The sequence below is a fragment of the Bdellovibrio bacteriovorus HD100 genome, from assembly GCF_000196175.1.
GTDB lineage: Bacteria > Bdellovibrionota > Bdellovibrionia > Bdellovibrionales > Bdellovibrionaceae > Bdellovibrio > Bdellovibrio bacteriovorus.
The window spans coordinates 1,316,331-1,777,703 of the sequence record NC_005363.1; the positions used below are offsets into that span (position 1 = coordinate 1,316,331).

General features: G+C 50.4%; 412 protein-coding genes, 7 tRNA genes, 3 rRNA genes, 2 pseudogenes and 1 riboswitch (2 of these 425 running past the window's edge). Of the genes and pseudogenes, 242 read left to right on the plus strand and 182 right to left on the minus strand.

Going from position 1 to position 461,373, the window contains the following annotated elements:
• Positions 1 to 180, minus strand: partial view of a tryptophan halogenase family protein gene (locus tag BD_RS06315; RefSeq protein ID WP_011163883.1) — the beginning only. Its footprint begins 1,422 nt before the window's first position; only the first 180 of its 1,602 coding nucleotides appear in the window; the start codon lies at positions 178 to 180; its stop codon lies off the left edge, out of view.
• 183 nt (positions 181 to 363) lie between these two features.
• Here BD_RS06315 and BD_RS06320 point away from each other — a divergent pair, with 183 nt between their 5' ends.
• On the plus strand, positions 364 to 1,215 hold the full coding sequence (locus BD_RS06320; RefSeq protein WP_011163884.1) for a S1 family peptidase: 852 nt from the start codon (positions 364 to 366) through the stop codon (positions 1,213 to 1,215).
• 6 nt (positions 1,216 to 1,221) lie between these two features.
• Here the strand turns inward: BD_RS06320 and BD_RS06325 are convergent, their stop codons facing one another.
• Positions 1,222 to 3,318, minus strand: a complete 2,097-nt coding sequence (locus BD_RS06325; RefSeq protein ID WP_011163885.1) for a TonB-dependent siderophore receptor — start codon at positions 3,316 to 3,318, stop codon at positions 1,222 to 1,224.
• Positions 3,319 to 3,371: 53 nt separating this feature from the next.
• Positions 3,372 to 3,468: riboswitch (TPP riboswitch) on the minus strand.
• 114 nt (positions 3,469 to 3,582) lie between these two features.
• Here BD_RS06325 and BD_RS06330 point away from each other — a divergent pair.
• A complete protein-coding gene (locus tag BD_RS06330) occupies positions 3,583 to 4,683 on the plus strand; it encodes a class I SAM-dependent methyltransferase (protein WP_011163886.1) in 1,101 nt (366 codons plus the stop codon).
• Here BD_RS06330 and dbpA read toward each other — a convergent pair whose 3' ends face one another.
• Entirely contained in the window at positions 4,684 to 6,072 is a 1,389-nt protein-coding gene (gene dbpA / locus BD_RS06335) for an ATP-dependent RNA helicase DbpA (protein WP_038451320.1), read from the minus strand.
• A 138-nt stretch (positions 6,073 to 6,210) separates the two neighbouring features.
• Between dbpA and BD_RS06340 the strand changes: the two genes are divergently transcribed.
• The 4 genes from BD_RS06340 (at position 6,211) to BD_RS06355 (ending at position 9,151) form a co-directional block, all read left to right on the plus strand.
• Positions 6,211 to 7,047, plus strand: coding sequence for a CvfB family protein (locus BD_RS06340; RefSeq protein ID WP_011163888.1), 837 nt, complete (start codon positions 6,211 to 6,213; stop codon positions 7,045 to 7,047).
• Between the two features lie 324 nt (positions 7,048 to 7,371).
• Entirely contained in the window at positions 7,372 to 7,722 is a 351-nt protein-coding gene (locus tag BD_RS06345) for an RNA recognition motif domain-containing protein (protein ID WP_011163890.1), read from the plus strand.
• A gap of 212 nt (positions 7,723 to 7,934) precedes the next feature.
• Positions 7,935 to 8,486, plus strand: coding sequence for a CAP domain-containing protein (locus BD_RS06350; RefSeq protein WP_011163891.1), 552 nt, complete (start codon positions 7,935 to 7,937; stop codon positions 8,484 to 8,486).
• Positions 8,487 to 8,593: 107 nt separating this feature from the next.
• Positions 8,594 to 9,151 carry a hypothetical protein gene (locus tag BD_RS06355; protein WP_011163892.1) on the plus strand — a complete coding sequence of 186 codons (558 nt, stop codon included), beginning with the start codon at positions 8,594 to 8,596 and terminating at the stop codon, positions 9,149 to 9,151.
• Here the strand turns inward: BD_RS06355 and BD_RS06360 are convergent.
• Positions 9,148 to 9,687 carry a hypothetical protein gene (locus tag BD_RS06360; protein WP_011163893.1) on the minus strand — a complete coding sequence of 180 codons (540 nt, stop codon included), beginning with the start codon at positions 9,685 to 9,687 and terminating at the stop codon, positions 9,148 to 9,150. The two genes, BD_RS06355 and BD_RS06360, sit on opposite strands and share 4 nt — an antisense overlap.
• 125 nt (positions 9,688 to 9,812) lie before the next feature.
• Here BD_RS06360 and BD_RS06365 point away from each other — a divergent pair, with 125 nt between their 5' ends.
• Positions 9,813 to 10,355 (plus strand): superoxide dismutase family protein, encoded by a 543-nt coding sequence (locus tag BD_RS06365; protein WP_011163894.1) that lies wholly within the window; start codon positions 9,813 to 9,815, stop codon positions 10,353 to 10,355.
• Here BD_RS06365 and BD_RS06370 read toward each other — a convergent pair whose 3' ends face one another.
• Positions 10,356 to 11,102: a murein L,D-transpeptidase catalytic domain family protein gene (locus BD_RS06370; RefSeq protein ID WP_041583501.1), complete on the minus strand. Its 747-nt coding sequence runs from the start codon at positions 11,100 to 11,102 to the stop codon at positions 10,356 to 10,358.
• A gap of 538 nt (positions 11,103 to 11,640) precedes the next feature.
• On the opposite strand from BD_RS06370, the gene BD_RS06375 reads away from it, so the two are divergent.
• The 4 genes from BD_RS06375 to BD_RS06390 all read left to right on the plus strand — a co-directional run bounded on the left by BD_RS06375 (position 11,641) and on the right by BD_RS06390 (position 13,311).
• Positions 11,641 to 12,006 carry a VOC family protein gene (locus BD_RS06375; protein WP_011163896.1) on the plus strand — a complete coding sequence of 122 codons (366 nt, stop codon included), beginning with the start codon at positions 11,641 to 11,643 and terminating at the stop codon, positions 12,004 to 12,006.
• Positions 12,007 to 12,106: 100 nt separating this feature from the next.
• On the plus strand, positions 12,107 to 12,553 hold the full coding sequence (locus BD_RS06380; protein WP_011163897.1) for a hypothetical protein: 447 nt from the start codon (positions 12,107 to 12,109) through the stop codon (positions 12,551 to 12,553).
• A gap of 86 nt (positions 12,554 to 12,639) precedes the next feature.
• A complete protein-coding gene (locus tag BD_RS06385) occupies positions 12,640 to 12,945 on the plus strand; it encodes a hypothetical protein (RefSeq protein ID WP_011163898.1) in 306 nt (101 codons plus the stop codon).
• An 84-nt stretch (positions 12,946 to 13,029) separates the two neighbouring features.
• Complete coding sequence (locus BD_RS06390) at positions 13,030 to 13,311, plus strand: hypothetical protein (RefSeq protein ID WP_011163899.1); 282 nt, start codon at positions 13,030 to 13,032, stop codon at positions 13,309 to 13,311.
• Here BD_RS06390 and BD_RS06395 read toward each other — a convergent pair.
• A complete protein-coding gene (locus BD_RS06395; protein ID WP_050792903.1) occupies positions 13,308 to 14,657 on the minus strand; it encodes a TolC family protein in 1,350 nt (449 codons plus the stop codon). The genes BD_RS06390 and BD_RS06395 overlap by 4 nt on opposite strands.
• 224 nt (positions 14,658 to 14,881) lie before the next feature.
• Between BD_RS06395 and BD_RS06400 the strand changes: the two genes are divergently transcribed.
• Entirely contained in the window at positions 14,882 to 15,286 is a 405-nt protein-coding gene (locus BD_RS06400) for an STAS domain-containing protein (RefSeq protein WP_011163901.1), read from the plus strand.
• 17 nt (positions 15,287 to 15,303) lie between these two features.
• Positions 15,304 to 15,948, plus strand: coding sequence for a cytochrome b/b6 domain-containing protein (locus tag BD_RS06405; protein ID WP_011163902.1), 645 nt, complete (start codon positions 15,304 to 15,306; stop codon positions 15,946 to 15,948).
• A gap of 31 nt (positions 15,949 to 15,979) precedes the next feature.
• Here the strand turns inward: BD_RS06405 and BD_RS06410 are convergent, their stop codons facing one another.
• The 3 genes from BD_RS06410 to BD_RS06420 all read right to left on the minus strand — a co-directional run bounded on the left by BD_RS06410 (position 15,980) and on the right by BD_RS06420 (position 19,725).
• Complete coding sequence (locus BD_RS06410; RefSeq protein ID WP_226987969.1) at positions 15,980 to 16,741, minus strand: hypothetical protein; 762 nt, start codon at positions 16,739 to 16,741, stop codon at positions 15,980 to 15,982.
• 138 nt (positions 16,742 to 16,879) lie between these two features.
• Complete coding sequence (locus tag BD_RS06415) at positions 16,880 to 18,742, minus strand: DEAD/DEAH box helicase (RefSeq protein ID WP_231839300.1); 1,863 nt, start codon at positions 18,740 to 18,742, stop codon at positions 16,880 to 16,882.
• A gap of 167 nt (positions 18,743 to 18,909) precedes the next feature.
• Positions 18,910 to 19,725, minus strand: a complete 816-nt coding sequence (locus BD_RS06420) for a hypothetical protein (protein ID WP_011163905.1) — start codon at positions 19,723 to 19,725, stop codon at positions 18,910 to 18,912.
• A 213-nt stretch (positions 19,726 to 19,938) separates the two neighbouring features.
• On the opposite strand from BD_RS06420, the gene BD_RS06425 reads away from it, so the two are divergent.
• From BD_RS06425 to BD_RS06435, 3 genes are all read left to right on the plus strand, one after another.
• A complete protein-coding gene (locus BD_RS06425) occupies positions 19,939 to 21,570 on the plus strand; it encodes an ABC-F family ATP-binding cassette domain-containing protein (protein WP_011163906.1) in 1,632 nt (543 codons plus the stop codon).
• Positions 21,570 to 22,370 (plus strand): alpha/beta hydrolase, encoded by an 801-nt coding sequence (locus BD_RS06430; protein ID WP_011163907.1) that lies wholly within the window; start codon positions 21,570 to 21,572, stop codon positions 22,368 to 22,370. Before BD_RS06425 ends, BD_RS06430 begins: the two co-directional genes overlap by 1 nt.
• Positions 22,371 to 22,491: 121 nt before the next feature.
• Entirely contained in the window at positions 22,492 to 22,761 is a 270-nt protein-coding gene (locus BD_RS06435) for a hypothetical protein (RefSeq protein WP_038448761.1), read from the plus strand.
• Positions 22,762 to 23,202: 441 nt separating this feature from the next.
• Here the strand turns inward: BD_RS06435 and BD_RS06440 are convergent, their stop codons facing one another.
• On the minus strand, positions 23,203 to 24,249 hold the full coding sequence (locus tag BD_RS06440; protein WP_226988083.1) for a polyamine ABC transporter substrate-binding protein: 1,047 nt from the start codon (positions 24,247 to 24,249) through the stop codon (positions 23,203 to 23,205).
• Positions 24,250 to 24,278: 29 nt separating this feature from the next.
• Here BD_RS06440 and BD_RS06445 point away from each other — a divergent pair, with 29 nt between their 5' ends.
• The 7 genes from BD_RS06445 to BD_RS06475 all read left to right on the plus strand — a co-directional run bounded on the left by BD_RS06445 (position 24,279) and on the right by BD_RS06475 (position 29,948).
• Positions 24,279 to 25,157: an ABC transporter ATP-binding protein gene (locus BD_RS06445; protein WP_011163910.1), complete on the plus strand. Its 879-nt coding sequence runs from the start codon at positions 24,279 to 24,281 to the stop codon at positions 25,155 to 25,157.
• Positions 25,154 to 25,987 carry an ABC transporter permease gene (locus BD_RS06450; protein WP_011163911.1) on the plus strand — a complete coding sequence of 278 codons (834 nt, stop codon included), beginning with the start codon at positions 25,154 to 25,156 and terminating at the stop codon, positions 25,985 to 25,987. Before BD_RS06445 ends, BD_RS06450 begins: the two co-directional genes overlap by 4 nt.
• Positions 25,980 to 26,813, plus strand: a complete 834-nt coding sequence (locus BD_RS06455) for an ABC transporter permease (protein WP_011163912.1) — start codon at positions 25,980 to 25,982, stop codon at positions 26,811 to 26,813. The genes BD_RS06450 and BD_RS06455 overlap by 8 nt, the downstream gene beginning before the upstream one ends.
• On the plus strand, positions 26,782 to 28,038 hold the full coding sequence (locus BD_RS06460) for an MFS transporter (RefSeq protein WP_080558988.1): 1,257 nt from the start codon (positions 26,782 to 26,784) through the stop codon (positions 28,036 to 28,038). Before BD_RS06455 ends, BD_RS06460 begins: the two co-directional genes overlap by 32 nt.
• A 65-nt stretch (positions 28,039 to 28,103) precedes the next feature.
• The gene (locus tag BD_RS06465; protein WP_011163914.1) at positions 28,104 to 28,694 is read left to right on the plus strand and encodes an RlmE family RNA methyltransferase; all 591 of its coding nucleotides are present in this window, start codon (positions 28,104 to 28,106) and stop codon (positions 28,692 to 28,694) included.
• Positions 28,691 to 29,368, plus strand: coding sequence for an RluA family pseudouridine synthase (locus tag BD_RS06470; protein ID WP_011163915.1), 678 nt, complete (start codon positions 28,691 to 28,693; stop codon positions 29,366 to 29,368). The genes BD_RS06465 and BD_RS06470 overlap by 4 nt, the downstream gene beginning before the upstream one ends.
• 88 nt (positions 29,369 to 29,456) lie before the next feature.
• Positions 29,457 to 29,948 carry a MarR family winged helix-turn-helix transcriptional regulator gene (locus tag BD_RS06475; protein WP_231839301.1) on the plus strand — a complete coding sequence of 164 codons (492 nt, stop codon included), beginning with the start codon at positions 29,457 to 29,459 and terminating at the stop codon, positions 29,946 to 29,948.
• Here BD_RS06475 and BD_RS06480 read toward each other — a convergent pair.
• Positions 29,945 to 30,586 carry an HD domain-containing protein gene (locus tag BD_RS06480; protein WP_011163917.1) on the minus strand — a complete coding sequence of 214 codons (642 nt, stop codon included), beginning with the start codon at positions 30,584 to 30,586 and terminating at the stop codon, positions 29,945 to 29,947. The two genes, BD_RS06475 and BD_RS06480, sit on opposite strands and share 4 nt — an antisense overlap.
• Before the next feature lie 14 nt (positions 30,587 to 30,600).
• Positions 30,601 to 31,431: a C1 family peptidase gene (locus BD_RS06485; protein WP_231839302.1), complete on the minus strand. Its 831-nt coding sequence runs from the start codon at positions 31,429 to 31,431 to the stop codon at positions 30,601 to 30,603.
• 273 nt (positions 31,432 to 31,704) lie between these two features.
• Here BD_RS06485 and BD_RS06490 point away from each other — a divergent pair, with 273 nt between their 5' ends.
• Positions 31,705 to 32,448, plus strand: a complete 744-nt coding sequence (locus BD_RS06490) for a substrate-binding periplasmic protein (protein WP_041583502.1) — start codon at positions 31,705 to 31,707, stop codon at positions 32,446 to 32,448.
• Between the two features lies 1 nt (position 32,449).
• On the opposite strand, the gene BD_RS06495 is transcribed toward BD_RS06490, so the two are convergent.
• The 4 genes from BD_RS06495 to BD_RS06510 all read right to left on the minus strand — a co-directional run bounded on the left by BD_RS06495 (position 32,450) and on the right by BD_RS06510 (position 35,574).
• The gene (locus BD_RS06495) at positions 32,450 to 32,770 is read right to left on the minus strand and encodes a VOC family protein (RefSeq protein ID WP_011163921.1); all 321 of its coding nucleotides are present in this window, start codon (positions 32,768 to 32,770) and stop codon (positions 32,450 to 32,452) included.
• Positions 32,771 to 32,839: 69 nt separating this feature from the next.
• A complete protein-coding gene (locus BD_RS06500; protein ID WP_011163922.1) occupies positions 32,840 to 33,340 on the minus strand; it encodes a thermonuclease family protein in 501 nt (166 codons plus the stop codon).
• 36 nt (positions 33,341 to 33,376) lie between these two features.
• The gene (locus BD_RS06505; protein WP_011163923.1) at positions 33,377 to 34,288 is read right to left on the minus strand and encodes a S8 family peptidase; all 912 of its coding nucleotides are present in this window, start codon (positions 34,286 to 34,288) and stop codon (positions 33,377 to 33,379) included.
• 176 nt (positions 34,289 to 34,464) lie between these two features.
• Positions 34,465 to 35,574, minus strand: coding sequence for a GGDEF domain-containing protein (locus tag BD_RS06510; RefSeq protein WP_038448782.1), 1,110 nt, complete (start codon positions 35,572 to 35,574; stop codon positions 34,465 to 34,467).
• A gap of 226 nt (positions 35,575 to 35,800) precedes the next feature.
• Here BD_RS06510 and BD_RS06515 point away from each other — a divergent pair, with 226 nt between their 5' ends.
• A complete protein-coding gene (locus BD_RS06515) occupies positions 35,801 to 37,366 on the plus strand; it encodes an FAD-dependent oxidoreductase (protein WP_011163926.1) in 1,566 nt (521 codons plus the stop codon).
• 39 nt (positions 37,367 to 37,405) lie between these two features.
• Here the strand turns inward: BD_RS06515 and BD_RS06520 are convergent, their stop codons facing one another.
• Entirely contained in the window at positions 37,406 to 37,858 is a 453-nt protein-coding gene (locus tag BD_RS06520; RefSeq protein ID WP_011163927.1) for an OsmC family protein, read from the minus strand.
• 122 nt (positions 37,859 to 37,980) lie between these two features.
• On the opposite strand from BD_RS06520, the gene BD_RS06525 reads away from it, so the two are divergent.
• Complete coding sequence (locus tag BD_RS06525) at positions 37,981 to 38,934, plus strand: YeiH family protein (RefSeq protein WP_041583503.1); 954 nt, start codon at positions 37,981 to 37,983, stop codon at positions 38,932 to 38,934.
• A gap of 41 nt (positions 38,935 to 38,975) precedes the next feature.
• Here BD_RS06525 and BD_RS18050 read toward each other — a convergent pair whose 3' ends face one another.
• The 6 genes from BD_RS18050 to BD_RS06555 all read right to left on the minus strand — a co-directional run bounded on the left by BD_RS18050 (position 38,976) and on the right by BD_RS06555 (position 44,784).
• Positions 38,976 to 39,146, minus strand: a complete 171-nt coding sequence (locus BD_RS18050; RefSeq protein ID WP_011163929.1) for a DUF1328 domain-containing protein — start codon at positions 39,144 to 39,146, stop codon at positions 38,976 to 38,978.
• The gene (locus BD_RS06535; protein ID WP_038448790.1) at positions 39,139 to 39,348 is read right to left on the minus strand and encodes a hypothetical protein; all 210 of its coding nucleotides are present in this window, start codon (positions 39,346 to 39,348) and stop codon (positions 39,139 to 39,141) included. Before BD_RS06535 ends, BD_RS18050 begins: the two co-directional genes overlap by 8 nt.
• Before the next feature lie 146 nt (positions 39,349 to 39,494).
• The gene (locus BD_RS06540; protein ID WP_011163931.1) at positions 39,495 to 40,295 is read right to left on the minus strand and encodes a hypothetical protein; all 801 of its coding nucleotides are present in this window, start codon (positions 40,293 to 40,295) and stop codon (positions 39,495 to 39,497) included.
• A gap of 299 nt (positions 40,296 to 40,594) precedes the next feature.
• Entirely contained in the window at positions 40,595 to 40,903 is a 309-nt protein-coding gene (locus BD_RS06545) for a hypothetical protein (protein ID WP_011163933.1), read from the minus strand.
• A gap of 129 nt (positions 40,904 to 41,032) precedes the next feature.
• A complete protein-coding gene (locus BD_RS06550; protein ID WP_226988086.1) occupies positions 41,033 to 41,545 on the minus strand; it encodes a YajG family lipoprotein in 513 nt (170 codons plus the stop codon).
• Positions 41,546 to 41,628: 83 nt separating this feature from the next.
• On the minus strand, positions 41,629 to 44,784 hold the full coding sequence (locus BD_RS06555) for a S8 family serine peptidase (protein ID WP_011163935.1): 3,156 nt from the start codon (positions 44,782 to 44,784) through the stop codon (positions 41,629 to 41,631).
• 305 nt (positions 44,785 to 45,089) lie between these two features.
• Here BD_RS06555 and BD_RS06560 point away from each other — a divergent pair, with 305 nt between their 5' ends.
• The gene (locus BD_RS06560) at positions 45,090 to 45,764 is read left to right on the plus strand and encodes a hypothetical protein (RefSeq protein WP_011163936.1); all 675 of its coding nucleotides are present in this window, start codon (positions 45,090 to 45,092) and stop codon (positions 45,762 to 45,764) included.
• 42 nt (positions 45,765 to 45,806) lie between these two features.
• On the opposite strand, the gene BD_RS06565 is transcribed toward BD_RS06560, so the two are convergent.
• Together BD_RS06565 and BD_RS06570 are read right to left on the minus strand one after the other, a co-directional pair.
• Positions 45,807 to 48,638, minus strand: coding sequence for a hypothetical protein (locus tag BD_RS06565; protein ID WP_011163937.1), 2,832 nt, complete (start codon positions 48,636 to 48,638; stop codon positions 45,807 to 45,809).
• Between the two features lie 71 nt (positions 48,639 to 48,709).
• Positions 48,710 to 56,371, minus strand: coding sequence for a Calx-beta domain-containing protein (locus BD_RS06570; protein ID WP_041583710.1), 7,662 nt, complete (start codon positions 56,369 to 56,371; stop codon positions 48,710 to 48,712).
• Positions 56,372 to 56,756: 385 nt separating this feature from the next.
• Here BD_RS06570 and BD_RS06575 point away from each other — a divergent pair, with 385 nt between their 5' ends.
• Positions 56,757 to 57,704: a bifunctional helix-turn-helix transcriptional regulator/GNAT family N-acetyltransferase gene (locus BD_RS06575; RefSeq protein ID WP_041583504.1), complete on the plus strand. Its 948-nt coding sequence runs from the start codon at positions 56,757 to 56,759 to the stop codon at positions 57,702 to 57,704.
• Positions 57,701 to 58,141: a PaaI family thioesterase gene (locus BD_RS06580; protein WP_011163940.1), complete on the plus strand. Its 441-nt coding sequence runs from the start codon at positions 57,701 to 57,703 to the stop codon at positions 58,139 to 58,141. Before BD_RS06575 ends, BD_RS06580 begins: the two co-directional genes overlap by 4 nt.
• A gap of 2 nt (positions 58,142 to 58,143) precedes the next feature.
• On the opposite strand, the gene BD_RS06585 is transcribed toward BD_RS06580, so the two are convergent.
• Complete coding sequence (locus BD_RS06585) at positions 58,144 to 58,974, minus strand: LysR family transcriptional regulator (protein WP_011163941.1); 831 nt, start codon at positions 58,972 to 58,974, stop codon at positions 58,144 to 58,146.
• An 88-nt stretch (positions 58,975 to 59,062) separates the two neighbouring features.
• Between BD_RS06585 and BD_RS06590 the strand changes: the two genes are divergently transcribed.
• From BD_RS06590 to BD_RS06600, 3 genes are read left to right on the plus strand one after another with little or no spacing between them, the layout of a single operon-like run.
• On the plus strand, positions 59,063 to 60,100 hold the full coding sequence (locus tag BD_RS06590; RefSeq protein WP_011163942.1) for an L-tyrosine/L-tryptophan isonitrile synthase family protein: 1,038 nt from the start codon (positions 59,063 to 59,065) through the stop codon (positions 60,098 to 60,100).
• Positions 60,097 to 60,933: a TauD/TfdA dioxygenase family protein gene (locus BD_RS06595; RefSeq protein ID WP_011163943.1), complete on the plus strand. Its 837-nt coding sequence runs from the start codon at positions 60,097 to 60,099 to the stop codon at positions 60,931 to 60,933. Before BD_RS06590 ends, BD_RS06595 begins: the two co-directional genes overlap by 4 nt.
• Positions 60,930 to 62,342, plus strand: coding sequence for an FAD-binding protein (locus BD_RS06600; protein WP_011163944.1), 1,413 nt, complete (start codon positions 60,930 to 60,932; stop codon positions 62,340 to 62,342). The genes BD_RS06595 and BD_RS06600 overlap by 4 nt, the downstream gene beginning before the upstream one ends.
• Here BD_RS06600 and BD_RS06605 read toward each other — a convergent pair.
• On the minus strand, positions 62,339 to 62,692 hold the full coding sequence (locus BD_RS06605) for an ASCH domain-containing protein (protein ID WP_011163945.1): 354 nt from the start codon (positions 62,690 to 62,692) through the stop codon (positions 62,339 to 62,341). The two genes, BD_RS06600 and BD_RS06605, sit on opposite strands and share 4 nt — an antisense overlap.
• A gap of 357 nt (positions 62,693 to 63,049) precedes the next feature.
• Between BD_RS06605 and BD_RS06610 the strand changes: the two genes are divergently transcribed.
• Positions 63,050 to 63,598 carry a hypothetical protein gene (locus BD_RS06610; protein WP_041583505.1) on the plus strand — a complete coding sequence of 183 codons (549 nt, stop codon included), beginning with the start codon at positions 63,050 to 63,052 and terminating at the stop codon, positions 63,596 to 63,598.
• A complete protein-coding gene (locus BD_RS06615; protein ID WP_011163947.1) occupies positions 63,598 to 64,185 on the plus strand; it encodes a TIR domain-containing protein in 588 nt (195 codons plus the stop codon). Before BD_RS06610 ends, BD_RS06615 begins: the two co-directional genes overlap by 1 nt.
• 253 nt (positions 64,186 to 64,438) lie before the next feature.
• On the opposite strand, the gene BD_RS06620 is transcribed toward BD_RS06615, so the two are convergent.
• The 5 genes from BD_RS06620 to BD_RS06640 all read right to left on the minus strand — a co-directional run bounded on the left by BD_RS06620 (position 64,439) and on the right by BD_RS06640 (position 68,278).
• A tRNA-Glu gene (locus BD_RS06620) sits at positions 64,439 to 64,514 on the minus strand.
• 27 nt (positions 64,515 to 64,541) lie between these two features.
• Positions 64,542 to 64,617: transfer RNA gene (locus tag BD_RS06625), tRNA-Lys, on the minus strand.
• 154 nt (positions 64,618 to 64,771) lie between these two features.
• On the minus strand, positions 64,772 to 66,070 hold the full coding sequence (locus BD_RS06630; protein ID WP_011163948.1) for an adenylosuccinate synthase: 1,299 nt from the start codon (positions 66,068 to 66,070) through the stop codon (positions 64,772 to 64,774).
• 61 nt (positions 66,071 to 66,131) lie between these two features.
• Positions 66,132 to 67,118 (minus strand): D-2-hydroxyacid dehydrogenase, encoded by a 987-nt coding sequence (locus BD_RS06635; RefSeq protein ID WP_011163949.1) that lies wholly within the window; start codon positions 67,116 to 67,118, stop codon positions 66,132 to 66,134.
• A complete protein-coding gene (locus BD_RS06640; protein ID WP_011163950.1) occupies positions 67,115 to 68,278 on the minus strand; it encodes a pyridoxal-phosphate-dependent aminotransferase family protein in 1,164 nt (387 codons plus the stop codon). The genes BD_RS06635 and BD_RS06640 overlap by 4 nt, the downstream gene beginning before the upstream one ends.
• 75 nt (positions 68,279 to 68,353) lie before the next feature.
• On the opposite strand from BD_RS06640, the gene BD_RS06645 reads away from it, so the two are divergent.
• The 3 genes from BD_RS06645 (at position 68,354) to BD_RS06655 (ending at position 70,398) form a co-directional block, all read left to right on the plus strand.
• Positions 68,354 to 68,935: an LptE family protein gene (locus BD_RS06645; protein ID WP_015090613.1), complete on the plus strand. Its 582-nt coding sequence runs from the start codon at positions 68,354 to 68,356 to the stop codon at positions 68,933 to 68,935.
• A gap of 15 nt (positions 68,936 to 68,950) precedes the next feature.
• Entirely contained in the window at positions 68,951 to 69,961 is a 1,011-nt protein-coding gene (gene holA, locus BD_RS06650) for a DNA polymerase III subunit delta (RefSeq protein WP_011163952.1), read from the plus strand.
• A gap of 68 nt (positions 69,962 to 70,029) precedes the next feature.
• Positions 70,030 to 70,398: a PilZ domain-containing protein gene (locus tag BD_RS06655; protein ID WP_041583506.1), complete on the plus strand. Its 369-nt coding sequence runs from the start codon at positions 70,030 to 70,032 to the stop codon at positions 70,396 to 70,398.
• A gap of 23 nt (positions 70,399 to 70,421) precedes the next feature.
• On the opposite strand, the gene rpsT is transcribed toward BD_RS06655, so the two are convergent.
• Complete coding sequence (gene rpsT, locus BD_RS06660; RefSeq protein WP_011163955.1) at positions 70,422 to 70,685, minus strand: 30S ribosomal protein S20; 264 nt, start codon at positions 70,683 to 70,685, stop codon at positions 70,422 to 70,424.
• A gap of 115 nt (positions 70,686 to 70,800) precedes the next feature.
• Here rpsT and murJ point away from each other — a divergent pair, with 115 nt between their 5' ends.
• Positions 70,801 to 72,309, plus strand: a complete 1,509-nt coding sequence (gene murJ / locus BD_RS06665) for a murein biosynthesis integral membrane protein MurJ (protein ID WP_231839304.1) — start codon at positions 70,801 to 70,803, stop codon at positions 72,307 to 72,309.
• Here murJ and BD_RS06670 read toward each other — a convergent pair.
• From BD_RS06670 to mazG, 14 genes are all read right to left on the minus strand, one after another.
• Positions 72,281 to 73,933, minus strand: a complete 1,653-nt coding sequence (locus tag BD_RS06670) for a HAMP domain-containing methyl-accepting chemotaxis protein (RefSeq protein WP_041583507.1) — start codon at positions 73,931 to 73,933, stop codon at positions 72,281 to 72,283. The genes murJ and BD_RS06670 overlap by 29 nt on opposite strands.
• Before the next feature lie 168 nt (positions 73,934 to 74,101).
• Positions 74,102 to 75,751, minus strand: coding sequence for a methyl-accepting chemotaxis protein (locus tag BD_RS06675; RefSeq protein WP_041583508.1), 1,650 nt, complete (start codon positions 75,749 to 75,751; stop codon positions 74,102 to 74,104).
• A gap of 188 nt (positions 75,752 to 75,939) precedes the next feature.
• The gene (locus tag BD_RS06680) at positions 75,940 to 76,593 is read right to left on the minus strand and encodes a hypothetical protein (RefSeq protein WP_011163959.1); all 654 of its coding nucleotides are present in this window, start codon (positions 76,591 to 76,593) and stop codon (positions 75,940 to 75,942) included.
• 16 nt (positions 76,594 to 76,609) lie between these two features.
• Positions 76,610 to 78,739, minus strand: a complete 2,130-nt coding sequence (locus tag BD_RS06685) for a tetratricopeptide repeat protein (RefSeq protein WP_038448830.1) — start codon at positions 78,737 to 78,739, stop codon at positions 76,610 to 76,612.
• 23 nt (positions 78,740 to 78,762) lie between these two features.
• A complete protein-coding gene (locus BD_RS06690) occupies positions 78,763 to 79,527 on the minus strand; it encodes an outer membrane beta-barrel domain-containing protein (protein WP_011163961.1) in 765 nt (254 codons plus the stop codon).
• Positions 79,528 to 79,542: 15 nt separating this feature from the next.
• Positions 79,543 to 81,009 (minus strand): AgmX/PglI C-terminal domain-containing protein, encoded by a 1,467-nt coding sequence (locus BD_RS06695; protein WP_011163962.1) that lies wholly within the window; start codon positions 81,007 to 81,009, stop codon positions 79,543 to 79,545.
• A 15-nt stretch (positions 81,010 to 81,024) separates the two neighbouring features.
• Positions 81,025 to 81,273, minus strand: a complete 249-nt coding sequence (locus tag BD_RS06700) for a hypothetical protein (RefSeq protein ID WP_011163963.1) — start codon at positions 81,271 to 81,273, stop codon at positions 81,025 to 81,027.
• Between the two features lie 14 nt (positions 81,274 to 81,287).
• Entirely contained in the window at positions 81,288 to 85,001 is a 3,714-nt protein-coding gene (locus tag BD_RS06705) for a tetratricopeptide repeat protein (protein ID WP_011163964.1), read from the minus strand.
• A gap of 4 nt (positions 85,002 to 85,005) precedes the next feature.
• Positions 85,006 to 85,509, minus strand: a complete 504-nt coding sequence (locus BD_RS06710) for an ExbD/TolR family protein (RefSeq protein WP_011163965.1) — start codon at positions 85,507 to 85,509, stop codon at positions 85,006 to 85,008.
• Between the two features lie 3 nt (positions 85,510 to 85,512).
• Entirely contained in the window at positions 85,513 to 86,058 is a 546-nt protein-coding gene (locus BD_RS06715) for an ExbD/TolR family protein (RefSeq protein WP_157865662.1), read from the minus strand.
• Positions 86,059 to 86,113: 55 nt separating this feature from the next.
• Positions 86,114 to 86,824: a MotA/TolQ/ExbB proton channel family protein gene (locus BD_RS06720; RefSeq protein ID WP_011163967.1), complete on the minus strand. Its 711-nt coding sequence runs from the start codon at positions 86,822 to 86,824 to the stop codon at positions 86,114 to 86,116.
• Positions 86,796 to 87,416: a PilZ domain-containing protein gene (locus tag BD_RS06725; protein ID WP_011163968.1), complete on the minus strand. Its 621-nt coding sequence runs from the start codon at positions 87,414 to 87,416 to the stop codon at positions 86,796 to 86,798. Before BD_RS06725 ends, BD_RS06720 begins: the two co-directional genes overlap by 29 nt.
• Positions 87,417 to 87,427: 11 nt before the next feature.
• The gene (locus BD_RS06730; protein WP_011163969.1) at positions 87,428 to 88,489 is read right to left on the minus strand and encodes a hypothetical protein; all 1,062 of its coding nucleotides are present in this window, start codon (positions 88,487 to 88,489) and stop codon (positions 87,428 to 87,430) included.
• A 358-nt stretch (positions 88,490 to 88,847) separates the two neighbouring features.
• Positions 88,848 to 89,666, minus strand: a complete 819-nt coding sequence (gene mazG, locus BD_RS06735; RefSeq protein WP_041583509.1) for a nucleoside triphosphate pyrophosphohydrolase — start codon at positions 89,664 to 89,666, stop codon at positions 88,848 to 88,850.
• A 101-nt stretch (positions 89,667 to 89,767) separates the two neighbouring features.
• Here mazG and BD_RS06740 point away from each other — a divergent pair, with 101 nt between their 5' ends.
• The 13 genes from BD_RS06740 (at position 89,768) to BD_RS06800 (ending at position 105,092) form a co-directional block, all read left to right on the plus strand.
• On the plus strand, positions 89,768 to 92,182 hold the full coding sequence (locus BD_RS06740; RefSeq protein WP_011163971.1) for an HD family phosphohydrolase: 2,415 nt from the start codon (positions 89,768 to 89,770) through the stop codon (positions 92,180 to 92,182).
• Between the two features lie 2 nt (positions 92,183 to 92,184).
• Positions 92,185 to 92,637 carry an rRNA maturation RNase YbeY gene (ybeY, locus tag BD_RS06745; protein WP_011163972.1) on the plus strand — a complete coding sequence of 151 codons (453 nt, stop codon included), beginning with the start codon at positions 92,185 to 92,187 and terminating at the stop codon, positions 92,635 to 92,637.
• Between the two features lie 294 nt (positions 92,638 to 92,931).
• A protein-coding gene (prfB, locus tag BD_RS06750; protein WP_157865663.1) for a peptide chain release factor 2 occupies positions 92,932 to 94,063 on the plus strand; the annotation gives its coding sequence in 2 pieces (ribosomal slippage) (positions 92,932 to 93,012 and positions 93,014 to 94,063; 1,131 coding nt in all).
• Entirely contained in the window at positions 94,060 to 95,289 is a 1,230-nt protein-coding gene (locus BD_RS06755; protein ID WP_038448839.1) for an ABC transporter permease, read from the plus strand. Before prfB ends, BD_RS06755 begins: the two co-directional genes overlap by 4 nt.
• Entirely contained in the window at positions 95,282 to 95,965 is a 684-nt protein-coding gene (locus BD_RS06760; protein ID WP_226988089.1) for an ABC transporter ATP-binding protein, read from the plus strand. The genes BD_RS06755 and BD_RS06760 overlap by 8 nt, the downstream gene beginning before the upstream one ends.
• Before the next feature lie 176 nt (positions 95,966 to 96,141).
• Positions 96,142 to 98,532, plus strand: a complete 2,391-nt coding sequence (gene bamA / locus BD_RS06765; RefSeq protein ID WP_231839306.1) for an outer membrane protein assembly factor BamA — start codon at positions 96,142 to 96,144, stop codon at positions 98,530 to 98,532.
• A gap of 89 nt (positions 98,533 to 98,621) precedes the next feature.
• A complete protein-coding gene (locus BD_RS06770) occupies positions 98,622 to 99,122 on the plus strand; it encodes an OmpH family outer membrane protein (RefSeq protein ID WP_011163977.1) in 501 nt (166 codons plus the stop codon).
• Between the two features lie 58 nt (positions 99,123 to 99,180).
• Entirely contained in the window at positions 99,181 to 100,005 is an 825-nt protein-coding gene (lpxA, locus tag BD_RS06775) for an acyl-ACP--UDP-N-acetylglucosamine O-acyltransferase (RefSeq protein WP_011163978.1), read from the plus strand.
• Positions 99,998 to 100,924, plus strand: a complete 927-nt coding sequence (locus BD_RS06780; protein ID WP_011163979.1) for a Gfo/Idh/MocA family protein — start codon at positions 99,998 to 100,000, stop codon at positions 100,922 to 100,924. The genes lpxA and BD_RS06780 overlap by 8 nt, the downstream gene beginning before the upstream one ends.
• The gene (lpxB, locus tag BD_RS06785) at positions 100,924 to 102,072 is read left to right on the plus strand and encodes a lipid-A-disaccharide synthase (RefSeq protein WP_011163980.1); all 1,149 of its coding nucleotides are present in this window, start codon (positions 100,924 to 100,926) and stop codon (positions 102,070 to 102,072) included. Before BD_RS06780 ends, lpxB begins: the two co-directional genes overlap by 1 nt.
• Positions 102,072 to 103,091 (plus strand): tetraacyldisaccharide 4'-kinase, encoded by a 1,020-nt coding sequence (lpxK, locus tag BD_RS06790; RefSeq protein WP_011163981.1) that lies wholly within the window; start codon positions 102,072 to 102,074, stop codon positions 103,089 to 103,091. Before lpxB ends, lpxK begins: the two co-directional genes overlap by 1 nt.
• Positions 103,063 to 103,947, plus strand: coding sequence for a lysophospholipid acyltransferase family protein (locus BD_RS06795; RefSeq protein WP_011163982.1), 885 nt, complete (start codon positions 103,063 to 103,065; stop codon positions 103,945 to 103,947). The genes lpxK and BD_RS06795 overlap by 29 nt, the downstream gene beginning before the upstream one ends.
• Complete coding sequence (locus tag BD_RS06800; RefSeq protein WP_041583510.1) at positions 103,908 to 105,092, plus strand: DUF3108 domain-containing protein; 1,185 nt, start codon at positions 103,908 to 103,910, stop codon at positions 105,090 to 105,092. The genes BD_RS06795 and BD_RS06800 overlap by 40 nt, the downstream gene beginning before the upstream one ends.
• On the opposite strand, the gene BD_RS18165 is transcribed toward BD_RS06800, so the two are convergent.
• Positions 105,093 to 106,214 carry a cyclic nucleotide-binding domain-containing protein gene (locus BD_RS18165; protein ID WP_050792904.1) on the minus strand — a complete coding sequence of 374 codons (1,122 nt, stop codon included), beginning with the start codon at positions 106,212 to 106,214 and terminating at the stop codon, positions 105,093 to 105,095.
• Between the two features lie 111 nt (positions 106,215 to 106,325).
• Between BD_RS18165 and BD_RS06810 the strand changes: the two genes are divergently transcribed.
• Together BD_RS06810 and BD_RS06815 are read left to right on the plus strand one after the other, a co-directional pair.
• Positions 106,326 to 107,471, plus strand: coding sequence for a glycosyltransferase family 9 protein (locus BD_RS06810; RefSeq protein WP_011163985.1), 1,146 nt, complete (start codon positions 106,326 to 106,328; stop codon positions 107,469 to 107,471).
• Between the two features lie 13 nt (positions 107,472 to 107,484).
• Complete coding sequence (locus BD_RS06815; protein WP_231839307.1) at positions 107,485 to 108,495, plus strand: glycosyltransferase family 9 protein; 1,011 nt, start codon at positions 107,485 to 107,487, stop codon at positions 108,493 to 108,495.
• Here BD_RS06815 and BD_RS06820 read toward each other — a convergent pair.
• Positions 108,482 to 109,894: a sigma-54-dependent transcriptional regulator gene (locus tag BD_RS06820; protein WP_011163987.1), complete on the minus strand. Its 1,413-nt coding sequence runs from the start codon at positions 109,892 to 109,894 to the stop codon at positions 108,482 to 108,484. The genes BD_RS06815 and BD_RS06820 overlap by 14 nt on opposite strands.
• Complete coding sequence (locus tag BD_RS06825) at positions 109,891 to 111,654, minus strand: sensor histidine kinase (protein ID WP_038448848.1); 1,764 nt, start codon at positions 111,652 to 111,654, stop codon at positions 109,891 to 109,893. Before BD_RS06825 ends, BD_RS06820 begins: the two co-directional genes overlap by 4 nt.
• A 177-nt stretch (positions 111,655 to 111,831) precedes the next feature.
• Here BD_RS06825 and BD_RS06830 point away from each other — a divergent pair, with 177 nt between their 5' ends.
• The 8 genes from BD_RS06830 to BD_RS06865 all read left to right on the plus strand — a co-directional run bounded on the left by BD_RS06830 (position 111,832) and on the right by BD_RS06865 (position 121,254).
• Positions 111,832 to 112,776, plus strand: a complete 945-nt coding sequence (locus BD_RS06830; protein ID WP_011163989.1) for a bifunctional riboflavin kinase/FAD synthetase — start codon at positions 111,832 to 111,834, stop codon at positions 112,774 to 112,776.
• Positions 112,757 to 113,590 (plus strand): hypothetical protein, encoded by an 834-nt coding sequence (locus BD_RS06835; RefSeq protein ID WP_011163990.1) that lies wholly within the window; start codon positions 112,757 to 112,759, stop codon positions 113,588 to 113,590. Before BD_RS06830 ends, BD_RS06835 begins: the two co-directional genes overlap by 20 nt.
• Before the next feature lie 47 nt (positions 113,591 to 113,637).
• Positions 113,638 to 115,338, plus strand: coding sequence for a type IV-A pilus assembly ATPase PilB (pilB, locus tag BD_RS06840; RefSeq protein WP_011163991.1), 1,701 nt, complete (start codon positions 113,638 to 113,640; stop codon positions 115,336 to 115,338).
• The gene (locus tag BD_RS06845; protein WP_011163992.1) at positions 115,338 to 116,381 is read left to right on the plus strand and encodes a twitching motility protein PilT; all 1,044 of its coding nucleotides are present in this window, start codon (positions 115,338 to 115,340) and stop codon (positions 116,379 to 116,381) included. The genes pilB and BD_RS06845 overlap by 1 nt, the downstream gene beginning before the upstream one ends.
• 1 nt (position 116,382) lies before the next feature.
• Positions 116,383 to 117,600: a type II secretion system F family protein gene (locus BD_RS06850; protein ID WP_011163993.1), complete on the plus strand. Its 1,218-nt coding sequence runs from the start codon at positions 116,383 to 116,385 to the stop codon at positions 117,598 to 117,600.
• Entirely contained in the window at positions 117,601 to 119,178 is a 1,578-nt protein-coding gene (locus BD_RS06855) for a two-component system sensor histidine kinase NtrB (RefSeq protein WP_011163994.1), read from the plus strand.
• 38 nt (positions 119,179 to 119,216) lie between these two features.
• Complete coding sequence (locus tag BD_RS06860; protein WP_011163995.1) at positions 119,217 to 120,623, plus strand: sigma-54-dependent transcriptional regulator; 1,407 nt, start codon at positions 119,217 to 119,219, stop codon at positions 120,621 to 120,623.
• A 202-nt stretch (positions 120,624 to 120,825) separates the two neighbouring features.
• Entirely contained in the window at positions 120,826 to 121,254 is a 429-nt protein-coding gene (locus tag BD_RS06865; RefSeq protein ID WP_011163996.1) for a ferritin-like domain-containing protein, read from the plus strand.
• Between the two features lie 62 nt (positions 121,255 to 121,316).
• On the opposite strand, the gene BD_RS06870 is transcribed toward BD_RS06865, so the two are convergent.
• A complete protein-coding gene (locus BD_RS06870) occupies positions 121,317 to 121,712 on the minus strand; it encodes a hypothetical protein (RefSeq protein ID WP_011163997.1) in 396 nt (131 codons plus the stop codon).
• Between the two features lie 99 nt (positions 121,713 to 121,811).
• The gene (locus BD_RS06875; protein ID WP_226988092.1) at positions 121,812 to 124,007 is read right to left on the minus strand and encodes a phospholipase D-like domain-containing protein; all 2,196 of its coding nucleotides are present in this window, start codon (positions 124,005 to 124,007) and stop codon (positions 121,812 to 121,814) included.
• 288 nt (positions 124,008 to 124,295) lie between these two features.
• Here BD_RS06875 and BD_RS06880 point away from each other — a divergent pair, with 288 nt between their 5' ends.
• On the plus strand, positions 124,296 to 124,640 hold the full coding sequence (locus BD_RS06880) for a hypothetical protein (RefSeq protein ID WP_011163999.1): 345 nt from the start codon (positions 124,296 to 124,298) through the stop codon (positions 124,638 to 124,640).
• Here the strand turns inward: BD_RS06880 and BD_RS06885 are convergent.
• Positions 124,637 to 126,697: a M1 family metallopeptidase gene (locus BD_RS06885; RefSeq protein ID WP_011164000.1), complete on the minus strand. Its 2,061-nt coding sequence runs from the start codon at positions 126,695 to 126,697 to the stop codon at positions 124,637 to 124,639. The two genes, BD_RS06880 and BD_RS06885, sit on opposite strands and share 4 nt — an antisense overlap.
• A gap of 50 nt (positions 126,698 to 126,747) precedes the next feature.
• Positions 126,748 to 127,470, minus strand: a complete 723-nt coding sequence (locus BD_RS06890) for a pseudouridine synthase (RefSeq protein WP_038448852.1) — start codon at positions 127,468 to 127,470, stop codon at positions 126,748 to 126,750.
• A gap of 139 nt (positions 127,471 to 127,609) precedes the next feature.
• On the opposite strand from BD_RS06890, the gene BD_RS06895 reads away from it, so the two are divergent.
• The 3 genes from BD_RS06895 to BD_RS06905 all read left to right on the plus strand — a co-directional run bounded on the left by BD_RS06895 (position 127,610) and on the right by BD_RS06905 (position 129,970).
• On the plus strand, positions 127,610 to 128,176 hold the full coding sequence (locus BD_RS06895) for a DsbA family oxidoreductase (RefSeq protein WP_011164002.1): 567 nt from the start codon (positions 127,610 to 127,612) through the stop codon (positions 128,174 to 128,176).
• Between the two features lie 85 nt (positions 128,177 to 128,261).
• Positions 128,262 to 129,017: a type 1 glutamine amidotransferase domain-containing protein gene (locus BD_RS06900; RefSeq protein WP_011164003.1), complete on the plus strand. Its 756-nt coding sequence runs from the start codon at positions 128,262 to 128,264 to the stop codon at positions 129,015 to 129,017.
• Positions 129,014 to 129,970 carry a sigma-54 interaction domain-containing protein gene (locus BD_RS06905; protein ID WP_011164004.1) on the plus strand — a complete coding sequence of 319 codons (957 nt, stop codon included), beginning with the start codon at positions 129,014 to 129,016 and terminating at the stop codon, positions 129,968 to 129,970. The genes BD_RS06900 and BD_RS06905 overlap by 4 nt, the downstream gene beginning before the upstream one ends.
• On the opposite strand, the gene BD_RS06910 is transcribed toward BD_RS06905, so the two are convergent.
• A complete protein-coding gene (locus tag BD_RS06910) occupies positions 129,964 to 130,524 on the minus strand; it encodes a hypothetical protein (protein WP_011164005.1) in 561 nt (186 codons plus the stop codon). The genes BD_RS06905 and BD_RS06910 overlap by 7 nt on opposite strands.
• A gap of 51 nt (positions 130,525 to 130,575) precedes the next feature.
• Positions 130,576 to 130,806: a glycine zipper domain-containing protein gene (locus BD_RS06915; RefSeq protein ID WP_011164006.1), complete on the minus strand. Its 231-nt coding sequence runs from the start codon at positions 130,804 to 130,806 to the stop codon at positions 130,576 to 130,578.
• 180 nt (positions 130,807 to 130,986) lie between these two features.
• Between BD_RS06915 and BD_RS06920 the strand changes: the two genes are divergently transcribed.
• Entirely contained in the window at positions 130,987 to 131,976 is a 990-nt protein-coding gene (locus BD_RS06920; RefSeq protein WP_011164007.1) for a Ppx/GppA phosphatase family protein, read from the plus strand.
• Here BD_RS06920 and BD_RS06925 read toward each other — a convergent pair.
• Positions 131,960 to 133,090 carry a baeRF3 domain-containing protein gene (locus BD_RS06925; RefSeq protein WP_011164008.1) on the minus strand — a complete coding sequence of 377 codons (1,131 nt, stop codon included), beginning with the start codon at positions 133,088 to 133,090 and terminating at the stop codon, positions 131,960 to 131,962. The two genes, BD_RS06920 and BD_RS06925, sit on opposite strands and share 17 nt — an antisense overlap.
• 166 nt (positions 133,091 to 133,256) lie before the next feature.
• Here BD_RS06925 and BD_RS06930 point away from each other — a divergent pair, with 166 nt between their 5' ends.
• Positions 133,257 to 133,715, plus strand: a complete 459-nt coding sequence (locus tag BD_RS06930; RefSeq protein ID WP_011164009.1) for a host attachment protein — start codon at positions 133,257 to 133,259, stop codon at positions 133,713 to 133,715.
• Between the two features lie 111 nt (positions 133,716 to 133,826).
• On the opposite strand, the gene BD_RS06935 is transcribed toward BD_RS06930, so the two are convergent.
• The 8 genes from BD_RS06935 to BD_RS06970 all read right to left on the minus strand — a co-directional run bounded on the left by BD_RS06935 (position 133,827) and on the right by BD_RS06970 (position 144,104).
• Positions 133,827 to 135,593 (minus strand): ABC transporter ATP-binding protein, encoded by a 1,767-nt coding sequence (locus BD_RS06935; RefSeq protein ID WP_011164011.1) that lies wholly within the window; start codon positions 135,591 to 135,593, stop codon positions 133,827 to 133,829.
• Positions 135,594 to 135,684: 91 nt separating this feature from the next.
• On the minus strand, positions 135,685 to 136,308 hold the full coding sequence (gene udk, locus BD_RS06940) for a uridine kinase (protein ID WP_011164012.1): 624 nt from the start codon (positions 136,306 to 136,308) through the stop codon (positions 135,685 to 135,687).
• 5 nt (positions 136,309 to 136,313) lie between these two features.
• The gene (gene upp / locus BD_RS06945; protein ID WP_011164013.1) at positions 136,314 to 136,946 is read right to left on the minus strand and encodes a uracil phosphoribosyltransferase; all 633 of its coding nucleotides are present in this window, start codon (positions 136,944 to 136,946) and stop codon (positions 136,314 to 136,316) included.
• A 23-nt stretch (positions 136,947 to 136,969) separates the two neighbouring features.
• A complete protein-coding gene (locus tag BD_RS06950) occupies positions 136,970 to 138,187 on the minus strand; it encodes a URC4/urg3 family protein (protein WP_011164014.1) in 1,218 nt (405 codons plus the stop codon).
• Positions 138,180 to 139,427, minus strand: coding sequence for a GTP cyclohydrolase II (locus BD_RS06955; RefSeq protein ID WP_011164015.1), 1,248 nt, complete (start codon positions 139,425 to 139,427; stop codon positions 138,180 to 138,182). The genes BD_RS06950 and BD_RS06955 overlap by 8 nt, the downstream gene beginning before the upstream one ends.
• A 15-nt stretch (positions 139,428 to 139,442) precedes the next feature.
• Positions 139,443 to 140,918 (minus strand): CoA-acylating methylmalonate-semialdehyde dehydrogenase, encoded by a 1,476-nt coding sequence (locus BD_RS06960; protein ID WP_011164016.1) that lies wholly within the window; start codon positions 140,916 to 140,918, stop codon positions 139,443 to 139,445.
• A gap of 118 nt (positions 140,919 to 141,036) precedes the next feature.
• A complete protein-coding gene (locus BD_RS06965) occupies positions 141,037 to 142,803 on the minus strand; it encodes a hybrid sensor histidine kinase/response regulator (protein WP_011164017.1) in 1,767 nt (588 codons plus the stop codon).
• 143 nt (positions 142,804 to 142,946) lie between these two features.
• Positions 142,947 to 144,104 (minus strand): hypothetical protein, encoded by a 1,158-nt coding sequence (locus BD_RS06970; RefSeq protein ID WP_231839308.1) that lies wholly within the window; start codon positions 144,102 to 144,104, stop codon positions 142,947 to 142,949.
• Between the two features lie 146 nt (positions 144,105 to 144,250).
• Between BD_RS06970 and BD_RS06975 the strand changes: the two genes are divergently transcribed.
• The 4 genes from BD_RS06975 to BD_RS06990 all read left to right on the plus strand — a co-directional run bounded on the left by BD_RS06975 (position 144,251) and on the right by BD_RS06990 (position 149,270).
• On the plus strand, positions 144,251 to 145,057 hold the full coding sequence (locus BD_RS06975; RefSeq protein WP_011164019.1) for a TIGR02147 family protein: 807 nt from the start codon (positions 144,251 to 144,253) through the stop codon (positions 145,055 to 145,057).
• A gap of 112 nt (positions 145,058 to 145,169) precedes the next feature.
• Positions 145,170 to 146,447, plus strand: a complete 1,278-nt coding sequence (locus BD_RS06980; protein WP_011164020.1) for a collagen-like protein — start codon at positions 145,170 to 145,172, stop codon at positions 146,445 to 146,447.
• A 14-nt stretch (positions 146,448 to 146,461) separates the two neighbouring features.
• A complete protein-coding gene (locus BD_RS18400) occupies positions 146,462 to 147,679 on the plus strand; it encodes a hypothetical protein (protein ID WP_011164021.1) in 1,218 nt (405 codons plus the stop codon).
• A 16-nt stretch (positions 147,680 to 147,695) separates the two neighbouring features.
• The gene (locus BD_RS06990) at positions 147,696 to 149,270 is read left to right on the plus strand and encodes a hypothetical protein (protein WP_011164022.1); all 1,575 of its coding nucleotides are present in this window, start codon (positions 147,696 to 147,698) and stop codon (positions 149,268 to 149,270) included.
• Between the two features lie 179 nt (positions 149,271 to 149,449).
• Here the strand turns inward: BD_RS06990 and BD_RS06995 are convergent.
• A tRNA-Leu gene (locus tag BD_RS06995) sits at positions 149,450 to 149,531 on the minus strand.
• A gap of 118 nt (positions 149,532 to 149,649) precedes the next feature.
• Positions 149,650 to 150,549 carry a S1 family peptidase gene (locus BD_RS07000; RefSeq protein WP_011164023.1) on the minus strand — a complete coding sequence of 300 codons (900 nt, stop codon included), beginning with the start codon at positions 150,547 to 150,549 and terminating at the stop codon, positions 149,650 to 149,652.
• 308 nt (positions 150,550 to 150,857) lie between these two features.
• Here BD_RS07000 and BD_RS07005 point away from each other — a divergent pair, with 308 nt between their 5' ends.
• From BD_RS07005 to dut, 12 genes are all read left to right on the plus strand, one after another.
• On the plus strand, positions 150,858 to 152,054 hold the full coding sequence (locus tag BD_RS07005) for a hypothetical protein (RefSeq protein ID WP_011164024.1): 1,197 nt from the start codon (positions 150,858 to 150,860) through the stop codon (positions 152,052 to 152,054).
• Between the two features lie 156 nt (positions 152,055 to 152,210).
• Entirely contained in the window at positions 152,211 to 152,840 is a 630-nt protein-coding gene (locus BD_RS07010) for a peptidylprolyl isomerase (RefSeq protein ID WP_144313809.1), read from the plus strand.
• 41 nt (positions 152,841 to 152,881) lie between these two features.
• On the plus strand, positions 152,882 to 153,280 hold the full coding sequence (locus BD_RS07015) for a GNAT family N-acetyltransferase (protein ID WP_226988094.1): 399 nt from the start codon (positions 152,882 to 152,884) through the stop codon (positions 153,278 to 153,280).
• 238 nt (positions 153,281 to 153,518) lie between these two features.
• On the plus strand, positions 153,519 to 154,022 hold the full coding sequence (locus tag BD_RS07020) for a ribosome maturation factor RimP (protein ID WP_226988095.1): 504 nt from the start codon (positions 153,519 to 153,521) through the stop codon (positions 154,020 to 154,022).
• A gap of 15 nt (positions 154,023 to 154,037) precedes the next feature.
• Positions 154,038 to 155,426, plus strand: a complete 1,389-nt coding sequence (nusA, locus tag BD_RS07025; protein WP_011164028.1) for a transcription termination factor NusA — start codon at positions 154,038 to 154,040, stop codon at positions 155,424 to 155,426.
• Positions 155,427 to 155,527: 101 nt separating this feature from the next.
• Positions 155,528 to 158,455, plus strand: coding sequence for a translation initiation factor IF-2 (gene infB, locus BD_RS07030; RefSeq protein ID WP_011164029.1), 2,928 nt, complete (start codon positions 155,528 to 155,530; stop codon positions 158,453 to 158,455).
• On the plus strand, positions 158,455 to 158,859 hold the full coding sequence (gene rbfA, locus BD_RS07035; RefSeq protein WP_011164030.1) for a 30S ribosome-binding factor RbfA: 405 nt from the start codon (positions 158,455 to 158,457) through the stop codon (positions 158,857 to 158,859). Before infB ends, rbfA begins: the two co-directional genes overlap by 1 nt.
• Positions 158,849 to 159,775, plus strand: coding sequence for a tRNA pseudouridine(55) synthase TruB (truB, locus tag BD_RS07040; protein WP_011164031.1), 927 nt, complete (start codon positions 158,849 to 158,851; stop codon positions 159,773 to 159,775). Before rbfA ends, truB begins: the two co-directional genes overlap by 11 nt.
• Before the next feature lie 130 nt (positions 159,776 to 159,905).
• The gene (gene rpsO / locus BD_RS07045; RefSeq protein WP_011164032.1) at positions 159,906 to 160,175 is read left to right on the plus strand and encodes a 30S ribosomal protein S15; all 270 of its coding nucleotides are present in this window, start codon (positions 159,906 to 159,908) and stop codon (positions 160,173 to 160,175) included.
• Positions 160,176 to 160,275: 100 nt separating this feature from the next.
• Positions 160,276 to 162,369, plus strand: coding sequence for a polyribonucleotide nucleotidyltransferase (pnp, locus tag BD_RS07050; protein WP_011164033.1), 2,094 nt, complete (start codon positions 160,276 to 160,278; stop codon positions 162,367 to 162,369).
• Between the two features lie 3 nt (positions 162,370 to 162,372).
• The gene (locus BD_RS07055) at positions 162,373 to 163,641 is read left to right on the plus strand and encodes a M16 family metallopeptidase (RefSeq protein WP_011164034.1); all 1,269 of its coding nucleotides are present in this window, start codon (positions 162,373 to 162,375) and stop codon (positions 163,639 to 163,641) included.
• Between the two features lie 19 nt (positions 163,642 to 163,660).
• Complete coding sequence (dut, locus tag BD_RS07060) at positions 163,661 to 164,110, plus strand: dUTP diphosphatase (protein ID WP_011164035.1); 450 nt, start codon at positions 163,661 to 163,663, stop codon at positions 164,108 to 164,110.
• Between the two features lie 466 nt (positions 164,111 to 164,576).
• Here dut and BD_RS07065 read toward each other — a convergent pair whose 3' ends face one another.
• From BD_RS07065 to BD_RS07085, 5 genes are read right to left on the minus strand one after another with little or no spacing between them, the layout of a single operon-like run.
• Entirely contained in the window at positions 164,577 to 165,155 is a 579-nt protein-coding gene (locus BD_RS07065) for a Yip1 family protein (protein ID WP_011164036.1), read from the minus strand.
• Positions 165,156 to 165,197: 42 nt separating this feature from the next.
• Positions 165,198 to 165,860 carry a hypothetical protein gene (locus BD_RS07070; protein WP_011164037.1) on the minus strand — a complete coding sequence of 221 codons (663 nt, stop codon included), beginning with the start codon at positions 165,858 to 165,860 and terminating at the stop codon, positions 165,198 to 165,200.
• Between the two features lie 40 nt (positions 165,861 to 165,900).
• Complete coding sequence (locus BD_RS07075; protein ID WP_011164038.1) at positions 165,901 to 168,237, minus strand: translocation/assembly module TamB domain-containing protein; 2,337 nt, start codon at positions 168,235 to 168,237, stop codon at positions 165,901 to 165,903.
• Positions 168,237 to 169,958 (minus strand): BamA/TamA family outer membrane protein, encoded by a 1,722-nt coding sequence (locus BD_RS07080; RefSeq protein ID WP_011164039.1) that lies wholly within the window; start codon positions 169,956 to 169,958, stop codon positions 168,237 to 168,239. Before BD_RS07080 ends, BD_RS07075 begins: the two co-directional genes overlap by 1 nt.
• Positions 169,959 to 170,006: 48 nt before the next feature.
• Entirely contained in the window at positions 170,007 to 170,666 is a 660-nt protein-coding gene (locus BD_RS07085; protein WP_041583714.1) for a hypothetical protein, read from the minus strand.
• 78 nt (positions 170,667 to 170,744) lie between these two features.
• On the opposite strand from BD_RS07085, the gene BD_RS07090 reads away from it, so the two are divergent.
• The 11 genes from BD_RS07090 to BD_RS07140 all read left to right on the plus strand — a co-directional run bounded on the left by BD_RS07090 (position 170,745) and on the right by BD_RS07140 (position 182,913).
• Positions 170,745 to 171,185 carry a hypothetical protein gene (locus BD_RS07090; RefSeq protein ID WP_011164041.1) on the plus strand — a complete coding sequence of 147 codons (441 nt, stop codon included), beginning with the start codon at positions 170,745 to 170,747 and terminating at the stop codon, positions 171,183 to 171,185.
• Between the two features lie 43 nt (positions 171,186 to 171,228).
• Positions 171,229 to 171,924, plus strand: a complete 696-nt coding sequence (locus BD_RS07095) for a polyprenol monophosphomannose synthase (protein ID WP_011164042.1) — start codon at positions 171,229 to 171,231, stop codon at positions 171,922 to 171,924.
• A gap of 19 nt (positions 171,925 to 171,943) precedes the next feature.
• The gene (locus tag BD_RS07100; RefSeq protein ID WP_050792905.1) at positions 171,944 to 172,747 is read left to right on the plus strand and encodes an SH3 domain-containing protein; all 804 of its coding nucleotides are present in this window, start codon (positions 171,944 to 171,946) and stop codon (positions 172,745 to 172,747) included.
• Positions 172,748 to 172,827: 80 nt separating this feature from the next.
• The gene (locus BD_RS07105; RefSeq protein WP_011164044.1) at positions 172,828 to 173,403 is read left to right on the plus strand and encodes a hypothetical protein; all 576 of its coding nucleotides are present in this window, start codon (positions 172,828 to 172,830) and stop codon (positions 173,401 to 173,403) included.
• Positions 173,404 to 173,427: 24 nt separating this feature from the next.
• Positions 173,428 to 175,308 carry a DNA mismatch repair endonuclease MutL gene (mutL, locus tag BD_RS07110; protein WP_011164045.1) on the plus strand — a complete coding sequence of 627 codons (1,881 nt, stop codon included), beginning with the start codon at positions 173,428 to 173,430 and terminating at the stop codon, positions 175,306 to 175,308.
• The gene (gene miaA, locus BD_RS07115) at positions 175,308 to 176,234 is read left to right on the plus strand and encodes a tRNA (adenosine(37)-N6)-dimethylallyltransferase MiaA (RefSeq protein WP_011164046.1); all 927 of its coding nucleotides are present in this window, start codon (positions 175,308 to 175,310) and stop codon (positions 176,232 to 176,234) included. The genes mutL and miaA overlap by 1 nt, the downstream gene beginning before the upstream one ends.
• Positions 176,235 to 176,270: 36 nt before the next feature.
• Positions 176,271 to 177,149 (plus strand): YicC/YloC family endoribonuclease, encoded by an 879-nt coding sequence (locus tag BD_RS07120; protein ID WP_011164047.1) that lies wholly within the window; start codon positions 176,271 to 176,273, stop codon positions 177,147 to 177,149.
• A gap of 2 nt (positions 177,150 to 177,151) precedes the next feature.
• Positions 177,152 to 177,709 carry a guanylate kinase gene (gene gmk / locus BD_RS07125; protein ID WP_038448884.1) on the plus strand — a complete coding sequence of 186 codons (558 nt, stop codon included), beginning with the start codon at positions 177,152 to 177,154 and terminating at the stop codon, positions 177,707 to 177,709.
• A gap of 35 nt (positions 177,710 to 177,744) precedes the next feature.
• The gene (gene rpoZ, locus BD_RS07130) at positions 177,745 to 177,984 is read left to right on the plus strand and encodes a DNA-directed RNA polymerase subunit omega (RefSeq protein WP_011164049.1); all 240 of its coding nucleotides are present in this window, start codon (positions 177,745 to 177,747) and stop codon (positions 177,982 to 177,984) included.
• Positions 177,985 to 178,115: 131 nt separating this feature from the next.
• On the plus strand, positions 178,116 to 180,332 hold the full coding sequence (locus BD_RS07135) for a RelA/SpoT family protein (protein WP_011164050.1): 2,217 nt from the start codon (positions 178,116 to 178,118) through the stop codon (positions 180,330 to 180,332).
• The gene (locus BD_RS07140) at positions 180,319 to 182,913 is read left to right on the plus strand and encodes an ATP-binding protein (RefSeq protein WP_231839309.1); all 2,595 of its coding nucleotides are present in this window, start codon (positions 180,319 to 180,321) and stop codon (positions 182,911 to 182,913) included. The genes BD_RS07135 and BD_RS07140 overlap by 14 nt, the downstream gene beginning before the upstream one ends.
• Here the strand turns inward: BD_RS07140 and BD_RS07145 are convergent, their stop codons facing one another.
• From BD_RS07145 to pilM, 14 genes are all read right to left on the minus strand, one after another.
• Positions 182,914 to 185,043 carry a TonB-dependent receptor gene (locus BD_RS07145; protein ID WP_011164052.1) on the minus strand — a complete coding sequence of 710 codons (2,130 nt, stop codon included), beginning with the start codon at positions 185,041 to 185,043 and terminating at the stop codon, positions 182,914 to 182,916.
• Positions 185,044 to 185,052: 9 nt separating this feature from the next.
• On the minus strand, positions 185,053 to 186,330 hold the full coding sequence (locus BD_RS07150; protein ID WP_011164053.1) for a lysine N(6)-hydroxylase/L-ornithine N(5)-oxygenase family protein: 1,278 nt from the start codon (positions 186,328 to 186,330) through the stop codon (positions 185,053 to 185,055).
• Positions 186,327 to 188,075, minus strand: a complete 1,749-nt coding sequence (locus BD_RS07155; protein WP_011164054.1) for an IucA/IucC family protein — start codon at positions 188,073 to 188,075, stop codon at positions 186,327 to 186,329. The genes BD_RS07150 and BD_RS07155 overlap by 4 nt, the downstream gene beginning before the upstream one ends.
• Positions 188,072 to 189,052 (minus strand): GNAT family N-acetyltransferase, encoded by a 981-nt coding sequence (locus BD_RS07160; protein ID WP_011164055.1) that lies wholly within the window; start codon positions 189,050 to 189,052, stop codon positions 188,072 to 188,074. Before BD_RS07160 ends, BD_RS07155 begins: the two co-directional genes overlap by 4 nt.
• Complete coding sequence (locus BD_RS07165; RefSeq protein ID WP_011164056.1) at positions 189,049 to 190,800, minus strand: IucA/IucC family protein; 1,752 nt, start codon at positions 190,798 to 190,800, stop codon at positions 189,049 to 189,051. Before BD_RS07165 ends, BD_RS07160 begins: the two co-directional genes overlap by 4 nt.
• Positions 190,793 to 191,980 carry an MFS transporter gene (locus BD_RS07170; protein WP_011164057.1) on the minus strand — a complete coding sequence of 396 codons (1,188 nt, stop codon included), beginning with the start codon at positions 191,978 to 191,980 and terminating at the stop codon, positions 190,793 to 190,795. The genes BD_RS07165 and BD_RS07170 overlap by 8 nt, the downstream gene beginning before the upstream one ends.
• A complete protein-coding gene (locus BD_RS07175) occupies positions 191,977 to 193,281 on the minus strand; it encodes a PepSY-associated TM helix domain-containing protein (protein ID WP_011164058.1) in 1,305 nt (434 codons plus the stop codon). The genes BD_RS07170 and BD_RS07175 overlap by 4 nt, the downstream gene beginning before the upstream one ends.
• A gap of 199 nt (positions 193,282 to 193,480) precedes the next feature.
• The gene (locus tag BD_RS07180; RefSeq protein ID WP_011164059.1) at positions 193,481 to 193,981 is read right to left on the minus strand and encodes a hypothetical protein; all 501 of its coding nucleotides are present in this window, start codon (positions 193,979 to 193,981) and stop codon (positions 193,481 to 193,483) included.
• Positions 193,982 to 194,126: 145 nt separating this feature from the next.
• Entirely contained in the window at positions 194,127 to 195,038 is a 912-nt protein-coding gene (locus BD_RS07185; RefSeq protein ID WP_011164060.1) for an outer membrane beta-barrel protein, read from the minus strand.
• A gap of 10 nt (positions 195,039 to 195,048) precedes the next feature.
• Positions 195,049 to 195,438 carry a hypothetical protein gene (locus BD_RS07190; protein ID WP_011164061.1) on the minus strand — a complete coding sequence of 130 codons (390 nt, stop codon included), beginning with the start codon at positions 195,436 to 195,438 and terminating at the stop codon, positions 195,049 to 195,051.
• A gap of 126 nt (positions 195,439 to 195,564) precedes the next feature.
• Positions 195,565 to 195,996: a single-stranded DNA-binding protein gene (locus tag BD_RS07195; protein WP_011164062.1), complete on the minus strand. Its 432-nt coding sequence runs from the start codon at positions 195,994 to 195,996 to the stop codon at positions 195,565 to 195,567.
• Between the two features lie 165 nt (positions 195,997 to 196,161).
• Positions 196,162 to 197,127 (minus strand): type II secretion system protein GspN, encoded by a 966-nt coding sequence (gspN, locus tag BD_RS07200; protein ID WP_011164063.1) that lies wholly within the window; start codon positions 197,125 to 197,127, stop codon positions 196,162 to 196,164.
• On the minus strand, positions 197,127 to 197,822 hold the full coding sequence (locus tag BD_RS07205) for a hypothetical protein (RefSeq protein WP_011164064.1): 696 nt from the start codon (positions 197,820 to 197,822) through the stop codon (positions 197,127 to 197,129). The genes gspN and BD_RS07205 overlap by 1 nt, the downstream gene beginning before the upstream one ends.
• Positions 197,819 to 199,486: a pilus assembly protein PilM gene (pilM, locus tag BD_RS07210; RefSeq protein WP_157865667.1), complete on the minus strand. Its 1,668-nt coding sequence runs from the start codon at positions 199,484 to 199,486 to the stop codon at positions 197,819 to 197,821. Before pilM ends, BD_RS07205 begins: the two co-directional genes overlap by 4 nt.
• Positions 199,487 to 200,568: 1,082 nt before the next feature.
• Between pilM and BD_RS18320 the strand changes: the two genes are divergently transcribed.
• Positions 200,569 to 201,189 (plus strand): hypothetical protein, encoded by a 621-nt coding sequence (locus BD_RS18320; protein ID WP_231839310.1) that lies wholly within the window; start codon positions 200,569 to 200,571, stop codon positions 201,187 to 201,189.
• 60 nt (positions 201,190 to 201,249) lie between these two features.
• Here BD_RS18320 and BD_RS07220 read toward each other — a convergent pair whose 3' ends face one another.
• From BD_RS07220 to gspG, 5 genes are read right to left on the minus strand one after another with little or no spacing between them, the layout of a single operon-like run.
• Entirely contained in the window at positions 201,250 to 202,557 is a 1,308-nt protein-coding gene (locus BD_RS07220) for a type II secretion system minor pseudopilin (RefSeq protein WP_231839311.1), read from the minus strand.
• Positions 202,505 to 203,386, minus strand: a complete 882-nt coding sequence (locus tag BD_RS07225; protein ID WP_041583511.1) for a type II secretion system protein GspJ — start codon at positions 203,384 to 203,386, stop codon at positions 202,505 to 202,507. Before BD_RS07225 ends, BD_RS07220 begins: the two co-directional genes overlap by 53 nt.
• Positions 203,386 to 203,886, minus strand: a complete 501-nt coding sequence (locus BD_RS07230) for a type II secretion system protein (RefSeq protein WP_011164069.1) — start codon at positions 203,884 to 203,886, stop codon at positions 203,386 to 203,388. Before BD_RS07230 ends, BD_RS07225 begins: the two co-directional genes overlap by 1 nt.
• Positions 203,883 to 204,467, minus strand: a complete 585-nt coding sequence (locus tag BD_RS07235; protein WP_011164070.1) for a pilus assembly FimT family protein — start codon at positions 204,465 to 204,467, stop codon at positions 203,883 to 203,885. The genes BD_RS07230 and BD_RS07235 overlap by 4 nt, the downstream gene beginning before the upstream one ends.
• A gap of 5 nt (positions 204,468 to 204,472) precedes the next feature.
• Positions 204,473 to 204,883 (minus strand): type II secretion system major pseudopilin GspG, encoded by a 411-nt coding sequence (gspG, locus tag BD_RS07240; RefSeq protein WP_011164071.1) that lies wholly within the window; start codon positions 204,881 to 204,883, stop codon positions 204,473 to 204,475.
• A gap of 422 nt (positions 204,884 to 205,305) precedes the next feature.
• Here gspG and BD_RS07245 point away from each other — a divergent pair, with 422 nt between their 5' ends.
• Both BD_RS07245 and BD_RS07250 read left to right on the plus strand, forming a co-directional pair.
• Positions 205,306 to 206,370 carry a hypothetical protein gene (locus BD_RS07245; protein ID WP_231839312.1) on the plus strand — a complete coding sequence of 355 codons (1,065 nt, stop codon included), beginning with the start codon at positions 205,306 to 205,308 and terminating at the stop codon, positions 206,368 to 206,370.
• Entirely contained in the window at positions 206,367 to 206,792 is a 426-nt protein-coding gene (locus BD_RS07250) for a hypothetical protein (RefSeq protein ID WP_011164074.1), read from the plus strand. The genes BD_RS07245 and BD_RS07250 overlap by 4 nt, the downstream gene beginning before the upstream one ends.
• Positions 206,793 to 206,842: 50 nt before the next feature.
• On the opposite strand, the gene gspF is transcribed toward BD_RS07250, so the two are convergent.
• From gspF to gspC, 4 genes are all read right to left on the minus strand, one after another.
• Positions 206,843 to 208,060, minus strand: a complete 1,218-nt coding sequence (gspF, locus tag BD_RS07255) for a type II secretion system inner membrane protein GspF (protein WP_011164075.1) — start codon at positions 208,058 to 208,060, stop codon at positions 206,843 to 206,845.
• 80 nt (positions 208,061 to 208,140) lie between these two features.
• Positions 208,141 to 209,745: a type II secretion system ATPase GspE gene (gene gspE, locus BD_RS07260; RefSeq protein WP_231839313.1), complete on the minus strand. Its 1,605-nt coding sequence runs from the start codon at positions 209,743 to 209,745 to the stop codon at positions 208,141 to 208,143.
• Positions 209,746 to 209,840: 95 nt separating this feature from the next.
• Positions 209,841 to 212,138, minus strand: a complete 2,298-nt coding sequence (gene gspD, locus BD_RS07265) for a type II secretion system secretin GspD (protein WP_011164077.1) — start codon at positions 212,136 to 212,138, stop codon at positions 209,841 to 209,843.
• A gap of 103 nt (positions 212,139 to 212,241) precedes the next feature.
• Positions 212,242 to 213,156 carry a type II secretion system protein GspC gene (gene gspC, locus BD_RS07270; RefSeq protein ID WP_011164078.1) on the minus strand — a complete coding sequence of 305 codons (915 nt, stop codon included), beginning with the start codon at positions 213,154 to 213,156 and terminating at the stop codon, positions 212,242 to 212,244.
• A 175-nt stretch (positions 213,157 to 213,331) separates the two neighbouring features.
• Between gspC and BD_RS07275 the strand changes: the two genes are divergently transcribed.
• Entirely contained in the window at positions 213,332 to 213,901 is a 570-nt protein-coding gene (locus BD_RS07275) for a hypothetical protein (RefSeq protein ID WP_144313811.1), read from the plus strand.
• A 28-nt stretch (positions 213,902 to 213,929) separates the two neighbouring features.
• On the opposite strand, the gene BD_RS07280 is transcribed toward BD_RS07275, so the two are convergent.
• From BD_RS07280 to BD_RS07290, 3 genes are all read right to left on the minus strand, one after another.
• Entirely contained in the window at positions 213,930 to 215,387 is a 1,458-nt protein-coding gene (locus BD_RS07280) for a hypothetical protein (protein ID WP_231839314.1), read from the minus strand.
• A 126-nt stretch (positions 215,388 to 215,513) separates the two neighbouring features.
• Positions 215,514 to 216,644, minus strand: coding sequence for a hypothetical protein (locus BD_RS07285; protein ID WP_011164081.1), 1,131 nt, complete (start codon positions 216,642 to 216,644; stop codon positions 215,514 to 215,516).
• 11 nt (positions 216,645 to 216,655) lie between these two features.
• Positions 216,656 to 217,231: a cob(I)yrinic acid a,c-diamide adenosyltransferase gene (locus tag BD_RS07290; RefSeq protein WP_038448910.1), complete on the minus strand. Its 576-nt coding sequence runs from the start codon at positions 217,229 to 217,231 to the stop codon at positions 216,656 to 216,658.
• Positions 217,232 to 217,296: 65 nt separating this feature from the next.
• On the opposite strand from BD_RS07290, the gene BD_RS07295 reads away from it, so the two are divergent.
• From BD_RS07295 to BD_RS07345, 10 genes are all read left to right on the plus strand, one after another.
• Complete coding sequence (locus BD_RS07295; RefSeq protein WP_050792906.1) at positions 217,297 to 218,112, plus strand: N-formylglutamate amidohydrolase; 816 nt, start codon at positions 217,297 to 217,299, stop codon at positions 218,110 to 218,112.
• A gap of 92 nt (positions 218,113 to 218,204) precedes the next feature.
• Positions 218,205 to 219,620 (plus strand): cytochrome c biogenesis protein ResB, encoded by a 1,416-nt coding sequence (locus BD_RS07300; protein ID WP_011164084.1) that lies wholly within the window; start codon positions 218,205 to 218,207, stop codon positions 219,618 to 219,620.
• Complete coding sequence (locus BD_RS07305; RefSeq protein WP_011164085.1) at positions 219,617 to 221,257, plus strand: cytochrome c biogenesis protein; 1,641 nt, start codon at positions 219,617 to 219,619, stop codon at positions 221,255 to 221,257. The genes BD_RS07300 and BD_RS07305 overlap by 4 nt, the downstream gene beginning before the upstream one ends.
• Positions 221,258 to 221,431: 174 nt before the next feature.
• Positions 221,432 to 221,971, plus strand: a complete 540-nt coding sequence (locus tag BD_RS07310) for a cytochrome c3 family protein (RefSeq protein ID WP_231839315.1) — start codon at positions 221,432 to 221,434, stop codon at positions 221,969 to 221,971.
• A gap of 12 nt (positions 221,972 to 221,983) precedes the next feature.
• Positions 221,984 to 225,121, plus strand: coding sequence for a TAT-variant-translocated molybdopterin oxidoreductase (locus BD_RS07315; RefSeq protein ID WP_050792907.1), 3,138 nt, complete (start codon positions 221,984 to 221,986; stop codon positions 225,119 to 225,121).
• Complete coding sequence (gene nrfD, locus BD_RS07320; protein ID WP_011164088.1) at positions 225,118 to 226,479, plus strand: NrfD/PsrC family molybdoenzyme membrane anchor subunit; 1,362 nt, start codon at positions 225,118 to 225,120, stop codon at positions 226,477 to 226,479. The genes BD_RS07315 and nrfD overlap by 4 nt, the downstream gene beginning before the upstream one ends.
• On the plus strand, positions 226,479 to 227,003 hold the full coding sequence (locus BD_RS07325) for a DUF3341 domain-containing protein (RefSeq protein ID WP_011164089.1): 525 nt from the start codon (positions 226,479 to 226,481) through the stop codon (positions 227,001 to 227,003). Before nrfD ends, BD_RS07325 begins: the two co-directional genes overlap by 1 nt.
• A gap of 4 nt (positions 227,004 to 227,007) precedes the next feature.
• The gene (locus BD_RS07330; RefSeq protein ID WP_011164090.1) at positions 227,008 to 227,589 is read left to right on the plus strand and encodes a c-type cytochrome; all 582 of its coding nucleotides are present in this window, start codon (positions 227,008 to 227,010) and stop codon (positions 227,587 to 227,589) included.
• 7 nt (positions 227,590 to 227,596) lie between these two features.
• On the plus strand, positions 227,597 to 228,799 hold the full coding sequence (locus BD_RS07335) for a hypothetical protein (protein ID WP_011164091.1): 1,203 nt from the start codon (positions 227,597 to 227,599) through the stop codon (positions 228,797 to 228,799).
• A gap of 460 nt (positions 228,800 to 229,259) precedes the next feature.
• The gene (locus BD_RS07345; protein WP_011164093.1) at positions 229,260 to 229,826 is read left to right on the plus strand and encodes a hypothetical protein; all 567 of its coding nucleotides are present in this window, start codon (positions 229,260 to 229,262) and stop codon (positions 229,824 to 229,826) included.
• Between the two features lie 81 nt (positions 229,827 to 229,907).
• On the opposite strand, the gene BD_RS07350 is transcribed toward BD_RS07345, so the two are convergent.
• Positions 229,908 to 230,237 (minus strand): hypothetical protein, encoded by a 330-nt coding sequence (locus BD_RS07350; protein WP_011164094.1) that lies wholly within the window; start codon positions 230,235 to 230,237, stop codon positions 229,908 to 229,910.
• A 181-nt stretch (positions 230,238 to 230,418) separates the two neighbouring features.
• On the opposite strand from BD_RS07350, the gene BD_RS07355 reads away from it, so the two are divergent.
• The 4 genes from BD_RS07355 (at position 230,419) to dtd (ending at position 234,544) form a co-directional block, all read left to right on the plus strand.
• Entirely contained in the window at positions 230,419 to 231,111 is a 693-nt protein-coding gene (locus BD_RS07355) for a PilZ domain-containing protein (RefSeq protein ID WP_011164095.1), read from the plus strand.
• Between the two features lie 124 nt (positions 231,112 to 231,235).
• Positions 231,236 to 233,206, plus strand: a complete 1,971-nt coding sequence (gene thrS, locus BD_RS07360) for a threonine--tRNA ligase (RefSeq protein WP_011164096.1) — start codon at positions 231,236 to 231,238, stop codon at positions 233,204 to 233,206.
• A 150-nt stretch (positions 233,207 to 233,356) separates the two neighbouring features.
• Positions 233,357 to 233,953, plus strand: coding sequence for a translation initiation factor IF-3 (infC, locus tag BD_RS07365; protein WP_038448920.1), 597 nt, complete (start codon positions 233,357 to 233,359; stop codon positions 233,951 to 233,953).
• A 153-nt stretch (positions 233,954 to 234,106) separates the two neighbouring features.
• A complete protein-coding gene (dtd, locus tag BD_RS07370; RefSeq protein WP_011164098.1) occupies positions 234,107 to 234,544 on the plus strand; it encodes a D-aminoacyl-tRNA deacylase in 438 nt (145 codons plus the stop codon).
• Position 234,545: 1 nt separating this feature from the next.
• Here dtd and BD_RS07375 read toward each other — a convergent pair whose 3' ends face one another.
• The 3 genes from BD_RS07375 to BD_RS07385 form a co-directional block, all read right to left on the minus strand.
• Positions 234,546 to 236,033, minus strand: a complete 1,488-nt coding sequence (locus BD_RS07375) for an acetyl-CoA hydrolase/transferase family protein (protein WP_011164099.1) — start codon at positions 236,031 to 236,033, stop codon at positions 234,546 to 234,548.
• A 98-nt stretch (positions 236,034 to 236,131) separates the two neighbouring features.
• Positions 236,132 to 237,154 (minus strand): alpha/beta hydrolase, encoded by a 1,023-nt coding sequence (locus tag BD_RS07380; protein ID WP_011164100.1) that lies wholly within the window; start codon positions 237,152 to 237,154, stop codon positions 236,132 to 236,134.
• A gap of 31 nt (positions 237,155 to 237,185) precedes the next feature.
• Positions 237,186 to 245,672, minus strand: a complete 8,487-nt coding sequence (locus BD_RS07385) for a CUB domain-containing protein (RefSeq protein ID WP_011164101.1) — start codon at positions 245,670 to 245,672, stop codon at positions 237,186 to 237,188.
• 330 nt (positions 245,673 to 246,002) lie between these two features.
• Between BD_RS07385 and rpmI the strand changes: the two genes are divergently transcribed.
• The 8 genes from rpmI (at position 246,003) to BD_RS07425 (ending at position 252,542) form a co-directional block, all read left to right on the plus strand.
• Positions 246,003 to 246,194, plus strand: coding sequence for a 50S ribosomal protein L35 (rpmI, locus tag BD_RS07390; protein WP_011164102.1), 192 nt, complete (start codon positions 246,003 to 246,005; stop codon positions 246,192 to 246,194).
• 67 nt (positions 246,195 to 246,261) lie between these two features.
• The gene (gene rplT / locus BD_RS07395) at positions 246,262 to 246,609 is read left to right on the plus strand and encodes a 50S ribosomal protein L20 (RefSeq protein WP_011164103.1); all 348 of its coding nucleotides are present in this window, start codon (positions 246,262 to 246,264) and stop codon (positions 246,607 to 246,609) included.
• A 49-nt stretch (positions 246,610 to 246,658) separates the two neighbouring features.
• Positions 246,659 to 247,702 (plus strand): type 2 isopentenyl-diphosphate Delta-isomerase, encoded by a 1,044-nt coding sequence (gene fni, locus BD_RS07400; protein WP_011164104.1) that lies wholly within the window; start codon positions 246,659 to 246,661, stop codon positions 247,700 to 247,702.
• The gene (locus BD_RS07405) at positions 247,699 to 249,015 is read left to right on the plus strand and encodes a hydroxymethylglutaryl-CoA reductase, degradative (protein ID WP_011164105.1); all 1,317 of its coding nucleotides are present in this window, start codon (positions 247,699 to 247,701) and stop codon (positions 249,013 to 249,015) included. Before fni ends, BD_RS07405 begins: the two co-directional genes overlap by 4 nt.
• 9 nt (positions 249,016 to 249,024) lie before the next feature.
• Entirely contained in the window at positions 249,025 to 249,924 is a 900-nt protein-coding gene (locus tag BD_RS07410) for a hypothetical protein (RefSeq protein WP_011164106.1), read from the plus strand.
• Positions 249,921 to 250,901 (plus strand): diphosphomevalonate decarboxylase, encoded by a 981-nt coding sequence (gene mvaD / locus BD_RS07415; protein WP_011164107.1) that lies wholly within the window; start codon positions 249,921 to 249,923, stop codon positions 250,899 to 250,901. Before BD_RS07410 ends, mvaD begins: the two co-directional genes overlap by 4 nt.
• The gene (locus BD_RS07420) at positions 250,891 to 251,778 is read left to right on the plus strand and encodes a mevalonate kinase family protein (protein ID WP_011164108.1); all 888 of its coding nucleotides are present in this window, start codon (positions 250,891 to 250,893) and stop codon (positions 251,776 to 251,778) included. Before mvaD ends, BD_RS07420 begins: the two co-directional genes overlap by 11 nt.
• Positions 251,779 to 251,804: 26 nt before the next feature.
• Positions 251,805 to 252,542: a DNA alkylation repair protein gene (locus tag BD_RS07425; protein WP_011164109.1), complete on the plus strand. Its 738-nt coding sequence runs from the start codon at positions 251,805 to 251,807 to the stop codon at positions 252,540 to 252,542.
• 37 nt (positions 252,543 to 252,579) lie between these two features.
• On the opposite strand, the gene BD_RS07430 is transcribed toward BD_RS07425, so the two are convergent.
• From BD_RS07430 to BD_RS07445, 4 genes are read right to left on the minus strand one after another with little or no spacing between them, the layout of a single operon-like run.
• Positions 252,580 to 253,335: a TrmH family RNA methyltransferase gene (locus BD_RS07430; protein ID WP_011164110.1), complete on the minus strand. Its 756-nt coding sequence runs from the start codon at positions 253,333 to 253,335 to the stop codon at positions 252,580 to 252,582.
• An 8-nt stretch (positions 253,336 to 253,343) separates the two neighbouring features.
• Positions 253,344 to 253,757, minus strand: a complete 414-nt coding sequence (locus BD_RS07435) for a hypothetical protein (RefSeq protein ID WP_011164111.1) — start codon at positions 253,755 to 253,757, stop codon at positions 253,344 to 253,346.
• Complete coding sequence (locus BD_RS07440; protein ID WP_011164112.1) at positions 253,754 to 254,881, minus strand: winged helix-turn-helix domain-containing protein; 1,128 nt, start codon at positions 254,879 to 254,881, stop codon at positions 253,754 to 253,756. The genes BD_RS07435 and BD_RS07440 overlap by 4 nt, the downstream gene beginning before the upstream one ends.
• Positions 254,881 to 255,747 (minus strand): 16S rRNA (guanine(527)-N(7))-methyltransferase RsmG, encoded by an 867-nt coding sequence (locus BD_RS07445; protein ID WP_011164113.1) that lies wholly within the window; start codon positions 255,745 to 255,747, stop codon positions 254,881 to 254,883. Before BD_RS07445 ends, BD_RS07440 begins: the two co-directional genes overlap by 1 nt.
• 111 nt (positions 255,748 to 255,858) lie before the next feature.
• On the opposite strand from BD_RS07445, the gene pheS reads away from it, so the two are divergent.
• The 5 genes from pheS to BD_RS07470 all read left to right on the plus strand — a co-directional run bounded on the left by pheS (position 255,859) and on the right by BD_RS07470 (position 260,476).
• Positions 255,859 to 256,884, plus strand: coding sequence for a phenylalanine--tRNA ligase subunit alpha (gene pheS / locus BD_RS07450; protein WP_011164114.1), 1,026 nt, complete (start codon positions 255,859 to 255,861; stop codon positions 256,882 to 256,884).
• Complete coding sequence (gene pheT, locus BD_RS07455; RefSeq protein WP_011164115.1) at positions 256,881 to 259,322, plus strand: phenylalanine--tRNA ligase subunit beta; 2,442 nt, start codon at positions 256,881 to 256,883, stop codon at positions 259,320 to 259,322. The genes pheS and pheT overlap by 4 nt, the downstream gene beginning before the upstream one ends.
• Positions 259,323 to 259,427: 105 nt before the next feature.
• A complete protein-coding gene (locus tag BD_RS07460; protein WP_038451770.1) occupies positions 259,428 to 259,760 on the plus strand; it encodes an integration host factor subunit alpha in 333 nt (110 codons plus the stop codon).
• Positions 259,732 to 260,274 carry a MerR family transcriptional regulator gene (locus BD_RS07465; RefSeq protein ID WP_226988101.1) on the plus strand — a complete coding sequence of 181 codons (543 nt, stop codon included), beginning with the start codon at positions 259,732 to 259,734 and terminating at the stop codon, positions 260,272 to 260,274. The genes BD_RS07460 and BD_RS07465 overlap by 29 nt, the downstream gene beginning before the upstream one ends.
• Positions 260,275 to 260,399: 125 nt before the next feature.
• Positions 260,400 to 260,476, plus strand: a tRNA-Pro gene (locus BD_RS07470).
• A 7-nt stretch (positions 260,477 to 260,483) separates the two neighbouring features.
• On the opposite strand, the gene BD_RS07475 is transcribed toward BD_RS07470, so the two are convergent.
• The 3 genes from BD_RS07475 to BD_RS07485 all read right to left on the minus strand — a co-directional run bounded on the left by BD_RS07475 (position 260,484) and on the right by BD_RS07485 (position 264,406).
• Complete coding sequence (locus BD_RS07475) at positions 260,484 to 262,766, minus strand: tail fiber domain-containing protein (RefSeq protein ID WP_080558991.1); 2,283 nt, start codon at positions 262,764 to 262,766, stop codon at positions 260,484 to 260,486.
• Between the two features lie 300 nt (positions 262,767 to 263,066).
• Positions 263,067 to 263,834, minus strand: coding sequence for a hypothetical protein (locus BD_RS07480; RefSeq protein ID WP_011164121.1), 768 nt, complete (start codon positions 263,832 to 263,834; stop codon positions 263,067 to 263,069).
• Between the two features lie 107 nt (positions 263,835 to 263,941).
• A complete protein-coding gene (locus BD_RS07485; protein ID WP_050792908.1) occupies positions 263,942 to 264,406 on the minus strand; it encodes a hypothetical protein in 465 nt (154 codons plus the stop codon).
• A 298-nt stretch (positions 264,407 to 264,704) separates the two neighbouring features.
• Here BD_RS07485 and BD_RS07490 point away from each other — a divergent pair, with 298 nt between their 5' ends.
• Together BD_RS07490 and BD_RS07495 are read left to right on the plus strand one after the other, a co-directional pair.
• Entirely contained in the window at positions 264,705 to 264,893 is a 189-nt protein-coding gene (locus BD_RS07490) for a hypothetical protein (RefSeq protein ID WP_011164123.1), read from the plus strand.
• A gap of 9 nt (positions 264,894 to 264,902) precedes the next feature.
• On the plus strand, positions 264,903 to 265,295 hold the full coding sequence (locus BD_RS07495; RefSeq protein WP_011164124.1) for a four-helix bundle copper-binding protein: 393 nt from the start codon (positions 264,903 to 264,905) through the stop codon (positions 265,293 to 265,295).
• Positions 265,296 to 265,323: 28 nt separating this feature from the next.
• On the opposite strand, the gene ydiK is transcribed toward BD_RS07495, so the two are convergent.
• The 3 genes from ydiK to BD_RS07510 form a co-directional block, all read right to left on the minus strand.
• The gene (gene ydiK / locus BD_RS07500; RefSeq protein WP_011164125.1) at positions 265,324 to 266,439 is read right to left on the minus strand and encodes an AI-2E family transporter YdiK; all 1,116 of its coding nucleotides are present in this window, start codon (positions 266,437 to 266,439) and stop codon (positions 265,324 to 265,326) included.
• Between the two features lie 75 nt (positions 266,440 to 266,514).
• Positions 266,515 to 267,681 (minus strand): C1 family peptidase, encoded by a 1,167-nt coding sequence (locus tag BD_RS07505; RefSeq protein ID WP_011164126.1) that lies wholly within the window; start codon positions 267,679 to 267,681, stop codon positions 266,515 to 266,517.
• Between the two features lie 83 nt (positions 267,682 to 267,764).
• The gene (locus BD_RS07510; RefSeq protein ID WP_011164127.1) at positions 267,765 to 268,283 is read right to left on the minus strand and encodes a hypothetical protein; all 519 of its coding nucleotides are present in this window, start codon (positions 268,281 to 268,283) and stop codon (positions 267,765 to 267,767) included.
• A gap of 76 nt (positions 268,284 to 268,359) precedes the next feature.
• Between BD_RS07510 and BD_RS07515 the strand changes: the two genes are divergently transcribed.
• Positions 268,360 to 270,759 carry a fatty acid cis/trans isomerase gene (locus BD_RS07515; RefSeq protein ID WP_011164128.1) on the plus strand — a complete coding sequence of 800 codons (2,400 nt, stop codon included), beginning with the start codon at positions 268,360 to 268,362 and terminating at the stop codon, positions 270,757 to 270,759.
• Here BD_RS07515 and BD_RS18325 read toward each other — a convergent pair.
• Positions 270,744 to 271,337, minus strand: coding sequence for a histidine phosphatase family protein (locus BD_RS18325; RefSeq protein ID WP_231839316.1), 594 nt, complete (start codon positions 271,335 to 271,337; stop codon positions 270,744 to 270,746). The genes BD_RS07515 and BD_RS18325 overlap by 16 nt on opposite strands.
• 54 nt (positions 271,338 to 271,391) lie before the next feature.
• Between BD_RS18325 and BD_RS07525 the strand changes: the two genes are divergently transcribed.
• Together BD_RS07525 and BD_RS07530 are read left to right on the plus strand one after the other, a co-directional pair.
• Complete coding sequence (locus BD_RS07525) at positions 271,392 to 272,108, plus strand: EI24 domain-containing protein (RefSeq protein WP_231839317.1); 717 nt, start codon at positions 271,392 to 271,394, stop codon at positions 272,106 to 272,108.
• Between the two features lie 54 nt (positions 272,109 to 272,162).
• Positions 272,163 to 272,612 (plus strand): Fur family transcriptional regulator, encoded by a 450-nt coding sequence (locus BD_RS07530; protein ID WP_011164131.1) that lies wholly within the window; start codon positions 272,163 to 272,165, stop codon positions 272,610 to 272,612.
• Here BD_RS07530 and BD_RS07535 read toward each other — a convergent pair.
• Positions 272,606 to 274,135 (minus strand): PAS domain-containing sensor histidine kinase, encoded by a 1,530-nt coding sequence (locus BD_RS07535; RefSeq protein ID WP_011164132.1) that lies wholly within the window; start codon positions 274,133 to 274,135, stop codon positions 272,606 to 272,608. The two genes, BD_RS07530 and BD_RS07535, sit on opposite strands and share 7 nt — an antisense overlap.
• Positions 274,136 to 274,258: 123 nt before the next feature.
• Here BD_RS07535 and BD_RS07540 point away from each other — a divergent pair, with 123 nt between their 5' ends.
• From BD_RS07540 to pstB, 4 genes are all read left to right on the plus strand, one after another.
• Positions 274,259 to 275,260, plus strand: coding sequence for a PstS family phosphate ABC transporter substrate-binding protein (locus BD_RS07540; RefSeq protein WP_011164133.1), 1,002 nt, complete (start codon positions 274,259 to 274,261; stop codon positions 275,258 to 275,260).
• Between the two features lie 72 nt (positions 275,261 to 275,332).
• A complete protein-coding gene (gene pstC / locus BD_RS07545) occupies positions 275,333 to 276,208 on the plus strand; it encodes a phosphate ABC transporter permease subunit PstC (protein ID WP_088565489.1) in 876 nt (291 codons plus the stop codon).
• Positions 276,209 to 277,126 (plus strand): phosphate ABC transporter permease PstA, encoded by a 918-nt coding sequence (pstA, locus tag BD_RS07550; protein ID WP_011164135.1) that lies wholly within the window; start codon positions 276,209 to 276,211, stop codon positions 277,124 to 277,126. It abuts the gene before it with no gap.
• Positions 277,127 to 277,129: 3 nt separating this feature from the next.
• Positions 277,130 to 277,897, plus strand: a complete 768-nt coding sequence (gene pstB, locus BD_RS07555; protein WP_011164136.1) for a phosphate ABC transporter ATP-binding protein PstB — start codon at positions 277,130 to 277,132, stop codon at positions 277,895 to 277,897.
• Between the two features lie 182 nt (positions 277,898 to 278,079).
• Here pstB and BD_RS07560 read toward each other — a convergent pair whose 3' ends face one another.
• On the minus strand, positions 278,080 to 279,030 hold the full coding sequence (locus tag BD_RS07560) for a hypothetical protein (RefSeq protein WP_231839318.1): 951 nt from the start codon (positions 279,028 to 279,030) through the stop codon (positions 278,080 to 278,082).
• A 151-nt stretch (positions 279,031 to 279,181) separates the two neighbouring features.
• Here BD_RS07560 and BD_RS07565 point away from each other — a divergent pair, with 151 nt between their 5' ends.
• The 7 genes from BD_RS07565 to BD_RS07595 all read left to right on the plus strand — a co-directional run bounded on the left by BD_RS07565 (position 279,182) and on the right by BD_RS07595 (position 289,470).
• On the plus strand, positions 279,182 to 279,922 hold the full coding sequence (locus tag BD_RS07565) for a hypothetical protein (protein WP_011164138.1): 741 nt from the start codon (positions 279,182 to 279,184) through the stop codon (positions 279,920 to 279,922).
• Positions 279,923 to 279,978: 56 nt separating this feature from the next.
• Entirely contained in the window at positions 279,979 to 280,293 is a 315-nt protein-coding gene (locus BD_RS07570) for a hypothetical protein (RefSeq protein WP_011164139.1), read from the plus strand.
• Positions 280,294 to 280,296: 3 nt separating this feature from the next.
• The gene (locus BD_RS07575; protein ID WP_011164140.1) at positions 280,297 to 281,322 is read left to right on the plus strand and encodes a CDP-glucose 4,6-dehydratase; all 1,026 of its coding nucleotides are present in this window, start codon (positions 280,297 to 280,299) and stop codon (positions 281,320 to 281,322) included.
• Positions 281,323 to 281,399: 77 nt separating this feature from the next.
• Complete coding sequence (locus BD_RS07580; protein ID WP_231839319.1) at positions 281,400 to 285,317, plus strand: DEAD/DEAH box helicase; 3,918 nt, start codon at positions 281,400 to 281,402, stop codon at positions 285,315 to 285,317.
• A gap of 105 nt (positions 285,318 to 285,422) precedes the next feature.
• Entirely contained in the window at positions 285,423 to 286,835 is a 1,413-nt protein-coding gene (locus BD_RS07585) for an MBOAT family O-acyltransferase (RefSeq protein ID WP_011164142.1), read from the plus strand.
• Positions 286,836 to 286,844: 9 nt separating this feature from the next.
• Entirely contained in the window at positions 286,845 to 287,885 is a 1,041-nt protein-coding gene (locus BD_RS07590) for a hypothetical protein (RefSeq protein WP_041583515.1), read from the plus strand.
• Positions 287,886 to 288,006: 121 nt separating this feature from the next.
• Complete coding sequence (locus BD_RS07595) at positions 288,007 to 289,470, plus strand: ArnT family glycosyltransferase (RefSeq protein ID WP_011164144.1); 1,464 nt, start codon at positions 288,007 to 288,009, stop codon at positions 289,468 to 289,470.
• Positions 289,471 to 289,484: 14 nt separating this feature from the next.
• On the opposite strand, the gene BD_RS07600 is transcribed toward BD_RS07595, so the two are convergent.
• Positions 289,485 to 291,314 (minus strand): LTA synthase family protein, encoded by a 1,830-nt coding sequence (locus tag BD_RS07600; RefSeq protein WP_011164145.1) that lies wholly within the window; start codon positions 291,312 to 291,314, stop codon positions 289,485 to 289,487.
• Between the two features lie 154 nt (positions 291,315 to 291,468).
• Here BD_RS07600 and BD_RS07605 point away from each other — a divergent pair, with 154 nt between their 5' ends.
• Both BD_RS07605 and BD_RS07610 read left to right on the plus strand, forming a co-directional pair.
• A complete protein-coding gene (locus BD_RS07605) occupies positions 291,469 to 292,296 on the plus strand; it encodes a glycosyltransferase family 17 protein (RefSeq protein WP_011164146.1) in 828 nt (275 codons plus the stop codon).
• A 51-nt stretch (positions 292,297 to 292,347) separates the two neighbouring features.
• Positions 292,348 to 293,979, plus strand: a complete 1,632-nt coding sequence (locus BD_RS07610; RefSeq protein WP_157865855.1) for an LTA synthase family protein — start codon at positions 292,348 to 292,350, stop codon at positions 293,977 to 293,979.
• On the opposite strand, the gene BD_RS07615 is transcribed toward BD_RS07610, so the two are convergent.
• Complete coding sequence (locus BD_RS07615; RefSeq protein ID WP_011164148.1) at positions 293,942 to 295,201, minus strand: O-antigen ligase family protein; 1,260 nt, start codon at positions 295,199 to 295,201, stop codon at positions 293,942 to 293,944. The genes BD_RS07610 and BD_RS07615 overlap by 38 nt on opposite strands.
• A gap of 322 nt (positions 295,202 to 295,523) precedes the next feature.
• Between BD_RS07615 and BD_RS07620 the strand changes: the two genes are divergently transcribed.
• The 22 genes from BD_RS07620 to BD_RS07725 all read left to right on the plus strand — a co-directional run bounded on the left by BD_RS07620 (position 295,524) and on the right by BD_RS07725 (position 317,556).
• Positions 295,524 to 296,975 (plus strand): LTA synthase family protein, encoded by a 1,452-nt coding sequence (locus BD_RS07620; RefSeq protein WP_231839320.1) that lies wholly within the window; start codon positions 295,524 to 295,526, stop codon positions 296,973 to 296,975.
• Between the two features lie 321 nt (positions 296,976 to 297,296).
• Positions 297,297 to 297,785: a CatB-related O-acetyltransferase gene (locus BD_RS18495; RefSeq protein WP_367143848.1), complete on the plus strand. Its 489-nt coding sequence runs from the start codon at positions 297,297 to 297,299 to the stop codon at positions 297,783 to 297,785.
• A 61-nt stretch (positions 297,786 to 297,846) separates the two neighbouring features.
• Positions 297,847 to 298,563, plus strand: coding sequence for a 6-hydroxymethylpterin diphosphokinase MptE-like protein (locus tag BD_RS07630; RefSeq protein WP_231839321.1), 717 nt, complete (start codon positions 297,847 to 297,849; stop codon positions 298,561 to 298,563).
• Between the two features lie 159 nt (positions 298,564 to 298,722).
• Positions 298,723 to 299,706, plus strand: a complete 984-nt coding sequence (locus BD_RS07635; protein WP_011164151.1) for an NAD-dependent 4,6-dehydratase LegB — start codon at positions 298,723 to 298,725, stop codon at positions 299,704 to 299,706.
• Entirely contained in the window at positions 299,699 to 300,847 is a 1,149-nt protein-coding gene (locus BD_RS07640; RefSeq protein ID WP_011164152.1) for a LegC family aminotransferase, read from the plus strand. Before BD_RS07635 ends, BD_RS07640 begins: the two co-directional genes overlap by 8 nt.
• 34 nt (positions 300,848 to 300,881) lie before the next feature.
• Entirely contained in the window at positions 300,882 to 302,057 is a 1,176-nt protein-coding gene (gene neuC / locus BD_RS07645; RefSeq protein WP_041583516.1) for a UDP-N-acetylglucosamine 2-epimerase, read from the plus strand.
• Complete coding sequence (locus BD_RS07650) at positions 302,054 to 302,941, plus strand: formyltransferase family protein (protein WP_011164154.1); 888 nt, start codon at positions 302,054 to 302,056, stop codon at positions 302,939 to 302,941. The genes neuC and BD_RS07650 overlap by 4 nt, the downstream gene beginning before the upstream one ends.
• Positions 302,941 to 303,609: a PIG-L deacetylase family protein gene (locus BD_RS07655; protein ID WP_041583517.1), complete on the plus strand. Its 669-nt coding sequence runs from the start codon at positions 302,941 to 302,943 to the stop codon at positions 303,607 to 303,609. The genes BD_RS07650 and BD_RS07655 overlap by 1 nt, the downstream gene beginning before the upstream one ends.
• The gene (gene neuB, locus BD_RS07660) at positions 303,606 to 304,676 is read left to right on the plus strand and encodes an N-acetylneuraminate synthase (protein WP_011164155.1); all 1,071 of its coding nucleotides are present in this window, start codon (positions 303,606 to 303,608) and stop codon (positions 304,674 to 304,676) included. The genes BD_RS07655 and neuB overlap by 4 nt, the downstream gene beginning before the upstream one ends.
• A 5-nt stretch (positions 304,677 to 304,681) precedes the next feature.
• Positions 304,682 to 305,341, plus strand: coding sequence for an acetyltransferase (locus tag BD_RS07665; protein ID WP_011164156.1), 660 nt, complete (start codon positions 304,682 to 304,684; stop codon positions 305,339 to 305,341).
• Positions 305,342 to 305,349: 8 nt separating this feature from the next.
• Entirely contained in the window at positions 305,350 to 306,402 is a 1,053-nt protein-coding gene (locus BD_RS07670; RefSeq protein ID WP_011164157.1) for a nucleotidyltransferase family protein, read from the plus strand.
• A complete protein-coding gene (locus tag BD_RS07675) occupies positions 306,395 to 307,072 on the plus strand; it encodes an acylneuraminate cytidylyltransferase family protein (protein WP_041583518.1) in 678 nt (225 codons plus the stop codon). Before BD_RS07670 ends, BD_RS07675 begins: the two co-directional genes overlap by 8 nt.
• A gap of 77 nt (positions 307,073 to 307,149) precedes the next feature.
• A complete protein-coding gene (locus BD_RS07680; RefSeq protein ID WP_011164159.1) occupies positions 307,150 to 307,968 on the plus strand; it encodes a hypothetical protein in 819 nt (272 codons plus the stop codon).
• Between the two features lie 4 nt (positions 307,969 to 307,972).
• Positions 307,973 to 309,241 (plus strand): oligosaccharide flippase family protein, encoded by a 1,269-nt coding sequence (locus BD_RS07685; protein ID WP_011164160.1) that lies wholly within the window; start codon positions 307,973 to 307,975, stop codon positions 309,239 to 309,241.
• Positions 309,238 to 310,440 (plus strand): hypothetical protein, encoded by a 1,203-nt coding sequence (locus BD_RS07690; RefSeq protein WP_041583520.1) that lies wholly within the window; start codon positions 309,238 to 309,240, stop codon positions 310,438 to 310,440. The genes BD_RS07685 and BD_RS07690 overlap by 4 nt, the downstream gene beginning before the upstream one ends.
• Positions 310,441 to 310,516: 76 nt before the next feature.
• Positions 310,517 to 311,659: an N-acetyl sugar amidotransferase gene (locus tag BD_RS07695; protein ID WP_041583521.1), complete on the plus strand. Its 1,143-nt coding sequence runs from the start codon at positions 310,517 to 310,519 to the stop codon at positions 311,657 to 311,659.
• On the plus strand, positions 311,656 to 312,270 hold the full coding sequence (gene hisH / locus BD_RS07700) for an imidazole glycerol phosphate synthase subunit HisH (protein WP_011164163.1): 615 nt from the start codon (positions 311,656 to 311,658) through the stop codon (positions 312,268 to 312,270). Before BD_RS07695 ends, hisH begins: the two co-directional genes overlap by 4 nt.
• Position 312,271: 1 nt before the next feature.
• Positions 312,272 to 313,051, plus strand: a complete 780-nt coding sequence (locus BD_RS07705) for an AglZ/HisF2 family acetamidino modification protein (protein WP_011164164.1) — start codon at positions 312,272 to 312,274, stop codon at positions 313,049 to 313,051.
• A gap of 12 nt (positions 313,052 to 313,063) precedes the next feature.
• A complete protein-coding gene (locus BD_RS07710) occupies positions 313,064 to 314,107 on the plus strand; it encodes a polysaccharide biosynthesis protein (RefSeq protein ID WP_011164165.1) in 1,044 nt (347 codons plus the stop codon).
• A gap of 2 nt (positions 314,108 to 314,109) precedes the next feature.
• Positions 314,110 to 315,210: a UDP-2-acetamido-2,6-beta-L-arabino-hexul-4-ose reductase gene (wbjC, locus tag BD_RS07715; protein ID WP_011164166.1), complete on the plus strand. Its 1,101-nt coding sequence runs from the start codon at positions 314,110 to 314,112 to the stop codon at positions 315,208 to 315,210.
• A gap of 1 nt (position 315,211) precedes the next feature.
• Positions 315,212 to 316,339 (plus strand): non-hydrolyzing UDP-N-acetylglucosamine 2-epimerase, encoded by a 1,128-nt coding sequence (gene wecB / locus BD_RS07720; protein ID WP_011164167.1) that lies wholly within the window; start codon positions 315,212 to 315,214, stop codon positions 316,337 to 316,339.
• Entirely contained in the window at positions 316,339 to 317,556 is a 1,218-nt protein-coding gene (locus tag BD_RS07725; protein ID WP_011164168.1) for a glycosyltransferase family 4 protein, read from the plus strand. The genes wecB and BD_RS07725 overlap by 1 nt, the downstream gene beginning before the upstream one ends.
• A gap of 6 nt (positions 317,557 to 317,562) precedes the next feature.
• Here the strand turns inward: BD_RS07725 and BD_RS07730 are convergent, their stop codons facing one another.
• The 3 genes from BD_RS07730 to BD_RS07740 are packed head-to-tail and all read right to left on the minus strand — an operon-like array spanning position 317,563 to position 319,627.
• Positions 317,563 to 318,432 (minus strand): NAD-dependent epimerase/dehydratase family protein, encoded by an 870-nt coding sequence (locus tag BD_RS07730; RefSeq protein ID WP_011164169.1) that lies wholly within the window; start codon positions 318,430 to 318,432, stop codon positions 317,563 to 317,565.
• Complete coding sequence (locus tag BD_RS07735; protein WP_011164170.1) at positions 318,432 to 318,995, minus strand: sugar transferase; 564 nt, start codon at positions 318,993 to 318,995, stop codon at positions 318,432 to 318,434. Before BD_RS07735 ends, BD_RS07730 begins: the two co-directional genes overlap by 1 nt.
• Positions 318,996 to 319,045: 50 nt before the next feature.
• Positions 319,046 to 319,627, minus strand: coding sequence for a PglD-related sugar-binding protein (locus tag BD_RS07740; RefSeq protein WP_011164171.1), 582 nt, complete (start codon positions 319,625 to 319,627; stop codon positions 319,046 to 319,048).
• 131 nt (positions 319,628 to 319,758) lie between these two features.
• On the opposite strand from BD_RS07740, the gene BD_RS07745 reads away from it, so the two are divergent.
• The 3 genes from BD_RS07745 (at position 319,759) to BD_RS07755 (ending at position 323,276) form a co-directional block, all read left to right on the plus strand.
• Positions 319,759 to 321,639 carry a polysaccharide biosynthesis protein gene (locus tag BD_RS07745; protein WP_011164172.1) on the plus strand — a complete coding sequence of 627 codons (1,881 nt, stop codon included), beginning with the start codon at positions 319,759 to 319,761 and terminating at the stop codon, positions 321,637 to 321,639.
• Between the two features lie 122 nt (positions 321,640 to 321,761).
• Positions 321,762 to 322,589, plus strand: a complete 828-nt coding sequence (locus BD_RS07750; protein WP_011164173.1) for a class I SAM-dependent methyltransferase — start codon at positions 321,762 to 321,764, stop codon at positions 322,587 to 322,589.
• 78 nt (positions 322,590 to 322,667) lie between these two features.
• Entirely contained in the window at positions 322,668 to 323,276 is a 609-nt protein-coding gene (locus BD_RS07755) for a glycerophosphodiester phosphodiesterase (protein ID WP_011164174.1), read from the plus strand.
• A gap of 24 nt (positions 323,277 to 323,300) precedes the next feature.
• On the opposite strand, the gene BD_RS07760 is transcribed toward BD_RS07755, so the two are convergent.
• Both BD_RS07760 and BD_RS07765 read right to left on the minus strand, forming a co-directional pair.
• Positions 323,301 to 323,771: a hypothetical protein gene (locus tag BD_RS07760; RefSeq protein ID WP_226988110.1), complete on the minus strand. Its 471-nt coding sequence runs from the start codon at positions 323,769 to 323,771 to the stop codon at positions 323,301 to 323,303.
• A gap of 112 nt (positions 323,772 to 323,883) precedes the next feature.
• Positions 323,884 to 325,362 (minus strand): nitronate monooxygenase, encoded by a 1,479-nt coding sequence (locus BD_RS07765; protein WP_011164176.1) that lies wholly within the window; start codon positions 325,360 to 325,362, stop codon positions 323,884 to 323,886.
• A 293-nt stretch (positions 325,363 to 325,655) separates the two neighbouring features.
• Between BD_RS07765 and BD_RS07770 the strand changes: the two genes are divergently transcribed.
• The 3 genes from BD_RS07770 (at position 325,656) to BD_RS07780 (ending at position 327,283) form a co-directional block, all read left to right on the plus strand.
• A complete protein-coding gene (locus BD_RS07770) occupies positions 325,656 to 326,126 on the plus strand; it encodes a mobile mystery protein A (protein WP_011164177.1) in 471 nt (156 codons plus the stop codon).
• Positions 326,123 to 326,710 carry a mobile mystery protein B gene (locus BD_RS07775; RefSeq protein WP_011164178.1) on the plus strand — a complete coding sequence of 196 codons (588 nt, stop codon included), beginning with the start codon at positions 326,123 to 326,125 and terminating at the stop codon, positions 326,708 to 326,710. The genes BD_RS07770 and BD_RS07775 overlap by 4 nt, the downstream gene beginning before the upstream one ends.
• 252 nt (positions 326,711 to 326,962) lie before the next feature.
• Positions 326,963 to 327,283, plus strand: a complete 321-nt coding sequence (locus BD_RS07780) for a hypothetical protein (RefSeq protein ID WP_011164179.1) — start codon at positions 326,963 to 326,965, stop codon at positions 327,281 to 327,283.
• 1 nt (position 327,284) lies between these two features.
• Here the strand turns inward: BD_RS07780 and BD_RS07785 are convergent, their stop codons facing one another.
• Positions 327,285 to 327,707, minus strand: coding sequence for a PPC domain-containing DNA-binding protein (locus BD_RS07785; protein WP_011164180.1), 423 nt, complete (start codon positions 327,705 to 327,707; stop codon positions 327,285 to 327,287).
• A gap of 103 nt (positions 327,708 to 327,810) precedes the next feature.
• Here BD_RS07785 and cysK point away from each other — a divergent pair, with 103 nt between their 5' ends.
• Together cysK and BD_RS07795 are read left to right on the plus strand one after the other, a co-directional pair.
• Positions 327,811 to 328,800: a cysteine synthase A gene (gene cysK, locus BD_RS07790; protein WP_011164181.1), complete on the plus strand. Its 990-nt coding sequence runs from the start codon at positions 327,811 to 327,813 to the stop codon at positions 328,798 to 328,800.
• A gap of 2 nt (positions 328,801 to 328,802) precedes the next feature.
• Positions 328,803 to 329,549, plus strand: coding sequence for an endonuclease/exonuclease/phosphatase family protein (locus BD_RS07795; protein ID WP_011164182.1), 747 nt, complete (start codon positions 328,803 to 328,805; stop codon positions 329,547 to 329,549).
• A gap of 40 nt (positions 329,550 to 329,589) precedes the next feature.
• Here the strand turns inward: BD_RS07795 and BD_RS07800 are convergent, their stop codons facing one another.
• The 3 genes from BD_RS07800 to BD_RS07810 form a co-directional block, all read right to left on the minus strand.
• Positions 329,590 to 333,687, minus strand: a complete 4,098-nt coding sequence (locus tag BD_RS07800; RefSeq protein WP_011164183.1) for a tail fiber domain-containing protein — start codon at positions 333,685 to 333,687, stop codon at positions 329,590 to 329,592.
• A gap of 128 nt (positions 333,688 to 333,815) precedes the next feature.
• Positions 333,816 to 334,337 carry a hypothetical protein gene (locus BD_RS07805; RefSeq protein ID WP_011164184.1) on the minus strand — a complete coding sequence of 174 codons (522 nt, stop codon included), beginning with the start codon at positions 334,335 to 334,337 and terminating at the stop codon, positions 333,816 to 333,818.
• The gene (locus BD_RS07810; protein ID WP_144313813.1) at positions 334,334 to 334,864 is read right to left on the minus strand and encodes an RNA polymerase sigma factor; all 531 of its coding nucleotides are present in this window, start codon (positions 334,862 to 334,864) and stop codon (positions 334,334 to 334,336) included. The genes BD_RS07805 and BD_RS07810 overlap by 4 nt, the downstream gene beginning before the upstream one ends.
• A gap of 200 nt (positions 334,865 to 335,064) precedes the next feature.
• Between BD_RS07810 and BD_RS07815 the strand changes: the two genes are divergently transcribed.
• Both BD_RS07815 and BD_RS07820 read left to right on the plus strand, forming a co-directional pair.
• A complete protein-coding gene (locus BD_RS07815) occupies positions 335,065 to 337,131 on the plus strand; it encodes a sodium-translocating pyrophosphatase (RefSeq protein ID WP_011164186.1) in 2,067 nt (688 codons plus the stop codon).
• Between the two features lie 265 nt (positions 337,132 to 337,396).
• Positions 337,397 to 337,936 carry a hypothetical protein gene (locus BD_RS07820; RefSeq protein ID WP_011164187.1) on the plus strand — a complete coding sequence of 180 codons (540 nt, stop codon included), beginning with the start codon at positions 337,397 to 337,399 and terminating at the stop codon, positions 337,934 to 337,936.
• Here BD_RS07820 and BD_RS07825 read toward each other — a convergent pair.
• Entirely contained in the window at positions 337,933 to 338,208 is a 276-nt protein-coding gene (locus BD_RS07825; protein ID WP_144313814.1) for a TMEM165/GDT1 family protein, read from the minus strand. The genes BD_RS07820 and BD_RS07825 overlap by 4 nt on opposite strands.
• A 60-nt stretch (positions 338,209 to 338,268) precedes the next feature.
• Between BD_RS07825 and BD_RS07830 the strand changes: the two genes are divergently transcribed.
• The 9 genes from BD_RS07830 (at position 338,269) to BD_RS07870 (ending at position 346,312) form a co-directional block, all read left to right on the plus strand.
• A complete protein-coding gene (locus tag BD_RS07830; protein WP_011164189.1) occupies positions 338,269 to 338,856 on the plus strand; it encodes an exopolysaccharide biosynthesis protein in 588 nt (195 codons plus the stop codon).
• A 102-nt stretch (positions 338,857 to 338,958) separates the two neighbouring features.
• Positions 338,959 to 339,345, plus strand: coding sequence for a cysteine rich repeat-containing protein (locus tag BD_RS07835; protein WP_011164190.1), 387 nt, complete (start codon positions 338,959 to 338,961; stop codon positions 339,343 to 339,345).
• An 8-nt stretch (positions 339,346 to 339,353) separates the two neighbouring features.
• The gene (locus BD_RS07840) at positions 339,354 to 340,610 is read left to right on the plus strand and encodes an MFS transporter (RefSeq protein WP_011164191.1); all 1,257 of its coding nucleotides are present in this window, start codon (positions 339,354 to 339,356) and stop codon (positions 340,608 to 340,610) included.
• 134 nt (positions 340,611 to 340,744) lie between these two features.
• The gene (locus BD_RS07845) at positions 340,745 to 341,311 is read left to right on the plus strand and encodes a lipocalin family protein (RefSeq protein WP_011164192.1); all 567 of its coding nucleotides are present in this window, start codon (positions 340,745 to 340,747) and stop codon (positions 341,309 to 341,311) included.
• Between the two features lie 4 nt (positions 341,312 to 341,315).
• Positions 341,316 to 342,224: a LysR substrate-binding domain-containing protein gene (locus BD_RS07850; protein ID WP_041583523.1), complete on the plus strand. Its 909-nt coding sequence runs from the start codon at positions 341,316 to 341,318 to the stop codon at positions 342,222 to 342,224.
• A 132-nt stretch (positions 342,225 to 342,356) separates the two neighbouring features.
• A complete protein-coding gene (locus BD_RS17955; protein WP_011164194.1) occupies positions 342,357 to 343,346 on the plus strand; it encodes a polyprenyl synthetase family protein in 990 nt (329 codons plus the stop codon).
• Positions 343,333 to 344,820, plus strand: a complete 1,488-nt coding sequence (locus BD_RS07860) for a phytoene desaturase (protein WP_011164195.1) — start codon at positions 343,333 to 343,335, stop codon at positions 344,818 to 344,820. Before BD_RS17955 ends, BD_RS07860 begins: the two co-directional genes overlap by 14 nt.
• Positions 344,820 to 345,734 (plus strand): phytoene/squalene synthase family protein, encoded by a 915-nt coding sequence (locus tag BD_RS07865; RefSeq protein ID WP_011164196.1) that lies wholly within the window; start codon positions 344,820 to 344,822, stop codon positions 345,732 to 345,734. Before BD_RS07860 ends, BD_RS07865 begins: the two co-directional genes overlap by 1 nt.
• Positions 345,731 to 346,312, plus strand: coding sequence for a hypothetical protein (locus BD_RS07870; protein WP_011164197.1), 582 nt, complete (start codon positions 345,731 to 345,733; stop codon positions 346,310 to 346,312). The genes BD_RS07865 and BD_RS07870 overlap by 4 nt, the downstream gene beginning before the upstream one ends.
• On the opposite strand, the gene BD_RS07875 is transcribed toward BD_RS07870, so the two are convergent.
• Genes BD_RS07875 through BD_RS07885 form a run of 3 tightly spaced genes read right to left on the minus strand, consistent with a single transcriptional unit; the run spans position 346,281 to position 348,692 of the window.
• Positions 346,281 to 347,027 carry an ABC transporter permease gene (locus tag BD_RS07875; protein WP_011164198.1) on the minus strand — a complete coding sequence of 249 codons (747 nt, stop codon included), beginning with the start codon at positions 347,025 to 347,027 and terminating at the stop codon, positions 346,281 to 346,283. The two genes, BD_RS07870 and BD_RS07875, sit on opposite strands and share 32 nt — an antisense overlap.
• On the minus strand, positions 347,011 to 347,874 hold the full coding sequence (locus tag BD_RS07880) for an ABC transporter ATP-binding protein (RefSeq protein WP_011164199.1): 864 nt from the start codon (positions 347,872 to 347,874) through the stop codon (positions 347,011 to 347,013). Before BD_RS07880 ends, BD_RS07875 begins: the two co-directional genes overlap by 17 nt.
• Positions 347,871 to 348,692, minus strand: a complete 822-nt coding sequence (locus tag BD_RS07885; RefSeq protein ID WP_011164200.1) for a sterol desaturase family protein — start codon at positions 348,690 to 348,692, stop codon at positions 347,871 to 347,873. Before BD_RS07885 ends, BD_RS07880 begins: the two co-directional genes overlap by 4 nt.
• A 37-nt stretch (positions 348,693 to 348,729) precedes the next feature.
• On the opposite strand from BD_RS07885, the gene crtY reads away from it, so the two are divergent.
• A complete protein-coding gene (crtY, locus tag BD_RS07890; RefSeq protein ID WP_011164201.1) occupies positions 348,730 to 349,869 on the plus strand; it encodes a lycopene beta-cyclase CrtY in 1,140 nt (379 codons plus the stop codon).
• A 6-nt stretch (positions 349,870 to 349,875) separates the two neighbouring features.
• On the opposite strand, the gene tsaA is transcribed toward crtY, so the two are convergent.
• Genes tsaA through BD_RS07910 form a run of 4 tightly spaced genes read right to left on the minus strand, consistent with a single transcriptional unit; the run spans position 349,876 to position 354,226 of the window.
• On the minus strand, positions 349,876 to 350,652 hold the full coding sequence (tsaA, locus tag BD_RS07895; protein ID WP_011164202.1) for a tRNA (N6-threonylcarbamoyladenosine(37)-N6)-methyltransferase TrmO: 777 nt from the start codon (positions 350,650 to 350,652) through the stop codon (positions 349,876 to 349,878).
• The gene (locus BD_RS07900) at positions 350,637 to 351,413 is read right to left on the minus strand and encodes an RNA methyltransferase (protein ID WP_011164203.1); all 777 of its coding nucleotides are present in this window, start codon (positions 351,411 to 351,413) and stop codon (positions 350,637 to 350,639) included. Before BD_RS07900 ends, tsaA begins: the two co-directional genes overlap by 16 nt.
• Entirely contained in the window at positions 351,413 to 353,476 is a 2,064-nt protein-coding gene (metG, locus tag BD_RS07905) for a methionine--tRNA ligase (RefSeq protein ID WP_011164204.1), read from the minus strand. Before metG ends, BD_RS07900 begins: the two co-directional genes overlap by 1 nt.
• Positions 353,477 to 354,226, minus strand: coding sequence for a carbonic anhydrase (locus tag BD_RS07910; RefSeq protein WP_041583525.1), 750 nt, complete (start codon positions 354,224 to 354,226; stop codon positions 353,477 to 353,479).
• Positions 354,227 to 354,353: 127 nt separating this feature from the next.
• On the opposite strand from BD_RS07910, the gene BD_RS07915 reads away from it, so the two are divergent.
• Positions 354,354 to 355,328 carry an aminotransferase class IV gene (locus BD_RS07915; protein ID WP_011164206.1) on the plus strand — a complete coding sequence of 325 codons (975 nt, stop codon included), beginning with the start codon at positions 354,354 to 354,356 and terminating at the stop codon, positions 355,326 to 355,328.
• On the opposite strand, the gene mreB is transcribed toward BD_RS07915, so the two are convergent.
• The gene (gene mreB, locus BD_RS07920) at positions 355,325 to 356,368 is read right to left on the minus strand and encodes a rod shape-determining protein (protein WP_011164207.1); all 1,044 of its coding nucleotides are present in this window, start codon (positions 356,366 to 356,368) and stop codon (positions 355,325 to 355,327) included. The genes BD_RS07915 and mreB overlap by 4 nt on opposite strands.
• A 1-nt stretch (position 356,369) precedes the next feature.
• Positions 356,370 to 356,984, minus strand: coding sequence for a hypothetical protein (locus BD_RS07925; protein WP_011164208.1), 615 nt, complete (start codon positions 356,982 to 356,984; stop codon positions 356,370 to 356,372).
• Between BD_RS07925 and BD_RS07930 the strand changes: the two genes are divergently transcribed.
• From BD_RS07930 to BD_RS07960, 7 genes are all read left to right on the plus strand, one after another.
• The gene (locus BD_RS07930) at positions 356,983 to 357,831 is read left to right on the plus strand and encodes a glycosyltransferase family 2 protein (RefSeq protein WP_011164209.1); all 849 of its coding nucleotides are present in this window, start codon (positions 356,983 to 356,985) and stop codon (positions 357,829 to 357,831) included. The genes BD_RS07925 and BD_RS07930 overlap by 2 nt on opposite strands.
• A complete protein-coding gene (locus BD_RS07935; RefSeq protein WP_144313816.1) occupies positions 357,809 to 358,792 on the plus strand; it encodes a hypothetical protein in 984 nt (327 codons plus the stop codon). Before BD_RS07930 ends, BD_RS07935 begins: the two co-directional genes overlap by 23 nt.
• 82 nt (positions 358,793 to 358,874) lie before the next feature.
• A tRNA-His gene (locus tag BD_RS07940) sits at positions 358,875 to 358,950 on the plus strand.
• A 108-nt stretch (positions 358,951 to 359,058) separates the two neighbouring features.
• On the plus strand, positions 359,059 to 359,580 hold the full coding sequence (locus BD_RS07945; protein WP_011164211.1) for a rhodanese-like domain-containing protein: 522 nt from the start codon (positions 359,059 to 359,061) through the stop codon (positions 359,578 to 359,580).
• Between the two features lie 97 nt (positions 359,581 to 359,677).
• Positions 359,678 to 362,515, plus strand: a complete 2,838-nt coding sequence (locus tag BD_RS07950) for a hypothetical protein (protein ID WP_041583526.1) — start codon at positions 359,678 to 359,680, stop codon at positions 362,513 to 362,515.
• A gap of 96 nt (positions 362,516 to 362,611) precedes the next feature.
• Entirely contained in the window at positions 362,612 to 363,601 is a 990-nt protein-coding gene (locus tag BD_RS07955; protein WP_011164213.1) for a cysteine synthase A, read from the plus strand.
• A gap of 38 nt (positions 363,602 to 363,639) precedes the next feature.
• Positions 363,640 to 364,476 carry a LysR family transcriptional regulator gene (locus BD_RS07960; RefSeq protein WP_038449023.1) on the plus strand — a complete coding sequence of 279 codons (837 nt, stop codon included), beginning with the start codon at positions 363,640 to 363,642 and terminating at the stop codon, positions 364,474 to 364,476.
• Here the strand turns inward: BD_RS07960 and BD_RS07965 are convergent.
• The 3 genes from BD_RS07965 to BD_RS07975 all read right to left on the minus strand — a co-directional run bounded on the left by BD_RS07965 (position 364,471) and on the right by BD_RS07975 (position 366,880).
• Positions 364,471 to 365,757 carry an erythromycin esterase family protein gene (locus BD_RS07965; protein WP_011164215.1) on the minus strand — a complete coding sequence of 429 codons (1,287 nt, stop codon included), beginning with the start codon at positions 365,755 to 365,757 and terminating at the stop codon, positions 364,471 to 364,473. The genes BD_RS07960 and BD_RS07965 overlap by 6 nt on opposite strands.
• A gap of 11 nt (positions 365,758 to 365,768) precedes the next feature.
• Positions 365,769 to 365,951, minus strand: coding sequence for a hypothetical protein (locus BD_RS07970; protein ID WP_011164216.1), 183 nt, complete (start codon positions 365,949 to 365,951; stop codon positions 365,769 to 365,771).
• Between the two features lie 119 nt (positions 365,952 to 366,070).
• Positions 366,071 to 366,880, minus strand: a complete 810-nt coding sequence (locus BD_RS07975) for a helix-turn-helix domain-containing protein (protein WP_011164217.1) — start codon at positions 366,878 to 366,880, stop codon at positions 366,071 to 366,073.
• Between the two features lie 346 nt (positions 366,881 to 367,226).
• Between BD_RS07975 and BD_RS07980 the strand changes: the two genes are divergently transcribed.
• The 7 genes from BD_RS07980 (at position 367,227) to BD_RS08005 (ending at position 377,490) form a co-directional block, all read left to right on the plus strand.
• Positions 367,227 to 370,346 (plus strand): efflux RND transporter permease subunit, encoded by a 3,120-nt coding sequence (locus BD_RS07980; protein ID WP_011164219.1) that lies wholly within the window; start codon positions 367,227 to 367,229, stop codon positions 370,344 to 370,346.
• 161 nt (positions 370,347 to 370,507) lie between these two features.
• Positions 370,508 to 370,678: a hypothetical protein gene (locus tag BD_RS18260; protein ID WP_011164220.1), complete on the plus strand. Its 171-nt coding sequence runs from the start codon at positions 370,508 to 370,510 to the stop codon at positions 370,676 to 370,678.
• Between the two features lie 631 nt (positions 370,679 to 371,309).
• Positions 371,310 to 372,823 (plus strand): 16S ribosomal RNA (locus BD_RS07985).
• 142 nt (positions 372,824 to 372,965) lie between these two features.
• Positions 372,966 to 373,042, plus strand: a tRNA-Ile gene (locus tag BD_RS07990).
• A gap of 113 nt (positions 373,043 to 373,155) precedes the next feature.
• Positions 373,156 to 376,096, plus strand: a 23S ribosomal RNA gene (locus tag BD_RS07995).
• Positions 376,097 to 376,350: 254 nt separating this feature from the next.
• Positions 376,351 to 376,467, plus strand: a 5S ribosomal RNA gene (rrf, locus tag BD_RS08000).
• The 16S, 23S and 5S rRNA genes sit together here with 1 tRNA gene alongside, the layout of an rRNA operon.
• A 585-nt stretch (positions 376,468 to 377,052) precedes the next feature.
• Positions 377,053 to 377,490, plus strand: coding sequence for a DMT family transporter (locus tag BD_RS08005; protein ID WP_011164221.1), 438 nt, complete (start codon positions 377,053 to 377,055; stop codon positions 377,488 to 377,490).
• 242 nt (positions 377,491 to 377,732) lie between these two features.
• On the opposite strand, the gene BD_RS08010 is transcribed toward BD_RS08005, so the two are convergent.
• Positions 377,733 to 378,344, minus strand: coding sequence for an NADPH-dependent FMN reductase (locus tag BD_RS08010; protein ID WP_011164222.1), 612 nt, complete (start codon positions 378,342 to 378,344; stop codon positions 377,733 to 377,735).
• Positions 378,345 to 378,601: 257 nt separating this feature from the next.
• On the opposite strand from BD_RS08010, the pseudogene BD_RS18335 reads away from it, so the two are divergent.
• From BD_RS18335 to BD_RS08025, 3 genes and pseudogenes are all read left to right on the plus strand, one after another.
• Positions 378,602 to 379,456: pseudogene (locus BD_RS18335) on the plus strand (potassium-transporting ATPase subunit KdpA).
• Entirely contained in the window at positions 379,375 to 380,103 is a 729-nt protein-coding gene (locus BD_RS08020) for a sensor histidine kinase (RefSeq protein WP_162145207.1), read from the plus strand. Before BD_RS18335 ends, BD_RS08020 begins: the two are co-directional and overlap by 82 nt.
• Positions 380,100 to 380,792 (plus strand): response regulator, encoded by a 693-nt coding sequence (locus tag BD_RS08025; RefSeq protein WP_011164226.1) that lies wholly within the window; start codon positions 380,100 to 380,102, stop codon positions 380,790 to 380,792. The genes BD_RS08020 and BD_RS08025 overlap by 4 nt, the downstream gene beginning before the upstream one ends.
• Before the next feature lies 1 nt (position 380,793).
• On the opposite strand, the gene BD_RS08030 is transcribed toward BD_RS08025, so the two are convergent.
• On the minus strand, positions 380,794 to 381,435 hold the full coding sequence (locus BD_RS08030; protein WP_048349738.1) for a chalcone isomerase family protein: 642 nt from the start codon (positions 381,433 to 381,435) through the stop codon (positions 380,794 to 380,796).
• 150 nt (positions 381,436 to 381,585) lie between these two features.
• On the opposite strand from BD_RS08030, the gene BD_RS08035 reads away from it, so the two are divergent.
• On the plus strand, positions 381,586 to 382,920 hold the full coding sequence (locus tag BD_RS08035; RefSeq protein ID WP_231839326.1) for an HD domain-containing phosphohydrolase: 1,335 nt from the start codon (positions 381,586 to 381,588) through the stop codon (positions 382,918 to 382,920).
• Here the strand turns inward: BD_RS08035 and BD_RS08040 are convergent.
• Positions 382,917 to 383,546: a L,D-transpeptidase family protein gene (locus tag BD_RS08040; RefSeq protein WP_011164229.1), complete on the minus strand. Its 630-nt coding sequence runs from the start codon at positions 383,544 to 383,546 to the stop codon at positions 382,917 to 382,919. The genes BD_RS08035 and BD_RS08040 overlap by 4 nt on opposite strands.
• A 146-nt stretch (positions 383,547 to 383,692) precedes the next feature.
• Between BD_RS08040 and BD_RS08045 the strand changes: the two genes are divergently transcribed.
• The 9 genes from BD_RS08045 (at position 383,693) to BD_RS08085 (ending at position 390,714) form a co-directional block, all read left to right on the plus strand.
• On the plus strand, positions 383,693 to 384,181 hold the full coding sequence (locus tag BD_RS08045; RefSeq protein WP_011164230.1) for a hypothetical protein: 489 nt from the start codon (positions 383,693 to 383,695) through the stop codon (positions 384,179 to 384,181).
• 37 nt (positions 384,182 to 384,218) lie between these two features.
• The gene (locus tag BD_RS08050; protein ID WP_011164231.1) at positions 384,219 to 384,596 is read left to right on the plus strand and encodes a RidA family protein; all 378 of its coding nucleotides are present in this window, start codon (positions 384,219 to 384,221) and stop codon (positions 384,594 to 384,596) included.
• Positions 384,583 to 385,158: a YdcF family protein gene (locus BD_RS08055; RefSeq protein WP_038449045.1), complete on the plus strand. Its 576-nt coding sequence runs from the start codon at positions 384,583 to 384,585 to the stop codon at positions 385,156 to 385,158. The genes BD_RS08050 and BD_RS08055 overlap by 14 nt, the downstream gene beginning before the upstream one ends.
• Before the next feature lie 152 nt (positions 385,159 to 385,310).
• Positions 385,311 to 386,054, plus strand: coding sequence for an ABC transporter permease (locus tag BD_RS08060; protein ID WP_038449048.1), 744 nt, complete (start codon positions 385,311 to 385,313; stop codon positions 386,052 to 386,054).
• A complete protein-coding gene (locus BD_RS08065) occupies positions 386,054 to 386,764 on the plus strand; it encodes a cell division ATP-binding protein FtsE (RefSeq protein WP_011164234.1) in 711 nt (236 codons plus the stop codon). Before BD_RS08060 ends, BD_RS08065 begins: the two co-directional genes overlap by 1 nt.
• Positions 386,761 to 387,714, plus strand: a complete 954-nt coding sequence (locus BD_RS08070) for an MlaD family protein (protein ID WP_011164235.1) — start codon at positions 386,761 to 386,763, stop codon at positions 387,712 to 387,714. The genes BD_RS08065 and BD_RS08070 overlap by 4 nt, the downstream gene beginning before the upstream one ends.
• A gap of 132 nt (positions 387,715 to 387,846) precedes the next feature.
• Entirely contained in the window at positions 387,847 to 388,632 is a 786-nt protein-coding gene (locus tag BD_RS08075; protein WP_011164236.1) for a substrate-binding periplasmic protein, read from the plus strand.
• Complete coding sequence (locus tag BD_RS08080) at positions 388,629 to 389,426, plus strand: substrate-binding periplasmic protein (protein WP_011164237.1); 798 nt, start codon at positions 388,629 to 388,631, stop codon at positions 389,424 to 389,426. Before BD_RS08075 ends, BD_RS08080 begins: the two co-directional genes overlap by 4 nt.
• A 37-nt stretch (positions 389,427 to 389,463) precedes the next feature.
• Positions 389,464 to 390,714, plus strand: a complete 1,251-nt coding sequence (locus tag BD_RS08085; RefSeq protein WP_011164238.1) for an FtsX-like permease family protein — start codon at positions 389,464 to 389,466, stop codon at positions 390,712 to 390,714.
• 10 nt (positions 390,715 to 390,724) lie between these two features.
• Here the strand turns inward: BD_RS08085 and BD_RS08090 are convergent, their stop codons facing one another.
• Both BD_RS08090 and BD_RS08095 read right to left on the minus strand, forming a co-directional pair.
• Positions 390,725 to 391,546, minus strand: a complete 822-nt coding sequence (locus BD_RS08090) for a 2,3,4,5-tetrahydropyridine-2,6-dicarboxylate N-succinyltransferase (protein WP_011164239.1) — start codon at positions 391,544 to 391,546, stop codon at positions 390,725 to 390,727.
• 12 nt (positions 391,547 to 391,558) lie between these two features.
• Positions 391,559 to 392,206, minus strand: coding sequence for a M14 family zinc carboxypeptidase (locus tag BD_RS08095; protein ID WP_011164240.1), 648 nt, complete (start codon positions 392,204 to 392,206; stop codon positions 391,559 to 391,561).
• 44 nt (positions 392,207 to 392,250) lie between these two features.
• Here BD_RS08095 and lysA point away from each other — a divergent pair, with 44 nt between their 5' ends.
• The gene (gene lysA, locus BD_RS08100; protein ID WP_011164241.1) at positions 392,251 to 393,426 is read left to right on the plus strand and encodes a diaminopimelate decarboxylase; all 1,176 of its coding nucleotides are present in this window, start codon (positions 392,251 to 392,253) and stop codon (positions 393,424 to 393,426) included.
• Here the strand turns inward: lysA and murI are convergent.
• Genes murI through BD_RS08115 form a run of 3 tightly spaced genes read right to left on the minus strand, consistent with a single transcriptional unit; the run spans position 393,423 to position 395,840 of the window.
• Positions 393,423 to 394,229, minus strand: coding sequence for a glutamate racemase (murI, locus tag BD_RS08105; RefSeq protein WP_011164242.1), 807 nt, complete (start codon positions 394,227 to 394,229; stop codon positions 393,423 to 393,425). The genes lysA and murI overlap by 4 nt on opposite strands.
• Before the next feature lie 2 nt (positions 394,230 to 394,231).
• Complete coding sequence (locus tag BD_RS08110; protein WP_011164243.1) at positions 394,232 to 395,272, minus strand: guanosine monophosphate reductase; 1,041 nt, start codon at positions 395,270 to 395,272, stop codon at positions 394,232 to 394,234.
• Positions 395,265 to 395,840, minus strand: coding sequence for a DUF975 family protein (locus BD_RS08115; RefSeq protein ID WP_231839327.1), 576 nt, complete (start codon positions 395,838 to 395,840; stop codon positions 395,265 to 395,267). Before BD_RS08115 ends, BD_RS08110 begins: the two co-directional genes overlap by 8 nt.
• A 213-nt stretch (positions 395,841 to 396,053) precedes the next feature.
• On the opposite strand from BD_RS08115, the gene BD_RS08120 reads away from it, so the two are divergent.
• Entirely contained in the window at positions 396,054 to 396,932 is an 879-nt protein-coding gene (locus tag BD_RS08120; RefSeq protein ID WP_011164245.1) for an SDR family oxidoreductase, read from the plus strand.
• Here the strand turns inward: BD_RS08120 and BD_RS08125 are convergent.
• The 8 genes from BD_RS08125 to BD_RS08160 all read right to left on the minus strand — a co-directional run bounded on the left by BD_RS08125 (position 396,924) and on the right by BD_RS08160 (position 402,689).
• Entirely contained in the window at positions 396,924 to 397,184 is a 261-nt protein-coding gene (locus tag BD_RS08125) for a hypothetical protein (RefSeq protein WP_011164246.1), read from the minus strand. The two genes, BD_RS08120 and BD_RS08125, sit on opposite strands and share 9 nt — an antisense overlap.
• Before the next feature lie 101 nt (positions 397,185 to 397,285).
• The gene (locus tag BD_RS08130; RefSeq protein WP_011164247.1) at positions 397,286 to 397,714 is read right to left on the minus strand and encodes an SRPBCC family protein; all 429 of its coding nucleotides are present in this window, start codon (positions 397,712 to 397,714) and stop codon (positions 397,286 to 397,288) included.
• A gap of 8 nt (positions 397,715 to 397,722) precedes the next feature.
• Positions 397,723 to 398,679: a hypothetical protein gene (locus tag BD_RS08135; protein WP_011164248.1), complete on the minus strand. Its 957-nt coding sequence runs from the start codon at positions 398,677 to 398,679 to the stop codon at positions 397,723 to 397,725.
• Between the two features lie 56 nt (positions 398,680 to 398,735).
• Positions 398,736 to 399,479, minus strand: a complete 744-nt coding sequence (locus BD_RS08140) for a substrate-binding periplasmic protein (protein ID WP_011164249.1) — start codon at positions 399,477 to 399,479, stop codon at positions 398,736 to 398,738.
• Between the two features lie 87 nt (positions 399,480 to 399,566).
• Entirely contained in the window at positions 399,567 to 399,905 is a 339-nt protein-coding gene (locus BD_RS08145; RefSeq protein WP_011164250.1) for an ankyrin repeat domain-containing protein, read from the minus strand.
• Positions 399,906 to 400,850: a hypothetical protein gene (locus tag BD_RS08150; protein ID WP_231839328.1), complete on the minus strand. Its 945-nt coding sequence runs from the start codon at positions 400,848 to 400,850 to the stop codon at positions 399,906 to 399,908. It abuts the gene before it with no gap.
• A 33-nt stretch (positions 400,851 to 400,883) separates the two neighbouring features.
• The gene (locus BD_RS08155) at positions 400,884 to 401,684 is read right to left on the minus strand and encodes a hypothetical protein (protein ID WP_011164252.1); all 801 of its coding nucleotides are present in this window, start codon (positions 401,682 to 401,684) and stop codon (positions 400,884 to 400,886) included.
• A 249-nt stretch (positions 401,685 to 401,933) separates the two neighbouring features.
• Positions 401,934 to 402,689 (minus strand): hypothetical protein, encoded by a 756-nt coding sequence (locus BD_RS08160; protein ID WP_038449072.1) that lies wholly within the window; start codon positions 402,687 to 402,689, stop codon positions 401,934 to 401,936.
• Positions 402,690 to 402,896: 207 nt separating this feature from the next.
• Between BD_RS08160 and BD_RS08165 the strand changes: the two genes are divergently transcribed.
• On the plus strand, positions 402,897 to 403,367 hold the full coding sequence (locus BD_RS08165) for a hypothetical protein (protein WP_144313817.1): 471 nt from the start codon (positions 402,897 to 402,899) through the stop codon (positions 403,365 to 403,367).
• Position 403,368: 1 nt separating this feature from the next.
• Here BD_RS08165 and BD_RS08170 read toward each other — a convergent pair whose 3' ends face one another.
• From BD_RS08170 to BD_RS08185, 4 genes are all read right to left on the minus strand, one after another.
• The gene (locus BD_RS08170) at positions 403,369 to 403,725 is read right to left on the minus strand and encodes a hypothetical protein (RefSeq protein WP_231839329.1); all 357 of its coding nucleotides are present in this window, start codon (positions 403,723 to 403,725) and stop codon (positions 403,369 to 403,371) included.
• Between the two features lie 315 nt (positions 403,726 to 404,040).
• Positions 404,041 to 404,132 (minus strand) — tRNA-Leu (locus BD_RS08175).
• Between the two features lie 12 nt (positions 404,133 to 404,144).
• On the minus strand, positions 404,145 to 404,840 hold the full coding sequence (locus BD_RS08180) for an RluA family pseudouridine synthase (protein ID WP_011164256.1): 696 nt from the start codon (positions 404,838 to 404,840) through the stop codon (positions 404,145 to 404,147).
• A complete protein-coding gene (locus tag BD_RS08185) occupies positions 404,837 to 405,718 on the minus strand; it encodes an HNH endonuclease family protein (RefSeq protein ID WP_011164257.1) in 882 nt (293 codons plus the stop codon). The genes BD_RS08180 and BD_RS08185 overlap by 4 nt, the downstream gene beginning before the upstream one ends.
• Before the next feature lie 306 nt (positions 405,719 to 406,024).
• Between BD_RS08185 and BD_RS08190 the strand changes: the two genes are divergently transcribed.
• From BD_RS08190 to BD_RS08200, 3 genes are all read left to right on the plus strand, one after another.
• The gene (locus tag BD_RS08190) at positions 406,025 to 406,219 is read left to right on the plus strand and encodes a hypothetical protein (RefSeq protein ID WP_011164259.1); all 195 of its coding nucleotides are present in this window, start codon (positions 406,025 to 406,027) and stop codon (positions 406,217 to 406,219) included.
• 182 nt (positions 406,220 to 406,401) lie between these two features.
• Entirely contained in the window at positions 406,402 to 407,859 is a 1,458-nt protein-coding gene (locus BD_RS08195) for a TolC family protein (RefSeq protein WP_011164260.1), read from the plus strand.
• 1 nt (position 407,860) lies between these two features.
• On the plus strand, positions 407,861 to 410,962 hold the full coding sequence (locus BD_RS08200; RefSeq protein ID WP_011164261.1) for an efflux RND transporter permease subunit: 3,102 nt from the start codon (positions 407,861 to 407,863) through the stop codon (positions 410,960 to 410,962).
• Here the strand turns inward: BD_RS08200 and BD_RS08205 are convergent.
• Positions 410,953 to 412,365: a protein adenylyltransferase SelO gene (locus BD_RS08205; protein WP_041583527.1), complete on the minus strand. Its 1,413-nt coding sequence runs from the start codon at positions 412,363 to 412,365 to the stop codon at positions 410,953 to 410,955. The two genes, BD_RS08200 and BD_RS08205, sit on opposite strands and share 10 nt — an antisense overlap.
• 98 nt (positions 412,366 to 412,463) lie before the next feature.
• Between BD_RS08205 and BD_RS08210 the strand changes: the two genes are divergently transcribed.
• Both BD_RS08210 and BD_RS08215 read left to right on the plus strand, forming a co-directional pair.
• Positions 412,464 to 412,940, plus strand: coding sequence for a MerC domain-containing protein (locus tag BD_RS08210; RefSeq protein ID WP_011164263.1), 477 nt, complete (start codon positions 412,464 to 412,466; stop codon positions 412,938 to 412,940).
• A gap of 192 nt (positions 412,941 to 413,132) precedes the next feature.
• Complete coding sequence (locus tag BD_RS08215) at positions 413,133 to 413,519, plus strand: high-potential iron-sulfur protein (RefSeq protein ID WP_231839330.1); 387 nt, start codon at positions 413,133 to 413,135, stop codon at positions 413,517 to 413,519.
• Between the two features lie 119 nt (positions 413,520 to 413,638).
• Here the strand turns inward: BD_RS08215 and BD_RS08220 are convergent, their stop codons facing one another.
• Positions 413,639 to 415,303, minus strand: a complete 1,665-nt coding sequence (locus tag BD_RS08220) for an AMP-binding protein (RefSeq protein WP_011164265.1) — start codon at positions 415,301 to 415,303, stop codon at positions 413,639 to 413,641.
• A gap of 113 nt (positions 415,304 to 415,416) precedes the next feature.
• Between BD_RS08220 and BD_RS08225 the strand changes: the two genes are divergently transcribed.
• Positions 415,417 to 416,556 (plus strand): hypothetical protein, encoded by a 1,140-nt coding sequence (locus BD_RS08225; RefSeq protein WP_011164266.1) that lies wholly within the window; start codon positions 415,417 to 415,419, stop codon positions 416,554 to 416,556.
• Positions 416,546 to 417,016 carry a peroxiredoxin gene (locus BD_RS08230; RefSeq protein ID WP_011164267.1) on the plus strand — a complete coding sequence of 157 codons (471 nt, stop codon included), beginning with the start codon at positions 416,546 to 416,548 and terminating at the stop codon, positions 417,014 to 417,016. The genes BD_RS08225 and BD_RS08230 overlap by 11 nt, the downstream gene beginning before the upstream one ends.
• A gap of 70 nt (positions 417,017 to 417,086) precedes the next feature.
• Here the strand turns inward: BD_RS08230 and htpG are convergent, their stop codons facing one another.
• On the minus strand, positions 417,087 to 418,964 hold the full coding sequence (gene htpG, locus BD_RS08235; RefSeq protein WP_011164268.1) for a molecular chaperone HtpG: 1,878 nt from the start codon (positions 418,962 to 418,964) through the stop codon (positions 417,087 to 417,089).
• Between the two features lie 293 nt (positions 418,965 to 419,257).
• Between htpG and thrS (BD_RS08240) the strand changes: the two genes are divergently transcribed.
• Positions 419,258 to 420,508: a threonine--tRNA ligase gene (gene thrS, locus BD_RS08240; RefSeq protein WP_011164269.1), complete on the plus strand. Its 1,251-nt coding sequence runs from the start codon at positions 419,258 to 419,260 to the stop codon at positions 420,506 to 420,508.
• A gap of 95 nt (positions 420,509 to 420,603) precedes the next feature.
• A complete protein-coding gene (locus BD_RS08245) occupies positions 420,604 to 421,692 on the plus strand; it encodes a DUF748 domain-containing protein (RefSeq protein WP_011164270.1) in 1,089 nt (362 codons plus the stop codon).
• Here the strand turns inward: BD_RS08245 and BD_RS08250 are convergent.
• From BD_RS08250 to BD_RS08265, 4 genes are read right to left on the minus strand one after another with little or no spacing between them, the layout of a single operon-like run.
• The gene (locus tag BD_RS08250; protein ID WP_011164271.1) at positions 421,689 to 422,768 is read right to left on the minus strand and encodes a tryptophan 2,3-dioxygenase family protein; all 1,080 of its coding nucleotides are present in this window, start codon (positions 422,766 to 422,768) and stop codon (positions 421,689 to 421,691) included. The two genes, BD_RS08245 and BD_RS08250, sit on opposite strands and share 4 nt — an antisense overlap.
• The gene (locus tag BD_RS08255; protein ID WP_011164272.1) at positions 422,765 to 423,790 is read right to left on the minus strand and encodes a threonine aldolase family protein; all 1,026 of its coding nucleotides are present in this window, start codon (positions 423,788 to 423,790) and stop codon (positions 422,765 to 422,767) included. Before BD_RS08255 ends, BD_RS08250 begins: the two co-directional genes overlap by 4 nt.
• Before the next feature lie 3 nt (positions 423,791 to 423,793).
• Entirely contained in the window at positions 423,794 to 424,753 is a 960-nt protein-coding gene (locus BD_RS08260) for a formimidoylglutamase (protein ID WP_011164273.1), read from the minus strand.
• A complete protein-coding gene (locus BD_RS08265; protein ID WP_226988117.1) occupies positions 424,753 to 425,337 on the minus strand; it encodes a hypothetical protein in 585 nt (194 codons plus the stop codon). The genes BD_RS08260 and BD_RS08265 overlap by 1 nt, the downstream gene beginning before the upstream one ends.
• 176 nt (positions 425,338 to 425,513) lie before the next feature.
• Here BD_RS08265 and BD_RS08270 point away from each other — a divergent pair, with 176 nt between their 5' ends.
• Both BD_RS08270 and BD_RS08275 read left to right on the plus strand, forming a co-directional pair.
• Entirely contained in the window at positions 425,514 to 426,365 is an 852-nt protein-coding gene (locus tag BD_RS08270; protein WP_011164275.1) for a hypothetical protein, read from the plus strand.
• Positions 426,366 to 426,385: 20 nt separating this feature from the next.
• Entirely contained in the window at positions 426,386 to 426,925 is a 540-nt protein-coding gene (locus BD_RS08275) for a hypothetical protein (protein WP_011164276.1), read from the plus strand.
• A gap of 68 nt (positions 426,926 to 426,993) precedes the next feature.
• On the opposite strand, the gene BD_RS08280 is transcribed toward BD_RS08275, so the two are convergent.
• Positions 426,994 to 428,322 carry a chloride channel protein gene (locus BD_RS08280; RefSeq protein ID WP_011164277.1) on the minus strand — a complete coding sequence of 443 codons (1,329 nt, stop codon included), beginning with the start codon at positions 428,320 to 428,322 and terminating at the stop codon, positions 426,994 to 426,996.
• A gap of 54 nt (positions 428,323 to 428,376) precedes the next feature.
• Positions 428,377 to 429,303, minus strand: coding sequence for an HD-GYP domain-containing protein (locus BD_RS08285; protein WP_011164278.1), 927 nt, complete (start codon positions 429,301 to 429,303; stop codon positions 428,377 to 428,379).
• 68 nt (positions 429,304 to 429,371) lie between these two features.
• Between BD_RS08285 and BD_RS08290 the strand changes: the two genes are divergently transcribed.
• Positions 429,372 to 429,854 carry a hypothetical protein gene (locus tag BD_RS08290; RefSeq protein ID WP_226988118.1) on the plus strand — a complete coding sequence of 161 codons (483 nt, stop codon included), beginning with the start codon at positions 429,372 to 429,374 and terminating at the stop codon, positions 429,852 to 429,854.
• On the opposite strand, the gene queG is transcribed toward BD_RS08290, so the two are convergent.
• Positions 429,851 to 430,885, minus strand: a complete 1,035-nt coding sequence (queG, locus tag BD_RS08295; protein WP_226988119.1) for a tRNA epoxyqueuosine(34) reductase QueG — start codon at positions 430,883 to 430,885, stop codon at positions 429,851 to 429,853. The two genes, BD_RS08290 and queG, sit on opposite strands and share 4 nt — an antisense overlap.
• Before the next feature lie 63 nt (positions 430,886 to 430,948).
• Here queG and BD_RS08300 point away from each other — a divergent pair, with 63 nt between their 5' ends.
• Together BD_RS08300 and BD_RS08305 are read left to right on the plus strand one after the other, a co-directional pair.
• Positions 430,949 to 432,151 (plus strand): CCA tRNA nucleotidyltransferase, encoded by a 1,203-nt coding sequence (locus BD_RS08300; RefSeq protein ID WP_157865673.1) that lies wholly within the window; start codon positions 430,949 to 430,951, stop codon positions 432,149 to 432,151.
• A complete protein-coding gene (locus BD_RS08305) occupies positions 432,152 to 432,757 on the plus strand; it encodes an RDD family protein (RefSeq protein WP_011164282.1) in 606 nt (201 codons plus the stop codon).
• On the opposite strand, the gene BD_RS08310 is transcribed toward BD_RS08305, so the two are convergent.
• Genes BD_RS08310 through BD_RS08320 form a run of 3 tightly spaced genes read right to left on the minus strand, consistent with a single transcriptional unit; the run spans position 432,754 to position 435,089 of the window.
• Positions 432,754 to 434,145 (minus strand): HD-GYP domain-containing protein, encoded by a 1,392-nt coding sequence (locus BD_RS08310; RefSeq protein WP_011164283.1) that lies wholly within the window; start codon positions 434,143 to 434,145, stop codon positions 432,754 to 432,756. The two genes, BD_RS08305 and BD_RS08310, sit on opposite strands and share 4 nt — an antisense overlap.
• On the minus strand, positions 434,142 to 434,642 hold the full coding sequence (locus BD_RS08315; protein ID WP_011164284.1) for a chemotaxis protein CheX: 501 nt from the start codon (positions 434,640 to 434,642) through the stop codon (positions 434,142 to 434,144). The genes BD_RS08310 and BD_RS08315 overlap by 4 nt, the downstream gene beginning before the upstream one ends.
• A gap of 21 nt (positions 434,643 to 434,663) precedes the next feature.
• A complete protein-coding gene (locus BD_RS08320) occupies positions 434,664 to 435,089 on the minus strand; it encodes a response regulator (RefSeq protein ID WP_038449096.1) in 426 nt (141 codons plus the stop codon).
• 209 nt (positions 435,090 to 435,298) lie between these two features.
• Between BD_RS08320 and BD_RS08325 the strand changes: the two genes are divergently transcribed.
• The 3 genes from BD_RS08325 (at position 435,299) to BD_RS08335 (ending at position 438,461) form a co-directional block, all read left to right on the plus strand.
• Positions 435,299 to 435,688: a helix-turn-helix domain-containing protein gene (locus BD_RS08325; RefSeq protein WP_011164286.1), complete on the plus strand. Its 390-nt coding sequence runs from the start codon at positions 435,299 to 435,301 to the stop codon at positions 435,686 to 435,688.
• A 120-nt stretch (positions 435,689 to 435,808) separates the two neighbouring features.
• Positions 435,809 to 436,240: an acyl-CoA thioesterase gene (locus BD_RS08330; protein ID WP_144313818.1), complete on the plus strand. Its 432-nt coding sequence runs from the start codon at positions 435,809 to 435,811 to the stop codon at positions 436,238 to 436,240.
• 388 nt (positions 436,241 to 436,628) lie between these two features.
• Positions 436,629 to 438,461 (plus strand): PAS domain-containing hybrid sensor histidine kinase/response regulator, encoded by a 1,833-nt coding sequence (locus BD_RS08335; RefSeq protein WP_231839331.1) that lies wholly within the window; start codon positions 436,629 to 436,631, stop codon positions 438,459 to 438,461.
• A gap of 6 nt (positions 438,462 to 438,467) precedes the next feature.
• Here BD_RS08335 and BD_RS08340 read toward each other — a convergent pair whose 3' ends face one another.
• The 5 genes and pseudogenes from BD_RS08340 to BD_RS18410 all read right to left on the minus strand — a co-directional run bounded on the left by BD_RS08340 (position 438,468) and on the right by BD_RS18410 (position 444,908).
• The gene (locus BD_RS08340) at positions 438,468 to 438,878 is read right to left on the minus strand and encodes a hypothetical protein (protein WP_011164289.1); all 411 of its coding nucleotides are present in this window, start codon (positions 438,876 to 438,878) and stop codon (positions 438,468 to 438,470) included.
• Positions 438,866 to 440,014, minus strand: a complete 1,149-nt coding sequence (locus BD_RS08345; protein ID WP_226988122.1) for a hypothetical protein — start codon at positions 440,012 to 440,014, stop codon at positions 438,866 to 438,868. The genes BD_RS08340 and BD_RS08345 overlap by 13 nt, the downstream gene beginning before the upstream one ends.
• 106 nt (positions 440,015 to 440,120) lie before the next feature.
• Positions 440,121 to 441,386 carry a GTPase HflX gene (hflX, locus tag BD_RS08350; RefSeq protein ID WP_011164291.1) on the minus strand — a complete coding sequence of 422 codons (1,266 nt, stop codon included), beginning with the start codon at positions 441,384 to 441,386 and terminating at the stop codon, positions 440,121 to 440,123.
• Between the two features lie 55 nt (positions 441,387 to 441,441).
• Positions 441,442 to 442,578: a chromate efflux transporter gene (gene chrA, locus BD_RS08355; RefSeq protein ID WP_011164292.1), complete on the minus strand. Its 1,137-nt coding sequence runs from the start codon at positions 442,576 to 442,578 to the stop codon at positions 441,442 to 441,444.
• Positions 442,565 to 444,908, minus strand: a pseudogene (locus tag BD_RS18410) (NADP-dependent malic enzyme). The gene chrA and the pseudogene BD_RS18410 overlap by 14 nt, the downstream one beginning before the upstream one ends.
• A gap of 376 nt (positions 444,909 to 445,284) precedes the next feature.
• Between BD_RS18410 and BD_RS08365 the strand changes: the two are divergent.
• Positions 445,285 to 446,628: a thiolase family protein gene (locus BD_RS08365; RefSeq protein ID WP_011164295.1), complete on the plus strand. Its 1,344-nt coding sequence runs from the start codon at positions 445,285 to 445,287 to the stop codon at positions 446,626 to 446,628.
• A gap of 241 nt (positions 446,629 to 446,869) precedes the next feature.
• On the plus strand, positions 446,870 to 449,023 hold the full coding sequence (locus BD_RS08370; RefSeq protein ID WP_011164296.1) for a 3-hydroxyacyl-CoA dehydrogenase NAD-binding domain-containing protein: 2,154 nt from the start codon (positions 446,870 to 446,872) through the stop codon (positions 449,021 to 449,023).
• 141 nt (positions 449,024 to 449,164) lie between these two features.
• Here BD_RS08370 and BD_RS08375 read toward each other — a convergent pair whose 3' ends face one another.
• The 4 genes from BD_RS08375 to BD_RS08390 form a co-directional block, all read right to left on the minus strand.
• The gene (locus BD_RS08375; RefSeq protein ID WP_011164297.1) at positions 449,165 to 450,349 is read right to left on the minus strand and encodes an NAD(P)/FAD-dependent oxidoreductase; all 1,185 of its coding nucleotides are present in this window, start codon (positions 450,347 to 450,349) and stop codon (positions 449,165 to 449,167) included.
• An 8-nt stretch (positions 450,350 to 450,357) separates the two neighbouring features.
• Positions 450,358 to 450,909: a GNAT family N-acetyltransferase gene (locus tag BD_RS08380; RefSeq protein WP_011164298.1), complete on the minus strand. Its 552-nt coding sequence runs from the start codon at positions 450,907 to 450,909 to the stop codon at positions 450,358 to 450,360.
• Positions 450,910 to 450,945: 36 nt separating this feature from the next.
• Positions 450,946 to 451,149, minus strand: coding sequence for a CPXCG motif-containing cysteine-rich protein (locus tag BD_RS08385; RefSeq protein WP_011164299.1), 204 nt, complete (start codon positions 451,147 to 451,149; stop codon positions 450,946 to 450,948).
• A 72-nt stretch (positions 451,150 to 451,221) separates the two neighbouring features.
• Complete coding sequence (locus tag BD_RS08390) at positions 451,222 to 452,577, minus strand: peptide MFS transporter (protein ID WP_011164300.1); 1,356 nt, start codon at positions 452,575 to 452,577, stop codon at positions 451,222 to 451,224.
• A gap of 123 nt (positions 452,578 to 452,700) precedes the next feature.
• Here BD_RS08390 and BD_RS08395 point away from each other — a divergent pair, with 123 nt between their 5' ends.
• The 5 genes from BD_RS08395 to BD_RS08415 all read left to right on the plus strand — a co-directional run bounded on the left by BD_RS08395 (position 452,701) and on the right by BD_RS08415 (position 458,700).
• Positions 452,701 to 455,391 carry a zinc-dependent metalloprotease gene (locus BD_RS08395; protein ID WP_011164301.1) on the plus strand — a complete coding sequence of 897 codons (2,691 nt, stop codon included), beginning with the start codon at positions 452,701 to 452,703 and terminating at the stop codon, positions 455,389 to 455,391.
• Positions 455,392 to 455,622: 231 nt separating this feature from the next.
• Positions 455,623 to 456,297 carry a hypothetical protein gene (locus BD_RS08400; RefSeq protein ID WP_011164302.1) on the plus strand — a complete coding sequence of 225 codons (675 nt, stop codon included), beginning with the start codon at positions 455,623 to 455,625 and terminating at the stop codon, positions 456,295 to 456,297.
• A gap of 45 nt (positions 456,298 to 456,342) precedes the next feature.
• Positions 456,343 to 457,440, plus strand: coding sequence for a TIGR04552 family protein (locus tag BD_RS08405; RefSeq protein ID WP_011164303.1), 1,098 nt, complete (start codon positions 456,343 to 456,345; stop codon positions 457,438 to 457,440).
• 2 nt (positions 457,441 to 457,442) lie between these two features.
• Entirely contained in the window at positions 457,443 to 458,180 is a 738-nt protein-coding gene (locus tag BD_RS08410) for a lysophospholipid acyltransferase family protein (RefSeq protein WP_011164304.1), read from the plus strand.
• Between the two features lie 136 nt (positions 458,181 to 458,316).
• Positions 458,317 to 458,700, plus strand: a complete 384-nt coding sequence (locus tag BD_RS08415; RefSeq protein WP_011164306.1) for a hypothetical protein — start codon at positions 458,317 to 458,319, stop codon at positions 458,698 to 458,700.
• A gap of 9 nt (positions 458,701 to 458,709) precedes the next feature.
• On the opposite strand, the gene BD_RS08420 is transcribed toward BD_RS08415, so the two are convergent.
• Positions 458,710 to 459,954, minus strand: a complete 1,245-nt coding sequence (locus BD_RS08420) for an SH3 domain-containing protein (protein ID WP_231839332.1) — start codon at positions 459,952 to 459,954, stop codon at positions 458,710 to 458,712.
• A gap of 248 nt (positions 459,955 to 460,202) precedes the next feature.
• Between BD_RS08420 and BD_RS08425 the strand changes: the two genes are divergently transcribed.
• On the plus strand, positions 460,203 to 461,063 hold the full coding sequence (locus BD_RS08425; protein WP_011164308.1) for a 3-hydroxybutyryl-CoA dehydrogenase: 861 nt from the start codon (positions 460,203 to 460,205) through the stop codon (positions 461,061 to 461,063).
• Between the two features lie 13 nt (positions 461,064 to 461,076).
• Positions 461,077 to 461,373: the 5' end (the start) of an enoyl-CoA hydratase/isomerase family protein gene (locus BD_RS08430; RefSeq protein WP_011164309.1), read on the plus strand. It continues 501 nt past the right edge of the window; only the first 297 of its 798 coding nucleotides appear in the window; it begins with the start codon at positions 461,077 to 461,079; its stop codon lies beyond the right edge, outside the window.

Consider the following 461,373-nt stretch of genomic DNA (forward strand, 5'->3'; position numbering starts at 1 on the left):
GGATTCAATGACGGTGACTTCAACTTCAGGGTGATATTTTTTTAGTGCCAGGGCGGCAAGATATCCGGCGGTGCCGCCGCCCAGAATGCCGATGGTTTTGATGTCCGTCGGCGGGCATTTGGGGAAGTTCAGATAGCTAAGGTCAAAGGCATTGTCGATATGTTCTGAAAGTGTGCTCATGGTGGGCTAATCTGCCCGCGAATTCGGTGATTTGCAACTTGAGAGATCCACGGGCCCGTCCTTGTATCTTTCAGCTGAAATAAATACTGTCCAAGAATTTGACACAGATCAATTCCTAGGAGTTTTCGCAACTGTTTGATAGATTCCCCAGCGGCGATTCACGCCGTTGTAAGGGGAGTCCCTGTGTTGAATTCAAAGCTGTTGCTGTCGTCCTTGCTGCTTTTGACCCTTGTTGCCTGTACGAAAAATGAAAAAACAAACAATGTCGAACTGACCGGTTCAGAGACCTCGATTATTGGCGGCGAAAAGGCTGATGCCAATAGTCCGGTGACGGCCTCCACGGTTTCTTTGATTTACAACTATCAGGGCAAGCCTTACTCCATCTGCACAGGCACTTTGATTTCAAAGAATCTGGTTTTGACGGCCGCTCATTGCCTGGCGGAGCTTCAGGGCGCAGAAATCTTCGTTCATCTGGGGGAGGTTTTGCCGACGGAAGTCGATGAAACCAAACTCTTGCGAATAGCGGAATTTGAAACTCACAAAGAATATCATCTGGTTTACAATGAACAGGGCTTCCCGGTGACGGGCCGCAATGACGTGGCCCTGATCAAGTTATTACTGGATGCTCCGGAAGGTGCAGTGCCGGTGCCGGTTCTGGATGAGTCCGTAGAGCTGAAAGCAGGAGAGACCTTGCTGCTTGCGGGCTATGGACTGTTGAATGAAATTGATAATCCGATTCCGGCAACGGGCCTGAACTTGGTGCGAGTGCCGCTGGCAAAATTGTGGGAATCCATTTTGGTGACGGATCAAACGAATGCAAAAGGCGCTTGTTCGGGTGATTCCGGCGGCCCGGCTTACCTGGAAACTTCCAAAGGCCTTGTTGTTGTGGGCATCACTCGTGGGCCCCACGATCTGGCGCCGGACTGTCGTCATTTCGGTGAATACACCAATGCTTCCATGTTCAAAACATTCATCTTGGAAGAGGCGGCTGCCATGGGTGCTGACGCCCCTGTCTTTACGACCGAGCGTCAGTAAATTGTCCTAAAGATTCGTCTGCAGTGTCAAAAACACACTGCGGACTTCCCCCGGGTACAGATAGATGTGCCCGTATTGAGTCGGGGATTCCTTCCAGTATCTTTCATCCGTCAGATTTTCGACGGACAGACGCACGACGGTTTTATCATCTTTTTTTCCAAATTCATAAGAAGCTCCGGCATCCCAGCGAGTCCATGCTGACAGCATCAGGGAATTATCGGCTGTCACCGCACGTTCGCCCTCATAGGACACGCGGGAGTTTACGGACAATCCTTGAACCGCAGGGATCAGATAGTTCACATGAGCCCGCAAAGTGTGCTCTGGCAGATTTGTTGGACGCTGGTCATTGACGGCAGGGTTCAAATTGCTGTCCAGACGGCGGGCTTTCAGCCACATCGCGGATGCCGCCCATTGCAGTCGTCCGGTCTCTCCAGTCAGCTCCGCTTCAATGCCCTGGTGGCGGCTCAGACCATCAATCTTATAGTCCGGTCGTTGATCTTCCACCTGAGGACGCTCGATCTGAAAAGCGGCAAGATTCCAAGTTACGGTTTCGCCACCGCGAACACCGACTTCAACCTGTTTGCTGATCACATCAGGTACGAATTGACCTGGGTTGGTATAACCACTGCGGTTTGGGGTGACATAGGTTTCTACACCTTCACCATAGCTGACATAGGTCATCCACGCCGGGAACTGATAAGACAGCGCCAGCCACGGCAGTACAAAGTTTTCGCGATAATCAGTGGCGCGGGAGGCATCCGTACGAACGCTGCTGCGATGAACATCACTGAAACGAAGTCCCAGCCACGCGCCCCAGGCACCCAATTTGACTGAATCAAAGGCAAACAGCTCGTTCACTTCAGAGTCTCTGTTGGTATTTTCATCTGTCAGGGCAGGGTCCGCTGGAAGTTTCGCCGTGCCTTGCACATTTCCCACACCCACCGGGTTGTAAGCCTGTTTGTCATAGCGTTCGCGGGACACGTGCCCCAGATAGCCGACGTTGATGTCGTGGGAAATGGACCCTGTTTCCGCTTTGATCTGCAGTGAGGTCTTTACAGCTTGGGTGCTGCGGCGTTCGTTTTCACTTCTGAAGTCATACATGTCAAATGTGCCGTCAGAACAATAGCGGTCATAATTGTTTTCAGCAGAACACCCAAACGGATAAGCCAGACGGTCATCGGTGTGCAGTTCTTGCGCACCGGCGGCGGTGTGCCAGATCAGGTTCTGGTTCAAACGGTGAGTGTACTTCAGGCTTCCGGTCAGCCCTGTGAAAACCACCGGTTGGGACCAGCTTTGATTGTTCAAGTTCAAACGCGGATCAGACACTGAAGGCAGAGCATTTCCCAAAAGACTGAAGGCGGCCTGAGTCGGCTGGGACTTTCTGGACCATTCGATGTCAGACTCAAGCAATTGAGATTCGGAAATGCGCCAGCTGTTGGCCAAAGCCAAGACACTTCGTTCGCCCTTGCTGTCTTGCACTGCAGGGCTTAAGTTTTCATGGGCTACGTTCAGGCGATAGCCGAACTGTTCAGAACCTTTCACCGGCCCTGCGGCATCGGCCGCGATCAGCCAGTCGCCATAACTTCCAACTTCCGTTTCAAGCAGCAGTTGGCGACGCGCGGTCGGGCGTTTGACGACATAGTTGATCATGCCTCCAGGGGAGCTTGCACCGGTTTGCAGGCCACTCAGGCCTTTCAGCACCTCAAGACGTTCTTTGTTTTCCAAAGGAATGGACGTCTGGGCGTTGATTGGCAGTCCCTCTCGCAGGAAGTTGGCGCGATTATCAAGGGTAAATCCTCGAATGGACATATAGTCCCAGTATCCTGAAGCGTTGTAGCTGTCGGTGACCGAGGCTTCTATCAACGTAATATCCGACAGACGGTGAATGCGGTTTTCACGCAGGGTTTTATCGCTGATTTGTGAGGTCGACAGCGGCAGGTTCTGGGCTGGAACTTCCGGGAAACCAAAGGCCTCTAAAGGTTCTTGAGCCTGATCGTCCTGAATGGTGATGGTGTTGATCTCTGAGGATGCGTTTTGTGCGTGCAGACCCTGGCTGGTCAGCAGAACTGTCATGGCAGTGAGGATTGATACGTGCTTTTTCATAGCCTTCCTTTGGCAGGTCGGCAGGACAGAAAGGGGCCTTTGGGATGAGCCGGATCTTTCTATTCTTGCTTCCCTGCGCGAGCATTATCTCTATCAGGTTCAAAGGGTTATTCTCAGTCGGTGAATTCACCAACACCCCTAGCGTCAGGTCAGCGTTATGATTGAGGAGGCCGCCCAGGTCAAATTCTTTTTGGAAACAGCGGAGGTCGGGCGTTATTTTCATAAATTCCGCTTATTTCCACGAAGCCATGCTAAGCTTTATATATGAATATAAATCAAAGCCTGCTTTGCGAGTTCGTCATCAAGGGTTTGGTCTCTTATAAAAAAGAATTACGCGGGCCTTTCTTGCAGGATTTTCGGCAGCAGTTTGCCAGCCTGAGTCCAGAAGAAGTGGCAGAGGCCTTTATTGATGTCACCTTTCTGGGGTCGGCTCTGACCTTTCTGCAGGGGGAGCAGTGGAACCTGAAAAAGGATCCTGATACCAGCTCCGAAAATTATCTTCGTTTCACCGAACAGACCTTTGCCTCCAATCTTTTGTCTTTGAATTATCTGCAGGAAACCCTGCAAACCTTGAATGCAAAAGAACTGCGCCAGACGGCCGAGCTCTGTGAAGAGCTGGAGCGTCTGCTGTTGTCCCACGTTCAGTCAGCGAGTCAGGAACAGAAAAACCGCTTTGTGGCCAGAGCCCTGCAGTTGATGGAAAATGTCTTTGCTCATGAAAACACGCTGTCGTTGCAGGGAAACATCCAGGCTCGTTCCCTGGCGCTTTCTTTGTATCGCACTTTCGACGGTCTGGATCAGATCTTTGGTTTGAACTATGACGCCGACGTGGGAATGAAAACTGACGTGAACGGCACTGAAAGATTGTATGAAGGGGCGGGCCTTGGTGTGCAGTCTTCGTATTCAACGTTGCTGACGGCTTTGCGCGAAGTGCAGGCGTCACAAGGAACACGCTTCATTGATCTGGGTTCCGGTTATGGACGGGTGGGCCTGGTGGTGGGTGTGCTCAGGCCGGACATTGACTTTATCGGGTACGAGTACGTCAAACACCGCGTGGATATTTCCAACGAATCCACGGCCAAGTTCGGTTTGCAGGATCACGTGCATTTTTTCACGCAGGATCTTTCTGAAAAAGACTTCCGCATCCCCGATGCCGAGGTCTATTACATGTTTGATCCGTTCAGCAAAGACACCTATCAGCATGTCTTGAATCAATTGGTGGAAGTTTCGCGCCGTCAAAGAATTGTCGTGGTCACCAAGGGCAATGCACGATTGTGGCTGAAGGAAATCGCCGAACGCGAAGGTTGGTTGCCAGGTCAGGAGTTTGACGGCGGCAATCTGTCGCTGTTCCGTTCGCGCGAATAGTTACTTTACAAATTTGACCTGGAACTTTTGACCTTTGATGCGGCCGTCACGCAACTTTTGCATGGCGCCGTCCGCGACTTTCGCAGACACCGCCACAAAAGAGATCTTGTCCTGAATTTCAATTTTGCCCACATCTGCCGAAGTCAAACCACCCGCAGCGCCGGTCAAGGCCCCCAGAATATCGCCGGGACGAAGTTTATCCTTGCGGCCTCCCGAGATGGAGATGGTTTTCATCGGAGCTTCTTTCAGGGTTTTATTCAAACCATACTGATTTTTAAAGCCCAATGACGGACGGGCGAACTTGCCGCCAGTCAGCTCTTCGAACTGGCCCAGTTTCAGAGTGTCTTTAGGGTGCGCAATCGTGACCGCAACGCCGGTTTTGCCAGCTCGGCCGGTGCGACCGATGCGGTGAACATAGATTTCCGGGGAAAGTGGCAGATCAAAGTTAATAACCAGTTCCAGGTTGTCGATGTCCAGGCCCCGGGCCGCCACGTCGGTGGCCACCAGAATGCGGTGGGATCCGTTGCGGAACATCGCCATCACGCGATCACGTTCACGCTGTTCCATGTCTCCATGCAGGCAGCCGCTGGCGGCACCCAGGTCATTCAGGCGTTCTGCAATTTCCGCCACTGCATTTTTGGTGTTGCAGAAGATGATAGTGGAATCCGAAGGATGCTGCTGCAAAATACGCATCAGCACGTTGGTTTTGTCGTTGTCTTCGCTGTCATAAACAAGTTGTTCAATCAGGTTTTGCTCTTCATCCTCGATGATCACCTGCTGGGCATGGCGCTGGTATTTGCGGGAAAGATGTTCGATGGATTCCGGGAAAGTGGCGGAAAACAGAACTGTCTGGCGGGACCCTGGCAGATCACGCATCACAGTTTTGATTTCATCGGCAAAACCCATATCCAGCATTTTGTCGGCTTCATCGAGTACTACGGTTTTTACCGCAGAAAGATCAATGCGGTTACGGCCGACAAAGTCCGCCAGACGGCCTGGTGTGCCGACAACGATCTGCACTCCGTTTTCCAAAGCGTCAGCCTGTTCACGTCCGGATTGGCCTCCGGTCATGGCCAGAACTTTCAATCCTGGAAGGCGGCGCCCCAGTTTGCGGATCTCTGTGACCACCTGGCTTGCCAGCTCGCGGGTCGGGCACAGAATGAGGGCTTGCAACAGCGGCTGATCCAGATTGATTTTGTTCAGGATGGGCAAAGAAAAAGCGGCGGTCTTTCCACTGCCGGTTTTGGCCTGGCCGATGATGTCTTTTCCTGCCAGCAGCAGCGGGATGCTTTCCTGTTGGATGGGGGTCAGTGTCTCAAAGCCCAGCTCCTGAACCACAGTCAGAAGTTCCGGGGACAGGGGAAGAGTAGAAAATTCATTCTGGGACACGGGCACACCTCGGAAAAAATGGAAAACACTTAGGTAACAGGGGGGGCTTTTAAAGTCGAGCCCTGAATGAAAATACGAAAAAATGACCGATCCCAGATTTAGGTATCCCGACAGGCTCTTTTGTGGCATCAATTCGCCATGGTTCAAATCGGTCAGATCAATAAACTTAAAGTCGTCAAAACAATGGAATACGGAGTCTTTCTGGATGGCGGAAGTGACGGGGAAATCCTGTTGCCTGCGCGCTATCAGCCGGAAAAATGTGAAGTCGGTGACGAACTGGAAGTTTTTGTCTGCTTTGACTCTGAAGACCGTCTGGTGGCCATGACGGAAATGCCGTTTGCGATGGTGGGAACTTTCGGTTTGCTGAAAGTGAAATCCATTGAGCGTGTGGGGGCCTTCCTGGATTGGGGTTTGCCGAAGGATTTGTTCCTGCCATTCAGTGAACAAACCCGTGATTTGAAGATCGGTCAGAACGTGCTGGTGTATCTGTATCTGGATAACACGGATCGAATTTCATCTTCCATGCGTCTGGAGCGTTTCATCGACAAAGAATCCGGGAATTACGAAGCCGGGCAGAGTGTGGATCTGTTGATCGCAGCCAAAACCGATCTGGGATACAAGGCCATTATCAATGGGCGTCACTGGGGCATGCTGTATGCGAACGAAGTGTTTCAGCAGCTTGAGTACGGTCAGCGCCTGAAAGGTTTCATCAAGCAAGTTCGTGACGATGGGAAAATCGATTTGCGCCTGAACGAAGCCGGTCACAAAGCCACGGCTGACATCGGTGAGCGCATCATGGAGTTGTTGAAATCCAAAGGCGGCTTCCTGCCAATCACCGACAAAACAGATCCGGAAGCCATCTATGATCTGTTCGGAGTCAGCAAAAAGAAGTACAAAATGGCGCTGGGTGGGCTGTATAAAAAGCGCCTGATCACGGTCCATGACGACGGCATCCGCCTGGCAGTTGGCCGCTAAATGGCCGCCACGGGGCTTCCCAAGCCCCCCGATAGGTCTAGACGTCTTACATGGTGGGATTTTGCCCGCAAAACCCACTTTGGGCCTTTAAGTCTTTGATTTTACAATATTTTGTTTGTTTTTGCGCGCCGCCGCCCCAAGCCCGGGTGTTCGCAGCTTTCAGCGAAATAATGCTCATTTAGCCTATTCTCATTTTAATTGCTTCCCCTTTTCCGAGAAATTCGCTAGAAATTCTCTAGCAAGAATTTAGTCTCTGGAGAGTTTTCGGGCATAGGGCCCAAGACCTCTTAAGAGCTTCCCAAAAGCAAATCTTAGGAGGTTTATATGGGTAAAAAAATCTACGTTGGAAATCTTTCTTATTCTTTGGATGATCAGTCTTTGGCTGACACTTTCGCTGAATTCGGAAATGTTGAATCTGCACGCATCGTGATCGATCGTGAAACTGGTCGTTCTAAAGGTTTCGCTTTCGTTGAAATGTCTACTGACGACGAAGCAGCAACTGCAATCGCTAAATTGAACGGCGTTGAGTTGATGGGTCGCGCGATGAACGTATCTGAAGCTAAACCAATGGCTCCTCGTGAGAACCGTGGTGGCTTCGGTGGCGGTCGCGGCGGTGGCGGCGGCGGTAACCGTGGTGGCGGCTTCGGCGGCGGCAACCGTGGTGGTCGTTTCTAATTTAAGATTTTAATCTTAGTGAAAAGGGCGGAAAGAAATTTCCGCCCTTTTTTTATTTCTGAATTCTGTCTTTTCTGTCGACGCTTCAGTCAGCTTACACTTTCCCTGTAATTCACCAATTCCACATCCACGCTAAGTTCCCGATTTCAGTCACCTCAGCAGTTTTGATTTATTGGCTCTGTCCTTGCTTTAAAAACCTGCAGGAGGACGGCATGACCACACTGGGTATTCGTGTCTCATTTTTGTTCTTGTTTGCTTTGGCGCTGGCGGCCTGTGGGGGCGGCGGTGGTTCGGGCAGAGTATCGCCTGCCGGGGGTGATTCCAGCGACCAGGAATCCTCTGGAGAAAGCAATGGCTCCGAGTGTGGAACCATGGTGGACATGGCCTGCGAAGTCCTTGTGGCGGTCAACCAAGAGCGCACCAGTCGCGGGCTGAATGCGCAGACGGCCCTGCCAGCCTGTGTGGCCGAAGCCCAGGCCCATGCTGATGACATGGTGGCGCGAAATTTCTTCGCCCATGACAGTCCGACGGAAAGCACCTCGCAGCGTTTTGCACGGTTCGGTCTGTCGGGAAGTTATTGGGGGGAAAACATCGCCGCCGGGTATTCAACCGCCGCCCAAGTGATGGCGGGATGGATGAGTTCCACCGGGCATCGCAGTAACATCTTAAGTTCCAACTTTCGCACCATGGGTGTGGGGATCGCTGCCAATTCACAAGGCATGCTCCACTGGGTTCAATGTTTTTCGGGTAAGTCCGCGCTCTAAATCTGGAGCCAAAATTTCTGGCACTCTTCTTGAATTGATTCTCTCATGACTTCCGTTATGAAGTCCTCTGGTGGCAAACGGGCCCCAGTGATATTCCGGGGGGAATTATGATCACACACACTTTGTTGGCAGCTTCATTCACCTTTGTGTCTTTGGCCGCTTCGGCTGCGGCAGCGGGATTTGTCGAAACTGCGGGCAACGCCTGTGAATGGACTCCGGGTCGCTATGAACTCAGCGAAACTGAAGGCCGGGTGCGCATCCCCAATGGACTTTACGTAAAAAAAGAAGAAACCAGCAAGATCGCCCGTGGCAGTTGCACCTTTGCGTTGACTCTGAAGGCCCCGGCCGGGAAAAAGATTGTCGTGCGTGACAGTCAGCAGTTGATCAGTCTGCGTGCTTATCCCCAGCAAACCCGTGTGAAAGCGGAAGTCGAAATCTTCAAAGCCGGCAGTCAGGGCGCGAAACAGACCCTGGAAATCGTGGCGGCGGAAAAAGCGGAAAAAACAACCCAGTATGTGGGGCAGAAAGACGTCTTGCTTGAAACCGCCTGTGGCGGCTCTGATATCCTGCGCGGAAACTTGTCAGCGACTATCATTGGTGAAGGCAAGGGTCGTGCATTTGCTAAAAATGTGACCCTCGACATTCAGGAGGTGGATTGCAATTAAGGATTGCACCACGGGCGTGGTGTGATGATTTTTGTGATCTCGTTGGCTCGCATGTAAAGGAACTCCGGACCCACCGCCAGGCGGGCACGCTCGCGGCGCTGGGATCTTGGGGACACCGTGCGAATCTGTCCATAACCCAGACCATCGGTCGTGGTCGTTCCAGTCATACCTTTTAAACTCCATTTCACAGTCTTGCCAGCGATCGGTGTTACGTCCGATTCCGTCAGGATTGTCGAGATGGTGCCTTCAGAATCCCGGCACAGCAGACGAAAATGCAACACCACGAAGACTTCCTGGCGGCAGTTCTGCGAACGGGAATAGCCATAGCCGGCATCACAGGTGTTGAATGCTCGTTCTGTAAAGCCCAGCTCTTCCGGGGCACGATCCAGTCCCAAAAAAGTTTGCAAAGCGACGTAGTCGATTCGGGATGGCGTCGCAACGTCAGCTGACACGGACACCGGAGGCGGAGATTCTTTCTTTGGTGTGGTGGTGCATCCGGTAAGAGCAGCAACAAGAACTGCAAAAATCCATTTCATGAAAATCCCCTCGCGGTGGTGTATAACTAAGCCTAGGTTAAATCTGGTAAATTACAAGGTATTCTATTTTGGTGATTCCTCAAAACCGCCTTAACGTATTTTGATATTTTCGCGGGAGGAATTCTATGTACAAAGCCCTTAGTAAAGCTCTGGTGCTGACTCTTCTTGGTGCAAGCTCTGTATCTGCGCAGCAGGACCCTGTAGCCATTATCATTCGCAATGCCAAGGGTGAACAGGTGGGAAATGCGACGCTCACAGATGTGACCAACGGGATGCGTATTCAGATGGAACTGCAAAATCTTCCGCCGGGAGAAAAAGCCTTCCACATTCATGAAAAGGGGCTTTGTACGGCTCCTGATTTCAAGTCAGCCGGAGGCCACTTTAATCCGGACAAAAAGAAGCATGGCCACAAGGTCAAAGGCGGACCCCACGCAGGAGATTTCAGCAATATTGTCGTGAAAGAAGATGGGACGGCATCAGTGGATGTGGTTAATCCTATGTTGACCGTCCATGCGGGGAAAAATTCGGTGATCTCCAATGAGGGGACCTCGATTGTGATTCATGCCAAAGCGGATGATTATAAATCCCAGCCTGCAGGCGATGCCGGAGATCGGATCGCCTGTGGAGAAATTAAAACTCCGCCGGAGTCAAAGCCTGTGATCAAGTAATTACTTGGCAAAGGCGTAAATCAAACTTCCGCCCTTAAGCATGCCGATGACTTTGTCACGCAGGTGATTTGCCACTGCCGGGCAACCCCAGCTGCGCCCTTGAATGACACTGGATTCTTTTACATAGCTGGCTCCATGAATCACTACAGCGCGGGCACGGGCTTTGGAGTTTGTGCTGGAAAGACCATCCAGTTTCAAAGACAAACCGTGTTTTCCATAATAGGTCTCTGCTGCCAGATAGTAACCCAAGGAGCTGGCGTTGGAACCGGAGTTGTTGCTGAACTTTTCAGCGTAGCCGTCGTGGTTGGCATCAGAGCCTTTGCCGTGGGCTGTGTGAATCGCAGTCACTTCCCCAGTGGACATGTTGATGATAAAGAAGCGGGCCTGTGTGGAACGTTTGCCGAAATCGATCAAGGACATGTATTTTTTGTTCTTGATGCGAGACTGATTTTTGTCGAAGTAAAGAACGGCTTCTGCCAACGCTTTGGAGTTGATCATCCTTTTTGGATCCAGGTGATCATAGTTTTTCAGTACGGCGGCACTTTCCATCAGGGTGGTGGTGTCTTCCAAAGCGGCGGGTTCGGTTTCTTCGGCTGTGGTTTTGTCTGCGGTGTTCGTTTCAGGAATTGTCTGCTCCATCTCAGTGTCGTCCGGAAGGACTTCGGCGGAGCTGTAGTCTTGGCCTGCACAGGCGGTCATGGAAAGAAAAGCGGCCAATACCAGGGATTTTTTAGAGATAAGATTCATCGATCCTCCGTGAAAGATGCTGTGTGTTCTTCGACAGATGCTAGCTGACACGAGGTGTTCGTCGGAAAAATTGTTACTGCGACATAATTTTTAGGACCTTGTGCGTGGGGGAATCTGCAATGGATTCGGTTTTTTCAATTCCTTTGTTCAGTGAACAAACCAAAGTAAGATTGAAAAGTCCTGCTGGGGCTTAAGATGCAGTAAGGGAGCGGGTTTGCGGTTTTCATCTGCTGCTGAAAGAGTAGTATAGGGGTATGAACTCTGGATGAATGAAAGTTAGAAATAACTGAAACATCAAAGAGTCCAAAGAGGACCGTGAACGGGTCAACTGGTTTGATCCCTCACCAAAAGGAGCTTGAACAATATAGTTGTTTCTTAGATGAAAAAAATAGAGTGTGCTTTTGAGTGACTCTGATTCTATTCAAACAAGAACAATTTGTTTTTCTCCAGATCCTCTGTGCCCATGTGTTTTACACGTGGGCATTATTTTTTTAAGAGCCTGCCTTTACAATGGACTTCATCACACAAAGGAGTCCTTATGCATATCTGCGGTTGGTTTGAAATTCCCGTTAAAGACATGGGCCGTGCCATGAAGTTCTATGAACAGTCCTTTGATGTCTCTTTCACTTTAAGCGAGATGGGGCCGGTAAAAATGGCCATGTTTCCCATGAAGGAAAAGGAGCCGGGCGCCACGGGGGCGCTGGTGCAGGGGGCTGAATACAAGCCGTCGCATGATGGCTGTCTTTTGTATTTCACTGTGAACAGCATTGAAGACAGCTTGAAAAAAATAAAAGACAAAGGCGGCAAAACCCTGAGCGAAAAGAAAAGCATCGGACAATACGGCTTTATCGCAACCTTCGAAGACAGCGAAGGCAACAAAGTGGCTTTACACGCCAAACACTGATTGGTGGCGTCGCACGCCAAATTCCACCTTATTGAAAGCCAAGTAAGACTGACGACGGTGACACTTGCAAATCATGAGGGGCTTCAGGTAGAAGTCCTTCATGAAAAAACTGATGATTTCTGCCTTTGTCCTTTTCTTGTCCCTGAATGCAGGGGCTTCTGTTTCCAAGCTTGTCTGTGTGCCAGGGTATGAGCCGATGCGTGCTGATGCTGTGATTGAAATTGTCTTCAATCGCACGATCGATCCTCTTAAGCCTGTGATTGGCAGTTACAACCTTGGTGCGGTTTTAAAACTTCATGATAAAATCACAGGGCAGACTTACACGCGTTCTGATGTTGTGTTTGTTCCAGCGACTTCCATGGATGACGTGAATCTGCGCGGGGGCGCGGCGGGCATGGTGCACATCCGGGTCAGCCCGGTGATGAAGAACGGTGCATTCATGGGCCGTTATACCGGAGACCTTTTCGTAAACGATCTGGATTCCCGGAACTACTACAATCTGACCGGCTCGGTACAAGAGCCGGGAATTGTTTGCGAAACCCGCTAAAAGCTTTTTAGGCAGTCTTGTTCCGGGACTGTTCCATTCTGCCTCCATAGTCCTTTTCTATTCTTGAAGAGGACGAGGAGGTCCTTATGATTCAAACTCTTAAAAAACAAATGATGGCGACTCTGATTCTTGCGGGGCTGACAACGGCTCATACAAGCTTTGCTCAGGAAAAATCCCATGAAGCTTTGCGGGAGGCATTCCGTGCCTGTCACGATGAACTTGGTATTGAACAGCCAGAGCCTGGCCAAAGACCGCAGGCCCCCGATGAAGAAACCCGAAAAAAAATTGATACCTGTCTGAAAGAAAAGGGCTTTGAAGTCTCTAAGTTCGGGCGTGGTGGCGGGCCTGGCAAAGGTCGACCTGAGCGTTCCTCGGACGGCGGTGTGCAATAGTCAGATTGAGATCGGAAGGGACTCTTGGATTTTGGTGGACTACACTGAATTTCAAGAGTCCAGAGGAACTTTTTAGGAGGGCTTGTGAAAACACTGGATAGATGCTCACTGCGCGTGGGCCAGGAATTAGTGATCAGGGAATCAGAGCGCGGAGATGATCTGCATCGCGGGGATCGTTTGCGGGTTGTCGGATTTCAGATGCTTTCAGAGACCGTCAGTCAGAACTTCCGGATTGGAAGTTCCTTTTACTGGGAGGGGGAGGCCGTTTTTACACGCCTGTATGTGGCGGAACTTAACGGCGGCATGTATCTGGTGTGGCCGGAGGAAACCACCAACGGCCACTTTGATGTCCAATATCTGCGTTAGTTGCCGCAGACTTCATCCAGGGTGACCTGGTATTTTTCCGGATTGAAGACGCGACCCAGTTTGCCTTTAATACCGCCAGAACCGCGTCGCTCGATTTCACAGTCTTCCACTTTCGCGAACTGTTCTGAAATCATGATGCGGTGAAGGCTGATACGCAAAGTATTCAGAGCTGTTTGCGCCTTGATTTTGTTCGTCACGGAATTTGTCAGGCCATTGGAAGCCTCAAGCACATGCAACAGGTCCGTCATGCCCAGCTTATAGCGCAGAACTTCAGCATCATAGACTTTGACAAGATTCGCGTGGGCCAGGGCTGCGGCGTTGTACTGCTTTTGAGCTTCCATCAATGAACCCAGGGTCACTTCAATCAGGTTGGCCTGTTCAAATTGCAGCTCTTTTTTGCGCAACTTCAGCTGTTCGATGTTCAGGTTGCTGATCTTCAAGTTAGGGAAATAAGCAAACCCAAAGTTCACGGAACCGGAGTGTTCAAGACTTCCCATTGCGCCGTTCATGCGGGATGCGCCCAATGAATGTCCGCCCAGGAAGCTGAAGGCCTTGCTCCATTTGTTGTACTGAGCCGAAGTGATCATGGCAGCCATTTGACGGCTTTCCGGGGACTTTTCGTGGACCTGGGTCAGCAGGGACTGCGGGGACCAGTTTTCAACCGGCGAAACCGCGACCGCAGCGTCCTCGAAAACAATTTCAGTTGTCAGGGGCAATCCCAGCAATTCGCGGATCGCAGCTTTTTCCTGAAGAACCAGTTCGTCAACCTGGGACAGCTGAACCAAGGCCATCTGGGTCTGAGCCTGGGCTTGCAGGTATTCTTCTTCACGGATCATACCCAGCTGAGCCGGCAGGCGCAGTTGTTCTTCGATGGCTTTCAGATTTTCGTACTGCAGACTCAAGATGCCGCGCAGTTCGATATCCCCCAGAATCGTCATGTAGATGGAGTAAGCGGAGGAATAGCCGTTCAGTTGAGCGATATAGTGGGACATGCCCTGCGCTTTAAGCAGGTAGGTGTTTTCTTTCAGGTCCATCCAATTGGAAGGCATCAGGAAAGGCAGCAGGAAAGAAACGGAATTCAAAGCGAAAGAAGGACCACTGGAAATGGCGCCGCCCAGATTCACGGAAGGCAGCAGGTTTCCACGCGCCACATTGACGCGTTCTTTGGCCTGGTGAACGTTGTTCAGGGAAATCGCGATTCCAACGTTGCGGTCCAGGAACAGGCGGCGAAGAGTGTCGGGATTGATTTTAACGGTGGCATTGTTTTGAGCCGTGGTTTTTGGCGCGGCAAAGGCGGCTGATGACGTGACAAGAGCGGCCAGCAGAAGAGCAGCAAATACTTTCATGAATCCCTCCGAAATAAACCCTGAAAGATGTATTGCCACCCCGTTTCCTTGTCAAACGGAGTGTTATTCGGACTCCAAAATAGGGGGGCTCAGGCGCTTTCCAGGGCCTTTTGCCACGCTGCCCCTCGGGGAAAAGTCGTGAGCGTCCCAAAGCAACCCAAGGGCTTGAATCAAGTTGATATGGATATCTGGGAAAACTTTAATGCTGCAGTGCTTGTGGTACCATGGAAAAAATAAAGAAGCCGATTTCTAGGAGTAGTACGTTGGAAGATCAGAAGTCGTTTCAGTATAGTTTTAACCAGAAAAATAAAATGCTGGTGGTGAGTTTCTCTGGTGAGATCAACACGCCTGTGTTGCCGGCCCTGGAGGCCTGCCGTCAGGAACTGCTGGCCAAGCGCGAGGTCAGCTGTGTGGTCCTGTATTTTCAGGATGTTGAGACCATCAGTGCGGATGCAATTCCGTGGCTTGCGCAGGTGCAAAGAGAAATTCGTCTGAAGCCTGCAGAAATCCGCCTTTGTTCTTTGCGCGAAAACCTGCGAGAGCGTCTGGTGCGTATGGGTGTCATCCGGGGGTTGGAGGTTGCTGATGATCTGAAGTCAGCACTTTTGTCCTTCAGTCGCGCCAGCTGACGTGCTAGTGTGGGCGCATGAACAACTACAGCTTTAAAAAATATCAGCCATTAAGTCTGCGTCTTTGGCACTGGTTCAATGCTTTGGTGATCCTGGGATTGCTGGGAACGGCATTCCTGCGAAAAACTTTTTTAAGCTGGCGCACCAATGCCGCCCTGATTGAAAGCAAAATGCTCGAGGCTGGAACCTCCATCACGCCTGAGCTGGCCAAAGACATCGCCGTCGGAATTCGCACGCCGATGTGGGACTGGCACTATGTGCTGGGTTTCACTCTGGGGGGGCTGTTGATTGTGCGGCTGTTGGTCGGCATTTTTGCCGTAAAGAAATGCCCGGCCGCCCATGCCGCGCAAAGTGCTTGGAACCTTAGTAAGGTTCCGGCCGGTCAGAAAACTCACGCTCTACATTATACCTTGGTCAAAACGGGTTATGCGCTGTTTTATCTGGTCACTGTGTTCATGGTGGTTTCGGGTCTTGTCATGTATTTCAAAAATGATCTGGGACTTGCAAAAGAAACCATTGAGCCGGTTAAAGAAATTCACGAACTGATGATGTGGTTCTTTGTGGCTTTTGTATCCGGGCATATTCTTGGGGTGGTCATTGCTGAGAATCGCCAGGACAAGGGGCTTGTGTCTGATATGATTCACGGTGGAACCAAAGATTGATTTTTGGTTCCCCGGCTTTCCGCGCCTGATCTTACTTGCAGACTGACAGGCCACTGACGATTTTTTTGGTCCATTTGAATTTCTGCTTGCGCCCCTGAGGGCGCAGAACTTCCCAGTGGGAAGACCGACTGAACAATTCACCTTTGCCGGCAAACTGCATATCCAGCAGATGCAAACCGCATTTCAACGAGCTTTCCGGTTTCTCGCCATCGCCGTTTTTACAGCCGATCTCGGGCCCGTGCCCATGGCGGTGGTCGCTTTCGTAAGAGCCTTCCTTGCCGCGATGAAGCTGCAACAGGCCTACGGCGGTGCCGTTGGGACCTCGGGCCGTATGTGGACCCGCGCCGCAGGTGCTTTCTCCCAGGGCCATGACATTCATGATGGCGACAAAGACCACTTTCTTTTCTTCGGGGCCCAGTTGCGGGAATGCCGGGCAAAGACTGACCAGATCCGGGGTCCCGTCAAATAAGTTCGGATATTCGCGTTCGTTGAGGATGTTCATCACATGACGACCCAACGGACCATAGCCGGAATCTGTTGCAAAGTTGCTGCAGACTTCGGCGACCTTGCGGTCCTTCTGTTTGTTGTAATTGTATCGATAGATGTCTTTATAAGACTGGTCTCCGCCCACCGTGGTGCGCAGGGCGCGGATTTGATCCACGGAGCGGTCTCCGCGATCCTCACACCCCAGGCAGACGCCGCGAACGCCGTCAGAGCGCAAAGTCTTGCGTGTCTCTGCAATGGCCGGCAGTCCCAGCGCAAATATGATTAGTGCCGTTAAGAATTGTCTCATAATGTCTCCGCAACATTGCAAAGCAAGCATGATGCCGGAGTCTTAAAACGAAAAGAGCAGACTCTAAGAGTCTGCTCTTGATCAGAAATATCACACCGTCGTGACAAAACTGCGCTGTCTCAGATTGAGACAGGAATATTACTGCTCGCGGAACTGGCGCTTCGGACCACGGAAGCGTTTGATGCCCGGGTGGTCACCACGACGCTCTGGACGGTCGGTCTCTGCGCGCTGAGGGCGCTCAGAGCGCTCGCTGCGCTCCGCGCGGGCCGGACGGTCGCTGCTGGCGGAAGCGCGGTAAGAACGTTCGGAACGCTCGGCACGTTCAGCACGTTCGCTGCGCTCAGGACGCTCGGCTCTTTCAGGGCGCTCAGTTCTTTCTGGGCGGTCACGGAAAGCCGGTCTTTCGGTTCTTTCTGCGCGCTGTTCGCCACCGCTGAATTCAGCACGGGCGCCTTCAGAGCGGAAGCCACGGGCAGGGGCGCTGGCGCCACGGCCACCACCGAATGGACGGCGGGCACGGTAATCATCACGGTCATCGCGACGGTCGTTGCCACGGCCACCACGGGTGAAGCGGTTGTCGTTTGGATCGCGTGGCAGAAGCTCACGCGGAACACGGTCACCCATGTAGTCAAGCATCAGATCTTTCTTCACGAACACGTTCGGGAAGTAAGCGGCGATAAAGCGCGCCAGCAGTTCTTCTTTGGAAAGTTCTTTGAAGTTGATGTCTTCAGCCTGGATCAGATCCTGAATCAGGTCGGAAGCCAGCTGCAGTTGAACTGCTTCTGGATCCATGGAAGTGACTTTGTCCATTACGTCTTTGATTTTCAGGCCAGCCACTTCGTCAGCAGAAGGGATCACACCTTTGGTCAAAACAGCTTTCGTGTTTTGCATCACACGGCGAAGAAGAGTCAGTTGCTCCGGGTTCACCAGAGTGATCGCAGTCCCTTTTTGACCATTACGGCCGGTACGACCGATACGGTGAACATAGGACTCAGAGTCCCAAGGCAATGAGTGATTCACAACGTGGGTCAGGTCTTTGATATCCAGACCACGGGCCGCAACGTCTGTTGCCACGATCACCTTTACCTGACGCTGTTTGAATTTCTTCAAAGTCGCTTCACGTTCCTGCTGGGATTTGTCGCCGTGCAGGGAATCTGCCGGGAATCCACGTTGAGTCAGAACGTCCGCAAGTTCTGCCACTTCCATTTTCGTCTGGCAGAAGATGATGCCATAGAATTCCGGAAGAGTTTGCAGCAGGCGGCCGATCACTTCAGTTTTATAGGAATTTTTAACTGTGTAGTAAACCTGCTCGATAGTGTCAGCAGTGCCGCCCACTTTGTTCACAGAGACAGTTTCAGGATTTTCAAGATAAGTGGAAGTCAAACGACGAACTTCAGAAGACATGGTTGCAGAGAACAACCAAGTACGGCAAGCCGCACGAACAGAGTCGGAATCATCCGGCTGAGTCGCGGAAAGGATTGTTTCCAGAGCTTCTTTGAAGCCCATGGAAAGCATTTCGTCCGCTTCATCCAGAACCACAGTTTTCACGCTCTGAAGTTTGATCATTTTCTGTTCAAGGAAGTCCACCAGACGGCCCGGAGTCGCCACGACGATGTGAGCGCCACGTTTGATGCCGTCGATCTGGGTGCGGTAAGAAGCGCCACCGTAGATTGTTACTACGCGAACGCCTTTTTTCTTACCCAGCAAAGTCAGCTGTTCTGCCACTTGCAGAGCCAGCTCACGTGTCGGGCTCAAAACAAGAGCTTGAGTGTCTTTCACAGTGCTGTCGATGTTTTCAATCAGCGGGATACCGAAGGCCGCGGTTTTACCGGTGCCTGTGGATGCCAGACCGATAAAGTCATTGGCACCGGCCAGCAGAATCGGCAAAGCCTGACGCTGGATGGGGGTTGGAGTGGTGAAACCCATGTCTGCCATCGCAGCCATCACGGGTGCACTCAGTCCAAAGCTTTCAAAATTATCTACGGTTGTCAGTGGAGTCATTAGAGACCTTTCAGGTATTGGAAGTGGTCTCAAATAAAAAACACCATATGTGCATTGATACCGCACTGCTTGCGGCAGATCCAAGCCCACTTCAAAAAGATGCGCCAAGATAGTCGATCTTGGCGCGAAAAGCTTTATATATTTTTAATATTTCCCAGAATAATGAACTATTTGCACAAGGGAAGAGTCTTGACGATAGCAGCGATGTTATTGATTTGTTGGTACTTTCCGCCGGATTTGATCACCGCCCAATACACCCCTGAACTTACGACAATGCGACCTTTACTTTTGATTTGGCCGGCCATGATGCCGACTCCGCAGTGCAGATTGATGTAGGGATCCAAAATGGTTTTCTTTGGATCGGTGGGCGCCAGATTCTTGTCCTTTTGCCAGTCGAATTTGCAATAGCGGGCCCATTGCACGTCCTGATAGGAAAGCTGCAAAAGCCCTTCAGAGTAAACCTTGCCTCCGGTCACGGGGTCTGTGCCCATCGTGGTTTCGTGCATTCGCGAAACGGGACTGTAGGCGCTCTCATATTTGGCGATGGCGACAAAGAGCTGGGCCCAGGCGTTGGCCCGCTGGTTGTTGTCCAGGGTGTTGTATTTCGGGCAGAAGGTGGTGATGTCATCTGCGCCGGGCAGCAGGCTGCTCCATTCGTTCAGAATCAGCTCCTGCAGGTATTTGGACCACTCGGTTCGCTCTGGATACTTGGTGCTTTCCCAGGCCAGGGCCTGCATCTTATAGCCGGGCTCTGGTTCAGGCTCTGGAGCCGGCGTTGGAGTGGGTGTCACGCCGGTGTCGGTATCATCCCCGGGATCGGTGCTGCCAGGGTCGGTGACCCCTGCACTTTGGTTGGAATCTTCCAGACTGGTGACTGGAAATTGACTGGAATTTGCACAACCTGTGAACAGAACAACGAGTGAAATCAAGGCGGCGGCGATTGTATAGTTTTTAACTGCAGTGTGGTTCTTTGTTGCGATCATGTGTAACCCCCGCAGAGCTACCAGAGCAACGTCGGGACCATGTGAGGCGGGTCTGTATTTGGCGAAGTCCTTGATATCTCTTGGGGATTTGGACCAGAAAAATCGCGAATTTGGGATTTTTTGTGTAGACTCTGAGAGGTGCTAAAAAAGAAGGCAGATTTTCCCGAAATTTTTTGAAGCCTTCACAGTTAAAAAAAGTTATACGAAGGACCTATGATTCATTTATCGAACATCACCAAGCAGCAGGGTAACAAAGTCCTCTATCGCAACGGATCTTTCCAGATCAATGCCGGAGAGAAAATCGGTCTGGTCGGCCCCAACGGCGCCGGTAAAACCACCATCTTCCGCATCATCATGGGCGAAGAGGGCATCGACGGCGGCACTATTTCCAAATCAGATCGCACTGTGATCGGCTATTTCTCCCAGAACATCGAAGAGATGAAAGGCAAGTCCGCTCTTGAGGAAGTGAAGTCCGCTGTGGGTAACATCGGCGATATGCAAGTGCGCATGCAGGAATGTGAAGCCAAGCTGGCGGATCCGGATCTGGATCCGGATGAGATGATGAAGATCCTGGAGGTCTACGGTGAACTGCAGGGTGAATTTGAGCGCCTGGGTGGTTATGACCTGGAATCCCGCGCCGCGGAAATCCTGACCGGTCTTGGTATCGGCCCGGATGATTATCACCGTCCCAGCGAAAGCTTCTCGGGCGGTTGGAAAATGCGTATTGCTCTGGCAAAAATCCTGGCTTTGAATCCAGAAGTTCTGCTGATGGATGAGCCGACGAATCACTTGGACGTGGAATCCATCGTCTGGCTTGAAGAGTGGCTGGTGAATTTCAAAGGCGCCATCCTGATGACAAGTCACGATCGTGACTTCATGAACCGCCTGGTTGGCAAGATCGTCGAGATCGCCAATAAAACCATCACGGTCTATGGTGGCAACTATGACTTCTACGAAAAAGAGCGCGACATCCGCAAAGAACAGCTGATCGCCGCAGCCAAACGCCAGGAAGACATGCTGGCCAAGGAAGAGGAGTTTATTGCCCGCTTTGCGGCCCGTGCCTCCCACGCAGCGCAAGTTCAGTCCCGTGTGAAGAAACTTGAAAAAATCGACCGTATTGAAATTCCGGATGAGGAAGCTGAAATCAAGTTTGAATGGCCGGTGCCTCCGCGTGGCGGGGACGAGGTTGTGAAACTAGAAGGCCTTTCCAAAATCTGGAAACGTGATGACGGCAAAGAAAAACTGGTTTTCTCTGGAGCAAATGCATTGGTGAAACGCCTGGACCGTATTGCGGTTGTGGGTGTGAACGGCGCGGGTAAATCCACGCTGTTGAAAATCATCGCGGGTCACGCCGATGCCACCGAAGGCAAAATGACTTTGGGTGCTTCCATTAATCTGGGTTATTTCTCTCAGAACTCTTTGGACGTTCTGGATCCGAAAATGACGATCGTGGACGAAGTTCACTCTCGTATTCCGAATGCTGGCATGGGCACGGTGCGAAGCCTGTTGGGTGCTTTCAAATTCTCGGGCGAAGAGGCCGAGAAAAAGATCTCGATCCTGTCGGGTGGTGAAAAGTCCCGCGTGGTTCTGGCCTGCATTCTGGCGCAGCCGGTGAATTTGCTGATTCTGGATGAACCGACGAATCACTTGGACATCAAGTCCCGCGAATTGCTGCTGGATGCGATCAAGAACTTCCCGGGCACTGTGATGATCGTATCGCACGATCGTCACTTCCTGCGCGAAGTGACCACAAGAGTATTTGAAGTCGATAAGAACCAGATTCGCATCTACGACGGCGACTACGAATACTATCAGCTTAAAAAACAACAAGAGCAGATGGCTTAATGCCTGGACAAACCCTGGATCTGAAAAGTTTCAAAATCCCGCTGGGAAAACTTTCCCCGCTTGAAACTTTTCGCACGCGCCAGGGGGATGTCCTGTCTTATCGCCTGTACCCCGCATGGTCAGACAACCTGATTGTCCTGTATCACGGGGTGGGCAGTGACAGCCGGTACATGTGTGTGCTGGCCACCGCCATGGCCCAGGCCGGACTGGGCACCGTGGTGACCCCGGATCTGCGCGGTCACGGTGCCAGCCTGAATGCGGCCGATCCGCAGTCACAGCATCAATTCGAAATCGATCTTGAAGAGCTTATCATCCACATCAAAATGACCCGCGCGGTTTCCCGCGTGATGCTGGCCGGGCACTCGTTGGGTGGCGGTTTTGTGTTGCGTGTGGCAGTGTCTGATATTCGCAGGCAATTTGCCAGATTCCTGGCGATCTCGCCGTACCTGCCTCCCAGCCTGAATGTTTTCCGTGAGGACTTTGGCGGGTGGATTTCACCTGATGGCAACGGTGGTTTTAAAGTTAACATGCCTGTTGAATTTGTCTCTGGCCAGGAAAAGCTGACTTACAGTGCGGCTTATCTGGCCGCCGTGACTCCGTCGAAAAACATCCTGGCGGACCTTCAGAAGTTGCAGCCGCCGGTGCAGGTTGTGGTGGCCGAGCTGGATGAACTTATTATTCCGCAGCGCCAGGTGCAGCTGTTCACTGACGCTGGAGCGAACATCCGCGTGGTGAAGGACTTGAATCACCTCACGATTGTCTCGAAACCGGATGTCTGGCTGCCAGAAATTTCACTTTGAGTCGTGAAAATTACGATTGATCCCCCAGGTGGGGAATTTACTCTAAACCGCTTTAGCTCTATCAATGTCCTGCCGAAAAGTTATACGAAATAACCAAAATAATTGAACGTAGGTGGTGGTTATGAATACGGAGCTTGGCGCATTTGCGCTCAGGCAGGTGCTTGCCTCAACAGCAGTTCTTGGGCCGATCTTAATCCTGATCGGACTCTGCTACTTCCTCTTTAACCAAAGCAGAAGAAGCGTGACCTTATACATAGGCACGGGGTTGATTCTGACCGTCATAGGAGTCACCTGTTTGTACTCCGAACTTCGAAGCGAAGATTCGCGGGCTCACCATGAAGCAGCCATCGAACAGGTCGAAGTCATCGCGGAGGAAGCTGTTCGGAAGTAGCTTCTGAATTGCTTGGTCCGTTTTGGCGCGGGGATTTGCTGGCGAACTTGGCCAGTCCCAGCGCTACGGGGGACGCCGTCCGGGCTCAGTTGTCGTTCGGCCCGCCGGGCCGAATGCGCGCCATCCAGGCGCCGACAAAGCCCCCTTCGCGCTGGCACTGTCCAAGCTCACCAGCAAACTTGCGTTGTCCCAATCAATTCAGAAACAACTTCCGAAAATCCCATCACAAAGACATCGGTTCCAAAGGGCATCGTCGTGCACCTGCGCAGTTAAGAACACATTGATAGTTATTAGCTATTTCCGACTGGAACAATTTGGATGGGGACTTGAGGGAGCCCGACGCAGCGGTCTTTGCCGGCGCCTGGATGGTGTACCGCGGAGGCGGGATCCCTCAAGACCCCAGCCAAACCCCGCGCCACCCGGCAACGAACAAACCCACAATCAGTGAGTTTTAATTTCTGTCCAAGAGTCTTCGAAGAGTTTGTTTTTTTCGCCTTGGTCTTGGATTCGTTCCAGCTTCTTTAGAGTGGCTTCATCCGGGAACAGGGCGCGGTTGTTTTGCAGTTCTTTTGGCAGGGCGGCTTTGGTGTTTTTCAGGACCGGGCCTCCCAAGATTGTTTTTACGCGGTTGATCTCTGCCTGTTCGCTTAGCAGGAAGTTGATCAGCTTGTGGGCGGCTTCGGGGTGTTTGGCGCCTTTGATGATGACCAGGTTGTCGATGGCGAATGTTCCGCCCTCTTCCGGGATGATGTATTCGATTTTGCCAGGGGACTTGTCTGCTGCTTGAAGGGCGTCAGAGGAATAGGTCTGGGCCGCGGCGACTTCTTTGTTGTTCAGGATGTCGATGGTGTCGGACGCAAACATCTTTACGTTCTTTTTTGCTTTCAGCAACGTGGCCTTGGCCTTGTTGATTTCTTCCGGGTTGGTGCTGTTCACGCTGAAGCCGTTCATTTTCAGTGCGGCACCCAGGGTTTCGCGCACGTCATCCAAAAGGGCGAATTTGCCTTTCAGTTGCGGATTTTCCAGAAGGTCTTTCCAGCTTTTGATCGGGCCTTTGTAAAGGTCGCGATTGACGGCGATGCCTGCGGTTGTCCAAATGTAAGGCAAAGAGAACTTGTTCTCTGGATCGTAGTTCTGTTTCAGGAACTGAGGATCAATCAGAGTTTTGTTTGAAATCTGATCTGGGTTCAGTGCTTCCAGCAGATTCATCTTGGACATGACTTCGACCATATAGTCCGAAGGCACGGCCACGTCGATGCCCGAAGAGCCCATTTGCACCTTGGCCAGCAATTCTTCATTCGAGGAATAGTTGGAAATATTGATCTTGATGCCGGTTTCTTTCTCGAACTGAGCCTGCAGTTCCGGAGAGATATAATTGCCCCAGATGGACAGGTTGACTTCTTTGGCTTCAGAAACTTCAGCAGACTTCTTTGTACATCCCGCCAGCAGCCCACAAAGAGCCAGGCCGACCATCAATATTCTCGACATTTTTTTATTTCCTTCTTATTGTTAGAAGCATGTTGGAACTTCTGAATATCGGCAAGAGTTTTTCCAGTCAAACGGCCCTGAAGGGAATCAACCTTTCCATTGGGGAAGGGGAGTTCTTTTCCCTGTTGGGTCCCAGCGGCTGTGGAAAAACAACACTTCTTCGCATCATTGCCGGTCTTGAAAGTGCCACTTCCGGTCAAATTCTGCTGGATGGTCAGCGCGTGGATCATCTTCCTGCTCAAAAACGTCCCTTTAACATGGTCTTTCAGCGCTATGCTCTTTTTCCGCACATGACGGTGGGGGAAAATATCGCCTATGGTCTGCGCCTGAAGGGGTTGGGGAAAGACCAGATCGAGGCCAAGGTGGCAGAAGTCCTGGCCTTGGTGGATATGGGCGAGTTCCGGGACCGCAAGCCTGAAACTTTGTCCGGCGGTCAGTCGCAGCGTGTGGCTGTGGCCCGCGCCTTGGTGAATGAACCCCGTGTGCTTTTGCTGGATGAGCCTTTGTCGGCGCTGGATTACCGCATGCGTGAGCACATGCAAAAAGAGCTGCGCGCTTTGCAACAAAAGCTGGGTCTGACATTTATCTGTGTGACTCACGATCAGGAAGAAGCTCTGGCGCTGTCAGATCGTATCGGTATCATGAGTCGCGGGGTTTTGGAACAGGTCAGCTCTCCGCGTGAGATTTATGAGAATCCGGAAACGATCTTCGCCTCTCAGTTTGTAGAATCCACCAGTCTGCTGCGTGGTGAGTTGGTGGAGGTCAGTCAGGATCTGGCCACCATCCGTCTGGGAGATGGCAGCCTTATCAAAGGTAAAATCAATGTCCCACCGGATCAGATCCGCCTGGGGATGAGCATTGAAGCCTACGTCCGTCGCGCCATGGTCTTTGGCGAGCGTGAAAAGTGAAATTACGAGATCTGTTCCTTCTGCCGGTGGGATTGTGGTTTGTGGTCTTTGTCCTGCTGCCACTTATTATCGTCGCTGTGGTGAGTTTTGCCACGCGGGGAACCTATGGTGGTGTGGAGTGGTCGTGGACCCTTGCCAACTATGTACGGGCTTTTTCGCCGACCTATCTGGGAATTTTTGCTGAAAGTTTCAAGCTGGCTTTGATCACCACCGGGGTCTGTCTGGTTCTGGGCGTTCTGGTGTCCTGGGCCATGGCGACGGCATCCACGCGTTTGCGTCAGCTTTATCTGATGGCTGTGGTGCTGCCGTTTTTGACCAATCTGGTGATTCGTATCTATGCCATCCGGCTTTTTGTTGGTGCCGACGGTCCGCTGCAGGCGGGGTTGACATTATTGGGAGTTCCCTTTGATTCCTTCGCGCTGACGCAGAACAAGTGGCTGGTGCTTTACGGAATGGTCACGACTTATCTGCCATTCATGGTGCTGCCGTTGTACGGGGCTTTTGAAAAGTTTGATTTTTCCTTGGTGGAAGCGGCTCAGGATCTGGGCGCCGGGATCTGGAAGATTCTTTTCACAGTGATTTTACCCAACCTTAAGAAAGCTCTGTGGGCGGGGGCTTTGCTGGTGTTCATTCCTTCTTTGGGTGAATACGTGATACCGGATCTTCTGGGGGGCGCTAAAAACATGCTTTATGGAAATCTGATCACCGAACAGTTTTTGAAAGCCCGCGACTGGCCCTTTGGGGCGGCATTGTCGGTGCTGATGATGCTGCTTTTGCTGGTGATGGCGCTGGTGTTCAGAATGTGGGAGGCGCGCCGTGCCCGTGGTTGAACGAAGCCGTCCTCAGGCGCCCATGTTTGCGAAAGTCGTTCTGTGGATAACACTGCTTTTGCTGCACACTCCGATTCTGGTGATGATTCTGGGCGCTTTGATTGAAAAGAAACCGGATTCCTGGAGCTGGACACTGCGCTGGTTCTCCGAAGTCGTGAATGATCAGGCCCTGATGGACGCCTTGAAAAACAGTCTGCTGGTGGGTGTAGCGGCAAGTCTGCTTTCAACCGTGATTGGCACCAGTGCAGCTGTGGGGTTGCACCGTTCGGCCGGCGGCTGGCGTTGGGCGGTCGAGGGGTTGTCCGTGGTTTCGCTGGTTTTCCCTGAGATTGTTTTTGCCTTGTCGCTGTTGTCGTTGTTTTTCATTTTACAGTTTGAGCTGGGTCTGATGACTGTGGTGATTTCCCACGTCAGCTTCAGCATCTCCTATGTGATGATCACGGTCGGGGCCCGGCTGGCGACGCTGGATCGCAGTTTTGAGGATGCCGCCCGGGATCTGGGGGCTTCAGAGTGGCAGACCTATCGTTCGGTGGTGCTGCCATTGCTGGGGCCTTCGATCGTCGGTGGTGGGGCGTTAAGTTTTCTGCTTTCCTTTGATGATTTCCTGATCACGTACTTTGTGAATGGCGTGGGGCAGGACACGCTGCCAGTCAAACTTTACACGGCGATGAAGCTGGGGGTCAGCCCCAAACTCAATGCGCTTTCCAGTCTGATGTTTGTTATGACTTTGCTGGCGCTGATTTTCTTCTTCCGTTCTTCCGCGTTCCGTGTTTTCTTTGAAGCGCGGGGGAAGCATGAATCCAAATCAGAAAAAGAAAATCCTTAGCTGGGCTTTTTATGACTGGGCCAACAGTGGTTATGCCACGACGGTCATGGCTGCATTTTTCCCGGTCTTTCTGAAGCAATATTGGAGCGTCGGCACTGACGCTGTCGTGACCACGGCCCGCCTGGGCGTCACTATTTCCGTTTCAAGTCTGGCTATTGCCTTGATGAGCCCCACTTTGGGCGTTATCGCGGACATGAAGGGCTACAAGAAGCTCTTTTGCATGCTCTTCACTTTGATTGGTGTTGTGGGCTGTGCGTGGATGGGGTTCATTCCGCAAGGGGACTGGGTCAGTGCTCTGTGGGCTTATGGTATCACACTGGCGGCGTTTAATGCGGCCAGTGTTTTTTATGATTCGCTTCTTCCTTACGTGGCGGAACACAAGTACATGGACTTTGCTTCGTCGCTGGGATACTCGCTGGGGTATCTGGGCGGCGGGGTGCTGTTGCTGCTGAATGTGCTGATGGCGCTTTATCCTCTTAGTTTTGGGATCCCGGATGCGACTGTGGCCACCAAACTTTCGTTCATGATTGTTTCGGTGTGGTGGCTGGCGTTTTCCCTTCCGCTGATGAAGAACGTGCCTGAACCGGAAGCGGAAAGATCCGTGAAAGGCCTTGGAACCTTGACGCTGGAAAGCCTGCGCACACTGAAAGGCACTCTGAAAGCCCTGATGAAGGAACGCAACCTGTTTATGTTCATGGTGGCTTACTGGCTTTACATCGACGGCGTCTACACCGTGATGACCATGGCGGTGGATTACGGAATTTCGATCGGTTTTGAATCCAAGGATTTGATTGCTGCCCTTTTGATCACGCAGTTTATTGGATTCCCTTGTGCTTATTTCTTCGGGACTTTGACCAAACGCTGGGGGGCGAAGATGCCCATTCTGGTTTGTATCGTGGTGTATGGGGTGACCGTGATTGCCGCCACCCAGATGAAGACGGCGACGCATTTCTATTTGCTGGCGACGGTGATAGGACTGGTGCAGGGTGGGGTGCAATCGCTCAGCCGTTCCATGTTTGGCCGTATGATCCCCAAAGAGGCCAGTGGAGAGTATTTTGGTTTGTTTAACCTTGTGGGCCGTTTTGCCTCGATCCTGGGTCCACTGCTGGTGGCTGCGGGGGCGATGCTTAGCGGAAGTTCACGGTGGGGCATGGTGGGATTGTTGATCCTATTCGTTTCTGGCGGTATTCTGCTGGCGATGGTGAAAGAGCCTCGCGAAGCCTAATCCTTTTTACCGAGGCCCCAAAAAGGGGTGGACTTTGACGGGGGTTCGCTGGATAACCCTCCGATATGACTTACAATCCCCGTGATCACTACTTCAGAAAAGCAAAGCAGGAAAACTTTGCGGCTCGTTCCGTCTTCAAACTTGAAGAGATCGACCAGAAATTTAAAATGTTCAAGCCCGGCCAGGTGGTGCTTGATCTGGGGGCTTCTCCGGGATCCTGGTCGCAGTATGCTTCCAAGATGGCTGGTGAAAAGGGCCGTGTCCTGGGCGTGGATCTGAGCCCGGTCACCGTGAAGTTGAAGAACGCGGTTTTCATTCAGGCCGATCTTCGTGATTTGAATCTGGAAGACATCTTCAAAGAACATGGCTTCGTACCTCCGTTTGACATCGTGATGTCAGACATGGCACCAAAGACCACCGGCATTCGCATGACCGATCAGGCCAGATCCATGGAACTTTGTGAACTGGCTCTGGATGTCGCTCGTCGTTTCCTGAAAAAAGACGGGCATTTCGTGTGCAAGCTCTTCCACAGTGATGACTTCGGAAAGCTTCGTGATGAGATGAAAAAGACCTTCGCCAAAGTGGAGGCGGTGAAGCCGGATTCCACCCGCAAGATTTCCAAAGAAATCTTCCTCGTAGGCCTTAGTAAAAAATGATTCAGATCGTATTTGAGAATACTCACTTTATCATCTGTGACAAACCCGCGGGTGTGCTTTCCACACCCAGCCGCTTTGAAGAGGATGACGCCCGTCTGTGTCTGGGCACAGCCCTGCAGAAGGAAAAAGGTTTTCAAATCTTCCCCGTGAACCGTCTGGATTTCGAGGTGTCAGGGCTGGTTGTCTATGCCAAAACCGCAGAAGCCCATCGTAAAGCCAATGCCTGGTTTGAACACAAGACCGTCAAAAAGACTTATCGCGCTTTGACCACCGGGCAGAGCTATGCGCACATCCCGGCCAACGTGCCCAATGAAAAACTGAAACTCACACCTGAAGTGGGGAACACCTTCGAGTGGCGCTGTCGGCTGTTGCGCGGAAAGCGCCGGGCGTATGAAAGCCCTCAGGGCAAGGAATGCCTGACTGTCGCGGTTTTCCGGGGCATGCAGGGCGATTATCAGGTCTGGGATCTGAATCCTGTCACTGGACGTTCGCACCAATTGCGTTTTGATTTAAGTCGTCATGGTTTTCCGATAGTGGGCGATAAACTTTATGGATCAACTGTGGAGCTTGCAGACAATCGCATCGCTCTTCGCTCATACAGAATTGACTTTGCGAACGCAAATGGAGCCTCAGCTCTAGGCTTGCCGGAGTTTCTCGAGATCTCATCACTGTAGGTTCTGTTTGGCTTTGCAAAATGTCATGTATGGCAATGCATATAAAAATCGTTTGCACGATCTCAGCGAATAGTTCTTAATTGTTTTCATGAGTAATACTTATTCCGAGTACAGGTCCGAGGTGGGTGAAGTCATGGACTATATCCGCCATATCTTCAAAGCCCTTCGTGTTTCTTCCAGTCAGTTTGAGAAAGATCTAGGTTTGAGTGCCGCACAGATTTTTGTGATGAAGAAACTCAAAGAAGAGCCAGGGCTTTCGATCAATGACCTGGCTTTGCGGACCACCACCCACCAAAGCTCCGTTTCTGTGGTGGTCAAAAAGCTCGAAGAGCAAGGTCTTGTATCCCGCATGATCTCGAAAGAAGACTCCCGCAAAGTGGTTGTATCGCTCACTCCCTCCGGTCTGGAAAAACTCAGCGAAATCCCCCGCACAGTTCAAGAACACATGATCGAAACTCTTCAGAATATGCCGCCGGAAAAAACCGCATCGCTGGCTGAATTGATGCGTGAATTTGTCACCGAAGCGGGAATCGTGGAGTCAGTGCCCGCGCCCATGTTTGGCGAGGACAGCGGTCGTTAGATTTCCCTTTTGATCTGATCCAGATAAGTTCTGATGAAGGCGACACGATGTTCGCCTTCTTTTTTTGCTGTCGGTGTGTTCAGGTGTTCCACCAGTTTGAACAGTTTCGAAAAGAAATGATCAATGCCGTAACTTTTGTCATCCAGCTCTCGGGATTCGGCCCAGGGGTCTTCCTCGGCATAGAAGGGGCGGCTCATCTGTGTGGACACGGCAAAGCAGCGGGCGATGCCAATGGCGCCCAGGCTGTCCAGGCGGTCGGCATCCTGGATGATGCGGGCCTCGAGGGTTTCAGGTTTGATACCCGCACTATAGCTGTGCGCCTCTATGGCGTGGCGGATGTCTTCGAAGAATTCTTCCGGATAGTTCACTGACTTCAGGTATTCAATCGTCGCTTCAGCTGACAATTTCGAAGCATAGGGCCGGCGGGGATCATTCTTTGGGACATTGATAAAGTCATGAAAGAAGGCCGCAGGCATGACGACTTCCCAGCGGGCCTTTTCCGCCTGGCACAGCTGCTTGGCGGTGTTCACCACGCGCATGATATGAAGATAGTCATGCGCCGGGTCCGAGCTCGGGTAAAGAACCCGGGCCTTGTTGCTGAACATGTGGTACCAGTGCTTTTCCTGAAATGCGCTCATGGCTTCAATTTAAGCTAGGGTTCGATGACTCTCACCATGGGACCGGTGAGTTTGTCAAAATACGCTGTTAAAGGCTGATCCGAGAAGCCATCGACATGATCGAAGGTCACATAGCCATATCCTTGGTTGCCCCATTTCGGGCCCCACGAGTTCTTAAACATAAACACTTTTTGTTCGTCGTCATAGCCAACGATCAGGACGGCATGGCCACCACAGCTGATTTTGCCACTGTCACAGTCGGCGTTGATCTGCGGGCTGAAAGTGAAGGTGCCTTTTTGATCGTTGATGTGGGACAGGGACACTTTCAAGGTCACAACCACGGGACGCTTGGCATCCAGTTCCTGCATGAAAATTTCGGACCACGGCTTGCGCACCCACATCTGTGTGAGGATTTTCGTGCGCAGGCTGCGATAGTCGACACTGGAAACCTTTTGTTGGCGCAGATCAAAGAAGCTGGTTTGTTCCGGGGTGAAGGGCTTAGTGAAATCCAGGCTGCTTTCCTGATAAGGAAGATCCTTTTCCTGATAGAATCTGCTGCCGTTTGAGAAATTCAAAAGCAACTGATAGGTGTTGCCGAACTCCACTTCGGGGCGCCACGGAGAAAGCACCTTGTGCCGGAAGATTTCGTACTCTTCCGAAATATCATAATCCTGGCCGTTGAAGGATTTGATGGTGGATTCAATCAATGCTGACACAGCAAAATAGGCACAAGTATCGCGGCTCTTTTGATCTTTAACTTCGGTTTGGAGAGGGCGAAGGTCCACCTGTTTGGCCAGGGCCATTTCCAAGAAGAACGAGCACAACAGGCCCACAGCCAGAATAAGACGGGTCAGCAGCAACTTCACAAAACACTCCACTGTTTAAAAAGCATTCAATCTTTAAAGACAAAGCAAGCTCCTTGCCACCTGAAATGCTTCACCATGCAGGTGGGGCGGGGACGGGGGCTTGGATCGAGTAAAAACAACAGGATTCGCTTCTCTTTAGACAGGGGTTTCGGGGCTGAATCAGATGCGGCTTTGTCCCTGCTTTTACTGGTATGGGAGCCAAAATAGGTTGAATATTTTCACGGTCAATATCATGCTGTTCCGAACTCAATTTTGAACGTATGGGCAGTGAGTATGTACCGTCTTTTTCTTTTTTTGTGTGTTTTTACTTTGGCAGTGGGGGCGCGTGGCGAAAAGATCGTCTTCGCCTCTTATGATGACATTCCTCCGAAAATTTACCGGGAAGGGGCCGAGCTGAAAGGCACCTATATTGAAATCATCCGTGAAGTCTGCAAACGCATGAAGGTCGAGCCGGTCTTTGAAACCTATCCATGGCCGCGGGCCGTGATGATGGCTGAAACCGGCAAGGTCGATGCCCTGTTTCCGCCATTTGAAACAGAAGAGCGCAGGAAGGTGTTCCACTTCCCAAATGAACCCGTCAGTCAGACACGCAATCTGGCTTTTGCCCTGAAAAAAAGGAAAGTCAGGGTCAAAGGATTGGAGGACTTCAAAGGTCTGACGGTGGGGGTGAATGATCGTTATTCCTATGGGCCCTCCTTTGATGAGTTCAAAAAACAGCTGCGCCTGGATCACAGCACGACACAGGAAATGCTGGTCAAAAAGCTCAAAGCTGACAATATCAAGCGGGTCGATGTGGTTGTGGCCTCGGAAGAAGCTTTTTGGTTCTTGGCCAAGCGCTTGGGATATAAGGACGAATTTGAGCAGGTGTTTGTGGTTTCAGAAAATCCGTCTTACGTTGTGTTTTCCAAAGCCGCGGGCAAAGATCGCGCGCAACTGGCAGAGCGTTTTAACACCACCCTTTTGCAGTTGAAAAAAGAGGGCGTGACAAAAAAGATCTTCGACCGATATCTGAAGTGATTCAGTCCGGCTCTGGCATGTTGATCAGATTGTTTTTCCAGGGGGCGGGTTCCCACAATTCAATGCGCAGTCCTTGCGGGTCATGAATCCACGCAAACGATCCAAAATCGTTTTCAACCACCTGTTCTTCAATTTGAATCCCTTTGTCAGCCAGCTCATTCAGCAGCACTTTAAGACCGTCCACGCGAAACCGCAGGTCCGATGTTTTAGCGGAAGGCGTAAAGTCCCGCGTGTCGATATCACGGGTGCTGTCAGTGATATGACTTCCTAATGTGGAACGATGCCAGTCCGAAATTCGCTGTTTTTGAAATTCATGTGCCATGGAGTTATTCTGGCCAAAGGGACGCAGACCCGCAATATTGGCGAGCCTGGCTGTGCAATCATGCAGGTACTAGCGGCTGGCGGGCTGGCGCAAAGACTTGCACCAGTCCGGATGGCTTTTGGTGCCGCCATCATAGGCATAGGCCAGGTTGTTCTTTAGCAGGATGTCCGCCAAAGATCTGCCGTCAACCATGACGTCCGCCAGAATGCGGAAGTATTTGTCGCGCTGAACATTGTGCAGTTCGACGTTCTTGGCGCTTTTCAGGGTGCTGGCCACAAGGTTGCGGGCAATGCGCCCGGCTTCCTTTTCACATTTGTTTTTCGTTTTCACTTCAGGAGTGTCGATGCCGGACACACGCACGCTGATTTTTTTACCGATAAGCGCCGGGACGTTGGGAATATTCACAGTCAAGGTGTCACCGTCATAATTCTTCAGCACCTCCACACAGCGGAAGGTCTTTTCATCATGTTCACAAGAGGCTTTGATGGTCGCGACCTCGCGGGCTTGAAGACGTTCAGAGCAGGCGGTGATCATCAGGGGCAGCAGCAGAATCAATGCAGGTTTCAACATACGCCCAGTGTAGCGTCATTTGGTGACTGCGAGCAACTATTCCAGATTCAGTCCCGCCTGAAGGTTTGAAATGCGAGTCTGGGAACGGATTTTCTTTGAAAGCTGGCGGTCCTTGATGCCACTTTTCACCAGGGCATTTTTAATTTCCTGCGGTGCCAGGGTTTCCCAAGGGCGGTTCAGCATCAAAGAGGCGGCCAGGCCACTGACCCAGGCGGTGGCCTGGGAGGTGCCGCTCATGTATCCGTACTTTCCACCGGGAAGGGCGGAAAACACATTCTTTCCCGGAGCAGCGATGTCCACCGAGCCCGTGCCGAAGTTGCTCGAGGCCAACAGGCGCCTTTGTGAATCCATGGCGGCCACGGAAATGATGTTGTTCAGTTTGTATCCCGCGGGGTAATAGCCCACCAGGTCGGTGTTGCGCCCTTCGTTGCCGGCGGCAGCGACAAATAGAATGCCCTGTTCCTGGGCGTCGCGAATGGCTGCCTCTTCCATGGGGCTTCTTTCGTCGCCACCGCCGGAATAGTTGATAATATCCGCTTTCATCTTTGTGGCATAACGAATGGCCTTCACAGTATTCATAAGGTTGTCGTTTGCCGGAATCGACGGATCATAGTACTTCAAAATCATGAACTTCACGCGCGACGAACGGGTGCGCTGCTGGATGATGCCCGCCACGTGGGTCCCGTGACCGTGGTTGTCGGTCAGGTCATTGTTGTTGGAAACAAAGTTCCATCCATGGAGGTCATCGGCATATCCATTGCCATCATCATCTTTCATATTGTCTTTTTCGCGGGGGTTCACCCACAGGTTGTCGCGAAGCAGTGGATGGTTCACATCCACGCCGGTGTCGATGATCGCGACCACAATATCCTTTTCTGAATTCTCTTGAGAGTATGAATTCATCGAGGCCCCCAGAACTGTAGTGATTAAAAACAGAATTGCTTTCATGCTGAAGTGCTAAAGCAAGCATGAAGCCAACACGGGGAGTGGGTTGAATGTATCTGAACCGGAAATTCACTGCGGGTGTTCAGAAATCTCTGAACATAAAAAAAGCCCGAACGATTGTTCAGGCTTTTGTAGTCACCATAGTTCTATAGACAACTGTCTAAAAGTTGGACAGTGCCTCAGGCCACACGTTTGATCTGGGAACCCTTGGACACAGTGTATTTGTTGCGTCCCGTCTGCTTGGATTCGTACAGCGCTTCATCAGCGCGCTTATATAAGGCGTCCGCTTTTTCGCCCGGCATCACTTCGGCGATACCCAGGGACACGGTGAAGCGGATTTCAAACTTTTCGTGAACAAAGACTTCTTTGCGGATGCGGTTCATGGCTTCTTCGGCCATGCGCACAGCTGCCTGGGCATCACAGCCTGGCAAGATCACCGCGAACTCTTCACCGCCCAGGCGGGCAATGAAATCCTCTTCGCGAGAGAAGCTTTCCTGGATCAGGCGCACGCATTCCTGCAGGACAAAGTCGCCAATGTCATGTCCATAAGAGTCATTGATCTTCTTGAAGAAGTCGATGTCCATGATAATCAAGGTCATCGGATCTTTGTCGATTTCATGCAACTGCAGGTAACGGCGGATTTGCTCGTCATAGCTTCTGCGGTTGTGAGCCCCGGTCAGATGGTCTTTTCTCATGGTGGTGTTGGCCTCCATAAGCTGTTTTTTGACCGTGGTCAGATTCTTTTTGATCGCCTCCATACGTTTGGAGCGGCGTTCGTTGTGGGTGCTTTGATGCTTCAGATAGAAGTTGATGAACTCGCGGGATTTGGCCCGCAGGTCTTCGATAGAGTTGGACTCCACGGCCTCACGCAGTTGTTCCAGGCTCTGGTTGATGTCGCCGCTGGCGGAAGCCTCGGCGTCGACCTCTTCGCTGAGATGATCGGCGAATTCCCAGATGATGCGTTTGAAATCATCAAAGGTGTTTTGCACATAGCTGTATTCATCAATGCGATAGCTGGAAATAAACTGACGTATTTCAAACAGCACACGCTCGGTGTCGGCATGATCCTGCTTCACTAATGATTTAGAGAAGTTATCCAGCTTGTTGCGCACTTTGCGCACCGAATGGTTTTGGATTTCAAAAAGGTGTTTGTTCATGACGTCGAGGATAAAGAGCAGTGTCGCACGCTCTTCGCTCATGGCAGGAACATCCTTGGCTTTTTCAGTGCCACTGTTCGAGCCCCAGTCCATGTCAAACTGATCAACTAGTTTTTTCACCCACTGTTTCAAGTCAGCCTCCTGGCCACGGATACAACACTTTATTATCGGACTTATTGGGCTTTGTTTGAAGATGGTTGGGGTGATTTTTGCGGGGGCTGTTTCACCTTGAGACACTGAGAAATACATTTAATTCTATTTACATTGCAACTGTGTTGCTTTTTAGCATTTTCGTCGAGGTCCTGCTCCAGCCTGAAGCGGAAAATTACTATGATATGCCCATTCAAAGGAGTGTCTGATGGGAACCAGTGCTGAATTGAAAGGACCGAATTTATCCAAGGGAGTGGATCTCAGCGAGCTGCGTGAAGATAAAAGTCTGCTGGGCTATGTCGGGGAAGAGCCGGTGATTCTGGTTCGCCATGATGAAGAGTACTTTGCCATCGGTGCGACCTGTTCACACTATGGCGGTCCTCTGGCTGATGGACTGGTGGTCGGAGAAACTGTGCACTGTCCATGGCACCATGCCTGTTTTGATCTGCGCACGGGGGAGGCATTGAAGGCTCCGGCTTTGAATCCTGTTTCGGCCTACAATGTGGAAGTGCGCGGAAGCAAGGTCTTTGTCACCAGCAAAAAAGAAAGCACGGTGCGGCCGCGGGAGTGGAGTGAATCGCAGAGGTACGTCATCGTGGGTTCCGGAGCTGCGGGGACCGCCGCGGCAATCATGCTGCGCAAACAGGGTTTTATCGGTTCCATCACTATTGTCAGCGAAGACAAGTCGTTGCCTTATGACCGTCCGAATCTGTCGAAGGACTATCTGGCGGGGAATATCCCGGAAGACTGGGTGCCTTTGGAGACCGAGGAATTCTATCAGACTCACAAAATTCACTTTGAACTTTCAACGAAGGCGGAAAAGGTCGATGCTCACAGGCGCAGTGTGTTCCTGTCGAATGGAAAAACTTTGCGCTATGACCGACTGTTGCTGGCGACAGGTGGGGAACCGATCCACCCGCCGATTCCGGGCATCAAGCAGGATCACGTGTTTTATCTGCGCACCCTGCAGGACTGCCAGCGCATTATCGGTCGCACATCCTGGGCGCAAAAAGTGGTGATTGTGGGGGCCGGATTTATCGGCCTTGAGGTGGCGGCAGCCCTTCGCCAGCGCAATCTGGAAGTGCATGTGGTGGCACCGGAAGAGATGCCCTTGTTGAAAGTTGTCGGCGTCCATGTTGGAAGTGTGCTGCACAAACTGCATGAAGAACACGGGGTGATCTTCCATCTGGGGCACACGATCAAAGAAATCCGTCAGCGCAGTGTTCTGCTGGATGACGGGCACAGTGTGGACTGTGACTTTGTGATAGTGGGCACGGGAATTCACCCTAACACTCAATTGGCTGAACAGGCGGGTTGCTGGGTCGAAAATGGGGTGCTGGTGAATGAATATCTTGAAACCAGTGTGCCTGGCATTTTTGCGGCGGGGGACATTGCCAGATGGCCAGACCCTCACAGTCAGCGCTCCATCCGGGTGGAACACTGGGAGGTCGCCGAACGCCAAGGGCAAACGGCGGCATTGAACATGATGGGGGACCGGATAAAGTTCCAGGATGTGCCGTTCTTCTGGACACAGCACTATGATTTGAGCTTGGGATACGTCGGACACTCAGATCGCTTTGATAGAATGGATGTGATGGGGGATCTTAACAGCAGAGATTTCGCTGTGGCCTATTATGAAGATCAAAAAGTGGCTGCAGTACTGACGCTGGGCCGTGATCGGGAAAGCCTTTTGGTCGAAGAGGCGATCGGCCAGTACGATGAGAAGAAGATCCACGAGATCTTCCATCAACACGAACGTGATCATCATCCCTAAAGCAGAAACCCCCGGAAAGATCCGGGGGTGTTTGATTGACTAGTGTGCAGTGGCGGACGGGGAACGAAGTTCGTGGAAGTCGATTTCTAAAGAAATCTCAGCCTTGAGCACTTTGGAAACCGGGCAGTTGACCTTGGCATCCTGGGCGATGGTTTCAAAAAGTTTCCGGTCAATGCCCGGAACCAGCGCACGCAGCTTCAGTTTGGAAGACTGAATAACAAAGCCGTCGCCAGATTTTTCCAAGGTCACAGTTGCAGAGACATCCAATGACTCCGCATTGAATCCTTTTTTAGCAAGGGCTCCGGAAAGAGCCATAGCGAAACACCCAGAGTGAGCCGCGCCAATCAGTTCCTCGGGGTTGGTTCCCATGCCATTTTCAAAGCGGTCGGAAAATGAATAGGGAAGATTTTTAAGAGCGCCACTTTCCGTAGACAGTTCGCCGCTGCCATTTTGAAGATTTCCCTGCCAGTGAGCTGAACCTTTGCGTTGCATTGCAACCTCCTTTGTTCGTGGAAAGCATAAGATGTTGAATCGGCTTTCGCCTAGCACTCCGACAAAATGCATTTTTGCGAATGCTAGGTGACAGAAGGATGCCTGCCGCGCATAGTGAGTCTATGAACAAAACAAAAATAGCAAAAATTGCGTTTCCGATAGCGGCACTTTTGTGCTTTTTCCCTTTTGTCTCTTCAGCGGCCGCCCTGGTTCTGGGAATCGTATTAGCCGTGGCCCTGGGGAACCCATATGTCGACAAAACCCGCAGCTACACTCATCATCTGCTAAGTCTTTCTGTGATCGGCCTGGGGGCCGGGATGGATTTGATGGTGGTGGGTCGAGTGGGTTTGCAAGGCATCGGTTACACCGTGGTGGGCATATCGTTCACTCTGCTGCTGGGAATGTTGATCGGGCGTATGCTTAAGATCGAACGGGATACTTCTACATTGATCACAGTGGGCACTGCGATCTGTGGTGGCAGTGCCATTGCGGCGGTGGCTCCTACAATCCGCGCCAAATCTCATGAAGTGTCGGTGGCTTTGGGAACAGTGTTTATGTTGAACGCCTGTGCTCTGGTGATTTTTCCTTGGATTGGACATCTGCTAAATCTGACACAAACCCAGTTCGGCCTTTGGAGTGCGCTGGCAATTCACGACACAAGTTCGGTGGTGGGCTCCACACTGCAATACGGTCCTGAATCTTTGCAGGTGGGAACAACAGTTAAACTTGCGCGCGCATTGTGGATTGTTCCGGTGACCTTCCTGATTGGTTTGTTCTATTTCCGCGGTCAAAAAGTGGAGGGCGGAGCCGGCAAAGCAAAGAAGCCATGGTTCATTCTGGGCTTTTTGATTGCAGCGGCTTTGGTGACTTGGATTCCGGAACTTCGCCCGGTGGGCCATGTGGTTGAAACCGTGGCAAAGCGCGCCTTGGTGGTGACCTTATTCCTGATTGGTGCCAATCTCACGAAAGAAACCCTGAAAAGTGTCGGCATCAAACCCTTTCTGCAAGGAGTGGGTTTGTGGATCGTGGTGGCGTCCTGCACACTGGGTGCGATTCTGATTGGTTGGATTCACTAAAACAAAAAGGCGCTGGTGACAGCGCCTTTTTTATTTTTCCGTCAGGGCTTTCGACCACTGACCAGATTGATGACAAAGCTGATAATGGCCAAGGCCAGGAAGACGAACAGCAGAATTCGCCCGATCTCCACCGACATCCCCGCTACGCCGCTGGCACCGAAGATGTAGGCAACAATCGCAATGATAAAGAAAGCTATCGCGGCTCTAAGCATAAGAGCTCCTTTCAGTTGGGGCGGGAGGAGAGTGCGGGTGCAGATAGTAGTCTTCAAAGTTGTCCCGCGAGCTGTTCATCTGCGACGGATACGGGACGGTTTCGCGCTGATGGCGCTTGGATGCTCTTTGCATCTCGTCCAGCTCCCAGATGGGGCACAGTTCCTGGATATGTTTTTCAGACTGATCCAATGGCTCCTGCATGATTCCTCCCACGTATGTGGTGGTCTATAGGATCGGTGCAGAATATTTGAAAGGCTAAGATTTTAAAGGAAATGTTTTAGAAAACAAAAAGATCGTGCGGAACGGGCGCCCCCCGAGGGAAATCAGAGCGACGCCCGACCGTCTTGTTACTTACAGAAGGATAATTTTTTGACCATGCCAGAGATCTCGGAGATCTTCTGATATTTGCCACCGCTTTTTAGCACAGCCCAGTACGCGCCGGAGCCTACTGTGATCAGACCTTTGTTTTTGATCTGTTTGGCCATGATGCCGACTCCGCAATAAAGATTTTTGTAGGGATCCAGAATTGTTTTGCGTGGATCTTTGGCGGCCAGGTTTTTGTCTTTGCTCCAGTCAAACTCACACCAGCGCGCCCACTGCACATCCTGATAAGACAGTTGCAGCAGACCCTCCGAATAAACCGGATTGCCAGTCACAGGATCGGTGCCCATGGTGGTTTCATGCATGCGTGAAGTCGGGCTGTAAGCGCTTTCGTATTTCGCCATGGCCGAGAACAGGGCCGCCCACACGTTGGCCCGCTGATCGTTGTCCAAAGAATTGTAGCGAGGGCAGAACTTGCTCATGTCATCTGCGCCACCCAAAAGAGTGTTCCAGTCATCCAGGATGATCTTGTGCAAATATTCTGACCACTGTCTGCGCTCAGGATTTGTGGAAGTTTCCCAGGACAGGGCCTCTATTTTGTAGCTGTTGTCGGGGACGGAGGGTGCGGACGGCTCTGTCGGATTGGAGGGTTCCGTCGGAGTTTGTTCACCGGTGTCCGGTGTTCCTGCGCTGCCGTTGCCATCTTCGATGGTGCTGGCCAGATCTTTCAGGGAAGTAGAGGAAGGGGAGCAACCTGCCGCCAACAAAAATGCAATAGCAATGGCAGCGAAAGAAACAGCTTTCGTTAGATGCTTAGGGTTCGTCAAAAGACCTCCAAAGTGTCGGGGGCTCCTGCTTGAAGAACGTGCGAACGGTGCCGGGTAAACTGTTATGGGTTCAAAATCATGTCACCGGTGTAAGACAAAGCTGTACTTTCAAAATACAAGAAGGCCTTTGAAGTATGTTAACTTTCACACTGAAACATAAAATTTCAGGACGATGGAAGTGGAAATGCAGACCGAGGTCTGGTGGCTGATGGCCGGGGATGCGGAAAAAGACGAGCTGAAGAAAATGCTGGAATAAAAAAAGCCAGGTTCATCAACCTGGCTTTTTTTTGTTTTAGAACTTAGTCGTTGCACTGAGCGAAGCTGAAGTCGGTGTCTTCCAGGCGGTCCATCCACCAGTCAACACAACCACCAGAATCATATTGGCTGCATTTAATCTCGGAAGTGGACAGTGCGCCATCGATGCAAGTGCGCGTGCGGGCCGTGCTGTTGCATGTGTAGTTAGGGCCGATTTGTTTTGTCGGTTCGGCGCTGTAATACATACGAACAGTTTTGCCGTTAGGGATGATCAATCCATCCGCAGAAACGCAGTTGTGAGCCTGAGCCGTCGCAGAAACGCCCAAAGCCAGGGCCAAGATAAGTGCTTTCATGTTATCTCCTTATGGTTTTACAGAGCCGGGACTATAACCAATTTGTTCCACGAAAGTTGTCAGGAGATTGTCAGGGAATGGTTGGGGCTGTCTTTTTTTTGTGCAACTCGGACAGAAATGGGGGCCTTTCTAGTGCGAATAAATTTCTGACAAAGCAGAATCCAGATTTTTGAACAGCAGGTTCAAGGCTTCTTCGTAAGCCTTGGTGATATCCGTGCCCATTTTGAAGCCGAACGGGTGTTTGGTTTCAAAGCAACTGGAAGCTTCGGCCTTGGCCTTGGCTTTGTTGGGAATAGTCAGGACACCAGAAACTTTCACGCAGCCTTCTTTGAACTGGCCAGTCTGATAGTCTTCAATTGTTAACAGCAAAGAATTAGCCCCCGGCGTTTTCACGGCCACCCCTTGGCGTTCCAACGCCTCGGCAACCGCACGGCGGACTTCCGAACGCAGTTCATCACTCTGAGCTTTCACTTCATCTTTGCGGGCATCCACCACGCTGATGGTCACTTCTTTTTTCGGAAGGTCGCGCAACGGTGCTTGAATGTTTTGAGAGTTGATAGTGGGAACATCACGAATGCTTTGCCCCTTCATCGCGCAAGAGGAAAGAAGTGACAAAGCCACCAACACCAGAAGTTGTTTCATATCCACCATCCTTGAAAAGAAAAAGGGGGACTTGAGATCCCCCTTTTAAGTTTATGGATGTTGGCGAAAATTTCAAACTAAAATTAATTTTCGTCGCTGAACGTGGCTGGAATCAGCTGGGACTGGTTGTCCTCAAGCAGAACGTCACGAACCGAGCGATTCTGAGGAGCGTACAGGATCAGGTCGCCAGCGCCGTAACCTTTGATCAGGTTCACGGTTGTGCTGCTTTGAGCCTCCAGTTCGATCACTTCCGGAATCTGGGTGTAGGCCTGAGCATTCGTATTCACAGAAACCTTTTCCCATTGAGAGCTGTGCTCGCCCAGATAGTCGTCATATTCGATGGCGCCGTTGTCACCGTGGGTCGTAGAGACCTTCAGGCTGATTTCGCCAGTTTCTGCAAAGGAAAGCATGGAAATATCAGCTTCGATGATTGCTAGCGTGGAGTTGTCAAAGACACCCATGCCACGCATGTCCAAAACCGCCCCGCTGTAGTCTTCTTTGGCCTTGCTTGGATCCGTGACAAAGTCTTTTTCATACTGACGACGCATTTCACGGGCCTGATTGCCATCCAGAAGAAGGCTGACAAACTCATCCCCAGTCATGCCTGGAAGGTCCGAAGCGGGCAGTCCCGCCAGCTCCTGATCCGCCAACCCGTCACCGTTGGAATCAATTTGCACGTTCACTTCACAACGCTGCCAAGTGGTCATGCCTTCATAAAGCTTCAAAGCCACTTGCAGCACGCGGCCTTTGTCAGACTCATTCACACGATAACCCGCAGACTGAAGGTCACAGTTACGGTTGTGAACCAGGTCCTGCTTCGGAGATTTCTTACGGCCGTCAGCACCCAAAAGGTTGAACAGGTAAGCTTCACCCGGATTCACGCTGTCATTTTTCAGAACCACTTCCGCCAGACTGCCAGCGCTGTCTGCTTTGGAAGACGAGTGAACCACAACAGGAGACGCCGAGATTTTGGAAATCTTGCGAGTCACTGCTAAAGCCGGCAGTTGTGCCAAAGTTTTGTCCTGGGCCTTGAAGGTCAGGAAGCCATCCAGCTCGTCTGTTGAGTTTTGCATCAAAGAGCTGTTGATTTTTCCCTTAACCAGAACAGTTTTGGATTCGCCTGCTGCCAAAGTCACAGTTGCTGCCGTGATTTGCAGGGCCTCAGAGCCGGACCATTGAGCTGTCAAAGTCACAGTCTCGTCGCTGATGTTTTTGACAACGATTTCTTTGGCCAGGGTCTTTTGTTTTTCAACGTCAGTAATACCAAAAGAGATCACAGACGGAACCGTCACAATTTTGGCATTCAAAGATTCAGCCACCTGAACACGGCCGGCCCCCTGACGGCTGACGGAGTAAACCTTTTTGTCTGCTGCGTGGATCACCTTGCCGTGCGCCAGCAAGACTGATTTCAGCTCTGCCGGTGAAAGTGTGTTGTACTTTTGCTTCAGCAACGCCATCACACCCGCAATGTGGGGACTGGCCATGCTGGTTCCGGTCATTGTTGCGCCTTTTTCACCAGCACCGCTGGCGGCAGAGATAATGTTCGTTCCCGGAGCCGAGATTTCAGGCTTGATGATGCCGTCTTCAGAACGGGGACCGCGGGAAGAGGACGGGGAGATCGTGTCCGCCATCCACGGTTTTTCAATCTGAGCCGTGGTTTTAAGGTTGGCTTCAACCGGGCCTTGTGCCAAGGCGGCCTTGATGCGTTTTGCAGAGGTCAGATCAATCATGATTCCTGGGATGTCAAATTTCCCGTCGCCTCCCATAACGATCGGAGCCCCTTCGGCATTGTTGGCAACAACAACACCGATAGCGCCGTTGTCCTGGGCCACTTGAATTTTAACCGAGAAGTTCACTTCACCACGGTCGATGAAGGCGATTTTTCCAAGCAGGCGGGCTTTGGTCGCCTCATCCAAAGGTTTGGCAGCGGTGCCGATATAGACCAGCTCCGCTTTCAGATCAGTCACATCAGCCAAAGGTTTGGTGATGGCACCCTCTGTGGCTTCCACGATCAGCGCCTCACCATTAACAGCAAATTCTGCCGCCGGGAAAAGCACGTTCTGGTTCATGTTGTCGATGCTGTTGGCGACAGAAATTGCGTCATCAGAAACAGAAGGGGCACCCACGATGTATGGCAGGTCCCCGCTGTTACCCGCGGCCGCCACAACAACAGTTCCGCCACGCACCAGATTTTTGATCGCGTGGTTGTACATGATATGAGGATTGCCGTAACCGCTGCCCAAAGACAGATTCACAACGTCCAGTTGTTTTTGGAAAGTCAGATCCCCTGTTGGGTCGGCAGCATATTCAAGGGCCGCGATCACGACCTCATCACTGGTGGAGCCTTTGGCACCGAAAACCTTGATGGCATAAAGATCCGCATCCGGAGCCACACCATCATAAGTGTTTACACCATCACCCACGCCCGCCACGGTGCCGGCCACATGCGTTCCGTGCGTGGCTTCATCCAATGGATTGGCATCGGGAACCGGAATGCGCTTCAAAGGGTTTGGGGCGCCTGAATTGTACTCAGAGCCCACGATGTCGATACCGCCCACAACTTTTTTGTTCGGGAAGGAGGGGTGAGTTTCGTTTGGGTTGACCGCTTTATAGGCTTCTTCCGTGCCTTCACCACCCAGCATTTTATGAGTGTAGTCGACACCTGTGTCGATCACGCCCACGCGCATGCCCTGGCCACGGATGTTCTGGGCATAAGCCGCCTCAGAGCCGATGAATTTCACGGAGGTGTTTTTGCCAACCAGGCCCTTCAGGTTGATTTCATCTTCAGAAGGGCGGGCGAAAGAACCGGCTTTTTCAGAAAGAGTGATGTTGGGAACAGCCTTGATTTTGTCATAGACGTTGGCGGGAGCCCAGACCGCGAAACCGTTTAGCACCAGTTTGTAGCGAATAAGAACTTTGATGTCAGAAGAGATCTTTTTAAGTTCTTCGATCGTGGCTTCCTGCTCAGCTTGAATTGCGGCAAGAAGTCTTTTGTCGATGACCAGTTTGCCGTCTTTTCTTTGGGCTGTTTCAAGCAATGCCGGATTGGAAAGTTTGACTATAAAGATGTACGGATCTTCAACAGTGGGGCGGTTGCTGTAAAGTCCTTCCAGAAAGTCTGAATTGAAGATCTGATCCTTCGGAGCTTGAGCCGAGGGGCTGCAGGCAGTGAACAGCAAAGCTGAAATCAACAGGGATGAAAAAAATCTTGGTGGTGTGTTCGTTTTAAACGTTCTCATTTACGCCCTTTGCTCTCAGGTTGCATTTCAGTGCCATACCGACACTGAAAAACGGGTTTGGGTCATTCCAGTGGGGAATATTCCAAGATCCGTGCCGGAAAAAATGCCACCAGTTTCGGCACTTTTTGTAGTGCTTTAGGGGGCTTAGCGCAAGCTTATTGTGGGGATTTGAGGGCTCATTGCTGACGCCTCATAGTCCTGAAAACAACCTTCCGTTTGCGGTCGAGAAATGGATGGGATCCTGAGGCCCGGACTTGAGCCCCCCAAAGATCTTTTTTACGATGAGGACTTCATGAGGAGATTTTATGATGAAGTGCTCTGTTGTCGTCGGTTTGTTTTCATTGATCGTGTCTGCCACGGCGTCCGCCGCGGTGGAAATCCCGGTTCAGGCCCGCTTCTTTGCGGGAATGACGGGTGTGAAGCTTGATGAACTGAATGACAGTCTGGAAGCTCAATCCATGAAAAAAATTGAAGGCGTCACACAGTTGGGTCTGGAAATTACCTATCCTGTGATGAAATATCTGGATGTGGGCGCTCGTTATGCCAAGAAGCTCGCTGACAGTGAAGAAAATCCGGCCGACCCTAATACCGACTATTCTGCCAAAATTGATCAGGATGCGTTCCTGCTGATTGCACGTGTCCCCATTGTTCGTGAGGACTTCTATCGCGTCGATGCCTTTGCTGGTGTTGGCGGCACCAATACGAAAGTCACGATGAAGACTCTGGCACAAAACGGTGACTACACCAAGAGTGTCGGAGAGAGCTGGTATGCATCCCCTTACGCTGCGGCGGGAGTCTCTTTGGCTTTGGGTTACAAGCGATTCTATTTTGTATTTGAAGGCGCTATTGAGCACAACAAGGTGGATGACCTGAAGCGCTCCGGTTCGGTCAGCACCAGTGTGAACTCTCTGGATCTGTCGGGTTCTTACTTTACGGTGGGGATCATGTTTGACGGGATTCCCGGAACTGTCGGTCGCTAAGATCGAAAAACAAAAGGCCTGCATTGCGCAGGCCTTTTTTATTTAGAACACAGCTAAGTTCGTGCCCAGGAAGATTTCACCTTCACCCTCGGCCGGTTCCACTTTCTGAATATAGCGGAAGCCAAAGTCGATTGGCAGGAAGCGGAAGATCACAGATTGTGCGATCAACTCTGCACCATAACTGTTCAGGTTGGCGTTGTTGTTGCCAAGGATGACTTTGGTGTGATCCATGTACAGATTTCCATAAAGACGTTTGAAATAGATCCACGCCCCCAGGTTGTAGTCCGGATAAGACAGCGGGAACATGTACTCGAAGCTGCCCTTTACAAAACGATCTGCCGGCAGGTAATCAAAGCCACGGGAATAGATGTAACCCACCGGATTGAATGCCGGAGTCGGGAAGATGTAATTGCCGGTGCCTTCGCGGTTCTCCTGTCCATTCCCAGTCAGACGAATGCCATTATTAGCAAGGAAGCCTGGCAGGTACAGACGAACCTGTCCGTAAGTTCGGTAAGAACCCGGAGCTTCTTCGTTGGACACTCCATCCACGTCTTCATAGAACGCCTGAACGTCGACCCCCAGCGGAGGCAGAATCGCACGGTGCTGCGCGGATTTGGTGTAAGAGAACAAAAGGCCCACTTTTTGATCCGCGTAAGTGGAAGCTTGAGATCCCGGCACAGACACCTTGTCCAGTCGGAAGCTTTCCGTTTTTAAAAGCTTCGCAGAGTAATCAACCTGCAGGTATCCGTTGTACAGGTGGTGTTTAAAGGCATACGGCAAGGCCACGCCCAAACCGTAAGAGCCCTCGCGCCAGGTCAGTTCCTGCGTGTTCAGATTCACATCGGCAGCACGGTTGCGGATGTCGCCCAGAATGCTGAAGACCGGCCAGTACCGTTTAAAGTCGATCTTGACGGAAGTAAATGGGGTGTTTTCCTCGCCATCAGAACCGACCGTGATGGCGGAACCGAAATCGCGAAGATAGTTGTCCGTGATCACCGTCAAAGCCAAGCCGCGACCGCCAAAGAAGCTCCAGGTGTGCGGAGTGAAACCCCGCGCATCAAACATCCCATAGTCTGATTCGGTGTATTTGGCAGAATCCGCCGTGTAGAAGGTTTCCTGGCCGCTCAGTGGTACCGGCTGGAACTTGTTGTAATTATCACTGGGGTTGTCGCCCAGATAGTTGAAGTCAACCAGTTGGGAAGCCGGCAGGGCCGCGCATGAGCTCAACTCCGCTTTCTTGGTACGGGCTCCGTAGGGGGTTTCTTCGGTGTAAACCAGGCTTGTTCCATCAAAGGTTGGAGCGTAAGCAGAAATTTTGCTCTGGGTGCATTGCCTGAATTCACCCAGGGTGTTTCCGTGGAAGATTTCGTTGGCGCCTTTGTACTGTGCCTCGAACAGAATTTCTTGGTTTGAGTTTGTCTGCAGCCAGAAGATATTGTTGCGGGAAAACGGCAAAAGCACCTTATATTGATCCGAACCGAAGCGCGCCTGAATCAAGGCCTTGTGTCCGGTGTTGTTGGAAGCCACGGCGATAATTTCATCCCCGTTCAGCGAAGCGGCCTCCATCAGATCAAGGTCTTTAAGGGACAGAGTGCGCAGGTTCTTTCCATCAAAACCAATTTCTTGAATGTCCCAGGTCATCTTGTCATTGAACTCCGCTGCCAGAATGGATTTACCGCTGGCGCTGAATTTCGGATTGTAAAGGCGGCGTCCTGAAGTGATGTAGGACTTCGATCCACCGGTCAGATCCACCAGAACAAGATTTGCCGAGCCCTCAAATCCATAGCGCGGGTGAGGCACATAATCCGTGTACACAGCATGGGTGCCGGAATAGTCAATGCGGCTTAAGTCTTCTGAATACGGCACTTCGGCGATTTTTTCTTCACCCTGTGCTGTGGATTTGTAGATGGCCGGGACCGTATTGAGGTCAAACTTCACATAGTACAGACTGTTATTGGAAACCTTGGGATTGAATCTTACCGTGTAGTCGGTTTTGGGAGCGTCGGTGAAGGCGTCTTTCTTCCATGCCTCGCGCAGTTCGTTGAAAGTCTCATAGTAGAAGCTCTGGAACTCAACGCCGGTCAGTTCCCTGAACGCGGATTCCAGACGGAACGGGTGGGGACCGCGGGTGATTTTGTCGGTCAGTTTTTCCCAGAAATCATCACCATATTTTTGATACGCGCGGGAAATCAGCACGTAACCGTAAACATACTGATTCACCAAAGCGTCACGATAGGTCCCATTCACAAATTGATCGTAAGTCGGGGTTTCGCCCCCCAGCAAAATACCTTTAAGACGCGTCAGGAAACGCGGGGACCGGCCCCGGCCACCATCCGTGTATTTTGTTTCGGCATAGACGGCATCACCTTCCGCCATCCATGGTTTTTTAGAGATCACATCGGCCAGATTCAGCCCCAGATCCCCGAAGAGGTAATCGAAATAGCGAACCGTGTTTTTATTGAAGTCATCCATCTGCTGTACGTGACGGTATTCGTGGATGGAAAGAATCTGCAGCCATTCCAGAGATCCCACCATGGGGCTGTAGGCACCGGCATTGAACCACTCTGTGCGGCGGGGAGCGCGAGCTACAAAACCATTGGGAAGAGCCACCTCATTGCGGATAATAAGGGTGATTTTCTTCGGTTTGCTGATTCCATAGCTCAGGCCCACAACGGCGGCGTTGTGTTTGATGAGATTCGCCACATACACCGCTTTGGGACGGAAGGCTTCAGGATAGATGACTTTAACGTATTCGTTTTCAATCGTCTTCCACTGACGGGGCGGGCTTTGTGAGTTGTCGATTACTTCGGATTGAGACATGGCTATGGTCGGCGCCAAAAGGCCGGCCATTAAGGACAAAAGTAGTTTCTTCATGAGGATCCTCTGTTTAGTAAACCCCTAAAATTTAGGAGAAACGCAGAGGGTTAATCAAGCAGTGATTTGGTTTAGTTAGGGAAAGGCCCCATGGAAACCGGCGCCAGACGGAACGGCTTTCTGTTTGTTCCCAGCTCGCTGTTCGTGTCGATACCCGAACAGTACCAGTTTGTGCCAATTTTACCGCAAATACCATAAGCGCCACGAACTTCCAGATCAGTCACAGTGCCGATGGCGTTAAGAGTCGTCAAAGCCGTCGGAGAAAAATGGTATTCATTCGTCTGATAGTCATTCAAGCCGTGTTGGTCATAGCGATTAAAGCCCCAGCAATAGGCGGCGCCGTTGTTGATCGCGCAGTGGTTGGTGTAACCGCTGATCAGTCGGGTCACGTTGGTGAAGCTTCCAATATCAACAGGTGTCTTTTGGTTGGTGTTGGTTCCATTTCCTGTTATTTGCCCCCAACACTTGATGGACGTTGTTCCGATGCGGGCACAAGTTCCATAACTGGAAGCCTGCAATTCATCGACATTCGTCAGACCCGGCACCTGATGCAGACTGATTCGGTCAGTGGTGTCCCCCTGGCCCAACTGACCGTGGGCATTGTAGCCGGTGCACCAGACGGTTTTGTCTGTTTTCAACACGCAAGCATGATGGCGGCCCAAAGTGACGGACACGTTATTGGAACCAGCAGCGGTGATTTCGACGGGCGCATAATAGAAATCAACAGCAAGGTCCAAGTAAGGGATGATATCAACCTGACCCCAACAGTAAAGTTTGCCTGCCTTAATGGCGCACACAGTGCTGCCAAAACTCATTGCCAAGTCCGTAGCTCCTGAAGACAGTCCCGCCGGAATATTCGGATTTCCCGACGTGCTTCCTGAAGCGCGAATAAAGTTGCGACCCCAGCATTGAACACCGCCTGACACAACGGCACATGTGCCGGTGCTGGAACTGACAAGCTTGGTGGCTCCAGAGGTCAAATTTTTCACCTGGGTCGGAGCCTGATAAATACGATCTGTCAGCAGATTTCCGGTTTTGCTATAGTAGCTGTCACCCAGACATTTCACCGCCCCGCTGAAGATGCCGCAAGCATGCTCAGTGAAGATGGAAATGGAGCTGGCACCGCTGAATTTCGGGCTGAGAACGTGGGCATTGGACTGCAGAGGTTGCTGATCGCCGTGCTGGCCGAATCCAGAGAATCCTGTGCAATAAACCTGGCCACTGCGCACGAAACAGGTGTGAGCCCCTGTAGAGCCCGCAACGGCAGTGACACCGCCAGAGCCTCCAACAACGGGAGTCAAAGGAATCACCGAGGTTCCTGTCGGCTGATTGATGCCGGCTTCGCCAAAATAGTTTCTGCCTTTACAATGCAAATCGCCGGATAAAGCTGCGCAGAACTGGATACCAAAGTAAATATCTGTGGCTCCGGCAAGTTCCGCCATCAAAAGCGGCGAGGTGACGTCCGCAGTGGTATTGCTTAAAAGCTGGTTGTCGGAATTGTTACCCCAGCAATAGACCTGATTGGAATTGTTTTTCGCACAGGTGCCATAGTATCCCGTCCAAACATCAGTGACAGTTCCCAGGCCGTTGATCGCCGTCGGCGTGCCCACCAGAGTGGTGCTGCCAACACCCACTTCGCCGTTGGAGTTTTGCCCCCAGCAGTACAATCCTCCGGATTTAATGGCACAAGCATGGAACTGGCCACTTGAGATTTTTGTCACGCCCGAATTCAAGCTTGGAATTGCGACGGGTGCTGTTGTCGGGGAGGCGGTTGCTGGATCCCCGAGAATGCCACCTTCTTTGATACCCCAGCAATAAACGGCCCCGTTTTGAATGGCGCAAGAGTTACCCCAGCCAATGCTGACTTGGGTGACACCCGAATTCATTCCGGTTACAAGTGTTGGTGTCAAACGAGTGCTTATCGAGCTGGTTCCGGTAAAACCACCCCCCGGATAAGTACCATGACTTCCCTGACCCCAACAGTAAAGCGCCCCGGTGTTTAACACAGCACAGACGTTATTATAGAGAGAAGCTATCCCCATGGCCGGGGCGGCCAACGGAACCAGCAGTGGTGAAGAACTAGGATAGTAGTGTCCTTGTCCCAGGGGCGCGGCCCCATTGTGGCCCCAACAATAGACGTTACCGTTACTGGTCAGGGCGCAGGTGTGGTTGTCACCGGCAACAACATCCACGGCATCCTTTCCGGCCGGGCTGTCATTGTCGTTGATAAAGATATCGGCGTTGGAAATATAAGATGTACCGCCGGTGATACCGGTGATTTTGATTGGAATGCGTTTGTAAAGTTCGTCAGCCGCGTTGTTGATTGTTGTCAGACTGCCAAATGTGACCGAAGTTGCCCCCGACGCAACAGAAGCAGTGCCCGAAGTGGTTGGCATCGTATAGTCCGTGCCAACTGTGGCACAGTCAGTGCCGGTGCAGGTGTCGCGCGTCCAGTTGATGGAGACAGATCCTTTGTCTGTTGGATGCGACAGTGTCGCCATCAGGCTGGTGGAAGAACCTTCAACAACGTAAACGTCCTGAATCGTGACCAGCGGTGGAGCTTCGTCATCCGTGATAGTCACGGTGTGAACGGTGTTAGCCCCCAAAGAACCACCCACCGGGCCGCTCAGGGTGATTTTGAATGTTTCGTCATATTCTTCAGTGCTGTTATCAAGAATCGGAATTGAAATATTCACGGAAGTGCTGCCAGCCGCAATTGTTGCCGTGCCGTTGGTGGCGGTATAGTCAGATCCCATCGTTGCAGAAGGTGCGGAACCATTGGAATATGTATAGCTGACACTGACGGCGATATCGACGGCGGACGGGATGCTGACGGCCACGGTAAGCGTCGGATCGTTGTATTCAGAAACACTGGATGTCGTAGCGCTAAACTGAATAGCCGGAGAATTTTTAGTCCAGGTCACAGCGGTTGCAGTCGCATAGGTCTGCCAGTTTCCAGCGGTGTCTTTGCCGACCACGCACACTTTGATGCTTCCATTAGCCAGTGCGGAAATGTTGTCAGTGATATTTGTTGAGCTGGATATTTCAGAGGCCGAGTATCCGGTTGCCACAGTACAGTCCGTGGAACCAGCGACACCCAATTTGTATTTGTAGGCGACAACATCACTGCCGTTGACATCAATATTCAGTGCATACTTTGCACTGGACCCCGTGGGCTGGCCGGACAGGGTTGCGGTCGGTGGAGTGTTATCGAAGGTAATCGATGCTGAACTAGCCATTGCACTGACGTTGCCGGCAGCATCTTTCACCCAGGCATAAAGTGTTTTGGCTTCATTCACAGTCGTTACCGTGAATGTGGCTGGTAGTGAAGCTCCGGCTGTCCACGTGCACGATGCCACGGCCGTGTTGTTTTCCATAATACAATAAGTAGCCGGGCTGCCACTGACGGCCGAAGTGATATTAAATGTTGTGCTGTTCGTCGGGGTCGTGTTTGTCACCGTGAAGGTGGTGATGCTTGGGGCGGTCGTGTCGATCACGATATTTTTGTTCGTGCCCAAAGAGCCCGCGGCCCCCGTTGCCGGCAAGGTCAGAGTCGCATTGTTGGCCGCGGCATCGCGAATGGTGGCAGAAGCCACTGTCAGGGACGTGGTGGCGGCATAATTCAGGTCTGCCGCGGTGTCCGTGGCTTGAACTGTATAGTTAAAGACAAGGGTGTTCGTCCCGGTGCCCGAAGCGTAAGATGCAGAACGGGCAGGGGTCGTGTTCAGGGCAATCAACGGAGTTCCAGTGACAGTCACGTTTTCAGAGAACGTGATGCGCACATCAATAACATCACCGACAGTATATGCTCCATTGGCCTTGTTGGATGTAACAGTGGTGACAGTGGGAACCGTGGTGTCAATAACAATCGCGCTGGAACAAACCGAAGTGATCGAGTTCCCGGCAGCATCCAAAGAAATGACCTGATAAGTGTAAGTCGTGCCGTTCACGCCTGTGAAGTTTGATGTGGTCGCAGAACTGGTCGCAGCGTTTTCTGTTCCGGTGTACGTGTCACAAGAAGCCCCTGTATAGAAACGGACTTTTTGTGAAGCCAGATCCGTGCTGGTGGATTTGCTCCAAGAAGCCACAAGGCTGGTGGTATTCGTCGGGGACGTCTGCTGCCAGGCCAGGGACGTTGCATTCGCCGGAGCCGTAATATCATAGGTCACCGTAGAATCCGTCGTGGTCGAAGCGTTGTTGGTATTGCCGGCCGGATCGCTGACTTTCCCCGCTGTGATGGACGGAATCAAAGTTCCGGCTGTTGTGATGGCGGTGGCCTGCAGGGTCCATGTGATATTGTCAGAAGTCGAAAGATTCCACGTGATACCGGAAGCCGTTCCACCTTGGGTGATGTCAGCCGCGGTAAAGGTGCTGGCATTGACAGCCTCGGTGAAGACCACCGTGAATTCCACTGGCAGGGTGTTGGTTGGATCGGTCTGACCGGCTTTTTGATTGATGGTCAAAGACGGCTTGGTCGTCTCGTAAGTGATTTGATTGTCAGTGCTGGTGCTGGCGGTGTTGTTATTGCCAGCCGCATCCGTCACTTTATTGGCGGTGATGGATGGGATCAGGGTGCCGGCCCCCGTGATGGCCGTGGCCTTCAGGGACCAAGTGATATTATCAGACGTCGTCAGACTCCAGGTGATGCCAGAAGCGGTTCCGGATTGCGTAATGTCTGCGACTGCGAAGTTGGCAATGGCTTCGCTGGCCACGATGGTGAATTCCACCGGGACGGCGTTGGTCGGATCAGCCTGACCGGCTTTTTGATTGATGGTCAAAGTCGGGGCTGCCAAATCCTGTGTCCACGTCGCCGTGGTCGCCGAGGTCAGGGCTTGTTCGACACTGGCCGAGTTTTTACCGATCACGCAGACCTTGATATCGGTGTTACCCAAACCATTGACAGAGTCAGTGATATTGGTGGCAATCGCGATATCGCCGGAATAATCCGTCGCCACCGCACAGTTTGTGGATGCGGCAGGGCCTACTTTATAGCGATAGGTCTGAACGTCAGCCCCGGCCACGTCAATATTCAGTGTTGTCTGGTTGGTTTTTCCCGTAGGTTGACCCGTAATGGTGGCAATAACCGCGGATGTGTTCACATTGAACACAAAGTCGTTGTTGGTGGCGGCTGTGGAATTCCCGACAGCATCGCGGGCAGAAATGCGTGCAGTGTACTGAGTGCCATTGGAAAGGGTGCACCCGGTGAAGGTGTGGGATGTCGTGGCTACGGTCTGTTGGGCACAAACAGAAGCGGAAGCATCACTGCTGCGGATTTCAACCAGATACTGGGTGCTGCCAGCAGCGGCGGCCCAGTGAACGGTTCCCGTAGATCCATTGGTCAGCCATTCATCTTGTGTTGAATCGGTGCCGCCAGTCACACCAGCGATTACAAAGGCATCAGGCGCTTGAGTATCAATGACGATATTTTTATTGGCAGCAAGTGAACCAGCTGCACCCGGAGCTGGCAAAGTCAGAATCATGTCATTGCCAAAGCTGTCTTTGAGTGTAGCGCCAGCCAACGTCAAGGCATTGACAGACTCGTAATCAAGATCAGCAGAGTTGTCACCCGCTTGAACAGTGTATTGGAACACCAAAGTGTTCGTGCCAGTACCGCTGATATACGTCGCCACGCGATCCGTGGAGCCGGTTTCAATCAAAAGCTCTGGCGTGCCGCCAGCTACAGTCACGTTTTCAGTGAACTGCACAGACACTGGCACTACCTGAGCGGCCTTATAGGAACCGTTCGCCAACGAAGATGTCACAGAAACAACAGTGCCTGGAAGATCCAGCGTGTACTGAACTGTGCCCGCTGCAGAAAGGGCGTTGCCGGCCAAATCAGTCAGTGTTGTTTTTGCCGTCAGGGTGCAGACCTCGGCATTGGCAGGCAATGTCGTCACAGTCAAATTCACCACGGCCGAAGTCGCACTTGCTGCTGACACACCGGCGATAGAAACATTCGCCCCTGCAGAGCAGCTGATACCCCAGTTCGTGGCATTCTCAACCGCCGATTGCAGCATGGCTTCGCTGAAAGTTACCGTCACGGAAGCTGGAAGGCTGGAACGAACACTTGTCACGGGATTAAATGACGCCACTGTCGGCGCCGTGCGATCCATGGTCAGAGCGGTCGAGCAGGCAGAAACGGACACGTTCCCGGAAGTGTCGATGACTGTGAGGTTGTACGTGTAAGTTTCGCCATCCGCTCCGGCAAAATTGCGAGTGGTGGCAGAAGTTGAAAGGGAAATAGCTGTGCCTTCCAAAAGCAGGCAGGACGCGTCTTTATAGTACTGGATTTTTTGTTCGGCGATGTCGGTGGAATCAGACAAAGTCCAGATTGCCGCAGCCGGAGTCACTTTTGTAGGCGACGTTTGAATCCAGCTTAAAGACGTTGGCAAGGACGGTGCGCTGGTGTCATAGGTCACTTGATTGTCAGAGCTTGTAGAAACAGTATTCAGATTCCCGGCAAGGTCCGAGAACTTGTCAGCGTTGATAATAGGCTGGATCACGCCGTTGTTATCCACACCTGAAACCGTCAGTTCATAGTGAGTGCTGTCGATTTTAGTCAGTGTGTGTGTGTTAACCAGGGCAGATCCGGTGAAGCTGACATCGGCATCCGTTAAAGAGCTTTCAGCAAGGGCTTCGCTGAACACCAGGCTAAAGCGCATGGGCAGGGTGTTGGTTGGATCTGTTTGTCCGGCTTTTTGGCTGATGACCACAGACGGGCGAATCGTGTCGTAGTTCCAGTTGTAAGTTGTTGCCGCTGTAAACGGCTGCCAGAAGTTGTTGGAATCCTTACCCACCACGCAGATTTTCAGATTCTGATTGGCTAAAGCGGCAAGATCGTCGGTGATTTTCGCACCAACAGCAGCTTCAGTGGAATAGCCCGAAGAAACCGCACAGTCTGTGGAACCTTGCGGGCCCACTTTGTAGCGGTAATGAGTCACATTCGTGCCTGAAACAGTGATGTCCAGGTCTTCCACGTTGCTAGGATTGGCCGGGCGACCACCCAGAACAGCCGCAACTTCCACGCCCAGGCCCGAAATCCCCAAAGAACCGTTATCCGCGATATCGGGATTGGTGTAATTCCAAGTCAGAGTTTGGGAATGAGTGTTCACCTCTGTCGGGCTGTACGTGATGACAACCGAGCATGAAGTATGACCATTCAAAGTGCTGGAACAAGTCCCGCCGTTTCCAGGGAAGGATCCACCCTTAAAGGAAAAAGGAGCAGACAAAGTGCCAAGAGTCAGACCTTGCGCGGGAGCGTCTCCGGTGTTTTGGAAGGTCACGGATCTTTCGATCACCGTGTCTTTCATCTGCGGACCGAAATCCAATGTCGCAGCGGCAGTCACTTTGGCACGGGTTGTTTTGTCTTTCACAACAAAGGAAATAACGTTGTTATCCAAGCCTTCAAAGCGCTCGCCAGTGAAACGAAGTTCGAAAGTTTCATCGCTTTCGATCACGGCGTCGCGGGTGGCTTTGATGATAAAGCTGACAGAAGTGATGCCCGGCTGAACCAGCAGGGTGCCATTGGAGGCTTCAAAGTCGCCGTCTTCATCGTTCAACGTCCAGCCCAGGTCTTCTGGCTTTAGTGTCACGCCCGGCACACTTGGAGTTTCAACTCCCAGTGTGATCTGATGTCCGATGCCTTCTTCCAGAATGACAGTCTTGCCGGATTCCACGGTGATTTTGCGAAGGATCTGATTTTCACTGAGCAGAGGAGACAATGAGGCGTCCATGCAGCTTGTAAGCATGAGCGCAAGAAGGGCAGTTGAGATGTGTTTTAGGTACGTACCGGCTTTGAACATCTTAAGGTACTTTTCGGCTGTTCCGGCAGTGTTGTTGAGCTTTTTTGACAGAAAATAGTCCAGTGTTTTCTGAGGTTTAGTTCTTTTAAGATATGAAACATTTCTTTATTTGGTATTCGAGGTGACCTTGGATTTTCTCACGCAGCTGCCCGGATCCGCTGCCTTCGTGGCGGGATGGACAGCTTAAGAAGTCGATCATCGACTTTGTTTCCGAAGTGACGCTGACCCATCGGGATTCCTATAGTGAATTCAATGCCTTATGCGTATCTAGTTGAGAAGGTTGACTAATTACGTAACTAGTTACATAATTAGTCTTATGGAACTATTCAAACGAGCTGGAAAAATGGCAATGGGTACGCGGGTGCGATTCCTGAGCGAGCAGATCGGTCAGGATGCGGCAGAGATTTACCGTGTGTATGAAAACGATATTCAACCGAAGTGGTTCCCGGTGTTCTATGTTCTTTCAAATGAAGAGCAAAACACGGTCACTTCCATTGCTGAAGCGATCGGGCATTCCCACGCTTCGGTGAGCAAAATTCTGACTGAAATGTCCAAGGCCGGGCTGGTGCTGGAAAAAACAGACTCTCAGGACCGTCGTCGAACCAAAATCACCCTTTCCAAAAAGGGCAAAGACCTCTCTGAAAAAATAGAAAGACAGTACGCGGACGTCAACGAGGCGATCGAGCAGATCTCGGCGCAGGCCACGAATAATTTGTGGGCCGCGATTGAAGAGTGGGAATACCTGCTGGGACAGAAGTCTTTGTTGAGCCGGGTTCTGGAGATCAAAAAACGGAGAGAATCTATGGATGTCAAAATCGTAGCTTATCAACCCAAGTACAAAGAGGCCTTTTACAAACTGAATGAAGAATGGATTTCCAAGTACTTCACGATGGAAAAGCCTGATCGTGATGCTTTGGAAAATCCAGAATCCTATATTCTTAAAAAGGGCGGATCTATTTTTGTCGCTCTATTGAATGGGGAACCTGTCGGTGTCTGTGCTCTGATCAAGCGTGAGGATCTGGGCTGTTACGAGCTTGCGAAGATGGCGGTGTCCCCGAAAGCTCAGGGGAAAAGCATCGGCTTCCTGCTGGGACAGGCGATTGTTGAAAAGGCCCGGGAAATGGGCGAGCAGCGCCTGTTCCTGGAAAGTAACACGATCCTGAAACCAGCCATTCGCCTTTATGAAAAGCTGGGCTTTGTAAAAGTCGTCGGCCCACCAACGCCTTATGACCGCTGCAATATCCAGATGGAGCTGAAGTTGTGATTGTTTCTGATGCGGACTATGAGCTGAAGGTACGAAGCAGTTTTGACAAGCAGAATCTGATGAAGACTCTCGGGGCGCAGCTTGTTGCTGTAGGCCCAGGGACTTGCGAGATCGAGCTGCCGTTTTCGTCTTCACTTGGTCAGCAGCACGGTTTTTTACATGCCGGCGCCACGACTTCAATTGCGGATTCGGCAGCCGGATACGCGGCCTATACGCTGACCCCAAAGGGGTCTTCGGTTCTGACGACAGAGCTTAAAATCAATTTGCTGTCTCCGGCTCAAGGGGAAAGATTCTTTGCCCGTGCTGAGGTGCTGAAGGCCGGTAAAACATTGACTGTGGTGACGTCCAAAGTTTTTGCGGTTCAAAAAGGGCAGGAGAAGCTGTGTGCCTTTCTCACTGCCAGTATCATGACCGTGCCCCATGCGGAAACAATCTAGAGTTAGAATGTGGCTGCTTTGATGGTCTGAATGATCTTTTTGCTGATGGTGTTGTTGTGTTTTTCCGGTCGGTACGCCAGATAGATTTCGTCCTTGAATACCGGTGCATCTTTCATTTTTTCAAGGTTCTTGTACTGGGCGGCAACCCTTGCTGGCAAAAGTCCGTAGCCAAAACCCAAAGAAGTCAGCTTCGCGACCACCTCCAGATTTCCTGAACTCAGCACGCCCGTGAAGTTTGTCTTCTTGCTCAGTTTTTTCAGAATGTACTGCGACTGCGCCAGATTCTGGTCATAAATCAATTTGTCCTGGGCGTTTTTAGCGTGGAAGATCGTCACCTCGTCAGTGCAAAGCTTACTGATAACCAGATCGGGGTGTTCGATGGGGTTCACGACGATACCAAAGTCAGCTTCCCAGCTGATCACTTTTTCCGTCATCTCTCTGGACAGGCCATGAATGAAGTTGAAATCAAGGCCCAGAAACTCTTTTTGCAGCTTCGGCATAAAAGACCCCAGTGTATAAAGAGCCACGGAGGGGTGAATTGCGATGGTGTAGCTGCCTTGGATCAGGCCTGATTCGGGATTGGCCAGGTTTTGGGCCTGTTCCCATTCATACATCAAGCGTCGTGAGCGCTGGCGGAATTCTTCCCCCAGTTTGGTCAGCTGGATGCCGTTTTTTAGCCGGATTAAAAGATTTCCACCCAGTTCGCGTTCCAGTCGTTTGATGGAATAGCTTAAGGCAGGTTGGGAGATGCCAATGATCTCGGACGCCCTGGTGACATTCAGGGTTTCACAGACCGTTATAAAGTATTTTATGTCATCCATCATTAAAGACATAAATAGTTTTTATCACAATGAAATAAACTAGTCATTTTATTTATACGTGAAAACTCGTTAGTTTCCGCAGCAGGAGGAAACGGAGAGTATGAAACCTGCAGCCCTTGAACTAATTTCAATTCAGAGTTCTGAAAGCTTAAAATTACGGTCCCCAATGGTCGACCCGGCAACCGAGGTGGCGACAAGAATGCTGGCTCAGGTGATGGATTATCGCCGGGTTCCTCATGCCGGTGACCTGTGTGGCAATTCCGAATGTCAAACCTGCGCATCCTTTCATCTGCCGAAGATCATCTCGGCTGTTCGCAGAAATGAGCCTGTGACTTTTGTTTTGCCGGCCTTTCCTGGCAAGTCCCCGAACCCGGAAAAGGTTCTGGGGGCGTTACCAGACTATGCCGAGCAGCTGGCATTGCAGTTCCTGGGTAACCTTGGTCAGCAAGTCAGACAGTACTATTCACCGGGGATCAAAATCATTCTGTGCTCGGACGGCCGGGTGTTCAGTGACCTTGTGGGCATGAAAGAAAGCAATGTCACGGCCTACCAGTCTGGATTGTCCGGGCTTATTGGTGAATTGCAGCTGTCAGACATTGAAACTTTCAATATGGATGACTTTTACGGCGAACTTAGTTTCAACCAAATGCGTGATGAACTGATGAAACGCTATGGAAGCTCGCTGGATTTCTTAAAGCACAAAGTCCGTAACGGGATGGCAGAGCTTGCCACCGCAGAAGAGCAGGGCGCTCATCGCATGTACTGCGGAATCACCAGATTCCTGTTTGAAGATTCTCTGCATGCAGGACAGACGAAAAGCCGCTCGGCGATTCAGAAAGAATCCCGCCTGAAAGCCTACGAAGTCATTCGCAGAAGCAATGCCTGGAGTGAGCTGATTGCAGAAAGATTTCCGGACGCTGTCCGCTTGTCCATTCACCCGCAGACCTGCGGTTCTGCAAAGCTTGGCATTCGCCTGGTGGGGAATGAATCCTGGATGACCCCGTGGCATGGCGTCGCTGTTGAAACGGCAAAGGGCTTTGTCCTGCTAAAAAAATCCGAGGCCGAGACCTTGGGAGCAGAATTGATTTACTCATCCGGTGGGCAGCCAAGCCGCTACAAACTAAGAGGTGAACTATGAACTTTCAAGTGACTCATCTAAAGCCTTTCGGAGCGATTGTAGAACCCAAGGCCCAGGGGGCCAGTGTGAAAGACCTGGATCTGAAAGCCTTGCATCAGCTTTTTTTGCAGGAACAGATCGTGGTGCTAAGAGGTTTCACCACTTTCAAAAACTCTGAGGAATTTGCCAGCTACTGCGAGACGTGGGGTGAAATCAGCATCTGGCCTTTCGGAAAAGTGCTGGAGCTGGTCGAACAGGAAAATCCCCAGGATCATATTTTTGATCACAGCTATGTTCCAATGCATTGGGATGGCATGTACCGACCCCAAGTTCCGGAGTATCAGATTTTTCACTGTGTAAAGGCGCCACTTTCCGGGCATGGGGGCCGCACCACGTTTTCCAACACTGTGCTGGCTCTTAAAAATGCCTCGCCGGAACTGAAAGCGTTTTGGGGCAAAGTGACGGGCATCTATCAGCGTGAGATGGAGTTTTACAAAAGTAAAACGGTGTCTCCGATTATCACAAAACATCCCAAAAGGGATTTTTCAGTCATTCGCTATAACGAACCACCAAGTGCAGATAAGGGGCATTTTGTGAATCCTCCGGACCTTGAATTTGCCGGGGTTCCGGTGGGGGAGCTGGAGGCTTTTCATCAAGGACTCAAAAGTGCTCTTTATGCGCCTGAAAATTTCTATGCTCATGAGTGGCAGGATGGAGATGTCGTGATCACAGATAATTTCACGCTTTTGCACGGACGCGAAGCGTTTACCTCGAAATCCCCGCGTCACCTGCAGCGAGTGCAGGTGCAAAGCAGTCCGCCGTTTGATAACCCGGGCCTGGAATCGTACAAATGAGCCCGCAAGTTGTTGATCTTGTCATTGTCGGCGCGGGACCGGTCGGATTGATGTGTGCTTATCTTGCGAAGCTTTGCGGGATGAGCACTGTGATTGTTGATAAATCCGAGGGACCACTGCAAGTGGGGCGCGCGGATGCATTGAACGCCAGGACTTTGCAGCTTTTGGAAGTGGGTAAATTGTTTGACCAGCTTTATCCGTTGGGAAAGCCCTGCAATACAAGTTCTGTATGGGCTGATGGAAAGTTTCTTTCCCGCCAGTCTTCTTGGTGGGACGAGCTTGAGGGGTGTTTTCATAAGCACTTTCTGATGCTGGGGCAGTCTTTTGTTGAAAAGCTGCTGGATGAAAAACTGACCCTTTCAGGCGCCGCTGTTCGCCGTTCCACGGTGATTAAAGATGTCGAGGTTCTTCAGGACAACTGCCTGACGACGTTGTCTTCCGGTGAAAAGATACAATCCCGTTATGTTATTGGTGCCGATGGTTCCCGCTCGTTTGTACGTGAAAAGTTCAAGGTGCCTTTTGAAATCGTCAGACCCCAGATTGTCTGGGCGGTGCTTGACGGTGTCGTTGAAACGGACTTTCCAAAAGTGCCCGAAATCATCGTCTTTCAGGCAGACACTTCGGACGTGGCGTGGATTCCTCGCGAAGGGGACATTGATCGTTTCTATGTCCGAATGGACACCACAGAGTTTACTTTGGAAGAAGCTGTTGCAAAAATCAATCGTGCGATCAAGCCCCATGTTCTGGGCTTTAAAAAGATGGAGTGGTTTTCACAGTTTTCGGTGAAGGAGTCCGTGGCTGAAAAGTTCTTCATTCAGGATCGGGTGTTTCTTGTTGGCGATGCCAGCCATATTCACTCGGTCAACGGCGGGCAGGGGCTGAACACGGGGCTGGCTGATGCTTTCAATCTGATCTGGAAGTTGAACATGACTTTGAATCACGGGGCTTCGTTGGATCTGCTGCAAAGCTACGAATCTGAACGCAAACCCGTTGCTTTAAGTGTCATCGAGGCTTCGGGGGAACTTGTTCGTTCAACCAAGTATTCTGCGAATGGGACTCATGCCGAGGATTATGTGCGCATCGTGCAAAAACGCGCGGGAAATATCACGGGCATGGGGATTCGTTACGCAGGTGAGGGGCTTATCGGGTCCCGGTTGTATGACTCTGAGGTCCGCTTCGGGTCCGAGACGGTTCGGCTGTACTCTTTGTTGAATTATTCCAAGTATACGTTGTTTGTCTTTGGGGATGTGGAGCTTGATTTTGAGTTGCCGGAGTATGTTCAGCTTGTTGTCGTTGGCTCTTCGGATTCTGTCTATGTCGGGCAGGCGGTGTTGGTGAGACCGGATGCTTATATTGAATCAACGGTCTCGTTGGGTCGGGCTCGGGAGCTTCTGTCGTCTTTTATTTAGAGGTCTAAATCCAGTTCGTAGATGCCTCGGGCGGCGAGGACTTCCTGGGTGGAGTTTAGTTTTCTTACTTCGGTGAGTTCCCAGGAGTAGTAGCCGGGTTCCCATCTTGTGGCGCAGGCTGCGGGGATGTCTTTTTCTTCGAAGGGGCGGACGGATTTGATTTTTACGATTGCTACCGGGATGCCGATGTCGGTTTCGCCTTCGTTGAAGAGGAAGTTTTTGTTTTCTACGATGAGCAGGTCGCCGGTGAGGTCGGCAGGGGGAAGCCAGCGGCGGACTTCGATGATTTTTTCGCCGTTGGCGATGCGGGTTCCGTTGGGGTGGACTATGGAGAGGGTTTTGTGTTTCATCGTTCGCTCCGGGGTTTGTCTGGCTTGTTTCGCGCTTTGCTTGAAACTCGCTGGGGTTCTGGGTTTGCGGTGGGGAGTGGGGCTCGTCGCATCACGCTCCTCGGGGCTTTGAAAAGTGGTTATGCCGCATTGTCTTGTAGAATTAGATACTTGTCAGGATATGGTCAACCGGAAAGCCATGCCCCGAGCACCCTTTAGGCAGGGCTTTCGGTTAAGCGATTTAGTTTTTTAAAAGCAGGCACCTTGACATTCCATGTAGAGCTCACATTTTTGCAAGGATGAGGGGGGCTTATCGGAACTCAGAACTATAAGGGACTTTTGTTTCATGCGGTCGACAGAAGTGTTCGTGTCGGCAGAATGCTTAACATCGTAGAACTACTAAAGGACCTTGCCGGATATTGCGTTGCTTCTCAGGGTATTGACGCAGTTATCAGTGCAAAAAGGGACGTTATTGAGCTTTATATGGTCTTTAAGTGGTTAACGTTGATCATGATGTGGGTATTCGGCTTGAACGGTTTTTGGTCTTCGGCTGTAGTTGCTTATCTAATTGCCCAAAATGTATTTACCTATTTTGACCATCATGTCTGGAGTGTCAGGGGTAATCTCGATGAAGACCGGATTAAAATGCGATTTGTGATGGTTCTGCAAGCCGTTGTCTTCAATGTCGTCTGTTTTTCATATCTGTTTGCGAATCAGTTTAATGGAGACTTCAACTGGGGATCTTTCTCTTCGTCAAACCCATTGATCCCATTGTCCTTTAGTTTCATGAACACGCTCAGCGGTGGAAGTTCGGTCGCGACACCGACAACTGCAGCAGGAGTTGTCCTTTTGGGACTTCAAGTGTTCACAACTTTTGTATTCCTCACCGTTATTTTAACCAAGGCTACGACTAAGGAAGGTGTGTAATGTACTACAGAGATCAAGTGTATGTTTGCTTTGATGCTGACGAGGACATGGATTACTATAGAACGATGAAGATGTGGGTCGGCAATAAGAACATCAATTTTGATTTTAATAATGCCCACGACCTTAACACTCTTCGTGACGGCAGCTCTGAAGAGACTATTAAAAGAAAGCTCAGAGAGCGAATGAACAATGCTGGCCTTCTTGTTGTACTTGTTGGCGAAAAAACTCGAAATCTCTATAAGTATGTACGTTGGGAAATCGAAATTGCGCTGAAAGACGGTATCCCAATTGTTGTTGCCAATTTGAATGGAAAAAGAAGCTTTGATGATCATCGCTGTCCAGCAATTTTGGACAATGAGCTCGCACTGCATGTTTCTTTTAACTCCAAGGTTATGCAGAAGGCATTCGACGAATGGCCAAGAGAGCACTACAAGTTTAAAGCTCAAGGAACGTCAGGAGACCGCTTTTTCGTTGACCAAGTTTATGAGCAGCTTGGATTAAACAAAACCCAAGCACAGCTAGAAGCGGAGCGTTTGAATTCGCTCCGGGATTATTTAGCAAGAAAAGGTCAGCCTTTTAGGTTCTAATTCTAGTGGGGCCTCGGTTTCGCGGGGGAGTGGGGCTCGTCGCATCACGCTCCTCGGGGCTTTGCCCTGCGCTTTTGCGCACCCTCGAGGTCGCATCCTGCGACGTCGATGAACCCCTGTGCCGGCGTTCGCCGCGTGCCGCGAGCTTTGTAGAATAGTTTTCGCCGGCGCTCTAAGTTCAAACCACTGGATGTCGATTGTAAAAATAAAAAACCCGAATCTTTCGATTCGGGTTTTTGATTTTTAGAAAAATTGGCGTTCCCAAGGGGATTTGAACCCCTGTATCCTCCGTGAAAGGGAGGTGTCCTAGGCCCCTAGACGATGGGAACGTTTAGAGAAAACAAACGAACTAAAAATGGTGGCTCGCGATGGATTCGAACCATCGACCCCTTCATTAAAAGTGAAGTGCTCTACCAGCTGAGCTAGCGAACCACTGTCCGTTTGAGGAAGTGCTAATTTGTAGTAAGAGGGGTCCAAAGTCAATACACTTTCTTGCAGTTTTTTAAAAATTTTTGCGAATTTTTGATAAAAAAAAGGCCTTTGCTCAAGCTCTGAGCAAAGGCCCCCTAAAAACCGCTAAATATGCTTAATTGTTGAACAAAGGCTTGACCCACAGTGTCTGTTCTCGGCCCGGTCCGACGGAAATTACGTCGATTGGTGTGCCCAATTGTGAGCCCAGGTAGTCAATGTAGTTCGTTGTTGGGCGCGGAAGATCCGAGAGTGTTTTCACTTTCGTCAAATCTTGTGTCCAACCTGGGATCCATTCGATCACTGGTTCCACTTTTTCAAGCTCATAAGGTGAAGTTGGCAGATCAGTGATGATTTCACCGTTCAATTTGTACGCTGTGCACACGCCGATACGATCGTGTCCTGTCAGTACATCCAATTTCATCATCGCTAGATTCGTAATGCCATTCACGCGGATCGCGTATTTCAACGCTACCAGATCCAACCAGCCGCAACGACGGCTTCTGCCGGTGGTGGAGCCAAACTCGTGGCCGTCGGCTTGAATCTTTTTGCCGATTTCATCGTTCAGCTCAGTCGGGAAGGGGCCGCTGCCCACGCGAGTGGTGTAGGCTTTGAACACGCCGATGACTTTCTGAACGCTCGCAGGGCCGATGCCGGCACTGGCGCAGGCGTTGGAAGCCAGAGTGGAAGAGCTCGTTACAAAAGGATATGTGCCGTGCAGGATGTCCAGCATCGTGCCTTGCGCGCCTTCGAACAGAACTCTTTTTCCGGACTTCAAACTTTTACTGATAAACAGCGAAGTGTCTTTCGTGCGGTATGGAGCCAGCTCTTCAGCCACGGCCAGAAGATCCTTGATCAGATCATCGGCTTTGAAAGTGGAGCCCTTGTAGTAGTTCTCCAGCATGAAGTTCTTTTCAGTCAGTGCCAGTTCCAGTTTCTTTTTCAGATTGTCTTTGTCGAAAAGATCACCGAACAAAATCGCGCGGCGGGAAGCGCGGTCTTCATAAGCCGGGCCGATGCCTTTGCCAGTGGTGCCGATCTTGCCGTCGCTCAGTGCGGCTTCACGAGCAGCGTCCAGAGCTTTATGGTATGGCAAAATCAAAGTTGCCGTATCAGAGATCAAAAGTTGTTTTGGGTTTTGCAAAAAGCCTGTGTCTTTCAGCTTTTTGATTTCATCACGGATCGAGAAAACATCGATCACGACACCGGAGGCGATCACACATGTTGTTTCCGGGCGCAGGATGCCGCTGGGAACAAGATGCAGAACGGTTTTTTGTCCGTTCACTACCAGGGTGTGGCCAGCATTGGCTCCGCCCTGATATCTCACAACCATGTCCGCTTTTTCAGCGAACACATCGATCAGTTTACCTTTACCTTCATCGCCCCATTGAGCACCGACAACAACAACGCCTGACATAATACGTACCTCTTAAAACAGACCCTAGAACTGTCTCTCAAAGAGGGGATATCAGGCAAGTTTATTCGCCCTTAAATGGAGCCGCCCCATACCAAGGGGCCCTTGGCGGGAGGGTGTCAGAGGTCGATCCGTCCACAAAAAAGGCCATAAGCTTATTAGCTGCAATCTGGGAGGCTTTAAAGAACGCGTCCTCTGTATTGGCTCCAATGTGCGGAGTCAAAACCAGGTTCGGGTATTTCAGCAAATTAGAGTTTCTGTTCAAGGGCTCTTTTTCGTACACGTCCAAACCCACCGAACGCAGCCAGCCTTTTTCCAGGGCTTCGCACAGATCGTTTTCGTTGATCACCGAACCACGTGACGTATTGATCAGGACGATGCCTCTGTGGATGTATTCAAACTGTGAGCGGTTCAGCATGTGTTCGGTTTCCAGGGTCTTTGGCACGTGGAAGCTGATCACGTCAGCGGTCTTCAGAACCTCTTCATAACTGAGGCGGGGAATGTGCAGGCGTTCAAAGACTTCGTCTTCTTGATAGGGATCATAGGCGACCACATTCATGCCGAAGGCTTGCGCCAGCTCTGCCACGCGGGATCCAATACGTCCCAAGCCCACGATGCCATAGTTTCTGCCAGCCAGTTCAATGCCGGTGATTTGATCGCGGTTCCATTCGCCGGCTTTCACCATCTTGTGCGCCGCTTGAATGTTGTTCACGCACGACAAAACCAAGCCCCAGGTTAACTGAGCGGCGGATTCGATGTTCGCCGTCGGCGTATGCATGACAGTCACGCCCCATTTTTGCGTGGCTTCGAGATCAATGTGATCAAAGCCGCTGGTGCAAGTCACGATCAGCTGCAACTGACGGGCTTTTTTCAAAAGTTCCTCGTCAATTTTGGTGCGACTGCGAATGATCAGGGCGTGGGCGCTGACCAGATGTTCCAGTGGCAGATGCTGGGGGTTGTCGCTGCGAACGACTTCAAATTGGCTGTGCTGTTGCAAATACAGGAAGCTGTCTTGGGCAAAGCGGTCGGTGATCAGGATTTTTTTCTTCACGGATTTTGCTCCAGCCAGTTTTTCGCCTCGGTCGTGATGTTGGAAATATGCTCCAACGACATAAAATCTGAATCAAAGTGGCGCAGGGTGTGCCCCAAGCACTCCACCAGACGAATCAGTTCGTGATCCTGAATGTAACCCATGTGTCCCACACGAATGATGCGGCCTTTGGCCTGATCCTGTCCGCCCATGATGGTGATGTTGTGAACTTCTTCCAGGTGCAGGCGGATTTTTTGTCCGTCCATCTGTGGTGGCACCAGCAACGCAGTCACCGAGTTGCTGGGGGACTGCGCATACAAAGTGAAGCCCAGCTTCAGACCAAAGATGCGGGTGAACTCCGCGCGGCGATGAATGTCGTGGAAAAGTTTTTCCAAGCCCTGCTGGGAAATCAGCGTCAGCACCACATCCAAAGCGCGGATCAAAGCGACGTTGGAAGAATAGAAAGTTTCACCGGCAGCATTGGCTTTTTTCTCTTTGCGGATATCAAAATAATATCTGGGGCATTTGGCGTCGGGGATGAATCTCCAGGCCTTCTTCGAAAAGGATAGCAGCGACAAACCTGTTGGCAGCATAAAGGCTTTTTGCGATCCGGCGACAATGCCGTCAATACCCCAGGCATCCATCGGCAGAGGGTACGCCCCCAATGCGGTGATGGCATCCACCAGGAACAAGGTGTCGGGATATTTTTGAGTGATTTTACCCAAAGCCTCAATCGGGTGGGCCACAGCGGTGCTGGTTTCGCACGCCTGGCAAAGCACGGCGCGGGTGTCAGGATTTTTCTGCAGCAGTTCTTCAACGTCAGAAACTTTGACGGCTTCACCCCAAGGAGCGTTGATGGTCAGAACTGAGGCGCCAAAATGCGCGGCCATATCAGCCCAGCGCTCGCCAAATTTGCCTGAAACAATGGCAATAACTTTGTCGCCGGGTGACAAGGTGTTGACCAGTAAAGCTTCCATCCCGCCAGAGCCGGTGGAGGTCAAAAGATAGACATCTTGTTCGGTTTGAAAAACAGTTTTGATCTGAGTCAGAACTTTCTTAAGGATTTTATCGAATTCCGGAGTGCGATGGTGAATCATCGGCAGTGCCAGCGCTTTGCGCACCTCAGGATGGATATTGACGGGGCCCGGAGCCAGCAAACTGTAATCGTCTTGAGTTGCCATATTTCTTCCTTGATTGCGTCGCGCAGTCACTATTTCTGTGATGACTTCCTGCTAATTTTATACTCAACTGGGGTCGTGGACGCAATATTTAAAGCTTTTCGCATCACTCTGATTCTGTCGCTGTTCCTCTCGGGATGTGCCTATCGCCTGGGCAGCGGGACGCGCAGTATTCCTGGCGGCTATAAGCAGATTTCTGTGCCCATTTTCAAAAATAAAACACAGGAAACCGGGATCGAAGTGGCGTTCACAAACACACTGATTCAGGAGTTCCAGCGCTCCCGAGTTGCCCGAATTGTGGACAATTCTTTGTCGGAAGTGGCAGTGATCGGGCAGATTGATTCTGTTCAGTATCTGCCGGGCGCCAAACGTGTGGCCGGAGACTCTTCCGCGCCTTATTTGCCTAATGGAACTGTCGTTGCGTCAGAGTATCGTATCTTGCTGAATGTGACGGTGAAAGTCGTGCGTCAGGCGGATGGGACTGAACTTTGGAGTGGGTCCTTCAGTGGAGAGAGAACATACGCAGCACCTCAGGTAACGCTGGCCGGTGTTAACTCCATAAATCCGCTTTACAATCTTTCTGCGCGAAGGCAGAACATTGACCTCATGGCTTATGACATTATGTCCGAAGCTCATGATCGTATTACCGAAAATTTCTAAAAGGATATTCAACTCGTGGCACTCATCGATGCGCAGAAATTCTATCGCGATCTTGAAAAAGGTCAGACTGCGCCGATGTATTTCCTTTTCGGGGAAGAGCCTTACCTGCTGAATCAATCCGTCGAGCGCTTCAAGTACGCGGTCCTGACCGAAGGCGCGGTGGATTTCAACTACAGCCTGTTCTATGCTTCCGATGCGGATGTGGTGTCGGTGCGTGATGCCGTTGAAACTTTGCCGATGATGGCTCAGCGCCGTTTGGTGATCCTAAAAGAAGCCCAGGAATTGACCGACAAGGAATGGGCCGAGCTGGAGCCTTTGCTTGAATCCCCGGTGGACAGCACCGTGTTTGTGATTCTGGCGTCCCGCGTGGACAAGCGCAAAAAACAGATCCGTCTTTTGCTCGACAAAGCCGACTGTGTTGAATTCAAAAAACCTTACGAAAATCAGATCCCTTCCTGGATCAACTACATCGCGCAATCCCTGGGTTTGACGATCAGTAACGATGCCATCTTGCTTTTGCATAAGCTGGTGGGTCATCACCTGACCGAAATCGAAGGGGAGCTTAAAAAACTGGGCGAATTCGTGGGCGAGCGTCGTATTGAAGTGGCAGATGTGGCTCAGGCCGTGTCTCGCTCGAAGGAAGAAAACGTTTTTGATTTCACCAAAGCCATCGGCGAAAACGACCGTGTAAAGGCTTTGGAGCTTTTGGTTCACTTGCTGGATCAGGGGCAGAACGAGATCGGGATCGTGTCTTTGGTGGCCCGCCACGTGCGTATCCTGCTGACTTTGAAGCGGGGAATGGAAGAGGGCCTGCACGGCGCGAAGCTCGCGCATTTTGCCCAGGTGCCGCCTTATTTCCTGGAAAGCTATCTGGATCAAGCCCGACTTTGGACTGCTAAAAAGCTGGAACAAACCCTGGTGGTTCTGTCTGAGACAGACAAGGCTTTGAAGTCCTCACCATTGTCCAGTCACATCTGGCTGGAGAATCTTGTTTTAAAGACCTGCGGCACTCAATACGCCATGTGAACTATTCCAGCGAAGCTGGAGTGCAGACAATTTCAAGTTGATAGCTGAATAGACCGATAAGCTTTGTGATGAACAAAGCCAATCCTGCATTTGAAGACAAAGGTTATTTCCGCCGCCAGTATCCGCGACGTGCGATGAAGCGCAAAGTGGGCATTCTGTGCGATGGGGTGTATTTTGTGTGTGAATCCGGAGAGGTGGGTGAAGGTGGGATGTCCATCGTCACCGAGTACGTTCTGACCGAGGGCCACGAGGTGGTCGTCAGCTTCCAGGTGCCAGCCGGGGACTTTGTATTCCTTCGCGGCGTGGTTCGTTCAACGCAAAAAAAAGAGGGTGACCATAAAGTCACCCACGGATTGAGCTTCAATCAGATTGCGTTCTCTACAAAACGACAAATTCGCGCCTTTGTATCAGCGCGAACCGACTCAGAACTCAATTAAAAACCGATTTTTATCTTTTCAGACTACTTCGTTGCAGAAGCGCGAGTAGAAAGACGGCTGATCTTGCGGGATGCAGTTTCTTTCTTGATAACGCCAGTTTTTGCAGCTTTCATTACTTGAGAAGAGAAGTTCTTCAACAATTCAGGAAGAGCTTTCAGATCTTTAGCTTCGATAGCTTTAACAAGTTTTTTCTCAGCTGTTTTAACAGTGCTTTTGCGAGCGTTGTTAACAGCAGTTTTACGGATAGACTGACGAGCTCTTTTTGCTGCAGACTTATGATTTGCCAAGGGATAACCTCCACAGTAACTTTTATAGACGAACCAAAGGGATTAACATAGGGTGTCTCACGAAGCAAGTGGATTAAAAGAAGATCGCAAAAAGGTCCTCAAAAGCGCCTTTTTAATGGCCTCCGGGACATTAACTAGCCGCATCCTTGGGCTTTTCCGCGATATAGCCCTGGGGGCTTTGTTCGACCGGGCGGTCACTGACGCTTGGACGGCCGCTTTCCGCATCCCCAATCTGTTCCGCCGCTTATTCGGGGAAGGCTCCCTGGCTGTGAGTTTTATTCCCGTTTTCATGCAAACACAATCGGAAGATCCCACCGGGGATCGTGCCCGGAATTTAGCCAATGCCTTTTATTCGCTGCTTTTGGTGTTTTTAGGGGTTTTGACCCTGCTGGGGATCGTTTATGTCGAGCCTCTTTTCCGGCTGATTCTTTCTTCGGATTATGCCTTGGATGCCGCCAAGTGGGAACTGACCCTGCGCATGGGGCGGATCATGTTTGGGTTTGTGTTCTTTGTCTGCACCTATGCCTTCTATATGGGGATTCTGAATGCCCTGGGCAGTTTTGGGCTGCCCGCGCTGGCGCCGGCGCTTTTAAATGTCTCTATGCTGGTGTTCACCTTTATGCCGCCGCAGTGGTTTGCGGTGCACGGAGACGGCCTGGCGTGGGGAGTGTTGATCGGAGGGCTGTTGCAGGCGCTGTTATTGGCAGTGGCTTTAAAGCAGCGAAACTATCTGCCACGACTGCAGAAGACGTTGTGGACTCCGGAAGTCAAAGCCGTGGTGCGGGGGATGTTGCCGGGGCTGATCGGCATGGGGCTTTTGCAGTTTTCGACTTTGGTGAATCTGTACTTTGCCAGCTCCCTTCCTGAAGGTTCGATTTCTTATATTTACTGGGCCGACCGTTTGCTGGAGCTTCCATTGTCGTTGATTTCAGTCAGCATCGGGGCCGCGCTGCTGCCAACGTTGAGTGACTTTGCCAATCGGGGACTGAAAGAAAAGTTCCAGGAAACGGCCGAAGAAAGTTTTCTGATGAATCTGTTCCTGGCATGGCCCGCAGCGCTGGGGCTTTATATTTTGGCCGAGCCCATCATTGAGGTGCTATTCTTGCGTGGCAAGTTCACCGTGCAGGATGTGCAAATGACGGCAGCGATTTTGCGCATTTATGCTGTCAGTTTGTTGCTGGTGTCGTGCAGTCGTGTGCTGATGCCGCTGTATTATTCCGTAAAGAACACGAAAGTTCCCATGGTGCTGGCGTTGGTGTCTTTGGCGGTGCATGTGTCGCTGGCTCCGGTGTTGATGCGACAGTGGGGGCTTGAAGGGCTGATGATTTCCGGCGTGGTTGCGGCATTAATAAATGCCGTATTGCTGATGGGGCTTTTGAAGAAGTATTCCCCGGGAATCAGAATGTCCGTGCTGCTTCGTCCGGCGCTGAAGTTTGTGCTGGCGGGGGCGGGGATGGTGATTTCTTTGCAGGCATATGAACTGCTGATGGCTCAAACAGGAAGAGGGCTGCAGATGCTGGCCCTCTTTGTCACAATCCTGTTGGCGGTTGTCGCCTATTTCGGTCTGGCTTACGTTTTGGGTTGCGAGCAGATTTCTAGAATCCGTCGGTCGTCCCAACCTTAGCTCTTTCGTCGTCATCAAATGGAATCACATCCTGAGAAGCGGACTTTTTCGGAGCCGCAGCCTTCATTGGAATCACATTGGATTTTTTCGGTTTCGGCATGAAGGATGTTTTCGCTTTGGCTTTGACCGGAGCTTCTGCCGCAGCAGAGGCTTTGGATACCTCGCTGCTGCCCAGGATCACTTCGTTCAGTTCCACAGTCAGGTTCAGGGAAGTGGTTGCCAGATTGTTGATCTCTCCGCTGGTCGCTGCAATTTCTTCTGCTGAAGCCGCGTTGCTTTGTGCGGCCTGATCCAACTGGTTCATGGCTTTACCGATTTGTTGAATACCGGTGGTCTGCTCAGAGCTGGCCGCCGCGATTTCGTTGTTCAGATCCGCAACTTTTTTGATGGAGTTCACGATGTTGGTCAGAACGGCACCGGACTTGTCCGCAGTAGCACTGCCTTCTTCGATCTGAGATACGGAATCTTTGATCAGGGAAGAGATGTCCTTAGCGGACGCCGCACTTCTTTGAGCCAAAGTTCTGACGGCCTCTGCGACCACAGCAAAACCTTTGCCTTGTTCACCGGCACGGGCAGCTTCCACAGCCGCATTCAGAGCCAGCAGATTTGTCTGGAAGGCAATATCATCGATCACATGAATGATCTCTTCGATCTTTTTGGAAGACTGAGAAATGGAGGTCATGGATGTGATCAGGTTCTGGATTTCTTTTTCACCCTGTTCAGCAGAATCACGCGAGCTTGCAGACAAAGCCGCCGCTTGTTTCGCGTTGTCCGAGTTCATTTGCACCATGGAGGTCATTTCTTCCAGGGCGGCGACAGTTTCTTCAAGAGAGGCAGCCGCCTCAGTCGAAGACTGGGACAATGAATTGCCGGCTTCGTTCAATTGTTCAACTGCAGAAGCCACCTGGCCACCGGCTGTTGTCAGACGGTCAGCGACAGAACCCACGGCGTTTGAAATGCGTGCGGCAATCCACAAGAGCACGGCAAACACAATCACACCTGTGGCAGCTGAAACCAGATAGATCAGATTTTTAACATAAGCTTCAGTCGAATTGGCTTCGATGACGCCGTCTTTGGCCATCTTTGCGTAGATGTCTGTGACGGCGCTATTCCAGGCGCGCACGGATTTGCCGATTTCATTGTAACGGCCATCCAGCAGGACTTCGGCTTCTTTCACTTTGGCGGGGTCTGCAGAACGAATCAAGGCGATAACCTTTTCCATGGAAGCATAGTATTCCGGGAAAAGAGGCTTGGCAGTTTGGTAAGCCTTGTCTTCTTCCGGTGTTCTTGGAATCGGATCATAAGTTTCCTGGGCCTTGCGGAATTCGTCCATGCCTTCGGTGGCGGTCTTTAGATAGGACGTCAATTTTTCAGGCTCATCAATATGTTCCATCGCTGCCCAAGCACCGTATTGGAATTTGTTGCCCGCCTGGCGCATTTCACCAACCATATCGAAGGTGGGGATAACTTGTTCGTTGGCGACATCCAAAAGGTGAACCACACTTGTGATCCCGTTGATGGCGATGGAGCCTAGAATCGCAAAGCCAATCATGGGCATGAAAGCAGCCATCAACAACTTTCCTTTAATACCTTTGAACCATCCTGATAATTTGAAATCTGACATATGTAGGGTCTCCGTAAAATTCTTCATGGTTTTTTAACAGATAATTATTCGGAATTTGCAATAGTACTTCGTAGTCCAGAATTTCTAATACGAGAAATGGGGGAGAAAAATGAAAAACCCCCTCCTAAGTCGAGGGGGCTGTTAACAAATCTTGATGTGTTTGCAGGTCTAGAATCCGTCTGTTGTTCCAACCTTTGCACGGTCGTCTTCATCAAACGGAATCATATCCTGAGATTCTTTGCGTGCAGGTGTCGCCTTCATCGCAATCACATTGCTCTTTTTGGACGTGGGCTTTGCAAAAGTCGGCACCTTTTTAGAAGTCTTGGCCGGGGATGCTGCCGGAGCGTCGACCATCACCGAGCCGCCGCCCAGGATGATCGTGTTCAGATCTACGGTCAGGTTCTGATTGGTTGCTGCCAGGCCGTTGATCTCACCGCTGGTGGCCGCGATCTCTTCCGCGGAGGCCGCATTGCTTTGAGCCGCCTGATCCAGTTGATTCATGGCTTTGCTGATTTGCTGGATGCCTGTGGTCTGTTCAGAGCTGGCCGCTGCAATTTCATTGTTCAGGTCAGAAACCTTCTTGATTGAGTTCACGATGTTGGCCAGAACCGCCCCGGACTTGTCGGCAATCTCGCTGCCTGTGTCGATCTGGGAAACGGAGTCTTTGATCAAAGAGGAGATGTCCTTGGCTGAGGCCGCACTTCTTTGTGCCAGAGCGCGAACCGCTTCGGCCACAACGGCGAAACCTTTGCCCTGTTCACCGGCGCGAGCCGCTTCGACCGCCGCATTCAGAGCCAGCAGGTTCGTCTGGAAGGCGATATCGTCAATCACCGAGATGATCTCTTCGATTTTTTTCGACGACTGAGAGATTTCGGTCATGGAGTGGATCAGGGACTGGATTTCTTTTTCGCCATGTTCCGCCGAATCACGAGAGCTCGCGGACAGCGCCGCTGCCTGTTTGGCGTTGTCCGAGTTCATCTGCACCATGGAGCTCATCTCTTCAAGGGCTGCCACGGTTTCTTCCAACGAGGCCGCCGCTTCGGTGGAGCTTTGTGATAAAGAGTTTCCGGCTTCGTTCAGCTGTTCCACTGCAGAAGCCACCTGGCCACCAGCGGTGGACAGACGGGAGGCGATGGAGCTGACAGAGTTGGAAATGCGCGCCGCAATCCAAAGCAGGATCGCCAGAATGGAGATTGTGGAAGCCAGGGTCACAAACAGCGTCAGGTTGTTGATGCGAGTCACGGCTTCATCCGCCGCTTTGTCATCATCCGCTGCGGCCTGGTTGTAGTACTTCATGGATTCAGAACTCATCTTGTGCATGATGGTGCCGATTTCCCAAAGACGTCCGTCCAACTGGCTTTCTGCCAGAGCAAAGCCTTCAGGAGTGCCAGTGCTGATTTCTTCAATGACCAGCATCAGCAGTTTTTCATATTCGGCACGGACCTGCTTGGCTGGTTCGAAGGCCTTTTCCATTTCTGGAGTGAAGGGGGTTGAGGCGTACAGATCCATTGCCGAGGTGAATTCTTTGACAGCCTCTTTGGCGATTGCCAGGCGCTCTTGGCGCTTGGCTTCGGTTTTCACGCTCATCGCTGCAAAAACCTGATAGCCGTATTTATTGCGGGCCTGGCGCATTTCGGCCAGAGCCTGCAGATTCGGAATGATGTTTTTGTGGGAGTTTTCAAGATAGGCTTCAAACCCTTTCATTCCCTGATAAGAAATGGCATAGACGATTCCAAACCCGATGACGGGCATGGCCGCTGCGATCAAAAGTTTTCCCTTAATTCCTCTGAACCAGGAACCAATTCCGGTGGGGTTCATTCTTTCTCCTTTTATTTAGTTAGCTAAAGAAATATTGACCGAGAATTGTTCGGACTTCTTAATCCTGGGGTGGAGTCTAGATTTTTACCTGGTTTGCAAGAAAAGAGGATGAACGTCGGGACAAAGAAAAAGGGACTCTTCCGCGAGGAAGAAGTCCCTGGGTGGTTCTTGAATTTAAATGTGACGGATTACTTCACTTCAGCCAAAGAGTTGTAGCTGTCGCTGATCTTCTGCTGTCGTTCGACCTCTTTGCTCCAGCGTTTGACTTCGCCTTGATAGCCGCGCTGTTTGGCTTTCCATTCGTTCTCTTCGCTGGCCAGGCCACGAAGCTTCTGGTTCACCTGTTCGTTCTGCTCTTTCAAAGTAGAGGCGCGGGAATTCCAGATCTTCTTTTCTTCCGTCAGCTGGGACATCTGCAACTGATAGTCGTTGATGTTCAGCTCACGCTTTTTCTGGTTTTCCTTGATCTTGGCAATCATGGCCTCCAGTTCCGCGATCTTCTGGCTTTCCTGGGCCATTTTGTTTTTCTCTTCATTGATCAGGCCCTGAATTTCTTTTTCCTGACCGCTGATGCGGCCCATGGCCTGATTGTTTTCTTCAGCCTGCTGGTGAACCTGCTTTTGCTGGTTTTCCACCTGGGATTTGGCTTTGGCCACTTCGGACAGGTTTCCTTCCACGGTTTTCAGGTTCTTTTCGTATTCCTGAAGATTGGTTTTTGAGTTGTTCAGATTGCCTTTGATTTTCTCAAGGCCGTCTTTGGCGGAATTCTGCGCCATTGCGGTTGTGCCAAGACTCATCAAAACACCTAGGGACAAAGTCGTCATTGCTTTAGCGAATTTCATCTTGAAAATCCTTTCCTTATTGTTCAGACAAGCCGGCCACGCTGCCGTCCTGACCTTCTTGGGCACAAACATTTTTCAAAGAAGAACGATAGTGACCCACTTCGTCCTCCCAGATTTCACCTTTAAACTTCCAGTTCAGGGATTTCTCCTTTTGAACTTTCAGTTCTGGACGCTCTTTTTCGTTGATCTCGCCACCAGCCATTTGATAGCGGATGTGTTCACCGGCGCCAGAATACAGTTCGTACTGCAGAACATCGTTCTGATCCAGAACCTTGTCCAGACCTGCCAGCATCTCGTCAAAACGGCCTTTCAAAGCCTGGGACGCCTGGGCGCGCAGGACGGTTTTTTCTTTTTCAATACGGGCCATGCCGGTCGCACGCAGATTCTTGATGGAAGTGCGGGCTTTCTTCGCGATGTGGAACTGGATGCGATAGCTCAGCAGTTTCTGCTCGGCCTTTTGAACTGCCGCCACGGTGGAGGCCGAAGGGCTGTCGCCTTTCAGACCACGTTTCGCGTCAGCCAGTTCTTTGTTGGCTTCGTTTTGTTTGGCAATCAGCTCACGCTCTTTTTTTACCAAAGTCAGAGCGATGCGGTTGAATTTCACGATCTCGTCTTCATAGGCGTTGATCTGCTTTTGCACACTCATGTAAGCCGGGTGCCGCGCCAGTTCCACGATGAAGGAACGTGGCAGACCGTCAACTTCCTTAAGGTCCGAGTTTTTCAACCAGCCTTTCACAGTTTCATAGTACGCAGAAGAATCCTTGTGGGAAGTGCTGTAGGCAGCCAGTTTCTGCTTCCAAGGGGCATACTTCTTTTTCATTTCGTTCAGCACCTGCACACCGTCACCGTATTGGCACAGGTTCAGGTAACCCACCGTGCGAACCACATAGGATTCCGGAGAGAAGGCATTTTTGAAGAAGTCCGTGTGCAGAGAGAACATATTCCCCGCGGCCCCTTCATAGTCCTCACCCAGAATCTGAGTCCACGCACTTTCCACCATGGCCTGCAGCCACAGAGGATTGGATTTGTCGACTTTCAGGTAAGATTGGAAAGCCTCTTTGTACTGGGACTTCTGGAACTGCATGCGCGCCAGGGTCAAAGCACCCACAGAACGCAGCTGGGATGTCTTGTCAGCATCTGTCGCGGTCATCAGTTTTTCCAGATAAATGGTGGCTTCCTCAACCTTACCCTGGCGATAGTTGAACAGGGCATTCAGCAGCAAAGCCTCCGGATAACGCGGGGACTTTTCGCCGATAAAGATCAAAGCATCTTCCATCAGGCCCAGTTGGCCTTTGTCAGAATAATATTTTGCACGGGTGATCTGGTAGTCATCATTTTTGGTGATGTCCATTTCGTGTTTGATCACCAGAGGATCAATCAAAGCGATGTCGGACGTTTCCAGTGTATTGATGTTCTGAACCAGGGCTTCCGTGGCTTTCTGCTGCCATTCTTTGGATTTGGTCTCTTGCGCCACCTGAATCATGTACTGGCGGAATTCTGAGTTCAACCCCAGGCCCTTGGCTGTCATGGCATAGTGGTACAAAGCCTCGATACGGTGTTCCGGGTCCTCGATCAGTTCCGAGAACAAGCCCATCGCCAGCTCATAGTTTTTCTGGATTTCCAGGAAGATCAAAGCCTGCAGCAGTTTGTAGTCATTCGGCTGTATGTCTTCCAGCTTTGCCAGTTGCACCAGAGGATCCTGGGTCACAGGCTCTGCCACCGGATTCAGGATTTTCACATCCGGAATCTTGTTAAAGGCATCGGCAGTCGTCAGGGACTTGGCCGGGTTCACCACGTCGTTGTAAGGCTTCAGCACAAAGTCAATGGCCACTGGAGACTCACGACGGCGGGTTTCCTTCAAAGTGACTTCGCGGGAGGCGGGGAGACGCAGCGGGCTCATTTCAGAGGCCTGCACTTCGCGTTCTTCACCGACATCCAGCAAAGGGATGTTTTTAACCTTGAAGACCTCGACTTTGCCTTTCACGACTTTCTTTTGATAAACATCAAAAGTCGGGACCAGACTGGATTTGACCTTCAGGCTGGCAGCCGCCGGACGGCCGCCTTTTTTGACTTTCAGTGCAGGCTCAGCCAAAGCCGTGCCGCACAGAAATGGAATAGTAATTAGAATGCTTAAAGACTTGTTCATAAATCCCCCCACCCTGGAGAAAATTAATGCCAGTACGTGATACCAATCATCAGTGATGTATCGTTGATTGTTTCACTGCCCAGATCACGCTGACCGCCCACAACCGTACCGCCCACGTTCGTGCCGGGCGCATAGTACTTCATTTTTTCCTGAGTGGACCAGGTGTTGACCAAATCCGCTCTGATGGCAAAGTGCTCAGAGAAGAAGATCTGCTGGAACACGCCCAGTTTATAGGCCATGGTGTCTTTGGAGACATTGCCTTCGAACTGGGTGATTTCATAGTTCAGTGACCCCACACCGAACGAGATCCCCATGTCGAAATAGATAATGGCCTTGTCGACCACGCTCATTTTCGCATAGAACGGCACCCAGATACCGGAAAGGAAGTAGGACGACTTAAATACGTTGTGGTCCGGAATCACACCATAGGTGTCAACGAATTGTTTCACCGCATCGTTGTCTTTCAGGCTGGCTGAATTGTAGGTTCCTTCAAGACCCCAGCGCTCATTGAAGAAATATCCCAGGCTTGCACCAGCGATAGTTCCTGTGCTGTAGGGGTCATTGAATGGAATACCCGCAGCACCAGTCAGATAAAAACGCTCCGCTTTCACGTAACGTCTGTTCTGAACGACACTGAAGTCGTCGTCTTTGGCTGCCCAGTATTTCTGCTCCAGCTTTTTGATGTCCAGCTTGTCGCTGCCGCGTTGATCAGCTTTGCTGTCTGCCGCTTGCTGTGCAAATGCCTGAGATGCCGTCAGGATGAACATTAGAACTGTCTTCTTCAACATGATATAACCCCCGCCTTAGTTTGTACTTTTGAATAAGAATGGATAAGTCACTAGCACGCGTGTTCCCCCCTGTGGAGCAGGAAACTTCCACGCGGCAACCCTATTCAATATACATCCCTCAACGGTTGCGTTCTTAAGTGTTGTGTCACCAATGAGCTGCTGTTCCACCTGACCGGATGGACCGATCGTGAATTTCACAGCAACCTTACCGAACAGATCCGGCTTGGCACTCAGTTGTCTTTCATAGCAATACAAGATCTGACCCAGTTTGGATTTGATGTACTGAGCGATGATTTCGCGGTCCAGACCGCCGGTGATTTCACCTTCCTCTTCGATCAGACCCACGCCGCCGGAACCAGTACCCCCAGCAGCCAATCCACCCATGCTGGAGGCACTGCTGCCTCCGCCGCGACCGACGGTGCCAACGCCACCACCTGTGGCAGAGCCTTCACGGCCCCAGTCACGACCGGAGCGTTCCATGCTGCCAACAGCAGCCAAGGCACGGCCAGAAGCACCGGAACCTGCTTTAACACCCGTGGCGATCACCACGTTGCCACTGCGTGCGGCTTGTGCGGAGACTTTTCCCAAAAGCTGGGAAATGCGTCCACCGGAAATGGATTTCATCATTTTTGAAACTTTGCTGCCACCAGTTGGCATTTCTGCCGTTTTCTGGTTGGCGGCAGGAGCCTGTTCCTTCACAACAACCTGCTGGGCAGGAGCCGCTTCCGCTTTTTTGCGTTTGGGTTTGATTTCGGTTTTAACGATAATTTTTTGCGCCGCTTTTGGCGGAGCCGCAACAACCTCAAGCTCCTGGGACTTCGGCGCAAACAGGCCCACAGTCACCAGGAACAAGGCTGCACCCAGAATAATGAACACACCTTTTTTGGATTCTTCATCCATCAGTTGGTCTGTGGAAAGGCGGGCCATGCGGGCCGCGTCTTCCAAAGACACGGTTCTTTGTTTCACTTCAAGGTCGCCGACCATTTGTTTGTGCCATTCCTGGGAAGGCACGCAAGGCACCACTGTTGGAGTCAGTGCCATGGAAGGTTTGAATTTTTTATTCATTGGCAGGATCTTGGTTTCAAGAACCTGATCGTTCTGCTTCACGATGTAAAGCTGGAACTGCTTGCCGGCTTCACGTTGTTCTTTACCGGCTTTTTCCAGACGCAGATAAAGATCCGCTTCTTTCACCACCGGAGTGAACACCAGAGTGCATTCTCCCAGAGTCAGGGATTTTTCCTGATCCAGGCGCAGAGCCGGGGAGCCTTTGGCGGAAGCACTGGTGTTCATGTCCATATCGACATACCACCAGGCGCCATCGCGGTACTCAAACAGACCCTGGATGCCCTTGGAATCCGGTGCGATGGAGATAACATCGGCCAGACGGGAGGACCCGAAGGTGTGGGTTGTGTTGCTGGATCTCAATTTCCAAGTTTTCGCCGTCCCATCTTTCAGGGATTGACGCACAATCAACGTGAGCATGTGTTACCTCATGAATTAATTATTCAAGTAGAGAGCTGATTCGCGGATGCGGCCGTCCATATCTTTTTGCACATCGTAAAGAGGCATAAACTTGATGCCTCTTTTCTGCACAAGATAGGCGCCGTCAGGGTTCCGAATCGTTCCCTTAAGGTTCATGTCACCGAAATTGACTTCCTGGACTTTACGGACTGTTCTTTGTTTGGCAAAGCCAGCCGATGTTCCCAAGAGAATGAAAGCAACCATCGCTGTGATGATAGTTTTCACTTGTACCCTCCATACTACAAGTCTCCCGAGATAACGTGCTGACCGACTTTGTTTTGATTTTTCAAATACTGTATTTTCTTACCCAACCAGTCGCGCATTTCCAATTGCTGACTGGCTTTAAATGCTCTTTCATAAGAATCCAGCGCAAGCGTTGGACTCTGTTTGTAGGTCTCAAACAAGTGAGCCTGTTGCAGAAGGAAATCTGTGTTGTCTTTCTTGCTGCCAAGCAGGTCTTTCACCACGCTCAGTGCTTTATCGACTTCACCCTTCTGGGCGTAAGCTTCACTCATCAGAGTGCCCACGTTCAAAGTATACAACTGATCTTTAGAGATTGCAGACAAATTTTCAATTGCCTTCGTAAAATCTCCCTCTGAGAAAGCCTTCACTCCTGCGAAAGTTTTCATTTCCGTCGAAGCCATTTGCATGTCTAAAACTTTATCGAAAAACGGCATCGCGGAATTCATGCCGTCTTCTTTGTAAAGCAGACGGGCTTTTTGGTATACGTAAGGCGCGGCTTCAGGCTGGGCTTTCAACGCGGCATCGATCATCCACATCGCCTTGTCGTTATAACCGCGCGCATCCGCGCCCACGCTGGCATAGAACAGACCCAAAGCGCGCGTGTCTTTGTTCTTCGCAAGTTCCAGCCCCAGTTTTTCAACCATTTCGTACTGTCTAGAATAATAACAATTTCCTGCAACTTCGAGGGCGTTCACGTTGGCCAGCTGGCCGGTCAGAATTGCGCTTCTGTTGCAAGCTTTCGGAGTGCGAGTCTCAAAACGAGACACCTTGCCGATGGTCATGTCAGAAGATGCCGGCAGGTAAGCCGTCATTTTTTCCGCAGCAGGGTATTGCGCCATTGGCGGAACTGTCTGATCCACTCGGATAGAGGCAAAACTGCGTTCGTTGGTTGCAGCTTGACCTTTGGCGGCCGCCAGAACTTTCAGTTTGGCTTCGTTTTCATTTTTCTTGTCCTGGATCGGGGCTGTCAGTTTGGCAATTTCGCCACGCAGGACTTCTTGATCCTCCGGGGACAAAGAAGCTGGCAATGGCATGTTCGTCAAGCTGCTGATGAAGTTGTCATAACAGCGGTCAATACCGCGCATGGCTTCCAACTGCTGGAACGGATCTTTGGACATTTTCAGAGTGGTGTAATAAGCAGTGTGGGCCTTGTCCAGTTTCTCGGTTTTCATGGAAAGCACCATCGCGAACTTTTCTTCGCGGGCTTTCACACTTTGCGCCACCAGTTCTTTTTCCAGGATGCGGGCCTGGATCAGACGGGCTTCGGCACGAACTTCCGGAGCCACATCACGGCCGTTGGCTTTCATCGCCAGGTCAAAGGCAGCCGTGGTTTTACCGGTATCCAGCAAAGCTTTCGCGCGATCGATCATGATCTGAGTCGTGTACGGCTCAAGACCCTTTGCCAGAATCTGATTCTGGATTTTTTCCAGCTCCGCAGAGCGGGGCTCGGCCTTATAGGAATCCATCAACTTGCCATAGATACGCTGCAGAGTTTTGTTGTCAGCCCCGTTCAGAATATTCATGTAAGCGGCGCGGGCTTCCTTATTTTTCTTTTCAAGAATATAGATGTCCGCTGCCAGCTCCAGGTGAGTGTTGCGGTTTTTCTTGTCCAGATCCGCAATCTTCAGCAGAGTCTCTGCAGATTTGGAAATCTGACCGACATCCGCATAAGCCTTGGCAGCCTCTTTCAATGCGTCAAGATTGCGTTTGTCTTCCGGATGCTTCTGCACGAACTTCATGGAAGCTTCCGCAGCATCATAGATGCGGCCTTCGCTGTATTGCAGACTCAGCGCCTGCCACAAGGCATCCTGGGACAGTTTGGAACCTTCGTGTTCTTTGGCGAAAGCCATCAGCTTTTCAGAAGCCTGGTTTTTATCACCGGTTTTGGCGAATTCCTGAATTTCAGTGAAATGCGCCTCTTCCATGATTTTATTCATGCTTTTCTTGCGGCCTTCATCAGCGCTGGAAGCCATGACTTTTTTGGAGAAGTCCTTGATACCCGCATAATCTTTGCGAATATTGAGCATATCCAGGATCAGGTCCTCAGATTTCTTTTTGATTTCTGCATTGTCAGCACCTTTCAGAGCTGCCAGCGGCGTCAGCCACTTTTCCGCTTCTGGATAGTTTGCCTCTTCGTAAGCGATGTGACCGATTTTGAATTTGATCAAAGTCGCAAACTTGCCAGTCGGGTGCTTGGCCAGATAGTTGGCAGCAAGCTCTTTGCGTTCAGCTTCCTTAAGTGGATCTTTTTTCTTTTCGATGCTTTTTTCTTTGGCATACAGGGCCGCATAGTTCGCATCGTGTTTCATGACCGGCTCAGCGGACTTGTCGCCAACCATTTTGTACTGAACACTGGCGTCGTCATATTTTTGCAACTGGAACAGCAGTTCCGCGTAAGCAAAACGGGTTTTCAGGTCCGGTTTTGTTGGATCCTCGTTTTCCAGGATCAGTTTGAACAACTGCTGGGTCAGGTCCGAGAACTCCATGTTCTGTTTGTTCTTAAGCCAGATCTCCCACCATTTTTTCGCCATGTCGAGGCTGGTGTGACGGAAGCCTTCCACGCAGGAAGTTTCCAGCACGTCTGTTTTCTGCATGCCTCTCCAAGCCGAGTCCTTTTTACAAAGATCTGAAGCGTATTGCAGGTGGTTGATGACCTTGTCACGTCTTTTCAATGTTTCGTTGGCTTCCACCAGGAACAGGTGAGAGCGCACCACATCCGGACCCATCGAACGTTTGTCGATGTACTCTTCCAGGAAGATGTTCATCTCTTTCTGACGGGAGTGGGATTCATAAAGTTTCGCCAGGTCGATCATGGACTGACCCAGTTCCTCTTCGGTCGCAAGGTCCTCAAAGAACGAGTAAAGTTTGTTTGCTGGGTAAGAGTCCCCAATGAACACCGTCAGGTCACGCATGGCCTCACGACGCAGGTTGTGACGGTTGGTTGGAACTTCGCCATCCTGTAGTGGCGGATTGGATTTCACAACCTGAACCAGTTTCTTGATGCCGTTTTCGCTGTCACGCATGTTGTAATAAGCCCAAGCGGCCTTGTACATACCGTAGGAATAAACACGGCTGTTCGGGAATTTTTCCACGCGCAGGAAGTGCTCCAGTGCCTGGGCGAATTTGCCCTGGTCATAAAGCAATTCACCGATGGCAAGTGTACCATCGGCAATCAGCGGGGATTTTGGGAATTGAGTCAGAAGTTTATTGTAGAGAATCTCAGACACCTTGTACTGTGCAATCTGCTGATTGGCGAAGGCGTTGTTGAAATAAACCGCGTCCATTTGTTTAAAGCGCGGAAACTCCATTTCAATTTTCGTGTAAATTTTAATCGCGCGTTTGATGGCTTCGGCGCCGCGTTCGTTCGGCACCGGGAACGGCGAAAGCTTCATCAGGGGAGTGTCCTGATGAAGGTCAAAGAAGCGGCCGGACTTGGAGCGTCTCATGTACAGCTCCGCCAGGCGGTACCACAGATCAGCTTCGTTCTTGGCACCTTTGTTTTTTTTGATAATGACTTGCAGGGACTCAATAGCTCTGTTTTCAGAGCGAGTGATCATGATCTCGCTGCTGAAGGCCTTTTTCTCGTTATCGCTTTCACTGCCCTGGGTCATGCTGACTTCTGGAAGAAGCCCTTTGGTGTTTTTGTCGGCGGCAAAACAGTAATGAGAGAACAGATGAAATGCTAGAAGCAGAACTATTGTGCGAATCATAAACTTACTCTCCAACCATGGTGACAAGCTTCAGCTGAGGGAACCCCGCCATCGAAGCGGTGTACATCACTTTTCTCAGCGTCGCGTAAGGCAGATCCTTGTCTGCCTGCAGAAGAATACGGCCCTCTTTCACGTGGGCTTTGTCTTTTTCGCTTTCGGACTTGGCAATTTTATCCAGCTCCTGGAACAGGGGCTTGATAAAGTTGGTGTCTTTTTCTTCCAGATCCTTTGCCAGGAATTCCGAGTTCTTCACATCGGCAATCTTCGTCTGGTCTAATTTCAAAGCTTCACCATTCAGCGACAGTTTGATCGCCTCGGTGGCATTGGTCATGGACGCGGAAGAAGGCAAGCGCAAGTTGCTTTCAGGGGTGATCTGAACTTCTGAGGTGTTATAGCTTTGCAGCAGGAACACCAGCATGATCGTGAACATATCGGTCATGGAGGTGATGTTCAGGCCGAAAGTGGAATTCTTTTTTGTTTTTGGTTCATATCTGCGACGGCGTGACATGAGTTAGCCCTCCATGGTGTTCGCAAAGATGATCTCTGGGAACATGTAGTTGGTTTCCACGTTTTTACCCTGTTTGGTGTCGAAAACGGGAAACTTAACGTTGTTGTCGCGGGCCTGGCGGGCAGCATCCATTATTCTTACAAGAGTGTCGTATGAAACTTTGCCATCCGGGTTCAGTTCCATCTTGAAGACCTCAGGATGGGCTTTTTTTACTTCGACCAGCTTTTGATGCAGACTTTGCAGGTCGTAGGCACCGTCTTTCAGGGGAATGGTTTCAATCTTTTCCTGACCCTTGGCTGTTACGATGATGCGGATGCCATCTTTGGCATCGACTTCCATCGCCACGTTGGTTGGAGTTTTTTGTTCATCCTGGCGCTGGATGGCTTCACTGACCACCTGCGGAAGTTCGGTTTCAATCACCATCATTTGCACGAAGGCGGAGGAAACCAGAAGAACCGGCACCAGCTTCACCATCACGGCCAGCAGGGGTGCCAAATCCAGTTCGAATTCACTGTTATGATCTACTTTGATCTTGCGTGCGCGTCTCATAAATCGTCCCATCCTTAGTTATGTAAGGTCCACCGCTCCGGGAAAAAGGCCTCCGTTAGGAGACCTTCTGGCCTGGGGACGGAGGCGTCACACTTGGTGCCGTCACGTGATCAGGGAACACGTTCTGGCGGGTCAGGTTCGGGATATGGGCGCTGGTCAGAAGCTCAGTCAGTTTGGAGCACTTCTCGGACATGTCCTCGATCAGCTCATTCTGGCGGGCTGTCAGGATTGAGAAGAACACCATTGCCGGAATCGCCACTGCCAGACCCAAAGCCGTCGTATACATGGACACGGAGATACCGTGTGCCAGCAAGGCTTGTTTTTGTGCCGGGTCTGCAGACGCAACGGCCTGGAACGAAAGGATCAGACCGTGGATCGTACCCAACAGACCCAACAATGTTGCCACGTTGGCAAGCATGGAAAGGTAGTGCAGGCGTTTGGTGTACAAAGGCACGTTTTCGCTCAAGGCGATATCGTGTGCCTGGAAGATAGTGTCATCATCACGGTCTGCTTTTTCAAGAATGGTCTTGAAGGCAGAGGCCAATGGCTTTTTCTCAAGTTGCGCACAAAGAAGCAGGGCTTCATCGAGCTTTTTCGCCAGAACCAGGTTCTGAACTTTACCCATGAACTCATCCACATTCATGCCGTATTCTTTGTAAAGGGCTTTTGCGCGTTCGGCAACGAGTACCAGTGAACCAATACCCACCAGCAGAATAAACCAGCCGACAACACCGGAATCATTCATGAACTTTAAGAATGCCATCATTTGTTTCCTCCTTGGAAACGCCACCGCGTGTCCATTTTGTTAATTGAGCCATACCGGTTTCTTGCACTGAGAGGAAACGAACAGCGTAATGCAAACCGGATTTAACGTTGAGTCTCTGCTTGGAGTAATTCTTGCGAATAATCTCACAAAGCACGTTGAATGTCTGAGGGTTCACCTCAGAGGTTCTAAAGTTGAGCAAAATCTTTTGGCCGGGCAGAAGCAGGGGATCGTTCAAAAGAACCAGCGCCCCGTTTTCACTCACACTCAATGTGTGGCCGTCAAAAAAGTTGTGATCATTGTGCGCATAGACTGGCGTTTCCAGATCCACGCGTGGACATTTTCTGTCTTTGAATGAGCCTGCGATATGATCCTTGGTTTCAATCAGTCTGCACAGGCGGTCTTTGGAAAATTCCTGAAGATCGCCCAGCAAAGTCCAATTTTCCAGGTGCGCAGCCCATACGAAGTTGTAATCGTAGAGCTCGCCATTTTGGATCATCGTGATCAGTGATCTGTACTCGTAGGGACCATATTTCATTTCCCCACGCAGTATGTACCACTGCTGCTGATTAGTTGCTGTCTGTACCCCACCCATACAACATCCTTTTACAGTTTAATCGACTTAGGATAGAAGTCGATCGTGATATTAGCATCCGCTGCCGGCACCGAACTTCCGTGGAAGGTGATGGTCAGGTTGGATGCATCGTAAGTCCATCCGTTGACTGCGTCGTTAGGCACGGAAACTCCGTTGACCGTGATCACGATCGTGTCCTCTTGTGGTTCGCGATTCAGTTTAAAGACACTGGAAAGCTGGATGATGGAATCAGAGATGAGCTCCAGAGTTGAACCAAAGTTAGAGCACAAAGACCCTTTCACACCCGCAGTCAATGTTGCCAGTTCCGGCAGGCGAGTGGAGATCTTGCGCGCAAAACCGTCTGTAGAAAGAGAGGTTTTGCAGGCGTCGTCTGGTACCGTGATGGTGCTGACGGAATAGTTACGACTGCCAACATATCCATCCAGGAAGTCCACATAGCTTTGAACTGTGTGAAGGTTGGCGTTGTTGTAACTTTCATTGAAAGCGGCAGAGGAAGAAGAGAAGTCCTCTTCATCACTGACGATGATCACCGCCAGGAAGGCTTCGCTGCGGCGGAAACCTGCATTCTGCGGCTCAAGCAAAGCTTCCTTGAAGCTTGAGAACGCACGTTCGTCACCATTACCCAGCGTTCCCTGCTTGGCATTGGTGGAAAACACATCACCCAGGTTTGCGGTGTTCTTGTCCATAATGAACACGCCCGAATGAGTTTCGATTTTTGGATTCGTCTGTAGAACCGCACCATCCTTGATGCGGGCTTTTTCACTTGCGGAATTGAATTGTTTTTCCCAGGCCTCTGTTGTTGTCACCGCCATGTGGAAATCATAGTTGTACTGTTGGAAGCGCGAGATGAAAGACTGGAAGTTCGCCGCCAGATTGTCCTGAGACGTCTTCATGGAGCCGGAGTTGTCGATCACCCAAAGGATGTCGATCTGTTTTGGAATGAAAACTGCTTGTTGCTTGTAGTCTTCTGCATCGTTCAAGAGGGAGTAAGAACCAGTCCCCTTGCTGCAACCAGCTACCAGTGCCACTGCTGAAGCCATCATTAGTGCTTTGCTAGCGACTGTTTTTTTCATACGGTTATGCCCTCCTGAGCCCCACCATGCTTCTTGATGGATTCAGTTTCGTTTAAAACAACCCAAAACTGAAATTTCAGGTAACTGCATGAATTCGTTTTTTAATTTTTAATTGGTCTAGTTATGAGACACGCTAACTATGTGAAATAACAGGGTGTTGTAGAATCAATCATTTTCTAAAATATTTTCTTGTGTCAAACCTATAGCCAGTTTGTCAGGCTTTCCGTCGCGTTTTCGCAGCTAAGTGTGCGTCGAAATTAGAAGATACTCCGAACTGTCGAACTTCTCTCCACAACCAAGATCCTCTTTTATTACGAGGCCTCAAAGAAAGGGGACCTTCGATGGAAGGCCCTGCGATTTATTTCTTCTTCAAAAGCAGTTTGGCTTTTTTCCAGTACTCTTCTTTTTGTTCCAGAGTCATTGCAGAAAAATCCTTTTGGTCTTTTTCAACAAGTTCCACCATCATATTGAAGCGATTTTCAAAGCGCTGATTGGCTTTGCGCAGAACCTGCTCGGGTTCCATCTGCACATGACGTCCCAGTTGGGCGAGCGAAAACAGGGCATCGCCCAGTTCGTGTTCGATCTCGCTGTCATTGCCTTCATCCAAAGCTTCACGCAGCTCCTGATATTCCTCTTCCACATTCGCAAGGACGCCGTCCATGTCTTCCCAGTCGAATTTCAACTTTTCAGTGCGTTTGCCGATTTTGTAGGCTTTCTGCAAAGCCGGCAGGGGAGGCACGTTCAAGGCGTATGGCGACGGTGCAGCAGAAGTAGCCTTCTCTTGTTTCTTGATTTCTTCCCAGTTGCGGATGACTTCGGCGGTGTCGGCAACCTGGGTGTCAGAGAAAACATGCGGGTGTCGGCGCACCAGTTTTTCACTGATTCCGGCAATCACGTCTTCCAGAGTAAAAGCTCCACGTTCGGCGGCAAGCTGAGCGTGCAGAACCACTTGGAAGAGGACATCCCCCAGCTCTTCTTTCATTTTCAGATCCTTGCTGGCATCGGAAGCGGGCAGTTCCAGGGCTTCCACCAGTTCGTGGGTCTCTTCAATTGCGTATTGAGTCAAAGACTCATGAGTTTGCTCTTTATCCCAGGGACATCCTCCGGGACCGCGCAAAGACGCTACGATCTCGACTAAGGACTCAATATGACGTAAGTTGGAGGGAATATGCGGCATGGGGACTCCTCGACTTTCTGATGGAATCTCTTTATTGCTAACACAAATGCATAGTGATTTCGACAATTTTCGCAATATGGGTTACGGTAGAAAAACTAGATATGCAACGAGGTAAAAATCCAAAAAAGGGCGAAAGCCCAGCCAAGCGGGTTAACTATGAGGATCACAGTCTGAAGTTTTTGGACTGGGTGGATTCCATCGGTTTGGAGAAAACATTCCTGGGTCGTGTTGTGCAACTCATGGAAGAAAAATTCTTCATTCGTCGCGCTGCTTTGATCTTCCTGTATTGCGTTCTGCTTTCTTACACAATCTTCTATCAGTTCGACATTCCGTACAATTTCAACGTCGGTGATGTGGCCAAGTACGATGTCACTTCGCCGATGGGTTTTGAGATGACTGACGAAGTCACCACCGAGGAAAAACGCCTGAAGGCGGAATACTCGGTGCCGATTGTTTATGATTATGACACCAGCGTCTTTGAGCGGGTGTCCGTCAACCTGATTCACTCTTTCCGCACCATGCGTGCCTATTACCGTGAAACCCAGTGGCCGAAAGCACATGCTCAGTACCGGGTGGCGGTGAAGGATTTCTTCCAGTATAAAAAGCAGTTTGAAAAAGAGCTGGGCGTGGGTGTTTCTGATTTTATGTTCGAGTGGCTGATTGATCTGAAGTTCAATCCGCGCATTGAAGCCATCGTCATCCGCAACCTAGAAAACTGGTACGACCGTAAAGTGGCGGAGGCACCGGACCGCTTTATCCCGGCCAGCCAGGCCACGGTCTTAGGCCGTGTGGTGCACAAAAACAATCTGGGTAAAGAGTTCCCCATTCCGCGGGAAGAGATCCTGGATCTTCAGTCCCCGGAAAACTTTGAACTGGAACTGAAAAAAGACCTGAATCGTTTCTCGGAAAGTGATCAGGCCAATATCCTGTACTTTGCGCGTTCCTTGGTCGTGCCGAACATGACCCTGAACAAGCAGGAAACTGCCAGCCGCCGCCAGGCCGCGCGTGATGCGGTGATCCCGGTGACGATCACCATCAAAAAGAACCAGAATATTATCGCTCAAGGGTCGGTGGTTCAGCCGTTCCAGATGGCGGTGATCAAACAAATCGAAAACATCCGCGCCGACAAACGTAAAGACATCATGTCGCTGTCCATGGCCCTGATGTTGTCGGTGGCCATTCTGGTGTTCTTCTCGTACCTGAAGCGTTTCACCATCAATAAAGTGAAAATCGAATTCAAAGACGTGTCGGTCATGATGCTGATTGCTTTTGGCATCATCTTCTTTACCAAGATCTACATGTTCATCACCGATGCGGCCTTCGCCTCGAAGTTGGGCCACTTCCTGCCTCCGGCGATCTTCCTGTATGCAGCTCCGGTGGCGGCGGGTCCGATGCTGGTGGGTCTTTTGATCACTTACGGTGAAATTGTGTGGCTGTTCACAGCCTTCCTGTCCGTGTGCCTGGGCATCATGGTGGATTACAACTTTGCCTTTATGTTTGTGTCCCTGGTGGGCGGTATCGCGGCGGCGCGCGGGGTGTACAACTGTAAAACCCGTAACGACGTTTATTTTGCCGGTGTGCGCACGGGTCTGGTGAATGCGGCGATGATTGCGTTTATTCTGACCATGACTAAGTTCGACCAAGAGGGCGGAGTAAAAGAGATTCTGCTGTCGATCCCGGCGGGTTTCCTGGGCGGTATTTTCTCGGCCCTGGTGGCGATGATGTTTGTTCCGCTGCTGGAATCCGTCTTTAGCTACACCACGGACGTAAAACTGCTTGAGCTGAGCAACTTGAATCACCCGCTGCTGAAAGAAATGATCGTGAAAGCCCCGGGAACTTATCACCATTCGATGATGGTGGGTTCGATGGTGGAAGCGGCGGCGGAAGAAATCGGTGCCAATCCGTTGTTGGGTAAAGTTATGTGCTATTACCACGACATCGGCAAGATGGAGCACGCCAATTACTTTATCGAAAACCAGAAGCCGGGCCACAACCCGCATGATCATATTTCTCCGTTCATGAGTAAAACCCTGCTGATCGCCCACGTAAAAGACGGGGTGGAAATGGGGATGGCTTACAAACTGGGTAAACCCATCATTGACGGGGTTTTGCAGCACCACGGAACGACGCTGATTTCTTATTTCTACAACAAAGCTCTGGATCTGAAAAAAGAAGACGGTCCTGAAATTGGGGAAGAGGACTTCCGCTATCCAGGTCCGAAACCGCAGTTCCGCGAAGCTGCTTTGTGTATGCTTGCCGACAGTATCGAAGCTGCGGCTCGTTCTTTGGATGAGCCGACTCCGGCGCGTTTGCAAAATATCGTTAAGAACATCACGCAAAGAAAGTTCTCTGACGGGCAGTTGGATGAATGTAATCTGACCCTGAAAGACATCTCCAAGGTCGAGGCGGCGTTCATCCGCATCCTTCTGGGTATCTATCACCAGCGTATTGATTATCCTCGCAGTGCCGGGGGTGGTTTGGGTGACGTGGGTCAAACCACGCCATCGCAGGGTTAGTCATGGAAGTTTTAATCGTCAATGAATCCAAACACGCAGCCCCACGCAAGTTCATCCAAACCTGGATGCAGCTTGTGGTGACAGAGCTAAAGCGTAAAAAAGTGCTGAAGGCTGAGCAGGCCCGTCGGGAACTGACGCTGGTGTTTTTGGATAAAAAACCCGCGCAGAAAATCAATATGGAGTTTCGGGGTAAGAACTACGCCACGGATGTTTTGAGTTTTGACTCGATGGATCCGGGGTCTTTGGGGGAGCTTGTTTTGTGCCCCGAGGTTTTAAAGCGTCAATCCAAAGAGCATGGACTCACGTATCAGCAGGAGCTGGGTTATATGCTGCTTCATGGGGTGCTGCACTTGTTGGGTTATGACCACGAGACCAGTGAGGCCGAGGCACTGGAAATGTTCGGCATTCAGGATGCGGCTTTCGAAGTCCTTTTGAAAAAAGTTTCCGCCAAATAAGGCGTCTTTTCCCTCTAAAATTGACATGAGAAATGCAAACCTCCCGGAGGGACCAAAAGGGACCCTCTGCGTCCTCGGTTTTGTCTAAAGTTTGAACGATTCCATCGTGTCGCCCCCTGATTTTGGGGCTTCCTGCGCTTATTTCGCAAATAGTCACGAAGAACCCGGTTGGCATCGCCTTTGTATTAAGCAGAGGTGTGTTTCTCCCAAACTGTCGCCTCCGAGAGATTTTCCCCTCCCTTCTCTCGGAGGCGTTTTTCTTGACAGACAGGGCCCTGTGATTACACTGGGCCTATGTCTATCGTTACTGAAGCCTCTGAAATAAAAAGCAAAATCGTGTCTCTCGAAGCCTTCTCGAAGGAGCTTCGGGGGTATCTTTGACTTAGATCGCAAGAAAAAGCGCCTGGAAGAGATCTCCATTCAGGCTGAAAATCCCGCACTCTGGGAAAAACCTGCTGAAATGCAAAAGCTGAACAAAGAAAAAGCCCTGCTTGAAAAAGCCGTGGGGGAATTCGACGCCTTTGCAAGTCGCTTGAGCGACTCCAAGGTTCTGCTGGAAATGGCCGAAGAAGCCCAGGATGAAGGCAGTTTCTCTGAAGCCAAAGCCGAGGTCGTGGCACTGGAAAAGTTGGGGGAAGAGCTTGAGTTGAAACGAGTTCTGAACGGCGAATTGGACAGCAACAGCTCGTATCTGTCCATCAACTCCGGGGCAGGTGGTACGGAGTCCTGTGACTGGGCCTCCATGCTTTTGCGTATGTACACGCGTTATGCTGACAAGCATGGCTTTAAAGTTCAAATCATCGAGATGACCGAGGGCGAGGGTGCCGGGATTAAATCCTGCACGCTTTTGATCGAAGGCCCTTATGCCTATGGATATCTGAAGGCGGAATCCGGAGTGCATCGTCTGGTGCGTATTTCTCCGTTTGATTCCAATGCCCGTCGCCATACATCTTTTGCGTCCGTGTTTGCCTGGGCGGAAGTGGATGATGACATCAATATCGAAGTTCGTCCTGATGATCTGAAAGTGGACACCTTCCGCGCCAGCGGGGCCGGTGGCCAGCACGTCAACAGAACGGATTCTGCGGTTCGTATGACTCACATTCCATCCGGGGTTATTGTGACCTGTCAGGTGGAAAGATCTCAGATTCAGAACCGTGAAAAAGCCCTGAAGATGTTGAAAGCGCGCCTTTATGAAATGGAAATCGAAAAGCGCAACGCGGAAAAAGACGCGATGAATTCCCAGAAAAAAGCCAATGAATGGGGTTCGCAGATTCGCTCTTACGTGATGCATCCTTATCAGATGGTGAAAGATCACCGCACTGATTTTGAAACCAATCAGGTCGATGACGTGATGGACGGGGATCTGGATGGATTTATCATGTCTTACTTGAAATCGACTTTGACGGCAGAAAGTCAGCCTTCGTGAAGTCTTCATTGCCTTGGCTTTCCTGGCGACTGCTTTTCTCGCGCAAAACCATGTTTGGCGGCTCGGCTCCTTTGGCCTTGCTCGGACTGGTTTTGGGGGTGGCAGCGCTGGTGGCCTCGATGGCGGTGATGAGTGGTTTTGAAAACACTCTAAAAACAGCCATGGCCGAAGTGTCTGGCCACGCACAAGTGGTGAAGCGCTCGCGCTTTCCGGATGACTGGAAAGAACTGGAAGAGCGCATTCGCAAAGCCGAACCCACGCTGGTTAACACCAGCCGTTTTGTCTTTATTGAGGCGGTTTTGGCCAACAAAGGTCAGATCTCAGGTGTTCTGATTCAAGGTGTGGACACTCAGCGGGTCAATGAGGTTTTGAACTTCAAACGCCGTGTTCTGAGCGGAACAGATGATCTGAATGTGGCCAGTGATGTGCCTTTGGCGCTGGTGGGTAAAAATCTGGCAAAAAAAATGAATCTGAATGTCGGAGACACCTTCCGTGTGGTGGTTCCGGTCGCGGACTCTGTGGATCCGTCAAAGTTCCAGCGCCGGGTGGGGGCTTTTAAAGTCCAGGGCATTTTGGACCTGGGAAAGCACGACTGGAATGAGCGGTTTATTCTGTCTGATTTGAAGGCCACCCAGGATCTGGCGGATATCGGAGATCGTTATTCGGGCTTGTTGTTGAAGTTCCAGGATGTGGATCATGCCCGTGACGCCGCTTTCAATTTGAGTGCGGTTTTGGGATCCCCTTATTGGGTGCGCGACTGGCGCGATGCCAATGAAAACCTTTTTGAAGCCATCAATGTCGAGCGGCCGGGAATCTTTTTCGTGGTTTTGGTGATCACCATTGTGGCGGCCTTCAATGTGTCGGCGACTTTATTTGTGAACGTGGTTCGTCGTTTCAAGGACATTGCCATTCTAAAGACCGTGGGTCTGTCGCAAAAAGACATTATGAAAATCTTTGTCTGCCAGGGCTTGTTTATGGGCCTGGTGGGGATCGTTCTGGGGTTTGCTCTGGGGGTCGGGATTGCCTATCTGTTTGAATTCATGCAGGGGCGTTTAAGTCTGATTTCCGGCGAGGTGTATCGTTTGGAAAATATTGAATTGCAAATTCGTTTCGTCGATGGCGTGGCCATCTGTGTTGCGACACTTGTGATCTGTTTGATTGCCACGATCGCACCGGCACGTCGCGGAGCGAAGCTGGAGCCGGTGGAGGGACTGAGAAGTGAATAGCGAAAACATTCTTTTGCGTGCGGTGGATATTCACAAATCCTATTCCCAAGGGGTGGGTGAGCTGGAGATTCTTCGTGGAGTCAGTCTGGACATCCGTGAAGGTGAAGCCTTCGCCATTCTGGGGGCCTCGGGGGCTGGGAAGTCCACATTGTTGCAGATCATGGGAACTTTGGATCGCCCCAACAAGGGCGAGCTTTACTGTGAAGGCCGAGATCTGCTGGCGATGAGCGATGACGAACTGTCCCGCTTCCGCAATTCTGAAATGGGTTTTGTATTCCAGTTCCATCATCTTTTAAGTGAGTTCAATGCCCTTGAAAACGTCATGATCCCTTGCCGTGTTGGCGGAGAGTCCATCAAGGTGGCCAAAGAAAAAGCTTTGCATCTTTTGGAGTTCATGGGATTGGCGGATCGTCGTGACCATCACCCGAACCAGCTTTCCGGCGGTGAGTTGCAGCGCGTAGCCATTGCTCGTGCCTTGGTGCGCCATCCAAAGATACTGTTCGCCGATGAGCCTACGGGGAATTTGGATTCTCACACCAGTGGAAAGATTCAGGAGTTGTTCTTCCGTCTGAAGGAAGAAATGAAGCTGGCGCTGGTCATCGTGACCCACGATCTGACCTTTGCGACACGCTTTCCGAAGGTGTACAGAATGAAAGACGGTCAGTGGCAGTCCTAAAGCTCTTCATTTCTTAGGGCTATCTTCATGATTTGCTTGTGCTTTGCGGCTAAAAAAGTGGTGTTGCCTGTCTGGTGGCTTTGACAGGACCTTGGTCTTAAGTTACGATTCCTTGTCTAAATTGTAAGTACTTAAAAGTCTTATAGATTTTTAAAAAATAACGGGGATTGGGAACTTTGAGTAAGCTTCTTTGTGCACTGTTAATCACATTCATGACTTCGACGGTGGTGGCCCAGCCTGCCAAAAAGAAAAACGCCAAGGCCAAAGCTCCTGTTGCGGCGGCGGAGGCATCGGATGCCACATCCGGTTTGATCGTTAAAAACATCGAAGTTGCCGGCAATCGTAAAATTGAAAAAGACGCCATTCTGACCAAGATCGTCACCAAGGTTGGAGAGTCGTATTCAGCTCAGCATATTCGCGAAGATGTGCAGGCGCTGTTCAATATGGGTTTCTTCAATGACATTCAGGTGGATCGTAAAGCCACCGGCAAAGATGTCACGCTGACGTACACCGTGCTGGAAAAACCTTCTGTGGTTGAAATCACTTACGAAGGCAACAGTGAAGTAAAGTCTGAAGATATTGCGGATGCCACGGGTATTAAGCCTTATCAGCTTTTGAACATGGCCAAAGTTAAAGAAGCGGTGGAGAAAATCCAGAAGCTTTATGAAGACAAAGGTTTCTTCCTGGCCAAGATCGATTCTGAAGTTCAAGAGGTCACCAAAGACGAAACTGTCCGTCTGGTCTTTAAGATCCGTGAAAATGATAAAGTAAAAGTTAAAAAGATCACCTTCCTTGGTAACAACCATATGGGTGACAGTTCTCTGAAAAGCAAGATGCTGACTCAAGAGGGCGGCTTCTTCTCGGGCATCAGCGGTTCCGGTCAGTACAAGCAGGAGATGTTCGAGCGTGACGTTCAGATTCTTCGCTTCCTTTATTGGAATCAGGGTTATGTTCAGGCCAAGGTGGATCGTCCTCAGGTGACGGTGACGCCGGATAAAAAGAACATCTATATCACCATCCGAATTGAGGAAGGTGAGCAGTACAATGTCGGCGACGTGGATTTCGCCGGTGATCTTTTGTTCCCGAAATCTGAATTGCGCGAAGTGATCAAGATCGATGACAACGGCGTCTTTGCCTACGATGTGTTGCAAAAAGACATCAGTGAGCTGACCGCAAAGTACGGGGATCTGGGTTATGCCTATGCCAACGTGATCCCACGGACTCGTTTCAACGACAAAGAACGTCGTGTGGATCTGGTGTTTGAATTCGACAAGGGCAACAAGGTTTACTTCGGCAAGATCAATATGGTTGGAAATTCCAAGACCCGTGACAAGGTCATCCGTCGTGAGCTTAAAGTTCATGAAGGGGAGCTGTACAACGAAACCCGCCGTCGTCAGTCTTTGGAAAACATCCAGCGTCTGGGCTTCTTTGAGGAAGTCAACTTCAAGACCTCGATTGATCCGGAACGCACAGAAGTCATGAACGTGGATATTTCCGTGAAAGAGCGTAACACCGGCCAGATCCAGTTGGGTGCGGGTTACGGAACTTCCCAGGGTTTCACATTGCAGGGCTCTATCAGTCAGGCGAATTTCCTGGGTAAAGGTCAGAATCTGGGCGCGTCCCTGAATTTGAGCAACACGGGCAGTTACTACAGTTTGTCCTTCACTGAGCCGTACTTCCGAGACACGTTGTGGTCTTTGGGGGCGGATCTTTATCAAAGCGCGAATACTGGACGTGTGGACTATGACGAAAATCACACAGGTGGTGCGATTCGTTTGGGCCACCCGTTGGCCGAATACACGCGTGGTTTCCTAAAGTACAAATATGACGACACCAAACTGTCTAAAAAATACGACAGTGATGGCAAGCTGATCACGGATCCGGATCTGTTCCCGCTGGAATCGGCGTCTGGTGTGACCAGCTCCATGACTGGAACTGTTGAATATGACACGCGTAATGACCGTCAGATGCCGACCAAGGGGATCTATTCCAGTGGGTCTTATGAGTACGCTGGTCTGGGCGGAGATCTGAAGTATACTCGCGGAAATGCCAATTTCAGATACTACAAGAACCTGTTCTGGGACGTAGTGTGGCGAAATAACATCCAATATTCCCGCATCGACGGTTTGGATGGTCAGGAAGTTCCGTTCTCTGAATTGTACCTTCTGGGTGGACCTTACTCTTTGCGTGGTTATAGATCTTACCGCGTGGGTAAAATGAAGTTCTCTGAGATGATCTACAACGATCTGATCGCTGAGGGTAAGTCCGATGCTGAGGCCCGCGAAAAAGCGATGCGTTTCTACGGGGGCGTTCAACAGGCCATGTACCAGACGGAATTACAGTTCCCTTTGGTCAAAGAAGCTGGCATCATGGGAGCTGGATTCTTCGATATCGGTGCCGCGGATGATGTCCTAACAGACAACAACTTCTTCGCGGACGTCGGCTTCGGTATTCGCTGGTATTCACCAATTGGTGTTTTGCGCTTCGAATGGGGCTTCCCGCTGAACCGCAACCCAGCTTACCAAGACGCCACCGTCTTCGAATTCTCCATCGGGCCTAGTTTCTAAGTCGGCCGTGCCGAGGAGGCTGGAGCGCCGGCAGGCGCGAAAGCTGGACTGACTAAATTATTTTTAAAACCTTTTAAGGAGGATTTGGAATGAAGAGAATGTTGATCGTGTTGAGCATGCTACTGACGGCATCTTTCGCACAAGCGCAGGCAAAAGTTGGATTTGTAGATATGCAAAAAGCTATTCAATCCACTTCTGCGGGTAAGAAAGCAAAAACTGAACTTGAAACAGAGTTCAACAAAAAGAAAAAAGAACTAGAGAAAAAAGAAGCAGACTTGAAAAAGATGGGTGAAGACCTGGAAAAGAAAAAGTCTGTGCTTTCTGAAGAAGCGCTTGGTAAAAAACAAGCTGAATTCCAGGAAGAAATGCTGAAGTATCGTGATGTGGTAGGCAAAAGCCAGATCGAGATTCAGAAAAAAGAGCGTGAGCTGACGGCTCCGATTCTTGATAAAATGAAAAAAGTGATCGCGAAACTTGCGAAAGATAAAGGTTACACTCTGGTGCTGGAGAACTCTCAAATGGTTCTTTACGCAACGGCGGATGCGGACCTGACAACTGAAGTAATCGCGGCCTTCGAAAAAGAAAAGTAGTTGATAAGAAAACGAAAGGGCCTGCAAAGGCCCTTTTCTATTTTAGGAATAGAAGTTCATGGCAAATTATAAAATTCATCCAAGCAGTGTTATTTCTCCAGACATCCATATCGCCGACGACGTTGAAATCGGCCCTTACTGCTTGATTCAAGGCAAAGGTTTTATTGGCAAAGGCACATTCGTCGAAGGTCATGTGACACTGGGTTCCCGTCACGGCATCATCGAAATCGGCGAAAACAATCATTTCTGTCCCGGTGCTGTTATCGGAGGGGCTCCTCAGGACCTTTCCTACAAAGGTGAACCAACCAAATTGATTATCGGTAACAACAATACATTCCGTGAATTCTCCACCGCCAACCTTGCGACCAGCAAAGGGGACGGCAAAACGGAAATCGGCAATAACGGTTACTTCATGGCCTATACGCACATCGGGCATGACTGCAAAGTCGGCAACAATGTGACCATCGCCAACAACTCCCACTTGGGCGGACACTGTGAAATCGAAGACGGTGTGACCATCGGGGGCGTGTGCGCTTTCAATCAGTTCACCAAAGTGGGGCGCGGTGCTTTCGTGGCCGGTTCTTCCATCGTGAACAAGGACATCCTGCCGTTCTGCCGTGCTCAGGGCACTTACGCGACAATCCGCGCGACCAACAAAATCGGTCTGGCGCGTAAAGGTTTCTCGCGTGAAGAAATCGCAAACGTGCACAAAGCCATCCGTATCATCATCATGGGTTCTCACACCGTGGAAGAAGGCATCGAGCGCATCCTGAATGAGTGCACGATGAGCCCGAACATCGAGTACTTCGTGAACTTCATTCGCTCTTCCAAGCGCGGTATTGCCGTGGACAGAAGCCCTAAAGGATGGCAGGACGATGAGTAAGAAACTTCGTGGCGCGGTTGTCGGGGTGGGTTACCTCGGTAAATTCCACGCCCAGAAATACAAAAACAATCCGAACGTGGAACTGGTCGGGGTGTGTGATCACTTCCCGGCTCAGGCCGACAAAATCGCGATGGAGTTGGGGGTAAAAAGCTTCCACAAACCACAGGATTTGATCGGTCATGTGGATCTGGTGACGATCGCGGCGAGCACTCTGAGTCACTTTGAACTGGCAAAGATGTTCGTGGAAAACGGCGTTCATGTGAACGTTGAAAAGCCAATCACCGCCACGGTTCCGCAAGCGGAAGAACTATTGGCGCTGGCGGCGAAAAAGAACGTGAAAGTGGCAGTGGGGCACATCGAAAGATTCAACCCGGCAATCAACGATCTGCAAAAGCATCTGAAGAATCCCAAATTCATCGAATTAAACCGCATGGCTCCTTATAACAAGCGCGGTTCCGATGTCAGCGTTCTGCACGATCTGATGATCCACGATATGGATCTGTTGTTCTGGCTGACGGGTTCTGAAATTGAATCCATGACAGGAACGGGCACCAAGCTTATTTCCAAAGAGCTGGATACCGCCTCTGTGTCATTCAAAATGAAGAATGGCATGCAGGTGATGATCAACGTCAGTCGTGTATCACCGGTGGCTCAGCGATCTATCCGCGTGCTGCAGGATGATTGCACGCTGTGGGCCCAGACAGGGACATTGGAACTTGAAAAAGTGGTTCCGGGTCCTGGTGGTGATGAGTTTTTGACAGTCACCAAATGGAGCGTGGAAAAAGCCGATGCTTTGCAAAGAGAAACCGACGCTTTCATCGACTGTGTATTGAATGACAAACAACCTGTCGTCACAGGTCTTGACGGGTTGAAAGCCCTGAAAGCCATCGAAGACGTGCAGAGAATGATTGAGGGCTGATGGATCAGGTTCTGATTGTGGCGGCGGAAGCCTCCAGTGTGACCTATGCCCAAAGAATTCTGGAAGCCTGGAAGGCCCAGGGCCGCAAAGTCCATGCTTTCGGTGTGGGCAGCCAGGATATGGAAGACATCGGCTTTGAACGCCTTGGCAAATCTGAAGAGATGGCCGTTGTCGGTGCCGCTGAGATCATCAGTGCGTATTCCCACCTGAAAAGTGTTTTTGACAGCCTGGTGGCGGAAGCTGAAAAGCGCCGTCCGAAGGTGGCGATCGTGATGGACTATCCGGAATTCAACCTGATGCTGGCGAAAAAACTGCACGCCTTGGGTATTCCGGTGGTTTACTACATTTCTCCGCAGGTGTGGGCATGGCGCAAAGGCCGTGTGAAGACCATCAAGAAATACTGTAAAAAAGTATTCGTTCTGTTCCCGTTTGAAGTGCCTTTCTATGAAGAGCACGGCGTGCCGGTGGAGTTCGTCGGTCATCCGCTTTTGGATGAATTGGACGAGCGCCTGATTGACGATTTGGAGTATCGCAAGAACCACCGCAATCAGTGTGGTATTCGGGACAGCGAAATTGTGCTGGGTTTGATGCCGGGCAGCCGTCGTCTGGAAGTGAAGCAGCATCTGGACATTCAGTTGGATGCAGCTCGCATTCTTTCCAAAAAGTTCCCGAATCTGAAAGTTTTGATTCTGACCGCGCCGACCTTTACTAAAGAGTACATGCAGGACCGTCTCGAAAACTTCCGACTGCCTTATATGTTGTTGAAGGATGAACCGTTCAGAATGATTCATCTGGTGGACATGATGCTGGTGGCTTCAGGAACTGCGACCCTGCAAGTGGGGCTTCTGAAAAAACCGATGGTCATCATGTACAAGATGAAGTGGTTGACCGGCGTGTTTGCCAAACTCTTCGTTCGTGGGACCAAGTATTTTGGTCTGGTGAATCTGATTCTGAACAAAGAAGCGGTGCCAGAGCTGTTCCAAAGCGAAGTCACTGCTGAAAATTTGGCAGCCGAGCTGGAGCGCTATGTTCTGGATAAAAAGTACCATGACTCTGTGGTTTCTGATCTCGGGCAGGTTCGTCAGTATCTCGGCGACAAAGGGGCCACCCAGCGCGTGGTGAAAGCCCTGGAAGAGTACTTCGTCTGATGAGAGCCTATCTTCGTCCATTGTCATTTTTGTATGATCAAGTCGTAGGGGTGAAAAACAACCTCTACGACCGCGGTGTTTTCGGGGTGTTTAAAGCTCCGGTGCCGGTGGTCAGTATTGGAAATCTGACGGTGGGTGGAACGGGTAAGACTCCGATCACGGATTTTTGTCTGAAGTCCCTGGTGGCTGACGGCAAAAAAGTGGCGGTGATCAGCCGATCTTACCGCGCGGATGCTTCGGCTCCATGTCTGGTGGATGTGGATCATCCTTTTGCCGCAAGATATTTCGGCGATGAACCCGTGTTGCTCGCACAAGCCAACCCGCAGGTGTCTGTCTATGTCGGCCCCAGCAAGTGGCGCACGGCCCGTTATGCCGTGGAAAAACATAAATATGACCTGTTGATTGTGGACGATGGTTTTCAACACCGTCGCCTGCATCGGGATTTGAATATCGTGATTCTGGATGCGACGGAAAGTCTTTCTAACTATGAAGTCCTTCCCGAAGGCCGGGCTCGTGAATCCTGGGCCGGGATTGAACGCGCGGATGTGTTAATTCTTTCCAAGTGCAATCTGGCGCCCGAAGATGAGTTGAAGGCCCTGGAGGCGCGGCTTCCGAAGAATAAGGAAGTCCTTTATTTCGGCTACGAGATTCAGCAGTGCCAGAACGTCAAGACCGGCCAAGTGCTTCATCGGGACGAGCTGAAAGGCAAAAAACTTTTCCTGGTGTCTGCGATTGCACGGCCGGATGTTTTTGAAAAAATGATGAGAGAAATCGGCGAGGTTTCAAACCAAAGCCTGCATTTCCGCGATCATCATCAGTACACCGCCGACGATGTGAAGAATATCGAAAATGCGTTTAAGAAATCCCAGGCGGACTATCTTGTCACCACCGGCAAGGATGCAGTGAAGCTCCGTCAGTTGTTCAATGATACCGCCATCCTGTGGAGCACTTCGTTGGAAGTTGCAGAGTCAGGCAGGAAGGGACGCCTTCATGAGATTATTACTCAAGTTCTTCGTTAATTTGATGGTCTTTATCAGTTCCCTGGTGCCGCGCCGTTGGTTGCGCAAGTCCGGGTCCTGGGTGGGCTTTTTGTGGTTTGATGTCTTTGGTTTTCGCAAAAAAATCGTTCTGGATAATTTGAAACTGGCTTTCCCCGAGTGGACCGACCAGCAACGAAAAGCCGTCGGTCGCGAATCTGTGTATCAGCTGGGTTATAACTTTGCTGAATTCTTTTTCATTCCGTCTGTGACGCCTGAATGGATCGCCAAGAATGTGGTGTTTCACGGCTGGGAGCATGTTGAAAATGCCCGGGCTGCAGGGAAAGGAATGTTTTTCCTGACTTTGCATTTGGGGAACGGGGATCTGGCCTGTAACACGATTGTCCTAAACGGGCAGAGTGTGAACCTGATCACGAAAAGATTTAAAACGAAATGGTTTGATGATCTGTGGTTTTCTATTCGCGGAGCCAAGGGTGTGCAGTATATCGATGCCCACGCACCGAACAATGCTTTTGAGATTTTGAAGGCGTTGAAAAAGAATTCGGCGGTGGTCTTTGTTCTGGATCAGTTTATGGGGCGTCCCTTTGGGATTGAGACCTCCTTCTTCGGGAAAAAGACGGGCACAGCCTATGGTCTAGCTCTGTTTGTGCAAAAAACCAAAGCCCCGGTTCTTCCCATCTATACCTACGAGGGGGAAGATAAAAAACTTCATGTGGTTGTCGAGCCAGCGATGGACACGGCTTCCTGTGTGACTGATGATAAAGACCAGACGACTCTCAATCTGACACAAAGCTATTGCGACAAGTTGGAAGAGATCGTCAGAAAGCACCCGGAACAATGGATGTGGGTGCATCGACGGTGGAAGGATTTCCGGTGAACTTTAAAATGCTTCTTGGCGTATTCGTTTCTTTGCTTTTGGTTTCCTGTTCGACTTCATTTTTGAAGTACGAAAAAGCTGACCAGCTGAAAAAAAACGAGGAGTTCGAAGGAGCGGTGACGATTGTAAAGCCGCAGTCGGAAAGCCCACCAGAGACAGCGCCTGCAGAGCCGGCCCAAGCAGGCAAAGACACCAAAGCTGCTTCCCAACCAGCTACGAAATCCACGGCCAAAACAACAGCCAAAAGTTCCACTCAAACAACTGACAAGACCGCTGCCAAAGCGCCTGTGAAGGCGTCGGAAAAAACAGCCGTTGCTCCCGCAGTAAAAGCTCCCTCCAAGGCATCCAAGTCTGCTGCCAAAACAGAAGCCGCGACGGCACAGGCCCCGGTGCGTCAGCCTGATATCGAAGATTCAGAAGGGTTCAACGGTCGCCGTCCGGTGAATGACCCTTTCCGCGTGGGTGAAGAAGTGGTGCACGACGTGCATTATTTCAAAGTCTCTGCCGGGGAGCTTCGCATGAAAGTGGAGCCCTTTGCCATGGTCAACAACCGCAAGTCCTACACTTTCGCGGTGGAAATCCGCACCAGTCCTCTGTTCAGTTCCTTCTATAGCGTTGAAGACCGTGTAGAGACCTTTGTCGATTACGAAGACCTGGTGCCGCGTGTGTTTCAATTGCACGTGAAGGAATCCGGTCAGTTGCGTGAAGCCAAGATGCTCTTTGATGTCGAGAAAAACACGGCGACCTTCTGGGAAAAGAAGGTGACCAAGGACCACGGCGAAGAAGAGAAAAAGCAGAACTGGGAAATTCTGCCGTACACCCAAAACGTTTACAGCGCGATTTACTATATGCGAAATTTCAAATGGGAAACGGGCAAAGAGTATTCCTTCCGCGTCGGTAACGACAACGAGAATCTTGTGTTTTCCGGAAAAGCCCTGCGCCGTGAAGTCCTGAACACCAAGCTGGGACCCATTAAAGCCATCGTGGTTCAGCCTAAAATCACTCTCAAAGGCAAATTGAACCCGATCGGGGACAATTTCATCTGGTTGTCGGATGATGATCGCAAGTATATCTTGAGAATTGAATCCAAAATCAAAATCGGAACATTGGTTTCTGAAGTCGTAGAAATTAAACCCGGCAAGTAATTAGCGTTTGCGGTCCGCTTCGAGTCTTTGGGCCGCCAGGGTTTCTATTTCTTTTGCTAAGAATAGATTCTGAGACAGAACTTGATAGAAGTTGTTTTGCTGGATTTCCAGCAGGATGGTTTCTTGTTGGGTTGTCGCCGTCGCGGTTCTTTGGCCGCCGCTCATTAATAAGGAAATCTCGCCGAAGCAAGCTCCTTGAGCCATGACGTTGATATTACGTCCTTGTTGGCTGATCACAACGCTTCCTTGGACGACGATGTAGCAGGTGTTGGCGGGTTGGCCTTCGGTGAACAGCCTATGATGGGCCGGGGCCTTTACCAGGCGTCCTGAGAAGATCAAGCTGTCCAGGCAATCACCGGGCAAATTCTTAAATACATTAGATGACTGCAGGGCTTGCAGGATCCAGAAACGCTGTTGCAGGCTTTGCGCCTTATCGCTTTTTATTAACTGATCAAATTCTGGCAGATGACGAACGCGCAGAATTTCACTGGGGGCCAGAGTGATCACGTCAGCGGTGCGCGGCTGATTTAACAGGAATCCGCTTTCACCAAACAGGGCACCGGAATTCAGGCCTGCCACCATTTGGCGCTGTTGATTTCCAAACACACGATAAATTCCGGCCTGACCTTTTAGAAGAATGAAAAGATCGCGGTCGGTCTTTCCGGATTGAATGACTTTGATGTTGGCAGGGACCTGAAAGCGTTCAGAGCTTTGCAACAGGTGTTGCGCCAAAGCCGGATCCAAAGAGCGGAAGAAGGGCAGTTGCGAAGGGTTGAGTGATGCGACTTGCTGGCCTTGGCCGCTTAAGTGGCCTTGTTCGTGCATGGCCTGCTGGGCGCGGTTGAAGTAAGCCTGAATATTTGGGTTTTGCAAAAGGCCTTCCTGAAGCAGGAATTCCAGCAAGGCAGACAATTCGCGAAAGCTGACCAGCCAGCCCTGTCCCAGAAAGAATTGCACCATGCCTTCGATGGAACTACCGTTTTTAAGCACATCCAGATACGAGTACTGCAAGGGATTCAGGCGATAGCTTTTGCGCGTGGAAAGAACCGTAAAGCTTCCGCCGTCAGCGGAGGGCTGCATTTGCAGGGCAGGAAGTTGCAGGGGTTCTTTCTCGATTCTCATTCGAGGGCTTATCGGAATATTTCGGACTGCTTTCAACAATACAAAGGTCCTGAAATCCCTGTCTGGATCTGCGCCATCCGTGGGCAACTGACATAGAATAAGGAAATGGCGATGATCAATTGCAGACACTTTTCCGGTTACAAACCCTGCTCCAAAAATTCGGTGTGCGACGATTCCTGTGCGCAAAAAGATGTGCCGACGTGTTCTTTGTTGATTGTTCATCTGGGCGCTTTGGGAGCCGTGGTTCGCAGTACCAGTTTGCTGAAGGCCATCAAAAGAAAGTACCCGGGATCCATGATTACGTGGGTGACCGATGCGCCAGCTCATCATCTGCTAAAAAATCATCCAGCGATCGATCGTGTTCTGACCACCAGCGAGGCGGACTTGCTGCAACTGGCCACTTTGGAGTTTGAAGTGGGCTTTGTTATTGATAAGTCCCTGAAGGCTTGTGGGGTGGTGAAGCGCACTCAAGTCGATCAGATCTATGGATTCACTGTTCAAAGCTCCAATGGCGCCATTGTGCCGGCGACCGAAGCCGCTCAGGAGCTGTGGGAGCTGGGTTTGGACAATCACAAGAAATTCTTTGTGAATCAAAAGCCGGAAACACAACTGATGATTGAAGCTCTTGAGTTGGGTGAATACCAGCGCGATGACTACTGGCTGCCGTTGACCGAAAGCGAAGACCGGGAAGCCCGCCGCCGGAAAGAGGCGTGGCTGGCTGAAAATAACAAGTCGCTTGTGATCGGGCTTAACACCGGTTGCAGCCCCGTGATTCCTTATAAAAAATTGTCCGTGGATTATCATCGACTGTTGATCGAGCGCATTCAGGCGAAGTTTCCGTATGCGGAAATCGTGCTGCTGGGTGGGCCTGAAGACACTATTCGCAATGGACTGATTCAGCAGGGCTATTCCGTGATTTCTTCGGAAACTGAATCCGGGCTTCGCGATGGTTTGATCAGTGTTGCGGCCTGTGACGTGGTGGTGACCGGGGACAGTCTGGGAATGCACATGGCGATTTCGCAGAAAAAACAAGTGGTGGCCTGGTTTGGTCCGACTTGTGCTCACGAGATCGACATCTATGACAGAGGTTTTAAGCTTTTGACAAAAAGCCCCTGCAGTCCGTGCTGGAAGAGGACTTGTGAAAAGGCCATTATGTGCTACGATCAGGTCTCGTTAGAGGAAGTTATTGATGCCCTTGAATCTTGTTGTGCAAACCGCCTTTCTGGGCGATCTACTGCTCTCAATCCCGCTCCTTAAAAAATGCCGGGCGTTGTGGCCTGACCACAAGCTGGGACTGGTTTGCCGTAAAGGGCTGGGCGACTTCTTTGTCAAAGCCGGTATCGTTGATCACGTCTATGAAATCGAAAAGGGCAAGAAAGACACCTATGCCCGTATCATTGAATCCCTGCGATCTGAAACTGTGGATCATTTGATTTCGCCGCATGAATCCATGCGCACGGTTTTGTTCTGCGCGCAGATCAAGGCCGCTCATAAAATCTCTTATAAAAACGCCTGGAGCTTTCTGGCATTCCAAACCCGGGTAAAACGCGACGTGCGTCTGCCGGATGCGATGAGACAGCTTAGTCTTTTGGCGCCGTTTGATCCTGAATTGAAAAAGAACATCGAAGACTATGTCACCCGGGCAAAACCTTATTTGCCGGCGGCGCATGGACTTTTGCCAGCGCCTCCAGAGTGGGCGTCCATGAGTCAGCGCGAAAAAGTGCTGGCGCATTCGGAATTGTTTCAGCAGTTAAAAACCAAGTTCAATCTTCAGGGGTTTGAAGACGGCAAAGCCGTTTTGATCTTCCCGGGCAGCGTGTGGGCAACCAAGCGCTGGACAGAAGAGGGCTTTATCGGCGTGGGCAAGGCTCTGAAAGAACAAGGCTATGAAGTCTATGTGATGGGTGGTCCTGGGGAAGAAACCCTGTCAGAACGAGTGGCGGCGGGCATTCCGGGGTCGGCGTCATTGGCTGGAAAAACCAAGATCATCGAGTCCGCTCAGTTGATTGCCCGCGCGGCTTTGTTAGTTGGAAACGACAGCGCTTCCACGCATTTGGCAGCGGTGTGTGAAACACCTTTGATTGCGGTGTTTGGTCCGACGATTTTGGAATTTGGCTATCGCCCGTGGTCAGCACAATCTTATGTCGTCCAGAAAGAGGACCTGCGCTGTCGACCTTGCGGCAAGCATGGCCACAAGGTCTGTCCGATCAAAACCCATGTGTGCATGAAGGACATCCCGGCAGAGGAAGTCCTTCGCACCGCCGGGTTTATTCTTCGTTAGTGTATTCCTTCACATTGATGCCGTACTTGCGGATCTTGCGCAGCAGGGTGTTCTTCGGAATATTCGCCTGCGCCACGGTCTGATTGATACGGCCGTTGTTGGCCTTCAGGGCACTGACGATAAATTCCTTTTCCATCTCTTCTTTGAAGGCGTCGAAATCCAGCGGGCCGGAATAACCAACACTTGCCGTTTTATCAGCGCCATCTTTCGGCGTCAGTTTGATAGAGTCCGGTAAGGAATCCACCGTGATCTGGTGGCTGTTTTCCACGATGAAAGAACGTTCAATGATGTTTTCAAGCTCGCGGATATTCCCCGGCCAGCGGTAGGACTTCAGCATATCCAAAGCTTCGGGAGTGATCGCTGTGATCTGGCGGCCGTGTTGCTTTGAGAATTTCTTAATAAAGTTTCCAGCCAGTGCTTCGATGTCGTCAGCGCGCTCACGCAAAGGCGGCAGGAAGATCGGCATCACGTTCAGGCGATAGAACAAGTCTTCGCGGAATTCGCCTTCTTCCATCATCTTTTCCAGGTTGCGGTTGGTGGCGGCAATAATACGCGTCGTGGTTTTGACTTCGCGATTGCTGCCCACCGGGGTGAACTTGCGCTCTTGCAAAACGCGCAGAAGTTTCACCTGCATGTCCGGGCGAAGCTCGCCAATTTCATCCAGGAACAAAGTGCCGTTGTTGGCCAGCTGGAATTTGCCGATCTTGCGTTCCACCGCGCCGGTGAAAGCACCTTTTTCGTGACCAAACAATTCACTTTCCATCAGGTTTTCCGGAATAGCACCACAGTTGATGGCAACAAAGGCGCCGGATTTTCGAGGGGAGTTGAAATGAATCGCGCGGGCCACCAGCTCTTTGCCTGTCCCGTTTTCACCACGCACCAGAACCGTCGTGTCGACTTTGCACAGACGGTAGATCAGGTTGAAGACCTCTTTCATTTTGGAAGAACCACCCACGATCTCGGATTCGATGTCGTCATCAAAAACCGGATTGGACATCGCCAAAGAGGAGATCAGATCACGGGCCTCAAGACTTTTACGCACGATTTCGGCCAGTTGTTGCGGCTGCACTGGCTTTTCGACGTAGTCGTAAGCGCCTTCTTTGATCGCCACAACAGCGTCATGAAGGTTGGAGTGAGCCGTCATCAAAACCACGAAGGTGCGTGGATCGTGTTCTTTGATGGCTGTCAGGGCTTCAAGGCCGTTCATCTCCGGCATCTTGACATCCATCAGTACCAGATCCCACTGCTGTTGTTTCACTTTGTCCAGGGCTTCTTTGCCTGTGGCCGCTTCTTCGATGGTGAATTCAATTTCGGGCATGGTGGATTTCAGGATGGAAATCACCGAGCGGCGCAGTTCGGCCTCGTCATCAACAATCAGTGTGTGGAGCTTATTGGTCATACTAACACCTCGTCTTCTTCAGCATCCAGCGGCAGGGTGAAGGCAACAGTGGTCCCAAGGCCCACTTTACTTTCCATCGTCACTTTGCCGCCATGGAGTTCAATAAAATATTTAACCAGATAAAGTCCAAGGCCGGTTCCCTTGGTGCGCAGATCCTGATCGGAACCGCGCGTGAATTTGCCCCAGACCTTTTCCATGTCTTCGGGTTTGATCCCTTCCCCGGTGTCCTTCACCAGGACATGCACGTACTCTTCAGATTCGTGCGAGATCACTTCGATCTGTCCGCCGCTGGGCGTGTACTTGATCGCATTTTCAATCAGATTGATCACAACCTCTTTCAAAAGGGTGGTGTCAAATTCCACAGAGAACATCGGCTCCAGCGCCGTGTGAATCTGGATACCTCTTTCGCGGGCCAGCGGGCGCAGGTGCTGCAGGGCCTCTTCGATGATCTCGTTGATGTCTGCGACCTCTTTGTTGATTTTGAAGTCGCGGGACTCCACGCGCAGAACCTTCAGAATGGACTGGATATAACGATTCAGTTCATCACTGAACAGGCGCAGGGACTTCAGGTCCTGACCCAGTTCCGCATCCTGGGAATGCTGGGTCAACAGACGGTCCACGATGGCCTGGATTTTTGCAATCGGGGTTTTCAGGTCATGGGAAATCAGACTGACGAAGTTGTTTTTCAACTGTTCCAGCTGTGCCAGATATTCCTGTTCCTGCTGCAAATGGAAGTTCTGGCGTTCAATCTTGGTGGCCTGATAACCGATGAAGATGATCCAGCTTGTGGCCAGCAGGACGAACGGAGAAAACGCCGGGGACCAGAAATAGAACGTGTCAAAGACCCAGGCGGACAGGGCTGCCAGCAGTGTTCCGATCCACAGAATAAAGAACAGCGCCACCGACTGTGGATAAGTCGTGATCACAAAGACCGCCATCAGCATCAGCACAAAGAACCCGGCGGCATACCACACAAAGCTTAAGCGTTTGATCCATTTGTCGCCCAAAACGGTGTCAGTGATATGAGCCAGAATCTCGGTGCGTGACAGCGTCCCCATTGGGGTCATGTACACCGGAGCCGATGAGGTCTCGGCACCGATCAGAATAATTTTATCAGTGAACGCATTGGCCGGAAGTTCGTCATAGATGATTTCGCTTAACGAGTACTGCTTAAACACCCGGGCGGACCCACGATAGTTGATCGCCAGTCCTGCCAGTTGGGTTGGGAACTTTTTGCCCGTGATTTTTTCCACCAGGTGAGGCATTTCGGCTCGTTGCGGGAACACACGACGGACCACGCCGTCTTCGTCTCGGCGAAGTTCATTGCTTCCCAGATTGTTGTGATCGCGGTTGGTAAAGACCGGGGTCAGGATGCGCTCCAGGGAATTCGTGGTCGAGGCCCACACGATGCGCGGATCCAGGAAGATGCGCTGATCTTCCGGGGTCATGCGAACGGTGCCGATGTTGTCGCCAAAGTACAGGGTCACACCCACCGACTGGGGGTTCTGGCGCAGGATGCGCAAAAGCAGTTCGGACCACAGGGGTTTGTTCCAGAAGAAGCTGTCGGTGATGTCGGTGACTTCGCTCATATTGTCGAGGAAGTTTGTCCGGGCATCATAGATCATCGCAAAATCTGATTGTTTGATGGTGATCAGAACGATCTGCGGGGAGGTCTTTTGGTCTCCGCGCAGTTGGAATCGCTGGTCGTAGGACGTGATTTCATCATTGGATAAAGCCAGGCAACCAATAAGCCAGCACAAAAGGCAACGCAGCCAAAAACCCCGGCGACGGGAGAAGAATCGAAGCAGGACTTCGAGTCGGTATAAGAGGTGAGGAATGAGGCCCTTTTGCACGCGTCGCAACATAGCAAATTTATTGAAAAATTCAACGATTAAAAGCTCTTACCGGGAGGCGTAGAAACAGGTATATTGAAAAATATGCAGGTTTATCAAGGTGCCAAACAACTGAGCGCTCCTTTGGCGGCTTCTGTCGTCACTATAGGGAATTTTGACGGGGTCCATCTGGGCCACCAGCAGCTTATTGAAAATGTCGTGCGCGAGGCCCAGTATTTCGGGGTCCCGTCGGTTGTGTATACTTTCCATCCTCACCCCGTGAAGGTTCTTCATCCTGAAAGGGCCACTTATCGCCTTTTTGACCTGAAAGACCAGCAGGAGCAGTTTGAAAAACGCGGCATTGAAAACGTCATTATCGAGGAATTCACCCGGGATTTTGCCAAGGTCACCCCGCAGGAATTTTTGGACAGTTATGTGCTCAAGCAGCTCAATCCCAAGACTCTGGTGGTGGGGCATGATTTCAACTTTGGCGCCGACCGCGCCGGGAACATTCCGTTTCTGGAAAAGTACTGTGCCGAAAAAGGCATTCGTCTGATCATCATTCCGCCGTTCCAGTATGAAGGCGCGGTGGTGTCGTCCACCCGCATCCGTGAACACTTAAAAAACGGCGAAGTGCAAAAGGCCAATGACCTTCTGGCGCGCACATACTATCTGCGCGGCCACGTTGAAAAAGGTTTTCAGCGCGGACGCACGATCGGGGTTCCCACCGCCAATGTGCATCCGGATGTCGAGTTTATCCCGCGCCAGGGAGTGTACTGCACGTTGACCAAAATCGGCGCGCACATGCATCCTTCGATCACCAACATCGGTGTGAATCCGACTTTCCACGAAAGTGGCAAGGGCCCGGTGAAAATTGAAACTCATCTGTTTGACTTCGATGCCCAGCTTTATGGCATCGAGGTGGAAGTGTATCTGTTAAAGTTTCTGCGCGACGAAAAGAAGTTCTCGGGCATCGAAGAACTGAAAAACCAGATTCAAAACGACATGGCCGAAGCCAGAAAGTATTTTGATGAGCATCCTCATTCGTGAGATTCGTGCTGATGGCACGCCCGGACAGTTCATGCGTTTTATGCAGACCCTTGCCGGCGAAAAAGGCTGGGACTGGCAGTTCGAGACCGTGAGTGATTTTTCTGCTGAGGTTTTTCAAGGAGCCGCCGCGGTCAAAGTGGCCTCCTCGTTGTCCGGTGAAATTCTGCCGCAGATGAAAGTGTTGCCCACGCAGGTGCGTGCGGTGCAGGTTCTGGATTCGTTCTTCCCTGAAGAGGGCTCCTGGTATCCGCGCATTTTGCTGCATGAGGCTTTGCGTATGGTGCTGGTTTCAGAGGCTCGCGATCTTGATATTCGCACGCCGGCTTTTGTGATCGGTCACGGTGAAGAAGCCCGTGTTGTGGCCTCGGTTCTGGCGCTGATGGGGATTTCAGATATTTATCTTGTCGGAGAATCCGCGGGACTGGAAGAGCATCAGCAGTCGTTGATGAGGTCTCACCTGGGGATTCGTTTTCATATTCTGCCCATTGACGAACTGACGATGCAGGCGGTGAGTGCTGGCATCGTGGTGAACACTGTGGATTTGTCAGGCCAGCAGGCGTTGCTGACAGACCTGTCTTATTTTAACTATATGAAGGGCACGGGTTACGCCCTGGACCTGAATCTGCTGCCGCTGCAAAATCTTTTGCTGGAAGAAGCTGAAAAAGCAGAGCTGCGTGTGCTGCATCCGGTGTTGGTGGCTGAAGCACTGACCCGGCTGTGGTTGGAACGTCTGCGTCCGGATCATAATTTGAGTCATGAGGATATTCGCGAAAGCTGGACCCGCTTTTTGAAACAAAACTCATCCTCGGTCTAGTTACAAAAAATGGCACCCTGGAGTAAAGTGAGTCCAGGGGAGTCCTAATGTCTTCACTCAAAATCGGGGAAATTCTAGTCAAGCAAGGTTTGCTCAAGCCTGACCAATTGGCGTTGGCCATGGAAGAGCAGAAAAAAACTGGGCAGAAGCTGACGAATTCCATCATTCAACTCGGGTACTTAAAAGACAATCAGATCCTTCGCGCTGTTGAAAAACACTTCGCGGTTCCAGGGGTCGAGGTCAACACGTTTGAAATCGATGCAACTGTCATTGCAATGATTCCCAAAGATGTGTGTGAGAAAAACACATTGATCCCTTTGCAGAAAGCCGGGAACACCCTGGTTGTCGCTTTTGCTGATCCTTCTAATATTATAGTCAAAGAAGATTTGCGTTTCATCACTCGTTGCCGCATCCAAGCGGTGGTGGGGACTGAAAGTGCCATCATGTCCGGTATTGAAAAATACTATGGCGGCAGCATCAGCACCAAGTCTTTGAACACCATGGGGGTGGGTGATGAGGATGACTTTATCCTCAGTGCCGGTCCTGCAACAGAAGTCATCGATCAGGACGGTGGGTCTGAAGACGCGCCGATCATCAAGTTCGTGAACTCGATCCTGGCCGATGCGATCCGCAAAAAAGTATCGGATATTCACTTTGAACCTTACGAAAAAAAGTACCGCGTGCGTTTCCGTATCGACGGGAACTTGGTGGAAGCTACAGCACCTCCGGCAGGTACGGCGGCGGCAATTGCCTCTCGTATTAAGATCATGTCCAAACTTGATATCGCCGAAAAACGTCGTCCGCAGGATGGTCGTTTGAAAGTGCGCACCAAGGCCAAAGAGATGGACTTCCGTGTCAGCGTACTGCCGACTCTTTGGGGTGAAAAAGTTGTTTTGCGTCTTTTGGATAAATCAAACCTGCAGCTGGATATGACCAAGCTGGGTTTTGAAGAAGACGATTTGAAACTGTTCAAAGCCACCATCAATTTGCCCCAAGGCATGGTTCTGATCACGGGTCCGACGGGTTCGGGTAAAACCACCACGATTTATTCCGCCTTGGCGGAGCTGAATCAGCCGGACGTGAACATCTCCACCGCGGAAGATCCGGTGGAGTTCAACTTGGAAGGTATCAACCAGGTTCAGATGAACCCGGATATTGATTTGAATTTCTCCAGCGCCCTGAAGTCCTTCCTGCGTCAGGATCCGGATGTTGTGATGGTGGGGGAGATTCGTGACCTTGAAACCGCCGAGATCGCGTTTAAAGCGGCCTCCACAGGTCACTTGGTCGTAAGCACCCTGCATACCAACGATGCACCTGGAACGGTCATTCGTCTGACCGAGATGGGTGTGGCTCCGTACATTATCACTTCGACTGTGAATCTGATCGTGGCTCAGCGTCTGGTCGGTAAAGTCTGCGAGTCCTGCAAAGCGCCTGTGGAAGTGCCGGCGCAAACGCTGCTGAATCTGGGCGTGCCGCAAGCTGAAATCGGGGACTATAAATTGATGCGAGGAAAAGGTTGCGCCAACTGCAACAACACCGGCATCAAAGGCCGTCTGGCGATTTACGAGTTGCTGGCCATGACCGAGAAAATGAAAGAGGCCATCTTGAAGGGTGCCTCCACCGGTCAGCTTCGTTTCCTGGCCCGTGAACAGGGGATGAGAACTCTGCGCCGAAGTGCGCTGTTAAAGTTAAAACGTGGCGTAACAACTATTGAAGAAGTGCTCAACGCATCAGTGAAGGACACCTAATGAGTCTGACCGAACTCCTTTTGCAGGCTAAAGCCAAGAAAGCGGAAGAATTTTTGTTTGTTGTCGGAAGTGAGCCGCGTGCTCGTCTGGCCTCGGGCTGGACAAGTCTGCGCGCAACGCCAGCGCTGATGACGGAATGGAATCTTTTGCAGCAAAGCCTGCTCAGCACCCAGCAAAAAGCGGTGCTTGAAACCACGGGTGTGGTTCAAGGGGAAGCGGCTCTGGACACTTTGCGCATCGGTTTTTCGTTCTTTCAGCAAGACAGCACCATGAAGGCTGTTTTGGACATGGATCTGGACGGTGGAAAGCAGGAAGTGGCCCTGCCGCCTTCTTTGCTGGAAGCCTGCCTGCGCATGAAGGGACTGGTGTTGTTGTCCGGTCCGGGTGAAGCCGGGCAGGTGTGGGCATTGCACCGAATCCTGCAGAAAATTTCTGATGAAAAATCTTTCCTGGGTGTGGTGTTTTCGCGCAAGGCGTTCCCGCAGGTGCGTGAATCCAAATCCTGTTATCTGTATCACAGTGGTGAATTTGCCCGTCCGGAAGAAAAAGAAAGTCTGATGGCGGGTGTTGATATGGTTGTCTATGACGGCTTTAACGACGAAGAGTCTTTGCTGGAGGCGTTGTCTTTGGCCGAACAGGGTGTCTTCGTGATTTACTCCATGAAGGCTCCGTCTGTGACCAATGCTCTTCGCCGTGCGCTGTCCACTTTGGGCGAGCGCTTTGGCGAACACGGCGCCCCTCGTCTGGCGGAAGTGCTGACGATGGCTTCCGGTCAGTATCCGGTGGCAGGTCTGAGTGGTGAGAAGATCTTTGCTCATGAGGTTCTTTTGATGAAGCCTCAGGTGCGGGGTCTGATTGAAGATCAGGATCTGAAATCTTTGGAGAATCTTTTGACTCAGGCTCCGGAAAACTCCGGCATTCTGACTTTGAATCAATCTTTGCTGCAACATCTGATTCGTCGTCGTGTGGACTTGAAAACCGCGTTTGAAGTGTCCCGCGACCCGGACAACCTCGATCAGCTTCTTAAGAAGGTAGGTATCTAAGATGGCAAAATTCCAGTATCAGGCCAAGAATGCCTCTGGCCAAATGGTTCAGGGCGAGATCGAAGCCGCTTCCCAGCAGGAAGCCATCATCCGTCTGCGCGCCCAGCAGCTTCTGCCAGTGCGAGTGGTGGCCTTCGGGGCTTCCCGCGCTTCGGCGGGAAAAACTCCCAGTTTGTTTGCTCCGACGGTCAAAGGTAAGGATCTGCAGATTTTCACGCGTCAGTTTGCAACTTTGATCAACGCCGGTATCCCGGTGGTGGATTCTTTGAAAATCCTGTCTGAAGGTTTGCGTCCGGGTCTTCTGAAAGAGGCCTCGGCCCAGGTGAAAACGTCGATCGAGGGCGGTCGTCGCCTGGCGGACTCGATGGCGCAGGTGCCAAACGTATTTGATAAGTTGTATGTGAATATGATCCAGGCCGGGGAAGAAGCCGGTATCCTTGACGGGATTCTGCAGCGTCTGGCCAGTTACATGGAAAAATCCGAAAAAATCAAGGCCCAGGTGAAAGGCGCCTTGGTGTATCCGATGGTTATCATCGTCGTGGCGATGATCGTGATCGCCGGTATTTTGGTATTCATCATTCCGAAGTTCATGGAATTCTTCGCTGGTTCCGGTAAAGAGCCACCAATGCTGACCTTGATGGTGGTGAACTTGAGTAACTCGATGATCAACAACTGGTATCTGTACCTGGGTGTGATGGTGATCGGCCCGATGGCATTGATGCAGTGGCTGAAAACCGAGGGTGGTAAAGACGCCTTTGACCGTTTTATCATGAAAGCGCCGGTGTTTGGTGAAGTGGTGCAAAAATCCGCGATCGCGCGTTTGACACGCACATTGTCGACGTTGTTGTCCTCAGGTGTGGGTTTGATCGAGGCGATTGAGATTTCGGCGAAGACCGCGGGTAACGTGGTGATTGAGCAGTCCCTGCTTCGCTGTAAAGAGTCCGTCACTGCGGGTCGTACCTTTGCGTCCCCGCTGGCGAAGGAAAAAGCCTTCCCCGAGATGGTGGTTCAGATGATCTCTATCGGGGAGCAGTCCGGTACAATGGATATCATGCTGGGTAAAATTGCGGACTTCTATGAAGATGAAGTTGAAACTGCCGTGAAAGCGATGACCTCATTGCTGGAGCCATTATTGATGGTTGTTCTGGGTGGTATCATCGCGGTTCTGGTTGTGGCGATGTATCTTCCGATCTTCAACATGGCGGATGTGGTTCAATAGATGCGTTTAAGTTTTGCTTTGCAGAACAGTAAAAATCAGGGGCTGACGGTGGAATTTACCCGCGTCAGCCTTTTTGCGTTGATTTTGCTGATCAGTGCGGTTTCCAGTGTGTTTCAGGAAGGTTTCATTAACTGGCAGATTCTGGGACCGTTTTACGCGATCCTGAGTGTGGCCTTTGGCGCGCATGTGGTGTGGTTCTCGATGTGGGACCGCCTGCTGAAAAGTCCGTGGCTGTTGTTCGCGGGCTTCGTCGTTGACTCCCTGCTGATTTCTTTTTTGATCTATTACTCCGGAATTAATCAGTCGCTGTTTTTGTTCCTGCACCTGGTGAATATCCTGCTGGCGGGGATTGCCTGCCGGGGTGTGGGGGCGGTGACACTGGCCCTGTTCACAAGCATCTTCTTTACGGTGGCGGCGCTGTTCTCGCCAGAGATGAAGGCGTTGAATTTCTTCTTCCTGCTGGCTTTGAACAACATTGCGTTCTTCTCGGTGGCGGGTCTTTCCGGGTACCTGAGTGAGCAGCTGCAAACAGTCGGGAAAGAGCTTTCGGAAACAGGCGCCAGCCTTCGTTCGGCTCAGGAGCTGAACGAGGTTCTGGTTGAAAACATCCCGACCGGGATGGTGTCTTTCACTGAATCCGGCGAAGTGGTGAAAGCCAATTCATCGGCGGCCGAGATCCTGGGGTATTCCGATCTTTCCACTTTGAACTGGTACGAACTGTTCCCGGAAACCCGCAGGTCTGAAGGATTGTTCAAAGGGGATGTGAAGTACACTCCTCAAAATGAAGCCAACGCCAAGATTCTGGGTATGACCTTGTCAAAGATCTATAGTCCCGAGTTGAAAGCGCATCTGTCTATTGGCTTGTTTGATGACCTGACCAAGATTCGCCAGCTTGAATATGCTGCCAGACAAAATGAAAAGCTGGCGGCCGTTGGTGGTTTGGCCGCGGGGATTGCCCATGAAATTCGCAACCCGCTGGCGGGTATCAGTGGCAGTATCGAGCTTTTGACCCAGACGGTGAACAACGACGATGACCGCAAACTGATGAAAATCGTTTTGCGTGAAATTGACCGCTTGAACAATTTGATCACCGAATTCCTGGATTATGCCCGTCCGGAAGTGCCGCCAACAGATGCGGTGGACCTTTCTTCGCTGCTTACGGAAGTGCTGGATTCGATGAAACTCAATGCCCAGGTTCGCGCCGATGTTGAACAGGTGCGCGAGTACGAGGCTGGGTTGAAGATCCTGGGCCGCCGGGACAAATTGAAACAGGCATTCCTGAACATCATCATCAATTCCTATCAGGCTATGAATGATTCTCAGAAACCGCAGATTGCGGTGAAGGCTCTGGTCACTGACAAAGAGGTGCGTGTGCGCATTCGTGATGCCGGGTGTGGCATGAGTGAGGCGACACGCAAGAAGATGTTTGAACCTTTCCATACGACAAAGCCCAAAGGCACAGGCCTTGGTCTAGCTGTGACTCATAAGATTTTAGAGGGACACGGGGCGCAGGTGTTCGTGGAGAGTGAAGTGGGCGTAGGTACTGAGTTTATTTTGACTTTCCCCAGAGCACACTGAGAGAATAGTTTTTAACACAAGGACGTGGGAGCACATAAATGAAGTCGAGAATTCTTGTTGTCGATGACGAAGAATCAATACGCGAGTTTTTAGAGATCATGCTGAAAAAAGAAGGGTATGAAATCACTTTGGCTGAAGACGGCCAAAAGGCGAAAGACCTTCTTGCGAAAAAAACATTTGATATGATCATCTCAGACTTGCAGATGCCCCATGTGACGGGGATCGAGCTTCTGAAGCACGTCAAAGAATCCTATCCGGATACAGTCTTCATGCTGATCACAGCGTTCGGTACAACCGAAACTGCCGTGGAAGCGATGAAGATGGGTGCTTATGATTATCTGACAAAACCATTCAAAATTGATGAAGTCCGTCTGAACATCCAGAACGCACTTCGTTCCCGCAACTTGGAAGTGGAAAACAGATCCTTGAAAAAGGAACTGGTAAAAGAATACTCCTTCCAGAACATGGTGGGGAATTCCCCGGTCATGCATGCGATCTACGATATGGTCAAGCGTGTCTCCCAGACGCCAACCAACGTTTTGATCACAGGGGAATCCGGTACGGGTAAAGAGGTTGTGGCCAAGGCGATTCACTATAACGGTCCGTTGAAAGACCGTCCATTTGTAACAGTGAACTGCGGTGCCATCCCTGAGAACCTGATGGAATCCGAAATGTTCGGTCACAAAAAAGGCTCTTTCACCGGTGCGGTGGCTGATAAAGCGGGTCTTTTTGAAGTGGCTGACGGCGGAACGCTGTTCCTGGATGAGGTCGGTGAATTGCCATTGACGATTCAGGTAAAGCTTCTTCGTGCGATTCAAGAGCGTGTGATCCGCCGCGTGGGTGCGACGGAAGACATGAAGGTGGATGTGCGTATCATCGCCGCGACCAACCGTAATTTGGAAGAGATGGTTCAAAAGGGCGGTTTCCGTCAGGATTTGTTCTATCGTCTGAATGTTATCAATATCAAAACGCCGGGTCTTCGTGAGCGTCGTGATGATATCCCGCTTTTGGCAAATCACTTCCTGAAAAAGTACAACGAACGTCTGAACAAAAACATCGGTGCGATCAGCGCGGATGCGATGGAAATCCTGAAAAAGTACGACTATCCAGGGAACGTGCGTGAGCTTGAAAACATGATCGAGCGCACCGTGGCTTTGGAAGGCGGGGCGACGATTCTTCCGGAATCTTTGCCACCGATGGTGAACACCTCTTCCGGTCGCAAGATGGCTTCCTCCAATGAAATCGAAATCGGTGACGATGGGGTTGATTTGGACAAGGTGATGGGTCAGATCGAAAAAGAACTTCTGATCAAAGCCATCCACTCTGCCGGCGGCGTGAAAAAGAGAGCTGCAAAGCTGCTTCATATCTCCTTCAGATCCATGCGATATCGCATTGAAAAGTATAATCTAGGCGTAGTCGGCGACGACGAGCTCGACGACGAATAAAAGGTGCCTGGTTGTTTTTTCTGGCTATACAGTGTCAAACGAGAGGGAAGCGAAAGCTTCCCTCTTTTCATTCGAGAGGCCGTCGTTAAAGGTCTTGTTTAAGTGAAATCGAAAACGATTATCAAGTTTGATTGTTCTCAATACGTTTTCAATTGTTGCCTTGGCTGTCTGATTCTGCAATCATTCGGGGGGTGGAGGTCTTATGACTAAAGAAAACAAAAAAGTAGTAGATCTTTTGAATGAAATTATCGAGATGGAGATCTCTGGCGTTGTTCGTTACTTGCACTATGCATTGATGGTGAAAGGTCCGAACCGCATTCCTATCGTTAAATGGTTCCATGAACAGGCTAACGAAGGTTACCAGCATGCTTCCATGATGGGTGAAAAAGTGACGGCTCTGGGCGGGCACCCCACTTTGCGTGTGTCTCCGGTTCCTGAAACTAAAACCCACAAGGTTTTGGACATCCTTAAAGAAAGTCTTGAGTTCGAACAAGCAGCTTTGGCGAAGTACAAAGCAGTGCTGAAGCACTGTGGTGATGACGTAGCCCTGGAAGAGTTGATCCGCTCCATGGTTCGTATGGAAACTGAGCACATTGAAGAAGTTGTGAAAATGCTGGACACCACTCACTAGGGTGATCTGACATTCAGAATTGAAAAAGCCCGCGGTAAAGCGGGCTTTTTTGTTTTTAAGATCTAGCGGCAGTTCAGGTCGTGAACAAGGTCGCTGGCATAGGAATAGACCATGTCGTATTCGCCGTCGAATTCAGGACGCTGGAACATCAAGGACGCCACCAACTCTGTGACCTTTTGAGTGTCACGCAGTTCGGGCAGGCTGATATCTGCAACCCGGAATGTGTTCGTCATCTGTCCAGTTAGCTTGTACTTTTTGTTACCCGGGGCTTTGCTGACCAGGTCGTCGTACTTGTGAGGCTTTTTATCACCCAGCGTGACTTCGGCATCATCACCGTCCTGAACGATCTTCAGGGTGTGAGTGCTCGATGCAGAATCGCATTGCGTGATTGTGACAAACGAAGCATTCGCGCTGAGTGCGGAAAAAACGATGGCAACGGAAAGGGTCAGCTTCCACATAGTAAGGCCTCCTGATTTATTTGAGACCTTCGGTTGTAACAGAGGGGATTCGCACCCCTCCAGCTTCTTTTTCTTTATGACAGTAACTTAATCCTGACCTTAGAATTCTGTGTCGAATACACCCAGGATCAGGGCTTTAAAGTAGTTTCTTTTCAGACGGTCGTCGATCAGCCGTGAATCTTTTTTGTACTGGTTGTAGATTTCCGTCATTTCTCGGTTATAGGCAGCGCCATAAATCATCGCGCCGTTTTCCATGTCGTGGATGAAACTGCGCTTGTTCAAATTCACCGATCCCAGGAAAGAATACACGTCGTCAATCAGGACGATTTTTGAATGCAGAATCACCTTGGGTTCGGTGTATTCGTAAATGGAAAGCTGCTGATACAGGCGATTCACGGTCGGTTTGTTCGATTCACTCAGGATCCAGTCGACGGTGTCGCCCTTTAAATCCAGCCGGGTGATCACTGTGACCTGAACTCCACGGGCCGCCGCTCGTTCCAGCGCCTCCACAATCGGTGTCGGTGGGCGGAAGTACGGGGTGGAGATCATGATTTTCTTTTTCGCGCTGTCGAGCATTTCCACATAGAACTGAATCAGACTTTCATCGTCCTTGTAAGGCACCGACATAAAGTGACGCACCAAAGGCTCGCGGCTGTTGAAGTAAGAGGGACTGATCTGGGACGCCATCGGCACGTTGACGTTGATGCTGCGGAATTGCATCGTTTTATAGTCCCGGTCCCACAGGGTCAGAAAGTGCGCTGCCACCTTTTCAGTGAAGTCCTTGTCGTGAACTTTGAATTCAAAGTCGCGCCAGTGCACGAAGCTTTCATCGCCCTTCACATAGTTCACCATTTCCGGGCGGGGATAGTCGTAGGGTTTTTTAAAGATAAAGCCATCGTGGATGTTGCGACCGCCGATAAAGGCCACGTTGTTTTTTGGGTCTTTTTTCGACATGGTCAAAAGCAGCTTCACGTGCATGGAGCGATGCAGGCGATCGAAGCGGTCGCCCAGACTGCCACCGGATGGAACTTTGTATTTCAGCTCCTGCAGCTGGATGTTCGGATTCCGAGCCTCCAGTTTTCTTAGCAGGACTTCGTCTTTTTCCAAAGTAATCACGCCGGCCACCAGAATTTTCACCTTGGTGCCGCGTTGGGCGTGGAAATCCAGAAGGCGTGCCATGAAGGTGCCATAGTAGTCCGCGCGGAAAACCAGATAGGAAACATAGATGCTGTCAAAGAACGGGGCCTTGGAAAAATCCAAGGGTGCATAAGGATCGTGCAGATCCATAAACTGGGATGGAAGCGGCTGACCCAGCAGCACTTCGGCTTTGGACTTCAAAGAGTCCACAGCCTCTGGCAGGTTCACCACCGCGGGAACAGCTTGAGGGCAGGTCATGGAGGCATATTTGTCGGTCAGGAAGAACTTTTCAATTCCGCTTAGGTTGTCCGTGCGAGGCATCAGACAGCCTTCGACCAGATTGTGCAAATCCAGATAGGGATTGGCGGGTTCAACGAAGCGAACTCCAAATTGTGCCGGGGCCCCGGCCGGTCCGGCCTTCAGCTCACAGCTGGTGACGGAGTTTGCGGGGATCAGGCGCAGGTTGTCGCCGTTGTATTTGCTGTCGTACATCCGGAAAGTGGCGCGCTGATGGGCCACAAACTTTTTGTCAGAGAAAGTCTTTTTGATGCGGAAGGGGCCGTCACAGGTGACTGTCGCGTCGAAGTGTTCGTTTTTACGTTCTTCATTCGGATCATCAACACTGATCAGATAGTTTTTGATCTGAATTTGATAGTCTTTGGCGTGCATGCGGTCGAATTTGAAAAGGCGCTGAATCTGACCGTCACGCAGAGCAAACTCAGAGACAGATTTCATCTCCAGCAGTTGTTCCTGAACGCGCCATGATTCGTTGTTGCTGGTCATGACAGATACCGGTGTGTCAGCACGAAGGGCATTGATACGTTGCTGAGCCAAGGCAGAGCTTTGGTTTACGACCTGCAGCTGACGGTCTTGACGGGCGTTCATTTCCTTGTACTCACGCTCTTCGCGGGTTTCCTGAGGGAAAGAGTCTTTTTTGTGTGGATGTGGCGTGGACTGCCTTCTTTTCAGAATCTGCAGTCGTTCTTTGTTGAGTTCTGCTTGCAGTTTGTCGCTATAAAGCTTTTGCACGTAGGGGGCTACATCGGGAGGGACGTCGACGGAGCTGGGATTTCTATGTGCCGGAGTCTGGCAGGAAATCAAAGTGGCAGAAAGAAGCAAAACACCAAGCAGCGTTCCAAAGTTTTCAGTCTTTTTCATTCTGAATTTATCGGAAAAATCGGACAAAGACATAACATTTCAGGGGATTACCAGAGCTTCATCTGTGTCTTCGCAGTCGCTGTATCATATTGAGACAAATACAGGTCATACTAGTCCTGCTTTTTGGATGATTCGTGAGTCAACACCGCGGCCTTGGGAATCCGGGCTCTAATTTGTCACCCTCACGGCCTGTTTAACAGGGATGGGGGCTTCATAAGTAAATTAAACCACTTTGCGCGGGCAAGGGCCTTGCAACAAAGGGTGGGTGCTTAAATATTTGGAGGCTTTATGAAAAAGTGGATCTTGTTTTCTTTGATGTCAGTTGTTGCGTCCTCAGCTTTGGCGGATGGAACGATCACCTGCAAAGGATTTGATGCTGACAAGAACAAGGCCGAGGATGTGCTGATGATCGAGGCGGACATCGCGATTCTTCTGACGGCCTCCAACAACGAAGGCTTCTTGTCTCCACGCTGGCAAAACGGTCAGGTGAAAGATTATGCCAATGATCTGTATGTTGTCACCGTGGATCGTCAGGCGAATACCATCACAACCGACGATCTTCGCAGTGGCACCCGGAAAGTTCACACGGATGCCAAGTGCCGCTATAACGGGGAGCCTGACGAAGGCTACTAAAGAGATCGTTGCAAAGGGCTTTGCAGGACGGGCCAGGTCGATTTCAGGATCACAGGACGTCCTTTGAACACCAACACGCCAAAGGTTCCATAGTGTGTCAGGCGCGAAGCCCATTCTGCCGGAGTGTTGTCAGGACTCCAGCGCACCCACACCACGGTTTGCTGCGGATGGTTTTTAAGGCGTGCGACCAGGACCGTGCTGACTTCCTTCAGATTGTACTTCTGTCCTTCGATGGAAATAGTGTCGTCCGTGATTTGCAGGTTTTGTTCTGCCAATTGGGACTTCATGAAGCTGACAAATTTCTGCTGGTCCCCGACAAAGACCATGGATCCTTTCGCAGGAACATCCAAAGGCTCTCCGCTGTAGTGCAGAACATCACTGCCTTCCGTTTTCTGGGACCACACATCAACAAACTGCTTCGCGGAAGCATCGGCCGGGTCAAAATAATAGTGAACTTCAGAGGCCCCCAGAACACTGGACAACGTCGCCGGGCGTTCTTCCGTATAAAGACGACGGAAAAGGTGGAAGTCCGGATCGACTGAAACCTTCACCGGGCGGGAAGGGGAGGTCAAAGAATAGAACTGGGTCTTGTCTGACAGGCGCGCCAATTGACGAATCTCCGCGCCGGATTCCAGAGTCCAGATCACCGGGATGTTCAGATCATACAGATCCGCCTGCTTTTGGCTGAGCACATAGGTGGTACTGGTGGAGCCATCATGCCATTTCATGATTCGCACATCACCCAGTTCAATTTCCGGGGCCCCTTTGCGATCCAGCCACTGGCTGAAGAACCCGTCCAGATTCTGGTTGTTCACGGATTCGAAACTGTTTTGAATGTCGGTGAAAGAGGCTTTTTTGAATAAATTGCGAGTATAGAAATCCTGCAAAGACTTGTGGAAAGCCTCTTTGCCAAAACGGAACTCGAGCATATGGAACAGCATCATGGACTTGCCATAGCCGACAGCCTGGGAGCTGGAGTTGTGGCGCCCGCGGAACTGACGAAGTGGGAAGTCCTTTTCCGGACTGCCGGCGACAAAATCCATATAGTTCAACAAAGTGTTCATGCGGTAAGTGCGCTCACTGCCGGCTTTTTCCTGCTGCCAGTAATCAGCCATGTAAGTCGTAAGCCCCTCGCACCAGTTGCCTTTGTCATAGTCCACATAAACACTGTTGCCCCACCAGTTGTGCAGCACTTCGTGCGGAAGGGAGGAATTCAAGATAAATGGCAGACGCAAAACAGTGGGCCCCAGCAGGGTGAAGCTTGGCATGCCATAGCCGGTTTCCCAGAAGTTCTCAACCACACTGAAAGAGGAATACGGATAAGGAGCGATGATCTGTGAGAAGTGTTTGATGTACTCCGGCACCAGAGTCAAAAAGTTCTGGGCCAGGGCTGGATCGTCCTTGCGCAGAAGAACCTGTACTTTTTTGCCGGAAGGTGTGTCCACCTGATAGCTCTTGAACGGGCCCGCCACCAGATAAATTTCCTCTTGCGGATAAATTTCGACAAAGCGGGAAGTGCGGATGGAGCCTTCCACCACTGTGCTGGCGATCTGACCCTGCACCAAAGACATCCAGTCACCCGGAGTCTGTACGGTGACTTCAAAGCTTTTCTGAATGCCCAGGAAGAAGGGATACCAGTAAGTGCTGCCAAACAGAGTGGCCCCTTCCGGGGCAATCAGACCATTGCTGTTGTCATTCAGTACCGGATCAAAGATCACGCCGAAATACTGCACACTGACTTTGTTGTCGATGTTTCCCAATGTCAGGCCGTATTCAGCATAAGGTTCTTTTTGAGTTGCTGGGTGAAGCAGGATGAGAGAATCATCACTGCTGGTCACAGAGACCTGCAAATCCTTGTGCAGCAGAAAACTGATTTTGCGGGGAGAATCCTTGGGAAAGGTCAGGGTGTCCTGGGCCTTGATCATCTTCAGGCCTGGATACAGCTCGACATTCAGTTTGTGATGCAGAATCTGGCCGTGGGACTGCATGGAGACGAGCAAAATGAACAGCAGACCGACGACGATCAGCAACTTGTTAAGCGCTTGCGCTTTGGACATGATTTACCTCTGAAAACGGGGTCTGTATTTACGCCCGTCCCAGTGCCAGGTCAAAGGGATTTCAGTTTGCCCTCAAGCGGAAGTGCCGGATCAAACAGAAGTTGAATTTTCTTCCATTTATCGCAAGGCGGGGCCTCGATAGAGACTTTTTCGCCACTCCAGGGGTGCGTGAACTCCAGGCGCAGGGCTTTCAGGCACAAACCCTCGATTTCCAAGTGATTTCTGAAGAAACGGTTGTGGTGGGAATCGCCATGAACGGCGTCCCCCAGTAATGGATGAGAGATGCGGTTGAAGTGACGGCGGATCTGGTGGTAGCGACCGGTGTGCGGGGTGACCTCCACCCAGGAATAGCGGGCGGTGGGGAATTTTTTACCGACGGCCACGGGGAATTCCACGGTCGCCAGGCGTTTAAAGCTGGTATGGGCGTCAACCAGATCGCCGGTGGAATCCAGTTCCAAGGGCAGCTGCACTTCGCCTTCTTCCTTTACGAAACCACGCACGACCGCCTGATAGGTTTTATGGGTGGCGCGCTCGGTGAACAGGCGGCACAGTTTACTGGCAGACTCAGAAGAAAGGGCAAACAGCAGCACCCCACTGGTGCCGGCATCCAGGCGGTGCACCGGATACACGTGCTGCTTCATCATACGACGGGCGTGGTAAAGGCAGATCTTATCGCGGGAGACCCGGTGCTGGACATTCTCGTGAGGATGCACATGAAAGCCAGAAGGCTTGTTCACGGCAATAAAATATTCATCTTTATACAATAACTCCACGAGGGTCCTTTCGCCGGGCGGCCGCGCGACCCTAGAGATAGTTATTATTGGCGGTCTTGTCAAAATAAACGTCGCCATAGCGAAGAGGGCAGACTTGACCTCGCATTGAACTGATCTAGACTCAGGCAGGAGGCCCGGAATGAAGCACAAGGCAGTTCTGTACAGCGATTTCAATTGTCCATTTTGTTACGCTCTTGAAGAGCGCCTGGTGGCGCTTCGGTTGGCGGCTTTTGTCGAGTGGCGGGGTGTTCAGCACGCGCCCGAATTGACGGTGCCGATGCAGCTGGCGAATCTGGGGTTTGCTCAAAGTATCGAACGCGAAGTGGTGATGGTGAAGGAATTGATGCCAGAGGTTGACATCGCTTTTCCCATTGGAAAACCCAACACATTGAAAGCCATTCAGTATTCAATCGCAGCCTCCCGGCAGGATCCTTTACTGGGGTTGGTGTTCAGGCACACTCTGGCCCGGGAATTCTGGGTGAATGGCGAAGACATTTCCGATGAAGCGATTATCAAAAATGTGGCTCATCAGTTCCAGCTGGACTCTTTGAGGGTCGACAGTGCTGCCGAATCGGAGGCGGATCGCTGGCAAAGAGAATGGCAGCACCTGGGGACGGGCGCAGTGCCCACGTTGGTCCGGGACGACGGTGAGACTTTGACGGGCCTGCAATCCGTCGAGGCGTTGAAGGGCTTTTTCGGGGAATGATTGTTGATTTGCACTTGTGCTGGCATAGCTTTGAGTTCGCAAGCCCGCTTTGAGAAGATAGTGGTATTGCGAAGGAGGAACGGCCATGAAAAGCAACAAAGTGCTTTTTGTTCTGACTAGTACCGAGCAGCTTGGCGATACCGGCCATCATACAGGCGCTTATCTTTCTGAAATCACCCATCCTTATGATGAATTTGTGCGTGCGGGATACGAAGTGGACATGATCAGCCCTCTGGGCGGCAAAGTGCCCCTGGATGGTGTGAAAATGGATGATCCCATCAATGCCACGTGGATGAATGACGAAGAGTTTCTGTCCAAGGTGGAAGGCACCGTGAAACCCTGGCAGGTTTCAAGTCGCGATTATTGCGCGATCTATTTTGCCGGCGGGCATGGGACGATGTTTGATTTTCCCGAAAATCTGCAGCTGCAAAAGCTGACAGCGGAAATCTATGAAAACAACGGTGTGGTCGGGGCGGTCTGCCATGGCCCGGCAGCGCTGGTGAATGTCCGGCTTTCTGATGGACAGTATCTGATCAAAGGTCACGAAGTTTCCAGCTTCACCAACGAAGAGGAAGAGTTTGTCGGTATGGAAAAGTCCGTTCCGTTTTTACTGCAAACGCGTCTGCAGGAGCGCGGTGCCCACCATACGTCGTCTCCGAAATTTGCCGGACATGTGGTTAAAAGTGGCCGCCTGGTGACCGGGCAAAATCCCGCCTCGGCGGCCGGTGTCGGCAAAGCCATGGTGGAGGTTCTGGATTTTATCGAAGAAGGCCGCATCGTGCCCGAGCAGAACTGGTGTGAATGGCATGAACCCCCACAGCACCATCGAGGTGGTCTGTGACGGATGACTCACGCATCATCGCCAAGAGCCCGCGCTTTTTGGAGGTGCTGGATCTGGCTCGGCGGGTGGCGGCCAGTTCGGCCAATGTTCTGATCACAGGGGAAAGTGGCACCGGGAAAGAAGTCATCGCCCGCTTGATTCACGACCAGAGCGCCCGACAACGGAAGTCCTTTGTGCCGATCAATTGTTCTGCCATTCCAGAACCTCTTTTGGAGTCGGAACTTTTTGGATACGCACGGGGTGCTTTCACCGGCGCCATGAATGCACGCCAGGGTTTGTTTGAAGAGGCTGATGGCGGGACGCTGTTCCTGGATGAAATTGGTGATCTGGATTTGCATCTACAGGCCAAGCTTTTGCGTGTGTTGCAGGAAAAGAAGGTAAAACGGGTGGGGGAAAACCACTATCGCCCTTTGAACCTGCGTATTGTGGCGGCGACTCACAATGATCTTGAAGGTGACGTACAGGAGAAACGCTTTCGCGAGGATCTGTATTTTCGTTTAAAGGTCGTGTCGATAAAAATCCCCCCGCTGCGCGAGCGCACCGAGGATATTCTGCCGCTGGCACACCACTTTCTGGACAAGTTCACCAGGCGATATCAGATGCCAGGGAAAAAATGGAATCGCGATGTCGAGGATTTCCTGCTGACCCGCCCGTGGACGGGCAATGTGCGAGAGCTGGAAAATACCATAGAACGGGCCGTGGTGCTGAGCCCCGTGGACCATATCCCACTGAAGGTTCTGCAGGATGATCTGCAGGTCCGGGAGTGCAGCCTGGATCAGATTTTTGAAAAGATGCATCAGATGCAAGGTCGCTTTTTGTCTTTGGAGGAATTGACCCGGGCCTACATTGAGTATGTGCTGAAATCCAATCGGGGAGCCCGTGAAAAAAGCTCCCGCGATCTGGGCATTGACAGAAAAACACTGTATCGCAAAACCCACGCGCCTCTTCAGTGAAGATTTGCAGAGGGACGTTCGGCTTCGGCGCGAGCGCGGTGCAGTTCGGACTCGGAACTGGTGGCAGAATTGGACGGGCTGCGGGCTCGAAGTTCGCGGCGCATTTCACGCTCTTTGACGAAGTCCATAACCAGGGCTGACAAAGCGGCTTCCAAAGAGCCTGCCTGGATTTCCTGCTGGCGTTTGAAGTCGGCTTCCGCGGCTTCGCGGCGTTCACCTGCGGCACGGACGCCCGGCCAAGCATAGAAGTAAACATAACTCAGACCTCCCACGGCCAGGGCCACCAGAGTCAGGCTGGTGATCAGGGTGGAGTTCCACATGACAAAGCCGGCACGGTCATATTGACTGGTGGCCTCGGTCAGAAACATAAAGATGCCTCCGCAAACAAAGGCAATGGCCCCCAGGCCTCCCATCGACAAAAAGACCGCCTTGCGGCTGCGGATCGTGATGGCGTCATAAATTTCCAAAGCGCTGTCTTTCAGACTGCGACGGGGGCTGTGGCCTTTGCCACCGAAACCCAAGATGAAAGGAAGTATAAATCCTAACCATTTCATAGTATTCTCCTGGCGTGAAAGCGAGTCAGGCCCCTTGCGGGGCCCGGGATTTTAGTGTTTGCGATTGATCAGGGCTCCTGCCACAAATCCTACAGCGGCGGCTCCAAGGATGGCATAGAAGGGATGTGCCTTCACAAGGTCCTCGGACGCTTCCACACCTTCTTTGACTTTGGATTCCACGGCATGATAGCGGTCGCTCCATGCGCTCTTTTCAAGCTCGTGAGCTACGTTTTCTTTGATATCGCCCATTTTTTTTCTGAATTCGCCTGTTGTCGGTTCCATGGCATTTCTCCTTTTTCTCATGGTTAATGTTACGAGCAATGCAACCCAAAGTAAGACGGTAGCAGCATTGGTGCCATTCTCAGATTCAAGGAGACGGCAGTACGCCGATCTTCAGAGGCATATAGTCCCCGCTGGACTGGAAACTTGCCCCACACCCGGTCCATGCGTTAGCATGACGGCATGATTAAAACCTTCGTACTTGTTTCTGTTTTTCCTGCAATTGCTTTTGCGAATCCCTGTCATGAAAACCGCGCGGCGCTGGATCTGGGGTCCGGCACCACCAAAGCCTATGTGGCCACCGTTGACACGTGTGAAAAGAAGATTGTGAAAGTGTTGTTTGAGGACCGGCTGCCGCTGGCTTTCAATGAAGCTCTGGAGAAATCCCCGACCAAAGAAATACCGGACTCCATTGTCAATGAATCCACTCCGCGCATTGAGCTTTTGCTGCAAAAAGTGAAGTCCTACAACGTAAAGAGAATCAATGCTGTGGCAACCTCTGTGTTTCGTGTGGCAAAAAACGGGCAGGCCGTTGCCAAAGGGATTTCCCAAAAGCTCGAGATCCCGGTGGAAGTCATCAGCCAGGAACAGGAAGCTGAGTTGGGGTATTGGTCAGCACTGGCCCAACGGGGCATCACAGATACCCGTAATTTGATTGTCTGGGATATCGGGGGTGGATCGATGCAGATGTATTCCCGCGAGAAAGGCAAAGTCCATATTTTTGAAGGGGATCTGGCATCAGTGACTTTCAAAAATCAAATTTTGCAGGTGTTGCAGTTTAAAGACCCCAAAAAAGAATCCTCTCCCAATCCCTTTGCTCGTCAGAGAGAAGCCGCTTTGCAACTGGCGAAGAACCATGCCTACCTGAATGTCCCGGCTTACTTCAAAGCCAAGGCGGCTACGGCCCGTTGGGTGGGGGTGGGAGGAGTGATCTCCATGTCCGTGCAAAGGCAGGTGCAGCCGGGTGGATCCGAGTTCACGCAAAGCGCACTGGAAGAAACACTGAAGGTGCGTTCGCAACTGAAAGACGCAGAAATTGAAAGTGAATACCGTATTTCCGACATCTCAAATTTGGCTCTGGTGCTGGGATACATGAAAGCTCTTAAAATCGAAAAGGTGGAAACAGCCCAGGCCTCTTTAGGCCAGGGGCTGATCTTTAAGAATTTAAAATAGCGGCAGCTGGCGAAGGGCTGGGCATGTCCTCTTTGGACAGAACCACGACTTCGCCGCCGTGACGAATCACCTCGCAGGCGATATCATCCAGAATGTCATCATCCTTGGCATTGGTCTGCTTTTCGTGGAAGGTGATCTGTCCGCTTTTGCGGTGCAGTTCACCCCAGATCTCGCTGTTGTTCTGTAAGTAAAGGGTGCGCACGTGGCCGTTGATGGCGGCCCGGCTGATCTTGACAAGATCGTCGATGACCTTTTTTTGATGATTTAGTTTCTCCAGCTCATAAGCTGACAAGTTGCGCTGCTGAGCCAGTTCTTTTTTGACGTGCACCTGGGCCTGATGAATCAGGGATTCCATGCGCGGGGTGGTCTTGGAAGGATCCATCTTAAAGAAAACGGCTCGGGGGTGAGAAGTCACTTCCTTGTAAGTGTGAAACATATTTTCTCCGGCAAATACAAACAAGGGAATCTGTTTGTATCCCGGTTCTCGGCTGATCTTGGCTTCGATCCATCTTAAAAAAAGCTTCACACCGGATTTCTTTTTGCATTGATTGTCCTCCAGGCCACGGCCACGCATGTGGCTTTTGAGGTGTGGGATCTGCGAAGTTTCGGTTTCATCCAGATGCTTCCAGTGAATGCTGTTGCTGTGCTGGCCCTGATGGAAAAGGAAATTTTGAATTTCAGTGCCACTGCCACCGTCACAGTGAAGCAGCACTGCCTCTTGCGGAGTCAAAGTCAGAATGTGATAACTGCTTTCACCTTGAAGGTCCTCTAGCAGAGGTTTCAGATGGAAGCTCTCAGCCACCACCACTTTGGACGGGACGGTATGGGCGGCCATATAGAAACCCTTCCAATGTTTGTTCACAAAGATAGCCATACCAAAATCAGAGCGTTGCAGGTGCTCCGCAGGATTAAAGGAGTACAATGAATCCAACAACGCTTTCTTGTCGCCGTTTTTGGCATCCAACGACAGCAAATGAGCCGCCCGTCGGACCAGAGTTTCATACTCCAAAAGCAGAGTCTTATCGGGCATGCCGGGAATATAGATGGAAATGCACGGACCTTCATTTACAGAGGTCAGCTTCAGTAAGTCATCGTGGGTGAGTTTGTCTAACATGGGGGATCTCCTGAGACGAAGAGGGAATCCTTCTATGATCCGTTCTTTTCAGAGGGAACTCAAAGTGTCTTGTGACAGTCCAGTGTAGGGGGTCATCTTGTGACCCGCGGGTCCCAGCCGTTATAGTAAAAAGAGAATCCTCAACTTCCAAGAAAAGAGGACAGTCATGAAAACATGGATTGTAGTCGTCAATCGAGTTGAAGCAAAAGTTTTTGAAAGTGACGGTAGAGGACACAAGGGGGATGTGAAGTTCATCGAGAAACTTGAAAATCCCCGGGGACGTCTGAAATCCCAGGATATCAATGCGGATAAACCGGGATTCTCTCCGGGAGTGGCGGGGCATGGGGGCACCAAAGAAAAAGCCCAGTCACCCACAGACCGCGTTTCACAGATGTTTGCAAAGAGGGTTTCTGACTATCTTGAAGAGGCCCGTCACGCGAACTCTTTTGACGAAGTTGTGTTGATTGCGGCGCCGCAGTTCCTGGGGCGCATGCGCAGCATGTTCAGCGGACCGTTAAAAGAAGTGGTGTCGATGGAGATTCCAAAAGATCTTGGCCCGGCGGTGACCGGACCGGATTTGCGGGACAGATTATGGCCGGCACCGGAAGTGCGTCATGAACTCTGAATTAAAAAAACCAATACAGAATCAGCGTGGAAAACTGGGATGGATCTTCTTATGGTTGATCGGTATCCCGGTTCCCATTTTGCTGATTCTGTTTCTAGTCCGAGGCTGCACTTAAAGCGGAGCGGTCCAAAGTTGGAAGTACATCTTTCGATTTTGCAGAAGCTCCTGATGTGTGCCGCTTTCCACTACGCCACCTTGGGCGACAACATAGATGTTGTCTGCCTGAGTGACTGTGGACAGGCGGTGCGCAATCACGATGGTGGTGCGGCCCTTGGTCGCTTCCGCCAAAGAGGCCTGAATGACAGCTTCAGTTTCGTTGTCGACGGCCGACGTGGCTTCATCCAAAATCAAAACAGGTGGGTTCTTTAAAATCACCCGGGCAATGGAGATACGCTGACGTTGACCGCCGGACAGTTTTTGCCCGCGCTCACCAATCAGAGTGTCCAGACCTTCCGGAAGTTTTTCGATAAATTCCATTGCGTGGGCTTTGCGGGCGGCTTCCAAAACCGCGTCCCGGCTGGCACCGGGACTTCCGTAAGCGATGTTTTCATAAATACTTCCATGGAACAGAAACACGTCCTGGCTGACCAGACCGATTTGGGAACGGAGATCTTGGGGATCACAGTCGGCGGTGTCTTGACCGCCGAACAGGATCTTTCCGGAAGAAGGTTTATAGAACCCCAACAGCAGTTTTGTGACTGTGGACTTTCCGGAACCTGTCGGGCCGACAATAGCCACGGTTTTTCCCGCGGGCACCCGGATATTGATGTCTTTAAGTACTTGCACGCCATTGCTGTAGGCAAAGTCCAGATGCGAGAATTCGATGCCTTTGGTGTGATCAAAATCCCGCACGGCTTTGGTGGATTCCAAATTCACCGGGGTTTTGATCAAATCCAAAACCCGGTCAGCCGAAGCCATCGCACGTTCAAACAGATCCACGGTGTCAGCAAGGCCTGTCAGCGGCCACAAAAGACGCTGAGTCAGGAATACCAGCACGCCATAGAATCCGACATTCAGTTCCCCGCGCAGGGCCATTTGGCCCCCCATAATGAAGGTGGCGATAAAGCCCATCAACACCGCCATACGAATCAAAGGATTGAAGGCGGAAGAGACTTTGATGGCCTCTTTGTTCGATTGAAGATAAGTCATACTGTCGTTGGCCACTTTTTTGGATTCAATCTGCTCGGAGGTAAAGCTGCGAATCGTCGCCATGCCCGAGATATTGTTCGCCAGACGGGATCCGATCTGGCCGGCCTTTTCACGCACATCCAGATACAAGGGGGCGGCACGCTTCTGGAAATAGAACGCGCCCCACAAAATCACCGGGATCGGCAGGAAGGCAAAGATCGCGATACTTGGCGCCAGGGCAAAGAAAACAGCCCCGATTAAAATCACCGAAGTGAAGACTTGAATCAGACTGTTCATGCCGCCGTTCAGGAAACGCTCCAGTTGATTGATGTCATCGTTCAGGATTGAAACCAGGCCACCGGTGCTGCGATCTTCAAAGAAGGACATGTCCAGTCTTTGCAAGTGATCATAGGCTTCCGTGCGGAATTCATGTTGCAAAGACTGGGCAAGACCGCGCCATTTTAATAGCAACAGATATTCAAAAAGGGATTCACACATCCAGATGAGCAAAGTCAGAACGGACAGCAGAATAAGCTGATGGCCGGGTTCTTCCACGCCCCATCTGGCCAGGAAAGATTTTTCCTGATTGGCGACGACATCAATCGCGATACCGATCAGAATTTCGGGCGCGATATCGAATGCTTTGTTCAGGAAAGAAAACAGACTTCCTAAATAGAAGTCACGACGGTGTTTCTTGGTGTAGGAAAAAAGGCGGGCGAAGGACTGGAAAGAGCTTTTAGAGTGTGCCATGGCGAAATGTCTACACCTGTCCGCATTCCGGGTCCATCTGAAAATGCCATTGGCGCCTTAAGTGAAAGCTGAATGAGCGATCGGCCTGCTATTACCGCACGGGCAGGGTGTTTTGCAGGCGATGGGTGAATTGTGAAAGTACCGCATGATAGTCCCCTGAGTCCGTCACTATGGTTTGGGCATGACGTTTTGAAGGCTCCACAAATTCGTCATGCATGGGACGAACCTGAAGTTCAAACTGCTTTTTTACTCCCTCTGGGGTGCGCCCGCGTTCATGCACATCGCGGTGCAGACGGCGTTGAAAGCGCAGGTCTTCGGGGGTGTCAAAAAAGACGGCTTCATCCAGCTCGGCTCGAACTTCTTTTGAATGCAGGATCAAGATCCCATCCACGATAATGACTTTTTTAGGGTTTTCCAGAAGGGTTTCCGTTTTACGCGAGTGGGTGACAAAGTCGTAAATTGGCACCTGCAGCGGCTGACCCATTTTAAGGGTCTGAAGCCCGCGTGCGAGTAGCGTGAAATCCAAGGCCTGGGGATGATCAAAGTTCACCGAGCCCCCATCTCCATCAAAGCGAGCGGACTGGTCGATATAGTAATTGTCCTGATAAAGGATGCTGCAGTTTTCTGAACCCAGCATCTTTTGCAGTTCTTTGGCGAAGTATGTTTTGCCAGAGCCGCTGCCGCCAGCGACTCCGATAATGTGGGGACGGCTCATAGCACCTACTTGGTTTGGAACAGACGGTCTCCGGCATCACCCAGGCCCGGGACCAGATAACCCATTTCGTTCATTTCGTTTTCAATGTTGACCGTATAGACCTCAACATCCGGGTGATAGTGATGAACTTTGTCCAGACCAGTTTGGCTGGTCAGAATGCTGATGACTTTGATTTGGCCCACACCATAATTTTTCAGGCGGTCAATCGCGGCAATCATCGTGTCAGCGGTGGCGATCAAAGGATCGCACAAAAGCACATCCTTGCCTTTGATGTCCTGAGGCATCTTGAAATAGTATTCCACCGTGTTGTGGATGAATTTGTCGCGATAGATGCCGATAAATCCGGTGCTGGCAAAGGGCAGCATGGAAAGCGCACCATCCAGCATGCCATTTCCGGCCCGCATGATGGAAACCACCACCGGAGCGCGCACTATGCGCTGGGCTTCGGTTTTGGCGATCGGGGTTTCAATGGCGATCTTTTCCAGGTGCTGCCAGTCGCGCATGGCCTCGTAAACCAGCACTTTCGAGATTTCTTTGACGATCTCGCGGAAGTCCTGGGAATAGGTGTTTTTGTCGCGCAGGTAACCCAGCTTGTGACGAAGCAGGGGATGATCGATGACTTTGACTTTTGAATTCACAAAATACTCCTTAAAGATAATCCTTAGAAAACAGTGCCGTCGCTTTCAATTTTCAGCGGAGGCGAACTATCCGCACGCAAGGCTTTCGCCGCCTTGCGACCGGCCCACCAGGTGCCGCCTTCCAGAACCTTTGCCAGCGGGAATTCCGAAGGGGACTTATTCAGTTTGCTCTGAACCTGCTGACCAATACGATCCAGCAAAGACACGGTCAGGCCGCGCCATTCAATGACCAGCTCTGAATCCGGGCGATGACTTTGTTCTGCCATACCTGGGTCTTTCAATGAAATCAGACCGCGATCCAGCAGCAGGCCGCCATTGCGATACTCGGCAAGCCCGGTCAGTCTTTCGACCTCGGTGATTTCAAAGCCGGCCTCCAGCAAAGGCTCAATTAAAGAATAGGTCATCCACTGGGAAAGTTTGTGGAAGGCCGCAAGGCCTCCGGGAACTTTGGAATAGTTCCAGATATCCCCCAGATTGACGCCTGCGACTTTCACACGCCCCGGCCAGATTTCACCCAGTCCGTCCAGCACTGCGCGCAGCAGTTGGGGACCCGTGATGCGATCGCCATAGCGGGCGCGCAGGTAATCCACCAGGCTGCCGGGACGGCCCCCTGGGAACAGACCTTTTTTTTGTTCAATGGTTTTTCCAAGGTTTTGCAATAAGGACAATCGGCCCTCGACACCCACCAAAGGATTCTGGGCACTGACCTGAAACACCTCGGAAAGCTTTTGGGTCGTTAGATTTTGCAGACCCTTTGCCGTCGCTTGCAGTGGTTTGTCGGCGTCGTCAGAGAGAGCTCCTTCCATAAACAGATAAAAACTCGCAACGCCGAGGCCTTCGGAACGGGCAAAGTCTTTTTGGGTGCTTTGTTCATGAAAAGACCAGATGTTTCCGGCACCGGCATCCAGTAACACCGACGTGATCACCAGATCCAGCTTGATGCGGGCCTTTTCCAAAGCGTCAAAACTTTGAATCTGTTCTTGCAGGATTTTCACGCGATCAACGCCACCGGCGCGGAAGTGCCCCCAGCGCGAGTGAAAAGGAATTTCCAGGGCCGGATAATTCTGGCGGATCACTTCAATCACATAATCCACAACCGGTTCAAACTGATCATCGTGATAGTGGAAGTGCGTCTGGCCTGACTTAGTCAGTTCTAAAATCTTTTCTGCACTTTGGCGGATCGCCAGAGGTGACAGCAAAAAATCCAGGTCCTGGGCAGAGTAGGTGTGAGAGTTATTCATCGATGGGTCTCCCCAGAACTGTTTCCAGTTCCTTGACGGTTTTGGTTTCACCCGGGTTGAAATATCCCGCAGCTTTTTTTGCTTCGATTTCAACTTGCGCATCAGCCGGGATCAGTTCCGCTGGAATAGAGATGCGGTTGACGACTTCAATGCCGCTTTTCACGATGGCGTTGTATTTCATGTTGCTCATCGAATGCAGGTTGTGGATTTTGGTGATGCCAAAGAAATGCAAAATGTCCGGCATCAGTTCCTGGAATCTGGCGTCTTCAACCCCGGCCACACATTCGGTGCGGTGGAAGTAAGTGGATGCGGAATCGCCACCAACCTGTCGTTTACGGGCATTGTAAACCAGGAACTTGGTGACTTCACCCAAGGCACGGCCTTCTTTGCGATAGTAGGCGATCAAACCCACGCCCCCGCGCTGGGCGGTTCTGGCGGCATCTTCAATGCCGTATATCAGATAAGGACGGCAGGTGCAGATGTCGGAGCCAAAGACATCTGAGCCATTGCATTCATCATGCACCCGGCAGGTCAGTTCGATTTTTTCGTTGGATAGATCCTGTGGGTTTCCGAAAATGTAAACAGTGGTGCTGCCAATAGGCGGCAGCATCACTTTAAGATCGGGGCGCGTCACCAGTTCCGGGAACATACCGCCGGTTTCCTGGAACAGGATCTTGCGCAGGTCGCCTTCGTCGACATTCAGACGTTTGGCGATGCCGGGCAGATACCACACGGGCTCAAAAGCCACTTTGGTGACCTTGATGTCTTTGTTTTCCAGAACGACCTTGCCATCCACTTTCAGGCGGCCGGCATCAATGGCCTGATGGATCTCTGGAATCTGCAAATGGGCCTGCGTCACCGCAATAGTCGGGCGGATGTCATAGCCCGCTTCGTAAAGATCTTTGAAGTGAATGGGAATATCCAGTCCCCAAGGATCAATGGACACGATTTTGTCCGGGTCAGACCAGGAAGGGAACGGCCCCATGCGCACCGGACTGTCCGTGTTGTGCAGATCAGGTTTGTGAGTGGTTGAATAAGACCCTTGCGCGATGGAAAGCGCACGGTACACAGCATAGGAACCACTGTGTGTTCCGATGGCGTTTCTTTGTTTGATGTCGGTCAATGAACCAATGACAGGTCCCCGGTGCATGGGGTTTTTGACGCCCCAATGAATTGGCAGGCTGTCTTTGAACACCTGGCTTGAGTGAGAGGTCAGAATAACGTGGGCTGCTCTTTTCATCTTATAAATCCTTTTTTAAGACATCCAGTTGCTGTCGTCTTGTTTTTCCCATTTCATTGTTACTTTTTTGCTGTTGGACCAGAAATCCAGGGACTGCGCACCTGTGATATCGCCATGTCCAAATTTGGAGGCATTCGCGCCACCGAAAGAGAACGGCTCACGCGGCACCGGGACACCGACATTCACACCCACCATGCCGGTTGAGGCCTGGCGAATGACCTTTTCAGCCAGACTGCCGCTGGAGGTGAACACCGAACAGGCATTGCCATAGGGATTGCTGTTTTCAATTTGCATGGCGTGAGTGATGTCGCGGCAGCGGATGATGCTCAGAACCGGACCGAAATATTCAAGCGTCGCGGCTTCGCTGTTCGGTGCGACATTGTCCATGATGGTCGGACCAATCCAGTGACCGTGATCCAAACCGGCTGGCGCCGGAGTGTTTCGTCCATCCAGTAGAATCTTGGCGCCTTCTTTTTCGGCGCGAGTAATGGCGTCTTTTAAGAACTGCACCTGAGATTTGGAGATGATCGCACCCATGTCTTTGCCAAGAACCAGGGATTGCGCGCGCTGAATGATTTTTTGGATGTGATGATCGACGTCACCCACAGCCAATACCACGGCGGCGGCCATGCAGCGTTGACCCGCACATCCGGTGAACGAGTCACTGATACCAGCTCCGGTCAGATCGGGATTTGCGTCCGGCAAAAGCACGATGTGATTTTTCGCTCCGCCCAAAGCCAGCACACGTTTTCCCAGGGCTGTGCCACGCTGATAAACATGTTGTGCCACTTTGGTAGAGCCAACAAAACCCACGGCTTTGACCTGTGGGTGATCAATGATCGCCTCGACTGTGTCTTTGCCGCCGTGAAGAACCTGGAACAGTCCATCCGGCAGTCCGGCCTCTTGAAGAGCCGCGGCGATTTTCATCGACGTCAATGGGGTTTTTTCAGAGGGCTTCCAGATATAGGCATTCCCCAAGGTCAAAGCAATAGGGATGGTCCACATCGGGACCATGGCCGGGAAGTTAAACGGCGTGATATTGGCAATCACACCCAGTGGTTCACGACGGAATTCACAGCTGACTCCGCGAGAGACTTCCATTTTTCCACCCAGATCCATGTTCTGCAGGGACAGGGCAAACTCCAGAACCTCAATGCCTTTCATCAGGCCGGCTTTGCCTTCGGCAAAGGTCTTCCCGGATTCAGAACTTTTCAGGTGGGCGATTTCGTCCAGATCCCGCATCAGAATCTGACGGAAGTTGAACATGATTTTGGTGCGTTCTTTCAAGGGCACGTCTGCCCAGGATTTTTGGGTTTCATGAGCATCTTTGATCGCCAGGTCAATGTCTTTGGCAGTGGAAGCGTGAAGGTTGCCGATGATTTGACCATTGTAAGGACTGACGACATCCATCGCAAGGCCGGAGCCTTTTAGGAATTTACCGCTGACAAAGTTTTGGCAGGGGATGGGAGTGGCCGGAATTTTTACGCTCATGAATTTCTACCTCTTTGTAAAAATGAAGCAGAAACTCTAAGTCAAAAGAGGTGAATTGAATAATTACAATGAAGTATTATATCCCTGGGGTGTGAGAAAGTGCGGACGAAAATGAACATTACAATGTGCGATCTTGTGGTGAGGGTTTCTTGTCACCAGAGAAGAGCAAATCAGAAATCGTATTGATCAGTTCTGAAGTTTGCACGGGTTTTGAGATATGCACATGAAAGCCAGCCGCCAAAGCCCGTTCATGCTCTTCAGGGCGGGCGTGAGCTGTCAGTGCGACGGACCACAGATTTTCGCTGCCGGGAAGAGTGCGGATCATTTTGAGCAGGCTGTAGCCGTCTATGTCCGGCATGCTGATGTCACTGAGAAGTATTTGTGGATTGAAGACCTGGTAAAGATCAAAAGCTTTTTGGGCGGAGTCTGCCGTCACCACATTGGCGCCGGCCTTTTTCAAAACCAGACTTAATAAGTTTCTGGTGTCGGCGTCATCATCAACAATCATGATGCGCACCTCGTCCAGTGTTTTGGGATGTTCGGGGTTGGTCTCCACTAGGTTCTCATAGCCAAAATGACTGGTGGTGAATCCTTCATGCAGCTGGGCGGCCAGGACTGGCAAAGACACGGTGAACTTGGCCCCTTGATTGGGGCCTGCGCTCGTGGCTGCGACGGTGCCGCCATGGCCTTCAACGATGTGGCGGACAATGGCCAGCCCCAACCCCAGTCCGCCATAACGGCGGGTGGTGGTCGCATCTTCCTGACGGAAGCGCTCGAACACATAGGGCAGAAATTCCGGGTCAATGCCTTTGCCGTTATCGATGACATCAATCTGCACACGCGATTCGACGTTTGAAAGTTTCACGGTGATATTGCCGCCTTTGGGAGTGAACTTGATGGCGTTGGAAAGAAGATTCCACAGAACCTGCTGCAACCGTTCGGGATCTCCGCCGACGGATTTGAGGCGCTCAGGGCCTTCAACACGCACTTTGATGTTCTTCGATTTGGCGGCAATTTGCACACTTTCATAGGCGGCCTCCACCACCGACTCGATGTCGATGGGCTTCACATGCAGCTGCAGTTTTCCGGATATGATGCGGGAGACATCCAGCAGATCATTAATGATTTGCACCTGAATCTGGGCGTTGCGATGGATGGCGTTGATCGAGACTTTGGCTTCCTCCGGCGAGGTGGCCGGGTCTTTCAGGATATCACTGTGACCCAAAATGACGTTGAGAGGTGTGCGCAATTCATGCGAGACCGTCGCCAGGAATTCATCTTTCAGGCGATTGGCGGTCTGCGCCTGTTCGTAAAGGCGCTGGCGAATGCTGGCGTCTTCTTTTAGCTGCTTGTTGGCCAGTGCCAGCTCCTGGGTGCGTTCCTGCACCCGATGTTCCAGATCCTGATACAGGCTGCGCAGCTTGGATTCTGTGGCTTTGCGCTCGGTGATGTCATGCAGAAAGGAACCAAACAGATGTTTTCCATTGTGTTCAAATGGAAAGATGGTCATCTCGACGGGAATCTCATGGCCATCACGATGAAGCGCGGTGATCTCCATGCGTTTGTTCAGGACGGGGCCTTCGCCCGTGGCAAGGTAGTGAGCCAGGCCCTTTTTGTGGGCCTCGCGATATTTGTGCGGGATCACGATGTCTGCAAGCTCTTTTCCCAGAACCTCTTTGTCCTTCCAGCCAAATGTCTTTTCCGCCTGACGGTTCCAGTCTGTGATGAGCCCGTCACTGTTCATGCCGATAAAGGCATTGTAAGCCGAATCCAGAATCGTGCGGGTGCGCTGTTCGCTGATTTGAAAGCGATCCAGAAAAGTCCTTTCAGACTTCGATAATAAAAAACGAGCGACCTTGTTACGAAACCAATCAGCAAGTTTCATAATAAAAAGAATAGCCTGTTTAAATTATAGCGACCGCAATTTATTTAAATTCATCCAGCTTGGGCGATGCGGGGGATGTAGGATGGCAAGGTGAACCGTTGAGTCGGGGGCATCTGGCAATAGTAAATATTGTAAGATGCCACTCAAAACTCGAAACCAATGCCCGGAGGAAGAGAAAATATTTTTGAGAAGATCCAGATTTTTACCGGCGTAAGGTTGCTGGTGGTTTCAAATCTGACAGAGGCCGGTTGCCCAGTTCCTGAATAGGAGATCAGAAGGTCATGGGAAGAGATGGCCGTCCAACCGTTTTTGTCTTCGGGTTCCCGGACCAAATATGAAAGTCTGACAGTCTTTTCTTTGCTGATCAGGTGAAAGGTTTGATATCCAAGCAGTAATTCCGGGCCTGGAAGCTCAAAGAAAAACGAAGATTCACCATTTTTGATGATAACGGTCTTCTTGTCTGCGCTTAACCCCAGAGAGCATTTTTGCTCCTGCCCAAGATTGCTTTCCAGATCTTTGGCGACACAGCTTTCCTCGATGGATTTGTCTTGGATCCAGAAGATCAGACTTTTGACATCCTTGGCTCCATTTTCTTCTAGAGGAATTGTTCGTAGAGCTGAACCCACGACGCGTTCATCAAATCCAAGACCGATGAGATGCACTAACAGGTCATCGGAGGACTTGCCTGAACTGGCATCCATCAGCAGGTGTGTGGCTTCGCGGATTTTTGGATAGTCGGTCGCAGTCAGAATGGAATACAGCGATTTTGGCTTTACGGCAACTGCGAGGGCTTTGGACTGCACATACAGGTCCATGACCGTTTCGTGGAAAATCAGATAGGCTTGCGTTTCGGGGGACAGGGTGTTGAAGGCGCTGCTGTCGATCCAGATTTCACCCTCTGTTTGAAAGGCATACTGTTCATAATCCTTTGTTCGGAATTCCATCCCCATTTTTTCGGCGTCAATGCGGTTCAGTTTTTGGGGCACAAAAATCCAGGTTTTCTTTTGCAATACTTTGAGCAACGCCGGGTTGAATGACGACGTTCTTTCCAGAACTTTGCTGATTTCTGTTTTCCAAACATCCAGGGACTCAAGTTTGGTGATGTACTGCTCATACATTTTGGAGTTAAATCCGGTGCCGCCACCGCCGTCGCCGGTGTTTCCGCCGCCGCCACTGGTTTCCGTGGGACCGGTGCTGGTGTGATCACTGGGTTGACAGGCGACGATAAACGTCATGAAGCCGCACAGAAGCCAGGGCATAAGGCGCAAATAGAATCTGTTTCGCGATGCTGGCACTGTCATATTCGACTCCTGACAACCTGAAGAGCAAGCGGCATGCCTCGCCGTTGGTCGCGAAATCTCATTGTGAGACAGGAGTAAGGTCTTGATTTTTGACACGGAAATCGAAAAACAGGTCGGGCTTTGTTTACCGTTAGTAAACTGGGGGCATGCTGGATATTTATAATTACGATGACTACAGGCTGTTCTTTAAGGATGTACTTCAATCACAAGAGCGGACTGACAAGAAGTACCGCGGAAGATTGGTTGAAGCGATGCGAATCAGCACCTCGTTGTTTTCGCAGATTCTGAAAGGTGAAAAAAATCTTTCTTCTGAACAGGGCTTGGAGGCCGCAGCCTTCTTTGGTTTTGGTGACAAAGAAACGGATGTCTTTATGCTGATGATCGAGCTGGGGCGGGCGGGTTCCGTCAAGCTGCAGGCGCGGCTTAAAGACAAGATCCAGATCCTGCAGTCCGAAGCCAAGTCCATCAGTGCCCGGGTTCCCAAGGATGTTGTCCTGAGTGATGTCGACAAAGCCACCTACTATTCCTCCTGGCTCTATACTGGTGTCAGGAATCTGCTGCCAACCCCCGCAGGAAAGGAACTGAAAACCATCGCTGAAAAACTGGGTGTGCCTTTGGAAAAAGTGGACACGGCCATTCAGTTTCTGATTGAAGTGGGCCTGTGCGAAAGAAAGAATGGACAGCTTTATTACAAGCAGGGGTTCACTCATCTTGATTCAACCCATCCGATGATTCTAAGGCATCACCAGAACTGGCGTCAGCGAGCCATTGCAAAGATGGATTTTTACAAAGACCCCCATGTCCATTATACAAGTCCCATGTCTTTGTCCGCCGAAGGGGCTCAGAAGATCCGGGATTATCTTCGCGCAAACATTAAGGAAATCATCAACTTGTCGCGCGAGGGAAACCCTGAGATCGGCTATTGCCTTAATATAGACTGGTACGAATACTGACTTTACCAAAAGTAAACTGAAACCCGGCCGTTTTAACCAACCGGACTTCGCGGAATTTTTCTGGATTCTGTAAAAAGCTTCTCATGCGAACTGAATCGTATGAGGAGTTTTTATGAATTTTTCCAAATGGATCTTCGTGTTGTTGGTTCTGACTCAGGTGCAAGCCCATGCGGGCCCGTTGTGTCTGAATGACCGGTACCAATCGAAATGGACGGCGGAAACACTCTCTGAACAAATGTCATCCCTGCAGGAACGCGCGAAGGCAGCAAAGCCCTTGTGGGTTCGCCTTCAAGGCGAGGATCTTCTGATTAAAGAAGACACACTTCTGGTGCTGCCTGAAAACCCATCTCAGGCTCTGGCGCGAATTGGCAAACTGGCCGTCCGAAACAATGCCATGATTTTCTATGCTCAAAATACACGCCTGGTTGTTGCCGAGGTGATGAAATCCTCTCGAGTGCAATTCCTGGATGTGGCGGCGCTGAATCTTTCAGCTGCAATAGATCACACGCAGCAGGTCGTTTCTTTGACAGAACTAAAAAACAATCCCGATCAGGCTGAACCGTTCAAAAGTTGCACCCTGATGTCCTGTGTAGGTGTTGCCGCGGCCAACGGAAGTCATGGCGGCGCAGGCGGCAATGGCCGTGATGCTGGCGGCAAAATCAAATGGGGTATTCCACAGTCCACACCCAGTTCTGATGGCGGCGCAGGGGCTTCTGGCGGTGCCGGCGCGAATGGCCGTAACGGTGACAATGGCGCGCCCGGGGTTGCGGGGTTGAACGCGCACAAACTTTTCATGCAGTTTGAAAGTGTGGATCTGTGTAGTGGGGTGGAAATTGTCGCCAGTGGAGGTGCGGGGCTCAAGGGGCTGAAAGGTCTGAATGCTCAGGACGCCGGACAAGGTGGCAATGGTGGCAAGGGCGGCCGTGGTGGCGGTGCCAAGTGGGATCGTAAAGCCAGCCGAGGTGGCCGTGGGGGCAATGGGGGTGCTGGTGGCAACGGAGGCAACGGTGGATTTGGCGGTGATGGCGGCAAAGGCGGTGACGGCGGTCTGGTGGTCGTCGTGGTGAAGCCGCGATTCCTGGATATGGTGAAAGTAAACGACAATATCAATGTTCTGGTTGCCGGTGGCAAAGGCGGACCGGGTGGAGCCAAGGGGCTTGCGGGCAAAGGTGGCCGCGGTGGTCATGGTGGAGAAGGTGGTAACGGCGGTGACGGTTCTGTCTTCAGTCATGGCGGCAGCTCAGGACTTGCCGGAAGTGCGGGAACGCAAGGTCAGGACGGCAAGGATGGGCAGGAGGGCCGTCCCGGTGTAGAGGGCCGCGAGGGCCTTGTGACCAAAGCGGAGATTTATATTTCCAATGATGTCTCCATTGAGAGCTTTCAATTTTAGTAAGGAGAATGACCATGAAAAACGTGTTTAAAAAACTGATCCCTTTGGCTGCGGCTGTGACTTTTGCTGACCCTGCATGGGCCCGGATTCTGGGGGATCCCTCAGAAAGAACCCGCGTGCTGCTTGAAGAACAACAATTTCTTTGCAGTCAGAATGAAACTCTTGTGATTAACGGCGACGTGGAAATCACGCGCAAGAACGAGGACCTGCGCAATGCACCTCTGAATGTTGATTTGATCTGCAAACGGATTGAATTCAAAAACGGGGGGAGAATTCTGACGCAATCCAATTTGCAGATTGTAGCTGACTCTGTTGAAGGCTTTATGAATGTGGAAAGCATTCGCGGGGTGAAAGGACAGCAGGGTGAATTCGCCTCTGCGGTACTGGAAATTGCCAACACCGGTTCTGCCGGAGCCCGCGGTGGCAATGGCAGGGGCGGCAGCCTGACAGATTCTCCAGAGGACGGAGGCCGAGGCCAGCATGGCTACAATGGTATGGATGGCCGGGACGGCAACAATGGCGCTCCGGGTGAACCTGGGGTTCATGCTTCTGACATCGTTGTGAAAATCAACAGAATCCAAGGGACGGTTGGCTTCCGCATCCGCGCAGTTGGGGGCGAAGGCGGCACGGGCGGTAAGGGTGGCAGAGGGCAACAAGGTGGTAACGGGGGCGTCGGTGGGGACGGCGGTCGTGGTGGGAACCAAAAGTACGCTATTTGGAATCGCTCTGGCGATGGCGGAGACGGTGGTGATGGAGGACACGGCGGCAACGGCGGTAATGGCGGCGCTGGTGGTGACGGAGGACGAGGTGGCAACGGCGGTAAGATCGCTTTGTATGTGGCCGAGGTCTTCAACACGCTGGAACTGACCGGGGATGAGTTCGACAACCGCGGAGGCCCCGGAGGTCAGCCAGGTATGGGCGGCGAAGGTGGTGTTGGTGGCAAAGGGGGCGAAGGTGGTAAGGGCGGATCTTCTGGGACGGCTCTGGTGACCTCAAGTTGTGATGTCCCTCCGTGTGAAGGTGATAACGGTCGCCATGGTAAAAAAGGTCTTGATGGCAAGCCGGGACTGGCCGGTCCGCAAGGGCGTCTGGGGCAGGACGGTTTGGCCGGTGTTAAAATTCTGGATCCGAAATTTAAATTTGTGAAGTCGGTTCCTGACGACTATTTCGACAAGCTGCCCGAGCTGGGAACAGAAAAGAATTTGAAAATACTCAGAATGAAACTTCCTTAAGAGCAGGGACAAAGTTATGAAAAAAATTATTTTGGCAATGTTGTTGTTATCGTTGCAGACGTATGCGCAGACAATCAGTTACAGCGAAAACAGTTCTTTGAGGCTCGGGGCGGGGGTGGACTTGGACCACCCCGACAAGGCCAAGGCCAATTGTGTTAAAAGTTCTGATCGTGAATGGCTGGATGGGAACACTCCCGTTTCAACAACGTTTGACCTAAGCATGATTGAGACCTCCAGCGAGCTGGAAAGAAAAATGAATTTTGATGTTCAGTTGAATGCGGCGGGCACAATCAAGGCCGTGAATTTTGACAGTCAGAATTACTACCGGGTGATTCATAAGTTTCTGGAAAGCAAGAACAGCCTGAATTTTGCGCTGACGGCGGAATTTTCCTACGGTCGCAAAGGCCTGACAGAAGAGTCCCTGAAGCCCGAGTATCAGACCCTGCTGGACAACGGCAAGTGGCAGGAAGTTTTGAGAAGATGCGGAACGCACTTTGTTTCAGAGGAGATTCACCGATCCAAAGTGGTCGTTTTGATTCATGTGAAGAATTCCCGCACCGAAGACATCAAGGAACAGATTCTGGATCTGAAGAACAAACTGAAAGTTCCCAAGCTGAATTTCGGCGGGGATTTGAATGTTCAGTACAAAGAATTCATCCGCAAGCTGGATAAGATTGGTTCGGTGGAGGTGAAAGTGGTTTCTGTCGGCGGGCAGGGCGCAGATGCGTTGGGTGTCTTTGCCAATGAAATTGTGGTGGATGATCTGCAAAGCATAAAAAACGCCGCAGAAAAGTACTTTAGAAGCTTTACGATCGAGAATTCCCCGGTGTTCGCCTATGTGGTAAAACCGTTGGATATTTTCGAGGGCGCTGAAAACATCCGTCCAAGACAGAAAAAGTGGCAGCACTTGAAATTACTGGCTGACTGGATTTTTGAGCACGAGGAACTGCTGGCAGAAATCAAAGGTATGCAAGCCCGGGTCAGCAAAGCCCTTTATGCCGTGTACTTTGAACCAAAGTCGATGGCTCTGGAGACCAGGATCAACGAGATTCGCTCTCGGGCTGAAGAGTGTCTGGACCGCTACAACTGTGACAACCTTCCGGCCGTGGCACCATTTCCGGTTCATGTCCCATCCCGCGCCGTCAGTGCGGTTTCATTGAACACGCAGTGTGGGTATCTGCCGGTAAGAAATTCCAACATGCAGATTCTAAGTGATGTCCGCGTAGGACTTGATGTGGATGTGATGTATGCCAAGGACATTGAAAATATCGAATTGTTCCGTCTGGATCAAAACGGCGAATTCCAGAATGCAAACTATGGACAGAATGAAGAACTGACGATGGCAAACAATATTCTGGAATCCGAAGTGGGCCGCATCAGAAGATATCAGTCGGTGAACGAGTTTTCCGCCAACCACGTGCTTTCAGACAGCGCCATCCTGTCAGCACAAGACAGCGTGCTAAAGGCCCAGGAAATCTTCAACGCCGCCTTTAATTCAATCTACATCATGAAGATCCGATTTAAACAGGGTCAGGACTTAACCCAGATTCTGGGGACCCCTCCGATGAAAAACTGCTCGATCACAAGATAACAGTGGATCGCAACTTAATCCAATGCGGGGGCGCGCCCCCGCACCGCAAACCGAGAGCCCCAGCTACCCAAATCTTCCCCTTTAAATTCAAGTTCCACAGCGAAGCAAAACGCCAGTGCGAAGCCAGAAAATAAATAACAAGAGCGAGGATGTGTCCGAAGAATTTAAAGGGGAAGATTTGGTGCGGGTGGAGGGACTTGAACCCCCATGCTTTCGCGGGAGATTTTGAGTCTCCTGTGTCTACCATTTCACCACACCCGCAGTGAGACGTCTTTTGTATTGAATTTGCCCGGAACTGACAAGGATTTTTTAAATAAAAAATGAAAAAGGGGCCTATTAAGCCCCTTTTGTCATGAATTTGCCCTAATTTTAAGCTGACTTAAAGCTTATTGATTTGATCGTTGATCCAATCCAGGTGTTCGCGGACGTCCGTGAACAGGGCAACGCCGTGGCAGACGCGCACTTTCTTTTCATCGGTGGCGCGGTTGTCGACCCCCATGGAGGTGATACCCACCAGGGTCAGGTCAGAACCCACTTGATTATAAAGCGGACCGCCGGAGTCACCCGTGCAAACGCCGGTATTGGCCTGGTCCACGATGATGGTTTTTGGAACTGAAACTGACTTTCCAACCAAGGCCAGATAAAAGCTGGTGCCCAGAACATTGGACGAAGGCGTGGAGGTGAAACGCAAAGTTCCAGAGTCTTCGCCTTTTTCTGTGGTGGTTCCATAGCCCGTCATAATCAGTCGGTCTGTAGGTGCCACGCTGTAGGATTTTTGTGGCAGTTCACGGATTTTGTAGCCTTCAGGGATGCTGCCAGAGAATTTCAGCACGGCCAGATCTGTCGAGGCGTTGTTGAAGTCTGTTTTGTTCCAATAAGAGTAAGCATCAGGAACCGCCGTATCAGTCACGAGACGCAAAGTTCTTTTCGGAGCAGAAGAAACACAGCCCACGTTATTGGAAAAAGCGATGGCCGTTTTGCCGCCCCAGCTGGAAATACAGTGAGCCGCGGTCAGAACTTTGTTATTTGCAACCAGGGTTCCGGTGCAGATGCTGGTCTCTTCTTTATAATTCATATGAATGACCATGACGGTGGAAGAGCTCAACTCATTCCCCGAAGCCAGGGTTTGTCCATTCACGATACCAAAGGATTTTCCGGATACTTCACAGTTCGAAGGTTCGACTTTAAGATCGCTGCCACCGCCAGAGCCGCCGCAGGCACTAAGAAGAGATAGAGACAGAAGGACAGCAGAAGAACGAAGAAATAGAGCAGGGGACATCCGGGAATCTCCTTATATAGCGTCTGCACTCCGGCGTCGCCGGCCGAGTTCGAAGAGAAGTTTTACCAAATTTATCCATAGTCAGGGGCACTATGACCCCGCTTTGCAAGAATTTCAGAAACCGTACTGGAAGTTGTCACAATTCCCGTCACTCCGGCAAAAGCCCCTTTCCGGTGGTGGGGCCGAGACACCGGGGATATCAATAACTTAGACGCCGGCGACGCTTTTTGGCGCTGTTGGCATCAGGCTTGCTCTATGCGACCAGTGACTAAAAGGTTTTTATATAACCAGAACCACGAGGAGATCCTATGAAAAAGTATTTCTATATACTTGCAGCCTTGAGCATCGCACCGTCGTTTGCTCTTGCTCAAAGTATTGAAAGCGATGTTGATGCTGAGCTTGATCAAATGTATTCAAGCCAGACAGCACCTGCTGCTCCAGCCGCTCAGGCCGGAATTGCCAACACCGCACCGGTAAGCGGTCAGCCTATTTATATCCTGAATCAGGCGACACCGACTTCCACAGCTCAGTTGCAACAGCAACAAATCCAGAAGCAGCCTACAACTATTATTGAGGCTTCTCCGCTGACTGAAAGCCGCGCGGAACAAATCCGTCGTGCCCGTCAGGACGCTGAAATGCAGACTGAGCAGCGCATTGTTGAAAAACTTGAATCTGCCCGTATGGAAGATGAGAAAAAACGCGCTAACGTTCTATTTGGTGACAAGTTCAATCAAATGAACGAACAGCAGCAACAACAGCCTCAAGCTGTTCAGCAGCCTGTGTACGCACAGCCTGTTCAGGTTCAGCAGGTTGAAGAACCAAAAGAAAACACCCGCGACATCATTCGTGAGGAACTGGCTGCGGCCATGAAAGTGGAAGAAGAAACAGCTTTGGCTCCAATCGAAACCAAGTATGTTGCCGGTATCGTCGGGGTGGGTGACTATCCAGATGTTAAGAACGTCAAAGGCAACTACTCTTTGGGTGTGGCTTTCGGTAATAAATATGACAACTTCGTGATCGAGGGTTCTTTCCTTTACTCCAACTATACAGTTGAAGGTCAAGGTTACTACTCTGGTGGCTACGGTTATAACGGTTACAACAACTATCCGTACAACAACGCCAGCACCTGGATCCCGAACAACATCGACGTGAACCAGTACTCTGGTCAGTTGGCTGCGAAAGTTCAGTTGTTCAGCGGTATCATCAAGCCAGTCATTGGTGGTTTGGTGTCATACTCTTACAGATCTTTCAGCTGGTCTAACGACAACTACGGTTACTACAACGATACGACTGCGAACTCTCACGCGGTGGATATCGGTACTATCGTGGGTGCGGACCTTGAGTTCTCTCCGAAGTACTCTTTGGGTGTGGACTTCCGTTACATGTGGAATCTTTCCAGCCGTGTAAACGCAGAAAATACCTGGATGTCTGGACCTCAGTACGGGACTCCGATCGAAAAACTGCAGTATTACGTAATGTCTATTGTCGGTCGCGTAAATTTCTAATCTAATTAGAAAAGTAAGAAGTTAAATTCCTCAGTGGTTATCAACCCCCGCCCTAAAAAGCGGGGGTTGTGTTTTTTCGGGGGACAGCCCGGGGGGCCAAAGCGCCGGGCGGTGCGAAGGCTGGACTTCGTCGTGCTTTTTAAGCATAGTAATCCTATGCGCTTTCTTTTGATTTTCTTTTTTACGATTTCGGCCCAAGCGGCGACTCTGGTGACGGAGACGGTGGGACAGGTGTCTGATTATGTGGTCACCAGTCGGGAAGTGCAGATTTCCATGGTGATTGGGCAGGTTCTGGAGCCCAGTTCAAAGTTGCCTAAAAACACTTTGCCGGAAGTGCGGCCGGGGCAGCCGGGGTTTTCCGGGGCGGTGACTCAGGTGTTGCTGGAGCAGGTTGTGGTCTTGGAGGCGGAAAACTTCAATGTGGCCGGTGTTCCGGAGGCGGAAGTTGATGCGGCGGTGGCCAAGGTTGAAAAAGCGGTGGCGGGACGTGCCTATTGGGCGGGGATTGAGCCCACGGCGGCGGAAGTGCGCCGTTTCACCACGCGCAAGCTGGTGGCTAAAAGTTTTCTGAAATTCAAAACCAACTCCATGACCGGAATTATCACCGATCAGGAGGCGCAGGCTTATTACGAGAAAAACCGCGCCAAGTTCGGAAGTTCTCCGTTTGAGGATTTCCGCGACAACATCAAGGCGTTTCTGGCCCAGCAGCAGCTGGAAGAGCGCATCCGCTCGTGGTTTGAAGTTATTCAGCGTAAATACAAAGTGCGAAATTTCGTGGCGGAATAAGTATGCATGTGGAAGTTCTAAAAGGGCCACAGAAGCCCGCAATGCGTGCCCTGGTGGAGGCGATTCATGCCGAACAGGGGCTGGCCGCGTCTTTTTACTGGCCCCAGGATTTATTGGGGGCCGAGCTGGCCACGGCTGAAGCCATCGGAGTCTTTGAAGGTGAGGTTCTTACGGGTTTTGTCCTGTACCGTGAAACCCCGGATGTTTGGGAGATTTCGCTGGTGGCGACCCATCCTCAGTTTCGCCGTCGCGGCCTGATGGAGCACCTGTTGAGGCATATGATCGCCGCAAAGGGTCAAGGTCGGGCCTTGTGGCTGGAAGTTCATGAAGAGAATGTTTCTGCGCAAAAACTCTATGAAAAACTCGGGTTTACGGAAGTTCGCCGGCGCCCCCGGTACTATAAGGACGGGGCCACAGCGATTTTGTACTCACTATCCTGACCCACAAAGGGTCCAAGGGCTCAGCTCAGATAAACCCTTGCACTTCTTCGATTTTATTGTTAATTTAGATCCGTTCAATGGGCCCCGCAGGCCCATTTTTTTTTGTACCGGCCCCGCCCGGGCAGTTCCCACATGTCGACCCAAAACGTGCGACGAGGTAGCTGAGACAGGTTCTTAGGGGCTTGTTTGAGCTTATTTTATTTTAGGATTGAACGAAATGTCAGAGTCTCCATCTTGGATGGCAAAAGTAGAAAAGATCGCCAACGACGTCGCGGCCGCGCAGGGCTGTGTGCTTTACGATATTGAATTCGTTGGTTTGGGCAAGGGGCGCACGCTTCGTCTTTTCATCGACAGAGAAGAAGAAGGCGCAATCAGCATTGAGGATTGCACCAACGTGTCCCGCGGTTTGAGCGAAATTCTGGATGCAGATGAAGAGATGATTCCAGGTGGCGAATACAATCTGGAGGTTTCAACTCCGGGTCTGGATCGTCATCTTAAAAAACCATGGCACTTCAAAAAGGCGATTGGCAAAAAGGTTTACATCAAAACTACCAAGGCGCTGGAGTCCGTGGGAGTGGAAGACAAAAAATGGAAGAACGCCAAAACCGTCGAAGAGGTTCTTGAATCCGCCGACGAGCAGGGTGTTCGCTTTGTTGTGAAGGACGTGGAGATCAAAATCCCGTACGCGATGATCGACAGGGCAAAATTGGTTTTTGAATATACTAAAGGTCAGAAAAAGTAACGAGAGAGGAAAATCATGGCTGAAAATGTGTTTTCAGATCTTTCCAAGGTGATTGATCAAGTCGGAAAAGACAAAGGTATCGACAAACAGGTTGTTATCGATGCAATCACTCAGGGTATGCTGGTAGCTGCACGTAAAAAATACGGTACTTACCGCGAGATCGAAGCTGCATACAACGAAGACACCGGCGAAGTTGAACTGTTTGAGTTCAAAGAAGTTGTTCCTCGTGAAAAATACATCGATGAAGAAGTTGAGATTCCTCTTGATGAAGCTCAGAAGCTGGATCCAAATGTTCAGCTGGATGACTCCATTGGTATCAAAATGGAAGCTTCCGACCTGGGCCGTATCGCTGCTCAGACTGCAAAACAAATCATCATGCAGAAAGTGCGTGATGCGGAACGCAACATCATCTTCAATGAATTTGAAGAGCGCAAAGGCGAGATCGCTTCCGGTATCGCACGTCGTGTTGAAAAAGGCGCGATCGTTGTCGATTTGGGCCGCACTGAGGCTTACATTCCGCCTCGTGAACAGATCCCGGGCGAACAATACAAGCCAGGCGATCGCATTCAGGGTTACCTTTCTGAAGTTCGTCAGACGACACGTGGTCCTCAGATCATCATGTCCCGCGCTGATGAACGTTATTTGATGAAACTTTTCGAAATGGAAGTTCCAGAGATCTACGACGGTGTTGTGGAAATCATGGCAGCCGCTCGTGAACCAGGACAGCGCGCGAAAATCGCGGTTCGTTCCAAAGACAACTCCGTGGACCCGGTAGGGGCTTGCGTGGGTATGAAGGGTTCCCGTGTTCAGAATATCGTTCAGGAGCTTCGTGGCGAGAAAATCGACATCGTTCCTTGGGACGAGGATATCACTCGTTTCGCGTGCAACGCTTTGGCGCCTGCGGAAATCTCCCGCGTGTTCCTGGATGATGCCAACCGCGAAATGGAAATCGTTGTTCCGGACTCTCAATTGTCTTTGGCTATCGGTAAACGTGGTCAAAACGTGCGTCTGGCAGCGAAACTGACAACTTGGAAGCTGGATATCATTTCTGAATCTTCAGCGGCTTCCCGCACAGCGGAATCCATCTTCAATCTGATGTTGATCCCGGGCATGAGCGAAACCATGGCTCAGAACATCTTCCAGTCCGGCTTCGGTTCATTCCAGGCTGTGGCGACGGCGGCTGTTGAAGAGCTGATGACAATCCCTGGTTACGACGATCCAGACAAAGCCGAAAAGCTTTCCAAAGAAGCCAAAGGCCTGGTTGCGAAGTATGAATCTGAAGGTGTGCCGGTTCCAACCGCTCCTTCAGTTGCCAAGGACAAAGGTTCCAACGTGTCTGCAAAAGAGCAGGCCGATCTTCTGTTGAAGCAAGAGTTGAAAAAACTCGAAGCTGAAGAAGAGTAGTATTTAGTTATTTGGATAGAGAACAACAACGCCGCCCCGGCAAAGTATCGGGGTGAGGCAGGCTGCCCCGGAAAGTTCCGGGGTCTAAGCAGGGAGACTGAGTGAGTAATCCAAAGGTTTTTGAATTTGCAAAAGAGATCGGGATGACCCCGCTGGCCCTCATGGATAAGATCCGCGAGTGGCACTTGCCGGTGAAGAGCCACATGGCGGAGCTGGAGCCCGAAGTTCTGGAGCAGATTAAAATTAAACTCAGCGGCGGTGAGAAATCCGGCGATGAGGCCAAACCAAAAAAGACAGCGGCTCGCAAAGCGGCGCCGAAAAAGGCGGCTGTGGCTGCTCCGGTTCCGGAAGCTGATGCTTCTTCGGCGGCGGCCAAAACTCCTGTGATTCGTCGTAAAAAAGACGAAGTGCCTGCTGAGGCTCCAAAAGCCAAAGTGGTGGCGAAGCCTGAAGGCGAAGTTGAAGAGGCGGCAGCGGCTCCTAAAACCACACGTGTCGTGGTGAAAAAGCCGGCTGTAAAAGCAGAAGCGGAAGAAGTTGAAGAAACTCCGGAAGTGGAAGCGGCCGCCCCAGTTGAAGAAAAAGCTCCTGTTAAAGCAGCTGTGAAAGAGGAAGCGCCGGCTCCGGTTGAAAAGCCAGAACCCGTGGTTGCCAAAGAAGTTCCTGCCGCTCCAGTGGCAGCAGCTCCTGAAGCCCCGGCTCCTCAGGCACGCAAGAAGGAAGTTGTTGTGGGCACGAGCGGTGTATCCAGCTCGGCAACACCGGCTTCCGCTCCTAAAAGAAATATTATTGGACGCATGGATCTTTCCCGCGTTCAGTCCCAGGCTCCGCAGCGCCCTCAAGGCGAACGCCCTGCAGGTGGATTCACTCCACGTGCCGGTGGCGAACAGCGTGGTGCCAGCGCCAGCTTCACCGGACAGCGTCCGGGGGGCTTCAACCGCCCTGCGGGCGGCGCGCCGACGCGCAACATCCGCACAGGTTTCGTGGCAGCCAACCAGCCGCCTGAACCTATCGTAGAAACGGGTGCTGATCGTGGCGGTCGTGACTTCGACAAGCGCAAACGCACCTTTGGCCCTTCTGCTCCGGCGGCAGGCCCAGCGGCTGCCGGTCGTGGTGCTGGTGAAAAAGAAGAAGTTGTAGTCAGCTTCAACGCGGTTGAATTCCGTAAGCGTGAGATGGTCTTCCAGCCTAAAAAGAAAAAAGGTCTGTTGGATCGTGACGCCATGAAAACTCAGATCACGACTCCTTCCGCGCACAAACGTGTCGTGAAGGTGAATAACACTATGAAATTGAGCGACCTGGCCATGGAAATGGGTCTGAAGGCGCCTCAATTGGTTCGTGAACTGATGAAACAGGGTGTGATGGCCAACATGAACATGGATCTGGATTTCGACACGATCGCCTTGATCGTTCCGGAGTTTGGTTGGGAAGCACAAAACGTATTTAAAACGGCGGACGAAGTTGCTGAACAGACGGCATTCGGTGATCTGGATGCAGCTCCAGTGACTCGTCCTCCAGTAGTAACTGTTATGGGTCACGTCGATCACGGTAAAACATCCCTTTTGGATGCGATTCGCAATGCGGACGTGGCCAAAGGTGAGGCCGGCGGTATCACACAGCACATTGGTGCTTACAGCGTGAAAATCGAAGACGGCAGCCTGATCACATTCCTGGATACCCCGGGCCACGAAGCCTTCACGGCTATGCGTGCTCGTGGTGCCAACGCCACTGACATCGCGATCATCGTGGTGGCGGCGGATGACGGTATGATGCCTCAGACTCAAGAGGCGATTAACCACGCCAAAGCAGCGGGCGTACCAATCATCGTGGCAGTGAATAAAATTGATAAACCAGGCGCCAACCCAGAGCGTATCAAGCAACAGTTGACTGAGCTTGAAATCGTTCCTGAGGAGTGGGGTGGATCCACGATCTTCTGCGAAGTTTCTGCATTGAAGAAAACGGGTATCACTGAATTGCTGGAGCAGATCAAATTGGTTGCGGAAGTGGCCGAATTGAAAGCAAATCCAAAACGTTCCGGTACCGGTCTGGTAATCGAAGCGAAAATGGAAAAAGGCAAAGGCCCTGTGGCGACTTTGCTGGTTAAAGACGGTACGGTTGAAGTGGGTCAGTACATCGTTGCTGGTACCATGAAAGGCCGCGTTCGTTCTTTGACCAACGACCGTGGTGAGCGTGTTCAGTCCGCGGGTCCTGGTATCCCTGTTGAGGTGCTGGGTCTTGAGGCGGTTCCTGCTGCCGGTGACAAGTTCGACATCGTGAAAGACGAAGTCACGGCGACCAAGGTTTCTGAATTGAGAAAAGAGCAGGCTGAAAAAGCGGCAGCAACTCCGGCGGCTAAATTGTCTCTGGACGAAGTGTTTGCGAAAGTAAAAGCCGGCGACGTGAAAGAGCTAGCGATCGTGTTGAAAGCCGATGTGCATGGTTCTTTGGAAGCGATCAACGGAATGCTTGCCAAACTTTCCACTCCGGAAGTTAAAGCTCGTGTTATCCACTCTGCAGTGGGTGGTATCAACGAGGGTGATATCGTTCTTGCCAACACGGCAAAAGGTATCGTTCTGGGCTTCAACGTACGTCCGGATCTGGGCGCACAGGCGAAAGCAAAACAAATGGGCGTGGATGTTCGTACGTATTCTATCGTGTACGAGCTGATCGACCAGATGAAGGCGGCCATGGGCGGTCTGTTGTCTCCGGATATCGTCGAAGAAGTCCTGGGTCGTGCAGAAGTGCGTAACGTGTTCACTGTTCCTAAAGTTGGTACGATTGCAGGTTGCTTCGTTATCGATGGTAAAGTTCAGCGTAACGCGAGCATCCGTTTGCTGCGTGAAAATAAAATTGTATACGAAGGCAAAATTGCCTCCCTTAAACGCTTCAAAGACGACGCCAAAGAAGTGGCTTCCGGCTATGAGTGCGGTATCGGTATCGAGAACTACAACGACGTTAAAGTGGGTGACCAGATGGAAGCCTTCGTTAAAAAAGAAGTGGCTCGTGAGCTAGAGGGCGGAGCTAACTAATGAAGAATATGGGTGATGGGCGCCGTATTGCCCGCGTTGAGCGTGAAATTCAAGCGACCATTGCTCAGTTCCTGATTCGTGGTTTCAAAACACCGTTGCCAGGTCTGGTGACGGTGGCTTCTGTAAAAATGCCTGCGGATCTTCGTGCGGCAAAAGTTTATGTCAGTATTCTTGGAGACGAAAAGCAACAGGATGAAGCCCTGGATCTTCTTCAAGAGCGTGCCTTTGAAATTCAGAACTACATCGGCAAAGAGCTGAAAATGCGTTATTGCCCGAAGTTGACCTTTTACCTGGATCACGCCACCGAGCAGGTGCTGAAGGTTGAAAAAATCCTTCACGAGCTTGAGCTTGAGCGCAAGGCCAATAACCCTGGCGAAGGTTCCGACGAATCCGATGACGAATAAAAATCAATTCAATGGTCTGCTGCTGGTGGATAAACCTTCAGGGATCTCCAGCCATGACGTTGTGGCGCGTTTGCGCCGCATTCTTTCCACGCGCGCTGTGGGGCATTCCGGCACTCTGGATCCCATGGCTTCGGGTCTGATGGCCTGTCTGGTGAACGAGGGCACAAAACTTAGCCAATACATTCTGGAAGGCGACAAGGGCTACCGCCTGCGTGCGCAGTTCGGGATTCGCACCGACACCCTCGACACGACCGGCGAAACTTTGGAAACCCGTCCCACGGATCATTTGACCCGGGAACTGATCCTGTCCGAGGCCCTCAAGCTTCAGGGCGAGATGGAAGTTGAAGTGCCTATTTACTCGGCAATCAAGGTTCAGGGTAAAAAGCTTTATGAATACGCCCGGGGCGAGCAGGAAGTGACCATTCCCAAGAAGGTCATGAAGTTCTGGGATATTGAACCTGTGGAAATCGGCTCTGATTGGGCAGAATTTGATATCAAATGCAGTAAGGGCAGCTATATCCGCACCTGGATCGACCTGCTGGGTAAGGCCTTGGGGTGTGGGGCGGCGATGAGCGGCCTGCGCCGGACGTGGTCTTCACCGTATAAAATTGACCAGGCTCAGACTCTGGAGCAGATCGAGGCTTCGGTCAAAGGCGGCTCTTTAGGCCCTGCTTTTGTTCCCATGGAGCTGGCGCTGCCTCAGGTGAAACGTATTCGAATCAAGGGGCAAGACAAGGTCCTTTTGGGGAATGGCCAGATCAGCCATGACCTCAGATCCCAGCTTATTTCGGCCTTCAATCCCGATGTGGACCAGTACATTCAGGTTCTGGCCCAAGAGGGGGGCGAGCTTTTGGCCGTTATTGGCCTGGAGCCCGGCCGGGGGTTCGTTCTACGCAGGGTATTTAAATACTCTTGACCCGTTTGGGGCTTGGGTTTAAACCATAACTTCACAAAAAATCTCTCTGGAGCGACAGCCATGACGCCCGAGGGGGATGTGATAACTAAAACCATTTCAGGGCAACCTGGAAACACTTAAGGAGACGCTAATGGCAGTCACTAAAGATCAAACATCTCAGATCGTAAAAAAATTCAAAACTTCTGACCTGGACACTGGTTCCTCTGAAGTTCAAATCGCTCTTTTGACAGCGAAAATCAACGATTTGACAAACCACTTTGCGAAACACAAAAAAGACCACCACGGCCGTCGCGGTTTGGTGACTATGGTTAACAAAAGAAGAAAACTTTTGGACTACCTACATCGCAAAGATGTTAAAAAATACCAAGACCTTATCAAGGCTTTGGATATCCGTAAGTAATCAAAAGATTCTAAATGCAATGAAGGGGCGCAGAGCCCCTTCGTCGTTTCAAGCCACAGCAGCAGAGCATAAGGCTCTGTGATAACTTCAAGGAGATTTAATGAAAACGACTGTCACAACATCGGTGGGTGGAAAACAAATTACCATCGAAACAGGCCGTTTGGCGAAACAAGCGGATGGCGCCGCTTTGGTAAGCTCCGGTAACAACATGGTTCTTGTTACTGCAACTTCCTCAAAAAAAGCCTCTGAACTGGATTTCTTCCCTCTGACTGTTGAGTACATTGAGAAGTTCTACGCAACAGGCAAAATCCCAGGTGGTTACTTCAAACGTGAAGCAAAACCAACCAACGACGCGGTTCTGATCGCTCGTCTTATCGACCGTCCAATCCGCCCTGTATTCCCTGAAGGCTACCGCCACGAAACACAAATCGTTGCGACGGTGTTGTCTGCGGATGGCGCATTCCCACTGGAAATTCTAGCGAGCCTTGGTGCATCCGCGGCTTTGCATTGCTCTGACATTCCATTCAACGGCCCGACAGCAGCTGTGCAAATCGCACGCGTTGACGGTCAGTTCGTTGCCAATCCAACTCCACAGCAGATGGAAAAATCTGACATGGACATGATCGTTGCGGGTACTCGCAATGGTTTGTTGATGGTTGAAGGTGAAACGAAATTCATCTCTGAAGCAGACGCCTTGGCAGCCTTGAAATTCGGTCACCAGTCTTTGATTCCTCTTCTGAACGCACAGGATGAGTTGCGTGAAAAAGCCGGTTCTGTGGCGAAACGCGCTTTCACTGCTCCATCCATCGATGCAGACTTCAAAGCCAAAGCTGAAAGCCTGTTGAGACCTAAAATTGCGGCGGCTCTTTCCATCAAGGAAAAACAAGACCGTTATGCAGCTGCCAACGAAGCAGCAGCAGAAGCTGAAAAAGCTCTTCTTGCTGACATCGCTGACAAAGAGCTTTTGAAGCAGCGTAAAAAAGAACTGAACTCTATCGTTGAAGATCTGAAATACCAGGAAGCTCGTTCCATGATTCTGGATCGCGCTGTTCGTATCGACGGTCGTGACGTGAAAACTGTTCGTCCTATCGCGAACGAAGTGGGTATCCTGCCTCGCGCTCACGGTTCCGGCTTGTTCACCCGTGGTGAAACTCAAGTATTGGGCACTGTGACTTTGGGTACGGCTGATGACGAACAAATGGTGGATTCACTGTTGGGTCTTCAGAAGCGCAAGTTCATGCTTCACTACAACTTCCCTCCATACTCTGTGGGTGAAGTGGGTCGTATGTCCGGTACCAGCCGTCGTGAGATCGGTCACGGTAACCTGGCTGAGCGCGCGATCAAAGCGGTTCTTCCAGACTTCGAAAAATTCCCTTACACAATCCGTATCGTGTCTGAAGTTTTGGAATCCAATGGTTCCTCTTCCATGGGTACTGTTTGCTCCGGTATCATGGCATTGCTTGACGCCGGTGTTCCTTTGAAAGGCAACGTTGCCGGTGTGGCAATGGGGCTGATCAAGGAAGGTGACCGCGTTGCGGTTCTGACGGACATCCTTGGTGACGAAGATCACCTGGGTGACATGGACTTCAAAGTGGCGGGTTCTCCTGCGGGTATCACTGCTTTGCAGATGGATATCAAAATTGACTCTGTTTCCTTCGAAGTGATGGAGCAGGCTTTGGCGCAAGCTAAAGAAGGCCGCGCTCACATCCTGAACGAAATGGAAAAAGTGATGAAGGTTCCTCGTGGTCAGATCTCTGAATTTGCACCTCGTATCGAAACCATCAAAATCAAGCCAGACAAGATCCGTGAAGTGATCGGCTCCGGTGGTAAAGTGATCCGTGGTATCACTGAAGCTACTGGCGTTAAGATCGAGATCCAGGACGACGGTACTATCAACATCGCGTCTGCTGATCCGGAAGCAACCAAGAAAGCAATTGCAATGATCAACGACATCATCGCTGAAGCTGAAGTGGGCAAGACCTACAAAGGCCGCATCGTGAAAATCGCTGAGTTCGGTGCTTTCGTTGAAATCCTTCCGAACACACAAGGTCTTTTGCACATCTCTGAAATCTCCAACGAACGTGTACGCGCAGTTTCTGACGTACTAAAAGAAGGTGAAATCATCGATGTGAAAGTTCTTGAAGTGGACCGTTCTGGTCGCGTCAAGCTTTCCCGCAAGGCTTTGCTACAGTAATAGATGAATACAAAGTTCAAAAAATCTGAACTTTCTAACGGGATCCGGGTGGTGAGTGAACTCCATCCAGGGTCCCGTGCCGTTTCTATGGGTATTTGGGTTTTGACGGGCACTCGGGATGAAACTCCTGACGTGGCCGGGATCTCTCACTTGCTTGAGCACCTTGTGTTCAAGGGCACCAAAACCCGTTCAGCCTATCAAATTGCCAAATCCTTGGAAGCTCTGGGCGGAGAGCTGAATGCTTACACCACCCGCGAGTACACTTGTTATCATGCTCTGGTTCTGAAGGATCACTGGGAAAAAGCCCTGGATGTTCTGGCAGACCTGGTTTCGAACATGAAGCTGACCCAGAAGGAGTTCGACCTTGAAAAAGGCGTGATCCTTCAGGAAATCGCCATGTCCGAAGACAGCCATGAAGACATGGTCTATGACGTGTTCTATGAACAGGTCTATGGCGCACATCCATTGGGTCGTCCTATTCTGGGTACGCCGGTATCGGTGGCGCGCATGAAGCAGACCCAAGTGATGAACTATTATAAAAAAACCTACACCGGCAAAAATATCATCGTCAGCGCCTCCGGGTGCATTGATCATGATGATCTGATGGCCGGGATCCAAAAGCGCCTGGGCGCAAAAAAGAAAAGCGAACTGAAGAACACCCGTCGCGTGCCACGCTGGTTGAACCGTCGTCACGTCGTTGAAAAACAGGCGGAGCAGGTTCACATGCTGTTGGGTCTTCCGACAGCCAGCTTCCAGGACAAACACCGTTTTGAGGCGGTGGTCACCAACACTTTGCTGGGCGGGGGGATGACCTCGAAGCTGTATCAAAGTGTGCGTGAAAAAAGAGGTCTGGTTTATTCCATTCACTCCAGTCTGAACACCAACATTGATTCCGGCATGCTGACAATTTATGCCGGCACCGAGGCGAAAAACGCGCGCAAGGTGGGGGATCTGATTTCGAAAGAGTTCGCCAAGATCCGCAAAGCGGGTGTGACCAAGGCGGATGTTGAGATGTGTAAAACTCAAGTCATCGGCAGTATCCTGCTGGGATCTGACGACATTGAAAACCGCATGACCTCACTGGCCGTGAACGAGATGGTCTTTGGCCGTTATCGCGCGGTAGAGTCCGTCATTGATGAAATCAAAGCAGTGACAGTGGATTCAGTGAATGAGTATATTCGCAACGTCCTGGATCTGGACAAAGCCGCAGGCGTTCTGCTGGGACCTGAAGTGACCAAGCTTCAGGACTGGTGGCAAGATCTAAAACTGTAAATTTTGGGAAGGGCATCATATGCAAAAACTGGCTGTAAAAATCAAAAAACTCGAAAACTTCCATGGCGATCTGCCTCAGTATCAGTCTTTGGGCGCCAGTGGTTTCGACGTGCGTGCCCAGCTTGCAGGTCCAGTGGTTTTGAACCCGGGCGAAAGAGCGATGATCCCAACCGGCCTCAGTTTCGAAATCCCACTGGGTTACGAAATCCAGGCGCGCCCCCGCAGCGGCTGGGCAGCAAAAAGCGGCCTGACTGTCCTGAACACTCCGGGCACCATCGATGCTGACTATCGCGGCGAAGTAAAAATCATCGTGATCAACCTGGGCAACGAAGCGGTCACCATCAACGATCAAGAGCGTTGTGCTCAACTGGTGCTAGCACCCGTAATCCAAGCACAATTCGAACTGGTTAACGAACTAAGCGACACCGAGCGTGGCGCAGGCGGGTTCGGCTCCACTGGAAGAGCTTAAGCGCGACCGTTGAAAAAGGCCCATCTGACTTCGTTGTCGGGCCTTTCGCTTCACTTCGACGTGCAGGAGCACGCCTCCGTTGCGCGAAAAACCCTCCGCGTGGCAATCGGACCTCCTGTCCGATTCCCTTCGGGCAAGGCTCGAATGGCCTTCATGGCCATTCGATGCATCTGGACCTTTTTGAACGGTCGCTTGTTTTGGTGGTAGAGGGGAAAATTATGAAGCAACGTCAAAAAGAGCACCTTTAGGTGCTCTTTTTTTGTTTCAAGATAAGCCCGTTGTTAAATTTAACCCGAGAAAGAGGGGCTGTCTTGGCTCTGGCAGACTGATGCCAGAAACGGAAGCGACCTCCGTGGGCGCCACGATGGCGCGCACCCGCGCGCAGCGCGGGCCACGGCAGAGCCCGGACGGCGTGTCGCGGAGTTGCAGGCAGCAGACTGACGGAGCCAAGACAGGCCCGTCGTATCTACCCCAGGCGTTCAAGACGGGAGATGTCGATTCTGTTCCAGAGCCAGATGATGAAGACGATGGCGAACAGGATTGTGACTAATCTGAGGGCGCGGCGTTTTTCCATCTGGAAGTTTTCAGTCAGGCCCACCGCCATCAGCAGTGCGGTGAAGGCAAAGCCCAACAGGGTGATCGGTGGCAGCAGTTCAGATCCCACTTGGAAAATAAAGAACGGGATGTTCGCAAAGAGCACCAGCGTGAAGATCTTGCGCAGGGAACAGGTGCGTTTTTCAAAGACCTGGAAGTAATAGTAAATGAACAAAGAACCGATGAAGGTCGTCACGGCAGCGACCATCGGGGATACAATGATGCCACCCATGATGCGGAAGAAGTTTGGTGGGACAAGGCCGGTTAAAACTCCGGATAAGATCGACAGGGCCACCAACGTCATGATCAACAATGGCCAATTCCAGTCGGGAAGAGTTTTGATTTTTTCAACCGGGTGGCGAAGATAGTTGATGATATAGCGGATGACCTCTTTGGTCATTTCAAAAGAGGGCTGCTGCTTGTTCGGGGTGACGTCACGATAGTCGCTCATTCCATTATCTCACCACCACGATTTAGGTCTGGCAAGGTGTATTTAGGATTCCCGAAGATCCATCTCCGCCAAAGTTTGCGCGCGCTCAAGCAAACGGCCGGAGTTTTCAAGGGCTGTGGCGGGCAATGCCCCCAGTGAACTTAAGCTGTTCAAGTCCTTGCGACGGACCCACTGTTTGTGCAGATGATACCCCAGATGTAAGAACAGACTGCCTTTGGGAGTGTCCCTCATCTCGATCTCAGCGACCGGCAAAGGGAAGGCCCGCAAATCTCCGGGGCCGGTGTCTTTGCCGCTGTCGCAGATGCGTGTAATGCTCATCACGGACGGGGATCTTTTGCGTAAGACATCCTGGAATTCAGTGAACGTAGGTGTATCAAGTACCAGGTGGAATTTTCTATTCTGGGACTCCTGCTGATTCAGGAAATATTCAAATCTCTCCTGGCGCAGCCGGGGATTGTTCCAGGGCAGATGCAGAGTGAAGACCTCGTAGCCGTGTTCTGCCAAATAAGGTGTGTACAGATTCCAGTACGAACTGAAGTAAAACATCGAACGGGGGCCGGTCAGAAAAAGCACTGGCCAGCGAGTTAATAGACAATTGGGCTTTAGTTCAAACGCAAAGTCTTTGCGACGTCGGGCCCGGTTGGTCAACAAAGCCAAGCCCAGAAAGAAAACAGCCAGGGAAAGGGTCAATATAATTACGTCCACGTTTGATTATAGAAATTCTTCCGCAGAAAAATCAAGGCCTCTAGAACCGGCGCATCCATTCCAGCAAGGTTTGTACAACATCGGCGCGGCTGTCTTCCTGGCTCAGTTCCGTGCGCACGGACCAGTTGCCTCCAAGTCGGCGGCGCAAAGTGAACTGGCGTTGTTCGGTCATGTTCGACTGCATGCTAAAGGTGGTGTTGTCATCCAGACGCATTCGCGCGGTGTAGGACTGGCTGTTGGGATCATAGCTGATGGATTGAATCGGGGTCGAAGATAAAAACATCAGCGAGAACAAACCCAGGGCTCCGTCAGAAACGGCCCGGCTCATGTTCGATGTCGAGTTGACTTCGTCTTCATTCAGTTCATCCAAAGATTTGTCGAAGAGCAGCACCGAAAGGATCTGCTGCTGATTCAGCTGCGGGTCGCTTTCCAGATTCACGATTGGGCGTTGGGTGTTTCCCAGTAACAATATACGGATGTTCACTTCCGGATTGGAATAAGAGATCTTCCCGGAAAGTTCCGGAGCTACGGTGTCCGGGTGGAAGATTAAGTCCACATTGTTGACTGTGGCTTTTTTGCGGAAGAATTCAAACGGAAAGCTTTGCACCATGACTTTACCTTGGGGCTTACGATCACTTTGTACCTGCATGTCCAAGGCGACCGGCACCGGGCTTTGCAACAGGTTTGAAGAAATCAGCACGGGCTTTTCGGTTTTGATATTCACCGACCACAGCAGTTCAAACGGAATCCTGGATGTGGGGGCGGGTTTTTCCTCTTCAATAATATCCAGGTCTTTGCGCATAACAAAGCGCTTGTCGGGCAGAACTTGAGGAGGGACCGCCAGGCGCAGAGGCGGGGCCTGCAAATGCACGTCTTGCAAAACGACATCGGCATGAACCTTCAATCCCCGGGGTTTTAAAATCTTACCCAGTGTTTCCAGATCAGCAGTGGCCTTCACGAAGAGCTTTTGATTTTTGGAGCTTAAGCGGCTCTGCGCAGTGGCATCGGCCTGCAGGGGTGAATCCAGATCCGTTAGCTGCGCGTGCACATCAAGTTCGATGTCGCCGGTCAGCACATGCAGGGGAGCGGGCACGGCAAACGGGGTCGATTCGAACAGATCCTTCCAAACCACAAAGTCAGGGATGCGCAGGTGGATCTCGGTCGCGGCTTTGGCGGCGGTGAGTTGCAATGGCTTCTGCAGTTTGATTTCCACTTCGCCGGTAAGTTGAACTTGCGCTTGCAGGAAAGTGTTTGCGCCGCTCAGTTCAGCCTGCCCGTTAATTCTAAGACGCTCAGATGCGCCCTTGCCTTGCGTGTGCGCAGTCAGCGTGGCCGTCAAAATGGTGTCGACGCTTTTGATTCCCGCACGGTTCTTGTCAGGGGTGACCCGCAATCCGCATTGCAGGCCGGCTTTGGCAGGATACCCCTTTTCGGAATCAAGTGTCGCCTTCACTGCGCAGCTTTGCAGGCGCAGGGAAGTTTTGCGCCAGATGTTTTTTAGCTGAATGTCACCCAAAGTGACATTCAGTTCTTTATTCGACCAGTGCAGGTCCACGGCGGGGTTCAGTTTGATCTTTCCATAGCGGATCAATGGCTTTGCTTGGGCACGAAGATCGCGGCCCCAGTTCACACTCAGGGGCGTTTCGAGGCTCATGGACGGCAGCGATACGTGAGCTTTTCCATTCACCGAAAGCTTTTGTGAATCGAAAAGAATATTGGACTGGACCTTGGCGGCAAAAGTGCCTTCTTGCTCTGCCTGAGCGGCAAGATTGAAATTCAATTCGGATGTTTGATCACTTGGCAGACGAACCAGCTCGGCTTGCGCTAACAGAGGGGCGCCTTCCGGGAAATTGATCCGGACATTCTTGGCCGACAGGTGCAACGCCCCAATCAGATTAAAATCCAGCCCTTGTGGCATCACCTCGGAAAACGCGGGCAGTTTTAAGTCAGGCAGCAGGGACTTGGGCTCTTCCGGGGCTGCTTCTTTGGCTGGCAGGTTCAGGGTCAATTCGGAAACTTCCATGGTGACTTCACGCAACTGTTCAAGCTTTGGACGCCAGTTGGTGAAGGCCATCGCCACATCCACAGAAATGGCGGGCGCACAGGTGTGCAGTCGTGGCGCGTAGGACACGCATAGATTTTTTGCCGACACCTGAATGCGTTTGTGTGTCCAGTCCGGGCTTTCAAATTTAAAGCTCAGTTGATCCCAGGAAATCTTCAAGTTGTCAGGGGCATATTGCAAAGCCCAGCGTGCGTTTTTTTCGTTGATCACCAGCTCGGGTTTCATCCACACATACGCCAGGCCCGCAATCAGCAGTACGAAAATCAGCAAAACCAAGGCTACAAAAATCTTCAGGGACTTCATGAGCAACGCCATTAGAACTCCCTTCCGAAACTGAAGAAGAACTGATAGCCGGGGTCGACATCGTTCGGTACGGGATCAATGACAAAGCCCCTTCCAAGGGTTGCCCGCATGGAACCAATCGGGGAGCCCCAGCGCAGTCCGGCTCCGGGGGAATAGTATAGCGCAGAGCTCAGCTTCATGGAGGACTCGCCCCCTTTGGCGGCATCAAAAAAGATCAACGGCTGTAAGTTGTATGGAAGGACATCGCCCGCTCGTAACTCGAGGCCCTGATAGATGTAAGTCAAATAACCTTGTCCGTCCTGAGGCAACTGCTTACGGGCAAACCCGCGCAAGTCCGCATCACCCCCCATGAAGAAGCGCCAGTTGACCGGAATCTGATCGCTTTGGGTAAAACCATCCGGCAGAATGAAGGCCCCCATGGATCCACGCCAGCCCAAAATCAAAAACGGAGGGTCCCAATCCTGTAAATTCCAAAGCACCTGATGGCGCAAAGTCAGACGGTGCAGATCTTCGTTGGCGACGGCACCATCCACCTGCGAAGCGGAATTAAACGTGATCGTCCAGCCTTTCTGGGGGTCTGCCAAATAGTATTCATACATGTGACTGGTCAGACTGACTTCGGTGCCCAGATACAAAGAATCAATACGATAAGGCCCCGGTCCCCGAATGACATCCGTGCGAGTCAGATACGGCCCCAGTTGAAAACTGCTCGTCGCGGTGGACCACTCTTTTCCGAATGAAACTCCGGTTCCCATCTCATAAGTCATGGCCTCGTAGTTGCTTTCTGATTCGTGGCGAATTTTTGCGCCGCTGATCAGGTGGGTGCGCGAACTTAAGTCATCCAGAAAATAATGATAGTGGTTGAAGATGATGTACTGTTCGATGAACGAGGCATAAAGAGACGTTTCCAAAGAATCCGCAGCGGGTGTCAGGCGCGCTTGTTTGAAAGTCGATTTGATCAGGGCTCCGCCCTCAGAGTCAAAGCCGACTCCAAAGCTGAGCAAGCGGGGTTTGGCGGGAATCATTCGGCGCACGATCGAATAACTTCCGTCCTTCTGGCAGGCGATGTCGTAATAGGTGCTAAGAAACAAATCTTCATTCAGCACTCGGGTGGAGCTTAGCTCCAGCAGGCGAATGTCAAAAGGCTCACCCGGAAGAAGCGCGGAAAAGCGCTCCAGAATGGCCGGATCCAAATCCTCTTCGCCCATGGTCGGATAAGTGCCAAAGACGGCCGGTGTTCCCGCATTCACATCCAGCAGGAAGGTTTCTTCGTCGATGATTCCGCGGGACTCAACTTGAGGACACACATAGCCGTTTTCCTGCAGACGGCGCAGGGCCCACTTGTTGATCTCATCCAGGATGTTCGGAGTGAAGGGGCGATTCAGAATATACCGGCGCTTCTTCCACTCCCAAACGGGCGGGGCGTGCAGGACGTTGAGCTTTTTGACGTGGGACTTGGGCCCGGTCTGCACCAGAAGCAGATCTTTTTCATAGGTGAACTGGGCTTGGTGATAAGCGCGGCTTTGCAGGAAACTTTTCAGGAAAAAAATACGCTGGTTGTCCGGAATGCTTTTCCACGCGTCATTTTTGGGGGTGCCGCACAGCCAGTCTTTTTCGGTGTCGGTGAATTTGATCTCTTCCGTGCCTTCGATGCGAATGCCACACAGGGATGTGGTGGCCGCCTTGGCAGAAACAGAGATCAGAAGTGTCAGCAACAGCAGGAAAAAGGGCATGCCTAGAGTTAGCAGTTCTTAGGCATGCGGGCAAGGTCAGGGAATGATTTACAGGGATGTGTTCAGGCGGAAAGCGAAGTCAAAAGAGTTTTTGTCAGATGTGCGGTTCACCATGGCGGTGTGGGCGCTGACTTCAGCCCCCAGGGACAGGTGTTTGTGCACCTGAGCCATAAAACCCGTGGAAACAATCAGGGACGGTGTTGTTTCATTAACGCTAATACCTTTGGACGAGTCGCTGAAGCGCAGGAAGCGGTTGGAAAGACCCGAGCTGATGGAATAAGACCAGATGCTTTCCAGACGGTTGGTGTAACCGATTTTCAGATCCAGTTCGCGCAAAGTGAACTCTTCGCTGCCGGAAGAAGACACGCCGTAGTTTTTAAACACACCTTCAGAGTACCAGTTCGGAGAAAACAGATCCATCCCCAGGGACAGCTGAATGCCATTGGTGTGGCGGTTGAAGTTCTGATTGTTGGCGGAAATGTTGGTGAAAGAGTTGGCATAGCCAATGCCCGCGTGCAGGCGCACATCATCAAACGAACTCGTAGAGCTTTGGGTCACTTTTTGTTTTTTTGCGCTTAATTCATTGAGCAGGTCCTCATAGCTGACCTCTTCATACTCAGAGTCGCCGGAAGCGGCCTGGACCAAGGTGGGAGCGGTAAAGAGGGAAGCGGCGATCAAAGCGAACTGAATTGTTTTAATGATTTGCATACCCCATTCTATCAAGGCTTTGTCATTTTTCAAAAATTGATCTTTCGTTCTGGACCTTGTCTTTGGCAAACTGATTGTATGTTGTCGTTCTTTAAGACTCGCCATAACTGTTACTGTGCCTTCTGTAAAAGCCCCCGCCGTATTTATCGTCGCAAGAATATTTCATTGATGAATATTCTGGGCAGTGCCTTGGCATCCGTGGTGATTATGTTCGCCTTGTGGCAGCAGTATGATCCGCGTGTGATGGTGGCCTTTGTGGTGTGTCTGGCGATTTCTGAAGTCTTCGTGAAAATCCGCTGGAGACTGTCCGTGGTCTGCCGTGTGTGCGGGTTTGATCCTGTTCTTTATCTGAAGGCGCCGGAGCAGGCGGCGAGTAAAGTGAAAGAGCAGCTGGATGTTCGCCGTCAGGATCCTAAATATCTGCTGGCAAAACCTCTGAATTTGCCCGCAATTCCCGCAGACAAAGCGAAGGCCCTCCAGGATAAGGGCAAAGGCCGCTTGGTATCGCGGTCAATTTGATCTAAAGATTGCAAGTCGGGGCTCTTTGTGACAGCTTAGAGCCATGAAAAATCTGGTCGTAATTCCTACCTACAACGAAAAAGAAAATATTCAGGCGATTGTGCCTGCGGTATTGGCGCAGAACCTGGGTGTTGAAATTCTGGTTGTTGATGACAACTCTCCGGATGGCACTGGGGCCATTGTTCGTGAAATGCAAAAAAGCTTGCCACAGCTTCATATTCTTTCCCGTCCCGGCAAGCAGGGTTTGGGCAAGGCCTATATCGCGGGTTTCCGCTGGGCCATGGATCATGGCTTTGAGGGCATCATCGAAATGGATGCAGATTTTTCTCACCGTCCCGAGGACCTGGGGCCTTTGATCAAGACGATGGAAGCCAATGATTTTGCTGTGGGTTCCCGCTATGTGGATGGTGGTCGCACGGTGAACTGGGGTTTGATCCGCAAGATCATCTCCCGGGGGGGCGGCATCTATTCCCGATTGATTCTGGGCTTCCCGCTGAATGACTGGACAGGGGGCTTCAACGCCTGGAAAAAAGAGGTTCTGCACGGGATTGATCTTTCCACGGTTGAATCCAACGGTTACAGCTTCCAGATCGAATTGAAATACAAAGCTTTGAAAAAGGGTTTCAAAGGGGCGGAGTCTCCGATTGTCTTTGAAGACCGTCGTGTGGGCCAAAGTAAAATGTCTCTGAAAATTGTGCTTGAGGCTTTCTATCGTGTTTGGCTTATGCGTTTTAAATAGGGCAGCGCTGCTGCTCTTGATGTTCTTTCTGTTTCCTGTCAGTTTGTGGGCGCAAGCCCAGCAGGCGACGGTGATTCTGGATGGCGCCCTGGTGTATCAGGACGCCGACTTTGATGCGCCGGTCATCACCACTTTGAAAATCGGTTCTGTTTTTAATATCTCCACAAACAAAAAAGGTCCGTTCTATAAGATCCGTCTGAAACCCGGTCATCTGGGGTGGATTTCCGACACGGATATCAAACCGGGCATTATCAAAATTCCCAAGCCGGAGCAGGTCAAGCTGAGCGAAGCCAAGGAAGAGAAAAAGAAAAGGCCTTTCTTTGCCACCCGTTATCGCGGCCCGGTTCTGCAGATGACGAATTTCACTGAAGACACGCTAAGAGAAGAGCGCACTGACAGCCTGTTGTTCTATGGAGTGAAGTTCAACGGCTTTAACACGCTTTTCAGCGGCGAGATCTACACGGACGCCAATATCTTGTTCCACTTCGGTGCGCCCTCGTACTACGAGGACTATACCAAAAAAGCCGCTGACGGTTTTATCTTCATGACGGACTTTACTTTCCAGACAGTCATCCCCCAGGGCAAAAATTTTATTTACTACTATGGTTTTGGTCCGATGTTTAGGTATTCACACTTCAATATCGATGTGCCCAGCAACGGCGAAACTTTAAGTTATTCCGCCGATGATATGACTCTCGGAGCGGTGATCGATCTGGGAATTGGCGCCCGCCTGGGCGGCATGTCCTTACGAACCAATGCGAAATACTACTGGGAACGAACCAAATACTTCGCTTTCGGCCTGAATCTGGGCTGGGATTTTTAACGCGCAGCTTCGGAAAAAGTAAGCTGGTACCTTTTGTGGAAGCGAGGTGTTATGAAGGCGCTTCTTAGAGGGGGCTCTTTGTGCGTTTGGCTGCATTGTTTTTTGTCATTCTTTTTAGTTCTGTTTCTTTTGCGGGTGGGGACATTGAGCCTTACTTCGAGGCTTTGAAAAATTCCGGTGCTAATTTTGAACCTGACGGCACTGTTTGTGAGGAAATTGCCCGTCTTGAAGTCACCAAAGAATTTGGTGATGCTTATGAAGTGACCACCGGGGTGGAATACAGCCTGGGGGAAGACACTTTAGGAGAGCTTGATGTGGTGGTGTTTGAGAAATCCACGCATAAAGTCGTTCTGGTGGCCGAGGTGAAGTGCTGGAAGAATCTGCAGCAGGCCATGGATAAGCTGAAAGCTCAGCGTGACCGTTTTACATGGAATTTGACCAAACACGCCAATCACATTCAGTTTCAGCCGGATACAGGTCTGAACTTCCGTGTGGAGGACTTCCAGGGGCCGTTTAAATTCCGCGCTATTTCTCAGTTTGGCGGTCTTAAAAAGGGCTTTGATCAAGAGATCCAACTGACCTTGACCGAGGTCAAACAACTGCGCTCCAAACTGCTGAAATGTCAGGCTTGGGGCGAGTGTCTGCGCCCACAATAGTCCTTTGACTTGAGGGGGGAGCTCATGCAAATTCCCCCTATGTCGATCCAGATTTTATCCCCTGAAGTTGTTGACCAAATCGCCGCGGGCGAGGTGGTGGAGCGTCCTGCTCATCTCGTCAAAGAACTTGTGGAAAACAGCATCGATGCCGGCGCCACCCGCGTGCACGTGGAATTCTACGACGGCGGCCGCATCGTCAAGGTGATCGACAACGGCAAGGGGATGTCCCCGGAAGATTTGCCCAAATCCCTGGAACGATTCGCAACCAGCAAAATCTCAAAAACCGATGACCTGTGGTCTTTGCGCACTTTCGGTTTCCGCGGCGAAGCTTTGGCCAGTATCGCCTCTGTCAGCAAGCTGACACTGACTTCGCGTCGTGCCGGGGATGAACAGGCCCATCAGCTGATCAGTGAATACGGAAAAAGAAAAGAGATCGACAAAGTCGGCGGCTCGCAAGGCACGACCATCCTGATTGAAAACCTTTTCGACAACACTCCGGCGCGTTTGAAATTCCTGAAGTCTGATTCGGCTGAAAACTCGGCGATCAAGACGACCTTGAAGGCGATGGCCTTGTCTCATTACGATGTCGAGTTCCGCATTCAGGAAAACGGCAAGCTTGTGGCGTTCTGGCCGGCGTGTAAATCCCGCAAGGACCGTGTTGAACAAATTCTTGAAATCAAACCTCTGTTCGAAGGCGAAGCTTCCCGCGAAAACGTGAAGGCCTATGCGGTGTTTGCCGATCCTCATAACGTCGCCAAGACTTCAAAAAATATCTGGCTGTTTGCGCAAAATCGCTGGATCCAGGATCGCAGTCTGCAGGCGGCCGTGAACGAAGCCTATCGCAGTCTTCTGATGCACGGAGAATATCCGATTGCCGCCGTGTGGGTGGAAGTGGATCCGGACTGTGTGGATGTGAACATTCACCCGACAAAATCCCAGGTGAAATTCCAGGATCCGTCCCTGGCATTCCGTGCTGTGGCGGCGGCTTTGCGTGGCACGCTGGAGCAGGCACCCTGGATCAAACGCTCGGATGTGGCAACGCAGAATGTGACCATGCCGCTTACGCAGAACTCTTCTGAGGAGTTTAAATCCACTGACGGGCTTCCGAACTTTGCTTCGCAACCCATGCCTCAGCAGAATCTGCGCTTCCAGGACAATTCTTTGGAAGTGACTCAGTTCCAGAAAAAAGAATTCAGCTTCCCGGCGTCCAGTTTTCCGGTCTCATCATTGCAGCAGCCGCAGACCACTTATCAGGCCCTGGCTGAGTCGGCGGCTCAGCGTGAATCCTTTGCTCCGAAAGCGGAGGAGGCTTCACTGGGTTACTGGTCTTCTTTGGAGGTTCTGGGGCAGGCGAATTTGACTTACATCGTGACTCAGTCCAGAGACAAGCTGGTGTTCGTGGATCAGCACGCCGCTCACGAGCGTGTGGTGTTTGAAAAACTGATGAATGCCTGGAAGGGTGGGAAGGTTGATATTCAAGACTTCCTGTTCCCCCTGGCGATTGATATGTCTCCGGAAAAAGTCGAAGGTCTTTTGACCATGGCCAAAGAAATGGAACGCCTGGGTGTTTTCATTGAAGCTTTGGGTCCGGGCACGGTTGGTGTTAAAGCCGCCCCGTTGATGATCAAAGAATCCAGCCTCAGCGGTGTTTTGGACAAGATGGCGACCGAGATCGTGGATCAGGGCGGCAGTTATTCTTTGGAAAGAACTGTGGGCGACATTTGTGCCACGATGGCGTGCCATTCCGTGGTGCGGGCAGGGCAGTCTTTAAGTCCGGATCAGATGCGCAGTCTGCTTCGTGACATGGACATGTTCCCGCTTTCAAGCTTCTGTCCTCACGGTCGCCCGGTCAGTGTGGAGTACCCGTACTACAAGCTGGAAAAAGATTTCGGACGAATAGTTTAATGGCGAAAAGGCATGTGATTTTTGTTGTCGGCTCCACGGCCACCGGGAAATCCGAGTGGGCGCTGAAGCTTGCGCAAGAATTCAACGGCGTCATCGTCAATTGTGATTCGGTTCAGCTGTATAAGAAACTGGATATCGGTTCGGCCAAACCCAGCAAGGCAGAGCAGGCCTTGGTGCCGCACTATCTGCTGGATTATGTAAATCCGCCGGAAGAAATGACGGCCGGGAATTACTGCCGTGATTTTTACGCCATTCTAGAAGAGATCCCCGCCGACAAGCCGGTGTTTGTGGTGGGCGGTACTGGTTTTTATTTTATGGCCATTGAAAAGGGCATGTATCCGGTGATCCCGGTCCCGGTAGAAATTCAGGCCCAGGTGGCCCTTGAGCTTGAAACTGAAGAAGGCGCCATCCGCCTGCACGCCGAAATGATGAAGGCCGATCCTGAATACGGCGCCAAGATTCATCTGGCAGATCGCTATCGTATCGGGCGGGCGATTGAACTGATTCGCAGCCAGGGAAAAAGTGTCACGCAGATTCAAGCCGAATTTGAGTCCCAGCGAAAGCCGTTCCCGTTTCCGCTGTTGAAGATCGGTCCGAGTTGGGATCGCGAAGTGCTGCGCGAACGCATCGGGCAGCGCGTGGAAAAGATGCTCGCTGCCGGATTGATTGAAGAGGTTCAGGGGCTTCTCGATGAAGGTCTGGCTTCATGGGCACCGATCAGCAGTGTGGGCTATAAAGAGACACTCGAATATCTGCGTGGGGGAATAAGTCTTTCGCAGCTGCAGGAAGAGATCACGACAAACACTCACCAGCTCGCCAAAAGACAGAGAACTTGGTTTCAGCGAGACAAAGACATTCAGTGGTTCGATGGGGCCTCGGGTTTTGCTGAGGTTCGAACCGTGGTCGAGAAATTTCTCAAACCTTGACCCTGATTCGGTGGAAAGCCGAGAATAGAGGTAATTATGAAAAGCATGACTGGGTACGGCACCGCAAGAGTTCAGACTAAAGACGTCACTGTGGAAGTGAGCATCCGTTCCGTGAACGGACGTTTCCTGGAGCCACGTTTTCACCTGCCTCGTGAATTTGTTTCTTATGAAGGGGAGTTGAAGAAGATTCTGAGTGGAACCCTTCATCGTGGCACGGTGGATGTTTTCGTTTCCCGCCGTGTGAAGAACACGGCCAGCAAGGCGCAGATGACCGTGAACGATGCCTTGGCCAAGAAATACATGTCCGCTTATAAGCATCTTTCCAAAGAGTTGGGCGTGCCCTTTAATGTTCACCTTGAGGTGGTGGCAAGACTGCCTGAAATCATCAAAGTTGAAGAAACCTATGAGCTTTTCACTGGTGAAGACAAGATTCTGAAAAAAGCATTCACCGAAGCTTGTTCCAACTGCGACAAGGAACGCGCCCGCGAAGGCAAATCCCTGCAAAAGGATCTGCAAAAACTGCTGGTGGCTCTGGAAAAACAAGTGAAGATTATCAGTGAGTTGCGTGGCGAAGCCAATGCGCAACTTCAGGACCGTTACGAGCAAAAAGTTCGTGCGCGCCTTAAAGGCAGTGAAATCGATTCCGCCCGTTTGTCCCAGGAAATCGTGATTCAGCTGGAAAAAGCCGACATCAACGAAGAGCTGAGCCGTCTTGCGGAACACATCAAGAACTACCGTCAGTTGGTGGGCTCGGTCACCGCTGAAGGTAAAAAGCTGGATTTCTATACCCAGGAATTGCTGCGTGAGGTGAATACCATTGGGTCAAAGTCTCAGGTAGCCAAGATCACTGCGGCTGTGGTAGAAGCAAAAACCCTTATTGAAAGACTTAGAGAACAGGTTCAAAACGTTCAGTAATTATGAAAACTCGCATGATTATCGTCGCCGCTCCAAGTGGCGCAGGAAAAAGCAGCTTTGTCGAAAGGATCACCCGGGAGGATTCCCGATTGGTGGATATCGTCACTTTCACAACGCGCTCTATCCGCCAGGGAGAGACGCCGGGTCTGCAGTACAATTTCATTGATCATGCTGATTTTGAACAGAAGATCAAAGAGGGCTTCTTTGTGGAGTGGGCGAAGGTTCACACCAATTTCTATGGAACCTCATATTCGTCCCTGGAAACAGCCTGGAATCAGGGTAAAACCGCCATTATGGACATCGACATCCAGGGTGTGGCGACCTTTAAGTCCAAGTTCCCGGACGCTAAAACCGTCTTTATCCATCCCCCGAGTATTGACGAGCTGCGTCGTCGCATTGAAAAGCGCGATGGCAAGGTCCCTGCGGACATTGAAGTTCGTATGGCCAATGCCGAAAAGGAGATCCGTGAGGCCTCCAAGTTCGATTATCAGATCGTCAACGACGTGTTTGAGAAATCCTATGGGGAATTTAAGAAAATCGTTGAAGATTTGCTAGCTTAGCTGTAATTTGGCCTGATCTATTTGCTGGAGGCGTAATGGCTCGTGTAACCGTTGAAGATTGCTTGGAAAAAGTACCTAACAGATTTGCCCTTGTTTTGATGGTTGCAAAACGTGCGAAGCAACTTCTGAAAGGTGCAGAAGCGACAGTTTCCACTCGTAGCAACAAGTACATCGTAAGCTCCCTGCGTGAAGTTGCGATGGGCAACGTGGGCTACCAGGACAGCCTGGATGCAAACGAAGCTATCCGTCAGATCGAAAAGGATCTGAACAAGTAATCACATTAAAGGCGCAAGCCCCATTTATGTGAACCCAATGAAGGGAGGCGGAAGTCTCCCTTTTTGCGTTTTCTGGACGCCTGTAATTCTTCGTTGGACACCCCTCTGGGGTCAGGTAAGCTATAGGGAATATGTTTAATTTCCTGAAAGAGGATGGCTTAACCAACAAGCCGGTCAAAACAGTCGACGATCTGCTGGCGCGCATTCGAGTCTATTATCCGAATGCAGATCTCAAAATTATTGAGAAGGCCTATTCATTCTCTGAGAAAATGCACGAAGGCCAAATCCGCCGCAGCGGTGAACCTTACATTTCTCATCCTCTTTCGGTTGCCGCAATCTTGGCGGACTTCCATTTGGATCTGGACACCATTGCCACCGGTCTTCTGCATGACACCGTTGAAGACACCGCGGCCACGCTGGAAGACATTCGCCGCGAGTTCGGTGATGTGATCGCGCACCTGGTGGACGGGGTGACCAAGATCGGTCAGATGAAGTTCAAGAACAGCCACGAAAAGCAGGGTGAAAACATCCGCAAAATGATCGTGGCCATGGGTAAAGACGTGCGCGTCGTTCTGGTGAAGCTGGCTGATCGCCTTCACAACATGCGAACTTTGAATTTCATGCCGTTTGAAAAACAAGAGCGCATCGCTCTTGAAACATTGGAAATCTATTGTCCGCTGGCAGGGCGCATGGGTATCAGTGCGCTGAAGATTGAGCTGGAAGACCTGTGCTTCCGTTACTATCGCCCGGACATGTACTATGAACTTGTCCAGCAGATTAAAAAGACCGAAGCCGAGCAGAATAGATATATCGAGGAAGTGAAGCATCTGATCGGAAAAGAACTGACCAAAGCCGGCTTCCGTTATGAAGTCTATGGGCGTTCCAAACACTTGTGGTCCATCTACCGAAAAATGCAATCCCGTAACATCGACTACGATCAGGTATACGATGTTCTGGCATTCCGTGTGCTGGTTGAATCCGTGGCGGAATGTTATGCCGCTCTGGGGCTGGTCCACTCGCTGTGGAAGCCGATCCCGGGTCGTTTTAAAGACTTCATCGCGATGCCCAAGGCCAATAACTATCAGTCCCTGCACACGACCGTCATGGGCCCGGGCGGGGAGCGCATCGAGATTCAAATCCGTACCAGTGAAATGCATCTGGTTGCGGAAAAAGGTATCGCCGCTCACTGGAAGTACAAAGAGCGCGGCAAGATGATGGACGACGGTGATTTGCAGCAGGCCAACTGGCTGCGTGATCTGGTGTCGTGGCATCAGAACGTGCGCAATCCTGACGAATTCCTGGACACCGTCAAAACGGATTTGTTCGAAACTGAAATTTACGTTTTCACTCCGACCGGAGATGTTCGTGAATTCCCTGAAGGGGCCACCCCGGTGGACTTTGCCTTCGCGGTTCACACGGAGCTTGGCAACCGCATTGTCGGGGCCCGCGTGAACGGCAAAATGGTGCCGCTGAAATATCAGCTGCAAAACGGGGACACAGTCGAAGTTGTCACTTCCAAAACCCAGGTGCCTTCCAAGGACTGGTTGAAATTTGTCGTTACCAATAAAGCCAAATCCAAAATCCGCGCCTTCGTCAAAGAAGAGCAGCGCCGTCGTGCGATCATGCTGGGTAAAGAACTGGTGGAAAAAGAATTCCGCAAGTTCGGCATGGCTGCCGTGAAGTATCTGAAAGGCCCGGCCTTTGAAGCCTATCTGAAGGACCACGGCCTGGCGGATCTGGATGAGTTGTACGTGACCGTGGGTTACGGAAAACTTGAAACGCGCATTCTGGTGGAAAGACTTTCCCCGGAAAATATCGCCAAAGAAGCGGCCAAAACCGAAGACACGACCTTTATGGAAAGAGTCATGCGTGCCGCGACTCAAAAAACACGCAAGACCAATTCCCTTATCAGTGTGGACGGCATGGATGACGTGCTGGTGCACTATGCAAAATGCTGTCATCCGATCCCGGGGGATCCGATCGTGGGCTTTATCAGCCGTGGCCGTGGTATCTCCATTCACCGCAGCGACTGCCGCAAGGCTTTTGAATTCGATCAGCTTCGCAAAGTCGATGTGACCTGGAATGTGAAACAAGCCGGAGAAGGCCAGGAGCGCATTGTGCGCCTGAAGATCATCTCCCAGGACGTGCCGGGATTGCTAAAACTGATGTCAGAAGCCTTTGCCCAGCAGGGGATCAATATTCAGTCAGCCCAGATCCGCACGACCAAGGATAAAAAAGCCGTGTGTAACTTCGAGGTCAGCGTTCAGAATGCGAGCCAGTTGAACCAGGCGGTGTTTGAAATCCAGAAGATCAAGGGGATCATTGGGGTCACCCGTGTTATTCACTAACATCAGGAAGAATCTGCATTTCCTGATGGCTCTGTCCGTGCTGGGCATCGCCTCCATCGTGATTTTCGGATGGATTCTGCGGGACCCGGCTCTGATTCAAATTCGACCTGACTTTGCCCCGATGGTGATCAACACGGCATTGGGGCTGGCCGCTCTGGCCATGGCTCTTCTTTTTTCGGAAGGGCGCTTTCTACGAATTTCCTTTTTCTCTTCGCTGTTTGCCTTTTTATTGGGGACGATCAACCTGCTTCAGTATCTGACCGGTATTGATCTGGGCATTGATCAGGCCTTGGTAGAGCCATTTTACAGTGTGGGGGTGGCGTCGCCGGGGCGCATGTCCATAAGCACATCGGTTTGTATGTTGCTGTTAGGCGTGATGGGTGTGGTGTCGGGTCGTTCTTATGCCCGCCGGATGGTGCGAATCACGATCAGTTCTTTGGTGCTTGGGTTTAGTATACTGGGTTTTCTGGGGTACTTCCTGAACTTCAGTTCAGAGTACGGGTGGGGGGCAATCTCCCGCATGGCGATTCATACCTCGCTGTCCTTCGTTCTGCTGTCATTGGCGCACATTTTACAGTTGCGCCGCTCGGTGCGTGATGAAGAATCCGGTCGATCTGCCGTTGTGCCTTTGTATGTGGTTATGATCGGAGTTCTGACGGCGGTGGGTATCTGGCAGCTGTTGTTGCTGAAGGATATCGAAAGAAACCGCAGCATCACTTTGATTCGTGCTGAAAGTTTCCGCAGCAAGCTGGATGGAACATTTATTCCCCTTGAAAAAGCCCTGCAGCACATGTCCCGTCGCATGGCCGTGGGGGCCTATCGTGATGAATCTGTGTGGCGTATGGATGCTCAGTTTTACTACGAGGAATTCAAAGGCATCCGTCGAATTGCGTGGGCGGATCAGAATCTGCTGTTGCGCTGGCTGTATCCAATGGACGACTTCAGCCGAAATATCCGCAACACCACCATGGGGCGTTCGGCTGAAATCAGACGCAGTTTGGATATGGCTCGCGAGTCCCATCAATCCCGCATTTCTCGCGTGATTGACATGAAATCCGGCGGGCGTGGTTTTGCGCTGCTGGTGCCGGTTTATAAGAACACAGAGTTTGCGGGAATTCTCAGTGCCGGGATCGAGATTCAGACTTTCCTGGATCGTTTTGCGCGCATTGAAAGTTATCATGTGGCCATTTATGAGGACGGGCAGGAGGTCTACCGCAGTTCAGACTGGGATCCTGTGTTGTCGCGGGACTGGCTGACGCGCATCCATTATACCAATATGGGTGTGGATTGGGCGATCGTCTTTGCACCTTCTACCAGAGCCATTCGCAGCAATACATCGGCGCTGCCTTCGGTGGTGCTGGTTTTTGCCGTGGGTATTTCCGTTTTGCTGGGGCTGTCGCTCAGCTTTTACAACCGCTCCGATGAAATGCGCAAACGGGCGCGGGCTGTGGCGGACTGGAAGTCGGCGGCGATGGATGCGACTCCGTTGATGATGATTTCCTTTGATGAACACGGTATTGTTCGGGAGATGAATCGCTCAGCGGAAGAAAAGACCGGCTGGAAGACCGAAGAGATCGCTGGAAAAGAGCACCCGTTCATCTTCCATGACCCACAGGACGTGGAGCTGATGCGGCTCAGACTTGAAAGCGCACTGAAGCGTCCGGTTGAGCTGGGCGTTGATTTCTTCGAAGCCATGTTTGAAGCCGGCTTTAACACCGCTTCAGAGTGGACGTACGTGAATCGCAATGGTTCCCGCTTCCTTGGGCAGTTGTTCGTCGGAAAAGTCTTTGGTGAAAACGGGGACACGACGGGCTATCTGGCGGTTGTTGAGGACGTCACCCAAAAGCGTCAGCGGGAAAAACAGATCAAGGAGCAGGAAGACAAGATCATCGCCAGCGCACGCCTGGCCTCGTTGGGTGAAATGGCAGCCGGCATCGCCCACGAGATCAACAATCCTTTGACCATCATCAATGGTCACGTCGGTGTTTTACGCCGCCTGCTGGGGGCCCGGGGGCTTGCCACGGACATTGAAGTGCAAAAGCGCGTTGAAGTCGTCGAAAACACCACCCAGCGCATCGCCAAGATCGTCAAAGGTTTGCGCTATTATTCCCGGGATTCTGATCCAGGTGATATGGAATGGGTGACAGTGGATGCCATCATTGATGACACACTGGCGTTTTGTTCAGACAAGTTCCGGCATGAAGGGGTGGACCTGATTGCACGTCTGGAGCCGAACTTGAAGGTGTATGTGCGGCCGTATCAGATTTCCCAGGTGCTGTTGAATCTATTGAATAATGCGGCGGATGCCGTTCAGTCGGTCAACACCCGTAAGGTGGTGGTTGAAGCCAAAGGCGTGAAGGACGGTGTCGAGATTTCAATTTCCGATTCCGGTCCGGGAGTGCCAGCGTTTCTGCGCGATAAAATCATGGAGCCCTTCTTCACGACCAAAGAGGTCGGCATGGGGGTCGGTCTGGGATTGAGCATTTCAGAGGGGATCGTGCGATCTCATGAAGGCAGATTTTATCTGGATACGGAAGCCAGCCAAACAAGATTTGTGGTCTGGCTTCCTGCTAAACACTAACTACCAGAAATAATTCAGGCGCAGACCCAGCTCTCGAGGTGAGTTGACCTGGTTGTAGCTGACGGACTGACCGCCAATGGAACTTGTGCGGTCATAGATCACATAACGGGTGTCAAGCACGTTGCGCACGTACAAATCCACATTCATGCTCCATGCAGCCAAAGAATACTGCCCCAGCAAATCCAGATAGAACTGTTCCGGTGAATCCATGGTGTTTTCCGCATTGCCATAGGACTTGCTCAAGTATCTGAAGATACCTGCGGCATTCCAGTCCTGGCTGATCTGATAGCCATAAGACAGGCGACCGGTCCAGTTGGGTGCAAACGGGAATTCATTGTCGGTGTAGTCCTTGGTGCCATTCACAAAATCTTTGAAGCGGGTTTTTACATAACCAGCCCCCAGATTGAACTCATGGCGGGACGCCGGTTTCCAGTTGATCTCGGCTTCCGCTCCGTACAGCTCCGAGCTGGCAGCATTGACCACTTGGGTGTCAAACGGGTCGTTTGAAAGTTGCACCATCACCTGCTGGTCTTTCCAGTCCGTATAGAATGCCGCCGAGCTGAAGTTCCAGTTGGAAGCGGCATATTTGTAAGACAGCTCATAGTTGCCGGTTTTTTCCGGATCGTAGGTGTCCACACGAACGCGCTTGCGGTTGATGGACAAACCACCCGTGCGATAGCCTTCGGTGTAAGAGATCCCGTAGCTGTGCTGATCTTGAGTCAGCATGTAAGCCACTTTTGGAAGCAGGATGGAGTTGTTGTCCTCGTCTTCGTAGCTGCCAGTCACGCTGTCCAGATAGGCATCCACTGCGGCGTTGGTGCCGGCCCCCAGATTCTGCTTGCGGGTGGCGGTGACGTCAGCTCCGTATTTGTTTTTCACGAACTCGTAGCGCAGCCCCAGATTGATGGACTGATTTTCAGTGAATTTCCACAGGTAAGAATCAAACAGGGCAAATACCGTGCGGTATTTGTCAGTCACCTGACTTGAAGCTACGGGCGTGAAAACAGAGACTGAAAGCGGGTACAGGATGTCGAAGCGGGCGTCGTCCTTCAGATAGTAGTCATGCGCATGGAAGCCCAGGACGTTCTTTAGTTTTTCGTTCTGGAACTTCAAAAGGTTTTCCACGCTGACAAAGCGGTCGTTGTGTTCTTCCGTACGAACACCCGCGGTTGGGTTGGCCGTGCCATCCGCATCGCTGGTTTCGTCGTTTTTCGCCTGGGAATAGGCGCCGATAACCTCATTGGTCCATTGGTCATTCAATTTGACGAAATAGCGCAGGCTTGTTTGCTGGTTGCCGGTTTTGCTTTCAAAGTCCACGTCCTCGTTAACTTCATAGTCAAACGGGTTGGCACTTTGAACGTAGTTTCCACCAGTTTCATTTTGCATGATCTTGGTGTTCCAGCGAACATAATCGGTTTCATTGATTTTGTAGGTCAGATCCAGACCCAGATGGTCTTTGGATTTTCCGCCCCATTTGTTGTTGTCAGTCTTGATATTTTTGATGAAACCATCATCCTGTTCGTGATTCACAGAAACACGGCTCAGCAGTTTTCCTTCCAGCCACACGTTGTTGGTCATCACACCCGCTTCAATGCGGTTGAAGCTGCCATAGCCAAGCTTGGCTGCTCCTTCGGTCTGATCCCCAGGTTTGTTATGGAAAAGCAAAATGCTGCCGGCCAAAGAGTTCACACCTTGTGTGGTGGACTGAGGGCCGCGGTACACTTCCACCTGCTGGGAATCCCACAGCTCAAAGCTGCCCGCTTTGATCGCAAGGTCGGTCTGGAAAACATCATCCACCAAGATAGAAGACAGATTGTCTTTCTGGAAGCCCGTCACGCCGGTGTTGTTCACACCACGGATACTGAAGCTGTCGTCGTTTTTGTTGATGGAAACGTTGGGAACCGCATTCAGGGCCTGGATGGAATCAGACTGAATTGGGGAGTCCAGCTCACGGCTGGGAACCACAGAAATACTTTCGGTGCTTTCCTGATAGGATTTGTTTTCCTTGGACCCTTGAACCTGCACGGCCTCCAGAGTGGAGGCTTCTTGAGCGGAAGCCTCTTCTGTGGCTGGAGTTTGAGCGTTCAGAATCAGCGGAAAGACGGTCAGAAGTGTGATGATGCGTTTCATGGGTTCTCACTAGATGTAGGTAATAAAGTTAGGCACAGCCTTGTCGATCGGGAAGATGCTCTTTTTTGTCAGGTTGTTGATGATGCGGGCCGAACGCCATGCCATCAGACTGGTCTGCGGTTCCGAGATCCCGTGACCATGACGGCTGAAGTTCAACGCAAAGATTTTGTTGTTCTCTGAACCGTTCCAGGAAACCTGGAAGTCCTGATTCATCTGGAAACGGCCATTTTCATCGAAATTGATCATCGGGCGCAAAGGCTCAATCAAAGACGGGATGTTCACGCGGAAGCCCGTACTTAGCACCACGGTGTCAGCCGTCGTGGTTTCGCTCTGGTTGCTAAAGCCATTGTGGATGTGCATTTTGTAGCGATCACCGATTTTCACCATTTCAGTCACACGACGGTACGGCAGAATTTCAATCTGACGTTTGTCGCCCCAAACGTGTTTTAGCTGGTAAAGATCGCGGTACAGGGTTTCCAGATATTCCGGAGTGTTTCCGTCGCTGGCCAGTTTTTGATATTTTACGATAGGATCTTTTTGATCCTGATCCAGCTGCAGGAACTCTTTCACGTAAGACGGTGTGAAGTATTCGTTCACGAACGGAGAGTTGTCCAGCGGCTCCAGATTCTGGCGGCTGGCAATCAGCTTCAGACTTTTCGGATGACCCCATTTGCCCTGCAGGCAGTTGCGGAAGATTTCAAGACCGGTCTGACCACCGCCGACCACGACAACGTCTTTGTTGGTGGCATCAAGCAGCTTCAGATAGCTGGACTTGGCGTGGAAGACTTCCGGACCTTCCAGGGCCTGTGCAAACTCTGGCAGGTGCGGGACAAGGCCCGTACCAATACAGATATTCTGCGCGGTGAAGATTTCACCATTGATGGTCAGGATGAATTTGCTGCCGTCGTAGGTGACAGATTCAATGTCGCTGTCAAAGCTCAGGTATTCAGGCAGATTCTGGCTGACCCACTGGCAGTACATTTCAAATTCACGACGGGTGATGGTCTGCCGTCCTGTGTTCAGGAACGCATAGAACAAACCCTTTTGAACCAGGAAGTTCATGAAGCTGAATGGGTTCGTCGGATCTGCCGCCGTGACCAGATCCTTCATGTAAGAAGTCTGCATTTCAGAATCCGCGAACATGATTTCAGAATGCCAGTCAAAGCGGTGTTTGCGATCAAAGAAGCGGAATTTCACATCCGGAGTCTTGCTTAGCAAAGCTGCCAGACTCAGGTTGAACAAACCAATGCCGATACCGATCAGATCATAGTGTTTGTTGTCGCTCATGCGCGCCCCTTTTTAAGGGCCAGGGCCACGGGGTTTTTCAGATCCTCACCCAGGATTGGCAGTGGGCGCTCGGCAGAATCTGCATAGCCGATTTTGAAACGGACTTTGTTCACCAATACGCGGTGGAAGGTGTCCTGAAGAAGGTCGATTTTGCCAAAATAGTTCAAAGCTTTGATCTCCGGATTTTCCGCCAGATAAGACTCAAGAGTCCTACCCAAAACGGCATAGAATTCAATCTCGGGATATTTATCGCATTCTTGCAAAGTTTCGGAGATAAAACGTAACACCGTTACTAAATGACCAGTCAAAAGATCATGAATCAGATAATGTCTCGGTAATCGGGTTAAATCGAAGCCGGAAAGGGAGCTGGAGTCATCACTCAGGCGCAAATCCCCCTGAAAATCTTTCAAGAAGACCCCGGAGGGTGTGGAGTTTTTCAGACGGATGACCACGTTCTGCCCATGGGCCACCAGGCCGATCCCGTAACGGGCCTGCAGGTGGTAAAGCGGGATAAAGACTTTTTCAAAGTACCGCGCAAGCCAGGAACCAAGATCCAGACCGGAGGCTTTCGCGTAAGCACCCAACAGCGAATGCCCCTTGGCATCGCGATGGAAAAGGCTTCCGGCGATAATGGCCGTTTCGCCTTCAGCAAGGTGGCAGTCTGAACTTTGGCGCCACAAAACACCCAATAACTCATTGTAGCGGTAAGGGGCCTGGGCAATCTGGTTGTACAAGCCGTGGCTGACGGACAGACCGGCTTTTTCTTCAAGCACTGTCACGCCTGACAGGACTTCATCCTTCTGGCAAAGTTCGCTCAGAGCGGTGCTGAGCGCCGGGCCTTGCTTCATGTACTTGCCCGGGATCCCGCGAATGGCCGAAGTGTTCAGGATCGTGATTGGCAGCTTGATGTCGAGTTTTCCCGGGCGGGTGATGTTGCTGAACGTGCGCAGGCTGATCTGCGGCAGGTACTGGTCACCAAAGGCTCCCAGGAAGTGAATGTGGCCACAGGCCAAATCCGTTCCGTATTGAATTTTGATATAGCGTTCCCACTGCCACGGATGAACCGGGACAAAGTGGTGATCGGACTTTGAGATGTTTTTAGCAGCCAGCTCTTTTTCAAAAGCTGTTTTGTCCGAAAGACACTCGTTCAATACATCGTCCCAGGAAAGACGGGCATCCAATCCCTCCAGGGTTTGAGTCTTGCGAACAGCCAGCCAGTAAAACTGAACGGGCTTGGCGTTTTCAGGTCCGTAAAGATCTTGATCTGCTGCACTCCAGCCGATACGGCCTTTATTCAGCAAGATTTTCGGATGCCCCTTCAAAAAGGTCTGAACCTTTTCCCCGCTGAAGGCAGTCATTTCTTCAGCAGTTACCTGACGATTCAGTTCCAGCACGCGCAAGTCCGCATACAGGGTGTTGTGCATCTCTTCCAAAAAATTGGCTAGGATGATGTCATCCATGCCGGTTTCTTTCTGGCAGTCGATAAAGAACTGTCCGGCACTTTCCGCGGTAACGCCGTTGCGGGTGATTGACGCCGGATCCACCTTCAGATCCGTCCAAAGGCCACGCCAGGCATTGAATTTATAAACGGTCTGATTTGCCAGCGTCAGTTCATAAGGGCCGACGACGGATTCATCCCGCGTGGTTGTGGCCACGGGGTTGATCACCTGTTCATAGGTGAGCTCCTGCAGACTTTTTGCGATCATCTGCAGATTGATGTTTTTCCAGTCGGCCAAAGAACTCATAGGTAGCGTCCCCCGAAGAAGGCTTCACGACGGCACTCCAGCAGCGCCGCACGTTTGTGAGGGAAGTCGAATTCTTTCAGTTTCTTCCACGCGGTGAAAGTTTCCAGGTACTTCAGGACGTTGACATTGTCCGAACGAGGCTCTGCCATGATTTTACGCGTGCGGGGTTCTTCCAGGAACAGGTAATGGCACACGGATTTCAAGATGGCGTCGGTGTTGGCAAAGCCCAGCACGCTGACATCCCCAATCAGGAAGTGGAAGCCACGGTCAAAGGCCTCTGAATCATAGTATGGACCCAGGCGGTCTTCTTTGGTCCAGTACATTTCAAAGTAACCCACCGGCACTCCGTCAAATTCCAGAATGGTCGGGAATTGGTGGCCGTCCTTCAGACCTTTTGCAAGGTAATCACGCAGTTCTTCTTTGGGTTTGTCCAGTTCCCAGAATTTCAGTACACGCGGCTGGTTGTGCCACTCGTGGAAGATATCCAGGTCTTTTTCGATATGCGCCACACGGAAAGTCAAAACTTTGCCGTCGCTCAAAGTGCGGCGGTAAAGGATCTGACCTTCTTGAATTGCGGGGCGCACCGGGTGAGCGACGTCTTTGGTCGTTGTCCATTTTTCCGGAGTCCATGTGTTCAAACCGTTGTGAACCCAAAGTGGACGAAGCTGGAAGAAATCATCACGATTCACAACCAACGGAGACGTATTGGCACCCACCAGGGCCTGAATTTCAGGGTGCGCGTCAGTGACAGTCACAGACTGCAAAGATTTGTTGGAGTTAAACAGAGCTTCCAGCATCGCCAGAATTTCAACAGCAGAGACGGCGCCGTTGGTGTTCAGGGTGGTGCTTTCGCCATCGACAGAAACTTTGAAAGGGACTTGAACTTTGTCCGTTTTCAGAAGGCCCGTTGTGCCTTCGATGTGCACGTTAAAAGCCTGACCAGTGGCGCAAACGTAAGTGGAGAATTGGATGTTCATGACAGGGCTCCAGAGAAAGAGATTGGGTTGTCGATCAAATTGTAAATAGCCAATGGGTTGGCCACAGTGTTTTCATTCAGACTTTGCAGGCTGCAGATGAAGTTGCCTTTTTGCCAGATGCGCGCATCGCGGGTCACGTAATCCAAAAAGCTTGTGTCCGGCAGATTCGGTTTATACAGGCCTTTGATGAACTCGTTCATATCCTGAATCAGCAGGGCTTCGCTGGCTCCTTCTGGATGCGACAGGGCTGCCAGAATATTCCAGGTTGAATTCACCAGCAGATAGTAGGCAAAAAGAATATTGCCTTTGTTATCCAGAATGTTGCCGTTATCACGGGTCAGACTTGCCACGTCATTGTGATAAAGACTGTAGCCTTGTTCGCTGTAACCCGTTCCCTGGCAATCACGGAAATAGGCCTTCACCGGCAGATTTTCAGAAATACGCAAAATCATGTTCTGCTGGTGCGCGCCCAGCAAAATGCCGTATTCACTTTGAGCCGTGATAAACGGCTGCAACGCCACCTGCATATAGTGCTTAAACCATTCGCGGCTGGCGTCTTTCAGATTTTTACCGGATGATTTCGCAAGCTTCTGCACCTGTTTCCAGATCAAGGTGTCGCCACCCAGGGGATTGTCCTGGGCCAGTGTGGAAACCACGATGTTTTCTTCACCTGGGACTTCGGTTTGGAACGGATTTTCCCGGCAGACCACGATGCTTTCGTTGATGACTTTCCCATCGATGGTTTTCAACGCGGCAAAAGCAGGTTCAAAGACCACTTCAAACTGCGGGTTGTCCTGCAGGAACTTTTTCCCGACGGTGGTCGCCATCACGTCATACACTTGCAGACCGCGCACAACTTCCACGTCAGTCAGGTGACGGATGGAATTGGTCAGTCGCACGGTCAAAGAAAACTTCAGCATATACGGGCTGTGGGCCCCGTAAATTGAGCGCAAGGAAGACGTTGGATGCCAGATTTTGGTTGATACCACGCCGCCGTCCACAATCAGACCTTTTTCGAGATAGGACTGGATCGAAGCGTTTTTCAAAAGATGCTGGCGCTGCCATGGGTGAACGGGGAATGCGACAAAGCCTTCCGGAATGCTGCCGGATCCTTCAGCCTGGAACAGGTGATCGGTCCAGTTCTTGGTGGCAAAGGCTGCCGCAGTTTGCACATGCAGGACTTCAGGTTTTACAAAGAACCAGTGCAAGGGGAAGCGTCCGCCCATTTCCGGAGAATAAATTTCAAAATCACGATCATCAAATCCCTCACGCATTTTGGGATACGGGTGAAAGTTGTGACCGACCATCAGGCCTTGTTCCGCCTCGATGAAGCTGACTTTGCCGGAATAGATGTGTTCAATGTCCTTTTCGCGAGCTTTCAGGGAAAGCTCCATATTGTGCAGGCTGTTTTCAAGGCGGCCCATGAACAGATCTTTTTTGCCAAGATCCTGTTCCCAGTGTTTGCACAGGAACGTCAGAAGCTCATTTGCGGCCTGGTTGAAATCAACGGATTGCAAAGCCGAGCCGTGGCGCAAATAGAAAGTGCCGGTGTATTCGTGGCGTCCCAGCAGGGACTTTTTGCTCAGGGGAATCAGCACTTCCTGGCCATTTTTAAGGTCCACAGAAATGACGTCAGTCTTTTCCGGAGTGGTTCCTGCTTCAAAAGTAAAATTTTGATATTCCCTGAACAGGGAATTCATAAAGCAAGAGACCGTGTGTTTCAGGGCCAGTTCTTTGAAATTATGCATAGACCGCCTCGCGACGTCTGTAAAGAAGGGCAATGTTCAATGCCATGACAACAACGAGCGCCGTCATCACACTTTCAATGCCGAAAAGATCCAATTTAAAAGTCAAAGCGGCCAGGCCCCCGCCAAAGGTGTAACCCAGTGTATTGGCGGCAGCCGCAAGCCCGGCACGACGGCCAAACTGCAGTTCAGGGCCGCGTGTCGCCATCAAGGCCATATAGCAAGGTGGAATCAGGGAAAGCCCCACTGACAAAAGAACAATCGCCAGCCAAAGCTGCGCCCAGCCGCCCAGATCACCCAGGATCAGGCTTGCGCCCAGCAGGGTGGCCACGCCTACGATCATGGCACCTTGCCACGGATTTTTGAAAAGAACTTTACCCAGAGCTTGAGTGAGCACAGCCAAAATTGCGCTGACCAAAAGCAGTTTTGCCATCAAGACGCTGGAATCGACCGAAGTCAGGTCGAAGGATTTTTTCAGGATGGAAGCCAATGAGAAATTCAAAATGCCGACAAAGCTTGTGAACAAGATCGCCAGTGAAAAGATGTCAGAAATGTGGCGCAGGGCGGACTTCCATTCCAAGATCGAAATGCGCTCGGTCTGTGTCGCCTTCGGAGCTTCCGACTGTGTGATGCCAAACAGGTTCAAGCCCAATACCACGAGCGCCCACACAACCGTGCTTTGCAAAATCAAAAGCATGTTGGAACCGCCCCCCAAAAGCAGATACAGCGGCCCCAATGCACGGCCCACATTCAGACTCATGGAGTTGGACAGCATGGACTTCAATGGCGTCTGTTCCGGGTGCTGATCAATTTGCAGGGCTTGGGATACTGGAACGATTGCAGCGGCCGTCAGGCCATAAAGCAGGCGGCTTCCCCACACGGCTAGTTCATTCATCCAATAAGTTCCCGGCGCCATCAATACCGCAGTCAGAATCCCGGTGGAAAGAAAAAGTCCCAGCATACCGACAGAAAGAACTTTCATGCGGCCCCAGCTGTCACTGCGGGATGCCCAGAAAGGGCTGGACCACAGGAACAGAAAACTTCCCACGCTGAAACTCAGCACCACGGATGACAAACTCAAAGTCGCTTTTTCCGCAATGAACGGAATCAGCGTGAAGGTCATCATCTGGATGGCACTGAAAGTGGTGGTGTTTAAATGTCCCAGGGCGCTCAGCTTCTTCATTGAGCTCCCTTTTTCAGCCACGCGACCACGAAGTAAACGACGATGTACACCGGCACGATCAGAGCCGCGACAAACAGGGTGTTCAGGGCCCCTTGAACCAGGAAGCTGCCGATCACGGCGGTTGTTGAAAAGACGGACAGGATCACCGGCACGGTGTAGATCTTTTTAAACAAAGCACCTTTCCAAGGCTGTATGGAAGTGGCTTTGGCAGCAGGGGCAGGAGCTTTTTTACGGCGACGGTTCCACCAGATGTAAATTCCTGAAACTGGCATCACCAGTGACGCCACAGACAGAATCACCCACAATATTTTCAGGAACAATCCGCCATAGTTTCCGAAATGCAGAGGTTCTGACAGCATGGCGACTTTCAGATACCATGGAAGCTCACGCACCTCCGTCAGTTCTCCCGTAACGCCATCAATGATAACCAGGTCCACAAGACGTTCGGTCATCGGTGTGTTTCCATGCATCAGGACCATGAAGTGGCCCGGAGGCGAGAACTGCGTGTCCGGAAACACCATGAAATCAAAAGTGGATTCTGGCAAAGCCTTCTGCGCAGACGCGATCACCTTGTCCAAAGGCGCCAGCGGGGCCTGGGGAGCTGTGGGATACTGCACATTCAGTTTTTGCAGTTCACTGTATTGAAAGACTTTGATCAGAGTGGAAGAGAACCCAAGGAACGAACCAGTCACGCCGATCATCAAACTCCAGGCAAAGGCGGTCATGCCGATAAAGCGGTGCAGGTCTCCCATGGTGGCGCGGGTGGAGCCTTTGCGAACTTCGCCAAAGTTCGTCTTGCGCGAAAAGTTGCCGTAAATGAAGAAGCCTGAAATCAGCGTAAAGGCGTAAAGCACGCCGATCAGGCCGACATAGATTTTGCCGTTGGAGCCCAGCAGGAACTCACGATGCAGGCGCAGGATGAAATCCATAACCCCGTCGGTTTTCTTTGGTGCCGAGACCTCTTCGCCCGTGTGAACGTTGAAATACACGCGGTGCGATTCACGGAAAAGTTTTGAACCCTTCGTGCCCATGCGAAGTTGCGCGACATTGTGATCAACTTCTTCGATGTTGAAGGACTGGGGGCGGTCCTCCGGGTATTTCTGCAGAATTTTTTCTATATGGGTGTCCATGGCCGGAATGACTTCGGCATGGTGCTCTTCCTGATGGCTGTCATGACCTTCGATCTCGTCCTTCAGGATCAAAATGGTTCCGGTCAGGATCAAAACAAACAGGTGCACGGCCACGAAAATGCCCACATATATGTGGAATTTATAGAGAATTTTAAAAAGCCGTCCGGTCACGATATGTTCCTGCGAATAAGAGTCATTTAGCGTTGGTTGGTTTTAATATGGGGCGCTAGAGGGGGCAAGTTCTCAGAGTGGATGTAAGCGTATTGAGAAAATAAGAGAGGGTCTTTGTGAGGGGGGCTTAGAAATAAAAACCCCCATCAGTTTAGTGATGGGGGTTTTTTGAAAGAAATCGGTCAAATTGGCAGTAAAATTACTTCACACGGCCAGTAACTTGGATGTGGATACCCACTTTGTCGGAATCACACAGGTCCGCGGCGTCAGAAACTGGAACGTAAACAGCCACACGGCCGTGAAGGTATTTGTAGTCGTTTTTAGCCAGCAATTGATCCAGGTAGGCTTTGCCTTCAGAGCAGTCAGAAGTGCCGGAAGTCGCGTAAGCTTTGGATTGAGTCAAAGATACCGTCCAAAGAGCGTTGTCTGCCAACATCAAAGTGCTGTAGTTGCAAGTGGAGTCACCTTCAGTGTAAGTCGCCTTCAGAAGGATGTTGTCCAAAGAGTAGTCTGCAGAAGCCGTTGTGAAGATGATGTTGCGGGAAGAAATATCAACCGGAGTTGCTGTCTGAGTGTTGCCATCGTCACAAACGTAAGCTGTGAATTTTGCCAACCATCTTTCGCCGTCAAGAACCAGGTCTTGGTTTGCTTGGGCAGAGAATGGAAGAACCAATAGAAGTGCCAGTGCAAATTTTTTCATGTTTTCTCCTAGATTGAGGTTTTAATGAACTGGCGTGATTTCTAAAATCAAAGAGGGCAGGGGTCAACTTTTGAAATCTAATGAGAATCTATTGATAAACGCGATTATCAAATGAGAATTACAGTGTCCGAATTAAAATGTGATTTTACAAATTCCAAGCCCATCCGGCTTTGATCACAATCATGCTGGCTTTCACAGTGTCGGAAGCCGGGAACATATTGTATTCGATGCTGACGGGAATGTAGTTTTTACGATCCATCTGCCAGTCCAAACCGCCGCCGAAAGTGAAGACCTGATTGGTGGAGATTTCTGATTCATTCAGTGCGGTGGAAGACTTGGAAAGTGCCAGCAGGTAACCCATGCCACCACCCAGCCACACGCGGTACTTGTCTTGAATCGGATACCATTTCAAAAGGCCATACAAAGACAGATAGGTGATTTTGGCGTCACAAGTGGTGCTGCTGTTGCAAGCGGCTTCGGTTGTGCTGCCTGTGACGTTGAACTGCTCCATCGCCGCATAACCACGGCCCACCAGGCTGTTGTTCAGGGCATAGTCATAAAAGCCGCCGAAACCAAATCCTGTGCCGGACATGCTGGCAGAAGCTTTCTGGCTGATGCCGAAGCTGTCACGATAGGTGATGTCCGCATCCATGGAGTTCATCAGATAGCCGCCCAAAACGCCCCAGGAGTCCTTCAGGACACGCAAATAGCCGGTGGCATTGGTTTGTCTAGGAGCAGCCTCTTCAGGCGTTTCTGGAGGGGCGTCAGCAGACATGGCAGACGGAGCTTTGGCTTGCAAAGTAAAACCATCTGCAGCTTTGCCACGAACGATTTCGCCCAGGGCCTTGTTGCCTTTGACTTGTTTGATGCGAATGATGGCCGAGCGCTTTTGTGTGGACGGGTTGATCAGGTAGAACTCTTCACCCACCTCGGTGGCATCGCCATCCAGGTTGATCAGAACTTTTTGCCCTTTGACTGCAGAAACCGATGCGGCAAGGCCTGTGGAGGAAAAACAAAGCAGAAGACTCAAAGCGCACAGCTGGTTTTTGAAATTCACTCGGGGGCCTCTATTCCAGTGTCATCAGGTTGTTTTCAAGTTCACGGATGAATTGATCTTTGTACAGAGTCCAGATGGTCTCATTGGCGAATTGATAGATGCAGGACTGAGTGGCCTTTTCGCTTTTTTGCAAAGCTTTGACTTCGACCACTTCGCCACGGAGCGTGCGCCAGATTTCCAGATCGGTTTCAGAGATGACAAGTTCGTAGGTGTGAGAGGGGAATTCCTCGTTGAACCAGGTTTCAAGTTTGCCCTCTTTTTTACAGCTGATCAGCTGAAAAGAGGCGGCGGCCACTTTGTCCGGAGCTTCGGATTCAAACTGCTTACGACCCTCCGAGCGGTAGATTGTACAACCGCTGAGCAAAACCACAAAAAGGGAGGAAAGTATGAAACTTTTCATAGCCCTTTAATTATAAGAACTTAAAAGGCAAAAAAAAAGCCCCGAATTACTTCAGGGCTTTAGGCTTAATTTAATGCTGCTTCAGCTTACGCGTCTCCGACGCTCCAGCTCTGCCGGCTGCCGCCGTTAGAATGGAATTTCATCGTTAGAGTTGAAGCTAGGCTCCGGACCGAAATCTTGGAAGTTGAAATCGTCGTTACCCATAGAGTTGCCAGAGGACTTTTCGCCACCAGCTGCACCCAGGAACTGAACTGTGGAAGCCACGATTTCAGTCGTGTAGCGTTTTTGACCTTGTTGGTCTTCCCACTGACGAGTTTGCAATTTGCCTTCTACGTAAACCTGACGGCCTTTGGAAAGGTGTTTGCCGCAGATCTCAGCCAATTTGCCCCATACAGTGATACGGTGCCATTCAGTGCGCTCTTGGCGTTGACCGTCTTTTACCCATGACTCACTTGTAGCCAGGTTCAAACGCGCCACAGTGCTGCCACTGCCGATCGCTTTAACTTCAGGATCAGCGCCCAAACGGCCTACAAGGATAACTTTATTTACTCCGGACATATTCCCTCCAAATATTAATTAACCAGTTCGTTTTTTGTCAGAACCGGATTGAAGTCAATAAGGACTTCGCTCTTGATTTGTATTGTGAAGAGGGTGAGCAATATTTAGGCAGAGCCCCGCATCAAGTTAATTTAAGCGGGGCTGGCAGGGGGGCTAAAAGTCGGACTAACGCACAGCGCCGATGCTTGGCGGCATCATAGGGTTGCTGGCGGAAACCTTGAATTTGTACTGAGAACCTTCCGAAGTCGGAGTTTTGTAACCATCGATGAACGTCAAAAACAAAGCCGCACGCTCTTGGAAGCTGCGTTTTGTTTTTAAATCCACTTCGATGTTATAGGCGCCGATCTGATGACCGAAAGAGTTTCCACGATTCACAATCGTCAGGCCGATCTTGCCCTTGATAGTGCCGTAAAGCTCATCACCCGGTTTACCAATGGTGCCGGTTTCAATCACGAACTGTCCGGCGGCTAGGCGGCCCTTCAGTTCCACCGTGCTCAGTTTCAGATCCGGCAACGTCAACGGCCCCATCGGGGTGTTCACGTTGGAAGGCGGAAGTTCAAACTGATTGATGGAAAGATTCATCTCGATATCAGGTTGCTCTTGGAATGTCAGATCAGCCAGTGCCGTGGATTCCAGATTCAGCTGACCTTTCAGTAGAATCGGTAAGTTCGCCATTTCGCGCAGGTCATGCAGGGAAATCTTTTTTGCGCTGACTTCGATCTTGTGGCGTTCGGCGCCGTTTTCGGTTTTGCTGCCTTTGCCAACATGAACATCGACGTCACCTTTCAACAAACCCTTTGCAGACACATGGCCGTAAGGTTTTTGCTGAATCAGACCACGAACAGACGGGGTGATCACCAGCTCGGTCGCCGAAATCGCCGGAGTTCTGATGGATTCAATATAGACTTGATCCATCTTCACGCCCGGTTGCGGGAACAGGCTCATTTTCAGTTTTTCAAACTGCACATAGACTGAATTATTGGACAGACGGGATACCTGGGAAGAAATCAAATCACTCAGGTCATCAAACGGGAACAGCATAAAAGCAAACACCAGGGCGGAAACCACCATGACAAAGATTTTGCCTTTGCTTTCGCGGATCAATTTCAGCAACTGACGAAACTGCTCCATTATTCGTCTCCGCTGTCATTGTTGTTGTTGCGTTTGAAGCGGTTGCCGCGGGAAGGAGGCTCTGGAGCTTCCGGTGCCGGAGCAGCAGGGACGGCCAGGGCCACCAGCTTGTAAACCACGTCAAAATAGCGGTTGTCCTCGCGGTTGGCGGTCATCACCATGTCTTTCATTTTCACGCTGGGGTTGATGCTCTGAAACTGATAACCCAGATCCAGCACCTGACGGATGTTCAATTTTGCAAGGCTGACCTGCAAAAGACCTTCCGTCAGATTTTTAGGAACCAGATTGGAATTATTCTCCTGAACCTCGGTGCCTTTGATTTGTTCCGGCAAAAGATTCGCCGCTTTGATTTGATTGTCGATATTGTTGCGAATCATGTCCATGCTTGGCGCCTGAGGAATCTGCGGCACATCCGAGGATTCACGGCTGACCTTCAGCAATTCACGAATGGTCATGCGTTTGCTTTCAAATTCGCCGACGTACTCAGTGGACTGAGTGTACTTGCCATAGGGAACGGAAAGAATGATCAAAGAAACCAGCGCCACGCCACCCACCAAAGTGAGCTTTTGCATGGCAGGGGTCATGTTTTCATAGCGGTCGCGCAGTTGGTTGTAAGCACCACTTTCCTGGATGCGTTCCCAGGTTACGCGGGCGTCGCTGACAAGTTTTTCTTTTAAATCGTCAAAACTGCTCATCTTGTCACCTTCTCAACATTGCGATCGACATTGAAGCTGAATGAAAAAGCGGTGCGGCCGGGCAGAGCACCCAAAGTGCTTTGGCCGCTTTTCACCTGACCATCCGTGGAAACATTGGTCAGCGCTTGCTGCAACAGACTCATTTCGCGCGGGGAGTTCACATACCCTTGCAAAGTCACCTGTGCGTCCTGAATCGCCATCTGGTGAATGTCCAAAGTGATCGAGGACTTTGGCGGAGCCGCATCGTTGATCTTTTTGGCGATATCCAGGGCGGAATTCATGTTGGCCACGCTCGCCAGAGTTTTTAGGTCAGCGGCGCGTTTTTTATTGTCGCGGATGTACTTGCGAATGCCGTTTTCAGAAGCGGCACGGCCTTTCAGGCCGGCCACAGTCTTGGCCTGGGACTTCAGCACTTCCTGAGTGCGGTCCGCAAGACTTAAAGCGAAGCTTTCACGCAAAGAAGAGTACACAAACAAAACCACCAAAGCCGCCGTCGCCACTTTGATTGTCGAGCCCCATTTTTCCCAGAACATTTTCAGCTGGTGATTTTCTTTGGCGAACTCACCGCGCAGGAAGTTCAAAGGTGGGTTTCTTGGTTTTTTGAAGCCTTCAATCGCCAGACCCAAAGCCACACCGCAAACAGCACCGTGATAGGCCGAGCGTTCGAAATTCACATTCGGGATCTGATCCAGAACAGACACGCGGTTCACCGGCACTTCCAGAACTTGCGTCAGGAACGGGCCTAGATTCTGAATTTGGGAAACGCCGCCGGTCAGGTGGATGCTGTTGATTTGGGCGTTGAATTCACTCTTCAGTTCCAGAATGGCCAGCTGCAGGTCCCGCGCCATTTCGCGCACACATTTGGCGATCGTGTCCGAGAACGTGACTTGATCAAAAGTGGCACCTTGTTTGTTGGTCAGGATGAACGCTTTGGTCTGAAGTTCCTTGATCGCTTCGATGTACGGAATTTCGTATTTCTTGGCGATGGCGTCAGCGATATTTTTGCCACCCCAAAGGATCGAGCCCACCTGAATCAGAGAGCTGCCTTCAAATGCGCACACCAAAGTGCGGCTGTGACCAATATTCAGAGTGATGGTGATTTGACGAACGGGTCTGACTTCTTCATTCAGATTCAGAGCCGGAGCTGCCAACGCGGGTGGGGCCTCATTCCAGCGTTCGAACACGTTCGCAAAGGAAGTGCCCTCGGAAGAAATGATGAACGGATCCATGTTGGAATCCTGCGCGCGTTGAATCAGGTTCTGCACGTGAATTTTTGGAGCTGCACACGCCAGAACTTCCGCTCCGGAACCTACCGTGCGAATGATTTTGGCGTCAAAGATGGCATTGTCAGATGAAAATGGCAGATCTTCTTCAAGCTCAAAGGCCAGAGATTTTGAGATCTTGATGCGGTCATTGAACGGGAAGAATTTGTTTCGCATCGCCACACGATTTTGTGGCAATGCAAAGTTAAACCGCGTTTGTGCCGGGTCATAAAGACTGGAGAGGTCACGCAAATACTCAAGGATTTCAAGCTCCTGATCAGCGCCTGGAGAAATTCCGAGTGGATGCTCCATGAACTGAGTTACTTGAAAGCCCTTTGAAGTGGACTGCACTTCAACAACCTTGATGCTGCTGGATCCGATGTCAATGCCGAGAGATTTCAAAGCAATTCCTCCATGAACTGGCTTTGGTCTAAGTTTATGCGACGTTTGGCTCTGTGTATAGCTATTATTGTCGCCACGCCATCCGGGCTCAGTCGGTGCCACAGCTTCGCTGTGGTTCGCGCATCCATGCGCCACCGAAGGGCGACAATAATAGCTATACACAGAGCCAATGGCATAAAAGACCTGCATCTTGGCGCGGGGGATGTAGGCTGTTCCCCTTTGGGGAAGGCGCGTTTTTTGGGGAGGGGCGGAGGTTGGAGGAGTGGGCTGGATTTTGGTCGAGGCGATGGCGGTGGAGTAACGCAATTCGCCGCCGTAGCGAGGGCGGATTGCGTTAATTGGTTGAGTTGTGGGGGTGTTCAGATATTAGACGGTCCTTGGAAATTTTGCTGGTTTCTTCGATGTAATCATACAGAAACGTATTTAGTGATAGAAACGCGGATCAAATTCAATTTTTTGAGGTTTTCATGCGTTCTTTTGGCGTTTTTGTGTTGGTCTGTCTGGTTTCGCTTAATTCACATGCTTTGTTTGGGATTGGGAAGAAGAAGAAAGCTACTCCTGTTTCAGAGTATTCAAAAGGACATACGATTAAAACAACTGACGGGTGCAGCTTGAATTTGTCAGATCTTTATATCAACCCTAAAAACAAACATTCTTGGAGCGGAGCCTGCCCTGGCGGTTATGCGGAGGGGATTGGCTGGGTATCTGTTCAAGCGAATGGAATTTCATATAAAGCCTTTGCAGTTCAAATGCAGCGTGGATGGGTTCTGCCGGGGAGCTACTGGTATATTTCCGGTCAAACAGATTTCTACCAAAGCACACTTGGGGCTCATGATTGTAAAGATAGAAAGAGCAATATGCAGCAATGTGCTCGGATTGAGTCGTTCGTGGCTGCGAACCCTCCTTATGAGCAAATTCTGACTTCTGATGGGTGTAAACTTCAGCAACCTAGCTTGCTGGTCCATGGATCGCAGGTGACCTGGAGTGGGAAGTGTGAGAATGGCTTGGCCGAAGGGTATGGATATGTAAGGCACCCTTCTAGGGATGGGAACAATGTCATTATTGGAAAATCAGCCTATTTGTTGCGTTATCATCAAGGCAAGAGAGTTGTCGGCAGTTACTATCAGTGGGACTCTGAGCTCAATGGATCCAAAAACTCGTTCATCTTCAAGATTGATCACGTTCTAACTCCTATGCATATTGAAACATTAAAGCCCTGCGCGTCCATCAAGCCTTGTAAAGAGTTGATGGCGGCGAAGGCTTTGGGTGGGAAGAATCCTGAAGGAATGGCTCCGGTGTCGGACTTCATGCCTCCCGTTACTAATACTCGTGGGGGTGGGGATCGTCCTCCGACATTTGATCCCAATCCTCGTCCGAATCCGGGTGTTCCGGCGCAGCCTCCGGTGAATGGTGGGAATGGTTCTTCTGCTGGTGGCGGATATGGTAGCGGCAAGTACAAAGCTCCGAAAGTGGCTTGTGATGACTATGCTTTGGGTCTAGAAATGGACAAACACTCTGCAACTATTAATGAGGGCGTTGGGATCTGTGACAATGCCAAGGCGACGGCAAAACTTTATGAGTTCTATGCCAACTTGCTAGAGGCGAGTTGCCCGTACAAAACTGCTGAAGTGGCACAGGTGCGTGAGGCTGTCGAATCTGCCAAACAAACAATTCGTGGCAGTTGCACAGACTATAATTACTAATTAAGAAAATCTTAGGTTCTAAAAACTAAAAACCCCGGTACATCGCCGGGGTTTCTTTTTTTATCTTTCGTTCCAGTACACAACTCGTGGGGGGCCTTTCGGGATCTGAGTGGCGTTGGCGTTGTTGCCCCCGGCACCAGCACCGCTTCCTCCGGCGGCGCCGGATCCGGAACCACCAGAGCCAGAGGATCCGCCGCCTCCAGTGGTGTCGCCGCCCGCTGCGGCTTTTTTGTCTTTATCGACGTAGGATTTCACTTTGCTTGCGGTTTTTTGCAGGTCCATTACCACCGCAACAATTTCGCGTGTGGCGCCGGCGAATTCACCAGTGCTGCGGATCTTGAAGTTCATCACGCTGTCGCAGATCAAGGGCACGTCTTCAGGATTTCCTTCGATGCGCACGCCTTTGCCTTGAACAAACTGCCAGAAGTCGCTGCTGCCGCCGCCTTGATCACACTTAAATGGACCGCCTTCTTCTTCGGAATCGCGGCGTTTGATGATCTCGGTCACCACTTCATCGGTCATCGCCGGGTCCAGGGACTTTAGAACTTCGCGGGTCGCAATGTTCGGGTTGATCCCTTTCATGCCATAGATGGTGACCCGCGGGGCCATCAAGTCATAGAAATCATCGTTCATGCCCGGGACCATGTGCAGTTCGGCAACAGAGCGGAACGGGCGGTTGGGTGGATAGTAATCGCTTTGCGAAGCCTGGTTCAGCTCTGCATAGTTGGCGCGTTTGTCGCCGCCGTTTAAAGAGGCAGATTTCGGGCTCATCCAGTCGGCGATGTTGTTCACCAGCTCGTCAAATCGGACGTTGCTGTATTCACGCTGGAAGTTTTCATCTTCCTTCATTTTTTGTGTAAAGATCGTGACCAGTTGTTTTTTCGTCAGCTCTTGCAGCGATTTTGACGGGGAGGCCAAGTCATTGATATCGATCTTGGACCCTTCATCCTCGATCGTCACAATGTAGCTTGTGTCCATGGACGAATCCGCGACAGCTTTTTTGAAGGCATCCTTGTCGATGGCACTGAGTTCATCCGGCACCGGCAGGGGCCATGCAAACGGGAACTGCCAGATTTGATCCAGCATCTTGGTGTCACCCAGTTTGTCGCCCAATTTGCTTTGGGCCTGTTGGTAAATCTTAATACGCAGCAGGCTCAGCTGCATGCCGGACTTCGCGGCATAGTAAGCCTTCACGCGGTTTAAACCCTGTGAATTCACCAGGTATTCAACGTTGGAATCGTAAGACACTTCCATCGCAATCCACATCATCAGCATGATACAGGCAATCGCGATCATCAGCGCGATGCCCCGGGCATTATTGATTGGGCGCTTGAGTTCGCGGCCAAGAGCTTTGATTGCCTTGAGCATTTGCACCCTCCTCTGAATTGTTGGGGAAGTGAATAGGGACGATCAGTTGCATTGAATACTTTTTGCTTTTGCCGGCGGTTTTCTTTTCCACGGTCAAAGAGATCTCAACCGCTTGCGGGAACTTTCCTTTGGTCGCCGCATCGCCTTGAGCATCTGTGCGCCAGTCGTTGGCCCAATCCTGTTTGCCTTTACCCATATAGCGCAGTTTGAATTCGCTGACGTTTTCAAGCAATGCGACCTCGTCGCCACCTTTGGTGACATCCAGATCCACATACGGAGAGCTTCGGCGCCATAGGCACTTGGAGCTGCCGCCGCCTTCGCGCAACGATTTACAATCGCGCAGGGCATAGCCGACTTCGATAAAGTCCGCCTGCTTGGTGTTTCTGACGGTGCGGGCATTGTTCATGGTCACAAAATTGATGGACTCGTTGTTGCCTACGAAGTGAGTCTCGGGATCGCGACGGGGAACTTCTCGTTGCTCAGGTTGTTCCGGTGGGTCGTTCGTGATTGGGCCGGCGCCTCCGCCTGGGAATCCGCTGCCAGAGCCGTCAGAATTTCCACCGGCACCACCGGCGCCCGTGTTTTTCTTCTTCATCAGCTGCTCAAGTTCTTTTTCAACGTCGCGATAGTGGTAAGCCAGATTGATGTCTCTTTCCAGCAGGCGCAAACCATCACGCATGCGGGACACATCATCGATCTGATCTTGCAGTTTGACCTTGGCTTTCACAGCCTGCTGAATGGCCTGCGCCGTCAGCATCGTGAGTGTCCCCAGGATGGTGATCGTGATCATAAGCTCAATCATGGTAAAGCCGCGGTTGTGTTTCATCATCACATCCCCGGCATCGAAGGCAGTGGCAGTTCCTTGTCATAGTCGACAAAGTACTGAGTGGCAGAAAACTCCAAAGGTTTTTTGGCACCTTTATAGATCACAGTCACTTTGACTTCTTTCACGGACTTGGAAAGATGCTCCGTCAAAGTCTTCATCACGGTCAAAGCCATTTCATCGGCACCACCAGCCTGGGCGGTGAGGGTCGCTGAAATATCCGGGACTTCAAATTCTTTGGAGGTCATTTTCCAGGTGTATTGCGGGTACTCAGAACCAAAGTCGTCTTCGGTTTCTTCCGGGATGGAGTCCAGAGGCTTTCCGGCGTACTCCATTTCGACTTCGACCATTTTTCGTTCAAGCAAAGCGGTGACTTCGGTGGACAGTTGGGTCTTGCGGACACGCATGAAAGAACCGCTCCAGGAATTTGCCAAAAGCATAATTCCTGAGGACAGGATCACCATCGCCATGATGGTTTCAATCAATGTGAATCCGTTTTTTTTCACCGCTGGACTTCCTTTAACGAAGAAGCTTTCTCAATGATATCAGCTTGACCCGTTAAAGGATTAAAAACAAGAGTCCAAGTTAAATTATTTCCATTCGTGATCTGCACAGCAGAGGCTTCCACAAAGCCCTCTGGGAAGAAATGGATGTAGGCCACCCCGGAAGTCATAGGGGATTTCATATTCACAGTCTCCACCGAGGCAAAACGCAGGCCCTCGGGAAGCTCTTTTTCTTTTTTCAGCAGGGACTTGTCCATCTGAAACAGTGGCGGAGGAGCGCCCTCTTCATCCCGGTCTTTTTCTTTTTCCGCAGCTTCAGGATCCACAGCTTGGGGGCCACTGGCGCGTTCCAGCCAATACTTTTCCTCTCCCGGTTCCATGCTGATGGCCAGGCGGTAAGTGGAGTTGGTCAAACGGGCTTTGTTGCGGATTTCTTTGGAAAGAACGATGAAGTTGCGGGCGACGGACTTGATGTTGCCGTCTTTTTTGAGAAGTCGGGGGGCTCCCACTGTGATCAGGGCGGCCATAATGGCCAGCACGATCATGATCTCAATGAGAGTGAAACCCCGCTGATTACCAGGCATCTGAATTAGTTCAGATCATCCAGTGTGATGTCTTTGTCAAAGCCAGAACCACCTTCGCGGCCGTCTTTACCCAAAGATTTCAAAGAGTATTCGCCACCTTCCAGTTCGTAAACCAGATCGTGACCGAATGGATCTTGAAGTTTCTTGGTGTAGTAAGGCTGAGGACCCCAGTTAGAGCAGTTTGGATCAGCAGTTGTCAGGCCTTCCAAAGTCTGAGGATATTTACCGCAATCCGTGTAGTACATGGAAAGGGCATTCACGATTTGTGTCAGTTGGATCTTAGCCTCTTTGGCTTTGGATTTATCCAATTGTCCCGTGATGTTAGGAAGAAGAAGAGCTGCGATACCACCGATGATGGCAAGGACGATCATGATTTCAATCAGAGTCATACCCTTGCGGTTTTTGAGAAGAGACATACTTACTCCTTTTTACAGACATTGAGGATAACAAAACCTAGCCCAAAATCAAAGGACAGAGCGGCAGCCGGACTAATGTCACATAATAATTCTTCGCTTGGGATTTCGGTTTTGCGACGCCTGAAGAGGAGACTGAGGCCTGCGTCTCGCCTTCGGACAGTCCTCGCTCGTGTTGGCTTTTTCTGTTTCGCCTTGTTGGGTGGCTCGGCTGCGGAACTCGGCGTGACTCAGGCCTCAGTCTCCTCTTCAGGCTCGAATTGGATATCACAGTGAGATTGTATGGGACATTGGTCGGGACTGCCTTTGCTGGGTTGTGAAGGTGTGTGGATGGTTTGGGGTGGGGAGTTTATGGGTTACTTTAGGTTTTTGGTTGGACGTTTGTCTGTCTTATTTTGAGTGAGGGAACTGCCGATAAGTTTGGGATGAGAAGTGTTTTTGGTGTCGTGTTCTTGTTTTTGATGCAGGCGCAGGCTTTTGAAATTTCGAAGCAATCGGGCAAGCTTATTTTGTCGGGGGCGTGTGAAGAAGGGAAAAGTATTTACTCTTCTTTGGCGCGGTGGAGCACGAATGCTAAGACGGGGAAGACTTGTGATCCTGTGGCTGTGGCTGGGGAGTCCGGTGGTTCCTGTAATTTGGATATCACGGATTGTGTGCCCGAACATGTGGTCAAATATCATGGGGCCAGGCCGGAAGTGGATGGGCCAAACTGTTGGAATCTGTCTTTGGTGATGAGTAAAATTTTGCCAGCCATGCGTTATTCTACGCCGGAAGAAATGAATTTTTATATGCGTCCGCCTCTTTGCCGCGCTTTAAAAGACGGTGAAAAGAAAGAGCCGGGGGATGTCGGTGCCATTCGTCAGATCGCGGGTTTTAATAAGACCGAGGAATATCACGGGTTCATCTATATCGATGAAAAAATCGCCTACTCTAAAAACGGTTTTAGCAACATGGCGCCTTATGAATTGCAGACATTGGATAAGGTTTACAGGACCTACGAAGTCCCGGATAAACCGGGATGTCGCCAAAATGTGATCAACTCCAAGAGCTCCCAGTGTGGTCAGGCGGTGGCCTTCTATCGCTGTGATTCCATGGATGAATACTTGGAAAAAAACAAAAATGTTCCGGATCAGGTTCGTGAATCCTTTAAGAATATGGATGCGGCTGAAAACTGCGTGCAGGAAGCTCTGTTTAAAGGGGATACTTTAAGTGTTGAAGCCCGCAAGAACCTGCGTGATACAGGCCTTGCGCTTGTCGAGTACCTGCAAAGCGCGAAGAGCAAACCTGAAGTTGCCAAAATGAAAGCTGAAGAGCGTGACTTCCTTTTGGGAAGTCTGCAACTGCGTCTGGCGGCTCTGGGTGATCAATTGGAGTTCGTCGCGATGGAAAGGCAGGATGGCGAGGCCTTTAAAGCCTCCGGCGAATTGAAATACGTGGCCGAGATGTTACAGGCCTCGGCAAAGCAGCTGAAAAAAGGAGCTCGCAAATGAGGAATGCATTGTTGATGTTGTTGGCAGGATTTGTTTTGGCGGGCTGTGGCTCTGTGTGGAAGGGGCCCGAGGCGGCACCGGTGCGCAAGCCTGATAATGCCTTAGTGACTGGGCAGGAATTGAAAGCCTGGGGGCCTGTGAACCTACTGCAAGGACTGAAAAGCCATTGCTGCAATGGCGTGATGATCGAAAAGACGGCTGTGACATTCTGGGGCGAAGCCGAGATCGCGGAACTGCAAAAGTATGTGGATGACACAACTCCATCCGCTCCGGTGTATCGTCCGTCCAGCGCGGTGATGTGCCATGGACCAAAATACGTTTCTTCCGTGGGCCGCGAAGCCCGCCATCTGATCGAGGGGATTAAGAAGGGGACGTATCCAGTCTCGCAATGCTCCACCTACGATCTGCAATTCTCCGAATAAAAAAAGGAGCCTCAAGGGCTCCTTTTTTATTTCTACTTTTGCTCTAAATTCTATCCCGCAACGTTCGCCATTTCGAACATTGGGACCATGACGGCCATAACGATCATGCCGATCGCGGCACCCATGATAACGATGACGATCGGACCCATGATGCTGGTCAGGCCTTCCAATTTGGTTTTTACCTGGAAGTCATAGGCATCCGAAACCTGGCTTAGCATGTTTTCCAGCTCGCCGGTTTTTTCGCCGATGTTCACCATGTGGATCACGATAGGGGGGAACTGGCCGGATTTTTTCAATGGACCGGCAATAGATTCACCCTCAGAGATATTGCTACGGGCTTCATCAATCGCTTTGGCCAGAACGTGGTTGTCGACAACGTTTCTGACGATATCCATCGCCGCCAGCATCGGAACACCACCATTTAGAAGTGTCGCCAGGGTGCGGGTGAAGCGGGAAACCGCAACCATGCGAACCGTCGGGCCAATCAGCGGCAATTTCAAAGAAATCGCATCCCATTGGTTTTTGCCGGCCGGGGTGTTTCTCCAGTTGCGGAAGAGCAGATACACGATCAGCATGCTTCCCAAAATCAGATACCAATAGTTCACCGCAAACTGGGACGCATCAATCAAAGCCACTGTGTACCACGGAAGCTGCAACTGCGGAGCGGACTCAAACACGGTCACCATTTTTGGAATCAGGAAGATGAACAAGAAGCCCATCAAACCAAAGGTCACAACCAGCATGATCACCGGATAAGTCATCGCACTGCTGACTTTGGCGCGCAAATCGGCCTGAGCCTCGGTGAATTCTGCCAGACGCATCAAGATGACATCCAGGCTTCCTGACATTTCACCGGCTTCCACCATCGAAACATAGATCGTGGTGAAGACGTTCGGGTATTTCAGCATGGCTTTATGCAGGGTGGAACCTTCGTTGACCATGTTCTTACAGTCAGCCAAAGCTTCCGCCAGAGTCGGGTTTTCGACCTGTTCAGAAACGGCTGTCAGTGCATCCACCAATGGGATGTTGGCTTTGATCAATGTCGCCAGCTGACGGGTCATCAAAGAAAGGTCTTTCACGCCCACGTTTTTAGTGGCGCGGGGACCGGATTTCTTTTTTGGATCGATCTTCTTTTTGTCTTTAATGTCGATGACAAAGATATTGTCTTTTTTGAGCTTGGTGCGGGCCGCACGCTGGTTCTCAGCGTCGATGGTCCCTTTTACGTTTCTTCCGTCTTTCGACAGGCCTTTGTACTCAAAAATAGGCATTGTGGTTACCTTATAAGTCGTTTCTAAGCTGGTTCAGCTGCAGGGGCGAAGCCCCTGCGCTCTCCGCGGCTGCCGCCGCCCTAAATATCCAGCTGCGTATTGGAAGTCAGTTCTTCAATCGTCGTGATACCCGCAAGGACTTTTTGGATCCCGTGGTCACGGAAGGTCTTCATTCCGTTGGCAACTGCTTGTCTTTTAATTGTATTACCGTCTTTTCGCTGCATGATCAATGAACGGATGTCATCCGTTACGATCAGCAGTTCCCCGATATTGGTACGACCGGAGTAGCCTTTCTGCGAGCAGTGGTTGCAACCCATGGCTTTGCAGATGTTGGCTTTGTTAGCTTCTTCGCGAGTGATACCCAGAAGCTGAATTTCAAAATCCGTGGCTTCATGCGGAGCTTTGCAGTGAGGGCAAAGAACACGCACCAAACGCTGGGCGATAACACCTGTGATAGAGGTCGCAATCAGGAATGGCTCCACCCCGAAGTCGATCAGACGGGGGAAGGCCCCGGCAGAGTCATTCGTATGCAGTGTGGATAGAACCAAGTGACCCGTCAAAGAAGCCTGGATCGCAAGTTCGGCGGTTTCCAAGTCACGAATCTCACCGACCATGATGATGTCAGGGTCTTGACGAAGGAAGGAACGAAGGCCGGCGGCGAAAGTCAGGCCGATCTTCGAGTTCACTTGCACCTGACCGATCCCGTGGATACGTTGCTCCACCGGATCTTCAACTGTCAGGATGTTCACGTCAGGCTGATTCAGCTTGGAAAGGGCCCCGTAAAGAGTCGTGGACTTACCAGAACCCGTTGGACCCGTGACCAGAAAGATCCCGTAAGAACGAGTCAGGATGTCTTCTTCCATGCGGGACAGGTTGTCTTGAGAGAAGCCCAAGGCCGCCAGTTCGCGCACCACAGAGGATCTGTCCTGAATACGCATAACCAGACGCTCACCGAACGTGGTCGGGACGCAAGACAGACGGATATCGATATCTTTACCACCGACTTTCAAAGGAATACGACCGTCCTGAGGCAAACGCTTTTCGGCGATGTTCAGGTTGGCCATAACTTTGATACGGGACGTGATGGCGTTTTGCAGCTTTTTAGGTGGTTTGAACACGTCGAACAAAATACCGTCCGTACGGAAGCGCACGGCCATGTCTTTTTCATAAGGTTCGATGTGGATATCAGACGCTTTTTCTTTCACCGCACGGAACAGAAGGCTGTTCACCATCTTGATCACCGGAGCGTCATCTTCGCCGGCCTCAAGCAAATCCACGATAGGATCATCTAAATCGTAATCTTCTTCGGCGATTTCATCCAAACCGGAAAGATTCGCGGTGCTTTTTTCGTAAACTTTATTGATCGCATCCTGAACACGGCTGGAAGTGGTGATCAAAGGGCGCACGCGCTTTCCGAACAGCACCTTCATGTCATCCAGGGCTTTAAGATTCACCGGATTGCTGGTCAGAACAATCAGCAGGTCCGCATCTTCCTTGTAGGGAAGGACATTGTGCTGTTTTGCGTAGTTGATCGGAAGGTCACGGATCAAGTCGACGGCGATCTCGCTGACCGGGATGTCGCGGATAAAATCCAAGCCCAGTTCTTTGCACAGATCGGAGACCACTTCATCCGCCGTGGAAAATTCCTTCGCAGCCAAAGCCTCGCCCACGGTGACGGGTCTCACCACCGAAGGGTTGTTTAACACAGAACGGATTTGGTCCTGTGTTAAAGAGGTTGATTTGGCAAGTATCGTTGAAACATCCACGGAGGCCATCAGAATTACTCCTCAATAATAGGTTCAGCAGTCGCAGGCACATCAGCAGCGGAAGGTGCCTCTGCTTTGCGGCGGATTTCATCCAGTTTTGCACCGTATGGATCCACGCCGCCCTGAGCTTTTACGAAGTCCACGCGCTCATCCAGTTTTTTGGAAACGATGGCATTGGCTTCGATGTTGTTGCGCACGATTTTCGGAGTCAGGAACACAACCATGTTCGTTTTGTCTTTTACGATCGTGCGGGACTTGAACAACCATCCAATAATTGGAATATCGCCCAGCAGAGGCACTTTCGTGACGGACTCCTGGTCTTGTTCTTTCATCAAACCACCCAGAACCACTGTGTCGCCGTTGTTCACGTTGATCACGGTTTTCAGGGAACGTTTTGCCAGAGGCTGCGTGGAATCCTGGAACGCTTTCGGTGTGGAAGCTGTAGAAAGCTGCGCCACCTGTTGTTTGATTTCCATGCGGATCTGATTGGAAGCCGGGCTGATGAATGGTTTGATCGCAAGTTTGATCGTCGCGTCTTCAAACTGTGGTGTTCTGACCGTCGTGCCGCTGGTTCCAACGTTCTGTACGTTTTCACCGACAACAACCTTGTCACCCACTTCCAATTCGCCCTCTTGATTGTCCAAAGTCATCAACTGAGGAGTGGACAGGATGTTGGCTTTTTTCGCGGTTTTCAGGAAGTTGATGAAACCAAGCAGGCTTGGGATCTTCAAAGTCGTTTTGGAAACCGGATCTGTCACTTCCACTGTTTTACCCTGGCCGAAACCGATCACGGCACCAGAACCACCTGTCGGGGACAGGAAGTCATTGATATTGGAAAGGCCGTTGAAACCGACTTTGCCGTAACCGCTGTCGCCGTACTGGTAGTAACCAATACCCCAGGAATTCCCGTCATTCACAGACATTTCCATGATGATGGCTTCAACAAACACCTGGTCGCGAGGAGTATCAATTTTAGAAAGGATATTCAGAACTACATCGTAATCCTGCTTGCTGGCAGTCACGATCAGGCTGTTGGTGGTTTTATCAGCTGTGATCTTAACATCGCCACCGAAGATTTCCTGAGGAGCTTGCATCCCTTGAGAACCCAGCGGGGACAGCAGACTGCCACCAGTTGCCGGTTTTGGAGCGGCATCCTTGGTCACACCTTGAAGTGTTTGAGCGATTTTTTCAGCATCACCATGGCGAACATTGTAAACGTAAACGCCGCCGGATTCTTCAGCGCGGATTTTGAAGTCCAGCTGAGAGATCAGCTTTTTAATGCGCACGATACCGGACTTGTTACCCACAACGATGATAGAGTTTGTACGGTCATCAGGAATCGCCATAAAGAAGCTGGCGCCCTGTTGGGACGTCGCCCCCGCAGAACGGGAGAATCTTGGAACGCCGGCAGTGAAGGTGCCCGGAGCAGAACCCTGAGTTTTATTGCCTTTATTGACGATTTTATCAACGAGGTCCGCAAGATCTTTGGATTTAGCGTACTTAACCGGAATCACTTCAAGTTGTTCTTCAAATCCTGGAACGTCCAACTGGCTGATAATTTTCATCACGCGGTCGATATTGGAACCGTAATCCGAGATGATGATGGAGTTTGTTGGCTCGTAGATGTTCATTTCACCGTCTTTGGACGGCAAGATACGCAGGTCACGGTTCACTTGAGAAGCCGAGATGTGCTTCAAGTGGATGATACGTGTGATCATCTGATCAGCATTTGGGTAGTAAGCGCCGGAGAAAGTTTCGATGTTATCACGCTGGGCATTTCTTGCGGATTTTACTTTCAGGAAGCTTCCGGAAGGAACCACGGTGAAACCATTGATCGCCAAAGCTGACAAGAACGCTTTGTAAGCTTCAGAAACGGTGATCTTGGTCGGAGCGATGATCGTGATTTTGCCACGAACGCCCGGATCGATGATGAAGTTCTTGCCGGTCAATTCGCTGATCGCGCGAATGATGTCAGAAATCTCAACGTTCGGGAAGTCGAAGGATTCGATGGTTTCCGGGAAGTTCTTGTTGTTGATGTCTTCGATTGGAGCTTTGGCAAACTTGTCTTTTTCCGCCTTGCTCAAAGGTGAGGATCCTGTCGCAGCTTCAGATCCGCCACGTGGAGCCATGCCTGTCGGACCGCCGGAATTGCTGTCGCCAAAATCAGAAGGAGCGGAATCACCACCACCCATATCGCCGAAGTCCGGTGGCGGTGGTGGAGGCGGGAAGTCCTCAAACTGAGCCTTTGCTGCCGGGCCCACAAGCTGGGCCGTCATCAATGAAGCAAGTCCTATGCTGACGTTCTTTTTCATGTTGCTTCTCCTCCTGAGGAGTTGTCTTAAAATCCTTTTAAGTTCTTCTAAAGCTGCTTCAGCCTACGCGCCTCCGGCGCTGCGGCTCTGCCGGCCAGGCCGACTACTGAATGTTATAAGTCATGGTTTCGTTTTTACCGTTACGCTCCACTTGAAGAGTCACTTTGGGTGAGTTCTTCAGTGTGTTGTAAAGTTCCATGGCTTTGGCAGGGCTGTCGACAGGGGTGCCGTCGACAGACTTAATGACATCCATTCTTTGGATGCCAAGTTGTTCGTAAATACTGCCAGGTTGCATGTCCAAAATACGGAAACCATTGATGTTGCCGGTGCCGGGTTCGCGATTAGGAACCGCACGGGCTTGCATCAGAATGCTCGACAGATCATTGGTGTATTTCAATAGATCTGCACGTTTGATCACGAAGTTGTTGTCGCCAACTTTTTGCACTTCTTTACTGCCATCGCCAGCTGGTTTGCCGGCGCCGAAAGCGACTTTGCCGCCTTCTTTTTTCATTTCGATGTATTCAAGACGGTTGGAGTTCAGATTGCGGAAAACCACCTTTTGGCGCTCCACTTTCATGATCTCGGCCATGCCTTCGATCTGCTTGCCAGGACTGTAAGAAACCACGCCTTGCTTGCCGCGAATTTCAATGGCGGCCAGGGATTTTTCAGGGTTGGAGTGCACCAAAGTTCCGATCAAGTTCAAAGGCAACTGAGACGGGACTGGATCCGCTTCACGCTGGGCTTCTGCGCCTTTGGATTTATCCACCAAAGCATCAGGAATCACCCCGCTGGAGGCAAAGATGTTACGGCTGGTGATCGAATTGTAAGCGCCCCGGCTGACACCGGCTTCAAACTGACTGGATTTCGGATGGGAGGGGGGAGCGGATTGCGGCAGCATTTTGTCGCGATAGGCGAGAATGCCCAGATCGGCCACGCAGTAACCAATAAATGCAAAGAGAATATAGGGATACCACTTTTCAAGTGGTGGTCTTTGATTCTTCGAGTTGCGTGAAGTCACGGTTGTACAATCCTTTGTAATTAACCAGCATTACTGCTGTCAGCTCCTAGTCCTTGGGCCTCTTGATAGCCTATCAAAAAGGCGAGGTGACTGCACTAAAAAATACATACTGGACCCTGGTCTGGGTCCAGCATTTTTCTGCACACATTTCGTAAAGATAGGTCATGATAGGGATATGAGAATTCTCTACTTCACGGATGGAGCAGGAATCGATCTCTTGGGTATTCGCGAGTCTTTACTGCGGATCCCGGAGGTGCTCACCTCTCTACGTCGAGGCCAGGAACAGGCACGATACGTAGACCTGATGCAGGTGATGGCATTGCCGGACGAAGATTTTCGTCTGGTCCCTTCTGTATTGAGAAACTACCTGATCAATTTGGTTCAACGGGGACTGCATCAGCGCTGGATTAATCGTGATCACCGTGCGGATTTGATCCTTCGTCGCATCAATCACCGTAACTTTGCTGAAATCAAAGCGGAAGTTTTGAACTTCATCCACGGCAAGTTGGAAGGCCGCCCTGTGGCGACCAAGGATCTGCACTTGTTGCACTTCTTAAGTTCAATTGAGATCACTATCATCGGCCCCGGCTACGACGAAATTGAAATGTGGCTGAGACGCGAAATCTCCACCCGCAGCGATGTGAAAGTGCTGATTAAAGACGTGATCGCATCGGATCCACAACTTGACTGGTTCTGGCCGCATGTCACAGAATCAGTGCTGCCGACAGAAGGCATTGCCAACTAAAAAAAAGCCCGGTTGCACCGGGCTTTTTTTATTTCTGAGCACACATACCATCAAATGAGTTCGTGCCCTTTGGGTAGGGCTTGCAGACACGGGCGGCAAAGCGTGCGCCCGCAGCATGTTGAGAAACGGTCCAGTCAAAATCAGTTTCCCAGGACTTCACCGTGCGAACAGCCTTGCGGCAGGAATCCATCGTAAGACCATTGCCACAGATGTTCAGGCTGACTTCCGTTTTGGCAATCAACCACTGCAGGAACGGATGTGGTCCCCACAGCTGATCACGCGAACAAGGCAGGCTGATGCCGGCAACTTCACCGCTGACATGCCAGGATGAATAAATCCCGCTGGCGATCATTTTGTCCATGTATTTTTCCAGCATCGTGCGGGCGCGGGCTTCGATCCGCGGCAGGGACAGGTCAAATGGGGCGCCGACAGTTTTAAGGTAATTGCAGAACGGATCCTTGGCCACTTTGTCATAGCCGCATTTTTTCTCGCGGCCACGCTTCAGGGTGGTCTCAATCACAACTTCTTCAAAGGTGCGGCCCATGCCGCGCAAGGCGACCTCTTTGGTGCGTTGTAAACTCCAGAAAAGATGTGCCGGAATTTCGATCTGCTGGCAAAGACGGATGCCCCGGTAAAGGTGGGCCGCCATGGATTCCACCTGAATCGCCAGAAGAGGGCTTAAGCCCGCTTCGATCATCTGGCAGGTCATAAATGCGGCACCCATGACATGATAGTTTTTTGAGGCAATTTGAATGTCTTTCTTGCCGGGATACTGAATGCTTAAAACTTTTTTCTTAAGGTCATCACTGATATCAGAGGCCTTGGAAAGACCGCCGGCCACATAGAAGTCTGCATATTGAGACGGGCAGACGGTGTTGATTTCCGAGTTCCCATCTGTCGGGGAATAAAGCTCGTCCGAGGAAATTCCGGAATTGCTCAGTTTGATTTCCACATCCTGATTGGTGAATTCGCCTTGATTCTTATCGTCGTGCCCACAAAGGCCAATAAGGCTCATCGCCACGTTGGGGTTTCCATCGGCGTATTTCAGAGCCTTTTCGTACAGCCAGCCCGGTTTGAGATCCTTGCGGTTTTTTCCGGCCACGTCCCCCAAAGAAGGACGGGCATGGCGGGATTTGTCGCCTTCGGCCGTTTGTCTTTGGCGGGTGTTTAATTTCAAATCGCGATAAAACAAATACGCTTTTTCTGCAAAGCAGGCATTTTGCTGGAATTGCTGTTCAAAGAACAAAGCCACGCCCGTGTTGGCGTTGGCCACCTGGTTGTCATAGGTGTAGGACTTCAGGGAAAGAATATTGTAATAGCGTTCAAGGCCGTCTTTGACGCCAGAGTTGGGAAGTTTGCTGATCAGGGAAAGTGCAATCTTGTTCGCCGAAGAGATATTGTTCACATCCGGCCCCAGCTCGCTGGCTTGAGCGTTCAAAGAAAGACCCAGGACCCCGGCAAGGAGGGTTTTAGAGAACTGTTTCATTTTGAGACGGCGCAATTGTGACTTTCCCATACGGGTAAACACAAGCAAAACCAGCGCCTGCACGGGATAAAGCAGGGCTGATTTAAGCCCCTAAGCACTGTCGAAAGTGCCCAAAATAGTTACCGCTTACAGGGCAAAGAAGGGCTCGATTTCCGCGGGTTTTTCGTTGTTCGGGTGCATGAAGGACGGCACCTCGGCATCCGGTGGAATCAGCAGGTAAACTCCAAATGGCATCTTCGCCGAAATCCAGTTGCGGGGGCGGCGATAGATAAATTCAGTGCGCGTTTGCGTGTACACCAGGAATTCATTTTCCTTGGCATCGTCAAAGGCCTTCCAAAGCAGGCTTTCAAAGATGTCGCCGTTGTCGGCAAACAGGAAATTCAAATATTTAAAGTTCAATCCCGCTTCAATTTTCAGACGGGAATAAGGCTTCGTCAAAGTGCGGGTCCAACCCAGCATCTTTCCGAACTTCAGGAACTGACGGAAGTTGTGCCCGCGCAAAGAATACTGCATCGGAATAAATTCCTGCATGCCTCCGGCAGACCACGGGGCCACACAGCCCACGATGTTTTCATTCTTGTCAAAAGCGATGATGAAATCTTCCAGTTTCAAACCCTTCCAGCGCTCGAGTTTTTCCATAAAGCTGGTTTCATCCCACGTCGTGGCCAGATCGCGCTGACGGGACTTTTGCGTGATATAGTAAATCAAAGCATCCACGTTCTGAGCACTTCCGCGGCGCAGGCGCAAATGGGGCAGCGGATTGGATGCCCACGGCAGTCGCCCGTGGACCGACACCATGTTAAAGCGGCGGAACAGATGATAGTTCGGCAAAGGACGCTTCATCGAACGGGGACGCACAAAGGCATTCAAGGCCTGCACATCCGCCATGCTCATCACCGAGAACAAATACTTGTTCCCCAGAGTTTGGGAAACTTCATTCATCACCGGTAAAAAGTGCTGAGACCATTCCAAAATCGCACGGCGATTGGAAGAAATACGCAAATCCCGGCCAAAGGCGACGGTGGAAACTTTCCCATCCAGCCACACATCACGAACCACGAAGCTGGCCATGCCCTCGATTTTGTTTTCATCGGTCTTAAGCTGGTAAGTCAGGTGCTGGTCGGATTGAACGGAGTAGGGCGCGAAAAAATCCCTTTCGCGATCAATGCGGATTTCAACCGGGCCGTTCAGGGGGAAGCTTTTGTAAAACTCAACAAGGGCTTTGGAGTCCTCAGGTTTTGCGATCTCTAATCTCATTAAGTTTTTTCCTAGGTTTTCTTCCAAAGAACGTCTGCGACTCCGTGTTTCATGTTGGCCCAGCGGGCTGCCACGAACAGATAGTCACTCAGTCGGTTCAAATACTGCAAAGTCATGGAATAGCGCTCGTCTTTAACCGCAATTTCGGCAGACCGACGCTCGCTGCGGCGGCACAGTGTGCGCGCCACATGCAGGTGCGCTGACGTCGGGTGACCGGCTGGCAGAATAAAGTTGCGCAGCTCCGGCAGGGTGGTGGTCAGTTCGTCAATTTGCAGCTCCAGATAGCGGATTTGTTCTTCCGTAATGGGCGGCAAAAGTTTGAAGACCTCATCTTTTTCGGTGGCCAGCAGGCTGCCGATGTTGAAAAGCTCGTTTTGCACCTTTTCCAGGGAATGATTGAGTTCTGACATCTCGGGGAAGGGGGCCAAAGTCGAACGCACCACACCCAGATAGCTGTTCAGTTCGTCCACGGTTCCGTAGGCCTCGACGCGTGGATTGAATTTTTCAACACAGGAGCCGTCCACAAGGCGGGTGCTGCCTTTGTCGCCAGTGCGCGTATAAATTTTGGCTTTGGGAGCATTCGTCATAGATTTGACCCTTCTTGTATTTAGTGTCACGGTTAAGGTCTATCAGGTCAAGAAGTGAGAGTGATATGGTTAATGCAAATGAAGTACCCTTGATTGTGACGATCCCCCATTCCGGTGAAAAAGTTCCGGATCAAACGCCGTGGTTGAAGTCTTTGCCCGAGGAAGTTTTGATGTGCGACGTGGATCGTTTTGTCGACTTTCTGTATGAACCGACTTTGCACAAGCTGCACATTCCCTATGTGAAAACCGAATGGCATCGTTATGCGGCCGACTTGAACCGGGTGCCTGAAGACGTGGACGCAACGTCCGTTATCGGCAACAGCAACCCGGCCGGCATGCACAACCGTGGCTTTCACTGGGTGATCACGACTTACAAACATCAGCTGATGAAAGAACCAATGTCGGTGGATGCGCACAACGAACTGGTGAAGCTGGTTTATGAGCCCTTCCATGCCGGCGTTCGCAAGCTGTATGCGGACCTGCATGAAAAAGGTTTCAAGAAAACTTATCACATTGATGCCCACAGCATGCCCTCTTTGGGGACCAGCGAGCACCGCGATCCGGGCGAATTGAGAGCCGATATCGTTGTCAGCGACAGCAAAGGCAAAAGCTGTGACCCGCGCTTTAAAGATCTGGTGATTGCGGCCTATGCCTCTGCCGGATTCAAAGTCGGTTACAACTGGCCGTATTTTGGCGGGCGCGTCACGGAGCAATACGGTGATCCTAAACGCGAGCAACATACACTTCAGGTGGAGCTGAACCGCTCATTGTATATGGATGAAAAGACCAAAAAGCTCAAACCTGAAGAAGCGAAAAAGGTTCAAGAGAAGCTGTTGTTCGCCGTCAGTTATGTCCGCAACAATTTGCTGCATATAATGTAGGGCGTCGTAAAGGCAAAAAGCGTGGTCATAAAAGCCGATCTAAACTATTGATAGCTATACCAAAATTAATAAGCTCTCAATAAGGATCGGCTTTGGATAAGACCTCTGCGCCCCAAAAATCCCTGTTTAAAAGAATCAACAAGCCATTGGCGTCCTTGAAGCTCGCGGTTTTCATCATCGTGGCTCTGGCTGTGATCACTGCGGTGGGGACATTTGTTGAAGCCCGCTATGATGCTTATGCGGCAAAAAAGCTGGTTTACGACACCTGGTACATGTACGGAATCATGGGTCTGTTGGTGATCAATCTGACCGCCGTGATGGCGGATCGTTGGCCTTGGAAAAAACGTCATGCCGCCTTCGTTCTGGCTCACATCGGGATTATCATTCTGCTGGCAGGCTCGCTTCTGACCTGGAAGTGGGGGTTGGATGGATCCATGCGTGTGGGCATCGGTGAAGCCAACAACTTCGTGCAAACCGCAGAAACTGACATCGTCGTGTACACGTCCTTTGACGGTGACCGCTACACAAAAACTCTGGAACAAGAAGTGGACTTCTTCAAGAATCCGCCGACTGTCGAAAAGCCCTTCATCATTCCTGCGTATGAAGGCGAAATCAGAATTGTTGATTACAAAAAATACGTTGTTCCTTCAAAGAAGGTGATCGAAGGCGAAGTGGGGAAGGCCGGTTCGGGCCTGCGCTTCCAGCTTCAGAATGACAACGTGAATGTGATCGAATGGCTGGTTCAGAAAAAACCAGGCAATCTGGTCAGTCACAATTTCGGTCCGGCACAAATCTTTATGGGTCCGGCTCCGGAAAAGCCTCGTGGTGCCAATGAAATCTTCCTGACTCCGGAAAAAGACGGTTTGAAATACGTTGTCTTCCAGAAAGACTCTGACAAGCCCTTGAAGAAAGGCTTTGTGAAAGAGGGCGACGTGTTTGATCCGGGCTTTAAAATGGCCCTGAATTTCCGTGTGCTGCGCTTCCTGCCGGCGGCGCGTGAAGATTGGGATCTGCAGGATTCCAGCCGTCCAACCCCGCTGACCACTTCCGCAGTGAAGATCATCTTTGATGGTAAAGAAAACTGGGTTCTGCTGAATGACATGGTGAAGCTGTTCACCACGAATTCAGTCTATCTGCTGACCTACGGCAACCGCCGTATCGATCTGGGTTTCAACCTGAAGCTTAAAAAATTCGAGGTGGCGCGCTATCAGGGAACCATGCGTGCGGCCGCCTACGAAAGTCTGGTGGAAGTTCCGGACTTTGGCGAATATCTGATTTCGATGAACGAGCCTTTGAAATATAAGGGTTTGACCATCTATCAGGCGAGCTTCCAGGAGGAAGACGGGCGTCCGGTGGCCTCCATCTTCTCCATCAATCATGACCCGGGAAGATTCCTGAAATATCTGGGCTCATTGGTGCTTTCATTGGGTATCGTGCTGTTAATGTGGTTTAAACATCTGGACTTCAAACTTGCCCGTAAAACGGGAGCAGGGACGAAAGAATCATGAAAAAAATATTTCTCATCATTGCTTCATTGTTGGTGACTTGTGCCGCTGTGGCCAAGCCCGGTGATCTGCTGAAATCCATGCCGGTTCAGGACGGCGGTCGTATCAAGCCTTACGACAGCTTTGCCAAAGAAATGCTGGAAATCGTCTATGGCAAAACCAAATTCGAGGGCCGCAATGCCACCGAAATCGTTTTGACCTGGATGCTGTCTCCGCAGGCGTGGGAAGGCAAAAAAATCTTTGAAGTGCGCAACCACCAGGTTCTGCAGGCGATGAATCTTCCGAAAGACCAGCGCTATTTCAACGGTGAAGAGCTTTTTGCCAACGAAAGATTCACCCTGCTTCGTCAGGAACTTCAGGCCAAGCGTGAAACCAAAGAAAAGCTGGATCCGTACTTCCAGGCTTTGCAGCGTTTGGAAAACCAGTTCTTTGTATTTCAGGAAATCGCAGCCGGCCGTATGCTGAAGGTCGCTCCTCCTAAAGAAGGGGACACGTGGCTGGCGGTGGCGGATTTGCCAGAGCATCTTCAGGCGAAATTCCTGGATGTGACCAAAGCCTTTGTGACTTATCTGGGTGTGATCGCGGAAAAAGGGGACTCTTCTGTTTCCGGCAAAGCTCTGGATGAAGCCGTGGCGGCCTTTGAAACGGCGGCGCAGGCGGAAAATCCGGCATTGTACAGCCTGGGTGGTAAAATCACGGCAGAGGTTCACTATAACTCCTTCCATCCGTTCCGTTGGGCGTATGTGTTCTATTTCCTGGCATTCCTTGTGTTGTTGCTGGTGTGGGCTTTGAGCAAAGAGTCCCTGATGACGGCGGCGTGGGTGCTGTTGGGCATTGGTTTTGCGCTGAACACTTATGGATTTGGTTTGCGCATGTACATCATGGACCGTGCGCCGGTATCCAATATGTATGAAACAGTTGTCTGGGTTGCCTGGGGAACTGTGTTGTTTGCGGCGATTTTGGAAATCATTTACAAGTACCGGTTGATTCTGGTGGCCGGGACTTTGGTGGCTGCCTTTGGTCTGGTGATCGCGGACTTTGCGCCGGCAGTTTTGGATCCTTCCTTGCAGCCGCTGGAGCCGGTTTTGCGCAGCAACTACTGGCTGACGATCCACGTGATGACAATCACTATCAGTTATGCGGCCTTCTTCCTGGCGTTCGGGTTGGGTGATTTGGGATTGATCTATTATCTGCGTGGGGAAGAAAAGCACCAGGCGCAGATCAAAGCCATCACCACCAGCATCTATCGCGCTATGCAGATTGGTGTCGCGTTCCTGGCTCCGGGGATCATCCTTGGTGGTATCTGGGCGGATTACTCTTGGGGCCGTTTCTGGGGTTGGGACCCAAAAGAAACTTGGGCTTTGATCGCGCTGCTGGGTTATCTGGCGGTGTTGCATGCGCGCTACGCAGGCATGTTGAAGCATTTCGGAATGGTAGTGACAGCGGTTATCACTTTCTCGTTGGTGATCATGGCGTGGTACGGAGTGAACTTCGTACTTGGCGCGGGGCTCCATTCCTACGGCTTCGGTGCTGGTGGGGTTGAGTATGTGTCTGCTTTCGTGGCAGCGCACATGCTGTTAGTGGTTTATGTGAGTGTGATTAGACAAGGCAGAGGGAAGAAGGCGACGAAAGAGTCTTAAATTTGGTGTGCACACTTTTTGAGCGGACGGGTCCGAGTTTCTCTCTTTTTCAATATGCTTGCAAAAAGAATATGGACAACTGGACTTTTCCACCATTAAATAGGAGCAAACTAAAATTAGGACAGCATTCGTTTGTCTTTGGCCCACATCGTAATGAGTTAGCGAAGGATGATTATGCATCGGGTATTCAAAAGAACAGCGGCGGGCGCAATGGCGTTTATTGGCGCGCTCATGGTTACAACACTTCTGACAGGCTGTAAATTCCAGCCGGGTTGGGGATATAATAAAGGATACGCTCCAGAACAGCCGATTCCTTTTGATCACTCTCTACATGTGGGTACGCACAAAATGCAGTGTCAGTACTGCCACAATCAAATCGAGAGAACAAAACACGCAAACATTCCTGCGCTTTCAACGTGCATGAACTGTCACTTGCAGGTTGCCACCGACAAGCCGGCAATCCAAAAGCTGCGTGAAGCTTATGATAACGGGGACTCCATTGAATGGACTCGCGTTCACATGCTTCCGGACTTCGTTCACTTCAACCACAACGCCCACATTGCCAAAGGCGTGAACTGTCAGACGTGCCACGGTCCAATCGAGACCATGAAAACCGTTCAACAGTTCTCTGATCTCTCTATGGGTTGGTGCGTGAACTGTCACCGTCAGCCAGAGAACAAAGCTCCACTTAACTGCTCAACTTGCCACTACTAAGGGTTTGGTAAAATGTCTGAACATCATGATCACGATCACGATTTAGAAATGAAAAAAGCGCTTCGCCCGAAAGTGGAGCGCGACACAAAATACTGGAACAGTCTTGAACAATGGAGCAACGATCCAGAGTTCAACAAAATTGCTTCCACTGAATTCCAGTCCTCTCCATTGCGTGAGAGTGACGATGAAGGCGGCTGGGCACGCCGTGAATTCCTGAAGCTGATGGGTGCATCCCTTGCGATGGCTTCTGCAGGTTGCATCCGTCGTCCGGTTCAGAAAATCGTTCCTTACAATAAACAACCAGAAGAAGTGACTCTGGGTATGGCGAACTACTATACCTCTGCTTACTTCGATGGTTCTGACGCTTTGGGTGTTTTGGTTAAAACACGTGAAGGCCGTCCTATTAAAATTGAAGCAAACCCTGGTCATCCATTCAGCATCAGCGGTTTGAGCATCCGTTCCCAGGCTTCTTTGTTGTCCATGTATGATCCTGAAAGACTGAAAGGTCCTCAGCGCAACCTGTTCAACGAAAAGAAATCCAACAGCCAGGTTATCGACGTTAAGTGGGAAGACCTGGATAAAAAAGTTGCTGAGCAGCTGAAAAAAGGTGACGTTGTCATCCTTTCCGGCAACGTGGCTTCTCCGGCAACCCGCGCGGTGATCGGTGATTTCGCTCAAGGTTTCAAAGCCAAACACGTGGTTTGGGAAGCTCTTTCCAATGACGACGTTCGTGAAGGTCAAAAAGCCTCTTACGGCGACGACGTGGTTCCGGCGTTCCGCTTCGATAAAGCGAAAATGATCGTTTCCATCGACGCTGACTTCCTGGGTACATGGATTTCTCCTACAGCGTTCACGAATCAGTTCGTTGAAGGCCGTAAAGACATCAAAAACATGAACCGTTTGGTGTCCTTCGATTCTAATTACTCTTTGACTGGCGCCAATGCGGACATCCGCATGAAAATCAAGCCTTCCCAGCAACTGGATGTTGTGATGGGTCTTCTTCACGAAATCATCGTGAAGAAAGGTGCTTCCTCTCACGCTGGCAACAGCGCGGTGAAAGCGGCTTTGGCTCCGTTTGCTGACGTGGCTAAAAAACTGAATGTGGAACCTGCTTTGTTCGCGAAAGTGGCGGCAGATCTTTGGGCTAATCAGGGCACTTCCCTGGTGGTTGCAGGTGGTATCACCACTCTGACTGAAAAATCCAAAGAACTTCAGGTGGCAGTGAACTTCCTGAACTCCATCCTGGGTAACGACGGCAAGACAGTTGACCACAACGGTGGAAACAAAGGTGACAAAGCTTCTCAGGCGGATATGGCTGCTTTGATCAAAGACATGAAAGATGGCAAAGTGAAAACTTTGATCATCCACCGTGTGAATCCAGGCTTCGTTCTGGGCGCGGACATGGGCTTTGCTGAGGCTATCAAAAAAGTCGACCTGGTTGTTTACACAGGTGACCGTATCGACGAAACAGGCGTCTTTGCTGACTACATCACTCCGGACAACCACGCGTTGGAATCCTGGAGCGATATGGAACTGGCTTCCGGTGTTTACAGCATCTGCCAGCCGTCCATCCGTCCAATGTACGACACTCGTTCCTTCCAGTTGTCATTGATGACTTGGGCGTACCTTGCGAACATGGGTCCATCCCGTCTTCGTGACTACGAGACCTTCTATGATTACCTGCGCGTCTTCTGGAAATCTGACATCTTCCCTAAATACGGAAAAGGTCAGTCCTTCGAGGACTTCTGGCAGACGGCTCTGCAAAAAGGTTATGTCGGGGAGATCAACTCTGGTTCTTCTTCTCGTTCCTTCAAAGTGGATGCATTCACATCCATCAAACCTGCAGCGGCAAAAGAAGGCTTTGAACTGGCTCTTTATTCCACTTCTCAACACGGTGATGGATCGCTTGCGAACGTTTCCTGGTTGCATGAGCTTCCAGATCCAGTGACCAAAGCAGTTTGGGACAACTATGTGATGGTTTCTTTGGCGACGGCTGAAAAGCACGGCCTGAAACAAGCGACTGTGGTTGAACTGACTGTGGGCGGTAAAACCCTGGAACTTCCAGTGTTGATCCAGCCGGGTCTGCATGATGACGTTTTGGCAGTGGCTGTCGGCTTCGGTCGCACGCGCGCTGGTAAAGTGGGTAATGGCATCGGTCAAAACGCCTTTGTCTTTGTGACTGCTAAAGACGGTAAAACTGTTGCCGCTGGTTCTTCAGCGACTTTCAAGAAAACTTCCAAAAAGTATGAACTTGCGATCACGCAAGGTCACCACACAATGGAAGGCCGTACGATCGCCGTTGAAGCGACATTGGCTGATTACAACAAAAAGAAATCCACAGGCATCCCGCACCCACACGTTTGGTCCATCTGGTCCGGCCACGAATACAGTGGTCACAAATGGGGCATGGCGGTTGATCTTCACTCCTGCACAGGCTGTTCTTCCTGCGTGATTGCATGTCAATCCGAGAACAACATCCCGGTTGTGGGTAAGCGCTATGTGATCGAAGGTCGTGAAATGCACTGGTTGCGTATCGACCGTTACTACATCGGCAATCCGGAAAACGCAGAAGCGGTCTTCCAGCCGGTGATGTGCCAACACTGTGACAATGCTCCGTGCGAAACGGTGTGTCCGGTTCTGGCGACGGTTCACTCTGACGAGGGTCTGAACGACATGGTTTACAACCGTTGCGTTGGTACTCGTTATTGCGCGAATAACTGCCCGTACAAAGTACGTCGTTTCAACTGGTTCAACTATGCGAAACTGATCGAGAAGCCGATGCACATGGCTCTGAATCCTTCTGTGGGTGTTCGTACCCGCGGGGTGATGGAGAAATGTACATTCTGCGTTCAAAGAATCCAGGATGCCAAAACAGTGGCTCGCAATGAAAAACGTCAGTTGAAAGACGGGGATGTTAAGGTTGCGTGTCAGACTGCATGTCCTGCAGGCGGTATCGTATTCGGCGACCTGAACGATCCAAACAGTGCGGTAGCCAAAATCTTCAAAACTGAAGAACGTGGTTACGCACTTCTTGAAGAGTGGCATGCGGCTCCGTCCGTTCGCTATCTTTCCAAGATCCGTAACAATGATAAAGAATCAACTGGTGATCAAAAAGGTCACGGTACTGCAAAACAAGGTGAGCACTCATGATGAAGCGTAGCCCATTAGTCCTTGGCAATAAAACTTTGAAAGATGTTACTGACGACATCTGCGCTCCGGTGGAACGCTTCCCATCCAAAGGTTGGGTGGGGATGTTCCTGGGTGCGAAGACGTTGCTTCTGTTCTATATCGGTATCCTGGCATCCGTGGTGGGTGTGGGTATCGGTCTTCTGGGTGTGAACAGCCCGGTGTTCTGGGGTACGATGATCGTTACATTCGTATTCTGGATCGGTATCGGTCACGCCGGTACTCTGATTTCCGCGGTTCTGTTCCTGTTCCGTCAAAAGTGGAGAACTTCCGTAGCTCGTACCGCAGAGGCGATGACCGTCTTCGCGGTTATGACCGCGGGTCTGTTCCCGCTGTTGCACACCGGTCGTCCTTGGTTGGATTACTGGTTGTTCCCGTACCCGAATCAACGTGGTCCATTGTGGGTGAACTTCCGTTCTCCGCTTCTTTGGGACGTTTTCGCGGTATCCACTTACGCGACAGTTTCCATGGTGTTCTGGTACATCGGTTTGGTTCCTGACTTTGCAACTATCAAAGACCGTGCGAAAAACAAACTTCGCCGTACCGTTTACGGTGCGTTGTCTTTGGGTTGGAGAGGTACTGCGAAGAACTGGTCTCACTACGAAATGGTTTACTTGCTTCTGGCAGGTCTTTCCACTCCGCTGGTTTTGTCCGTTCACACGATCGTATCCTTCGACTTCGCGGTTTCTAACTTGCCAGGTTGGCACACCACGATCTTCCCTCCATACTTCGTTGCCGGTGCGATCTTCTCCGGTTTCGCGATGGTTGTGACTCTGATGACTTTGGTTCGTATTGGATTCCCTGAGTTCAAGAACTACGTCACTTTGGATCATATGGAAGTGATGAATAAGATCATCATGACCACAGGTATGCTGGTTGGTTACGCTTATGCGTCTGAGTTCTTCATTGCATGGTACTCTGGCAACCAATACGAGCGCTTCGTGTTCATCAACCGTGCGTTCGGTCCTTACGGCTGGTCTTACTGGATCATGGTGTCTTGTAATACCATCTTCCCTCAGTTGTTCTGGTTCCGCAGATTCCGTCGTTCCATACCGGTGATGTTCGTAGTGTCCATCCTGGTGAACATCGGTATGTGGTTCGAGCGTTTCGTGATCACTGTGACTTCTTTGCACAGAGACTTCCTGCCTTCTTCCTGGGGCATGTATGCTTGGTCTTGGTTCGATACCGGGGTTCTGGTTGGATCCTTCGGTATGTTCCTGACGCTGTTCTTGTTGTATTTGCGTCTGTTCCCTGCGGTTTCTATCGCGGAAGTGAAGCCCGTATTGCATGTGGGTTACGATGATAAAGGAGGGCACCACTAATGGCGGCTAAATATACAAAAGGTATTGCTGGTATCTGGTTGGAAGAGGCTCAAATTCTGAAAGCGACCCGCAAAGTGCGTGAGTCCGGTTTCACGAAGTTTGAAGCGATCTCTGCTTATCCTATTCACGGAATGGAAGAAGCAGCGGGTATCAAACGCTCCTGGATTCCTTACGTGGCATTCACTATGGGTCTGGCTGGTTTGGCTGGTGGTCTTGCATTGACTTACTGGACATCTGCTGTGAACTGGGCGGTGAACGTGGGTGGTAAGCCGTTCTTCAGCTTGCCTGCGTTTGTACCTATCATGTTCGAATTGACGATTTTGTTGTCGGCGCTTTCTTCAGTAGGGGCTTTGTTCTATGCCTGCGGTATCCCGCGCATGGATCCACCGGTGATCGATCCGGATCTAAGCTGCCACAAGTTCGCTATCTTTATCCCGCACAATGACAACGGTTACGACGAAGCTAAAATTGAATCTATGTTCAAAGAGCTTGGCGCAACTGAAGTGAAGAAGACGGAGTACTAGTAAGATGAGAAACATCGTGAATATTTCAATGGGTGTTGCAGCAGCGGGATTGGCTGTTCTGGCGTTGTCCAGCTGCGGTCCTCGTGGCAACAAGCCGAATGTGGAATTGATCCAGGATATGATGGTGACTCCGGCCGTGAAGGCTCAGTCCTACGATGCGGATGCTCCTCATCACCGTGGTATGCGTGTTCCTCCGGAAGGGACAGCTCCGGTTGGTTTTGAACCGTACCAGTATGCTACCGACGTGGAAGCAGCTTCCAAGAATCTGAAAAATCCACTGGCTGGTAAAATGGACGAAGAGACTTTGATCGTAGGTCAGAAATTCTACGAGACCAACTGTGCTCTTTGTCATGGTTACAAAGGTGAAGGCGGTGAGGCTGCGAAGTCCACCATCTCTGCAAAAATGGCTTTGAAGCCGCCTGCAGTTGTGAGCGACAAGGTTAAAGGCTGGACCGATGGTCACCTTTATCATGTGATCACAGTGGGTCAGGGTGTGATGGGTCCTTATGCTTCCCACATTCCTCAGCAGTACCGCTGGCAGGTTGTTAACTATATCCGCTTCCTAGAGAAGCAAGAAGCTAAGTAGGTTGTAAATGGGCGCAAGCAATCATCATGTGAATCTGCATGTATCGAAATTTGAAGCTCCAGCGAAATTGAAAACGCTGAGCTTCGCCCTGATCGCGATCGGTCTTTTGACTTTCGTGATCGGTCTTATGAAAAATCAGGACAGATTGTGGACTTCTTATCTGGTGTCCTATTTCTACTTCTCTTGCCTGGCCTTGAGTGGTTTGTTCTGGATCGTTATCAACAACGTGGCTAAAGCCGGCTGGTCCGTGTCCATCCGTCGTTATGCTGAAGCAACTACGTCCTTCCTTCCGGCGATTCTAATCGGTGGTTTGGTTCTGTTGGTTGGTTTCAAGCACCTTTACCCTTGGGCGAACCCAGAGGTGGTGGCTGCAAATCCGGTGATCGCGGCGAAAACCGGCTACCTGAACATGGGTGGCTTCGTGATTCGTCTGTTCATCTTTGCGGTCGGCTGCATGATCTTCCGTCATGTGATCGTGGGCAACTCTTTGAAACAGGACAAGTCCGGTGACGAGTCTTTGACGACGAAGTCTGTGGCTCCGTCTGTTGGTTTCATCGTGTTCTACGCTTTGATGTTCTCTTTGTTCTGCGTGGATCTGTTGATGTCCTTGCTGCCAACTTGGTATTCCACCATCTTTGGTATCTATGGCTTCTCTGGTATGTTCCAGGCGGGCATGGCATTCCTGGCGATCGTTATCGTTTTGATGAGACGCTCTGGTTTGGTTAAAGGTTATGTGACTGAAGAGCACCAGCACGACGTGGTGAAATACCTTAAAGGTTTCTCCATTTTCTGGGCTTACATTGCGTTCTCTCAGTTCATGTTGATCTGGTACGCTAACATCCCTGAGGAAACTGAGTACTACATCGCGCGTGCTCAAGGCGGCTGGATGAGCATCTCCATGGCTCTTCTGATCTTCCGTTTCGTGGTTCCGTTCCTGGCACTTTTGCCTCGTGGAATGAAACGCAACGACAACAACGTGTTGTTGATCTCTGTCTTGGTATTGGTAATGCAATACGTGGACATCTACTGGATGGTTTACCCGAACTTCTTCGACGGTCACGTGACCTTCGGATTCTGGGAAATCGGCATCTTCGCTGGTTTCGCGGGTGCGTTCCTTCTGACAATCATGTCCTTCTGGTCTAAGCACTCTTTGGTTCCGTTGAAAGACCCAAGAATGCACGAAGCGCTGAACCACCACGTTGCTTACTAAGTAGCACGTGGTCGGCTGACGGAGTGGGGGCCATGGCCCTCAAAACGCTCAGACAGTCCTCGCACAAAGGGAGCCTATCTTGGCTCCCTTTTTTTATTCTATTTACTCTTCTGATTACTACGGCAGGTTTTTCGGGTGCTGCGGAACTCGGTTTTGAGGACCAAGGCCCCCACTCCGCCAGCCTCCTGGCTCTTATTCAGCACCGGGTGTTTCATCGCCGCCTCGAAGACGTTTGGCTGTTTCGCCTTTGGCGAAAGGCGCCCGGCCCGAATAGCTACAGCGTGCTGGCGCCGCTGGTCGCCCGTTGGCGGAGGGAGGGGTATCTTTAAAAGGTGCCTGGTGATTTTTTACGTCTACGGTGTGTCATTGGTGGGGTTCTGGACCTGTATTTTGGCCTTATTTGGCGTCTTTAGTTGTTTCTGTTTTCCATTGGCACATCCTTGGGCTGTGTGGAGGACGTATGAGAAACTTGCTCTCTGTGCTTGTGATCTTGTTGCTCTTAACGACGGTGGATTCGCTGGCGGTGCCGGTGAATGTTGCCGACAAAACTCAGCAGTTGGTGGATCAGTTTTATGCTGCCAAAGACCTTTGGGTCTCTATCTTGGGGAATCCTCCAAGGCCTTTGCCGCCTGAGGAATATCCGCCGGATTCTCCTAACAACCCTGGCAATCCGCCACCGAACCGGCCTCCGAATTGTCCTCCGGACGGTGGTGGTGGAGGGGGAGGTTTTCCCGGGCGTTGTGTAGAGGCTGTGTGCAAGCAGCTTAGCCGCTTTGAATGTGACGACAAGGACGATATGTATGAAGTCACCCGGGCTTGTCGCAATGTCAGTGGGCCTTGTGTGACCAGCTTGTGCAGTCGCATGTCGCGTTTTTCCTGTGATGAAAAGGTCGAGGTCTTTGAGGTGGCGGGGTTGTGCCGGGGGTTGGTGGATATTTCCTGCATCGACTATGTGTGCTCGCGGCTGTCGCGCTTTGACTGTGACGAGATGTCAGAGTTGAGGCAAGTCGCCCAGCAGTGCAGGTAAGTGCTGTTTTGAAGGATTTAAATTATAAAACGACCGATTTCAGGCCGGTCGTTTTGTTTTTTAGGGGTTTACGCTGAAGGGTTACTTTTTCATTGTGTCTGAAGCATCCTTTGCGGCATCGACGGCGGCATCTTTGCCTTCCTCCATGCGATTGCCGGCTTTTCTTGCGGCGCACTTCATATCACCTTCCATGCATGTGGCTTCCTCAATTCGATTCATGCCTTGCTTGGCTGTTCTTTTGGCTTTGCGGGCGGCTTTTTTGGTTCCGACTTCGGCGTCTTTATAGACTTCCTTGGTCTTGTCGCCGGCTTTTTCCATTTTTGTTGCGGCCTTGTCGGTCATGCTTTCTTCGGCGGTTGCCAGGGACGTCATAGCCAGAAATGCCACGCTTGCCATAAAAACTGATTTCATTGAGGTCTCCTTTAATAGATTGTTGAATTTCATGAGTATTGTTCAAAGATAGTTATTTGTATTTTAATTCAGGTAAATCAGTAATTTAACAATGTTGTTTAAAGCATTCTATACGACTGTCCACGTGCTATACGGTGATCTCAAATATAGACGCGTTTGATCCGCGGGCTTCCGTTTTGCAATGAAGTCCTTCATGCCCAATGAGCGTTTTAAGGACCTTATTTATCTCAGTTCGAGCCAGCATTTGCCTTTGTATCTGCAAAGACTGCGGGGCGTGCGCTGGTATCGGTCGCGAAGTGCGGCTGAACTTAAGGAAACACTTCAATCTTCTAAAGGGGATCTTCACGTGATCATTCGCACCGAAAACCTCAGTCTGCGCGCGGTTCAGGCCTTCTTGAGCTGGAGTCATTCCCAGGTAAAGGCGTCGTTTATTTTTATCGCTCAACATATTGAAAACTCTGTACATCAACTTATTCTGAATCGCCCGGACATCCTTGTTCTGCGGGAGTCTGAGCGCGAAAGAATAGAACAGCTCGTGACGCGTCGCCTAAATGGAGAGAGCTTAAAGAGCCGCAAACAGGATCGCATGGCTGTCAGTTCTCCGGTGATGTTAAAGAAGTCCGTGATGGCGGAAAGTTCGCCGACCGGGGCCTGGGTTCAGTTTCTGCGTGAAGGGCACATGGTGGACTTTTCCCAAGGCGGGGCACAGATCTCCCTGGGGCAGGAGCAGGTCCAGAAAAAGGACTTTATCAGCCTGATGTACAAGAACCAGCATGGCGTCTGGGTGTCAGTGGAATCTCAGGTCCGCTGGGTCGCCAGTTCCCCAGAAGGTGAGCAGATTATTGGTGTGCAATTTCTTGCGGTGAGTGCTTGACCCCTTGAGGGTGGGGGATTACTACTAATGTGATGCAAATGCATAATTATTCATCACATTTTCAAACCAGTACGGCGCATTCTGCGACGACCCTTTCTGACTCCGGCCAAGCCGGAGTGCAAGCATGCTAATGTCACAAATTACAATTATTTTGCCGGATAACTCTACGAAGGTTTTTGACCATGAACCGACAGCGCTGGAAGTGGCGATGTCCATTGGCCCTCGCTTGGCCAAAGAAACTCTGGGTGCAAAACTGAACGGATCAACTGAAATCTCTGATCTTCGCACCGTTTTGAAAGATCAAACGAAGGTGGCCCTGGTCACCACAAAATCTCCTGAATCAGTTGAGGTTGTTCGTCACTCCTGCGCGCATATCATGGCCCAGGCGATTCAGGACATCTGGCCTGAAGTGAAAGTGACTATCGGTCCGGTGATCGACAATGGTTTCTATTACGATTTTGATTCTCCGTTTGCCTTCACGGAAGAGCACTTCGAGAAAATCGAAAAGAAGATGTCTGAGATCGTATCCAAGGATCTGCCAATTCATCGTGAAGACTGGCCGATTCAAAAAGCGATCGAGACCTTCAAGGGCATGAACGAACGCTTTAAAGTTGAGTTGATCGAGGACCTGGCTAAAAAAGGCGAGACCACTGTTGGCATCTACTTTAACGGCACCAGCTGGTTTGATCTGTGCCGCGGTCCTCATATCCAATCCACAGGCCAGATCAAAGCGTTCAAACTTTTGAGCGTGGCGGGGGCTTACTGGAGAGGCGACGAGAAAAACGCCCAGCTTCAGCGCGTGTATGCGACAGCGTTCAACGACAAGAAAGATCTGGAAACATATCTTCACAATATCGAAGAAGCCAAAAAACGCGACCACCGTAAACTGGGTAAAGAACTGGGCATGTTCTATTTCAACGAACTGGCTCCGGGTTCTCCATTCTTCACGGGCAAGGGTGCGACGGTTTACAACTCTTTGCAGACTTATCTGCGTGAGCTGTACTTCGAAACAGGTTACCAGGAAGTGATCACGCCGCAGATCTTTGACGTGAACCTGTTCCATACGTCCGGTCACTATCAGAACTACAAAGAAAACATGTTCTTCACCAAAGTGGATGAGCGTGATTTTGCTTCCAAACCAATGAACTGTCCTTCTCACTGCTTGCTTTATAACTCTGAGAAGTATTCTTACCGTGATCTGCCTATCAAAATGGCGGACTTTGGTCGTTTGCACCGTTATGAAAAATCGGGTGCCATGCACGGTTTGACTCGTGTGCGTACGTTCTGTCAGGACGACGCGCACATCTTCTGCCGCATGGATCAGTTGCAGGAAGAAATCGCCAAGTTCATGAACCTGCTGAATCGTGTTTACGACAAGCTGGGCATGGGCAATTACAAGATCTTCCTTTCCACTCGTCCGGACAACCGTATGGGCAGTGAGGAATACTGGGATATGGCAGAGGGCGCCTTGGCGGAAGCCTTGAAATCCCTGAATTTGCCATTTGAGCTGAATCCAGGGGACGGGGCCTTCTATGGACCTAAGTTGGATATCATGTTCGTCGATGCATTGAATCGTCCTTGGCAGTTGGGTACACTTCAAGTGGATCCAAATCTTCCGCAGGCGTTTGATTTGAAATACACGGGCGAGGACAACAAGGAGCACCGTCCAGTGATGCTTCATCGTGCGATCCTGGGCTCTTTGGAGCGCTTTATCGGCGTTTACCTGGAGCACACGGCAGGTCACCTGCCACCGTGGATGATGCCAGTGCAAGTGGCGATCCTGAATGTGACGGACCGTGTGAACTCGTTCTGCGAAGAGTTGCAAAACTCTTTGAAAGGACACAGTGTTCGCGTTGAGTTTGACCGCCGTAACGAGAAGTTGAATTATAAAATCCGTGAGGCGCAGCTTCAGAAGATTCCATACATGATTATTGTGGGGGATAAAGAGGCTGAATCCAGAACGGTTTCATTGCGTTTGAGAGACGGTTCAGAACACAAAGGTCTGACTGTGGATCAGGTGATGAATTTGATTACGACAGATATTAAAACAAGAAGTTTGCAGAGCTCTCTTGCGAAGTCTGCAACGACAAACTAGACGGCGCACTTAAGCGACGCTAGAATTTAACTTAAATTACTCCGGCGAAGCCGGAGTGTAAGCCAGTGGAGGTTTACCATTAGCAAGTTTGAAGGTAATTTTAGAGGTGGCGGTCGCTTTGATCGCAACAAAAAAGACTCTAAAGACTCATTGAGAGTCAACCGCGAGATTCGCGCGCAACAGATCCGTGTTATCGATGATGAAGGTAACATGCTGGGCGTGATGACAGTTCCTGAGGCGTTACGCATTGCTGAAGATAGAGGCCTCGATCTTCTTGAGATTGCTCCAACAGCAACTCCTCCCACTTGTAAAATCATGGATTACGGCAAGTGGAAGTACGAGAATAAGAAAAAAGCCACTGCGGCTCGTAAAAAACAGACTGTTGTGACAATCAAAGAAATCCAGATGCGTCCTCGCACGGATCAGCATGACTTTGAAACCAAGATGAACCACGCCCGCCGCTTCCTTCTGGAAGGCGACAAGGTGAAGGTTTCCTTGCGTTTCATGGGTCGTGAAATGGCCCACCAGGAATTGGGTATGGACGTGATGAAAAAGTGCATCGCTTTCGTTGATGATCTGGCGCTGGTTGAATCTCAGCCGAAGATGGAAGGTAAGAACATGTTCCTGATGCTGGGTCCAGACCCGCTCAAGATCAAAGAATACCAGAAACTTCACCCGAACAAGTCCAAGCAAGACACCAAAGAACTTGCTGAGCTTGAAGAGGTCGAAGAAGACGACGAAGAGTAAAAGGTACCTCTGCCGTACCCTCCGCAGGAGGGCCCCCGGCAGTTTTTCCGAAGCGCTGCGTCGAACCAGTAAGCTGATACAATTTGTTCAATAAAACCCACGTTGAAGAATGTGGGTTTTGTTTTTTTAGAATCTGATTTATCAGGAGCCCCTATGAAAGCCGTAGTGCAAAGAGTTCAGAATGCCTCCGTTGTTGTGGATGGAAAGTTGGTTTCCTCCATCGATAAAGGCTATTTGACGTTGTTGGGGGTTGCCAAGGGCGACAGTGAAGAACAACTGCAAAAGCTGATGACCAAGATCCTTGCTTTAAGAATATTCCCGGATGAAACCGGGAAGATGAACCTGTCCCTGAAAGACGTGGGCGGGCAGCACCTGATCGTGTCGCAGTTCACTTTGCTGGGGGATGCCTCCAAAGGCAATCGTCCCAGCTTCATCGGAGCAGAACTTCCGGATCGCGCCAAAGAACTTTATGAAAAGGCTCTGGTGCTCAGCGAATCTCAAGGCGTAAAAACCCAAGGCGGTATATTCGGGGCCGACATGAAGGTCAGTCTGCTGAATGACGGCCCGGTGACGTTGTTGCTGGAAGTATAGTTTATTTCATGCTGCCTGTGTCCTGCAGCTTCTGATGCCAGGACAGGGCTTTGCTTAGCACGTGAGGGGTCTGACCGCCACGAGCCAGGGCTTCTTGATAGTACTCATTCAAAGCATCCCGGAACTCGGGATGACAGCAGTTTTGAATGATGACCTTGGCGCGCTCACGCGGCGCCAGTCCACGCAAATCCGCCAATCCCTGATCTGTGACAAGAATGTCGACGTCGTGCTCATTGCTGTCCACGTGCGAAGCCATCGGCACCACGTGTGAAATGGTGTTGTTCTTGGAAGCCGCCTGAGTCACAAAAATACTCATGTAAGAGTTTCGGGCAAAGTCCCCGGAACCACCAATCCCATTCATCATTTTTGATCCGGCAATATGGGTCGAGTTGACGTTGCCATAGATATCAAATTCGATGGCGGTGTTGATTGCGATCAGCCCCAGACGGCGGATGACTTCGGCCGCGTTACTGATGTTCTGTGGTCTGAGCAGAATTTTGCCACGGTACTTTTCCAGATTGGCAAAAAACTTTTCATAGCAGCTTTGCGAAACCGCCAAAGAGCAGGCTGAAGCAAAAGTCATTTTGCCAGAATCAATCAGTTCAAAGGTGCTGTCTTGCAGGACTTCCGAATACATCGTCAGATTTTCAAACTGCCCGTGAACAAAGCCGCTTAAAACCGCGTTGGCCACTTTGCCGATGCCGGCCTGAAGCGGGTGCAGGGACGGAGTCATGCGGCCCATTTTGATTTCGTGATTGAAGAAATCCATGAGGTGACCGGCAATGGCGCTGGTTTTTGTGTCGGGTGCGACCAGTTCTGCCGGGCTGTCTTTGGCATCAGAAAAGACAATGCCGATCACTTTTTCAGGATCCATTGGCATGGTATCAGTGCCGATGATCGATCCGGCATCCGTCACCGGAATGATCGAGCGGTGCGGGGAAAGGCCGGTATAGAAAATGTCGTGGAAGCCACGAATTTCAAGTGGGATCGTGACGTTGACTTCCAGTATGATGTGTTTGGCGTGCTGGGCATAAGCCAGATTGTTGCCAACGGAGGTTGTGGGCAGGACGTGACCATTTTCCAGAACCTGCGCCACCTCCAGCACGGCAATATCCACCGGAGGCAGGAAGCCGTTTGCCAGTAAGTCGGCAGTTTCACCCAAGTGCTGATCGACGAACATAACCTCGCCGGAGTTAATGCTGTTTCTGAGAATGGGATCGGCCTGAAAAGGCAGTCGGCGCGAAAGCGCTTTGGCTTCGGCCAGGCGGCCGTCAATGCCGTGGCCCAGGGAAGCTCCGGTCATCAGTGTGATTTTCAGTGGATCTACAGAGGCTCGCTGTGCCAGAGCTTTCAGCACGACTTTGCTGTCGCCACCTTTGGTGAAGCCGCTGGCGCCGACGACCATTCCATCTTTGATGAAGGCGGCCGCCTCTTGGGCGGTCATGATTTTTTTGCTTAGTTCGCTGTGTTTAACTCTTTCAGGGTGCATAATATCACTCACTTCCAACATCATCTCTTAAAGTACAACGTTGGAAGAGGAGAGACTAAAAATCAAGGGCTCCGATGAATTGACACTCAGTGCTTTTCTTATCTCCGCCATTGGGTGGAGAGCCAGCGCCAAACTTCAATTCGTCTTTCACCAATATCAAAATGGTTCCCATCGAATTCAATATAATCGTGAGTGATGCTATTTTTTTTGAACAGTTCAGAAATCTGCCGACATCCATACTGCAGATGGAAGTTGTCTTTGTTGCCGACATCCAGATAGACCGCAGAGTTTTTCAAAGCACTCAAGCGCTGCGGCAAAAAGTGCAGCGGATCTTTTTCCAGAATCGTTTTCCACACGGCAGAGTTTTTTGTGCCGTCTTTTTCTAGCGGGAAGTGGAAGTCGCCATGCTCGCCCTTCGGTGCATAACAAGCCGCCATGCCGAAAGCATTTAAAAGTGTGTGCCAGTTGCGCATCTTTGTCAGTCTGCCATTGCGCAGTTCTTCCAGGGCTTTCAGTCCTGACTGATATTTTTCCCACAGAGGGGCCGTCTGGTAGAATTCTGAAAGCAGGCTGGCTTCAAAGAAAGAGTCCGGAGCAATCGCCGCAATCACACCAAAGACCTCGGGATACTTAGATCCCAGGTGAAGGGCACCATAGCCGCCGCTGGATCCACCAGTCACACACCAGTCTGACTTTTGGTCAGAAACCGTGAAGTGCTTTTTCACTGCCGGGATCAGCTCCTGCATAATATAATCTTCGTAATTTCCCACCGCGCTGGAATTGATGAACTGGGATCCGCCCCAAGTGGTCAGGGCATCGACAAAGACATAGAGCGCCTGCGGAGCTTCACCACGGGCCGCAGCTTCATTGATGATTTGCACCGGGTTCTTTTCGTTGAATTTGCCATTGAAGTTAAAAGGGGCGTTGCTGGTAAAGCCGCTTAAAATCACCACCACTGGCCACGGACCTGGCACATGTGGGACCAGCACCGGGTTGAAGCGGGTGGCTGGATCCTGCAGCGGGTTTGATCTCAGAATCGAGCTTTCGATTTTTAAAGTCTCGATTTTGAATTGTGGGGTTTCATAGGAACGGTAATTGGGCAGAACTTCATGGTTAATCATGTATGAAATTCTGCCACGTTCACAAGTCAGGTCAATAGCCTTGCCACTTGTGTATGAATGTTGGCGTGTAGATGATCTTGGTAATTCCGCTGCCGATAGTCATCAAAACGGCAGAATCTACATAGCCGAAGTTTCCGCCGTAAGCGCGACCCACGCAGCGCACTTCGCCAGACGTGGCTTTAGCGCACGTGGACGAGTTCGCAGCCCACACTTTGGTGTATGTGTTGGCGCCATCCACCACCATTGGGCTCATATAGACCGTGTGGCCTCCCGTATATTGGGGCGCTGCCAGTCCGGAATAGGTCGCATTACCCCAGCATTTGATTTGTCCGGCGGTGATGCCGCAAGTATGGCCCGACGCCATGGAAATATCCGAATAATCAGCCGAAGCATCAATCGCAGTCGGGGTGTAACGGCTTGCGCTTGTTCCATCCCCCAGTTGCCCAAGGAAGTTGGCTCCCCAGCATTTCAGCTTGTTGGCAGAGGTGATGCCGCAGCTGTTGAAAGACCCCGTGGCGATCTTCGTATAAGTGACGCCAGAATCCACCACATCTGGAAGATAATAGGCAGAGGTGCCGCTGGCTTTGGCGATCTGGCCCTGAGTGTTACTACCCCAGCACTTCAATACGCCCGCGGTTGTTCGACCACAGGTGTGAGACATACCCATTTCGACGTCGCTATAGCTGACGCCACTGTCGACGACAGTGAATCCGGTGCGGGCCGTGGTGTCTCCCAGTCCCAGGCGGCCGTTGTCATTGTTGCCGGCGCATTTCAGGACTCCAGTGGTGGTGATGCCGCAGGTCGCATGATTAAATGAAACCACTTTCGTATAGGTGGTGGTGCTGTCTGCCACGGTCGGAGTATGAACAGTTGCACTGACGGCTGAGGCTTCGCCCAGTTCGCCGTAGTTGTTGATACCCCAGCACTTCATCTGTCCCGCACTGGTGATGGCGCAGAAGTCATGAGATCTGCGGGTGTGGATGTAGCTGTAATTCGTGCTTGGATCAATCATCACCGGGGCTGGGCGACGTGCATCGGTTTGAGAGCCGTCACCAAAAGGACCTTCCGTCGCTTTCATCGAGCCCCAGCAGTAAAGTTTGTTGGAGGATATTCCACAAGTTCCTGAATAGTGGTCGTCAATGGCATCAGCGCCAAAGACGGAAAGCGTGTCAAAGGTCCACTCGGACGCTTTGGTCATTTTCTCTGCATACTGATGGCGGGCATTACCACTTCCATAGCTGTAGGAACTTTGTGGGGAGGTGTCGCCCAGCAGATTCCCCCAGCACTTCAAGGCGCCGGTCAGTGTGATGCCGCAGGCACGGGACCCAGAGGTCTGAATTGCTGCATAGGTTGTACCCGCATCCGATGTGGCCGGGACGTACTGCATGTTGGAAGTTCCGTTCCCCAGCTGTATCAGTGAATTGACGCCCCAGCATTGCAAAACATCATTGGATGTGATGGCACAGGTGAAACCACGGGCTGTTGCGATATTACCGTCATCATTCACGGAAACAGTTTTGTAAACCTCTGAGCCCGAGACGGAAACCGGAGTTGTCCTTGTTGTGACACCATTGTCACCAACCTGACCATAGTTGTTCGTACCCCAGCACTTCAGATTGTTGGTCAGAGTGATACCGCAGGCATGTTTTGATCCGATAGCCACGGACTTGTAGGATTCGGCGGCGTCAATGGCCGTCGGAACTCCACGGGCTGTTGCTGACCCATCACCCAGTTGATAGTTAACGTTGCTGCCCCAGCAGAACAGCTTGTCGTCACTGCGAATAGCGCAGGTGGAGCGGGAGCCGGCATGGACAAATTTGTAAGAGTTGGCATTGTCCACGTCAGTCGGTGACGTGCGTAGGGTGGTATCATTCACACCCAACTGGCCATAGTCGTTTTTGCCCCAGCACTTCAGCTTGTTGGCCGTCGTGATGGCGCAAGAGTGATAGTCTCCGGATGTGACGGAAAGATACGTCGTCGTGTTGTCCACGTGCAGTGGCGACCATTGATTCCCCGTGGTTCCGCCGCCAGCTTGACCGTCGCTGCTGTTACCCCAGCAGAACAGGCGGTTGTCCAGAGTGACGGTGCAAGTGTGGAATTCACCGGTTGAAACACTTCGGTAGCCAGTCACACCTGCAATGTTGATGACGAACGGAGAAGCCTTGAAGTCGCTCACCGAACCATCAATCTGGCGGTACATGTTTGTACCCCAGCATCGAAGGGACGAGTCTTCCATGATCGCGCACTGGTGGCCGCGGGCCATGGAAAGCTGGGAGGCTTTCAGATTCTTTTCATCATCCGCAATAAAGTACTGTGTCTGATAGTTGTCGCCCATTGTCGCCAGTGGCGAATCGGTGTGGGTGAAGTGCAGATTCAATAATTTTTCGCCTTCCACCAGGCTGTTGTCCGGGAAGTTGACAGTGATTGTGGCGGTCGTGGAGCCCGCCGGGAAAGTGATAAAACCTGAGCTCAGGTCATGGTGGTCCGGATTCACGGCATCCCCGGTGACCTTGTAATAGGTGGTCACATCATAGCTTTTTGCCGGAGTCAGGCTGACATTGATTGTTCGGGGGCCCGAACCCTCCTGAACCCGATTCATTCTTGTGCTGGTGATGTTAACAGCAGAAATGGAATCCTTAGTCCACGTGACAGAAACCGCATCGGCCGCCGCCTGGAATAAGTTTGTGGCATCACCACCAAGCACACACAACGTCACCGGTCCATTTGGCAAAGCCGAAATATTGTCGGTGATGTTGGTGGAAGTGTTGTAAGCCGCCGAGTATGTTGCAGCAGCACAAGTGCCGGAAGTGATGATCGCCTTTTTATACTGAGTCACACGGAACCCAGAGACAGTCACATTCAAAGTCGACGTTGTTGAAGTGCCGACCGGATATCCTGTCAGCGTTGGAGTCGGAGGTGGATAAGGCGTGCTGATTTCCCACGTACTGACCGCGTTACCGATGGTGACAGTGGCTGTGTTGGTTTGGGCGTTGGCGGCAGGGGAGGTCATGCGCAACTGGATGACTTGACCGCTAGAAACTGCAACAGACCCACCCCAGTAGCTTCCCGTGGTGATATTGCGAATCTGCGCATCTGCTCCCGTGACTGTGGCGATGGCGGTTTGATTCAGGGAACTGATGGTTGTATTGGCTGTGGCGTAGCGGGTGTTCAAAGCCGCATTATGAATTTTCGCAAAAGTCGGTGGAGTTGTCAGGATGGGGCCTGGATTTCCCCAATAGGCAACCCAGCCGTCACGAATGGCGCTTCCGTCACTGGTGAACTTGATTGTCATTTTACCGGAGTTGGCAGTTTGTGTTGCTGGAATGTTGGTTCCGCTCACCTGATTCAGCAGCAGAGTTCCAGCTGTTGTCCCGTCATAGACACTCAGTTTGTCCCAGGAGGCTTCAGTGTTAAAGGCCATGAAGGTCAGGCTGATCGGAGCGCCCGTGTTGATTTCAAACTGACAGTTTTCATTGTTCTGGTACTGGCCGCTGGCGCCGCCGGAGTCATAAATGAAGCCGGTGGTGGCGGTCGTGGCGGTCGCTGAACACATTGAAGAGAAGTTTTGTACGTTGAAGCGATCCCATTGATATTCCGTTGGGTGCCAGAGGGCCTGCCAGGTTCCATTGGTGTGTTTACCCAGGATACAGAGTTTCAGTCTTTCGTTTGCAAAGGCGCTAAGATCAGCAGTGATATTGGATGAAATGGCTGTTTCAGATCCATATCCGGTTGCAACAGTACAGTCCGTGGTTGCGGATGTTCCAAGTTTGTATTTGTAAGATACGACATTGGTGCCCCCCACCGTGGCATCCAGAGTGGTCGTGCTGTTGTTGGAAGCCGGCACATTGCTGGCCGTGGCGACTACAAATGGGTAACCTTCGATAACCAGATTTTTTCTTCCGGCCAGGGAATTTGCCGAACCAATAGCTGGTAGCGTGGCGGTGGCATTGCTGCCCATGGCATCCTTAATGGAAGCGGCATTGGTTAATGTGGTTGATGAATAGTCCAGGTCCGCAGCACTGTGTTCATAGGCCACGGTGTAACGGAAGATCAGCTCTGTGGATCCACTGCCGCTCAGATATGTGGCTGTCACGCCGGAACCGGCAGCCAAGGTCATGACCGGGTTCGTACCCAGAACCGTGACTGGTTTTGTGAAAACAACCTGAATGTCGATGTTGTCGCCCGGCTTATAAGTGCCATCAGGATTTGTGGCAGTAACATGAGTCACGGTTGTTGGCAGCAGTGGAGTCGCCACCATCCAGTAATAACTGGCATCGCCGGCGCGAACATGGGCCAGTCGGTATTGGTCTGTCGCATTTGGTGAAGTCATGCGGACTTCAACCGCATCTCCAGGATTCACAAGCACAGAACTTGAGAAGTCGGAAGAGGTTGTGACATTGCGAATTTCCGAGTCATAACCTGAAACCGAGATCACAGTGGCTGTGCTAAGGCCATAGGCAGCTGCAACACGGCTGTAAACGGTATTCACGGTCGCATTTGTTACGTTAGTAAGGGTCATGGTGGGCGTCAGATTAGGGGCTCCTCCCCATACCAGAATCACACCAGCACCCACCACGGAGCCGTCACTTTTGAATTCAGCATAAAGAGTGCCGGAGGTTGAGTTGACAGCCGTGTTGGTGACGGTGCCGGCCACTGGGCCCAAAATCACGGATCCAGCAGCTCCCGTTTCACGCAGTCTCAGGAAATCATAGCTGATGTTGTTTTCAGTGTCGTAGCTAACAGTGGCGGAAATCGCCGCACCTGTATTGATCGAGAAATAGCAGTTGGCAATAGTTTCATTGTCGCTGTAGTTGGCGGTCGGCCCGCCGGAGTCATACAGACGCCCTTTGGGAGCCGTCGAGGACTTGACGGTTCCGCACAGATTGAAGGATGGCAGATTTTCAACATAGTGCCATTGCGCCTGTGTGACGGCGAAAGCCTTTTGCCATTTTCCTGTGCTGTCTTTACCCAGAACGCAGATTTTCAGGAACGAATATTTCGGATGCGCACTGATGGTGTCCGTAATAGGGGTCGCCACCGGAATTTCAGCTGAATAATCCGTGTATGTGGAGCAGTCGACAGATCCGGACAATCCCAGTTTGTATTTATAAGAAACGACATCCAAACCCGACACAGTGATGTTAAGAGTGTCGCTGGAGTCCGCTCCCATCGGTGTGTTGCTTAAAATGGCTTTGGCCAGAGGACTTGAGTAAGCTTCCACGGCGATATTTTTGGTTCCTGCCAAAGAATTCGCCGTTCCCGGGGCCGGAAGTGTCAGGGTGGCGTTATTGCTAAGTGCATCCCTCATTGTTCCGCCGTTCAAGGCAAGGGCGGTCGTGCTGGTGTAATCTAGATCCGGGGTTTCATCACCGGTCTGAACGACATAGGTGAACAGAAGCTGGGTTGTGCCGGAGCCGCTGGAATAGTTGACCACTCGGTCGGTCGTGCCAGTTTCAAGGGTCAGTTGCGGAGTTCCGGTGACGGTTACATTTTCATCAAACGTCACACGAACCTGCACGGACTGACCCGGACCATACACGCCATCAGCGGTGGTGGCATCCACAGTCAGGATGACTGGGCCTTGAGTATCCCTTGTCCAAGTCGCCTGGGATGTTGCCGTGGACCAGTTGCCTGCAGTGTCGCGACCAAAGACGCAGAGCTTATAGGCCCCTTGCTCCGTCAGTGTGTCGGTGATTTTTGTGGCTACGGGAATATCGCTTCCGGTGTAAGCGGTACTGTTTGTGCAGACCTCGGTGCCGCCCGGAACAACTATAAAGTAACGATAGTGAGTGATATCCGTGCCGCCGACAGTGATGTTTAGTGTGCTGGTGGAGTTGGTTCCTGTCGGAGCCCCCGTGATTGTCGCAGCTCCCGGGGATTGGGTGTCTTTCGGATAAGTTGATGATGCTGTGGCATTGTTGCCGCTGACTCGGCTGTGAGAGGCGACCACTGTGAATGGAGTGCCAGAAGTATCGGCCAAAGAACTGAAGTCCAAAGAAGCTGTCCACGAACCCGTGGTGCAAGTTGCAGATCCGGTCACTCCGGCGTGACCAGTGACGGTCAGGTTGACCAAACGACCGTTTTCAGAACAGGCGCCGGAAAGGTTCAATGCTGTCTGATTCAATGAATTGATAAAGGTCCCGGCCACCGGAGAAGTCAGCGTGACCGTCGGTGAAACGGAATCATGAATGATGGAATCAAACGCGCAGTCAGATTCATTCCCGGCCACATCGCGGACTTTGAAATAAATCGTATTGGTATTGTTGGCTGTCGGCAGTGTCCAGGACTTGCTGGCATTGTAGGTTTCCCAGGTGCCGCCATTCAGGCACAGAGCCGTGTTTGTGGCATACATCTGAACGCCGTCAGTGGTGGTGCTTGCAAGTGTGGCGCTGAGACTGGTGGCGTAGGCATCATTATTGTTAATGACAAAGCTGTCCACTGTCGGAACCACTGTGTCTTTGGCAAAGACTTTCGTGACCGTCGGGGCCGTCGCGCCGCTGGCGCGTGAGTGATTCAGAGTGAACGTCAGATCCCCTTGGGCTGAAGTGCTAAGATCCAAAGTTTTAGTCCAGGCGCCACTGGAACATGTTGCTGTTGTGGCAGACTGACCGGTCACAGAAATTTCAACCGGGCGGCCATCCTCAGAACAGGCGCCGGAAATCACAAAGGCTGAAACATTGGCAAGATTCACAAAGCTGCCATCGGCCGGGGAGGCCAAAGACAGTGACGGCACCGTGCTGTTGTGAGTGATGCTGTCATCGTAACAAACAGAAGAGTTGCCTGCGGCATCTCTGAATTTAACGGAAACAGTGTTCAGGGCGTCAGCCGTTGGCAGCGTCCATGATTTTCCTGTGGCAAAGGATTCCCAAGTACCACCCGTAGCGCAACCTGCGGTGTTGGTGACATACATTTCCGCCGCATCCGCACTTGTCAGTCCCAGGGAAACAGCAAGGTCATTCGTTGTGGCTGATCCTGAATTAATGCTCAGGGTTCCCGTCGGAGCCTGTGTATCTTTGTTGTAGGTTGGCGAGTTTGCGGTGTTGGAGTTTCCAGCAACGTCATTCAAGGAAGCCGTCAGCTGGAATGTTCCCTGTGGAAGGGCGCTCAGATCCAGGATCGCGGAAAAGGCTGAGCCTGTACAGATTGTCGTTCCGGTGAATCCACCCGGACCAGAAAAGTTCACAGATCGGTTGTTTTCAGAACAGGTGCCACTGACCGTGAACGCGTTCACATTGTCGGAATTGATGATAGTGCCGGAAACAGGAAGTGTGAAAGCCAGAGTCGGAGCGACATTGTCATGAAGAATATCATCGCTGACACACGGGGATTCGTTACCCAGGCTGTCGCGGAATTTCGCATACACCGTGTTTGTGGCATTGCTGTTTGTCAGAGTCCAAGGGGCTGCTGCATTGTAGGCGACCCAGCTTCCTCCGGTACAAGCAGCCACCGAACTCAGATACATCTCTGCGGCATCAGTGACCGAGCTGTTCAGAGTTGCACTCAGCGTATTCGTTGCCGCATCGCCGTTATTCAGAGCCAAAGAGTTCACCGCAGGCCCCGTGACATCGCGGCTGACGGTGGATGTGGCTGTGCGCGTATTTGCGACGGGGTCCGTGTGAGTTGCTGATACCACAACCGACGTACCTGATAGCGAGCTAAGGTTCATTGACGTTGAATAGGTTCCGCCAGAACAGACGACTTCGGCGCTCACGGCTCCTGCGGTGACGGAAACATTATGGCCTGTTTCAGAACAGGTGCCGCTGACTGTGTAAGCATTTTGATTCACAGAGGTGATGGTGGACAGGGCATTCAGAGTGATCGTCGGAGGCACCACGTCTTTGGTGATAGCCAGACGGTACTCCTTCGGTGTGCCGCCAGGGGCAGTGACAGTGGCGATCAAGTCGCCGCTGTACAAGTTTGGCAAAGAGCTGAAATCCAGATTCTGTGTCCACTGACGGTCACTGCAGGTGAAGGTCAGCAAAGGTGTCGCCGCTGCGGAAAACTCGATCGAGGATCCCAGCAGGCAGGTTCCTTTGAAGGGGGCAGCCGTCACGTTGCCTTCATTGATAATGGACTGAGAAAGGCTTTCGATGGAAAAGGCGCCAAAATAGGTGATGGGGTTCGAACAAGATGAAGAAGCAACGCTGCCGTCTTTAGACAGGACGAAGACCTTGAAAGTGTACTCGACGCCATCTTCGGGAGTGAAGGTCGGAAGGTGAGATGTTTCAGCGGGACCGACGTTGGCTACCGGCAGAATCGGGGTGGCGCAAGAGTCACCTCGGAAATAGAGAACCTGCTGTTCTTTGATGTCGGCTTTTTCAGGAAGAATCCACTCGGCCTTTAGCAGACCCTGCTGCCCCAGGGAATCGCTGCTCCATTTCAGGGTGGTGGGGGTGGAGTTTTCAGCAGCGATTTGCAGTTCCAGAGAACACCCGGCCAAAACCATCAGGGAAAAGGAAAGAAGAAGCCTTTTCGCCTGTTGGGTTAGGTAGATGGTGTTAAGAAACGTACAATTCATAGAAGGTTCTTCGGGTTTCCGTGAATGAAACTAAATCCCCAGTTTGGGGGAAAATGTTCAATAAACTCTTGGAAACACCAGCCTTTCCACTGGGTCCTCGCGGAAATAGGGCTGTTTTCGGGGGCAATTAAAATGCGGTAATGACCGCGATTTCGCGAGTATAATATGAGAATATCTCTTAAATGGAGCTAAAACCACTAAGTCCTCAAAAAGCTTGATTTCCCCCACCTTTCACCCTAAAACAGTGAGTCCGTATTTACGACTGTCTAAGGCAATGGTTAAGAGTCCTCCCTTTCGGGAAGAACGCCTTATCGGTGGAAGGTATCTCATATGAAAATGCGCACTCACTCTGGCGCGAAGAAGCGTTTGAAAGTTCTTTCAAGCGGTAAAGTTAAGAAAAAAAGCACTCGCATGCGTCACTTGAACTCTCACATGAGCTCTAAGACGAAAAGACAACTAGGCAAAACATCATACGTTGAAGACGCGAACATGCTTCAAGTTCGTCGTTGTTTGGTATTCTAGTTTTTTAAATTTTAAAATTAATGTCTTTCGGTGCCCGGCTAAGTCCGTGGCGTAATAGAGGTTCAAAATGGCTCGTGTAAAATCTGGTAAAACAAATCGTGCTCGTCACAAAAAAGTTCTTAAAAGAGCAAAAGGTTACTACTCTGCGGGTTCTCGCGCGTACATCCACGCGGTAGAGAAAAATGACCGTGGTATGGCTTTCGCTTACCGCGATCGCAAAGTTAACAAACGTAACTTCCGCACTTTGTGGAATCAACGTATCAATGCAGCAGCTCGTTTGAACGGGACTACATACTCTCGTTTGATCGGTGGCTTGATTAAAGCTGGCATCCAAGTTGACCGTAAAATCTTGGCTGACCTTGCAATCAACGACGCAGCAGCATTCACTGCACTTTGCAAACACGCTTTGGCATAAGCCAAAGCTAAAAAGTACAGCAAAGCTCTGTTAAAGGAGCCTTAGCCCCATGGACGAGTCCAATAGTCAGTTTGAAAAAAGAAAGCGCGATCATATCAGGATTGCGCTGGATCCAAGGTCCCAGACCGATGGACAAAACGGATTGGACTCGATCACTTTGATTCATGAGGCTTTGCCTGATCTGAACTTTAAAGAGGTCGACATTTCGACCTCTTTCTTTTTTTCCGGGGAGTCCATCCCACTTTCTTCTCCGATCTTTATCTCTTCAATGACTGCGGGCCACGAAAAGGGCCGGGAGATCAATGAAGCTTTGGCGCGTCTGAGCGATCGTCGTCAGATTCTGATGGGAGTTGGCTCTCAACGTCGTGAACTGGAAGATTCCAATGCTGCCGAAGAATGGGCTCGCGTGCGCAAACAAGCACCGAAGGCCCGCTTGCTTGGCAATATTGGAATCGCTCAGCTCATCAAGTCGCCGATTGATAAGATCCGCCGACTGATTGATTCCACGGAAGCCGTGGCTTTGTTCGTCCACCTGAATCCTTTGCAAGAGGCTTTGCAGCCCGAAGGCACGACAGATTTCAAAAACGGCCTGGCGGCGATTGAAAATCTGGTAAAACTGGCCGGCGTGCCAGTGATTGTGAAGGAAACCGGCTGTGGTTTTTCTGTCGACACCCTGAAGCGACTTTCCAGCACCGGCATTTACGGTGTGGATGTTAGCGGCAAGGGTGGCACGCACTGGGGCCGCGTGGAAGGTTATCGTTCGGAGGAATCCGACATGCTTTATCACGTAGCCCAAACTTTCGCCAACTGGGGCATCAGCACGAAGCAAAGCATGCTGAATGCCATCGACGCCCGGGTAGAGTATCAGCTCTGGGCATCGGGCGGCGTGAGAAATGGATTGGAAATTGGTAAACTTATGGCGTTGGGAGCTTCAAAGGTGGGGGTTGCAAAACCTTTCCTGGAAGCGGCTCTTCAGGGCGATGAGGCTCTTGAGAAACTGCTGACCCAGTTGGAAACAGAGTTGAAAGTAACTATGTTCTGCACGGGCAGCCGCAATCTGAAAGACCTCCAAAGCAAGAAGGTGATTCAATGACAAAACAACTTCAGGATATCTTTAAAGGTTTCTCCAAACTGTCTCGTGAAGAACGTCTGAAAGCACTTAAAGAAGTCGGTGCATTGAACGAAGCCGAAGCTGACTATCTTGCCAAGGGTGGGTTGAAAGACACTTCTTTGGGTGAAAAGTTTATTGAAAACGTGATTGGGTACTTCCAGCTTCCGCTGGGGGTTGTCACCAACATGCGCGTGGACGGCAAGGACTTTGTCGTTCCTATGGCGGTGGAAGAAACCTCTATCGTGGCCGCGTGTTCTAAAACGGCCAAATGGATCCGTGAATCCGGTTCTATCACCACCGAAGTGATCGGAAACGAAATCATCGGTCAGATCCAATTGGCAAAAATCCGCAGCTTTGCGGATTTCGAAAAACAAATCCTGGCTCAGAAAAATTACCTGATCGAAGCGGCCAACCGTGAAGTGGCCTTCGGCTTGGTTCGTCGTGGTGGTGGAGTGCGTGACCTGCAAGTGCGCCGTGTGCCTCGCGGTGATGGCTCAGATATGGCCGTGATCCACATCCTGATGGACCCGTGCGATGCCATGGGGGCTAACATCATCAATCAGGTGTGCGAATACCTGAAAGAGCCGATTGAGCAGTTCAGCGGTGAAAAAGTCACCATGTGCATCCTGTCCAATCTGGTGGATTCCAAAGTCACTCGCGCTGTTGTGCGCATTGATGACATCGAGCCTGAGTTGGCTGAAAAAATTGAAGAAGCTTCTTTGTTCGCGCAAATGGACCCGTACCGTGCAGCCACCAACAACAAAGGTGTTCTAAACGGCATTGATCCGATTCTGATTGCAACCGGCAACGACTGGCGCGCGGTGGAAGCGGGTATTCATGCTTATGCTTGCCGTGATGGTCAGTACCGTTCGATCACTCGCTGGTACCGTGAAGGCAAAAGCCTGGTGGGCGTGTTTGAAGCACCACTGGTTGTGGGCACCGTAGGTGGTGTGACGACTTTGCATCCAACAGCGATGCTTTCCATGAAAATGCTGGACACCAAATCTGCCAATGAATTGTCCCGTATTGTTGCGGCGGTGGGATTGGTGCAGAACCTGGGTGCTTTGAAGGCTTTGACCACGGTGGGTATCATCGAAGGTCACATGAAGCTTCACACAAAAAACCTGGCTTTGGGCGCAGGAGCCGAGGAAAAAGAAATTCCTCTGGTTCAGAAGAAGCTGGAAGAAATTCTGGCGATTCGCAAGCGTATATCCCTGAGCAATGCCATCGACGTTCTGAAAGAACTTCGTGCGGCTCAGAAAACCCCAGCCTCCACGACTCAACATCATTCCTAGGAGCGGACCTTGTCGCTGGTCTTCTCCGTTCCCGGAAAAACATTTATTGCTGGTGAATATCTGGCGCTGGCGGAAGGTCCGACACTGTTCTTCCTTTCGCAGCCTTGCTTTGAAACGGAAATCTCCCGTGGCAAAGGCGATGTTCTGGGCATTCATCCGGAAAGCCCTGCCGGGGTTTTCATGAGCAAACACCGGGGTTATTTCAGAAATTTCGATATCACTTTCCGTGATGCTTATTCCGGCAAAGGCGGCTTTGGGGCCTCGACGGCTCAGTTCCTTTCCGTCTATGCGATGTGGCTTTATAAAGAAGCCCACCAAATGGACATGGAAAAGTATCTCGACTTCAAACACATGCTTGAAGTGTACTATCACGTGGCCTGGAACGGGCAGGGTCAGCGACCCAGTGGCGCGGATCTGGTAGCACAATTGAAGGGGTCGATGACCTTCTTTGAGAAGCGCAGTGGGATGATCTCTGTGACCAACTGGCCGTTTGAGGATCTGGAATTGTTGCTGGTTCATACCGGCAACAAGCTTGCGACCCACGAACATCTGCGCACGCTGCCGGTGTTCCCGACCGCAGGGCTTGAAAGCGCCATGCTGACGATCCGTGAAGCTTTCGACAAAATCGACAGCGCTCGCTTTGTCGAAGGTGTCAAAGCCTATGCCCAAGAACTGTTAAAACTGAATTTCACCTGTGAACCGACGCTAAAACTTTTGTCTGACATCCGTCAAATTCCAGGAGTCAAAGCCGCCAAAGGTTGTGGCGCTTTGGGGGTGGATGTGATGGCGATTGTGACGGCCAAAGGTGAAACTGCAGGTGTTAAAGCCTACTGTGAAAGCAAGGGCCTGTCCGTGCTTTCTTCCTCTGATAAAATCTCGTCCGGACTTCAGGTCCGAGGTAGCCTATGAAACAAGTGACTGTATCTGCTCCATCCAATATCGCCCTTATCAAGTACATGGGTAAAATTGAGGGCTCTGGCAATAAACCGACCAACGGTTCGTTGTCCTATACTTTGGAAAACCTGCGCACCTATGTTCGCCTGACTGAAGTCGACGGCGCACAAGATCAGTGGAAACCCTTGGTTCGTGAAGACCTGCAAAAAATCGAATTGTCTGAAAAAGGCCAGCAGCGCTTTATCAAGCACCTGCAAAATCTAAAGGACAAGTGGGGCATAAAACAAAGTTTCCTGATTGAGTCCGCGAACAATTTCCCATCAGACTGCGGTCTGGCCAGCTCGGCTTCCAGTTTTGCGGCCCTGACTTTGGCGGCGGCAGAAATGTTCCAGCAGATCAACCCACAGCCGTGGGGCACGGATAAAAAATATCTTTCCGAGCTTTCCCGCCAGGGTTCGGGTTCTTCCTGCCGTTCCTTGTTCACACCGTGGGCGTTGTGGCAGCATGAGTACGCCGAGCCGATGGCGTTTGAAGTCAAAAACCTGCACCACATGGTGGTGATTGTCGAAGACTCTAAAAAAGAGGTTTCCAGTTCTGAGGCGCACAAACTTGTGACCACAAGCCCGCGTTTCACCGGTCGTCCAGAGCGTGCGGAATTGCGCCTGAAAGACCTAAGCATGGCCTTGCAGTTCAATGACTGGCATATCGCGCGTCAGATCGTCTGGGATGAGTTCATCGATATGCACCGTTTGTTTGAAACCAGCACGCCGTCTTTCACTTATATGAACGATGGATCCAAAAAGGTTCTGGAAGATTGCCAGGCGTTTTGGAACAAATGGCAAGATGGCCCTTTGGTGACCATGGATGCGGGTGCCAACGTGCACTTGTTGTTCCGTCATGATCAGAAAAAACAGTTCGCGCAGTATCGTGAGCATTTTGAAAAGGACTTCAAGGTCATGGCCTTTGAAGGTGTGAAAGACAATGTCCATTGATTTCACCTGCAAAGCCTTTGGTAAATGTATCATAGCTGGTGAGCACGCGGTTTTGCGTGGTGTACCGGCGGTGGTATTTCCCATCCAGTCCCGCAATCTGGATTTAAGTTATTCCCGCGGCGAGCAGCCGTTGGAACTGCGTCTGGTCGGGGATCACGGCAAAGAATTGCAATTGCTGGTGTGGGGCGTGCTTGAAAAGGCGTGCGAGCTTAAAGGCATTAAACGCTCCGATTTAAAAGGCACCTTGTTGCTGGAATCCTCCATTCCTGTGGGGGCGGGCATGGGCGCTTCCGCCGCGCTTTGTGTGGCCCTGACCCGTTGGTTGGGATATCTGGGGTATGTTGTTGAAGAGGACTACTATGAATTCGCCCGCAATTTGGAAAACCTGTTCCATGGTGAATCCAGCGGCGTTGATATTGCCGTTGCCTTAAGTGGTGAAGGTCTGCGTTTTGTACGTAATGGCGAAAAGAAGCCTCTGACCCCGGCGTGGAAACCGCACTGGTACATCTCTTATTCTGGCAAACGCGGTGTCACCGTGGATGCTGTGAACAAGGTGAAAGACCTGCTTCTGAAAAATCCCACAGTGGGTGAAAAGATCGATCAGCAGATGGCTGAAGCCGTGGGCATCTTGGAAACAGCCCTGAAGATGGATGAAAAAACAGGCCTGCCAGTTTTGGCAAAAGCCCTGACCCTGGCAGGTGACTGCTTTGAAAAGTGGGACCTGAACGAAGGCGAACCCGCAAAACACATCGCCTGGCTCAAAGAACAAGGCGCCCTGGCCGTAAAACCAACCGGTTCTGGCGGTGGCGGCTACGTCTTGTCCCTGTGGACCTCACTGCCCCCGGCAGAAATCCAATCTCAATTAATCCCCTGCTAAAAGGTGCCTGGTTGAAGGCGGCGAGCATGAAGAAAAAGTCAGGCATTTCGCAAGCATTGTCAGCGGTATCGCAGCTGCAAAAGGACGTTCAAAGTCATGCGGATGCCAGTCGCGCCGTCGTCTTGCAAAGATTCTTCAAAACCGGAAAAGGCGAGTATGCTGAGGGCGATGTCTTTTTAGGTCTGACCGTTCCGCAAAGCCGTAAAATCGCCAAAAAGTATGCTTCCGCTCTTAGTTTGAAAGAGCTTGATAGTCTGGTGAAGTCCGCGAATCACGAAGAGCGTCTGATAGCTCTGCTGATTTTGGTGTCGCAGTTTCAAGAGGCCACTGAAAAAGAACAAGCCCGTATCTTTAAGCTTTATATCAAGAATTCAAAGTACGTGAACAACTGGGACCTGGTGGACACCTCCGCACCAGCCATTGTTGGTGGCTATCTGCTGAGTCGAGATCGTTCTGTTTTGCAGAAACTTGCGACATCCAAGAACCTGTGGCAGCGCCGGATTGCCATGCTGGCGACTTTTCATTTTATCTATAATGGCGAGTCCGCCGACACACTTAAGATCGCAAAGCTTCTGTTGAAGGACGAGCACGACCTGATTCACAAGGCGGTGGGTTGGATGTTGCGGGAAATGGGTAAAAGAGTCAGCGAAGAAAAACTGCTGAAGTTTCTGGATCAATATGCGGCCAAGATGCCAAGAACGATGCTGCGCTATTCTTTGGAAAAGCTGCCTGCCGAAACACGCAGGCATTACATGAATAAATAAACAGGCGCAGTTCACGCCTGCGCCATGACTGAACGGGTTAGCGGTGCTGACAAGAATAGCTGTACAGTGCAATACTGCCAGCGACGGTGGCATTCAGGGATTCCACACTCTGTGTAGCTACAGACAGGCGCTGCAGGTTCTTAATCCCACTGAAGCCAGGACCTTCTTCGCCCAAGGCAATACGCACATTTTTAGGCCATTTGAAATTCGCGACACTTTCGCCCTTCATGTCCAAAGCATAGATCTGATCATTGTTGGAAACAAAGTCTGCAAATTTACCGATCTTAAACAACGGCAGTTTCAGCAAAGCCCCCGCGGAAGCCTTGATCGCTTTGGGATGGTACGGGGAACAGCTTTCTTCGGTCAGAATCATTTTGCTCGCACCAAATGCCAAAGAGGAACGCGCCAAAGCGCCCAGGTTGGAAGGATCGCCCAAGGGGGAGATCACTTCCAGGCCTTCAGCTTTTGCAGTTGTAAGCGGAGCGATCTCTTTCGGTTCCAGAACCAGAAGATTGTAGTGCGTGCCCACGACGTCAATTTCGTTAAACAGTGCTTTGGGCAGTTTGAAAACCGGGATGCGCTGGCCTTTAAGCTTAGGCGCGGTCATCGTCACGGACTTCAGGTCCTCGTGCACGATTTCACCCTTGATGCGGAAATTCGGGTTTTCCAAAAACTCTTCGATCAGCTTTTCGCCCATCAGAATAAATTCAGAATGCTTTTTAATTCCGCGCGCAGAGCTGAGGTCGCTCCAGCGGCGGAAATGGTCGTTGGTTTTAGAGCTGATTTCAATCACGGCTGTTCCTACTCGCGGCGGTAAAGTTTCAGGTCGAAGTATTTCTGCGGACCTTTGATGATACGAATCTTGGTTCCGTCCAGGTCTCTGAAGACAATCACGTCATAGAAGTGGGTCGGATCCATGGCGATCTTACCATAGAACAACGGACCGTCCGCCTCCAGCCAACCGGTGGCTTTGTGTGTGAACAGGGCATGGGACTTGATGCGCAATGTGGACAGAGCGTCGCCTTCACGCATTTCCAGATTCACAAACCAGATGGAGTTGTGATCATAAGCCACCCAGTCGCCCTGGAGCTGTTCGCAAGTGACCGGAGTCAGTGAAACAAACGTTGGCCATGGAATGACGGGGTCACCACCCGGGCCGCGGGCATGGGCTGAAATACTGAAAACAGCGAGAATTACTAACAGGAGTGTTTTCATAAAGTAGCTTCCTCCGATTGTCTGAAGTGCACAGATGATTGCGGATTAAAGTAATAACCTTTGCGGTCGCGCAAGATGTATCTTGGGCTTTCCATGTCAGGCTCAAGCAGGGCGCGCAGACGTTTGATCGAAACGTAAATCAGATTGTCATGCAGTTCAGGGTCATAAGCCTGCTGCCAGATGATTTCTATCAGATCTTCCTTGGAATAACGGGTGCCGGCTTTTTTGATGAACAATAAAGCCAGGTCAAAAAGAATATGCTGATTGCGGAAGTCAATCAGGCCCTTGGTGCGCTCCTGAACACTGCGTGCTGCCTCGTCGATCTGGAAATCAAACTGAGGTGCATTGCGAACAATATCTTCAGGGCACATTTGACGGATGAATTTATAAACGCGTGGCAGACGGGCTTTGTCCGTTCCACGCAGCGCCAACTCTGCATAAATGCGATAAGCTTCTTTGTTACCCAGTTCGCGGTTCACATGGGCCATTTGCGCCAGGATACGGGAAATCAGCAGGTGGAAGCCATGCAGTTTGGCTTGTTCATAGCAGTCCCACAAAAGATCATTCGCCGCTTCCAGTTTGCCGGTTTGCGTGAAGATGTGTGTGCGCAACAGACGGGACGTCAGCTGCATTTCGGCGTTATCCATTTCAGCCAAAATGGTGTCGAGCTTGTTCAGCTGCAGCAGGCTTTGCGGGAAGTGGGCTGGTTCAAAAGCGCGGGTCATTGCATTGGTGAACAGGGCGCGCACCAGTGTGTCCAGGTCGCCAGTTTGCGTGGCTTTGGCGATGGCCGAGTTGATGTAGTCTTCGGACTCTTGAATTTTACCGTTGGCCAAAAGCCAGGAGCCGATCAGGTTTTCGGCCATGGCCTGAAGGCCCTCGTCAGAAGAGTTGCGGCTTAATTTCAGAGTTTGATCAATCACGGATTGAGCTTCAGAAAGCTCTTCCAGTTCATGGCAGCATTGGAAGTACAGGCGGGCGGACTCGATCCAGTCTTGGGAAAGTCCGCGGGCCGAAGCCTCCACCATGGCTTCTTCACTCAATAAACGGGCCTCGTGCAGCGCCCCTTTACGGTGCTGCAAACGTGCCAGTTGCAATGAAGTGTTCTGGGTGGAGTTTGACATCAGTACTTAGCCCAGCGTCTTTTTTCTTCGTTGGACAGCTCGTCCATCAAAAGCTCTTCGCCTTCGTCTTCTTCCGGCAAAGGCATGTTTTTGATTTTTTCATAAACGACCAGACGGCGTTCGTGCGGAGTTTGCGGCAGGGAATACGCCACGTCCTGAACCAGTTTGTAGTACTCGCCCCAGTCTTTTTTGGCGGCTTCAATTTCAGGACCCACGCCGGGGCCTTTCATGAAGTAAACGCGGCCGCCGATTTCAAGGCAGCTCATCACGTTCCCCAGGGTGTTGCCGATATCTTCAACCGCGCGGGTGATGGCGCCGCGAACCGGATAAACGCAATGTTTGTTGATGTTGCGGCCCAGAATGTCGAGGTTTTTAAGATTCATCTCGCTGCGGACATGCTTGAGGAATTCCACACGGCGCTGAACGCCTTCACCCAACAGGATCTGTTGATCCGGGTACATGATTTTAAGTGGAATTCCCGGGAAGCCAGGGCCCGTGCCCACGTCCAGCAATGGGAACTGCAGGTCGGTGTATTTCATGATGATGATGCTGTCGATGAAGTGTTTGATGGCCACATCACGAAGTTTCAGAAGTCTTGTGAAGTTCTCTTTTTCCTGATTCAGCATCAAAAGGCGGTAAAAGTGCGCCAGTTGCTGTCTTTGGCTGTGGCTGACCAGATCAAATCCGTGATTGCGGAAGACATCAGCAAGGCGGTCATTGGCCTCATGGATGTCATAGATCGTCTCTGGTTTCTTATGGCGGCCCATGTTGGAGGTCGCAGGAGGTGCGCCAGCGCCTTTGGACCCATGACGGGCTTCTTGGCGGGCTTTATACGGGCTGTAGTTGGTCTTGTTCTTATGGGCCATAGCAGTCGGGGGAACATAGGTCTAAAGGCCTTAAACCTCAAGTCTTTTCTGCGCCGTGTGTAAAAGCTAAATGCTTGAAAATACGGGCCTCCGGAGGGATATTGAGAACCTATGTCGACGACCAAACTTGATTCCATCAAAGATAACGCCCTGGCGGCCTTTAAAGCGGCCCCCAGCTCCAAAGACCTCTATGATCTGAAAGTTCAGTACCTGGGTAAAAGCGGGTCCCTGACTGAAATCATGAAAGAAATGGCTTCTTTGCCGAAAGAGGAAAAGCCTCTGTTTGGTAAAAAAGTAAATGAAGTGAAGCAGCTTCTGGAGGCCGCTTACACCGAAGCAGAAGACGCTCTGAAAAAGAAAGAGATCTCTGCCAAAATGGCGGCGGAGGAAATCGACATGACTCTGCCGGCGTTCTCCCAGCCAAAGGGGACCGCGCACCCGGTGAATATCGTAGTGGAAGAAATCTTCACCGTGATGTCCCGTCTGGGTTACAGCATCCGCACAGGTCCGATGATCGAGAAGGATTATTATAACTTTGAAGCCCTGAACATTCCGGCGGATCACCCCGCACGTGACATGGCCGACACCTTCTTCGTCGACAAAACCCACGTTTTAAGAACACACACGTCTCCGATTCAAATCCATTCTTTGGAAAATGAAGAGCTTCCATTGCGTGTGATCGGGACGGGCCCGGTGTTCCGTTGTGACAGCGATATTTCTCACTTGCCGAACTTCCATCAGATTGAAGCTTTGTGCGTGGATGAGAAAATCTCCATGGCGGACCTGAAGGGCACCATCAGCTTCTTCGTGCGTGAGTTCTTCGGTCCGGGTCTGAAAACTCGTTTCCGTCCAAGTTACTTCCCGTTCACCGAGCCTTCTGCGGAAGTGGATTGCTCGTGCCCGATCTGTAAAGGCAAAGGCTGTTCTTTGTGCAAACAAAGCGGCTGGATTGAAATCGGCGGTTGCGGTCTGGTGAATCCGAAAGTGTTCCAGGCGGCAAAAATTGAATATCCTAAGTGGCAGGGCTTTGCCTTCGGATTTGGTGTTGAGCGTATGGCCATCATCAAGTACGGCATCGAAGACATCCGCTTGTTCCCTGAAAACGACGTAAGATTCTTAAGGCAGTTTGTAAAATGAAGATCAGTTTAAAATGGCTCCATGATTATGTTGATGTGACCGAATTCTTCCAAAAGCCGGAAGTGCTGGCGGAAGCTTTGACCCGTGGCGGTTTGGAGGTTGAAGAAATCACCAATCGCGCGAAAGACTTCAATCACGTGGTGATTGGTCACATCCTTGAAAAAGACAAGCATCCGAATGCGGATAAACTTTCCCTGTGTCGTGTTTCCACGGGCGAAGGTGTGGTTCACCAGATCGTGTGTGGCGCACAAAACCACAAAGCGGGTGACCGTGTGATCGTGGCGTTGCCGGGGGCTGTATTGCCGGGCAATTTTGCGATTAAAAAATCAGCGGTTCGTGGTGTGGATTCTGCCGGCATGCTGTGCTCTTTGAAAGAGCTGGGCTTGGCGACGGAATCGGAAGGCATTGCGATTTTGCCTGCGGATGCTCCGGTGGGTAAAGCTTATGCGGAATACGGCGGTTATGACGACGTGACTTTCGAACTGAAAGTGACGGCGAATCGTGCAGACTGTCTGTCGCACTTCGGTTTGGCGCGTGAGGTTTCCACTTTGTTCGGTAAAGAGCTGAAAGTGCCTTCCTCTGAGCTTAAAACCAATGGCAAATCCAGCAAGTCTGAAATTGCATTGGACGTCAAAGCCTTCGATCTGTGCCCTCGTTACGCGGGTCGTTTCTTGAAGGGTGTGAAAGTGGGACCAAGTCCTGCCTGGTTGAAAGCGCGCCTTGAAAGCGTGGGCATGAACTCCATCAACAACATCGTGGACGTGACAAACTACGTGATGTTGGAGCTGGGTCAGCCATTGCACGCCTTTGATGCGGCTTTCATCAACGGAAAAAAAATCATCGTGGACCGTGCCGTCGCTGGTGAAAAATTCATCACTCTGGACGGAACTGAAATCGCTCTGAACGGCGCTGAACTGACTATTCGTGATGTGAACCATCCGGTGTGTCTGGCGGGTGTTGTGGGTGGCAAAAACTCGGGCGTTTCTGATTCCACGACCGAAGTCTTCCTGGAAGCGGCTTACTTCCTGCCGATGAGTGCGCGTAAAACTTCACGTTCGCACGGTATCGACACGGATTCTTCTTACCGCTTTGCCCGTGGTGTGGATCCAGATGGAACTTTGCGCGGCTTGAACCGTGCCGCGGCTTTGATTTTGGAAGTGGCGGGTGGCGAAGCTTATGCTGATCATCATGACTTCTATCCAAATCCGGTGAAAAAAGCGCCGGTGGATATCACCATCAAAACGGTTTCTGACCGTTTGGGTTATGAAGCTGAAGAGCACAAATTCGTCGACTTCATGAAACGTCTGGGTTGTGAAATCAACAAAAAGGGCGAGACCTTCACGGTGCTTCCTCCGACCTTCCGTTTCGACATCGAACAGGACATGGACCTGGTTGAAGAGTACGCTCGCCTGAACGGGTATGAGCATATTCCAGAGGCATTGCCGGCTTTGGCGGCAGCTCCAAGCTTCCAGGACAAGACTTTCATGTTGAACCGTACCACCAGCGAACTTTTGCGTGGTGAGGGCTTCCAGCAAGCGGTGAACTTTGCCTTTGTTGGTTCCAAAGCTCAAAAAGCATTCTTGGGTTCTTTGGAGGCCTTGAAAGCGACGGGTCTGGCAGCCACGGAAAAGGAAATCCGCATCTTGAATCCTCTGAATGAGGAAATGGATGTGATGAGAAGCTCCTTGAGCTTTGGTCTGTTCAAAAACCTGAACCATAACTTCCACTCCGGCAACATGCAGGGTCGTCTGTTTGAGATCGGCAGCACGTTCTTTGTTAAGGATGACGGAAGTTTTGCGGAAGGCAGCCGTGCCGGGATGGCTATCTGGGGTCGCGCAAGCAACCTTTGGAACAAATCCCTGGATTATCCGGTTGTTTATGAACTTAAAGCGGCAGTTGAAGTTCTTTTGAAGTCTTTGAATATCTCTTCTTACACCTGGGTGACTCCGGCGAATAAGTCCGAGGTTCCGGAGTTCCTGCATCAAGGGCAGTTTGCACAGCTTTTGGTGGAAGGTAAGAAAGTGGGCTTCATCGGCACACTTCATCCGCTTCTGCTTGAAGACAATAAGATCCGCGTTCCTGCGGCTTTGGCCGAATTGGATCTGGATCAGCTTTATAAAGGTCAGCCTCGTCCATACCGCATCCAAAGCGTGTCCAAGTTCCCGATCGTGGAGCGTGACTTCGCCTTTGTGATGCCAAAAGCCCTGAAAGTCGGCGATGTCCTGAAAGACATCCGCAAGGCCGGAGCAGGTTTGCTTCTGAACGTGGACGTCTTTGACCTGTACGAAGGCGAGAAGATGGAAGCAGGCAAAAAATCCGTAGCGATTCGTATTTGGCTGCAGGATAAAAATGCCACACTGCAAGAAACCCAGATTAACGAGACAACAACCAAGATTCTAGAGAGTCTGAAGAAGAATTTTGACCTTTCTGTGAGATAAATTCTTGATTGTTTTCAGTTAGTTGTTACGATTTTATGTAGCACTTGAAGAATTTTAATGGAGTGAATGACTATTATGGCAGGCCAGAACTTAGGTAAATCAACTGTGACTAAGGCCGATATCGTCGAGAACGTATATCAGAAGATCGGTTTCTCCAAGAAAGAGGCTTCTGAATTGGTGGAACTTGTTTTCGACACCTTGAAGACTGTTCTTCAAGATGGCGAAAAAGTTAAGATTTCTGGTTTCGGTAATTTCGTTGTTCGTGGCAAGAACGAGCGTATTGGTCGCAACCCGCAAACCGGGGAGCAGATCAAGATCTCTGCACGCCGTGTTCTTACTTTCCGTCCGTCTCAGGTTTTGAAGGCGATGTTGAACGGTGAAGAGTACGCTCACTTAAAAGATGAGGACGATGATGATGACTACGACGACAATGAGTAATCCGTCCCTGGAAGCTGACAGCTCCGAGCTGTCGCTAGGGGATCATCATATTGATTTTGTCGAAGAGACCGAAAAAGCCACTTCCGTTCCTGTGACGGCGGCGACTCCGATTTCCATCCCGGCGATGCTGTGTGATGAGAAGCTTCTGGAAGAAATCAATGCCATTCCGGACAAAATGGGTTTCAAGATCGGCGACGTGGCTGAGATCCTGGGCATCAAACAATACGTTCTTCGTTACTGGGAAACAGAGTTTGAAGTTCTTCGTCCGAAAAAAGCCTCTAACAACCAGCGCATGTACACTCGTAAAGATGTTGAAAACGCGCTGTTGATCAGAAAGCTTCTGCACCGTGACCGCTTCTCTATCGAAGGCGCAAGAAACGCGATGAAAGAGCTGAAAGCTCACGTTAGAAAAGAAAAAGATATGACCCAAGTTTACCACAAGCTTGAGGGTATCAACGAAGCGGTGGAGGATCTGATCCTCGACATCCGCAGAGTCCGTCAGATTTTCAAATAGTTTTAAAAGAAAAAGGCCTCTTACGAGGCCTTTTTTGTTTTAGACGGTTCCTGTTTGTTATGCATGGAAGGTCCAAAAAGCTGCTTGCCGTAAAGTTAAATGGCTTTGTACGATATTGGGGTCGTCTGCGCGTGGCTCAGCTTGGTAGAGCACTTGCTTGGGGTGCAAGAGGTCGCTGGTTCAAATCCAGTCGCGCAGACCACTCTGAGTTACTGGCAGAACTCTGCATTCGGGTCCTGTTGACAGGCCCATTTTTGCAGGGAATTCACTTGTTGCCTAAGTGCTGCATTCTCAGCTTTCAAAGCTTCATTCTCTGAATTCCATTTTGCATGGAACTCTTTCATCGCCTCTATCAGCGGCGCCACTAAATTCGCGTATTGCACTGCTAAAAATCCTTCGTTGTCTTTCGTGACCACATCCGGGAATACGGATTGAACCTCTTGGGCGATCAGACCCACTTGCTGGCCATTTTCAAAGTTCTTTTGCGGGAATTCGTCGGTTCTCCAGTCATAGGTCACCCCGCGCAGCTGCAGCACTTTTTCAAGGCTTGAGTCAATCGTTGCGATATTGCGCTTAAAGCGGCGATCCGAAGTGTTGGCCCAGGATGTGCCACCAGCCGTGCCATTCACGTGCAGCATGTAAGCCGGCGTCAGGGTGCCGATGCCGACTGAGCCGGCGTTGGCTTCTGTCAGCATCGCATATTTATTGGTGATCGTGCCCGTACCAGTTGGAGAGCGAATCACAATCCCGGTGAATTGATTTAAAGTGTCGAACGAGGAAATGCTGGATCTGATTTCCAAACCGGCTCCTTGATCCACCGTAATTCCTTTGCCAGCAGCGCCATCTAACAGAAAGTCCGAGGTGATGGCGTTGACCTTAAGCGCGGCGGGAAGGTTTTCAATGTTGCCCATTTTAACCAGTCCCCAAAGACCTGTTTGCAGTCCCGCAACAGTCGTCGCAGGGACAGAGCTGGGAGTGCTGAGTGTGACTGTGCCGCGAACGCCATAAGCTGATCCGGTAAAGCCTCCCGAGACGTTCATAAAACTGGTCCCGTCCAACGCGCCCTGATCACCACCCACAGCGACAGTGCCCGAGACGGAATTTGTGATGCCGGCCGCAGGCCCTGTGATGCTGGAGTTGGCGGTGAAAGTGTTGCTGCCACTGACTGTAAAGCGTCCGGTGTGATAGCTGCTGCTGCCGCCGTAATAGCGTGAATCAAAAGCAAAGCCCGAGGGGCTGTTTGTTCCAGAGCCCATGTCGCCCAGACGATGACTTTTGTTTGTGATGGTATAGCGGGCTGTGCCCCCGGTGCCAATTGAAATGGAGTCATTGCCTGTGCTGAAAACTCCAGTGTCCGTATCTGAGGTGAAGGAATAGCTCGGTTGGGCCGCCGTGCCCCCGGAGCCACGTAAAGGGAAAGCAGGAGAAGGCAAGCGGGCGGCATCAATAGTTCCTGTCGTGATCACCCCGGCATCCAGGCCTGTGATGTTTGAACAGGCAAAGGCATCGGTCACCGCGGACCAAGTTAGCGTCTGAGAGGCCGTACAAGATGTTGTAAACTGTGCAAGCCCCGCAGAGGTGCGCAGATCATCAACGCCAAAAAACACGGGTTCAAGCTCGGTCGTGCCATAGCGATAAACTTGTCCTGCCTGGGGCGCGGTGGCAGCCACACTCACACTCTGGATCTTGGCCACGGTGGGGTTGGGAAGGGTGCCACTCAGATCACCGCCCAGGTTGGTGGAGGTCTGGAAAGCACCCGTGATGCGGCTGTCGTTGCCTTGTGCGGCGGTTCCGGCGGTGGTGCCGTAGTTCACGGCCACCGTTTTTGTGGTTGTTCCAGTGACAGAAACACCCGTGCCGGCAAGAACATCTGAAACAACTCCGGTTCCCCCCGCATCCGTGACGCAGGTGAAGTTGGTGCCGTCAAAAAAGACGACCTGTCCGGCAGAGCAAGCCGCACCCGGAAGCGTGTTGGTGCGAACAAAGTCCGTGGCAGAATAATTTCCCAGTTTCAAGGCAGACGATGCAAAGTGCGCATAAGGCACAGAGCGGATCTCATTGTCCGGACTGATTTGCATCCAGCCTGTGCCGTCATGGAATTGCACGCTCAAACGGCGGGACTGGTTGGCCACGGGGCCTTTTTGGCTGGCTACATTGTTACCCGCGTCGGCGCAATCCAAAGTGGTGGAGTTGTCGAAAACTTCCTTCAGTCCCACGCTGCCCGAGGTAGGGAAAAGTTTTGTGCCGGTTCCCAATGGCACGTCAAAGACCCCTTTGGAGTTCGTCATGTTGACGCCATTTTTTTGTTCACGATAGTAAACGCACAGGCCGTCTTCGGATTTGATCTCGAACAGGAAGCTGACGTTGTTGTGTTCCAGCGGAGTTCCGTCGGACTTAAGAATCCGTCCCTGATAAGTCAGGGTGTTTGGCGCAGCCTGCGCAAAAAATGAAAACAACAAAATGGGCAACGTGGCAACAGTGGTTCTAAACATGCGAAACTTGTCGGTTCGCCTGTTGAATCTTTTAAATGTTTATTGTCGAATTACCCAGCTTTGAGTGAAACCCAGTCCTCGGAATTGGGTAAGAAGAGGGATCCTCAAGAGGGCAAAAATGAAAAACATGAGAACATTTTTTTCAGAAGGAAATTGCCCTGCACCAAACGGGTGATTCTGGCTATTTGTTGCTGCCATTTTTTGGGGAGGAATTCCCGGAACCGCCGGCCGAGCCACCACCACGGGCAGCGCCCTGTGAGGCGGCTAAAATGATCAGTAGAAGTAGGCTGATAAAGTGCTTCATGAGGGCTCCTGAAGAGTGTCGATCACATTAAACATAAATATGGGCAAAGATCCCCGCGAAGAAGGATCTTCCAGCAGGCGCATTTTGTCCTGGAATGCCTGCACATCGATATCGAGCCACTTGCGATAGGTGGCTTCGTTGATGGATTCAAAAAACAGATTCATATAATTTGCATAGTTCTCGTCGGTGCGCGCGGGTTTGGAATACTTCTCCGTCAGGCGCAGTCCCACCGCTTTGATGGCCTCGGCAGAAAAGGTCGACCGGTTGCTGCCCAGAGCGTAGCGTCCGTTTTCCAGCAGGCGCAGCACATTGAGCTGTAACATCTTCTGCAGGACATCCAGGCCGTACTCGCCAAAACGGCTTTTGACGAACTTGAGGTCAAAAGGCCTTGTGTCTGCAAGGACATAAAGCTCAGAAAAACACGGGTCCTTGATCAGTTCCTGCTCGATAATGACATTGTACTTGTGCAGCGGGGAGGACTTCAGTTGGGGGTCGGTGCGTCTGAGCTTTTCCTGAATCAAGGCGGGTGCTGCATTCAGCATTTGCCCCAGATCCGCGGTTCCCATCAGGCAGGAATACAGCTTGTACAGGGTTTGATAGGTGGGGTTGTGCTCTTTTAAAACCAGACGTCTCAGTGTTTTTGTATGGATGCGGGTCTTGGCTGACAACTGCAGCAGCCCCTTGCGGGGATCTTTATGACGTTGCAAAAATCGGCCAATGTCCTGGCTGACTTGATCCTGAATCGATGCGGTGGATTCCTGCATGCACGACCTCGCTTGTTTCCAGATGACGTATTGGGGGCGTCGGCGTTTGGCAAGTTTCAAAAATGAAACCCGAGGCTCGTTGAGGAGCCCCGGGTTAAAAATGCAGACTAGTGGCAGGAAGGGACAGTCAAAGCCTTGTTGAATAAGAATTTGTAAGTGTCATTGCGAGAGCTCATTTTTTTGGAAACTTTCACGTTCACAGTCAGTGGGTAAGTGCCAGAGACAACTTTGTCTGTGCAAACTTCACGGTTTTTACCGATGTATTTGCAGTCAGAAACTGTGCGAGTGTAGTTGATCGGAGTGTAAAGGTATTTGTAACCAGTGATCACTTCTTTAGAGCGGTTTTTGCCGATGAAGATGGTTTCTCTTTGAGCAACGGCTTTTTTAGTTCTTAGCATTTTTCCGTCAACGCACACGAAAGTGTAGTCAACTGCGTGGCCCATGAAAACAACAGGTGCGTCGATCTTCAGGTTGGTGTCAGCCATAAGAACTTCCCAGGAAGTGTCAGCTGTGTGAGCGGATGCCACGGAAGCAGAAATCAACAAAGCGATCATAGCGAATACGTTTTTCATAAAGTCTCCTTTTGGTTTGTTTGATGGACCCTGATTCCACCAGATTCCGCGGCGATTCAATCAGAATTGCGGGGCGGATTGAAGATTCCCGGACAAGTTTCTTTGTGTCCGGCGCAAGGTTTGGACAAGAGATGGTTTGTCCTTGTTTGGTATATTTTTTCCATCATGTCAGAGGACATACTAAAGCAGAGGGCCGTCTGATTTTTATCACTTCCGCCGACAAATCAGGGGTTGAGCTACGCGGGTGTCTGATGACTTTGTTATCCTAGAAGGGAACTTTTGAACCAAGGAGGCTAGCATGTCTGGTCATCATAAAAACAAAGGTTTTAGTCAAACAAGCAAGCGCTTTGACGGGGCTTTGAAGGCTCAACATCAGCGCAGTCGCAGCAAACAGATGGATCACTCTGCCGACCACCGCGAGGAAGAATCCGAAAATCGCGAGTCTCAGAACGTTTCATCATCCACCAAGAAAAACCCACGAGCTTAGGAGGCTTTCATGAGAACGAACCCTTTGCAGGACAGTGATACAGCCAAGGGTATCAACTTCTGCTTTACGACTTACCGTGTGTGTCTGGAGACGCTCAATCACGTCCAGGAGCAGGGCATGCGCTTTGCGCAGACCGAGTTGGCGTCGCTGTTGCAGCTTTGTGCCGACACCTGTGACTTGCACGCCCGGATGGAAATGGTGGAAGCAGATTTTGCGTCTCAGGCCGCCGAGCTGTGCTTTCAGATCTGTGCGCGCACGACCCTGGAGTGTGAAAAGTTCCCGGAAGATCCGATCGTCCTCAAGTGCGCTGACATTTGTCGCAAGTGTGCAGAACACTGTCGTGGAATGGCGGGTATGACGGTTCGGGTGAAATCATCACAGATGTCCGCGGCAAGATTTTAAACTGCGGGGCAGAGTTTCGCCGCCGGAGCTAGTGGTTGATCTCCGGCGGTAAAGTGGGGGCGGGGGCTCTTTCAATAGCTCGCTTGAAAACGGTGGGTTCGGAGTTGTCCGTCATCCAGGCGCTTAACAGTCTTAAGGTGACGGCCAGAACAACCGGTCCTATGAAAAGGCCCACGATCCCAAAAGAAATCATTCCCCCCAGAACGCCCACAGTGATGAGGACGGCGGGTAGATCTGCTCCGCGCTTAATGAGAATCGGGCGAACAAAGCCATCCATCAGGCCCACCGCCACGGCCCAGCCCAAAAGAATTGTTCCCGCGGTGTTCTGTTCTTGTGAATAGAGCCAGGCCACGGCGCCAAGCAAAGGGAGCAATGGCCCCAGTTGCACAACACAGAAAATCAGTATCACCGCTGTCAGAAGTCCCGCATGGGGAACTCCGGCAAGCCCGGCTCCCAAGCCGCCAAGTGCTGTCTGGATCAGGGCGGTGCCGACAATCCCCATGGCCACGGCCCTCACGGATTGGGCGGCCAGCTGCAGGGCCTCTTCGCCGCGAGTTCCGGCAAGACGACGGGTCAAGGTGCGGCAGGCTTGGGCGATCTTTTCTCCATTGGAATAGAAGATCGAAGCGATGATGATCGTCAGAATACAGTGTACCACCAGCATGGTGATGCTGCCGACACTGGCGACAATCCATTCAAAAGCCTGATGGATATAGGGCTTGGCTCTTTCAATCAGATCCTGGGGGGCGGTGGCCGCAAGTTCATTCCAGCGGGCCGCAATGCGCGGGCCAAGCAGGGGTGCATCTTCAAGCCAGTCCGGTGCGGGTGGCAGTTGAGTGTTGGCCAGATCCTGCAGGCCTGAAACAATCACATGCCGATTTGAGATCAGCGAAAACAACGCCGCAGTCAGCGGAATAATCACCAGGGCCGTCATAAGAAGCGCCATCGTCAGGACTGCGGGAAAGCGTTTGTTGTTGAATCTGTGCTGCAGTTTAAGCAGTGTGGACCAGGTGGCGATGAAAATCATGGCGGCCCAGATCATCGCGGGCAGAAAAGGCAGCAGCACCCACAGGGAAATCGCCGCCAATAGCCCCATAAACAGAACGCTTAAAAGTGTTTTGGTCAGATCAGTTGTTGGTGCCATGACGGATCCTCCTGAATTCCTTCATGGCAACCCCGAAGGGCAGGAAAATCAAATATCACCGCCGGGTTTGGCATATTACATTTGGATATTTGTTAGAACCGCTTCCGGGACAGTGATGGATTTTGCAAAAGCACGGAAGTAATCGTCATACATGTGGTAGTGGCCTTCATCACCTTTGTGGGTGCCCCAGCTGTTGCGAATCTTCCATTTGACCACGCGGCCGGTGCGGGGATCCAGTTCGTAGCCCACGATCTGCACAGCATGGCCGCCGCGGTTGGTGTCAAAGGCCTCGCGCATCTGGCGAGTGGCGGGGCGGGCATAAGCCGGTATGTGGAAGGCCCGAATGGACATGATTCCGGTGGCCGCATCCACGTACTCGGCGTGATGGTCGTAGGAAAGGTACACGGATTGGCCGTTATCCAAAAGCTCCCGTGCGGTGCTTTCAACCAGGTCGACAGAGGTGGTCAGCTTGTCGCCTTGTTTGGTGCTGGTGAACTCGGTGGCGGCCTTGCGGTTGTTGTTGATCACCATCTGCAGCATCGGACCTTCAAAGGATTCGAAGTAGGCTTTGGCAAATTCTTTCGGTGTCCAGGTTTTTCCCTGGAATTCAAACTGTGCCGGCATTTCTCCCACCATCTGGCGGAAAAGATCTTTGATTTGATTTCGGCCTTGTTCAAGAAGGGCCTCGCGGGCCGGGCCTTCCTGTATTTTGTCAGCCTGCCACTGGGTGCGCACCAGAATGTTTTCAAGGAACTCTGACATTTTCTTTGCCTGCGGATTCAGCATAAAATCGGATTTCGGTTTCCAGGCGCCTTCTGGCAAAAGACCGTATTCCAAAATGCTTTCCCGTGAAAACAGCGGTCCCGCTCCCAGTTTGATATCGACTTCTTTGGATGGCTTTTCCAGGCGCTGCAGACTGCGCTCCAGCCAGTGGCGGGCGCTGAGGTATTCGTTTGAAAGTGTCAGTGTTTGTCCGGTTTTTTGTTCATAGTTTCGCTCCAGGTGTGACATCCACGAGTGCAGGTGGCAGGTCCCCAGATTGCATTGATTTTTGATCGGAGTGTTTTGTTTCAGTTCCACCGTGTAGCGGGTGTGGTGTTTGAACTCTGTGCGAAGACTTCCCCAGATGATCTCTTTGGGTGCCTGTATTTGGAAGACCTCGGCGCACAAAGGGGCACCGCCAGCCTGAAAAGGCAGGCTCCACAAACTGAAAACAAATAGCAACGGGAAGAGAAGCTTCATGCCGCTTAAGAGTGCAAGCGGCAAGCCAAAAAAAAGGCGTCTCAGAGTGAGACGCCTTGGGAATTCAAAGCCAATTGAAAGTTCTAGTGGCGGATCATTTCCGGGGCCGTTTCGTTGGCCAGGTCATTCAGACAATCCACGAAGAACTTGCACACGATGAACAGGTGAACCTGCTCATTGGCTTCCAAAGCCGGCTCCAGTTCCGGAGACATGAACAGCTCTTCGATGATGTAGTTCAGAATTTCTGGCTGACCGGCTTGAGCGGCTTTGTCCTGAAGGTCCGCGATCATGTCGTCGTTGATCTGCAGATATTTTTCAAACTCAGCTTCGTTCTTTTCAAAGCGCTCAATCACTTCATCTTCGTTCATGGCGCGCAGATTTTGATACTGCTCTTCAAAAGAACGGTTCAGAATCAACGCCATCATGAAGCCCAGATCCTGAGCGCCTTCGCTCATGTCTTCAATGAACTCCATAAAGAAGCCGGCAAGATCCGGCTGAACTTCAAAAAGGTGCTGGGACGCCTTTTCCAGGTCGCTTTCTTCCGTGATGCTGCAGATTTTATCGATAGAATTTTGCACTGTTTGGAACGGAATTTTTTGCATAAGCGACCTCGTCTTTATCTTTCCTTTAAGCAAGAAAGAGTTTTATATTTGCAGAATACACAGGGAGTCCCATTTTATGCAATTCATTCTGATGCTGGTAGTTTGTTTTTCGGCGGCAGCGGGCAGTGCCTCGGCCCCCGCCGGCAGTGCTGGAGTGCCGGCAGGCACGCAAGCTGAAGCTCCGGCTCTGCCGGGCAGAGCGCAGGCGCCATCTGGCGCCGTAGCTGAAGCAACTCTTTATTCCCGCAAAATCCAACCGCTTTTTGACAATCGCTGTCTGGCCTGCCACAGCTGTTTTAATGCTCCCTGCCAGCTGAATCTGCAGAATTTTGAGGGTTTTCAGAGGGGTGCGAACAAATTAAACGTCTATGATGGCACTCGCTTAAAAAGTGTTGAGCCCTCACGTCTTTGGATTGATGCCCATGCAGACGAGTGGCGAAAACGTGGTTTCTATGAGGTCAGCACCAGTAAAGATCCTGACCAAAACCTGTTTTTCCAGATCACACAGCTACGCGCCACAGCGAAAGATGCCGTGATCACCAAGCAGGTCGCGGATACTCACGTCTGCGCGCAGACGATGACGGACTATCAGCTTTTGGCCAAAAACTCCCCGGAACTGGGCATGCCCTACGGATTTCCGGCCCTGAGCCCGTCAGAGCTGGCAACCCTGAAGGACTGGGTGAAAGCCGGCAGTCCCGGTCCGGATGCAGAAGAGTTCAAGCGCCAGAATACTCCCTCTGTCGAATTGCAGACTCAGGTGCACGAATGGGAAGAGTTCCTGAACCAGGAAAGTCTTCGTCACCAGTTGGTCAGCCGCTATCTTTACGAGCATCTTTTCCTGGCGCATATTTATTTCCCGGAAAAGCCGGAAGAATTTTTCCGTCTGGTGCGCTCAAAGCAGTCCTGCGCCCAGGGTATTCAAGAGATCGCCACTCGTCGTCCCAATGACAACCCGGGAATGAAAAAGTTCTGGTACTGTCTTAAGAAGTTCCCCGGCACGGTGGTGAAAAAGACCCACATCCCATACCAATGGAGTCCGGCAAAGATGGCCCGCTATAAAGAGCTTTTCCTGGCCGAGGGCTGGAAAGTTTCAGCGCTGCCAAGTTATGAGTCGGGTGTGGCTGAAAATCCATTTGTGGCGTTCAAAGACATTCCGGTGAAGGCCCGCTATCAGTTTCTGCTCGACGATGCCCAGTACCAGGTGAGCACCTTTATTAAAGGTCCGGTGTGTAACGGGAGCATGGCGGTGAACTCCATTCAGGAGCAGTTCTATGTGTTCTTCCTGAATCCGTCTTCAGACAACATGGTGCTGTCGCAAAAGTACGCCGACAAGGCCGCCGGGCTTTTGATGATGCCGGGGGTTTGGGGCAGTGATGTTGATATTAAAGAAACGCCGCTGTTTTATAAAAAACTGGTCGATCACCGGGAAAACTATCGCAAGCTTCGCATCGAAGAACTCGCGAAGCTTCGTCCTGAAGGTTACACCCTGAAAGACGTCTGGGATGGCGGGGGCTTTAACCCCAATGCCACTCTGACCGTGCTTCGCCATGATGACAATGCCGTGGTGATGAAAGGCGCTGTGGGGGATTTGTCGAAGACCGTCTTCATGCTGGATTACCCGCTGTTTGAACGCCTGGTCTACAACCTGGTGGTGAACTTTGATGTCTTTGGCAATGTGTCTCATCAACTGCTGACTCGGGTGTACATGGACATGATCCGCATGGAGGCTGAAGAGCTGTTCCTGACCTTCCTGCCATCGGAAGAGCGTCTGAGCTATCGCCGGTCCTGGTATCGTGGTTTGTTGACCCAGGCTAAAATGTCCTATGTTTACCCCACAGTGGGTTCCGCAGTTCCCACCGGGATTAAATTCAACGAGGACAACAACACCAAAAAGCAGTTTGTGCAGAAGGTGTTGTTCTTCCATCAGAACGAAACCGTGCGTGGTGGCTGGGACCTTATCAACTGGAAGAGTCTGGAAATCCCGGACAGCATGCAGGGGCAGTGGAAAGTGAAGGGACTGGATAAAGAACTTCGCAAGATCGCGGCAGTGAAAGCCGAAGCGGCCACACCGTTTTCCCGGTTCTTCCCGGACCTGGCACTGCTCAATATCAAAACACCCAAGGGGCTGAAGATCTACTCGCTCATTCACAATAAAGAGCACGAAAATATTTCCTGGATCCTGGGGGAGTCGCTGCGCATGGACCCTGAAAGCGACACTCTGACCGTGCGTGAAGGGGTGTGGGGTTCTTATCCGAATATGATCTTTAATGTGAAAGAAAATGAGCTGGCGGCGTTTGTGACCCAGGTGCGCGCAATGAAATCCGCGGCAGACTATCAGAATCTGGTCACTCGCTACGGCCTTCGCCGCAGCAATGCCAAGTTCTGGTCTTTCTATGATGACATGCACGTCGCGATGAGAAAATCAGACCCGGTGAGTTTCGGATACCTGGATCTGACCCGTTATGAATTAAAATAGAATTTTTTCAGTTCGCAGTCCCACTCCACCGTGTAAACCACGCAGTTCGGAGTGGGCAGGCTTTCGGTGATGTCCGGTCGCAACGAATGCAGGAACCGGCGCATCGCCAGTCCATGGGTGCAAAGGCCGATTCTGTCAAAGTCATGTTCTTCGCACAAGGCGGCTAAAGCCGTGGAAAAGCGCTCTACGGTGGCCCAGGTGTTTTCGGCTTCCGGGAATGCGAAATCAAAATGTTTGCGGTCCACGGAGACCCATTTTTCCCAGGCTTGCGGCCCGTATTCCTTAGCCACGGCTTCGCGGGTCATGCCTTCAATTTTCCCCATATTGACTTCACGAAAGCCCGGCTGCAGCAGCAGTGGTTTTGCCAGATGGTGATTGGCAATGTCGGCTGTTTGCTGGGCACGCTGCAAGTCACTGCTGACAAAGAATTCAACCGGATTGTCGCGGAAGAACAATTGCAGACTCAGGGCCTGCTGGCGGCCCTCTTCGTTCAAAGGAATGTCTGTGTGTCCCTGCAAGCGAAGCTGCAAGTTCCAGTCGGTGAGTCCGTGGCGGAAAAGATGGATGGTTTTTCGCATAATGGCTCTATTGAAGCACTTGCCAGTGGCATCGGAAAGAGAAAAAATCAGGATATGAAAAACATTTTTCGCTCTCTGAAACAGGCCTTTGAATCTCTTCTGCGACTCAGGATGTTTCTTTTGATTCTGGGACCGCCGCTAGCCACGGTGCTGGCGCTGCTTGTGTTGTTCATTGTTTACTGGAGTGCCTGGACTGTGGGGATTGCCGGCGTTATCGGAAATCTTTGGGGCTTTCAGTGGGTGCAGCAAGCCACCGGTTTGACCGACCTTTCCCTGTGGCTTGCGATGCTGTTTTTGGTGATGGCCTTTATTCCCTTGGCCTATGTGATTTCGGTGCTGATTGTATCGATTTTTGTGATGCCGGTCGTGCTGAAGTGGGTCGGCGATCAGGATTTCCGCAGTCTTGAAAAGCGCCGGGGAGGCACTCTGGCGGGAAGTGTCTGGAACACGGTGATGGCCACGCTCTTGTTTGTGGTGGCCTTTATGCTGACATTGCCTCTGTGGCTGATTCCGGGATTTCAGCTGGTGGTGCCGCTGGTACTGACAGCGTGGCTGAACAAAAAGGTCTTTTTGTACGATGTGCTTCAGGATTATGCCTCCAAAGAAGAGCGCAAAAGCATTGAATCCGAGGAGTCCGGCTCTCTGTACCTGATGGGGCTTTTATTAGGGCTCCTCTCATATATCCCCCTGGCTTTTTTCTTCGTCCCCATTATATCGGCTTTGAGCTACACCTATTACGGCTTAAACGCCCTGGAAGACCGCCGAAAGTGAATTTTCCTGCCCGGGAAGTGGATTTTGGCCGGCATTTGGTGTATCTCCTAGGGTATGACAAAGTGCAGCCATGATCGGAAGAACATTGATATCGACTCTCTGAACGAGAGGGTGCGTAAGGCCGGGATGAAACTGACCCAGCAGCGCAGTCAATTGCTGAAGATCCTGCTGCATCACCCAGAGCCTATTTCTGCCGATGAGATCTTTAAAAAGATCGACGATAAATCCGACGGCATGGATCTGGTGACCATCTATCGTATTCTGAAAAAGTTCGAAGAAGGTGGCCTTGTTTCCCGTTTGGAGTTCGGGGACGGTGTTGCGCGTTTTGAGCTGACGCTGGAATCCGGTCACCATCACCATCACGTGATCTGCCGCCACTGCCAGCGTGTGGAGCCTTTGCATATCTGCGATCTGGATCAGCACATCAAAATGGTCGAAGCCATGGGATACAAACAAGTGGCCCATCGCCTGGATTTCTTTGGTGTGTGCTCGCGCTGTCAATAGCTGAGGGCTTCTTCTTCCTGCCAGCGCGGCAGACGAATCACAAAAGTCGTGTTCGGGGCCTGGCGGTCCAAAATAAGTTCCCCCTTGTGACTCTTCACAATCCCTGCCGAAATGCTTAAACCCAGGCCGGTGCCTTTGCCGACTTCCTTGGTTGTAAAGAAGGGCAGCATGATCTGTTCTGCGATGGCTTCCGGAATTCCGTTGCCGGAATCAATCACTCGGATTTCGATGCTGTCGACTTGCTCTGTCACCTTGATGCGAATCCATTTGTCTTGTAAATCGCTGATGGCATCAAAAGAATTATTCAGCAGATTCAGCAGCACCTGTTCAAGCTGAATCAGGCGGCATTCCACTTCCAGTTCCGGATCAATTTCACCGACCTCAATTTCCACGCCGTGGTTGTAAAAACGGGTGCGGCAGAACTCCAGGGTTTCTTCGATGATCTGTTTTAAGGGGACAACTTCAAACGGATCGTAAGTTCCTTCCCGTGCAAACGAGCGCAGGGACTTGATGATGCGGGCAATTTTGTCAGCGGTGCGGCTGATGCTTTCGGCGGCCTGTTTGATTTTTGCGGGATCCATTTTGCCGGCATCCACCATTTGCTGCAGCTGAAAGGCGCGGGCCTGGATGACGGTCAGGGGATTGTTGATCTCATGCGCGATTCCGCCGGACATTTCCCCCAACGCAGCCATCTTGGTCGAAGAGATCAGCTTGGCTCTTGCTTCGGCCATCTCGCGTTCGGTCTGGATTTCTTCCGTGGAATCCCAGGCCACACCGTACATGCGCGGGGCTCCGGTGTTGCTCATGAACTTGCCATAACATTTGATGTGGTGAATCTGCTGGTTGGAATGAGTCACCCGGTAAGTGACATAAAAATCCTGGCGGTTGTCGACCGCTTCCTGGATGCGGCGATTGACGTTTTCCATGTCCTCGCGAATGGCGCGCTTCCAGACTTCATCCAAAGGGTTCAAGCCCGGCAGCACCGGCACGTCATGCATCTCGTACATTTTCGTGTCCCACTGCAGGCGGTTTCTTTCAATGTCCCACTCCCAGGTGCCCATATTGGCGGCAGACAGGGACATGTTCATCTTTTCGATGGTCTTTTTTAAAGTCTCTTCATAACTTTTGCGGTCGTCGACATCGGTGGCAATTCCCAAAATGGTGGCGACATTGCCGTCGTCGTCGCGGGAAAACGGCGTGATGCGATCGTTGATCCAATGGTACTGGCCGTTGTGATCTTTGAAGCGGTATTCAATGGAAATAACCTCGCCCTCTTTCAGAGTGCGGGACTTTTCTATGGCGGCGTTTAAGACCGGGATGTCGTCCGGATGCATGGATCTTGCGTAGTACTCAGGTCCCAGGGCGCGAAGCTCGGCCAGGGTGTAGCCATACAGATCCTTCACCCGGTCGTTGAACCACACCATATTGACCTCGTTCAGGTCGAAAATATAGACGCTGTTGGGGATCGTCTTATTGATCTTTTCTAGCAGAGTGTTTTGGTCTTTCAGAAGATCTGTAATCATAGATTTATTTAGTCTATCCTAGGTTTTGGTAACGCGAAACGGCTAAAATCATAATAAAACCTTAACAATACAGCGCAATATCATAGTGCTAGAGTTTGTCTCATAAATCCATAGGGAGATTTTATGTTGACCAACTTTGTAGTGTCTTTGTCTGTTGTTATGGGCGCGGCTTTGGCGCACGCACAAGCTCCAGTTATCAAAATCGATGGTTCCTCGACTGTGTTCCCAATCACCGAAGCGATGGCGGAAGAGTTCCAAACTTCCCAGCGTGGTAAAGTGCGTGTGACCGTGGGTATCTCCGGAACAGGCGGGGGCTTCAAAAAGTTCTGCCGTGGTGAAACAGACGTTCAAAATGCATCCCGTCCAATTCAGGCCTCTGAAATCGAAGCTTGCCGTAAAGCGGGCATCAAGTTCCTGGAATTGCCAGTGGCTTATGACGCTACTGCTGTGGTGGTAAATCCTAAGAACACATGGTTGAAGTCCATCACCGTGGCTGACCTTAAAAAAATGTGGGAGCCAGGCGCTCAAGGCAAAATCAACACCTGGGCTGACGTGAATCCAGCTTGGCCTAAAGAAAAACTGAAGCTTTACGGTGCAGGTTCAGACTCTGGCACCTTTGACTACTTCACTGAAGCCGTTGTTGGTAAATCCAAATCCTCTCGCGGTGACTATACAGCTTCTGAAGATGACAACACTTTGGTGACAGGTGTTTCCAATGATCTTTACGCTTTGGGTTATGTTCCGCTGGCGTACTATGAAGAGAACAAAGGTAAGCTGAAAGTCGTAGCTATCGTGGGTGGCGACAAAGCCCCTAAGAAAAACGAAGCGGTGCTTCCAGGTCGTGAAACCGTTGAGAACGGTTCTTACTTCCCACTGTCTCGCCCCATCTTTATCTATGTGAGCGAAAAGTCCATGGCGAAGCCGGAAGTAAAGGAGTTCATCAACTTCTATATCGGCAAGTCCTTTGAAATCGTTCCTCAGGTGAAATACGTTCCACTTCCAGCCAAGGCTTATGACATGGTTAAAGAGAACGTTAAAAAGAACAAGCTTGGAACCGTCTTTGGCGGCCACTCTGAAGTGGGTTTGAAAATTGAAGAGTTGATGAAACGTGAAGGTTCGTTGTAGTTTAGCCACGTGAGTAAAAGCCAACTTAGAAAACTTTCTGAATTCACATCCGCCGACCACCCGGTCCGGCGGATGCGTCGTTTAAGGGAGAGAGCCATCGAAACGGTTCTGTTCCTGGCGGCAGCTTCCTCGGTTCTGGTCACTATCGGCATTGTCGGTATTTTGGTGACGGAAAGCATGCCGTTCTTTGCGCATGTGTCCCTGAAAGACTTTTTAACCGACACGCAGTGGACTCCGCTTTTTGAAAATGCCCGTTATGGCATCTTGCCTCTGCTCAGTGGAACTTTGCTTTCCACCGTGATCGCCTTGTCGGTGGCGATTCCATTAGGCACAGTGGCAGCCGCTTTCTTAAGTGAGTACGTTCGTCCTTCGGCGCGCGAAATTTTAAAGCCTGTCTTAGAGCTTCTCGCCGCTGTGCCGACCGTCGTGTACGGTTATTTTGCTTTGTTGTTTGTGACGCCTCTTTTGCAAAAGATCATTCCGAATTTGGGTGGCTTCAATGTCCTGAGTGCGGGGATTGTGATAGGGGTGATGATCGTCCCTTATGTTTCCAGTCTGAGTGAAGATGCCATGCGCTCGGTGCCTAATCACCTGCGTGAGGCCTCCTTTGCCGTGGGGGCGTCGCGTATGCAGACGGCCTTCCGGGTGGTGATTCCGGCAGCGTTTTCGGGGATCACTTCTGCCTACATTCTGGGCATTTCCCGTGCTTTGGGTGAAACCATGGTTGTGGCGATTGCCGCTGGTATGCAGCCGAATCTGACCATCAATCCCACCGAACCTGCGGCGACCATCACGGCCTTTATCGTTCAGGTCAGCTTGGGCGATTTACCTCACGGTTCGATCGGGTATCAGAGTATCTACGTGGCGGGCTTGAGCCTTTTGGTGCTGACCTTGTGTTTCAATATCGTGGGCCTGTGGCTGCGCAAAAAGTTCCAGGAGAAAGAGTAAATGGAATCACGTCAGGAACTATTGGCGAATATCAAGCGCCGTCAGATGTGGGATTTTGCTTTTGCCCTGATGGGTTTGTTGTCTCTGCTTTTTGCGTTGGTGACTTTGCTGACCCTGATTGTGGATCTGGGAATGACCGGGGTTCCGCGTATCAATGCCGAATTCTTTGTGAACTTCCCGTCGCGCTTTGCTGAAAAAGCGGGGATCTTGTCCGCTTGGGTGGGGTCTTTCCTGATCATGCTGACCACGGCTTTTTGTGCCATTCCCTTGGGGATCGCCGCCGGGGTGTATCTGGAAGAGTACTCCAAGAAAAACTGGGTGTCTCAGATCATTGAACTGAACATCATCAACTTGGCGGGGATTCCTTCGATCACTTACGGTCTGATGGCGCTGGGTCTTTTCGTTTACAAGTTAAAACTGGGTCAGAGCATTCTGACGGCGGGTTTGACCTTGGGTTTGTTGGTTCTTCCCATCATCATCGTCACCACCCGTGAAGCCATCCGCTCCATCCCGAACACGATTCGTGAGGCGAGCTATGCCATGGGGGCCAGCAAGTGGCAGACCATTCGTTATCATATTCTGCCTTACTCTTCCGGCGGAATTCTGACGGGAGTGATCATCTCGTTGTCCCGGGCCATCGGTGAAACGGCACCGTTAATTACAATCGGCGCTTTGACGTTCATCGCGTTCCTGCCGACACCGCCGATTGACGGGCAGTTCCCTTACGTGAACTTTACATGGCTCATGGATCCTTTCACCGTGATGCCGATTCAGATGTTTAACTGGTTGTCACGACCTCAGCCGGAGTTCCATGTGAATGCGGCCGCCACGGGTGTGGTGTTGCTTGTGATGACTTTGATTATGAACGGTGGGGCGATTTACCTGCGCTCTCGTTTCCGTAAAAAGATGAAGTGGTAATTTATGCAGTTGAATTTGCGCGCTGAAGTTAAAAATCTGGTTTTCTCTTACGGTGATAAAAAGGTTCTGAACGGCATCACTTTGCCGATCTATGAAAACCGCGTGACGGCTTTGATTGGTCCTTCCGGTTGCGGTAAGACCACGCTGCTTCGTTGTTTCAACCGCATGCACGATCTGTATGCCAATGCCCAATACCAGGGCGAGATTCTGCTTTATCCAAATCAAAGTAACATCCTGGGTAAAGACATTGACCCGATGGAAGTGCGCATGCGTATCGGAATGGTTTTCCAAAAGCCAAATCCGTTCCCGAAAAGCATCTATGACAACGTCGCCTACGGTCTGACTGTTCGCGGAGTGAAAAAGAAAAGCTTCATCGAAGAGCAGGTTGAAAAGTCCCTGCAGCAGGCGAGCCTTTGGAATGAAGTCAAAGACCGTTTGCATTCATCGGCGACAGCGCTTTCCGGCGGTCAACAGCAGCGTCTGTGCATCGCACGCGCCCTTGCGACCGAACCTGAAATCCTGCTGCTCGATGAACCAACCTCCGCACTGGATCCGATCTCCACTCGTCACATCGAAGAACTGATTCAAGAGCTTCGTAAAGACGTGACCATCGCGATCGTCACCCACAGCTTGCATCAAGCAGCCCGCGTGTCTGATTTCACCGCCTTCATGTATCTGGGCGACCTGATCGAATTCGGCGCCAGCGACCAGATCTTCACGAACCCCAAAGATCAAAGAACAGAAAACTACATCACCGGCCGCTTCGGGTAAAACCGTTGAAAAAGGCCCCATCGACTGCGTTGTCGGGCCTTTCGCTTCACTCCGACGTGCTAGGAGCACGCCTCCGCTACGCGAAAAACCCTCCGCCTTGCGCTGCGACCTTTTTGAACGGTTTTTCTAAAAGGTGCCTGGTTAAAAGGTACCTGCTTACTTTTGCATAAGCGTTGCGTTGTTTATTGGAAGGCGACTCTGAGGGCTAGTTTGGCGTAGTAGGCGTTGCCGATGTCGACTTGGTTGCCTGGGTTGATTTCGTAGTTTTCGGCGATGAAGAAGCGGCGGTCAAAGGCGTGGCCCACTTCGAAGTCAGCAAAGACGGATTTCGACAATGGCGACTTGATCCCCATCAGGAATTTCTTTTCATCGTAGAATAAACGATCTTCGCGGTTTTCGCGGCCGTACGGCAAATAAGTCACCTGGCTGAAATCCATTCCCGCATACACCTGGGCGAAATCGTTCAGTTTATAATAGACCGTGCTTTTGATCACCCATGGAACCAGCGTGAAAAAGGTCAGTCCGAACTTGTCGGCAAACTGCCAGTTGATGGAAGCAAACGGGGCACCCAGCACCAGATTCAGTTCGCGGGACGGGTAATAGAACCAGGCAAAGCCCGGCAGGGGAATGTTGTTCAGAATCGGGCGGTTGTTGGAATAGTTCGCCAGAAGCAGCCAGCTGCTTTTTTCATCGCTCGGGTAAGAGTAAAAGGCGGTGATCCCCAAAGTGGAAACCGTCGGGTCATAGAAGGGTTTGTCGCTGGCAGAACCGTAATTGACCATCACGGACCACATGCGTTTTTCACCAAGCACTTTTGTGTAGCTTGCGCCGAATTTGATGTCGTAAAGCTCGGAATACCCATTCTGAGCAGGATCCACGCTCATCTGGCTTCCGGAAAAACTCAAACCCACGGACTGTGTTTCAGTTTTGTAAACCGGGGAGCTAAGGTCCATCAGTTGATAGCGCATGTTGGCGCGCTCTTGTGGGAACTCGGCCTTGTCATAGAAAAAGCCCACATAGTTCAATGTCGTGCGCTGACGGCCCGGCGGAGTCAGTCCTTGAGCCAATTCAAAGGCCATTGCAGAGGTGGAAATGCCGAAAACCGCCATTACTGTAATCAATAACTTTGTCATATCCCACAGCATAGAAGCCTCTTTGCTCGCGGACAACAGCTATTCTGTCAGGGGTTCGAAGTATTTAGTTCTGACGATCTTTACATCAACTTAACTCGAGTTTTCAAAAAGACCTCGTTAGCCTTGGTTATCCCTTTCAAGTAGGTGAAGAATGAGACGTCAAAGAGACTTGTTGGTTCTCTTGGGGTTGGTGGCAATCGGCAGTCTTGGCATCGCCGCTTTTCGCGGATTGTCGACGCCGGAGAAGGCTAACTGCGTTCAGATTTATTTCGATGCGGAATCCCGGGACCAATTGGCCTCTGGGAAAGCCTTTGCCGATCAGTTGCGTGGATTGTTGGCCCCGTATGTGGGGTATTCTGTTCACGCTTCGGGGATTGCGAACTATCAAAGCGGAGAAGTGCATCGCTGTGATAAGAATATTTATATTGGAACTCATTTTGACCATCGCGTTCCCCGGGTGTTTGTTGAAGACTTTATGAGCGCCAAGGGGAGCGTGGCTTGGTTTGGATATAATGTGTGGCAGATGGGCCCGCGCCTGGAAAACGAGATGGGTCTGCGTTTTTTAAGAATGGCTCGGCAGGAGTTCACCGGCTTTTTTGATGAGGTTTTGTATGAGGGCGGCTTCTTTAAAAAGAACAGTAAGACCCTGACTGAACAGGTCGAGCTTCTGCCTTCGGACATGAGCAAATTTTCCATGTTGGCGGAGTCGCGAAACTCCATCACCCGCGAAATCGTACCCTATATCGTTCAATCAAAAAATCGCTTCTATGTGGCTGACGTGCCAGAGCTTGAGGCCGGTCACATGAACCTGATGATGGCCGAGATTCTGGCCCGGTTTATGGAATCCAAAGTGCAGCACCGCGGGGTTATCGCCTTTGGGCTAGGTCATTAAATGACCGTTCCTGCTTTGCGATTGCTTCACCCGAACGGAGTGGTTAGGCTAGTGGGATGACATCACTTCAGACTGATAAGTACTTTATTCGTGAAAGCATGTTCAACCTAGTTGAGCTTTCTTTGTTAGCCCGTCTTTATGAGGCGCACTGCACGCCCTCAGCATCCAGCGGGAAAATCAGCCCTGAATCCCTGGCGCAGACCCTTTTGAAAATGAAAGCGACGGAAAAGAACGGCCAACTGCGTGTGGCGATCTTTGAAACCGACCCTGTGGGCTTTTACTGGAACTATGAAGGCAAGGTTCTGGCGCACTGGGTGCACCCGGATCATCGCGGTCATGGGGTAGAACAAAATCTTCTGGGCGGCGCTTAAGCCGTGACTAATTTCTGGAACGGCAAAAGAGTTTTCGTCACCTGCCCCACGGGTTTTCTGGGGGCGTGGGTGGTGCAGACTTTGCTTGATTCCCAAGCTCAGGTGTTTGGTTTTGGTGAAACAGCCACCACATCTCCGAATCTTTTTGATCTGAAAAACCTGGGCCAGAAAATCTCGATGACCTACGGGGACCTGCGGGATGAGTCCGCATTGCGCGAGGCTTTGCAATTTACCGAAGCTGATGTGGTTCTGCATCTGGGCGAAAGTGGCCTGATTTCAGATCTTGGCAAAAGACCTCTGGAAACCTTTGCCAAAGCGGCGTTGGGAACGGCGACTTTGATGGAGCTGATGCGGGAAACGGCCTCGGTTCGTTCGTTGGTGGTTGTTAGTTCTGACAAGGTCTATGCACGAAAAACATCCGGCGAAGAGCTGGTTGAAACAGATGCGGTGGCGCCATCAGCGATTTTGCCCACGGCCAAGCTGTGTGCCGAGATGATCGCACTATCTTATCGTCAGAGCTTCTTTGCTCCTGAAAAATACAACAAGCATAAAATTGCCATTGCCACGGCCCGGATGGGTTCTGCCATCGGAGGCGGGGACTTCACCGAACACGCATTGATTCCGCAGGCTGTGCAGGCCTTTGTTGCGGGGAATAGTTTTGAATTGAAGAACCCTCAGTCCGTGCGCCCGTGGATTCACGTGCTGGATCAGGTGGCGGGTCTTTTGAGTCTTGCCGAAGCTTTGTTTGAGCGCGGGCCGAAGCTGGCGCCGACCTATAATTTTGCGGCGAAAGAGACTAACACAGTCGGCGAAGTTGCGCAAGCTTTGGCTCGTTATTGGGGAGAAAATGCCCGGGTGAATTTGGGCGAGGGGTCGAAGTCCTCTTTGTCTGTTCATGCGAATTTGGATTCAAAGCTCGCTCAGAGCGATCTGAACTGGAAAGTTCAAAGAAACCTCACAGATGCTCTGAAAGAAACACTTCAGTGGTATAAAGAATTTTATTCTTCAAGGACTTCTGCTACCTTGTAGGGATGGCCTTTTCCGGATTAAGTCTTCAAAAAATTTCTCATTTAGTCAGCCCCAAGGATCTTGCGACCCTGGAGCAAATGCCTGTTGCTGAAAACGCATTCCGCATTCTTAAAAAAATGTCCTTGGACAGCCACAACATCCAAAAAAAGGAAGACGGCGGACTGGAAATCCAGTTTGTTTACGCGGAAGAATCCTCTTTGCGTAAATCCTATGTGCAGGTTGAAGAAGACGGTGAGGGCGGGGAGCTGACCTTCCACTGTGCCCAGTGCGCAGTAAGCCGCAAGGACAAAGAAGACATTTGCGTTCATGAGTGGGCGTCGTTGATCCTGATTTGGTGGGCGCTGTCGGTGGATCGTGGATTCCTGCGCAATCACAGCTTCCAGGTCAGCAATTTCTGTGAAGACTTCTGGGATCTGACCGAAACCAAAAAAGCCCATCGCGGTGAAGGCGATGGCAAAGGTCTGCCTGATAACTTAAAACTTGAATCCATCAGTCTGGTCACTGAAACTCTGTCTTTGGATGAAGACCGCGCCCTGGAAGAATACCTGCCAGAGTGGAACAAGGTCTATGAGCTGAATCGCGTTCCCGAAGGGGATGATGCCAGCACCGGGGCAGTGTGGGGGCTTCCTCAGGCCTTCCGCGGGTCTTTGCAAAAAGAAACCGTGTACTGGGCCGATGTGCGCCATCAAGACCAGTTGGCGGGGCTTTTAAGGTATAACTTCAATGACGGTGTGCAAATCAGCAGCCGGGATATTCTTCGTCATGCTTATCGTTCCGTGGTGCCACGGGATCTTTTGCCGGGTCCGGCGCGCAAAGAGACCTTTGAAGTCTATTGGCCGCTGTTGCCAAGTGACCCGCATCGTTTTTTCAGCCGTGACCTGCTGGATATTGAAGCGGTCATGCAAGAGCTTCTTTCCCGTATCACCCGCCGGGTGAACAAGGGGGATCTGAAATTCTATCTGCAGGATCAAAAAGATCTTGGTAAGGCCTTCCAGGTCGGCAACATCAGCGTGGAAGCTGAAGACGCCTTTGAATGGAAGGTTGAGTTCAGCGGTTCTGACGAAGTCAAAACCTCGGCGCTGCTGACGGCGCAAAAAGATCAGCAGAAATACATCTTCTTTGATAATTTCGCGGTGGATTTTACCACCGGTGCGGTTGTCGCTTTTGCGTGGAAGAAAGAAAGCGAAGCTTTAGATCAGTTTTATTCCCGCCAGTTGAAGACGGATCGCCCCAGAGCGTTTTCGCACCTGCATGTGGAGGGTAAAGGCGAAACAGCGGCCTTTATGAAATTCCTGCGCGGACGTTCGCTTCCGGTGCGTGTTCAGGGTGGCAGCCATGATATGGGTGCGATTGCGAGTGTCTTGAATCTGCACCATCAGGATGACGCGGGCTTTGTTCCGGAAAAAGTGTTTACGCTGAATGAAAAAGAAACCGTCAGCAAAATGGGTTTCAGCACTCCGGTGGTGCTGATCATGCGCACTTTGCAAGAGGGCTTGGGCTTTTTGCTGCAAACCGAAGTCAAAACTCTGGCCTCCAGCAGTTTCAAAAAGCGCGAGTGGGATTTGAAGATCCTAAAACACCTGGGCGTCTTGCAGTATCTGACTTTAGAAGCCCTGACTTATCACTTTGAAGGTCAGCTGACTGATGGAACGACTTGTGATCCGGCGAATATCTTCCCGGCCTTGCGCAGTCGTGTTCACAGCCTGCTTGTCACCGGGGACGGCACCAGCTTGACTAAAACACTGGATTTGGACGAGCTTTGCTCCAAAGGCGTGCTGGGGATCTTTGCCGACTATGTCGCCAAAGTTCTGAAATCAGTGGGTGAGCGTGAAGCCATCTACAGTTCCAAGGGCGAGTACCTGTTCTCGGGCTCCGTTGAGCGGGAGTTCCGTGTTCTTTATGAAATTCTGAAATACATGGCTCTTTCCACTCAAGGCAGTGCCTTTAAGCGTGCGCGCACAGGTTTTTTGACCAAGACCTGGGATGGAAAGCTCGAAGAAGACCCGATGTTGGAGCAAGGGCATTTCTTTATGCCTTCCTGGGGTAAAGAAGACGTCACGCCGACTCAGTCCTTGGGATTGCTGCAACCTTTGGTGGATCATGGTATTCGCCTGTACGTGCGCGGTCAGCTGCTGCAAGAACTTGGTCAGAATGAATTCGTTGTCGACTTCCAGATTGTCAGCAAGCTGGATGAAGGCATGCTGAACTGGTTTGAGCTGAATCCTCGTTTCTTCCTGCAAGGAAAAGAAATCGATGCCACGCAGTTAAAAAGTATGGGAAGCGGGGGTGTGGTTGAGTACGACGGAAAGTTCTTCCTTGTGCCGCGCAAAGAAATCCCTTCGCTGCGCCGTTTGGAAGGTTTCTGGCAAAAGCTTCAGGCGGGTAAAAAAGACTCATCCAAAAAAGCCTGGACGGACAAATACTATCAACTGCCCAAGCACCAGGCGCTTGAATTACTTGCCTTGCGGGCGTCGGGTTATGCCTTCCGCGGGGATGAGGAATGGAAGCGCATCTGTGCTTTCTATGATGGTTTGGGTACACGCACGGATTTGGTGAAGCTGCCGGGTTCTGTGAAAGCGGAACTAAAAACCTATCAGCACGAAGGTGTGCAGTGGTTGCTGGATCTATTCACTCTGCGCATGGGCGCACTGCTGGCGGATGACATGGGTCTGGGTAAGACCCTGCAAGCGCTGTCGTTCCTGGATCTGCTTCGCACGCGCGAACAGCTGGGGCAGGTGCTGGTCGTAGTGCCATCCAGCTTGGTCTACAACTGGGAAAGCGAAGTCGCGAAGTTCACTCCAGAGCTGCCATTTGAGATCTTTACCAGCAAGGACCATGATCGCCTTGGCAAACGCCTTGAAGCCAAAGAGCCGTTGGTGGTTGTGACTACTTACGGTCTTTTGATGGAAAATGACGAGTTCCTGAGTCAGTACAACTGGAATGTCCTGATCTTTGATGAAGCTCAGAATCTGAAAAATATCACCGCGAAAAGAACCAGTTCGGCGCGCATGTTAAATGCCCGGTTTAAAATGTGCCTGACGGGTACGCCGATGGAAAATCACTTTGGTGAGTTCTATTCGTTGTTGGATCTGGTGGTGCCGGGTTGCCTTGGCAAGTACGATGATTTCCGCCGTCACTTTGTGAACACCGAAGTGGTGTTGCTGGAAGACGTCGAGGATCTGAAGCTTAAAACCAGACCGTTGATTATGCGACGAACTAAAAAAGAGATCCTGGATCAGCTTCCTGAGAAACAGGAAACCAAGGTCAGCATCGCCTTTGAAGACAAGCAAAAGCAGATCTACCGCGATATTGCGATTGCGTATAATCAGCGCATTCAAGACACCATCCGCGAAGCCGGGGAGTCTCAGTCCCAGCTGCAGATGTTGACGGCTTTGTTGCGACTTCGTCAGGCGTGCTCCGATCCTGGGGCTTTGCCGGAAGTAAAGTATGAAAAGACGCCGCCGAAACTGGAGGCTTTGATGGACTCACTTCAAGAGATCATCGAGTCCGGTGAAAGTGCGCTGGTCTTTACCCAGTTCCTGCAGACCTTGGAACGCACCGAAAAGCTTTTGAAGGCTGTCGGTATTCCAGTCTTTGTCCTGCACGGGGCGATTCCGACCAAACAACGTCAGAAGATCTTAAAGGACTTCAACGAAACCAAAGGCGGAGCCGTTCTAGTGATGACCCTGAAAACGGGCGGGGTGGGTTTGAATTTGACCAAGGCCAGCTATGTGTTCCATCTGGAACCATGGTGGAATCCTTCGGTCGAAAATCAGGCCACAGACCGTGCGCACCGTTTGGGGCAGCGTAAGGCCGTTCAGGTCTTCCGCTATATCATGCACGAATCCCTGGAAGAAAAGATGGAGCTTCTAAAAGAGCGCAAAAACCGCAAGTTCCAAAGCCTGTTCTCGGAAACCGAAGCCAGCACGGACCTGACCGGTGCCGGTGGGGCTCTGACCAAAGAGGACTTCGACTTCCTGCTAGGGTTGAAATAAAAAGGTTCCTGGTTCTTTTTCGGGCCCATGTTGCGTTAGACGCACTGTGGCCCAAAACGGTGCCAGAACCTTTTTTCTGAGCCATTTATTGGGTACTGTGTGCCCATGCTTTTTAACTCCTACGCCTTTTTATTCCTGTTCCTGCCGTTCACGTTGCTGGGCTATTACTGGATCACGAAAAAGAACCTGCAACTATGGTTCTTGTTCCTTTCAAGTGTGTTTTTCTATTGTTACTGGAGCACAGTGTATGTGTTCCTGCTGTTGTTCACGGTGGTTCTGGATTTTTATTTAGCCAAAGCCATATCGATGACGACCTCACAGGCGCGCCGAAAGACCTTCCTGCTGATTTCGGTGATCGCCAATCTTGGGATTCTTGGATTCTTTAAATACTACAACTTCTTTGCGGACTCTTTGAATGGAGCCCTGCAGGTGACGGGGCTTGCGCCGCCGCTGCCGATTTTGAATCTCGTACTGCCCATTGGTATTTCCTTTTACACGTTCCAGTCCCTGTCTTACGTGATTGACGTTTACCGCAGGACATCCAATGCGCATGCGCACCTATTGGAGTTTGCGGGCTATGTGACTTTGTTCCCGCACCAGATCTCGGGCCCACTGGTTCGTCACAACTATATCGTTCCCCAGCTGGAAGACTCCAAAACCTACTTCTTCAATCCAGAGAACTTCTGGAAGGGGTGTTATTTCTTCGTTTTCGGTCTGGCCAAAAAGATGATGATCGCCGATCGTATCGCGGCGGTGGTGGATCCGCTGGTGATGAATATGGCCGGGGCTTCTACGGCTGAGGCTTGGATTGCCATGATTGGTTACACCATGCAGTTGTATTTTGATTTCAGCGGCTATTCCGACATGGCCGTGGGGTTGGGACTGATGATGAACATTCAGTTCCCGCAGAACTTTAATTCTCCGTACAAGTCGCTTTCAATCACTGAGTTCTGGCAGCGCTGGCACATCACGCTGTCTTCCTGGTTGAAGGATTATCTGTATATCTCCCTGGGGGGAAATCGCGCCGGGGTTTTGAAAACCTACCGCAATCTGTTTTTAACCATGGCCATCGGGGGCCTGTGGCACGGGGCGAACTGGACATATCTGGTCTGGGGTTGCTTCCACGGTGGGATTCTGGCGATTGAAAGACTGTTTAAGGACCGTGGCTGGAAGGGTGTTGGCAACAAATACGTGAAGTGGACTTTCACCTTCTTCCTGGTCTGTGTGGGCTGGGTGTTCTTCCGTGCGCATTCAGTTGATCAGGCGCTGTTCTGGTTGCAGAAGGTGTTTATGTTAAATGGTGACATCAACTGGGACATCACGTTGATTCCGCTGAAACACAAGGACCGTTTCTTTGCAGCTTTGGGTGTCGGGATCTTGGTGGCCTTCTTGGCCAAGAACACCTGGGAGCGTGAGTTTAAGCCCACGCTATGGCGAGCGGCTTTGATGGCATTCATGTTCGTGGTGTGTCTGATGTACATGGGTGAGGAATCTCCATTCCTTTACTTCCAATTCTAGGTGGGGCGTATGAAAAGTAATACTTTGAAAATGATTCTTTTCCTTGCGGCTTTCATCCTCGGACTAATGGCGCTGGTGGCGGGTTTTAACTTTGCTGTGGACCCGATGTGCTACTATCGCTGTGGCGTTATTGATACCAACAGACAAAGTCAGAACGTCTATTATCAGGCAGCCCAGATTGTCGGGGCCAATCCTGAAGCCCAGATTGTGATTTTGGGCTCTTCCCGGGGGGAAACGACCTCCGCATTGTGGGTGGAAGAAGTCACCGGGCTAAAAACGATCAATCTTTCTAAGGGCGGCGCAGGGTTGCTGTTGAAAGTGGCTTTGTTGAGAACCGCTTTGGATCAAAAACTGCCTTTGAAAAAAGTCATCTGGATTGCCGACTATTTCGAACTTGCCGGTGAAGTGACGGACGTAAAGGTTCGTCAGACGCCGGTGCTGCGTGAAAAGCTGTTGGCTGACGTCGAAGGTCTTGATGGGGTGAAGTACTATCTAGAGCACTTGCAAAGTCTGATCAGTCACAACACGTTGGAAGCGGCCATTCATCAGTTGAATCAGAAAAAGTCCGACGGCATGTTTGCGCCCAAAGGCAGCGGCAGTGGCATTGATTATCAAAAGTGCGCGGCGGCTGATTATGCCGGAAAAACCACGGCCGATGTTTTGGCCAAAGAAATTGACGTCAGCTATTCGACTTTCGGTGGCCCGATGAGGGCACCACTAAATCCAAACTTTGTAGAGCTGTTTAAAAAGCAGATCAAAGCCACGGCCGAGCAGGGTGTGGAAGTGCTGATCCTGGTTCCACCATTCCATCCGGAGTTTGCACGCAGACACGCGAAAGATCACCCCGAGGCTGTGAAGTCTCATCAAGAGTGGTTAGAGATGATCAGGGCTCTACAGTCCGACAAGGTTCACGTGCAGTCGTACTGGGACGGAGTGCCCGGGGATGATGCCGGACCTTCTTTCTGGGATGATGGATCTCACGCGACGTGCAAGGCGATGATGTTAATGCTGAAGCCGGTGCTTGTTGGAAATGCAGGGATGGGCAAGTAAGAGCTGGGTGGAGGTCCAGGTGTGGTGGTGAGCTAAAGCTCGCAATTCTTTTAAAAAACCAACAGTTGTTTGTTTTATTGTGATGATGTAATGTTTGTTTACATTACAATGAGGCGACAACATGCGTGGGACTAGTGTCCTTTGGATTGGACTTTCTTTTGTTTTTTTTGTCTTTGCTAACAGCTGGGAACCTGGGGTTGGATTAGACACGGCCACCTATGGCGCAATAGCGCGTGGACTGTTAGAGAGCGGGGATTGGTTTCGCCCCAAGCTGGCCCCTGGTATCTTTGATCCCTTTGTAGAGCATCCTTATTTGGGCCTCTGGCTTAATGCGATTTCCATCAAGTTGCTCGGTGCGACTGCCCAAGGAATACATTTCTCAGCATCCATTTTGGGAATTGTAGGGGTGCTGGCATTCTTCTCGGCTATCCGCCGTTTGGTTGATGAAAATACGGCCTTGGTGGCGACGCTGTGTCTTTTGTCTATCAATGTCTATATGAATTTTATGTCCAGCGGTTGGCTCGATATGCCGATGGTTTCCTTTATGCTGGTGGCGTTTTACTTTTCCAGCAGGGTTGTTCCTGATGGCTCGGCCCTGGATAGTTTGGCGACAGGATTCTTTCTAAGCTTGGCAGTGCTTGTTAAAGGAGCTGCAGCTGTCGGGATATTTCCGGTGGCGATTTTTTTCCTGATGAGAAGTGGCTGGAAACTCAGAGCGGTGAGCCTCGCGTTGATTGGTTTCTTGGCTCCGCTGGGGCTGTTTACCTGGGGTCACTATTCTTCACAAGGATTTCTTTTCTGGAAGTCGTACTGGTATCGCCAGTTCGTAGTTCATAACGATATTCAGGAGGCGGCGACTGATCCGGTGGGGGCTATTTGGTTTATTAGGGATGCATTGACGCATGCTCATGTGGTGGCTCTTCTCTTTATTCCCGGACTGGTGTTGATGTGGAAACGAAACCATCGCTTGCTCGCCTGTGCAGTGGCCCTTGAATTTATTATCCACTTTGCGGTGTATGGTTTCAGTCATCGCCACAATCGGCAGTATTTGGTTCCCATTTTCCCTTGGATCGCTCTGGGGGCCGCTTTTCTGATTTCTCAAAGAGTCAAAGTGAACACATTAAACTGGAGTCGCGGGCTTTTCTATGTTGGGGTGGCCTATTTCTTTTTGGTCAGCTTTTTGCCCATCACGGTTCACAATGTGGGGAGTGCTGGAATTTTCGCTCTTTCTGACGATGTGAAGCGGACTCCGATCAAGAATATTTATTTTGAAGCGACGGAAGAAGACCGGGTTCGCGGTGAAATGACCAGTTCGTATGTGGCTTGGTACTGGGGCCGGGTGCCTGTGATGTTTGATTCTGAAGATCTGCCAAAGGTTCTTTCAAATTTGACTCATGAGGATGGCATCCTGTTATTTCGTAATCTGAAGAATGATTCTGTCTTTCAGATTGCCGAGCACATTTGTGCATGGAACGACCTTTGGATTTTGCTGTCTACGGCAGAGAATTGCAGTACGTTGGAAAGAAAACGTCGAGATCCGATGATCAAAAGAGTCCCCAAGCCCCTGGCATCTAGGACTCTTTGATAACATGCGGATTGTCACTTAAACAAAAGCTCCTGCGACTCTTTGATATAGCTTAAACCTTCTTCGTGCATTTTCTTGCCGTTGGCAGGACATGGGGATTCTTTGGTGAAGCTCATGTCCTCTTTCCACTTAAAGCATCTTTCTTCACCCGGGTTGCGGATGTTAAAGACGACGGCCCAATCACCATCAAACCAAGCCGACTGGCCCAGATGGAAGATGCTGGCGCCGGGGCTGAAGGCTTCCGGGCGCGCCAAGGATCTTCCCAGGAACGTTGGAGCCTTTACGCCTGTGATATCGGCCAAGGTGGCCGCGATGTCGGACTGAGAGAAAGCTCCCGGTAAAAGTTTGTTCGGAAGCACGCGGCTTTCTTTGCCGTCTTTGGTGTAGTGTTTCATCAGGAACGGAATCGCATAGTGATCGAAGATGCTGGATCCACCATAAGTGGTGTGATCAGCAACCAAGACCAGCAGCCAGTCTTTTTCCCACTTGCGACTGGCTAGCAGCTTATGGAAATCTTGAAGTTCCGTATCAGCCCACTGGCGGATGGTTTTATACTTCTGGCGATCGGCTCTGGCCGGGAACAAGTTGTCATGAGTGGTGTTGGTATTGATTCCAACCAAGAACGGCTCACGCAGGCCGTTCATCTTGTCCAGGGCAAATTTATACAAATCCGTGTCGTAAACACCCCAGGCGTTTTGCTCAAGCTTCTCGTAATCAGGAATGTCGCGTTTTCCATACGAGCTTTGGAAGCCGGTCTTTAGCACCAACAATCCCGTGCCGCTGGTGTATTGATCAGATCCTTGGAAGAAGGCCGAGCTATAGCCTTTTTCGCTGAGCAAACGGGGAAGGCAGACGAAGTCTTTGTTTTCAATTTCCGAGTACATGATGCTTTTTCCCAGTGGGTTGGGAAGGCTGCACATGCTTGAGAAAATCCCTTCGGTGGTGCGATGACCGCCGGCCAGGAACAGATCTGTGTGCAGGGACTCGCGGCGAAGTTTGTTGAAGAACGGCAGGATCTCAACTCCGTCTTGTATGCGGTCGACCTCGGACCCCCACCAGCTTTCCAGGAAGACAATCACGATGTTACCATCAAAGCCGCCGATGGGTGCATGGATGCCACGCTGGGCCTTCCAGGCGGCAAAAACTTTCTCGGTGTTGATGTCTTTGGGGAGGGCGATGTTTTCTTTGCTGGATTTCTTTTCACCCACCGCGGCCCAGAAGATTCCATAGGCTCCGTTCAGGGCCAAGAAGGCTCCTTGAGGTCCGCCGCCAGCGCGATAAGCCCAGGACGGGTCTTGGGGGATGCCTTCAAAGCCTCGGAAACTCATGACGGCCAGAACTGCCGCAAGCAGCATCGCAAATGTGCGGCCGATGGGACCAGAAGAAGGTTTATAGTTTGGAGCTAGCCACAGATTCAGGCTTGCAGCGGCGACCAATGACACCAACACCGCCACCCAATAACGCCCAAACAGGGCCAGCATCGAGCCTTCGATGGTGAACATCGAATAGATTTCGTAAGAAAGGTGACGACCGGTTTCCTTGGCGTACAGGGAATCAGTCACCACCATGACGATATAAACCCACAGGAACAGGAAGTTCCATCGTCTGGCCGCTTTCGGCGAAAGGTTGAAAATCAGAATCAGCCAGTACAGAAGTAAATAAGCTACGGCTCCGATCGCCAGATCAAAGTGCCAGCCGTGAATGAAGGCCGGGAACGTGCTTTTGATAGAGTTAAAATCCATCAAATCCCAGATTTGCAGGTAAATGGCCACGATAGCGCGAAACACGGCGCCGATGATGGTGATGCGAAGAAGAAAGCCAATGGAAGAAGACAGGAATCTCATGGTTTTTTCATACTACGGGGACTTGGGGGTGTACATTGATTTCGACAAGCCGTGTCTTTATGGGGTGATGCAAGATTTTGACGACTTACTGGTACATTTTTTTCAACAGATTCGGTATTTTAGGTTCCTTGGCTGAAAAAGACGGGTGGGTTCTATGGTCTATGATTGCTTTGTTTTTTATGATGAGTTGGATCTTCTGGAGATCCGCCTGAATGTTTTGGACAAGGTTGTCGACAAATTCGTGATCATTGAATCCAAAAAGACCTTCCGTGGTACCGACAAGCCGCTTTTTTATATCGAAAACAAACAACGTTATGCCCAGTTTGAATCTAAAATCATCCACGTTGTGGTTGAGGACTTCCCGAAAATCAACTGGAAGAAACTCCGTCCCTTCAGTAACTGGGACCGCGAGGACTATCAAAGAAACGCCCTGGCGAAAGCTTTGGCAAACTGCGCGCCTGAGGACGTGATCATCTTCTCGGACGTGGACGAAATTCCGACTCCGGAAAAGGTCACTGAATACCTACACAAGCCGGGGATTAAGACCTTTTATCAGGAGCTTTACTACTATTACCTGAACAATTTGGCGTATGAGCACACCGAGCCCAACGAAATGTACAAGGACTATATCCCTTGGCATGGAACAGTGATGGCCAACTATTCCTATTTCAAGAAATACGGCTGTAACAACATGCGCACCTATCGCAGTAAAAAAGACAGCGAACACACCATGGTGATGGACGGGGGATGGCATTTCTCGTTCATGGGTGGGACTGAAATGATTCTTAAAAAAATGCGCGCCTACAGTCATACCGAATACATGACGGAAGATATGTTCAATCCCCAATGGGTGGAAACCCAAGTTCGCTCTGGAAAAGACATCTTCAATCGTCCGATGAAGTTTAAGCCTACTGGGGTGGAGCGCTTGCCAAAGTACGTGCAGGAAAATCAGGCAAAGTACTCCAAATTGCTTTTGTTGTAAGGTTCAACGATGCGAATCAGATGGCCGGAAAAAAATCAGGTGCTATGGGGTTTGTTGCTGCTAAGTGTGCTTAGCGTACTTCTGCAGGTATTTGCCTTTAAGTATCTTCTGATTGTTAAACTCTTGATGCCCTGGCTGCTGTATTTCTCGGTCTTGGTCTTTTTAAGGCCCTATCCAGCCGCATTTTTCGTTTTCCTGCTTGAATGTCTTGGGGCGCGTATTCATCTGATGAAGTTAGCCTTAACGAATTCGCCGTTTGAGGCATCAGATCTTTTTGCTTGGAAGCAGGCCTTCTTTTTAAAAAGCTACGTTGACTATATGGTCCCAGCGATCATTATAGGGATCCTGATTTCCCTATGGAAAGGACTGTCTTTTAAGAAAAAGCAATTGCTATTCTTGCCGGTCTTTTTCATGGTTGCGATGTCCTTTGTGCAGGAGCGCCATCCCACAGAGGCTACGGCAAATCCGGTCAGTTCCTTATTTAAGCTTGCCCGTGTGGTTTATGTGGATTGGAACTTTGCCACCAACGTCAAAGAAAACGGAATTCTGAATCATATTTTTTTAACCATGTCGACGGGGCAGGTGCCGACCAAGGGGAAGCTTCCCTACGACAGTCTTAAGACGATGATCGATCCCAAGAAAGTAAAGAATCAGCCCGACGTGTTTTTAGTGTTGTGCGAATCCTGTTATACCAGCAGCAACGACAGCTTTGTGACGCCGATTGTGGATCTTGAAAAGGACGGTTTTGCACATGCGACTGTCATTTCGCCAGTGTATGGGGGGATGACGGCCGAGGCGGAGTTTGAGGTCCTGACCGGCCTTCCAAGTCGTCGTTACAAGGGGATCGACTATATGTACTTTGCGGAAAGGTACTCCGAAAAGCCCGATGCGATTCCTCGTATTTTTGCAGACAATGGTTACGACACCTTTTCGTCACACCCTCTGCCGGGTTTTTTCTGGAAAAGGGAAATCGTCCACCCGAAATTTGGATTTAACAGGACTTTTTTCTCTGATTCGATGAATCTGGAAGGGAAAAAAGGCACTTATCCCGAAGACAAGATTCTTTTTGATCTGGCACTTTCAGAATATAAAGAAAACCTCAAGGCGGGGAAAAAGACTTTTGCATTCCTTCTGTCCCTTTACACACACGGTCCCTATACAGAAACTGACGGTGATGGTGGTGAGGCCGACTACAAGCAAAGGCTTGCAATCACCGTACGTCAGTACTTGGAATTTAAGAACGAAGCGGTAAGATTAGCTCGGGAAAATAACCGCCCAGTGATGTTCGTGATATTTGGGGACCACAAACCTGCCATGACGATCTCTTTCTATAAACGTCATGAATTCAATGAAGACTTTTTTAGCGCTAAAGGTGCTAAAAACGAGTCTTTTCAGTTTTCGACCTTGAATCCTGCGCAACAGATCGTGTTCGGCAAGGTGCCATTGTACGTGAAAAGCTATGGGTTGGATGATTCAGCGGTGGCGGCGGAAATTACTAAAGCCAACAGCAATCGGCCTTTGTTTTGTCTGCCGGGCCTTATGTTTGAGCAACTGGGTGTCCACACGGCATATTTCACCTATCTGGTGGACACCTGCCGCAAAGATCCGGAAGAGTTGGTCGATCCGGATATCTTAAAGAATTACTTTACAGATGAGATTTATGGGGATCGGTTGTTTGATTAGTGCCCGCGCCGCGAGACAGGTATCCATAGGAAAAGCCCAGGATTATAAGCACGTAATTGCGGGTTTCCTGCTGGATGATCGGGGTTTCTGTAAAGGAGCAGCCGAACAAGGCAACGATGCAAAGTAAGGAACCTAAGGAAAGCTGTTTTGATAGGATGTCTGTCGCGGATTTGAATTTTTTGTGGAAGAAGACAAAGCCCGCCCCAAATACACCCAGGTATCCGATCAAGCCGACAATCCCAGCTCCGGATAAAACGTCCAAGAATTGGTTGTGAGCGTGGCCAGGGATGTAGGCCGTAGATTGGCCTAACTTGATGTAATATTCTTTGTATAGCTTTACAGCATACTCAAAGCCAACGCCAAAGATGGGGTGATCCAGGAAGATGTGCCATGTAGCGTTCCAGATCTCGATGCGAGCTCCCTGAGAAACCCCGGAAAAATCAAAAGTTTGTAAAATGCGGTCCTTCATTTGGAACAGATTAAATAGAACTGCTGCTGCCGCTGCCGACAGTGCAAAGCCAGCAACTAAAATGGCCTTTTTGTTTTTGGTGTAGAACAAAGTAAAAATCAAAACAGCAACCATAGCAATCCATGATGATCTTGTATAGGTCGCGATCAGAATGACAGTAAGGCAGGTGAGAAGAGCTGCCGCCCCAAGTCCGGATGCTTTGGAATGGTTGTAAATTAAGTAAGGTATCAAGGATGCCCACAGTGCCACTGCGGCCATGGCAAAAAAGGCGGGATTGCTATAAAAACCCTGAAGTCTGACTCCAGGGCTGAAGAAGGCTCCTGACGTTAGGTTCAGATGGCTGACAATTATCGCAAGCAGAACCGTAAGCAGTACTATAAAGTGCCTGTGATCAAACCTTTTCTTGCCCTGGGCAGCAAGAATGTGTCCGACGGAGTAGCATGCAAAGAATCCCCAGATCCAGCGTAAGTTTGAGATTTTAACCCACTCATTGGTCTGCATGGGGCTATGCAGGACATATCCAGTAATTCCAGAAAAGAAGTAAATAAGAAGTAGTATAATCAAAGTCTTATTTTTTAAACCGAAAACCTCTTTAAGGTCCGAATGGCTCCTTTTTGCCCAAACCAATGCTCCGATGGTGCTCAAAATAAAGACAGTATCCATCCAGAAAAAGTTCACAAGATTGATGGCAAGCGACAGAGGAAAAAAAGCTAAAATCAAGGTGGAAGTAAACTTGGATGTATTGATGGACATTGAAGAACTCTATTTTTTGGACGCTAATCTGTCACTGAGTTTTTGCGCTCACACGCGTTAATGCTGGTGTGGGGGGAAGAAATTTATGTAGGATATCCAACTGATGCGTTTGAAAGTGCCAAATAGAAATCTAGTCTTATGGGGTTTGTTGCTCCTAAGTCTGCTAAGTATATCGTTGCAAGTTGCTGTTTTTAAGATCAGCTTGCCCGGCAAACTTTTGATGCCCTGGTTGCTGTATTTCTCTTGTTTGTTGTTTTTAAGGCCTTTCTCTGCAGCTTTGATGGTGTTTTTCGTCGAGTGTTTTTTTCTGCGAATCCATCTAATGAAGATGGCATTGACGAACTCTCCGTTTGAGGCTTCAGACATCTTTGCTTGGAAGCAGGCGTTGTTCCTAAAAAGTTATGCAGACTATGTTCTGCCAGCGATTGTGATCGGAATTCTGGTAAGTCTATGGAGGGGGTTGTCCTTCTCGAAGAAGCAGCTCTTGTTCTTGCCGGTGTTTTTTGTTGTTGCGACATCTTTTGTGCAGGAGCGGCAGCCAACTGAAACTCAAGACAGTTTGGTGGGTACCTTGTTTAAGGTGACCCGGGTGAACTATGTGGATTGGAGTTTCACCACCAACGTCAAAGAAAATGGCATTTTGAATCATATTTTCCTGACTTTACCAACGGGCCAGATCCCGGCCAAAGGCAAGCTTCCATATGACGATGTAAAGTCTTTGGTGGATGTAAAAAGGCCGAAGGAAGAACCCGATGTGTTCCTGGTGCTTTGCGAATCCTGTTACACCAGCAGTAATGATAGCTTTGTGACCCCGATTGCAGACCTTGAAAAAGAGGGCTTTGCTCATTCGACGGTGATTTCTCCGGTGTATGGTGGGATGACGGCCGAGGCCGAGTTCGAGGTTTTGACGGGTTTGCCAAGCCGTCGCTATAAGGGCATTGATTTTCAGTACTTTGCTGAGCGTTACTCCAAGACAGCCATGGCGGTTCCTCGAATATTTTCTGAAAATGGTTATGACACATGGTCTGCACACGCCAATGACGGCTTTTTCTGGAAGCGTGATATCGTTCACCCGAAATTCGGATTTCAAAGATCTTTCTTTGCAGAGGATATGAATTTGCCTGAAAAAGGTAAGTATCCAGAAGATAAAGTGCTTTTTGATCTGGCTCTTGCAAAGTACCAAGAAAGTCTTGAGGCTGGAAAAAAGACTTTTGCTTTTCTTATCACTGTTTATACCCACGGACCCTATGCTGACACAGATGGTGACGGTGGCGAGGCGGTTTATAAAGAAAAACTTGATAAAACTGTAAAACAGTTTTTAGAGTTCCAGTCTGCGGCCGCAGAGTTGGCGAAGAAAAACAAACGTCCTGTGATGTTTGTGATTTTCGGTGATCATAAGCCTGCAATGACGCTGTCTTTTTATCGCCGACATGAGTTTACAGAGGACTATTTCAGCACGACCGGGTCAAGAAACCAGTCCTTTCTGTTTTCGACTTTGAGTCCCTCGCAGCAGATTGTGTATGGCAAGGTGCCGATGTATGTGAAGGGGTATGGTCTGAAAGCAGATGGTGTGTCTGAGGCTATTGCTAGAGCGAATGAAGAGCGTCCGATATTCTGTCTGCCTGGTGTTTTGTCTGAAAAGATAGGAATTCATAATTCATTCTATAGTTATCTGGTAGATGCTTGTCGCAAGAATCCTGAGTACCTAGTAGATCCTGAATTCCTCAGAAAATACTTTGCTGAGGGGATTTATGGCGGGCGATTGTTTGATTAGTTAGAATATATTAGAAATTTCGGAAGCTATTTGTTGTGTGTTCCAAGCTACCGAGGTTCAGTTTATTTTGAAGAAGTAGTATTGGGTGTTGTAAACCTCGCTGGCGCCCCGCGGCGGGATTTTCGATCAAAGAAGTGACTACTTCAGAGTATTCTGGTTGGTCTTATATAGAGAGATGGAGTTGAGTCAGTGAAGTATTTTTGGATGTTGGAGTATCTGGTTTGCAAAGCTTTGAAAAAGTTGAGACCAAGAGCGATTAGAGGAAGTTCTGTCCATAAGGGCTCCAGCATTGGGCCGGGGTCTGAGTTTTTGAGTTCAGAAATGGATCGAAATTCGTATCTCGGAGTGTCATGTAGAGTGGTGGATACTAAAATTGGCAGTTTCTGCTCAATTGCAAATGATTGTTGCATAGGTTTAGATACGCACTCAATAGATTGGGTTTCCACCTCCCCAGTGTTCAATAAGAATAGGGAACAAATTAAAACAAAATATTCGAAGCATGAGTTTAAGACGCGGACTGTTGTCTCTATAGGCAACGATGTATGGATTGGGGAGAAGGTGGTCATTAAGTCGGGTGTTACTATCGGCACCGGCGCAATAATTGGTGCAGGTAGTGTCGTGACCAAAGATGTACCCCCCTATGAGATTTGGGGTGGGGTACCTGCTAAGTGTATTCGACAGCGATTTCCGGCCGAGCTGGCGGAGGGACTCCTTAAGAGTAGATGGTGGGAGTTAAGTGATGAAGAATTGACCCGTGTTGCTCCATTTGTTAAGGATCCAGCTGTTTTTCTGAGGAAATTGAATGAGTAGGCAGAGGCTAAAGAGTTTCTTAGATAATTTTGTCTTAATAATTCACAATGCTTTGCTTGACATGATTTTTGTTTTGTCGCCAGCACGAGCAGTTGTGAGGAAAAATAGAGTCTATAGGGGGAAGCATAGAGGGCAGAGCTGTATTATTTTTGGCAATGGCCCTTCCTTGAAAAGTTTCGATGTTGGTCAAGTTAAGGATAACGTCGTTTTTGTCGTCAATTATTTTTATAAGAATACTATTTTGCCAGATATCCGCCCGGATTATTATGCGCTTGTTGATGAGTTGTTTTATGGGGGTGAGATTGGTGCGACACAAAAAGCAATTGCTAAATATCCGAATTGTGTTTTTTTATTCAAAAGTAAGTGTTTGAGGAACCCTTATTTGCGCAAGTTTGTTGGGGGGGCGGGCAGATCGATCGTTACTTTCAATCAAAAAGCACTTATTGGTGGCGATGTACGCTACGATATGACTAAGAATTTCACAGCTTCTATCAATGTGGTTAATCATTGTATTCAAGTGGCTCTGGATATGGGGTTTGATAGAATCTATCTGGTGGGCTGTGATTTTAATTCGTTCACGTCAAGTAAAATGCAACACTTTTATGATAATGAAAGTGATGAAAAAAGCTTATCGCTGGGGGATGAGTTGAAATTTTACGCAGAGGTTTGTTATCACCATTATGCTTTGAATAAAATTGCACAGGAAAAGGGCATTCAAATTATTAACGCGACTCCCGGCAGTCTTTTGGATGCTTACAAACGAAGCAATTTGCCTTAATTTTTGGTTTCAACTTGTAGATTGCGTACTTCGATCGTTGCCTTAAGGTACGCAATCATTCCTACGCTAATGTGTTTTTTTTGCTTTAAGTCAAATCTGCTTTGGATAGACTCGTTTATTCATGGGGGATACTATCTTGCGCTTAAGTAGGAGTGTCCCTTGTCGAAAAAAGTTCTTGTTACTGGCGCTGACGGATTTATTGGGTCTCATTTAACGGAGTTATTGGTTAGTGAAGGGTACAGTGTTAGGGCTCTTGTTAACTATAATTCGTTTAATTCCTGGGGCTGGCTGGATTCATCGGCGGTGAGAAGCGATATTGAGGTCGTATCCGGAGACATTCGTGATCCGTTTTTGTGTCGAGATATTACGAAAGGTATGGATGCGATTTTTCATTTGGCTGCCTTGATAGCGATTCCTTACTCATACGTTGCCCCACAGAGTTACGTTGAGACAAATGTCACGGGTACTTTAAATATTTGCAAAGCTGCCTTGGACAATGGGGTTGCCAAAGTTGTGCATACTTCTACGAGTGAAGTATACGGAACTGCGCAGTATGTTCCAATAGATGAGAAGCATCCTTTGCAACCACAGTCCCCGTATAGTGCATCCAAGATAGCCTCTGATGCTATGGCAATGAGTTTCTTCAATTCATTTGGATTGCCGTTGACTATAGCGCGTCCATTCAACACGTACGGTCCTCGCCAATCCGCTAGGGCAGTGATTCCTACAATCATCGCTCAAATTGCTTCGGGAAAAAAAGAAATTAGCATAGGGGATATGACACCCACTAGGGATTTCAATTACGTTACCGACACATGTAGGGGATTTTTGGCTTTGGCGGCTAACTCCAATTGTATTGGAAAGACAGTGAACATTGGATCGAATTATGAAATTTCCATCAAGGATACATTGGAGTTAATTAAGGGGATCATGGGATCAAATATCTCGATTCAATATGATAGCCATAGAGTTAGACCTAAAAATTCCGAAGTTCATAGATTATGGTGTGATAATACTTTGATTAATTCTCTTACTGGATTTAGCCCATTAGTTAACATCGAGCAGGGACTGAGAATGACGGTGGATTGGTTTAGTCAACGAGAGAATCTGGCAAAATATAAGGCAGATGTCTATAATGTTTAGTGATGTAATCGCTTTTATTCAGGATCTGTACGGTAGTAAGAGTTTTATTCCCTTACATGCTCCTATTTTTACGGGGAATGAAAAAAAATATGTAATTGAAGCAATTGACTCCACATATGTCTCATCAGTTGGAGCATTTGTAGATCGCTTTGAGGTGGATTTTGCGAAATATGTTGGTGCGAAGAAAGCTGTCGTTACTGGAAATGGAACCTCTGCTCTTCATGCTGCTCTACATTTATTGGGTGTATCTCGCGGAGATGAAGTCATTACCCAAGCTCTAACATTTGTAGCAACTCCGAATGCGATTTCATATTGTGGAGCTAGTCCTGTATTTCTCGATAGTGATGAGTTGACATTAGGGCTTTCAGTAACGTCATTGGCAGAATTTTTATTCCAGAATGCCGAGGTAAGAGGGGACTTTTGTTATAACAAAAGAACTGGAAATCGTATAATGGCCTGCATGCCTATGCATGTTTTTGGCCATCCGGTTCAAATCAAGGAAATAGTCAAGCTATGTGATGAATATTCAATTCCGGTGATTGAAGATGCTGCAGAGTCATTAGGTAGTGAGTTCGAAGGACGGCATACGGGGTTATACGGCCGAATTGGGGTGTTTAGTTTTAACGGTAATAAAATAATTACCTCCGGTGGTGGAGGAATGCTTGTTACTAATGATGTGGATCTAGGTATTCGCGCAAAGCATTTAACTACTACAGCAAAAGTGCCGCATGCTTGGGAGTTCTTTCATGATGAAATCGGATTTAATTATAGAATGCCGAACTTAAATGCTGCATTGATTGTGGGTCAGTTGGAGCAGCTGCCTAGATTCGTAAGGGATAAACGAGAAACAGCTCAGATTTATAATTCTTATTTTTCTCATAAGGGTATTGAATTTGTGTGTGAACCTTTTGGGGCGAAGTCCAACTATTGGCTTAATGCCATTCTTTTGAGTAGTAGATCTGAACGCGATTCGTTTCTGAATGAGACGAATAGAAGTGGTGTTATGACGAGGCCAGTATGGAATTTAATGCCCGATCTTCCTATGTATCGCACTAATTTGTGCGGTGACATATCTGTGGCACGAATGCTGTCTGATCGGCTCGTAAACATTCCAAGCAGTGTAAGGCTTCCTCGAGGTTAATGGACCTTGGTGAGTTGTTGATTTTACGGGGGATTTGGTGAAAAGACGAATTTGTGTGTTAAGTGGAACGAGGGCAGACTACGGCCTGCTCTACTGGCTTATGAAAGAGCTTCAGACTTACTCGTCAGTAGACCTGCAAATCATTGCGACCGGTATGCACTTAAGTCCTGAATTTGGTATGACATATAAATTCATCGAGGCTGACGGTTTTCTAATTAATGAAAAAGTTGAGATGCTACTGTCGGGAGATTCTGTAACAGCCCTGTGTAAATCAATGGGTTTAGGGGTCATGGGTATTTCGGAGGCATTGGCAAGACTTTCCCCGGACCTGCTAGTTGTTCTGGGTGATAGATTTGAAGCCCTTGCTGGAGCTCAGGCTGCGATGATTCACCGTATACCGATTGCTCATCTTCATGGCGGTGAAGCTACCGAAGGCTTGATTGATGAAGCCATTCGGCATTCGATCACTAAGATGTCGCACTTGCATTTTGTTGCAGCCGAAGCATATCGAAATAAAGTTATTCAGTTGGGGGAGTCTCCAGATAGGGTTTTCAACTTTGGAGCTACGGGAATCGACAACATTAAGAGACTTCCTCTTTTTAATCGTGAGGAAGTGGAAGAAAGGATTCCTGTGCTGAAAGGTGCAAAGGGGCCTGTTTTTCTTGTCACTTATCACCCAGTGACACTTTTAAATAGTTCTCCAGAGCAGGCGATGGCTGATTTGCTGTCAGCGATCGAGGAGTTCTCGGATGCTTGTGTAATATTGACGAAATCAAACGCTGATACAGCAGGCCGCGTAATTAATGAAATGATTGATCAGTTTTGTCTGAAGCATCCTGAAAGAGCAATGTCTAGTGTTTCCCTGGGGCAGAAGCTGTACCTGAGTGTGATGTCCATAGCTAATGTGGTCGTTGGAAACTCATCGAGTGGTATTATTGAGGCTCCGGCTATGAATATTCCAACAGTTAACATTGGTCCTCGTCAGCAGGGGCGAGCCAAAGCCCCATCCGTTTTGGACTGTAACGAGACAAAATCTGAGATTGTAAGTGGTATTCAAACCGTTCTCGAAAATAGCTTTATGGCATCCCGCAAAGATAAACATGTATATGGCGATGGAAATACGGCTGTTAAGGTTGCTGAAGTCCTTGCCTCTTATGATCTTGACGGAATCATTTTCAAAAAATTTTATAGTATTGATGGCGTGAAATGAAGATTGCGTTTATTGGCTGCGTGGATTTTAGTGAAGCTATGCTCAGAACGGTACTTAACGTTCCAAAAGCTGAAGTTTGCTGTATTATCACCCGTAAGGCTTCATCATTTAACAGCGACTTTCGAGACCTGACTCCCATTGCTGAAGAAAGGAAGATCCCAGTGTTTCATGCGACGGGGAATATGCAGTCGTCCATGGAATCTTTCCTTCAAGAGCACTCTCCAGATGTAATTTTTTGCTTTGGTTGGTCTTATTTGCTTCAGCCCGCAATATTGAACTTATCACGTTTGGGAGTTGTTGGTTTCCATCCGGCAGAGCTACCTGAAAATCGCGGACGCCATCCTATTATTTGGGCTTTAGCATTGGGGTTGAAGCAGACAGCTTCAACATTCTTTTGGATGGATGACGGAGCTGATAGTGGAGATATCCTCAGTCAACAACCTATTCAGATCTCAGACGACGATGATGCAGCCTCTCTTTATCATAAAGTTATTGAGACAGCTCAGAATCAAGTTGCCGTATTTGTGACTGACTTGCTGGTGGGTAGAGTAATTAGACTTCCTCAGGATGCCACTCGGGCAACATATTGGAGAAAACGAGGTAAGTCAGATGGGCGAATTGACTTTAGGATGAGTTCTTCCGGAATTCATAATTTGGTACGTGCTCTAGCAAGGCCCTATGTAGGTGCCCATGTCGAGAAGGATGGTCAAGACTACAAGGTTTGGAAAACTCGATTAAGTTCTGTTGTCTTTCCAGTGAATATTGAGCCGGGCAAAGTTGTGGCTGTGAATGGTTCAGTTCTTACAATTAAGACTTCAGATTCTGCTATCGATATTCTTGAACATGAATTTACAAATCTACCTACCATAGGGGAATACTTGTAATGTCTAAAAATGTAGTGGTTATTGCGCCTCATCCTGACGATGAGACTCTAGGTTGTGGCGGTACAATTTTGAAGCACATAAAGTCGGGTGATTCAGTTCACTGGATCATTGTGACCAGAATGAGTACTGAAAGATTTACCGAGACCCAGCGATCACGCAGAAGTAGTGAAATATCGGAGGTTGCCAATAGATATGGCTTCTCATCAACGACGATTTTGAATTTTAATGCTGCTGAGCTAAACAGTGTTAATCTTGGTGACCTGATTGATGAATTATCTCAAGTCTTTCAAAGAATTAGGCCGGAGGTTGTGTATTCTCCATTCTATGGGGATGTACATACTGATCACGGGTGGACCTTTAAGGCGGTTCTTGCTTGTACCAAGTCGTTTCGTTATTCGTTTATTAAACGGGTACTTTGCTACGAAACTATTTCTGAAACAGAGTTTGGTTCAGTCAATGGGGCAGCGCAGTTTCTTCCGCAAGTGTTTGTGGACGTTACGGATACATTCGAAAAGAAAATGGAAATTATGAAAATCTACGCTTCGGAAATGGGGGAGTTTCCATATCCACGTAGTGCTGAAGCAATTAAGTCTCTCGCTCAGCTTCGTGGCTCGACTGCGGGAGTAAAGAATGCAGAAAGCTTTCAGTTAATTAGGGAGATACTATGACATATATCATTGCAGAAGCTGGCGTAAATCATAATGGTTCGTTGGAGATGGCCAAAAAACTTGTTGATGTTGCGAAAGAATCTGGTGCAGATGCCGTAAAGTTTCAAACGTTTAAAGCAGAGAATATTGTCAGCAAAAAAGCTCCAAAAGCAGACTACCAAGTTGAAACGACAGGTAATAATGAGACTCAGCTTCAGATGATTCAAAAGCTAGAGCTCGACGAGGAAGCGCATGCCGTTTTGGTCGAGTATTGCAAAAAGAAGGGAATTGATTTTCTTTCAACACCATTTGATATCCCGAGCGTAGGACTATTGGCGAAGAAAATGGGTGTGCCTCGTTTAAAAGTGCCTTCTGGTGAGATTATCAATGCTCCGCTGCTTTTGAAGGTGGCGCAAACAAATCTCCCAGTAATTGTTTCCACGGGAATGGCTACTTTGGGAGAAATTGAAGCAGCTTTGGGTGTATTGGCTTTCGGTTATCTGGGATCAAAAGAGCAACCATCAGTTCGTCAATTCCAAAATGCATTTATCAGTGAAGAGGGGCGTAGGAAGCTATCTGAAAAGGTCACGATTTTACATTGCACCACTGACTATCCAGCAAAGCTTGAAGAAGTAAATCTGAATGCAATGTTGACGATCAAAAATGCTTTTGGTCTGCCAATTGGTTACTCGGATCATACTGTTGGAATTTCTGTGGCGATTGCAGCCGTAGCAATGGGGGCCACGTTAATTGAAAAGCACTTCACTTTAGATAGAAATCTGCCGGGGCCGGATCATAGAGCCTCGTTGGAGCCTCAGGAATTGAAAAATATGGTTGATGGCATCAGAGCTGTTGAGAAAGCCAAAGGCTCCTTTGTCAAAGGTCCAACACCCGCTGAAGTTTTGAATCGTGCGGTTGTTAGAAGAAGTCTTGTCGCAAAAGCAGAGATTCAGGTAAATGAAAGGTTTAGTGAGAATAATCTTGATGCGAAAAGGCCGGGTACTGGGGTTTCACCAATGTTGTTTTGGGAGTATTTGAGTAAGTCTTCTTCCAAGGCTTACGCCGTGGACGATTTGATTGAGGATTAATATATATGTCTGTTGCGGGAACAATTGTTTTGGGTGCAGGCGGGCATTCAAAAGTTGTGGTTGACACCTTAATTGCCAGTTCTGTTGTTGTTGTTGGTCTGACTGATATAGATCTGGCGAGGCAAGGTACTCTTGTATTAAATATTCCAGTTATTGGTACCGATAATGAGATTTTGAAGTATGCGACGGATGGTATTGTCCTTGCGTTGGGTATTGGATCTGTCCGGGCAAGCACTTTGAGAGAGAAGGTCTTTCAAAAGTATACAAGTTTGGGTTATTCATTTCCCAAAATAGTTCACCCTTCAGCGATTCTCAGCTCCGTGGTACATATTGGTGAAGGTGTTCAAATTATGGCAGGCTGTATTGTCCAGGCTGGAGTCGAAATTGGAGACAACTCTATTTTGAATACTGGCGCTCAGTTGGACCATGACTGTATTATTGGCAAAAATGTTCATATATCACCTGGAGCTAATTTGTCGGGTGGTGTCGTTGTTGAGGACGGAGCTCACGTCGGTGTCGGTGCTACTATCATTCAGGGGGTACGTGTTGGGGCGAGGTCTACAGTTGGCGCTGGGGCTGTCGTTGTTAAAGATGTACCTCCCGATACAATTGTTTTTGGGGTTCCGGCAAGGGAAGTTAAGTCACAAGTGCGGTCGTCACTTTAGGGTTATTTATGATGGTGAATTCTGATTTTTTCGTTTCTTTGGATGATACTTTAAGGCATGCAATGGAAGTTCTCGAGAGAAATTCTATTCAAATCTGCTTTGTCTTGGATGACAACAAAAAGCTAGTAGGTGCACTTACCGATGGGGATATTCGACGAGCCCTCTTAAAGTGTTCCGATTTGGATCAATTGGTTAAAGGAGTAATGAATAAGAACCCTAAAAGTATATCGGAGGGATTGTCGAGGAACGAGATTGTTGCGAAAATGCGCCAATGGAGAGTTAGGCATTTACCTGTGTTAAACAGTGCTGGCTGTGTAGTTCGAATCGAAGGTACTGATAGTATTCTTGGTTTGTTAAGGCGAGAAAATAAAGTTGTCCTAATGGCTGGTGGCTTTGGGAAGAGGCTGAGTCCACTAACAGACAGCGTTCCCAAACCACTCTTGAGGGTTGGTGGCCGTCCGATTTTGGAAACAATATTGATGCGTTTCTGTGAATTGGGGTTCTATAATTTTATTTTTGTTGTTAATTATCGTGCGGAGATGATTAAGGAGTATTTTCAAAACGGTGAAAAGTGGGGCGCAACGATAGAGTATTTGCATGAGGAGATACCGCTGGGTACATGTGGAGGCCTATCGTTGCTATCCGAAAAACCGTCATCTCCAATTTTTGTGATGAACGGTGATATTTTAACTAGAGCAAACTTTGCAGAAATGTTGGATTTTCACGCATCCAGTATGGCCACGGCCACAATGGTCGTTCGAGAGCATATTATTGAAATTCCTTACGGTGTGGTAAAAGTAAATGGTGATGAAATAGTCTCAATTGAGGAGAAACCGAAAGAAAAAACCTTTGTCAATGCTGGGATTTACATATTATCCCCTGAGGCCCTTGAGTATATTCCTAGAGATCAATTTTATGATATGCCTAGTTTATTTATGTCCCTTAAGGACAAAGAAAAATTGATACAGAGTTTTAAACTTAAAGATTACTGGGTCGACATCGGTAGGCTGGAAGATTTTCATAAAGCTCAGTCTGATTTTGAAGGGTACTTCGGTGGGTAGCTTAGCTATAATACCAGCACGAGCTGGATCGAGAAGATTGCCAGGGAAGAACAAGAGGAATTTTGCTGGAAAACCTTTGGTTCAATGGACGATAGAAGCGGCTTTAGATTCTTCTGAATTTAGTTGTATTGTTGTTTCAAGTGACGATTTGGATGTGTTGTCATTGGTTGAGAAGTTTCCTTCTGTGCTTTTTTTGGAGCGTGATCCACGACTATCAAGCGATAGTGCAACAAGTGTTGATGTAATGTTGGATGTTATTGATAGGGTTGGTGCAAAATTTCAGACTGTAACACTTTTGCAGCCGACCTCGCCTCTGCGTGATAGTGATTGTATTCGAAATGCATTTTCATTTTATCGGAGTTGTGGTTTTAAACAGGTAGTTAGCGCAAGGGATTTAAAAGAAAATGTTAACCACTTGGCGGTGGTAACAGATGGCAAATTAAATAGAATCGCGAGTGATAAACTATTTATGACTGAAGGAAGTAGTTTAGTTGCTCTTAATGGTGCGATTTATATATCGGAGTTCGATTATTTTAGGGCAATGAAGTCTTTGTTTACTGAAAGCACGACTGCTTTTTTGATGGAGGCGCTTATCTCAATTGATATTGACTACGAAGATGACTGGCAAAAAGCAGAATCGGTTGCGCTAGCACTTGGTAAGGCGAAGTAGGTGGACGAGGCATTAGTATCCTTTTTTTTGAGTGGCAGTCTCAACGGATTCGCATATTTTATTGAAAGGCAGCTTTTATGAATGATAATTGGGGTAAAATAAGTTCCAAAAAATGGATAATAATTGTCGTTTCTTTTTCTGTTGCGCTAGTGGGGTACGTCTTTGCATTCAGGTATCTGTCTGAAAATGAAACCGAGAGGGTTAGTTTCGCTATCCGATCGGCGGTAGAGGATGAGCGAGATATTATTCTTTTGAATTCTTTTGATATTAAGTTTTTGTCTTCTTCTGCTTCGATAATGTCTGGTGAAATGTTGCGCAGGCAGGTCGGGGAGGTAGTTGGTAACACCGATGAAATGAAACTCCTAAGAGTTGCATTGGCAAATAAGGGTTTGGTTGATGTGCGCGGATATTATGATCCTTATAAAAGAAGATACAACTTATTTGTCACTCGTTCGAAGGATTCTCAACGTCAAATAGGAGATGAGATCTTTTTGTTGTTAGAGAAACGAGTGAACGTTTTGTTTCAAGATAGGGCCAATATTGAAATTGATACAAAACTTGCGAAATTACGTGCTCAAGAGAAGAGGTTAGAGAGGGAGAACGTTATTTTGGATGAGTTGGCACGATTTAATAGTAATCAGCGAGAGCGGCTGGATATTAAAAAGAATATTTTACTTATAAGGTCTGAAATTAAAGAACTTCTTGAATTTAAGGATAGGACGCTGAGTATTCCAATTTTTGATAAAGTTGAATATGTCGGTGGCGTTATAGATTATTATAGGAAAAGTTTTATTTTCTTCTTGTTGTGTTTTTTTGCCTCCTCAGTGATTTGCATAATTTATGTATGTATTCCCATGTCAGAGTTACGTTTGAAGCCTTCAAATATTAAGAGCTAATGGCATGAGTTCCATATCAATTAGATCTTTAGGAATTAGCTCTTTGACATATCTTTTTTCTGGCGTATTAAGCGCAGTTGTGCCGTTTCTTGCGCTCCCATTTTTTACGAAATATCTGTCTGCTGATGAATATGGTTTAGTGGGGTTATTCCAGGGTGTATTTACGATTTTTCTCGCAGTTGTCGGTCTTGGCGTGGCGGGATCAGTTGTCAAAAAGAGAGGTGATCTGAACGACCATGAGTTTGGTGTGTATAATTTCAACCTACTCCTGATTTGGTTGGCGAGTGGGGTAGTGATTGCGTTTCTAGTTGCATTGCTGAATCCGTATTTAACTGGGTACTTTGTTGTTTCTTCTTTTGTGATATGGGCCGGATTTTTTTATGCGTTCTTTACTTTCGCAACTAACATTCAGTTGGCCATCCTTCAATCGGAAAACAAAAGTTATACTTATAGCTTTATTCAGGTGATGAGTGTAGTTCTGAATGTTTTGTTGGGTGTGATTGCTGTTCGATACTTTATGGCTAGCGGAGAGAGTCGAGTTCTGTCGATGGTTATTGCATCAGTTGTTATGGCTTTTTGTTCAATAATTTTTATTGTTAAAAGCAAGAGAGTTATATTTTTCTATAATGTGGAGCATATTAAGATGGCAATGCGCTTCGGTGTTCCGCTTATGCCTCACGGTCTTACAATATTTTTGAGTAATTGGGCTTCGCTGTTTGTGTTAAAGATGTTTGTTGATGCAGATTCTGTGGGCATATATCTTTTTGCTTTCCAACTTTCAATGGTACTCGGGGTTGCCTGTGATGCCTTTAATCGCGCATATGTACCATGGCTTTTTTCGCATCTAAAGGTCAATCTTTTTAAAGATAAGGTGCGAATAGTTAAAGTCACATATGTTCATTTTGTCGTTACTCTAGGTGTTGCAATATCATCTTTTTATTTGGGGCCGACTTTTATTAAGTTTGTGTTCAGTAGAGAATATTGGGAATCTGCCGAGATTGTCGGCATTCTGGTGTTAGGTCAGGCATTTGGTGGGATGTATTTGATGGTGACAAATTATTTATTCTTTATGGAGCGCACGACTATTTTGTCCGCTGTGACAATATCTACGAATATTTTAGGTCTTGGGTTGTGCTTTTTGCTCGTACAAGACTTTGGCTTAGTTGGCGCTGCGTACGCTTTTTTATTCACAAGAGTTATCTCGTTCGTTTTTGTGTGGATAGCGTCTAGCCGAATTTATAATATGCCATGGTTTTTACGGACTACAGCATGAATATGTTTGCACGGTTTTTAGGTTTTTCTACTTTTTGTCGAGATGAGAAGTTCGAAGTTGTTTCTGTCTCATTATTTCTTTTTTTGACGTTTTTTTTGTTTGCGGCGCAGGCTGTTGGTTTTATGGTTGTCTGGACTTGTTTTGGTGTTTTGTTTTTTTGTCAGTATGTACGGCTCGATCCGGTTGCGCGGAACAATGTTGGCGAGCGCATTGCAATAACCTACTTTCTTTTTGTAGTTATGTCGTGTCTATTCGTTTTGCCATTTTCGGGGGCTCGCGGTTTAAGTAGTGTATACTATGCACTGAATGTAGCGCTTGTGTTTGGAATTGCACATTTTATCTCAAAGCGAGCATTGGTGTTTTATTCTGGTTTTACAGTAGCTTTGTATTTGATTCAGTTTGTCCTTTTGTCGATTATTTTGTTGAGTCCATATTTAGATCCGCTTGGATCTATTGTCGAGGGGTCTAGTTCTAACGGAATAACATCTTACTTAATTCTAGTTCAGGCTTGTTATAACGGAATCACTTATGTGCTAAAACGTAATGTGCCTCCTTGGGGGATGAACGTTATTACCTTTTACATTTGCTTTGTTGGTCAGGGAAGAGGATCGATAGCTGCGGGCTTTTTGTTACTAGGTATAAATATTTTATATGTACTCGTGTCCGGTGGTTCACGAAAGAGGTTTGGGTACGCAGTAGTAATTATTGTCGCTTTGCTATTTGCTGTATTGAAGTTCGATTTATTGTTTAGCTTTGCAATGAAAACTAACTTAGCTAGGGGGTTCTATGACCAACCTAGAATCGAAATGTGGATTGATTATTTTCGAAGCCTTTCGTTTGTTGAGAGTGTCGTTGGTGGAGATTTAAATGGAACTATTATTGGTGATTTTTACCTTGGCAATCCGCATAACTCCTTTTTAAGGGCGCATAATAAGTTTGGTGTTCTTTATATGCTGCTTATGGTTGTTAGTCCCTTCGGATTATTTTTGAAAGGTAATTTTGGGAAAGAGCAGATTTTTATGTTTCTAACACTTGCCGTGGTGTTTTTTCGTGCCATGACAGAACCTATACTTTTTCCTACTTTTTTGGATTTGTTCTACTTTTCGTCAATTTACTGTGCGGTTAGGGCTTCTTACTTAGGGACTGAAAGTGTGGTGGATGGGAGGGGGGCATGGTCGCGGCGCGACATCCTCGATTAAATTTTAGAGTTTCTCTCTTTGTGATGAATGGCTTATGCTATCGGTTCTTTCGTTAATTAAATATTCGGGATGCTATATGGATGATACAAATTATAAAATTTGCCGTAAATGTATTATGGACACTAGTGATCCAAATATCGTTTTTGACGGTAGCGGGCAATGCGACTATTGCAATAACTTCGAAAATAATATCAAGCCGAATTGGCACACAGATTCGCGCGGCCGTGAAGAACTCATGAGGCTTGCTGCGAAAATCAAGAAAGACGGCGAAAAGCGTGAGTTCGACTGCATTATTGGGTTGAGTGGAGGTCTTGATAGTTCCTATGCCGCATACGTAGCTAAAGAGATTATGGGATTGCGTCCTCTGTTATTCCATGTCGACGCTGGTTGGAATACTGATCAGGCTGTTGGTAATATCGAACGCTTGGTAGATGGACTGGGCCTTGATCTTTATACTGAGGTTATTAACTGGGAAGAAATGAAGGATATGCAAACGGCATTCTTGAAGGCACAGGTTGCGGATCAAGATATTCCTCAAGATACGGCATTCTTTTCCGCGTTATATAAATTCGCAAAGTCACATAAAATCAAATACGTCCTGACCGGGGGCAATTATTCAACTGAGTGTTGTAGAGAACCCGAGGAGTGGGGGGCATATCCCGGAATTGATCGTATGCTCATTCAGGATATTCATTCGAAATTTGGGAAAAGAAAATTGAAGTCCTTTCCGATAGTCGATGTTTTATCCTATAAGATCTTCTATCGTTATGTCCTTGGCATGCAGGTTGTAAGACCTTTAAATTTGGTGCCTTATGTGAAGAAGGATGCAGAAGATACACTTGAGCGTCTCTTTGGTTGGAAGCGTTTCCAGCACAAGCACCACGAATCGCGTTTTACACGTTTTTATGAAGACTATTGGATGCCGCGCAAATTTGGTTACGAAAAGAGAAGAGCGCATTTTTCAAGCCTCATCATGACAGGGCAGATGACGCGCGAGCAGGCGTTGGAGCGTATATCTAAGCCGGAAATGGATGCGAACTTCTTAAAGACTGAATTCGAATACGTAGCGAACAAGCTAGATATGACAGTTGATGAGCTCCAGCAAATTTTCGATGGCAAGAATAGAACGTGTCTTGACTATAAGAATAAACGGTTTGTCATTGGGCTTGGGTCCAGAGTTATGAGTGCTTTGGGGTTGGAAAGAAGACTATTCCGATGATCAAAATTGTCGATTATGGTCTTGGTAATATTCAGGCCTTTGCCAATTTGTATAAAAGACTCCATATTCCGGTTGTCGTTGCCAGAACCGCTGATGAGCTTGCTGGCGCCACAAAGATTATTCTTCCGGGGGTTGGGGCTTTTGATCATGCAATGGCAAGATTAAATGAATCAGGAATGCGTGAAATACTGGAAAGCTTGGTTCAAAAAGACAAAGTACCGGTGTTAGGAATTTGCGTCGGAATGCAAATGCTTGCTAACTCCAGCGACGAGGGTGTCTTGCCGGGTTTAGGTTGGGTCCCAGGTCGTGTTAGAGAATTTCGGAATATTCCAGGTTTAGAGGGGATCGCCCAACCTCATATGGGTTGGAACGATGTTAAGCCTGTTGTTAGCTCGGGTCTTTTTAAGGGACTGGAGACTGATGCTCGTTTCTATTTTCTTCATTCGTTCTTTTTTGAATGCCAAAATCCGGATTACTCTCTAGCTAGCGCAAACTATGGTTTGGAATTCAGCTGTGCAGTGGCTAATCGCAACGTCTATGGTGTTCAATTTCACCCTGAAAAAAGTCACGACTTCGGAATGACGCTGTTGAAGAACTTTTCGGAGATTTAGTATGTTAAGACCACGTATAATTCCGTGCCTCCTAGTTAAGGATGGCGGTCTAGTTAAAACGGTAAAATTCAAGGATCCTAAATATGTGGGCGATCCGATTAATGCTGTTAAAATATTTAATGAAAAGCGTGCTGATGAGCTGATTGTTGTGGACATTGATGCAACAGTTAATGGCGTCGAGCCAAATTATAAAATGATCAGTAATCTGGCTATGGAATGCCGTATGCCGCTATGTTATGGCGGTGGAGTTCGAACAGCCGCTCAAGCGAAGAAGATTGTGTCATTGGGAGTAGAGAAGGTCGCAATCAGTGCGGCGGCTCTTGAAAATATGAGTCTTATCACTCAGATGGCCGAGGAAATCGGACGCCAGAGTGTTGTTGTCGTCTTAGACGTAAAAAAGCGGTTGTTAGGGCGTACATTTGATGTTTGGACTCACAATGGCACTAAGAATACAAAGCGCGAGTTTATTGAGGTAGCTAAAGAGGCAGAGCAGCTTGGAGCGGGAGAGATAGTCGTTAACTCAATTGACGACGATGGTAAAATGTCTGGCTACGATGTCGCTCTTATTAAAAAGCTGCGTGAGTCGGTGAAAATTCCGGTTACAGTTCTTGGGGGGGCGGGTTCCCTCGATGATATTTCTAAAGTTATTGAGGAATGCGGTACTGTTGGCGTGGCTGCAGGAAGTTTGTTTGTCTTCAAGGGGCCCTATAAGGCTGTTCTGATCAATTACCCGGATTTGCGTCAGAAGGATGAAATGATCAAAAGCGCATTGCGCAGGTAATGAGAGATTAATATGGCTTCGTATTTTAACGGTAAAACATTGTTGATCACTGGCGGAACAGGCTCTTTTGGGAATGCTGTTCTTAATAGATTCTTAAAGACTGACATTAAGGAAATTCGCATTTTTAGCCGGGACGAGAAGAAACAGGATGATCTTCGTAAAAAGTATCGCAGTGAAAAATTGAAATTTTATATCGGTGATGTTCGTGATTCTCGCAGTATTGAGAATGCTTGTCGTGGAGTAGATTTCATCTTTCACGCGGCCGCTTTAAAGCAGGTGCCGTCTTGTGAGTTTCACCCTATGGAAGCGGTTAAAACCAACGTCAATGGGACGGAAAACGTTCTTGAGGCTGCCATTCATGCCAAAGTGAAGAAGGTCGTGTGCTTGAGTACCGACAAAGCAGTGTATCCCATTAACGCCATGGGCATCTCCAAAGCCATGATGGAAAAAGTGATGGTTGCGAAATCCCGTGGATTGAATGATTCTGAAATTGTGATCTCCGGGACCCGCTATGGGAATGTGATGGCTTCACGTGGATCAGTGATTCCGTTGTTTGTGGATCAGATTCGCGCTGGTAAATCGATCACGGTGACAGATCCTAACATGACTCGATTCATGATGACTCTGGAAGATGCTGTTGATTTGGTTTTATACGCTTTCGAAAATGCAAAGAACGGGGATATTTTTGTTCAAAAGGCTCCGGCGGCTACTGTTGAAGTGTTGGCTAGGGCATTGATGGACTTGTTGGGATCCGGTGGTCATAAGATTGATGTGATCGGAACTCGTCATGGCGAAAAGCTCTATGAAACTTTGTTAAGTAGAGAGGAAATGGCTTCAGCGGAAGACCTGGGGGGATACTACCGCGTTCCACCTGATCTCCGTGATTTGAATTATGGAAAGTATGTTGATCAAGGTGAAGTCGCTATCACTAAATCCGAGGATTACAATTCGCATAATACAGAACGTCTTGATGTCGCTGGGATGAAAGAGCTTTTGCTTAAGCTTGAATTCATTCGTGCTATTAAAGATGGACGCTCGGTAAATCCGGAGGATTAGCCATGAAGGTTCTGATCACGGGTTCCCAAGGATTTCTGGGCAAGAATCTGATCGTTCGACTTCGGGAGCTTAAAAAGTACGAGATTGTTGAGTTTAATCGTGAAAATACGGTTGCTGATCTTCCGAAGCTTGTTGGCGGGGCAGATTTTGTATTCCATTTGGCAGGAGTAAATCGCCCTCAGAATGATTTGGAATTCAAGGCAGGGAACGCGGACCTTACTCAAGAGTTATGCAGGGTTTTGAAGGAAACTGGAAAATCAATTCCTGTGGTTTATGCCTCTTCCATTCAAGCAGAGCTAGAGAATGCTTATGGGCAGTCAAAAAAGGCGGCAGAAGATTTTCTGCTTGAACTGACAGGCAAGCTTCCTGTTTCAATCTATAGATTGCCGAATATTTTCGGAAAGTGGAGTCGGCCTAATTATAATTCAGCTGTAGCCACTTTTTGCCATAATATTTCCCAAGGTTTGCCGATTGCAATTAACAATCCAGACGCGGCTGTGACACTTGTCTACGTCGATGATGTGGTATCTCAGTTTTTGACTCACTTGGAAGGTCCCGATGCCAAGGAGTTGTTCCCGGCCATTGCTCCTACCTACAAAGTGACAGTTGGGGAGCTCGCGAGGCAGATCGAAGCATTTAAGGAAAGCCGAAGTAGTCTGGTAACAGAGGCTGTTGGGGCTGGGCTGGTTCGGGCTCTTCATGCTACTTATCTTAGCTTTTTGAAGCCGGATCAGTTTGCCTACTCTGTGCCTCGGTACGGTGATAATCGCGGTGTGTTTGTTGAAATGCTTAAAACAAAAGATTCTGGTCAGTTTTCCTTCTTTACTGCGCATCCTGGTATTACGCGTGGTGGACACTATCATCACAGTAAGACTGAGAAGTTTTTGGTTTTGAAAGGGAAAGCTCGTTATCGTTTCCGTCACATTGTCACTAAAGAGTTCTACGAGCTTGATGTGGATGCTGTGGATTCGAAGATTGTGGAGACTATTCCTGGCTGGTCTCATGACATTACCAATATTGGCAACGAAGAGTTGGTAGTTATGTTATGGGCCAATGAGATTTTTGATCGCGCAAAACCTGATACGGTAGCGCACGAGGTTTAGTTTGAAGAAAATGAAAGTAATGACAGTTTTAGGTACCAGACCTGAGATTATTCGGTTGTCCCGGGTTTTGGCTAAATTAGATCAACACTGTGAACATAAAATAGTCCACACAGGTCAAAATTATGATTTTGAATTGAACGAGATTTTCTTTCAGGACCTCGGTGTGCGAAAGCCGGATTTCTTCTTGAATGCAGCGGGAGAATCTGCGACCGAAACAATTGGTAATATCATCAAAACCGTAGATAAAGTTATGGGTGAATTTCTGCCCGAGGCAGTGCTAGTTTTGGGCGATACTAACAGTTGTCTATCTGTGATCGCGGCAAAACGTCGGAAAGTTCCTATTTTTCATATGGAAGCAGGCAATCGATGTTTTGATCAAAGAGTTCCTGAAGAGACCAATAGAAAGATCGTAGATCATACGGCCGATATCAATCTGACTTATAGCTCGATTGCGCGAGAATACCTCTTGCGCGAAGGACTGCCGCCTGATCGTGTGATTAAGACTGGCAGCCCCATGTTTGAAGTGCTTACTCATTATCGAAAACAGATTGACTCCTCAGATGTACTATCCCGACTTGGATTGAAGTCTGGGCAGTACTTTGTGGTCAGCGCTCACCGTGAAGAGAATATTGAGTCCGATGTAAACTTTGATAAATTGGTGGAATCTCTCAATCTTGTAGCTGAAACATTCGATATCCCTGTGGTAGTGAGCACTCATCCGAGAACTCAGAACCGCATCGACAAAAGGGGAAGTAAGTTCCATTCCAATGTCAGATTGCTGAAGCCTCTTGGATTTAGTGATTACAATCATCTTCAGCTTCATGCGCGAGCAGTTCTTTCTGATAGTGGTACTATCACTGAAGAATCTTCTATCATGAATTTCCCTGCGCTGAATATCCGGGAAGCGCATGAACGTCCTGAAGGATTTGAAGAGGCTTCGGTGATGATGGTGGGGTTGGATAAAATCCGCATTATGCAGGCATTGCGGATTCTTGAAACACAACCTCGCGCGGATGATCGATTGTTGCGACAGGTGGCGGATTATTCGATGCCAAACGTATCAGACAAGGTGGTTCGAATTATTCAGAGCTATACAGATTATGTGAATAGGGTTGTTTGGCGTAAATAATGAATATTCTGATTGTTACACAGTACTTTTTTCCGGAGACCTTCATTATCAATGACTTGGTTGTTGAGATGGAAAAGCAAGGTCACAATGTGACAGTCTTGACCGGGAAGCCAAATTATCCAGATGGTAAGATATTCTCTGGTTATAAAGCGTCTGGTGTGGTTCGCGAAAAGTATGCTGAGGATGTTGAGATTGTTCGTGTTCCCCTGAGACCAAGGGGGGCGGGGGGCGCAAAGAATCTTATTCTAAATTATTTGTCCTTCGTCTTGTTTGGATGTTTGTTGGGGCCGTGGTTGCTCCGTAAGAAGAAGTTTGATGTGTCATTTGTATTCGTACCTTCGCCAATTACCGGCGCTTTTCCTGCGATGGTACTAAAAGGGCTGACAGGGACGCCAATTGCTTTGTGGGTTTTGGATTTATGGCCGCAAAGTCTGGTTGTTACTAAGTTTGTAAAGAATCCCGTTCTGCTGAAGGCCGTGGAGGCAATGGTTTGGTTTATTTACCGCTGCTGCGACTCGGTTCTTGTTCAATCTAAATCTTTCATTGAACCGGTTAAGAAAATAGACAGTAAATGTACTCCAATTTATTATCCTAATTCTTTTAAGAAGATGTCCATTGATCCTACTTTGACTCTGCCTTTGGATGCGGAGAATGCTTTGAAGAAGCACTTTTCTGTGGTCTTTGCCGGCAATATCGGTAAAGCACAATCCGTCGAAACTATTGTTGCGGCAGCCAAATTGCTCCAGGATCTGCCTGATTTGAAAATTGTTTTCGTGGGCAGCGGTAGCATGTTGTCTTGGATTCAAGATAAGATCAAGATTGACGGTCTTTCAAATATTCAGTGCTTGGGACGGTTCGATATTTCTTACATTCCCCTTATCTACGCTCAGTCCAGTGCGCTATTGTTGACTCTTAATGCGGATGAAATTTTGAAATACACTCTTCCTTGGAAGACTCAATCATATATGGCAGCGGGAAAGCCCATTATTGGTGCAATCGATGGTGAAGGTGCTAGGACTATATTAGAGGCAGAATGCGGCCTGTGTGGGCCGGCTGAGGATGCTCAGGCGCTTGCCGACAATATTCGCAGAATGTATGTAATGGATCCATTAGAGCTAGAGGCCATGGGAAATCGCGGCAAAAAGTACTACGAGGATAACTTTGAAATGACGACGCAAACCACTCGGTTGATAAATATTTTAAGAACAACTAAGTAAGTCATCTCAGTTCTGAATCATCTCAGCCAGTCCCTCCTGGGTAGACAAAGGTGCATTGTATCCAATGATTTTGTCGCCTTCTGCGCTGTTCATGGCAAGAGTTCCAAAAAGACGTAGTGAGATTTTAGGTGTTAAAAGGAAAAGAATTTTCAGCAGTATCTGGGGTGGTGTGAAGATAATACGTTTCACTCCCAAAGCAAGCGCAATAGATTCGACCAGGGCTCCAATGGAGATAGGTTCTCTATCTTGCGGAAGGAAGACTCCTGCGGCTCTTTTTTTGATAACTAGCGATAGGTAGTGGCAAAGATTTCCTACGGAAACAATGCTCCTGGCATTTTCCCTGTATCCTAAAGGAATAAAGGGGGCCTTTTTTACTAACTTGATAAGGCTGAGTATATTTCCTTTGGCGCCTCTACCATAAACCATTGGCGGCCTTACAATTGAAACTGTAAATGCTTCGCTGGAAATAGATTGTAGGTATTCTTCTGCCGCAAGTTTACTTTTGCCGTAAGGGTCATGAGGGTGACATGGTGACTTTTCATTGAGTCTTTTGTCGTGTTGGTACAAGTCTCCTGAGTCTCCAAACACGTGCGCCGTACTTATGTAAATAAAGTGATGAACTCCGGCTCTTTTGGCCGTGTCGGCCAGTTTTTTTGTCAATTCGTAATTGATTGTAAAATATTGTTCCTCTGGAGCACCTTGCATCTGGTGCACGAGAGCTGCGCAGTGAAGAATACAATCATAGGAGCTAAGGTTCAGCGCTTCAGGGGAAGATGATTTTAAGCTTACCGTGGTGATAGCGAACTCTTTGCCATGACGTTGCAGAAAATTGCTGCCAACAAAGCCAGATGCGCCAGTTAACAAGACCTTAATCATTAGTGGCTAACTCCGTCACTGCGCATTACCTTAAGAACTGTCATGAACAGAATTTTGATGTCTAAGGTAATGGATTTGTTGTCCAGATAGTATTTATCGAACTCAACTTTAACTGGAATAGGCAGCTCATCGCGTCCATTTACTTGGGCCCATCCAGTGATCCCTGGCTTTAGTTTTTCAACTCCATACTGGGTGCGCAGGGCAACCAAGTCATCCTGATTGAATAGGGCCGGTCTTGGCCCTACGAAGCTCATGTCGCCAGTAAGGACCGATAAAAGCTGGGGCAATTCGTCCAAGCTTGTTTTTCGGATCAGCCCACCAATGGGTGTCAGATACTTTTTAGGATCTGCTAACAGGTGCGTAGCTACTTGGGGGGTGTCCACCATCATGGAGCGAAATTTGGGCATAAGGAAAATCTTATTGTCACGCCCCACTCGTTTGGACCAGTGAAGGGCGGGGCCTTTTGAGGTTAATTTGACCGCTGCATAGACGAGCAGCAGTGGGATTCCAAAAATTGCGAAAGCAATAATACAAAGAGCAAGGTCGAAGATACGTTTGATCATAGATAGGCACTGATACTATAGTGAGATGAATTACGTTTCCATATAAAGCACTATTTGCGCGCCGTTTCAACTACAGTCGCCGATGGTAAGGCTGTGTTCCCGGGAACAACGGCGAGTTTTTCAATGATGCTACCGGGACCAACTAGAGAGTTTGAGCCAACTTGGGCTCCCCCGGCGATCACCACCCCTTGGCTCAAGTGAGTGAACCTTCCTACTGTCGAATCATGGTCAACGATTGCCCCACAATTGACGATGGTGCCGTCACCTACTTTGGCGGAGGGGCCAACGACAGCCATGGCGCACACTAAAACACCTTGAGACAGTTCGGCACTTGGAGAAACGGAGGCTGAAGGGTGAGTAAAGTGAGGAATTGTGTAGTCATTTTCAAGAAGAATACTGGACCAACGAGATCGAGCAACGTTGTCACCGATAGCAACAAATGCATGGCGTACGGTAGGGTGGGAGCTCTGGGTCAGTGCTAGGGTTTTAAAGACGGGCTTTCCTAGGAAAGTGGCGGAGGTGCTGCCTTCGTCAATATAGGCGATGATCTCCCAGCTGCTACTAGAGATGATTTCAGATGCTACTTTGGAGTGTCCGCCAGCCCCAATAACGATGATGGGTGTCTTAGTCATTAATATCCCTCAAGTCACAACGTTTCAAAATCTAGAGGTCTGTGTCAATGTTGATATCTGATTGTGAGTTCTTTGATGGGGGTGCGCCATAGCCTAGATTTGAAATATTGTAGATCAAAGTTCCTTATGTAATGATCCATCACTGGTTTTATAAGGAATCTCAGATGTTTGTGCGTATTGCGGGGCTGCCGCGAAGAATTAAGATTTTCATCATGCTTTTCTGCGACGTCATTCTTCTTCCGCTGGCGTTGTATTCAGCAATAGCTTTGCGGTTGGGTACAATTCGTCCCGAAGTTTCTCCGTTTTGGTGGCTGTTTCTTGCTATTCCATTTCTGACTGTTCCCATCTTTGTTCGTGTCGGTTTGTATCGCGCAGTTATCCGATACATGGATGATCGAATTATTGCTACTGTCTTTTATGGTGTGAGTCTTTCTGTGTTGCTGCTTACCGCGGCCGTAGTAATGGGAAATGTTACGGGTGTTCCGCGTTCATCCATAGTGATTTACTGGATTATTGCGATTGCTTATATTACTTCGAGTCGTTTTATCGCCCGAGGTGTGTTGCGCTCTTTAGAGCGAGAGCAAGATCGCAGGCAACCCGTAGCTATTTACGGTGCAGGCCGATCTGGTTTGCAAACGGCTTTGGCACTGATGTCCGGTCCTGAGTTCAGGCCGGTTGCATTCTTCGACGATAATAGACAGCTGCACGGGACTAGTGTTGCTGGTATCCGCGTTTACTCTCCTGACGAAGCTTTGAATATCATGGGTGCTGAGGACTGCAATCAGCTTCTCATCGCAATGCCTTCAGCAAGCAGATCCCGCCGCCGTGAAATCATCCAACGTTTCGAAAATGTCGACATTCGCTTAAAAACTCTTCCAGGCATTGGCGAACTTGTCGATGGTAAGGTCCGTATCGAAGACATCCGCGAGGTGGGCGTCGAGGATCTGTTGGGCCGCGATCCTGTTCCACCGTTTGAAGACCTGATTAAGTCATGCATTCGCGATAAGGTCGTATTGGTGACAGGGGCGGGCGGATCTATTGGCTCTGAGTTGTGTCGGCAGATCATCTTGAACACCCCGAAGAAGCTGATCATCTTTGAGCAGGCCGAGTACGCACTGTACAAGATCGAGCAAGATATCCTTAAGCACCGTATTAATTTTGAAGTTGTGCCGGTTCTGGGTGATGTTCTAAATACCGAACATTTAGAAAAAATTATCGCAAGCCACGGAGTTCAAACGATCTATCACGCGGCTGCCTATAAACACGTGCCCCTTGTTGAATCCAATGTCATTGCGGGCATTGTGAACAATGTCTTTGGAACCCTGTCGGCATCAAAAGCGGCTATCAAATGTAAGGTAGAAACCTTTGTTCTGATTTCCACCGACAAGGCGGTTCGACCAACAAACATTATGGGTGCTTCAAAACGTCTGGCCGAGCTGGTTTTGCAAGGGTTGTCTCAGGATAAGTCCCATTCTACGCGTTTTTGCATGGTTCGTTTCGGAAATGTACTAGGGTCCTCCGGCTCTGTCGTACCTTTGTTTAAAGAACAGATTCGTCACGGGGGCCCGGTTACTGTAACTCATCCCGATATCACTCGTTACTTCATGACCATCCCCGAAGCGGCTCAGCTTGTTTTGCAGGCCGGAGCCATGGGTAAGGGCGGGGATGTCTTCGTGCTTGATATGGGCGAATCAGTAAAGATCGTGGATCTTGCAAAAAAGATGATCGAGCTCAGTGGTCTTGAGGTTCGAAACCCAGATACCGGACAAGGTGATATCAGTATAGAATTCACCGGACTTCGCCCTGGCGAAAAGCTGTATGAAGAATTGCTTATCGGTGAAAACGTAAGCTGGACTGCTCACCCTCGAATCATGACAGCGGAAGAGGCTTCGATCGAATTGTCTAAGCTTATGCAGTCTTTAGATCAGATGCGCAGCGCATGCAGTACGGGTGATGAGCCTGCCGTGCGCGAGGTGCTAAAAAGATTGGTGCCGGAGTATAAGCCGACTTAAGTGCTTAAGTGGCAAGTGTGATCGGACGATTGCTGGCGAGCGCTAGCGTCACAGTCTTAAGTTGAAATCATATTTCAACTAAACAACAATATAGTTTCATCAACCTTCATGCGGCTGGAACTATGTATTTCTTCGGTTCAAAAGACATTAAGTTTTACGTACAAAATTGGATTGAGAATCGAAAGGATTTCTTTGCTGGCAAAGATGTCCTGGATTTGCCAGCCGGGAATGGTGTTTCAGCAAGGCAGCTTCATGCTCTGGGTGCCAACGTCGTTGCCGGCGACCTGATTCCAGAATTCTTCCGTGTTCCAGAGATCAACTGTGCCTATGTCGACCTCGCCGAAAAACTTCCATATGCAGATCAAACTTTCGCCTTTATCTTGTGTCAGGAGGGCATAGAACACGTAACCGATCAGCTCCGGGTTCTGGCCGAGTTCGCGCGAGTTCTTAAAAGCCAGGGCACATTATTGGTCACAACTCCCAATTATTCCAATTTGCGGGCTCGAATGTCGTACCTTTTTAATGAAAGTGAACTCATGGGTAAGATTATGCCACCCAATGAAATCGACAGCGTTTGGTTCAATCCCGATCGCCAAAACAAGATGTATTTTGGGCATGTGAATCTTATTGGTATCCAAAGACTTAGGCTCTTTGCAAAACTTGCCGGCTTGGAGCTGGTCAAAGTTCATGCGAATCGGGTGAATTATACAGCCCTGATGTTGTTTCCTTTGATTTATCCTTTTGTCTGCTATTTTTCATGGGCGTCGTATCGTCGAATGAAAAGAAAGCAGGGGGCTGATGCCGCAAACCAGGTCCGCGAAGTTTTTGCGTTAGCGCTTTCTCCTGCTATTTTGTTGCAGAATCATTTGCTCGTCGAGTTCGTCAAAACGGCGGAACCCCGCACAGCGGTTGGTAGAAAAACTAACTTGGCCCATGACTTTGTGACTTAGCGAAATTGTCCTGGTCGTATGTCGAAAAAATAGGTACCTCTTGAGTTTACAAAACAAATAAAGATATATTTATAAGCCATGATTGGTTTTAAGAATGTATTGATATGGGCGTTGTTATTTTGCTTGAGTGGTTTTTTGGTAGGCTGCGCCCAAGAGTGCGGCAGCAATGCTATTTACCCGGCCGATATTTCATATGAAGGCCATCGCATGGCAACTAAATCTTCAGGACATAGCTTCCCCCATAATTCGCTAGAGAGCTTGAAAGACCTAATTGCGTCGGAAGTCTCAACCGTCGAGTTTGACGTGCGATCCACCAGGGACAATGAGTTGATCATCATGCATGATTCAGATACCTGTAGCTATGGTGAAAAGAATGTTGTGATTTCTAAAACAATGCTGTCAGAAATGCCAAGAATGAAGGGTGGGTTTAAGGTGCCCACCATGCAAGAAGTCGTAAGTATGTTGACGGGGCGAAGATTCGCAACTGTTCTTATCGATATGAAAGCTGCCGGAAGTGATTCGATCAAACGTTTTGAGGATATGGTTAAAGAGTTGATCGTAGATCATGATAAAGTAGTTATTTTATATGACTATTCCGACAGGACATTAAGAAAATCAATGTGTGATATTGCTTATAGAAACGGTATTGAGGTCCAAAACTACAAGTTTCAGGTTATTTGCAGATAGCCGTTTTTATGCCCGGACGGGGGCTTAAAACCTCAACCGCACCCCAATCCCCACGTCCAAATCCACATCCGTCTCCGGCGTCAAATCCACCGCAACGGAAAGCTCCCCAAAGATCTCAATGTCCGGATTATTAATATTATAAAGCAACCCCAGCGGGGCACGCGGACCGATGGCCAGCTCGCCATCGTGCTCGCCCTTGTTGAAGTTAATCAACCGCACCCCAAGCCCATAATACATCTCAATCGGACCGCCACCTTGCACAGCAAAAGTCCGGGCGCGATCCCAAAGGTACGTGGCGTGAATATGAAGTCCGGAATGGTCCCCCGTGGCATAGGCCAGGGCGCCTTCGATGGAATGCTGTCCATCCAGGGAAGCTCGTCCTGAGATCCCCGATGGATCGCCCAGCACAATACCGATGGCATTGTCGGCAAGGGCGTTAGAAGTGGTAATCATCATTGATAGAGACAACGTCGCTGCTGCCATTAACTTCTTCATGAAGTCCTCCGCTGAAGTTCATTATCCGCAATCGAATAAAGAACTCCATATAAAAGAACAACCTGTTTCAAGCTGAGTGGCAACAGTCAAAAATTTCGACAGTTTATTAAACTTATACTGTCAGCGGGGCCTCAGATTGAAGTGCAACCTGTGCCGTGCCATCAAGGCCCAGCAGATAAGCCACAACATCCCTCGCACTGTAAGAGCTTTTTCCCTTCAACATACGAGCGACATTGTTCAAGTCATCACCCGCCGTCAACAAAGGCTGCTCTTCCACGCCGCCGGCCTGGATTTGCCCCATGCCAACGTCAGCCATCAAAGCATTGCACAGACATTTGCGTCCGACAGTGTCTTCTTCCAAGCCGCCTTTTTTAACATAATCATTCACCGGTTCAGCAGGGCATCTTTGACCCACACTGCCGTCTGGCTTTTGGTAAGCATGGCGCAAATAACCCAGATCGCAAATACGTTTGCGGGACAGGTACAAAGCTTCTTCAGAAATAGTTCCCGAAAGACGAGCGGCCTTAAACGGAAAACCCGTTGGTGAAGAGCGAGGATCGGTAAAGATCCAGCCACCTTCAGGGGCAGTTTCGGTCGTGATTTTCTTCAAAGCCTGGGCCTTGTGTTCTTCCTTCACGCCGGATTCTTCCGAGAAGGCAAACAAAGTTCCCACTTGAACGCCGTGTGCACCCTGAGCGCGAACTTCAGCCAGCTTTTCCGGAGTCGCATAATAACCCGCCATCCAGAACGGAAGCTCCAAAGCCGCCATTTCCTTCAAGCACACTTCATCGCGAGTTCCATAAACCGGCTCGCCGCGTTCATTCAACTTCATTGGACCGCGTGGAGGCGCATTGTGGCCGCCAGCCAAAGGACCTTCCACGATAAAGCCATCGACGCGACCTGTGGATTTCTTTTTCAGATTCGCTGCCAGAATTGCAGAGGAAACGATCGGGAAGAAGTAAGGGCGTTTCAGTGGGACAAGCTCAGTGCCCTCCATCACAGACTGCGGATCAAAAGATGTAATGCCATCTTCAGCCGCACCCGCGACCGGAACTTTCAAAGTCGCTTTTTGGTTCTGAGCAAGCAGATCCAAAGCCCCCGGGATTTCACGCGGAATACCCGCACCCATGATCACGTAATCCACACCCGCCAGCAGGCCGCCGTAAAGGCACGCCAGATTTGGCAGAACCACTTTTTCCAAAAGGTTCAAGCCGATCAAACCATTGTGACCTTCACGCGCCAGCCACACTTCAACAAAGCTTGCGGCCACAGTCAGCTGTAACAAGGCCTTTGGAGATTCCAGGTTGAACATCGGAGGACGTTTGTAAGGCTGGTTCGCTGGGCGACCACCTTCGATGAAATATGTGTCCAGAATCTTCTGAGCGATTTCCTGGGAAGGGAAGGCTTTCAAAGCACGGCGGCAGTCGCCGGCAGCATCACCATCTTGCAGACGACGAACTAGAACTGAATTGATCGCAGTTCCAGAAACAACGCCCAACTGGCCTGTTTGTGAAACTGTCTTTGCCAAACGCCAGTCAGAGACTGCGATCCCCATGCCACCTTGTATTACGATCGGATGATTAAATTGCATCCGAGCAATCTATCGGGGGGCGAAGTAGGCATCAAACATATAAAGCCACTCGGGTTAATTTTATGTTCGTTTCGGAGCGGCGACCCAAAAGGTCTAGTATTTACATATAATTTACATATACATTGACCAAAGCTAGACTGTGGAAATAGAGTTTCTAAGACAGATTCAGTTTGTTCCCTCTAAAAATACCAATTACGTCTACTTTTAAGTAGATAATTTATACCTATAGGTCTATCTAAAAATAGACGATATGTTGTATTATATCTATCTATAGATAGACGAATGGGGGACTTGTGAAATCCAAAACCGCAAAATTGAGAAGAGCTCAATTGGACCGGCAGTTTTATGCGGCGCAGGGAATTGGTGCCTTAAAGACGCCCAAAACGGGTTGGGTGCGCGAAATCCGCACCGCCCTGGGGATGTCGATGAATGATCTGGCCACTCGTTTGGGAGTCATCAAACAGCGAATCGAAGGGCTTGAAAAGAACGAGGCGGCAGGCACCGTCACGCTGGAGTCTTTAAGAAAGGCGGCAGAAGCCATGAACTGCGAATTCGTTTATTACTTTGTCCCTAAGCAGGGGCTGCAAAAGACCTTGGAGGCTCAGGCCCTTAAAGTTGCCGATGAAATCGTCAAATCCAGTGAACACTCGATGAGTCTTGAATTGCAAGCGACGTCCAAATCCGCACAAAAAGCGCTTACCGAAGAAATTGCCCAAGAGTTGTTGCGCAACGAAGATCGCCGTATCTGGAGCCGGAAAAAATGAAAATCCCAGACATCCCCGGAGCCACACCTTTGGATGATGAGACCTTGCGTGGTCTGATCCCGGGCTTGACCACTCACGGGGAGCTGGATGAATTTGAGGCGGCCAATATCGCGCGGGCCATTCTGTGGGCCGAATCCAGCAGGTCTTTGAAAAAGGATCTGCTAAGCCTGACCGGGCTGAAGCGGCTGCATCAGAAGATGTTTGAGGACACCTGGCGTTGGGCCGGGGACTTGAGAACTCGGCAAACCAACATAGGTGTGTCGCCGCTGTCGATTCAGAGTGATATGGCTATTCTTTTGGGTGATATCAGCTACTGGCTGCAGAATCAGACTTTCTCAGTCGAAGAAATTGCCATCCGTTTTCATCATCGTCTTGTGTATATTCATCCCTTCCCGAACGGCAACGGGCGTTGTGCACGATTGGCGACGGATCTATTTCTGAAGCAGCAAGGGTATTCTGGTTTTACCTGGGGGCGCGCCAGTCTGGCCTTGGCGGGGCACTTGCGCAAAGAATATATTCGTTGTCTAAAGTTGGCGGATAAAGCAGGGGAGTATGGCCCCCTGTTAAATTTTGCCAAGAGCTAAATCTAAAAATGACTCAAGCCAAATCCTTTACTGGGTTGTGGCTGGGCGAGATTCGGAATCTCTGTCCTGCCAGCCTCCATTGTTAAGTCGTTCGTTTCTGCATAATCATTGCTTATCCCTATGGAATTACACAGATATTAAAAGTATGGCTATTTGCCATACAAGTAGGTATAATCTATGAGGCGGATAAATCCCTCCGGAAAGATATATAACCATGTATAAGAGCCGCAAACTTAAGAAGGAGTATGGATTATGAAAAGAAAACGAATTCCCACCCAAAAAGAGTTGGAAGATAATTTTTCAAGCTGGAAGTCCGTCAGTAAAGAAAAAGTTGCCGCAATCAATGCTCGGAACGAAGTTTTAAGACGTGAAAAAGAAAAGAAAGAAGCAAAGTTTACGGCGCGATTAACACAAGCGGACTTTGAAGGTTTTAAGGCGGTTGCAGAAAGAAAAGGCATTCCTTATCAAACTCTTTTGGGGTTTGTGATTCATGCCTATGTGCAAGGAAGTCTCGTCGATGTCGAAGAAATTCGTAAAGTATTTCCAGCTCTAAAACTTAAAAAAGAGGCTTGAGTCAGCGTTTTTTAATCACCAGTTCTTTGTATTGGGTATGTCCATCCACTTCCCGGTGGAAAGTCAGATCATGATTTTCCAAAAGCACAATCTCGGCCGTCGTGTGAATCACCGAGCCATCCATCAAATGCCCTCCGATCACCTGACCTTCATAGTTGCTAATCGCCATATGCAAGTGAGCCCCATCGGGTCCCAGCGTTCCGGACAAGGACACAATCTCAAACGGCCCCTGGAACTCCACAACGTCCTTGCCGCCAGACATACGTAAATGCGCCTTATCGACGCTGCCGACGGCGCTCACGACGCAGGCCGCATGAAGGTGGTACTTTTGACAATAGAACAAGAGTTCCTTTTTTAAGTCCTGGCCCGGTCTCAAACGGAAACAATAGCTGGTGTTCGTGCTGGAAAAAGGTTCAGTTGCCATAGGATTTCCCCTTATTAACGAAATGAAAACAAAAAACCATAAACTTCATCTTTGTCCGGTCCCGCAACGGGAGTATCATGGAAGATACGGAGATCGGCATCTTATGAGAATATATTCTGATATCACGAAAACCATTGGTCAAACCCCCTTAATCGAAATGCAAAGAATCGGCAAAGGTTTGCCGGGGCGTCTTCTGCTAAAGCTTGAGTTCTTTAATCCCCTGGGATCCGTCAAAGACCGCATCGGTCTGGCGATGATCGAGGACGCCGAGCGCTCAGGTCAGCTAAAGCCTGGGATGAAAATTATCGAACCCACAAGCGGCAACACAGGCATTGCGCTGGCTTTTGTGGCCGCTGCCAAAGGTTATGATATCACTCTGACCATGCCAGAAACCATGTCTCAAGAGCGCCGCACGTTGCTGCTGATGCTGGGGGCGAAAATTATTCTGACTCCGGGGCCCTTGGGTATGAAGGGGGCCATTGCCAAAGCCATGGAGCTTCTGGAACAAACACCCAATGCCTGGATGCCTCGTCAGTTTGACAATCCGGCCAATCCGGCCATTCACAAAGAAACCACGGCTCTTGAAATCTGGAACGACACCGATGGCAAGGTCGATATGGTCGTTAGCGGCGTCGGGACTTCCGGCACCATCACTGGTGTGGGCACCGTGCTTAAAGCCAAAAACAAAAACATCAAAATCATCGCTGTCGAACCGGCTGAAAGCCCGGTGCTTTCCGGCGGTAAACCCGGGCCTCACAAGATCCAGGGCCTGGGGGCAGGTTTTGTTCCCAGCGTGATGGACAGATCTGTTGTCGATGGGGTGGAGCAGGTGTCTTCGGAAGAGTCCATAAAAGTGGCTCGGGAAGTGATCAAAAAAGAAGGCATCCCGGTGGGGATTTCCTCGGGGGCGGCGATCAGTGCCGGTCTTCGCCAAGCGGCGAAAGAGGAAAACCGCGGTAAGAATATCGTCGTGATTATTCCAAGCACCACCGAACGGTATCTGTCGACCTTGTTGGCCGAACAGGAACGGGCAGAGGCATTGAGTTTGCCTGTCGCTACGGTGGATGAAAATTACCTGAGTAAAGTGAAGTAAAAATGGTTCCTTTTATCGTTCCGGCCAAAGAAAAAGTGCTGCTGAAAATCGGAGAGGCCCCAAAGCTTCCTCTGGCATCTTCGCAGTTTGATATCTTTGTCTGGAACGTTTACAAGGGGCAGAAGGCTCATCTGTTTGAGCAGGACTTCAAGCGGCTGGGGGAAAACAAGGATTTTATTTTCCTGCAAGAGGCTTTGCTTGATCAGCGCATGCCCGCCATGTGGCGCTCGGATTTTTCCGCCTATGAATGGCATCTGGCGCAGAGTTTTCACTATAAAAAAGATCTTTCCAGCACCGGGGTCGCGATTGGTTCAAAGCTGACACCTTTGTCGGTGGACTTTATCCGGTCCAAAACCCGCGAGCTGTTCTGGCTGACGCCCAAGCTGACCCTGTTCAGTGAATACAGTTTCGGTGAAAAGAAAGCCCTGTTCGTCTGCACGCATGTGTTGAATTTTGTGACCTTAAAAGCGTTCACGTCTTCGCTGTACGAAATCGCAGAGAAGATCTCACACTTCGACGGCCCCGTGGTGTTGGCCGGGGACTTCAACACCTGGAACTTTAAACGCTACATGATCATGAAGTCCATCTTCCGTGAGTTGGGCCTGGAGCATCTGGATTTGGAAGATGACGGGCGCATCCTGAAGTTGGATCACGTCTTTGTCCGTGGCTTTGACGTGGTCAAAGCCAAAGTCCACCACACGATCGTAAGCTCCGATCATTTCCCCCTGGAAATCACCCTCAAACTCTAAAAGGTTCCCGGTTCTTTTTCGAGTCTACACTGCGTCAGCTTTACTTGCTGTTAAGTACAGCTTTTTCCAATCGATCCATCCGGGCTTTCAGTTCTGCCAGCTCTTTGTCTTTTTGGGCTTTGTCCTGCTCCAGAGCCAGAATACGCTGGTCTTTGTCGGCCAGTGAGTCTTTCAAGGCGCTGACTTCATCATACAGCGCCTTGATAGCTTCCACCAAAGGGGACACCAAGTGCGAGTAATTCACCGACTTCATGCCCTGGGGGTCGGTTTCGACAAGCTCGGGATAAATCTTTTCAAGCTCTTGCGCAATAAAGCCCAGTTGCGGGCGCTTGCCATATTCTGGATTTTTCCAGTTGTAACTGACACCTTGAATCTTCAGGATGCGTTGCAAGGCCTCTGAAGAAGACAGCGAGGCAATGTCACGTTTCAGACGGATATCTGAAGAATCGGTGATCCCAAACCCGCGAAGGGTTCCATTGACATCGAGTCTGTATCCCGGAGTCGTTGTTCCAATTCCGACATTTCCATTGATCGCAAAGTGCATGCGGGCGGCGTTGTTGGAATAAATCTGCAAAACCCCGTCAGTCACCCATTCAAGCCCCGTGTCCTGATCCCCGATGGCCAGAGCAATACCCGGAGTCACAGAGCCCCAGCCGGAGTTGTTATAAACGTACAGTCTGTCTTTGACGAAGGTGTTCCCCTCGACATGCAGTTTGGTGTTGGGCGAATTGGTGCCGATACCGGTATTACCGGTGAAGACGTTGGTTGAAGCCGTGTCATCCTGATAGATGCCGTACTTGGTCGTTCCGGCAATAGAGCCGATATGCAGACCGTAACCTGTGTCGATGGTTCCGCCCCCGGTGTTGGCGACAGTCAGATAGGCCGCTTTGGCCAGAGTCACTGTACCAGTGGAAGTGTTTTGCACATTGGCCTGCAGACCCGTTGCATTGGACATCGTGGAGGCGGACTTGTGATGAACGTCGTTAACCGAGCCAATAGCGTTACTGATGTTGCCTGTTTGCCCGGCTGAATCTTCGATACGATTTACGGCCCCGTAAAGCGCTCCGGTAAATGACTGCGCCGAGCCGACCAAAATTGTATTCCAAATCGCGTGCAAGTTCTGAGTGACCGTCGCCGTCGGAGCCGGAGACAAAGAGTTACGCACGAGCACTGCCGGAGGTGACGCGGCGGACGTGGTCACATGCAACAGTGAGCTCGGGGAGGCTGTGCCGATACCAACGTTGCCTGCATTATCAATGCGCATTCTCTCGTTCGCGCCACCGCTGGTGTTGGTTGCAAAGGTAATGGCTGTGTTGGAGTAAGTGTTGATTTTGAAATTCCAGTTGGAATTCGATTCGATGTAAGTCAGGGCACTTCCGCTGCCCTGGCCCCAAGTGCCGAGGCTGAGGCTGTTGGTTCCGGCTTTGGCGTTGATGTAAGCGCCCCCGGTGTTGTTTGTATTGTTGATCTGGATGCCTTTGCTGGTAGTTGCAGAAGCCTGAACTTCCAATGGGAATGTGGGGGTGGTTGTGCCAATACCCACTTCCCCTGTACTAAGCACCGTCATCCGCGTCGTACTATTGGTTTCAAGATTCAACGCCTGAGCATCGTTAGTTCCTAAAGTCGCAGCAGCACCAAAACTATTCCCGCCATTGGCAAAAAGGCCCGAAGAAGCGTAGCTTGTACAGCCCATCACCCCGCCAGCGTCAAAGGTCATCAGCTGGCCCACAGCGCACGTGAACGCGGTCACGGTGGCGCCAGTGCCATCACTTGCCAAAAGACGATTGGCGGTCAGTGAACTCACGCCCGTACCACCTTTTGAAACGGGAACCACTGGCAATTGAGACGTGGCAATTGAGCCACTGATATCTGCAAAGCCTAGCAGTGTATTCACCCAGTCGGTGCCGTTGTAGCGCAGAGTTTGGCCTGTTGCATACGCGGCTGGAGTCACAGCTTTGCCTTTGATCTTATCAACACTGGTCGTGCCGGACGTACCACTGACATCGCCAGAGAAAGTCGAGCCCGTTCCCAGCTTGTTGTTAAAGGTGTTCCAGTCTGTCGAGCTCAAATAACCATTGGTCGTGGTGTTGGCCTGAGTGAGGGTGATATTCGGAGAAGTGCCACCGCTGGAAGCCAGGGGAGCACTTGCCGTGACAGTTGTAACACCGTTAGAGCCCGCGCCATCGCCGACTTTGACCCACGCACTTCCGGTGTCGCGGTAAAGGGAGTTGTCATCAGTGCCAATATAAAGACGTCCTGCCGTAGCTGCCGCTGGGCGGCTGGCCACCGTTCCGGATTGCACGCTTGGCGTGCCGCCGGCATTTTGAACGGAATCTGTGATTCCATATCCTGACAAGGTGGTGGGTTTACCCGTGGTGATTTTTGTCCAATCCAAGGAAGGAACATCAGCCGCGGCCAGAGTCGTGCCCGAAGTCACGCGTCCTTGAGCATCTGTGGTGACTTTCGTGTAAGTTCCCGCGGTGCCGGTGTTCTTAAGAGTGACGACTCCCGTGGCGGACATCGTCGCGTCTCCACTTAAAGAAGAAGGCGTGTACTGAGTGCCGTTGTAAATCAGAATCTGCGCGGAAGTCGGCGCTGTTGCACTGACGGCCGTGCCTTTGATTTTATCAACACTTAATGCTGCGGAAGTGCCGCTGACATCACCAGCAAACGTCGATGCTGTGCTCAGTTTATTGTTAAACGTGTTCCAGTCTGTCGAAGTCAAAAGACCTGCCGTGGAGCCACTGGATGTCGGGATCGCCACGTTGCCAGCCGCCGTCAAGCGACCTTGTGCATCCACGGTGAAGCTGGGGACCTGCGTACCGGCCCCGTAAGATCCGGCAGTGACAGAAGTGTTCGCCAAGGAGATTGTTCCCGTGGAAGTAATCGGGCCTCCAGAAAGACCGGTGCCTGTGGCTATATTGGTCACGGTGCCGCCGCCATTGCTGTCGTTGGCGGGAGCCCACTTCGTCCCGTCGTATTTCAAGACCTGCCCAGTGGCAAGTCCCGTGATGTCCACATTCACGCCTTTGATTTTATTCACCGTCACTGCGCCAATGCTGCCACTCACGTCACCCGCGACAGATACATTGATCGCCTGACACTGGAACGAACCCGACACAGAACTCCAGTACGGAGTTTCATAAGCCGCGCAATTCGCACTGCCGACGGCTGCATTAAAGGCCGCCGTCGTGTGATAGCTGGCCAGGTTTGTGGAAAGATTGGTCACGTCTGTGATTTCAATAGAGGATGGAATCCACTGGGCGCCGTCATGTTTAAAGAACTTGCCACTGGTGGGGGCCGTGCTGGAGACGGCCACGCCCTGGATTTTCACAACGGAGGGGCTTGGGAACGTGCCCGCCAGGTCTCCTCCTGCTGAGCCCGTCGGCGTGCGGGAGTCAGACAAGCGGGGGTCATTGCCGGCAGCGACAGTGCCTGCGGCGGAGCCCACGTTCAGAGTCAGGGCTGGAGCCGAGGTGGAGTTCGCAACGGTGATATAGGAATTGCTTGAAGTCACTTCCGTGACTGTGCCACCAGCCGCCCCACTGACCGGAGCACACACCATCGCTGTGCCATTCCAGGAAAGGAACTCATTGGCCAAACAGGTTGGAACTGCGGCTTTCAGAACAAAGTCTGCTTCAACTTTGTTTCCCAGTTTCTCCGCCGACAGAGCGTAGGCAGAGTAGGGAACAGAGCGAATTTCATTGGCCGGCGAAATCACCTTCCAGCCGGAACCGTCGTGGAACTGAACTTTCAACAGACGCACATCACCAGTGCCCGCGGTGTAAGTGGCGCCGCCAAAGCAGTTGTGCACCAGCGAGTTGTTGAAAGAATCCAAAAGTGTGAACAGAGGATCCGCCGGGAAAAGTTTGGTGCCAGATCCGATCGGCACATCAAAGACGCCTTTGGAATTCAGCATACTCACGCCATCGCGTTGTTCGCGATAGATCACACAGTTGCCGTTGGGGCTGGTGATTTCAAATAAGAAGCTGGTGTTGCCGTACTCCAATGGAGTGCCATCGGCTTTAATAATTCGCCCTTGATAAGTCAGATTGGAAGGTGCTGCATAACCTAACTGGAGCCAGAAAGTACAGATGAACAGGGTCAAACAGAGCACCATTAACGTTCGTTTGCTCATGCCTGTCTTATCGGCTTCTTGACTGAAAACTACAGTGATTTCAGATTTTTAAGAATGACGTTCAGGTATGAGACGCGCTTTTCCCCCAGGTGGGGGAGCAAAAATAAGCTCCTGCCTCGTTAAATGAATTAAATATCGTGCAGGAGTCTTTTGAGGGCCTGCTTGCGTACGGTCATTAGTTCGGCCCCCAAGGCGGCGCCAAAGAACCATAACAGCGCACTTTCCCATGTGACTTCGTGACTAAGCGACGAGAACACTCCCAAAGATACCAAAGCCAGACTGGCAATACTCAACGTGCGGTTTTTCAAAAGCACCAGCCACTCTTCGCGATTCAATATCATTCGCGCCAGCAGGAAAGTGGCCGCCAGATAGTAGGCACCACACAAGCTGTGACAGAAAGTCTCGCTGATATTCATAAACGAATGCATCAGATCATGGCCGGTATTAAACAGGGTCACACCAAACTGCGAACAGGAGGCTAGCGTCACGGAGGTTGCCACGGTGTGGGCAATCCCCAGTTTGCCAGCCACTTTCCATGGGGATGGCAGTTCCGCTTGCAGAGTGCTGTTGATTTTATTCAAGACAAAAGAGGATCCAGCCGGGGAGCTGTCTTCAGCAAATGATTCAAAGTCTTTTTTGATATCTTTCATTTCGACACTCCTTTCGGTTTTTGGCCTCTTAAGAACTTCAGACTGCGCGAAACAATCTGGCGGATGTTGCTTTCGGACTCCTGCAAAAGAGCCGCGATTTCGTTGTATTCCATCTCGTCCAGATAGCGCAGGCGCAGGATTTCCTGCTCCCGGGGCTTCAGGTCCTGTAACAGGGCTTCGGCCTCGTCCTTCTGTTCTAGTATAGGAGAGGACTCTGATGTTTGTGACAGGGAATCGTCCCACTCGAGGAAATCTTTGATTTCGCGATTTCTATAGTCTTTTAGCTCACTTCGGGTGATGACATAAATCCAGGCCAGGGCCGAGTGTTTGGGGTCGTACAGGTGTTTTTTACGGTAAATCTGCAAAAACACGATCTGCAGCAAGTCTTCGGCGCGCTCTTGGGAAAGGCGTCTTTTTAAGGCATAACTGAGCACGCGGCCCGAATGTCTTAGATAGAGGATGTCCAGGGCTTTGCGTTCGCCCTCAGCAAGTTTTATTAATAGATCCTCGTCACTCAAGTCATTCATGTTCCCTGAAGGTACGCTGAGCTTTTTAGGAAAGCAACGCATCGTTAAAAGGGCGGCAGAAGTGAATTATGCCCAATCGTTGAGCATAATGCGGTGCAAATTCAGCTGCTACGGCCCCCTCCCAGATTGACTCGATGTAATGAGACGCGGTAACTCTAAGCCTTCGTAATTAAAACGAGAAATCATAAACGGAGTGCAACATGTTTAGTGAATCTTTGCTGATCTCTCCTGCAATTGCAGGGGTCGTTGGTTTGATCGTTGCTTTGGCTCTGTACCTTCGCGTGAAGGCACAACCAGCGGGCAATGAGACAATGAATCGTATCGCGTCCTACGTGCGCGAAGGTTCTATGGCGTTCCTTGTGCGTGAGTACAAGGTCCTTTTCGTCTACGCAATCGTCGTAGGCTTGGCTCTTTGGTTCGCCTTGGGCGGTATCGCAGCAGGATCCTTCATCCTGGGTGCGTTCCTGTCTTTGCTTGCGGGCTTCTTCGGTATGAAGGCGGCAACTTATGCCAACGTTCGTACCTCTCAAGCCGCAGCTGGCGGTTCTAAAGCGGCGGCATTGCTGGTTGCTTTGGACGGCGGCGCTGTAATGGGTCTTTCCGTTGCAGGTCTTGGTTTGATCGGTCTTGGTGGTTTGTATGTTGCCTTCCAGGGTGATGCTCACCTGGGCACAATCCTTCACTCCTTCGCAGTGGGTGCTTCCTCTATCGCTCTATTTGCGCGTATCGGTGGTGGTATCTACACTAAAGCGGCGGACGTGGGTGCCGACATCGCTGGTAAAGTTGTAGAAAACATCCCTGAAGACGACCCTCGTAACCCTGGTGTAATCGCCGACAACGTTGGTGACAACGTGGGTGACGTTGCTGGTATGGGCGCAGACATCTATGAGTCCATGGTTGCTGCGATCGTTTCTGCTATGGCGATTGCTTTGACAATCCCTGCAGAAGGTCTTTCTGCTTTGATGACGGGTGCGGATGCTGAGACGGTGCGTGTTGCCGGTGTTGCATTGCCAATCCTGTTGTCCACTTTGGGTCTGGTGATCTCTATCATCGTTATCTTTGCTGCTCGCGCGTTCAAAAACGGCAAGCCTGCAACTGTATTGCGTAATGCTTTGATCTTCCCTCCAATTCTTTTGACTATCGCTGCTTACATCATTCTTCCGATGTTCGGCATCAATCAGAGTGTGACTGTGGCTTTGGCTGCGGGTGCGTTCGGTGGTGCTTTGATCGGTTTGATCACTGAGTACTACACAGCGGCTCGTCCCATCCGTCTGGTTGCTGAAGCGGCTTTGACTGGTGCGGGCACTGGTGTGATCCGTGGTTTGGCAGTGGGTATGGAATCCACAGCGATCCCAATGTTGATCGTTGTTATCGCAGCTTACGTGGCTGACCAGGCTTTGGGTCTGTACGGTATCGCAATGGCGGCAGTGGGTATGTTGGCTGGTACTGCAGTTGTAATGACTGTAGATGCTTACGGTCCAATCGCTGACAACGCGGGTGGTATCTCTGAAATGTCCGGTCTGGGCAAAGACGTTCGTGCGATCACTGACGAATTGGATGCGGTTGGTAATACAACGGCAGCTATCGGTAAAGGTTTCGCGATCGGTTCTGCGATCCTGACAGTTGTGGCATTGTTCTCTGCATTCAACATGGAAGTAAACCACGTTCGTGAGGGCGCGGGTCTTGCTAAAATGTCTTTGGATCTGACTTCTTCCGGCGTTCTGATCGGTATCTTGTTGGGCTCTATCCTTCCATTCCTGGTGGGTGCGACAACAATGACTGCGGTTGGTAAAGCGGCTCAGAAAATCGTTCAAGAGATCGCTCGTCAATTCAAAGAAATCCCAGGTCTTCGTGAAGGTAAAGCGGAACCACAACCAGCTAAGATCGTGGACATTGCAACTCAGGCTGCATTGTTCGAAATGATCCTGCCAGGTATGATCGCGATCCTTGCTCCAGTGGCAGTTGGTTTCTTGTTGGGGCCTCAGGCTTTGGCAGGTCTACTTGCTGGTGGTTTGGCTGTCGGTGCAACTATGTCCCTGTTCATGGCGAACGCGGGTGGTGCATGGGATAACGCTAAGAAATACATCGAAAAAGGCGGCCTTCCAGGTCATCCAAAAGGTTCCGATGCTCACAAAGCAGCGGTTGTTGGTGACACTGTCGGTGACCCGTTCAAAGACACTTCCGGTCCTGGCGTTGCGATCCTTATCAAAGTTATGTCCGTCGTATCTTTGTTGATCGCTCAATTGATCGCTACTATCGGCGGCTAAGGCGCGGCAGCGCAGGAGGCCGTAGGGCCGCTACTCCGGCACTGCCGGAGTGTAAGCGGTCGCGAAGGCTGGACTTCGGCTCTGCCGAGGAGGCGTAGCTGGACTCCGGCTCTGCCGAGGAGGCGTAGCTGGACTTTCTTCCTGGTTACAATTCAAACCCCACAAGCTAACACTTGTGGGGTTTTCTTTTTTTTGTCCACAGGACCTCGGGCCATTCTGACACCAAACTTGTGACAAGTCTGTTTGGCAGGTCGTATAAACAAGTATGCGTAAACCACAACTTGCACTTTACGGAACACTCTTGGCTTTACTGCTTTCTTCCTGCGGCGGCATCGAATCGATGATTGGTCCGTCCGAAATTCTTTACGAAATTCCTTCTGAAATGTTTTATCAGACCAAGGGTGACTGCACCCAAGGTGATCTGTCTTTCAGTATTCTGGTGGCGGCAGGCACGCAAATGTGGACGGATCCCGCAGCCGTACTGCATTCGCAGCAAGAGCTTTATCTGCACTCCAATCAAACCTTTGATATGCGCTATCGTGAATTCACTTTGGATGATGTGGCCTTTGATACAAGGTTGCAATCGCGTTTCAGTATCGATGGCCACAGTGGGCGCGTGAAGCTCAACGGAGTCGGTGAAGGTTTTGTGATTCAGGACAACGGACGCCGCTATTTGCAATTGCAGTTCACTCAAGCCCTGAACTCGCCAGAGCTGGTTGGTAAAACGGCGCGCTTTCGTTTGATGAATTCAATGAACGGACTCGACACGGACCGTGCCGAGTATTGTGGATACACGCTGTATTAGGACTTCGCTGCCAGAACCCAGATACCGACCAGAATAAACAAACTGCCGGAAACGTACTTCATGACTTGGGGGCTTAACATGGTCCCCAGGAATTTTCCAAAGATCACTCCCAGGGCGCCAGCCAGACCCAGAGCCAACACAACGGCCAGTAATACCGTCATTGTCGACTTTGTTTGTGAAGATGCAGCCAACGCAGCAAATTGGGTCTTGTCTCCCATTTCAGCCAAAAATATAGTGATAAAGGTGCTGGCAAAAATCTTCCAATCCATCATGGGTCCTTTGTTCGAAAAATGAAAACCTAGTGATAAAAGGATAGGTGAGGGAAGGCAAGTTTGAAAAGTCGATTTATTACCGCCATGGATCTTTTGCAGGAAGAAGCTTCCAAAGGAGACCTCACTTTGCGAAGAGTCTTCCAACTATTGGGAGAAGAAGGCCACGCCATGCTGGTGTTGTTCTTCTGTCTGCCGTTCTTGCAGCCGATCCCTATTCCCGGACTTTCCACTCCGTTGGGAATCATGATTTCAGTGGTGGCGTTTTTCCTTTATCTGCAAAGGCCCCCGTGGCTTCCCAAACGATTTGAAAATGTGAAACTCTCCTCCGAGCTGGTGATCAAGGTCTCGGAAGTGGCGGAAAAGATCTGGACGTACGTTTCCCGCATCGTCAAAGAGCGCCTGACCTTCTTCCATGACCTGTGGTTTTTCCGCATGGTGAATCTGGTGGTGTTTGTGATAAATGCCGCCCTTCTTTCGCTGCCGTTGCCGATTCCCTTTTCCAACACGGTGCCGGCGGTGGGAATCATTCTGTGCGCCATCGGCCACATGGAAAAAGACGGTGTTTTTATCCTTTTTAGCTACCTGTGGTGTCTTATTGTTGCTTCGTTCTTTGCAACACTGGCCATGGGGGCGATCAACTTCGTTTAGCAATCCCAAGGTCCAGCCGTACAGAAAGGACCAACAAGACCTCAAGCTCTTTGTCGGACTTCCCGGGCTGCTCTAAGATGATTATCTAGAGGGGGTACTCATATGGGAAAATGGATTGCAGCAGTTTTGATTCTTTGTTTTGCCAATATATCAATCGCCAAGGGGCCGAATGACGTCTGCGCCCAGGATCGCGAAACACTGTGCGGAAAAGTCGAGCGTGGTGAGGGCCGTGTGCTGAAGTGCATGATGGAAAACAAGGACAAGCTGTCAGCCGACTGTAAGGCTAAGTTCGAGAAAATGAAAGATCACGCGATGGAGATGAAAGATGCCTGTCACGAGGATCATGAAAAGTTCTGCGCGAATGCCTCTGGAGGCAAGGGTCGCAAAATGAAATGCATGATGGAACATAAAGATGAACTGTCTGCAGACTGCAGGGCGCAAATGGAAAACATGAAGGACGCCCGCAAGAAAATGAGAAAGGGTAACTAAAGAACCTTATGCGCGAAAGAAGTCTTAGACTCAGTCTTTTCGACGCTTTTCTTTGTTCACTGATGATTGGAGCCGGCGAAACTTATTTGCCGGCTTATTCTTTATCCATCGGCATGGGCGAAATCTTTGCCGGTATTCTTTCAACGCTTCCGATTGTCAGCGGAGCGTTCCTGCAGCTGATCACCCCGCGCGGATTGCAGCGCATTCGGTCTCATAAAAACTGGGTGGTGGCGTCCGCCACGTTGCAGGCTCTGACCTTCATTCCATTGATTTATTTTTCGGCCACGAAAGCGCCGAATTTCTGGATGCTGTTTTTGATTTTGTCTTTGTACTGGGGCTCTGGCTTTGCTGCGGGACCGGCGTGGAACTACTGGATGGGCCGTCTGGTGCAAGTCGAAGAGGGCAGCCGCTATTTTGCCAAACGCGCCCGGGTTTCCCAGTTCGGAATTCTGCTGGGACTGATCGGGGGCGGTGTGGCCCTGCACAACAATGTTGAGATCGGACCTTTTTCGTCGGTCTTTACGATGCTCTTTGTGTTTGCTTTTGCCTGCCGTCTGATTTCATCGTTCATTCTTTCATCACAGTATTTTGACCCGGCCTGGAACAAGGAACCAAAACTTGGTTTCCGCGCCTCTTGGAAAGTCTTTTGGGCGAACAAATCCAAACGCCAGTTTTTCTTTTACCTGGCGCCGTTTCAGGCGGCGGTTTTTGTTTCGTCACCGTTTGTCACTCCGTACATGCTGGCGCAGGTGAAGATGGACTATGGCGCCTATATGACGGCGATCGGGGTTTTGTTCATCGGAAAAATTCTGACTCTGACCTTGATTGACCGGTTCCGCCAGAGTGCTTCCGGTTTCAACCTGCTGGTGTTCGGTGCGGGCGCCATTGTGCCGCTGCCGGCGATGTGGGCGGTTAGCAGTGACATGTATTTCATTTTCTTCCTGCAGTTCATCAGTGGCATGGCGTGGGCTTTTGTGGAAGTCGGCTTGTCTTTGATTTTCTTTAAAGACATCAAACACGACGAAAAAGTGCCGATGCTGACCGTGTACAATCTGTTGAATTCCCTGGCGATCATTCTGGGAACCTATATCGGCGGCAAAGTGCTGTGGGTCTTCGGTGAAAAAGTATCCAGCTATTATGCTGTTTTTATCTTGGGATCCCTTGTACGTGGCGCGGGGTTCTATCCACTTTATCGCTATGTGCGCAATCATCTGGGCAATTCCGAACGCCTTGGTGAAGGTCTTTCGACCGAAAAAGCCTCCTAATCTTTAAATGCCGCTGAACGTCTTGCCAGACGGGGCGCACTGGTGTTTCCAATATGGAAATAGGCGTGTTCCTATTTACAATAGGCAGGCCCGGGGATTCTGTCTATAACAGCTTCAGTAGAAAAGGAGCTTTTATGAAAAATCTGATTCTTTCTGTTTTTGTTCTGGGCTTTGTTTCAACGGGCTGGGCGGCACCGGCAACAGTTCCCTTTGTGGATCTGAACAAGTATCTGGGCAAGTGGCACGAGGTTGCCAGCATTCCGATGGTGTTTCAAAAACAGTGTGTTGGAAACACGACCGCCGAGTATTCTGTGGCGGAAGAGGGCATGATCCAGGTTTTGAATTCCTGTGACACCAAGAGCGGTGATCGCTCCGTCGCCGAAGGCCGGGCGAAAGTTGTTGATAGCGACAGCAACGCCAAGCTGAAGGTGACGTTTGTTAAAATCATCGACTGGGTCTTTGGCTTCGGTGGAGACTATTGGATCCTTGATCTGGCTCCTGATTATTCTTATGCGGTGGTTGGTGATCCGACGCTTCAGTATGCGTGGATTCTTTCACGTCAGCCGGCTTTAAGCCGGGAAGCATTCCTGGCGGCCGAACAAAAATTAAAAACTCTGGGCTACGACACGTGCTCCATTCTGACATCGGTTCAGGACGGCGGCTTAAGTCAGCGCACGCCTCTTTGTGAATTTGTGAAGTAGGGTGATGGATAAACGTCTTTCGAAAATTTCATTCTTTGATCTGATGCTTTTGGCGGAACTGCCGGACCATAAGTCCTTAAGGTCGCTGTCCCGTTCGCTGGGGGTTGAACCGCCGCGTTTGACCAAGGTTCTAAAGTCCGTCGGGCATCAGTTGCAGTTTGAGATAATCAAGACGTCTTCCCACGGCTATATCATGACGGCCGAAGGCTCTTATGTAAGCCTTCAGGCCAAAGAACTTTTGAAAAAATCCGAGGACTTTATCCCCCGAAAGTCCCAGTTTCTGGCGCCGTCGACCACTTACACAGTGGGTGGTCGCGGCTTTATGAATGTGTTTTTTTCCGGAGTAATGATTACAAGTCTGGAGTCCGCCGGAGTGAAAGCCTTGCTGCGGTTTATGGATTTGTCGCCGGAAGAGTTGCGCCAAACCGCCACGGAAGGGGTTTTGGATGTGGCCCTTCATTTGGAAGAAATCAAGTGGCCTCAGACTTGGAGCGCGGCGGAAGTGGGCGCGATGAGTTGGAATCTGTATGTCGGGAAAAACCATCAGTTGAAGGGCACGGTTTCGAAAGAGGAGCTTTTGAAGTTTCCCTTCGCCCGGTCTGCCTACTGGAATGGACGGGCGATTGCTCAGGCAGCCGACAACTTCCCCATTCCCCGCAATGAGCGGATCATGGGGCATGAAATGCAAACGGCCCTGACCGCCATTGAGATTGTTCAGCACTCTAACAACGTGGCGCTGATACCCAATATCATCGCCCGAAAGTATGAGGAAGCCGGTTTGATTCGAAGTCTGAAGGTGCGCGGGCTGGATTTGGTTGAATCCAAAATTTACCTGTCAGTTCGTTCTGACAAGATCAGCCAGCGACTTTTTAAACAGTGGCAAACACAGTTAAAAGGTCTGCTGAAAACATAGAAATGTCATTTGACATGATTTGCACAATAGAGATGCCCCAACAAAGGGTGCTTTATATTTTAATGACATCATCACGGAGTTACTTTAGTTACTCACTTTGGCCCCGGGGTAATAATTTGAGGAGTTATTCTAGTGAATTTGATTCTTTCTTCAGCTCTTCAAGTGAGCTCTGCATCGAGTGTTGAGCAGTTTTGGAGCACATTTTTGCACGATCCTGCCCGGGAATTCATGTCTCGTCCCAAAAAAGAGTTTCGGGCCGAGCTGGTTTCACTGGGTTGCAGGCTTTATTCAAAGGGAGCTCCGCTTACTGAAAAACAAAAGTCCGTCATCGCCGAGCTGTCCAGGGTCCTTGAATGGATCCATGCCGGTTCATTGATCGTTGATGACATTCAGGATGACAGTCTGGAGCGCCGAGGCGGGCCCACCGCCCATCGTTTGTACGGAGTGGGGCCGGCCCTGAATTTGGGTAACTGGATGTATTTCGAGGCCCTGAAGGGATTGCACGCTCTTCCGGTGGATGATTCTGTCAAATTGAAAATCATCAGCTGTGCCCACGAGGCCATGCATCAGGCCCACCTGGGCCAGGCGCTGGATCTGGGGGCGAACATGAAAACTCTGTCAGCTGAGCAGATTCAGGAAGTAGTTCATAAAAGTCATTCATTGAAAAGCGGCGCTTTGGTGGCGCTGGCCATGCAGGTGGGCGCCCTGATCGGAGATGCGCAGGCGGACCTTCAGCTTTTGCAGGAGCTGGGAATGCAGCTGGGATCGTCTCTGCAGCGCTTTGATGATCTTGGAAATTTAAAATTTAACTGTACTGACAGCAAGGCGCTGGAAGATCTGAAGCTGGGCCGTCCTTCCTGGATTTGGATGTTTTTGGCCTCGTGCGGGGACAGCGCTGAAATCCGGGCCTTCAAAGACTGCCTGGAGTTCTTGCCCGAGACTCACGCGTTGGAAAGTTTCGTGCAAAGTGCGGATTTGAAAAAACGCGCCCACGCAGAAGCCCTCAGGCTTCATCGTGAAATGGAAGAAAGACTGAAAGCGTCTTTTGCCGGTCTTGAGAACGCCCAGACACTAAACCTACTAAAAAACCTGACAGAGAGAATTGTCCATGCCTATGAATAAAAAAGTTGCAGTAATTGGAAGTGGATTCGGTGGATTGAGTGCCGCCATTCGTCTTCAGGCCGCGGGCTTTGAAGTTCGTATTTTTGAAAAGCGGGATATGCCTGGTGGCCGGGCCTATGTTTACCGGGACAAGGGATTCACCTTTGATGCCGGACCGACGGTGATCACCGCTCCGGAATGTCTGGAAGAACTTTTTGCCCTGAAAAACAAAAAGATGTCCGACTATGTTGAGATGATTCCTGTTTCGCCATTTTATCGCCTGCTGTGGGATGATGGTTACAAGTTTGATTACAGCAATAATACCGACGAACTTTATGCCCAGATTCAGAAAAAATCCCCGGACGATGCCAAGGGGTATGAGAAGTTCTTAAAATATTCTGAAGAGGTCTTTAACGAGGGCTACACCAAACTGGTGGCAACACCTTTCCTGCATCTTTGGAGCATGGTAAAGGTTTCCCCGCAGCTTCTTCGTCTGGGAGCCTATCGCAGTGTTTATTCAGTGGTTTCAAAGTACGTCAAAGACGATCATCTGCGCCAGGCCTTTTCTTTTCATTCCCTGCTGGTCGGGGGGAATCCTTACAGCACGTCGGCTATTTATACCCTGATTCATTTCCTGGAAAGAAACTGGGGCGTGTTCTTCCCACGCGGCGGGACCGGAGCTTTGGTGCAGGCGCTGGTGCGCTACTTTACTGAAATGGGTGGTGAGATCCGCTGCCAAAGTGAAATCTCCCGGATTCTGACCTCTGACGGTAAAGTCACAGGCATCAGAACTGTTCAAGGGGATGTCTGGGAATGTGATGCCGTGGTCAGCAATGGCGATATCGTGCACACCTACCGCGATCTGCTGGGGCAAGAACCCCTGGCGGCGAAAAAATCCAAAGAGATGCAGAACAAAGACTTCAGCATGAGTTTGTTCCTGATCTATTTTGGCACGAAGAAAAAGTATCCGCATCTGGCCCATCACAATGTTCTGTTCGGCCCCCGCTACAAAGGGCTGCTGGAGGATATTTTCAGCAACGGGACTTTGCCGGATGATTTTTCACTGTACTTGCATGTGCCCAGTTTGACCGATCCGAATCTGGCGCCGGAAGGGCATGAGTGCTTCTATGTTCTTGCTCCGGTCGCGCATCTGGGCAAGATGAACATCGACTGGAAAAAAGAAGGTCCGGTCTATGCGGAAAAGATCCTGAAATACATGGAAGAAAAATACATGCCGGGGCTGCGGGAAAATATCGTGACCCAAAGAATATTCACCCCCGAGGATTTCTCCACAGAGCTGAATTCGTTCCATGGCTCGGCGTTTTCGCTGGAACCAAAACTGACTCAAAGTGCTTACTTCCGTCAGCACAATAAGGATTCGCAGATTCAAGGACTGTACTTTGTGGGGGCGGGGACACACCCCGGTGCCGGGGTCCCAGGGGTTGTGAACTCTGGTAAAGCCACAGCCGGTTTGGTTGTTGAGGACCTTGTTTGATGACGCTGAACCAGGATCTGGAGCTGCATAAACAGAGCATCCAAAAAGGCTCAAAAAGTTTTGCCCTGGCTTCTTTGTTTTTTTCAAAGCAACAGAAGCTGGCGGCCTGGAAGCTTTATTCCTGGTGCCGGTACTGTGATGATCAAATCGACGGGGCCGCGGTGTCGACAGCCCCTCGAAGACTGCAGGAGCTGATTCAGTTGACCCGGTCTTTGCCGCAGGACCCAGCAGCGATGCCGTTTCAGTTCCGGGGCCTTAGGGATGTTCTTTCCGCGCATCATATTCCCGCACAGTATCCCCTGGATCTGCTTCGTGGGATGGAAATGGATGTGCAGAATCGTCGCTACCAGACTTTGCAGGATCTGGAAGAATACTGCTATTGTGTGGCTGGTGTTGTGGGATTGATGATGTGTCATATTATGGGTGTTCGGTCTGATCAGGCTTTAAGGCATGCCATTGCGATGGGGAATGCCATGCAGCTGACAAACATATGCCGGGACATACGTGAGGATGCAAATCTTGGGCGTTGTTATTTACCGCAAGAATGGTTGAAACAAGCCGGGATGACCGAGACCACGTTGTTTCTGCCTGAACATCGCGGGTCTTTGGTAACGATCCAGGAGCGCCTGCTGCAGAGAGCAGATGAACTTTATGCGGAAGGCTTCGCCGGGTTGCGGTTTTTGTCACTCCGTTCTTGCTGGGCGGTTTTGATTGCGGCTAAAGTGTATTCATACATTGGTGAGCTGATACGCCGGGATTCTGACCGTGGTTTGACCCGGCGGATTCATGTGAGCTTTTGGAAAAAGATAGTGTTGATCGGGTCCACGGCAAAGTACTTTGTGCCACAGGTGTGGTGGTCTTTGAAGTCGACAGAGGCTGTGCGTCCGCCAGCCAGGATTTGGAGTTTGAAGTGAGTACCAGTTTTGTTAAAGAGACATGGATATATGCCAGCCGGGTTCGCGAATTCAGTCTGAAGGACTGGATCGTGTATGTGCTTTGGGTCGGAATGATGTATGGGCTTTTCGCCGTGGTGACTCTGTTTATCGGCGTGGGGCACGTCAACGGCGTTAATTTCCCTGCATATGTTTACAATATTCCACTGGGGATCTTTATTTTCTCCACGGCTATTGCATTTGATACCATTGGACATCGCACGATCTATAAAGAGTTTTTGCAAAAGGCCGAAGCTCTGGTTCATCACATCACGATTTTTGCCGGTATCACCAGCGTTTTGGTTCTGTGTATGGCTTATCACTTCCCGGTGTTCTTAAGAATTCCGGCTTTGGTTTTGGTCTCGTTAAGTATTGTTTACTCTTTGATTGATGAAGGTTTGCACTGGTACCGCTATTTGGCCCAGCACTCGGACCGAGTCGAAATGTGGAGTCATTTTTTTATTTTCGTCGGCCATCTGATCATGATTCTGGCGTGGTGGCAGTGGTACAGCGAAGGCTATCAGGGAGTTAACGAAACTCTTGCTCTTGGGTTTTTCTAAATAGAAACAGCGACGCCGCCAGGAACAGGGCGGCGTATAGCGCCAGTCCCCAGATGTGCTTCGAGTTCGTGGACTGATCCAGCAAAGAAGCCCAGACCACTTCGCCCAGAAATCGTGTGGGCAGGTATTCCGATATCTTTTGAACAACCTTGGGAAGAGCCTGGGGTGGCATCCACAGTCCGCCCGCAAAAGACAGCGGCAGATAAACCAGATTTGCCAGGGGAACAATGGATTTGGCGCTGGCCGAATAACCCAGGCAGGCACCCAAAAGAGCAAACGGAACCGAGCCCAGCATCAGACTGGTAAGGAAGTTCATCCACGGAAGCTCTTGCCAGTTTAGTGGTGTCGTCATCATCGCCACAATCACCACCGCGGCAATCGACAGCAAAGAAACAAAAAGGGCATTTAGCACCTTTGGTAAAAACGTCAGGATTTTTGGCAAAGGCAGAATGTGCAGATAGTGAGACCAGGCGGTACCTTTTTCCTGGGCAATGCCGATGGCAAATTGAAACAGCACCACCCCCAGGACTCCAAAGCAGGCAAAGGATCCCGTCAGCATGGCGGCGGCGTCTTCCGTTTGTGCATTCGGCACACCGAAGAACCAGAAAAACATCGCGGGGAAAACCAGGGTTGAAAGCAGGTACATGGGTTGGCGGATAAGCTCCAGGAACTGATAGTAAGTGTGCTGCAGTGTCAGCTTAAGGTGCTTTTTCATGATGCTTCTTTCTTAAATGAATAAAAGCCTCTTCGAGAGTGGCCGAAGAAACCTCCAGATCCTCCAGGAAGTATTCATTGTTGATCAGTTCTTTCAGCAGTGCCTCAGTGTGCTGGGTCAGCACCCGGTGGCTATGTCCCTCGCTGAAGCAGTCGTCAATAAGTCCGGAAACCGGGGCTTCAGGTGCGCGGAACTTCAGTGTTTTGAATTTTAAACTGCGGGTGATGTCAGCGGTGGGGCCATCAAACAGGACAGTTCCATGATCAATGATGACCACTCGGTGGGCCACCTGGGAAACTTCATTCAGATCATGAGTGGACAGCAGGACCGCGCCGCCATCCTGGGCAAAATTGCGAATTTCCTGCCACAGATGAATGCGTGACTCAACATCAAGACCCGTGGTGGGTTCGTCCAGCACCAGAACCTGCGGGGCTCCAATAAGCGCGCAAGCCAGCGAGACCCGGCGTTTTTCGCCGCCGCTAAGTCCCCCCATCTGGCGGTGTAAAAAAGGATACAAATAAAAATGCTTTGCCATCTGGTCGATGGAGGGCCCGCGGTCATAGTGTGCCTTAACCAGACGAAGAACTTCGATGGTTTTCAAATGGGCCGGGAACGAAATTTCCTGTCCGGCATACCCAATCAGGGACTTGTCGGGTTTTTGGATGACCCCTTCGTCGGCGCTTCGTAAGCCCAGCAATATCTTCAGGGTCGTGCTTTTGCCCGCGCCATTGGGTCCTAACAGAGCCACAATTTGCGAAGGCTCCACCGAAAAGCCCACATTGTGCAAGGCGACCTTGGCACCGTAGCTTTTTTTAAGATTGGCGATAGAGATAAGCGGCGATCTCACGTGCTTTGATCCGTTTCGCCGGTGTTTTTCATAAACTGCGCCTCATAGGCGGGATGCTGGGTCCCCAGCAGATGGTCCCAGATCGTGTAGAACAGGCCGAAGTTGTATTTGTAATAGCGATGATGACCTGAATGATGGGTTCCTGAGATCAGCCATTTTCCCAGCGGATGTCTGGCCGATCCCCGCGGTAAAAGCTCAAAGCCCAAATGATTCACAATTGCCGATAGGGTCATCAAAGTCAGATAGACCAGCAGAACCAGCGGATGCAGGGGCAGGAACAACAAGATCAAAGGCAGTGGCAGGGCTTCGATAATGGATTCGACCGGATGAAAAGAAAAGGACGCCCACGGGGAAGGCTGAAGTGAAGCATGGTGAACCGCATGGAAGCGGCGGTACAGCCATGGAATATGCAAAGCCCGGTGAGTCACATAGAAATAAAAATCATGCAGCAGCGACAGCAAAAAACCACTCAGCAGTAAGTAGCCCCATCCGTATTCATCCAGGGGCAGGTAAAAACGCGCCCATCCGGTTTGCCACAAAATACCCAGCAGCACTCCGCCCAATCCAAATATTCCTGAACTGATGACCGACCATTTGATTTCGAAAAGCTGAATTTTTTTGTCAGGCAAAGTGGGGTAGATTTGTCGGCTTTTGGCCCAGGGCCAGCTTTTCCTGTAAAAGGCGACATAGAAGCAGGTCGTCAAAGCCAGATAGCGAATTAAAACCACCGAAGTCAGGGCTAATGTTGCAAGCAAAAAGTTCTGCGGCACCAATAGATCGAAGGGAATGTACGATTCATACTTCTCGAAGTGGTTCATAATTGATTGCTATCTTAAAGCACGATATTTGTAAAACATGTTTGTTCAGGCGGAAGATAATATTTGGGATTGCCTTATTGTTGGCGGTGGCTTGGCCGGGGGACTGCTGTTGCAGGCCTTGCGTACAGAGCAACCCGAATTGAAAGTCCTGCTGCTTGAGCGGGGAACACAGCTGGGTGGGAATCACACCTGGAGTTTTCATGGCTCTGACGTGCCTGGCGACGCCACATGGTTGCAGTCCTTGATCTCAAAAACATGGCCCGCCTATGAAGTTCGTTTCCCCAGATATCAAAGAAAAATTCAGAGCTCTTATTGCTCCATCAAAGCCCAGGATTTCCATCAAAAGCTTCTTGGTCAGCACGGCAGTCAAATTCTGCTTCAAGCTTCGGTGCAGGAAGTGCGCCGCGATTCAGTGACCCTGCTTGATGGCAGGATGTTTCGCGCCAAGTGTGTGATCGATGCCCGTGGCTGGGGGGCTGCTGCTGATGTGAAACGTGGGTATCAGAAATTTGTTGGTTTGGATGTGAAGCTGTCTCAGCCACACGGGTTGAACCATGTGATTCTGAAAGATGTTCTTGTCCCGCAGGTGGATGGTTATCGATTTGTCTATATTTTACCCTGGAGTGAAACAGAACTTCTGGTAGAAGACACTTATTACTCCAATACTCCGGATTTGGATGTGACAGCACTCAAGTCAGGCATTCTTGACTATATTGCCGGTAAAGGCTGGGTCACTGAATCCGTGATCAGGCAAGAGGTGGGCTGTCTGCCTCTGGATCTTTATGATGTGCCTGTGGAGGGTGGCCCATCGGGCGGGCCTTTAAATCTTGGCGCCGCCTCGGGTGTTTATCAACCGGTAACGGGCTATACGTTCCCACAGACCGTAGCCTGCGTTCAGGCATTAGCCAAAAGCTCTCTGGACACCTGGGGGGAAGTTCTGCCAGCGCTTCAGCTGAATTATAAAAAGCAAGCACGTTATCTGCGAATCCTGAATCGTATGATGTTCCTGGCAGCCGTCCCGGAAAAAAGATACGTGATACTTGAAAGATTTTATCTGCTGTCCGAGGCGTTGATTGAGCGCTTTTACCAAGGCCGTCTGACGGTTTTGGATCAAGTGCGCATTTTGTGTGGCAAGCCTCCGGTTTCAGTCTGGCGTGCCTTAAAGAGTTTGTTCTAAGCTGCTTCAGAAGTTCTTTTGAAAGTTTTTTTGAAAATTGCGATGCAAGGCCTTGTCCTGATAAGTGTCCTCGGGGGTGTTCAGGTCTTCTTCGGTGTACCCGGAGAAAATTCTGATCACACTGACGTGGTGGCCCTGAATTTCAAACCGAGCACGCCAGGTGCGATAGGCGATGACAAATCCTGAACCTTCGGGTTTCACGCGCTTCTTGCGGGAATTATCCGGTTCAAATTCCAGCTGATGCTGCAAGAATCCACGCAGTTGATGTACCTGGTGAAGCTCCAGCCATTCCAGTTCCTGTTTGGCTTCGACTGAATAATCTATGGTAAAGCGCTCAGCATTTTTCAGCCACGCAGGCTCCACACCGGGGAATGAATCCGCATAGGCCACATAAGGTTTGATGTCCAAAATCGGACTGCCATGCAAAAGGTCAGCACCTTCCACATGGATTTTAAGTTTGTCGATGGATTTAACTTTCACGCAGCTCATGCCCACGGGATTAGGGCGGTACGGGGATCTGGTCGCAAACACGCCTTGTTTGGTATTGCCACCGCGTGGGGGTAGCACCATCGGGCTCCAGTGGTCATTATGATGAAACAAGAACACCACCCAGATGCGCTCACAACCTTCAAGGCCTGTGAGGGCTTGTTCAAAATTGTGGCCGGGTTCAAGTTCAATCACGCCTTGCGAGTGAAACTCATCCGGCTGGCGTCCGGCCTCGTAAGGGTGCACCTGTGGGCTTTTGAAAGTGCCGATGGCGGTAAGCTTTATTTCAGTCGCCATTGTCTCATCCATTCAAAGCCTGCCACGGCCGCGGTAACGCCGACATTCAAGGAGTTTTTGCGCCCGCGCAAGGGGATGATGCGGACTTCGTCGATGATCTTTAAAACTTCCGGATCAAGGCCGAAGCGTTCATTCCCCAAAACAAAGGCGGTAGGTTCGGATTCAAATTTTTCAAACAGATCTGAAGCGCTGGCTGCGGTCTCTAAGGCGACAATACGGTAGCCTTCGTCCTTCAGCTCTTCCAGGCACTCTAAAAGTTTCGGAGCCTCTTCCCAAGCAAGGTATTCTTGAGTCCCCATGGCGGTCTTTTCGACTTTCCATTGGGTCGGAAGCGGGGTGTAGCCGCAAAGATAAATCTTTTCAGCCCCCAGGCACTCGGCGGTGCGGAAGATGGATCCTACATTGAAGGCAGAGCGGATGTTGTCCAGAACAAATACCAACGGCAATTTGCTTTCAGCTTGTTCGCGGTCGTTTTCAACCACCAAGAATTCATCGTCCTGCAGGTTTTTATGTAAAAGGCGCTCAAAAGGTATGGCATAGCTGACGAAATGTTTCAGCGTCATGCCCGGGGTCAGGTGTTTTTCCAAGGGCGCCAGACGGGAAACATCAGGATTCTCACAAACAGACAAAGCCGAAATTAGAGTTTTCAGTTTTTTTAGTTCTGCCTCGGAAAAAGAAAAATCCCCCGAGGATTTCTCCAGCTTCAGAAAAAGCTGATGGATTTCTTCGAGGGATTTTTTATCCTGAATGGAAAGATTCATTATTTTACTCTCTGGCCGACCTGGGCTCCGTCATCCGCCGAAAGCACGAACAGATCGCTGCCACCAGTTCCTGCCGCCAACACCATGCCTTCAGACATGCCGAACTTCATTTTGCGTGGTTTCAAGTTTACACAAACCAGCACTTTGCGACCCACCAGTTGTTCTGGTTTATAAGCCGCTTTGATGCCGGAAATGATCTGGCGGATCTGGCCTTCGCCGATGTCGATCTTAAGACGCAAAAGTTTGTCAGCTTCCTTGATTTCTTCAGCTTCAATGACCTGACCGATACGCAGATCCACTTTGTCAAAATCAGCAAATTCGATTTCAGCCGGGCGATCGCCCGCTGTCGCAGCTGCAGCAGGGGCCGGAGCCGCCGCTGGTTTTGCGGTGGAAGCCGCTTTTTTCGCCGCTTGAATCTCTTCGTTGATCTTACGACCTTCCTCGACCATGGCTTTGACTTTGTCAGCCTCAATACGGGTTGCCAGATGTTCATAGTCATTGATTTCACGGTTGGTAAGAACCGTGTTCAGATCAGACCACACATAGTCTTTTTCACCCAAAAGTTTTGCCACCTTTTGGCTATAGAATGGCAAGACCGGCTTCAGGTAAATCGCAAGCATTCGGAACATGTTCAGAGTGGTGGTGATAACCTGCTTGGTGCCTTCTGGATCAGCTTCCAGGGTTTTCCAAGGAGCTTTTTCGTCAAAGTACTTATTGGCGTCATCAGCCAGGCCACGGATTTCACCCAATGCTTTGGCAAAGTCGCGGGCTTCATAATGAGCGGCGATGGATTCAGCCGTTTTTTGAGCGTGCTCAATCAGTTTTTTGCCTTCAGCATCCGGCACGCTCATTTTGCCGTCCATTTTCTTTTTCAGCATCTGGCCACCACGGGAACCCAGATTTGTGATTTTACCCACAAGCTCGGAATTCACACGGTTGGTGAAGTCTTCCAGATTTAAATCGATATCGTCCACAGAGCTCGACAGCTTGGTGGAATAGTAATAACGAAGATATTCCGGGTTCAGATGGTTCAGATACGTTCTTGCGGCGATGAACGTCCCTTTGGACTTGGACATTTTCTCGCCATTAACCATCAAGTGACCGTGCACGAACACCTGATTAGGCGAGCGGAATTCCGCAGCCTTCAGGAATGCCGGCCAGAAGATGGTGTGGAAGCGGGCAATGTCTTTGCCAATGAAATGATAAATTTCACGGCTTGGGTCCTGCCAGATGTCTTTCAGGGTTTTGCCCTGGGATTTCGCCCATTGCTCGGTGGTGGACATGTAGCCCATGGGAGCATCCACCCACACATAGAAGAATTTTTTATTGTTGGTGCCCGGAATCGCGAAGCCGAAATAAGGCTCATCACGGGAAATATCCAGATCCTTCAGGTCCTCGTTGAACCATTCCAGCATCTTTTTGGAGATTTCAGGGGAGCAGTGTTTAGGGATCCATTCTTCCAGGTACTGTTTGAAGTCGTTCAGTTTGAAGAAGATGCTCTCGGAATCTTTCATCACCGGAGCTGTCCCGCAAAGCGAACAGTGAACGTCCTTCATGTCGCTCGGGGAGTAAGTCGAAGCACACACATCACAGGAATCACCGTACTGTTCCTTGGCGCCGCACTTAGGACAGGTGCCCTTTACGAAGCGGTCCGGCAGGAACATTTTGTCGTGATTACAGTACATCTGCTGAATCGGCTGGCTGCGGGTGTGGTTGCCTTCCTGCATTTTTTTGTAGAAGTACTCACAAAGCAGGCGGTTTTCTTCCGAATTGGTGGAACCAAAGTGCGAGAACTGAACCTGGAAATCAGCAAAGTCCTGGGTGTGTTCTTTATAGCTTTGTGCGATCAAAGCTTCCGGAGTGATGCCCAGTTCGCGGGCTTTCACCATGATCGGGGTGCCGTGAGTGTCATCTGCGCAAATGAAGACGCATTCGTTGCCACGCATATTCTGAAAACGGGCCCAGAAGTCGGCCTGAAGATATTCCACCAGGTGACCCAGGTGAATGTATCCGTTTGCGTAGGGAAGAGCACAGGTGATCAGAATCTTGCGTTTGTCGTTCATTTATCGAAACTCCACATTTCCAGCTTCCAGATGGTAGACAGCCTTCACTATCTTTACATCACCCGAGGTCACAGCGTCACGCAGGATTGCGGAGCGTTCTAGCAGTTCATTGGCAAGGCCTTCCGCAGCTGTCAGATCACCGCAAGAGTCCGAGCCCATGATCACCACCAGATTGGTGCCCAAAGTGCCTACAGAATACTCAAGACTTTCCTGAACATTTTTGTCCAGAATCAGCTCACCGGTGCGAACCACATAGATTTCACCCAATTTCTGGTCAAATACGATTTCAGGCGAAACACGGGAATCGCTGCAGGTGTAGATTGCCGAATGGGGGCGCTGCAAAGCGCTTACGCGGCGGCGGTCAGCAGCCGAGGCGCCGTCATTACGGAAGGTGCCGCGCACAAAACGGGTGTTGCCGTTTTTAAGCCAGCCAAATGCTTTTTCTGCAGGCACTGGTCCGGCTTCGCGGGGAGCTTTGCCATGAGTGTCTTGAATATGTTGAGCAGCAGCGGCAACGGCCTCTTTCACTTCCGTGGCGTGGGCTTGTGCTTCAGCATCGCTGCCAACCTCAACGCGGGTCATTTCTTTTTCGCCGCCGGTGCTGGTGGCTTGAGCCGGGGCTTCTTTAACACCGCCTTTGCCGTCTTTCAGGGTCACTTTCGTTTCCTGATTTGGTTCGCGATGGCTGGTGAAAGATGCGCAGGCTGTAAGGTTCAGAGCAAGAAGCCCGATAATGAGATTGGTTTGCATTGACGTCCTCCGTGATGTCTTATTGTCAGGACCTCCCTTGGGAATGGTCAAATTAAAAACAAAAAAAACTTCACGCCGAACCGACGTGAATCTAGAATGAAACGGTGATTTTTTAATAAGGACGTTTATGAATCTACCCATTCTTTCTTCTGCGGATGTTCAGGCCCAACTTTTAAAGCGACAATACCAGGCTCAAGGCAGCTATCTGGCGATGTACAGCAGCTGGTATGGCGGGGTGATTAAAGACCCGGGGCTGATGATGGTGCCGGTGGATGATCACCTTGTGCACCGCGGGGATGGTGTCTTTGAGGCGATCAAAGTCGTGGATGGTCAGGTGTTTTTGATGCAAGAGCATCTGGAGCGTCTGCAGTCTTCCGCCCAGCAGATCGGTATCAGTCTGCCGCACAGCCTGGAAGACATGAAAAAGATTATTCTCGAAACCACGCGCATTGCCGGCGCGCCTTATGCAGTTTTGCGCCTGTATATTTCCCGTGGTCCGGGGTATTTTACGACAAATCCTTACGATTCCATCAGCTCGCAGATGTATTTGATTGTGACTTCGTTTACGCCGTTAACAGATGAAAAGTACTTGAAGGGCGTGAAGGTCGGGCGCAGTCAGATTGTTCCCAAAGACCCGTGGCTGGCTCGGATTAAGACCTGCAATTATTTGCCGAACGTAATGATGAAAAAAGAAAGTGTGGACCGCAAGATCGACTTCACCATCGGCATTGATCCGCAAGGGTTCATCACGGAAGGCAGCACGGAAAACATCGTTCTGATTGATAAAGACAAAAACCTGCTTCGCCCAAAACTGCGCCAAATTCTGAAAGGCACAACCATGATGCGCACCTTTGATCTGGCTGAAAGCCTGTTGGCGTCGGGGGAGTTAAAGTCCATCCAGGAAAAGGATCTGACCGAGCAGGATATTCTCAGCGCATCTGAAGCCATGATGATCGGAACAACTTTGGATGTGTTGCCAGTGACCGAATACGAAGGTCAGCAGATTGGCGAGGGCAAACAAGGAGCGCTCGCGTTTAAGCTTTTGCAGCTGCTCCGCGAGGATATGAAAAAGGGGCCGAAAACGACCCCTGTAAAGTTCTAAACTTCCAACTGAATTTTATCGAGCAGTTCTGGATCACTCAGCACTGCTTCGCCGCCCTTGGCGATCGCCGTCAGCGGGTCATCCGCGATGCGAACCTGCAGGCGAACCTCATTCTGAATGCGCAGGTCAAAGTCGCGAATCAAAGCGCCACCGCCAGCAAGTGTGATACCTCTTTCGATAATATCAGACACCAATTCCGGCGGAGTGTGTTCCAGCGCGCGGTGAATCGCATTGATGACTTCCTGAATACACCCATTCATTGCCAGGCCCACGTCTTCGGAGCTGACTTCCATTGTGCGGTTCATGCCGGTGTCAGCATCGCGACCCGTAATGGAGACACTGCGAATGTCTTTTTTCGGAACAGCTGTTCCGATAGTGACCTTCAGGTATTCGGCCGTGGTGTCAGAGATGATCAGTTTTTTGTATTTTTTGAAGTAATCAATGATCGCATCGTCCAGACGGTGACCACCCACGCGGGCCGCTTCGCAGTAAACGATGTCAGCCAGAGCGATCACAGCCACTTCCGTGGTTCCGCCGCCGATGTCGATGATCATGTTGCCTTCTGCGGACTTCACATTCAGGCCGGATCCAATCGCAGCCGCCATCGGTTCGTCGATCAGATAAACTTCTTTTGCGCCAGCCGCTTTACAGGATTCAATCACGGCCTTCTTTTCAACCTCAGTCACGCCGTAGGGAAGTGACACCACCACGCGCGGGCGGGAAAAGGCTCCTTTGACTCCTGGTTGGCTGAGGAAGTGCTTCAGCATCACTTCAGAGGTTTCAAAGTCGGCAATCACGCCATCGCGAATTGGTTTTTGCGCGAAGATGCTGCCCGGGTTGTTCGCCAGCTTTTCTTTGGCGTCATTTCCCACGGCGATCACGCGCTTTTTGCCGGGGCTGGTCTGCTGGTAAGCAATCAGCGAGGGCTCATTCAGGATGATCCCTTTGCCACGAGCTGCGATGAGTGTATTGGCAGTCCCCAAATCTACGTATAGATCTGCAGCTGTTCCGGTTTCGTCCTTAAAGAACCATGAAAACATATTACTTCCCGAATCCTTTGTGGCTTTCAAATGGGAATGTCAGATAAAGGGAGATGTAGGAATAAGACTTGTTCAAGTCAATACCCACTTCCGCGCCCATATTTACTTCTTTCCAGTCAACATAGTGGAATTCGCTTCCCAACGCCAGGTTGGAAGCAACGAAGTTTTCGTCTTTGGTGTTCAGGAATGTAAACGGCACCGCCAGGTAAGGCACGGTCAATCCGTATTCTGTGTCAAAGCGTTTGCTGACCAGGGGGGCAAACTGGAATTGGATCAGGTTTTCGTCCTCATCGCGGGCAATCCCGGCGCCAGCACGAAGGCCCATCGCAGGCTGGTTGTCCACGTCAGGGATCGGGATCCATTTAACGCTGGCAAAAGTGTTAAAATCCACAGCTCCTGCGCCCATGCTGATGCGTGCGCTGGAAGAATCGCTCAGGGCCGTATCAAAGAACACGTTGAAGTTGGCACCATTACCTTTGTTGGTCAAAAGCTGAGGCTCAACACCCACTTGATATTTGCCAGGAGCCAAAAGCTCGCCGGATTCCGCGATGCTCAGGTAAGCATGCGCTTGAGAGGTTAGAAACAGTCCGAAAACGAAGTATTTAGCAAAATTCATGGATAAAAGCCTTTCGATTCAAAAAATGGTATCGAGTCGTGAATCGTTTGACAAGACCTTGATCCAAAGAGAATCTGATTCCGTGACGAAACTTCCCATTTCCCTCGTGATCATTACCTTGAACGAAGAGGCGCACATTGAGCGCTGCATTCGCTCCGCCCCCTTTGTTGACGATGTTGTCGTGGTCGACAGCTTTTCGACGGATCGCACCGTTGAGATTGCTGAAAAGTGCGGCGCCCGGGTGTTCCAGGAAAAATGGAAGGGTTTTGGTCCACAAAAGGCCTTTGCAACGGCTCAGGCAAAAAACGATTGGGTGTTGTCCTTGGATGCGGATGAGGCTCTCAGTCCAGAACTGGCTTCCGAGTTGTATGAAAGCTTTCAATCCCTGGATCCCGAAGCGGGCTATCTGTTCCCGCGAAAGTCCTTTCATTTGGGGCGCTGGATCGTGCACGGCGGGTGGTACCCTGACTATCAACTAAGGCTGTTTAATAAATCCCGTTCCCAGTGGAATTCCGCGGACGTACACGAAAAAGTGGAAGTCAAACGCATGATTAAAATGAAGCGGGATCTGCTGCACTGGGTGTTTGATGGTCTGAGTGACCAGGTTGTTACCAACGACCGTTATTCCACCCTGGGCGCCAAGCAGTTGGCGGCTTCAGGCAAGAAATTCTCTTACTTAAAGTTGATCTTTAAGCCTTGGGGCAAGTTTATAGAGACCTATTTTGTAAAGCGCGGCTTTATGGATGGGATGCCGGGCTTTGTGATCGCCGTCGGAGCAGCCTATTCGCTGTTCTTGAAGTTCGCCAAACAGTGGGAGATGGAACGTGTTCACAAAAAGCCTGAATAGTCTTCTTGCGGTTCTTTTGCTGGCGGGGGGCTCTTTGGTGGATTCCCATGCTTTTGCGACTCCTCCCAAATATCCCGCGGTTCGTGAGGTTCGTGGACAGGTGTGGGTGACGGGGAAAGACGGCAAACGTTTGTCTCTAAGGGGCGCCACCACTCTGCGTGAAAAGGCGACCCTGGAAACCTCTCTGGACGGGGAAGTTAAAGTACAACTTGATGAAAAACGCAGTTTCACCGTTTTGGGTGCAAGTGAGCTGGTTATTCCTGTGATCAGTTGGGAAGGCGGCGAGGCTCCGGTTTTGAACCTGAAGTCGGGCCATCTTCACTGGCGTCAGTCCCTCAAGGACAAGGGGGCTTACAATGTGGCCGTGCGTTCGGACATTTTCGAATTCATCGCCCCGGCCGGGGATTATGTCCTGAGTATGGATCCGGACAAAGCTTTTGCCGGCGTGAAGATGTTTGAAGGTTCCATGGAGTTTTCCGCCCTGAACGGCGAAGATTCGGCGAAGGTTCAAAGTGGGCAGCAGGTCGGGTTCCAGGGTGTGCTTGAGGGCGGTGAAATTGCCTATGACATCCTTTTGCAGGGCCGGAAGATCCCTCGCGGGCGACTGACCTCAGTCACGGCTATTGATTTGAAGGAATTGTCCAAGGCCAGTGAGGCGGAAAAAATGCGCCTGAAAAAACAGGCCTCGGAAAAAGAGCGTGCTGCCAAGGCGAGGGCTGAAAACAAGAGAGCGGGATCCATTTGTGAAAAGCCTGCCGGGCGCTTTAACGAATGCTCGTGGACCTGTTTAAACAATCCCAAGAAAGAAAAGAAGGTCTGTCGGGTGGAAATGGCAGGGGTGTCCTGCGTTCGTCACCGCTGTAACGCCAATGGCGAATGGGCCGAAGAAACGGTCCTTGATGCCGAAAAAGGGGGCAGCGCCTGTAAGGCGCAGGTGGTCGTAGGCCCTTGTGATTATTAGACCTTTTTAAAATCTGTCATCCGGGGCCATTTTCGTGCTTGCACTTTCTTTGGCAAGGCCCTATAAAAGATCTTCCTTTGTGGTGGGTATAGCTCAGTTGGTAGAGCATCGGATTGTGATTCCGAGTGTCGCGGGTTCAAGCCCCGTTACTCACCCCAATTTTTCTTCGAATTTCAAAAGGGAGCTGATTCAGCTCCCTTTTTTTATTTCTAAACTCCTGTAAAAGACAAAGTGCCGCGACTCTGAACCCGGCGTATGCTTTTTCTATGAAGTTACTTCTGTTGATCGCATTTTCGCTTCTGTTGGGGTGTCAAACCCGTCCGGGTCCTATTCAGATTGATCTGCCTCAGTTGAAGTCTTATTTGACTCAGAAAAATGAAGTCGCCCCGTGGAGCAGTAAAGCTCGCACGGCATCCTTGGGGGGACGTGCCCCCAGTCAGCAATTAGCACCGACCTTCGGAATGCCTTTCAGTCAGGCCAAACACAAGGCCCATGTTCTGGATGTGCGCAGCGAAGCGGATTTTGCGCAGTTTAATATGAGCATGGATCCCAGCACCCAAATGCCCGTCAGTAATATTCCGGCCTTCGTGTTAAAACCTTTGTCGCCGGAGGCGGCTGTAAAGGTGATCGGAGAAAAGGGCATGACGGCGGATTCGATCATTATCGTGGTTTGCAGTCAGGGGGCGGGGGCTCCGGATATCGCTCAGCAGATTTTCACTTGGGGCTTTCCCCGGGTGTTGAATTATTCCGGCGGTTATTCCGGACTGCCAGGCTGCCGGGGACAGTAATATTTTCCAACCAACTATAAACAAAAAGTCTTTTCTTTGTGTTCGATGAAAATGCCCGTATATGAATTGCACTCAATTAAATTCAACGGAGCCTTGGATGAACATGAAGGTACTGGTATCCCTTTTGGTGATCGCGTCTGTCGTAAATGCACAGGAGCAAAATCCCCCTCTGACCCTGGAAGAAGCCGCCAAGCTTTATAAGCCCACCTACAAGACCAACTTCAGTACCGATATGACGGCTTTCATGCAGAACTCGCCGATCTTTAATGGACTGGGTTTTGTATATGTCAATCCCAACGGGGTTTCTCCAAAGATCACTGAAACGGTGACCTTCAACACCAATACAATCAAAGTCCCGGTCACTACGACGACAATTGTGGATGTGCCATACACTTATACGGTGCCTGTGACCACCACCACCACGGTCACGGTGCCTTACACCTACACAGTCCCTGTAACGACCAGCTGGACAACGACTTCTGTGGTTCGCACCGAAGTTGTCACTCCGTACTCAGTTATTTCAAATTCGGGCAATTTCAACCTTACTGCTGGAGTGTCTCCGGTCATTCAATCCACCGTGGGTGATGTGGTCAATATGGCAATGGCCAGCCCCCACAGCCTGCCAAAGAGTGAAAACTACCAGCTCGTGGGAACTGATGCTCCGGGATACTGGGTGGTGAATGGCGCTCCGACGAGCGCTGCGGACGTTCGCGCCGCGATTGGGTCAAAGGGTTCTAATCAGCCCTTTGATCCCTGGGGTGCGGGGGCGGTGGATCTGTCGGGCTGGACGACTACGGGAACAAGCAGCTCGTCTGTCACAAATGTTGTCACCAATCCTGCAGACTATGTCGATGGCAACGGAGTTCTGCACCGTGGTCGCACTGTGACCGTTTCAACTTATTCTTCCGTTGAAGATCGTACCATTGTTCGTTTGTATTCTTGGAATGACTCCAACGGAAATGGCATCGTTGATGATACGGATCAGGTTCAGATCCTGCAAGGCGGGCGCTTCACTGGCGAGGCCACATCAGTGGACACCATTGAAAGTGGCGAACGCGTCACCTACCGAGAAGAAACGGTGACTGAACATCACACGGCCACCCATCAGGAAGAGCGCACAGGCACTCGTGAAGAAACCCGCACCGAAACTCACGATGAAGAGCGCACCGGTGTTCGTCAGGAAGAGCGCACTGAAACCCATGAAGAGGAACGCACCGAAACAACCAAACAGGTGACCCAGAACAAGAAAAACGTCTGGAAATTCAGTTTCTCTCCGATCCTGTCATTGGACGTGCAAACTCCGACCAAGATCACAAGTCTTGATTCCCAGTTTGTGGTTCCGACGGTGTCTGAAGGTGTCAGCAGAAAATTCATTGAGCCGGCATCTCAAAACAAGGGCTTCCTTGTTGAAAAGAAAATCGCCGTAACAGGTGTCGTGGGCGGGAATGTGGTGGCTCAGTATTCCTCTTGGAAACCGGGCACGGCGATCACCTTGGGGATGGCTCCCATTGCCGGGACAGAGAAAACTTACCGTACTGTTGTTAAAACCGGCTACGAGGCCGAAAACGTATCGGTGCCTTCTGTTCCGTCGAAGCTGGCGGATCTGAAAAAGCTTAAAGTCGGCGACTCCCTGAGTTTTGCTCAAACGGGTGGGGTTATGTTCTCTGCGGGTGTGGCTTACGTGGCCATGAACGTGGGTGTGAACTATGTGGCTTTCGGCCAGTGGAAAACCGAAGTTCAAAGAGTCGGCGACAGCATCTATTATGTGAATCGCACGGCACTGAAGCTGAATAACTTTGGTGCTTCTATCGGAACCACCCTGACAGTGGCCTATACGGCCAACCAGTTTAAATCCACAGATTCTCAGTTCTCGTGGTTGTTCAACGCCGCCGACCCACAAGGAGCCAAGGCCCTGGAGAACTTTGTTTTCAAAGGGATTGCCCTGGATGCCCAGAAAGTTGTGGACTCCAATGGTGAAGCTTCAGTGATGAAAGTCACCAAGCAGGAAAATATCGCCCGCGGCGCCATGCGCACGATCAGCATGGGGGTGCCTTATGTCACCGCCAGCTGGGGTAAAGGTCGTATCAACTCCACTCAGTTGACCCAGTACTTCCCTGACAACACGTTGGGGGATGCGAACTATTCTGTGTACTTGAAAGCGCGTGACAGTCGCATGTTCAACTGGATTGAAAACTCAACGACAGCATTCTCTGCTGGCCGCTACTTTGTTCGTGATGTGAATACCAATGATCTTCAGGACTCCGGCTATATGGGGCAGTTCATTGTGTCTTACACGGACACTCATACCAAGGGCTCAGAGCTACAGCGCGTGGTGAATCAACTGGTGGCATTGACGGGGATGCATAAAGAGCTTTATGTCAAAGTTCCGGATATGAAGAACATCGGTTATAGCACTCTGGCCTTCAGTTTGAATTTTGATAAGTCAGCCACGGATTTCCTGATGGCTTTGGCAACGGACCGCCAGGCTTCGCGCAAGCTTGAAAGAGACGCTCAGGTGTTCCTGAATGGTTATATCCGCTCCAACGGCTTCAACAGAGCGCAAAACTCTTCCGACCAGGATCCTATCAAAATGTGCGGGACGGTGTACAACCTTGATATCAGTGTTTGTATCCGCCAGGCGCAGGACGCCACTTTGCACGCCACCGGCGAGGCAATTGTTAATCTTCGTGATATGAAGCTGGCTTTGGATCGCGGTAATCGTAAGGCCTTCACTGTGGCTTATGCGGACTTCGGCAAGTCTTTGACTTCCAGCCCGTTCACATTCCAGGCGATCTTGTCTGCGGCGGTGGCGGGGACAGCGGGTAAAGGTGTGACCTCTTCTTACAGTGTCTCTGGGACACGCATTAAGAACTACTCTTTGACGCCAAGCTGGGACGCTGCTTTGGTGAATGAAGTAAAACCTTTGGTTCAATAGGCCCCCGACATTCAAAATTCTTAACGAAAGCCAGGTTTCAGGACCTGGCTTTTTTGTTTTTCATTGCTATAGTTCTGAATGGATTGCGAGGTGCTTATGCAGGCCGGTTCCGTTTCAGACGTTGTGGGTCACACACCGTTAATCAAACTTCAATCTCTTTCAAAAATCACCGGATGTGAGATCTTTGCCAAAGCCGAATATCTGAATCCAGGTGGCAGCGTGAAAGATCGCACAGCGCTGGGAATCATTCAAAGCGCCGAAAAACAAGGTCTGCTGAAGCCCGGGGACACGATTGTGGAAGGCACCGCAGGGAATACGGGGATTGGTCTTGCCACGCTGGCGGCGCAGCGGGGGTACCACTGTGTGATCGTGATGCCGGACAACCAGTCCAAAGAAAAATACCATGCGCTCGAAGCCCTGGGTGTGGAGCTTGTGAAGGTCGCTCCCTGTCCCTTTGCCAATCCCAACCACTTCTACCACACAGCACGCGCCCTGGCTGAATCTCGCCCCAATTCCTTTTGGGCCAACCAGTTTGAGAACACCGCCAATTTCGAGATTCACTACAAGACGACCGGCCCTGAGATCTGGGAGCAGATGGGTCAAAGGGTGGACGCCTTTGTTTCCTCTGTCGGAACCGGAGGAACGCTGGCGGGAGTGTCGGCCTATTTAAAAGAACAAGATCCCAAGGTATTCACGCTTCTGGCGGACCCCATGGGCTCGGGTCTTTATTCGTTTGTAAAAAGTGGAAAGTTCGAAGCGCAGGGCAGCTCGATCACTGAGGGGATCGGGATCATGCGCCTGACCGAAAACTTTAAAAAGGCCCGTGTTGATGAGGCCGTTCAAATCCACGACGAACAAATGCTTTCGATGCTTTATTACCTGGCTCAGCATGAAGGATTGCTGGTGGGGACATCGGCGGCCTTGAACATCTTTGCCTCATACCAGTATGCCTTGCAAAACCAGGGAAAGGGATTGCGGATTGCGACTGTGATGGGAGACTCGGCCCTTCGCTATCAATCCAAGGTGTTTAATCCACAGTTCCTGAATGAAAAGAACCTGAAAATTATGCCTTTGATTCATAGTTAACGGTGGATAAGAGTCCGGATTGTGATAGGTGTTTACTTATGAAGTACAAGATCCGCGATATCGAAAATTTTATCCATACCAGCACCTGCTCCACGATCATTCAGGCGGCGCAAAAGCTTGAAATCAGCCAGCCGGCACTTTCAGAAAGCCTGAAACGTCTTGAAGCAGACTTGGGCACAATTCTTTTCTATCGTTCCCGGTCTGGAATTCAGCTGACCCCGAGTGGTCGGGTGTTTTTGGGAAAAGCCCAAAGAGCGCTGCAGTCTTTGCAGGAACTGGATTTTTCTTCTGACCAAGTGCGTGTTTTTGCCGGGCGCACGGTGACCATTGGTTGTCATGGGACCGTCGCTCAGTACTCCATCCCCAAAGCTGTTGCTTATTTGAAGGAAAAAGCACCGGACTTTAAAATTGATCTTCGTCATGACCTTTCACGCAGTATTCAGACGGAAATTCAAAGGGGAAATATTGATATCGGCGTGGTGATCAATCCTGCCGAGGTCCCGGACCTGGTGATTCAAAAGATGGCCCAGGACACGGTCGGTGTTTGGGCGGCAAAGAATGAATCCTACGACACCATCATCTGCAACCTGAATTTGTTCCAGACGCAGTCCATCCTGAAAAAATGGAAGGGCCGCCCGGAAAAGGTGATTTCCACCGACAGCCTGGAGCTGATTTGTAAAATGGCGCATGAGCGCATTGGCTACGGAGTTGTTCCGGGGCGCGCCGTGGAGATGTCCGGACTTAACCTGAAACACCTTTCTCAGTTTCCAGTCTACAGGGATCAGATTTCTTTGGTGTACCGTCCCGAGTTTGGAAAAATTCCGGCAGAGAAAATGGTCATTGAGGCTTTGAAGCATTCCATCCTCGGGCTATAGGCCCGAAGGATAGGTTTCAGGTATTTCGCTCCGGTCGATTTCCTGTTTCAGCGGGCTCAGGGCGCGGGACTCATCAAAAAACAAAAAACTGTCATAGCGTTCTGCAATTTTGGTCGAAACATAATTGCCGCGCTCGTGGTGAGGATTATAGACGACGCCCACGGCGCGATGTCCCCGGGACTGGGCCCAGGGCTTTAAATGATCGTCGCTGCTGAAGTTCAAAGAAAAGTTTTTGAATCCCGAAGCAAAGGCCACCTGATGGAAGAGGTCCTCATAGCTTCCGCTCTGCGCCCGGGGAAGATTCATGACCCGCACAGGACCGGCCCAGGCCGGAGAGGCAATAACACTTCCCTGATAGCTTCCAAAACCCACCAAGGCCACATTGTTAGCGCCAAAGATCTCCCGGGCAAGTCCGCCAATGTTAACGCTTCCTTCAAGTACCATGTCGGTGGCGCGGTAATCGCCAACATGGGTGTTGTGTGCCCAGACGATGGCTTTGGAGTCCCGTCCATAGTGTTCCAGCAAGGCCTCCAAAGACTCCAGCATGTGCCGGTCCCGCACATTCCAAGAGCTGTCTTCAAAGGAAGTCATGGCTCTGTAATAGTTCTCCGCGTTTTTGATCACCCGGGCATTTTGGATGGCATCAAACAAGGCGCCATCAGGCCGGGTCATGTGCTTCTCAAGCAGGTCTTCCAGCGCGGCGACTGCTTCGTCTCTGCAGCCCTTAAAGTTCCGCAGCAGATCTTTCACGTACTTCTTTTCGTCATGCCGGTAAGAGGCAAAGCAGCTGTAGTATTCCTTAAGAGGTCCCGCCAGGTCGGGCTCAATCCCTCCCACGGTTTTGATGATGGCATCAATGGATTCAAACAACGAATAAACATCCAGTCCGTGAAAGCCAACGGGCTTTTCGTTTTTCAGGTGATTGTGTGAACGAAGCCAAGTGGTGAAGTCCCGGACTTCTTCATTGGCCCACATCCACGCTGGCCAGCGTACGAAATGAGAAAAAGGCAGTTTGTCCAAAGTGCTGGCACGGACATAGCGGTCCAGGTTCTGGCAAGATGGCCAGTCGCCTTCCACGGCGACGAAACTGAAGCCGTGTTTGCTGATCAGTTCCTGGGTGATTTGCGCGCGCCAGTGATAGTACTCATGTGTACCGTGTGAGGCTTCTCCCAGCATGACCACTTTGCGGTCTTTGATATTATAGATCACGTCCTGCAGATCTTCGTGACGCTGCAGGGGGGATTGGCGTTTTACAAGCTCTTCAATATTGGTGGGGATCATAAGTGCTCCGGCTACTTTTTGGAGCTGTGTGCGGAAGAGCTGCGGTTGCGGGTGAGACCGTCATGGCGGGTGTTGGTGTCTATTTGATCAGCACCCTGATGCCCTGAACGATAATTTTCACCTTTTTCCAGTGACGCTTCCATTTTCTTTCGCAACTCGGATCCCCGGACTGCATGAACTTTTTTGTCAGGCATAAGGCCTCCTGCAACTATTTTCCTTCTTTTAAGCCGGTCCGGGGATTTAAATCCCCGCGAACTGATTTAAAACAAGAGCATGATCTGTCAAAAGGCCTGTGGATCCTCAATTTTCCTTTTTAGAAGTTGGTGATCTCACCAAAGGTGGAGCTGATTTTTTTCAAGCCCTCATAATCATGTTTCAAAATCGTGTGGGCTGAAACAATCACTGCAGACATCAGCTCTTCGGGGGCTTTGGTTTTTTCCTCATAGGTCGCAAGCTTTTCAAAACTGCGCATGGACTTTTGCTGCTCTTCAATCCATGCCAGATAGCTGGCTTTAGAGACTTTGACCACCTGAGTGGAGAAGGTCGCCTGGTTGCGCTCTTCCTTTTTCTTCTGCGAATAAAGACCTTCACGTACCAGATCAATAAAGAAATACGCGATGCTTTTAATAAAGGATTCCGAATGGGCCCGGGCCAGGGCGCCGTTTCCCAGATTGGGAACCGTTTTAAAGGCCGGTTTAACCTTTTGTTTGCCGGTCACACGAATCAGATCATGTTTTTCCAGGCCAATAAGATATTTGTCGGTGGATCGGGCCGTTAGTTGATACTCGTCAGCAATCTGTTTGGGGGTCATTCCGTCAAAAAGCTTCATCAGGTATGCAAAGTAATTTTTGTTCTTGGCCAGGAAGGCATCCTGCTCTTCGGTGAACGAAGGACTTCCGGTTTCTTCTTCTGCAGTCAAAGTTTCGATCTCTGCAAGATTGGTATCTAAAATCTCACACAGGTGCAGAAGCCGATTCAGCGTAAGTTCTTCGGGCCCCAGAATTCTTTTGATTGTGGGAACGGAGCATTCCATCTGTTCGGCCAGGCTTTCATAAGTCAGACCTTTCTTTTTTAGAAGAACTTTAAGAACTGCTTTTATTTTCTGGGACTTAAACTCGTTCACGGGATCCTACCTTTTAAAGTGTTTGCGAAATTCGCGTTCCAGAATGTGACTGCTATCCACATCAAGACTGTCAAAACCAAGAAGCGAACACACAATGTAAAAAACTTTTTTCATTTGAGACCTGCCTCTTTCTGAAAGCCTCATCGCTTTCTGAAACCAGATTGCGGCATTTGGTTCGGAGTCTCAACCATCATCCCAAGGGTATCAATATTTGATCTTTAAATCCATAAAAAGGCTCAAAAACAGATTATAGTATCGTAAATAGATCCCTATGCTGGGACTGCTTCGCCCCTCGAATATCTCTCCAGTTGTCGGCATTCTTGCTTGCTGCTAATTTCCCGCCACTATGTCACCAGCTTTATTATCAGTACGCCAACCTGTTCTTATCATGTCTCTGGTCATTCTTATGCTGACTCTTGGAGGCATCTCTTTAAAAAACCTTCCCATCGATTTGTATCCGGATGTCACGCTTCCCACGGTGGTGGTTGTGACCTCTTATGCCGGTGCCGGTCCTCAGGAGGTAGAAACCGAAATCACCAAGGTACTGGAGGATCAGGTCTCGACCATCTCCGGAGTGCAAAAGGTCTCTTCCCAGAATATGGAAGGGGTGAGCATCCTTAGTATCGAGTTCTCTTTAAAGACCAATTTGAATTTCGCCGAACAGGAGGTCCGCGCCAAAGTACAAAACTCCATGCGTGAACTTCCTGATGATGTCGACGAACCGGTCATCAGAAAGGTCGGGCCATCAGATGCGCCGATCATGTATATTTCACTCCAGGCGGATATGGAGGACGGGAAGCTTTACGATCTCGCCAAAGAGATCATTTCCCCGCAATTCGAACAGGTCTATCAGGTCGGGCAGGTCGAAATCCTCGGGGGCCGCAAACGTGAAATTCATGTCAGCTTAAATCGAGATCGTCTGAACGGTACGGACATCTCGGCCAGCACTGTGGCTGAAGCCCTGCGCAGCGGGGGGCGAAACATTCCCGCTGGTAAAATTGATGTTGGTGAAACCCAGTTTTCTTTCCGCACCCTGGGGCAATATCAATCGGTGAATGAGATCGGTTCGACCGTGCTTCGCCTGGCTGACGTCTATCATCCAATCACCATCGGCACGGTGGCCAGGATCGAAGACACTTTGCAGGACGAAAGCTCGCGCAGCCGTCTGAATGGAAAAAAAGCCATTAACTTTAGCATCTATCGCCAGTCCGGAGCCAACTCGGTGAAGGTGGCCGACGACATCGCCAAGAAGGTCGCCAAGATCAACGAGGACTTCAAAGCTCAAGGTGTTGATGCTCAAATGAAGATCGTTCAGGACACCAGCAACAAGATTCGCGCGAATGTCTATGACGTTTATGAATCCATCATCTTTGGGGTGATCCTGACGATTCTGGTGGTTTATTTCTTCCTTGGCAGCATGAAGTCCACGCTGATTACGGGCTTTGCGCTGCCGAACTCGCTGTTGGGGGCGTGTATTATGATGGGGATCTTCGGGTTTTCCATCAATATCATGAGTCTGCTGGCAATGAGCCTGGTCGTGGGTCTTTTGGTGGATGACGCCATCGTGGTGCGGGAAAACATCTTCCGTAAACTTGAAATCGGCATGTCTCCGAAAAAAGCCGCGGTGGTCGGCACCAATGAAGTGACTCTGGCGGTTGTGGCCACCACGTTGACGATCCTTGCTGTGTTCGGTCCGATCGGAAATCTGCAGGGTATTGTCGGGCAGTTCTTTAAACAGTTTGGTCTGACAATCTGTTTTGCCATGATCGTCAGTTTGTTTGACGGCCTGTTTGTGGCGCCGACCCTGTCAGCTTATGTGGCGGGGGAACATTCACACAAACCTCCTACATCCAAGTTTGGCATCTGGAATCAAAGAGCTTTGAAAGCCTTTGACCGCTTCCAGACCCGTATGGAGCAATGGTATGTGAAAACTTTGGGCTGGGCCCTGGCGCATCCGGCGAAAACCATTCTGGCCTCGGTCGGGATCTTTGTCTTTTCCCTCTTTATTGCCACGCGCGTGCCGTTCACGTTCCTGCCGGCGCAGGACAACGGGGAATTCTATGTGCAGTTCGAGCTTGCCCCAGGGGCCAGCCTGGACGGCACGGACGTGATTGCCAAAGAAATCGAAAACCGCACCCGCAAGTTCCCAGAGATCGAGGATATTTTGACCTTTGTGGGGACCGGCAACGGTGAGCCTCACAAGGGAAGTCTGTATATCCGCCTGGTGCCGTCTAAAAAACGCAGCATGAACACCACAGAGACCAAAGCGGCTTTGCGTGAAGCCTATAAGGGGTTGGAGAAGTACAACATCATCGTGACTGACAATCCCGGGCAGCAGAACAGCCGTCAGTTCAACCTGAATATCGTGGGTCAGAACATGAACGATCTGATTCAGTACTCTGAAAAGGTGCTGGCAAAGCTGAAGGCCGAGCCAGGGCTGTCCCAGCCGGACACAAGCTATCGCGCCGGAAAGCCCGAGTTCCAGGTTCAGCTAAAGCGTGAAAATGCCCAAGCCTCCGGGGTTTCCCTGATCGGCGTGGGTATGGAGCTTCGTACTTTGATCGAAGGTCAGACTCCAGCCATCTATCGTGAAAATGGGGTGAACTATGATGTGCGTGTGCGCCTGCAGCCGGATCAGCGTGACTTGCGTGAACAGTATCCAAGCCTGAAGGTTCCAAACTTAAGCCAGCGCCTGGTGCCTTTGGTGAATGTGGCCCATTTGAAAGAGGCGCAAGGCCCGTCAGTGATCCTGCGTGAAAATCGCAACCGTTACATCCAGCTTTCCGCCGATATCACGCCGGGCGGTAAAGGTCTTGGGGGCGTGATCGCTGAAATCAACAGTCTTTCCAAGACAGAGTTGAAGCCACCTCCAGGTGTGACCTTTAGTTTCGTGGGTGAGGCCGAACGTTTTGCCGAGCTCATGACCAACATTCTGGTTTCTTTGGGGTTGGGTGTGATGTTCATTTATCTGGTGCTGGCAAGCTTGTATGGCTCGTTCATCACTCCGGTGACTATCATGTCGGTGATTCCGCTGGCAGCCTGCGGGGCCTTTTTGTCGTTGTTTATCACTCGCTCCAGCTTCGATTTGTTCTCGATGATTGGGTGTGTGATGTTGATGGGCCTTGCGACGAAGAACTCCATCTTGCTGATTGATTCTGCGGCCGAACAGCAAAAGCACGGCACATCTCCGACTGAGGCGCTGCTGAAAGCCGGTGAAACCCGTCTTCGTCCGATCATCATGACCAGTCTTGCCCTGATTGCCGGGATGGTTCCAGTGGCGATTGGGTTGAACGAAGCTTCCAAGTCCCGCACAAGCCTTGGGATTGTCGTGATCGGGGGAACAATCAGTTCGACGTTGCTGACACTATATGTGATTCCTGCTGTTCACCTGTATGTGGATCGGTTCCAGAACTGGTTCATGGCAAAGTACCGCAAGGTCTTCGGCCACGACGAAACAGTGATCTAAATATAGAAGCCGTCCCAAGGGGCGGCTTTTTTTATGCCCAAATTCACTCGGCCTCTGCACCAAGGTGAAGGGTTGTAAATGTAAGCTGGCACTATAGATGGATTCTTTCTTGAGCGACTCTTTTCAGTAATAGAATAGAACAAACGAACCAGGAGGTTCTTATGGCTTCAAAACAAGGTGAGAAAGAAAGCCTCTCCCATAAAGTGGGGGACAAAATCGAGAAGGTTGGTCAGAAGATCTCTGAGAAAGCCCCCAAAACAGGTAAGGCCATCCATGATCTGGGGGATAAGATTGAACACATGAATGACAATAAGAAGTCCCGCCGTACTTAATAAGCGGTTTCAGGGCCCCTTTTCTTATATAGAAGGGGCTTTTTTCGTTTTGCGATCTCTTTTAATGGGGCAAAAGACGGTTGTATCCAGAGATTTCCTCTGAAATGCGGGATAAATGGGCTCCTCTTTTCTAGGCATGAAGCGCTGCGGAGTCGTTTTGTGCCCATTAAGGCGGCATAAAGCGCAATTTTTGCCCTATTTTTCTACACTTTTATTTATTTAAAAAAGGCCTTGCCTGAAAAGGGCATTAGGCCTATAAATCAGGACCTCACCGACGTTATGTTTGATTCCAAACACAGACAGGGTTCTTAAGTAGTTGATTTGAATTCAATTATTTTCGGCGCGTTTGAACGTTGATTGAGGATCAAATATTTTTTCGAAAAAGTTCTTTTGAAAATTTTCGAAAAAATGTTTGAGAGGGTGTTGACAAGAGCTTAGCTCTTCGATAAAACCTCTACCTCGCCGCTAAGTTAAATTAACGGTGAGCAAGATTCGCTCTTTGAAAACTGAATAGCTAGATAAAATAGATTTTTGGGCTCTTTGAATACCGAGTAATTGGTATTCACAATTTCAAAAAATATTCGAACAAACAATAGCGTAAAAGCTAGCTGTTTGCTTCTAAACAGAATTTAAACTGGAGAGTTTGATTCTGGCTCAGAACAAACGCTGGCGGCGTGCCTAATACATGCAAGTCGAACGGGGAAAGCTTTCGGGTGAGTACTAGTGGCGCACGGGTGAGGAACGCGTGGATAATCTGCCTTAGAGTGGGGGATAACTAGTCGAAAGATTAGCTAATACCGCATAAGACCACAGGAGCTGCGGCTCTAGGGGTCAAAGGTTTTTCGCTCTAAGATGAGTCCGCGTAAGATTAGCTAGTTGGTGAGGTAACGGCTCACCAAGGCGACGATCTTTAACTGGTCTGAGAGGATGATCAGTCACACTGGAACTGAGACACGGTCCAGACTCCTACGGGAGGCAGCAGTAGGGAATATTGCACAATGGAGGAAACTCTGATGCAGCGACGCCGCGTGAGTGATGAAGGCCTTCGGGTCGTAAAGCTCTGTCGCAGGGGAATAACACAATGAATGTACCCTGTAAGAAAGGATCGGCTAACTTCGTGCCAGCAGCCGCGGTAAGACGAGGGATCCTAGCGTTGTTCGGAATTATTGGGCGTAAAGCGGATGTAGGTGGCTTTGTAAGTCAGATGTGAAAGCCCAGGGCTCAACCCTGGAAGTGCATTTGATACTGCGAAGCTTGAGTGTCGGAGAGGTTACTAGAATTGTTGGTGTAGTGGTGAAATACGTAGATATCAACAGGAATACCGGAGGCGAAGGCGGGTAACTGGCCGAACACTGACACTGAGATCCGAAAGCGTGGGGATCAAACAGGATTAGATACCCTGGTAGTCCACGCCGTAAACGATGGATACTTGTTGTTGGAGGTATTGACCCCTTCAGTGACGAAGCTAACGCGTTAAGTATCCCGCCTGGGGAGTACGGTCGCAAGATTAAAACTCAAAGAAATTGACGGGGGCCCGCACAAGCGGTGGAGCATGTGGTTTAATTCGATGCAACGCGAAGAACCTTACCTAGGCTTGACATGTACTGGAAGACTGGCAGAAATGTCGTCGCCCGCAAGGGTCGGTACACAGGTGCTGCATGGCTGTCGTCAGCTCGTGTCGTGAGATGTTGGGTTAAGTCCCGCAACGAGCGCAACCCCTGCATTTAGTTGCCAGCATTCAGTTGGGCACTCTAGATGGACTGCCGGTGTTAAACCGGAGGAAGGTGGGGATGACGTCAAGTCCTCATGGCCCTTATGCCTAGGGCTACACACGTGCTACAATGGTAGTCACAGAGCGAAGCTAAGCCGCGAGGTAGAGCAAATCGCTTAAAAGCTATCTAAGTTCAGATTGATCTCTGCAACTCGAGATCATGAAGTTGGAATCGCTAGTAATCGCGGATCAGAATGCCGCGGTGAATACGTTCCCGGGCCTTGTACACACCGCCCGTCACACCATGAAAGTTGGCTGTACCAGAAGTCGCTGCGCTAACCGCAAGGAGGCAGGCGCCCAAGGTATGGTCGATGATTGGGGTGAAGTCGTAACAAGGTAGCCGTAGGGGAACCTGCGGCTGGATCACCTCCTTTCTAAGGATTATCCGGTCAATCTTCATCAAGACTTGTTCTTGATAAGTTAAAATGACCCAATCTTAGGTCAACTTACTCTTCCCGAGTAAGTGAGTCCCAAAAATCTATCTAGCTGTTTAGTTTTGAGAGAGTGAAGCCTAATGGGCCTGTAGCTCAGTTGGTTAGAGCACACGCTTGATAAGCGTGGGGTCGGAAGTTCGAGTCTTCCCAGGCCCACCAAGTTCTACTGTACTGGAATGCGGTGTAAGTTAGCGTTTTACTTTGAACGATTTTCGTTCTTTGACAATTGAATAGATTGATTTAGTTGATTTTTAGCGAGGTTAGTTCCATTTTTTTAAGCTACAAAGGGCTTACGGTGGATGCCTTTGGCACTAAGAAGCGATGAAGGACGTGGTAAGCTGCGATAAGCTTCGGGGAGTGGCACACACACTTTGATCCGGAGATTTCCGAATGGGGAAACCCACCATTTATGGTATCACTCAATGAATACATAGTTGTTTGAAGCGAACGAGGGGAAGTGAAACATCTCAGTACCCTCAGGAAGAGAAATCAATTCCGAGATTCCCCCAGTAGTGGCGAGCGAACGGGGAACAGCCTAAACCTTATTCATTAATTTGAATGAGGGGTCGTGGGACCGCAATGTGGGACCGGAGAAGTTAGAGTAACAGTCTGGAAAGTCTGGCAAGATAGGGTGATAGCCCCGTACTCGAAAACTTCGAAGGCCCTAGCGGCATCCCGAGTACCACGAAACACGTGAAATTTCGTGGGAATCTGTGAGGACCACCTCATAAGGCTAAATATTCCTTAGTGACCGATAGTGAACAAGTACCGTGAGGGAAAGGTGAAAAGAACCCCGAGAGGGGAGTGAAATAGAACCTGAAACCGTAAGTCTACAAGCAGTTAGAGACCCTTAAGTGGTCGATAGCGTACCTTTTGCATAATGAGTCAGCGAGTTATGTTTGCATGCGAGGTTAAGCCGTTGCAGGTGGAGCCGTAGCGAAAGCGAGTCTGAATAGGGCGATTTAGTATGCAGGCATAGACCCGAAACCCGGTGATCTAATCATGGACAGGTTGAAGCGAGGGTAACACCTCGTGGAGGACCGAACAAGTTGAGGTTGAAAACTCTTTTGATGATCTGTGATTAGGGGTGAAAGGCCAATCAAACTGGGTGATAGCTGGTTCTCCCCGAAATATATTTAGGTATAGCGTCAGGTAAAAAATATCATGGAGGTAGAGCACTGAATGGGCTAGGGGTCTTTACCGGATTACCAAACCCAAATAAACTCCGAATGCCATTGATATGTTCCCTGGCAGGCAGACTCAGGGTGATAAGGTCATGAGTCGAGAGGGAAAGAGCCCAGACCAACAGCTAAGGTCCCTAAATGCACGCTCAGTGGAGAACGTTGTGGAGTTACTTTGACAACTAGGAGGTTGGCTTAGAAGCAGCAATCCTTTAAAGAAAGCGTAATAGCTCACTAGTCTAGTGACTCTGCGCGGAAGATACAACGGGGCTAAGCGTGTTACCGAAGCTTTGGATTAAGATATTTTATATTTTAGTGGTAGGGGAGCGTTCTAGTGTAGGATGAAGGTTGACCGGTAGGACAGCTGGACGAACTAGAAGTGATCATGCTGACATAAGTAGCGTTGAACTCGGGTGAAAAACCCGGGCGCCGAAAACTCAAGGATTCCTGGGTAAAGATAATCTTCCCAGGGTTAGTCGAGCCCTAAGACGAGGCCAAGTGGCGTAGTCGATGGCAAAACGGTTAATATTCCGTTACCTAGCAAAATGTGTTTAAGGAATGACGGTGTAGGATATCACAGCCTCTTATTGGATTGAGGTGTAAGCATGTAGGAGGATCAGTAGGCAAATCCGCTGGTCGTAACTCTGAGGTGTGAATGCGAGGGACTTGTCCCGGAAGTGTGAAAAGCCATGCATCCAAGAAAAGTTTCGTAAATTTAGTTTTGTTAGCTCGTACCGTAAACCGACTCAGGTGAGTGGGGTGAATATCCTAAGGCGATGGGGTGAATTTTGGTCAAGGAACTCGGCAACTTAACACCGTAACTTCGGGAAAAGGTGTGCCCGCGAGAGTGTAAGGATTTACTCCCCAAGCTTTTTCGGGTCGCAGAGAAATGGGAGTAGCGACTGTTTATCAAAAACACAGGTATGTGCAAAGTCTCAAGACGAAGTATACATACTGACGCCTGCCCGGTGCTGGAAGGTTAAGAGGATTAGTTAGCGTAAGCGAAGCTGAGAATCGAAGCCCCAGTAAACGGCGGCCGTAACTATAACGGTCCTAAGGTAGCGAAATTCCTTGTCGGGTAAGTTCCGACCTGCACGAATGGCGTAACGACTTCTCCGGTGTCTCGACCAAATGCCTCGCGAAATTGAATTCTCGGTGAAAATGCCGAGTACCCGCAGAAAGACGGAAAGACCCCGTGAACCTTTACTGTAGCTTGGCAGTGATTTTAGAGTTGGCATGTGTAGGATAGGTGGGAGACTTTGAAGCAGTGGCGCTAGCCATTGTGGAGTCAACCTTGAAATACCACCCTTGGCACCTTTGAAATCTAACCTGCTGCTCTTTACGAGCAGAGGGACACTGTCTGGTGGGCAGTTTGACTGGGGCGGTCGCCTCCCAAAAAGTAACGGAGGCGCGCGATGGTCCCCTCAGCCTGATTGGAAACCAGGCGTCGAGTGCATTGGCATAAGGGGGCTTGACTGCGAGACCTACAAGTCGAGCAGGTGCGAAAGCAGGCCAAAGTGATCCGGTGGTCCCGCGTGGAAGGGCCATCGCTCAACGGATAAAAGGTACTCCGGGGATAACAGGCTTATTCCATCCAAGAGTCCATATCGACGATGGAGTTTGGCACCTCGATGTCGGCTCATCACATCCTGGGGCTGGAGCAGGTCCCAAGGGTTTAGCTGTTCGCTAATTAAAGTGGTACGCGAGCTGGGTTCAGAACGTCGTGAGACAGTTTGGTCCTTATCTTCTGTGGGCGTATGAGATTTGAGTAGACCTGTCCTTAGTACGAGAGGACCGGGATGGACGAACCTCTGGTGTTCCTGTTGTTCTGCCAAGAGCAATGCAGGGTAGCTATGTTCGGAATTGATAACCGCTGAAAGCATCTAAGCGGGAAGCAAACTACAAGATTAGATCTCACTGGGGCTTCGGCCCCCTAAAGACCCCTTGGAGACTACGAGGTTGATAGGCTGAAGGTGTAAGTACAGCAATGTATTGAGCTGATCAGTACTAATAGGTCGTGAGGCTTTTTTAAAAAACATTCTTCTTAGATTTATCTAACGAAGATTTCGTCTCAGAGACTTCCTTAATTGGAACGAGAGACTAGCTCTCTGAATAAGTAAGAGAGTGAAATGTGGAACTAACAGCGACTCGCTAAAAATCAATTAAATCAATCATTCAGTTGTAATGATAAAAAAGAAAGTAACTTCTCCATTTGTATTGGAAGTAAGTTGCAAAGAACGAAAAGGTTAGTGTAAGAAGCTAACCACTTTGATTAATAAACGCTTTGCTGGTGTTTATAGCAGAGGGGCCACACCTGATCCCATTCCGAACTCAGAAGTTAAGTCCTCTTGCGGCGATGGTATTGCATTGGTGACAATGTGGGAGAGTAGCACGACGCCAGCTCTATTTTACTTGAACCCGGGTTACGAAAGTAATCCGGGTTTTTTTGTATCCAAAATCCTGCCCGAAACCTACTCCGTGGGCTTCGCGTTGAAGTGCCTTCCTGGCAGTTCAATAGGACCGACAACCTCTTTATCGCCTCAATCAGATGCAAAATTTTACTGGTGAAGGTGCTTACCAGGGTTGGTGAGTGCGACCGCTGGCGAAGAGGCTCGGATCTTTTCTGCCATTTTCACATCAATCAGAGACGTCGAGCTTGTCCTTTAGAGGTCCCTTTTTGTTTCAAAAGGGGAATATCTATAAACACAGAAATGTGTAATCAAACAAAATTTTGACTAAAAATATTCACTGTGTCTCATCACTAAAGCCATGAAATGACTGCATAATCTCATTGGAGTCGAGTCGCTAGAGCTTTTTTTGAAGGGCTGTGGTATTCTAGTTATATCAAATACAGGAGATTTCTCCTGTTCGCTTTTTAAGTCTTTTTTGTCGACTGGTTCAAAAAAAGATCTCTCGGAGATTCATCCGAGACACGGGGTAAACACAATTTAATACGATAGAAAGGGTCGAGATGCGACAGGGTGTCTTATGGCATACGTGTATCTTGCAGCAGCAATTATCTTTGAGGTTTTCGGTACGATCACAATGAAGTACTCAGAGGGGTTTACAAAGGTGCTCCCATCCGTGCTCACGGTAGCATGTCATGGGATCTGCTTTATAAGCCTCACTGTGGCGCTTAAATATCTTCCGGTCAGCAACGTCTATGCGATCTGGGCGGGAGTGGGAACGGCTTTGATGGCCTTCCTGGGACTGGTTATCTTCAATGAACCGCTGCCACTTCAAAAAGTGGTCGCCACAACATTGATTATCGCCGGTGTGGTCATCCTGAATCTGGGTGAAAGCAAAAAAACCGAAGAGCAGGTCGCTAAGGTGGAGGCTCCGCATATTGAGCCGATTCCTTCGGCCGTGGTTGTGCCGGTTCCAGCGGCTCCAACCGTGTCGGCGGCTCCACGCAACGCGGGTTGAGGCATTTCCTCAGCAGTAAAATTCAAAACAAAAGAGAGTGGTTCAATACCACTCTCTTTTTTTATTTTCTCTAGAAAGAATGTACGTTCAACTTCAACTACTACTATTACTACTTCTACTTTTATTACTTCTTCTTCTTCTTCTTCTTCTTCTTCTTCTTCTTCTTCTTCTTCTTCTTCTTCTTCTATTTCAATTTCAATTTCTATTTCTATTTTTGCCTCTGCCTTTTGAAGGAACAGCTACTAGTTGTGGCGCTCGTGGAGTTTTTCATCCACAAATTCTGTGAGCCTTTCAAAAGGTGTCTCTTTGCGAGAAGCATAATGAATAAAGTCTGTCAGCAGGGTCTGCAGCTTTTCAAACTGTTTTTCGTCCTTGATTTGATCGTTCTGATCAAATGCCTGGTCTGCCTTGGCCAGGCCAAAATATTCCGGATACACATAGGAACCTAAAATATGCAGCGGCACTCTTGCGTGCAGGTTGCCTCGCACTCCCCCCAGATGACCCGGTGAGGCTCCAATCAGCAGAATCTGTTTTTTACTCAGAGGCACCGGTTTGATTCTGGACAGCCAGTCGATGGCGTTTTTGAAAGTGCCGGGAATGCTGCCGTTATATTCAGGACTGGAGATGATCACCGCATCGGCATCGCTGATCATTTTTCCCAGAGAAAGGGCTCCGACAGGGATGCCTTCGGTGCTTTCCAGATCGGCATCATACATGGGAAGTGGGAATTCGTTGAATTCATGCAGTTCCACTTCGCAAAAAGGCAGGGCCATGACACTTTCTGCAGCTACGCGGATAAGTTTTTTATTGTAGGAACCATGACGTAAAGACGCCGCGAACATAAAGACTTTCATTTGGCACCTCGCTGACCAAGGTAGTGTCTCATTGCGACGCCAAAGGGCGGATGAAATTGCGAAGAATGTTCCAAAATACAGATTTTTACTTTTTCTTTATGCGATCCGGGGCCGAATTTACTCGGCCTTGAGGGGTAGAGTTCTAAATTGTTGTCATACAAAGGACAGTGATTATGGGTTTTAACTCTGCAGATCTTATTCAGATCATTTTGACGTTGGGCGTGGTTGTCGTGGCAACTCCGATCCTGGGCAGCTATATGGCCAAAGTCTTTCAAGGCGAAAAGACATGGCTTTCTTCTTTACTTCGCCCCCTGGAGTCGGGGACTTACCGTCTGACCGGGGTTCGGGAAAATGATGAGATGGACTGGAAGGAATACTTCCTGTCTCTGCTTTTCTTCAACCTGATCGGTATTGTCGTGGTGATGTTTCTGCAGATGTTGCAGGCGGCGCTGCCTCTGAATCCGCAAGCCTTGCCGAATACGAGCTGGCATCTGGCTTTTAATACAGCAGCGAGCTTTGTTACCAATACCAACTGGCAGGCTTACTCTGGTGAAAGCACCTTGAGTTATCTGACTCAGATGCTGGGGCTGGGAGTGTAGAACTTTGTCAGTGCGGCTACGGGGTTCTCTGTGTTCCTGGCATTCACTCGCGGGATTGCGCGCAAGCAGGTGACGGGGCTGGGGAATTTTTGGGTCGACCTGACTCGTTCCACGGTGCATGTGCTTTTGACGTTTTCTCTGGTGCTGGCTTTGTTCCTGGTGGGCGAAGGTGTCGTGCAAAACTTTTCCGCCTATGTTCCTGCCAAGACCATCGAGGGTGCGGAACAACTTCTTCCGCAAGGCCCGGCGGCTTCTCAGGTGGCGATCAAACAGCTGGGTTCCAATGGTGGGGGTTTCTTTGGAGTAAACAGTGCTCATCCTTATGAAAATCCGACTCCATGGAGCAACTTCCTGGAGATGATTTCTTTGATTCTTCTGGCCTCCGCCTGCACGTATGTATTTGGTGTGATGGTGGGATCAAAAAGACAGGGTTGGGGCTTGTTTGCCGCTATGATGTCTATGCTGGTGGTGATGCTCGCTCTGTCGTTGTGGTCGGAATACGAACTCCGCTGACGGCCATTATTGGCTCGGCATCGGCGGTGCTGGATGAAAAAGTTTCTGCCAATAAAGAAACCCGTGAGCAACTGGCTCAGGACATTGTGGATTCGTCTTTGCGCCTGAATCAGGTGGTGGAAAATCTTTTGGACATGTCCCGGTTGAATTCCGGGGCTTTGCGTTTGAAAAAAGAGTGGGTTGATCTGGAGGATGTTCTTTCCGGCCTGCCGGGTAAGCTGGGCCGTCTGGTGGCACGCCACAAGCTGTCAGTGGTGAACTATCTGGGGTCTTGTTATGCCCAGATTGATGAAAAGCTGTTTGAACACGTGCTGTTGAATCTTTTGAGCAATGCTGTTCGTTATGCGCCTGAAGGTACTGAAATCACATTACGCCTTGAAATGGAAAATCGCCGCATTCTTTTGCGGATATTGGATCAAGGGCCGGGGATTCCACAGGACAACCTGAAAAATATCTTTGAAGCCTTCTATCGCGTTCCTGGCAGTGCCACGGGCGGTGTTGGGTTGGGGCTGGCAATTGTGAAAGCTTTGATTGAAGCCCATGGCGGCAGGGTCTATGCTCAGAATCGCAAGGATAGGTCCGGAGCGGAGTTCGTCGTGGAACTTCCCTACGAGAGTCCTCCTGCGGATTTAGAGGACGGAAGATGAAAGAGAACTTGAAGAAAGTTTTGGTGATTGATGATGAAGCCTCCATCCGTAAGCTTTTGCGGGTGAGTCTGGAAGCCAACGCCTATCAGGTGGAAGAGGCTCCCAGCGGGCGAGACGGGTTGGCGGCGGCGGCGTCATTGCGACCGGATCTGGTTCTTTTGGATCTGGGCCTGCCGGATATGACAGGGCTGCATGTGCTGTCGGAGCTGCGCAGTTGGTCTAAAGTGCCGGTGATTGTTTTAACTGTGCAGGATTCCGACAATGATAAGATTGCCGCTTTGGATGGCGGCGCGGATGATTACATCACCAAACCTTTTAGTGTGCCGGAGCTGTTGGTGCGCATGCGTGTGGCTTTAAGGCATTCACCGCAGAACGCCGCTGAAAAAACCGAGATGGTCAGTGGGCCGTTGAAAGTGGATGTTCCCGGTCACACCGTGACGGTGGAAGGGGAGCTCGTTAAGCTGACCGCGACCGAGTTTAATATTTTAAAAGTGCTGATCAAAAACAAAGACAAAGTGGTCACCCATCGCATGCTTTTAAATGAAGTCTGGGGGCCTAATTCTGTGGAGCACACTCATTATTTGAGGGTGTATGTGGGCGGTTTGCGTAAGAAGCTTCACATCCGAGAGGAGTTGGCCGAGATCATCGTCACAGAAGCCGGCGTTGGATACCGGCTGCTGGATCTTTAGATTACTTTTTCAGGATGGATTTTTTAAGGGTGGCTACGCCATCGTCAGAAGGCTTGCCCAGCCAGATGGAGAAGATCTTTTCGATGAATCCCGCCGGACCTTTGATTTCAGACACGTTGCCGGAAGTTGTTTCGTAAAGAACAGCTTCGCTGCCATCTTTCAATTTTGCACCCAGAACAGTCAGCGCTTTGCCTTCTTTGGCTTCGCCGCCTTTTGCGACAGAGTCCAGGAACTGTTTCACGGACGCTTCGTCAGAGCTCACGCCGTTGGCTTTCAGAGCTTCTTTGAAGGACTTTTGCACGTTATCGGCATCCACGCCACGCAGGAAGTGCATCTGGATGGCAACGGCTTGCTGATCCTTCAGCGAAGTCAGGGCTTCAGCATCGGTTTTCTTGAAGGTTTCAGGGGAGCTGACGAAAAGCTGGCCCACGTAGACTTTCACGTTTACGAAAACCACTTTCTTGGCGCGAAGACCGGCCCCCACAGAGGTCAGCTTCAGCGATTCGTTTTCAACGTTGGCGGTGGCGGAAGTGGACAGAGTCACTTTTTCCACTTTTTCACCGGTTCCCTCCGGTGTCAGCAGGGCGGCCATGGAGTTTACAGACAAAAGAACGGTCGCAAGGGCTGCGATAAGACGTTTCATACAGGTCCTTTCTCGTATTGGTCCAGATAGGATTGGTTGAGGGGGATTAATTGTCAACCCGGAAAAGTTTTGTTGGCAGCTCCTGTGCGGAAGTTTAGAATTTTGAAAGCAATGACTGACACGCGGGCGCAGACCTTATTCAGGCAAAAATTGGAACTTCTAATCCTGTCCGAGGATGAGGCGATCTTAAACCGCGCCAGGGAAGTCATTTCCCGCCACTATCTGACCTTCAAACAAATGCCTTACTCTGAACTGGATTCAAGTTCGCGCTCGGAGCTGATGCGTGCGCAGATGGTTTTGATGGTGCAGGAGGAGAGTGAGGATCTGTCCGCATTTGCGGCGCGTGTGGATCAGGTCTTGAATCTGTTCCCGCGATCCCGGATTGTGACGGTCATGGCGGCCTCGTTGTCGCGCGAGAATCTGGAAGGAACCCAGAATCCGCGTGTCACACCACTTTCGCAAAGTGAATTCAACCGCACCTTGAAGTTTGAGTATATCTGCCTGTATCGTTGTCGGGCGCAGTACTTTGAGATTCAGATCGGTGATTTGTTCCCAATGACCACCATGGCCTTCCCGGTGTTTGTGCGCATGCCTCTGAATCAGCGTTATCTTGCGGTTGTGTATAGCAACTCAGTTCTGAGTGATGAGCGCTTCCAGCGGGTGGGAAAAGCTGAAAGCACCTTTATTCAAAATCGCGACAGTGAAAAGTATCTGGATTACATCACGACTTATTACGACACCTCCGGGCGCGGTCTGAGAAAACGCGCGCGTGCGCTGTTTTTGTCCCTGTGTCATGGGGCTTTGCACTTGAATGAAATTCTGCTTTTTGATTTTAAATCCCCGGGGCCTGAGGCTTTCCGCGCCCGTTATGAGGCGCTTCAGAAAACGGCAACAGATCTGCTGCATCTTTTGGGAACCGAAGAGGATCTGTGGGATCTTTTCCGTGAGGTCTTAAAGGGCGAGTTCTACGAATTGTGGCGCGCCCCTTGGATTGCTGTTTACGGCGCCATGATTGCGAAGAAAAGCGGTCAGGGGGATCCTCTGACTGTGTTAATGGCGGGCCTGCTGACGGACGTGGGGCTGTTTGATATTGACGATCAGATCAGCCGTGAGTTTTTAACTTCCGAAAGCAGGACTGTTTTGGAAGAGCAGCAGCGTGAATTCAACAATCATCCGATTCTGTCCTTGAACCGCAGCCTGATCAAAGGGCTTCCGTTGTCAGAAGAAATCAAGGCTGTGATGGTTTGCACGCATGAGCGCTTTGATGAAAAGGGCTTCCCGAATCAGGTCCCGGCGGACAAGATTCCGGTGGAGGCTTATATTCTGCAGTTTGCGGAAAAGATTGATCAGGGTGTGCTGACGACGATGAAAAAGAATGGTGTGGGGTTTCGCTTCTTGAAGGAAAAAATCTGGGAGGCTGAAAACAACGCTGGCACAACATTTTCGCCAGCGTTCCTCGCAGCCATTGCCGAGTCTTTGCTTTAAGGGCAGATCTCGATCATTCCACCCAGCTCCATGTTGGCGTAGATCTCTTCAATTTCATAATTACGAACGGCCATGCATCCCTTGGTCCAATCCCGCGGATGGCGGATGACTTTGCGTTTCACCCAGCTGTTGGGAAGACCGTGAATCAAAATACTGTCACCTGGATTTTTGATGCCGTTCTTTTTGGCTTCCGCAAGATCGCGGGCATTGGGATAGTTGATGCGAAGACCCAGATGGTATTCGCTTTTCGCTTTTTTGAGGTCAAAGAAATAGCGGCCTTCCGGCGTTCGCTGATCGCCTTCGTTTTTCTTGTGACCTTGCGGGTTTCCGCCCAGGGCGACGGCGTAGGTGGCCAGCACCTGCCCGTGGCGCATCACATGCAACATGCGGCGTTTCTTGTCGACCAGAACGAAATCCAATTTTTGAGAAATAGGAGCGTGATCCCAGCGCGCTTTTTCGGCGAATTCCTTGGCGCGGGGGCACAGACTGGGAAGCTCCGAGGACTCCAGCCCCACTTCCAGCATGCGGCTTTCTTCAGGGCTGAGCATTTCAAAGCCATCGCCCTTGATGATGGCAAAAGAAGTGATGGGGGCAAGAATCAGCAGAGCGAACCGAAGGGATTTCATGGACCTGATTTCCCACGAAGGCAGGTTTTGCGCAAGGGGGCTTTTGACCCCTTTGACACTGTCCGTAAGATGGAAAAACCTTTGCGCCCCTTCATCCTTTTGCCTTTAATAAGAGGGCTAAAAAATTCGATCACAAGGAGATCAAAGTGCTTAAAAAAGTGGCGTTGGCGCTATGCCTGGTAACAGTTATTTTTGCAGCTCAAGGGGAGGCCAAAGAGTTGACCAATCGTTTGGGTGTGGGTGTGAAAAGCCACTCTGCTCTGGATCTGGCTCAGTTGGCTGCAGTTTATTATATTGCTCCGGATGTTTCCATCTCTGGTGGTTTGGGTATTGACACTCAGGAAGACTATTCCAAGTTTGCCTTCAACGCCGGCATCCGCCGCATCGTTTTCAAAGAAGACAACATGAACTTCTACATGGGTGGTACTTTGGGTATCCTGAACAACGAAGTGGCTGGCGATAAAGAATCCGGCTTTGAACTGAACGCGTTGTTCGGTGGTGAGTTCTTCTTCACCGGCCTTGATTCCCTGGCATTCACCTTTGAGGGGGGCGTGGGTGTGATCTCTGGCGACAACGTGCGCTTCAGAACCATCGGCGACGGCCCTTTCAGCGCGGGAATCATCTTCTACTTCTAATCCTCAAACAAATTTCCAATCTCCAAAAAGGATATTTATGAAAAAAGTTATTCACACAGACAATGCGCCGAAAGCGGTGGGTCCTTATTCTCAGGCAATTCAGATCGGGGACATGTTGTTCTGTTCCGGTCAGATTTCCATCGACCCAAAAACCAATGAAGTTTTCACGGGCGATATCAAAACCCAGACTGAAATGGTTTTGAAAAACATCGAAGCGGTACTGGCCGCTGCCAACATGAAATACAGCAACATCGTGAAAACCACGATCTTTCTGACCAGCATGTCGGACTTTGCGACTGTAAACGAGATCTACTCCAAAGCTTTCACAGACGCTCCTCCGGCGCGTTCGACTGTGGCGGTTGCAGGTTTGCCTAAAGGTGTGAACGTGGAGATCGAAGTCATTGCGCATCGCTAAGTCCCTGTTGAAATCCCGTTCATTCTGGGCTCTGGCATTCCTGAGCGCGGTGGTGCTTTACCGCTTCGTCGATGAATTTCAGAAGGTGCAGAGTGAGCGGATTCAATCCTGGACGAAAACTCCTTCCGCGGACTGCGCCGTCGTACTTACTGGTGGCGCAGGAAGGGTGCGGGAGGGGTTTGACCTTCTGGTGAATCAGAACGTCAAGAAGCTGGTGATTTCGGGGGTGTACTCCAATGCGCGCCTGCGCGAGATCATGCCGGTGTGGCCCTTCTATGGGAATTTGAGCGAGAACGATGTGGTCTTGGACCGCCGTTCTGAGACGACCTATGGAAACGCCCAGCAAAGTCTGCCGATTGTTGAGGCCTTGAAGTGCCGGGACATCCTGCTGGTGACTTCCAGACTGCACATGTACCGATCTTACCGGACGTTCCGGGCCACCTTCCCGGAAAACATCTATATCGAAAAACATGCGATTATTGGCGGTCGCTTTGAGTCTTCCGTCTGGGAGTCGGGCTTTGAGGCCCTAAAATCGCTGTTTTACTCCTTCTGGGCCTATTAAAACCAGACCTTTGACCAAAACATCTTTTCCAGAATTGATCCGATAAATCCTTGAGAAATCGAGGGTGAATCATGACTTCTTTACTGGCGCAAATTGACTCGCTAGGAAGATCAGTAACAAAGAATTTGGAGTACACGGCACGTGTTCTCCTGATGGTTTACCTTTCTCTGCGCGCAACTATTTTGGACCGCGCTCAGGGCTTCCGCCAGATCGTGGGCGTTATTTCCGCACAGATCTATTTCACGGGGTGGCAGGCGCTGCCACTGATTTCGGTTCTGGCTTTGGGAACCGGCTCGATCATTCTGCTTCAATCCTTGTCCAATCTGTCACTTTTAGGCGGCACCCAGATGATCGGGAATTTCCTGATCGTCATGATCGTGCGTGAAGCGGGACCATTGCTGGTGGCATTGGTGGTGATCGCGCGTTCCGGAACGGCGGTGGCGTCGGAAGTCGGGAACATGCGGGCCAATCGCGAGATTGAGGCGCTGGAAAGCATGGGGATCAACCCTTTGAGTTTCATCGTCTTTCCGCGGGTGCTGGGGGGGATTATCAGTGTTCTGGGCCTGGCATTCTATTTCAACTTCATCGCATTGATTGGCGGCTTCCTGGTCACGAAGTTCGTGCAGGATTTGCCTTTGGCTTTTTATACAGATTCATTGATGCGCGCCTTTGCCAAAGAGGATGTGCTGATCTTCCTGCTGAAGAACGGGTTCAGTGGGATGATTATTTTTGTGGTGTGCTGCTATCAGGGGCTTTCCGTGAAACGCAGTCCGCATGAGGTTCCCCAGGTCACGACCCAGGCCGTGGTGAACAGTATTATATTTGTGGTCGTGTTTAATTTGATTGTGACAGCTTTGTTTTATCTGAATCAACTTCGCAGTTTAGGGGTGGTGTGATGAAAATCGAAAATCTAAAATTTGAAGGTGTGTCTTTCACTCATGAAGGGCAGGAACCAATTGTTCAGAATGTGGAGTTTGATTTTCCCATGAATGAAATCCTGTGGGTGAAAGCCGATGAAGGCGCCGGGAAAAGCTCCTTGCTGCAGATCTTGGCGGGCCTGCAGATTCCCCAGTCCGGGAAGTATCTGATCAACGGTGAAAACGTGGTGGATATGTCCTTTGAGGAGTTTTTGCCATTCCGACTGAAGATTGGCTATTCCTTCGATTATGGCGGTCTGATCAACAACCGCACTTTGTATGACAATCTGATGTTGCCGCTTTTGTATCATAAGGTTTTGACGCCCGAAGAGTGCAAGTCCCGGGTGGAGGCGATGATCAAGGAGTTCGGCATTGAGAAATTTGCCCATGAAAGACCGGCCCATGTTCCGGGTCGCATTCGCAAGCTGACGTGCCTGATGCGCGCGGTGGTGATGCAGCCGGAAATGCTGCTGTTGGATGATCCAAGCGTGGGTCTGGGGCAGGACAGTGTTTACATCTTTGCCGATCATATTCATCGTCTGCGCAAAGAGGGGCACTTGAAGCATATCTTTATCAGTTCCTATGATGAAAAGTTTATGAATCTTTTCAATTATCAGATCATTCATCTGGATGACGGGCAGATTTACCTTCAGACTGTGGATCCTGAGAAGCGAGTTGTTCATTTATGATGAAAGTGAAGTTCAACAAGTTTGAAAGAATTGCCGGCCTGTTTGTGGTTCTGGCCATCGTGGGTGTGATCCTCACGGCCATCAGTGCGGCAGTGAAGCAGGGTTGGTTTGAGCCGAAGGTGCGTTATACCACGACCTTTGAGAATGCCGATGGCATCCATCAGGGGACGCTGGTGCAGATGGCGGGTCTTCGTGCCGGGGCTGTTGAAACTGTCGAGCTGGAAAGTGACAACCGCATTCGAGTGGGCTTTTACGTCCTGGGAAAATTCCAGGACCGCATTCGTGAAAACAGCACGGTGCAGTTGATTCGCCCGTTCATCATTGGTGAGCGGGTGCTGGAACTGACTGTGGGTAATGAAGAGTTTGAAGTCATTCCTGGCCACAGTGCCGTGAAATCCATCGAGACCGTGGATTTGATGACATTGATGAGCGGTAAACATCTGAATTCCTACCTCAGTAAGTTGGGGGGGATTTTGGAGAGTGTGCAGGTTCTGGTGGATGCTTTTGCGGATAAAAGCCGCGCAGAAAGCCTGGTTCGTGTCATTGACCGCTTGGATCCCCTGGTGAAGAACTTAAACACGATGTCTATGGAAGTGATCAAGCTTTCCAAGCAGGCGACACATGATGATGGTGTGCAAAAACTGGTTGGGAATCTGGCGGTGACCACACGGGAGATCAACAAGATTCTGCCGGAGTTGAACGAGCAGAATCCGGAAATGGCCAAAGACCTGGCGGTGATGACTCAGAATCTGGCAGTGATGACCAAAGCGCTGGGGCCAGCAGTGAAACAGGTCGAAGGCGAGTTGCCGGGGGCCAGCGTGCGTTTGGTACAGGCACTGGACGAAACAGTTGTCGTATTGAAGGCCATGCAAAAAAGTTTCTTCATGAGAAGCAGTGTCAAAGAGGTCAAAGATGAGGAAACTCAAGACCGGCTGCCCGCCAACAAATAGTTGGAACCTAGTAATGTGTCCCGAATCGGGACACATTACATGATGTCAAAAATTCTTAATTACTCTTCAGTAATATTTCAAATCGCACGATAATACCTTTGCTCACAATGTTGAGCATGGGGATGGTTGATCATGCGAAATGTTTTTCGCTTCCTGACAATCTTACTTCTGAACGTCATACCGGTACAAATGGACGCTAAACCTTTGAAGGTTGCTTTTGGAAAGAGCAAGCCGCCTTATATCTATGAGGAGAGCGGCGCTGTTCACGGAATTGAAGTGGATCTTGTTCGGGAGATTTTAAAGTCCCTGAAAAAGCCCCACGATTTCAAAAGTCTTTCCTATCTGCGACTGGAAGCAGAAGCCAGTCATGGTGATGCCTATGACATCGTCGTGGGTGTGCGCAACCGTGAAGGCGGCCGCTATTATTCCCAGGCCTTTATGGATCACGAGGTCTGTGCCTTCAGTCTGAAATCGCGCAGTTTGAATATCAAAAGCGCCAGGGATCTTGAGCCCCTGAAGGTGGCCGTGTGGCGCGGGGCCTGGAAGGATCTGGGCGCGGATTTCAAAAGAATCTTTCAGCCCAGATTTAACGGCAAGGTTCCGGGGAATCTTGTTGAGTATGTTCAGATTCAGGATCGTTTTGCCAGTTTGTACAAGGGCGAGGTGGATGTTCTGGTCATGGATCGATTTATCTTTGAGTGGTATCGTCTGATGCCGCAAGAGGGCGCACACTTCCTGCAGGACGTGAAGGTGCATGAGATCTTTCCTGAAAACATTCCGGCCTTTGTTTCCTTCCGCGATGAAAAGACCCGCGACGCTTTCAATCGCGAGCTGAAACGTCTGCGGGACAGTGGGGAGTATGCGCGAATGGTGTGGGCCTACACTGGGGAACGTCTGGTGCGATTGGGTAAAAAATGAAACTGATTCTGGCGCTTTTGTTTTTCTGCTCATTTGCCGGCGCGGAAGAGTCCAAATCTCTGGCTGTGGCATTCGGTAAAGGTCGTCCCCCGTACTCTTTTTCAGAGCGTGGCAATTCCCGCGGCATTGAGGTGGATCTGGCTTTGGAGATTCTGAAACGCCTGGGGTACAAGGTGCGTTCACAGGTGATGTCGCCTTACCGTATTGAAGCGGAAGCCAAACATGGCAACACATTTGACGTGGTGGTCGGGGTTCCTCGTGGTGGTGATGGTGCCGGTCACTTTTATTCAAAGCCCTTTGTGGCTTATGAAAATTACCTGATAGCTCTGAGGTCCCGCAAGATCGGGGCTAAGAAAATCTCGGACCTGTCGGGATTGCGTGTGGGAGCCTGGCACAATGCCTGGAAAGATCTGGGGAAGGACTTTAACCGGGTGTTTTCGCCCAAGGCCAATGGACGCCTGCCTGACAACTATCGTGAGTTTGTCCGGCAGGAGGATCAGGTGCGGGCCCTGTGGGCCGGGGACGTTGATGCTCTGGTGATGGATCGTAATATTTTTGGTTGGTTTCGAATGACCTTGGCTTCCCAGGTCAACACCGCTGTGGACGTGGATGTCTTTGACTTGTTCCCGGTTGTGAATCACAGCTATGTCGCTTTTCGTGATGCGAAATTGCGATTGGCCTTCGATAAAGAGCTCGAACGCCTGCGCCAAAGTGGCGAATACGACAGTATCGTGCGGATATACGTGGGCGAGCGCCTTGCCGCCATGTTTAAAAGTGGTCCCAAATCCCATTGAGGCTTGAATCCGGGTCCCCAGGCTCTATGATGGGGGAATGTTAGTAGGCCACCTTTTCCGTCATTTTATTTTTTCTCCGCGAGCGGGTTCTTTGGTGAAACGCATCGCTTGGTTGTCCATGATTGGGATCACAATCAGCGTGACGGCATTCCTGGTGGTTTTGTTTGTCATGAACGGTATGAATGCCAGCATTCATAAGCGTATTCTGGGGCTGGAGCCACATCTGTATGTGCAGGTGGCCGGAGCTGACACCGCGCAAAGCCTGGAATCAAGCCCGGCGTTCCAACGCCTTCAGGAAGACCCTGCCAATCGGGCCTATGTCTATGAAACCATGGATGTCATCATTCGCAGTCAGGATGGGCAGTTCCGTGGTGGTATCGCGCGCGGTGTGACGCGCGAAAGTCTTGAGCACTTCATTGAGCAGCTTCAGCGCATCGACCGCAAACCCACGGACCGGGATTCTCAGGTCTATTTCTGGGACCCGCAGGATGTGCCTGGACGGGGGGAAGTCGTTGTTGGAGTGGATCTGGCTCAGTCCCTCGGAGTTTTTGAGGGTGACTTTCTGACGGTGGTGTCGCCATCGGGATTGTTGTTGCCTCCAGGGGAAACGCCGAAGTTTGAGCGTGTGCGTATCAAGCGTATTGTCACCACCAGTTTGCCGGATCTGGACGGACAATTTATTTTCTATCAGCGTGGTGAGGCCTTGAGTGCATTGGTCAGTGAAGGCCTGGGCAAGAACGGGATCGAAGTGTGGCTGCCGGATGAGGGGCGCATAGAGTCCGTTAAAGAAGATCTGATGAAATTCGAAGGCGTCAGTGTTGAGACCTGGATGGATCGAAATTCCGCTTTGCTGTATGCGCTGAAGCTTGAAAAGCTGACCATCGGGATTTTCCTGGGCCTTGCCGGTATGATCGCGGGAAGCTCCATTCTGACGGTGCTGGCTTTGTTGTTGTCGCAGAAAAAACGCGACATCGCGATCTTGCGCACGATTGGTTTTTCATCCCGTCAGACGGTTCGCACGTTCACGCAGATTGGCTTTTTCCTGGCCGGAATTGGTGTTGTGGGCGGAGTTGTGCTGGGTACAGGTTTGAGTCTTTACATTCAGGCCAATCCGATTCAGTTTTTGCCGTCGGATGTTTACTATGATTCTTCCATCCCGGCTTTGGTCAACTATGGCCTGGTCTTTGGGGTTTTGATTGTCAGTGGATTGATTGCCTTGCTCGGTTCTTATATTCCGGCGAGGACGGCTGCAGAGGTGCAGCCGTCTGATGCCTTAAGAATGAAATAATACTTAAAAACTAAACGCTCACCTGATGGTCGCGAAGGGCGTCGGTCAGGGAGGTTTTCAAGTCCGTGCTGGCCTTGCGTTTACCGATGATCAGCGCGCATGGAACCCCATAAGAGCCTGCCGCAAAGTCCTTCATCTGTGTGCCCGGAATCACCACGGAATTGGCCGGCACACGGCCTTTGTATTCCACAGGTGTTGAACCGGTCACATCGATGATTTTAGTGCTGGCTGTGATCGTCACGCCGGCGCCCAGAACCGCGCCTTCTTCAATCACGGCGCCTTCAACCACGATACAACGGCTGCCAATGAAGGCATTGTCTTCCACGATCACTGGGGAGGCTTGAATCGGTTCCAGTACGCCGCCGATACCCACGCCGCCAGACAAGTGCACATTTTTACCGATCTGGGCACAAGAACCCACTGTCGCCCAGGTGTCCACCATCGTGCCGGAACCCACATAGGCGCCGATGTTCACGTAAGATGGCATCAGGATTGCGCCTTTTTCAATAAAGCAGCCTTTGCGGGCCACTGCCGGTGGCACCACGCGCACGCCGTCTTCTTCAGACCAGCGCTTCAGTGGAATTTTGTCAAAGAAAGCAAGATCACCGGCGTTCATCGGTTCCATTTTTTGAATGCGGAAATAAAGCAGGATGGCTTTTTTGATCCATTCGTTGGTGATCCATTTGCCATCTTGTTTTTGGCAAACGCGCAAAGTGCCCGCATCCAGGCCTTCGATAGTTTCAAAAACGGATTTCAACTCTGCCGTTGAAAGTTGATCGATGGTTTTTCCGCCTTGAATTTCGGTCCATAGTTTTGAGACTTGTTCTTGCATGGTGTTCCTTCCTTATTCCAGTACTTTCAAAGATTCCAGGATTGCCGGGACGTGGATTTCGATGATTTTTTCAGCCGAAAGACCGCGTTCGATTTCGTAAGTCAGGGTCGGGCAGTTTCTTTCAAGGCCCGCATAGGTGCCCAGGCAGCCCGGGGTTGGGTAACCGATGTCATCGTCGATTTTGTAGCCGGTCAGGCGGGACAAAACTTCCGCCACCGGACGGCAGTCACCATTGACGTTCAAAACCGGATGCCAGGAGTGCAGTGACAGCACATAGACCGGTTTTTTTTCATCCAGATAGGTCATCAGCCCGTGGTTTTCTTTTTCGCTGCCGGCAAACGGTCCCGGGTGATAGCGCGGGGTTTTGACTTCCGGAGACCAGTCCTTGGTTGGCAGGTTGCGGTTCAAGTCCACACCGTTGCCGTTACCGCGGGTTTTAAAAATCACACCTTCAAGGTTGAACTGCGGAACCAGGGTGATATTCAGTTTGTAGGGATTGGAGTTCATGAAGTGTTTCAGCAGCTCTTGCGCGGCGATAACGCCTTCGACCTCGTCGCCATGAACGCCGCCCAGAATCAGAACTTCAGGGCCGTTGTTGTTGAAGTGCCAGGCCGGTACCGGCAAACCTTTGGAAGTGTAAGTAAAAATAGAAGTTTTCATGACAAATCATCCTTCATGGGCCATCATACTAGCACGAGGTTTTCGTGGAATACATCAATAATGAATTGTGTCTTGGTCCGTTAAAAAAACCACTTTTGCCCCTGGTGGCCAATTACATGCGCCCCATTTATGTCTACGATCTTGATTCTGTCGCGCAAAGGTATCAGGCGATGTCTCAGGCTTTGAAGGGGACTCGTCTTTTTTTCGCGGTGAAATCCAATCCCAATCCTGGTGTTCTGCAAAAACTTAAAAGCCTCGGCGCCGGGGCCGATGTGGTTTCTTTGGGCGAGATCAAACGCGCCCTGGAATGCGGCTTTTCTCCGCAGGACATTGTCTATAGCGGCGTGGGGAAAACCAAATTTGAACTGGCCGAGGCACTGAAGCTCGGCATTTATCAGATCAATGTGGAAAGTTTGCCGGAGCTTGAGCGGATTGGTGTGCTGGCTCGTGAATTAAATAAAAAAGCCCAGGTGGCTTTGCGCTTGAACCCGGATGTGGATATTAATACGCATCCCTATATTGCCACGGGTTTGAAGGACAATAAATTCGGTATGGAACGCTCGATGGTTCCGGCTTTGGTGAAATGTCTTAAAAGCTATTCGGATTCCATCGATCTGGTGGGCGTCAGTTTGCATCTGGGGTCCCAAATGCTGGAGTTCTCCGGTTACGATGAAGCGCTAAAAAGGCTTAAGACCGTGTATCTGGAGCTGCAGGCCCAGTTCCCGACATTGAAAAAGTTCGACTTTGGCGGGGGTCTGGGGATTTTCTATGATCGTGTTGACCTTCAATTGGAAGAATCCCTGCTGCAGAAGTACGCGCAAATCACTTTGGAAAACCTGTCGGATCTTAACTGTGAACTGCAGGCAGAACCCGGCCGCTGGCTGGTGGCGCATTGCGGGGCTTTGATCACGCAAGTGCAGTACATCAAAGAAACCAGTGCAAAAACATTTGTGATCGTCGATGCAGGTATGAATCACCTGATTCGTCCTTCGTTGTATGAGGCCACACACCGTATCGAGCCGCTGAAAAGAAAAGACGCGGCCTTTGTAGTGGATGTTGTGGGGCCGATCTGTGAGTCTTCGGATTTCTTCGCGAAAGAAATCTCTCTGACGAAGGTGCAAGAAGGCGACTTTGTGGCGATCATGGATTCCGGGGCCTATGGGTATTCCATGGCCAGCGTCTATAACCTGCAGGAACTGCCTTTGGAGATTTGCATCTAAACGTCGACGACCGCGTACTGATCGGCTTTGGCGGGTTTTAAAATCCGCTGGGCCATTTCAGTGAAGTGCGCGGAGGAATCCGTCGTCATGATGTCAATGCGGCGGGGTTCGCCGCTTTTGTTCGGGCCCAGTCGGCCGCTCTTGAAGTCGCGCGACAGCCACTGCGCAATCGCTTCGCCGGAATCCACCAGCTCAATCGAACTTCCGGTCACCCGGGCAATGGAATTTTTCAAAATCGGATAATGAGTGCAACCCAAAATCAGTGTGTCGATATGGTTCTGCAATAGCGGGCTTAAGTAACGGAACACAATCAGATTGGTGACGGGATCTGCGTCCCAGCCTTCTTCCGCCAGCGGAACAAACAACGGGCAGGCCTGGTCAAACACCTGCGCCTGCGGATCCAGGGCATGAATCTTGTGAGTGTAAGCCTGGCTGTTAACCGTCGCACGCGTGGCCAGGACGCCGATGCGTTTACCAGAGGAAAGCTCCAGCGCACGTTGAGAACCAGGCTCAATCACATTGTAAATCGGCAGGCCATCGATCTCGCGTTCGGGCACCTGGCTTGAAGCCGTGTTGCAGGCAATCACGATGGCTTTGACGTTTTGTTTTTCCAGGAACTGAATGATCTGTTCAGAGTACTTGCGAATGGTTTGCGGGGATTTCGAACCATAGGGAAGGCGAGCGGTGTCGCCTACATATAAGAAGCTTTCATGAGGAAACTGCAGAGCCAGCTCTTTTAGAACTGTCAATCCGCCGATACCTGAATCAAAGACACCTATGGGACGGGAATCCTGGTCTGCCATTCTTAGTTTTTCACTCCGTGTGCGCGAGACTCAGCAATACCATTGGAAGACATTTCCATAAAGAGGGCTTTGTCTTTAATTTCAGCAATGCTTGTCGCATTGATGTAGCTCATGCCGCTGCGGATACCGCCGGTGACTTCCAGGATCACGTCTTTAACGTGGCCTTTGACGGTCACTTGAGTGGATTCCCCTTCAGGAGCCATGCCCTCAGGCACGCCACCGCGCCACGAATCCTGAGCGGATCTGGAGGCCATACCGCGGTATTGTTTTTTACCGTTTTTGATTTCCCCGGGAGTTTCAATCGTGCCAGACAGCATGCTTCCAAGCATCACAGTGCTTGCGCCCGCAGCAAAGGCTTTCACCATGTCTCCGGAGGTGCGGATGCCACCATCAGCGATCACTGGAACGCCGTAAGATTCACCGATCTCGGCGCACAGGCCGATCGCAGTCAGTTGCGGGACCCCACAGCCCGTGATGATGCGCGTGGTGCACATGGAGCCAGGCCCGATGCCGACTTTAATCGCATCAGCGCCAGCTTCGATCAAATCACGAGCCGCATCCGGAGTCGCCAGGTTGCCGGCAATCAGATCCACTTGCGGGTATTGGTCTTTCAACCACTTCATAGTTTCCATCATCTGCACAGAGTGACCGTGAGCAATGTCGATCGTGATGATGTTCACGCCGGCTTCAACCAGGGCTTTTGCGCGGGTCTTGAATTCTTCACCCACACCCACGCTGCCAGAAATCACTTTCACGCCATTTTCTTTCAGGCGACGGGCCTGAGCGGCTTGTTCTTCAATATCCAGGAAGCGGTGAAGAATCCCCATGCCACCCAGTTGGTTCATCGCAAACGCCATGTCGTATTCAGTGACCATGTCCATGTTTGCACTGACGATCGGAGTTTCAATCGTGAAGTTTTTGGTCACTTTGGAAGTCAGACGCGGGTCGCGGCGGGAGCGCACATCAGATCTTGCCGGGATGATCAGCACGTCGTCGAAGGTCAGGCCTTTGCCGCGATTCTTGATATCTTTCCAGTTAAACATGAGCGTCATGACGTCTTACCTCGCTTCTAAATATATTGAACAGAATGTGAGTTGAAACCAAAAGCAAATAGGTGTCCAGGGCGGAAAGCAGCAGGCTTTGCAGCGGTGTCTTCCAGATCAGGCGATAAGCATCGAAAATGGTGGTGAGTATTCCTGGAATAAAGAGATGGAATAAAACCAGAATCGACAAAACCACAAACCAGCGACGGCGCACAATCTGGGCAGAACCTTTGAGTGCATCGACTTTGCCTTCGTCGTATTGCTGGCTGGAAGTCACAACAAAGGGCACCATGGAAAGCTCCACGTACTTCCAGATCCCCGGGATGATCAGCAGCAATGTCCATTGCAGGGTCTTACCCCAGGCGCGCAGGGTCTCAATGTACATTTGATTCAGATGCCTGTCCCAGAAGTCCTGCAGGGTTTTGGTGGTGGAATCCAAGCTGTTCAGGGCAAAAAGAGCAATGCTGGCCAGCAGGACCGGGAACAGGATGCTGCTTAAAATTGAGAGGAAGCCATAGTAAACAACCTGGGTTTGAACTCCCAAAGGGTCCCGAAGGGCGGTTTCCATTTTAAGATTTAGGTACTGGTCTATGTTGCTCGACAGAACGACCAGCGCGAACAGGGGCAAGAAAACTTTTTTAAAGACCTTCAGGTTCTCGGCAAAAAAATTCACTTAAGTATTTACATCCCTAAAGCCTGTTTGAGTCAAGCGGACTCTTGCTAAGAAACAGATCACCTTAAAGCCCAAGATTTTGTCATAATAAAGGCTCTGGGAGGCCTTATGGAACTGCGAATTATGGTGACGGGCGCCACCGGGACCATGGGGGCGGAACTGGTTCGCCAACTGCATTCTAAAAGCGCCGATGTCGTGGCTGTCAGCCGGGATCTGGAGCGCTTACCGAAGGATATCAAGGGGATGCAGGTTCCTCTGGAGAATCGTTATCTATTGGAGCAGGCCTTCCGCGATATTGATGTCCTGGTGTTTATCCAGCCTCTTTGTGAAAATATGATTCAGCAGGCCGAAAACGTGGTGGGGGCGGCTCGAGCCTCGGGCGTGCAGTTTGTCTTGAAGGTTTCGGGATTGGGGGCGTCACCAGTGTCTCGATATCTGTATCAGCGGGTTCAAGGCGAGGCCGATGAGATCCTGGTGCAAAGTGGTCTGCGTTATTGTCTGCTGAAACCCAATATCTATATGCAATGCTTTTTAAAGTCGCACTATGAGTCCCTGATGGCGGGGACTTTGTATTTGCCGCAAGGAGAGGGGCGGACGTCTTTTGTGGATGCCCGGGACGTGGCCGACGTGGCAGCGCTTCTGCTGCAGGACCCTTGGCGCCATCAAAAACGGGAATTCGTCTTGACCGGGGAAAGGGCCCTTTCCAATGCCGAGGCCGTATCGATTATCTCTCATTATGCCCGTCGAAGGGTGTCCTATGTGCCTGTGACCGAGGAGGCAGCCCGCAAGACGTTCAATCGCGAGGCATCACCTTGGATGATGGAGGCGCAGATGAGTCTGCACAGGGCAACCCGGGAAGGGGCCGCCGCCGAAGTGTCGGGAGTCATTAATAAGCTGCTGGGTCGGGATCCCCGCAGCTTTGAAGAGTTCTGCGAGGATATGAAAAAGGCCTGGGTTTTGCCCGAGCCCCAGGAAGGTTTACTCTGACCAAAGTTCGCGAACATCCAGAATTTCACATTTTGGACTGGTGGTCACCTCGGAAGCGGCGTCGCCACCCCAATAGTTCGTGCGCACGTGATAAACCTTGTCACCTGATTCCAGTTCTTTCTGGAATTGCACCAGACGAACCTGATAACCCTGTTGGCGGAAGTGGTTTTCAACTTGCCAAGAGCAGGACTTGGATTTTGCGAAAGAGACAGAGGAAAGCAAAAGCGTCGCGAGGATCGTGAGTGTCTTCATAAAAAGCCCCTTGTTACTGACTTGGTTTCGGGGCTTTTATAAAATTCCTTGCGGTCATTTGCCAGTTAGGATTTTGTTTGGAAAACGTTTCAAAAATTTCTTCAATCATCCAGATACGATTTAAGCTCTTTCAGGTGATAACCCCAGCCGACTTTGAAGTCCTTGATGGTTTTGGCGCGGATTTCTGCCGGCAGGGTGTCCCAGCCGCTGTGTTCCAGCGTCAGAACACGTTCCTTTCCAGTGTCTTCAATGGTGAAGGTGCATTCGGTGACCGCCGTTTTAGGCCAGCTTTTTTCCCTCCAGGTGAAGGTGATAAACTGTTCTTTTTTTAGTTTGACCACTTTACCAGAGGCCATTTGTTTGTCGCCTTCATCATCCATCCACGGCTCTTTAAAGGCGCCGCCGACTTTGGGTTCCAGCACCACAGATTCACTCCACCAGTTTTCAAGTTCCCCGCGATCAGTCAGGGCATTCCAGATCCAGCCACTGCTGGCTTTGAGATTGATGGAAAGTTCGATGCTGTCTTTCATGGGAACTCCTAAGGTGAGGAACTGCACTGATCTTGCGACAAATATTCCTGAGAGGCAAACACCTGTTTTTTCAGGAACTCGTATTTTTGCGGATGCAGTTTTTTCAGTCGGGGGGCGGTGAAACGATAGGCCACCACGGATTCGGCAAAGTCTTCTGATGGATTGATCTTGCCGTATTCAGAAACTGCTTTGGACGGATCAAGCAAAACATAGTCGCGGTAAAGGATGCCGTTGACGGTGCGGCGGTTCTCCTGCCAGCCCCCCAGACGCAGCCATTCTGACGAGGTATCAAGCTTTCCACGGTAAGCCAGAGTGTGTCCCAGTTCGTGCAGGAAGGTCTGCTGACGTTCCGGAGCGGAAAGTTCATTCCACAGGTCAAATACTTCCATGCTGGCGTTGGCCACGACATCCTGGCCGAATCCATAGCGCACGCCTCGCGGGAAGTGGATCAGGCGTTTGTTGTACTCTACCGGGTAAAGATGCAAAGGGTAGTCGGCCAAAGCCTGCAGGATCTCGTTCAGTTCATCGGCACGCCACGCGGAAGCCAGGTTGGTGCGCAGGTGCGAACCATTGAAGCCGAAGGTCTTTAGCAAATAGAGCAGTTGCACACCTTCTGTGTCACCATAGATCTTTTTAACGGCGCACAGGACTTTGTCGCAAGAAAGGGTGAAGCTCAGTTCCGGGCGGCCACGCAGGCTGATATCCAGTTTGTGCAGATCCGAGAAAAGCTCCAGCCGGCGGGGGCTTTCATTTTTAAAGCTGATGCCGTTCAGGGTTTTTGAAGCCCCGGATCCCGGTAAAGCCAGCAGGGTGGCTTCCATGGCTGTGATTGAAGGGGCACTTTGGGTTTTGCATGGTGCCTTTTCCACATCTTCAGCGGTGGCAGCCCACCAATTCAGCTCTTCGGCGCGGGCAGAGCCGACGACGGTCAAAACTAGAGCTGTCAGGAGGAAAAGGATCTTCATCGGACCTAGATCGCAGGAACCAACCTGTGAGTCAAGAAAGGCCGGAGCCAGGGGGCCTAATTGTAGGATTTGAGGATTTTTTCCAAGGTTCCGTTTTTTCTGATGGTGTCGATGGCCCTATTCAGCTCTTCCAGGCTGACGGGGGCCTTGGGGGACAGGGCGCACTTGGTGATTACTTCATCCATTCCCAGATCGGCGGATTCCAGGCTGGAATAGATTTTCTTGTAGTACTCAAATTCAAGGTTCGACATGATGATATAGTCGATGCGACCGTTCAGCAGTTTTTGAATGTTGCTTTCGTTGTTGGGCCCGTCTTCGCGCAGGATCAGGCCTTTTTTGAAATAGTCATTCATGTACTGGTAGATGAAATTCAAGACCCCGCCCACACGCTTACCATAGAGATCCTTGGCTTTGTGAATGGGCTTTCCGCCGATATACACAATCAGATTCGAACTGCGGTAAAGTTCGTGACTCCAGGAAACGGTGTCTCTGATTGAGGGTTGCCAGACCTCATTCAGGTGACAGACCAGATGCACGTTGCTGGAGGTGAGGTTCGAGGCGACCCGGCTTTTGGGCAAAAGGATCCACGTGGGGTCGAGATTCAATTCCTTAAAAAGGGCCAGTCCCAGGTCCTTCAGCAATCCCCCTTCCAGCTTGGGGGTGTTCTGAACACGTTCTACATTAATTAAAGGCATGGCGTAGTTGGAGTTGATGCCATAGCGAATGACCTTTGGCTCCGAAGATTTTGCCAAAGAACATAATGGGGTCAGAATGAGGGCCAAAGCCATCAACGCTTTCATGGAACTAAGGTCATACAGTGATCGACTGTTGTCACTGCCTTTTTCGGGGGAGACAGTATTACGAATTAGAAACTTTAAAGAGGACCTTCAGCGCAGGTGCATGAAGCGCAGCAAGCGTTCCAACAAAGTCACCGGAGGGGCGGATTTCACAAGAATGTCGATAATTTCCTGCCGCTTAAAGGCTTTGGCGGCCTGTAAAGGGGTCATGTTGTCGAATTCTGAAAGTAAATTGGGGTCGGCTCCATTTTCAAGCAGGAACTTGGCGATCGTCAGATGACCGTTGGTGATGCTGGCAACCAAAGCGCTGGAGAGGATCTCGGGGTGTTGATAGTTGGGATCCACACCATTTTTGATATGGTATTGCACCAGCTCCATGTTGCCGGTGGCAGCGGCATTGTACATTTCTTTCCAGTCCCCAGCTGACATTTATTCTCCGATACTGCCTGGTGGAAGACCCAGGGCATTTTCAATGCGGGTTTGCATCAGGGTGCGTTCAGCAGGCGTGGGTTCTTCACCCCACTTCGCTTCAAACCCTTTCAGGGCCTGGTGGAAGGCGGATCGAGCCTCTTGCACTTTGACCTGCGATACGTCCTTGTCCAAAGCTTCGCGTTGATTCTGAAGATTTTCAATCAACAATTCCACGCCGGTATCGATTTCGTGGCGGTACTCGTCGTAAGACTTATCAACGATAAAAATAAAGATCAGGGCAAAGACGACAGGTTTGTAAATTCGCGCAAAAGTATTGTAGGCATCGCGGGCGTTTTGGGACTTCAAAGCCACGGCGATTTCTTTTTGGTGGGTGTTGTAGCCATCACGCAGTACTTTGAACAGCAGGTCTTTGGAAATGGCCTTGTCTTTGATCTTTGGGAGCCAATAAGGAATGCCGGCAAACTCCATCACGCGGCTGTTTTGGAAGCGCCACACCCGGTCCAGAACTTTGGCAAGGGAGCTTAGGGATTGGGGATCGTGATGGTCGGCCCAGGTTTTTACCAAACCTTCTTTCAGCAGATTTTCTTTGATAATAAGAACGGCGGATTCCTCCATCCGTTCGACGCCATTTTTTTTGATCCAGCGGTTCAGCGAATCTTTTCGGCCAAATAAAAGTGTACCCAGTTCCACGGCCTGGCGTTCGAGAGTGGCTTGGGAGGGAACTTTGTCTATTTCCAGCTGGTTTAGGAGCTTTCGGATTTTGCGTTTGCGGTTCCAGGACAGGGAATGACTGTGTTCCGGGACGGATTTTCCGCCAAATAGATACTGAGAATTTTCGCGGTCGACAGTTTCCAGAACTTCTTTCAGGGAAGGAATGAAAACGGACTCGCAGCGCATGGCAGAACCTTGGGTCTTCAGCGGAAGTCCCAGGGTTAATGCCATTAAAAAGCAAAGAGTCCGTTTCAGCATCAGGGGTTACTCCAGGATCATGGCCGCCGTGCGCAGACTGGTGCGTGTGGATTTAATTTCTTTTAAAACCATCTCGGCCTGAGAGTCACTCATGCCGGCCACGATGCGAGTCAGATTGCCGGCACTAAGCAGCAGTCCGCCCACCAAAATGGTCTTGTTGCTGGCATTTCTTTGTGTCGCAGAATAAAAGAGCAGCGCGGTTCCAAGACCTTGTGAGATATGTGCCATCAACTTGGTGCGGTCGGTTCCATCTTCATCTTTTTGATAGGCCTGCAGAGAGCTGCGCATGCCGGAGACCGAGGCGGAAAGCTGGATCAACAGCGCCGAGGTCTCTTTGGATTGACCCTGGCTGTTGGCGGCGATTTCTTTTTCAAGGGCTTCGAGTTGCTTGTCGATGGCAGCGGTGTCAATGTCCTCTTTCAGTACGGCGCTTCCGGTACCGGTAACGATCGAAGTGATTGTTGCCACCAACGAAGTTGCAAGTCCCACCATCGCCCCAATCCCGGAGCCTTCACGGCCGGTATGAGCAGTAAAGTAAGTCAGCGCAGACAGGCCAAGGCCGACCGCCGCGCCTGCGATGGTAATACCGTTGGTGATCCCGCCCGAGTTGTCACGAGCTTCAATTGTGGCAGCTGTTTCAGCCAGAGCACTGTCCAGGCTCTGCAGGTTGACTCGCAAAGTGGAGATATTTTGCTGGGCTTGGGCAATGGCTTGATCCGCGACCTCGGCAGTGCGGTCGACTTGTGCTAAGGCAACGCTTTGGGAAATCATAACGGCGGTGACCGACAAAGTGATTGTTCTTTTCATGGGTTTCTCTCCTTTTTATGTTCTTTTTCTCTGTCTCAAAATGAGACTTACGAGGGCTCTCTCTGCCAATGAGATAAAGATTCAAGCTCTGGGCCAGCTGCTTTGCATTCAGTAACATCTGGAGAGGGGGCTTCTTGCTTGAAGGACAAAAAGTGCAACGGGCTGAAAACTTGCTTTCCAGCGATTATTGTAATGAGAGTTGTTGGCGGGGGGGGAAAGAAAAAGCCGCTGTTGAGGCGGCTTTTGTGTTTAAGGCAGTTTGTCGAAAGCCTCTTTCAGTTTTTGTGATTCCACCATCAGCTGATGTCCCAGTGGATAGTTTGCCGGAGCTCTTTCTCGGGCGAGCTGTTCCAAGCGCCCTTGAATGCTTGCGATGTTCTGGCGCCATTCGATCAGGGACTTTTTTACGGTTTCATGAGGCAGGCCGTATTCAACCAGAATGCGGGCGCTGTAGCACTGGCCGGGATTGCTGACGGTGTTTTCCCAGTGCATGACCGCGGGGGCTGGGATCGTCTTTTGCGGTTGCGCCTGGTACTGGGCTGCATAGACATCATAGTTGAAATAATCAGAGTTTACCGTGTAGGCCGAGCTAGGGTTGGCATTGATTGGCAAAGAGTATCCGCCCATCTGCAAAGTTCCAACACCTAAAGAGCTCATCTGACGGCAGATCTGCCATACGTTCACCCGGTTGATCACCAGTCCCACTTGCGAGCTGTCAGCACGCAGGGCCTGATTTTCTGTCAACGAGTCATAGCTGCGGGCTTCGGTCATGCCACGCAAAGGGATGATGGCCTTAAGTTCGTTCAGCTGGCGGTTTAGGAACTCCTGCTGGGTTGGAGCCAAAGTGCTTTCGCGGTCATGAGTGCGAATGGTGGAATCAAAAGAGGCCATGACGAATTCGTACTTTTGCTGGAATTCGGCCTTGATGGACGGGACTTCTTCTTCAACCTTGGTGCAAGCAGTTAGAGCCAGAGCCGCGATCAGCAGCAGGTGTTGTATCTTCATGTTGTTCCCCCTGTACAAAACTATAGGCAAAGGATGGGACGTGGAGCAACCGTTTATGTTGCCGGACTTGGCGCACTGCCAGCGTCATTTTTCGATGTTGGCAGTGTCTTTCACTTGTTTTCTGGGAAAACTCGGGCTTAAGATTTTGCTGAGGAAGCAGCTTCCATGAAATCCACTTTTCATACTTTTTCCCAAAGGACACAGACTGTGATTTTATTTATCTTTTCGTTACTGCTGGGAAGCACTTCGCTGGCCGCTGACGTTCCCGCAGGTTGTAAAGCTTCCCGTAATTTTTCCGCCGAAGCGTATAGAGTCTGGATCAGTGACGGAACAAAGGTGTCCGCGAGTGTTGAACAGGCGAGGGGGCCCATTGTTGCCACGGGCCAGCGGATCGAATTGTCGTTGATGTCGGGTGGGTCCGGCTCAAACGGTTTTGTGAAGTTCGACGTCGCGACACCCGGATCTTATGTGATTGTATCAGATGCCTATCCACGCATGGATGTGACTGAACTTGCTTCAGGCACTTCTTTTAATCCGGTGGATTTTGGTAAGATCCGTGACTGCGGTACCGTCAGCAAAGCCCTGCGCTTTGAGTTTGCCAAGACCGGAAGCTACAGTCTGGGTTTTGTAAGCAGTCACGGCGCCAGGTTGAATTTTATGATTTTCAAAATGCCTTAGATCAGATCGCAGTTTTGCCAAAGGATCTGCGGTACACCGACCACTCGATGAGCACAACCCCGAGCAAGACCAGGATTTCAGCCAACAGGAATGAATAGCCCCACGTGGTGATTCCCTGAACAGTCAGCATCACGGTCCCTGAAACAAGGGCATAAAGGACATTGGCAAAGATGATGGCCAAAAGCATCCAGGTTCTTCTGCTGGTCAGCTTGTAGCAGACAAACGAAAACACGCAGTAAAGAAGCGGGAACACCGCTAAGAAATACAGAACATTTGGCTGAAGTCCCGTCCAATTGGAAAGCAGTGGTAAAATCCCTGCCGTCAAAACCAGGCTTAAGAGGGCTCCGATTGCATCCACTAAAAAAATATTATGAGAGTTTAAAATCTTCTGATTCACTAAAGGCATCCTGTTTTGTTTTTCAGTTTACCTTGTGGCCCTATCTCTATTCCACTAATATGTGATTTTGCTTTTCGTTCTTACCAGGGGTAAATCAATTCGGGTGCAAAAAAGCAGGTAAATTTAGACGAGGCACCATTCCCTCTCCAAATTTCAAGTTCCGCAGGCCTTTGTAGCCAACACGAAGCCAACGAAAAATCATTGAACCCATCAATCAACAAAATGTAACCGAAGCAAAAAAGAACGAGGACTGTCCGAAGAAATTTGGAGAGGGAATGGTGCCCCGGGCCGGACTTGAACCGGCACGCCCGTTTAAACGAAGCTCAGGATTTTAAGTCCTGTGCGTCTACCGATTTCGCCACCGGGGCACAAGGGTCAACTCAATCATTTTTAGAATGAAACGTCAATGTCTTCATGAATTGCGCCATGTCTGCAGGAACTGCACATTCTATACGCACAAATTCTTTGGTGAATGGGTGAGTGAACTCCAGCGCATGGGCGTGGAGCATCAGTCGCGGAGCCACGGGATTTTTCGGTGCTTGATAGATGTCGTCACCATAGATGCCCATGCCTCTATCCGCGAGATGCACTCGGATCTGGTGCATCCGTCCGGTCAGGGGCTGGGCCTCGATCAGCAAGGCTTCGGGGAAAACCTCGAGCTTGCGGAACTTGGTGTAGGCGCGATCGCCCCCGGACTGGGTGCGAACCATCTTGGTTTTTTTAAGTTTGGTGTCTTTCATCTCGACAAGATGGTTGTCGACTTCCCAGGCATCGGCCGCCTTCTGGGTTCTTTTGGTCAGACAAAGATAGGTTTTTTGAATCTTGTGAGTTTTGAACAGATCCGCCAGGGGCTCGTTGGCCTCTTTGGTTTTGGCAAAGATCATCACGCCGGAGGTGTCGCGATCCAGGCGGTGGTGCAGAGCCAGATAAAAAGCGTCACCCCGTTCGTTGCGCAGTTGGTTTTTAAGGGCGGTGAAGAAGTCCTGGCGGCTTTTATCAACTGTGGCCTGGGAGGGCATGCCGGCCGGTTTGGCGGCGGCTAGAAAGAACTCATCTTCGAAAAGAATCTCGATCATCTTTTATTGATCATGCAGAAATCAAGATTGGCGTTGATGTATTCACGCTGGCTCTCAAGTTCGGCTTTGCTGAATTTGAAGTCAGAGGCTTTGCAGCCATAGTTGGTCACCACATCGTGGATCGCCTGAACTTCATCCATGGTCATGTTAAGCTTCCAGATCAGTTTTACCGCCAGCCAGTCACGGACGTACTGACAGCGGTATCCCAGATTGGAGGGAAGGTATTTGTCGGGGGCACGGTCGCCTTTGGACATGTTGGCGCTGGCATCGGCTGCAACCAGGTGGTTTTTGTAGCCCATGTAGTTTGCATACAGACAGCGAGTTTTATAGTCCCACTGCCACGCGCCGGACACATAGGCGTTTTTCAAAGGCACCATGTGGTCGATCTGAATTTCTTTGGCGACGACGACTTCTTTGCCAGCGTAAGGATCATTCCAGTGGCCGGAATCCACCACGCACTGTCTGTTGCCGCGGTAAGTGACTTCCTGATTGGAGTCGCGAACCAGCACTTTTGCACGAGTGTTCATGCAGGTGTCGTCCGTAGGATCATTGATCCAGCGTCCGAAGTGAAGTTTGCGCATGTATTTTTCTTCTGGCGTGGGAGGAGCTTCTTCGTGAAGAGTCCACTTCAGAAGGTTGATCACCACTTTTTTAAGACCCTGGATGAACTGGTGAGGTCCAAATTCAGGTGTGTACTCCATGAAAGAGTATTCTTTTCTGCGGGTGGTGTCTGATTCCAGGTTTTCCTCGTCCACAGTAAAGAATTCGTGGGCGGGAGCTGCGGTGGCGGGGGCTGCATACACAGGAGCTGCGGACATTGCGACCATAATAACGGTCACAAACTGCAAGCTGGCTGTCTTCAGTTTTAATTGTTTCATTCTCGGTTCCCCCTCCGCGAATCGGACCCATTAAGCCCCAGATCGGAGGCAGTTTCAAGAATTCATTTTGTCAGGATTCCGTTCAATTTAGCCACCTTGCATTAAGTTCCCGACGGAACGTGTGAATGCTGTAAGTTTGCGCATTTTTAAGGGAATTTCCGCCTGGATTGTCGGTAAAAAGGGAAAAGGATTGGCGCAAATTGTCACTGATTTCGCGGTTTGAGGACCAGAAGTCGGGCTGTTTGCTTGCCCCGTGGCAAGGGCTGTCGCTAAGCTTAAAGCTCACTATTTTGGAGGATTGGTTCCATGAAAATGCTTTTGCTGTCATCTGTTTTGGTTTTGGGTTTGGCTTCTTGTGCACACAAGGCACACAACCACGAAAATTGTGGCTGTGGTGGGGCGAAGGCTGAAAAGTCCGCTTGTTCCGGCACTGAGTGTGCTACGAAAAAAGGTGGATGCGCTGATTGTGCGAAGAAGGAAGAGGCTGCTGCAGCAAAATAGTGCAGCCCGGGTTGCGCTTGTCAGTCTTTTCAAAACCCCGCAGTCTGCGGGGTTTTTTCGTTTGGAGCAGATGGATTTACGCACCCCCGTCGGGATGAGTTCAAATCATTAAATGTTTTGATTTGGATAGTCTGCTAAATTACTTTTTCCTTCGAAAGTGCATTTCGGAAGGAAATTGAAAAATGAAAAAGGGCGCCCTTTTAGGACTTCTGCTCGGACTTCTGGTCGGCCTATGGCAACCGCAAGCGCTGGCGATGAATCTTCAGGAATATCTTCAGGCTGTCATCAACAAGAACAAATCCATTCAGGCTTTTGATGTTTCCAAAGAGGCGGCGGAAGACCGTCGTGTCTCCGGTGACATTGAACTGGTCCCGGTTTTCACTGCGGGAGTGGGCTATCTGAATGACAAAAGCCCGTTGGGTCAGTTTGCGCAACTGGGGGGAACTCAGACCACCGCCACGGATTTGAAGCTGGGACTTGCCAAAAGATTTTCCTCTGGCACCGATGTGGCTGTGACCGCCAACGCCACGGAAGTTGAGAATGAAGGGGCGCTATTAAATCCCAGTTTTCAAAAATTCTCCTATGGCACCCTGGGACTGGGTTTGAGTCAGTCCTTGTGGAAGAACTCTTTTGGTAATGCCACCAGGTTGCGCCAGGATCGTCAGGAAGCCGTGGCGACGGCCGAGGTCGGCAGATTCGACTTGCAGAAAAAAGTCCTGCTGGTCAGCGCGGAAGCCGCGTATTGGGATTATGTCTATCAGAATGAAAACCTGCGCATCGGCCGCGCTTCTTTGGAGCGGGCCCGTCGTATTGAATCCTGGACCCGCCGTCGTGTGAACGATGGCATCAGTGACCGTGCTGACTTGTTGTCGGCTCAGGCTTTGGTCGCCGCTCGCCAGTTGCAACTGGTTTCGGCGGAGGATGATCTGGCGGCGGCAAAAAGACAGATCCGCGACTATCTTGAGCTGCGCGATGATGAAGCGATGCCGGAAATTTCCGGGGATATTTCCCGCTCACGCGCTTTGAACTCGATGGTGGATGGCAATGGCGGCAAGGTTGTGGCACTGGAGGCTTATCTGTCTTCATTGAATGCCCGGGCCATGTCCTTGGTGGCTAAAGAAACAGAAGACGGCTATCGTCCGGATCTGGTGCTTTCAGGATCCTACAACACCAACAACTTCCAGCCGGACAAAAGCATTCCGGATGCGACCTCCAAATGGACGGACAGCAAACTTCCGACCTGGAAGGTGGGTCTGAATCTGATCTATTTGTTCGACACGGACGTCAAAGGATCTGCCCAGTCAGCGGCCCGCAAAGATGCTTTGGCCGCCCAGTTGCAAAGTGAAAGAAAGATCCTGGACAGCGAAAGCTCGTGGATCGAGCTGAATCGTCGTTATTCCGAGATGAACAAGCGGATTGAATCCGCCTCGCTCATTGCGCGTCTGCAGACTGATGCCGCCAAGGCTCAGACGGATTTGTTCAACAAGGGCCGTTCGATCACGGCCAATGTGATCAATGCGGAAGAAGATGCCGCGGATGCAGAGCTGACTTTGACCAGACTGAAATCAGAACAAAGAAAGATGGAGGCTCAGGCCCGCTTGTTCGTCACACTGGATGAAAACAACCGGGAGGAGAAATAATATGAATTTGCCTGGTCTTTCGATTAAACGACCTATTTTTATTTCCTGTATCGTTATTCTGATGCTGATCCTGGGGGCGTTCTCGCTGCGCAAAATGCCGGTGGACATGTTCCCGGATGTGACTTTCCCGATTCTGTTTGTGCAAGTGACCTATCCAGGGGCGTCACCTTTGGATCTGGAAAAACAGGTTTCAAAACTGATTGAAGATGAAGTGGGCAGTATCTCGGGTCTGAAGACCCTGCGATCCAACAACCTCGACAGTGTCGCCGTCATCATTCTGGAGTTCCAGCTGGGGACGGACATCAAAGAGGTCGAGCAGGAGGTGCGCAACCGCATCGGCAATATCCGCCGTGACCTGCCGTCTGAAATTTATGAGCCGGTCATTCGCCGGTTTGACCCGGCCGATCAACCGATCGTGACCCTGGCGGTGACGACGGAACTGGACGAGGGGGCGGCCTATGACCTTGCCAATGAAGTCATCAAGCCGCGCTTTGAACGGATCAAAGACGTGGGGCAGGTGGACATCTTTGGCGGTCGCAAACAGGAAATTCACGTTCTGGTCGACAAGAACAAGCTGCAGGATCGCAAGATTTCGATGCTGCAGGTTTCCCAGCGTGTGATTGACACCTCTAAAGACATTCCCATCGGTAAAATTGAAAACCCCATCGATGAAACGACTTTAAGAACCAACGGGGAGTTTGATTCCCTGAAACAAATTGAGGAAGTGAATGTCAATTTCGTGGGTTCGGACAAAGCCATCCTGGTGAAGGATGTCGGCAGAGTCGTTAAAAGTCTTGAAGACCAAAAAACCATGGGCCGTGTGAAAGGGAAGCGTGCCCTGCTGATGAACGTGTACAAACAGCGTGGTGCCAACACCGTGGCTGTGGCAGAGGCGGTGAAAAAGAACATCGAAACCGTCAATGCGATGCTGAAGGAAAAAGGCCTGAAAGGCTCTGTGACGATGGTGCGAGACACCTCTCGTCCGATTCAGATGAACGTGTATGACGTGAAGGAATCCATCATCATCGGTATCATCCTTTGTGTCATCGTCGTGTTCTTCTTCCTGGGCTCCGCGCGTTCAACCTTTATCACGGCCATGGCTTTGCCAAACTCCCTTTTGGGTGGATTTGTCATCATGTGGGCCATGGGTTTTTCCATCAACTTGATGACCTTGCTGGCGCTTTCCCTGGCGGTGGGACTTTTGATCGATGATGCGATCGTCGTGCGGGAAAATATCTTCCGACATCTGGAAATGGGTAAAAAACCCAAAGATGCCGCATTGGATGGAACCAAAGAGGTGGCGATGGCTGTTATCGCCACGACTCTCGTGGTGATCGCGGTGTTTGGTCCTATCTCGTTCCTGCAGGGGATCGTGGGGCAGTTCTTCAAACAATTCGGTCTGACCGTCGTCTTTACGATGTTGATTTCCCTGTTTGATGCCTTCACCGTGGCGCCGATGTTGTCAGCATATATGGCGCACCCGAACGAGCACGTCAAAGGCACCGGCATTGTCGGCCGCATGTTGACAGCGTTTGATAAGTTTCAGACCTGGCTGGAAGAATGGTATGAAAAAGCCCTGAAATACACCCTGGGGAATCCGAAAAAGATTCTGGCAGGTGGGGTTGTGATCTTCGTGGCTTCTTTGGGGACTTTGGCCTTTATTCCGGCGACATTCCTGCCGGCGGCGGATAATGGTGAATTTGTGGTGAATGTCGAGCTTCCAGTGGGAAGCTCCCTGATGGCGACCAGCAAGTTCACGGAAAAAGTTGAAAAGATCTTTGAAAATGATCCTGCCGTGGACATGGTCATGACGATTGTTGGAAACTCCAACAATGAGTCGAATAAATCGACGATGTTCATCCGCCTGGTGGAACGCAAAAACCGCAGCATGAACACCACGGACTATAAAGAGTCGGTGCGCAAAAAGTTCCCGCAGTTTGAAAAAGACGCCATTGTTTCCATTGGTGATATTGATGCCGTGAACTCGGGCGAAAAACCGCTGAACGTGAATATTCAGGGCGAGGATCTGGATCAGTTGAATGCTTATGCCACCAAGTTGGTGGAGCGCATGAAAAAGATCCCGGGTCTGGTGGATGTGGATACGAACTTCCGCTCTGGGAAACCGGAGTTCCACGTGGTGTTTGACCGTAAGAAATCCGAGGCTCTGGGTGTTTCCACTGTGACAGCGGGAGCCGAGCTGCGCAATCGTACTGAGGGTAACGAGCAGGCGATCTATCGCGAGAACGGCATCGACTATAAAATCCGCGTGCGCTTTGAGGAAATGTACCGCGATCTGCGCAGTCAGTTCAATACGACACTGGTGCCGAATGCGAACTACAACATGATTCCTCTTTCACGCATTGCTCAGGGGGAAAATGCCTCCGGGTTCTCGCAGATCAACCGCATGAACAAAGGTCGTTATATTCAGATTTCCGGGAACCTGGCCAAGGGTGGGGCTCTGGGGAATATTTCGGCCGAAGTTGAAAGAATCATCAAAAAGGAAATGCCGCCACCTCCGGGTGTGGACTTTGCCTTCAAGGGTCAGGCGGATGACTTTAAGGAACTGATTGAGAACATGCTCCTGGCAATTATTCTGGGAGTGACGTTCATCTATCTGGTGCTGGCGAGCTTGTACGAAAGCTTTATCACGCCGTTCACGATTTTGCTGGCACTGCCCCTGGCTATGACCGGGGCCTTCCTGGCGCTGTTGATGTTTGGCAAGACCATCGATATCTTCTCGCTGATAGGTATCGTCCTGCTGTTGGGGGTTGTGGCGAAGAACTCGATCCTGCTTGTGGATTATACCAATCATCTGATCCACGAGGGTGTCGAGCGCAATACGGCGATCATTAAAGCCTGCCGCACGCGTCTTCGTCCGATTTTGATGACGTCTTTGGCATTGATTGCCGGGATGATTCCAATTGCCATCGGACTGAATGAGGCCTCAGCAATGAGAACCTCCATGGGTGTCGCCATCATCGGCGGTCTGATCAGCTCGACTTTGCTGACGCTTTTGATCGTTCCTGCGGCCTTTGGTTTCGTGGAGGATTTCAAAGCGTGGTTCCGCGCAAAACTTGCGAAGATCACCGGTTATCAGCCGTAAAGTCCGCGGAAGCTGCGAATCTCAAGCAGCTTCCTTTCAAACGGTCCCCAGTCGTCCTGTTCGGCGATGGGGGCCCACAGAGCCTCCAGTTCATCAATGACCAGGGCGCAGGCTTTGCCGGTTTGCAGGTAACTGTGGCGGGCTTTGTCTTCGTCTTCGATTTCAAAGCAGGCCAGAGTCTCGCGTAAGTTGTTAAAAGATTCTTTTTGATAAAGGTCTTTTTGAACGGATCTGTGCAGTCGCTCTGGCGAGGCGCCGGAATGCAAGTCATACAGGGTTTGTTCAAAGGCGCCTTTTTCCGTGTCCATGAATTGGAAAATTCCTGAGACCAGTTCCGCATTCAGGTCATGAATGGCGGTGATTTCCTGCAGTGGATTTTTCAGGTTCAGGCGTTTCAGCAGGCGGTTTTGCACCTCCACGTTGAAGGTGTCGCCGAATTCCTCCAAAAGCTCGGGAACGGCAAGTTCGGGATAGGCCGTTTTCAGTGCGCCACCCAGTTGATGCAGATTCCACAGGACCGCCGAAGGCTGGCGGCCAAAACAGTAAAGGCCGCTCTGATCAAAGTACGCTGCGGTGAAGGCCGGGTCGTAAACCGGCAGGAAGCGGTAGGGGCCATAGTCAAAACTTTCACCCGTGATGTTCATGTTGTCGGTGTTCAAAACTCCGTGAACAAATCCCGCCATCATCCAGGCGGCGACGGTTTCGGCGGTTTTCTGGGAAACGGCACGCAGGAACTCGGCGGCCAGTTCAGCTTCGCTAAATCCGGTCAGGTGTGGATAGTAATGGCGCACGCAGTAGTGCAGCAGTTTCTTGATGTTGTCGGTCTGATTGAAAAATGCCAGTCGCTGGAAGGTTCCAAAGCGGATGTGACTGTGGCTTAGGCGTACTAAAACACCGGCGCGGGTGGGTGAGGGTTCATCGTGGCGTTCGAGGCTTTCGCCCGTTTCAAACACTGAAAATGTTTTGCTGGTGTTCACGCCATAAGATTGCAAAAGTTCTGTCGCCAGGATTTCGCGGAAGGCGCCTTTCAAAGTCAGGCGTCCGTCGCCGCGACGGGAATAGGGGGTGGTTCCGCTGCCTTTGGTGCCCAGGTCCAACAGACGGTCTTGGTCGCGGACTTGGGCGAACAAAAAGCCTCTTCCGTCACCTAGGTCTGGATTGTAGCTGCGGAACTGATGGCCATGGTAGCGCAAGGCCAAGGGTGTTTTGATATTCTGAGGAAGGCTCTCAAAGGCCCAGAAGTGTTTCTGCCACTCCTGCGGGGTCAGCAGCCCCAGCCCTACGCTTTCTGCGGCGTCCTGGTTGCGATATCGCAACAGGGCCTTGGGGAATACAGCAGGGCGGACTTCATCATAGAAATCAGGCCCCAGTTCGTAAATTGGTGGAATGAATGGAGTGCTCACTTGTTCCTTATCTTCTTTTCCAAGGGGAAACGCAAAAGGTAATCTAGTTGACAGTAACTTGCATTTAGGAGACAAAGGGGATTCCAAAGGCGGTATCCGTGGACGAAACAATCCTGAACCCAAGCTCTGTCAACACCGGCAAATCACATGATTCCTGCTGTGAGGTGGATCACACCCAGCACGAGGTCTTTGAAGAAAAGACGCTGACCTGGGATCGTATCGGGATTGTGCTTTCTTCGTTGTGTGCGATTCATTGTCTGGTCACGCCGCTGTTGATCCTGACTTTGCCGGTGATGGGAGAATTCTTCCACGCAGAATGGGTGCATATCCTGATGGCCGTGGTGATTATGCCAGTGGGCCTGTTTGCATTCTGGAGCGGTTACAAACACCACCGTCAGGCCGGAGTATTGTCTTTGGGAGTGCTGGGGCTTTCGATGATTGCGGCGGCTTCGGTGCTTCCGCATGAATGGGTGGAAGTGATGGAGCACGATATCGTGACCATCATTGGAAGTGTGCTTTTGATTGTGGCCCACATTCTGAATCGTCGCGCCTGTCTTTGTCACAAACACGCCTAGAGCTCAGGGGGGATGGTCTAAAGTCGCCCCCGTCAAGGCCACCTTTTGTGGTAGATGACGCAACATTTCGTTGCAATCTTCATAACTTAGGTCAGATTTTTTCGGTGCAAACCCGTCAAATTTCGTCTTTCCAATTGAAAACCAAGTGATTTCAGGTAGTGTCTAGTTGAAAACCAAATGATGGAGGCATCAATGATTGAGACTAAAATGAATCGCCGTGGTTTCTTCACGACTCTTGCGAAAATCACAGGTGTGGCCGTAGTTGCACCAACAGCTTTGAACGCTGTTTTCTCTTCTTCTGCACAGGCTCAGAAAAAACGCGGAGCTGCTCCGGCTGCTGGTGGCGCTGCTGCAGGTGGAATGCCGTTGGTTGATCCCAATGACTCCGTGGCAAAAGCTGTAAAGTACGTTGAGGACTACAAAAAAGCTCCTGAAGCCAAAGGCAACAACTGCACGACTTGCGGCTTCTATGCGAAAAAAGAATCCCGCAACGGCAAAGAGGCCGGCACTTGCACAATCTTCGCTGGCAAACTTGTCTACGGCGACGCTTGGTGCGCATCCTGGAATAAAAAGGCTTAATCCGGCCTCGCCGGGCAGAGCTGAGGTGCCGGCAGGCACTTCAGCTGAAGCAGCTCAAAAACAAAAAAAGCCTGATAAGTTTCCTTATCAGGCTTTTTCTTTTTTAACTTGGCGAAAAACTATTTCACATTGTCACGCAAAGCGCGACGCAGGATTTTTCCGACATTCGTTTTCGGAAGCTCAGTGCGGAATTCCACCAGACGCGGAACCTTATAGTTCGTCAAACTCTTGCGGGCATGAGCAATCACGTCTTCGGCTGTCAGATTTGGATCTTTTTTCACGACCACGGCCTTCACGATTTCGCCAGAGTGCTGGTCGACCACGCCGATAGCCGCCACTTCCAGGACACCTGGGTGGGACGCGATGGCCTCTTCCACTTCATTCGGGTAGACGTTGAAGCCGGAAACCAGGATCATGTCTTTTTTGCGATCCACGATTTTGAAGAAACCATCCGCATCAGCAACAGCCACGTCACCGGTTTTCAGCCAGCCGTCATTCAGAACCTGGGCGGTTTCATCAGGACGATTCCAATAGCCGGCCATCACCTGAGGACCACGGCAGACAAGTTCACCTGGCTCTCCCAGGGCAACTTCTTTGCCATCATCATCAATCAGCATGATGTCTGTGCTTGGGAAGGGCAGGCCGATCGTGCCCACGCGGTCAGTGCCGTCAATCGGGTTGCAGCACACAACTGGAGAAGCCTCGGTCAAGCCGTAACCTTCCACAATCACGGACTTGGTCAGTTCCATCCATTTTTCTGCCACAGGTTTTTGCAGTGTCATAGCGCCTGCCACGCTGACTTTCACACGAGTGAAATCAATGGTGGTGAAAGCCGGGTTGTTCATCAAAGCGTTGAACAGCGTGTTCACGCCCGCCATCACGGTGAATGGAGTGTTTTTAAGTTCTTTGATAAAGCCCGGGATGTCGCGCGGATTCAAGATCAGCACGTTTTCGCTGCCGTAACGAAGCAGGCCCAGACAGTTCAGGGTCAAAGCAAAGATGTGATACATTGGCAAAGCCGCAATTGCGACCTCTTCACCTTCGCGCAATTTTGGTTTCATCCAGTCGCAGATCTGCAGCATGTTCGCTGCGACATTTCTGTGGGTCAGCATCGCACCCTTTGCCACACCCGTCGTACCGCCGGTGTATTGCAGGAAGGCGACGTCTTCAAGACTTGTTGGAACTTTGGATGATGGTTTCATCGCGCCCAGTTCCAAAGCCTGACGGAAGGTGTAGGCCTGCGGCAGGTGATAGGCCGGAACCATTTTTTTGATGTACTTCACAACCGAGTTCACCAGGATTCTTTTCGGAGTCGGGAACAGGTCGGCGACTTCCGTGATCACAACACTTTCAATGTCCGTTTCTTTCAGGATTTCCTGAAGCAGATGGGCATAGTTTGCCAGAATCACAATGGCTTTGGCGCCAGAGTCCTTGAACTGGTGACGCATCTCTTTGGCTGTGTACAGCGGATTGGTGTTCACGATAGTCAGGCCTGAGCGCAGAGCCGCAAAAGCCACGATCGGGAACTGCAGCAGGTTTGGCATCTGAATGGCGATGCGGTCGCCTTTTTTCAGTTTCAGCTCGTTTTGCAGGAAAGAGGCAAACTGATCCACTTTGCGATCCAGTTCGCTGAAGGTGAGGCTGACTCCCATGCTGGTGAAAGCTTTTTTAGTCTTGAATTTGCCGATGGCTTCTTCGTAGACATCCACCAGTGATCCATATTTGGAAAGATCCACCTCGTGGGGAACGCCTTTCGGGTAATTCTTAAGCCAAATTCTTTCCATGAGAACCTCCTGCAAAAGTGCTTCAATTTGATTCTTAGAAAGTTTAGAGTAAAGATTCAAACGAGGTAAAGTAAATTCTTGTTTTCACAGGGCCTATTTGCAAGACTCTAGGTATGAAGCTTTGCTGCCTGATTATTCTTTCTTTGACTGCGCTGGGGCTTTCCTCCTGTTTCTGGAAGAAAGAAGACGGGCCCGTTGTGGAAGAAAAAGTCGTCAAAGTGCTCACTCCGAAGGCAGAAGATTCCGCCCCTAGAGATAAAAGTCTGGATGTGCTGGTGCGCTATCTGGCTGAAGCCGACGGTATTCATCGTGAGGCGTGGTGGGTTTTGACCGCAGCACGTCCCCCGATCAGCAAATCACCCTTTGGGAAAGTTCAAAGAGCATTGTTGGCCTCACAAAACATCAAACTGACCAACAAGTCGATGTTCCGCTGTGATCGTTATCTCGTGAAACGCGACGTGCTGGGGCTTTTGGGATACCCGCAAAAAGGCGAGGTCTTTGAAAAGTGCAGCGATAAAGCCGACGCCAAGCGCATTGCCAGTTTTGATGTTCCGAAAGAGGGCGAGCTGAATCTGATTTTTTACCCCGAGAATCTGCAGGAGGTCCTGGGTCTGGGGGCCGGCATATTGAACCGCCAGATTCACTGTTCACTGAAGGGGAAAGAAAAGCTTGAGAGCTTAAATTGCAAAGACTGGGCTCAAGATCGCACCAAAGAGCAAATGATCCGCCTGGATGTCTATGATTATCAAAAATCCGGTAAAAATCTGATTAAATTGCGCGGAAAAGTTTATGAGAATCTGACGGACATCCGCAAGATCGAAGCCGATGTTCCGATGGAAGGAAAGATCACCGTCACTGAAACGGAATTGTACGCGCCAGAAGAGCCACCTGTGGCTCCGGCACCGGCTCCTGGGGTAACACCTGCGCCGGGTGCGCCGAAGGCGGGTGGTCCTGTTTCGATGCCGTCAGGCCAGGCTCCTGCCAGCAATGAACCTCTGCACCCAAGGAATCCAGAGCTTGGAATGCCCGCGGGACGTGACGTGGATCCGGATGTGTTGTTGCAGCGTCAGCGCAGTCAGAACCCGGGAATGGACATGATTGAAGTGCCGCCTGAAAACGCGGACCCTTCGAATGAAGGTTTCCCGGAAGGCTATGATCCGAACAATCCGCCGGTGCCGGAGCCGCAAGACGAATCTCAGCAACAGCAATTGCCCCCTCAAGAACAACCACAAGGAATTCCCAATGGCCGCTAAAATTGAACTTGGTAAAAAAGTCCCTAACTTCAAAATCCCATCCTCCAGCGGAGAGACATTGAGTCTGTCTTCGTTGAAGGGGAAAAAGGTCGTGCTTTATTTTTACCCGAAGGACAGCACTCCGGGCTGCACGATAGAAGGCATTGAATTCAACGATCTTCTGGCGCAATTTAAAAAGCAAAATGCCGTGGTCTTTGGTGTTTCCCGCGACAGTCTGAAGTCCCATGACAAGTTCATCTGCAAGTATGATTTCAAGTTTGAACTTTTGTCCGACGAAGATGAAGAGCTGTGCCAGCTGTTTGATGTCATCAAAGAAAAGAACATGTACGGCAAGAAAGTGATGGGCATTGAGCGCAGCACGTTCGTGATCGACGAAGATCAGAAACTGGTCGGGGAGTTCCGTAAAATTAAAGCACAGGGCCATGCGGCCGAGATGCTGAAATTCATCAAAGATTTGTAAATGAAGAAATGAAAAAGGGCTCCGGAGGGAGCCCTTTTAGTTACTCCAGCACTGTCCGGGCAGGGCCGGATTAGTGTTTGGTACTATCCGCAGCCTGCACCATCAGTTCCGCGATCTGCTGAGAGAACTTCACTGGGTCGGGAAGGTTGGAGCCTTCGGTCAGCAAAGCCTGGGCATAAAGGATTTCCGCCCATTTGGTTTGCTGCTCTGGAGAAGCCTTCAGCATCTTTTCAAACACCGGGTGGTTCGGGTTGATCTCCATGATGCGTTTGACCTGCTGACCCGCGTACTCTTTCCCCATTTGCGCCATCAGTTTTTGCATGTGTGCGGAAGGGTCGGCAGAAGAAGCCACCAGACACGCTGGGGTGTTCGTTAAGCGGTCTGAAAGAACCACGTCTTTCACATCGCTTTCCAAAGTCTTCTTCATGGATTCCAATACAGGTTTCAAAGTGACTTCGGCCTGTTTCTTTTCCTGTTCCTTTTGCTGTTTTTCTTCAGCCGTGTCCAGGTCCAGACCTTCACGCATGATGGATTGCAGTTTTTTGCCTTTGAATTCACTCAAAGCATCGACAACCCATTCGTCCACCGGATCCACCAGCAACAGAACCTCAAAGCCTTTTTCTTTCAGCTTCTCAAGGTACGGGCTGTTTGAAACCTGGGAAAGGGAATCGCCCGTAATATAGTAAATATCCTTCTGGGTTTCTTTCATGCGCGCCACGTATTCATCCATAGTCGTCATCTTGTCAGAGGACGTGGAGTGGAACAGCAACAGATCCTGAAGCTTTTCTTTGTTAGCCGCGTCGGACGGCAGACCTTCTTTCAAAGTCGCACCAAATTCAGTCCAGAAGTCTTCATAAGCTGAGCGCTCTTTGGTCAAAAGATCTTTCAAAGTGGAAAGAGCCTTATTGGTCACGTTCTTGCGGATCTGCGTGACCTGACGGTCCTGCTGAAGCAATTCACGGGATACGTTCAAAGACAAATCACTGCTGTCCACCAGGCCTTTTACAAAACGCAGGTAAGGAGGCAGAAGGTCTTTGCAGTCAGCCATGATAAACACACGCTTGATGTAAAGGCTCAGGCCGTATTCCATGTCGCGCATGTTGTAGTTCCATGGCTTTTTGCCAGGAACATAAAGAAGGGCATTGAATTCCATCGTGCCTTCCGCGCGATAGTGAACCGTGCGCAGAGGCTCGTTCCAGTCATGGGTCAAATGCTGATAGAATTCCTTGTATTCTTCTTTGGTCACTTCGGATGGGGATTTCAACCAAAGAGCTTTTTGCGAGTTCAGTGTTTCTTCTTCCGTTTCGCCCATCATCTTGATTGGGTGAGCGATAAAGTCAGAATACTTTTTCACCAGGGATTTCAGGACCCACTTGTCGGTGAAATTCTGGACTTCGTCTTCTTCCTTGAAGTCCTTCATGTGCAAAGTGATGGTGGTGCCAGTGCCTTCCGGACGGGGAACGCTGTCCAGTGAATATGTTCCATCCCCCATGGATTCCCACACCGTGCCGTCATTGCTGCCAGCTTTTTGTGTGTGCAGGGTCACGCGGTCCGCGACCATAAAAGCAGAATAGAAGCCCACACCGAATTGACCGATCAGTTCCGGTTTGGTCTTCATTTCCGCATTCATCTGCATGAAGGCTTTGGCGCCGGAACGGGCGATGGTGCCGATGAACTCGACAACTTCTTCCTGGGTCATGCCGATACCGTTATCGATGATCTTCAGGGTCTTGGTCTCAGAGTTTGGCTCCAGGCGGATCGCCGGCTGCCAGTTTTCCGGAAGCAAAGACGGGTGAGTCAAAGAGTTGAATTTCAGTTTGTCGATCGCATCAGACGCGTTGGACAAAAGTTCGCGCAAAAAGATCTCTTTGTGCGAATAAAGGGAGTGGATCACGATATCCAGAAGTTGTTTGATTTCAGCGTTAAAGTTTTGAACCTGCTTGGCCATGGTTTCTCCTTAATGCAGTCAATTTGGGGCCGGGGGCCCGGTTTGGCAAGGTCAGGTGCCGGTATTTCTTATGGGAAATCTAAAAAAGTTCGATTGGTCCGGGCAGGAAGCTTTGTGTTATTGTCATTTTTATGAGCTTTGACCTGTCTTTCAGCCTCATTCTTGTTTTCGCCACCCCGGCGACCACCCCGTAGGGGTCTATAATCTATTGGCCGCCCAACTGGCGGCCCCGACGCATTTTTCCATATTTTTATAAAATTTTAAGATCCGCTGAAGCGGAGAGAGATTTATTTATGTCTTCCTTTAAAAAAGGACAGGCCGGGTCCTGTCATGTCCAAAAAGATCATCGTGAGTTGAATCAGTATCTTTCGTATTTCCATAGTGATGAATCCATCGGCGCAGGGCTGCCATTGTGGCTTCCTGCCGGGGTGGTGATTCGTGATGAGCTTGAAAAGCTGGCGCGGGAATTGGAATTCCTGGCCGGGTACCAGCGTGTGGTCAGCCCGCATCTGGCCAAAGAGGATCTTTATCATCAGTCCGGGCATCTGCCTTACTACGAAGATTCCATGTATCCATCGATGGATCTTGAAAACGTGCGCTATCGTTTAAGGCCCATGTGCTGCCCGCATCATCACAAAATTTTTTCAGCCAAATTGCACAGCTATCGCGAACTGCCGTTGCGGTTGGCGGAATACGGTCAGGTCTATCGTTACGAGGGCTCCGGGGCGCTTTCCGGGCTGATGCGGGTCCGCGGTCTTTGTCAGAACGATGCGCATCTTTACGTGCGACAAAATCAGGTGAAAGTCGAGATTCACAAGGTGCTTGAGATGTACCAGAAGGCTTACCGGATCTTGGGGATCTCCGATTACCGCCTGCGCCTGTCCCGCGGTGTGGAGGCTGAAGAGGCTTCGCAAAAGTATGTGGCGAATCCGCTGTGGGATTGGGCCGAGGGTATCTTGCGCGAGGTTTTGGTGGAAAGTGGTCTGCCATTTTTTGAAGCCCCTGGTGAAGCGGCCTTTTATGGTCCCAAGATTGATGTGCAAATCATGTCCGTGCATGGCAAAGAGGAAAGTGCCTCCACTGTGCAAGTGGACTTTATCAGTGCTGAGCGCTTTGATCTGTCGTTCATAAATGAAGAGGGTCATAAAGAGCGACCGGTGATTTTGCACCGGGCACCGCTGGGATCACATGAACGTATGGTGGCTTTGCTGATTGAGCTATATCAAGGAGCCTTCCCGTTGTGGTTGTCGCCGGAACAGGTGCGCATTGTGCCTTTGGCAGACCGGCACCAGGAAGCGGCTGAAGGTCTTCGTTTGCTGTTACATAATTCTTTCATCCGGGTCCGTGTCGATGATCGCGCAGAATCCCTGTCGCGCAAAATGGCCGAATGCTGGCAGGAGAAAGTGCATTCAGTTGTGGTGATCGGCGACAAGGAACTGCAGGCCGGGAAGTTCAGTCTGCAGCGAAGAGGTGCCTCTGCGCAAAGTGTGTCGGCGCAGGAACTGCTGTCTTTGCTTCAGAATGAAATACGCGACCGGAAGTAATGTCTTTCCTCAAAAACGGGGACAGATCCTTTTTCATTCTTTGGGGTGGGCTCATAATGGTGTTTTGGATCTGGCCCCGTGATTGGAGGTTCGCAATGAAATATTTCAATAAACTCGGAACAACGGGCAAAGTGATTTTGGGTGTGGTGTTGCTGCTGGTTGTGGCGCGGGCATTCCTGCCTGCGGGGATGAAGTACGGCATCAACTGGTATCTTGGCAATAAAATGGAAAACTATGAAGGCCGCATCGACGATTTTGATCTGACCCTGTATCGCGGGGCCTATCAGATCGAAGGTCTGAAGATCTGGAAGAAAGGAGCCAACCCCGAGCAGCCCTTGATCTCGGCCGAACAGCTGGATCTTTCCATCGCTTGGCGGGCCCTGCTGAAAAAAGAATTTCTGGGGGATCTTTCCGTTCAAAGAGCCAAAATTGTTTTAAGCGACAGCAAGGATGAAAAGAAAGAGGATCTGGGGCAGGGGCAGGACTGGCGTGCAGTTTTTAAGAAACTGATTCCCCTGCGACTTGAATCCGTGAAAGTTGCTGACAGTTCATTTAACTTTGTAAATCGGGATTTTAAAGTGCCGGTGGATGTGCGTCTGGATCGTATCGAAGGGCGTGTTGATAATATCCGCAATACTGATGAAAACAAAGATCCTCTGCCCACCCGGGCCTCGGTGGTTGCGCGGATGCAGGGGCATGCCGATGTAAAGGGTCAGGCTCGTTTGAATCTACTTTCGAAAGTGCCCACCTTCGATACTGATGCCCAGTTACAGAATTTGAAACTGGAAACACTGAATGAATTTTTTATCGCTTATGGCCCTTTTACCTTCAACAGGGGGCAATTCAGTTTGTATATGGAAAGTGTCAGTCGCGACGGACGCATCAAGGGTTACGCCAAACCGTTTATCAAGGATCTGGATGTCATTGATGACAAGGAGTCTTTTAAAAGCATGGGACAGGCGTTTAACGAAGTGGGTCTAGCCTTGGTGAATCTGATTTTGCGCGACGGGGACAGCAAGTCCCTGGGGGCCAGGATTGAATTTGAAGGAGCTTCCAAAGCACCCAGCATTGATAAATGGGGTGCTTTTTGGTCCTCAGTTCAAAACGGATTTTTTGAGTCGATCCACCAGAGCCTTGAGCACTCCATCTCTCCCAAAGACCTGAAGAAAGAGAAGTCGCCCTAATAGTGGAAGCTCATGCGGTCGGCAATAGCCTTCGGCAAAGGCGGCACCTGAGAACGCGGGATGAAGAACGTGGTCAGGTTGAAGAAGTCGCCAAAGATCTTGTGCTTCGCTGTCGCATCGGCCAGATACTTGTGGCCGCTGGATCCGCCCGTACCAATTTTTTGTCCTAGCATACGCATGGCCATCAAAGCGTGGCGGTAACGCCAAGTTGTCATTGTTTCGTCGATATCCAAAAGTGCACGGATGATGCGGAATGGAGTCTGCAAAATCGGCTGATCACGGTGCAATTGAATCAACAAGGCCGCGTGCATCGCTTTGTAGCTTAAACGGAACTGACCTTCGGCGCGCAACTTGTTGAAGGCCTCTTCATCAAACAATGCATCAAAGCTTTTCAAGGTCTGCTCAAGACCAGCGACTGTTTTTGCTTTTTCTTCATCCGGCAGGCGCGGGTTGTTTTTCACAGTGGTGATGTCATCCTGGAACATTTTGTTCACAGCTTCTTTGTAGGAATCCCAGAAGTTGAAGTTTTCACCCTGAAGGAACGGCGTGCGCTCCAGCCATTTTTCAACGGAATCATGCAAAGACGGCTGGTTCATGATGTTCAGCATTTCGCCCTGTTGGGATTCGCTTAAAGACTTATAAAACGGGGACTGGTTGTAAGCCAGACGATCGCCGATGCGAAGACCCAGTTTGGTCTCAATCAAACGCCATTGGTAACTCTGAAAGCCGGAAGCCGGGTAAAGCATGTCGCGGAAATCCAGGAAATCCAGCGGAGTCATGGTCTCAAGCACGTCCACCTGACCGATGATCAGTTTCAGGATGCTGACAATTCTTTCCAGTCGCGCACTGGCAATGCCCATTTCGGATTCCGCCACAGTGGGCTTTTGGAAAGTGGAAAGCACCGAATCCAATTCAAAAAGGATCTGCTTGAACCACAACTCGTAAGTCTGGTGCACGATAATGAACAGCAATTCGTCATGCGCCGGTTTTCCGTACTCGGTGCTTTTCGGGTGCTGGGCATTCAGAAGGGGATTTAAGCCCAGATAGTCGTGATAGTGGACCGGAGGGTATTTCATAGACGTTGCTCCTTTAGAAGTGCGACGAAACCATCGATATCCGATTTTTGCGTGTCCCAGGAGGTCATCCAGCGACATTCAAATGTGTTTTCGTCCCAGACATAGAAAAAATAATGTTCCCGCAAGGGTTTCACCCAGTGGCTGGGAATTGTCGCAAAGACCGCATTGCTTTGCGGGACTTCGCGCACGGTCACCCCGGCAAGTCCTTTGCACTGTTCATACAGATACAGGGCCATCTGGTGGGAATGTTCAGCAATCTGCTGCCATAGACCGTCTTTGAAGTAAGCTTCAAACTGACAGGCGATAAAGCGGGTCTTGGAAGGCAGCTGCGCGCTTTGTTTGCGGATGTATTTAAAATCCTGCGCCAGATCCTTATTCAGGATCACAACGGCTTCACCCATCATCAAACCATTTTTGGTGCCACCGAAAGAAACCACATCCACCCCCAGGTCGGTGGTGATTTCTTTCAAGGTCTTTTTCAAGTACAAGGCCGCGTTGCTCAGTCTGGCTCCGTCAATGTGCACCAGCAGTTTTTTGCTTTTGGCCCAAGCGATCAGGGCTTTGAGCTCATCCAAAGAATAGGTGGTTCCCAGTTCTGTAGGCTGAGTCAGGCTGAGCACCTGAGTCTGGGAAAAATGCTGGTCCCCCCGGCGGATGAAGGCCTTTTCAAGTTCTTCCACAGACAGTTTTCCGTTGTGGGAGGGCAGTGGCAGCAGTTTGCAACCACTTAAAAATTCCGGCGAGCCGCATTCATCCACATTGATGTGCGCCACGTCTGAACAGAACACCGATTGCCAGGGGCGGGCCATGGCTCTTAAGGCCGTGACGTTGGCGGCCGTGCCATTGAAGACGAAGAACACGTGGGCGTCTTTGCCGAATTGGTTTTTGAATTCCCCCACCGCGCGTTCGGTCCATTCATCGGTTCCGTAGGCGGGGGCGTGTTCGGTGTTGGCGTCCAGGATAGATTGCAGAATCCGTGGGTGGACACCGGCATGATTGTCGCTGCCAAAACCGCGTTTCATGCTTTAGCCTTTTTTAAGAGTGGCGAAGATAAAGTTGTGACAGATCAAAGCCGCCAGTTTGCTGGTGCGGTTGTCCTGATCCAGTGGCGGGGAAACTTCGTAGATTCCGATTCCGCGAACATCAAAGTGTTCAATCATCCACAGGAGGCTTGTCAGGAACTCTTTCGTGAACAGCCCCGTTGTCCAGGACTGACTGCAGCCCGGGGCTTCGCTGGAAGTGAAGGCATCAATGTCGATGCTGAGGAAAATCTTTTTCTTTTCTTTGCCTTTAAGATAGCCGGCAAGGACCGACTGAAGGCCACGCTCGTTGACGTCATCCAAAGTGAAAACATCGGCACCGTGGTCTTTCGCCCATTGAATGTGGGCTTTGCTGTTGCACTGGTTTTGAATGCCGACTTCAGCAAAATCCACCTGGCCTTTGAACTCTGACAAAACACGGTGGAAAGGAGTGCCGGAATTAAAGCCTTTGTCAGTCGGGCGCACGTCCATATGAGCATCAAAGTTGATCAGCACGGCATCGTTTTTAAAAACATCCAGGAAGCCTGCGCCATCGCAATAACCATAGTCGTGACCGCCCCCCAAAGAGATCCAGTGCTTTCCACTGGAAGCAAGGGTGCGGGTTGTCTGACGGGCCTTTTCATGGCGTTCAGCCAAAGGTTTTTCTTTATCAACCAGATCACCCAAATCCAGAATTTTTGGCAGGCGGGTGCTTTGCAGGTGCGGAGTCATTTTGTAAAGGTAAGTGCGAATCTCGCGCGGAGCGACCTGGGCGCCCACGCGGCCGCCGTTCAGGCCAATGCCTTCATCATCCGGGAAACCCAGAATAGCAAAATCGTAAGTGTGATCAGAAAGAGTGTTCAGGTCACCTTTATGAAGGAGCTGGACGCATTCTCCAAGACGCGGATCTTCTTTGTCGTTTTTGGTGAAAAGAAGATGTTTGTCGATGGAATGAAGCCAGCTCATTATTTCAGGTTGCCCCACTTATTAAGGTAAAGAGTGCGAGTCACGTTGCCCGTGTCAGAATCATAGATCTTCATGGTTGCGCGGGATTTGTTAAAACGAATCGTCGCGAACGTCGTGCTGGTGGAATCAGACAGGAAAAGCACCCAGTCTTTGCCATCAGAAGGAGTCATGCTGTAACGGTAAACGATCGGATCCACACCATTGTAAGACTGTCCATTTTGGAAGTCATTTAGAGTGATTGGATAGAAACTCAGTGAATTGAAATCACGAACGGTGATCAGGCCGTCAGCGCTGTGCCAGTAGCCCAGCATTTTTCTCAAGCCTACGTAATCAACACTTTCAATAACTGCGGTGCAGGTGCCGTAATCAAGCACACCGGAAGCAGTCAGGGTGTCACCTGTGGAAAGCTTGCGCACACTGATTTCTGCGTCAGGGGATTTGGTGTTGATCAAATATCTTACGCAAGAGGAATCAGCTATCAGATAAACGCCTGAAGCATCACGTTCCACCGTGCCGGAAATCGGACGAGCAGAATGCGCGGCGAAGCCTGAAATCAGAATGAGGACGAAAAGCAGAATTCTCATGCCCCACCTTTTTCCATGAGGTGAAATCCGGGTCAATAGTATTCCGACTCCATTTTTTGACCGAGCGAGTCAATTGCCAGAGAAATCAGCAATTTATGGCTGTCTCCAGAGTAATGCTCGGGATTTATAGGTCTCAAGCTTGCCCCCTCCAGACACCACCCGTAGGATGGGATGAAATGTCCGATACTACCAGAACCCCTCAGCTTGTATTTCCATGGAACGGAGTCCTTCCCGATGCGGACGCAATCACCTTGCGTGATATTGATATTGTGGGGGTGGGATCTTTCCGGCGGCATCAGCTTGAGATTCTGTCGAAGAGCAAAAGTCTGATCGTTCAGACCCATGGAATGCAGATTCCGGAGCAGGTCAGCGCGATTTATCAGGCAGAGCTTTTGCGCACCCTGGAGTGGCTTCGCCCCTTTCGCGTTGAAGAAGGGGAGCGTTTGAATCTGCGCGCCGAACAAGAGCGCCTGTTTGAAAGTCTTTTTCCGCGCACCCGTGAACATCTGGGCATGGCCGTGAATCGTCTGCGTGATGAGTATCTGGAAAACATGGAATGGAGCAGCTGGCTGCTGCAGGATCACTGGCGTTATTTTGTCGGGTATCTGCGCCAGAAGTTTCCGGGTCAGGCGGATATTCTGGAGCTTGCGCACTGGGAATGGGTGCAGGCGTGGATTGAAGTTCAGCCCTTTGATGGTGAAAGTGCGGAAGAGCCGGGTGTGCTTTCTTTGAACCCCAGTCTGCAAGTGGTGATTCTTTCCCGAGACAATCTCGTCTTGAATCGAGACAAAGGTATGTATGCTTTTGTTTATAGTGGTACGAAGAATACTGTGGTGGAAAGACCACTGGACGTGGTGGATTCGCTATTCATCGACTTGTTACAGGAAGATAGAAAGTATTCAAAAAAGCAACTGCTTGAAATGGCCGCTATCAGCTTAAAAGCCACACCCCAACCATCATCCGAGACACTGGAAAAAAAGTTTTTATCGCTGCTTAGTGACGATATAATCAAAGACGTTCCGACATAACCTCAAACAAGGAGTGTTGAATGAGTAAAAAGATTCTGGCTTTGGCCGTTTTCATGGCAGGCAGTGTGCTTTCTTTGCAGTCGCAGGCCGCGACATCCAATGGTGTGCTGGTGAATGCAAATATCTTCATGTATAACAACAGCACCGAAACAACGCCGGGTGGAGAAAGCAAATCCAACAGCAGTATTTATGATATTAAGCTGGGATATATCAGTGGCAACGGGTTGTATCTCGGGGGCCTTTACACTCTTCGCAAAGTTGAGACCGACTCAGGCTCTGTGGATGGCAATGCACTGGGTGCCTCTATCGGGTATGTGGGAGCCAGCGGCTTTTATGTGAAGGGTCACTATCTTCTTTCGGCCGAGTACGACACGCTGAAAGAGGGCACGGGGATTCAGGCAGACTTTGGTTACATGACCAATGTGACAAGCTCATTCTTTGTGGGTGTGGAGCTGACTTATCGAAGTATTGAATACAAGAAAAACGAAGCCAGTCCGGGGATGGACAGTTTGAAAATTTCAGAAACCTTCCCCATGCTGACGGTCGGATTTATTTTCTAAATAACAAGCAGCAGGTGATTTTAAAGGGCTTCCGTGTGGAAGCCCTTTTTTTTGTGCCGAAGACAATCCTACTTGGCAGTTTTTTTGTGCTGGTGCAGGAAGTCCTCTTTTACCAGGTCATAGAAAGATTTCTTGTGGAAGATCCGCGAGGTGCCCACGGCAATGGCCGAACTTAACATCATGGGGAAAAGTGCGGAATGTCGATCCGTCATTTCAAATATCAGAATGAATGCGGTGAATGGAGTTTGCATAAAACCAGACAGGAAGGAAATCATCGATGTCATGATCAGGAGATGATGGTTGTGTGGCCACACGATCTGAGCCATAAACGAACCCATCACCGCACCAATGGTTAAAGATGGCGCAAACAAGCCTCCTGCGGCTCCGGCGATGGCCATCAATAGCGGACCTCCGATGCGCACCAGAATATCCTGGGCCGTGGCAGAACCATCGCGGAAGAGCAGATCCAGAATTAGCATTTTACCGCCGCCGATACCGTGATTGCTGATGAATGTGATTCCCAGCCAGAACAAAAAACCACAGGCTAGGTTGAGCAGGCTTAAGCGGGTGAAGGACTGAATGCTTTTTCTTTTCTGATGCACCGAAAATAAGACCGAACCAAAGCTAGCCCCCAGGATTCCTGTGATGGCAGAAGTGACAATCACCCACATGTAAGTTTCCCAGCTGATGGATTCCAGGCTGGGAAAGCCGATGTAAAGGTAGCTGCCCTGCACGGTCTGCACTATGAGTCCAGTGGCAATCACGGACCAGATCACATAAGTCTTAAAATTGTTGAAGTAGTCTTTGGAAAGTTCCTCCAGTGCGTAGGCGATTCCACCAAGGGGGGTGTTGAATGCGGCCGCCAGGCCCGAAGCGCCTCCCGCTAGAATAAACGAGCGCATAGATACCTGTTGAATCCATTTTGTGGATTTTTCGCCGATGCGATAGAACAAACCGGAAGCAATCTGCAGAGTGGGGCCTTCCTGGCCGACAGCGCCGCCGCCCAGAACGCAGGCGATGGAGGCGATGATTTTCATGGTGATGGTGCGAATGCCGATCAAAGAGCGAATCAGAGGTTTGTCGGAAGCAGGGTCAAGCTCGTTGGCGATCAGCATCTGGGGGATTCCGCTGCCGCCGGCTTGTTTGGCAAAGCGGTAAGGGAGATACCAACTCAGATAAATCATGCTCAGCGTGATACTTAAGGACAGGGCCCAGTGGAAGTGCTCCACAGCATGCAACGCCACCTCTTCGCCGAAGAAAAATGCCTGGGAATACAGCAGGGATGTTCCTGCGGCAACAAGGCTGGCCAGCAGGTAAGGCACGACACGCAGAGTGTCCTGGTATTCAAGCTTGTGCAGAATTTGGCGCCCGTTTCGGCAAAAGTCTGTAAGGGTCATAGATAACCCTTACTCCTGTTGGCGGATGATGAAAACCCTTTTTTGAATAAAAGTCTAGAGCCCCTTCAGGATGTCGTTCAGATGCTGAATGTGCTGAAGAGGATGTTTACCCACGTGATCAATCATCAGTTTTTTTGCGGCCTCCGCTTTGGGAACTCCTTCAAAGGTGATCAGGCGGTCCATGGCATTGGCTGATGAAACCAGCACGGCTAAAGGGTCCATGTCCTTTTCGCGCAGTCCCTTGGGGCCGGTGCCGTTGATGGTTTCTTCGTGCTGACCGATGATGTTGATCACAGTCTGGTCAAAGTGCTTTTTGTCCTGCACCTTTTGTGCACCTTCGATGGGGTGCTTTTTCCACAGCGCCAGATCTTCGGGGCTCATGCTGTCCAGGGGCTGGTTCAGGTTCAGAGGGCTGTGGTGGTGACCATAATCATGCAGCAAAGCCCCCAAAGTCAGAAGCTGGGTCTTCTTCGGATCAGTGATACCCAGTTTCTGTGCCAGCGCAATGGACAGGGTGGACACCGTCACGCCGTGATGGGAGATGGTTTTGTCGGTGTTTTCAATGTTCATCACGGCCGACAGCGCCTGGGCGTTGCTCATGATAAAGTTCACGTACTTGCCGGCCGCGTCCTTGCAGTAATTGTAGCTTTCAACGTTCTCTGGGTTTTCAAAAACCTCTTCGGCGTTGTTCTGCTGGGAGCCTTGGATGATGTCAGCACGGGTTTGGATGTCTTTTCCAGTGGTGTCGTCATAGGCGGTTTCGATATTTTTCTGCAGATAGGTGCGGTAGCTGTTTTCTTCGTCCGTGAGGATGTACATTTTGCGCAGTTTTTTGTCCTTAAGACGCTTCAGGCGCTCGCCCTCAAAGCTGTCGCCGCGACGAAGGTAGAGTATCATCTTGTCGTTGATTTTAACGTAAGCGTTGAAGTCGATCTTTTGATCGCCACGCAGGGTGCTTACTCGTATAGAAACATAATCCATTGCCTCTGTATCCTTCGATTGGTATCTTTGAGTGGATGTCGATCGATAAAGAAATTGTAGAAGATTTTGTGAACGAGTCAAAGTCCTTGATTGAAGAGTTGTTGGACCTTCTCGAAGGTATTGAAGGTGACTTTTCTCAGGTTCGAAAACTGGCCGAATATGGCAACAACGTTGATCGCATTATGGGCGGGGCGAAGAGCCTGGCGCTGATGGCGCCACCGGACCATGCTTTGCACATGATTTCGGACTATGCGGCTTTGTGTAAGGCTGTTGGTTATAAAGCCTCACAAATTGTTGGCAATGAACAGTTTTTCAATGTTTGTGTGGCTCTGTTGCTGGATGCCACAGAAACCCTGGAAACGCTGCTGGCGAACATTCATAAAGACTCGGCGTTTTTGCGGGAAACTATTCCCCAGGCCTTTATCGACAGGCTTCGTTGGGTGTCGAATCAGTTCAATGAATCTTACAGCTCCAGTGTGGATACGGGGGCTGCTCCGTCAAAGATGAATCAGTTTGAAATTGATGATCTGCTGAAAAAACTGGGGCTCTAGTCCCTCAGTTTTTTTAAACTCCACTGAGCCAATTCTCCGAGTTTCTCATGTTCTGTCAGTGCCTGGATTTCCGGGCACAACACTTTCAAGCCCCGGTTGACCGCCACTATCATGGCATTGCGCTTCAGTCCAAACGATCCAGCCCGGGCCAGCGGCGTGCCCAGGAAGTCGCGACTGATCTTTTTGCCGGAAGCCGACAGGATATAGCGCAGATCCTCAATCAGCAGGGCTTCTTCGCCAGCATTTAAAGAAAGACTTTTTTCGATGGACAGCTGGCCCTTGAAGACCTTCTGATTCCAGGGGCAGACGGTCTGACAAAGATCACAGCCAAAGAACCAATCACCAATTTGCGGGCGCAATTCTTCGTCCGGAATCTGCCGGGATTCGATGGTCAGATAAGAGATGCATTTTCGGGCATCCATTTTGCGGGGCTCAATCAGGGCTCCGGTCGGGCAGATATCCAGACAGCGGGTGCAGGTGCCGCAAAAGTCCGGCAATGGCGAAAACTCGGTTTGAATCTTCAGGGAGGTGTAGATCTCACCAATAAAAAACAAACTGCCTTTTTTCGGATGGATCAGGCAGGTGTTTTTTCCCACCCAGCCAAGGCCGGCTTGTTTGGCCAGATCACGCTCCAGCACGGGGCTGCTGTCGGTGAAGGCTAAAAATTCCTCTTCCGGGAAGATCTTCTGCAGATCTGCGCACAAAGACTTCATGCGATCCTTGAACCAGAAATGATAGTCCATGCCTTGCGCGTACAGACTGACGCGGGCTTGTTTGAGCGGGAATTCGGATTTTTTCTCGGGATGGGGAAAGTAAGGCATGGCAAACACCAAAGCACTTTGGGCGCGGGGCCATTTGCTTTGCGGGTTTTCCTTGATCTGGGCGTGTTCGGCCAGATAAGTCATGTCTCCATGCAGTCCCTGGTCGATCCATTGCCGGTAGAAATCAAAACTTAACGGTTTGCTCAATGGCGCAAAACCGAAATGGGAAAATCCCAGATCGGTCAAGGCTTCATCGATAAGAGATTTCATCTCCTGTGGCGTCACGCGAACAAACTCTTTCTTTCAGGCCTGTCTTTTTCTACACTCTAGGGTGTGAATCAGGTGCAAAGTCTTCTTCAATCCCATCCTCACTGGCCGGCCGTGGAGTCAATCTACCACAGGCTGCAGGCCCATGGCTATATGGCCTTTTTGGCCGGCGGCTGTGTGCGCGACGCTTTGCTGGGGGTTCAGGCTCATGATTTGGATCTGGCGACCAATGCCACTCCGGAAAAAGTGGAGTCCTTGTTTAGTAAAACCGTCAATGTGGGTAAAAGCTTCGGGGTCATGCGGGTGCTGGTCGAGGGGGCGGATATCGAGGTCGCCACCTTCCGCAATGACGGCACTTACAGCGACGGTCGCCGGCCTGAGAATGTGGTTTTCTCAAGCCCCCAAGAGGACGCCCAGCGCCGGGATTTCACCGTGAATGCTCTTTTCTATGATCTGGCGACGGCCCAGGTGCTGGATTATGTCGAGGGCCAAAAAGATCTGAAAGCGCGTGTTCTGCGCACGGTGGGGGACGCCGAGCGCCGGTTTGAAGAGGATCATCTGCGCCTGCTCAGGGCGGCCCGTTTTTCCGCGCAGTTGAATTTTGAGCTGGAACCGGTCAGTTTTGCCGCCGTAAAAAAAATGGCTGAAAAAGTGAAGTCTGTCAGCGGCGAGCGCATCCGCGAGGAAATGACGAAGCTTCTGAAAACAGAGCACGCCGACCATGGACTTCAGGTCATGAAGGATTCTGGTTTGATGAAGGTGCTGTTCCCTTTTCGGCTGCGTAAAAACGACTGGGTGAAAAACAGTCTGGCCACCGAGGCCTGGCAGCGTCTGGCGATGTTCGTGCGCAGCGCTCAGGGCACCGAGCTTGTTGTGGTTCTGGATATGCTGAAGCTTTCCACCCGGGATCGTCGCGCGATCGAGGACGCCTGGAAAGTCTGGCAGGATCCTCAAACAGTTCTGAAGAACTCTTTGGGAAAACAGCTGCAGATGCTGGCTAAAGAGGGTGTTGTTTTTGCTTTAAGAATTTTACTGTCCGAAGCGGTTGAAAAGACCGCGATTGAATTCCTGCTGGCTGAATGGAAGAGCTGGCAGGAAGTGCTGCCTCGGCCGTTTTTAAATGGCGAGGATGTCAAGGGGCGTCTGACTGGGCCTGCTATTGGAGTCTGCCTGGACAAAGCCTTTGAACAGCAGCTGGAGCGTCAGTTGCAAAGCCGCGATGAAGCTTTGTTGTGGCTGAAAAAATATCTGGAAAGAGAGTCATCTTAAATGGAATCCGCATTTGTTCCCAGCACCTGGAGACGTTTATTTGCCCATGGCATCGATCAGATCATCAGTTTGCCATTTTATCTGCCGTTTGCCGGTGTGTTCTTAAAACTGATCTTCACTGAAGATGATGTCATCGTGACGCTGTTGCAGTTGTTTTTGATGTTTTTGATCCCTGCGGTTTATGAGTTTGTGTTTTTGGTGATGATGCAGGCCACGCCAGGGAAATGGTTTATGGGTCTGAAAGTGGTGCCGGCCAACAACTTTACAGAAAAACTGCATTGGTCCCAGTGCCTGATGCGTCCGTTGACGGGGCGTTTGAGTTTCTTTTTCTCCTGGGGGATTTATGCCCTGGCGTTTTTCCGTTATGATCGCACGCATCTGTGTGACTGGGCGGCGGAAACCCGCGTGGTGCAGGACAAACCCCGCACCACTCAGGCTCGCCTGCGCTGGTTGACGGGATTGTTGTTTGTGGTGCTTTATTCCTATGAAGGGCTGGTTTCGGCCCGGATGATCATGCAGTCCATTGATTGGTCGGAACGTCAGGCAAACCTGCGTGAGGTCTTTGATCTTCAGGACTATATGGATGTGACTTTCGAAGAGGATTAGGCCGCCGGTTTCCATTTTTTGAAAATGGTTGTGGTCAAAAGAAGATCCACATTACCGGATCCGGACAGGGCTTCGTCCCGCAGGTCCTGGATGGCCTGGGTGGCGGTGCGGGCCTGTTTTCCACCTTCGCTCAGAGCGGTCATTTCGTGGAAGCGATAGGCAAAGCCCAGCAGTTTTCCAAATTCAGAAATATCTGCATTTAAAAGTTTCTTCGGGAAGCCGGTGCCGGCTCCATTTTCGCGGTGCTGGCCGATGGCCTCCGCAATCTCCTGTGGCAGGGGCACCTTTTTGGCTTTGACCATCACCACCGAGCGCTCCGGGTACAGATGATACTGGGAAAGCTCTTCCGGGGTGTAGTCTTTTGCCGCCTTGACGCCGGCTGAAACCGGCATCTGGGAAAGTCCGATATTGTGCAACAGGCCCGCGATCGCCGCGGATTCCCGTTTTTCCGCGTTCCATCCCAGCAACTGGGCAAAGTAAGCGGCGTAAGCCGATAGGCAGATGCAGTCATGATACATGGTGCGCACGTTGCCAGAAAAGCGGAAGACCTCATCAAAAATCTCCTGCGAGGGAAGATCTTTGGTCAGCTCAAAGTCGGCAACGATGGATTTGCATTTGTCGAGGATCACCTTGCCCTCGGAATAGTCTGTAGAGGCGCCATTCAGGAAATGCGCCATGATTTCATAGATGACTTTTTTGGAGCGGTGGAATTTTTCCGTCATCGAGATGGGCATTGGCATGTTGCGCATGCTCATCACCGTGCGGGCGTACTCAAAGAACGGTTTCATCTGGGTTTTTTTGATGTACATCTGCTGTTTTAAGGCATTGAACTTGTCCAGATGTTTCTGGTCAACCACATCTCCGGATTTTCGCATCATCACAGAGCGGTGGTTGGCGGGCAGGTGGACAAAAACATCAAAGTTGATATTGGTGTCAGCATCCATGTCGCGCAGATCCACGGGCATCAGGGCCGTGATGGGAATCTGGTCGCCCTCCATTTCGATGGGGGCCAGCTGCAGAACCATGTCCGAGATGAATTCGCGGTCGAAGTTGATGTGCATGATCTCGTCAGCGCCGTTTTTCTTGACGATGTTGAAATCCAGCGGGGCGGCGGAAGAGTGCAGGACGATGACCGGGCAGTCAGGATAATTCATTTTGGTGGACTGCACCCATTCATTGGTCAGATTGGTGCCGTCCTGGCCATCAACCAGGGCTAAGATAGGTTTGAAACTTTCGGAAGTGCCGTGATCGAGGGCTTCGTCGATGGATTTGAAGTGCTTGAGCTGGTACGGATAGTAACCCTTCAGGATAGAGGTGATGGCTTCCCAGAAGGAGTCGCGGGGACTCCCGATGAGAACATCAACCGTCTTTCCTGATTGGGAACTCATTGCTGCACCGAAATCTCCACGTAGAAAGTGGATCCGTTCGTCAGGTTGAAGGGGATGACGAGCGTGGCACTTTTGTCAGCGTGAGTGATCTTGAAATCACCGGAGATCACGGTTGGAATGGCCATCTCGAAGTTGTATCCCAGTTGATTCAGAGTGGTCTTGGCGGAACCGTAAATCATGTTGGTCATTTCCCCAACGGCGTCAGACACTTCTCCGTTGATGGAGGTGTGTTTTTCACCCAGCATGTTTTCCAGAATATGGAAAATACTGTCTTTGCCGTAAGAGATCAGCAAAGTGCCTTTCAAAGGCGGAGCCACCATGCCGACCATACCGGCGATTTCCCCTTTAAGCACGAATTGTGGCTCAATGAAGGGTTTTCCAGGGGTGGCATCGGTCTGAGCAATGGTTTTCAGGGTCTTGATAACGCCTTCGACGAAAGCATTGATCAGGCGCTTATCAAAGAGGGGATTAATAGCTTCTTTTGGTGCTGCAGACATTTATTTCTCCAGACCCAAGTCTTAGGAAGCTTTTGCTTGTGTTGCAGGGTTGTGTTTGGCCCAAACACGTTCCATCTTGCCTTTCAGAGTGGCAGAGTTGAACGGTTTGACCACATAGTCAGAAACGCCGGCTTTGGCTGCTTCCAGGATGTGCTTTTGCTCGGACTCTGCAGTCACCAGCATAAACGGCACGGACTTAGTGCGAGGATCGGCTTTGCAGGCCTTCAAAAGGTCGATACCCTGCATTCCGGGCATATTCCAGTCCGAAATGACAAAGCCGTAAGGCTGGCCTGCATCATGAGCGGCCTGGATCATCGGCAGGGCGGTTTTACCATCATCGGCTTCCTCTACGTTGGTGTAGCCAAGCTCATTTAGCACTTTTTTAATGATTTTTCGCATAGTTGCGAAGTCATCAACGACCAAAAACTTCGTATTTGTGGGAAACATAATATCTCCTGAATATTGGAAACTGTGTAAAATCCTCATGCTTATCGGTCTAGTTTTTTAAAACTAGAGTCCAAAGCTATTGCGAATTTCAGTTTTTGTTGTCAGACTTTATTACAGGTGGTCGAGGCTACTTTTGGACATGAGTCCTGGGTGGCGTTGAAGGTTTAGACGGATTTAAAAACAAAAACAATTAGCGGGAGGGAGCAAGGATGCTCAGAGATGTCCTGATTCAAAAAGGTCTTTCAAATAGAGAGGCAGAAGTTGCTGAACTTGTGTCTAAAGGCTTGTCCAACAAGGAAGTTGCGAACCAGCTTTTTGTAACTGAGAAAACAGTTAAATTTCACCTCACAAACATCTACAAAAAAATGAATGTGAAGTCTCGTGCACAGTTGATCGTATGGTGCTTGCCTCACCTGGGCTTCGTTGAAACCGAAGTTCGCGCTGAGAACAACAACCAGGCGGCTGCTGCGACTGCATTCAACAACAATGCAACTCAAACGATCCCAGCTGGATCTGCGACTGTTGCAGGTACTACAACTCTACCAGGTAGCGGTTTGAACCGTGGCGGTAACTCCGATATTGGTATGGGCGGCATCTAATCTTTATTGATTAGATTGGTTCTAAGGCGCAGGATGTGGAGACACAGACCTGCGCTTTGTTTTTTAGAAAGGGGCTGCATCTTGGCTGCTTCAAAAACCGTCTCATCATCTCAAGTGGTAATGACTCAACTAGTACTTCCTTCCCATACCAATTCTTTGGGAAGTGTTTTCGGCGGAACGATCATGTCCTGGATCGACATCTGCGCCGCGATCTGCTCACAACGACATTGTAACAAAGAAACCGTCACGGCCAGCATCGACCGACTGGACTTTGTGGCGCCGGTTTACAAGGGCTGGGTGGTAAATCTGAAGGCCAGCGTGAACTACACCTCCAGAACGTCGATGGAAGTCGGAGTTCGTGTCGATGCCGAGAATCCAAAAACCGGCGAGACTTTCCATACGGCTTCAGCGTATCTGACTTTTGTGGCATTGGGCTCTATGGGAAAACCAACAGAAGTTCCGGGCTTGGTGCTGGAGTCTGACGACGACAAACGTCGCTTTGAACAGGCGAAAAAGCGTCGAGAGATTCGACTGCAAAATAAAACCCGATAATTTTCATATTTGTTTTTTAATTTCTACTAAGGCTCATGTTCGTTGTTGAATTACATTTGTGAAGCAGCGACGAACTGCTGAGTGTGTCTATCTAAAAAAGGCTTTGAAATGTTTTGACCCTGGGGTAGAAAATACCGTGGGTCTAGAAAATCAGGTTAATCCATTCGGGAAATTAGTACACACCAGTCTCATGGTTCAAGCCACGTTAGGCTTCGATTGGTCCCAAACAGAACTGGGCCCCATAGAAAATTGGGATTTCGGTTTAATCAATTCCTTGCGCATTGTTTTCAGTTGTCCGGTCGGGATGTACTGCACCTGGGGTCCCCAGCGGCGGGTTTTCTATAATGATGCCTATATTCCAATACTAAAACATCGTCATCCGCACGCCTTGGGTTCACCTCTTCATGAGGTTTGGCCCGAAGTGTGGGATCAGGTGCATGCCATTGCCAGCAAAGTGGAGTCCGGTGGATTCGTGCTGGAATCTGATGTGCAGTTTGATATCGAAGTCGATGGCAAGCCTCAGGGAAACTATTATACCTACGGGAATTCTCCGCTGTTTAATGCCGAGGGTAAAGTGTCGGGAATGCTGTGTACGATTCTGGACACGACGACGTCGGTGAAAAGAAATCAAGCCGCGGAAGAGAGTCTGGCCCGCTCCAATCAGGAAGTCCGGGCTGAGCGCAGAAAGTTGCGTTCTATTTTGGAGAAGGCCCCCATTGCCATGGCGGTGCTTGACGGGCCGGAGCACCGTTTTTCGATGACGAATGATTCTTACCGGGATCTTTTTCTGGGGGATTGTGATGTCACCGGACGAAGAGTGAAAGATGTTTTTCCCAAGACTGAAAAAATCGGGTTGATTGCGCTGCTTGATGAAGTCTATCGCACCGGAAAAGTCTTTGAAGCTAAAAATTACGAGATTCATGATCGACGTGCCGACGGGGTTGAGTTCTCAGTCTTTGTCGATGTTGTCTATCAGCCCATTTATGATTTTAACGATGAAATAGAAGGGCTTGTTCTTGCTGCGAACAACGTCACGGAGCAGGTGATGGCTGAACGGGCTTTGCAGGCGGCAAAAAGCGCCGCCGAAAATGCGAATCAGGCCAAGTCTGCGTTCCTGGCAAACATGTCCCACGAAATCCGCACTCCTTTAGGGGTCATTCTGGGGTTTGCAGAAATCATCGGGACTCAGGATCTTGATGAGTCAGAACGAAAGAATTATTTCGAAATCATTCATCGCAATGGTTTGTCCCTGACGCGTATTATTGATGACATTCTGGATCTGTCCAAAATCGAAGCGGGTAAGTTCGAAATCGAAAAGTCACCTGTGAAACTAAAAAAACTGCTTCAGGAAGTCCTGACCATGTTCTTTGACCAGGCCTCCAGAAAAAACATTTATCTGAATTACGAGTTGGGCGAGATTGCGCCCCTGATTATTCTTTCTGATGTCGTTCGCATCCGTCAGGTTTTGGTGAATCTGATTGGAAATGCGATCAAGTTCACAATGAAGGGGTCCGTCAAGGTGTCCTGCCGAGCAGAGCAGGTGACGGCAACACGCAAGAAAATAGTATTCAGCATTGAAGACACCGGCATTGGCATGACTCAGGAGCAGGCGGAGCGGTTGTTCCAGCCATTCACGCAAGCCGACGCCACCTCCACTCGCCAGTTTGGCGGCACGGGACTGGGCTTGGCGCTTTCCAGAAATCTGGCCCGAGCTCTTGGGGGAGATGTCAGTATTGTGCGTTGTGAGCCCCGGCAGGGTTGTACTTTCGAGTTTTCATTCCAGGCCGAGGATGTCAGTGAACTCTCGGTCGCGGGGCAAGCAGAGAGTGCCGGTGCCGTGGAACAAAAGCCACTGGCCGGTTTCAAGGTTTTGGCCGTTGATGATTCGCGGGACAACCGTGAACTGATCTCGACTGTGTTGAGCAGTTGGGGCCTGGATGTCACCGAAGCGGAAAGCGGCGAAGAGGCTCTGACTCAAGCTCTTAAGGAGCATTTTGATCTCGTTTTGATGGATATTCAGATGCCTGGTCTTGATGGTTTTGGGACTCTGGCGGGCCTTCGCAAGCAGGGGTTCCAGGGGCCGGTCATCGCCTTGACTGCTCATGCGATGAAAGAGGACAAAGACCGCTCTTTTGCGGCGGGATTCCTGGATCATCTGACGAAACCGATTAATTCAAAAGTCCTTCTTCAGGCAATTCAGTCGCATCTGAAGCATTCGTAAATGATTCTATTTGCAAAGAAGTTCGATCCAGCGAAGGGCTTCCTTCGCGTTGGGGCTGGCGGGGGCGTCCTCGGCCTGATTGTCGCCCGTCATGACGTCCTGCTTTTTGCGGGCGCAGTCTTTTTTGGTTTTGTCTTTTAATTTCGCCAGCTCAAAAGCCGGTTCCAGAGTATAGAACAGGCGGGCTACGTCCTGTTCTTTGTCGTCGCCTTCAGTGGGATTGGATTTTTCGTACTGATTTAAAGTCGCTTCAAATGATTTTTCCAAGGCCTTCAATGCAGTGCCTTTTTTCTCGAAGGTGGTTTCCTTAGAGGCTTTTTCGAAAGCGGCCTGTGACTCTTTAAAGAAGTCTTCAGCGGAGTTGAGTGGGGCTGCATGGGCGGCCAGTAAAGTCAGGGCTAATGCTATTTTAAACATGTGTCGCCCTTCTTGTCGGCCGGGGTGTGAGGTACACCGGGTTTGTATTCATCCAGCAGCTCGTTCATTTTGACTTCGGTCTGGCGAACATACGGGTTGTTTTTAATGATGCGTGAAACAGCATCACCCGGTGCCGTGGTGTTGGAAAGACGCAGTTTGCGAATCAGGGATTTGGCTTCGGATGGGCCTTGTGGTCCATAGGCCACCAGAGTCAGATAATTCAGGACATCCTGATTGGCGGCCAGTCTTCCGGCGCGGGCGGCAAGTGCGGGTCTTACAATGCTGTCGCGCACATGCACATAATAGCCAAGTGAATAGATCAGATTTCGTGCGACCCCTTTGCCGGGGCTGACCCAGGTGCAGTAGTTTTTCGGACTGCCCGGGCGAGGTGGGGGATTCACCAGATCATCTTTCATGATATCGCGGAAGGGTTTGCAGGCAGGGTTCTGGCTTTTCATCAAAGTCTCCAGAATGTTGCGACCATTCCCTTCGATGAATTCGCCGTCCTCTTTCCAGCCAGCCAGTTCTTTCACCGGATTGGATGTCAGCTGTCCCATTCCCACGCCGCCGTTATAGGCGATGTAAAAGTTGAAAGCCGTTTCGTTGTTGATTTTTTTTAGAATGAAGCGGGGATCAATGGGATTTCGGTCTGAAGACATGCAGTTCAGGGCCTGATTCAAAGAATATTCGATAAAGTCCACTGTTGATGAATCCAGACAAGGCGCTGATTTTCCCGCGTTTTCAAATTTCTTCGGGCGGTCTTTCAGGCAGCTGTATCCTTGATTGCCAACTTCGCGTTGCAGAGAGGCTTCGATGCATTCACGGCGGATGGCTTTGACATTGCTTTGAGCCTTGGTGACCTTGGCAATATCCTGAGAGGTTTTTTTGAGGGCTTTAAAGCGGTCTTCCAGTTCGCAGGCCACGACATAGCCCGCTTTTCGCGAAGCTTCAAAGTTGCTATAGGCAAAAGCTTGGGTCAGCGGATCGGTGGCCTGGATCAGGGACTGGTTGATTTCCTGGTTCGAGACACCTTTGCTGCCGGACTTGTCATTCACACATTGAGGGGCCGCAGTGGCGGGAAGGGCCACAAAGCTTGAAAGTGCTGCAATAAGAAGAGGAAGTTTAAGCTGTCTCACTTCAGGCTTATCGGCGGGATTATGGAATGGATGAGCTTTAAAAAGAAAAACCCCAAGACCTACGTCTCGGGGTTTTGTGAGTGAACTCAAATATGTGTTCCGGGGCTTACTTTACCAGATAGTCCTTCCAGCGGTTGATCAGTGTGGGAGTCAGCTGGGTGTAACAGACGGTGCCTTCAGTGGCGGTCTCTTTGCGCAGAATCTGGGCTTCGCGCCCCAGGTCGAAGATTTTGTATTCTTCGGCCCGTGGGAAGTAAAGCTGCACGTCCTGCTGCATTTCGCTCACTGTTTGTGCCATCAGTTTTTTCAGCTGCTCCATGCCTTGGCCGGTCAGGGCGCTGACAAAGACGCGAGGATAAGCTTTCACTCGGAATTGTCGCTCTAAAGGTGCGACATCACACTTGTTAAAGACGTGGATGATCTTTTTATCCTGCCAGTTGAATTCTTTAATCAAAGCTTCAACCACCTCGATTTGTCTTTCCATATTCGGCGAGGACAGGTCCACCACGTGCAAGAGCACGTCGGCTTCCGAGGATTCTTCAAGCGTTGCTTTAAAGGCCTCAATCAGTTGTGTTGGCAGTTTGCGGATGAATCCCACGGTGTCAGTGACGACAGCAGGGGGTGCATCCGGCAGAAAGATCTTGCGGGTTGTTGGATCCAACGTCGCAAAGACCTGATTTTTCGTCATCACCTGAGCGCCAGTCAGGCGGTTCAGGATCGAGCTTTTTCCGGAGTTGGTGTAACCCACCAGTGCAAAAGAGGGGATCTCGTGACGACGACGGGATTGTCTGTGTTGTGCGCGGTTTTGGCGCACACTTTCAAGTTTTTTCTTAATAAGGGCCACGCGCTCACGGATGCGACGACGGTCGTTTTCCAGAGCGGTTTCACCCGGGCCTCGGGTTCCGATACCACCCCCCTGGCGGGACAGGGAATCAAGCCAGGCGCCGACGTTGCGGGGCATTTGATCCAGAAGCTGTGCAAGTTCCACTTGAAGTTTTCCTTCAAAGGTTTGTGCACGCTGGGCAAAGATATCCAGAATCAGCTGATTGCGATCGATCACGCGGGCTTTCACGATCTGCTGCAAGTTTCGTTGCTGCACACCCGAAAGCTGGTGATCCATCACCACAATCGTGGCTCCGCTGTCGCGAACCATTTCAGCCACTTCCTCCACTTTTCCGGTTCCAATCAAGGTTGCCGGATTCCATTGCGGAAGAACCTGAATGATAGAGCCCACGACTTCGCCGCCAGCGGCAGAAACCAGCTCTTCAAGTTCCAACAGATTTTCTTTGATTTCAGTAAGGGGCTCGGTCTTGAGGCCGACACCAATGACGATCGCTCTATCCTGGTCTTTGACTTGGGCTTGATTATTCAATCAGGAAAACCCTCCCTTAGTCTTAATTTTAGCACGGTCAGGGAAGAGCACAAAGTTAAATTTGCAGAAGCAAAGTCAGGATTCCGCCAGCAAGAATCAAAGCCGCGCTGGGAAGGCGTCGGCGCAGCAAAACCAGACTAACCAAAAAGAGTCCCCACGACAGGGGGGTCACCAAAGCGTCCCGCCCCAGCTGCACCAGTGTGGAAAATAGCAACCCCACCGAAACCGCGACCACGCCTTGGAGGAACTGTTTGAGGGGCTCTGATTTTTTCATCCATTGATAGGCTGGGATGCTGAGGGCGACAAAAACAAAGGCCGGCAGGAAAATCCCCACGGTGGCAATCAGGGCCCCCGAGGGGCCTTGCAACAGATAGCCGATAAAACTGGCGGTGGTAAAAACCGGCCCCGGAGTGAATTGTCCAACGGCGATGGCATCCATCAACTGGGTTTCTGTCAGCCAGCCGCGTTTTTCAATCAATTCGGTTTTCAGAAAACTGAGCAGCACATATCCACTGCCAAACAGAACTGAGCCCACTTTGAAAAACACCCAGAACAGGGCGCCGGCATTCCAAAGACGGGTGTTGGTTTTTAAAAGTGGCAAAGCCAGAATGCCTCCGGCCAGAAGTAACGGGATTTCCGCCATGCCTGCCGAATGCAAAAGGGCCGAGATCACCACCAGTAGCAGCAAAGACACCGTGGATGGGGCGCGCAGGGAGCGAAGATTTTCTCTCAGATTGTTACTGGTGATTGAACTGACTTTTAAAAGGCTTAACAAAAACCTGGAAGAAGCCTGCAGGATCACCGCCAGCACCACGGCTTTGACGCCCGTTAAAAAACTTTCCATCTGCGGAAGTTTTGCAAAATGCACATAGAAAGCGGCAATCAGAGTGACAAGCAAAAATGCGGGAAGAATAAAACAGACACCGGCCACCACCAGACCGCTCCATCCGGCACGGCGATGTCCCAGGTGGATGGCTAGTTCAGTGGAGTTTGGTCCCGGGATCAGGTTTGTCAGAGCCAGCAGCTCCAAAAACTCCGCCCGCGTGACCCATTGGCGGCGATGGACGAATTCTTCTTCCATCAAAGAAATATGCGCAGCGGGGCCACCAAAGGAGGTGGCGCCCAGTTTTAAGAAAATCCAGGCAAGCTCCCTCAGGGACCCTTGAGAGCTTTCCGGATTACTTTTTGCCACGGCTTTTCAGAACTTCTTTGATGTATTGCGCTTCCAGGGCGGTGAAGACCACGGAGTTCACAATGCCATCAACCGTTGTGGTTCTTTGCAGAACGTTGGCAGAGCGGCGCACACCGGTCAGGAACGGACCAATCACCTCGGCCTTGCCGATTTGTTGAATCAGTTTGTAGGCGATGTTGGAGGATTCCAGATTCGGGAAGACCAGCACATTGGCGCCACCTTTAAGTCCCGAGAACGGGAACAAGCGTTCCATGATTTCAGGGTTCACCGCGGTGTCGGCTTGCATGTCGCCTTCGATCATCAGATCCGGGCGCAAAGAGCGGGCGATTTCCGCCGCTTTTTTCATCTTGCGAGGTGTGCCTTCAGCACCGCTGAAGTTGGAATAGCTCAGCATCGCCACACGAGGCTCAATGCCGAAGTACTCAACGATCTTTGCGGCTTGCAGGGCGATTTGTGCGCACTGCTCAGCGGTGGGGTTGAGATTCACGGTGGTGTCGGCCAAAACCAGGAACTTGTCTTCCAATAAAACAAAGTTCAGACCCGCCGGGATGCCTTCCTTGTAAACGCCGATGGTTTGCAGAATCGGACGAACCGCATCGGCATAGTTGATGGAGGATCCACTGACCATACCGTCAGCTTCACCTTGATTGACCATCATCGCCGCGAAGTAATTCGGGTCCGCCATCAAGCGCTCGGCTTCGCCCAGATTGATGCCTTTACGCTGGCGCAAAGAATACAGCTTTTCAACGAAGCTGAAATACTTCGGATGAGAGGACGGGTGAACGATGCTGACATCATTCAACAGCGGGATATCCAAAGCTTTGATTTTTTCCTTCACGCGTTCCGGGTAACCCAGCAGGATTGGCTGGCAGATTTTTTCTTCAACCAATGTCGCCAAGGCCTTCAAAACCTTGGTGCTGGTGCCTTCCGGGAACACGATGCGTGGAAGTTCGCCACCATTGGCCGCCGAATTTTGGTGTACACGGTTGATCGCAGAGCGGATGAAGACTTTGGATGGCCCTTGCAGAGCCTCCAAAGATTCGCGGTACTGATCCCAATCTTCGATAGCACGAGTGGCTACGCCGGATTTCATCGCCGCTTTTGCCACTTCCGGTGCCACCCACAGCAACACACGCGTGTCGAAGGGTTTCGGGATCAGGTAATCACGGCCGAATTTAAAGCTTTTGCCGCCATAGGTGGCAGAAACTTTATCCGGAACATCTTCACGCGCCAGTTTTGCCAGTGCATGAACTGCCGCCAGTTTCATTTCTTCGTTGATCTGAGTGGAGCGCGTATCCAAAGCCCCGCGGAAGATGGATGGGAAGCCCAGAACGTTGTTCACTTGGTTTGGATAGTCCGAGCGACCGGTTGCGATAATTGCATCCGGACGAGCCGCGCGGGCTTTGTCAGGAGTGATTTCCGGCTCCGGGTTTGCCATGGCAAAGATGATCGGATCTTTAGCCATGTCCTTCAGCATTTCAGGGGTCAGGGCGCCCGCCACGGAAAGGCCGACAAAGACATCCGCGCCACGCAGGGCTTCCGTCAGAGTGCGCGCTTCGGTTTCAGAAGCAAAGTACTCTTTGTATTTGTTCATGCCAGCCGTACGGCCTTTGTAGATAACACCTTGAGAATCGCACATGATGATGTTTTCACGGCGAGCACCCAACGCGATAAAGATCTTCGCGCAAGAGTTTGCAGACGCACCCGCACCGTTCACGACGATGCGCACCGTTTCCATTTTGCGGTTGGTGATCGAGCAGGCATTCAAAAGGGCTGCGCCAGAAACAATCGCGGTTCCGTGCTGGTCATCGTGGAAAACCGGGATGTTCATTTCTTTCTTCAGACGCTCTTCGATTTCAAAGCACTCGGGCGCTTTGATGTCTTCAAGGTTGATGCCTCCGAAAGTGGGCTCCAGAACGCGAACCGCATTGCAGAACACGTCGACATCTGTTGCTGCCACTTCAATGTCGGAAGACGTCGATACCGGCAAATTGTTTGAACAAGATGCCTTTACCTTCCATCACCGGCTTGCCGGCGGCAGGGCCGATGTTTCCCAAACCCAGTACCGCAGTACCGTTAGAGATCACCGCCACCAGATTGCCTTTGGCAGTGTAATCGTAAACTTTTGCTGGATCCTTGGCGATGGCCTTACAAGGTGCTGCCACGCCCGGAGAGTACGCCAGTGAAAGATCTTTTTCGGTGGCGCAGGGTTTGGAAGAGATGACTTCGATTTTGCCCGGTTTTCCTTGCTGGTGGTACAGCAGGGCTTCTTGGTCGAAGTTTGTTGTCCCGGTTTTCGGTTCAATTTTAGTTTCAGTTTTGTTGTCCAAGGATGCTCCTTTGGTGTTGCAGTTTTTGGGCTCCCGAAGCCAGGGATTTTACGACCCATTTCAATGGGTTAGGGGGAGTCCAGTTACAAGTGCCTTTACTCTACCGAGGGGGGTGGGGTGGGTCAATGAATGGGGAACTTGGCGCGCTGAGCCTTTAAGGCAAAAAATATTTCTCCGAGCGAAAACTGCTCACTTTTAGAGCAATATTTCTAGTAATTGCGGAAAATCCGCGATCTGTGGGCCTTTGCTGTTCCTAGACCAAAATCCTCGAGTGTTCGATACTTCGGGGGGAGATCCAGAACGGCCTTTTACTATTTGGTGGAACTGCCGAAAAGACATATCATTTTAATGGTTTATACAACTAAGGAGACTGTTCATGAAATCACCACGTGATGTTGTTCTTGTAGAAGGTGTTCGCACTCCCTTCGCGAAAGCAGGAACAAAACTTAAAAAAGTACACCCGGCAGAATTGGGTAAAGTCGCTTTGAAACAAGTTATCGCCCAGACAAATCTGGATGTGAACCTTGTGGATGAAGTGATCATCGGGAACACCGGAAATCCTCCGGACTCTGTGAACATCTCGCGCGTGGTGGCATTGAACGCTGGTATTCCTTTGAAAACCTCTGCATACACAGTTCACAGAAACTGCGCATCTGCACTTGAATCCATCTCCAACGGCTATGAGAAAATCAAATCCGGAACAATGGATGTGATCCTGGCGGGCGGGACCGAAAACATGTCCCAGATGCCGACGCTGCCACCAAAAAAATTCCAGGAAATCTACGAAAAACTTTTCGCTGCGAAAGGCCCGAAACAAGCGTTGCCATTGTTGTGGTCCCTGTTCAAAGCGGACGTGAAGCAGATCAAAGCTTTGTTGTCCGGGAACATGCGTGATGAATACTTCCCGGTGATTTCCGTGATGATGGGTCTGACGGATCCTTTCGTAGGCATCAACATGGGTCAAACAGCTGAGATCCTGGCAAAAGAGTGGGGTCTGTCTCGTGAGACTCAAGATAAATTTGCTTTGCGCTCTCACCAGCTGGCTTCCAAGGCCATGAAAGAGGGCCGCATGCGTGAAGAGATCGCTCCGGTTTATCTGGCTCCTGAATACAAGGAAGTGATCAGCGAAGACATCGGTCCTCGTGACACACAAACGATGGAAGCGCTGGCGAAGTTGAAGCCGTTCTTTGATAAAGCCACAGGCTCGATCACGGCGGGGAACTCCTGTCCGATCACCGATGGTGCGGCGATGGTGTTGATGATGTCCCGTGAAAAAGCAGAAGCTCTTGGTTATAAACCCCTGGCGACAATCCGTTCTTACGGTTTTGCAGGTCTTGAACCTGAGCGCATGGGCTTGGGCCCGGTTTACTCCACTCCGGTGGCGTTGAAGCGTGCGGGGCTTTCCATGAAAGATATCGGCCTGGTGGAATTGAATGAAGCTTTCGCGGCTCAGGTTCTTTCCTGCCAAAAAGCATTTGATTCTGACAAATTCGGTCAGGAAAAATTGGGATTGTCTTCCAAGATCGGTGAAATCCGTGATGATATTTTGAATGTCAACGGCGGAGCCATCGCACTTGGTCACCCAGTGGGAGCAACCGGCACCCGTATCGTTCTGACTTTGGCCAAAGAAATGAAACGCAGAAACACCCAGTTTGGTCTGGCGACTTTGTGTATCGGTGGGGGCCAAGGCGGATCCATGATCCTTGAGAACGAGGGCTAAAGCGAAGCTCTCGGGGCCGAAGCCCTTGGGGCAGAGCCCGGCTCTGCGCTCATAGGCTTCGGACAGTCCTCGCGGACGCCATCCCTTTGGGATGAGCTGCTGCGGAACTTGCCTCTGAGCACAGATCCAGGGCTCTGTCCCAAGGGCTTCGGGAGTGCTCCTTTCGCAAAGTTCGCAAGGGCTGATGGTTGGTGTTTTAGATTTAGAATGTTTTTAGATTTGCAACTTAGGAGTTTTCAGAATGTCTATTCAGGAAAGTATTAAAATTGTTCCTCAGGGTGAGGTTGCTGTAGTTGAGTTTGATCTGGTCGGGGAGAAAGTTAATAAGTTCTCTACGCCGGTGATGATGCGCCTTAAGGAAGTTGTTGAGGAGTTGAAGAAGTCCTCTTACAAGGCTGTTATTTTTAAATCCAACAAGCCCAAGATTTTTATTGCGGGTGCGGATATTGAAGAAATCAAGAGCATGACCAAGGCGGAGGAATTTGAAGCTGCTGTGAAGGGTGGTCAGGAAGTTATCAGCATGGTTGAAGACCTGCCGATGCCGACGATTGCGGCTGTGAATGGCGCTTGCATGGGTGGGGGTTGTGAATTCATCCTTGCTTGTGATTACCGTATTGCTTCTGAGGATTCTTCCACGAAAATTGGCCTGCCAGAGATTCAACTGGGGATCTTGCCTGGGTTTGGTGGCTGTATTCGTATGCCTCGCGTGATTGGTTTGCAGGCGGCTTTGGATATTATCCTGGCTGGTAAGTCTGTGAATTCCAAAAAGGCTCTTAAAATCGGTCTGGTGGACAAAGTCGTTCACCCGAACTTGCTGGAGTCCTTCTCTTTGAAATGGGCGAAAGAAATCATCGCTGATGGCGCTAAAAAACGCCGTAAAACATTCAAGCCACAAGGCGCAGTGAATGTGATTTTGGAAAGCGCATTGGGTCGCAGCATTGTCTTTAAGAAAGCCCGTGAGGGTGTTCTGAAAGCGACCAAAGGTCATTATCCAGCGCCGCTTCAGGCTTTGGAAGTGATTCAGAAAACTTATGGCATGTCTGATCGTGATGCGGCTTTGCGCATTGAACGTGAGGGCTTCTGTAAGTTGGGTGTGACGGATATTTCCAAGAACCTGATCCACGTGTTCTATCTAACTGAAATGGTGAAAAAACAAAACGGTGTGCCGGGTGTGGATGTGAAACCACGCGATGTGAAAGGTCTGGGTGTTTTGGGTGCTGGCACCATGGGTGGCGGTATCGCCTATGTGGCGGCCGACAAGGGCATTCAGGTTCGCATGAAGGACTTGAACACAGATGCGCTGGGTAAGGGTTTGAAACACGCCAGTGATCTTTGGATGAAACTGGTGAAAAGAAAATCCATCGACAAGTATCAGTTCCAGCAAAAAATGGATCTGGTGTCTGTTTCCACGGATTACGCAGGTTTCAAAAATCTGGATGTAGTTGTTGAAGCCATCGTTGAAGACATGGGCATCAAACAAAAAGTGATCGGCGAGTGCGCGGGTCAAATGCGTCCTGATGCAATTATCGCGACTAACACAAGCTCCCTTTCTGTGACTGAAATGGCCAAAGGTCATCCACGTCCAGAATATTTCGCGGGCATGCACTTCTTCAATCCGGTGAATAAAATGCCTCTTATCGAGGTCATCCGTGGTGAAAAGACTTCCGATGAAACCATTGCAACTATCTACGAGCTGTCCAAAAAAATGGGCAAAATGCCGGTGGTTGTGAAAGACGGCCCGGGTTTCCTGGTGAACCGTTTGCTTCTTCCTTACATGGGTGAAGCGGCGTTCTTGCTTCAGGAAGGCATGAGCATCGAATTTGTGGATAAAGTTTACGTGAAAGAATTCGGCATGCCGATGGGTCCATTTGAATTGATGGACGAAGTCGGTTTGGATGTTTGTTTGAAGGTTCTTAAAATCTTCAAAAAAGCCTTCGGCGAGCGTATTGAACTTGCGCCTTGTATGGAAGCTCTGGGTAACTCCGGTCGCCTGGGTCGTAAGAACGGCAAAGGTTTCTATACTTACAGCGAAGATGGCAAACGTGGTGCCGTAGACCAAACAGTTTACGCGGCATTGGGCCTGGGTCAGCCAACCAATCCGTATGATTCCAAAGAATGCATCGAGCGTGGTGTCTTTGCGATGATCAATGAGTGCTCTTTGGCGCTGGTTGAAGATCGTATCGTCGAAACTCCGCACGAAGTGGATCTGGCGATGATCATGGGTACAGGCTTCCCGCCGTTCCGTGGGGGTCTGATGAAGTACACGGACAGCATCGGCACTCAGTATGTGGCCGACCAGCTGGCGATGTACGCTTCCAGCCGCAAGGCAGCCCGCCTGAAACCAGCGACTCCGCTGACGAACATGGCGAAATCAAACAGCAAGTTCTATAAATAAATGCTTTGAGTTTTCGGCTCGACTGCTGAGCTGGTTCTTAAGGGAAGCCTCCAACTGAGTTGGGGGCTTTTTTGTGTTATTTCTTATTCTTAGTTCGCAATTTTCGCACTTCGCCATCGCTACGGCGGCGGAAAGCGTCAATTACCGTGTGATTTGATTTTGGAATCTAGATAACTGCAAATGCGCAGGAATCTCTTTTCCGGAAAGACTTTCCGCCAGTACGCGGGCGGCGTGGAAGCTCAACCCCATGCCGTGTCCGGAACAGCCCGCCATCACATGCAGTCCCTGACGATTTGGAATTTCGCCAATCATCATCTGGCCATCCGGGGAATAACCCATGATACCGGACCACTGATAGGCCACGCGTGCGTCTTTGCCGTGTTTAAAGTGACTGCGCACAAAATCAATCAAAGCCTGCTGAATCAATGGTGTGGTCGCATCAGTCCAGGTGTTTTCGGTTTCGACAGAAAGATTTCTGAATCCACCAATCAGCAAATGTCCCGTCGGCAGTTGGCGGAAATAACAAAGATGCTTCGTCAGATAACACGGCCCTTTGACGAACGCAGGCAATGGCTCAGTGACCAGAATCTGCCCGCGGCCGGGGCGAATCAGGTCTGAAAACTCAGGCGCCACCAAGGGCAAATACGCATTCAAAGTCAGAAGCACTTTCGGTGCGCTGAACAGGCCGCGATCGGTTTGCAGCACATGGCCTTGGGTCTGGTGAACCACTGAAAACACTTCCGTGCTTTCAAAGATCTCGGCCTTCAGACGGGCGCGCAGTTTTTCAAGCAGCTTCACCGGATGGACGTAACCATCCCCCGTGTACTGAATACCGCCTTCAAAGCCCGTGACGCCATAGTCACGTTCCATATCTTCCGGACCCACCTCCAGCACGTCGATCCCCACAGAGCGCATGGTCTGCGCAGCCTTTTGGTACTTTTCCCAATGTACAGAACTAGGTGCGACAGTGCAGGAGCCGGTGTGGCGGAAGTCCACCGCATCCAGGTCGTTGCCGATGATTTCATTCAGCAGCAGGTGGCGGTTTTCCTCTGAAAACTTCCAGATCTCGGCGGCTTTTTCCAGACCGAATTGTTCTTGCAGCTTCATGAAATGTTCCGTCGATCCGCAGGTCACAAAGCCTGCATTGCGGCCCGAGGCCCCGAAGGCAACACGGTGCTTTTCAAGGATCGCAATTTTTAATGACGGATTTTCTTTTTCCAGCCAGTAGGCGGTGGACAGTCCGGCAATGCCAGCCCCCACTATGACGACATCAAACTGTTTTCGTTTTTGGGAGGCAGATTGATCGAGCCACAACGAGATACTCATAAAAGTCCTTAAAGATACTTGATCATTTCTTCCGCCGTGCAACGGCAGGGTTTTCCATCACGGACGCAGGTGTAGTCGACGTCAATCCAATAATTCGGATGTGTCGCCACACTGGTGAATCCATATTTGGTCAGATAGCGAATCGAGGAATTGTTCGGGGATTCTTTCCACGCATGGGTGATGACGGCCTTGGCTCCCAGTTTGCGGAAGCATTCCAATGCTGCATCAGATAGTTTGGGGCCCCAGCCGCCACCTTGAACTTCCGGTGCGATAAAAAGACTTTGGAAATAAGCGGCCCTTTCCAGTGGCACCTTCCAAAGTTCCGGGTGCAGTTTGGAACCTTTGCCTTTGCTCCAGGCGCCGGGTGGATAAGCCAGGCGGAAGCCTTTGATATGGTTTTGATCATCGATCAGAACAAAGGAACACATGATGCCTTGGGATTGGGATTTCTGGTAACAGTCCTGCAGTTCGTTTTCGGAAAAATAACCCAGCCCGATTGTGGAATCGGTAAAAGCTTTCACCAGAGGCAGATCGGTCAGTTCCAGCGGGCGCAGTTTCATGTCCCCATAAACTCATATCCCGAAAACGGGGTCAAGTTATATGGGCATTTCGTCATAGCCTTCGCCGCGCCCGACGTTCAGGGAAAAGCGGTGGTGTGCAGAGTCCCAGTGCGCCTGAATGGCGATAGGGTGGCAGCACACCTCGCAGTCATAGATGAACTCCTGATCGTCGCCGTCTTCATGGTAAAGGGTCATCGCAAATTTTTCCCGGCAATGCGGGCAGATGACTTTATAGTCCATAGGGCCTTCTTTCTTCCCACATTGTCTGAAATGTGCGGGGAATATCCTAGAAGGCCTGCTAAAAAACAGACGCTAAATCTCTTCTCCCAGGGCTTGAGTCAGGAATTTATGGCAGGCAAAGAACATAATTCCCGGGATCAGACTTAAGCCTGCCAGCAGCAGCCAGAACTGATCTTTCCCCATGGTCTCATAGAACATACCTACATAACCTGCGACGTAGTTTCCAAAAAATGCCGCCAGGAACCACACACCCATCATCATCGACACAATCTTGGCCGGAGAAACTTTCGTCACCACCGAAAGACCAATCGGAGAAATGTAAAGCTCTGCCATTGTCAGCAGGAAGGTCGAACCCAAAAGCCACATCACCGAGCCTTGGCCGCCGCCCACGATTTTTGCCGCGAAGTACATGACCACCAAAGCCACCGCGCCCAGCACGCAGCCTAAGGCCATCTTGGTGACCGTGGAAGGTGCTTTGCCAAACTTGGCCTGCCATGCCCAGAGGCGGTCCAATAGTGGCGCAAAAAGAATAATCACAAGTGGATTGAAGCTTTGATACCAAGTGGAGGGGATCTCCCAACCGAAGAAGTTCCAATCGGTCTGCTGGTCCGCCCACAGCTGCATGGTGTTGCCTTGCTGTTCGTAGACACCCCAGAAGAAGATCGTCACCATACACAGGAAGGTCAACGCGATGGTGCGGGTCCATTCTTCTTTCGTCATCGGTTTGTGTGCGGTGGCTTCGACTTCCTTGATGGATTTTTTGTGCTCGGTTTCAGGCAGGTGTTTTCCGCCGAAGTGATAGATCGCCATGGACAGAAGCATGCCCACACCGGCAGCGCCAAAGCCCCAATGCCAGCCGACTTTTTGCCCCAGGGTCCCGCAGATCAGTGGCGACATAATCGCCCCCAGATTGATACCCATATAGAAAATCGTGTAGGCCCCGTCGCGGCGGTTGTCGCCTTGGGCGTAAAGGCCGCCCACTTGGGTGGAGATGTTGGGTTTAAAGAAGCCGTTCCCCACAATCAGGAAAAGCAAAGCCGGGAAGAACAGGCTTTCTGCCGCCATCAGGAAGTGGCCGATGGCCATCAAAAAGCCGCCGATATACACCGAGCGGCGCTGACCAAGGAAGCGATCGGCAATGATACCCCCAAAAAAGGGTGTAAAATAAACAAGGCCCGTGTACAGCCCGTAAATTTGTGAGGACATGGCCTGCACCGACATTTCGCCATAAAAGTATCCCAGGAAGGATTTAAGGGCGGAAAAACCCCAAATTTCTTTGCCGTGCTGAGCTTCCAGGAACAGGTACTGAGTCATGTAAAGCACCAGAAGCACTCTCATGCCGTAATATGAGAATCTCTCCCACATCTCAGTGAAGAAGAGTGTAAAAAGTCCTCGCGGATGACCCATGAAGGTGGAAGTTGCGGCCATGAAACCCCTGTCTATGTCATGAACATTGCAATTATCTTTTTTTCAGAACTCTTTTGATCTTCGCAAGACTTTGGCATAAATGCACTGAAATTACTGCAGCTGAAATCACAGAGGGGACCATTCATGGCATTTAATAAAAACATCCTGGTTGTGGGGGCATTGCTTTCTTCGACACTTCTTTCCGCCTGCACCCAGTTTGAGGCTAAGCCTCTGGATAAAATCATCCAGGCGAAACAGGCACCGGCAAACTCCCTGAGTTCTTTCAGCACTCCCGCCGAAATTCCTGCAAATGCCGCTTGTAAGCAGGCGTCCTGCATTACCATTCAAAAGGCTTCTTTGGGGAAGATCTTCCTGCTGATGGCTTCGGGTATCACGTCCGGGATGACGCCGCAGTGGTATGATCTGAAACCTCTGGTGGTGAGCTTTGAAAAATCCGGCAACCGCCTGGCTTTGATCGGTGAAAATTACAACAGCATCTATTCTGAAATCCGCACCGTGAATCTGATCCAGAGTTTCGAAGTGATTTCTGAAGACGCAACGTCCATCACGTTTGACTGGGGACAGGGTCTAAAAAGTTTTGTCCTTCAGCGTTCCTATGATGTTGATGCACCTCGTGGCAATGTGGATTTGACCGACAGCTCTTTGGCCTCCATTCCGGTGATTGATTCTTTTGTGACCGGAATCAAGTTTGATGAAAAAAACATTGAACTGAATCAGCTTTCAAAAATCCGCAGTGATGTGGTGAAGGCGGGTTCTGACAAGTCCCTGAATCATGAGCCGCGGGAAGAGACGCTGAACATGAACATTCAGATCCGTGCGTATGATCTGTCTAAGAACTTCAAGGCCAAAGAATACGACAGCTCCCGCCGTGTGGGTTTCTTCGTCACGAAGTATCGTAAGCTTGGCTACAGCAAGGAAATGACGAATCTGATCACCAAGTGGGATATTTCCCCAGAAAAGGGCCCAATCAAGGTGCGGGTTTCCGAGGCTGTTCCAGAGGACTATCTGGCGGCGGTGACCGAAGGGGCTCTTTATTGGAATAAAGTCTTTGGCCGTGATGTGATCCAAGTTGTGACCGGTGTTTCTGTGGATGCCAAACCTGAAGATCGCAGTATCATCGTGCGCTGGATCCCGTGGCTGGACTCCGGGGCGGCTTACGCCATCGGTCAGTCCGATCCGTTGACGGGCGAACTTTTGCGCGCTCAGGTGTTCATGCCGTCCGTATTCACGTCTGTCGGTTCTGCGGATCTGGTAAAACTTAACGGGGATGTTCCTGTCGTCGCTGCAGGTGCGATTGCCTGTGACCTCACCGAGTCTTTGCTGGCTCTGAACAAGATCGCCCGCGAGGCCGGCGACTCTCAACGTCTTAGACTGGCTCAGGACAGCGTGCGTGCCACTGTGGCGCATGAGTTGGGGCATGCCTTGGGTATGCGCCACAACTTTGCAGGGTCCTCTTCTGCGAAGGTTTCAACTCAGGAAATTTACGATTCTGCTAAAACGTACTTGCGTGATCCAAATCATCAGGGGCTGGAAACTTCCACCAGTATCATGGATTATGTCAGCGGTATCGATGACATTCTGATGTCCGGTCGTATTAAATATTCTGCGCTTTCCTATGACAAGATGGCGATGGACTGGGCTTATTCCGAAAACGACACGGCTTTGGATGAAAAAATCAGCCGCTACTGCACGGATGATGATATCGCTGTGGCGAATTCTCAAGGGTTGCAGATCTATGGTTGTGAGCGTTTTGATGCGGGCAACAACCCCTTGCTGCGCAAATACCTGGATGCGGTGGATGAACGTGATGACCTGGTGAAGGTTCTGTTTGCCTCCATCATTGGTCGTTTGTACCCAGCCGATCAGCCGGGTGTGGTTCGCAATCTGGATGCGGTTTTGGCGGACACAGTCAAATGGGGCCGTGCGAATATTGATCTGACTTTTGTTTCCCAGGTTCTGTTTGACAGCACCAAGAATGGACAGCCGGCAGCAAGCTTTGCATCTTTGACGGCGGTAAAAACCGGCAAGATCATGTATGCGCGTCTGGGACTGGATGAGCAGTTGATGAAAGAACGTGCCGCCTCCTTGAAGGAAGTCGGCGGTTATGCGGCTTTGTTGAACGGTTTGATGCGCGATAGTAAAGGCAACATCAACACGAAGTGGCTGGATCAACAGATTGAAGAGCTGAAAGCGGCTCCGTACCTGGCTCAAGGTAAAACTTTGGGTGGTCGTGAGTATGTTCTGACGGAAGCTCAGCAAAGAAAGATCCTGAAGTTCATGGACAGCATCCGTCCGGTGAATGACAAGGTTTTGCTGGCTGGTGGTGCGACCTTGTTACCGAAACTGAACGAAGCCGTGGAAGAGGCCAATGGTGCTAAAGCCATCGTGACGTCCTTGCTGGGTCAGAATTTGTTGGATGAATCCGAAGCAGAGTCCCTGACGGCCTTGTATCTGGATCTGGCTCAGGCGGCGACGGGGACTGTGGTTGTGAAAGTGGGCCCGGGTCTTACCAAAGAAGTGACATTGCCATACTCCTGGTTGAAGGCGGATGAAAAGGCTTACTTCGGGAAGCTGTTGTCTTCTCAAGGTCTGCGCTTTGATATGACTTTGCGTGTGGCGAAGGCCCGCTCTGAACAGCTGAAAAAAATCGCCGGCTTGTTGGCTGAGATTGATCCCTCTTTGGATCCGGTGACCGAGCCCAATCTGACCACGTTGCCTCAGCGTCTTTTGACGGGCGGTTTGGTGGATGCGGCAGCGGCGGCTTGGTTGAAAGCTGAGATCGAAGTTCTGGCGGCTTTAAGCAAGATACAATAGTAGTTATAGAGAGAGTGAGTTTGATGAAAAGGCCGGCTTTGTACCGGCCTTTTTTATTTGTCTCAAAGCGAGACGGGCATCGGGGACTGTCGAAAGTTTTTGCGCCTGCTTCCCTGAAATGGCGCCCTTGGGTTCTTCGTATCAGCACGAAACGAAAAAGGGGCGCCAGATCCAATATAGCATTGGCACGGCTGGTCCGCCTCTTGCCTTAGGGATATGTAGGAGGCGATTATGACAAACTCTATCTTTAAAAATAAAATGCTGGGTGTTCTGCTACTGGCGGTTCTTTCCCTCAGTGCATGTGCCAAAAAGGATAGCAGCTCTGTTCGCGTCGCAGGCCGCACGACCAGCACGGGAACAGCTTCCGGTGGTGGCGTCAGTCAGGGTGGAACTACAACAAGTGGTACTTGCGGTACTTCCTCTGCCGGTAAAATCTTTGATCAATATGCTTCCCCTCAATTTGAAACTCAGGTGAAGAACTTTGTTTCCGCTACTTTGGACCCACAATCATTGGGCTCTGTGAGCGGTAACATCAACGACAGAACCGGTGTGGATCTGTTTGCGACCTTCAAGTTTGACAGCGCGGGCAGCCTGATTCCGGCTGAATCCAATATGTTGATCAAGATCTTCGATTCTTATGCGAATCAGGTCTACAACGGTCAGGTGATCCAGCCTTACTCGGTGTCTTTCTCTCAGGCTTCTGAGGGCATGATTGATCGCAACACGCGTCAATTCCAGGTTAAGTTCAGAGACGGTTATGGTGAAATCATCTTCCAAGGTGCTTACGATAACAGCATCGCCGAAGGCACTGTTTACTACCAGAACTACACTGCGGTTGCCGGTTACCAGCCAACCAGCGGGACCCTGGGCACCTTCCGCTTGCATGCCTGCTCCTTGATCAAATAAGCGCCGCGTCTTGCTTCACCCCCTATCGAGTTTGAAGATAGGGGAATGCCTCAACGTTTCATTTTCGAATCATCCATTTTAGACTCCGTTGTCGGAGGACATTCAGCCATCGATATCCCCAGGCTGAATATTCATACCCTCGAGGCTGCCAGTTCCTTCCTTTTAAGCTATGGCTTTGATATCACCCGCGAAGACGAACTGGAAAGACTGTGGTATTTCCACCGTCGCGCTTTGGTGTTGATGCTGGAAAAACTGGGTTTTCAGGACACGGACCTGCCTGAAGTTTTCCGTGACCGTAAAAAACTGGGCGACATCCGCCAACTTCTGATTTTTGCCAGCTCCCAGAATCCGCAAGAACAACAGCTGCAGCGCTGGGCTTGTGCGATCATCCGCTGTATGCACGTCTTTGTGCATGCGGAAAATGATCTGTTCAGTTCGTTCTCGGAAGAAATTCAGTCCCAAATCCTGACCCCGTTCCAGAACTGCATTTTGCATGACGGAAACACCCATCGCACCTTTATGAAAAGCCCGACTGACCAGTTGGATCAGGTCGAACTGATGGGCTTTGAAGTAAAGCCCTTCAAAACGTCTTCCAGCACCGTGATCAAGCTTCTGGCGAAACCCGATGCCTTGGCGATGAAGATCTTTGACAAGCTGGGTGTGCGCTTTGTGACCCGCAATCTGTTTGATTCCTTCCAGGTCGTGCGCTTCCTGATCAAAGAGGACATCATCAGCTTCCCGCACATCATGCCGGATCAAAGCTCCAACAATCTTTATCCGGTGAATTTATTCATGAGTGTTTGTGATGATCTATCCCATCGTCTGGACACCTTGGATGAAAAAAGCATCCAAGAGGCCTTTGATCAGAAGCTGCTTGAGGAAGGCGACAACGCCAAGTTCCTGCGCAAAGAGAATTTCTTTTCGGGGCAGGATTATAAATTTATCAAATTCATTTCCCGTAAGCTGATCCATATCAAACCCCAGGGCGGCAAAGAGGCTTTCAGCTTCTTCTATCCCTTTGAGGTTCAGATCATGGACAAGTCCGCTCACGACCGTATTTTGTCCGGTCCCAGCGAACATCAGGCTTACAAGGAACGTCAACGAACGGCCGCCAGAAAGCGTCTGTTTCCGGATCCAGGTTAATTATGTTTTTAAAACTTCTTTCTTATCCTCGTTCTTTGCTGGGTGCGCTTCTGCTGCCGATTCACACGGTGCTGTGTTCTGCGGCGATGGTCATCTGCAATATTCTGTTTAACAACCGCAAGCTGGAAGACCACATCGTCGAGTTCTGGACCCGCAACTGCTGTCGCATGTTCAATGTGAAAGTGGAAGTCAAAGGCCTGGAAAACCGTCCCGAAGGCGGCTTCCTGTACGTCTTTAATCACACCAGTTTCTTCGACATCTTTGCCATGAACGGCTGGTTGGGGTCTTTCCGTTTCGGGGCAAAAATTGAACTTTTCAGCATTCCGGTGTTTGGCGCCGGGATGAGACGCGCCGGCATTCTGCCCATCGCCAGAAATCGTCGTGACGAGGTCTTTAAAGTCTATCAGGCCGCCGAAGCGCGCATCAAAGCCGGAGAGCGTTTTGCATTGGCGCCGGAAGGTACGCGCCAGAAAACCGAAACTCTGGGGCCCTTCAAGTCCGGTCCGTTCATCTTCGCCATCAGCGCCAAAGCACCAATCGTGCCGGTCGTTGTGAAGGGGGCCGCCGCGATCATGTCCAAAGGGCAGCTTGTTCCGAATTGGGGCGTGTGGAGTCGCACAATCACGCTGGAGGTTCTTCCTCCGGTCAGCACCGAAGGATACACTATTGAAGATCGTCCCGTGCTGCAGGAAAAGGTTCGCAAAATGATGGAGCCTTACTTCGCAGTGGACAACTTCTAACGTCCAATTTCGAATTTCCAAACGGGGGTTTGGGTGAAAAGCTTTCAGGAGTTCTGGCCTCTGTTCTGACGAAGCAATGGAACCTGCGGGGGGATTTTAAAATGTTCTATCAGATGTGTGCAGGAAAGCTTTGGTCATGAGTAAATTTCGTCTGGCGCTGGGGTCGGCCTCTTGTCGTGATAATAAAAGCAAAGATCCGCAAGTGCAGGAAGTCTGTCGCATTCTTTTGGAAAAGCTGGAGGCCTTGAAGTCCTCTGATCCTATTTTCTTGAAAAGCTTCCCTCTGGATCACAGTGAAATCATGGAAATCAACGGCCGCGAAGTGCTGATGACCGTGTTTCATGATCGTCTGCCAAAGGAAGAATCCCTGCTGGTGATTCAGGCCTATTATTCAACCTGGAAGTTTCCAAATTTTATTTCTTTAAGCGGGGTCGGGAAGGTCTTTGCTGAGGGCTTTTTGCTGAATAAGACCGGTGAAGTGAAAGAAGCCCCGGAATCCCTTTTGTGGGATTATCGTTAGGGGCTTTTTTTAGTTGCGAACCACATTCCAGGTCGTGCCTTCCAAGGAGCTTCGCAGTTTCACGCGCGAGCTTCCGGTGTCCACAGAAATTTGAATCTGGGAATTTGGCAGAGCTTCAATCTGCGTCAGGCGCAGGATCTTTGGATTGCGGTGATAGGCGGATTCAATGGCCTGGGCCAGTTTGTCCCAGCGAATGAAGGGCTCAAAGCTTTTACCCTGATTCGTGGATTTGAAAGATCCCACAAACCACACACCACTGGGGTGAATGCTCACCGGATAATTCTGTTTTCCAAACTGCGGAATAGCGGTCCAGGTCAGGCCATCATCGGTGCGATAAATACCTTCCGAAGACACCAGTCCACGCACGGACGTTTTGCTTTCAAAGGCGATGGAATAAATCTCACGCTTTAAAAGCGTGTCGGTCAGGATTTGTTTTGATGGTTCCACCACGGGGTTTTGCGGCAGCAGCAAATCTGTTTTTTTCCACCAGACTTCGCCGTGACCATCGACGCGGCTGATACCCCAGATGACGGCTTCGGGCTTTTGAATCTCCACGCGGGCGCGCAGGGGCGGGCCATAGCTGGTCGAATCCGGTCGGATCACAATCGCACGCAAAGGGCTGGTCACATAGCCCAGCACCTCGGACATGTCGACGTTTTCACCTTTTTTGGTCAGGATCTTGTTGTTGTTTCTAAAAGCCACTGTCAGCCAGCTTTTCTTCGGGTGATACGCCAGCGTTGCAAAGTCGGCGCGGTTCACAAAGTGCGTGATGTCGACAAAGCCCACCTTGCCGTTGTATTGAATTTTCAAAAAGCTCGTGGTCACTTCCAGCGGTATCACACGTTTTAAACGTGGCAAAGTGGTCAGAACTTTGCCAAAGCTGGAAGGCTCGGTGCGCACATAAGTGTCGATCAGATTCATGTACACGCCGGGATCGTCATGACGTGTGGTCAGCAGATGCAAAGGCAGCCAGCCTTGCGTGGTTGAATTTCGTTCTTTCACTCGCGCCCAGTAATCGTCACACTCCAGAAGTTCCAGTTGATGACCTCCCGGAACGGATTTCACCAGGGAAGAGTCACTGCGATTCAGGCTGAGCAAGGTCACCGGGCTGCGGGTTTCCACGAAGCGGGCTACTTGAATGTCGCGAATCAGGCGATCCCCCGAAAGAGAATAGCTCTTACGGTCCCAAGAGACGGTGAAAGAGGCCTCCATCTCGGTGCGAAGAAGAGAGTTTTCCAGAGATGTTCGACTCACCTGGCCAGAGGGAAAAGCGCTGGTTTTACTGCGATAAAACGACACGGCTTTCGATGCATCCGTGGCTAAAGCCGCAAAAGTGCTGGGAGAGCTGAAAATGAACGACAACGAGAGAAAAAAGGCTGACCGCATCGTTCTATTTTGAGGCTTTAGGCTCGGTGCTCTCAAGGCCAGAAGTTTTGACCTCTGGCCTAAAGTAAAGTATCTAAATCAGGCTGTTTTAAATACATATTAACGCGGAGTGATAAATGAATATCAAAACGATCGGCGTCGTAGGCGCAGGACAGATGGGTAATGGCATCGCACAAGTGGCGGCAAACTTTGGTTTTAACGTCATCATGATGGACGTGAGCGGTGCAGCTCTTGAAAAAGGGATCGCTACTATTGCTGGCAGCTGTGATCGTATTATCAAAAAAGGCGGCATGACTGAGGCTGACAAGGCCACTTTGTTGGGTCGTATCAAGACCGCTCAGGAAACGGCGGGTCTGAAAGATTGCGACATCGTGATCGAAGCCGCGACTGAAAACATCGACCTGAAACTCAAGATCTTCAAGGACCTGGACGCGACCGTAAAACCGGAAGCATTGTTGGTGTCCAATACATCTTCCATCTCCATCACTAAAATTGCCGGCGTGACCAAACGTCCAACAAAAGTGGCGGGCATGCACTTCATGAATCCTGTTCCGTTGATGAAACTTGTGGAAGGCATCCGTGGTCTTCAGACTTCCGATGAAACTTTCGCCATTGTTAAATCTCTGGCAGAAAAAATGGACAAAGTTTTCGTTGAGTCCGTAAAAGACATGCCAGGCTTCATCGTGAACCGCGTTCTTATGCCGATGATCAACGAAGCGGTTTACACTCTTCACGAGGGCATCGCTTCCGTGGATGCTATCGACAACGCGATGAAATTGGGAACGAATCAGCCCATGGGTCCTTTGACTTTGGCTGACTTCATCGGTCTGGATACTTGCCTTGCGATCATGAACGTTCTGCATGAAGGTCTGGGTGATTCCAAGTACCGTCCGTGTCCATTGCTGGTGAAATACGTTGAAGCCGGCTGGTTGGGTCGTAAAACAGGTCGTGGTTTCTACGACTACTCTGCAAAGTAATTGAGGTCTGATAATGGCAAGCAATTATAAAACAATTCTTCTTGAACAAAAAACACACGGGGTTTGGGTTCTGACGATCAACCGTCCAGAATCTTTGAACGCCCTGAACTCCACCGTGCTGAACGAAATGGGTGAAGCCCTTCGTCAGATCGGTGAAATGGACTATTCCGATGCGCGCGCTTTGATTATCACGGGTGCTGGTGAAAAAGCTTTCGTGGCGGGTGCCGACATCAAGGAAATCCATGATCTGGACGAAGAAAAGGCGCTGGTCTTTGCTCAGCGTGGCCAGAGCATCTTCCATGAACTGACG

Excerpts from the sequence above, each read along its gene's own strand:
- BD_RS07860 (WP_011164195.1), top strand. The coding sequence starts at position 343,333 with ATGCCTATGAATAAAAAAGTTGCAGTAATTGGAAGTGGATTCGGTGGA.
- pilB (WP_011163991.1), top strand. The coding sequence starts at position 113,638 with ATGTCTTCACTCAAAATCGGGGAAATTCTAGTCAAGCAAGGTTTGCTC.
- BD_RS08115 (WP_231839327.1), bottom strand. The coding sequence starts at position 395,840 with ATGGAAACCGCCCTTCGGGACCCTTTGGGAGTTCAAACCCAGGTTGTT.
- BD_RS07010 (WP_144313809.1), top strand. The coding sequence starts at position 152,211 with ATGCGCTTTCTTTTGATTTTCTTTTTTACGATTTCGGCCCAAGCGGCG.
- BD_RS08320 (WP_038449096.1), bottom strand. The coding sequence starts at position 435,089 with ATGTTTCCCACAAATACGAAGTTTTTGGTCGTTGATGACTTCGCAACT.
- BD_RS06795 (WP_011163982.1), top strand. The coding sequence starts at position 103,063 with ATGAGATTATTACTCAAGTTCTTCGTTAATTTGATGGTCTTTATCAGT.
- dut (WP_011164035.1), top strand. The coding sequence starts at position 163,661 with ATGCAAAAACTGGCTGTAAAAATCAAAAAACTCGAAAACTTCCATGGC.
- BD_RS07285 (WP_011164081.1), bottom strand. The coding sequence starts at position 216,644 with ATGAGATTAGAGATCGCAAAACCTGAGGACTCCAAAGCCCTTGTTGAG.
- BD_RS07330 (WP_011164090.1), top strand. The coding sequence starts at position 227,008 with ATGAGAAACATCGTGAATATTTCAATGGGTGTTGCAGCAGCGGGATTG.
- BD_RS07375 (WP_011164099.1), bottom strand. The coding sequence starts at position 236,033 with ATGCACCCTGAAAGAGTTAAACACAGCGAACTAAGCAAAAAAATCATG.
- BD_RS06630 (WP_011163948.1), bottom strand. The coding sequence starts at position 66,070 with ATGTCAGGCGTTGTTGTTGTCGGTGCTCAATGGGGCGATGAAGGTAAA.
- BD_RS18050 (WP_011163929.1), bottom strand. The coding sequence starts at position 39,146 with ATGCTTAGAGCCGCGATAGCTTTCTTTATCATTGCGATTGTTGCCTAC.
- BD_RS07620 (WP_231839320.1), top strand. The coding sequence starts at position 295,524 with ATGAAGATGGCATTGACGAACTCTCCGTTTGAGGCTTCAGACATCTTT.
- hisH (WP_011164163.1), top strand. The coding sequence starts at position 311,656 with ATGATCAAAATTGTCGATTATGGTCTTGGTAATATTCAGGCCTTTGCC.
- BD_RS07290 (WP_038448910.1), bottom strand. The coding sequence starts at position 217,231 with ATGACGAATGCTCCCAAAGCCAAAATTTATACGCGCACTGGCGACAAA.
- BD_RS18260 (WP_011164220.1), top strand. The coding sequence starts at position 370,508 with ATGGCTTCAAAACAAGGTGAGAAAGAAAGCCTCTCCCATAAAGTGGGG.
- BD_RS07885 (WP_011164200.1), bottom strand. The coding sequence starts at position 348,692 with ATGAACCACTTCGAGAAGTATGAATCGTACATTCCCTTCGATCTATTG.
- BD_RS06500 (WP_011163922.1), bottom strand. The coding sequence starts at position 33,340 with ATGTTGAAACCTGCATTGATTCTGCTGCTGCCCCTGATGATCACCGCC.
- BD_RS08160 (WP_038449072.1), bottom strand. The coding sequence starts at position 402,689 with ATGAAGATACAACACCTGCTGCTGATCGCGGCTCTGGCTCTAACTGCT.
- BD_RS07145 (WP_011164052.1), bottom strand. The coding sequence starts at position 185,043 with ATGAAACGCATCATCACACTTCTGACCGTCTTTCCGCTGATTCTGAAC.
- BD_RS07350 (WP_011164094.1), bottom strand. The coding sequence starts at position 230,237 with ATGAAATCAGTTTTTATGGCAAGCGTGGCATTTCTGGCTATGACGTCC.
- BD_RS06405 (WP_011163902.1), top strand. The coding sequence starts at position 15,304 with ATGAACAACTACAGCTTTAAAAAATATCAGCCATTAAGTCTGCGTCTT.
- BD_RS06975 (WP_011164019.1), top strand. The coding sequence starts at position 144,251 with ATGCTGGATATTTATAATTACGATGACTACAGGCTGTTCTTTAAGGAT.
- BD_RS06710 (WP_011163965.1), bottom strand. The coding sequence starts at position 85,509 with ATGTCACGCCGTCGCAGATATGAACCAAAAACAAAAAAGAATTCCACT.
- BD_RS07080 (WP_011164039.1), bottom strand. The coding sequence starts at position 169,958 with ATGCCCTTTTTCCTGCTGTTGCTGACACTTCTGATCTCTGTTTCTGCC.
- BD_RS06495 (WP_011163921.1), bottom strand. The coding sequence starts at position 32,770 with ATGGCACATGAATTTCAAAAACAGCGAATTTCGGACTGGCATCGTTCC.
- truB (WP_011164031.1), top strand. The coding sequence starts at position 158,849 with ATGACGAATAAAAATCAATTCAATGGTCTGCTGCTGGTGGATAAACCT.
- BD_RS06410 (WP_226987969.1), bottom strand. The coding sequence starts at position 16,741 with ATGAGACAATTCTTAACGGCACTAATCATATTTGCGCTGGGACTGCCG.
- BD_RS07525 (WP_231839317.1), top strand. The coding sequence starts at position 271,392 with ATGAAAAACATTTTTCGCTCTCTGAAACAGGCCTTTGAATCTCTTCTG.
- BD_RS07595 (WP_011164144.1), top strand. The coding sequence starts at position 288,007 with ATGCGTGGGACTAGTGTCCTTTGGATTGGACTTTCTTTTGTTTTTTTT.
- BD_RS08365 (WP_011164295.1), top strand. The coding sequence starts at position 445,285 with ATGAAATCACCACGTGATGTTGTTCTTGTAGAAGGTGTTCGCACTCCC.
- BD_RS07120 (WP_011164047.1), top strand. The coding sequence starts at position 176,271 with ATGAAAAGCATGACTGGGTACGGCACCGCAAGAGTTCAGACTAAAGAC.
- gspD (WP_011164077.1), bottom strand. The coding sequence starts at position 212,138 with ATGAAAAAGAACGTCAGCATAGGACTTGCTTCATTGATGACGGCCCAG.
- BD_RS07835 (WP_011164190.1), top strand. The coding sequence starts at position 338,959 with ATGGGAAAATGGATTGCAGCAGTTTTGATTCTTTGTTTTGCCAATATA.
- BD_RS08120 (WP_011164245.1), top strand. The coding sequence starts at position 396,054 with ATGGAACTGCGAATTATGGTGACGGGCGCCACCGGGACCATGGGGGCG.
- BD_RS08250 (WP_011164271.1), bottom strand. The coding sequence starts at position 422,768 with ATGAAATACCCTCCGGTCCACTATCACGACTATCTGGGCTTAAATCCC.
- BD_RS07815 (WP_011164186.1), top strand. The coding sequence starts at position 335,065 with ATGTTTAGTGAATCTTTGCTGATCTCTCCTGCAATTGCAGGGGTCGTT.
- BD_RS07135 (WP_011164050.1), top strand. The coding sequence starts at position 178,116 with ATGTTTAATTTCCTGAAAGAGGATGGCTTAACCAACAAGCCGGTCAAA.
- BD_RS08340 (WP_011164289.1), bottom strand. The coding sequence starts at position 438,878 with ATGTTTAAAATAGCATTAGCCCTGACTTTACTGGCCGCCCATGCAGCC.
- BD_RS07475 (WP_080558991.1), bottom strand. The coding sequence starts at position 262,766 with ATGTTTAGAACCACTGTTGCCACGTTGCCCATTTTGTTGTTTTCATTT.
- BD_RS08315 (WP_011164284.1), bottom strand. The coding sequence starts at position 434,642 with ATGTCTGCAGCACCAAAAGAAGCTATTAATCCCCTCTTTGATAAGCGC.
- BD_RS08395 (WP_011164301.1), top strand. The coding sequence starts at position 452,701 with ATGGCATTTAATAAAAACATCCTGGTTGTGGGGGCATTGCTTTCTTCG.
- BD_RS06490 (WP_041583502.1), top strand. The coding sequence starts at position 31,705 with ATGTACCGTCTTTTTCTTTTTTTGTGTGTTTTTACTTTGGCAGTGGGG.
- BD_RS07850 (WP_041583523.1), top strand. The coding sequence starts at position 341,316 with ATGGATAAACGTCTTTCGAAAATTTCATTCTTTGATCTGATGCTTTTG.
- rpsO (WP_011164032.1), top strand. The coding sequence starts at position 159,906 with ATGGCAGTCACTAAAGATCAAACATCTCAGATCGTAAAAAAATTCAAA.
- BD_RS08195 (WP_011164260.1), top strand. The coding sequence starts at position 406,402 with ATGAAAAAGGGCGCCCTTTTAGGACTTCTGCTCGGACTTCTGGTCGGC.
- BD_RS07605 (WP_011164146.1), top strand. The coding sequence starts at position 291,469 with ATGGTCTATGATTGCTTTGTTTTTTATGATGAGTTGGATCTTCTGGAG.
- BD_RS08065 (WP_011164234.1), top strand. The coding sequence starts at position 386,054 with ATGAAAATCGAAAATCTAAAATTTGAAGGTGTGTCTTTCACTCATGAA.
- BD_RS08135 (WP_011164248.1), bottom strand. The coding sequence starts at position 398,679 with ATGAAGATCCTTTTCCTCCTGACAGCTCTAGTTTTGACCGTCGTCGGC.
- BD_RS06590 (WP_011163942.1), top strand. The coding sequence starts at position 59,063 with ATGAAACCTGCAGCCCTTGAACTAATTTCAATTCAGAGTTCTGAAAGC.
- BD_RS07840 (WP_011164191.1), top strand. The coding sequence starts at position 339,354 with ATGCGCGAAAGAAGTCTTAGACTCAGTCTTTTCGACGCTTTTCTTTGT.
- BD_RS06525 (WP_041583503.1), top strand. The coding sequence starts at position 37,981 with ATGAACAAAACAAAAATAGCAAAAATTGCGTTTCCGATAGCGGCACTT.
- BD_RS06875 (WP_226988092.1), bottom strand. The coding sequence starts at position 124,007 with ATGAAAAAGACTGAAAACTTTGGAACGCTGCTTGGTGTTTTGCTTCTT.
- BD_RS07745 (WP_011164172.1), top strand. The coding sequence starts at position 319,759 with ATGATCCATCACTGGTTTTATAAGGAATCTCAGATGTTTGTGCGTATT.
- BD_RS07615 (WP_011164148.1), bottom strand. The coding sequence starts at position 295,201 with ATGTCCATCAATACATCCAAGTTTACTTCCACCTTGATTTTAGCTTTT.
- BD_RS06680 (WP_011163959.1), bottom strand. The coding sequence starts at position 76,593 with ATGAAATTCGCTAAAGCAATGACGACTTTGTCCCTAGGTGTTTTGATG.
- BD_RS08405 (WP_011164303.1), top strand. The coding sequence starts at position 456,343 with ATGCCTCAACGTTTCATTTTCGAATCATCCATTTTAGACTCCGTTGTC.
- BD_RS07160 (WP_011164055.1), bottom strand. The coding sequence starts at position 189,052 with ATGAACATCCAATTCTCCACTTACGTTTGCGCCACTGGTCAGGCTTTT.
- BD_RS07280 (WP_231839314.1), bottom strand. The coding sequence starts at position 215,387 with ATGAAACAGTTCTCTAAAACCCTCCTTGCCGGGGTCCTGGGTCTTTCT.
- BD_RS08090 (WP_011164239.1), bottom strand. The coding sequence starts at position 391,546 with ATGCAAGAACAAGTCTCAAAACTATGGACCGAAATTCAAGGCGGAAAA.
- BD_RS08030 (WP_048349738.1), bottom strand. The coding sequence starts at position 381,435 with ATGAAACGTCTTATCGCAGCCCTTGCGACCGTTCTTTTGTCTGTAAAC.
- BD_RS07805 (WP_011164184.1), bottom strand. The coding sequence starts at position 334,337 with ATGAAAGATATCAAAAAAGACTTTGAATCATTTGCTGAAGACAGCTCC.
- BD_RS06395 (WP_050792903.1), bottom strand. The coding sequence starts at position 14,657 with ATGAAAGTATTTGCTGCTCTTCTGCTGGCCGCTCTTGTCACGTCATCA.
- BD_RS08180 (WP_011164256.1), bottom strand. The coding sequence starts at position 404,840 with ATGATCGAGATTCTTTTCGAAGATGAGTTCTTTCTAGCCGCCGCCAAA.
- BD_RS06695 (WP_011163962.1), bottom strand. The coding sequence starts at position 81,009 with ATGCTCACGTTGATTGTGCGTCAATCCCTGAAAGATGGGACGGCGAAA.
- nrfD (WP_011164088.1), top strand. The coding sequence starts at position 225,118 with ATGATGAAGCGTAGCCCATTAGTCCTTGGCAATAAAACTTTGAAAGAT.
- BD_RS06420 (WP_011163905.1), bottom strand. The coding sequence starts at position 19,725 with ATGATCGCAACAAAGAACCACACTGCAGTTAAAAACTATACAATCGCC.
- BD_RS07540 (WP_011164133.1), top strand. The coding sequence starts at position 274,259 with ATGTTGACCAACTTTGTAGTGTCTTTGTCTGTTGTTATGGGCGCGGCT.
- BD_RS06860 (WP_011163995.1), top strand. The coding sequence starts at position 119,217 with ATGAAGTCGAGAATTCTTGTTGTCGATGACGAAGAATCAATACGCGAG.
- BD_RS08390 (WP_011164300.1), bottom strand. The coding sequence starts at position 452,577 with ATGGCCGCAACTTCCACCTTCATGGGTCATCCGCGAGGACTTTTTACA.
- nusA (WP_011164028.1), top strand. The coding sequence starts at position 154,038 with ATGGCTGAAAATGTGTTTTCAGATCTTTCCAAGGTGATTGATCAAGTC.
- BD_RS08060 (WP_038449048.1), top strand. The coding sequence starts at position 385,311 with ATGGTTTACCTTTCTCTGCGCGCAACTATTTTGGACCGCGCTCAGGGC.
- BD_RS07810 (WP_144313813.1), bottom strand. The coding sequence starts at position 334,864 with ATGAATGACTTGAGTGACGAGGATCTATTAATAAAACTTGCTGAGGGC.
- BD_RS08305 (WP_011164282.1), top strand. The coding sequence starts at position 432,152 with ATGGAATCCGCATTTGTTCCCAGCACCTGGAGACGTTTATTTGCCCAT.
- BD_RS06415 (WP_231839300.1), bottom strand. The coding sequence starts at position 18,742 with ATGACTCCACTGACAACCGTAGATAATTTTGAAAGCTTTGGACTGAGT.
- BD_RS07585 (WP_011164142.1), top strand. The coding sequence starts at position 285,423 with ATGCTTTTTAACTCCTACGCCTTTTTATTCCTGTTCCTGCCGTTCACG.
- rbfA (WP_011164030.1), top strand. The coding sequence starts at position 158,455 with ATGAAGAATATGGGTGATGGGCGCCGTATTGCCCGCGTTGAGCGTGAA.
- BD_RS06325 (WP_011163885.1), bottom strand. The coding sequence starts at position 3,318 with ATGAAAAAGCACGTATCAATCCTCACTGCCATGACAGTTCTGCTGACC.
- BD_RS06950 (WP_011164014.1), bottom strand. The coding sequence starts at position 138,187 with ATGAATAACTCTCACACCTACTCTGCCCAGGACCTGGATTTTTTGCTG.
- BD_RS06835 (WP_011163990.1), top strand. The coding sequence starts at position 112,757 with ATGAGCATCCTCATTCGTGAGATTCGTGCTGATGGCACGCCCGGACAG.
- BD_RS06900 (WP_011164003.1), top strand. The coding sequence starts at position 128,262 with ATGAAAAGCAACAAAGTGCTTTTTGTTCTGACTAGTACCGAGCAGCTT.
- BD_RS07600 (WP_011164145.1), bottom strand. The coding sequence starts at position 291,314 with ATGAGATTCCTGTCTTCTTCCATTGGCTTTCTTCTTCGCATCACCATC.
- pstC (WP_088565489.1), top strand. The coding sequence starts at position 275,333 with ATGCGTCGTTTAAGGGAGAGAGCCATCGAAACGGTTCTGTTCCTGGCG.
- BD_RS18325 (WP_231839316.1), bottom strand. The coding sequence starts at position 271,337 with ATGCGAAAAACCATCCATCTTTTCCGCCACGGACTCACCGACTGGAAC.
- BD_RS07945 (WP_011164211.1), top strand. The coding sequence starts at position 359,059 with ATGAAGTTACTTCTGTTGATCGCATTTTCGCTTCTGTTGGGGTGTCAA.
- BD_RS07015 (WP_226988094.1), top strand. The coding sequence starts at position 152,882 with ATGCGTGCCCTGGTGGAGGCGATTCATGCCGAACAGGGGCTGGCCGCG.
- BD_RS06605 (WP_011163945.1), bottom strand. The coding sequence starts at position 62,692 with ATGAAACACAAAACCCTCTCCATAGTCCACCCCAACGGAACCCGCATC.
- BD_RS06550 (WP_226988086.1), bottom strand. The coding sequence starts at position 41,545 with ATGAAACAACTTCTGGTGTTGGTGGCTTTGTCACTTCTTTCCTCTTGC.
- BD_RS07780 (WP_011164179.1), top strand. The coding sequence starts at position 326,963 with ATGAAAAGAAAACGAATTCCCACCCAAAAAGAGTTGGAAGATAATTTT.
- BD_RS06910 (WP_011164005.1), bottom strand. The coding sequence starts at position 130,524 with ATGAAATGGTTAGGATTTATACTTCCTTTCATCTTGGGTTTCGGTGGC.
- BD_RS06725 (WP_011163968.1), bottom strand. The coding sequence starts at position 87,416 with ATGGGTGGGGTACAGACAGCAACTAATCAGCAGCAGTGGTACATACTG.
- BD_RS06360 (WP_011163893.1), bottom strand. The coding sequence starts at position 9,687 with ATGAAATGGATTTTTGCAGTTCTTGTTGCTGCTCTTACCGGATGCACC.
- BD_RS07685 (WP_011164160.1), top strand. The coding sequence starts at position 307,973 with ATGAGTTCCATATCAATTAGATCTTTAGGAATTAGCTCTTTGACATAT.
- BD_RS06460 (WP_080558988.1), top strand. The coding sequence starts at position 26,782 with ATGAATCCAAATCAGAAAAAGAAAATCCTTAGCTGGGCTTTTTATGAC.
- BD_RS06675 (WP_041583508.1), bottom strand. The coding sequence starts at position 75,751 with ATGAACCCCACCGGAATTGGTTCCTGGTTCAGAGGAATTAAGGGAAAA.
- BD_RS06705 (WP_011163964.1), bottom strand. The coding sequence starts at position 85,001 with ATGATTCGCACAATAGTTCTGCTTCTAGCATTTCATCTGTTCTCTCAT.
- BD_RS08080 (WP_011164237.1), top strand. The coding sequence starts at position 388,629 with ATGAAACTGATTCTGGCGCTTTTGTTTTTCTGCTCATTTGCCGGCGCG.
- BD_RS07820 (WP_011164187.1), top strand. The coding sequence starts at position 337,397 with ATGCGTAAACCACAACTTGCACTTTACGGAACACTCTTGGCTTTACTG.
- dtd (WP_011164098.1), top strand. The coding sequence starts at position 234,107 with ATGAAAGCCGTAGTGCAAAGAGTTCAGAATGCCTCCGTTGTTGTGGAT.
- crtY (WP_011164201.1), top strand. The coding sequence starts at position 348,730 with ATGTTTGTTCAGGCGGAAGATAATATTTGGGATTGCCTTATTGTTGGC.
- BD_RS07485 (WP_050792908.1), bottom strand. The coding sequence starts at position 264,406 with ATGAAAAACGTATTCGCTATGATCGCTTTGTTGATTTCTGCTTCCGTG.
- BD_RS08260 (WP_011164273.1), bottom strand. The coding sequence starts at position 424,753 with ATGAGCTGGCTTCATTCCATCGACAAACATCTTCTTTTCACCAAAAAC.
- BD_RS07220 (WP_231839311.1), bottom strand. The coding sequence starts at position 202,557 with ATGCTCAAGGCAATCAAAGCTCTTGGCCGCGAACTCAAGCGCCCAATC.
- BD_RS08215 (WP_231839330.1), top strand. The coding sequence starts at position 413,133 with ATGATTGAGACTAAAATGAATCGCCGTGGTTTCTTCACGACTCTTGCG.
- BD_RS06470 (WP_011163915.1), top strand. The coding sequence starts at position 28,691 with ATGATTCAGATCGTATTTGAGAATACTCACTTTATCATCTGTGACAAA.
- BD_RS07740 (WP_011164171.1), bottom strand. The coding sequence starts at position 319,627 with ATGACTAAGACACCCATCATCGTTATTGGGGCTGGCGGACACTCCAAA.
- BD_RS08130 (WP_011164247.1), bottom strand. The coding sequence starts at position 397,714 with ATGAAAGACAGCATCGAACTTTCCATCAATCTCAAAGCCAGCAGTGGC.
- BD_RS06965 (WP_011164017.1), bottom strand. The coding sequence starts at position 142,803 with ATGAAACTTGCTGATTGGTTTCGTAACAAGGTCGCTCGTTTTTTATTA.
- BD_RS07355 (WP_011164095.1), top strand. The coding sequence starts at position 230,419 with ATGAAGTCCTTCATGCCCAATGAGCGTTTTAAGGACCTTATTTATCTC.
- BD_RS06370 (WP_041583501.1), bottom strand. The coding sequence starts at position 11,102 with ATGAATCTTATCTCTAAAAAATCCCTGGTATTGGCCGCTTTTCTTTCC.
- BD_RS07825 (WP_144313814.1), bottom strand. The coding sequence starts at position 338,208 with ATGATGGATTGGAAGATTTTTGCCAGCACCTTTATCACTATATTTTTG.
- BD_RS07440 (WP_011164112.1), bottom strand. The coding sequence starts at position 254,881 with ATGTCAAACTCCACCCAGAACACTTCATTGCAACTGGCACGTTTGCAG.
- BD_RS07710 (WP_011164165.1), top strand. The coding sequence starts at position 313,064 with ATGGCTTCGTATTTTAACGGTAAAACATTGTTGATCACTGGCGGAACA.
- BD_RS08410 (WP_011164304.1), top strand. The coding sequence starts at position 457,443 with ATGTTTTTAAAACTTCTTTCTTATCCTCGTTCTTTGCTGGGTGCGCTT.
- BD_RS08025 (WP_011164226.1), top strand. The coding sequence starts at position 380,100 with ATGAAAGAGAACTTGAAGAAAGTTTTGGTGATTGATGATGAAGCCTCC.
- BD_RS08075 (WP_011164236.1), top strand. The coding sequence starts at position 387,847 with ATGCGAAATGTTTTTCGCTTCCTGACAATCTTACTTCTGAACGTCATA.
- BD_RS06830 (WP_011163989.1), top strand. The coding sequence starts at position 111,832 with ATGCAGGTTTATCAAGGTGCCAAACAACTGAGCGCTCCTTTGGCGGCT.
- BD_RS06380 (WP_011163897.1), top strand. The coding sequence starts at position 12,107 with ATGAAAAAACTGATGATTTCTGCCTTTGTCCTTTTCTTGTCCCTGAAT.
- BD_RS06855 (WP_011163994.1), top strand. The coding sequence starts at position 117,601 with ATGCGTTTAAGTTTTGCTTTGCAGAACAGTAAAAATCAGGGGCTGACG.
- BD_RS06520 (WP_011163927.1), bottom strand. The coding sequence starts at position 37,858 with ATGCAACGCAAAGGTTCAGCTCACTGGCAGGGAAATCTTCAAAATGGC.
- BD_RS07650 (WP_011164154.1), top strand. The coding sequence starts at position 302,054 with ATGAAGATTGCGTTTATTGGCTGCGTGGATTTTAGTGAAGCTATGCTC.
- BD_RS07705 (WP_011164164.1), top strand. The coding sequence starts at position 312,272 with ATGTTAAGACCACGTATAATTCCGTGCCTCCTAGTTAAGGATGGCGGT.
- BD_RS08185 (WP_011164257.1), bottom strand. The coding sequence starts at position 405,718 with ATGAAACAATTAAAACTGAAGACAGCCAGCTTGCAGTTTGTGACCGTT.
- BD_RS07490 (WP_011164123.1), top strand. The coding sequence starts at position 264,705 with ATGTCTGGTCATCATAAAAACAAAGGTTTTAGTCAAACAAGCAAGCGC.
- BD_RS07085 (WP_041583714.1), bottom strand. The coding sequence starts at position 170,666 with ATGCAAATCATTAAAACAATTCAGTTCGCTTTGATCGCCGCTTCCCTC.
- BD_RS06915 (WP_011164006.1), bottom strand. The coding sequence starts at position 130,806 with ATGGAACCGACAACAGGCGAATTCAGAAAAAAAATGGGCGATATCAAA.
- BD_RS06545 (WP_011163933.1), bottom strand. The coding sequence starts at position 40,903 with ATGAAAGCACTTATCTTGGCCCTGGCTTTGGGCGTTTCTGCGACGGCT.
- BD_RS07425 (WP_011164109.1), top strand. The coding sequence starts at position 251,805 with ATGAAGAAAAAGTCAGGCATTTCGCAAGCATTGTCAGCGGTATCGCAG.
- BD_RS06920 (WP_011164007.1), top strand. The coding sequence starts at position 130,987 with ATGATTAAAACCTTCGTACTTGTTTCTGTTTTTCCTGCAATTGCTTTT.
- BD_RS08270 (WP_011164275.1), top strand. The coding sequence starts at position 425,514 with ATGTCCGATACTACCAGAACCCCTCAGCTTGTATTTCCATGGAACGGA.
- BD_RS07150 (WP_011164053.1), bottom strand. The coding sequence starts at position 186,330 with ATGAGCGACAACAAACACTATGATCTGATCGGTATCGGCATTGGTTTG.
- BD_RS06655 (WP_041583506.1), top strand. The coding sequence starts at position 70,030 with ATGAACAAAGCCAATCCTGCATTTGAAGACAAAGGTTATTTCCGCCGC.
- gspF (WP_011164075.1), bottom strand. The coding sequence starts at position 208,060 with ATGCCTATTTTTGAGTACAAAGGCCTGTCGAAAGACGGAAGAAACGTA.
- mreB (WP_011164207.1), bottom strand. The coding sequence starts at position 356,368 with ATGTTTTCATGGTTCTTTAAGGACGAAACCGGAACAGCTGCAGATCTA.
- BD_RS08310 (WP_011164283.1), bottom strand. The coding sequence starts at position 434,145 with ATGAGTTCCCAATCAGGAAAGACGGTTGATGTTCTCATCGGGAGTCCC.
- mazG (WP_041583509.1), bottom strand. The coding sequence starts at position 89,666 with ATGCCGCATATTCCCTCCAACTTACGTCATATTGAGTCCTTAGTCGAG.
- BD_RS06925 (WP_011164008.1), bottom strand. The coding sequence starts at position 133,090 with ATGTTAGACAAACTCACCCACGATGACTTACTGAAGCTGACCTCTGTA.
- BD_RS06535 (WP_038448790.1), bottom strand. The coding sequence starts at position 39,348 with ATGCAGGAGCCATTGGATCAGTCTGAAAAACATATCCAGGAACTGTGC.
- BD_RS06400 (WP_011163901.1), top strand. The coding sequence starts at position 14,882 with ATGGAAAAAATAAAGAAGCCGATTTCTAGGAGTAGTACGTTGGAAGAT.
- BD_RS07000 (WP_011164023.1), bottom strand. The coding sequence starts at position 150,549 with ATGTCCCCTGCTCTATTTCTTCGTTCTTCTGCTGTCCTTCTGTCTCTA.
- pheS (WP_011164114.1), top strand. The coding sequence starts at position 255,859 with ATGTCGACGACCAAACTTGATTCCATCAAAGATAACGCCCTGGCGGCC.
- BD_RS08125 (WP_011164246.1), bottom strand. The coding sequence starts at position 397,184 with ATGAAGACACTCACGATCCTCGCGACGCTTTTGCTTTCCTCTGTCTCT.
- BD_RS06355 (WP_011163892.1), top strand. The coding sequence starts at position 8,594 with ATGATCACACACACTTTGTTGGCAGCTTCATTCACCTTTGTGTCTTTG.
- rplT (WP_011164103.1), top strand. The coding sequence starts at position 246,262 with ATGGCTCGTGTAAAATCTGGTAAAACAAATCGTGCTCGTCACAAAAAA.
- rpoZ (WP_011164049.1), top strand. The coding sequence starts at position 177,745 with ATGGCTCGTGTAACCGTTGAAGATTGCTTGGAAAAAGTACCTAACAGA.
- BD_RS07170 (WP_011164057.1), bottom strand. The coding sequence starts at position 191,980 with ATGAAGAAGCTGAGCGCCCTGGGACATTTAAACACCACCACTTTCAGT.
- miaA (WP_011164046.1), top strand. The coding sequence starts at position 175,308 with ATGGCGAAAAGGCATGTGATTTTTGTTGTCGGCTCCACGGCCACCGGG.
- BD_RS06330 (WP_011163886.1), top strand. The coding sequence starts at position 3,583 with ATGAATATAAATCAAAGCCTGCTTTGCGAGTTCGTCATCAAGGGTTTG.
- BD_RS07235 (WP_011164070.1), bottom strand. The coding sequence starts at position 204,467 with ATGCCTGGTAATCAGCGGGGTTTCACTCTCATTGAGATCATGATCGTG.
- BD_RS08255 (WP_011164272.1), bottom strand. The coding sequence starts at position 423,790 with ATGAAACGCGGTTTTGGCAGCGACAATCATGCCGGTGTCCACCCACGG.
- htpG (WP_011164268.1), bottom strand. The coding sequence starts at position 418,964 with ATGGCCAAGCAGGTTCAAAACTTTAACGCTGAAATCAAACAACTTCTG.
- lpxB (WP_011163980.1), top strand. The coding sequence starts at position 100,924 with ATGGATCAGGTTCTGATTGTGGCGGCGGAAGCCTCCAGTGTGACCTAT.
- BD_RS08285 (WP_011164278.1), bottom strand. The coding sequence starts at position 429,303 with ATGGATTATGTTTCTATACGAGTAAGCACCCTGCGTGGCGATCAAAAG.
- BD_RS07725 (WP_011164168.1), top strand. The coding sequence starts at position 316,339 with ATGAATATTCTGATTGTTACACAGTACTTTTTTCCGGAGACCTTCATT.
- BD_RS06715 (WP_157865662.1), bottom strand. The coding sequence starts at position 86,058 with ATGAGACGCGCACGCAAGATCAAAGTAGATCATAACAGTGAATTCGAA.
- BD_RS06740 (WP_011163971.1), top strand. The coding sequence starts at position 89,768 with ATGCAACGAGGTAAAAATCCAAAAAAGGGCGAAAGCCCAGCCAAGCGG.
- BD_RS08280 (WP_011164277.1), bottom strand. The coding sequence starts at position 428,322 with ATGACCCTTACAGACTTTTGCCGAAACGGGCGCCAAATTCTGCACAAG.
- BD_RS07405 (WP_011164105.1), top strand. The coding sequence starts at position 247,699 with ATGACAAAACAACTTCAGGATATCTTTAAAGGTTTCTCCAAACTGTCT.
- BD_RS07695 (WP_041583521.1), top strand. The coding sequence starts at position 310,517 with ATGGATGATACAAATTATAAAATTTGCCGTAAATGTATTATGGACACT.
- BD_RS06345 (WP_011163890.1), top strand. The coding sequence starts at position 7,372 with ATGGGTAAAAAAATCTACGTTGGAAATCTTTCTTATTCTTTGGATGAT.
- BD_RS08325 (WP_011164286.1), top strand. The coding sequence starts at position 435,299 with ATGCTCAGAGATGTCCTGATTCAAAAAGGTCTTTCAAATAGAGAGGCA.
- BD_RS08200 (WP_011164261.1), top strand. The coding sequence starts at position 407,861 with ATGAATTTGCCTGGTCTTTCGATTAAACGACCTATTTTTATTTCCTGT.
- BD_RS06850 (WP_011163993.1), top strand. The coding sequence starts at position 116,383 with ATGGCAAAATTCCAGTATCAGGCCAAGAATGCCTCTGGCCAAATGGTT.
- BD_RS07385 (WP_011164101.1), bottom strand. The coding sequence starts at position 245,672 with ATGAATTGTACGTTTCTTAACACCATCTACCTAACCCAACAGGCGAAA.
- BD_RS08330 (WP_144313818.1), top strand. The coding sequence starts at position 435,809 with ATGACTCAACTAGTACTTCCTTCCCATACCAATTCTTTGGGAAGTGTT.
- BD_RS06980 (WP_011164020.1), top strand. The coding sequence starts at position 145,170 with ATGAATTTTTCCAAATGGATCTTCGTGTTGTTGGTTCTGACTCAGGTG.
- BD_RS06475 (WP_231839301.1), top strand. The coding sequence starts at position 29,457 with ATGAGTAATACTTATTCCGAGTACAGGTCCGAGGTGGGTGAAGTCATG.
- BD_RS06570 (WP_041583710.1), bottom strand. The coding sequence starts at position 56,371 with ATGGACGCCTCATTGTCTCCTCTGCTCAGTGAAAATCAGATCCTTCGC.
- fni (WP_011164104.1), top strand. The coding sequence starts at position 246,659 with ATGGACGAGTCCAATAGTCAGTTTGAAAAAAGAAAGCGCGATCATATC.
- lpxA (WP_011163978.1), top strand. The coding sequence starts at position 99,181 with ATGGCAAATTATAAAATTCATCCAAGCAGTGTTATTTCTCCAGACATC.
- BD_RS06600 (WP_011163944.1), top strand. The coding sequence starts at position 60,930 with ATGAGCCCGCAAGTTGTTGATCTTGTCATTGTCGGCGCGGGACCGGTC.
- pstB (WP_011164136.1), top strand. The coding sequence starts at position 277,130 with ATGCAGTTGAATTTGCGCGCTGAAGTTAAAAATCTGGTTTTCTCTTAC.
- BD_RS06440 (WP_226988083.1), bottom strand. The coding sequence starts at position 24,249 with ATGTCGAGAATATTGATGGTCGGCCTGGCTCTTTGTGGGCTGCTGGCG.
- BD_RS08095 (WP_011164240.1), bottom strand. The coding sequence starts at position 392,206 with ATGAAAACTTCTATTTTTACTTACACTTCCAAAGGTTTGCCGGTACCG.
- BD_RS08370 (WP_011164296.1), top strand. The coding sequence starts at position 446,870 with ATGTCTATTCAGGAAAGTATTAAAATTGTTCCTCAGGGTGAGGTTGCT.
- BD_RS06930 (WP_011164009.1), top strand. The coding sequence starts at position 133,257 with ATGAAAACATGGATTGTAGTCGTCAATCGAGTTGAAGCAAAAGTTTTT.
- BD_RS07180 (WP_011164059.1), bottom strand. The coding sequence starts at position 193,981 with ATGAAAAAATTTGCACTGGCACTTCTATTGGTTCTTCCATTCTCTGCC.
- BD_RS07590 (WP_041583515.1), top strand. The coding sequence starts at position 286,845 with ATGAAAAGTAATACTTTGAAAATGATTCTTTTCCTTGCGGCTTTCATC.
- BD_RS06565 (WP_011163937.1), bottom strand. The coding sequence starts at position 48,638 with ATGAAGAAACTACTTTTGTCCTTAATGGCCGGCCTTTTGGCGCCGACC.
- BD_RS07950 (WP_041583526.1), top strand. The coding sequence starts at position 359,678 with ATGAACATGAAGGTACTGGTATCCCTTTTGGTGATCGCGTCTGTCGTA.
- BD_RS07655 (WP_041583517.1), top strand. The coding sequence starts at position 302,941 with ATGTCTAAAAATGTAGTGGTTATTGCGCCTCATCCTGACGATGAGACT.
- BD_RS08140 (WP_011164249.1), bottom strand. The coding sequence starts at position 399,479 with ATGAAAGCGTTGATGGCTTTGGCCCTCATTCTGACCCCATTATGTTCT.
- BD_RS07845 (WP_011164192.1), top strand. The coding sequence starts at position 340,745 with ATGAAAAATCTGATTCTTTCTGTTTTTGTTCTGGGCTTTGTTTCAACG.
- BD_RS07565 (WP_011164138.1), top strand. The coding sequence starts at position 279,182 with ATGAGACGTCAAAGAGACTTGTTGGTTCTCTTGGGGTTGGTGGCAATC.
- BD_RS06935 (WP_011164011.1), bottom strand. The coding sequence starts at position 135,593 with ATGGCACACTCTAAAAGCTCTTTCCAGTCCTTCGCCCGCCTTTTTTCC.
- murJ (WP_231839304.1), top strand. The coding sequence starts at position 70,801 with ATGGCCTCCGGGACATTAACTAGCCGCATCCTTGGGCTTTTCCGCGAT.
- BD_RS07065 (WP_011164036.1), bottom strand. The coding sequence starts at position 165,155 with ATGAGCGACTATCGTGACGTCACCCCGAACAAGCAGCAGCCCTCTTTT.
- BD_RS07335 (WP_011164091.1), top strand. The coding sequence starts at position 227,597 with ATGGGCGCAAGCAATCATCATGTGAATCTGCATGTATCGAAATTTGAA.
- BD_RS07055 (WP_011164034.1), top strand. The coding sequence starts at position 162,373 with ATGAATACAAAGTTCAAAAAATCTGAACTTTCTAACGGGATCCGGGTG.
- wbjC (WP_011164166.1), top strand. The coding sequence starts at position 314,110 with ATGAAGGTTCTGATCACGGGTTCCCAAGGATTTCTGGGCAAGAATCTG.
- BD_RS07250 (WP_011164074.1), top strand. The coding sequence starts at position 206,367 with ATGAGGAATGCATTGTTGATGTTGTTGGCAGGATTTGTTTTGGCGGGC.
- BD_RS07205 (WP_011164064.1), bottom strand. The coding sequence starts at position 197,822 with ATGAGCAGTTTTGACGATTTAAAAGAAAAACTTGTCAGCGACGCCCGC.
- BD_RS07750 (WP_011164173.1), top strand. The coding sequence starts at position 321,762 with ATGTATTTCTTCGGTTCAAAAGACATTAAGTTTTACGTACAAAATTGG.
- BD_RS06505 (WP_011163923.1), bottom strand. The coding sequence starts at position 34,288 with ATGAAAGCAATTCTGTTTTTAATCACTACAGTTCTGGGGGCCTCGATG.
- BD_RS08400 (WP_011164302.1), top strand. The coding sequence starts at position 455,623 with ATGACAAACTCTATCTTTAAAAATAAAATGCTGGGTGTTCTGCTACTG.
- udk (WP_011164012.1), bottom strand. The coding sequence starts at position 136,308 with ATGAGCCGTCCCCACATTATCGGAGTCGCTGGCGGCAGCGGCTCTGGC.
- BD_RS07380 (WP_011164100.1), bottom strand. The coding sequence starts at position 237,154 with ATGATTAACCATGAAGTTCTGCCCAATTACCGTTCCTATGAAACCCCA.
- BD_RS06885 (WP_011164000.1), bottom strand. The coding sequence starts at position 126,697 with ATGTCCAAAGCGCAAGCGCTTAACAAGTTGCTGATCGTCGTCGGTCTG.
- BD_RS08380 (WP_011164298.1), bottom strand. The coding sequence starts at position 450,909 with ATGAAACTGCGCCCGCTGGAACTGACCGATCTGCCTCTGGTGAAAGCT.
- BD_RS06350 (WP_011163891.1), top strand. The coding sequence starts at position 7,935 with ATGACCACACTGGGTATTCGTGTCTCATTTTTGTTCTTGTTTGCTTTG.
- BD_RS07515 (WP_011164128.1), top strand. The coding sequence starts at position 268,360 with ATGCAATTCATTCTGATGCTGGTAGTTTGTTTTTCGGCGGCAGCGGGC.
- BD_RS08150 (WP_231839328.1), bottom strand. The coding sequence starts at position 400,850 with ATGGCATTAACCCTGGGACTTCCGCTGAAGACCCAAGGTTCTGCCATG.
- BD_RS07670 (WP_011164157.1), top strand. The coding sequence starts at position 305,350 with ATGATGGTGAATTCTGATTTTTTCGTTTCTTTGGATGATACTTTAAGG.
- BD_RS07735 (WP_011164170.1), bottom strand. The coding sequence starts at position 318,995 with ATGATCAAACGTATCTTCGACCTTGCTCTTTGTATTATTGCTTTCGCA.
- BD_RS07630 (WP_231839321.1), top strand. The coding sequence starts at position 297,847 with ATGATTTTTGTTTTGTCGCCAGCACGAGCAGTTGTGAGGAAAAATAGA.
- BD_RS08275 (WP_011164276.1), top strand. The coding sequence starts at position 426,386 with ATGAGTAAAAAGATTCTGGCTTTGGCCGTTTTCATGGCAGGCAGTGTG.
- BD_RS07345 (WP_011164093.1), top strand. The coding sequence starts at position 229,260 with ATGAGAAACTTGCTCTCTGTGCTTGTGATCTTGTTGCTCTTAACGACG.
- BD_RS08005 (WP_011164221.1), top strand. The coding sequence starts at position 377,053 with ATGGCATACGTGTATCTTGCAGCAGCAATTATCTTTGAGGTTTTCGGT.
- BD_RS08415 (WP_011164306.1), top strand. The coding sequence starts at position 458,317 with ATGAGTAAATTTCGTCTGGCGCTGGGGTCGGCCTCTTGTCGTGATAAT.
- BD_RS07090 (WP_011164041.1), top strand. The coding sequence starts at position 170,745 with ATGTTGTCGTTCTTTAAGACTCGCCATAACTGTTACTGTGCCTTCTGT.
- BD_RS06880 (WP_011163999.1), top strand. The coding sequence starts at position 124,296 with ATGAAAAAGTGGATCTTGTTTTCTTTGATGTCAGTTGTTGCGTCCTCA.
- neuB (WP_011164155.1), top strand. The coding sequence starts at position 303,606 with ATGACATATATCATTGCAGAAGCTGGCGTAAATCATAATGGTTCGTTG.
- BD_RS18165 (WP_050792904.1), bottom strand. The coding sequence starts at position 106,214 with ATGAGAATCGAGAAAGAACCCCTGCAACTTCCTGCCCTGCAAATGCAG.
- BD_RS07955 (WP_011164213.1), top strand. The coding sequence starts at position 362,612 with ATGCAGGCCGGTTCCGTTTCAGACGTTGTGGGTCACACACCGTTAATC.
- BD_RS07190 (WP_011164061.1), bottom strand. The coding sequence starts at position 195,438 with ATGAAAAGTTTCATACTTTCCTCCCTTTTTGTGGTTTTGCTCAGCGGT.
- BD_RS07100 (WP_050792905.1), top strand. The coding sequence starts at position 171,944 with ATGTTCTTTCTGTTTCCTGTCAGTTTGTGGGCGCAAGCCCAGCAGGCG.
- BD_RS07965 (WP_011164215.1), bottom strand. The coding sequence starts at position 365,757 with ATGATCCCCACCAATATTGAAGAGCTTGTAAAACGCCAATCCCCCCTG.
- gspN (WP_011164063.1), bottom strand. The coding sequence starts at position 197,127 with ATGGAGCAGTTTCGTCAGTTGCTGAAATTGATCCGCGAAAGCAAAGGC.
- BD_RS06595 (WP_011163943.1), top strand. The coding sequence starts at position 60,097 with ATGAACTTTCAAGTGACTCATCTAAAGCCTTTCGGAGCGATTGTAGAA.
- BD_RS07570 (WP_011164139.1), top strand. The coding sequence starts at position 279,979 with ATGACATCACTTCAGACTGATAAGTACTTTATTCGTGAAAGCATGTTC.
- BD_RS08145 (WP_011164250.1), bottom strand. The coding sequence starts at position 399,905 with ATGTCAGCTGGGGACTGGAAAGAAATGTACAATGCCGCTGCCACCGGC.
- BD_RS06560 (WP_011163936.1), top strand. The coding sequence starts at position 45,090 with ATGATGAAGTGCTCTGTTGTCGTCGGTTTGTTTTCATTGATCGTGTCT.
- queG (WP_226988119.1), bottom strand. The coding sequence starts at position 430,885 with ATGAAATCTCTTATCGATGAAGCCTTGACCGATCTGGGATTTTCCCAT.
- BD_RS06820 (WP_011163987.1), bottom strand. The coding sequence starts at position 109,894 with ATGACCAATAAGCTCCACACACTGATTGTTGATGACGAGGCCGAACTG.
- BD_RS08110 (WP_011164243.1), bottom strand. The coding sequence starts at position 395,272 with ATGTTTAACTGGAAAGATATCAAGAATCGCGGCAAAGGCCTGACCTTC.
- thrS (WP_011164269.1), top strand. The coding sequence starts at position 419,258 with ATGTCTTCCTTTAAAAAAGGACAGGCCGGGTCCTGTCATGTCCAAAAA.
- BD_RS06585 (WP_011163941.1), bottom strand. The coding sequence starts at position 58,974 with ATGTCTTTAATGATGGATGACATAAAATACTTTATAACGGTCTGTGAA.
- BD_RS06555 (WP_011163935.1), bottom strand. The coding sequence starts at position 44,784 with ATGAGAACGTTTAAAACGAACACACCACCAAGATTTTTTTCATCCCTG.
- BD_RS07155 (WP_011164054.1), bottom strand. The coding sequence starts at position 188,075 with ATGAGTTCTTTGGCCGACTGGAAAAACATCAATCTGCAGATGATCGCA.
- BD_RS07510 (WP_011164127.1), bottom strand. The coding sequence starts at position 268,283 with ATGCAAAAAATTCCGTTCCAAACAGTGCAAAATTCTATCGATAAAATC.
- gspG (WP_011164071.1), bottom strand. The coding sequence starts at position 204,883 with ATGTCTCTTCTCAAAAACCGCAAGGGTATGACTCTGATTGAAATCATG.
- BD_RS06615 (WP_011163947.1), top strand. The coding sequence starts at position 63,598 with ATGTACTACAGAGATCAAGTGTATGTTTGCTTTGATGCTGACGAGGAC.
- BD_RS07760 (WP_226988110.1), bottom strand. The coding sequence starts at position 323,771 with ATGAAGAAGTTAATGGCAGCAGCGACGTTGTCTCTATCAATGATGATT.
- BD_RS07535 (WP_011164132.1), bottom strand. The coding sequence starts at position 274,135 with ATGATTACAGATCTTCTGAAAGACCAAAACACTCTGCTAGAAAAGATC.
- pheT (WP_011164115.1), top strand. The coding sequence starts at position 256,881 with ATGAAGATCAGTTTAAAATGGCTCCATGATTATGTTGATGTGACCGAA.
- BD_RS07295 (WP_050792906.1), top strand. The coding sequence starts at position 217,297 with ATGGTTAATGCAAATGAAGTACCCTTGATTGTGACGATCCCCCATTCC.
- mvaD (WP_011164107.1), top strand. The coding sequence starts at position 249,921 with ATGAAACAAGTGACTGTATCTGCTCCATCCAATATCGCCCTTATCAAG.
- BD_RS07075 (WP_011164038.1), bottom strand. The coding sequence starts at position 168,237 with ATGGCGTTGCTCATGAAGTCCCTGAAGATTTTTGTAGCCTTGGTTTTG.
- BD_RS07310 (WP_231839315.1), top strand. The coding sequence starts at position 221,432 with ATGCATCGGGTATTCAAAAGAACAGCGGCGGGCGCAATGGCGTTTATT.
- BD_RS06430 (WP_011163907.1), top strand. The coding sequence starts at position 21,570 with ATGCCTGGACAAACCCTGGATCTGAAAAGTTTCAAAATCCCGCTGGGA.
- BD_RS07495 (WP_011164124.1), top strand. The coding sequence starts at position 264,903 with ATGAGAACGAACCCTTTGCAGGACAGTGATACAGCCAAGGGTATCAAC.
- metG (WP_011164204.1), bottom strand. The coding sequence starts at position 353,476 with ATGAACGACAAACGCAAGATTCTGATCACCTGTGCTCTTCCCTACGCA.
- BD_RS08190 (WP_011164259.1), top strand. The coding sequence starts at position 406,025 with ATGAAAATGCTTTTGCTGTCATCTGTTTTGGTTTTGGGTTTGGCTTCT.
- BD_RS07245 (WP_231839312.1), top strand. The coding sequence starts at position 205,306 with ATGAGAAGTGTTTTTGGTGTCGTGTTCTTGTTTTTGATGCAGGCGCAG.
- BD_RS06865 (WP_011163996.1), top strand. The coding sequence starts at position 120,826 with ATGACTAAAGAAAACAAAAAAGTAGTAGATCTTTTGAATGAAATTATC.
- BD_RS08375 (WP_011164297.1), bottom strand. The coding sequence starts at position 450,349 with ATGAGTATCTCGTTGTGGCTCGATCAATCTGCCTCCCAAAAACGAAAA.
- BD_RS08010 (WP_011164222.1), bottom strand. The coding sequence starts at position 378,344 with ATGAAAGTCTTTATGTTCGCGGCGTCTTTACGTCATGGTTCCTACAAT.
- BD_RS07690 (WP_041583520.1), top strand. The coding sequence starts at position 309,238 with ATGAATATGTTTGCACGGTTTTTAGGTTTTTCTACTTTTTGTCGAGAT.
- BD_RS07930 (WP_011164209.1), top strand. The coding sequence starts at position 356,983 with ATGGATAAAAGCCTTTCGATTCAAAAAATGGTATCGAGTCGTGAATCG.
- BD_RS07165 (WP_011164056.1), bottom strand. The coding sequence starts at position 190,800 with ATGCATAATTTCAAAGAACTGGCCCTGAAACACACGGTCTCTTGCTTT.
- BD_RS06575 (WP_041583504.1), top strand. The coding sequence starts at position 56,757 with ATGGAACTATTCAAACGAGCTGGAAAAATGGCAATGGGTACGCGGGTG.
- BD_RS06465 (WP_011163914.1), top strand. The coding sequence starts at position 28,104 with ATGACTTACAATCCCCGTGATCACTACTTCAGAAAAGCAAAGCAGGAA.
- BD_RS07445 (WP_011164113.1), bottom strand. The coding sequence starts at position 255,747 with ATGGCCCATAAGAACAAGACCAACTACAGCCCGTATAAAGCCCGCCAA.
- rpmI (WP_011164102.1), top strand. The coding sequence starts at position 246,003 with ATGAAAATGCGCACTCACTCTGGCGCGAAGAAGCGTTTGAAAGTTCTT.
- BD_RS07640 (WP_011164152.1), top strand. The coding sequence starts at position 299,699 with ATGTTTAGTGATGTAATCGCTTTTATTCAGGATCTGTACGGTAGTAAG.
- BD_RS06955 (WP_011164015.1), bottom strand. The coding sequence starts at position 139,427 with ATGAAAAGAGCAGCCCACGTTATTCTGACCTCTCACTCAAGCCAGGTG.
- BD_RS06375 (WP_011163896.1), top strand. The coding sequence starts at position 11,641 with ATGCATATCTGCGGTTGGTTTGAAATTCCCGTTAAAGACATGGGCCGT.
- BD_RS07980 (WP_011164219.1), top strand. The coding sequence starts at position 367,227 with ATGTCACCAGCTTTATTATCAGTACGCCAACCTGTTCTTATCATGTCT.
- BD_RS07095 (WP_011164042.1), top strand. The coding sequence starts at position 171,229 with ATGAAAAATCTGGTCGTAATTCCTACCTACAACGAAAAAGAAAATATT.
- BD_RS06385 (WP_011163898.1), top strand. The coding sequence starts at position 12,640 with ATGATTCAAACTCTTAAAAAACAAATGATGGCGACTCTGATTCTTGCG.
- BD_RS06970 (WP_231839308.1), bottom strand. The coding sequence starts at position 144,104 with ATGACAGTGCCAGCATCGCGAAACAGATTCTATTTGCGCCTTATGCCC.
- BD_RS06425 (WP_011163906.1), top strand. The coding sequence starts at position 19,939 with ATGATTCATTTATCGAACATCACCAAGCAGCAGGGTAACAAAGTCCTC.
- BD_RS07900 (WP_011164203.1), bottom strand. The coding sequence starts at position 351,413 with ATGAATCTTTCCATTCAGGATAAAAAATCCCTCGAAGAAATCCATCAG.
- BD_RS07465 (WP_226988101.1), top strand. The coding sequence starts at position 259,732 with ATGATGATGACTACGACGACAATGAGTAATCCGTCCCTGGAAGCTGAC.
- BD_RS07580 (WP_231839319.1), top strand. The coding sequence starts at position 281,400 with ATGCCTGTTGCTGAAAACGCATTCCGCATTCTTAAAAAAATGTCCTTG.
- BD_RS06480 (WP_011163917.1), bottom strand. The coding sequence starts at position 30,586 with ATGAGCGCATTTCAGGAAAAGCACTGGTACCACATGTTCAGCAACAAG.
- BD_RS07225 (WP_041583511.1), bottom strand. The coding sequence starts at position 203,386 with ATGATGAAACACAACCGCGGCTTTACCATGATTGAGCTTATGATCACG.
- BD_RS07680 (WP_011164159.1), top strand. The coding sequence starts at position 307,150 with ATGAATGATAATTGGGGTAAAATAAGTTCCAAAAAATGGATAATAATT.
- BD_RS07560 (WP_231839318.1), bottom strand. The coding sequence starts at position 279,030 with ATGACAAAGTTATTGATTACAGTAATGGCGGTTTTCGGCATTTCCACC.
- BD_RS07275 (WP_144313811.1), top strand. The coding sequence starts at position 213,332 with ATGAGAATTCTCTACTTCACGGATGGAGCAGGAATCGATCTCTTGGGT.
- BD_RS07665 (WP_011164156.1), top strand. The coding sequence starts at position 304,682 with ATGTCTGTTGCGGGAACAATTGTTTTGGGTGCAGGCGGGCATTCAAAA.
- BD_RS08230 (WP_011164267.1), top strand. The coding sequence starts at position 416,546 with ATGGCCGCTAAAATTGAACTTGGTAAAAAAGTCCCTAACTTCAAAATC.
- BD_RS06870 (WP_011163997.1), bottom strand. The coding sequence starts at position 121,712 with ATGTGGAAGCTGACCCTTTCCGTTGCCATCGTTTTTTCCGCACTCAGC.
- BD_RS08265 (WP_226988117.1), bottom strand. The coding sequence starts at position 425,337 with ATGAGAATTCTGCTTTTCGTCCTCATTCTGATTTCAGGCTTCGCCGCG.
- BD_RS07925 (WP_011164208.1), bottom strand. The coding sequence starts at position 356,984 with ATGAATTTTGCTAAATACTTCGTTTTCGGACTGTTTCTAACCTCTCAA.
- BD_RS08050 (WP_011164231.1), top strand. The coding sequence starts at position 384,219 with ATGAAAAAAGTTATTCACACAGACAATGCGCCGAAAGCGGTGGGTCCT.
- BD_RS06640 (WP_011163950.1), bottom strand. The coding sequence starts at position 68,278 with ATGGCAACTCAAGACGATTACAGTTTGCTGGCTCCGGGCCCCGTCAAT.
- BD_RS07435 (WP_011164111.1), bottom strand. The coding sequence starts at position 253,757 with ATGAAAACACTCCTGTTAGTAATTCTCGCTGTTTTCAGTATTTCAGCC.
- pstA (WP_011164135.1), top strand. The coding sequence starts at position 276,209 with ATGGAATCACGTCAGGAACTATTGGCGAATATCAAGCGCCGTCAGATG.
- BD_RS07020 (WP_226988095.1), top strand. The coding sequence starts at position 153,519 with ATGGCAAAAGTAGAAAAGATCGCCAACGACGTCGCGGCCGCGCAGGGC.
- BD_RS06365 (WP_011163894.1), top strand. The coding sequence starts at position 9,813 with ATGTACAAAGCCCTTAGTAAAGCTCTGGTGCTGACTCTTCTTGGTGCA.
- BD_RS06960 (WP_011164016.1), bottom strand. The coding sequence starts at position 140,918 with ATGAGCGTAAAAATTCCGGCCACTCCCATCCCCTGCCAAAACTTTGTC.
- BD_RS07765 (WP_011164176.1), bottom strand. The coding sequence starts at position 325,362 with ATGCAATTTAATCATCCGATCGTAATACAAGGTGGCATGGGGATCGCA.
- BD_RS07315 (WP_050792907.1), top strand. The coding sequence starts at position 221,984 with ATGTCTGAACATCATGATCACGATCACGATTTAGAAATGAAAAAAGCG.
- BD_RS06685 (WP_038448830.1), bottom strand. The coding sequence starts at position 78,739 with ATGAACAAGTCTTTAAGCATTCTAATTACTATTCCATTTCTGTGCGGC.
- BD_RS07005 (WP_011164024.1), top strand. The coding sequence starts at position 150,858 with ATGAAAAAGTATTTCTATATACTTGCAGCCTTGAGCATCGCACCGTCG.
- BD_RS06845 (WP_011163992.1), top strand. The coding sequence starts at position 115,338 with ATGAGTCTGACCGAACTCCTTTTGCAGGCTAAAGCCAAGAAAGCGGAA.
- BD_RS07800 (WP_011164183.1), bottom strand. The coding sequence starts at position 333,687 with ATGAGCAAACGAACGTTAATGGTGCTCTGTTTGACCCTGTTCATCTGT.
- BD_RS06435 (WP_038448761.1), top strand. The coding sequence starts at position 22,492 with ATGAATACGGAGCTTGGCGCATTTGCGCTCAGGCAGGTGCTTGCCTCA.
- BD_RS08040 (WP_011164229.1), bottom strand. The coding sequence starts at position 383,546 with ATGAAATCCCTTCGGTTCGCTCTGCTGATTCTTGCCCCCATCACTTCT.
- BD_RS07530 (WP_011164131.1), top strand. The coding sequence starts at position 272,163 with ATGACAAAGTGCAGCCATGATCGGAAGAACATTGATATCGACTCTCTG.
- gmk (WP_038448884.1), top strand. The coding sequence starts at position 177,152 with ATGAAAACTCGCATGATTATCGTCGCCGCTCCAAGTGGCGCAGGAAAA.
- ybeY (WP_011163972.1), top strand. The coding sequence starts at position 92,185 with ATGGAAGTTTTAATCGTCAATGAATCCAAACACGCAGCCCCACGCAAG.
- tsaA (WP_011164202.1), bottom strand. The coding sequence starts at position 350,652 with ATGGCGACTGAAATAAAGCTTACCGCCATCGGCACTTTCAAAAGCCCA.
- murI (WP_011164242.1), bottom strand. The coding sequence starts at position 394,229 with ATGGCAGACCAGGATTCCCGTCCCATAGGTGTCTTTGATTCAGGTATC.
- BD_RS07420 (WP_011164108.1), top strand. The coding sequence starts at position 250,891 with ATGTCCATTGATTTCACCTGCAAAGCCTTTGGTAAATGTATCATAGCT.
- BD_RS07785 (WP_011164180.1), bottom strand. The coding sequence starts at position 327,707 with ATGGCAACTGAACCTTTTTCCAGCACGAACACCAGCTATTGTTTCCGT.
- BD_RS08385 (WP_011164299.1), bottom strand. The coding sequence starts at position 451,149 with ATGGACTATAAAGTCATCTGCCCGCATTGCCGGGAAAAATTTGCGATG.
- cysK (WP_011164181.1), top strand. The coding sequence starts at position 327,811 with ATGAGAATATATTCTGATATCACGAAAACCATTGGTCAAACCCCCTTA.
- BD_RS07910 (WP_041583525.1), bottom strand. The coding sequence starts at position 354,226 with ATGCAAACCAATCTCATTATCGGGCTTCTTGCTCTGAACCTTACAGCC.
- BD_RS07480 (WP_011164121.1), bottom strand. The coding sequence starts at position 263,834 with ATGCAGGAATCCACCGCATCGATTCAGGATCAAGTCAGCCAGGACATT.
- BD_RS06810 (WP_011163985.1), top strand. The coding sequence starts at position 106,326 with ATGATCAATTGCAGACACTTTTCCGGTTACAAACCCTGCTCCAAAAAT.
- BD_RS06800 (WP_041583510.1), top strand. The coding sequence starts at position 103,908 with ATGGATGTGGGTGCATCGACGGTGGAAGGATTTCCGGTGAACTTTAAA.
- pnp (WP_011164033.1), top strand. The coding sequence starts at position 160,276 with ATGAAAACGACTGTCACAACATCGGTGGGTGGAAAACAAATTACCATC.
- BD_RS06990 (WP_011164022.1), top strand. The coding sequence starts at position 147,696 with ATGAAAAAAATTATTTTGGCAATGTTGTTGTTATCGTTGCAGACGTAT.
- BD_RS06780 (WP_011163979.1), top strand. The coding sequence starts at position 99,998 with ATGAGTAAGAAACTTCGTGGCGCGGTTGTCGGGGTGGGTTACCTCGGT.
- BD_RS07795 (WP_011164182.1), top strand. The coding sequence starts at position 328,803 with ATGGTTCCTTTTATCGTTCCGGCCAAAGAAAAAGTGCTGCTGAAAATC.
- BD_RS07305 (WP_011164085.1), top strand. The coding sequence starts at position 219,617 with ATGAAAAAAATATTTCTCATCATTGCTTCATTGTTGGTGACTTGTGCC.
- BD_RS07875 (WP_011164198.1), bottom strand. The coding sequence starts at position 347,027 with ATGAAAAAGCACCTTAAGCTGACACTGCAGCACACTTACTATCAGTTC.
- BD_RS07195 (WP_011164062.1), bottom strand. The coding sequence starts at position 195,996 with ATGTCCGGAGTAAATAAAGTTATCCTTGTAGGCCGTTTGGGCGCTGAT.
- BD_RS08425 (WP_011164308.1), top strand. The coding sequence starts at position 460,203 with ATGAATATCAAAACGATCGGCGTCGTAGGCGCAGGACAGATGGGTAAT.
- BD_RS07970 (WP_011164216.1), bottom strand. The coding sequence starts at position 365,951 with ATGCCTGACAAAAAAGTTCATGCAGTCCGGGGATCCGAGTTGCGAAAG.
- BD_RS07960 (WP_038449023.1), top strand. The coding sequence starts at position 363,640 with ATGAAGTACAAGATCCGCGATATCGAAAATTTTATCCATACCAGCACC.
- BD_RS06895 (WP_011164002.1), top strand. The coding sequence starts at position 127,610 with ATGAAGCACAAGGCAGTTCTGTACAGCGATTTCAATTGTCCATTTTGT.
- BD_RS08225 (WP_011164266.1), top strand. The coding sequence starts at position 415,417 with ATGAAGCTTTGCTGCCTGATTATTCTTTCTTTGACTGCGCTGGGGCTT.
- BD_RS07865 (WP_011164196.1), top strand. The coding sequence starts at position 344,820 with ATGACGCTGAACCAGGATCTGGAGCTGCATAAACAGAGCATCCAAAAA.
- BD_RS08085 (WP_011164238.1), top strand. The coding sequence starts at position 389,464 with ATGTTAGTAGGCCACCTTTTCCGTCATTTTATTTTTTCTCCGCGAGCG.
- BD_RS06770 (WP_011163977.1), top strand. The coding sequence starts at position 98,622 with ATGAAGAGAATGTTGATCGTGTTGAGCATGCTACTGACGGCATCTTTC.
- BD_RS06690 (WP_011163961.1), bottom strand. The coding sequence starts at position 79,527 with ATGTTGAAGAAGACAGTTCTAATGTTCATCCTGACGGCATCTCAGGCA.
- BD_RS06720 (WP_011163967.1), bottom strand. The coding sequence starts at position 86,824 with ATGATGGCATTCTTAAAGTTCATGAATGATTCCGGTGTTGTCGGCTGG.
- BD_RS07755 (WP_011164174.1), top strand. The coding sequence starts at position 322,668 with ATGATTGGTTTTAAGAATGTATTGATATGGGCGTTGTTATTTTGCTTG.
- BD_RS06610 (WP_041583505.1), top strand. The coding sequence starts at position 63,050 with ATGCTTAACATCGTAGAACTACTAAAGGACCTTGCCGGATATTGCGTT.
- BD_RS07775 (WP_011164178.1), top strand. The coding sequence starts at position 326,123 with ATGAAAATCCCAGACATCCCCGGAGCCACACCTTTGGATGATGAGACC.
- BD_RS06340 (WP_011163888.1), top strand. The coding sequence starts at position 6,211 with ATGGTTCAAATCGGTCAGATCAATAAACTTAAAGTCGTCAAAACAATG.
- BD_RS07915 (WP_011164206.1), top strand. The coding sequence starts at position 354,354 with ATGAATCTACCCATTCTTTCTTCTGCGGATGTTCAGGCCCAACTTTTA.
- ydiK (WP_011164125.1), bottom strand. The coding sequence starts at position 266,439 with ATGGCACCAACAACTGATCTGACCAAAACACTTTTAAGCGTTCTGTTT.
- BD_RS06445 (WP_011163910.1), top strand. The coding sequence starts at position 24,279 with ATGTTGGAACTTCTGAATATCGGCAAGAGTTTTTCCAGTCAAACGGCC.
- BD_RS08155 (WP_011164252.1), bottom strand. The coding sequence starts at position 401,684 with ATGAAAAGAACAATCACTTTGTCGGTCACCGCCGTTATGATTTCCCAA.
- BD_RS06515 (WP_011163926.1), top strand. The coding sequence starts at position 35,801 with ATGGGAACCAGTGCTGAATTGAAAGGACCGAATTTATCCAAGGGAGTG.
- thrS (WP_011164096.1), top strand. The coding sequence starts at position 231,236 with ATGCTAATGTCACAAATTACAATTATTTTGCCGGATAACTCTACGAAG.
- BD_RS18495 (WP_367143848.1), top strand. The coding sequence starts at position 297,297 with ATGGATCGAAATTCGTATCTCGGAGTGTCATGTAGAGTGGTGGATACT.
- BD_RS06670 (WP_041583507.1), bottom strand. The coding sequence starts at position 73,933 with ATGTCAGATTTCAAATTATCAGGATGGTTCAAAGGTATTAAAGGAAAG.
- lpxK (WP_011163981.1), top strand. The coding sequence starts at position 102,072 with ATGAGAGCCTATCTTCGTCCATTGTCATTTTTGTATGATCAAGTCGTA.
- BD_RS07325 (WP_011164089.1), top strand. The coding sequence starts at position 226,479 with ATGGCGGCTAAATATACAAAAGGTATTGCTGGTATCTGGTTGGAAGAG.
- BD_RS08070 (WP_011164235.1), top strand. The coding sequence starts at position 386,761 with ATGATGAAAGTGAAGTTCAACAAGTTTGAAAGAATTGCCGGCCTGTTT.
- BD_RS18400 (WP_011164021.1), top strand. The coding sequence starts at position 146,462 with ATGAAAAACGTGTTTAAAAAACTGATCCCTTTGGCTGCGGCTGTGACT.
- BD_RS08245 (WP_011164270.1), top strand. The coding sequence starts at position 420,604 with ATGAAATATTTCAATAAACTCGGAACAACGGGCAAAGTGATTTTGGGT.
- BD_RS07505 (WP_011164126.1), bottom strand. The coding sequence starts at position 267,681 with ATGAAGCTTCTCTTCCCGTTGCTATTTGTTTTCAGTTTGTGGAGCCTG.
- BD_RS08220 (WP_011164265.1), bottom strand. The coding sequence starts at position 415,303 with ATGGAAAGAATTTGGCTTAAGAATTACCCGAAAGGCGTTCCCCACGAG.
- BD_RS06730 (WP_011163969.1), bottom strand. The coding sequence starts at position 88,489 with ATGAAAAAAACAGTCGCTAGCAAAGCACTAATGATGGCTTCAGCAGTG.
- BD_RS07730 (WP_011164169.1), bottom strand. The coding sequence starts at position 318,432 with ATGATTAAGGTCTTGTTAACTGGCGCATCTGGCTTTGTTGGCAGCAAT.
- mutL (WP_011164045.1), top strand. The coding sequence starts at position 173,428 with ATGCAAATTCCCCCTATGTCGATCCAGATTTTATCCCCTGAAGTTGTT.